Annotated in this window: 444 protein-coding genes, 3 tRNA genes and 1 riboswitch (1 of these 448 running past the window's edge); of the genes, 192 read left to right on the top strand and 255 right to left on the bottom strand. The window is 71.6% G+C overall.

All coding sequences use genetic code 11. The features are described from left to right. The first annotated feature begins 139 nt into the window (after positions 1-139). Both KE274_RS08925 and KE274_RS08920 read left to right on the top strand, forming a co-directional pair. Complete coding sequence (locus KE274_RS08925) at positions 140-628, top strand: YajQ family cyclic di-GMP-binding protein (protein ID WP_211542929.1); 489 nt, start codon at positions 140-142, stop codon at positions 626-628. A gap of 412 nt (positions 629-1040) precedes the next feature. Next, positions 1041-1673: a GntR family transcriptional regulator gene (locus tag KE274_RS08920; RefSeq protein ID WP_211542928.1), complete on the top strand. Its 633-nt coding sequence runs from the start codon at positions 1041-1043 to the stop codon at positions 1671-1673. On the opposite strand, the gene KE274_RS08915 is transcribed toward KE274_RS08920, so the two are convergent. The 6 genes from KE274_RS08915 to KE274_RS08890 form a co-directional block, all read right to left on the bottom strand. Then, entirely contained in the window at positions 1664-2674 is a 1011-nt protein-coding gene (locus tag KE274_RS08915; RefSeq protein WP_211542926.1) for an alpha/beta hydrolase, read from the bottom strand. The genes KE274_RS08920 and KE274_RS08915 overlap by 10 nt on opposite strands. 37 nt (positions 2675-2711) lie before the next feature. Then, positions 2712-3743, bottom strand: coding sequence for a hypothetical protein (locus KE274_RS08910; protein WP_211542924.1), 1032 nt, complete (start codon positions 3741-3743; stop codon positions 2712-2714). Between the two features lie 63 nt (positions 3744-3806). Next, the gene (locus tag KE274_RS08905) at positions 3807-5180 is read right to left on the bottom strand and encodes an FAD-dependent oxidoreductase (RefSeq protein WP_211542921.1); all 1374 of its coding nucleotides are present in this window, start codon (positions 5178-5180) and stop codon (positions 3807-3809) included. A gap of 55 nt (positions 5181-5235) precedes the next feature. Then, positions 5236-6297 carry a polyprenyl synthetase family protein gene (locus tag KE274_RS08900; RefSeq protein WP_211542920.1) on the bottom strand — a complete coding sequence of 354 codons (1062 nt, stop codon included), beginning with the start codon at positions 6295-6297 and terminating at the stop codon, positions 5236-5238. Positions 6298-6340: 43 nt separating this feature from the next. Beyond that, the gene (locus tag KE274_RS08895) at positions 6341-7000 is read right to left on the bottom strand and encodes a class I SAM-dependent methyltransferase (protein WP_249186255.1); all 660 of its coding nucleotides are present in this window, start codon (positions 6998-7000) and stop codon (positions 6341-6343) included. A gap of 56 nt (positions 7001-7056) precedes the next feature. Continuing rightward, a complete protein-coding gene (locus tag KE274_RS08890; RefSeq protein WP_211542916.1) occupies positions 7057-7620 on the bottom strand; it encodes a DUF402 domain-containing protein in 564 nt (187 codons plus the stop codon). A 54-nt stretch (positions 7621-7674) separates the two neighbouring features. Here KE274_RS08890 and KE274_RS08885 point away from each other — a divergent pair, with 54 nt between their 5' ends. Continuing rightward, entirely contained in the window at positions 7675-8928 is a 1254-nt protein-coding gene (locus tag KE274_RS08885) for an isochorismate synthase (RefSeq protein ID WP_211542914.1), read from the top strand. 12 nt (positions 8929-8940) lie between these two features. Here the strand turns inward: KE274_RS08885 and KE274_RS08880 are convergent, their stop codons facing one another. The 3 genes from KE274_RS08880 to KE274_RS08870 are packed head-to-tail and all read right to left on the bottom strand — an operon-like array spanning position 8941 to position 11811. Further along, complete coding sequence (locus KE274_RS08880; RefSeq protein WP_211542912.1) at positions 8941-9783, bottom strand: polyphosphate kinase 2 family protein; 843 nt, start codon at positions 9781-9783, stop codon at positions 8941-8943. Between the two features lie 16 nt (positions 9784-9799). Then, on the bottom strand, positions 9800-11464 hold the full coding sequence (menD, locus tag KE274_RS08875) for a 2-succinyl-5-enolpyruvyl-6-hydroxy-3-cyclohexene-1-carboxylic-acid synthase (RefSeq protein WP_211542910.1): 1665 nt from the start codon (positions 11462-11464) through the stop codon (positions 9800-9802). Further along, a complete protein-coding gene (locus tag KE274_RS08870) occupies positions 11461-11811 on the bottom strand; it encodes a PLD nuclease N-terminal domain-containing protein (protein ID WP_211542908.1) in 351 nt (116 codons plus the stop codon). Before KE274_RS08870 ends, menD begins: the two co-directional genes overlap by 4 nt. A gap of 74 nt (positions 11812-11885) precedes the next feature. Here KE274_RS08870 and KE274_RS08865 point away from each other — a divergent pair, with 74 nt between their 5' ends. The 3 genes from KE274_RS08865 (at position 11886) to KE274_RS08855 (ending at position 15191) form a co-directional block, all read left to right on the top strand. Next, positions 11886-12329 carry a hypothetical protein gene (locus KE274_RS08865; RefSeq protein WP_211542906.1) on the top strand — a complete coding sequence of 148 codons (444 nt, stop codon included), beginning with the start codon at positions 11886-11888 and terminating at the stop codon, positions 12327-12329. Between the two features lie 66 nt (positions 12330-12395). Continuing rightward, positions 12396-13049 carry a DsbA family protein gene (locus tag KE274_RS08860; protein ID WP_211542904.1) on the top strand — a complete coding sequence of 218 codons (654 nt, stop codon included), beginning with the start codon at positions 12396-12398 and terminating at the stop codon, positions 13047-13049. Between the two features lie 63 nt (positions 13050-13112). Beyond that, on the top strand, positions 13113-15191 hold the full coding sequence (locus KE274_RS08855; RefSeq protein WP_211542902.1) for a bifunctional lysylphosphatidylglycerol flippase/synthetase MprF: 2079 nt from the start codon (positions 13113-13115) through the stop codon (positions 15189-15191). A gap of 44 nt (positions 15192-15235) precedes the next feature. On the opposite strand, the gene KE274_RS08850 is transcribed toward KE274_RS08855, so the two are convergent. Further along, entirely contained in the window at positions 15236-16516 is a 1281-nt protein-coding gene (locus tag KE274_RS08850) for an MFS transporter (RefSeq protein ID WP_249186149.1), read from the bottom strand. A gap of 68 nt (positions 16517-16584) precedes the next feature. Here KE274_RS08850 and KE274_RS08845 point away from each other — a divergent pair, with 68 nt between their 5' ends. Further along, the gene (locus KE274_RS08845; protein WP_211542900.1) at positions 16585-17196 is read left to right on the top strand and encodes a TetR/AcrR family transcriptional regulator; all 612 of its coding nucleotides are present in this window, start codon (positions 16585-16587) and stop codon (positions 17194-17196) included. A gap of 18 nt (positions 17197-17214) precedes the next feature. On the opposite strand, the gene arfB is transcribed toward KE274_RS08845, so the two are convergent. The 4 genes from arfB to KE274_RS08825 all read right to left on the bottom strand — a co-directional run bounded on the left by arfB (position 17215) and on the right by KE274_RS08825 (position 19293). After that, positions 17215-17655, bottom strand: coding sequence for an alternative ribosome rescue aminoacyl-tRNA hydrolase ArfB (gene arfB, locus KE274_RS08840; RefSeq protein WP_211542898.1), 441 nt, complete (start codon positions 17653-17655; stop codon positions 17215-17217). Between the two features lie 48 nt (positions 17656-17703). Then, positions 17704-18126 carry a DUF4279 domain-containing protein gene (locus tag KE274_RS08835; RefSeq protein ID WP_211542896.1) on the bottom strand — a complete coding sequence of 141 codons (423 nt, stop codon included), beginning with the start codon at positions 18124-18126 and terminating at the stop codon, positions 17704-17706. Between the two features lie 39 nt (positions 18127-18165). Then, positions 18166-18241 (bottom strand) — tRNA-Met (locus tag KE274_RS08830). 59 nt (positions 18242-18300) lie between these two features. Next, the gene (locus KE274_RS08825) at positions 18301-19293 is read right to left on the bottom strand and encodes a helix-turn-helix transcriptional regulator (RefSeq protein ID WP_211542894.1); all 993 of its coding nucleotides are present in this window, start codon (positions 19291-19293) and stop codon (positions 18301-18303) included. Between the two features lie 61 nt (positions 19294-19354). Here KE274_RS08825 and KE274_RS08820 point away from each other — a divergent pair, with 61 nt between their 5' ends. The 3 genes from KE274_RS08820 to KE274_RS08810 all read left to right on the top strand — a co-directional run bounded on the left by KE274_RS08820 (position 19355) and on the right by KE274_RS08810 (position 22194). Then, the gene (locus tag KE274_RS08820) at positions 19355-20398 is read left to right on the top strand and encodes an ABC transporter ATP-binding protein (RefSeq protein WP_211542892.1); all 1044 of its coding nucleotides are present in this window, start codon (positions 19355-19357) and stop codon (positions 20396-20398) included. Next, a complete protein-coding gene (locus KE274_RS08815; RefSeq protein ID WP_211542890.1) occupies positions 20395-21174 on the top strand; it encodes an ABC transporter permease in 780 nt (259 codons plus the stop codon). Before KE274_RS08820 ends, KE274_RS08815 begins: the two co-directional genes overlap by 4 nt. 153 nt (positions 21175-21327) lie before the next feature. After that, positions 21328-22194, top strand: coding sequence for an SDR family oxidoreductase (locus tag KE274_RS08810; protein WP_211542888.1), 867 nt, complete (start codon positions 21328-21330; stop codon positions 22192-22194). Positions 22195-22239: 45 nt separating this feature from the next. On the opposite strand, the gene KE274_RS08805 is transcribed toward KE274_RS08810, so the two are convergent. The 5 genes from KE274_RS08805 to KE274_RS08785 form a co-directional block, all read right to left on the bottom strand. Continuing rightward, a complete protein-coding gene (locus KE274_RS08805; protein ID WP_211542886.1) occupies positions 22240-23634 on the bottom strand; it encodes a DUF6716 putative glycosyltransferase in 1395 nt (464 codons plus the stop codon). Beyond that, positions 23631-24503 carry an N-acetylneuraminate synthase family protein gene (locus tag KE274_RS08800; RefSeq protein ID WP_211542884.1) on the bottom strand — a complete coding sequence of 291 codons (873 nt, stop codon included), beginning with the start codon at positions 24501-24503 and terminating at the stop codon, positions 23631-23633. Before KE274_RS08800 ends, KE274_RS08805 begins: the two co-directional genes overlap by 4 nt. A gap of 91 nt (positions 24504-24594) precedes the next feature. Then, positions 24595-25764: an acylneuraminate cytidylyltransferase gene (locus KE274_RS08795; protein WP_211542882.1), complete on the bottom strand. Its 1170-nt coding sequence runs from the start codon at positions 25762-25764 to the stop codon at positions 24595-24597. Between the two features lie 5 nt (positions 25765-25769). Next, positions 25770-27131: a polysialyltransferase family glycosyltransferase gene (locus tag KE274_RS08790; RefSeq protein ID WP_211542880.1), complete on the bottom strand. Its 1362-nt coding sequence runs from the start codon at positions 27129-27131 to the stop codon at positions 25770-25772. Beyond that, positions 27128-28108, bottom strand: coding sequence for a glycosyltransferase family 2 protein (locus KE274_RS08785; protein WP_211542878.1), 981 nt, complete (start codon positions 28106-28108; stop codon positions 27128-27130). Before KE274_RS08785 ends, KE274_RS08790 begins: the two co-directional genes overlap by 4 nt. Positions 28109-28483: 375 nt before the next feature. On the opposite strand from KE274_RS08785, the gene KE274_RS08780 reads away from it, so the two are divergent. Both KE274_RS08780 and KE274_RS08775 read left to right on the top strand, forming a co-directional pair. Beyond that, complete coding sequence (locus KE274_RS08780; protein WP_211542876.1) at positions 28484-29425, top strand: hypothetical protein; 942 nt, start codon at positions 28484-28486, stop codon at positions 29423-29425. Between the two features lie 4 nt (positions 29426-29429). After that, entirely contained in the window at positions 29430-29732 is a 303-nt protein-coding gene (locus KE274_RS08775) for a DUF4229 domain-containing protein (protein ID WP_211542874.1), read from the top strand. A 21-nt stretch (positions 29733-29753) separates the two neighbouring features. Here the strand turns inward: KE274_RS08775 and KE274_RS08770 are convergent, their stop codons facing one another. The 3 genes from KE274_RS08770 to KE274_RS08760 form a co-directional block, all read right to left on the bottom strand. Further along, positions 29754-30722: a 1,4-dihydroxy-2-naphthoate polyprenyltransferase gene (locus KE274_RS08770; RefSeq protein ID WP_211542872.1), complete on the bottom strand. Its 969-nt coding sequence runs from the start codon at positions 30720-30722 to the stop codon at positions 29754-29756. An 87-nt stretch (positions 30723-30809) separates the two neighbouring features. Next, positions 30810-31100, bottom strand: a complete 291-nt coding sequence (locus KE274_RS08765; RefSeq protein WP_211542870.1) for a DUF4287 domain-containing protein — start codon at positions 31098-31100, stop codon at positions 30810-30812. Positions 31101-31115: 15 nt separating this feature from the next. Continuing rightward, on the bottom strand, positions 31116-31478 hold the full coding sequence (locus KE274_RS08760) for a cupin domain-containing protein (RefSeq protein WP_211542868.1): 363 nt from the start codon (positions 31476-31478) through the stop codon (positions 31116-31118). A 45-nt stretch (positions 31479-31523) separates the two neighbouring features. On the opposite strand from KE274_RS08760, the gene KE274_RS16775 reads away from it, so the two are divergent. After that, positions 31524-32549 (top strand): ArsR/SmtB family transcription factor, encoded by a 1026-nt coding sequence (locus KE274_RS16775; protein WP_211542867.1) that lies wholly within the window; start codon positions 31524-31526, stop codon positions 32547-32549. 33 nt (positions 32550-32582) lie between these two features. Here KE274_RS16775 and KE274_RS08750 read toward each other — a convergent pair whose 3' ends face one another. Then, a complete protein-coding gene (locus tag KE274_RS08750; RefSeq protein ID WP_211542865.1) occupies positions 32583-33041 on the bottom strand; it encodes an Lrp/AsnC family transcriptional regulator in 459 nt (152 codons plus the stop codon). 72 nt (positions 33042-33113) lie between these two features. Here KE274_RS08750 and KE274_RS08745 point away from each other — a divergent pair, with 72 nt between their 5' ends. Continuing rightward, on the top strand, positions 33114-34553 hold the full coding sequence (locus tag KE274_RS08745; protein WP_211542863.1) for a DUF6421 family protein: 1440 nt from the start codon (positions 33114-33116) through the stop codon (positions 34551-34553). Between the two features lie 105 nt (positions 34554-34658). Then, complete coding sequence (locus KE274_RS08740; RefSeq protein ID WP_211542861.1) at positions 34659-35315, top strand: SDR family oxidoreductase; 657 nt, start codon at positions 34659-34661, stop codon at positions 35313-35315. Between the two features lie 63 nt (positions 35316-35378). Here the strand turns inward: KE274_RS08740 and KE274_RS08735 are convergent, their stop codons facing one another. Next, complete coding sequence (locus KE274_RS08735; RefSeq protein ID WP_211542859.1) at positions 35379-36872, bottom strand: MFS transporter; 1494 nt, start codon at positions 36870-36872, stop codon at positions 35379-35381. A gap of 55 nt (positions 36873-36927) precedes the next feature. Here KE274_RS08735 and KE274_RS08730 point away from each other — a divergent pair, with 55 nt between their 5' ends. Then, complete coding sequence (locus KE274_RS08730; RefSeq protein ID WP_211542857.1) at positions 36928-37995, top strand: threonine aldolase family protein; 1068 nt, start codon at positions 36928-36930, stop codon at positions 37993-37995. A 25-nt stretch (positions 37996-38020) separates the two neighbouring features. On the opposite strand, the gene KE274_RS08725 is transcribed toward KE274_RS08730, so the two are convergent. Further along, positions 38021-38626 carry a DUF4916 domain-containing protein gene (locus KE274_RS08725; protein ID WP_211542855.1) on the bottom strand — a complete coding sequence of 202 codons (606 nt, stop codon included), beginning with the start codon at positions 38624-38626 and terminating at the stop codon, positions 38021-38023. Between the two features lie 72 nt (positions 38627-38698). Between KE274_RS08725 and KE274_RS08720 the strand changes: the two genes are divergently transcribed. Then, the gene (locus tag KE274_RS08720) at positions 38699-39379 is read left to right on the top strand and encodes an alpha/beta hydrolase (RefSeq protein ID WP_211542853.1); all 681 of its coding nucleotides are present in this window, start codon (positions 38699-38701) and stop codon (positions 39377-39379) included. Here KE274_RS08720 and KE274_RS08715 read toward each other — a convergent pair. Further along, positions 39352-39642 (bottom strand): hypothetical protein, encoded by a 291-nt coding sequence (locus KE274_RS08715; RefSeq protein WP_211542851.1) that lies wholly within the window; start codon positions 39640-39642, stop codon positions 39352-39354. The two genes, KE274_RS08720 and KE274_RS08715, sit on opposite strands and share 28 nt — an antisense overlap. Before the next feature lie 285 nt (positions 39643-39927). On the opposite strand from KE274_RS08715, the gene KE274_RS08710 reads away from it, so the two are divergent. After that, positions 39928-41586 carry an ABC-F family ATP-binding cassette domain-containing protein gene (locus tag KE274_RS08710; RefSeq protein WP_211542849.1) on the top strand — a complete coding sequence of 553 codons (1659 nt, stop codon included), beginning with the start codon at positions 39928-39930 and terminating at the stop codon, positions 41584-41586. A gap of 42 nt (positions 41587-41628) precedes the next feature. On the opposite strand, the gene KE274_RS08705 is transcribed toward KE274_RS08710, so the two are convergent. Next, complete coding sequence (locus KE274_RS08705; protein WP_211542847.1) at positions 41629-42327, bottom strand: DUF1361 domain-containing protein; 699 nt, start codon at positions 42325-42327, stop codon at positions 41629-41631. A gap of 178 nt (positions 42328-42505) precedes the next feature. Here KE274_RS08705 and KE274_RS08700 point away from each other — a divergent pair, with 178 nt between their 5' ends. The 4 genes from KE274_RS08700 (at position 42506) to KE274_RS08685 (ending at position 49159) form a co-directional block, all read left to right on the top strand. Beyond that, complete coding sequence (locus KE274_RS08700; protein ID WP_211542845.1) at positions 42506-47083, top strand: ATP-dependent helicase; 4578 nt, start codon at positions 42506-42508, stop codon at positions 47081-47083. A 19-nt stretch (positions 47084-47102) separates the two neighbouring features. Continuing rightward, positions 47103-47897 (top strand): EI24 domain-containing protein, encoded by a 795-nt coding sequence (locus KE274_RS08695; RefSeq protein WP_211542843.1) that lies wholly within the window; start codon positions 47103-47105, stop codon positions 47895-47897. After that, positions 47897-48670, top strand: a complete 774-nt coding sequence (locus KE274_RS08690) for an Fpg/Nei family DNA glycosylase (RefSeq protein ID WP_211542841.1) — start codon at positions 47897-47899, stop codon at positions 48668-48670. Before KE274_RS08695 ends, KE274_RS08690 begins: the two co-directional genes overlap by 1 nt. A gap of 81 nt (positions 48671-48751) precedes the next feature. After that, on the top strand, positions 48752-49159 hold the full coding sequence (locus tag KE274_RS08685; protein ID WP_211542839.1) for a DapH/DapD/GlmU-related protein: 408 nt from the start codon (positions 48752-48754) through the stop codon (positions 49157-49159). 3 nt (positions 49160-49162) lie between these two features. On the opposite strand, the gene KE274_RS08680 is transcribed toward KE274_RS08685, so the two are convergent. The 3 genes from KE274_RS08680 to KE274_RS08670 all read right to left on the bottom strand — a co-directional run bounded on the left by KE274_RS08680 (position 49163) and on the right by KE274_RS08670 (position 52779). Then, positions 49163-50731: a metallophosphoesterase gene (locus KE274_RS08680; RefSeq protein ID WP_211542837.1), complete on the bottom strand. Its 1569-nt coding sequence runs from the start codon at positions 50729-50731 to the stop codon at positions 49163-49165. Between the two features lie 163 nt (positions 50732-50894). After that, a complete protein-coding gene (locus tag KE274_RS08675; protein ID WP_211542835.1) occupies positions 50895-51554 on the bottom strand; it encodes a LuxR C-terminal-related transcriptional regulator in 660 nt (219 codons plus the stop codon). Beyond that, positions 51547-52779 carry an ATP-binding protein gene (locus KE274_RS08670; protein WP_211542833.1) on the bottom strand — a complete coding sequence of 411 codons (1233 nt, stop codon included), beginning with the start codon at positions 52777-52779 and terminating at the stop codon, positions 51547-51549. Before KE274_RS08670 ends, KE274_RS08675 begins: the two co-directional genes overlap by 8 nt. A 114-nt stretch (positions 52780-52893) precedes the next feature. On the opposite strand from KE274_RS08670, the gene KE274_RS08665 reads away from it, so the two are divergent. From KE274_RS08665 to KE274_RS08650, 4 genes are read left to right on the top strand one after another with little or no spacing between them, the layout of a single operon-like run. Further along, the gene (locus tag KE274_RS08665; protein ID WP_211542831.1) at positions 52894-54510 is read left to right on the top strand and encodes a PspC domain-containing protein; all 1617 of its coding nucleotides are present in this window, start codon (positions 52894-52896) and stop codon (positions 54508-54510) included. Next, entirely contained in the window at positions 54507-54818 is a 312-nt protein-coding gene (locus tag KE274_RS08660) for a hypothetical protein (RefSeq protein WP_211542829.1), read from the top strand. Before KE274_RS08665 ends, KE274_RS08660 begins: the two co-directional genes overlap by 4 nt. A gap of 10 nt (positions 54819-54828) precedes the next feature. Further along, entirely contained in the window at positions 54829-55581 is a 753-nt protein-coding gene (locus KE274_RS08655) for a LysR substrate-binding domain-containing protein (RefSeq protein ID WP_211542827.1), read from the top strand. A gap of 41 nt (positions 55582-55622) precedes the next feature. Beyond that, positions 55623-56339, top strand: a complete 717-nt coding sequence (locus tag KE274_RS08650; RefSeq protein ID WP_211542825.1) for a glutamine amidotransferase-related protein — start codon at positions 55623-55625, stop codon at positions 56337-56339. A 15-nt stretch (positions 56340-56354) separates the two neighbouring features. On the opposite strand, the gene KE274_RS08645 is transcribed toward KE274_RS08650, so the two are convergent. Beyond that, the gene (locus KE274_RS08645; protein WP_211542823.1) at positions 56355-56825 is read right to left on the bottom strand and encodes a glutaminase; all 471 of its coding nucleotides are present in this window, start codon (positions 56823-56825) and stop codon (positions 56355-56357) included. Continuing rightward, positions 56822-58036, bottom strand: coding sequence for a cation:proton antiporter (locus KE274_RS08640; protein ID WP_211542821.1), 1215 nt, complete (start codon positions 58034-58036; stop codon positions 56822-56824). Before KE274_RS08640 ends, KE274_RS08645 begins: the two co-directional genes overlap by 4 nt. Before the next feature lie 84 nt (positions 58037-58120). Between KE274_RS08640 and purU the strand changes: the two genes are divergently transcribed. Further along, positions 58121-58972, top strand: coding sequence for a formyltetrahydrofolate deformylase (gene purU, locus KE274_RS08635; protein ID WP_211542819.1), 852 nt, complete (start codon positions 58121-58123; stop codon positions 58970-58972). Positions 58973-59379: 407 nt separating this feature from the next. Here the strand turns inward: purU and KE274_RS08630 are convergent, their stop codons facing one another. From KE274_RS08630 to KE274_RS08620, 3 genes are read right to left on the bottom strand one after another with little or no spacing between them, the layout of a single operon-like run. Then, positions 59380-59796 carry a type II toxin-antitoxin system VapC family toxin gene (locus KE274_RS08630; RefSeq protein ID WP_211542817.1) on the bottom strand — a complete coding sequence of 139 codons (417 nt, stop codon included), beginning with the start codon at positions 59794-59796 and terminating at the stop codon, positions 59380-59382. Beyond that, positions 59793-60050 (bottom strand): type II toxin-antitoxin system Phd/YefM family antitoxin, encoded by a 258-nt coding sequence (locus KE274_RS08625; protein ID WP_211542815.1) that lies wholly within the window; start codon positions 60048-60050, stop codon positions 59793-59795. Before KE274_RS08625 ends, KE274_RS08630 begins: the two co-directional genes overlap by 4 nt. Before the next feature lie 35 nt (positions 60051-60085). Continuing rightward, positions 60086-61132 carry an NAD(P)H-dependent flavin oxidoreductase gene (locus KE274_RS08620; protein WP_211542814.1) on the bottom strand — a complete coding sequence of 349 codons (1047 nt, stop codon included), beginning with the start codon at positions 61130-61132 and terminating at the stop codon, positions 60086-60088. A gap of 83 nt (positions 61133-61215) precedes the next feature. On the opposite strand from KE274_RS08620, the gene KE274_RS08615 reads away from it, so the two are divergent. Beyond that, complete coding sequence (locus tag KE274_RS08615; protein WP_211542811.1) at positions 61216-61488, top strand: DUF6412 domain-containing protein; 273 nt, start codon at positions 61216-61218, stop codon at positions 61486-61488. A gap of 63 nt (positions 61489-61551) precedes the next feature. Further along, the gene (locus KE274_RS08610; protein ID WP_211542809.1) at positions 61552-62316 is read left to right on the top strand and encodes a YidC/Oxa1 family membrane protein insertase; all 765 of its coding nucleotides are present in this window, start codon (positions 61552-61554) and stop codon (positions 62314-62316) included. Between the two features lie 28 nt (positions 62317-62344). Here KE274_RS08610 and KE274_RS08605 read toward each other — a convergent pair whose 3' ends face one another. The 3 genes from KE274_RS08605 to KE274_RS08595 form a co-directional block, all read right to left on the bottom strand. Next, the gene (locus KE274_RS08605; RefSeq protein ID WP_211542807.1) at positions 62345-63262 is read right to left on the bottom strand and encodes an EamA family transporter; all 918 of its coding nucleotides are present in this window, start codon (positions 63260-63262) and stop codon (positions 62345-62347) included. A 59-nt stretch (positions 63263-63321) separates the two neighbouring features. Then, positions 63322-64221: an SDR family oxidoreductase gene (locus KE274_RS08600; RefSeq protein ID WP_211542805.1), complete on the bottom strand. Its 900-nt coding sequence runs from the start codon at positions 64219-64221 to the stop codon at positions 63322-63324. Between the two features lie 89 nt (positions 64222-64310). Then, positions 64311-64655, bottom strand: coding sequence for a DUF7882 family protein (locus KE274_RS08595; protein WP_211542803.1), 345 nt, complete (start codon positions 64653-64655; stop codon positions 64311-64313). A 181-nt stretch (positions 64656-64836) separates the two neighbouring features. On the opposite strand from KE274_RS08595, the gene KE274_RS08590 reads away from it, so the two are divergent. Next, positions 64837-65394, top strand: a complete 558-nt coding sequence (locus tag KE274_RS08590; RefSeq protein ID WP_249186148.1) for an FHA domain-containing protein — start codon at positions 64837-64839, stop codon at positions 65392-65394. On the opposite strand, the gene KE274_RS08585 is transcribed toward KE274_RS08590, so the two are convergent. Further along, positions 65370-66053, bottom strand: a complete 684-nt coding sequence (locus KE274_RS08585; RefSeq protein WP_211542801.1) for a DUF6766 family protein — start codon at positions 66051-66053, stop codon at positions 65370-65372. The two genes, KE274_RS08590 and KE274_RS08585, sit on opposite strands and share 25 nt — an antisense overlap. Before the next feature lie 332 nt (positions 66054-66385). Between KE274_RS08585 and KE274_RS08580 the strand changes: the two genes are divergently transcribed. After that, positions 66386-66895, top strand: coding sequence for a CinA family protein (locus KE274_RS08580; RefSeq protein ID WP_211542799.1), 510 nt, complete (start codon positions 66386-66388; stop codon positions 66893-66895). Positions 66896-66898: 3 nt separating this feature from the next. Here KE274_RS08580 and KE274_RS08575 read toward each other — a convergent pair whose 3' ends face one another. The 6 genes from KE274_RS08575 to KE274_RS08550 form a co-directional block, all read right to left on the bottom strand. Beyond that, positions 66899-67987, bottom strand: coding sequence for an alcohol dehydrogenase catalytic domain-containing protein (locus KE274_RS08575; protein WP_211542797.1), 1089 nt, complete (start codon positions 67985-67987; stop codon positions 66899-66901). Between the two features lie 10 nt (positions 67988-67997). Beyond that, complete coding sequence (locus KE274_RS08570) at positions 67998-68705, bottom strand: HAD family hydrolase (RefSeq protein ID WP_211542794.1); 708 nt, start codon at positions 68703-68705, stop codon at positions 67998-68000. Next, on the bottom strand, positions 68702-69838 hold the full coding sequence (locus KE274_RS08565; RefSeq protein WP_211542792.1) for a TIGR03364 family FAD-dependent oxidoreductase: 1137 nt from the start codon (positions 69836-69838) through the stop codon (positions 68702-68704). Before KE274_RS08565 ends, KE274_RS08570 begins: the two co-directional genes overlap by 4 nt. Further along, the gene (locus KE274_RS08560; RefSeq protein ID WP_211542790.1) at positions 69835-71610 is read right to left on the bottom strand and encodes a PhnE/PtxC family ABC transporter permease; all 1776 of its coding nucleotides are present in this window, start codon (positions 71608-71610) and stop codon (positions 69835-69837) included. The genes KE274_RS08565 and KE274_RS08560 overlap by 4 nt, the downstream gene beginning before the upstream one ends. Continuing rightward, a complete protein-coding gene (gene phnC / locus KE274_RS08555; protein WP_211542788.1) occupies positions 71607-72434 on the bottom strand; it encodes a phosphonate ABC transporter ATP-binding protein in 828 nt (275 codons plus the stop codon). The genes KE274_RS08560 and phnC overlap by 4 nt, the downstream gene beginning before the upstream one ends. A 116-nt stretch (positions 72435-72550) precedes the next feature. Beyond that, positions 72551-73480, bottom strand: coding sequence for a phosphate/phosphite/phosphonate ABC transporter substrate-binding protein (locus KE274_RS08550; RefSeq protein ID WP_211542786.1), 930 nt, complete (start codon positions 73478-73480; stop codon positions 72551-72553). 169 nt (positions 73481-73649) lie between these two features. Here KE274_RS08550 and KE274_RS08545 point away from each other — a divergent pair, with 169 nt between their 5' ends. Next, positions 73650-74393 carry a GntR family transcriptional regulator gene (locus KE274_RS08545; RefSeq protein ID WP_307872175.1) on the top strand — a complete coding sequence of 248 codons (744 nt, stop codon included), beginning with the start codon at positions 73650-73652 and terminating at the stop codon, positions 74391-74393. Positions 74394-74634: 241 nt separating this feature from the next. Here KE274_RS08545 and KE274_RS08540 read toward each other — a convergent pair whose 3' ends face one another. Continuing rightward, positions 74635-75777 (bottom strand): sensor histidine kinase, encoded by a 1143-nt coding sequence (locus tag KE274_RS08540; RefSeq protein ID WP_211542784.1) that lies wholly within the window; start codon positions 75775-75777, stop codon positions 74635-74637. A gap of 226 nt (positions 75778-76003) precedes the next feature. Here KE274_RS08540 and KE274_RS08535 point away from each other — a divergent pair, with 226 nt between their 5' ends. Beyond that, the gene (locus KE274_RS08535; protein ID WP_249186147.1) at positions 76004-76660 is read left to right on the top strand and encodes a response regulator; all 657 of its coding nucleotides are present in this window, start codon (positions 76004-76006) and stop codon (positions 76658-76660) included. Positions 76661-76822: 162 nt separating this feature from the next. Here the strand turns inward: KE274_RS08535 and KE274_RS08530 are convergent, their stop codons facing one another. Further along, complete coding sequence (locus KE274_RS08530; RefSeq protein WP_211542782.1) at positions 76823-77683, bottom strand: EamA family transporter; 861 nt, start codon at positions 77681-77683, stop codon at positions 76823-76825. A 229-nt stretch (positions 77684-77912) separates the two neighbouring features. Here KE274_RS08530 and KE274_RS08525 point away from each other — a divergent pair, with 229 nt between their 5' ends. From KE274_RS08525 to KE274_RS08515, 3 genes are read left to right on the top strand one after another with little or no spacing between them, the layout of a single operon-like run. Continuing rightward, on the top strand, positions 77913-79196 hold the full coding sequence (locus KE274_RS08525; RefSeq protein WP_211543376.1) for a M18 family aminopeptidase: 1284 nt from the start codon (positions 77913-77915) through the stop codon (positions 79194-79196). A gap of 60 nt (positions 79197-79256) precedes the next feature. After that, positions 79257-80699: a purine-cytosine permease family protein gene (locus KE274_RS08520; RefSeq protein ID WP_211542780.1), complete on the top strand. Its 1443-nt coding sequence runs from the start codon at positions 79257-79259 to the stop codon at positions 80697-80699. Further along, complete coding sequence (locus KE274_RS08515; protein WP_211542778.1) at positions 80696-81253, top strand: cysteine hydrolase family protein; 558 nt, start codon at positions 80696-80698, stop codon at positions 81251-81253. The genes KE274_RS08520 and KE274_RS08515 overlap by 4 nt, the downstream gene beginning before the upstream one ends. A 4-nt stretch (positions 81254-81257) precedes the next feature. On the opposite strand, the gene KE274_RS08510 is transcribed toward KE274_RS08515, so the two are convergent. Beyond that, the gene (locus KE274_RS08510) at positions 81258-81968 is read right to left on the bottom strand and encodes an MBL fold metallo-hydrolase (protein WP_211542776.1); all 711 of its coding nucleotides are present in this window, start codon (positions 81966-81968) and stop codon (positions 81258-81260) included. Between the two features lie 80 nt (positions 81969-82048). On the opposite strand from KE274_RS08510, the gene KE274_RS08505 reads away from it, so the two are divergent. The 6 genes from KE274_RS08505 to KE274_RS08480 all read left to right on the top strand — a co-directional run bounded on the left by KE274_RS08505 (position 82049) and on the right by KE274_RS08480 (position 87699). Continuing rightward, positions 82049-82573: a TetR/AcrR family transcriptional regulator gene (locus tag KE274_RS08505; RefSeq protein WP_211542774.1), complete on the top strand. Its 525-nt coding sequence runs from the start codon at positions 82049-82051 to the stop codon at positions 82571-82573. Positions 82574-82645: 72 nt separating this feature from the next. Beyond that, the gene (locus KE274_RS08500; protein WP_211542772.1) at positions 82646-83701 is read left to right on the top strand and encodes an alpha/beta hydrolase; all 1056 of its coding nucleotides are present in this window, start codon (positions 82646-82648) and stop codon (positions 83699-83701) included. 50 nt (positions 83702-83751) lie between these two features. Beyond that, positions 83752-84603 (top strand): tryptophan 2,3-dioxygenase, encoded by an 852-nt coding sequence (locus KE274_RS08495; RefSeq protein WP_211542770.1) that lies wholly within the window; start codon positions 83752-83754, stop codon positions 84601-84603. Position 84604: 1 nt separating this feature from the next. Next, positions 84605-85627, top strand: coding sequence for a hydrolase (locus KE274_RS08490; RefSeq protein WP_211542768.1), 1023 nt, complete (start codon positions 84605-84607; stop codon positions 85625-85627). A gap of 1 nt (position 85628) precedes the next feature. Next, positions 85629-86870 (top strand): kynureninase, encoded by a 1242-nt coding sequence (locus tag KE274_RS08485; protein ID WP_211542766.1) that lies wholly within the window; start codon positions 85629-85631, stop codon positions 86868-86870. Next, positions 86860-87699 carry a PaaX family transcriptional regulator gene (locus KE274_RS08480; protein WP_211542764.1) on the top strand — a complete coding sequence of 280 codons (840 nt, stop codon included), beginning with the start codon at positions 86860-86862 and terminating at the stop codon, positions 87697-87699. Before KE274_RS08485 ends, KE274_RS08480 begins: the two co-directional genes overlap by 11 nt. Positions 87700-87724: 25 nt before the next feature. Here KE274_RS08480 and KE274_RS08475 read toward each other — a convergent pair whose 3' ends face one another. Then, the gene (locus KE274_RS08475; protein WP_211542761.1) at positions 87725-88216 is read right to left on the bottom strand and encodes an FBP domain-containing protein; all 492 of its coding nucleotides are present in this window, start codon (positions 88214-88216) and stop codon (positions 87725-87727) included. A gap of 296 nt (positions 88217-88512) precedes the next feature. On the opposite strand from KE274_RS08475, the gene KE274_RS08470 reads away from it, so the two are divergent. Next, entirely contained in the window at positions 88513-88860 is a 348-nt protein-coding gene (locus KE274_RS08470) for a hypothetical protein (protein WP_211542760.1), read from the top strand. A gap of 18 nt (positions 88861-88878) precedes the next feature. On the opposite strand, the gene KE274_RS08465 is transcribed toward KE274_RS08470, so the two are convergent. Beyond that, on the bottom strand, positions 88879-89256 hold the full coding sequence (locus KE274_RS08465) for a hypothetical protein (protein ID WP_249186146.1): 378 nt from the start codon (positions 89254-89256) through the stop codon (positions 88879-88881). A gap of 216 nt (positions 89257-89472) precedes the next feature. Between KE274_RS08465 and KE274_RS08460 the strand changes: the two genes are divergently transcribed. Continuing rightward, positions 89473-89679: a CsbD family protein gene (locus KE274_RS08460; RefSeq protein ID WP_211542756.1), complete on the top strand. Its 207-nt coding sequence runs from the start codon at positions 89473-89475 to the stop codon at positions 89677-89679. A 70-nt stretch (positions 89680-89749) separates the two neighbouring features. Here KE274_RS08460 and KE274_RS08455 read toward each other — a convergent pair whose 3' ends face one another. Further along, positions 89750-89914, bottom strand: a complete 165-nt coding sequence (locus KE274_RS08455) for a hypothetical protein (protein ID WP_017829325.1) — start codon at positions 89912-89914, stop codon at positions 89750-89752. A 120-nt stretch (positions 89915-90034) separates the two neighbouring features. Here KE274_RS08455 and KE274_RS08450 point away from each other — a divergent pair, with 120 nt between their 5' ends. From KE274_RS08450 to KE274_RS08425, 6 genes are all read left to right on the top strand, one after another. Further along, a complete protein-coding gene (locus KE274_RS08450) occupies positions 90035-90301 on the top strand; it encodes a DUF7218 family protein (RefSeq protein ID WP_211542754.1) in 267 nt (88 codons plus the stop codon). Between the two features lie 6 nt (positions 90302-90307). Then, positions 90308-91384 carry a carboxylate-amine ligase gene (locus KE274_RS08445; protein WP_211542752.1) on the top strand — a complete coding sequence of 359 codons (1077 nt, stop codon included), beginning with the start codon at positions 90308-90310 and terminating at the stop codon, positions 91382-91384. A gap of 37 nt (positions 91385-91421) precedes the next feature. Then, complete coding sequence (locus KE274_RS08440; RefSeq protein WP_211542750.1) at positions 91422-92849, top strand: MFS transporter; 1428 nt, start codon at positions 91422-91424, stop codon at positions 92847-92849. A 17-nt stretch (positions 92850-92866) separates the two neighbouring features. After that, entirely contained in the window at positions 92867-93712 is an 846-nt protein-coding gene (locus tag KE274_RS08435; RefSeq protein WP_307872174.1) for an endo alpha-1,4 polygalactosaminidase, read from the top strand. A gap of 107 nt (positions 93713-93819) precedes the next feature. Further along, entirely contained in the window at positions 93820-94863 is a 1044-nt protein-coding gene (locus KE274_RS08430; protein ID WP_211542746.1) for an iron-containing redox enzyme family protein, read from the top strand. Then, positions 94860-95093: a CDGSH iron-sulfur domain-containing protein gene (locus KE274_RS08425; RefSeq protein ID WP_211542743.1), complete on the top strand. Its 234-nt coding sequence runs from the start codon at positions 94860-94862 to the stop codon at positions 95091-95093. The genes KE274_RS08430 and KE274_RS08425 overlap by 4 nt, the downstream gene beginning before the upstream one ends. On the opposite strand, the gene KE274_RS08420 is transcribed toward KE274_RS08425, so the two are convergent. After that, positions 95075-95857 (bottom strand): YggS family pyridoxal phosphate-dependent enzyme, encoded by a 783-nt coding sequence (locus KE274_RS08420; protein ID WP_211542741.1) that lies wholly within the window; start codon positions 95855-95857, stop codon positions 95075-95077. The genes KE274_RS08425 and KE274_RS08420 overlap by 19 nt on opposite strands. An 81-nt stretch (positions 95858-95938) precedes the next feature. Between KE274_RS08420 and gabT the strand changes: the two genes are divergently transcribed. After that, positions 95939-97282 carry a 4-aminobutyrate--2-oxoglutarate transaminase gene (gabT, locus tag KE274_RS08415; RefSeq protein WP_211542740.1) on the top strand — a complete coding sequence of 448 codons (1344 nt, stop codon included), beginning with the start codon at positions 95939-95941 and terminating at the stop codon, positions 97280-97282. Positions 97283-97310: 28 nt separating this feature from the next. Then, positions 97311-98030: a glutamine amidotransferase gene (locus KE274_RS08410; RefSeq protein WP_211542738.1), complete on the top strand. Its 720-nt coding sequence runs from the start codon at positions 97311-97313 to the stop codon at positions 98028-98030. Positions 98031-98073: 43 nt separating this feature from the next. On the opposite strand, the gene KE274_RS08405 is transcribed toward KE274_RS08410, so the two are convergent. Next, positions 98074-98619, bottom strand: coding sequence for a carboxymuconolactone decarboxylase family protein (locus KE274_RS08405; RefSeq protein ID WP_211542736.1), 546 nt, complete (start codon positions 98617-98619; stop codon positions 98074-98076). A 120-nt stretch (positions 98620-98739) separates the two neighbouring features. On the opposite strand from KE274_RS08405, the gene KE274_RS08400 reads away from it, so the two are divergent. After that, complete coding sequence (locus KE274_RS08400; RefSeq protein ID WP_211542734.1) at positions 98740-99591, top strand: AraC family transcriptional regulator; 852 nt, start codon at positions 98740-98742, stop codon at positions 99589-99591. A 1-nt stretch (position 99592) separates the two neighbouring features. Here KE274_RS08400 and KE274_RS08395 read toward each other — a convergent pair whose 3' ends face one another. The 5 genes from KE274_RS08395 to KE274_RS08375 form a co-directional block, all read right to left on the bottom strand. Beyond that, positions 99593-100705 (bottom strand): DegT/DnrJ/EryC1/StrS family aminotransferase, encoded by a 1113-nt coding sequence (locus KE274_RS08395; RefSeq protein WP_211542732.1) that lies wholly within the window; start codon positions 100703-100705, stop codon positions 99593-99595. Positions 100706-100750: 45 nt separating this feature from the next. After that, positions 100751-100824, bottom strand: a tRNA-Cys gene (locus tag KE274_RS08390). Between the two features lie 13 nt (positions 100825-100837). Then, on the bottom strand, positions 100838-102070 hold the full coding sequence (locus tag KE274_RS08385; protein ID WP_211542730.1) for an aminotransferase class I/II-fold pyridoxal phosphate-dependent enzyme: 1233 nt from the start codon (positions 102068-102070) through the stop codon (positions 100838-100840). Beyond that, the gene (locus tag KE274_RS08380; RefSeq protein WP_211542728.1) at positions 102067-103422 is read right to left on the bottom strand and encodes an aminotransferase class I/II-fold pyridoxal phosphate-dependent enzyme; all 1356 of its coding nucleotides are present in this window, start codon (positions 103420-103422) and stop codon (positions 102067-102069) included. The genes KE274_RS08385 and KE274_RS08380 overlap by 4 nt, the downstream gene beginning before the upstream one ends. 41 nt (positions 103423-103463) lie before the next feature. After that, positions 103464-103613, bottom strand: coding sequence for a hypothetical protein (locus tag KE274_RS08375; protein ID WP_211542726.1), 150 nt, complete (start codon positions 103611-103613; stop codon positions 103464-103466). Between the two features lie 172 nt (positions 103614-103785). Here KE274_RS08375 and KE274_RS08370 point away from each other — a divergent pair, with 172 nt between their 5' ends. Continuing rightward, positions 103786-104475 carry a DedA family protein gene (locus KE274_RS08370; RefSeq protein ID WP_211542724.1) on the top strand — a complete coding sequence of 230 codons (690 nt, stop codon included), beginning with the start codon at positions 103786-103788 and terminating at the stop codon, positions 104473-104475. A gap of 32 nt (positions 104476-104507) precedes the next feature. After that, positions 104508-105293, top strand: coding sequence for a DNA/RNA non-specific endonuclease (locus KE274_RS08365; RefSeq protein ID WP_211542722.1), 786 nt, complete (start codon positions 104508-104510; stop codon positions 105291-105293). A gap of 19 nt (positions 105294-105312) precedes the next feature. Here the strand turns inward: KE274_RS08365 and KE274_RS08360 are convergent, their stop codons facing one another. Beyond that, entirely contained in the window at positions 105313-106401 is a 1089-nt protein-coding gene (locus KE274_RS08360) for an alkene reductase (protein WP_211542720.1), read from the bottom strand. 39 nt (positions 106402-106440) lie between these two features. Then, a complete protein-coding gene (locus KE274_RS08355) occupies positions 106441-106932 on the bottom strand; it encodes a MarR family winged helix-turn-helix transcriptional regulator (protein WP_211542718.1) in 492 nt (163 codons plus the stop codon). Between KE274_RS08355 and KE274_RS08350 the strand changes: the two genes are divergently transcribed. The 7 genes from KE274_RS08350 (at position 106931) to KE274_RS08320 (ending at position 111942) form a co-directional block, all read left to right on the top strand. After that, positions 106931-107986: an SNF2-related protein gene (locus tag KE274_RS08350; protein WP_211542716.1), complete on the top strand. Its 1056-nt coding sequence runs from the start codon at positions 106931-106933 to the stop codon at positions 107984-107986. The genes KE274_RS08355 and KE274_RS08350 overlap by 2 nt on opposite strands. A gap of 84 nt (positions 107987-108070) precedes the next feature. After that, positions 108071-108220 (top strand): hypothetical protein, encoded by a 150-nt coding sequence (locus tag KE274_RS08345; RefSeq protein WP_211542714.1) that lies wholly within the window; start codon positions 108071-108073, stop codon positions 108218-108220. Then, complete coding sequence (locus KE274_RS08340; protein WP_211542712.1) at positions 108217-108549, top strand: hypothetical protein; 333 nt, start codon at positions 108217-108219, stop codon at positions 108547-108549. The genes KE274_RS08345 and KE274_RS08340 overlap by 4 nt, the downstream gene beginning before the upstream one ends. A 216-nt stretch (positions 108550-108765) precedes the next feature. After that, positions 108766-109584, top strand: a complete 819-nt coding sequence (locus KE274_RS08335) for a hypothetical protein (protein WP_211542710.1) — start codon at positions 108766-108768, stop codon at positions 109582-109584. Between the two features lie 45 nt (positions 109585-109629). Beyond that, entirely contained in the window at positions 109630-110133 is a 504-nt protein-coding gene (locus tag KE274_RS08330) for a hypothetical protein (protein WP_211542708.1), read from the top strand. A 388-nt stretch (positions 110134-110521) separates the two neighbouring features. Then, positions 110522-111100 (top strand): hypothetical protein, encoded by a 579-nt coding sequence (locus tag KE274_RS08325; RefSeq protein WP_211542706.1) that lies wholly within the window; start codon positions 110522-110524, stop codon positions 111098-111100. Positions 111101-111198: 98 nt separating this feature from the next. Continuing rightward, the gene (locus KE274_RS08320) at positions 111199-111942 is read left to right on the top strand and encodes a hypothetical protein (RefSeq protein ID WP_211542704.1); all 744 of its coding nucleotides are present in this window, start codon (positions 111199-111201) and stop codon (positions 111940-111942) included. 630 nt (positions 111943-112572) lie between these two features. Here the strand turns inward: KE274_RS08320 and KE274_RS08315 are convergent. From KE274_RS08315 to KE274_RS08295, 5 genes are all read right to left on the bottom strand, one after another. Beyond that, positions 112573-113028 carry a MarR family winged helix-turn-helix transcriptional regulator gene (locus tag KE274_RS08315; protein WP_211542703.1) on the bottom strand — a complete coding sequence of 152 codons (456 nt, stop codon included), beginning with the start codon at positions 113026-113028 and terminating at the stop codon, positions 112573-112575. A gap of 1 nt (position 113029) precedes the next feature. Beyond that, on the bottom strand, positions 113030-114790 hold the full coding sequence (locus tag KE274_RS08310) for an MDR family MFS transporter (RefSeq protein ID WP_211542700.1): 1761 nt from the start codon (positions 114788-114790) through the stop codon (positions 113030-113032). Between the two features lie 47 nt (positions 114791-114837). Then, on the bottom strand, positions 114838-115206 hold the full coding sequence (locus tag KE274_RS08305; RefSeq protein ID WP_211542698.1) for a hypothetical protein: 369 nt from the start codon (positions 115204-115206) through the stop codon (positions 114838-114840). A gap of 58 nt (positions 115207-115264) precedes the next feature. Beyond that, a complete protein-coding gene (locus KE274_RS08300; protein WP_206252752.1) occupies positions 115265-115429 on the bottom strand; it encodes a hypothetical protein in 165 nt (54 codons plus the stop codon). Between the two features lie 118 nt (positions 115430-115547). Beyond that, entirely contained in the window at positions 115548-116867 is a 1320-nt protein-coding gene (locus KE274_RS08295) for a flavin monoamine oxidase family protein (RefSeq protein ID WP_211542696.1), read from the bottom strand. A 150-nt stretch (positions 116868-117017) separates the two neighbouring features. On the opposite strand from KE274_RS08295, the gene KE274_RS08290 reads away from it, so the two are divergent. Beyond that, a complete protein-coding gene (locus KE274_RS08290; protein WP_211542694.1) occupies positions 117018-117224 on the top strand; it encodes a hypothetical protein in 207 nt (68 codons plus the stop codon). A 22-nt stretch (positions 117225-117246) separates the two neighbouring features. On the opposite strand, the gene KE274_RS08285 is transcribed toward KE274_RS08290, so the two are convergent. Continuing rightward, positions 117247-117621, bottom strand: coding sequence for a VOC family protein (locus KE274_RS08285; protein WP_211542692.1), 375 nt, complete (start codon positions 117619-117621; stop codon positions 117247-117249). A 14-nt stretch (positions 117622-117635) separates the two neighbouring features. Continuing rightward, positions 117636-119084: an MFS transporter gene (locus KE274_RS08280; RefSeq protein WP_211542690.1), complete on the bottom strand. Its 1449-nt coding sequence runs from the start codon at positions 119082-119084 to the stop codon at positions 117636-117638. Between the two features lie 147 nt (positions 119085-119231). On the opposite strand from KE274_RS08280, the gene soxR reads away from it, so the two are divergent. From soxR to KE274_RS08265, 3 genes are all read left to right on the top strand, one after another. Then, positions 119232-119666, top strand: a complete 435-nt coding sequence (gene soxR, locus KE274_RS08275) for a redox-sensitive transcriptional activator SoxR (protein ID WP_307872173.1) — start codon at positions 119232-119234, stop codon at positions 119664-119666. Between the two features lie 117 nt (positions 119667-119783). Then, positions 119784-120899, top strand: coding sequence for a fatty acid desaturase family protein (locus KE274_RS08270; protein ID WP_211543374.1), 1116 nt, complete (start codon positions 119784-119786; stop codon positions 120897-120899). A 52-nt stretch (positions 120900-120951) separates the two neighbouring features. Next, positions 120952-122352: a threonine/serine ThrE exporter family protein gene (locus KE274_RS08265; protein WP_211542686.1), complete on the top strand. Its 1401-nt coding sequence runs from the start codon at positions 120952-120954 to the stop codon at positions 122350-122352. Positions 122353-122370: 18 nt separating this feature from the next. Here KE274_RS08265 and KE274_RS08260 read toward each other — a convergent pair whose 3' ends face one another. Continuing rightward, entirely contained in the window at positions 122371-122886 is a 516-nt protein-coding gene (locus KE274_RS08260) for a GNAT family N-acetyltransferase (RefSeq protein ID WP_211542684.1), read from the bottom strand. Between the two features lie 68 nt (positions 122887-122954). On the opposite strand from KE274_RS08260, the gene KE274_RS08255 reads away from it, so the two are divergent. The 9 genes from KE274_RS08255 (at position 122955) to KE274_RS08215 (ending at position 132485) form a co-directional block, all read left to right on the top strand. Continuing rightward, positions 122955-123788 (top strand): zinc-ribbon domain-containing protein, encoded by an 834-nt coding sequence (locus tag KE274_RS08255; RefSeq protein ID WP_211542682.1) that lies wholly within the window; start codon positions 122955-122957, stop codon positions 123786-123788. Next, positions 123785-124630, top strand: coding sequence for an alpha/beta hydrolase (locus tag KE274_RS08250; RefSeq protein WP_211542679.1), 846 nt, complete (start codon positions 123785-123787; stop codon positions 124628-124630). Before KE274_RS08255 ends, KE274_RS08250 begins: the two co-directional genes overlap by 4 nt. Positions 124631-124749: 119 nt before the next feature. Continuing rightward, positions 124750-125811: a helix-turn-helix domain-containing protein gene (locus KE274_RS08245; RefSeq protein ID WP_211542677.1), complete on the top strand. Its 1062-nt coding sequence runs from the start codon at positions 124750-124752 to the stop codon at positions 125809-125811. Between the two features lie 53 nt (positions 125812-125864). Further along, positions 125865-126248, top strand: a complete 384-nt coding sequence (locus KE274_RS08240; RefSeq protein ID WP_211542675.1) for a VOC family protein — start codon at positions 125865-125867, stop codon at positions 126246-126248. A gap of 63 nt (positions 126249-126311) precedes the next feature. Further along, on the top strand, positions 126312-127316 hold the full coding sequence (locus tag KE274_RS08235; RefSeq protein ID WP_211542673.1) for a LacI family DNA-binding transcriptional regulator: 1005 nt from the start codon (positions 126312-126314) through the stop codon (positions 127314-127316). Positions 127317-127461: 145 nt separating this feature from the next. Next, positions 127462-129159, top strand: coding sequence for a glycoside hydrolase family 13 protein (locus KE274_RS08230; protein ID WP_211542671.1), 1698 nt, complete (start codon positions 127462-127464; stop codon positions 129157-129159). Positions 129160-129198: 39 nt separating this feature from the next. Then, positions 129199-130569: an ABC transporter substrate-binding protein gene (locus tag KE274_RS08225; protein WP_211542669.1), complete on the top strand. Its 1371-nt coding sequence runs from the start codon at positions 129199-129201 to the stop codon at positions 130567-130569. A 6-nt stretch (positions 130570-130575) separates the two neighbouring features. Further along, complete coding sequence (locus KE274_RS08220; RefSeq protein ID WP_211542666.1) at positions 130576-131541, top strand: carbohydrate ABC transporter permease; 966 nt, start codon at positions 130576-130578, stop codon at positions 131539-131541. Further along, positions 131538-132485 (top strand): carbohydrate ABC transporter permease, encoded by a 948-nt coding sequence (locus KE274_RS08215; protein WP_211542664.1) that lies wholly within the window; start codon positions 131538-131540, stop codon positions 132483-132485. The genes KE274_RS08220 and KE274_RS08215 overlap by 4 nt, the downstream gene beginning before the upstream one ends. Before the next feature lie 37 nt (positions 132486-132522). Here the strand turns inward: KE274_RS08215 and KE274_RS08210 are convergent, their stop codons facing one another. Genes KE274_RS08210 through KE274_RS08185 form a run of 6 tightly spaced genes read right to left on the bottom strand, consistent with a single transcriptional unit; the run spans position 132523 to position 139790 of the window. Then, entirely contained in the window at positions 132523-133050 is a 528-nt protein-coding gene (locus tag KE274_RS08210) for a hypothetical protein (protein ID WP_211542662.1), read from the bottom strand. Between the two features lie 29 nt (positions 133051-133079). Then, positions 133080-134237, bottom strand: coding sequence for an ROK family protein (locus tag KE274_RS08205; RefSeq protein WP_211542660.1), 1158 nt, complete (start codon positions 134235-134237; stop codon positions 133080-133082). 4 nt (positions 134238-134241) lie between these two features. Next, positions 134242-135129 carry a carbohydrate ABC transporter permease gene (locus KE274_RS08200; RefSeq protein WP_211542658.1) on the bottom strand — a complete coding sequence of 296 codons (888 nt, stop codon included), beginning with the start codon at positions 135127-135129 and terminating at the stop codon, positions 134242-134244. After that, complete coding sequence (locus tag KE274_RS08195) at positions 135122-136060, bottom strand: carbohydrate ABC transporter permease (RefSeq protein WP_211542656.1); 939 nt, start codon at positions 136058-136060, stop codon at positions 135122-135124. The genes KE274_RS08200 and KE274_RS08195 overlap by 8 nt, the downstream gene beginning before the upstream one ends. After that, positions 136057-137310, bottom strand: coding sequence for an ABC transporter substrate-binding protein (locus tag KE274_RS08190; RefSeq protein WP_211542654.1), 1254 nt, complete (start codon positions 137308-137310; stop codon positions 136057-136059). Before KE274_RS08190 ends, KE274_RS08195 begins: the two co-directional genes overlap by 4 nt. A gap of 44 nt (positions 137311-137354) precedes the next feature. After that, the gene (locus KE274_RS08185; protein WP_211542652.1) at positions 137355-139790 is read right to left on the bottom strand and encodes a glycoside hydrolase family 97 catalytic domain-containing protein; all 2436 of its coding nucleotides are present in this window, start codon (positions 139788-139790) and stop codon (positions 137355-137357) included. Between the two features lie 118 nt (positions 139791-139908). Here KE274_RS08185 and KE274_RS08180 point away from each other — a divergent pair, with 118 nt between their 5' ends. Continuing rightward, a complete protein-coding gene (locus tag KE274_RS08180; RefSeq protein ID WP_307872171.1) occupies positions 139909-142047 on the top strand; it encodes an alpha-galactosidase in 2139 nt (712 codons plus the stop codon). Between the two features lie 56 nt (positions 142048-142103). On the opposite strand, the gene KE274_RS08175 is transcribed toward KE274_RS08180, so the two are convergent. From KE274_RS08175 to KE274_RS08160, 4 genes are all read right to left on the bottom strand, one after another. Beyond that, positions 142104-144821 (bottom strand): glycoside hydrolase family 97 catalytic domain-containing protein, encoded by a 2718-nt coding sequence (locus KE274_RS08175; protein ID WP_211542647.1) that lies wholly within the window; start codon positions 144819-144821, stop codon positions 142104-142106. A gap of 54 nt (positions 144822-144875) precedes the next feature. Further along, on the bottom strand, positions 144876-145409 hold the full coding sequence (locus tag KE274_RS08170; protein WP_211542645.1) for a hypothetical protein: 534 nt from the start codon (positions 145407-145409) through the stop codon (positions 144876-144878). 124 nt (positions 145410-145533) lie between these two features. Continuing rightward, positions 145534-146394, bottom strand: a complete 861-nt coding sequence (locus KE274_RS08165; RefSeq protein WP_211542643.1) for an amidohydrolase family protein — start codon at positions 146392-146394, stop codon at positions 145534-145536. A gap of 46 nt (positions 146395-146440) precedes the next feature. Beyond that, entirely contained in the window at positions 146441-147229 is a 789-nt protein-coding gene (locus KE274_RS08160; RefSeq protein ID WP_211542640.1) for an IclR family transcriptional regulator, read from the bottom strand. 161 nt (positions 147230-147390) lie between these two features. Here KE274_RS08160 and KE274_RS08155 point away from each other — a divergent pair, with 161 nt between their 5' ends. After that, positions 147391-148293 carry a dihydrodipicolinate synthase family protein gene (locus KE274_RS08155; RefSeq protein ID WP_211542638.1) on the top strand — a complete coding sequence of 301 codons (903 nt, stop codon included), beginning with the start codon at positions 147391-147393 and terminating at the stop codon, positions 148291-148293. Between the two features lie 55 nt (positions 148294-148348). On the opposite strand, the gene KE274_RS08150 is transcribed toward KE274_RS08155, so the two are convergent. The 28 genes from KE274_RS08150 to KE274_RS08015 form a co-directional block, all read right to left on the bottom strand. Beyond that, positions 148349-148729: a RidA family protein gene (locus KE274_RS08150; RefSeq protein ID WP_211542636.1), complete on the bottom strand. Its 381-nt coding sequence runs from the start codon at positions 148727-148729 to the stop codon at positions 148349-148351. After that, complete coding sequence (locus KE274_RS08145) at positions 148726-149658, bottom strand: DUF4862 family protein (protein WP_211542634.1); 933 nt, start codon at positions 149656-149658, stop codon at positions 148726-148728. Before KE274_RS08145 ends, KE274_RS08150 begins: the two co-directional genes overlap by 4 nt. Then, positions 149655-150740: an alanine racemase gene (locus KE274_RS08140; RefSeq protein ID WP_211542632.1), complete on the bottom strand. Its 1086-nt coding sequence runs from the start codon at positions 150738-150740 to the stop codon at positions 149655-149657. Before KE274_RS08140 ends, KE274_RS08145 begins: the two co-directional genes overlap by 4 nt. Continuing rightward, the gene (locus tag KE274_RS08135; protein WP_211542630.1) at positions 150737-151714 is read right to left on the bottom strand and encodes an ABC transporter ATP-binding protein; all 978 of its coding nucleotides are present in this window, start codon (positions 151712-151714) and stop codon (positions 150737-150739) included. Before KE274_RS08135 ends, KE274_RS08140 begins: the two co-directional genes overlap by 4 nt. Further along, positions 151711-152706, bottom strand: a complete 996-nt coding sequence (locus KE274_RS08130; protein ID WP_211542628.1) for an ABC transporter ATP-binding protein — start codon at positions 152704-152706, stop codon at positions 151711-151713. Before KE274_RS08130 ends, KE274_RS08135 begins: the two co-directional genes overlap by 4 nt. 2 nt (positions 152707-152708) lie before the next feature. After that, positions 152709-153614, bottom strand: coding sequence for an ABC transporter permease (locus KE274_RS08125; protein ID WP_211542626.1), 906 nt, complete (start codon positions 153612-153614; stop codon positions 152709-152711). After that, positions 153611-154558 carry an ABC transporter permease gene (locus tag KE274_RS08120; protein ID WP_211542624.1) on the bottom strand — a complete coding sequence of 316 codons (948 nt, stop codon included), beginning with the start codon at positions 154556-154558 and terminating at the stop codon, positions 153611-153613. Before KE274_RS08120 ends, KE274_RS08125 begins: the two co-directional genes overlap by 4 nt. A gap of 25 nt (positions 154559-154583) precedes the next feature. Further along, positions 154584-156191, bottom strand: coding sequence for an ABC transporter substrate-binding protein (locus tag KE274_RS08115; protein ID WP_211542622.1), 1608 nt, complete (start codon positions 156189-156191; stop codon positions 154584-154586). Between the two features lie 59 nt (positions 156192-156250). Beyond that, the gene (locus KE274_RS08110) at positions 156251-157093 is read right to left on the bottom strand and encodes a fumarylacetoacetate hydrolase family protein (protein ID WP_211542620.1); all 843 of its coding nucleotides are present in this window, start codon (positions 157091-157093) and stop codon (positions 156251-156253) included. A 49-nt stretch (positions 157094-157142) separates the two neighbouring features. Beyond that, positions 157143-158111: a hypothetical protein gene (locus tag KE274_RS08105; protein WP_211542617.1), complete on the bottom strand. Its 969-nt coding sequence runs from the start codon at positions 158109-158111 to the stop codon at positions 157143-157145. Then, positions 158108-159121, bottom strand: coding sequence for a Gfo/Idh/MocA family protein (locus KE274_RS08100; RefSeq protein WP_211542616.1), 1014 nt, complete (start codon positions 159119-159121; stop codon positions 158108-158110). Before KE274_RS08100 ends, KE274_RS08105 begins: the two co-directional genes overlap by 4 nt. Beyond that, a complete protein-coding gene (locus KE274_RS08095) occupies positions 159111-160646 on the bottom strand; it encodes an N-acyl-D-amino-acid deacylase family protein (protein WP_211542613.1) in 1536 nt (511 codons plus the stop codon). The genes KE274_RS08100 and KE274_RS08095 overlap by 11 nt, the downstream gene beginning before the upstream one ends. An 83-nt stretch (positions 160647-160729) precedes the next feature. Next, on the bottom strand, positions 160730-161416 hold the full coding sequence (locus KE274_RS08090; RefSeq protein WP_211542611.1) for an SDR family NAD(P)-dependent oxidoreductase: 687 nt from the start codon (positions 161414-161416) through the stop codon (positions 160730-160732). Then, positions 161413-162270 carry a fumarylacetoacetate hydrolase family protein gene (locus KE274_RS08085; protein ID WP_211542609.1) on the bottom strand — a complete coding sequence of 286 codons (858 nt, stop codon included), beginning with the start codon at positions 162268-162270 and terminating at the stop codon, positions 161413-161415. Before KE274_RS08085 ends, KE274_RS08090 begins: the two co-directional genes overlap by 4 nt. A gap of 148 nt (positions 162271-162418) precedes the next feature. Beyond that, positions 162419-164629, bottom strand: coding sequence for a sialidase family protein (locus KE274_RS08080; protein WP_211542607.1), 2211 nt, complete (start codon positions 164627-164629; stop codon positions 162419-162421). A gap of 160 nt (positions 164630-164789) precedes the next feature. Next, positions 164790-165551, bottom strand: coding sequence for a PIG-L deacetylase family protein (locus tag KE274_RS08075; protein WP_211542604.1), 762 nt, complete (start codon positions 165549-165551; stop codon positions 164790-164792). A gap of 47 nt (positions 165552-165598) precedes the next feature. Then, entirely contained in the window at positions 165599-166435 is an 837-nt protein-coding gene (locus KE274_RS08070) for a carbohydrate ABC transporter permease (RefSeq protein ID WP_211542602.1), read from the bottom strand. Beyond that, positions 166425-167333, bottom strand: a complete 909-nt coding sequence (locus KE274_RS08065) for a carbohydrate ABC transporter permease (protein ID WP_211542600.1) — start codon at positions 167331-167333, stop codon at positions 166425-166427. The genes KE274_RS08070 and KE274_RS08065 overlap by 11 nt, the downstream gene beginning before the upstream one ends. 51 nt (positions 167334-167384) lie before the next feature. After that, complete coding sequence (locus tag KE274_RS08060; RefSeq protein ID WP_211542598.1) at positions 167385-168683, bottom strand: extracellular solute-binding protein; 1299 nt, start codon at positions 168681-168683, stop codon at positions 167385-167387. A 156-nt stretch (positions 168684-168839) separates the two neighbouring features. Then, positions 168840-169625: an SDR family NAD(P)-dependent oxidoreductase gene (locus KE274_RS08055; protein WP_211542596.1), complete on the bottom strand. Its 786-nt coding sequence runs from the start codon at positions 169623-169625 to the stop codon at positions 168840-168842. Continuing rightward, positions 169622-170296 carry a GntR family transcriptional regulator gene (locus KE274_RS08050; protein WP_211542594.1) on the bottom strand — a complete coding sequence of 225 codons (675 nt, stop codon included), beginning with the start codon at positions 170294-170296 and terminating at the stop codon, positions 169622-169624. The genes KE274_RS08055 and KE274_RS08050 overlap by 4 nt, the downstream gene beginning before the upstream one ends. 16 nt (positions 170297-170312) lie before the next feature. Next, entirely contained in the window at positions 170313-171185 is an 873-nt protein-coding gene (locus KE274_RS08045) for a hypothetical protein (RefSeq protein WP_211542592.1), read from the bottom strand. Then, positions 171182-172693, bottom strand: a complete 1512-nt coding sequence (locus tag KE274_RS08040; protein ID WP_211542590.1) for a sugar porter family MFS transporter — start codon at positions 172691-172693, stop codon at positions 171182-171184. Before KE274_RS08040 ends, KE274_RS08045 begins: the two co-directional genes overlap by 4 nt. Next, on the bottom strand, positions 172683-174278 hold the full coding sequence (locus KE274_RS08035; protein ID WP_211542588.1) for an N-acyl-D-amino-acid deacylase family protein: 1596 nt from the start codon (positions 174276-174278) through the stop codon (positions 172683-172685). The genes KE274_RS08040 and KE274_RS08035 overlap by 11 nt, the downstream gene beginning before the upstream one ends. A gap of 4 nt (positions 174279-174282) precedes the next feature. Then, positions 174283-175011: an amino acid ABC transporter ATP-binding protein gene (locus KE274_RS08030; protein WP_211542586.1), complete on the bottom strand. Its 729-nt coding sequence runs from the start codon at positions 175009-175011 to the stop codon at positions 174283-174285. Further along, the gene (locus KE274_RS08025; RefSeq protein WP_211542584.1) at positions 175008-175715 is read right to left on the bottom strand and encodes an amino acid ABC transporter permease; all 708 of its coding nucleotides are present in this window, start codon (positions 175713-175715) and stop codon (positions 175008-175010) included. The genes KE274_RS08030 and KE274_RS08025 overlap by 4 nt, the downstream gene beginning before the upstream one ends. Further along, complete coding sequence (locus KE274_RS08020; protein WP_211542582.1) at positions 175715-176377, bottom strand: amino acid ABC transporter permease; 663 nt, start codon at positions 176375-176377, stop codon at positions 175715-175717. Before KE274_RS08020 ends, KE274_RS08025 begins: the two co-directional genes overlap by 1 nt. 52 nt (positions 176378-176429) lie before the next feature. Further along, positions 176430-177248, bottom strand: coding sequence for a transporter substrate-binding domain-containing protein (locus tag KE274_RS08015; protein ID WP_211542580.1), 819 nt, complete (start codon positions 177246-177248; stop codon positions 176430-176432). 182 nt (positions 177249-177430) lie between these two features. Here KE274_RS08015 and KE274_RS08010 point away from each other — a divergent pair, with 182 nt between their 5' ends. Genes KE274_RS08010 through KE274_RS08000 form a run of 3 tightly spaced genes read left to right on the top strand, consistent with a single transcriptional unit; the run spans position 177431 to position 180193 of the window. Beyond that, positions 177431-178570 carry a mandelate racemase/muconate lactonizing enzyme family protein gene (locus KE274_RS08010; protein WP_211542578.1) on the top strand — a complete coding sequence of 380 codons (1140 nt, stop codon included), beginning with the start codon at positions 177431-177433 and terminating at the stop codon, positions 178568-178570. 34 nt (positions 178571-178604) lie between these two features. Further along, positions 178605-179243 carry a bifunctional 4-hydroxy-2-oxoglutarate aldolase/2-dehydro-3-deoxy-phosphogluconate aldolase gene (locus tag KE274_RS08005; protein ID WP_211542576.1) on the top strand — a complete coding sequence of 213 codons (639 nt, stop codon included), beginning with the start codon at positions 178605-178607 and terminating at the stop codon, positions 179241-179243. Further along, entirely contained in the window at positions 179240-180193 is a 954-nt protein-coding gene (locus KE274_RS08000) for a sugar kinase (protein WP_211543404.1), read from the top strand. The genes KE274_RS08005 and KE274_RS08000 overlap by 4 nt, the downstream gene beginning before the upstream one ends. Positions 180194-180261: 68 nt before the next feature. Here the strand turns inward: KE274_RS08000 and KE274_RS07995 are convergent, their stop codons facing one another. The 5 genes from KE274_RS07995 to KE274_RS07975 all read right to left on the bottom strand — a co-directional run bounded on the left by KE274_RS07995 (position 180262) and on the right by KE274_RS07975 (position 182478). Further along, complete coding sequence (locus KE274_RS07995; RefSeq protein ID WP_211542574.1) at positions 180262-180723, bottom strand: SRPBCC domain-containing protein; 462 nt, start codon at positions 180721-180723, stop codon at positions 180262-180264. Positions 180724-180732: 9 nt separating this feature from the next. Then, positions 180733-181377, bottom strand: coding sequence for a dihydrofolate reductase family protein (locus KE274_RS07990; RefSeq protein WP_211542572.1), 645 nt, complete (start codon positions 181375-181377; stop codon positions 180733-180735). Between the two features lies 1 nt (position 181378). Further along, positions 181379-181717, bottom strand: a complete 339-nt coding sequence (locus KE274_RS07985; RefSeq protein WP_211542570.1) for an ArsR/SmtB family transcription factor — start codon at positions 181715-181717, stop codon at positions 181379-181381. Positions 181718-181795: 78 nt separating this feature from the next. Then, complete coding sequence (locus KE274_RS07980) at positions 181796-182080, bottom strand: DUF1905 domain-containing protein (protein WP_211542568.1); 285 nt, start codon at positions 182078-182080, stop codon at positions 181796-181798. A gap of 17 nt (positions 182081-182097) precedes the next feature. Further along, the gene (locus KE274_RS07975) at positions 182098-182478 is read right to left on the bottom strand and encodes a DUF1761 family protein (protein WP_211542566.1); all 381 of its coding nucleotides are present in this window, start codon (positions 182476-182478) and stop codon (positions 182098-182100) included. A 75-nt stretch (positions 182479-182553) separates the two neighbouring features. On the opposite strand from KE274_RS07975, the gene KE274_RS07970 reads away from it, so the two are divergent. Beyond that, entirely contained in the window at positions 182554-183180 is a 627-nt protein-coding gene (locus tag KE274_RS07970) for a TetR/AcrR family transcriptional regulator (protein ID WP_211542564.1), read from the top strand. Positions 183181-183203: 23 nt separating this feature from the next. On the opposite strand, the gene KE274_RS07965 is transcribed toward KE274_RS07970, so the two are convergent. The 4 genes from KE274_RS07965 to KE274_RS16665 form a co-directional block, all read right to left on the bottom strand. Beyond that, positions 183204-183347, bottom strand: a complete 144-nt coding sequence (locus KE274_RS07965; RefSeq protein WP_211542562.1) for a hypothetical protein — start codon at positions 183345-183347, stop codon at positions 183204-183206. Between the two features lie 301 nt (positions 183348-183648). After that, complete coding sequence (locus KE274_RS07960; RefSeq protein WP_211542558.1) at positions 183649-184386, bottom strand: metallophosphoesterase; 738 nt, start codon at positions 184384-184386, stop codon at positions 183649-183651. Continuing rightward, positions 184383-184952 carry a TetR/AcrR family transcriptional regulator gene (locus tag KE274_RS07955; protein ID WP_211542557.1) on the bottom strand — a complete coding sequence of 190 codons (570 nt, stop codon included), beginning with the start codon at positions 184950-184952 and terminating at the stop codon, positions 184383-184385. The genes KE274_RS07960 and KE274_RS07955 overlap by 4 nt, the downstream gene beginning before the upstream one ends. A gap of 4 nt (positions 184953-184956) precedes the next feature. After that, the gene (locus KE274_RS16665) at positions 184957-185085 is read right to left on the bottom strand and encodes a hypothetical protein (protein ID WP_283091349.1); all 129 of its coding nucleotides are present in this window, start codon (positions 185083-185085) and stop codon (positions 184957-184959) included. 109 nt (positions 185086-185194) lie between these two features. Here KE274_RS16665 and KE274_RS07950 point away from each other — a divergent pair, with 109 nt between their 5' ends. Both KE274_RS07950 and KE274_RS07945 read left to right on the top strand, forming a co-directional pair. After that, a complete protein-coding gene (locus tag KE274_RS07950; protein WP_211542555.1) occupies positions 185195-185467 on the top strand; it encodes a hypothetical protein in 273 nt (90 codons plus the stop codon). A 129-nt stretch (positions 185468-185596) separates the two neighbouring features. Beyond that, entirely contained in the window at positions 185597-185932 is a 336-nt protein-coding gene (locus KE274_RS07945; protein ID WP_211542552.1) for a DUF7882 family protein, read from the top strand. 242 nt (positions 185933-186174) lie between these two features. Here the strand turns inward: KE274_RS07945 and KE274_RS07940 are convergent, their stop codons facing one another. After that, positions 186175-186732, bottom strand: coding sequence for a CGNR zinc finger domain-containing protein (locus KE274_RS07940; RefSeq protein WP_211543372.1), 558 nt, complete (start codon positions 186730-186732; stop codon positions 186175-186177). Positions 186733-186845: 113 nt separating this feature from the next. Between KE274_RS07940 and KE274_RS07935 the strand changes: the two genes are divergently transcribed. Both KE274_RS07935 and KE274_RS07930 read left to right on the top strand, forming a co-directional pair. After that, the gene (locus KE274_RS07935; protein ID WP_211542550.1) at positions 186846-187289 is read left to right on the top strand and encodes a VOC family protein; all 444 of its coding nucleotides are present in this window, start codon (positions 186846-186848) and stop codon (positions 187287-187289) included. Positions 187290-187292: 3 nt separating this feature from the next. Continuing rightward, complete coding sequence (locus KE274_RS07930; protein ID WP_211542548.1) at positions 187293-187493, top strand: hypothetical protein; 201 nt, start codon at positions 187293-187295, stop codon at positions 187491-187493. An 89-nt stretch (positions 187494-187582) separates the two neighbouring features. Here the strand turns inward: KE274_RS07930 and KE274_RS07925 are convergent, their stop codons facing one another. The 11 genes from KE274_RS07925 to KE274_RS07875 form a co-directional block, all read right to left on the bottom strand. Then, on the bottom strand, positions 187583-189499 hold the full coding sequence (locus KE274_RS07925) for an alkyl/aryl-sulfatase (RefSeq protein WP_211542545.1): 1917 nt from the start codon (positions 189497-189499) through the stop codon (positions 187583-187585). A gap of 164 nt (positions 189500-189663) precedes the next feature. After that, positions 189664-190764 carry a glycerate kinase gene (locus tag KE274_RS07920; protein ID WP_211542543.1) on the bottom strand — a complete coding sequence of 367 codons (1101 nt, stop codon included), beginning with the start codon at positions 190762-190764 and terminating at the stop codon, positions 189664-189666. Beyond that, positions 190761-191819, bottom strand: coding sequence for a LacI family DNA-binding transcriptional regulator (locus KE274_RS07915; protein ID WP_211542541.1), 1059 nt, complete (start codon positions 191817-191819; stop codon positions 190761-190763). The genes KE274_RS07920 and KE274_RS07915 overlap by 4 nt, the downstream gene beginning before the upstream one ends. Before the next feature lie 43 nt (positions 191820-191862). After that, a complete protein-coding gene (locus KE274_RS07910; RefSeq protein WP_211542539.1) occupies positions 191863-192726 on the bottom strand; it encodes a sugar phosphate isomerase/epimerase family protein in 864 nt (287 codons plus the stop codon). Continuing rightward, positions 192723-193922 carry a dihydrodipicolinate synthase family protein gene (locus KE274_RS07905; protein WP_211542537.1) on the bottom strand — a complete coding sequence of 400 codons (1200 nt, stop codon included), beginning with the start codon at positions 193920-193922 and terminating at the stop codon, positions 192723-192725. Before KE274_RS07905 ends, KE274_RS07910 begins: the two co-directional genes overlap by 4 nt. Then, on the bottom strand, positions 193919-195082 hold the full coding sequence (locus KE274_RS07900; protein WP_211542535.1) for a Gfo/Idh/MocA family protein: 1164 nt from the start codon (positions 195080-195082) through the stop codon (positions 193919-193921). The genes KE274_RS07905 and KE274_RS07900 overlap by 4 nt, the downstream gene beginning before the upstream one ends. A 171-nt stretch (positions 195083-195253) precedes the next feature. Continuing rightward, on the bottom strand, positions 195254-195748 hold the full coding sequence (locus tag KE274_RS07895; RefSeq protein WP_211542533.1) for a hypothetical protein: 495 nt from the start codon (positions 195746-195748) through the stop codon (positions 195254-195256). Then, positions 195736-197112: an aldehyde dehydrogenase family protein gene (locus KE274_RS07890; RefSeq protein WP_211542531.1), complete on the bottom strand. Its 1377-nt coding sequence runs from the start codon at positions 197110-197112 to the stop codon at positions 195736-195738. Before KE274_RS07890 ends, KE274_RS07895 begins: the two co-directional genes overlap by 13 nt. A 52-nt stretch (positions 197113-197164) precedes the next feature. After that, positions 197165-198079, bottom strand: coding sequence for a carbohydrate ABC transporter permease (locus tag KE274_RS07885; RefSeq protein WP_211542529.1), 915 nt, complete (start codon positions 198077-198079; stop codon positions 197165-197167). Between the two features lie 9 nt (positions 198080-198088). Then, positions 198089-198973, bottom strand: a complete 885-nt coding sequence (locus KE274_RS07880) for a carbohydrate ABC transporter permease (protein WP_211542527.1) — start codon at positions 198971-198973, stop codon at positions 198089-198091. Positions 198974-199039: 66 nt separating this feature from the next. Then, positions 199040-200314, bottom strand: a complete 1275-nt coding sequence (locus tag KE274_RS07875) for an ABC transporter substrate-binding protein (protein WP_211542525.1) — start codon at positions 200312-200314, stop codon at positions 199040-199042. A 210-nt stretch (positions 200315-200524) separates the two neighbouring features. Here KE274_RS07875 and KE274_RS16770 point away from each other — a divergent pair, with 210 nt between their 5' ends. The 4 genes from KE274_RS16770 to KE274_RS07855 are packed head-to-tail and all read left to right on the top strand — an operon-like array spanning position 200525 to position 205507. Continuing rightward, positions 200525-201562, top strand: coding sequence for a Gfo/Idh/MocA family protein (locus KE274_RS16770; protein WP_211542523.1), 1038 nt, complete (start codon positions 200525-200527; stop codon positions 201560-201562). A 36-nt stretch (positions 201563-201598) separates the two neighbouring features. Further along, positions 201599-203545, top strand: coding sequence for a primary-amine oxidase (locus KE274_RS07865; protein ID WP_211542521.1), 1947 nt, complete (start codon positions 201599-201601; stop codon positions 203543-203545). Between the two features lie 40 nt (positions 203546-203585). Continuing rightward, positions 203586-204602 (top strand): SIS domain-containing protein, encoded by a 1017-nt coding sequence (locus KE274_RS07860; protein ID WP_211542519.1) that lies wholly within the window; start codon positions 203586-203588, stop codon positions 204600-204602. Then, entirely contained in the window at positions 204599-205507 is a 909-nt protein-coding gene (locus tag KE274_RS07855) for a BadF/BadG/BcrA/BcrD ATPase family protein (protein ID WP_307872169.1), read from the top strand. Before KE274_RS07860 ends, KE274_RS07855 begins: the two co-directional genes overlap by 4 nt. A 47-nt stretch (positions 205508-205554) precedes the next feature. Here KE274_RS07855 and KE274_RS07850 read toward each other — a convergent pair whose 3' ends face one another. Beyond that, complete coding sequence (locus tag KE274_RS07850) at positions 205555-206319, bottom strand: GntR family transcriptional regulator (RefSeq protein ID WP_211542517.1); 765 nt, start codon at positions 206317-206319, stop codon at positions 205555-205557. 220 nt (positions 206320-206539) lie between these two features. Between KE274_RS07850 and KE274_RS07845 the strand changes: the two genes are divergently transcribed. The 4 genes from KE274_RS07845 to KE274_RS07830 all read left to right on the top strand — a co-directional run bounded on the left by KE274_RS07845 (position 206540) and on the right by KE274_RS07830 (position 211480). Then, positions 206540-207820 (top strand): ABC transporter substrate-binding protein, encoded by a 1281-nt coding sequence (locus KE274_RS07845; RefSeq protein WP_211542515.1) that lies wholly within the window; start codon positions 206540-206542, stop codon positions 207818-207820. A gap of 63 nt (positions 207821-207883) precedes the next feature. Then, on the top strand, positions 207884-208798 hold the full coding sequence (locus KE274_RS07840) for a carbohydrate ABC transporter permease (RefSeq protein ID WP_211542513.1): 915 nt from the start codon (positions 207884-207886) through the stop codon (positions 208796-208798). After that, the gene (locus KE274_RS07835) at positions 208798-209745 is read left to right on the top strand and encodes a carbohydrate ABC transporter permease (protein WP_211542511.1); all 948 of its coding nucleotides are present in this window, start codon (positions 208798-208800) and stop codon (positions 209743-209745) included. Before KE274_RS07840 ends, KE274_RS07835 begins: the two co-directional genes overlap by 1 nt. Position 209746: 1 nt before the next feature. Then, the gene (locus tag KE274_RS07830) at positions 209747-211480 is read left to right on the top strand and encodes a glycoside hydrolase family 9 protein (RefSeq protein WP_211542509.1); all 1734 of its coding nucleotides are present in this window, start codon (positions 209747-209749) and stop codon (positions 211478-211480) included. A gap of 24 nt (positions 211481-211504) precedes the next feature. Here the strand turns inward: KE274_RS07830 and KE274_RS07825 are convergent, their stop codons facing one another. Both KE274_RS07825 and KE274_RS07820 read right to left on the bottom strand, forming a co-directional pair. Beyond that, the gene (locus KE274_RS07825; protein WP_211542507.1) at positions 211505-212218 is read right to left on the bottom strand and encodes a ThuA domain-containing protein; all 714 of its coding nucleotides are present in this window, start codon (positions 212216-212218) and stop codon (positions 211505-211507) included. Positions 212219-212221: 3 nt separating this feature from the next. Continuing rightward, the gene (locus tag KE274_RS07820; RefSeq protein ID WP_211542505.1) at positions 212222-213667 is read right to left on the bottom strand and encodes an NAD-dependent succinate-semialdehyde dehydrogenase; all 1446 of its coding nucleotides are present in this window, start codon (positions 213665-213667) and stop codon (positions 212222-212224) included. A 122-nt stretch (positions 213668-213789) separates the two neighbouring features. On the opposite strand from KE274_RS07820, the gene KE274_RS07815 reads away from it, so the two are divergent. Further along, positions 213790-214827, top strand: a complete 1038-nt coding sequence (locus KE274_RS07815; RefSeq protein WP_249186138.1) for a LacI family DNA-binding transcriptional regulator — start codon at positions 213790-213792, stop codon at positions 214825-214827. Between the two features lie 29 nt (positions 214828-214856). Here KE274_RS07815 and KE274_RS07810 read toward each other — a convergent pair whose 3' ends face one another. The 4 genes from KE274_RS07810 to KE274_RS07795 form a co-directional block, all read right to left on the bottom strand. Beyond that, positions 214857-215723, bottom strand: coding sequence for a carbohydrate ABC transporter permease (locus KE274_RS07810; RefSeq protein ID WP_211542501.1), 867 nt, complete (start codon positions 215721-215723; stop codon positions 214857-214859). Next, positions 215720-216658: a carbohydrate ABC transporter permease gene (locus tag KE274_RS07805; RefSeq protein ID WP_307872168.1), complete on the bottom strand. Its 939-nt coding sequence runs from the start codon at positions 216656-216658 to the stop codon at positions 215720-215722. Before KE274_RS07805 ends, KE274_RS07810 begins: the two co-directional genes overlap by 4 nt. 57 nt (positions 216659-216715) lie before the next feature. Continuing rightward, the gene (locus KE274_RS07800) at positions 216716-218017 is read right to left on the bottom strand and encodes an ABC transporter substrate-binding protein (RefSeq protein ID WP_211542499.1); all 1302 of its coding nucleotides are present in this window, start codon (positions 218015-218017) and stop codon (positions 216716-216718) included. A gap of 106 nt (positions 218018-218123) precedes the next feature. Further along, positions 218124-219143 carry a hydroxyacid dehydrogenase gene (locus tag KE274_RS07795; protein ID WP_249186137.1) on the bottom strand — a complete coding sequence of 340 codons (1020 nt, stop codon included), beginning with the start codon at positions 219141-219143 and terminating at the stop codon, positions 218124-218126. 113 nt (positions 219144-219256) lie between these two features. Here KE274_RS07795 and KE274_RS07790 point away from each other — a divergent pair, with 113 nt between their 5' ends. Then, positions 219257-220189 (top strand): aldo/keto reductase, encoded by a 933-nt coding sequence (locus tag KE274_RS07790; protein WP_211542497.1) that lies wholly within the window; start codon positions 219257-219259, stop codon positions 220187-220189. A gap of 15 nt (positions 220190-220204) precedes the next feature. Here the strand turns inward: KE274_RS07790 and KE274_RS07785 are convergent, their stop codons facing one another. Further along, positions 220205-221503: an MFS transporter gene (locus tag KE274_RS07785; protein ID WP_211542494.1), complete on the bottom strand. Its 1299-nt coding sequence runs from the start codon at positions 221501-221503 to the stop codon at positions 220205-220207. 224 nt (positions 221504-221727) lie between these two features. Here KE274_RS07785 and KE274_RS07780 point away from each other — a divergent pair, with 224 nt between their 5' ends. Continuing rightward, positions 221728-221964 (top strand): hypothetical protein, encoded by a 237-nt coding sequence (locus tag KE274_RS07780; protein ID WP_211542492.1) that lies wholly within the window; start codon positions 221728-221730, stop codon positions 221962-221964. Positions 221965-222033: 69 nt separating this feature from the next. Next, on the top strand, positions 222034-222969 hold the full coding sequence (locus tag KE274_RS07775; RefSeq protein ID WP_211542491.1) for an aminoglycoside phosphotransferase family protein: 936 nt from the start codon (positions 222034-222036) through the stop codon (positions 222967-222969). 179 nt (positions 222970-223148) lie between these two features. Here KE274_RS07775 and KE274_RS07770 read toward each other — a convergent pair. Then, positions 223149-223239 (bottom strand) — tRNA-Ser (locus KE274_RS07770). Positions 223240-223284: 45 nt separating this feature from the next. Continuing rightward, positions 223285-224331, bottom strand: coding sequence for a hypothetical protein (locus KE274_RS07765; RefSeq protein ID WP_211542489.1), 1047 nt, complete (start codon positions 224329-224331; stop codon positions 223285-223287). A 141-nt stretch (positions 224332-224472) separates the two neighbouring features. On the opposite strand from KE274_RS07765, the gene KE274_RS07760 reads away from it, so the two are divergent. Next, entirely contained in the window at positions 224473-225249 is a 777-nt protein-coding gene (locus tag KE274_RS07760; protein ID WP_211542487.1) for a hypothetical protein, read from the top strand. A 35-nt stretch (positions 225250-225284) separates the two neighbouring features. Here KE274_RS07760 and cydC read toward each other — a convergent pair whose 3' ends face one another. From cydC to KE274_RS07735, 5 genes are read right to left on the bottom strand one after another with little or no spacing between them, the layout of a single operon-like run. Beyond that, positions 225285-226952 carry a thiol reductant ABC exporter subunit CydC gene (gene cydC, locus KE274_RS07755; protein WP_211542485.1) on the bottom strand — a complete coding sequence of 556 codons (1668 nt, stop codon included), beginning with the start codon at positions 226950-226952 and terminating at the stop codon, positions 225285-225287. Next, on the bottom strand, positions 226949-228616 hold the full coding sequence (gene cydD / locus KE274_RS07750) for a thiol reductant ABC exporter subunit CydD (protein ID WP_211542483.1): 1668 nt from the start codon (positions 228614-228616) through the stop codon (positions 226949-226951). The genes cydC and cydD overlap by 4 nt, the downstream gene beginning before the upstream one ends. Before the next feature lie 30 nt (positions 228617-228646). Then, entirely contained in the window at positions 228647-229675 is a 1029-nt protein-coding gene (cydB, locus tag KE274_RS07745; protein WP_211542481.1) for a cytochrome d ubiquinol oxidase subunit II, read from the bottom strand. A 14-nt stretch (positions 229676-229689) separates the two neighbouring features. Continuing rightward, positions 229690-231105 carry a cytochrome ubiquinol oxidase subunit I gene (locus KE274_RS07740; protein ID WP_211542479.1) on the bottom strand — a complete coding sequence of 472 codons (1416 nt, stop codon included), beginning with the start codon at positions 231103-231105 and terminating at the stop codon, positions 229690-229692. After that, positions 231092-231769: a helix-turn-helix domain-containing protein gene (locus KE274_RS07735; protein ID WP_211542477.1), complete on the bottom strand. Its 678-nt coding sequence runs from the start codon at positions 231767-231769 to the stop codon at positions 231092-231094. Before KE274_RS07735 ends, KE274_RS07740 begins: the two co-directional genes overlap by 14 nt. A 100-nt stretch (positions 231770-231869) precedes the next feature. Between KE274_RS07735 and radA the strand changes: the two genes are divergently transcribed. Further along, positions 231870-233237: a DNA repair protein RadA gene (radA, locus tag KE274_RS07730; RefSeq protein WP_211542475.1), complete on the top strand. Its 1368-nt coding sequence runs from the start codon at positions 231870-231872 to the stop codon at positions 233235-233237. 10 nt (positions 233238-233247) lie between these two features. Here the strand turns inward: radA and KE274_RS07725 are convergent, their stop codons facing one another. The 4 genes from KE274_RS07725 to KE274_RS07710 form a co-directional block, all read right to left on the bottom strand. Beyond that, positions 233248-233658, bottom strand: a complete 411-nt coding sequence (locus KE274_RS07725; protein ID WP_211542474.1) for a dehydrogenase — start codon at positions 233656-233658, stop codon at positions 233248-233250. 373 nt (positions 233659-234031) lie between these two features. After that, positions 234032-234676 (bottom strand): hypothetical protein, encoded by a 645-nt coding sequence (locus tag KE274_RS07720; RefSeq protein ID WP_211542472.1) that lies wholly within the window; start codon positions 234674-234676, stop codon positions 234032-234034. A gap of 59 nt (positions 234677-234735) precedes the next feature. Continuing rightward, complete coding sequence (locus KE274_RS07715; protein ID WP_211542470.1) at positions 234736-235236, bottom strand: amino-acid N-acetyltransferase; 501 nt, start codon at positions 235234-235236, stop codon at positions 234736-234738. 119 nt (positions 235237-235355) lie between these two features. After that, positions 235356-237887, bottom strand: a complete 2532-nt coding sequence (locus tag KE274_RS07710; RefSeq protein ID WP_211542468.1) for an ATP-dependent Clp protease ATP-binding subunit — start codon at positions 237885-237887, stop codon at positions 235356-235358. Positions 237888-238063: 176 nt separating this feature from the next. Here KE274_RS07710 and KE274_RS07705 point away from each other — a divergent pair, with 176 nt between their 5' ends. From KE274_RS07705 to KE274_RS07680, 6 genes are all read left to right on the top strand, one after another. Further along, positions 238064-238687, top strand: coding sequence for a hypothetical protein (locus KE274_RS07705; protein ID WP_211542466.1), 624 nt, complete (start codon positions 238064-238066; stop codon positions 238685-238687). Further along, on the top strand, positions 238687-239328 hold the full coding sequence (locus tag KE274_RS07700) for a hypothetical protein (RefSeq protein ID WP_211542464.1): 642 nt from the start codon (positions 238687-238689) through the stop codon (positions 239326-239328). The genes KE274_RS07705 and KE274_RS07700 overlap by 1 nt, the downstream gene beginning before the upstream one ends. Beyond that, positions 239325-239561 (top strand): helix-turn-helix domain-containing protein, encoded by a 237-nt coding sequence (locus KE274_RS07695; protein ID WP_211542462.1) that lies wholly within the window; start codon positions 239325-239327, stop codon positions 239559-239561. Before KE274_RS07700 ends, KE274_RS07695 begins: the two co-directional genes overlap by 4 nt. A gap of 74 nt (positions 239562-239635) precedes the next feature. Next, positions 239636-239977 carry a hypothetical protein gene (locus KE274_RS07690; protein ID WP_211542460.1) on the top strand — a complete coding sequence of 114 codons (342 nt, stop codon included), beginning with the start codon at positions 239636-239638 and terminating at the stop codon, positions 239975-239977. 142 nt (positions 239978-240119) lie between these two features. Continuing rightward, positions 240120-241547, top strand: coding sequence for a dicarboxylate/amino acid:cation symporter (locus KE274_RS07685; RefSeq protein WP_211542458.1), 1428 nt, complete (start codon positions 240120-240122; stop codon positions 241545-241547). A gap of 167 nt (positions 241548-241714) precedes the next feature. After that, positions 241715-242650: a DUF1254 domain-containing protein gene (locus KE274_RS07680; RefSeq protein WP_307872167.1), complete on the top strand. Its 936-nt coding sequence runs from the start codon at positions 241715-241717 to the stop codon at positions 242648-242650. 84 nt (positions 242651-242734) lie between these two features. Here KE274_RS07680 and KE274_RS07675 read toward each other — a convergent pair whose 3' ends face one another. Further along, a complete protein-coding gene (locus KE274_RS07675) occupies positions 242735-244465 on the bottom strand; it encodes a cation:proton antiporter (protein ID WP_211542454.1) in 1731 nt (576 codons plus the stop codon). A 30-nt stretch (positions 244466-244495) separates the two neighbouring features. Then, positions 244496-244810 (bottom strand): MerR family transcriptional regulator, encoded by a 315-nt coding sequence (locus KE274_RS07670; RefSeq protein WP_211542452.1) that lies wholly within the window; start codon positions 244808-244810, stop codon positions 244496-244498. Positions 244811-244934: 124 nt separating this feature from the next. On the opposite strand from KE274_RS07670, the gene KE274_RS07665 reads away from it, so the two are divergent. From KE274_RS07665 to KE274_RS07650, 4 genes are all read left to right on the top strand, one after another. Beyond that, positions 244935-245357, top strand: a complete 423-nt coding sequence (locus KE274_RS07665; RefSeq protein ID WP_025105470.1) for an Hsp20/alpha crystallin family protein — start codon at positions 244935-244937, stop codon at positions 245355-245357. A gap of 68 nt (positions 245358-245425) precedes the next feature. Then, positions 245426-245650, top strand: coding sequence for a DUF2795 domain-containing protein (locus tag KE274_RS07660; protein WP_211542450.1), 225 nt, complete (start codon positions 245426-245428; stop codon positions 245648-245650). Positions 245651-245741: 91 nt separating this feature from the next. Further along, on the top strand, positions 245742-246779 hold the full coding sequence (locus tag KE274_RS07655) for an LLM class flavin-dependent oxidoreductase (protein ID WP_211542448.1): 1038 nt from the start codon (positions 245742-245744) through the stop codon (positions 246777-246779). Positions 246780-246861: 82 nt separating this feature from the next. Then, complete coding sequence (locus tag KE274_RS07650; protein ID WP_211542446.1) at positions 246862-247068, top strand: methyltransferase; 207 nt, start codon at positions 246862-246864, stop codon at positions 247066-247068. Positions 247069-247090: 22 nt separating this feature from the next. Here KE274_RS07650 and pheA read toward each other — a convergent pair whose 3' ends face one another. Then, on the bottom strand, positions 247091-248041 hold the full coding sequence (gene pheA / locus KE274_RS07645) for a prephenate dehydratase (protein ID WP_211543364.1): 951 nt from the start codon (positions 248039-248041) through the stop codon (positions 247091-247093). 77 nt (positions 248042-248118) lie between these two features. On the opposite strand from pheA, the gene pgm reads away from it, so the two are divergent. Then, the gene (pgm, locus tag KE274_RS07640; RefSeq protein WP_211542444.1) at positions 248119-249762 is read left to right on the top strand and encodes a phosphoglucomutase (alpha-D-glucose-1,6-bisphosphate-dependent); all 1644 of its coding nucleotides are present in this window, start codon (positions 248119-248121) and stop codon (positions 249760-249762) included. A gap of 42 nt (positions 249763-249804) precedes the next feature. Here pgm and KE274_RS07635 read toward each other — a convergent pair whose 3' ends face one another. After that, positions 249805-250758, bottom strand: a complete 954-nt coding sequence (locus tag KE274_RS07635) for a LacI family DNA-binding transcriptional regulator (protein ID WP_211543362.1) — start codon at positions 250756-250758, stop codon at positions 249805-249807. A 122-nt stretch (positions 250759-250880) separates the two neighbouring features. Here KE274_RS07635 and galT point away from each other — a divergent pair, with 122 nt between their 5' ends. Genes galT through galE form a run of 3 tightly spaced genes read left to right on the top strand, consistent with a single transcriptional unit; the run spans position 250881 to position 254297 of the window. After that, a complete protein-coding gene (galT, locus tag KE274_RS07630) occupies positions 250881-252092 on the top strand; it encodes a galactose-1-phosphate uridylyltransferase (RefSeq protein ID WP_211542442.1) in 1212 nt (403 codons plus the stop codon). Continuing rightward, positions 252089-253267 (top strand): galactokinase, encoded by a 1179-nt coding sequence (gene galK / locus KE274_RS07625; RefSeq protein ID WP_211542440.1) that lies wholly within the window; start codon positions 252089-252091, stop codon positions 253265-253267. The genes galT and galK overlap by 4 nt, the downstream gene beginning before the upstream one ends. 49 nt (positions 253268-253316) lie before the next feature. After that, positions 253317-254297: a UDP-glucose 4-epimerase GalE gene (gene galE / locus KE274_RS07620; RefSeq protein WP_211542438.1), complete on the top strand. Its 981-nt coding sequence runs from the start codon at positions 253317-253319 to the stop codon at positions 254295-254297. A gap of 3 nt (positions 254298-254300) precedes the next feature. Here the strand turns inward: galE and KE274_RS07615 are convergent, their stop codons facing one another. From KE274_RS07615 to KE274_RS16650, 3 genes are read right to left on the bottom strand one after another with little or no spacing between them, the layout of a single operon-like run. After that, the gene (locus KE274_RS07615) at positions 254301-255626 is read right to left on the bottom strand and encodes an MFS transporter (RefSeq protein ID WP_211542436.1); all 1326 of its coding nucleotides are present in this window, start codon (positions 255624-255626) and stop codon (positions 254301-254303) included. Continuing rightward, the gene (locus KE274_RS07610; RefSeq protein WP_211542435.1) at positions 255623-256552 is read right to left on the bottom strand and encodes a polysaccharide deacetylase family protein; all 930 of its coding nucleotides are present in this window, start codon (positions 256550-256552) and stop codon (positions 255623-255625) included. Before KE274_RS07610 ends, KE274_RS07615 begins: the two co-directional genes overlap by 4 nt. A 20-nt stretch (positions 256553-256572) precedes the next feature. After that, entirely contained in the window at positions 256573-257721 is a 1149-nt protein-coding gene (locus KE274_RS16650) for an ROK family transcriptional regulator (protein WP_211542433.1), read from the bottom strand. A gap of 123 nt (positions 257722-257844) precedes the next feature. Between KE274_RS16650 and KE274_RS07600 the strand changes: the two genes are divergently transcribed. Beyond that, complete coding sequence (locus KE274_RS07600; RefSeq protein WP_211542431.1) at positions 257845-258372, top strand: GNAT family N-acetyltransferase; 528 nt, start codon at positions 257845-257847, stop codon at positions 258370-258372. A gap of 25 nt (positions 258373-258397) precedes the next feature. Here the strand turns inward: KE274_RS07600 and KE274_RS07595 are convergent, their stop codons facing one another. Then, the gene (locus tag KE274_RS07595) at positions 258398-259846 is read right to left on the bottom strand and encodes a gamma-aminobutyraldehyde dehydrogenase (RefSeq protein WP_211542429.1); all 1449 of its coding nucleotides are present in this window, start codon (positions 259844-259846) and stop codon (positions 258398-258400) included. A gap of 99 nt (positions 259847-259945) precedes the next feature. Between KE274_RS07595 and KE274_RS07590 the strand changes: the two genes are divergently transcribed. Genes KE274_RS07590 through KE274_RS07580 form a run of 3 tightly spaced genes read left to right on the top strand, consistent with a single transcriptional unit; the run spans position 259946 to position 262186 of the window. Continuing rightward, positions 259946-260410: an Lrp/AsnC family transcriptional regulator gene (locus tag KE274_RS07590; protein ID WP_211542426.1), complete on the top strand. Its 465-nt coding sequence runs from the start codon at positions 259946-259948 to the stop codon at positions 260408-260410. 25 nt (positions 260411-260435) lie between these two features. Beyond that, the gene (locus tag KE274_RS07585; protein WP_211542424.1) at positions 260436-261839 is read left to right on the top strand and encodes an NAD(P)/FAD-dependent oxidoreductase; all 1404 of its coding nucleotides are present in this window, start codon (positions 260436-260438) and stop codon (positions 261837-261839) included. Then, positions 261836-262186, top strand: coding sequence for a cupin domain-containing protein (locus KE274_RS07580; protein WP_211542422.1), 351 nt, complete (start codon positions 261836-261838; stop codon positions 262184-262186). Before KE274_RS07585 ends, KE274_RS07580 begins: the two co-directional genes overlap by 4 nt. A gap of 72 nt (positions 262187-262258) precedes the next feature. On the opposite strand, the gene KE274_RS07575 is transcribed toward KE274_RS07580, so the two are convergent. From KE274_RS07575 to KE274_RS07555, 5 genes are all read right to left on the bottom strand, one after another. Next, entirely contained in the window at positions 262259-263149 is an 891-nt protein-coding gene (locus KE274_RS07575) for a DNA-methyltransferase (RefSeq protein WP_211542420.1), read from the bottom strand. After that, positions 263128-264177 carry a lipoate--protein ligase family protein gene (locus KE274_RS07570; RefSeq protein WP_211542418.1) on the bottom strand — a complete coding sequence of 350 codons (1050 nt, stop codon included), beginning with the start codon at positions 264175-264177 and terminating at the stop codon, positions 263128-263130. Before KE274_RS07570 ends, KE274_RS07575 begins: the two co-directional genes overlap by 22 nt. A gap of 33 nt (positions 264178-264210) precedes the next feature. After that, positions 264211-264948 carry a DUF1684 domain-containing protein gene (locus tag KE274_RS07565; RefSeq protein ID WP_211542416.1) on the bottom strand — a complete coding sequence of 246 codons (738 nt, stop codon included), beginning with the start codon at positions 264946-264948 and terminating at the stop codon, positions 264211-264213. A 142-nt stretch (positions 264949-265090) separates the two neighbouring features. Next, the gene (locus tag KE274_RS07560; RefSeq protein ID WP_211542414.1) at positions 265091-265951 is read right to left on the bottom strand and encodes an alpha/beta fold hydrolase; all 861 of its coding nucleotides are present in this window, start codon (positions 265949-265951) and stop codon (positions 265091-265093) included. Between the two features lie 9 nt (positions 265952-265960). Further along, positions 265961-266707, bottom strand: coding sequence for a copper homeostasis protein CutC (locus KE274_RS07555; RefSeq protein WP_211542412.1), 747 nt, complete (start codon positions 266705-266707; stop codon positions 265961-265963). 71 nt (positions 266708-266778) lie between these two features. On the opposite strand from KE274_RS07555, the gene KE274_RS07550 reads away from it, so the two are divergent. The 3 genes from KE274_RS07550 to KE274_RS07540 all read left to right on the top strand — a co-directional run bounded on the left by KE274_RS07550 (position 266779) and on the right by KE274_RS07540 (position 268899). Beyond that, entirely contained in the window at positions 266779-267219 is a 441-nt protein-coding gene (locus KE274_RS07550) for a MarR family winged helix-turn-helix transcriptional regulator (protein ID WP_211542410.1), read from the top strand. Positions 267220-267224: 5 nt separating this feature from the next. Continuing rightward, on the top strand, positions 267225-268559 hold the full coding sequence (locus KE274_RS07545; RefSeq protein ID WP_211542407.1) for an MFS transporter: 1335 nt from the start codon (positions 267225-267227) through the stop codon (positions 268557-268559). Between the two features lie 61 nt (positions 268560-268620). Beyond that, the gene (locus tag KE274_RS07540) at positions 268621-268899 is read left to right on the top strand and encodes a hypothetical protein (protein WP_211542405.1); all 279 of its coding nucleotides are present in this window, start codon (positions 268621-268623) and stop codon (positions 268897-268899) included. 81 nt (positions 268900-268980) lie between these two features. On the opposite strand, the gene rocD is transcribed toward KE274_RS07540, so the two are convergent. The 6 genes from rocD to KE274_RS07510 all read right to left on the bottom strand — a co-directional run bounded on the left by rocD (position 268981) and on the right by KE274_RS07510 (position 276670). After that, positions 268981-270204: an ornithine--oxo-acid transaminase gene (gene rocD / locus KE274_RS07535; RefSeq protein ID WP_307872166.1), complete on the bottom strand. Its 1224-nt coding sequence runs from the start codon at positions 270202-270204 to the stop codon at positions 268981-268983. Beyond that, positions 270201-271079: a dimethylargininase gene (gene ddaH / locus KE274_RS07530; RefSeq protein ID WP_211542403.1), complete on the bottom strand. Its 879-nt coding sequence runs from the start codon at positions 271077-271079 to the stop codon at positions 270201-270203. Before ddaH ends, rocD begins: the two co-directional genes overlap by 4 nt. A 169-nt stretch (positions 271080-271248) precedes the next feature. Continuing rightward, the gene (locus KE274_RS07525) at positions 271249-272241 is read right to left on the bottom strand and encodes an NAD(P)-dependent alcohol dehydrogenase (protein ID WP_211542401.1); all 993 of its coding nucleotides are present in this window, start codon (positions 272239-272241) and stop codon (positions 271249-271251) included. Then, positions 272238-272468: a helix-turn-helix transcriptional regulator gene (locus tag KE274_RS07520; protein WP_211542399.1), complete on the bottom strand. Its 231-nt coding sequence runs from the start codon at positions 272466-272468 to the stop codon at positions 272238-272240. The genes KE274_RS07525 and KE274_RS07520 overlap by 4 nt, the downstream gene beginning before the upstream one ends. Beyond that, positions 272468-272902, bottom strand: coding sequence for a hypothetical protein (locus KE274_RS07515; RefSeq protein WP_211542397.1), 435 nt, complete (start codon positions 272900-272902; stop codon positions 272468-272470). Before KE274_RS07515 ends, KE274_RS07520 begins: the two co-directional genes overlap by 1 nt. Positions 272903-273016: 114 nt before the next feature. Then, positions 273017-276670, bottom strand: a complete 3654-nt coding sequence (locus KE274_RS07510; protein ID WP_211542395.1) for a proline dehydrogenase family protein — start codon at positions 276668-276670, stop codon at positions 273017-273019. 73 nt (positions 276671-276743) lie between these two features. Between KE274_RS07510 and KE274_RS07505 the strand changes: the two genes are divergently transcribed. Genes KE274_RS07505 through KE274_RS07495 form a run of 3 tightly spaced genes read left to right on the top strand, consistent with a single transcriptional unit; the run spans position 276744 to position 278571 of the window. After that, positions 276744-277424: a hypothetical protein gene (locus tag KE274_RS07505; RefSeq protein WP_211542393.1), complete on the top strand. Its 681-nt coding sequence runs from the start codon at positions 276744-276746 to the stop codon at positions 277422-277424. Next, the gene (locus tag KE274_RS07500) at positions 277421-277981 is read left to right on the top strand and encodes a hypothetical protein (RefSeq protein WP_211542391.1); all 561 of its coding nucleotides are present in this window, start codon (positions 277421-277423) and stop codon (positions 277979-277981) included. Before KE274_RS07505 ends, KE274_RS07500 begins: the two co-directional genes overlap by 4 nt. Further along, the gene (locus KE274_RS07495; protein ID WP_211542389.1) at positions 277981-278571 is read left to right on the top strand and encodes a hypothetical protein; all 591 of its coding nucleotides are present in this window, start codon (positions 277981-277983) and stop codon (positions 278569-278571) included. Before KE274_RS07500 ends, KE274_RS07495 begins: the two co-directional genes overlap by 1 nt. Here KE274_RS07495 and KE274_RS07490 read toward each other — a convergent pair. Further along, positions 278526-279926: a hypothetical protein gene (locus KE274_RS07490; RefSeq protein WP_211542387.1), complete on the bottom strand. Its 1401-nt coding sequence runs from the start codon at positions 279924-279926 to the stop codon at positions 278526-278528. The two genes, KE274_RS07495 and KE274_RS07490, sit on opposite strands and share 46 nt — an antisense overlap. Before the next feature lie 43 nt (positions 279927-279969). Next, positions 279970-280530 (bottom strand): acyl-CoA thioesterase, encoded by a 561-nt coding sequence (locus KE274_RS07485; RefSeq protein ID WP_211542385.1) that lies wholly within the window; start codon positions 280528-280530, stop codon positions 279970-279972. Between the two features lie 130 nt (positions 280531-280660). Between KE274_RS07485 and KE274_RS07480 the strand changes: the two genes are divergently transcribed. After that, positions 280661-281170, top strand: a complete 510-nt coding sequence (locus KE274_RS07480; RefSeq protein ID WP_211542383.1) for a GNAT family N-acetyltransferase — start codon at positions 280661-280663, stop codon at positions 281168-281170. Between the two features lie 60 nt (positions 281171-281230). Here KE274_RS07480 and KE274_RS07475 read toward each other — a convergent pair whose 3' ends face one another. Genes KE274_RS07475 through KE274_RS07455 form a run of 5 tightly spaced genes read right to left on the bottom strand, consistent with a single transcriptional unit; the run spans position 281231 to position 286472 of the window. Then, the gene (locus tag KE274_RS07475) at positions 281231-282382 is read right to left on the bottom strand and encodes an acetyl-CoA C-acetyltransferase (protein ID WP_211542381.1); all 1152 of its coding nucleotides are present in this window, start codon (positions 282380-282382) and stop codon (positions 281231-281233) included. Between the two features lie 42 nt (positions 282383-282424). Next, positions 282425-282886, bottom strand: coding sequence for an ASCH domain-containing protein (locus tag KE274_RS07470; RefSeq protein WP_211542380.1), 462 nt, complete (start codon positions 282884-282886; stop codon positions 282425-282427). 4 nt (positions 282887-282890) lie between these two features. Beyond that, entirely contained in the window at positions 282891-284720 is a 1830-nt protein-coding gene (locus KE274_RS07465; RefSeq protein WP_211542378.1) for a cytochrome b/b6 domain-containing protein, read from the bottom strand. A gap of 2 nt (positions 284721-284722) precedes the next feature. Next, the gene (locus KE274_RS07460; protein ID WP_211542376.1) at positions 284723-285694 is read right to left on the bottom strand and encodes an electron transfer flavoprotein subunit alpha/FixB family protein; all 972 of its coding nucleotides are present in this window, start codon (positions 285692-285694) and stop codon (positions 284723-284725) included. Position 285695: 1 nt separating this feature from the next. After that, positions 285696-286472, bottom strand: coding sequence for an electron transfer flavoprotein subunit beta/FixA family protein (locus KE274_RS07455; RefSeq protein ID WP_211542374.1), 777 nt, complete (start codon positions 286470-286472; stop codon positions 285696-285698). 174 nt (positions 286473-286646) lie between these two features. Here KE274_RS07455 and KE274_RS07450 point away from each other — a divergent pair, with 174 nt between their 5' ends. The 3 genes from KE274_RS07450 to KE274_RS07440 are packed head-to-tail and all read left to right on the top strand — an operon-like array spanning position 286647 to position 288093. After that, a complete protein-coding gene (locus tag KE274_RS07450; protein WP_211542372.1) occupies positions 286647-287183 on the top strand; it encodes a MarR family winged helix-turn-helix transcriptional regulator in 537 nt (178 codons plus the stop codon). Beyond that, on the top strand, positions 287183-287653 hold the full coding sequence (locus KE274_RS07445) for an SRPBCC family protein (RefSeq protein ID WP_211542370.1): 471 nt from the start codon (positions 287183-287185) through the stop codon (positions 287651-287653). Before KE274_RS07450 ends, KE274_RS07445 begins: the two co-directional genes overlap by 1 nt. Beyond that, entirely contained in the window at positions 287650-288093 is a 444-nt protein-coding gene (locus KE274_RS07440; RefSeq protein WP_211542368.1) for a YdeI/OmpD-associated family protein, read from the top strand. Before KE274_RS07445 ends, KE274_RS07440 begins: the two co-directional genes overlap by 4 nt. A gap of 17 nt (positions 288094-288110) precedes the next feature. Here KE274_RS07440 and KE274_RS07435 read toward each other — a convergent pair whose 3' ends face one another. The 4 genes from KE274_RS07435 to KE274_RS07420 all read right to left on the bottom strand — a co-directional run bounded on the left by KE274_RS07435 (position 288111) and on the right by KE274_RS07420 (position 292607). Next, positions 288111-288887 carry an enoyl-CoA hydratase-related protein gene (locus KE274_RS07435; protein ID WP_211542366.1) on the bottom strand — a complete coding sequence of 259 codons (777 nt, stop codon included), beginning with the start codon at positions 288885-288887 and terminating at the stop codon, positions 288111-288113. Positions 288888-289027: 140 nt separating this feature from the next. After that, positions 289028-289915, bottom strand: coding sequence for a 3-hydroxyisobutyrate dehydrogenase (gene mmsB, locus KE274_RS07430; protein ID WP_211542364.1), 888 nt, complete (start codon positions 289913-289915; stop codon positions 289028-289030). After that, entirely contained in the window at positions 289912-291093 is a 1182-nt protein-coding gene (locus KE274_RS07425; RefSeq protein WP_211542362.1) for an acyl-CoA dehydrogenase family protein, read from the bottom strand. Before KE274_RS07425 ends, mmsB begins: the two co-directional genes overlap by 4 nt. Positions 291094-291107: 14 nt before the next feature. Beyond that, positions 291108-292607, bottom strand: coding sequence for a CoA-acylating methylmalonate-semialdehyde dehydrogenase (locus KE274_RS07420; protein WP_211542360.1), 1500 nt, complete (start codon positions 292605-292607; stop codon positions 291108-291110). A 405-nt stretch (positions 292608-293012) separates the two neighbouring features. On the opposite strand from KE274_RS07420, the gene KE274_RS07415 reads away from it, so the two are divergent. Next, positions 293013-293615 carry an antibiotic biosynthesis monooxygenase gene (locus KE274_RS07415; protein ID WP_249186136.1) on the top strand — a complete coding sequence of 201 codons (603 nt, stop codon included), beginning with the start codon at positions 293013-293015 and terminating at the stop codon, positions 293613-293615. Positions 293616-293630: 15 nt separating this feature from the next. On the opposite strand, the gene KE274_RS07410 is transcribed toward KE274_RS07415, so the two are convergent. From KE274_RS07410 to KE274_RS07385, 6 genes are all read right to left on the bottom strand, one after another. Beyond that, a complete protein-coding gene (locus KE274_RS07410; protein WP_211542358.1) occupies positions 293631-295109 on the bottom strand; it encodes an MFS transporter in 1479 nt (492 codons plus the stop codon). Positions 295110-295276: 167 nt separating this feature from the next. Further along, positions 295277-296410, bottom strand: coding sequence for a bifunctional 2-methylcitrate synthase/citrate synthase (locus KE274_RS07405; protein ID WP_211542356.1), 1134 nt, complete (start codon positions 296408-296410; stop codon positions 295277-295279). Between the two features lie 2 nt (positions 296411-296412). Continuing rightward, positions 296413-297315, bottom strand: a complete 903-nt coding sequence (prpB, locus tag KE274_RS07400) for a methylisocitrate lyase (RefSeq protein ID WP_211542354.1) — start codon at positions 297313-297315, stop codon at positions 296413-296415. Continuing rightward, the gene (locus KE274_RS07395) at positions 297315-298841 is read right to left on the bottom strand and encodes an MmgE/PrpD family protein (protein WP_211542352.1); all 1527 of its coding nucleotides are present in this window, start codon (positions 298839-298841) and stop codon (positions 297315-297317) included. Before KE274_RS07395 ends, prpB begins: the two co-directional genes overlap by 1 nt. Further along, positions 298838-299503 carry a GntR family transcriptional regulator gene (locus KE274_RS07390; protein WP_211542351.1) on the bottom strand — a complete coding sequence of 222 codons (666 nt, stop codon included), beginning with the start codon at positions 299501-299503 and terminating at the stop codon, positions 298838-298840. Before KE274_RS07390 ends, KE274_RS07395 begins: the two co-directional genes overlap by 4 nt. Before the next feature lie 48 nt (positions 299504-299551). Then, entirely contained in the window at positions 299552-300520 is a 969-nt protein-coding gene (locus KE274_RS07385) for an EamA family transporter (protein WP_249186135.1), read from the bottom strand. Between the two features lie 39 nt (positions 300521-300559). On the opposite strand from KE274_RS07385, the gene KE274_RS07380 reads away from it, so the two are divergent. The 8 genes from KE274_RS07380 to KE274_RS07345 all read left to right on the top strand — a co-directional run bounded on the left by KE274_RS07380 (position 300560) and on the right by KE274_RS07345 (position 308930). After that, the gene (locus KE274_RS07380) at positions 300560-301096 is read left to right on the top strand and encodes a CGNR zinc finger domain-containing protein (protein ID WP_211542349.1); all 537 of its coding nucleotides are present in this window, start codon (positions 300560-300562) and stop codon (positions 301094-301096) included. A gap of 205 nt (positions 301097-301301) precedes the next feature. After that, the gene (locus KE274_RS07375; protein WP_211542347.1) at positions 301302-302570 is read left to right on the top strand and encodes an ABC transporter substrate-binding protein; all 1269 of its coding nucleotides are present in this window, start codon (positions 301302-301304) and stop codon (positions 302568-302570) included. 88 nt (positions 302571-302658) lie between these two features. Then, positions 302659-303639 (top strand): carbohydrate ABC transporter permease, encoded by a 981-nt coding sequence (locus KE274_RS07370; RefSeq protein ID WP_249186134.1) that lies wholly within the window; start codon positions 302659-302661, stop codon positions 303637-303639. Next, positions 303639-304493 (top strand): carbohydrate ABC transporter permease, encoded by an 855-nt coding sequence (locus KE274_RS07365; protein WP_211542344.1) that lies wholly within the window; start codon positions 303639-303641, stop codon positions 304491-304493. The genes KE274_RS07370 and KE274_RS07365 overlap by 1 nt, the downstream gene beginning before the upstream one ends. Next, a complete protein-coding gene (locus tag KE274_RS07360) occupies positions 304490-306406 on the top strand; it encodes a hypothetical protein (protein ID WP_211542342.1) in 1917 nt (638 codons plus the stop codon). The genes KE274_RS07365 and KE274_RS07360 overlap by 4 nt, the downstream gene beginning before the upstream one ends. Next, positions 306403-307185 (top strand): ribonuclease activity regulator RraA, encoded by a 783-nt coding sequence (locus tag KE274_RS07355; RefSeq protein ID WP_211542340.1) that lies wholly within the window; start codon positions 306403-306405, stop codon positions 307183-307185. Before KE274_RS07360 ends, KE274_RS07355 begins: the two co-directional genes overlap by 4 nt. Beyond that, on the top strand, positions 307155-308099 hold the full coding sequence (locus tag KE274_RS07350) for an aldo/keto reductase (RefSeq protein WP_211542337.1): 945 nt from the start codon (positions 307155-307157) through the stop codon (positions 308097-308099). The genes KE274_RS07355 and KE274_RS07350 overlap by 31 nt, the downstream gene beginning before the upstream one ends. 21 nt (positions 308100-308120) lie before the next feature. Beyond that, positions 308121-308930: an amidohydrolase family protein gene (locus tag KE274_RS07345; protein WP_211542335.1), complete on the top strand. Its 810-nt coding sequence runs from the start codon at positions 308121-308123 to the stop codon at positions 308928-308930. A gap of 103 nt (positions 308931-309033) precedes the next feature. Here the strand turns inward: KE274_RS07345 and KE274_RS07340 are convergent, their stop codons facing one another. From KE274_RS07340 to KE274_RS07330, 3 genes are read right to left on the bottom strand one after another with little or no spacing between them, the layout of a single operon-like run. Further along, positions 309034-309693, bottom strand: a complete 660-nt coding sequence (locus tag KE274_RS07340; protein WP_211542333.1) for a GntR family transcriptional regulator — start codon at positions 309691-309693, stop codon at positions 309034-309036. Between the two features lie 19 nt (positions 309694-309712). Beyond that, positions 309713-310318: an SGNH/GDSL hydrolase family protein gene (locus KE274_RS07335; protein WP_211542331.1), complete on the bottom strand. Its 606-nt coding sequence runs from the start codon at positions 310316-310318 to the stop codon at positions 309713-309715. Then, positions 310309-314382: an Ig-like domain-containing protein gene (locus KE274_RS07330; protein ID WP_211542329.1), complete on the bottom strand. Its 4074-nt coding sequence runs from the start codon at positions 314380-314382 to the stop codon at positions 310309-310311. The genes KE274_RS07335 and KE274_RS07330 overlap by 10 nt, the downstream gene beginning before the upstream one ends. Before the next feature lie 329 nt (positions 314383-314711). On the opposite strand from KE274_RS07330, the gene KE274_RS07325 reads away from it, so the two are divergent. The 6 genes from KE274_RS07325 (at position 314712) to KE274_RS07300 (ending at position 322914) form a co-directional block, all read left to right on the top strand. Next, complete coding sequence (locus KE274_RS07325) at positions 314712-315566, top strand: carbohydrate ABC transporter permease (RefSeq protein ID WP_211542327.1); 855 nt, start codon at positions 314712-314714, stop codon at positions 315564-315566. Next, the gene (locus tag KE274_RS07320) at positions 315563-316468 is read left to right on the top strand and encodes a carbohydrate ABC transporter permease (protein WP_211542325.1); all 906 of its coding nucleotides are present in this window, start codon (positions 315563-315565) and stop codon (positions 316466-316468) included. Before KE274_RS07325 ends, KE274_RS07320 begins: the two co-directional genes overlap by 4 nt. 49 nt (positions 316469-316517) lie before the next feature. After that, complete coding sequence (locus tag KE274_RS07315; protein ID WP_211542323.1) at positions 316518-317843, top strand: extracellular solute-binding protein; 1326 nt, start codon at positions 316518-316520, stop codon at positions 317841-317843. Positions 317844-317854: 11 nt separating this feature from the next. Further along, positions 317855-319660, top strand: a complete 1806-nt coding sequence (locus KE274_RS07310; protein ID WP_211542321.1) for a BNR-4 repeat-containing protein — start codon at positions 317855-317857, stop codon at positions 319658-319660. 36 nt (positions 319661-319696) lie between these two features. Beyond that, a complete protein-coding gene (locus tag KE274_RS07305) occupies positions 319697-321958 on the top strand; it encodes an FAD-dependent oxidoreductase (protein WP_211542319.1) in 2262 nt (753 codons plus the stop codon). 68 nt (positions 321959-322026) lie between these two features. Next, positions 322027-322914: a LacI family DNA-binding transcriptional regulator gene (locus tag KE274_RS07300; protein WP_307872165.1), complete on the top strand. Its 888-nt coding sequence runs from the start codon at positions 322027-322029 to the stop codon at positions 322912-322914. Positions 322915-322925: 11 nt separating this feature from the next. On the opposite strand, the gene KE274_RS07295 is transcribed toward KE274_RS07300, so the two are convergent. After that, positions 322926-323738, bottom strand: coding sequence for a DeoR/GlpR family DNA-binding transcription regulator (locus KE274_RS07295; RefSeq protein ID WP_211542316.1), 813 nt, complete (start codon positions 323736-323738; stop codon positions 322926-322928). A 107-nt stretch (positions 323739-323845) separates the two neighbouring features. Here KE274_RS07295 and KE274_RS07290 point away from each other — a divergent pair, with 107 nt between their 5' ends. From KE274_RS07290 to KE274_RS07255, 8 genes are all read left to right on the top strand, one after another. Next, positions 323846-324820 (top strand): acetylxylan esterase, encoded by a 975-nt coding sequence (locus KE274_RS07290; RefSeq protein WP_211542314.1) that lies wholly within the window; start codon positions 323846-323848, stop codon positions 324818-324820. 122 nt (positions 324821-324942) lie between these two features. Then, positions 324943-325518, top strand: a complete 576-nt coding sequence (locus tag KE274_RS07285) for a glucose-6-phosphate isomerase family protein (protein ID WP_211542312.1) — start codon at positions 324943-324945, stop codon at positions 325516-325518. Between the two features lie 9 nt (positions 325519-325527). Continuing rightward, a complete protein-coding gene (xylB, locus tag KE274_RS07280; protein ID WP_211542310.1) occupies positions 325528-327018 on the top strand; it encodes a xylulokinase in 1491 nt (496 codons plus the stop codon). Further along, positions 327018-327980 (top strand): phosphoglycerate dehydrogenase, encoded by a 963-nt coding sequence (locus KE274_RS07275; RefSeq protein WP_249186133.1) that lies wholly within the window; start codon positions 327018-327020, stop codon positions 327978-327980. The genes xylB and KE274_RS07275 overlap by 1 nt, the downstream gene beginning before the upstream one ends. Then, positions 327980-328942 (top strand): shikimate dehydrogenase family protein, encoded by a 963-nt coding sequence (locus KE274_RS07270; RefSeq protein WP_211542306.1) that lies wholly within the window; start codon positions 327980-327982, stop codon positions 328940-328942. The genes KE274_RS07275 and KE274_RS07270 overlap by 1 nt, the downstream gene beginning before the upstream one ends. Further along, positions 328942-329910: a phosphotriesterase family protein gene (locus tag KE274_RS07265; RefSeq protein WP_211542304.1), complete on the top strand. Its 969-nt coding sequence runs from the start codon at positions 328942-328944 to the stop codon at positions 329908-329910. The genes KE274_RS07270 and KE274_RS07265 overlap by 1 nt, the downstream gene beginning before the upstream one ends. Positions 329911-329935: 25 nt before the next feature. Then, entirely contained in the window at positions 329936-330232 is a 297-nt protein-coding gene (locus tag KE274_RS07260) for a putative quinol monooxygenase (RefSeq protein WP_211542302.1), read from the top strand. Positions 330233-330444: 212 nt separating this feature from the next. Next, positions 330445-333648, top strand: a complete 3204-nt coding sequence (locus tag KE274_RS07255) for a S8 family serine peptidase (RefSeq protein ID WP_211542300.1) — start codon at positions 330445-330447, stop codon at positions 333646-333648. Positions 333649-333738: 90 nt separating this feature from the next. Here KE274_RS07255 and KE274_RS07250 read toward each other — a convergent pair whose 3' ends face one another. From KE274_RS07250 to KE274_RS07235, 4 genes are all read right to left on the bottom strand, one after another. Then, positions 333739-334740 (bottom strand): ABC transporter substrate-binding protein, encoded by a 1002-nt coding sequence (locus KE274_RS07250; RefSeq protein WP_211542298.1) that lies wholly within the window; start codon positions 334738-334740, stop codon positions 333739-333741. A 157-nt stretch (positions 334741-334897) separates the two neighbouring features. Continuing rightward, complete coding sequence (locus KE274_RS07245) at positions 334898-335932, bottom strand: ABC transporter permease (protein ID WP_211542296.1); 1035 nt, start codon at positions 335930-335932, stop codon at positions 334898-334900. Then, positions 335932-337434 (bottom strand): sugar ABC transporter ATP-binding protein, encoded by a 1503-nt coding sequence (locus tag KE274_RS07240; protein WP_211542294.1) that lies wholly within the window; start codon positions 337432-337434, stop codon positions 335932-335934. The genes KE274_RS07245 and KE274_RS07240 overlap by 1 nt, the downstream gene beginning before the upstream one ends. A 188-nt stretch (positions 337435-337622) precedes the next feature. Further along, on the bottom strand, positions 337623-338492 hold the full coding sequence (locus KE274_RS07235; RefSeq protein WP_211542292.1) for a sugar phosphate isomerase/epimerase family protein: 870 nt from the start codon (positions 338490-338492) through the stop codon (positions 337623-337625). 185 nt (positions 338493-338677) lie between these two features. On the opposite strand from KE274_RS07235, the gene KE274_RS07230 reads away from it, so the two are divergent. After that, positions 338678-339679: a LacI family DNA-binding transcriptional regulator gene (locus tag KE274_RS07230; protein WP_211542290.1), complete on the top strand. Its 1002-nt coding sequence runs from the start codon at positions 338678-338680 to the stop codon at positions 339677-339679. Between the two features lie 4 nt (positions 339680-339683). On the opposite strand, the gene KE274_RS07225 is transcribed toward KE274_RS07230, so the two are convergent. The 3 genes from KE274_RS07225 to KE274_RS07215 are packed head-to-tail and all read right to left on the bottom strand — an operon-like array spanning position 339684 to position 342385. After that, on the bottom strand, positions 339684-340103 hold the full coding sequence (locus KE274_RS07225; RefSeq protein WP_211542288.1) for an RbsD/FucU family protein: 420 nt from the start codon (positions 340101-340103) through the stop codon (positions 339684-339686). 31 nt (positions 340104-340134) lie between these two features. Then, positions 340135-341103 (bottom strand): aldo/keto reductase, encoded by a 969-nt coding sequence (locus KE274_RS07220; protein ID WP_211542286.1) that lies wholly within the window; start codon positions 341101-341103, stop codon positions 340135-340137. Beyond that, positions 341090-342385: an L-fuconate dehydratase gene (locus KE274_RS07215; RefSeq protein ID WP_211542284.1), complete on the bottom strand. Its 1296-nt coding sequence runs from the start codon at positions 342383-342385 to the stop codon at positions 341090-341092. Before KE274_RS07215 ends, KE274_RS07220 begins: the two co-directional genes overlap by 14 nt. A 121-nt stretch (positions 342386-342506) precedes the next feature. On the opposite strand from KE274_RS07215, the gene KE274_RS07210 reads away from it, so the two are divergent. Continuing rightward, a complete protein-coding gene (locus KE274_RS07210; RefSeq protein WP_211542282.1) occupies positions 342507-343364 on the top strand; it encodes a fumarylacetoacetate hydrolase family protein in 858 nt (285 codons plus the stop codon). Then, the gene (locus KE274_RS07205) at positions 343361-344119 is read left to right on the top strand and encodes an SDR family NAD(P)-dependent oxidoreductase (RefSeq protein ID WP_307872164.1); all 759 of its coding nucleotides are present in this window, start codon (positions 343361-343363) and stop codon (positions 344117-344119) included. The genes KE274_RS07210 and KE274_RS07205 overlap by 4 nt, the downstream gene beginning before the upstream one ends. Before the next feature lie 87 nt (positions 344120-344206). Here the strand turns inward: KE274_RS07205 and KE274_RS07200 are convergent, their stop codons facing one another. Then, positions 344207-345085 (bottom strand): amidohydrolase family protein, encoded by an 879-nt coding sequence (locus KE274_RS07200; protein WP_211542278.1) that lies wholly within the window; start codon positions 345083-345085, stop codon positions 344207-344209. Between the two features lie 47 nt (positions 345086-345132). On the opposite strand from KE274_RS07200, the gene KE274_RS07195 reads away from it, so the two are divergent. Then, positions 345133-345810 (top strand): FadR/GntR family transcriptional regulator, encoded by a 678-nt coding sequence (locus KE274_RS07195; protein WP_211542276.1) that lies wholly within the window; start codon positions 345133-345135, stop codon positions 345808-345810. 33 nt (positions 345811-345843) lie between these two features. On the opposite strand, the gene KE274_RS07190 is transcribed toward KE274_RS07195, so the two are convergent. Continuing rightward, positions 345844-346506, bottom strand: a complete 663-nt coding sequence (locus tag KE274_RS07190) for a transaldolase family protein (RefSeq protein WP_211542274.1) — start codon at positions 346504-346506, stop codon at positions 345844-345846. A gap of 120 nt (positions 346507-346626) precedes the next feature. On the opposite strand from KE274_RS07190, the gene KE274_RS07185 reads away from it, so the two are divergent. From KE274_RS07185 to KE274_RS07170, 4 genes are read left to right on the top strand one after another with little or no spacing between them, the layout of a single operon-like run. Then, the gene (locus KE274_RS07185) at positions 346627-347589 is read left to right on the top strand and encodes a ribokinase (protein WP_211542272.1); all 963 of its coding nucleotides are present in this window, start codon (positions 346627-346629) and stop codon (positions 347587-347589) included. Between the two features lie 17 nt (positions 347590-347606). Next, positions 347607-348011 (top strand): D-ribose pyranase, encoded by a 405-nt coding sequence (gene rbsD / locus KE274_RS07180; RefSeq protein WP_211542270.1) that lies wholly within the window; start codon positions 347607-347609, stop codon positions 348009-348011. Then, entirely contained in the window at positions 348011-348823 is an 813-nt protein-coding gene (locus tag KE274_RS07175) for a GntR family transcriptional regulator (protein WP_211542269.1), read from the top strand. Before rbsD ends, KE274_RS07175 begins: the two co-directional genes overlap by 1 nt. A gap of 24 nt (positions 348824-348847) precedes the next feature. Beyond that, positions 348848-349906: a PLP-dependent cysteine synthase family protein gene (locus KE274_RS07170; protein WP_211542267.1), complete on the top strand. Its 1059-nt coding sequence runs from the start codon at positions 348848-348850 to the stop codon at positions 349904-349906. Positions 349907-349922: 16 nt separating this feature from the next. Here the strand turns inward: KE274_RS07170 and KE274_RS07165 are convergent, their stop codons facing one another. Further along, positions 349923-350792, bottom strand: coding sequence for an FHA domain-containing protein (locus tag KE274_RS07165; RefSeq protein WP_211542265.1), 870 nt, complete (start codon positions 350790-350792; stop codon positions 349923-349925). A gap of 12 nt (positions 350793-350804) precedes the next feature. Beyond that, the gene (locus tag KE274_RS07160; protein ID WP_211542263.1) at positions 350805-351071 is read right to left on the bottom strand and encodes a hypothetical protein; all 267 of its coding nucleotides are present in this window, start codon (positions 351069-351071) and stop codon (positions 350805-350807) included. Positions 351072-351283: 212 nt separating this feature from the next. Between KE274_RS07160 and KE274_RS07155 the strand changes: the two genes are divergently transcribed. The 5 genes from KE274_RS07155 (at position 351284) to KE274_RS07135 (ending at position 354693) form a co-directional block, all read left to right on the top strand. Next, entirely contained in the window at positions 351284-352117 is an 834-nt protein-coding gene (locus KE274_RS07155) for a DUF4397 domain-containing protein (protein ID WP_211542261.1), read from the top strand. Beyond that, the gene (locus KE274_RS07150; RefSeq protein WP_249186131.1) at positions 352114-352779 is read left to right on the top strand and encodes a class F sortase; all 666 of its coding nucleotides are present in this window, start codon (positions 352114-352116) and stop codon (positions 352777-352779) included. The genes KE274_RS07155 and KE274_RS07150 overlap by 4 nt, the downstream gene beginning before the upstream one ends. 41 nt (positions 352780-352820) lie before the next feature. Next, on the top strand, positions 352821-353384 hold the full coding sequence (locus KE274_RS07145; RefSeq protein ID WP_211542259.1) for an RNA polymerase sigma factor: 564 nt from the start codon (positions 352821-352823) through the stop codon (positions 353382-353384). After that, positions 353371-354108: an anti-sigma factor gene (locus KE274_RS07140; RefSeq protein ID WP_211542258.1), complete on the top strand. Its 738-nt coding sequence runs from the start codon at positions 353371-353373 to the stop codon at positions 354106-354108. The genes KE274_RS07145 and KE274_RS07140 overlap by 14 nt, the downstream gene beginning before the upstream one ends. 66 nt (positions 354109-354174) lie before the next feature. Next, positions 354175-354693, top strand: a complete 519-nt coding sequence (locus KE274_RS07135; protein ID WP_211542256.1) for a glycine cleavage system protein R — start codon at positions 354175-354177, stop codon at positions 354691-354693. 38 nt (positions 354694-354731) lie between these two features. Here KE274_RS07135 and KE274_RS07130 read toward each other — a convergent pair whose 3' ends face one another. Then, positions 354732-355457 (bottom strand): FadR/GntR family transcriptional regulator, encoded by a 726-nt coding sequence (locus KE274_RS07130; RefSeq protein ID WP_211542254.1) that lies wholly within the window; start codon positions 355455-355457, stop codon positions 354732-354734. Positions 355458-355624: 167 nt separating this feature from the next. Between KE274_RS07130 and KE274_RS07125 the strand changes: the two genes are divergently transcribed. The 4 genes from KE274_RS07125 to KE274_RS07110 all read left to right on the top strand — a co-directional run bounded on the left by KE274_RS07125 (position 355625) and on the right by KE274_RS07110 (position 360103). Further along, positions 355625-356860 (top strand): aminotransferase class V-fold PLP-dependent enzyme, encoded by a 1236-nt coding sequence (locus KE274_RS07125; RefSeq protein WP_211542251.1) that lies wholly within the window; start codon positions 355625-355627, stop codon positions 356858-356860. Positions 356861-356921: 61 nt separating this feature from the next. Continuing rightward, positions 356922-358235, top strand: coding sequence for an ABC transporter substrate-binding protein (locus tag KE274_RS07120; protein ID WP_211542249.1), 1314 nt, complete (start codon positions 356922-356924; stop codon positions 358233-358235). Between the two features lie 3 nt (positions 358236-358238). Further along, positions 358239-359186: a carbohydrate ABC transporter permease gene (locus KE274_RS07115; RefSeq protein WP_211542247.1), complete on the top strand. Its 948-nt coding sequence runs from the start codon at positions 358239-358241 to the stop codon at positions 359184-359186. Further along, positions 359183-360103, top strand: coding sequence for a carbohydrate ABC transporter permease (locus KE274_RS07110; protein ID WP_211542245.1), 921 nt, complete (start codon positions 359183-359185; stop codon positions 360101-360103). The genes KE274_RS07115 and KE274_RS07110 overlap by 4 nt, the downstream gene beginning before the upstream one ends. A gap of 75 nt (positions 360104-360178) precedes the next feature. Here KE274_RS07110 and KE274_RS07105 read toward each other — a convergent pair whose 3' ends face one another. Together KE274_RS07105 and yczR are read right to left on the bottom strand one after the other, a co-directional pair. Continuing rightward, the gene (locus tag KE274_RS07105) at positions 360179-361192 is read right to left on the bottom strand and encodes an aldo/keto reductase family protein (RefSeq protein ID WP_211542243.1); all 1014 of its coding nucleotides are present in this window, start codon (positions 361190-361192) and stop codon (positions 360179-360181) included. A gap of 274 nt (positions 361193-361466) precedes the next feature. Then, entirely contained in the window at positions 361467-363044 is a 1578-nt protein-coding gene (gene yczR / locus KE274_RS07100) for a MocR-like transcription factor YczR (protein WP_249186130.1), read from the bottom strand. 19 nt (positions 363045-363063) lie between these two features. Between yczR and KE274_RS07095 the strand changes: the two genes are divergently transcribed. Beyond that, entirely contained in the window at positions 363064-363405 is a 342-nt protein-coding gene (locus tag KE274_RS07095) for a hypothetical protein (protein ID WP_211542241.1), read from the top strand. 3 nt (positions 363406-363408) lie between these two features. Here the strand turns inward: KE274_RS07095 and KE274_RS07090 are convergent, their stop codons facing one another. After that, positions 363409-364887 carry a DUF4407 domain-containing protein gene (locus tag KE274_RS07090; protein WP_211542239.1) on the bottom strand — a complete coding sequence of 493 codons (1479 nt, stop codon included), beginning with the start codon at positions 364885-364887 and terminating at the stop codon, positions 363409-363411. 82 nt (positions 364888-364969) lie between these two features. Continuing rightward, positions 364970-365542 (bottom strand): TetR/AcrR family transcriptional regulator, encoded by a 573-nt coding sequence (locus tag KE274_RS07085; RefSeq protein ID WP_211542237.1) that lies wholly within the window; start codon positions 365540-365542, stop codon positions 364970-364972. 65 nt (positions 365543-365607) lie between these two features. Between KE274_RS07085 and KE274_RS07080 the strand changes: the two genes are divergently transcribed. Beyond that, positions 365608-366231 (top strand): NAD(P)H-dependent oxidoreductase, encoded by a 624-nt coding sequence (locus KE274_RS07080; protein WP_211542235.1) that lies wholly within the window; start codon positions 365608-365610, stop codon positions 366229-366231. Here the strand turns inward: KE274_RS07080 and rlmN are convergent. The 15 genes from rlmN to KE274_RS07005 all read right to left on the bottom strand — a co-directional run bounded on the left by rlmN (position 366180) and on the right by KE274_RS07005 (position 385020). Further along, positions 366180-367469 (bottom strand): 23S rRNA (adenine(2503)-C(2))-methyltransferase RlmN, encoded by a 1290-nt coding sequence (rlmN, locus tag KE274_RS07075; protein ID WP_211542233.1) that lies wholly within the window; start codon positions 367467-367469, stop codon positions 366180-366182. The two genes, KE274_RS07080 and rlmN, sit on opposite strands and share 52 nt — an antisense overlap. A 52-nt stretch (positions 367470-367521) precedes the next feature. Further along, complete coding sequence (gene iolD, locus KE274_RS07070; RefSeq protein ID WP_249186129.1) at positions 367522-369432, bottom strand: 3D-(3,5/4)-trihydroxycyclohexane-1,2-dione acylhydrolase (decyclizing); 1911 nt, start codon at positions 369430-369432, stop codon at positions 367522-367524. Next, positions 369432-370343: a 5-deoxy-glucuronate isomerase gene (gene iolB, locus KE274_RS07065; protein WP_211542231.1), complete on the bottom strand. Its 912-nt coding sequence runs from the start codon at positions 370341-370343 to the stop codon at positions 369432-369434. Before iolB ends, iolD begins: the two co-directional genes overlap by 1 nt. Positions 370344-370374: 31 nt before the next feature. After that, positions 370375-371892: a CoA-acylating methylmalonate-semialdehyde dehydrogenase gene (locus KE274_RS07060; protein WP_211542228.1), complete on the bottom strand. Its 1518-nt coding sequence runs from the start codon at positions 371890-371892 to the stop codon at positions 370375-370377. A gap of 15 nt (positions 371893-371907) precedes the next feature. Further along, positions 371908-372807 (bottom strand): Cgl0159 family (beta/alpha)8-fold protein, encoded by a 900-nt coding sequence (locus tag KE274_RS07055; RefSeq protein WP_249186128.1) that lies wholly within the window; start codon positions 372805-372807, stop codon positions 371908-371910. Position 372808: 1 nt separating this feature from the next. Then, positions 372809-373765 carry a 5-dehydro-2-deoxygluconokinase gene (gene iolC / locus KE274_RS07050; RefSeq protein WP_211542224.1) on the bottom strand — a complete coding sequence of 319 codons (957 nt, stop codon included), beginning with the start codon at positions 373763-373765 and terminating at the stop codon, positions 372809-372811. Between the two features lie 67 nt (positions 373766-373832). Further along, positions 373833-376520, bottom strand: a complete 2688-nt coding sequence (locus KE274_RS07045; RefSeq protein WP_211542222.1) for a hypothetical protein — start codon at positions 376518-376520, stop codon at positions 373833-373835. 42 nt (positions 376521-376562) lie between these two features. Next, positions 376563-377819, bottom strand: a complete 1257-nt coding sequence (locus KE274_RS07040) for a CehA/McbA family metallohydrolase (RefSeq protein ID WP_211542220.1) — start codon at positions 377817-377819, stop codon at positions 376563-376565. Continuing rightward, positions 377819-378892: an ABC transporter ATP-binding protein gene (locus KE274_RS07035; protein WP_211542218.1), complete on the bottom strand. Its 1074-nt coding sequence runs from the start codon at positions 378890-378892 to the stop codon at positions 377819-377821. The genes KE274_RS07040 and KE274_RS07035 overlap by 1 nt, the downstream gene beginning before the upstream one ends. Beyond that, positions 378892-379746, bottom strand: coding sequence for a carbohydrate ABC transporter permease (locus tag KE274_RS07030; RefSeq protein ID WP_211542217.1), 855 nt, complete (start codon positions 379744-379746; stop codon positions 378892-378894). The genes KE274_RS07035 and KE274_RS07030 overlap by 1 nt, the downstream gene beginning before the upstream one ends. Further along, positions 379743-380696, bottom strand: a complete 954-nt coding sequence (locus tag KE274_RS07025; protein WP_249186127.1) for a carbohydrate ABC transporter permease — start codon at positions 380694-380696, stop codon at positions 379743-379745. The genes KE274_RS07030 and KE274_RS07025 overlap by 4 nt, the downstream gene beginning before the upstream one ends. A 2-nt stretch (positions 380697-380698) precedes the next feature. Next, positions 380699-382108, bottom strand: coding sequence for a sugar ABC transporter substrate-binding protein (locus tag KE274_RS07020; protein WP_211542215.1), 1410 nt, complete (start codon positions 382106-382108; stop codon positions 380699-380701). A 63-nt stretch (positions 382109-382171) separates the two neighbouring features. Next, on the bottom strand, positions 382172-383341 hold the full coding sequence (locus tag KE274_RS07015; protein ID WP_211542213.1) for a Gfo/Idh/MocA family protein: 1170 nt from the start codon (positions 383339-383341) through the stop codon (positions 382172-382174). After that, on the bottom strand, positions 383338-384246 hold the full coding sequence (locus KE274_RS07010; protein WP_211542211.1) for a sugar phosphate isomerase/epimerase family protein: 909 nt from the start codon (positions 384244-384246) through the stop codon (positions 383338-383340). The genes KE274_RS07015 and KE274_RS07010 overlap by 4 nt, the downstream gene beginning before the upstream one ends. A gap of 72 nt (positions 384247-384318) precedes the next feature. Beyond that, entirely contained in the window at positions 384319-385020 is a 702-nt protein-coding gene (locus KE274_RS07005) for an MgtC/SapB family protein (RefSeq protein WP_211542209.1), read from the bottom strand. Positions 385021-385194: 174 nt separating this feature from the next. Between KE274_RS07005 and KE274_RS07000 the strand changes: the two genes are divergently transcribed. The 4 genes from KE274_RS07000 to KE274_RS06985 all read left to right on the top strand — a co-directional run bounded on the left by KE274_RS07000 (position 385195) and on the right by KE274_RS06985 (position 388166). After that, positions 385195-385956 (top strand): GntR family transcriptional regulator, encoded by a 762-nt coding sequence (locus KE274_RS07000; RefSeq protein WP_211542207.1) that lies wholly within the window; start codon positions 385195-385197, stop codon positions 385954-385956. A 64-nt stretch (positions 385957-386020) separates the two neighbouring features. Beyond that, positions 386021-386659 (top strand): bifunctional 4-hydroxy-2-oxoglutarate aldolase/2-dehydro-3-deoxy-phosphogluconate aldolase, encoded by a 639-nt coding sequence (locus KE274_RS06995; protein ID WP_211542205.1) that lies wholly within the window; start codon positions 386021-386023, stop codon positions 386657-386659. Positions 386660-386703: 44 nt separating this feature from the next. After that, positions 386704-387420: an ankyrin repeat domain-containing protein gene (locus tag KE274_RS06990; protein WP_439957711.1), complete on the top strand. Its 717-nt coding sequence runs from the start codon at positions 386704-386706 to the stop codon at positions 387418-387420. Then, complete coding sequence (locus tag KE274_RS06985) at positions 387420-388166, top strand: sulfite exporter TauE/SafE family protein (protein ID WP_211542202.1); 747 nt, start codon at positions 387420-387422, stop codon at positions 388164-388166. Before KE274_RS06990 ends, KE274_RS06985 begins: the two co-directional genes overlap by 1 nt. A gap of 21 nt (positions 388167-388187) precedes the next feature. On the opposite strand, the gene KE274_RS06980 is transcribed toward KE274_RS06985, so the two are convergent. Next, positions 388188-389018, bottom strand: coding sequence for an SDR family oxidoreductase (locus KE274_RS06980; RefSeq protein ID WP_211542200.1), 831 nt, complete (start codon positions 389016-389018; stop codon positions 388188-388190). A 22-nt stretch (positions 389019-389040) separates the two neighbouring features. Beyond that, positions 389041-389799, bottom strand: a complete 759-nt coding sequence (locus KE274_RS06975; RefSeq protein WP_211542198.1) for an SDR family NAD(P)-dependent oxidoreductase — start codon at positions 389797-389799, stop codon at positions 389041-389043. Between the two features lie 162 nt (positions 389800-389961). On the opposite strand from KE274_RS06975, the gene KE274_RS06970 reads away from it, so the two are divergent. Both KE274_RS06970 and KE274_RS06965 read left to right on the top strand, forming a co-directional pair. Beyond that, positions 389962-390696 carry an aminoglycoside 3'-phosphotransferase gene (locus tag KE274_RS06970; protein ID WP_211542196.1) on the top strand — a complete coding sequence of 245 codons (735 nt, stop codon included), beginning with the start codon at positions 389962-389964 and terminating at the stop codon, positions 390694-390696. A 99-nt stretch (positions 390697-390795) separates the two neighbouring features. Further along, positions 390796-391728, top strand: coding sequence for a helix-turn-helix domain-containing protein (locus KE274_RS06965; RefSeq protein WP_211542194.1), 933 nt, complete (start codon positions 390796-390798; stop codon positions 391726-391728). A 22-nt stretch (positions 391729-391750) separates the two neighbouring features. Here the strand turns inward: KE274_RS06965 and KE274_RS06960 are convergent, their stop codons facing one another. The 5 genes from KE274_RS06960 to KE274_RS06940 form a co-directional block, all read right to left on the bottom strand. After that, the gene (locus KE274_RS06960; RefSeq protein WP_249186125.1) at positions 391751-393232 is read right to left on the bottom strand and encodes an amino acid permease; all 1482 of its coding nucleotides are present in this window, start codon (positions 393230-393232) and stop codon (positions 391751-391753) included. 10 nt (positions 393233-393242) lie between these two features. Then, positions 393243-394613, bottom strand: a complete 1371-nt coding sequence (locus KE274_RS06955; RefSeq protein ID WP_211542192.1) for a glutamate decarboxylase — start codon at positions 394611-394613, stop codon at positions 393243-393245. Between the two features lie 97 nt (positions 394614-394710). Continuing rightward, on the bottom strand, positions 394711-395502 hold the full coding sequence (locus KE274_RS06950; protein WP_211542190.1) for an energy-coupling factor transporter transmembrane component T family protein: 792 nt from the start codon (positions 395500-395502) through the stop codon (positions 394711-394713). After that, positions 395499-396956 (bottom strand): ABC transporter ATP-binding protein, encoded by a 1458-nt coding sequence (locus tag KE274_RS06945; RefSeq protein ID WP_211542188.1) that lies wholly within the window; start codon positions 396954-396956, stop codon positions 395499-395501. Before KE274_RS06945 ends, KE274_RS06950 begins: the two co-directional genes overlap by 4 nt. Next, entirely contained in the window at positions 396956-397600 is a 645-nt protein-coding gene (locus KE274_RS06940; protein ID WP_211542186.1) for an ECF transporter S component, read from the bottom strand. The genes KE274_RS06945 and KE274_RS06940 overlap by 1 nt, the downstream gene beginning before the upstream one ends. Beyond that, a riboswitch (TPP riboswitch) is annotated at positions 397591-397702 on the bottom strand. Its footprint overlaps the gene before it by 10 nt. A gap of 80 nt (positions 397703-397782) precedes the next feature. On the opposite strand from KE274_RS06940, the gene KE274_RS16645 reads away from it, so the two are divergent. Beyond that, positions 397783-399666 carry a D-alanyl-D-alanine carboxypeptidase gene (locus KE274_RS16645; protein ID WP_307872163.1) on the top strand — a complete coding sequence of 628 codons (1884 nt, stop codon included), beginning with the start codon at positions 397783-397785 and terminating at the stop codon, positions 399664-399666. A 173-nt stretch (positions 399667-399839) separates the two neighbouring features. Here KE274_RS16645 and KE274_RS06930 read toward each other — a convergent pair whose 3' ends face one another. From KE274_RS06930 to KE274_RS06920, 3 genes are all read right to left on the bottom strand, one after another. Further along, positions 399840-402101 carry an ABC transporter ATP-binding protein gene (locus KE274_RS06930; protein WP_211542184.1) on the bottom strand — a complete coding sequence of 754 codons (2262 nt, stop codon included), beginning with the start codon at positions 402099-402101 and terminating at the stop codon, positions 399840-399842. Further along, complete coding sequence (locus KE274_RS06925) at positions 402098-403825, bottom strand: ABC transporter ATP-binding protein (protein ID WP_211542182.1); 1728 nt, start codon at positions 403823-403825, stop codon at positions 402098-402100. The genes KE274_RS06930 and KE274_RS06925 overlap by 4 nt, the downstream gene beginning before the upstream one ends. 244 nt (positions 403826-404069) lie before the next feature. Then, positions 404070-405131 carry an enoyl-CoA hydratase/isomerase family protein gene (locus KE274_RS06920; protein ID WP_211542180.1) on the bottom strand — a complete coding sequence of 354 codons (1062 nt, stop codon included), beginning with the start codon at positions 405129-405131 and terminating at the stop codon, positions 404070-404072. Positions 405132-405241: 110 nt separating this feature from the next. Here KE274_RS06920 and KE274_RS06915 point away from each other — a divergent pair, with 110 nt between their 5' ends. After that, positions 405242-407713, top strand: a complete 2472-nt coding sequence (locus tag KE274_RS06915) for an ATP-binding cassette domain-containing protein (RefSeq protein WP_211542179.1) — start codon at positions 405242-405244, stop codon at positions 407711-407713. Positions 407714-407773: 60 nt separating this feature from the next. On the opposite strand, the gene KE274_RS06910 is transcribed toward KE274_RS06915, so the two are convergent. The 11 genes from KE274_RS06910 to hemE form a co-directional block, all read right to left on the bottom strand. Next, the gene (locus tag KE274_RS06910) at positions 407774-408223 is read right to left on the bottom strand and encodes a hypothetical protein (protein WP_211542178.1); all 450 of its coding nucleotides are present in this window, start codon (positions 408221-408223) and stop codon (positions 407774-407776) included. 122 nt (positions 408224-408345) lie between these two features. Continuing rightward, on the bottom strand, positions 408346-409668 hold the full coding sequence (locus tag KE274_RS06905) for a glutamate-1-semialdehyde 2,1-aminomutase (RefSeq protein WP_211542177.1): 1323 nt from the start codon (positions 409666-409668) through the stop codon (positions 408346-408348). Between the two features lie 97 nt (positions 409669-409765). After that, positions 409766-410743, bottom strand: coding sequence for a porphobilinogen synthase (gene hemB / locus KE274_RS06900; RefSeq protein ID WP_211542176.1), 978 nt, complete (start codon positions 410741-410743; stop codon positions 409766-409768). Further along, the gene (locus KE274_RS06895) at positions 410740-411537 is read right to left on the bottom strand and encodes a uroporphyrinogen-III synthase (RefSeq protein WP_211542174.1); all 798 of its coding nucleotides are present in this window, start codon (positions 411535-411537) and stop codon (positions 410740-410742) included. Before KE274_RS06895 ends, hemB begins: the two co-directional genes overlap by 4 nt. Further along, the gene (gene hemC / locus KE274_RS06890; RefSeq protein ID WP_211542172.1) at positions 411534-412535 is read right to left on the bottom strand and encodes a hydroxymethylbilane synthase; all 1002 of its coding nucleotides are present in this window, start codon (positions 412533-412535) and stop codon (positions 411534-411536) included. Before hemC ends, KE274_RS06895 begins: the two co-directional genes overlap by 4 nt. Before the next feature lie 7 nt (positions 412536-412542). After that, positions 412543-413220, bottom strand: a complete 678-nt coding sequence (hemQ, locus tag KE274_RS06885) for a hydrogen peroxide-dependent heme synthase (protein WP_211542171.1) — start codon at positions 413218-413220, stop codon at positions 412543-412545. Between the two features lie 67 nt (positions 413221-413287). After that, entirely contained in the window at positions 413288-413560 is a 273-nt protein-coding gene (locus tag KE274_RS06880) for a hypothetical protein (RefSeq protein WP_211542169.1), read from the bottom strand. Next, positions 413547-413954: a phage holin family protein gene (locus KE274_RS06875; protein ID WP_211542167.1), complete on the bottom strand. Its 408-nt coding sequence runs from the start codon at positions 413952-413954 to the stop codon at positions 413547-413549. The genes KE274_RS06880 and KE274_RS06875 overlap by 14 nt, the downstream gene beginning before the upstream one ends. Before the next feature lies 1 nt (position 413955). Continuing rightward, positions 413956-414366, bottom strand: coding sequence for a hypothetical protein (locus tag KE274_RS06870; protein ID WP_211542165.1), 411 nt, complete (start codon positions 414364-414366; stop codon positions 413956-413958). Between the two features lie 186 nt (positions 414367-414552). Beyond that, on the bottom strand, positions 414553-416088 hold the full coding sequence (locus tag KE274_RS06865; protein WP_211542163.1) for a protoporphyrinogen/coproporphyrinogen oxidase: 1536 nt from the start codon (positions 416086-416088) through the stop codon (positions 414553-414555). A gap of 39 nt (positions 416089-416127) precedes the next feature. Next, complete coding sequence (gene hemE, locus KE274_RS06860; RefSeq protein WP_211542161.1) at positions 416128-417150, bottom strand: uroporphyrinogen decarboxylase; 1023 nt, start codon at positions 417148-417150, stop codon at positions 416128-416130. Between the two features lie 73 nt (positions 417151-417223). Between hemE and KE274_RS06855 the strand changes: the two genes are divergently transcribed. The 3 genes from KE274_RS06855 to KE274_RS06845 are packed head-to-tail and all read left to right on the top strand — an operon-like array spanning position 417224 to position 419556. Next, the gene (locus KE274_RS06855) at positions 417224-418528 is read left to right on the top strand and encodes a glutamyl-tRNA reductase (protein ID WP_211542159.1); all 1305 of its coding nucleotides are present in this window, start codon (positions 417224-417226) and stop codon (positions 418526-418528) included. 33 nt (positions 418529-418561) lie between these two features. After that, positions 418562-419134 carry an HhH-GPD-type base excision DNA repair protein gene (locus KE274_RS06850; protein WP_211542157.1) on the top strand — a complete coding sequence of 191 codons (573 nt, stop codon included), beginning with the start codon at positions 418562-418564 and terminating at the stop codon, positions 419132-419134. Then, the gene (locus tag KE274_RS06845; RefSeq protein WP_211542154.1) at positions 419131-419556 is read left to right on the top strand and encodes a DUF1801 domain-containing protein; all 426 of its coding nucleotides are present in this window, start codon (positions 419131-419133) and stop codon (positions 419554-419556) included. Before KE274_RS06850 ends, KE274_RS06845 begins: the two co-directional genes overlap by 4 nt. 40 nt (positions 419557-419596) lie before the next feature. Here KE274_RS06845 and KE274_RS06840 read toward each other — a convergent pair whose 3' ends face one another. Together KE274_RS06840 and KE274_RS06835 are read right to left on the bottom strand one after the other, a co-directional pair. Continuing rightward, complete coding sequence (locus tag KE274_RS06840) at positions 419597-421237, bottom strand: ABC-F family ATP-binding cassette domain-containing protein (protein ID WP_439957713.1); 1641 nt, start codon at positions 421235-421237, stop codon at positions 419597-419599. 316 nt (positions 421238-421553) lie between these two features. Then, the gene (locus KE274_RS06835; protein ID WP_211542149.1) at positions 421554-422696 is read right to left on the bottom strand and encodes an epoxide hydrolase family protein; all 1143 of its coding nucleotides are present in this window, start codon (positions 422694-422696) and stop codon (positions 421554-421556) included. A gap of 70 nt (positions 422697-422766) precedes the next feature. Here KE274_RS06835 and KE274_RS06830 point away from each other — a divergent pair, with 70 nt between their 5' ends. After that, positions 422767-423720: a helix-turn-helix transcriptional regulator gene (locus tag KE274_RS06830; protein ID WP_211542147.1), complete on the top strand. Its 954-nt coding sequence runs from the start codon at positions 422767-422769 to the stop codon at positions 423718-423720. Between the two features lie 3 nt (positions 423721-423723). On the opposite strand, the gene KE274_RS06825 is transcribed toward KE274_RS06830, so the two are convergent. Then, the gene (locus KE274_RS06825; protein WP_211542145.1) at positions 423724-424404 is read right to left on the bottom strand and encodes a hypothetical protein; all 681 of its coding nucleotides are present in this window, start codon (positions 424402-424404) and stop codon (positions 423724-423726) included. Between the two features lie 46 nt (positions 424405-424450). After that, positions 424451-425836, bottom strand: coding sequence for a glycine--tRNA ligase (locus KE274_RS06820; RefSeq protein WP_211542142.1), 1386 nt, complete (start codon positions 425834-425836; stop codon positions 424451-424453). Positions 425837-425951: 115 nt separating this feature from the next. Here KE274_RS06820 and KE274_RS06815 point away from each other — a divergent pair, with 115 nt between their 5' ends. Further along, positions 425952-427421, top strand: coding sequence for a peptide MFS transporter (locus KE274_RS06815; RefSeq protein WP_211542140.1), 1470 nt, complete (start codon positions 425952-425954; stop codon positions 427419-427421). A gap of 12 nt (positions 427422-427433) precedes the next feature. Here KE274_RS06815 and KE274_RS06810 read toward each other — a convergent pair whose 3' ends face one another. Continuing rightward, positions 427434-428123 carry a GNAT family N-acetyltransferase gene (locus KE274_RS06810; protein WP_211542138.1) on the bottom strand — a complete coding sequence of 230 codons (690 nt, stop codon included), beginning with the start codon at positions 428121-428123 and terminating at the stop codon, positions 427434-427436. Positions 428124-428366: 243 nt separating this feature from the next. Here KE274_RS06810 and KE274_RS06805 point away from each other — a divergent pair, with 243 nt between their 5' ends. Together KE274_RS06805 and KE274_RS06800 are read left to right on the top strand one after the other, a co-directional pair. Next, the gene (locus KE274_RS06805) at positions 428367-429662 is read left to right on the top strand and encodes an alpha/beta fold hydrolase (RefSeq protein WP_211542136.1); all 1296 of its coding nucleotides are present in this window, start codon (positions 428367-428369) and stop codon (positions 429660-429662) included. 132 nt (positions 429663-429794) lie between these two features. After that, positions 429795-431237, top strand: a complete 1443-nt coding sequence (locus KE274_RS06800) for an MFS transporter (protein ID WP_211542134.1) — start codon at positions 429795-429797, stop codon at positions 431235-431237. A 30-nt stretch (positions 431238-431267) separates the two neighbouring features. On the opposite strand, the gene KE274_RS06795 is transcribed toward KE274_RS06800, so the two are convergent. The 3 genes from KE274_RS06795 to KE274_RS06785 all read right to left on the bottom strand — a co-directional run bounded on the left by KE274_RS06795 (position 431268) and on the right by KE274_RS06785 (position 434936). After that, positions 431268-432233, bottom strand: a complete 966-nt coding sequence (locus KE274_RS06795; RefSeq protein WP_211542132.1) for a serine hydrolase — start codon at positions 432231-432233, stop codon at positions 431268-431270. Between the two features lie 110 nt (positions 432234-432343). Further along, positions 432344-434308: a M13 family metallopeptidase gene (locus KE274_RS06790; RefSeq protein ID WP_211542129.1), complete on the bottom strand. Its 1965-nt coding sequence runs from the start codon at positions 434306-434308 to the stop codon at positions 432344-432346. 61 nt (positions 434309-434369) lie between these two features. Further along, the gene (locus tag KE274_RS06785) at positions 434370-434936 is read right to left on the bottom strand and encodes a J-domain-containing protein (RefSeq protein ID WP_249186124.1); all 567 of its coding nucleotides are present in this window, start codon (positions 434934-434936) and stop codon (positions 434370-434372) included. A gap of 89 nt (positions 434937-435025) precedes the next feature. Here KE274_RS06785 and KE274_RS06780 point away from each other — a divergent pair, with 89 nt between their 5' ends. Continuing rightward, on the top strand, positions 435026-436348 hold the full coding sequence (locus tag KE274_RS06780) for an MATE family efflux transporter (protein WP_211542126.1): 1323 nt from the start codon (positions 435026-435028) through the stop codon (positions 436346-436348). 16 nt (positions 436349-436364) lie between these two features. Here KE274_RS06780 and KE274_RS06775 read toward each other — a convergent pair whose 3' ends face one another. After that, positions 436365-437057 (bottom strand): TrmH family RNA methyltransferase, encoded by a 693-nt coding sequence (locus tag KE274_RS06775; RefSeq protein WP_249186123.1) that lies wholly within the window; start codon positions 437055-437057, stop codon positions 436365-436367. 99 nt (positions 437058-437156) lie between these two features. Between KE274_RS06775 and KE274_RS06770 the strand changes: the two genes are divergently transcribed. Together KE274_RS06770 and KE274_RS06765 are read left to right on the top strand one after the other, a co-directional pair. Further along, positions 437157-438455, top strand: a complete 1299-nt coding sequence (locus KE274_RS06770; protein WP_431805820.1) for an Nramp family divalent metal transporter — start codon at positions 437157-437159, stop codon at positions 438453-438455. Between the two features lie 20 nt (positions 438456-438475). After that, positions 438476-438778, top strand: a complete 303-nt coding sequence (locus KE274_RS06765) for a hypothetical protein (RefSeq protein ID WP_211542124.1) — start codon at positions 438476-438478, stop codon at positions 438776-438778. A 1-nt stretch (position 438779) separates the two neighbouring features. Here KE274_RS06765 and KE274_RS06760 read toward each other — a convergent pair whose 3' ends face one another. Together KE274_RS06760 and KE274_RS06755 are read right to left on the bottom strand one after the other, a co-directional pair. Then, positions 438780-440225: a Na+/H+ antiporter NhaC family protein gene (locus KE274_RS06760; protein ID WP_211542122.1), complete on the bottom strand. Its 1446-nt coding sequence runs from the start codon at positions 440223-440225 to the stop codon at positions 438780-438782. A gap of 54 nt (positions 440226-440279) precedes the next feature. Continuing rightward, positions 440280-441842: an amidohydrolase gene (locus KE274_RS06755; RefSeq protein ID WP_211543337.1), complete on the bottom strand. Its 1563-nt coding sequence runs from the start codon at positions 441840-441842 to the stop codon at positions 440280-440282. Between the two features lie 122 nt (positions 441843-441964). Between KE274_RS06755 and KE274_RS06750 the strand changes: the two genes are divergently transcribed. The 5 genes from KE274_RS06750 to KE274_RS06730 are packed head-to-tail and all read left to right on the top strand — an operon-like array spanning position 441965 to position 444853. Beyond that, positions 441965-442621, top strand: coding sequence for a TetR/AcrR family transcriptional regulator (locus tag KE274_RS06750; protein WP_211542120.1), 657 nt, complete (start codon positions 441965-441967; stop codon positions 442619-442621). 21 nt (positions 442622-442642) lie between these two features. Then, the gene (locus KE274_RS06745; protein WP_211542118.1) at positions 442643-443275 is read left to right on the top strand and encodes a metal-dependent transcriptional regulator; all 633 of its coding nucleotides are present in this window, start codon (positions 442643-442645) and stop codon (positions 443273-443275) included. Between the two features lie 36 nt (positions 443276-443311). Further along, complete coding sequence (locus tag KE274_RS06740; protein WP_211542116.1) at positions 443312-444121, top strand: HAD-IIA family hydrolase; 810 nt, start codon at positions 443312-443314, stop codon at positions 444119-444121. A gap of 1 nt (position 444122) precedes the next feature. Next, a complete protein-coding gene (locus KE274_RS06735; protein ID WP_211542114.1) occupies positions 444123-444692 on the top strand; it encodes a YdeI/OmpD-associated family protein in 570 nt (189 codons plus the stop codon). Next, complete coding sequence (locus KE274_RS06730) at positions 444689-444853, top strand: hypothetical protein (RefSeq protein WP_211542113.1); 165 nt, start codon at positions 444689-444691, stop codon at positions 444851-444853. Before KE274_RS06735 ends, KE274_RS06730 begins: the two co-directional genes overlap by 4 nt. A gap of 18 nt (positions 444854-444871) precedes the next feature. Here the strand turns inward: KE274_RS06730 and KE274_RS06725 are convergent, their stop codons facing one another. The 6 genes in view from KE274_RS06725 to KE274_RS06700 are tightly spaced (at most 28 nt apart) and all read right to left on the bottom strand, a layout consistent with a single transcriptional unit that may run on beyond the window. Continuing rightward, complete coding sequence (locus KE274_RS06725; RefSeq protein ID WP_211542111.1) at positions 444872-446503, bottom strand: ABC transporter ATP-binding protein; 1632 nt, start codon at positions 446501-446503, stop codon at positions 444872-444874. Then, entirely contained in the window at positions 446500-447579 is a 1080-nt protein-coding gene (locus KE274_RS06720) for a serine hydrolase domain-containing protein (protein ID WP_211542107.1), read from the bottom strand. The genes KE274_RS06725 and KE274_RS06720 overlap by 4 nt, the downstream gene beginning before the upstream one ends. Positions 447580-447607: 28 nt before the next feature. Beyond that, positions 447608-448798, bottom strand: a complete 1191-nt coding sequence (locus KE274_RS06715; RefSeq protein ID WP_211542105.1) for an anhydro-N-acetylmuramic acid kinase — start codon at positions 448796-448798, stop codon at positions 447608-447610. Further along, the gene (gene murQ / locus KE274_RS06710) at positions 448798-449703 is read right to left on the bottom strand and encodes an N-acetylmuramic acid 6-phosphate etherase (protein WP_211542103.1); all 906 of its coding nucleotides are present in this window, start codon (positions 449701-449703) and stop codon (positions 448798-448800) included. The genes KE274_RS06715 and murQ overlap by 1 nt, the downstream gene beginning before the upstream one ends. Further along, positions 449700-450587, bottom strand: a complete 888-nt coding sequence (locus KE274_RS06705; protein WP_211542101.1) for an ABC transporter permease — start codon at positions 450585-450587, stop codon at positions 449700-449702. Before KE274_RS06705 ends, murQ begins: the two co-directional genes overlap by 4 nt. After that, positions 450584-450610, bottom strand: the 3' portion of a protein-coding gene (locus KE274_RS06700; protein ID WP_136030810.1) for an ABC transporter permease. Its footprint extends 945 nt past the window's final position; 27 of the gene's 972 nt are visible here — the last part of the coding sequence; its start codon lies off the right edge, out of view; its stop codon occupies positions 450584-450586. Before KE274_RS06700 ends, KE274_RS06705 begins: the two co-directional genes overlap by 4 nt.

Genomic DNA, 450610 nt, shown 5'->3' with positions numbered 1-450610 from the left:
TACAGTATGCATCGTTCAGAAGCGGGTTCGCAATCGAGAACGACGTCGATACCAACCTGTGATGGGCCCCGCGAAGGAGGCCCGAACTGGAAGCGCTTCCACCGAGGCGGGGAGAGGGGGCGCTCGATACACTGCCTGTATGGCTGACAGCTCGTTTGACATCGTCTCGAAAGTGGATCATCAGGAGGCCGAGAACGCCCTGAACCAGGCGCGGAAAGAGGTCGAGCAGCGCTATGACTTCAAGGGCACCGGGGCGTCGATCGCGTGGAGCGGCGAGCAGATCCTGATCACCGCGAACTCGGAGGAGCGGGCGAAGGCTGTGCTCGACGTCTTCCAGTCCAAGCTCATCAAGCGAGGCATCTCCCTGAAGAGCCTCGACTCGGGTGAGCCGTTCGCGAGCGGCAAGGAGTTCCGCATCGTCTCGAGCCTCAAGGACGGCATCTCCTCGGAGAACGCGAAGAAGATCGGCAAGATCATCCGGGACGAGGGCCCGAAGGGCGTCAAGAGCCAGATCCAGGGTGACGAGCTGCGCGTGCAATCCAAGAGCCGCGACGACCTCCAGGCGGTGATCGCGCTCCTGAAGGGCTCCGACCTGGACATCGACCTGCAGTTCGTCAACTACCGCTAGGTCGCACGACTCAGAGGGGATCCGGCACCGTGTGCCGGATCCCCTCTCTCGTGCGCCGATCGATTTCCCCGGTGAACGCATATCGAAATATCGGTGTGCCTGACGAAGACTGGAAGCGGTCCCGACTCGTCGGGACCACGGACGCCATCGTCGCGCGACACCCGCGTGCGACGATGCGCTCGGGAATCGCAGGCGCTCTCGTGGGGACGAAAGCGCGGCATCTCGAGTCCGCGTCCTCCCGGTCCGATGCCGTCCGCGCCATCGGTGAAGGGAACGAATGTACGGCTCACCGGCCCGCTGCACGCCCCCACGCACATCGGATCACCGGTGAGAAAGATCGGCACGAACCGCCGCTCCCGCACCGCGGTCGAGAGCGAGGCTCGTGCCAACAAGCGAAACTGGGGGCTGGTCCATGGGGCACGTCGATACGAAGACCATCGGGGAGAGCAAGCAGCTGCTTGCCGACGAAGTCTTCCACCACATCGGAAAACTGATCGTCGAGGGTGAACTGAACGAAGGCGAACGCATCCGCGATGTGGACGTCGCGGATGAGCTGCACGTCTCGCGTACTCCGGTTCGCGAAGCGCTGCAGCGACTGGAACGGCTCGGCCTCGTCACCATGTACCCGAGCAGATACACCGAGGTGACCGAAGTCACCTCGGCGGTCGTGACGCAGTCGCTCGAGTTCGCGGGCTACCAGGCCGGCATCGCCGCCCGCATGGCCGTTCCCCGGCTCAGCCCCGCGGAACGCCAGCAGGTGGTGCGCCTCATGGCGGACGTGCGTCATTCGCTGCGAGACGCCGCATCGACCTCCCCCTCGCGGTGGGCGGTGTTCGCATACCTCGCCGACCACAGCGGGAACCACCAGCACCGCATGCTGATCGACGACGTCGACGTCGCGCTCGCCCGCAACCTCCGCGCGTGGGTGGTTCCGCGCGGCGATCGCGAGCGCATGCGACAGGTGTACGACGACTTCGAGGCAGCCGTCGTGCGTGGAGACGGAGACGAGGCCGAGCGCCTCGCCCGCGCCATGTACTACGTGTGAGAGGCGCGCCAGCCCACGACCCACCGGTGAAGACGTCGATACGCGTCTTCTCGCGCTTCGTGGCGTGAGAGGAACACGTCGTGCAGGGCACCGTCGATGCGCTCGACGGTCACGGTCGAGCCCAGACGAAGCGCGGCACGGGCGATGTCATCGACCACGAGCACCGAGTCCGCGGACGTGAGGTCGTCCGACCACCGCGTGGGCGGGGCGAAGCGCGCGGACAGCAGGACGCACACCGGCGCCTCGATGGACAGGCCGGCCGCCACGGTGCGGTGACCAGACAGGATGGCGTTCAGCCACCCGGCGTACACGGCCATGGTCTGTACCGGCCGCCAGGCCAGGTTCACGTCCATCGGGTCGTCCGGATCGGCGACCTCCTGCTGGGCGCGCGTGTAGAAGCCGAGGTCGACCTGGGGTGCCGCGTCGAGCGGCCGAATGCGGGCCTGCAGCTCGACCATCGGGGCGATCGCCGCGCGCACCGGTGCGAACTGGAACTCCAGCCAGGGGCTGTTCAGGATGAGCGCATCGGCCGCGTGCGGATGCCGCGACGCCCACAGGCTCAGGGTGAGCCCACCCGTCGAGTGACCGAGGAGGATCAACCGCCGCGCGGACTCCTCTCCCCCGTCGCCGCGGCCCATCGCGGCCAGCGCGGCCGCGATGTCCTCGTCGTAGGTCGCCAGATCCGTGATGTAGCCCGGCGTCTGCCCCTCCCGCAGGCTCCGGCCGTACTTGCGCAGATCCAGCGCGAAGAAGCGCGCCCCGCGCGCGGTCCAGAAGCGGGCCAGACGCTTCTGGAAGAAGTAGTCCGACCACCCGTGCACGTACAGCACGTCCACGCCGCCCAGCAGCCGACGACGCCCGCGTGCGCGCTCCCACCAGCCGCCGGGCGCCGGAAGCGCACGCACGAGTGTGGCGACCACGGGCCCCTGCTCGTCAACGCCCAGGTCGAGCGTCAGCTGCTCGAACTCCTCGCCCAGCACATCCGGGACCCAGTCGGCCATGCGTCTCCCCCCGTCGCCGCCAGGCTAGCCCACGGCGCTACTGACCCCCGGGACGGCTGACTCCGAAGTTCTCCACGATGGTCGTCGCCAGCGGCGCGAGGTCGCTGATGCCGGACCCCTGGAACGTGGTCAGACGCAGCCAATCCGTCCCGACGAGGACGTCGAGCACCGTCCGACCCTGCTCGTCCACGCCCGTCAGCGCCGCATCCGCACCCGCGACCTCGACCGGCTCCTCGCCCTCGATCCGCTCGAACGCCCATGCGCCGCCCGGCAGAGACGTGAGCATCAGGTAGCCCTGCGCGCTGTACTCGTCTTCACCCGAGGCGTAGTAACAGATACGGGAGCCGTTGATCGTCTGATACACCTCGCTCGGGATCGACCACCCGCCGAACTGGTTGATCAGGTGCACCTCGGCGCCGAGCTCCTCACCGAGCTCGACGTCGGTGAGGAGCCGCGAGCACTCCACCCCCACGATCTCGCTCTCCGTCGTCTCCACGTCGCGCAGCGAGGCCGCGGCGGCTGCACCGAGGCGACGGAGTCCGGCCTCGATCGCCTCCGCATCATCGGGGCCGAGTGCCTCATCGCGGGCCGCGCCGGACACCAGCACGTCGCCCTCCACGACCTGGAAGAAGCAGTACCCGCCAACCTCGCAGCGGGCTTCCTCGCCGGCGTACCCGCCGCGCGACTCCGCCCCGGCCGTCAGAGCCGCGGCCCCCGGAGCCATCGAGACCTCCCAGTTGCGCTCGGTCGTTCCCGCGGAGCACGCGATGCCGCCCGCCCGTTGGAACATGTGCTGCGCCGGGCCCGGATACCAGTTCGGCGCCGACCACACCCCGAGCACTTCGGCCACCGCTCCGGCCTCGGAACCCGTCGCGGTCGCCATCTCCGCCGCGACGTCGTTGCAGGTCACGTCGAAGGCCGGAGTGGGGGCGACGATCGGCTCCGCGGTCGGCGTCGGCGACGCGGACGGCGACGGCGTCGACGTCTCCGTGGGCTCGGGCTCGGGAGCGCATCCGGTCAGCAGCAGCACAGTGATGGCCGCGAGGGCCAGGAGGGGGCGGTGTCGCATGCCGCCAGCCTAGGGTGATCCACGTGGCGCACCGCGGAGCGCGCTACCGCGATTCGCGAGGGTTCACTCGCCGCGCGACACCCGCACCATCTCCTCGCGCGGCACGACCTTCACGCGGGCACGCTCCTGCGGAGCTCCCAGCGCGATCTCGTGCTCGTCGAGACGGTGCCAGCCGTCGAGGTCGGTCCACGCGACGCCGCGCTCCGCCAGCAGCGCCGGGATCGCGTCTTCGGACGGGTCCTCCGGGTGCCACCAGGAACCCTGGTCGTTGATGACGTGGCGGACCGTCTCCATCGCGTCGGACTTCGTGTGCCCGATCAGGCCCACCGGGCCGCGCTTGATCCACCCCGTGGCGTACACGCCGGGCACGCGCTCGTTGGAGTCCTTCGCCAGCACCTGACCCTCGCGGTTCGGGATGACCCCGTGCTTCTTGTCGAACGGAACGCCTGGAAGCGGGGAGCCGAAGTACCCGATCGCGCGGTACAGCGCCTGCACCGGGACCTCACGCAGCTCACCCGTGCCGATCGCGCCGCCCTGCCCGTCGGGCTTCGTGCGCTCGTACACCAGAGCGGCGACGCGGCCCTGCTCGTCCTTGCGGACCTCGACCGGCTTCGCCCAGAAGTGTAGATGCAGTCGGCGGGAGGCCGTGCCACCCGCGTTGTTGACCGAGTCGCGCGTGCGCCACGACTGCAGGATGCGGTCGATCACCATGACCTGCTTGTTGCTGGAGATCGCGTCGCGCGCCGCCTCGTCGTAGTCGAAGTCCTCGTCGTACACGACCATGTCGACGTCGCGCAGCTCGCCGAGCTCGCGCAGCTCCAGCGGCGTGAACTTCACCTGCGCAGGGCCACGGCGACCGAACACGTGCACGTCGGTCACCGCGCTCGCCTTCAGGCCCTCGTACACGTTCTCCGGCACCTCGGTCACCAGCAGATCCTCGGCGTGCTTGGCGAGCATGCGCGAGACGTCGAGCGCCACGTTGCCGTTGCCGAGCACCGCCACCGACTCCGCATCGAGCGGCCACTCGCGCGGCACGTCGGGGTGCCCGTCGAACCAGCTGACGTAGTCGGCCGCGCCGTACGAGCCGATCGCGTCGATCCCGGGGATGTCGAGGGAGGTGTCGCGGATGGCGCCGGTCGCGAAGATCACCGCGTGATAGTGACGCTTGAGGTCCTCCAGCGTGATGTCCTCGCCGAAGCGGACATTGCCGAACAGGCGGATGTCGCCGCGGTCGAGCACATCGCGCAGCGCCGTGATGATGCCCTTGATGCGCGGGTGGTCGGGCGCGACCCCGTATCGCACGAGACCGTACGGCGCCGGAAGCTGCTCGAACAGGTCGATCGAGACGTCGAACTTGCGCTCGGCCTTCAGCAGGATGTCCGCTGCGTAGATGCCGGCGGGGCCGGCGCCGACGATGGCCAGTCGAAGCTTGGTCATGAGGTCCTTTCGTATGCCGTCACCGGCGTCGCACGGCGCGAGGCCGCACGCCGCGTCAGCTCGAGCGCTCGGCGAGGGTCTCGGCGAATCGGGTCAATGCCTCGCGCACGGTGCCGCGCGGGAGGGGACCGAGGGCGTCGATCGCCTCCTGGGTCCATGCGTGCGCGAGCTCGAGGGTCTTCTGCGTGACCGGGTGGTCGCGCAACTCGTCCAGGGGGCCGTCGAGGATCGCGGGATCGGCGCCGTCCGCGATCAACGCCACGCCGTCGTCGATCCGAGCCGCCAGATCCTCCGCCACCGCGTCCTTCTGCGCCTTCAGCAGCAGGTAGGGCATGGTCGGCACGCCGGCGCGCAGATCGGTACCGGGAACCTTGCCGGTCTCCTCCGGCTTCGCCGACAGGTCGATCACATCGTCGAGCAGCTGGAACGCGACGCCGATCTTCTCTCCGTAGACGCGCAGCGGCTCCTCGTACTCGGCCGGCGCGTTCGAGAAGATCACTCCGCCCTGCGTCGCCGCCGCGATCAGCGACCCGGTCTTGTCCGCCAGGACCTGGATGTAGAACGCGATCGGGTCGTCCTCGGGCTGCGGGCCCAGAGTCTCGTGCATCTGCCCGAGCACGAGACGCTCGAACGTGTCGGCCTGCAGACGGATGGCGCGGTCGCCGAGCCGCGACATGAGCTGGCTGGCGCGCGAGAACAGGATGTCGCCGGTGAGGATGGCGATGTTGTTGCCCCAGACCGCATGCGCGGCCGGAACGCCGCGACGGCGGTCGGCACCGTCCATGACGTCGTCGTGGTACAGCGACCCGAGGTGCGTGATCTCGAGCGCCTTCGCGACGTCGATCACCTCACGGGTGTTGCCGTCGCCGAGCTGTGCGGCGAGAAGAGTGAGCACGGGGCGGATGCGCTTGCCGCCCGCCTCGTACAGGTACCGGCTGGCGGCATCGGCCAGCGGATCCGCGACCCGGACGTCGTCCGCGAGACCGGTCTCCACCAGCTCGAGCCCGTCTTCGATCGTGCGGGCCACCCGACGCGCGGCGGGGCCGATGAACACGCGATCGCTGAAGCCGAGACGGCTCGCCAGTCGCGAACCCGGGGGGTGGGGGCTCGAAGTCACGCTCCCAGCCTACCCGCGTCGGATGTCGCGGTTCGCGCCGTGCTCACGCGGGCTTGCGCGCGCGGTGCAGCGCGACGATGCCGAACGTGAGGTTGCGGTACGCGACGTCCTGCCATCCCGCCTCGCGGATCCACGCGGACAGGCGCTTCTGGTCGGGCCACTCGCGGATGGACTCGTTCAGATAGTCGTACGCGTCGCCGTTCGTCCCGGCGACCCTGGCCACGCGCGGCAGCACCTGCGCGTTGTAGAAGCGGTAGGCCCCACGGAACAGCTTGCCCGGCGGGGTCGAGAACTCGTTGATCACCAGCCGGCCGCCGGGCTTGGTCACGCGGTACAGCTCGCGCAGCGCCTTCTTCGGGTCGTTCACGTTGCGCAGGGCATACGACATCGTGACCGCATCGAACTCGTCGTCCGCGAACGGGAGGTCGGTGGCATCGGCCTGCACGAACGACAGGTTGCGCATCGCCCCGTGACGACGACGACCCTCCGCGAGCATGCCGGGCGAGAAGTCGGCCGCCACGACCTGCGCGCCACTGCGGGCCAGCGACGCCGACGACGACGCGGTGCCCGCTCCGAGGTCGAGGATGCGCTCACCCGGACGGGGCGCGACGGCCCGCGTGGTCGCCGCACGCCACAGCGCGTCGTTCCCGAACGTCATGGCCGTGTTCGTGCGGTCGTAGCCCGCCGCGACCTGATCGAACATGCCGCTCACGCGGGCGGGGTCCTTGCCAAGGTCGGCGCGGTTCTTCTCGTTCGGGGTCACGCGTTCAGTCTAGGCGCGAGGTCGAGTGCCTCCAGCCGGTCGAGCCAGACATCCGCAGTGGCATCGTCGAACGGCGCGACCCGCCCCCGCACCCGCTCCTCCAGGTCGAGCGCCAGGGCCTCCAGGTGGGTCATGACGTCGGCGGGGTACCCGTACGCGGCGCTGTGCTCGGCCCACTCGTCGCGGTCGTCGACCCAGGTGCCCCGCTCCCCCTCGACGCGCACGACGTCGAGATCCATGTCGATCCCCGTGACCAGGAGCGGATCGTCGGACCACCGCACCTCCCAGCCCAGGTCGATGTAGATGCGCATACCGCGCGGATGCCGCCGGTTGACGGTCAGCGCGAAGTCGCGGCTCGGCGGGACCAGCGTGACGTTGGGCGTCGCGGCGTGGAACTGCGCACCCGGCCGGATGCTGTGCCAGCCGGTGGGCTGCCCGACCCAGTCACCCCACCCGTCGGACCCGAGGTAGACGCACTCGTGGCGCCAGTGCGGAGACCCGTCCCACTTGCGCCACTGGAAGATCATCTCGGTGCCGGATGCGGGGCGGGCGTCGCTCATCCGCCCACCCTACGACGCGGGATCGCCTCGGGCGCCGCGGCCTAGGCTGGACACGTGCATCACACCCACCTGGTCGTGGAGACCCGACAGATCGACCCGGTCGAAGACCTCCTCGCCTACGCCGACCCCGCACGCCCCCTCGCCTGGCTCCGCCGCGGAGACGGGATCGTCGCGGTCGGCGAGCCGTTCGCCGAGATCCGCCCGACCGCCGAGCCGGGGCAGACGCGCCTCGAAGCCCTCGCGACCCTCTGGCGCGGCATGTCCGCGGAGGCCGAGGTCTCCGACCCCGTGCGCCTCCCCGGCACCGGGCTCGTGGCGTTCGGCGCCTTCACGTTCGACCCGTCGTCCACCGCCGACAGCGTGCTGACGATCCCGTCGCGCGTGCTCGGCCGCCACGGGGATCGCTTCTGGGAGACGCGCATCCGCCTGGCCACGGACACGTCGCACGCTCCCGCGCTCCAGACCCGCCCGTACGGCCCGCACTGGGCGGGCACGGTCGGCCCCGGCGCACAGACCCCGCAGGGCTACCAGGACTCGGTCCGCGCCGCCCTCGAGCGCATCGCGGACGGAGAGCTCAGCAAGGTCGTGCTCGCGCGCGACCTCCGCGGCACGGTCCCCGCCGGCTCCGACCTGCGCCGCCTCGTACGGGCGCTCGCGACCGGCTACCCCGACACGTGGGCATTCGCGGTCGACGGACTCATCGGCGCGAGCCCGGAGACCCTCGTGACCGTGCAGGACGGCACCGTCACGGCCCGCGTGCTCGCCGGAACCATCGGCCGCGGTGCCGACGCCGACGCCGACACGGCCGCGTCGACCCACCTGGCCTCCAGCATCAAGGACCTCGACGAGCACCAGTACGCGGTGCAGAGCGTGCTCACGGAACTGCGGCCGCACACCAGGGCCCTCGCCGCGAGCGAGCAGCCGTTCCTGCTCAAGCTGCCCAACCTGTTCCACCTCGCGACCGACGTGGAGGGCGAGCTCGAGGACGGGAAGACGGCGCTCGACCTCGTGTGTGCACTGCACCCGACCGCGGCCGTCGCCGGCACCCCCACCGCCGCCGCCATCTCCGCCATCCGCGACCTGGAGCCGTTCGACCGCGGACGCTACGCCGGACCGGTCGGGTGGGTCGACGCGGACGGGAACGGCGAGTGGGCGATCGCGCTCCGGTGCGCGCAGTTCACGGCGACCGCGGGCGCCATCGGGGTGACCGCCTACGCCGGGGCCGGGATCGTCGCCGGGTCCGACCCCGAGAGCGAACTGCTGGAGACCCGCGTCAAGTTCCGCCCGCTGGTCGACGCGCTCGCCTGACCGCGGCCCTGCTCAGCTCGCTGCCAGGCGCTTCTTCTCCGCCTCCACGTCGAAGTCGGCCGCCGGCCACTGCGGGTCGATGTCCTCCAGCGCCGCGAGCAGCAGCTCCTGCACCGCGAGCCGCGCGTACCACTTGGCGTTCGCGGGCACCACGTGCCACGGCGCCGCGTCCGTCGACGTGCGGTCGAACACCGTCTGGTACGCCTGCATGTACTGCGGCCACAGCATCCGCTCGTCCACGTCACCCGGGTTGTACTTCCAGTGCTTGTCCGGACGTTCCAATCGCTCCATGAGGCGCTCCTTCTGCTCCTCCGGCGAGATGTGCAGCATCACCTTGACGATGCGCACACCGGAGGCGGCGACCCGCTCCTCGAACGCGTTGATGGCGTCGTAGCGCCGCTCGATCTCGGCCGCATCGGCGAGCTGCCGCACCCGGCCGATCAGCACGTCCTCATAGTGCGAACGGTCGAACACGCCGATGAACCCGGGCTCCGGAAGGCGCTTCTCCACACGCCACAGGAAGTCGTGGCGACGTTCCTCCTCCGTCGGGGCCTTGAACGCGGCGAGCGCGACGCCCTGCGGGTCCACACCGCCCACCACGTGCCGGACGATGCCGCCCTTGCCCGCCGAGTCCATCGCCTGCAGCACCAGCAGCACCGCATCCTGCGCTGTGCCGACGCGACTCTGCGCGAACAGCCGCTCCTGCAGGTCGTTCAGCCGCTCCAGCCCCGCCGCGAGATCGGCCGCCCCACGCGACTTGCCGTGGTCGTACCCCGGCTTGGCGTCCGGATCGACGTCGGCGAGGCGGAAGCCGGGCCGCACCCGCAGGTTCTCCGTCCAGGTGTGCGCGTTCATACGCACATCCTGCCAGTCACCGGGCCAGCGGCACCTCGATGAGCTGACGCCCGCCCCGCGGAGACGTGAGCGCCTGGTCGAGCGCGGTCCTGGTCGTGACGCGCTGATACTCCCAGCCGTACGCCAGCGCGAGGTGTTCCAGGCGCACGCCGTGCGGAGTGTAGAAGACCCGGTCGAGGTGCGCGGCAGGAGCCGACGAGGCCACCTCCAGACCGTCGAAGATCGTGCCCCCGCCGTCGTTGCCGACGATCACCTGCAGCCGCGGCTCCTGCTCGCCCGAAGGCAGCAGCAGCGCGCCCACGTCGTGCAGGAACGCGAGGTCGCCCAGCAGCACCCGCGTGACGCCCGGAGCGCCCGCGGCCTGGCTCGCGACCGCGATCCCCGTCGCCGTGGCGATCGTGCCGTCGATGCCCGCGAGGCCCCGGTTGGCGTGCACCGGCACCTTCTTGCCCCCCAGCACCTCGTCGGCCACGCGCACGAGCCGCGACGACCCGAAGACGAGTCGGTCGTGCGGCCACGTGGCCCGCCAGACCGCGTCGACCAGGCGCTCACGGTCCAGCGGACGCCGCACGGCATCCAGCTCGGCACGCACGGCCTCCCGGCGCGCCGCGAAGTCGGTGGACGCGAGAGCCTCGGCGTCCGGCGCGTGCTCGCTCAGATCGACGGCCTCCGCGGCGGACGCCCGCATCCACTGCCCGAGCCACTCACGATCCGGCTCCCCCGGTGCCACGGCGACCGCAGCCACCGCCCGGGAGCGGCCGTTGAGGTCGAGCTCCTCGCCGCCGCGACGCACCGCCACGACCTCCACGTCCTGGCGAGACAGCAGTCTCGCGGCCTCCCGGCTCAGGGTCGGATGGCCGAACACGACCACCCGTTCGATGCGCCCGCCCAGATCGTCCCGCGAGAGCAGCCGGCGATACCCGTGCACGAGCCGACGCCCGAACCGGGCACCGCTCACGACCTCGGCGATCAGCGGCCAGTCCGCCGCATGCGCGAGCTCCTCCGCTGGCGACCCCGCGTCGGCCCCCGCGAGCACGACCGTCCGCGGACCGCGAGGCAACACGACCGGATCGGGAGCGGAAGCCACCGGGGCGTCACCGGGGTGGACGTCGAGCGCGGACAGCGCACCGGACAGCGGCTCGCGCGACGGCAGGTTCAGGTGCACCGGGCCGGCGACGCCGGGAACCACCGCGGTGTCCGCGACACCCATGGCCGCAGCGACCGCCGCGGCCGCGAGGCCCCGCCAGTCGCCGTCGCCCGGCACCGGAGCGTCGACCGCGGCACGCACCCACGGGTCGAACAACCCGGGCTGGATGGTCGCCTGGTTCGCGCCGACCCCGCGGAGCTCGGGCGGACGGTCGGCCGTGAGCAGCAGCAGCGGCACCCCGGCGTGGAAGGCCTCCATCGTGGCGGGCAGCAGGTTCGCGACGGCCGTCCCGCTCGTGCACACGACCGCGGCAGGCACACCCGTCTCCCGCGCGATGCCCAGGGCCGTGAACCCCGCGACCCGCTCATCGATGCGGACGTGCAGACGCAGCGCCCCGTCATCCGCCAGCCGCGCGGCCGCGAGCGCGAGAGCCTGGGAACGCGACCCCGGCGACAGCACCACGTCGCGCACACCGTTCGCGAGGAGCTCGGCGAGCAGGGACACCGCGGCGTCCGTCGCCGGCGACGTCGTCACGGGCGCGGATCCGCGGTGGGCGGCTCGTCGGTCTCCTCGTCCAGCCGGGCGAGCTCCTCCTCCAGGCGACGGATCCTGGCGTCCTGCTCCGCCTTGCTGATGCTGCGCAGGAACGCGGGATCGTCATCGGGGGCCACCGTGCGCTGCACGCCCTGATCGTTCGCGCGACGGCGGCCGATCACGAACCACAGGATGCCGCCGATGACGGGGATGAGGACGACGATGGCGATCCAGGCGGCCTTGGGCACGCCCCGGTGTCGCGTCGGCGGCTGCACGGCGCAGTCGACGATGCTGAACACCCAGAACACGGCGGCGAGGAAGCCGCCGATGATCAGTAGTCTCGCCACCCTTCCAGTGTAGGCATGTCCGCGCCGGGAGGGCCCCGGAGCGGCAGAGGCCCCGTTGCTAGACTGCGCGGGTCATGCCGCCCCTCGCGACCACCCGAGTCCCGCGAGCGCGCGCCGAGCGGATCCTGCTCACCAGGGTCGTGATCTCCGTCGGCCTCGCGCTCCTGCTCGTCGTCGCTGCGTGGTCCACGGGACACGGAGCGGGCGACCGCCACGCCAGCACGTGCCTCGCCGTCGCAGCGCCCGCCGCGGCCGCCACCACCGCGCTCCCCACGGCCGCTGCGGACCCGGCCGCCTCCGCCGCCACTCCGACCGACGCGAGCGGGATGGACGCGGTCGCCTGCACCGCAGCCGCCCTGTGCTGCCTCGCCCTCGTCCTGCTGCTGCGCCGCCTCGTCCGCAGCGCACCGGGCGCACCCCTCGGCCGGGCACCCCGCACGAGCCCCGCCCCTCGCGCCGCACCCCGCCCGCGCGCGCTGACACCCTCCCTCACGCAACTCTGCCTCTCCCGCACCTGAGCCCGACGGCGACTCCGCGCCGCGCCCGCGGCACCCCCATCCGTCGTACCCCTGTCTGGAGAACCCGTGAGAACCCCCGTCAAGGCGACCATCGTCGCCATCGCCGTCGCCCTCGTCCTGCTGATCGTCGCCATCGTCTGGGCCATCACCCAGCGCGCCGAGGCTCCCGACCCCGACGCGGGCGAACGGCAGCCCACCGTCCGCACCGACTCGCACGTGCTCGACGAGGGCGGCCCCGACGCCGTCACCGTCGTCGAGTTCCTCGACTTCGAGTGCGAAGCGTGCGGCGCCTTCTACCCGATCGTGGAGGAGCTGCGCGCCACCTACGACGGCGACATCCGCTACGTGACGCGCTACTTCCCGCTCCCCGGCCACGTCAACTCCACGCAGGCCGCCCTCGCCGCCGAGGCCGCCGCACAGCAGGGCCGCTTCGAGGACATGTACCACCACCTGTTCGCGACGCAGGCGAACTGGGGAGAGCAGCCCCAGGAGACGCCCGAAGTGTTCCGTGCGTTCGCGCAGGAACTGGGACTCGACCTCGCCGCATACGACGCCGCCGTCGCCGACCCCGCCACGCTCGCCAGGGTGGAGCAGGACAAGCGCGACGGCGAACGCCTCGGCGTCACCAGCACCCCCACGTTCTTCATCGACGGCGAGATGCTCGAGCTGACCGCCTGGGGAGACCTGGAGACGGCGATCGCGGAGGCCGTCGGCCGCTGATCGACGACGGCATACCCCGGCCGGGTGACGCCGGCCGGGGTGCGCCGTCGCTACGCTGAGCGCATGCTCGAGGATGCCCCCGCACCCACGCGCCGCGCGCGTGCCGTGATCCGCCGCATCCCCGCGACCCTCACGATGGTCACCCTGATCCTCGTCGTCGGGGTGATCTCGCAGGGACTGTGGCGACCGTTCGAGGACTCGGAGCTGTTCCGCACCGTGGCCTACGGCCTGCCGAACCTCGCCGACGGCAAATGGTGGACACCCGTCACGGGCACGTTCTTCGTGAACCAGCCGTGGGTGTACGCGTTCACGATCGCCGGGTTCTGGGGCATGGCGTACCTGGAGTTCCGCCGCGGCACCCGCGTGGCGATCGCGTACTACGCCGTGGGGCAGCTGTTCGCGATCTTCGCCACCGCGCTGCTGCTCCTGCTGCTGTCGCAGTTCGAGTGGGCGTGGGCCGCCGAGCAGGCGCAGGCGCTCGACGTCGGCGCCTCCGGCGGCACGATGGCCTGCATCGCCGCGGCCGTCGGACTGTTCCGTCCGCCGTGGCGCGTGCGCGGCTGGCTGATCCTGCTCGGGTTCGTGTTCATCGCCATGATGTTCTGGGGCAAGGTCGCCGATCTCGAGCACCTGCTGGCCGTGCTGCTGATCCTGGCCGTCGACCGCAGCCTCCGCGTGCGGCACACGACCGTGCGCGAGCAGCGCCTGATCGCCGTCATGGCCATGCTGCTCCTGCTCGCCACCGAGGTCATCACGGTGCTCGTCCCCACCGACGGACCCTTCGGTCCCACCGACCCGGTCTCGGGCGGATTCCTCGACACCGCGCTCGACGCCGCCGTCATCCTGCTCATCGCGAACGGGCTGCGTCGCGGGCGACGGTGGGCCTGGGTGCTCGCGATCGTCCTCGCCAGCCTCAACGTGCTCTCCGGCGCGCTCATCCTGTTCCTCATCACCCTGACGAGCGAGGCGCAGCTCGAGCTCCAGATCGACGGCGAGACCGAGCTCGCACTCGCGAGCGGTGTGCTGTGGCTGCTGATCCTCGTGTACCTGATCTGGGTGCGTCGCGCTTTCCGCGCCCGCCGGCGATCGAAGCTCGGCGCGCAACCGGCACCGACCGTCGCCGAGCTGAAGCAGGAGCTCGAGACGCACGGCGGCGGGACCCTGTCGTGGATGACCACGTGGGACGGCAACGCCTATGCCCGGGTGGAGGGCGGCATCGTCGCGTATCAGCGACGCAACAACGTGGCGCTGGTCCTCGGCGATCCGATCGGCCCGCCGGAGCGTCGCGCCGACGCGGTGCAGGACTTCATCCACGCGGCCGAGAACGCGGGTCTCATCCCCTGCTTCTTCAGCGCCGACGAGGCGACCCGGGCCGCGGTGCCGGAGAGCTGGCGGAGCCTCGTCGTCGCGGACGACACCATCGTCGACCTGCCGGGACTGGAGTTCACCGGCAAGCGCTGGAACTCCGTGCGCACCTCGCTGAACAAGGCGGGGCGCGAGGACATGACCTTCCGGATGACGCACCTGAAGGACGAGCCGTGGGGTGTGCAGCAGCAGCTGCGCGCGATCTCCGAAGCGTGGGTGGGCGACAAGGACCTCCCCGAGATGCGCTTCACCCTCGGCACGCTCGAGGAGGCGGAGGCCCCGGAGGTGCGGCTCGCACTGGCGCTCGCGCCGAACGGCGACGTGGACGGCTTCCTCTCCTGGCTTCCCGTGTACGGCGAGGGCGGCGTCGTGCGCGGCTGGACGCTCGATCTGATGCGGCGACGCGAGGGCGGCTTCGGCCCCGTGATGGAGTATCTGATCGGGTCGTCCGCGCGGCAGTTCTCCGAGGAGGGCGCGCAGATCATGTCGCTCTCGGGCGCTCCGCTCGCGCACGACTACCCGCCGGACGCGGGGATGATCGCGGCGCTCAGCGACCGGCTCGCCGAAGCCCTCGAGCCGGTGTACGGCTTCGGCTCGCTGCACCGGTTCAAGCAGAAGTTCCATCCGCGCTACGAGACGATGTACCTGCTGTTCCGCGACGAGAGCGACCTCACCCGGATCGGCGGTGCCCTGACGCGGGCGTTCCTGCCCGATGCGACGCTGCGGCAGTTCGCGGGCGCCGGGCTCGAGCTCGTGCGCGGCAGCGGCAAGGACTGACGCCAGAGGGTGCACCGGGTGACCCGGCGCACCCCCGTGCCGGGTCAGTCTGCGGCCACCAGTGCCGTGGGTGCGTCGCCGTCGACCGCGCGGCGCGGGCGCTTGGCCGTGTCGGCGATGTGGGCGCGAGCCACCACGACGCCCGCGACGACCATGAGCGCGACCCCGAGCCAGTACGGGGCGGCGTGACTCACGGCGGTGTACAGGGCGGCGGCGATCAGCGGCGCGACCGTACCCATTGCGGCGTTCAGCGACTGCGTGGCACCGCCGAGCCACCCCTGCTCGTCGTCCCCGACCGCGTTGGACATCGCCCCGTCCATGGCAGCCTGCGATGCCCCCTGACCTGCGGCGAGCAGCAGCGCGCCGACGATGAACAGCCACGGCTGCGCGATCAGCGACGCGACGAGCGCGAGGCCGGCGAGGCCGACGGCCTGCGCGACGATGCCGCTGAGGATCACGCCGCGCTCCCCCATCCGGGGCAGCAGGATGGCCAGCAGCACCCCCTGGATGAGGATGTCGATGATGCCCACGCCCGCCGTGAGGATTCCGATCTGCGTGGGCCCCCACTGGATGGAGTCGAGCGCGAGGACGCTGAAGTTGTTGACGAAGAAGCCGAACGGCAGCGCCAGCAGCCCGAACCCGATCATGAGGCCGCGCAGCTCGCGGCGGCCGAACGCCTCGCGGAACACCGCGAAGGGCTGCACGTCGCGCACGGCGATGCGCGGGATGCGGTTCTCGGGCTTCAGGCTCTCGGGCAGCAGGGAGATGCTGAGGATCGCGATCACGAGGCCGACCGCGGCGGTGAGGAACACCGGGAGCCGCAGATCGATCGCGGCGAGGAGGCCGCCGATGGCCGGGCCGATCATGGTGCCGATGCCGGTGAGGGCTCCGAGCAGTCCGAAGCGCTGTGCCCGCTTCTCGGGAGGGGTGATGTCGGCGAGGTAGGCGAACAGGGCGGGCAGGTCGCCGGCGGTGAGCCCCTGGATGACCCGGGCGAGCACGAGCACCCAGAGCGCGCCGCCGATGCCGAACAGGGCCATGGACGCCGCGGCGCCGAACGCGGCGACGATGATGACGGGCCGGCGTCCGAACCGGTCGGACAGGCGGCCGAGGAAGGGCGCGACGAGGAAGGCGCACAGCCCGTTGACCGCTTCGAGCACGCCGACCCACAGGGCGAGGTCGTGCTCGTGCGTGACGTATTGCAGCACGACGAACGGCAGCACGGGGAGCACCACCGTCATGCCGATGACGGTGAGCATCGTCAGCACGATGAGCATGATCCAGGCACGGGTGGCGCCGCGGACCGAGGAGATGGGTGAAGTCATACCAAAAGTGTATTGATACCAGTTTTGGTGTCAAGCCAGTTTTGGATCGAGTGCGGTAGCCTGCCGTCATGACCACTCCCGCTCCCCTGGGCCGCCGCGAGCGCAAGAAGGCCGCGACCCGCAAGAACATCTCCGACGTCGCGACGAAGATGTTCCTGGAGCGCGGCTTCGACAACGTCAGCATCCGCGAGGTCGCCGACGCCGCCGACGTCTCCCCCACCACGGTCTTCGCGCACTTCCCGCAGAAGGAAGCGCTCGTGTTCGACGAAGACGACGAGCAGCGCGATCGCCTCGTCTCCGCCGTCCGCGAGCGCAGGACCGGCGTCACGATCAACCGTGCGATCCACGACTTCTACGCCACCGAGCTCGGCGCCAACCTCACCGAGCACGGCGACGACGTCGCCCGCATCTTCCTGCGGTTCCTGAACGAGACGCCCGCCCTGCGCGACTACGCCGCGAAGATGTGGCTGCGACACGAAGACGCGCTCGCCGATGCGATCGCCGAGGAGCTCGACCTCCCACAGCCCACCCCCGAGATCCGCGCCTACGCGCGGTTCGTCTTGCAGCTCCAACTCCTGATCACCGACAGCGACGACCAGCAGTCCATGCTGGAGGGCGGATTCACGGTGCTCGAGAACGGCTGGGGCCCGGTCGAGAAGCGCCTCACGCGGAAGCGCTGACCGCCCGCGAGCGGGTGCTCAGTCGTCCCGCGGGCGACGGCGCATGCTCTTGACGTCGGTGCGGCGGTGCTTCGCCGTCAGCCGTCGCTCGGTCGACCCGCGGCTCGGCTTCGTCGCGCGACGCGGAGGGGCCGGCGGACGCAACGCCTCGGCGATCACCGCGGCCAGACGCTCCCGCGCCGCTTCCCGGTTGCGCAGCTGCGCCCGATGCTCGGACGCCGCGATCGTCAGCACCCCGCCGACGAGCCTGCCCCGCAGCCGCTCCAGGATCCGCTCACGCTGCACGGGCGACAGCACCGCCGAGTGCGCGGCATCCCACACCAGCTCCACGCGCGAGTCCGCCGTGTTCACGGCCTGGCCGCCCGGCCCCGACGACCGGGAGAACCGCCACGACAGCTCCGCCTCGGGGATCGTGAGACCCGCCGAGACGCGGAGACCGGGGCGGGGGACGGCGGGCATTCCTCCATCATGCGACACGACACCTCGATGGGGCGCAGGGAGCCGCGGTCACTCCTCCTCGTCGGCGGCTTCCGGCTCGACGAAGACGGTGCCGTAGAGGTCCACGCCGAGCGCGGCGATCTGCACGGCGAGCTCGACCGGGAGCACGAAGCCGCCCTGCGACGAGTCGGAATCGGCCGACCACCAGATCCGTGCCACGCAGTCGGCAGGGAGGGCGCCGATGCGGCCGGCGGCGGGTGCGCACCGTTCGAGCAGCAGCTGCAGGGCCCGCGTGCCCGTGCGGTCTCCCTCGATCACGTCGAGCGTCTCGACGTCGACCACCCAGGCGTGCTGCTCGGGCACCCGACCGGATCGTCGCGTCTCCCCGGCACGCCGAACCCGGGTGGGCTCGACACGGAGCAGCCGCGTGATGTCGGACGGGTCCGTGTCCGTCGACAGCACCGACAGCGAGGCACGATCGGAGGTGATCATGCGACCGAGCATAGGGCGGCGGGCCTCTGGTGGCCGGAGTGGACGCGACGGCGGGAGTCGAACCCGCAACGCCACCGGATATGAGCCGGGGCCCGGGACCGCCCGGATCGCCGCGATGAGCACGACGTTACCCGGCCGTGATCTTTCCCGCCAGGACCGTTCCCTGGGATAACACTATGAGTCGTCGGATGACGCGGGCGCCGGGGCATCGAGCGCCCGCAGCAGCCGCTCCACCGCCTCGCGCAGTTCCGAGCGGTGCGGTTCCGCGAGCCCGGTCGTGTACTCCACCCCCGCGGGGATCCACAGCAATCCGTACATCGCCTCCCGCCAGTCCGAGCCGCCCACGGGCCAGCGCGTGCGATCGGATCCCTCCGCGGTCGCCCCCTGCGCCCACGGACCGAAGCGCTCCTGCATCTCGGCGAGCGGCAGCTCCATCACCGCCTCGGTCTCGACCTTCTGCGGCGACCACGAGGACGCGATGAGCACCCGTTCCTCGATCTCCTCCTCGGTGAGCGGACGACGGGAGAACAGCACCCGCGTGTGCTCGACCGACGCGATGCGGTCGACGCGGAACGTGCGCCAGTCGTCGCGGTCGAGATCCCAGCACAGCAGGAACCACTTCCGGCCGGCCGGGGCGAGGGCGTGCGGCTCCACACGGCGCACGCTCTCCGCGCCCGCACCGTCCACGTATCGCAGCCGCAGCCGCTCGTGGTCGCGCGTGGCGAGGGCGACCTCGCCGATCACCTCCGGCGACACCACGGGAGCGTCTCCCACGCGCGGCGGCTGCACCGACGCGGCGAGCGCGTTGACCCGCTGCCGCAGCGCGGACGGCAGCACCTGCTCCAGTTTCGCCAGCGCGGTGAGCGTCACCTCGGCTCCCCCGACGAGCTGCTGCGTGGCCGCGACCCGCAGGCCGATCGCCATCGTGACCGCCTCGTCGTCGGTGAGCAGCAGCGGGGGGACGGCGCTGCCCGCCTCGAGCCGGTAGCCGCCCGCCGAGCCGGGGGTCGACTCGACGCGGTACCCGAGTTCGCGGAGGCGGTCGACGTCGCGGCGCACGGTGCGCTCCGTGACGCCGAGCCGGGCCGCGAGTTCGGTGCCCGGCCAGTGGCGGTGCGTCTGGAGCAGGTTGAGCAGGGCGAGGGCCCGGGTGGTGGTGTCGGACATGAGTTCAGATTGGCAGAGGATGCGGACAGGATCTGTCCGCAGTGCTTTCTACGCTCGCCCCATGAACGAATCCCTCATCGAGACCGAAGGCCTCAGCAAGACCTTCACCGTCAAGAAGACGCCCGTGCACGCGGTCACCGACGTCTCCTTCACCGCGGTGCGCGGCGAGCTCGTCGCGTTCCTCGGCCCCAACGGTGCCGGCAAGTCCACCACCCTCCGCATGCTCACCACCCTCATCCCGCCCACCGCGGGCAGCGCCCGCGTGGTCGGGCACGACATCCGCACCGACGCCGCCGGGGTGCGCGCCCGCATCGGCTACGTCGGTCAGCTCACGAGCGGCAGCTTCTCGCAGCGCGTGCGCGACGAACTGCTCAGCCAGGGGGCGTTCTACGGCATGTCGAAGCGCGACAGCCTGCGCCGGGCCGACGAGCTGATCGACTCGCTCGACCTGTCCTCGTTCGCGAGCCGCACGGTGCAGCAGCTCAGCGGCGGGCAGAAGCGCCGGCTCGACATCGCGCTCGGCCTGATGCACGCCCCGCCGCTGCTGTTCCTCGACGAGCCCTCCACCGGGCTCGACCCGCAGAGCCGCGCCAACCTGTGGGAGCACATCCTCGACCTGCGCACGCAGCACGGCACCACGGTGTTCCTCACCACGCACTACCTGGAGGAAGCGGACCGCTACGCCGAGCGGGTCATGGTGATGGACCGCGGCCGCATCATCGCAGACGACGACGCCGCGTCACTCAAGGCCACCCTCGCGGGCGACGTCCTCACGTTCGGGTTCACCGACGCGAACGACGCCGAGCGTGCCCGCGGCGTGATCGCCCGGCTCAGCACGGCCGACACCACGCTCGACGGCGCGTCCGTCTCGCTCGCGGTTCCCGACGGCGACCGGCTGCTGCCGGTGATCGTGCGCGAGCTCGACGCGGCGGGCATCCTCGTGCAGCGCGCCACCGGCGTACCGCCCACGCTCGACGACGTGTTCCTCGCCCTCACCGGTCGCACGCTGCGTGATGCGGGCGAGGGCGCCGACGCCACCGAACCCGCCGCGGACGCGGCACCCGCGGGCACCACCTCCACCCCCACGACAGGAGTCCTCTCATGACCACCACCGACACGCTCGTGCGCCCGAACCTCGCGCGCGACACCCGCCACGTGCTGACCCGCGAGCTCAAGCCCGTGGTGCGCGACCCCTTCACCCTGATCTTCAGCCTGCTGCAGCCGCTCGTGTTCCTCGGGCTGTTCGCCCCGCTGCTGATCGGCCAGTCCGGAGAACCAGCGGGCGAGACGCTCTCCTGGTTCGTGCCCGGCGTGCTCGTGATGATCGTGCTGTTCGGCACCGGGGCCACCGGCTCCAACCTGCAGTACGAGATGATGACCGGCTCGCACGAGCGCACCCTCGTCGCCCCGCTCGCGCGCTCGTCGCTGCTCGTCGGACGCGCGCTCAAGGAGGTCGCGCCCATCGTCGTGCAGGCCCTCGTGATCATCGCCGTCGCGTGGCCGTTCGGCTTCGCGGTCAACCTCCCGGGACTGCTGATCGGCCTCGCCCTGCTCGCCGTGTTCGGCGTGGGCCTCGGGTCGCTGTCGTACTCGCTCGCGCTCGCCACGAAGGACAGGGAGTGGCTGTTCTGGGGCGTGCAGCAGTCGCTCATCTTCCCGCTGCTGATCCTGTCCGGCATGCTGCTGCCCCTCGACGCGGCCCCCGACTGGATGCGCGCGGTCGCCACCGTCAACCCGGTCAACTGGGTCGTGCAGGCCGAGCGGGCCCTGTTCGCGGGCGATCTGGGCGACCTCACGGTGCTGTGGGGCTGGATCGCCGCGCTGGCGGTGGCCGTGGTGGGCCTCGCGGTCGGCGTCCGCGCCATCCGCCGCAGCAACTGAACCGTGCGGATGCCGTCGCGGCCGGACAGGTCGCGGCGGCCTCCGCACGCCGCCCCGGCCGCTAGCGTCGCGATCCGCCGCCGTCAACCGCATCGACCGCATCCGCCGTCGCTCGTATCGTCGCCCGCACGACCACGAGGAGCAGGAGGACGCATGTCCGAATCGCAGCACAACGACAGGACTCCGAACGCGGGCGCCGACGCCGCGGAACCCCAGGCCCGCCTCGAAGCGGAGGCGCGCCGGGCGATCGTGACCGGGGCCGACTCGGGCATCGGCCGCGCGACCGCCGTCGCCCTCGCCGCCGCCGGGATCGACGTGGGGATCACGTGGCACAGCGACGAGGCCGGCGCGCAGGAGACCGCGGACGAGGTGCGCAGCCACGGCGCGAGAGCCGTCGTCGCGCAGCTCGACGTGGCCGACATCCCCGCGTGCGGCGATGTGATCGACGGTCTCATCGCGGAGCTCGGCGGCGTGGACGTGTTCGTCAACAACGCCGGGGCCGGGCTGCAGACCCCGTTCCTGGACGTGACCCTCGACGAGTGGAATCGCGTGCTCGACACCGACCTGACCGGCGCCTTCGTGTGCCTGCAACGGGCGGCGCGCGCCATGGTCGGGGCCGGACGCGGTGGCCGGCTCATCGCGGTCACGAGCGTGCACGAGCATCAGCCGATGGTGGGCGCCAGCGCCTACGACGCCGCGAAGCACGGCCTGGGCGGGCTCATGAAGAACCTGGCGCTCGAGCTGGGAGCGCACGGCATCAGCGCCGTCAGCGTGGCCCCCGGCGAGATCGCGACACCCATGACCGGGCAGACCGACACCGACCCGCACACGGAGGATCGCCCCGGCATCCCGCTCGGGCGGCCGGGAGACGCCCGCGAGGTCGCCGCACTCATCGCCTTCCTCGCCTCGCCGGAGGCGGCCTACATCTCCGGCGCCTCGGTCGTGATCGACGGCGGCATGCTGCAGATGGGGCCGCAGGCCGGCGCCGCGATCGAGAGCCACGACTGGCGTCGACTCTGAGCCACCGGCAGCGGGCTCCGCGCCGCGGGGTCCCGCTGCCCGGGCTCAGCGACGGATCGAGTCGCTGAACGGGTTCGGCTCGAGCGTGTAGTCCGTCGACGCGTCCGCCCAGGTCGACGCCCCCGCGGGCTGGCGGCGCGCGCGGACGCCCGACAGCAGCCGCACGGCGGGAGCCCCCACCGCGAGCGCGAGTCGTCCGGAGATCGTCGTGTCCGCGCGACCGAGCACGCTCGCGCGGTGCCACGCCTCGTGCAGGGAACCGCCGCGCGCCGCAGGAACCCGCCGCGGCGGCAACGCGCCCGCTCGGCGCAGCGCCACCAGCTCCTGCACCCGATCCCACCAGTCCGACTCGGCGGCGGGGTGGAAGTAGTTGTCGCGCAGCCACGCGGGGTGCGGGTGCCGGAATCGTCCCGCGACCACCTCCCCCGCCCCACCCAGGAGCCCGCTGCCGACGAACACCGTGTTCAGCAACGCCTTGTGCACGCCGAAACGGTCGAGCGCGATGACCGGTACGCCCTGCGCCAGGGCCTCCACGGCGGCGGTCGAGCTCACGGTGACCAGGCCCGCCGCAGTCTCCAGGGCCGTGGCCATGGGGGCGTGCGAGAACACGAGGTTGTGCGGCCGCCCGTCCGGCAGCAGCGCGGTGTACGGGTCGCGGTCGAGGTGGGTCTCCGCCTCACCCTGCCGCGTCCGCAGCTTCACCACCACGCGCCGGTCGGGGTCGGCCTCGGCGGCACGCACGAGCAGCGCCGCGATGTCGGCCCTGGCCGCGTGATCCGCGGGCACGAGCGCCTGGGCGGCGAACACGACGTCGGTGGCGCCCGGTCGCCGCGCGTCCGGCGCGAACTCGGTCGGGCGCTCGGTGAGCGCGGGCGACGGCGTGCCACCGGCGAGGATCCGCGCCTCGACGCGCTCGACCCGCCGTTCGTCCGACCGCGGGCGGGCGAACGGGAGCGTCGCGAGCGCCAGCGGCACGCGCGCGCCGATGCGCTCGCCCAGCTGGGTGAAGGCCCTGGCCTCCCGGTGCGAGTGCACGATCAGCAGATCGGTGTGGCGGCGGTACTCCAGGGCGCCGCGCTGCGCCGGGATCGCCATGCCGGGCAGCCCCGAGACCACGACCGGCCGATGAGCGAGCGTGTCGATCACACGGCCGAGCAACCGCACGAACGGTCCGCGTCCGGCGAGCAGCACCGCGTCGGGGCGCTGCCGATCGAGCCACGCCGCCACGTGCGCCAGGTCGAGCCGGGTGACGTCGGTCGCCGCGACCCCCGTGCCCTCCCGTGCCGCCCGCTCCTGCGCCGCACTCACGGTGAGGGGCGTGCGCACCAGCAGCAGTTGCGCCCGCAGCCCCGGCACCGCGCCGAGCAGCGACGCCGACCACTTCACGAACGAGTCGGCGTCGGCGATCGCGATCACCCGCATGCCGTGCACCTGGGTCATGCGGGCACGCGGCGCAGCTTGGCCATCGGGGCGCGCTCGCTGTCGAACACGCGCTTGACCCCGTCGCCCACGGCCCGCTCGATCACCCGGATGTCGCGCACCAGATGCTCCAGGCCGGTCGGCTCGAGCGACGCCGCGTGGTCGGAGCCCCACATCGTGCGGTCGAGGGTGATGTGACGCTCCACCGCGACCGCGCCCATCGCGACGGCGGCGAGCGAGATCTGCAGACCGCGCTCGTGCCCCGAGTAGCCGACGGGGATCCCGGGGTAGCGGTCGCGCAGGGTGGCGATCACCCGCAGGTTCGCCTCCTCCGGCTCCAGCGGATACGTGGAGGTCGCGTGCAGCAGTACCACGCGGTCGGTGCCGAGCGTGTCGAGCGCGCGGTCGATCTGCTCGATGGTCGACATGCCGGTGGAGAGGAGGATCGGCTTGCCGGTGTCGCGCAGCGCCCGCAGCAGCTCGGTGTCGGTGAGGCTCGCCGAGGCGACCTTGTGCGCCACGACGTGGAGGTCTTCCAGGAACGCCACGCTCGGCACGTCCCACGGTGACGCGAACCAGTCCAGGCCGAGCAGGGTGGCGTGGTCGCCGATCTCGACGTACTCGTCGCGGCCGAACTCGACGCGCCGCCGGTAGTCGAGGTAGCTCATGACGCCCCACGGCGTCTCCCGCGGCACGTCGCGCATGTGCTCGGGGGTGGAGATCTCGGGCGTGCGCTTCTGGAACTTCACGGCGTCGGCCCCGGCGCGCGCCGCGACCTCGATCAGTCGCTTGGCGATCTCGACGTCGCCGTTGTGGTTGAGTCCGATCTCCGCGATGACGTAGGCCGGGTGGCCGCCGCCGATCACGCGCGAGCCGATGCTGACAGTCATGGATCCTCCGGTCGTCGAGCGGGTTGTCGCCGTCCTTCCTGACTACGGGCCGCGGGTGAACGGCCCTCGACCGGAGGGTTACCGGAGGCGGTCAGCTCGACAACACGCGTTCGACGAGTTCCCGGACGGCGCCGTCTCCGCCGCGCCGGCTCAGCACGACCCTGGCCTCGGCCCGCACGAGCGGGTGCGCATCGGCGACCGCGATCGGCCACCCCACGATGCGCAGTGCGGGCAGGTCGTTCACGTCGTTGCCCAGGTAGGCGATGTCGGCGAGCGGGATGCCCTGCTCCTGCGCCCACCGGCGCAGGGCCCCCTCCTTGTCGTCGATCCCGTAGAGGACCGGGACCCGCAGCTTGTCGGCCCGTGCCCGCACCACCGGGTTCACCTCGGTGGAGAGGATCAGCATCGGCACGCCGGCGCGCCGCAGCAGCGACACCCCCATGCCGTCCTCGCGGCTCACCCGCACCCGTTCCCCGCCGTCGGCGTCGACGATCGCGGTGTCGTCGGTGTGGACGCCGTCGAAGTCGGTCACGACCGCGCGCACGGGGATGCGCTCCGGGGCGTCCCTCAGCACGGCGAGAGCCCGCGCCGCCTCGAGCTGTGCCGCGTCGTCGATCTCGATCGCGCTCCACTCCGGCACCGGGATGATGCGGGTGCGTCCGAAGAAGCGGTGGCGGCTGCGGCGGAACCCGTCCGTCCGGAACACGTAGAACGCGCCGGTCTCGAGGTGATGCGGCTCCCGGTCCTGTCGCCGCGGCCGGTGGTTCGCGTCGTGGTTGATCGCGTGCGCCTGGCCGTCGTCCCCCGCGCGCCACAGGAAGCCGTAGGTCTCGACGGCCGCGAAGGCGCTGTCGGCCGCCCCCGCCCGCACCGCATCGACCGCGGCCGACAGCTCCGCGCTCGGCACGAAGGGCGACGTGGCCTGCACGAACGCCACGACCGCGAACGATTCCCCGCCGCGTTCCAGTTCGTCGAGCGCGTGCAGGATCGCCGCCTCCGACGCGGCCGTGTCGCCGGACAGCTCCGCGGGGCGCCGGACGATGCGGGCACCGGCGGCCTCCGCGACCGCCGCGATCTCGTCGTCGTCCGTGGAGACCACGACCGCGTCGATGCCGTCGGCGGCGCGCGCGGCGTGCACGGCCCTGGCCACGAGCGGCACCCCGCCCACGCGCTCCAGGTTCTTGCGCGGGATCTGCTTCGACCCGCCGCGCGCCGGGATGATCGCCACGACCCTCGGCGCCGCCTCGTGTGTCTGCTGCATGCTCGTCATCCTCCCCGGATCTCCCGCCACGCGCGACCGACGCGACGCCGTGCCCCGATGGCGGTCAGCCGCCACTCCTCGAGCCGCCCGATGCCGCCCGCGGGGCGCAGCAGCCGCTGCCGCAGCGGTGGCCGCACGGCGCCGGGCAGCCGCAGCTGCGTGAGGCGTTCCGCCGAGAAGTAACGACGACGCTCCACGGGGTCGAGGTCGCGCAGGCACTCCTCCGCGGGCTGCCGCAGGTGCGCGGCCACGTGCGGTTGCATCGCATACCCGACCGCGTCCACGAGGCGTTGCAGCTCGTGCGGCTCTGGTTGCGGCGCGTCGGTACGGGTGAGGGCGTCGACGATCGTGAGCGGCACGCGGTTGCTGTTCTCGTAGGGCGCGAGCGCGGCGAGCAGATGCGCGGTACCCGCCGTGCCGATCTCCCGCCCGAACAGCGTCCGCGTGGTGGGCAGCGCGGTGGAGAACGCCGCCACGACCGCACGGGCGTCGAGGCGTTCCGCCAGCAGCTCGGCCGGGCCGGTGCCGCGCTGCTCCTCGAACGCCAGGCCGAGCGACAGCGCCCTGGCGCGGACGGCGTCGGCGAGCAGCGGCGGCGCCGCCGGGTGGGGCTTGAACACGATGCGTTCGGGCGACCACGCGGCAGCACGGTCGACCAGGCTCTGCTGCAGTGCGATCTCCTGCGCGGGGGTGAGCAGGCCGAGCGCCGACAGGTACTGCCCGAGCACCAGCACGGTCGGGGGCCCCGGCTGCGGGTCGCCGGGCTCGGCCGGGGTTTCGGTCTCGCGCAGCGCCGTCGCGAACGCCGCGGGCGGCACCGGTACGGTCTCCGCCGTCGGCGCCGCGACGAGCGGGCGCACACCGGGCACGACGTCGGCGTACACGACGCGGCCGATCCGCGCGGTGACGGTGTGCGGCAGGCGCACCCGCATCGGCGCGTAGGTCATGAGACCGTCGCCGATGATCGTGAGCCGCGCGTCGGGGAACAGCCCGAACAGCGTGCGGGCGGGCGCGACCTGCGGGCTCTGCACGCACAGCTCCAGGTCGCGCGGGTCGATGTCCCACGCCCGGGCGAGCAGCCGGCCGAGCACCGGCAGCTCGGCGTCGGACGGCTCCCACGCGCTCGGGTGCAGCGGGCCGAGGAGGTCGTGCAGCGGCTCGACGCGGTCGAAGCGGGCGCGCAGCCGAGCCAGGGCCGGGTCCGCGTCGATGCCGACCGCGACTTCGGGCACGCGCGACGACGTGAACGGCACGAGCACGTGCGCGGGACGCGCGGCGGACTCCGCTTCGCCGAAGAGCCCGCTGTCGATCGCGGCCGCGGCGGTCGCGAGGCCGTAGGCGCTGTGCAGGGCGAAGAGGCGCGTCATGCGTCGTGTCCTGCGCGTCGCAGCGGCCGGGCGAGCACGCGGCGCCGCGGTCCGTCGAGCCGCTCCACCACGGCGGCGACCTCCGGCGCGGGGAGTCCGCGGAGCAGGTCGAGGATGCCCGACCGCATCTCCGCGCGCACGGCGGGGGTCATGCGCCGCGACCGCACCAGGTGGTGGGAGCTGAGCGCGAGCGCTGTCCATACGGCCTTCGGCAGCAGCCGCGCACCCTCCCGGTCTCGCTGCACCAGGGCGACGACCTGCGCCATCGCCGCGGCGAAGTCCAGCTGCCGCCGATCGGCCACCTGGGTGAGCGAGCCGGTGACGCCGCGCCGGTAGAGCAGGGCCGGGGCGTCGACGACCGCGAACGACGACGCCTCCAGGTGCAGGCGCCAGATCCACGGCCGGTCCTCCGCCGTGAACAGTCCGGGCGGGAACCCCGCGAGGCCGCGATCGATCAGGCGGCGGTGGAGCAGCCCGGCCCAGGCGTACGGGTAGTCGACCATGGTCGGCTCGTCGGCGGGCAGGATCGCCTCCCGCGGCGGACCCACCGCCTCCCGCCACGGGTGCGGGGCGCGCACGAGGGTGCGGCGGGCGCCCGAGACGGTCACGTGATCGGTGCGCACGAAGTCGCAGCCCAGCTCGCGCAGACGCGCGGTCAGCACGGCCAGTCGCCGCGGCTGCATCCAGTCGTCGCCGTCGAGGAAGCAGAACGTCTCCCCCTCGACCAGTGCGAGCCCCTGGTTGCGGGCGTTCGCGAGGCCGCGCGGCGTGGGGTTGTGCACGACCTCGGCGCGCGGGAAGCGTGCCGCGTAGTGCTCCATGAGCGCGCGGGTGTCGTCGCGGGAGCCGTCGTCGATCGCCACGAGCTGCAGGTCGCGCGGATCGTCGAACTGCCGGGTGAGGGTCTCCAGCGTCGTCCCGAGGTAGGGCCCGGCGTCCTTCGCGGGAAGGATGACGGTGACGAGGGGCGTGGGCACGGAACTCCCGGGGTGGACGGCGTCCGGGAATCGTCGCAGGCACGCGTGTCCGGCGAGCGACGCCGCGGTGAACGGCCGGTGACGCGGGGCCTGTGCCGAACCGCGCTGAGGTGTGGTCCGCACCCGAACGGACCACACCCCCAGTGCGGTGCACTGCCGGGTGCGAACACCCGGGAAGCCGACACCATGCGGTGCCGACCCATCCCGCGGATTACTGGCCCCCACCAGCGGGCCGCGAGATGTGCGTCGAGAGCGACTCCATGAAGATCAACACTCAACACGTAACATGATACATACCCGTGGGGCGGATGCCGAATCGATGCGACGTGCGGTGTGGATTCGCGTCGCCGCCCCGCATCCAGGACGATGGACCCCATGCTCTGGCCGTTCGGGACCGTCTGGCGACCGGTGCGACGGCGGCGCCGGAGCACCGGGATCGATCTGCGCTGGCTCTCCGCGCGCACGTGGACCGAGCGCTGGTATCCGCAGGGCATCGACGTGGGCGAACTGCGCGGACGGCGCACGCTGGCCGTCAGCTGGTTCCGCAAGGACAGGACCGGCCGCCACCTCGCGTCACGCGTCACCATGATCGACCTCGACCGCGCCCGTCACCTCGATGTGGTGCTCGCCGTGCCGACGGCGGATGGCGAGCTGGAACCCGCGCCGATCCACGCCGGCGGCCTCGCGTGGTTCGGGGACCGGCTGTTCGCCGCGGCGACCGGCCAGGGGATCTGGGAGTTCGATCTCGGGCACCTCCGGCGCGTGCGCGGCTCGGATGCGCACCGGCTCACCGGGAGTCGCCGCCGCGGCGGGCGCAGCACCGTCCTGGTCGCGCAGCGCACGGCGCAGCACCCCGTCCCCCTGCGCTGCTCGTTCCTCGGCCGGGTCTTCGCCGACGACGGCACGCCCCTCCCCCGGGTGCTGATCGGCGAGTACCGCGGCAACGACCGCGGCGCACTCGGCGAGTTCGACATCCCGGACACGACGCAGGGCACGTTCGTGGAGCGCGACCGTCGCACCCCAGGCCTCCGGCATCTGCAGGGCGCGGTGCGCTGGGGCGACCGGCGTTTCGTGTCGCAGTCGGATCTGCTGCACCCCGGGGCGCTGTGGACCGAGGACGGCGACCGCGTGTGGGAACGGCACCCTGTCGCGCTGCCGCCCGGGTGCGAAGACCTCGCGCTCGACCCCGACGCCGGGGTGCTGTGGACGCTCGGCGAGCACCCGTGGCGACGGGTCGTGCGCGGCATCCCGTTCTCCGCGCTGGGCCTGCCCTCGGGCGGAAGTCACCGGATGCCGAGGAGCGCGAACGTAGACTGAGGGGGTGAAGAAGCCCGCCCCCCTCCTCGTCTACACCGTGCTGCGCCTGCTGGCGTTCCTCGTTCCGCTGGCGATCCTGTGGTTCTTCTTCCCGATCTTCCGCGAGTTCTGGTGGCTTGCCGCGATCTTCGCCGCCCTCATCGGCGCGAGCATCTCGATGCTGTTCCTCCGCACGCCCCTGACCGACGCCTCGGCACAGCTGCACGAGCGGCGTCAGGGTCGCGTCTCCGGCCGACAGGCCGACGCCGATGCGGAGGACGAGGCGGTCGACGGAACCGCCCCGGCCGAGGGTCGCCGCGACGACTGAGTCCCTGCGGGACCGATCGGTTCAGCCGACGAACGCCCAGAACAGCGCGCCCGCGTACAGCAGTGAGGTGAGCGAGGTCAGCGCGAGCGCGGTGACCAGCTCCCGCGGCTGACGGTACGTCCACACGATCAGCACGGCGGGCAGTCCGGCCAGCAGCGCGAGCAGGGAGATCCACGCGATCGGGAACAGCAGCGCCAGGAACACCGCGATGCCGAACGGCGCGAGCACGAACAGCGTGAACAGCACCTGGGTCGCACGGCGCCCGATCAGCACCGTGAGCGTGCGCTTGCCCACCGCGCGGTCCTGGTCGATGTCGCGGAGGTTGTTGGCCAGCAGCACCGCGCAGGCGAACAGGCCGGCCGCGATCGCCCCGAGCCACGCCTGCTGCGGCAGCGCGAAGATCTGCACCCACGTGGTGCCGAGCGTGGCCACGAGCCCGAAGAACACGAAGACGAACACCTCGCCGAGCCCGTAGTACCCGTAGGGCCGCTTGCCGCCCGTGTAGAACCAGGCCGCGACGATGCAGGCGGCCCCCACCGCGAGCATCCACCACTGCCCCGTGCGCACCACGATCGCGACGCCGACGGCTGCGGCGAGCGCGAAGAACACCAGGCCGATCACGAGCACCGTTCGTGGCTTCACCCGACCCGACGCCGTCAGCCGAGCGGGGCCGACGCGGTGGGCGTCGGTGCCGCGAACGCCGTCGCTGTAGTCGTTGGTGAAGTTCACGCCGATCTGCAGCAGCACCGCGACCGCGAGGCACGCGAGGGCGATGACCCAGTGGAACTCCGGTCCCGTGCTGCGTGCGGCTCCCGTGCCGATGACGACCGGCGCGACGGCCAGCGGAAGAGTGCGCAGTCGCGCGGCGCCGATCCAGTCGGAGACGGTGACCGGCCCGGCCTCTACCACGGGCCGCTTGGCCGGGTTTCCGCTGGTGTGCGGTCGGGTTCGGGTGCCGCTCTTCTTCTTGCGCCGGGAGGATGCTGCCACGCACGAAATCCTAGTCGGCGCGGCGTCTCGGGCCGCTCGCTCAGGAACCGACGACGGCCCCTGAGCGAGCGCCAGCGAGACGAAGGGTCAGCGGTGCGGGTTGCTGTCCTTGCCGTCGAGCCACAGCGTGTCGGACGCATCGCCGTGCGAACCGGCCTTCCCGACGTGCTTGTCGCTGATCTTCGGACCCTTGAGGATGACGTGGGTCATCGCCTGCGCGTGCCCGTGGCCGAGTCCGTACTCCTGCTTGAGCCAGGTGAGCACGACGGTGGCCTTCGTGCTCTCGTCGAAGCCCTGAGCGCGGGCGAGCTCGATGAACTGGCGGGGCGTGAGCCCGGTCTGGGTCTCGACCTTGTCGAGGTAGGCCTGGAAGGACATGGGTTCTCCGTGGGGTCAGTCGTTGTCGAGGAAGGTCTGGACGATGGTGCGGGAGGCGTGGATGCACAGGATGCGCAGCGTGCCGGTCCCGGCGTTCGTGAAGCCGTGCGGCGTGAACGCCGGCGCGGTGGCGGTGTCTCCGGCGACCGCGAGGATGGTCTGCGCGCCGATGCGGATGCGCACGGTCCCCTCCAGCACGACCCAGGTCTCGGAGTAGGGGTGCCAGTGCAGCCCGGGCCCCTCCCCCGGCTGGTTCTCGACGTAGAAGTAGGAGACGTCGGCGCCGTGCTCGGCTCCGACGAACCGGCGGCTGTCACCGGTGCCGATGCGGATGTCGGCGCCGGGGACGACCGGCGCGGGAGCGGGTGTGGTGGTCATGGGTCCAGTCTCGACACCGGCCGCAGCGGCCCCTAGAGTTTCGATGTGAGTCGAAACTCTGCACCGGTCGAGGGACGGGAACACCCCGACCACCGGGTCGAGTTCCACCTCAGCCCCGGCGACGTGGAGGCGGTGCGGTTCGGTGTCTCGCCCGGTCACGAACTCGCCCACGCCGTGCGTGCACTGCTCCGCCCGGCGGCGCACCCCCTCCAGTGGGGATGGCTCAGGGCGGTCCGCGACCGCCTGCCGCGCGAGAGCTTCCGCCTGCTCGCCACCATCGTCGGCGACGACGGCTACCTGCCCGATTTCCTCACCACGACGCCACGGTGGGATCTGACGCCCGAGGCCGAGCTCGCAGCCCTCCGCGCCACCGGGCTCGCCCCGATGCGCGTGGACCTGGGGAAGATGGTGCAGCGTTCGGCGGGCGCGCGGCAGGAGGCGCTGCGCACGATGCGGGAGCACCCGGCCCAGGCGAGGGCACGGATCGCCGACGCGTGGTCGGAGCTGTGGGACGCCGCGCTCGCCCCCGTGTGGCCGCAGCTCGAACGGCTGCTGCGCGCCGACATCGCGGTGCGGGCGCGGTCCATCGCCACCTCGGGCATCGCCGGCATGGCGGGCGACCTGCACCGCCAGGTGTCGTGGGGCGGCGGCGCGGTGCGGGTGTCGCTGCGCCGGCACAGCGAGCAGGTCGACTGTCGCGGCAGCGGGCTGGTGCTCGTGCCCTCGGTCATGTCGTCGTGGGGCTGCATGGTGCTCACGGAGCCCCCGGCACAGCCGACCCTGTTCTATCCGGCCCGCGGAGTCACGGCAGGGTGGGCGCGCGACACCGCCGAGGTCGAGGCCGCGCTGGGCGCTCTGCTCGGGCCTGCGCGCGCGGGCATCCTGCTGCGGTCGGGGGCCGAGCGCACGACGTCGGAGGTCGCCGCCGATGCCGGGCTGGCCGTGTCGACGGCGTCGCACCACCTGACCGTCCTGCGCGCGTCCGGGCTGATCACGAGCGAGCGGCGTGGCAGCCGCATGCTGCACCTGCGCACCCCGCTGGGTGAGGCCGTGGTCGGCGCCGCGCTCTGACCCGCGTGGGCACAGACCGGTGCTGCGGCAGGGCTACTCCGCGGCGCCGACCGGGATGATGGGGCGGTGCTCGTAGTAGGTCTGCAGCACGACGGTCGTACGCGTGCTCACGTTGGCGGCCAGGCGCACGTCGCGCACCAGCTCCTCCAGCGCGCGCGGAGACGGCACGCGCACGAACAGCATGTAGCTGGCGTCTCCGGCGATGGAGTGACACGCCTCGATCGCGTCGAGGTGCTCCAGGAGCTCCGGCGCGTTGTCGGGCTGGGCGGGGTCGAGCGGGGTGATCTCGATGAAGGCCGACAGTGGGGTGCCGACCTGCTCGGGGTCGAGGATCGCACGGTACCCGGCGATCACGCCGCGGGTCTCCAGCCGTCGCAGCCGGGACTGCACGGCGGAGACGGACAGGCCGACGGCCTCGGACAGCTGGGATAGCGTGGCGCGGCCGTCGCGGGAGATCGCGGCGAGGATCGCACGGTCGACAGAGTCATCCATAGCTGTAAGATTATCGTCAGGATTCCGTATTCGCCGGAATCTTTCCGTTAAACACTGCGATCGGAGGTTCCGATGTCCCTCGTTTCCGCCAACAGTTCCGCTGTCCAGGCCATCGTCGGCGAACCCGAGGTCGTCGAGGACGCCGCCACGGCCGAGAACTCCGCCGCCTGGGCGCAGCTCAAGCAGGCCGCGATCGAGCTCCGGGAACTCCAGGTGAAGGACGGCTCGGTCCCCGAGGCCGCACACCACGACCGTGCCCGCGACCTCGTCCGCGCCATCACCTCCGCGATCCGCGCGCTCGCCCCCGCCTTCCCGCACGACGCCGACTACCTCACCGCGTCCGTCGCAGACTTCGAGCGCTGGGCGTCGGAGGACTTCGGGGTTCCCGACTTCCTCGACTCGCTCGTGGCCTTCCAGCCGCAGCAGCACCGCATCGACGGCATCCGCCACCTCGTCGTGTTCCCCATGTACACGCAGAACGGGTCGAGCGACCGGCTGGTCGAGGCACTGATCGTCGAGACCATCTGGCCCGAGTTCATCGCCGCGCTCGAAGCGGGCGACTACGGCAACAAGCTGTTCGTCTCGCTGCGCCTGGTCGACTTCACCCCGGGCTACGACACCAACTCGGCCGTGCTGTTCCCCGAGACCGTCGCGATGCGCGAGATCCCCACCTTCACGTGGGGCGCGATCTTCCAGGACCGCGAGGCCGCCCGCTACCGCCGCGTCGTCCGCGCCGCCGCCGGGATCACCAACCTCGACCTGCCGGAGCGCGCCGCCGCGATGCTCGACGACCAGGAGATGGCCGAGAAGACGTTCGTGATGTGGGACATCATCCACGACCGCACGCACATGCGCGGCGACCTCCCGTTCGACCCGTTCATGATCAAGCAGCGGATGCCGTTCTTCCTCTACTCGCTGGAGGAGATGCGCTGCGACATGACCGCCTTCCGCGAGTCGGTCAAGATCGAGCGGGCGCTGGATGCGCGCGTCGCCGCCGGCGAGGAGCTCACCGAGACCGAGCGGGAGATGCACGAGTACGCGCACCTCGTGCAGTACGCCGTGATCTTCGACCGCATCTTCCGCTTCGCGATCACCGGCACCCGCACGCGCAACTACGACGCGGTCGGCGGGCAGCTGCTGTTCGCGTGGCTGCACCAGCGCGGCGTGCTGCACTGGACCGACACGGCCCTCGCGTTCGACTGGGACAGCGTGCCGGACGCAGTCGTGGCGCTGGGCGACGCGATCGACGACCTGTACTGGCACTCGATCGACCGCCCGAAGGTGGCGCACTGGCTCGCCGCGTACGAGCTCGTGCGCGGCACGCTCACCCCGCACCCCGCCTCGCAGTGGGCGCGCGGCCTGTCGGACGAGATCCTCGCGGGCGCCCCGAAGGGGTACACCGACGCGGTGATGGACGACGAGTTCCCCCTGTCGATGTTCTTCGAGACGCTCGACAAGAAGATGAAGCCCGTCATCGAATCGACGGTCGGCATCCGCGGCACGGACGACTGATCCGCACCGCCACCGTTGTGACGCTGGGGCGCACAGCCTCTGCGGCCGGAGACCCGCGACCGGGTCCGGCCGCAGAGGCCATTTCCGCACGAGGAGAGTGATCGCATGACCGACAGCACGTCGCACGGGCCGCGCGGGCGCATCGTGCTCCTGGCCGGGGCCACCAGCGCCGCGGGACTCGCCGTCACCCGGGCCCTGCACGACGCCGGCGCCCGCGTGATCGCCACCGGCCGCTCGGCCGACCGGCTCGCCGCCCTCGCGGATGCGGGAGCCGAGACCCGTGTGGCCGATGCGACCTCCCTCGCCGACCTGACCGCGCTCGCGGACGACCTCGGGCCCGTCGACGCGGTCGTGCCGCTCGTGGGCGGGTGGCGCGGGGGCGGCGGTCTCGCAGGGCAGAGCGACGACGACTTCAGAGCCCTGCTCCCGGCGCTGGAGGCCGTGCGGGCCGCCAGTCGGGCGTTCGATGCGGCGCTGCGCGGATCGGCGGCCGGCCGGTTCGCGATCGTGTCGTCGACCGCGGTCGCACGACCCCTCGCGGGTGGGGCGAACTACGCGGCGGTCAAGGCCGCGAGTGAAGCGTGGACGCGCGCGGTCGCTCACGGCTACGCGAAGGCCGCGCGAGACGCGGAGGAACCGCTGCGCGCGGCGGCCGTGGTGTTCCGCGCGAAGACTCTCGACCCGGAAGCGCTGGCCGTTCGGATCGCGGCACTGTGGGACGAGGACGCGTCCGCGCTCAACGATCGCGTGATCGACCTCTGACCGCACGGCCGCGGCCCCTGGCGCACCTCGGCGCGCGGACCTCGACTCCCCGGGGTGCGCGGGTCAGCGCGACTCGGGCGGGATGCCCCGCACCACGGGCGGCGCATCGATCGGGCGAGCGTGCGGGGCACTCGCGCCGGCCGCACGCTCGTCACTCCCCTCCGCGTCTCCATCGCGCGAACCCGCAGCCGGATCCGTGGCCGACGCCTCAGCCTCCCCGTCGGTCTCCGCCTCGGGTGCCGGATCGGGCGCCTCCGCGTAGAGCACCGTGAGGTGGCGGTAGGACCGCGTGAAGAAGGCGAGCGCCGCCGCGACGACCATGATGAGCCCCGCGAACAGGCAGATCAGGGCGATGCCGCGCGCCTCGCCCTCGCCGAGCAGCCACTCCCACTGGCGCTGCCCCTCGGCGGTCTCCATGTACGGGATCACCACGTAGTGCGCGATCGGGGCGATGAGGAAGGCCGTGACCGGCGCGGCCGCCGCCTCCATCGCCGCGGCCGTGCCGAACACGCGCCCCTGCCGGGCGAACGGCACCACCTTCTGGATGACGGTCTGCTCCGCGGCCTCGACCGGGGGCACGAGCGCCATGTACACCCACATGCCGAGCACGTAGAGCGGCCACCACTCGCGCAGCATGAAGATCGCGCCCAGCAGCCCCATCGCGATCACGACGAGGAGCATCGTGCGGACGGGCTTCTTGCCCAGGCCGAACTTGGCCACGAGTCCGCCGCCGATCAGGAAGCCCGTCGAGGCGAACGCGAGCGCGAAGCCCCAGGTCTGCGCGTCGAACAGCGTGAGCCCGTACGGGTCCATGAGCGCCAGGTAGACCCCGCCGATGAGGTTGTTGAACGTGGAGAAGATGATCAGCGCGAACAGCCCCGGTGCCTGGCGGATGGCCTGGACGCTTCCGCGGAAGTCGACCGCGCTCTTCGCGTCGGGGTCGACCTCCGGCTCGGCCTCCGGGATGCGGATGAACAGCAGGTGCGCGAACGTCAGCGCCATCGCGGCGATCGCGATCCCCAGCGTCCACCCCATGCCGAGGAATCCGATGGACAGGCCGGAGAACACGCTCGTGACCAGGAAGGCGATGCCCTGCACCGTGCCGACCAGGCCGTTCGCGTTGGCCCGCTTCTCCTCGGGAACCAGCAGCGTGACCGTGGTGGACAGGGCGATGTTGCGCAGCTGCTCGATCACGCCGCCGAACAGGATGACGCCCGAGAACAGCCAGAACCACGGCCCGCCCAGGTCGAGCAGGGCCGCCTCCGGCTGCCAGACGTAGAGCACTCCGGCGACCAGGAACGCCCCAGCCGAGATCACGCTCGACAGCAGCATGACCCGATGCTTGCGGTGGCGGTCGACGATGGTGCCGAAGAACATCGCGAAGAACGCGACGAACAGCATGTAGGCGCCGCCGATGATGCCGGTGGCCAACACCGACTTCGTCTCGATGTACACCCAGAACGTGAGGGCGAACCAGAGGAAGCTCGTCGTGACGTTGGCGATCAACGTGTTGACGAGGACGTTCGCGAAGGCCGTCTTCGCCGCGGTGCGCTCCATGGGTCCGAGCGTAGGACCGGGCTCGGACATTCGGTAGGGCGATTAGGCTTGAGCGGTGAGCATCCCCCACGACCCCGCGGTGCGGGGCTTCGCCAGTGACAACTACTCCGGCATCCACCCCGAGGTCCTCGCGGCGATCGCCTCCGCGAACGGCGGGCACCAGGTGGCGTACGGAGAAGACGCCTACACGGCCCGCCTGCAGGAGGTCTTCCAGCACCACTTCGGCGAGGGCGTCGAGGCCTTCCCCGTGTTCAACGGGACGGGCGCGAACGTCACCGGCCTGCAGTCGATGCTGCCGCGCTGGGGTGCCGTGATCGCGGCGGCCACCGCGCACATCAATGTCGACGAGGGGGGCGCGCCGGAGAAGATCGGCGGGTTCAAGCTCCTCACCGTGCCCACGGACGACGGCAAGCTCACGCCCGAGCTGATCGACCGCGAAGCGTGGGGCTGGGGCGACGAGCACCGTGCGCAGCCGCTGGTCGTGTCGATCACGCAGTCCACCGAGCTGGGCACCCTCTACACGGCCGAGGAGATCCGCACGATCGCCGACCACGTGCACGAGCGGGGCATGAAGCTGCACCTCGACGGCGCGCGTCTCTCGAACGCGGCCGCCGCACTCGACCTCCCCCTGCGCGCCTTCACGCGCGACGCCGGCGTGGACGTGCTGACGTTCGGCGGCACCAAGAACGGCGCCATGCTCGGCGAGGCCATCGTGGTGCTCAACCCCGCCGCCGCGGACGGGCTGCCGTACGCCAGGAAGTTCAACATGCAGCTGTCGTCGAAGATGCGCTTCGTCTCGGCGCAGCTCATCGCGCTGCTGGAGGGCGACCTGTGGCTGCGCAACGCCCGGCACGCGAACGCCATGGCCGCCCGGCTCCGGTCGCGCATCGAGGCGGGGCTGGCCGACGGGACCATCGTCGGCGTCGAGTTCACGCAGCCCACGCAGGCCAACGGCGTCTTCGCCACGCTGCCCGAGGGGGTCGCCGACCGGCTGCGCGACGTGTTCCGCTTCTACGACTGGGACGCCGCGCGTCGCGAGGTGCGGTGGATGTGCGGCTTCGACACCGAGGAGTCCGACGTGGACGCCTTCGTCGACGCACTCGGGCGGCTCACCACCGCCTGACGCGGCGCACCGGGCGCCCGGACGCTCAGCGGAGGAGTCCGACGCTCGCCAGCGCGAGCCGGACGAGCGTGCCGCGCCCGCCCTCCATCTCGGCGGCCACGGCGTCGGACGCTGCGGCCTCCGGCGAGAACCAGGTGACCTCCAGCGCGTCCTGCCGCGGCTCGCACGTGCCGGTGACCGGCACCACGAACGCCAGCGACACCGCGTGCTGCCGGTCGTCGTGATAGGCGCTGACGCCGGGGATGGGGAAGTACTCCGCGACCGTGAACGGCAGCGGCTGCGGCGGAAGCAGCGGGAACGCCATCGGGCCGAGATCGTTCTCGACATGACGGAACAGGGCGTCGCGAATGGTCTCGCCGAAGCGGACTCGTCCCGACACGATGGTCCTGGTCATCTCCCCCATCGGCGTCGAGCGGAGCAGGATGCCGACCTCGGTCACCTGGCCGGAGCCATCGGTGCGGACCGGGATCGCCTCGACGTACAGCATCGGGAGCCGTCGACGGGCCTCTTCCAGTTCGACGTCGCTCAGCCAGCCGGGGTTGGCGTCCGGCGCCGGCGGAGTGCCGTCGCGGAACGCATCGAGGCCCTCGTCGTCGGGCTCCGGATCGGGATCGGGTGTGCGCACCGCCATGCCTCCTTTCTATCAGCACCCTCCGACGAGGGACACCGGCGGCGCGTCCGTCCCGCCTGGCAGGATGACGGGGTGAGCGAGATTCTGACGATCGACGAGACCGCCACCCGATGGTCGACCGCGGAGCGCGACGGGCTGCCCCTGCTGGTCCTGCTGCACGGCTACGGCGCCGACGAGCACGACCTGTTCGGGCTCGTGCCGTATCTTCCCTCCGGGCTCGCGGTGGCCTCGGTCGCCGCACCCCTCGCCCCGCCGTGGCCCATGCCCGGACGCTCGTGGTACCCGATCGAGGGCCTCGAGGGTCGCAGCTCCACGGCTGTCACGCTCGCGGCGGAATCGTTCCTCCGGTGGCTCGACGTCGCCGCGGCCGATGCTCCCTCGGTCGCGCTGCTCGGCTTCTCCCAGGGTGCCGCCGTGTCGCTGCAGGCGCTGCGGCTCGCGCCGGAGCGCTTCGGCGCCGTCGTCGCCCTGAGCGGCTACGTCGCCCCGGAGCCCCTGCCCGACGACGACGTGCTCACAGAACTCCGCCCGCGCGTGTTCTGGGGCCGCGGCACCCACGACGACGTGATCCCCGCGGCGCTGATCGACCACACCGCCCAGTGGCTGCCCGCGCATTCGGAGCTGTCCGGCCGCGTCTACAGCGGCCTCACGCACAGCATCTCCGAAGAGGAGCTCGGCGACGTGCACCGCTTCCTCACGATCTGGCGCGACGGGGCGACCCCCGCTCAGGCCGAGGGCGCGCGACCGTCCTGACCGTCGTCCGCGGGTGCGTCGTGCGCGGGTCGGTCGTCGGCCGGCGGCGCGTCTTCCGACGGCGACTCGCCCGTGGTCGCGCCGCCTCGGCCGCGGAACGCCACTGACAGCGCCACCCCGATCGCGAGGCCGATGCCGATGCCGAGCGCCCAGTTCTGCAACGCCATACCGAGCGAGACGCCGATCGCGATGCCGAGCGCGAGGCCGATGCCGAGTCCGCTCCGCGCGCGCAGCTCTTCCGGGCTGGGGTTCCGATCCGCCATGGTTCCACGCTACGCGCCGCATCCCGCCCAGGCATCCCCCGCGCGACGGACGACGCCCGCGACACGCCCGGGAGTTGCGAACGCCGACACGCCCGGGTATCGTCGTGGCGTCCTGTCCGCCGTGTCTGGAAGTCCTTTGATCTGAATCGTCGCCTCCGCGCTCCTCTATCCGCGCGCTGACCCGACGATCGCCGACTCCACGGCAGACCCCCGCCTCCGGCTGCGACCCGTTCGCGCCCCCGGGCCTCGGCGTCAGTGCACCCCGCACTCGACAGGAGACACCCCGTGTCACAACCCACCACTGTTCACCCCTCGGTCGTGCTCGACCGGGTCACCTACACCTGGCCGGACGGCACGACCGCGCTCGACGGCGTCTCCGGCGCGTTCGGCTCCGGACGCACCGGCCTCGTCGGGCGCAACGGCGCCGGCAAGTCCACGCTGCTGCGGCTGATCGCCGGAGAGCTCGAACCCACGAGCGGCGTCATCTCCGCGTCCGGCGAGGTGGCCTTCCTCCCGCAGCAGCTCACGCTCGACGTGAACCGCCGGGTGGCGGACCTGCTCGGCGTCTCGCGCGCCCTCGATGCGGTCCGTGCGATCGCCGCGGGCGACGTCGACCCCGCCCACTTCGACGCAGTCGGAGACGACTGGGACATCGAGGCACGCGCCGAAGCCTCCCTCGCCGAGGCGGGGCTCGCCCCCGAGCTCCTCGACCGCACGGTCGGCGAACTGTCCGGAGGTGAGGCCGTGCTCGTCGCGATCGCCGGGATCCGGCTGCGGCGCGCCCCGATCACGCTGCTGGACGAGCCGACCAACAACCTCGACCGGGACGCGCGCGCCACACTGGGGGCGATGGTGCGGGCCTGGAAGGGCACGCTCATCGTGGTCAGTCACGACCTCGCCCTGCTCGAACTCATGGACGACACCGCCGAGCTCTACGGGCAGACCCTGAGCGTGTTCGGCGGGCCCTACTCCGCGTGGCGCGCCTGGCTCGACACCGAGCAGGACGCCGCGAAGCAGGCCGAGGTCGCCGCCGCACAGGCCCTGCGCAAGGAGAAACGGCAGCGCATCGAGGCCGAGGTCAAGCTCGCCCACCGGGCGCGCACCGCCCGCAAGGCCGAACTCGAGAAGCGCGTGCCGAAGATCATCGCCCACGGCCGGAAGATGGCCGCCGAGGTCTCCGCGGGCAAGCTGCGCACGGAGGTCGGCGCCAAGGAGGAATCCGCCCGCGCCGCGCACGACGAGGCCGGGCGCCGCGTCCGCTCGGACGACTCGATGAAGATCGAGCTGCCCGATCCGGACGTGTCGCGGTCGCGGCGCCTCGCCGAACTGACCGACGGCGAACGCTCGTGGGTCATGCAGGGCCCGGAACGGGTCGGGCTGATCGGACGCAACGGCGCCGGCAAGACGACGCTGCTGGAACGGCTCGTCGCGAGCGCCGCCTCCGATGCCCCCGCGGCGACGTCGGGCACAGACGCCGCGTCCCCGGCCCCGGACCCCGACCGCCCGGTGCTGCGGGCCACGGCGTTCACCGATCGGATCGGCTACCTGCCGCAGCGCGTCGACGGCCTCGACGAGAGCGCGTCCGTGTTCGCCAACATCGCCCGGCGCGCGCCGCACGTGCCGGAGAAGGAGCTCCGCAACCGCCTGGCCCGGTTCCTCCTCCGCGGGGCCGCCGTCGAGCGGCCGGTGGCATCGCTGTCCGGCGGCGAGCGCTTCCGCGCCGCGCTCGCGGGGCTGCTGCTGGCCGACCCGGCACCTCAGCTCGTGGTGCTCGACGAGCCGACCAACAACCTCGACCTGGACACCGTCGATCAGCTGGTCGACGCGCTGCGGGCCTACCGCGGGGCGGTGCTGATCGTGAGTCACGACGACGCGTTTTTGGAACGCCTCGACCTCGATCTCACGCTCGAGATCGATCGTGAGGGCGCCCTCCGCGAGGTCTAGCCCCGCACCCGGCACCGCGCCCCGCCGGGCGCGGTGCCGGGACTACAGCAGCATGGCCATCGGCCCCACGAGCAGGACGTAGAGGATGGCCAGCAGCACCGCGTGCAGGAGGCAGAAGCCGAGCGCCTCGACGACGCGCCCCGGCGCGGCGAAGTGCGCCACCAGCGTGCGCGCGAACCGCGTCGGCCGCACCAGGTCCCAACTGTTGAAGCGGATGTGACGACCGAGATACACCCCGAACGACACCAGCGCCAGGATCGCCCCGACCACGGGCCACGAGTCCGCGCGCGCGAACGGGTGCACCGCGTTCGGGTTCCGCAGGGCCACGTAGGCGAGCTGCGCGACCAGCACGTTCAGCAGGGCGTTGACCACGCCCGACAGCGCGAGCGCCAGCGTGGCGACGATGTCGAACCACAGCGGCACCGGATCGCCGTCGCGCCGGTGGGAGAAGTTCAGCTCCGTGATCAAGTACGCGGAGTTCGGGAGCAGCAGCAGCCACACCGCACCACCGGCACCGATCGCGACCCAGAGCACCAGCGGCGGGACGCCGACCGCGACGATCACCGCGCACACCATCGCGAGCACGGCGAGCGCGACCGCCGGCGCGAGCGAGAGCCCGATGTTCACGACCATGGGGCGATACAGCCGCACGCGATAGAGGGGCGCCCGCAGGACCACGAGGAGCAGGGCGAAGAGGTTGAGGGCTGTCGCTCCGGCGAGCAGCACGATGATCGCGTTCATGGGTCGGCTCCTGAGTCGGTGGGCGCTCGCCGCCGGCACCGCCTCGCCGAGACGAGGCCGCCCGCAGGGATCGGTGCGCGCGCGGCGCGAGGGAGAATGTAACACGCCAGATGACGGCTCCCGGTCGAGTCGCGCCGCGCGCGGCCCCGATGTCGGACGCCTCCGCGAAGATGGAGGGATGAGCGATGTGCTCGAGCGCTTCACGCCCGCCACCCAGGACTGGTTCCGTGGTGCCTTCACCGCGCCTACCCCGGCACAGGCCGGAGCATGGGACGCCATCTCGGCGGGCAAGCACGCTCTCGTGGTGGCGCCGACCGGGTCGGGCAAGACGCTCTCGGCCTTCCTCTGGGCGATCGACAGCGTGTTCCGCGAGCGCGCGGAGGGGGCGACGGAGCCGGGAGCGGCGCGCACGCGCATCCTGTACATCTCGCCGCTGAAGGCCCTGGGCGTCGACGTCGAGCGCAACCTCCGCTCTCCGCTCATCGGGATCGGTCAGTCGGCGCGCCGCCTTGGCCTCGCGGCCCCGGGCATCACGGTCGGCGTGCGGTCGGGCGACACCACGTCGAGCGACCGGCGGAAGCTCGTCTCCGACCCGCCCGACATCCTCATCACGACGCCCGAGTCGCTGTACCTCATGCTCACGAGTCGCGCGGGCGAGACACTGCGCGACGTGCACACGGTCATCATCGACGAGGTGCACGCGGTCGCGGCCACCAAGCGGGGTGCGCACCTGGCCGTGAGCCTCGAGCGTCTCGACGCACTGCGGGCCTCGCACGGCGCCGAGCGGCCCGCGCAGCGGATCGGCCTGTCGGCCACGGTGCGGCCCATCGACGAGGTCGCGCGCTTCCTCGGCGGTGCCGACCCGGTCGAGATCGTGGCGCCGCCCGCCTCGAAGACGTTCGAGCTGGGCGTGGTCGTGCCGATGGACGACATGACCAACCCGCCCCCGCCCCCCGGAGCGCCGCCCGAGGCCCCGGGCGCGGACGCGGAGTACACGGAGGTCACCGGTTCGGTCTGGCCGCACGTCGAGGAGGCGATCGTCGACCGCATCCTGCAGAACAACTCCACGATCGTGTTCGCGAACTCCCGGCGGCTCGCCGAGCGCCTGACCGGGCGGCTGAACGAGATCTACGCCGAGCGGCTCGGGCTCGCGCTGCCCGAGGCGACCGTCCCCGCCGCGATGATGGCGCAGGCGGGCTCCACCGCGGGAGCCGACCCCGTGCTCGCGAAGGCGCACCACGGCTCCGTCTCGAAGGAGCAGCGCGCACAGGTCGAGGAGGAGCTGAAGTCGGGCCTGCTGCGCTGCGTGGTCGCGACCAGCAGCCTCGAACTCGGCATCGACATGGGTGCGGTCGATCTCGTGATCCAGGTCGAGGCCCCGCCCTCGGCCGCGTCGGGGCTGCAGCGCGTGGGGCGGGCCGGGCACCAGGTGGGCGAGATCAGCCGCGCCGCGCTGTTCCCCAAGCACCGCGGCGACGTGCTGCACACCGCGATCGTCACGGAGCGCATGCTCGCGGGCAAGATCGAGGCCATTCAGGTGCCGCGGAATCCGCTCGACATCCTGGCGCAGCAGACCGTCGCCGCGAGCGCCCTCGGCGCGATCAGCGTGGAGGAGTGGTTCGAGACCGTCCGGCGGTCGGCACCGTTCCAGTCGCTGCCGCGGTCGGCGTACGAGGCCACGCTCGACCTCCTCGCCGGTCGTTTTCCGTCCGACGAGTTCGCCGAGCTGCGGCCGCGACTCGTGTGGGACCGCGACGCCGGGACGCTGACCGGACGGCCGGGGGCGCAGCGCATCGCCGTCACCAGCGGGGGCACCATCCCCGACCGCGGGCTCTTCGGCGTGTTCGTGGCCGGCGAGTCGACGGGCGCCCGCGTCGGCGAGCTCGACGAGGAGATGGTGTACGAGTCGCGCGTGGGCGACGTGTTCACGCTCGGCACCACGAGTTGGCGCATCGCCGAGATCACGCACGACCGGGTGAACGTGATCCCCGCGTACGGTCAGCCCGGCAAGGTGCCCTTCTGGCACGGCGACGGCATCGGGCGGCCGTTCGAGCTCGGCGAGGCGCTGGGCGCGTTCTCGCGGGAGGTGTCGTCCGCGTCGCCCGAGAAGGCACAGCAGCGGCTGATCGACGCCGGGCTGGACGAGCAGGCGCGAGCGAACCTGATGGCGCATCTGACCGAGCAGCGCGAAGCCACCGGAACCCTGCCCACGGACCGCACGCTCACCGTCGAGCGCGGCCACGACGAGGTCGGCGACTGGCGGGTCATCCTGCATTCCCCCTACGGCATGAAGGTGCACGCGCCGTGGGCGCTGGCGATCAACGCGCGAGTGCGGGAGCGACTCGGCGTGGAGGGGTCGGCGGTCGCGAGCGACGACGGCATCATCGTGCGCATCCCCGACGCGGAGGCGGAACCACCGGGTGCCGAACTGTTCGTGTTCGATCCCGACGAGCTGGAGCAGCTGGTCACGCAGGAGGTGGGCGGCTCGGCCCTGTTCGCCTCCCGCTTCCGCGAGTGCGCGGCGCGCGCCCTGCTCATGCCCCGCACGAACCCGAACCGCCGCACGCCCCTGTGGCAGCAGCGGCAGAGGTCCGCGCTGCTGCTCGAGGTCGCGCGACGGCACCCCACGTTCCCGGTGATCCTGGAGACGCTGCGCGAAGTGCTGCAGGACGTCTACGACCTGCCGTCCCTGCGCCGCCTGGCGACCAGCATCGCCGACCGCCGCATCCGCCTGGTGGAGACGCAGCCGGGGCAGCCGTCGCCCTTCGCGCGCGACCTGCTGTTCGGCTACGTCGGCGCGTTCATGTACGAGGGCGACTCCCCGCTGGCCGAGCGCCGGGCGGCCGCCCTCTCGGTCGACCCCGCGCTGCTGGGCGAACTGCTGGGCACGGTCGAGCTGCGCGAACTGCTCGACCCCGACGTGATCGCGCAGTTCGAGCGCGAGGCGCAGCGGCTCGACCCGGAGCGACACGTGCGCGGACTCGAGGGGGTGGCTGATCTGCTGCGCCTGCTCGGCCCGCTCGATGCGGACGAGGTGGCCGCGCGGCTCGACCCCGATTCGACGAACGGTGCCACGTCCGCGGAGCTGCTCGACGACCTCATCACGGCGCGCCGCGCGATCCCGGTCACGGTCGCCGGCGTGGCCAGGGTGGCGGCGATCGAGGATGCGGGCCGGCTGCGCGACGCGCTCGGCGCCGCCTTGCCCACGGGCATCCCGGTCGCCTTCCTCGAACCGGTCGACGATCCGCTGGGCGACCTGGTGGCCAGATACGCCCGCACGCACGGGCCCTTCCCCACCGCCGACGTCGCGGCACGGTTCGGCATCGGCACCGCGGTCGCCCGGCACACCCTGCAGCGCCTGGAGACCGCGGGACGACTCACCAGCGGCTACTTCCTCCCCACCGCCGCCGGGAGTGCCGACGACCTGGAGTGGTGCGACGCCGAAGTGCTGCGACGGTTGCGCATGCGGTCGCTCGCCGCGATCCGCGGCTCCGTGGAACCGGTGTCTCCCGAGGCGTATGCGCGCTTCCTCCCCGACTGGCAGCACGTGGGGCGACCCCTGGAGGGCATCGACGGCGTGCTCACCGTGATCGAGCAGTTCGCCGGGGTGCCGGTGCCCGCGAGCGCGTGGGAGTCGCTCGTGCTGCCCTCCCGCGTGCGCGACTACTCCCCCGCGATGCTCGACGAGCTCACGGCCGCGGGCGAAGTGATCTGGTCGGGCCACGGCACTCTCCCCGGCCGCGACGGGTGGGTGTCGCTGCACCCCGCCGACCTCGCGCCGTTCACGCTCCCCGAGCCCGACGCCGAGATCGCCGCCGACTCGCTGGAGGCGCGACTGCTCTCCGCGCTCTCCGCGGGCGGGGCGTACTTCGCGTCGCAGCTGAAGGACATGACCGCCGCCGAGAACGAGCAGTCCGTGCTGGAGGCGCTGTGGGCCCTCACCTGGTCGGGCCGTGTGACGAACGACACCTTCGCCCCGATCCGCTCCCTGCTGGCGGGCGGCTCCCAGGCCCACAAGGTGAAGCGGCGCGCCCCCCGCGCGCGCACCTACCGCGGCATGTCGCTCACCCGCACGGCGCCGCGACCGACGTCGATCGGCGGTCGATGGTCCCTGCTGCCCGCAATCGAGACCGATCCGGCGCGGCGGGCGACCGTCTCGGCAGGACTGCTGCTCGACCGCTACGGCGTCGTGACCAGGGGCGCCGTGCAGGCCGAGGGCGTGCCGGGCGGGTTCGCGCAAGCGTACCGCGTGCTCGCGGGGTTCGAAGAGGCGGGGCACTGCCGTCGCGGCTACGTGATCGAGAAGCTGGGCGCCGCGCAGTTCGCGGCATCGGCCACGGTCGACCGGTTGCGCACCTACGCGGGACTCGCAGACCCGCCGCCGCGCACGGCCGTGACCCTGGCCGCCACCGACCCCGCGAACCCCTACGGTGCCGCGCTCGCGTGGCCGAAGCTCGACGGGGTGTCGCACCGTCCCGGCCGCAAGGCGGGTGGCCTCGTGGTGCTGGTCGACGGCGCGCTCGTGCTGTCGTTGGAGCGCGGCGGCCGCACGGTGCTGTGCTTCACGGACGACCCCGAGGTGCTGCGCGCGGCGACGGCCGACCTCGCGGCGACAGCGCGCACGCGACGGCTCGACACCCTGACGGTCGAGAAGGTGAACGGCGAGGGGGTGTACGGCACGGAACTCGCCGTCGCGCTGCAGGAGGCCGGGTTCGTGCAGACGCCGCGGGGGTTCACGCTCCGCAAGGTCGTATGAGCGCCTCTACCCTGGAGCCATGATCCGAGAGTTCAGCATCGGCGTCCGCACCCTGCTGCGCGGCTTCGGTCTGTGGCGCACGCGGCCCGGCCTGATGGCGCTCGGGCTGGTCCCCGCGGTGATCGCCGTGCTGATCCTGGCGGCGGCGATCGTGCCGCTCGTGATCGGAACACCGTCGATCTCGTCGTGGCTCACCCCGTTCGCCGACCGGTGGGACGAACCGTGGCGCGGGCTGCTGCGCACCGTGGTGGGTCTGGTGGTCGTGGCGGCGGCACTCGCGCTCGCGAGCTCGGTGTTCAGCGCGCTCACCCTCACGATCGGCGACCCGTTCTACCAGCGCGTGTGGCACGCGGTGGAGGTCGACCTGGGCGACCCGCCGCCGTCCGACGGCGGCAGCTTCTGGACCACCGTGGGCGAGGGACTCCGGCTGGTGGTGCTCGGCATCCTGATCGCCCTGCTCGTGCTGCTGCTGGGCCTGATCCCCGCAGTGGGCGGGTTCGTGGCCCCGGTCACCGGGGTCGTCCTCACCGGGCGGCTGCTGGCCCGCGAGCTCACCGGCCGGGCGTTCGATGCCCGCGACCTGAGCCCCGCCGACCGCGCCGCCCTGTTCGCGGGCAGCCGGGCGCGCGTGCTCGGGTTCGGCGTCGCCACGCAGTTGTGCTTCCTGATCCCGGGCGGAGCCGTCGCGGTCATGCCGGCCGCCGTCGCGGGCAGTACGGTGCTCGCGCGCGACATGCTCGCCCGCCGCCCGTCGGCTCCCGCCCCCGCAGGCGTCCCCGGCATGCCGCAGACCCCCGGACCGCGGGGCTCCTGATGCCCGAGGGCGATACCGTCTTCCGCACCGCGCGACGCCTCGACGAGGCACTGGCGGGTGCCGAGGTGACGCGCTTCGATCTGCGCGTGCCGCGCTTCGCGACGCTCGACCTGACGGGCCAGCGGGTGCACGCGGCCGTGCCTCGGGGCAAGCACCTGCTGCTGCGCATCGGGGACAGCACGCTGCATTCCCATCTGCGCATGGACGGCGCGTGGTTCGTGTACCGCCCGGGCGAGAAGTGGCGGCATCCGGCCTTCAAGGTGCGCGCGATCGTCGGCACGGCGGAGCGCGAGGCGGTGGGGGTCGACATCGCGGAGGTCGAGGTGGTTCCCACGCGCGACGAGGGCGAGCTGGTCGGCTATCTGGGGCCCGACCCGCTCGCTCCGGACTGGGATGCGGCCGAGGCGGTGCGGCGACTCGGAACCGACGCGCGCAGCATCCACGTGGCCCTGCTCGATCAGCGCAACGTCGCGGGCTTCGGTAACGAGTACGCCGCCGAGCTCCTGTTCCTGCGCGGAATCCTCCCGACCACGCCGACCCCGGAGGTCGACGTCGCGGCGCTGATCGACCTGGGCGTGCGCACCATCCGGGCGAACCGCGACCGCCGCAACCGCACCTTCACCGGCATCGACCGGCCGGGGCAGTCCACGTGGGTGTACGGCCGGGCGGGTCGTCCGTGCCGCCGCTGCGGCACCCTCATCCAGCGAGGCGAGCAGGGTGCCGATCCGACGAGGGAGCGGATCACGTTCTGGTGCCCGCGCTGTCAGCGCTGACGCACATCCATCCGAGGGAATGAATCAGGGCACCCCGTGGTTGTTGATATATCCGGAGAACTCCGGAACACGGGAGGAATCGTGGGCAAGAACTACGTCGACATCGAGAACGACCAGGGCGCGACGCTGCGGTACCGCAAGCACGCGAACGGCCGTGGCCTCGTCGCGCACGGCGCGAAGGTGCACCCCAAGGCACACATCGAGGCGGGCGCCTACATCGAACCCGGCGCGCGCGTCGGGGCGGGAGCCATCATCGCGCGCGGAGCGTGGATCGACGAAGACGCCGTGATCGGCGAGGGCGCGTACATCGACGCGCACGCGCACGTCGGACCGGGCGCCGCCGTGGGAGATCACGCGCACGTGGGCGTCCGCACCGACATCGGCCCTGGCGCACGCATCGTGCCGGGCGCACGCATCGGAGACGACGAGACCGTCGCCGCAGGGCTCACGGTCGCCACCGACCAGAAGGGCCTCTGGCTGGCCGCCTGACCGTCAGTCGCGATCGCCTGCGGCGGGGCTGCCCGTCATGACCAGATCGAACGTGCTGCTCTTCGTGCCGAGATAGTTCACATGGGCGGAGGCGGCGATCACGTTTTCGCCGTCGCGCAGCACGCCCTTCGGCACCGTGAACGTGATCGGGTCGTTCGTCGCGTTGTCGGTCGAGCGGCCCACGTCCGCGAACGTCTCGCTGGTCGGCTTCTTCGACGCGAGATGCGAGGTGCCGATCAGCGTGCCGTTGATCCACACGGCGACGCCGTCATCGGCCCGGGTGGTGACGGTCACCGCCGACAGCTCGTCGACGTCCTTCAGGTCGACGGTCTGACGGAACAGCATCGCCCGCGCGCGGTTCGCCGGATCCGTCGCACCGAGGTCGACGGTCGTCTCGACGCCCTTGCCCCACCCCAGCGGGGCCTGCCCGGACGGCCACTCGCCGTCATCGAACCCGGTCTTCGTCCACCCGGACGGCCACGGGCCCTGCGCGTTCCACACCTTCCAGTCGGAGCCCCCGCGCAGCAGCACCCTGTCGTGCGACGGGGAGAGGTCGACGGGGAGCGTGAAGTGCCCGTCGTCGTCCTTCTCCTCCTGCTGCAGCGTCGGCGAGTACGTCCGCGCGTCGACCGTGCCCGCCGCCGGATCGAACGTGTAGTACCGCAGCCACCCGTCTCCGCCGTTGGCGCGGCCCTGGTAGTTCGACAGGATCTGCGGCACGGGCTGCCCGCACGCGTTGACGTCGGCCCGCCGCGCCTCACCCTTGTCGCCCAGAGCCCAGTGGCCGTTGACGACCATCGCGATGGAGCAGTTCTCCGAGATGAAGTCCCGCCACAGGTCGACCTCGGTCACGGGGGTCACGTCGGTGCGCTCGGTGGCGGTGGACCTCGCGCCCCCCGTGGTGATGAGCCCGTGCACGGCGAGGATCACCCTCCGGTCGGGGTGGGCGTCGATCACGCGCTGCGCCCACTCGAGCGCGTATCTCGGCGTCTCGTACTCCAGGCTCAGCAGCAGGAGCTTCGTGTCGCCCACGGTCAAGAGGCTGTAGTTGTCCTTATTCTTCCGGTCGATGCCGTCCTTACCGAACTGGTTCTCGCCGAGGTACCCGCCGTACGACACCGTGGCGCTGTTCCACGACGCCTTCGAGTACCGGGTGGGCGGGAAGTACGTGTCGTAGGTGCTCGACTCCCCCGTGGTGACGTCGAGGTCGTGGTTGCCCGGGAGCACCGAGTTCGGCACGCCCGCGTCGTCGAGGATCTTCATGCCCGCGCTCGCGCGCTCCCACTGGTGCACGTCGGGCCAGGAGTCGACGAGGTCGCCCACCTGGATCACGAACTTCGTGTTGAGCTTCTTGCGCGAGTCGACGATCCACTGCGTCTGCGCCGCGAGACTCTGCGCGAGCTCGTCCGAGACGGTGTACATCTGCGTGTCGGGCAGCACGACGATCGTGAACGGCTTCTCCTGCGTCCCCCCGGCCTGCCGTGTCGCTCCGTCCGCCGCGCTCGGCGCGCACGCCGGTGCGACAACGCCCAGCACGCCCAGCATCACCAGCACCCCGGCGAGCCGTCGCACGGCTCGGTTTCCGTGACTCGAGAAACGCATACTCCGATGACCCCCAGTTCGCTGCCGATCCCACGGATCGGTGGCCCGCCCCTTCTCCGTCCCGCACCGGAGGCGCATCCGGACGCCGATCGGACACGGATGCGCACTGGCAGTATGGCACCGCTTCCTGTGATCAGAGCAGGCGGCGTTCCGAGGCCCACGCGGTCAGCTCGTGGCGCGACGACAGCTGCAGCTTGCGCAGCACCGACGACACATGGGTCTCGACGGTCTTGATCGAGATGAACAGCTCGGCGGCGACCTCCTTGTAGGCGTAGCCGCGCGCGATCAGGCGCATGACCTCCTGCTCGCGCGCCGACAGCCGATCGAGTTCATCGGTCGCGGTGGCCGTCTCCCCGGCGACCGCCCCGAACGCGTCGAGCACGAACCCGGCGAGCCGCGGCGAGAACACCGCATCGCCCTCGGCCACCGCGTGCACGGCCCGGCTGACCTCGCCGCCCGACGAGCCCTTCGTGATGTACCCGCGGGCGCCGGCGCGGATCACGCGCACCACATCCGCCGCGGCGTCCGACACGCTCAGCGCGAGGAACCGGGCGTTCGACGGCTGCGATCCGCGGATGACCGCCTCTCCCCCGCTGGCGTCGTCTCCCTCGCCGCCCGGAAGGTGCACGTCGAGGAGCACGACGTCGGGCCGGGTGTCTGCGATGACCGCGATGGCCGACGGCACGTCCGCGGCCTCGCCGACCACGGTCACGCTGGCGTCGAGGTCGGCGCGCAGTCCCGACCGGAAGATCGAGTGGTCGTCCACGATGACCACACGGATGCTGTCAGCCACGGTTCTCCTGTCCGATCGGGACTCTGTCCTGTGCGGGCGCGGGCGGAAGGTGCAGGTGTACCTCGGTGCCGCCCTCGTCGCTGCGCACCGCGCCCGACCCTCCGGCTCTGCGCATGCGGCCGATGATCGACTCGCGCACGCCCAGGCGATCGCTCGGCACGTCGTCGAGGTCGAAACCGTCGCCGCGGTCGCGCACGTACACGTCGACGCCCCGCGCACTGCCCTCGATGTACACCGACACCTCGCCGCCCGCATGGCGGGCCGCGTTCAGCATCGCCTCGCGCGCGGCCGCCGCCAGCTCCCCGCTCGCGCGCTCCGCGGACAGCCCCGCCGAGACGACCTCGATGCGCACCGCGTGGTCGAGCTCGAGCGCGGCGGCATAGTCGCGCAGATCGGTCGGCAGGTCGCTGTCGGCCGGGGCGTCGCCGTCGTACAGCCACGCCCGCAGCTCCCGCTCCTGGGCGCGCGCGAGCCGGGCGGCCTCGCTCGACGCCCCCGCCCGGTTCTGGATGAGCGCGAGCGTCTGCAGCACCGAGTCGTGCAGGTGCGCCGCCATCACGCTCCGCTGCTCCTCCCTGATGCGGCGGATGCGCTCGCCCGCCAGCTCGCGCCACCGCGGGATCAGGGCCGACGCCACGACCGCGATCAGACCGCCCAGCGGCAGCAGCGCCAGCGCGACGCCGGAGCGGGCGATGGGCCACGACAGCAGCAGCAGCGACACGAGCCCGAGGAGCAGCGCCGCGAGGATCCGCACCGACATCGTGTGCCGAGGGCCGCGGGCCGTATCGGTGCGGTCGATCAGCGTGGCCCACAGGCCCGCCGCGGTCGCCGCCAGCGCCGTCCCGCCCACGACGACGGCGGCGAGCGCGGACGGGATCGACCCGCCGAGCGCGTCGCTCCCCACGCGCCATGCCACGATCACGAGCGCCCCTACGGCCGCCGGGGCGAGCAGCAGCCACGCCACCGGCACCCGGCGGGTGGGCGCGTGCTCCCCCTCCGTCCACGGCATGAAGGCCCAGCACCACGCGTACAGCAGCACGCCCGCACCGCCGCACAGCGTGAGCGCGAGGAACAGCGCCCTGACCAGCCACGCCCGCACGCCGAGGTGGCGGGCGAGCCCCGCGCTCACGCCGGACACGAGGCAGTCGCGGTCACGCGTCAGGGGCGGCCGGGGCGGCGCGGGCACCCGGGCGGGACGCGCGGGGGCGGGCGCCGAAGAGGACATACCGTCATCCAATCATCCGGCGTGCCGCCCGGGGGCTTCCCCGGCCCAGAACCAGGGTCCGCTCAGGGGTTCCCCCGATGGCCGCGCGGCTCCCGGCACCGGCAGGATCGACACATGACGATTCCGACCGCTCCCCCGCCGCCCGCCGACCCCGACGCCGCCGTCGACGGCGCGGCACCGTCCGGCCGCACCGTGCCGCGCGGCGCCGAGCGCTTCCTGCTCTGGGTCGCCGGCCTCGGGGTCGCGCGCTCCGAGGGGTGGCTCGGTGGCGTGGCGGCCGGCATCGCCGCTCGGCTGCGCATCGACCCGCTGATCGTGCGCGGCGTGCTCGTGGTCGCCGCGCTCTTCGGGCTGCCCGTGATCTTCCTCTACGCCGTCGCCTGGGCCCTGCTGCCGGACGCGGACGGACGCGTGCACCTGCGCGACCTGCTGGAGCGCCGGTACGAGCCGGTGCAGCTGGGCATCCTCGCGATGGCGATCATCGGGCTCCTTCCCACCGCGCCGCTCACCGGGCGCCTGTTCGGGCTCGGCTACGAGAGCTGGTCGGCCCTGTCGCTGTTCGGCTGGATCGTCGGGCTGGTGCTCGCGGCCGGACTGCTCTTCCTGATCGTGCGTGCCGCGCGCCGCACCCCGGGCGCTTCCGCGCCGGACCTGCCGATGGCTTCCGCAGCTCCGGCGGCCCCGGGCGCGTCCGCCCCCCTCGCGGGTTCGGGTCCCGCCGAGGGGGCGGACGCCATGTCCGCACCGCCGTCCCCGTCCGAAACCGCCGTCCGCGCCGCGGACACCGCATCGCCCGCCGACACCGCACCGCTCGCCGACACCGCACCGCTCGCAGGGACCGGCGTGCTCCCGCCCGCCCCGCCCGCACCCCTGCCGCCCGGTGCACAGGACCCCGCCGCGCTCGACGCATGGCGCGCCCAGCACGCGGCCTGGAAGGAACAGGACCAGGCGTGGCGGCGGCAGCAGCAGGATGCCGAACGCGCCGCGCGGGAGCAGCTGCGGCGCGAGCGTCAGGCGGAGGCCGCGGTGTTCGCCGCCGAGGCCGCCGAGCGCCGGCGCCTGCGTCGCGCGTCGAACCCCCGGGCCGGATTCGCCTCGGTCATGGCCGCGCTCGGACTGGCGATCGTGGTCGGGGCGGGCGTAGGGCTCGCCGTCGGCGAGGGCCTGGGCGGCGCGCTCGGGCTGCTGTCGGCGGCGCTCGTGCTGGCGGTGTCGATGATCGTCGCCGGGGCACTGCGGCGGCGCAGTGGCTTCCTGGCCTTCGCGACGATCGCGACGCTCGTCGGCGGGCTCGTCGCCGGTGGCTTCGCGGCGGTCCCCGGCACCACGCTCGGCTACGCCTCGATCAGCAACAACCAGCCCGCGCAGGTGCGCCAGCCGTTCGGGGACCTGTACGTGCAGCTGCACGAGCACGCCGGGGGTCCGCGGCCCATCGTGATCGACAAGGGCTCCGGCCGCACCGAGATCTTCGTGGACGAGGGCGTGCGCCTTCAGCTGCGCGGCACGGTCGGCGACGACGTCGAGGTGAGCTGGCTGCGCGTCGACCCGCAGGCCGGACGCATCACCGACAGCGGCACGTGGCCCCTCACCCGCGACGGCGGCGACTGGACCGTGTCGGAGGACATCACCGCGGGCGCCGGGTCCCCGTCGACCGTGCAGCCCGTCACCATCCACCAGACCAGCGGCGTCATCGCCATCACGGTCAACGAGTCCACGGAGGACGAGCGATGAGCACCGACACGATCACCGCCCCGCGCACCCGCTGGGCCGCCATCATCTGGGGGGTCGTGCTGGCCGCGATCGCCGGGGCCGCCCTGTGGGTGCTCGCCGACGACGACCGGCGCGCCGCCCTCGCGGACGGTGTCAGCACCCTGACGCCCGCCACGATCCTCACCGTGGTGCTGCTGAGCGCGGGGGCGCTGCTGCTCGTGGGCGGCGCGGCCGGGCTCGTGCGGCGGGCGCAGCGCCACCGCGCGGAGCGCCTCGCCTCGACCGTCTCCGAGGCGGCACCGGCTCCGGTCGCGCACCCCGCCGAGTAGCCTGGACGGCATGGCGCACCAGGGACGACGACCCGCGAAGGGCTCCGGCAAGGGCACACCCCCGCGCCGGAACAGGACCGTCGCGGGCGGGCGTCCGCGCTCCGGGTCGCCGAAGAAGGCCCCGGCCCCCGCGAACCGCACGGTCGTGTTCGACGCCGTGCCCGCCGCGCCGGAGGAGCCGCGCACCTTCCGGCTGGGCGCGGTGCCGGGGGCCACGCCGGGCACCTGGATCGACCGCTGGAAGCAGCGCCGTCCCGAGGTGCCGCTCGAGCTCGTGCCGATCGAGGTCGCGTCGCAGCGTGCGGCCCTGGACGACCTCGACGCCGCGCTCGTGCGGCTCCCGCTCGACGACGCGTCGCTGCACGTGATCCCCCTGTACGACGAGGTCCCGGTGGTCGTGGCCGCTGCGGACTCCCACCTGATGGCGGCGGACGAACTCGCTCCGGGCGATCTGGAGGGCGAGGTCGTGATCACGCTGAGCGACGACGTGTGGGGCGGCCTCGCGCTTCCCGGCACCGAGGCCGCGCGGTTCGCTCCGCTGCCCACGGGCGACGCGATCGCCACCGCGGCCTCCGGGGTGGGCGTGGTGATCGTGCCGATGTCGCTCGCCCGGCTGCACCACCGGAAGGACGCCGACCACCGCGTGCTCGCGGACGGCCCGGTCTCCACGGTCGCACTGGCGTGGCGCCGCGACCGGACGACGCCCGACGTCGAGACGTTCGTCGGGATCGTGCGCGGCCGCACCGCGAACTCGTCCCGCTGAGTGCGTCGGCCGGGCACCCGGCCCCTCGTTAGAATCTCCTGATGGCCTCGCTCCTCTATGTCTGCGTGCGTCCCGAGGTCGGGGCGGCCGACGCCGAGCACGCCTCCTTCCGCCGGGCTCTCGGCGTCGACGTGGTCGACCGGCTCGACCTGCTGCACGAGCCGCTGAGCCCCGCGCATCTGGAGCACTACCGGGGCATCGTGATCGGCGGCTCGCCGTTCAACGTGAGCGACCGCGCCAAGACGCCGACGCAGCTGCGCGTCGAGGCCGACCTGGAGATGATCGCGCACGCCGCGACCGCGGCCACCGTCGCCGCGTTCTTCACCTGCTTCAGCATCGGCGTGGTCACCCGGCTGCGCGGCGGCGAGGTGGTCACGAGCATGCCGGAGCCCGCCAGCGCGACCGTGATCCGCACGACCCCGGAGGGCGACGCCGACCCGGTGTTCGGACCGAGTGGTCCCGCGCTCACGGTGTTCACGGCGCACAAGGAGAGCGCGGCGGCCGTTCCCCCCGGCGCGACGCTGCTGGCCACGAACGACGCCTGCCCCGTGCAGGCCTACCGCGTGGGGTCGCACCTGTATGCGGCGCAGTTCCACCCGGAACCGACGCCGCGCGACTTCGCCGACCGGATGACCTTCTACCGCACCACCGGCTACTTCGACCCGGAGCAGTTCGACGCCGTGCAGCAGGAGGTGCTCGCGGCCTCCGTCACCGAGGGCGCCGCGCTGCTGCGGCGCTTCGCGGAGACCTTCGCCTGAACCGCGGCCCGGGGGTCACGCGGTGGCGCCGCCGCGCAGCAGCTCGATCCGCTCGCGGAGGTACGACTCCAGCGGCATGAAGCCACCCGCGGTGCTCCACCGCACGGACGGCACCCCGTCGAGGAGAGCGAGCGGGCCGGACGAGCCGCCCGCGTCCACGCCGTCCACGTCGATCACGCTCCACCCCACGTGCACCACGTCGCCTTCGCGGAAGCCGCCGCGCAGCGCCTCGGCCCGGCGCTCGGCGCGTGCCCGCGCGGACTCGGCGGTGTAGCCGCGGCGGCCGGGGTCGGCGGCCCGCAGCACCTCGGCCGTGGCGAGGGCGTGGGTGTCGGTGAGCAGCAGCACGCCCAGGTGCCACGCCTCGCCCACGCGCACGATGCGGCGCCCGCGCCACCGCGACTCCCGTTCCTCGCCGAGCCCCTCGCGCGGCACCCCGGCGAGCTCGGCCACGGCCGCGGTCAGCAGCGCGGAGGCGGAGGTCACAGCTCCCCCTGCGTGGTGCGGTCGGCCAGTGCGGGCCCGACCACCGGGGCGCGGTCGCCACGGAGCGTCATGCCGATCAGCGGATACAGCAGCACGGACAGCATTCCGGCACCGACGAGCGCGGCCGCCGTGCCGGTGTCGAGCATGTCCTGGTCCACGCCGATCGCGGTGACGGCGACGATGATGGGCAGTCCGGTCGCCGCGAGCAGGCCGAGGGCGGCGCGGTCGCGCACGGTGGCGCCCGCGGGCGCGGACAGCTGCGCCGCGGTCCCCCGGATCACCAGCAGCGCGATCAGGAACACGGGCACCAGTGCCAGCGCGGCCGGCGAGGACCGCAGCGCGTCGAGGTCGAACGTGACGCCGGTGTAGAGGAAGAAGATGGGTACGAGGAATCCGAACGCGATCGCCTCGATCTTGCTCTCCACCTCCTCCGCATCCTTCTTCGGCGCGCGGGCCATGATGATCCGCCAGATCGCCCCGGCGACGAAGGCACCCAGCAGCATGTCGAGATCGAGCATGACGCTGAGACCGACGAGCGCCGCGATCAGCAGGATCACGAACCGCACGCCGAACTGATCGGAGGTGTGCAGCGTCGCCCGCACGATGCCGTGCAGGCGGCCGTGCGGCACCCGGTGCGCCACGAGCACGGCGAGCCCGGCCAGCACCACGAAGGTCAGCAGCACCGCGGTCGCGAGCGGCGTGGTCCTGGTGCTGAGGAAGATCGAGATCGCGATCAGGGGCAGGAACTCGCCGACGGCCCCGATCGTGCTGATCGCGCGGCCGAACGCGGTGTCCAGCTCCTTCGCGTCGCGCAGGATCGGCATGAGCGTGCCGAGCGCGGTCGAGCTCAGCGCGATCCCGACCACGACCATGCCCTCCCCTGGAGCGAAGAAGAAGCCGAGACCGATGCCCAGCAGCACGCTGAGCAGCCAGCCGAGCGAGGCACGGGCGAGCGGCTTCCCGGCGACGGAGCGGAAGTCGATCTCGGACCCGGCGACGAAGAACAGCACCGCCAGCCCGAAGTCGCTCAGCTTCTCCAGCAGCGGCCCCGGCTCGACCCAGCCCAGCACCGCGGGACCGGCGAGGATGCCCAGCACGAGCTCGAACACGATGATCGGCACGCGCACGAGCGGCCGCACCCCTCGCGCGAGGAGAGGGGCGGCGACCGCCAGCAGGGGGATCAGCACCAGGCCGACGTCGCTCGCGTCCACGCTCTCAGGGTAGCGACGGCCCGCGCGATTCGCTCCCCGCCCGCGCGACACGGCAGAATCGATGCACACCCTGGAGGAGCCCCCATGAGCCAGCCCGATACCGCCCGCCTGCTGATCGCCTGCGACGACCAGCCCGGCATCGTCGCCGCGGTCGCCGGCGTGCTCGCGCGGCACGGCGCGAACATCATCTCGCTCGACCAGCACTCCACGGACTCCGAGGGCGGACGCTTCTTCCAGCGCACCGTCATCCACCTCCCCGGCCTCGCCGCCGCCCGCCCCGCGCTCGAGGCCGACATCGCCGAGGTCGCCGAGCGCTTCGGCATGGAGTGGTCGCTGCATGACGTGTCGCGGCGCAAGCGGGTCGCGATCTTCGTCTCCAAGTACGACCACTGCCTCATGGAGCTGCTGTGGCGCACGCAGCGCGGGCAGCTCGACATCGACATCACCATGGTCGTGTCGAACCACCCCGACCTCGCCGAGGCCGTGCGCTCGTTCGGCGTGCCGTTCGTGCACATCCCCTCCGGCGACAAGCAGGCCATGGAGGAGCGGCAGCTGGAGCTGCTGCAGGGCAACGTCGACCTGGTCGTGCTCGCCCGGTACATGCAGATCCTCACGGACGACTTCATCACGCGGCTCGGCGCCCCCGTGATCAACATCCACCACTCGTTCCTGCCCGCGTTCATCGGCGCGAACCCGTACGCGCGCGCCAAGGAGCGCGGCGTGAAGCTGATCGGCGCGACCGCGCACTACGCCACGGCCGACCTCGACGAGGGCCCGATCATCGAGCAGGACGTCACGCGCGTCACCCACTCCGAGTCGGCGGCCGAACTGCAGAGCCGCGGTGCCGATGTCGAGCGCCTCGTGCTGGCCCGTGCGGTGCAGTGGCATGCGGAGGACCGGGTCATCGTGCACGGCCGCTCCACCGTCATCCTCTAACGCCACGGCAGTTGCCTCACGCTCGACGTACCGTCTTTCATTCCCACCAGTGTGAAATGTTAGGTTGTCGCGCATGTTCTGGATGATGATGGCGGCGATGTTCTTCCTGGTGGCGTTCTTCGCCATCGCGAGCAGGCACCGCAAGAGACCACCCAGGGATCGTCGTCCACCGCGCGACGATCGCCACACCGAGGCGTAGCTCTCACCCAGACGCCCGCGCTCCTCCGAACGGGAGCGCGGGCGTTTCTGCTGTGTCGGCACGCGCGAACGAGGGCGCGCGAGCTCCGCTCACTCCCTTGGGAGCCCGGCGGCGACCTCGGCGAAGACCTCCGTGGCGGTGGTACCGCGGCCGTGCAGTGGCATGCGGAGGACCGGGTCATCGTGCACGGCCGCTCCACCGTCATCCTCTAGCGACCGCGTCCCTCCCCCGGCAGTCCGGCGGCGACGATGTCGACGGCGAGGCCGTGGGACGCCGCAGCCAGGCGTCGGTCATTGGTCCACAGCTCCGCGCATCCGGACACCTGCGCCGCCGCCAGATGGATGGCGTCCGGAGTCTTGAGTCCGAAATCGGCTCGCAGCTCCGCGGCCCGGACGAACACCGATGCCTCGAGGTCGACCATCGTGATGTGGTCGAACATCGCGAGGTACCGGTCGCGCAGCTCGGCGTTGCGCTCCCGCATCGGACCCACGAGGCATTCCTGCAGTGCCAGAGCGCTCGACGCCACTTCGACTTCGACGCCCGCGAGGGCGCGACGCACCGCCTCGCCGCGCCGGCCCCTGTCCTCCAGTGCGTAGATCAGGATGCAGGAGTCGAGATAGATCACTCCCAGTCGTCCCGGTTCTCTCGGATCTGACGGTCGATCTCCGCCGTCGTGCGAATCAGCCTGTCGGGCAGCGGGTCACGCCCGATCCACTCGACGAGGACGCGCCCGCTGCGCACCATGTCGACGGGCCCGATCGGGACGATGCGGGCCACGGGTGTCCCCCGCTTGGTGATCACGACGTCTTCACCCGCCTGCGACTCGGCGATCAATCGCGAGAGGTTGTTTCGCGCCTCCAGCACGCTTTGAGTGGACATGACGCCATTTTAGCCATCACGCTAGCCAGTTTCCATCATTTCTCCCCCGGCAGCCCGGCGGCGAGCTCGGCGAAGATCTCCGCGGCCGTGGTGCCGCGCGCGAGCGGTGCCGCCTGCCCCATCCAGAGCGACTGCAGCTCCCCGAGGTTCTGCTGCCCGGCCGGGCCACGGAACACGCCCGTGAGCCAGTTCTGCATCGGGAACGGCGCGATCGTGCCGCTGGCCTCGATGGCCCTGACGGCACGGTTGCGCGCACCGCGGGCGAGGCGGCCGCTCATGGCCCGCGTGAGCACGGTCTCGTCGGCCGCGGTCGCGCGGATCGCCTCGCGGTGGGCCGCGGTCGCCGCGGACTCCGCCGTCGCGAGGAACGCCGTGCCCACCTGCACGCCGGACGCCCCCAGCGCGAACGCGGCGGCCACCCCGCGGCGATCCGCGATGCCGCCCGCCGCGATCACCGGCACGTCGACGGCATCCACCACCTGCGGCACGAGCGCGACCGTGCCCACCAGCGACTCCTCGGCCGCCCGCAGGAAGGACACCCGGTGCCCGGCGGCCTCCGCGCCGCTCGCGATGACCGCATCGACTCCGGCCTCGGCGAGCGCGACCGCCTCCGCGACCGTGGTGGCGGTGCCCACCACCCGGATGCCGCGGTCGTGCGCCTCGGACACGACCGCCTCGGACGGCACCCCGAACACCACGCTGAGCACGGCCGGAGCCACATCCCAGATCGCGTCGAGCTGCTCGTCCAGCGGCGGGGCGTAGCGCTCCGGCCGCGCGGGCACCTCCACCCCCACGGCCTCGTAGAACGGTTGCAGGGCCTGGGCGAACACGGTGTGCTGCGGGTTCGGTGCCACCTCGTCGCCCGTCGGGAGCCAGATGTTCAGCGCGAACGGCCGGTCGGTCGCGGCGCGCAGCTCGGCGCCGGTCGCGCGGATGCGGTCGCCGTCGTAGCCGTACAGCCCGAACGAGCCGAGTCCGCCCGCCGCGCTCACCGCCGCCGTCAGTGCCACGGACGACAACCCGCCGAAGGGACCGAGAACGATCGGATGGGAGGTGCCGAACAGGCTGCGCAGGTCGCTCATGCTTCGACGTTACGCCCGCGGCGGACACCCGGGGGGCGGCCGCTCTCTCCTGCTAGCCTCGGGGCAGAGAGCGGGGTGTGCGCATGCGGCAGTGGATCGGGCAGATGCTCGGCTTCGTCGCGGCCGCGCTCGGGCTCGTCGCGCTTCCCGATGCCGCCGCGCTCGGGCTCGCCGTCGCCCTTCTCGCCGTCACCGTGCTGACCCTCGCGGTCGTGCTGAGCGTGCGGCAGCGTCCGGAGGCCGACGCCCCGCATCCGCTGCGCGCCATCGACGTCGGCACCCTGCTGCCGCAGAGCGATCCGGATGCCGCAGGGCATCCGCGCCCCCGGGCGCCGGGAGTCGCGATCGCCGCGTAGTCCGTTCCGACGGGAACTGCGCGGCCTTCGCCGACCCTTCCCGACCTCACGAACGGACTTCCCGTGGATATCTTCGCCTTCCCTCCCCTCGCCGCGCTCCTGGACGCCGCCTACCGCGGCCTGATCGCGCTCTCCTCCCTCGTCGAGCCGCTCGCCGGCCCCTCCGCCGCGGCCGTCGCCGTGGTGCTCGTCACGCTCCTGGTGCGTGCCCTCCTGATCCCCGTCGGCATCTCGCAGGCCAAGGCCGAGCAGACCAGGGCGCGCCTGGCCCCGCGGCTGCGCGACCTGCAGCGCCGTCACAAGAAGAACCCCGAGCGGCTGCAGAAGGAGCTGATGGAGCTGTACCGCTCGGAGAACACCTCGCCGTTCGCCGGCATGCTGCCCGTGCTCGCTCAGGCCCCCGTGGTCGGGCTGCTGTACACGCTGTTCCTGCGGCCCGAGATCGCCGGCCACCCCAACGACCTGCTGGCGCACGACCTGTTCGGGGCGCCACTAGGTACAAGCCTCGTCTCGGCGCTGTTCGGCGGCACCGCGACCCCGGCGACGTTCGCCGTGTTCGGGGTGCTGCTGGCGGTGATGATCGCGGTGGCCGAGGTCACCCGGCGCGTCTTCCGACCCACGCCGGTGGAGGGCGACGACTCGCCGCTGAACGCGCCCGGTGTGCTGCGCGCGATGTCGGCGCTGCACTACCTCACGGCCGTGTTCGCCGCGTTCGTGCCGCTCGCCGCCGCGCTGTACCTCACGGTGACGGTGGTGTGGACGCTCGTGCAGCGCGTGATCCTGCGGCGGCGGTTCCCCCTCCCCCAGGCCGCAGTCGTCCGCGCCTGACGCGGGGCGGACGGCGAGGCGCGACTGCTCAGTCGGGCAGCGGGATCGGCGCGGTGAAGGGTCCGGACGGGCCGTCGCCGCGGCGGTCCCGGCGCACGCCGAGAGTGGTCCCCACGCTCGCGGCGATCACGAGCGCCACCGCCAGCAGCCGCAGAGCCGTGGCGTCCTGCCCGAGGATGAGCCACCCGGCGAGGGTCGCGAACGCGGGCTCGAGGCTCAGCAGCACGCCGAACACGCGCTGCGGCAGCCGACGGAGCGCCGCGAGCTCGAAGCTGTACGGGATCACCGACGACAGCACGGCCGTGACCGCCGCGAGCAGCAGCAGCTGCAGGTCACCCGCGACCGTGGCCGCCGCTGGTACGCCGACCGGGATCAGCAGCACCGCCGCGACCACGAGGCCCATCGCCAGACCGCCGCTGCCCGGGATGAGGGCGCCGACACGGGCGCTCATCCGGATGTACATGACCCAGAACCCCGCCGCGATCAGGATGAACAGCACGCCGAGCGGGTCGAGCGGCTCCGCGCCGATCAGGCCGTCGATGCCCAGCAGCGCCATGCCCAGCAGCGCCACCGCGACCCATACCGCGTCCGCCAGCCGCCGGGTGAGCACCGCCGCGAGCACGAGCGGCCCGAGGAACTCGATCGCCACGGCCGGGCCCAGCGGGATGCGGTCGATCGCGGCGTAGAAGAAGCCGTTCATCGCCGCGAGAGACACCCCGAACAGCACGGCAGCGAGCCACTGCGGCCTGGTCCACCGCCGCGGGCGCGGGCGCACGATCACGACCAGGAGCACCGCGGCGATCGCCACCCGCAGCGACGTCACGCCCCACGGGCCCAGCACCGGGAAGAGCTGTGCCGCGACGGCCGCCCCGAACGGCAGCGACAGGCACGAGCCGATGACGAGCGCGACACCCACGAGGGGGCCGGATGCCGCGGGTCTCTGCACCGTCCAAGCTTAGGCGGCGGGACCCTGCCGTCCCGCCGCCCTCGCCGCCCCTCCGCGGGTCAGAGCGCCTTGCCTCCGGTCACCGCGACGACCGTGCCCGACACGTACGAGGACTCCTCCGACGCCAGGAACACGTAGGCGCCGGCGAGCTCGGCCGGCTGCCCCGCGCGCCCGAGCGGAGTGTCCTGACCGAAGGTCTCCAGCCGCTCGGGACCCCACCCGGTGGCGGGGATCAGCGGCGTCCAGATCGGGCCGGGCGCGACGGCGTTCACGCGGATGCCGCGCGGCCCCGCCTCCTCCGCGAGGGCCTTCACGAACGCGACCTGCGCCGCCTTCGTCATGGCGTAGTCGATCAGGCCGGGCGACGGCTGGGCCGACTGCACCGACGAGGTGACGATGATGCTGGCGCCGGGCTCCAGGTCACCGAACGCGGCGCGGGCGGAGAAGATCAGCCCGGCCAGGTTGGTGTCGAACACGCGGCGCATCTTCTCGGTGTCGAGGTTCTCGAAGCCGTCGATGTCGTGCTGGTAGGCGGCGTTGAGCACCAGCACGTCCAGCCCGCCGAGTTCTGTCCTGGCGCGGTGCACGGCATCGGTCGCGAACGCCTCGTCCCGTACGTCGCCCGGGATGCTCACCCCGGTACGACCCGCCTCGCGGACCAGCGCGAGCGTGTCCTCCGCGTCCGCCTGCTCCTCCGGCATGTGCACGATCGCGACGTCGGCGCCCTCGCGCGCGAAGGCGATCGCCACCGCGCGGCCGATGCCCGAATCCCCGCCGGTGATGAGAGCCCGGCGCCCCTCCAGTCGACCGTGGCCGACGTACGAGGATTCGCCGTGGTCGGGCTCCGGGGTCGTGCGCTCGGTCAGACCGGGTTGATCCTGGCTCTGCGCCGGGAACCCGTCGTCGTGGTGGGCGTGCCGGGGGTCGGTGAGGCCGCCGTCGCGGGTGGTGTCGGTCATGTCCGCTCCTCCTGTGTCGAGTGGCTGTCGTGTCGTGCTCGCGTCGAGCTTCACGGCAACCGCCGACCCAGGGCAGGGGGTTGACAGCCTCAGACCGGCGGGGTGACCGGCGTCTCTCCGCCCGGCTGGTCTCCCGCCTCCGCCGGTTCCGGCACCAGGTACAGGCCGCTGGGCGCGTTGGCGGTGAACGCGAGCGCCTCGATCCACGCGCGGTTGACCGACGGCTGCCGGCTGCCGAAGTACTTGAAGACGAGCGAGCTGCCCGGCTGGATCCACACCGTGGTGCGCCCGCCGCCGACGCTCGCGTCCTCGCGCCAGCTGAACGGGAACGGTTCCCCGCGGCGCAGCTTCGCCGTGATCACGAGCTGGAGGTGGGTGAGGGCGCGGTCCTCGATCTCGGTCTTGACGCTGCCCTCATAGATGAACTTGCCCATCGGGTGATGCTCCTCGGTCGATCCGTTTCCCGCCCGGCCGTCGCCGGAATCGTGCCCTGGGGGTAGCGTATGCCCTCGCCGGGGGCAGGCCGCAACTCCGCCTGTCACGGCGCGCCAGAGGGGGCGACCGCGGGAAGTCAAGCCCCCCGCGCGGGATCCCCGCGCGGGCTAGCCTCGTCCCATGACACCCGAGGAGGGCACCGCCATGAACGCACGACACATCGACGACCGTCCCGACGGGGGCTACACGCCCGGCACCACCCACGCCGAGCGTGGAGCGGGCAACCCGCGCCTTCGCGTGCGCCGCGACGACGAGCGCACCGAGTTCCCGCTCGACGTCGACGAGGTGCGCATCGGCTCCGCGGCCGGCAACGAGCTGCGCCTGGCCGACACCGAGCCCCTGCACGCCACGATCGTGCACGACGACCGCGACGAGTACGTGGTGACGCTGCACGCAGACGGCGAGATGAACTCCAACCCCGACGCCGACGCCACGCACCCCGGCGAGCGCACCGAGACGCTGCGCACCGGATCGCGCTTCACGGTCGGCCCGTGGGAGCTGGTGTTCGCCCGCGAGGAGTTCGCCGACCACGGCCGCCCCTACGGCGGACGGCTCGGCGGGGAGTACTCCGACCAGCCGCTGCAGCCCGCGCGGCCCGGTTACGACCCCGACGACGAGCGCCTGTCCCAGGCGGACGTCAACGACGAGCAGTCTCAGTCGGACTCCAAGGCCGACTGATGGTGCGGGGTGCCGACGGGCTTCGACTCCGCTGAGCCGCGCTGGCGCAGGTAGATCGCGAAGGCCACCATGGTGCCCACCGCGAGGAATTCCGACTGCCAGTTCTGCAGCGTGCGGTCCCAGAAGTCCGCACCCGTCACGTAGTCGAACCACGTGATCGCGGCCGCCCCGTGCATGGCGTTCTCCGCGTTCATCACCACCGTGCCGGCGAGCGACTGCGCGAACCACGACAGCACGAACACGACGCCCATCACGATCAGCAGCGAGTTGCCGAACACGGCCGCACGCCACCCGCCCGCCCTGGCCCATCGCGGAGAGTCGGGGCGGGCGTGTTCGCCCACCAGCTGGTCCTCGTCACTGCCGGGCCCCTCGTCGCCCGGCTTCTTCGACTCCGGCGATCCCTTCTGCACGAACCAGATGGTCGCCGCGATGAAGAGGAAGAACTGCAGGAACTCCGACTGCCAGTTCTCGGCGACGTCGACCGCGAAGTCGCTCGACCACACGAAGTCGCCGAAGCCGATCGGCGGCTGGCCGTGATCGAGCAGCTCGTCGTTGTTGCGCAGATACCCCGCGACCGACTGCCCGATCAGCGCGGCGGCGAACAGCGCGAGGAAGAACAGGCTGAGGGCGTGGTCCTTGATCCGGCTCCGCACGGTCATCGCCCTCCCAGCGGCAGACCGATCATGATCGCCAGCCCCACGCCGATGACTCCCGCCCAGATCCAGAACACCGTCCGCATGCCGGGGGTGTCCCGCGTCTCCTCCGTCATCTTCGCCTCCTCGTTCACGGGGAGGAGACCGCCCTCCCCGACGACACGACTCTGGCGACGGCCAGCAGGGCGGACGAGGGCCTTGACGCCGACGCCCGACCCTGTCAACCCCTGGGCCCGAGGGCTCCCGGTCTCCTAACCTCGACGAAGACCCGCCGACCGATGCGGGCTGCACGCAAGGAGAGGATCGCCCATGACGATCACGCGCGAGGAGGGCCGCCGATGACCGCGCCGACCGAGGTCCCCGAGCTGGAGCGGCTGAGCGAGCTCGCCCGCACGCGCGGACTGCGGGTGAGCGTGGCGGAGTCGCTCACCTCCGGGCGCCTGGCCAACACGATCGGCGCGGGCGAGGGCGCATCCGGCTGGTTCGCCGGCGGCATCGTGGCGTACTTCACCGAGGTGAAGGAGCGCGTGCTGGGTCTCACGCCGGGCACCGATCCGACGTCGGCCGCGTGCGCGGAGCAGCTCGCCACCGGGGCGCGCGAGCTGTTCGATGCGGATATCTGCGTGTCGACCACGGGCGTCGGCGGCCCCGGTCCCGAGGGCGGGCACCCCGCGGGGACCGTGTACCTGGGATGGGCGACCGCGGACGACAGCGGTCACCGGCGTCTCGCCCTCACCGGCGACCCCGACGAGGTGCTGTCGGCGAGCGTCGACGCGGCCGTGCGCCTGCTCGCGTTCCACGCCGAGGCCCTGCACCCCGCCGGACCCCGCCGCACCGGCACCGACTGAGGCTCAGCGGCCGGGAGCCACCGCGACCCGCAGGGGCGCACCGGGCGCTCCGGCCTCGGCGAGCGCCGCGTCCAGGTCGTGCAGCGACCGCACCGCACCGACCGCATCCGCGAACGGGTACGCGCGACCGCGGCCCGCGAGGAACCCGACCGCGGCCGCAAGGTCGTCGGCCGTGTAGTTGTGCACGCCGGTCACCGTCACGAGCCCGCGCACCACCGCCTCCGCGTCGAACGCCACGGGGGTCGCGGGGAACACGCTGCCGACCAGCACCACGGTCCCGCCGACCGCGACGCCCGCGAGCGCTTCGCCGACCGCATGGCCCGACGCCTCGATCACCACGTCCGGGTCGCGCTCGAGCGCGGTGGCGCCGAACCGCGCGGCGACCGCGCGGCGCGCGGCATCCGGGTCGCGCACCTCCACGACCGCGCCCTGTTCCACCGCGATGGCCGCGGCCGTGAGCCCCACGAGGCCGGCGCCGTGCACCCGCACCGCGGCACCCTCCAGGTCGAGGTCGCGCGCCGCCCTGGCCACGGCGGCCCACGCGGTCGCGGTCGCGCATCCGGCCGGTGCGAGCACGGCGGCGGGCAGCGACTCCGGCACCCGGGCGATGGCCGTACCGGCGCGCAGTTGCACGTGGCTCGCGAACGCCCCGGTGAGGTCGCCGTGCACACCCACCCTGTCGTGGCCGTACTTGCCGAGGTCGCGGCACTTTTGGGTGAGCCCGCGCCGGCAGCGATCGCACGTGCCGCACGACACCGTGACCGACCACACCACGCGGTCGCCGATGCGCAGCGGGGTGCCGTCGACCGCGTCCGCCCCGGCGTCGCCCAGCGCGATGACCCGTCCGACGCTCTCGTGCCCGAGCACGAGCGGGGTGGGGGCTGCTCGCCGCCCCTGCACGGTGTGCACGTCGGAGCCGCAGATCGTGGACAGCTCGACCGCGACCAGCACGTCACGGTCGCCGAGCGCCACCCCGGGCACCGCGATGGTCTCGTGCGGGTGCCCTTCGCCGACCCACACCATGGCCGTGGCGGCCGGGCGCAGCGCGACGTCCCTCCGGTGGCCGGGCGGCCGGATCAGCAGGGTTCCCATGGCCGGGGTCTCAGCGGGCGGCCACGGCGGGCAGCAGTTCGCGCTGGGCGAGCGCGCCGCGCAGGGCGGTCACGTCGGCGAGCACGGCGTGGGCTCCCGCGCCGCTCAGCGCCGCCCTGTCGTGCGCACCCGTGAGCACGCCCGCCACGAACCCGGCACCCGCGCGGCGCCCGGACTGCACGTCGCTCACGGTGTCGCCCACCACCGCGACCGCGTCGACCGCGGAGGCCCCGGTGCGCAGGAGCGCGGTGAGCACGAGATCGGGAGCAGGACGGCCGCGACCCGCGTCCACGGGCGACAGCGCCACGTCGACGAGGTCGCCCCACCCGAGCCCGTCGATCAGGGCCTGCCGTGTCACGGGCGCGAAGCCGGTCGTGAGGGCGACCGCGAGCCCCGCGTCCTTGAGCCCGCGGATCGCCTCGGCCGCCCCGGGCACCTCGCTCACGCCGTGCGTGGTGACGAGTTCCGCGTACGCCTCCTCGAACGCCGCGGTCGCGCGCTCCGCGGCAGCCAGGTCGCCGTCCGCGAGGTGCAGGAACACGTCGAGCTTCGACTGCCCCATCGTCGCCCGCACGTAGTCGAGAGCCTCGTCCAGCGGGAGCCGCGCGGCGACGCCGGTGCGCTCGGCGGCCCGCTGGAACGCCTGTTCCACCACGCCGTCGTCGTGCACGGTCGTGCCGGCCATGTCGAGGACGACGAGTTCGATCGGAGTGGTCATGGTGTTCCTTCCAGAGCGGCTGCCCCGTCCAGGGCCGCGGTGAGGGTGAGCTCGGCGAGTCCGAGCCCGCAGGTCATGCCGATACCGGTGGTGGCGGCGAGCACGAGGGCACCGTCGCGGTCGCGGTCGACGAGGAACTCGCGCGGGCCCTTGGCGTACACGCCCTGCCAGCGCTCGATGACCCGCGGTGCCGGCAGGTCGAACAGCGCCTCGGCTTCCGCGAGGAACGCGGCGAACGCGGCTTCGGGCTGGAACGGGTCGGCGTCGGCCGCGGTCGCGTGCGAGTCGCCCAGGATCAGCGTCCCGTCCGGCAGTTGCGTGTACATCTGGTTGAGGTCGAGCGCGGCGAGGTCGGGCCGCTCGGCGTGCAGGCGCGCGCGCACGGCGGCCGCCTCCGGGGTGCCGGCGAAGCGGCCGTACCGCACGAGCGACCACCCGGTCAGCAGCGGCGCGGACAGCGGTCGCGGCAGCGTGGCGGCGATGCGCATCATGTCGAGCGTGCAGCGCTGCACCGCGTGCCGTTCGGCGACCTCGGGCAGCAGGTGGTCGAGGTCGTGGCCCGTGGCCACCACGACCGTGCCGGCGTCGATCGGGCCGCGCGTGGTCTCGACCCGTCCGGCGGTCAGGGCGGTGGCGGCGGTGCGGAACCGGAAGTCGACGCCGCGGTCGGCCAGGTGCCGCACGATCGCGGTGGCGGCCGTGCGCGGATCGGTCTGCAGGTCGGCCTCGATCAGCGCGCCGCCGTGCAGCCCGTCGCGGCGCAGCGGCGCCCGGCGCACGAGCTCGTCCGTGTCCAGCAGCCGGAGCCCGCCGTCGCGCGCCGCGACCTCGAGCACCTGGAGCTCGTCCGGGTGGCGGGCGGCGATGAGCGTGCCGGACTCGCGCAGCCAGAACCCGGCGTCGCGCGCGAGCCGCAGCCACAGGTCGCGCGAGGCGTCGGCGTAGCGGCGGGCGTCTCCGCCCTGGGCCCCGATGCACAGGTGCCCGAAGTTGCGGATGGTCGCCCCGACGGGCGCGGTGCTGCGGTCGATCACCGTCACTCGCAGGCCGCGGCGCACCGCGGCGTACGCGGCACCGAGACCGACGATGCCGGAGCCGATCACGACCACGTCGGCCGTGGTGGTGGTGGTCATCGGAACACCTTCCTCATCCACATCGCGAGACCCTCCACCGCGAGCACGGTCACCAGGATCATCAGCACGATGGCCGTGACGGTCTCGTATCGCGAGCCCTGGCTGGCGTTGAGCAGGTAGTAGCCCACGCCGCCTCCGCCGACGATGCCGAGGATCGTGGCCGCGCGGATGTTCGTGTCGAGCATGTAGAAGCCGTGGCCGATGAGAGCCCGCGTCCCCTGCGGCACGGTGGCGGCCGTGTAGGTCTGCAGCCGTGTGGCGCCCACCGCGTGCAGCGCGCGCTCGGGGCCGCGGTCGACCTCCTCGAACGAGTCGGCGATGAGCTTGCCCAGCAGCCCGATGCCGCCGATCGCGAGCGCGATCACCCCGGCCTGGGCCCCGAGTCCGGTGATCACGACCAGCACGATCGCGAGGATCAGTTCCGGGATGCCGCGGATGCCGACCAGGAGCAGGCGCGCGGTTCCCCGCACGGCTCCGGTCGGGGCGACGTTGCGCGCGGCGAGAGAGCCGAGCAGCAGCGAGGGCAGCAGCGTGAGCACGGTCGCGGCGAGCGCGATCGCCACGGTCTCGCGCATGGCCTCCAGCATCGCGAGGGCGTCGTAGCTGCCGAACGACGGCGGCCAGAAGCGCGCGGCGACCTCGGGCAGCTTGGCCCAGAACGTGAAGAGGTCGAGCCACGCGATCTGGCTGACCGCCACGCTGCCGACCACGACCAGCACGGCCACGAGCCCCGCGATAGTGTGCCGCACGCGCTGCGCGGTCCAGGGGCGTCGCACGGCGGTCTGCGGCGTGGCAGCCCACTCGGCGCGGGGATGCGGGGCGGCGGGGCGGGAGCGCAGGCGCGGGTGCACGAGGCGGTCGATCCAGGAGCGCGTGTGCCGCTGCTCGCCCAGCATGGCGCCGCGCACCAGGCTCGACACGACCTCCATCGCGACGCAGAGCACGAAGATGACCAGGGCGATGCCGAGGCCCTTGCCGTAGTTGAGCGCCTTGAACGCGTACGACATCTCCAGGCCCAGCCCGGCGACGCCCACGTAGCCGAGCACGACGCTGCCGCGCAGGTTGATGTCGTTGCGGTGCAGCACGGTGGCCACCCAGCTCGGCAGCACCTGGGGCAGGATGCCCGCCGTGAACTCCTGCAGCTTCGATCCTCCGGCCGCGCGGATCGCGAGGCGGGGTCCCTCGTCGATCTGCTCGATCGCGTCGGCGAACATCTTCGAGATCATCCCGATCGAGTGGATGCCGATCGCGAGGATGCCCGGCAGCGTGCCGAGCGAGAACATCAGCACGAAGGCCATGGCCAGCACCACGTCGGGCAGGGCGCGCGTGAGCACGCCGACGAAGCGGGCCGCGGCCCGCCAGACCGCGCCCGGCGTGGTGTTCGATGCGGCGAGGTAGGCGATCGGCACCGACAGCACGGCGGCGAGCAGGGTTCCGACGAGCACGAGTCCGACGGTGAGGGCGATGAGCCAGGCGAGGTCGGCGGGCTCGGGGAACGACAGCCCTCCCACCCGGGCGAGGAAGTTCTGCGCGTTGCCCCAGCTCTGCAGCATGGCGGGCAGGGAGATGCCGACGTCGCGCACCGCGAGGATCCCGAGCACGATCAGCGCGACGAGCGTGAGCCCGGCGGCGATGCGCTCGGGCGAGAGCGGCCGCTTCGGCGCGCGGTCCGCACGCGTGCCCCCGCCGCTTCCCGTCGGCGTGCCGCCTTCCCGGCGTGCGGTGTCGCGGGGCGCGGTGGCGGAGCCCGCCGAGGTGTCGAGCGCGGTCATGCCACGCCCGCCGGGGCTGCGGCGTCGGCCAGCTCGACCTGCACCGCCCGGATCTCCGCGGTGCTGGTGGCCACGCGGCCGTAGATCTCCATGACCTCCGCCTTGCTCAGGCCGTCGGTCGGGGTGTCGAGCACGACCTCGCCGTGGCGGAGCCCGACGATGCGGTCGGCCCAGCTGATCGCGAGGTCGACCTGGTGCAGGCTGCACACGACCGTGAGCCCCTCGTCGGCCGCGATGCCCCGGATGAGCGCCATGACCTGTTCGCTCGACTCGGGGTCGAGGGAGGCGACCGGCTCGTCGGCCAGGAGGATCGCGGGCTTCTGCATGAGCGCTCTCGCGATGGCCACGCGCTGCTGCTGTCCGCCCGAGAGGGTGTCGCTGCGCTGGTAGGCGCGGTCGAGCAGGCCGACCCGGTCGAGGTGCTCCAGGGCGGTGAGCTTCGCGGCGCGGGAGTATCCCCAGAGGCCGAGGCGGGGGCCGCGCACGCGGGACAGCGACCCCGTGAGCACGTTCTCCAGCACGGTCAGCGATGGCACGAGCTCGAACTGCTGGAAGATGAAGCCGACGCGACTGCGCAGTTCGCGCAGCGCGCGGCCCTTCAGCGCGGGCACGGCGGCGCCGAGCACCTCGACCCCGCCGGACGTGGGGAGCTCGAGCCCGTCGAGGTGGCGCAGCAGCGTGGACTTCCCGGAGCCGGAGAGGCCGAGCAGCACGACGATCTCGCCCCGCGCGACGGTGAGCGTCACGTCGTTCAGCGCGGTGGTCTGGCCGAAGGTCTTGGTCACGCCGTCGAGACGGATGAGGGTGTCGGGTGCCGCGGTCATGGCGTCGCTCCTGGGTGTTCGTGAGTGGAGGGGTCCTTCGTCTCGCTCCGCTCGCTCAGGAACCGCGATCGGGGTCCTGAGCGAGCGTCAGCGAGACGGAGGGGGTGTCAGGCGGCTCAGCCCTGGCACTGCTCCGCTTCGGTCTCGGTGCAGATGTCGCGGATCAGGTCGTAGTACTCGTCGTCGACCGGCTTGGTGGCGTAGAAGACGCTGCGGAACGCGTCGGAGTCGGCGCTGTCGATGCCGGCGGCGATGATGTCGTCGATTGTGACCTCGCTCAGCGCGTCGACGAGCTGCGTCGCCACGTCGTCGGGAAGCGAGGAGGAGTAGACGAGCGGCGCGCCGGGGACCATGGTCTCGGCCACCACCTTCACCTTGTCGGACTTCTCGACCTCGGAGTCCTCGGCGAAGCCGACCTCGCACTCGACGCCCTCGCCGACCTTCTGCACGCTCACGTCGTGCTTGCCCGCGAACACCGGGGTGATGTCGGCCTGCGGGTCGATGCCGGCCTTGATGAGGTTGTACGACGGGAAGAGGTAGCCGGAGGTCGACGACGGGTCGACGAAGCAGACCTTCTTACCCGCGAAGTCCTTCAGGCTGGAGATGTCGCTGTCGGCGGGGACGATGGCCTGGGAGTAGTAGCCCGGCTCCTGGCCCTCCTCGGTGACGATCGAGGAGATCGGGGTGAGCTCGGCGCCGTTGTTGGTGGCCGTGACGTAGGTGAAGCCGGAGAACGAGGCGACGTCGACCTTGCCGGCGACGGCGGCTTCGATGAGGGCCGCGTAGTCGGTGGACTCGTGGTACTCGACGGTCTTGCCGGTGACCTTCGCGATGTAGTCCATGAGCGGCTGGTAGTTGGTCTCGGTGTCGACGGAGTCGGGGACGACGCCGAAGACCAGCGTGTTCTCGTCGACGGCGTAGCCGCTCGCGCTGGCGGACTGCCCGTCGCCGGGGGCGTCGGTGGCTTCGGCCGTTCCGGCGCAGGCGGCGAGGCCGAGCGCGAGGATCGCGGCGCCGGCGAGGGCGGGGAGAGCACGGAGCTTCATGGCGGACCTTTCAGGGTGGGAGGGGTGATCCACGACGACTCTGACAGGCGCGCGTTCGACATGTATACCTATCTCGGAAGAGTTCAAGGCTCGTTCACCCGCCATTCGCCTGGGTGAACACTCCCCTGCCGTCTGCCACACCCCGGCGCTGGCGAAGTAATGTACCTATGTGGCTGAAGCTGTGTACACCCAGATCGCCGACGACCTGCGCGCCCAGATCTCTGCGGGCACGCTGCGCCCCGGCGACGACGTGCCGACGGAGGCCGAACTCGCAGAACGCTGGCACACCTCGCGCGGCCCGATCCGCAACGCCCTGGCCGCCCTGCGCGCCGAGGGCCTGATCGAGACGGGTCGCGGACGCCCCGCGCGGGTCGTGGCGCGCAAGGCCGACCAGGCGGTGGACGTCTCCGTGCCCTTCACCCGGTGGGCGCGCGAACTCGGCGTCGAGCCCGGCGCCCAGACGCAGGAGCTGAGCCTGCGCCGCGCCGGAGACCTGGGGGCCGCGCTCGGCGTCGATCGCGACGACACGATCGTGAGCGTGGTGCGGTTGCGGCTCCTCGACGGACGGCCGACCATGCTGGAGCGCCTCGCCTACACGGAGGACGTCGGACGGCGGTTGTTCGAGGTCGACCTCGACAGGGTGTCGATCACGGAGTACCTGGGCTCGATCGGCCACCCCATCGTCACGCTGCAGCACGAGATCGACGCGGTCGCAGCGGACGAGCAGGACGCGCACCTGCTGCGGGTTCCGCGCGGTGCGCCCATCCTGCGGCTCACCCGCACCTCACGCGACGCGGAAGGACGCATCTTCGAGGCATCGCAGGACCGCTACCTCAGCGAGGTCGTGCGCTTCACGGTGGCGGCGTCCGGCATCTCGACGGACGGGCATTTCATGCGCGCTGTCGGCGCATGAGAAGGAGTATTCGGCCGCAAGGGAAAGGGCCCGAAAACAGATTCGCGATCGCGGGCACGGGAGTGTTCAGAAGCCAGAAAGATCGCGCCCGCGATCGCAGCGCTGGGGACGCTTTATCTGGGGAGCCTTCAGAATATGCCCGCGGGAATTCGGCGCTGAAGTGCCGAAAGTCGAGATTCGCTTAGACTTTCGTCTAGGTTCTCCGGCGCGCGAGCGCGCACCGCTCTGCCACTGTAGCGCGTCAGGCCACGGGCAGCGCGGCCGACACGAGCCAGTGCCCGTCGACCTCTCCCGCGCTGAACTCGCCGCTCGCGCCCATGACCCGCTCCGCCATGCGGCCGAGACCGGTCCGGCTCGACGAGAGCTCGCGGCGCGGGGTCGTGGGCAGCGGACTGCGCAGCGTGAGGTGCGCCGTGTCGTCGTCCACCGTCAGGCGGATCTCGACCGTGCCCTCGCCGGCGTACTTCAAGATGTTGGTGGCGGATTCGCGCACGATGCGGGCCAGAACGATCTCCACGGCGCGCGGGATGCGCTCATCGCCCGGGTCACCCTCGCACACGACGGTGTGACCGGCGGCACGGAACTCGGCCTGTGCCTCGTCGATGGCCGCGACCAGGTCGCCCGTCGGCATGCCGGCGGCGCGCGGTCCGTCGTCGGCCAGATCGATCACGAACCGGAGGTCGGTCATCGCCTTGCGCGCTGCCACGCGGATGGCCTCGCGCGAATCGTCGCTGGTATCGGGGTCTTCGAGCATCTGCACGTGCAGCGACACCACCGTGAGGTGATGCGCGATGCTGTCGTGCAGCTCGCCGGCGATCCAGCGCCGCTCGGCGAGCACGGCTTCGCGCTCCTGCTCGGCCGCCGCCTCGAGTTCTCGCTCGAGTCGGCTGCCCCGCGCGAACGCGAGCCGCAGGGCGAACCCCACGGCACCGGCGACGGCGGCGAAGACGAGGTAGATGGCGACGTTCACGCCGGCGTCGGCGTCGCGCATGGCGACGACGGCGGCAGCGACGAGGAACGCGCCGGTGTACGACAGGATCAGCGAGGTCCAGCCGAGTCGCATGACCAGCCCAGCCGCGACAGCGGCGGCGGTCAGGACCTGGTACTCGGTTCCTGCCAGGAAAGAGAGCACGAACACGACGCCGAGGGCGCATGTCGCGATGAGGGGCTTCCAGAGATAGAGGGCGAAGACGGCCGTGGACGCGACGCTCACCACGAGAACCGCGGGGTTCACCCCCGGGGTCACGATGAGACCGATCAGATCGACGGCGATAGTGATGGAAATGATCGCCAGGACGACGATGCGCTCGATAGCACTGAGCTTTTCGCCTCGACCCAGCCGGAGCGAATCCGCAGAACCGCGAATCGAATGGTCGAAGGCCATGGTTCACTATCTCCTATTCGCCAGGTACTCTAGCGGACGAGACCAAAGAACTTGCTAACCTGCTGCCAGAAAGTCATTACGTTCACCTCCAATTTGTAGTCGTTTGTCGATGTCTGTATTCATCTTCTCGACGCGGCTGGAGGCGCACATCTGTCTTGAGGCCAGACCTCGATAGCCAAAGGTCTATAGCGTGATTCCGCTGGTCCAGCGCGGTTAGGCTTCCTCCATGCAGGAAATCCGTGTCGTGATCGTCGACGACGATCCACTGGTCCGCTCGGCGCTGTCCCACTTCGTGTCGCGCGCGCCGGAGATCACGGTCGTCGCGCAGGCGGAGGACGGCAGGGAAGCCCTCACCACGATCGAGCGCGAGAAGCCCGACGTCGTGATGATGGACGTGCAGATGCCCGAGATGAACGGCATCGAGGCGACCGCGGCCATCGCGGAGCGCTGGCCCGACGTGCGGATCCTCGCCGTGACCACTCTCGACGGCAGCGACACGGTGCTGCCGATGCTCAGCGCCGGCGCCTCCGGCTACCTGCTCAAGGACTCCAGCGCGGAGGACATCGTCACCGGGGTGCGAGAGGTGTTCGCCGGTGCCAGTTCGCTCTCGCCCCGCATCGCGTCGATGCTGATCCGGCACGTGCGCGACTCCACGCCGGCCGCGGCCGCCGCCGACGCCCTCGAACCGCTCACGGAGCGCGAGGAGGAAGTGCTGCAGTGCCTGGCCAAGGGCATGTCGAATGCCGAGATCGCCAAGGCGCTGATCGTGTCGGAGGGCACCGTCAAGGCGCACCTCGGGCGCATGATGTCGAAGTGGCACCTGCGCGACCGCGTGCAGATCCTCGTCACCGCCGCGCACGCGGGGCTCGTCACCTTCCGCTGAGCGCCCCGATCCGGCCGGCGCGCACCGCGGCGCACAGCCGCCTGCATCGCGCAGCTCCGGGAGAGTTCTCACACCTGCGTCCGTCTCCGGACCGTCGGCGTCGACCGTCCGAGTGCTGTCGTTCCTCCACCCCGCGCCGTCTCCAGCATGCGACCGCGGGGGTCACAGCGCAAGCAGCACGATGCCCGTGAGCACCACCAGCGAGGCCCCGATGCGCCACCCCGGGCGCGACTCCCGGAGCACGAACGCACCGAACAGGCTGACCAGCACGACGCTCACCTCGCGCAGCGGAGCCACCAGAGCCACGGGAGCGAGCTGGATCGCCGACAGCACGAGGATGTACGACAGCGGGGACAGCACGCCGAACGCGAGGATGCGCCGCCACTGGGTGCGCCAGAGTGCCCAGACGGCCCGCCAGCGACGCCGCACCGCGAAGGAGTAGAAGGGCACCTGCAGGAGCGTCGTGCCCACCATGAAGGCCACCGGCGAGAGGTCCCACGTGCGCACGGCATGCGTGTCCCAGATCGTGTACACCGCGATCGCCACCCCCGTCAGCAACCCGAACACCAGCCCGAGGTCGATGCCGCGCGCTCCCCCGCGCCCGCGATCCACCAGGCCGACCGCAACGACACCCACGATCACCGCCGCCACTCCCACCAGCGCGATGCCCGACGGCCGTTCACCGAGGAGCAGCACGGCCACGATCACCGACAGGAACGGTCCGGTGCCGCGCGCCGTGGCGTACACGGTCGACAGGCTGCCCTCCCGGTAGCCGCGCTGCAGCACCGCCATGTACACCACATGCAGGGCGGCCGAGACGCCCACCCCGAGCGCGAACGAGGCGAGGTCGGAGGTGCCGAGGCCGCCGGTGAACGGCACGACCCCGATCCACACGGCCGTGCTGGCCACCGCGCCCCACCACAGGAAGGGCGAACCGGCGCGGCTGATGCCGTGCGCGATCACGTTCCAGGCGGCGTGGGCGACGGCGGCCCCGAGGACCAGGACGAAGGCGAGAGCGGACACGACAGACCCTTCCGCCCGCCGCGGGCGCGACGAACAGGGTCCTCCGGGCTTTTGTCCTGTCAGATGACGGCCCTCCCATGGGAGAGGACCGTGGCGCCGCTCGGACCAGACGGGTGCGGACCCCGGAACCCTAGGCGCTATCGGCACCACCCTAGCCGCCGCGGATGAACGGCGGGGAAACGGCCCGCGACTACGCTCGAAGGGCACCCCGCGCAGGAAGGTCATGCTCATGCCCGTCACCCCGGACGCCCTCGCCCACGCCGAAGACCTCGCCGACTTCGTCGCCGCCTCCCCCTCCAGCTACCACGCCGCCGCCGAGGTCGCACGTCGCCTGGAGGGCGCCGGGTTCACGCGGCTCGACGAGGAGGACGCCTGGCCGGCCCCCGCCGGCGGACGATACGTCGTGGTGCGTGACGGCGCCGCGATCGCGTGGGTCGTGCCCGCCGACGCCACCGCGACCACCCCCGTGCAGATCTTCGGTGCCCACACCGACTCCCCCGGGTTCAAGCTCAAGCCGCAGCCCACGACCGGTGTGCGCGGCTGGCTGCAGGCCGCCGTCGAGGTGTACGGCGGCCCGCTGCTGAACTCCTGGCTCGACCGGGAGCTGCGGCTCGCCGGACGCCTGGCCCTCGCCGACGGCCGGGTCGTGCTCGCCGACACCGGCGCCCTGCTGCGCCTGCCGCAGCTCGCGATCCACCTCGACCGCGGTGTGAACAACGGCCTCGCGCTCGACAAGCAGACCGAGACGCAGCCGGTGTGGGGCCTCGGCGACCCGTCCGAGGCGGACCTGCTCGCCGAGCTCGCGGGTTCGGCCGGGGTCGAGGCCGCGGAGATCCGCGGCTACGACGTGGTGGTCGCCGACGCCGCGCGCGGTGCGGTGTTCGGCAAGGACAGCGCGTTCTTCGCCTCGGGCCGTCTGGACGACCTCGCCTCGGTGCACGCCGGCGTGGTCGCGCTGCTCGCCCACGAACCCGCCGCCGGTGCCCCGATCGCGGTGCTCGCCGCGTTCGACCACGAGGAGCTCGGGTCGGAGTCGCGCTCGGGCGCCGCCGGCCCCTTCCTGGAGGACGTGCTGGAGCGCGTGTACGCCGGGCTCGGGGCGGACGCGTCGGCCCGCCGTCAGGCCTACGCGTCGTCGTGGTGCCTGTCGAGCGACGTCGGCCACTCGGTCCACCCCAACTACGTGGGCCGCCACGATCCGGTCGTGCAGCCGGTGCTCGGCTCCGGACCCATCCTCAAGCTCAACGCCAACCAGCGCTACGCCACCGACGCCGTCGGCAGCGCCGCGTGGCGCGGCTGGTGCGAGCGCTCGGGCGTGGTGACGCAGGAGTTCGTGTCGAACAACGGCGTGCCGTGCGGCTCGACGATCGGGCCGATCACGGCCACACGCCTGGGCATCCGCACGGTCGACGTGGGCATCCCGATCCTCTCGATGCACTCCGCGCGCGAACTCGCCGGGGTGAGCGACCTGCACGACCTGTCGCGCGTGGCCGGAGGGTTCTTCGCGGGCTGACCGGCGCGGGTTCCTCGTCGCATCCGCCTCCACGCGTCCCGGCGGTGCCAGGATGTGAGCATGACCGACATCAGGCCGGCTCTCATCGAGCGTGCAGGCATCGAGATCATCCCCGAGTCCGAGCGGACCGCGAAGCCCCGCGACCTCTTCTGGCCGTGGTTCGCCGCCAACGTGTCGGTGTTCGGCATGTCGTACGGCTCGTTCGTGCTCGGCTTCGGCATCTCGTTCTGGCAGGCGACGCTCGTGTCGGTCATCGGCATCGTGGTGTCGTTCCTGCTGTGCGGGCTGATCGCGATCGCGGGCAAGCGCGGCTCGGCCCCGACCATGGTGCTCTCGCGCGCGGCGTTCGGCGTGCAGGGGCAGAAGGTGCCCGGCATCGTCTCGTGGCTCACCTCGATCGGCTGGGAGACGTTCCTGGCGATCATGGCCGTGCTCGCCACCGCGACCGTCATCACGCAGCTCGGCGGCGACGGCGACAGCCTGTGGCTCAAGATCGTCGCGACCGTGGTGGTCGCCGCGCTCATCGTCGCGGCGTCCGTGCTCGGCTACCACACCATCATGCGGCTGCAGTCGGTGCTCACCTGGGTGACCGGGGTCGTGACCGTGCTCTACATCGTGCTGGCGATCCCGAGCATCGACCTTGCGGCCGTCCTCGCGCGACCGGACGGCGGCATCGGCCAGGTGATCGGCGCGCTCGTCATGGTGATGACCGGGTTCGGGCTCGGCTGGATCAACATCGCGGCGGACTGGTCGCGCTACCAGAAGCGCACGGCCTCCGACGGCGCGATCGTGGCCTGGAACACGATCGGCGGCTCGGTCGCCCCGGTGATCCTCGTGGTGTTCGGTCTGCTGCTCGGCGGCTCGGACGAGGACCTGCTGAACGCGATCGCCGCCGACCCGATCGGTGCCCTGGCGTCGATCCTCCCGGTGTGGGTGCTGGTGCCGTTCCTGCTGACCGCGGTGCTCGCGCTCGTGTCCGGCGCGGTGCTGGGCATCTACTCCTCGGGTCTGACGCTGCTGAGCCTGGGCATCCGCATCCCCCGGCCGTCCGCCGCGGCGATCGACGGGGTGATCCTCACGCTCGGCACGATCTACGTGGTGTTCTTCGCGACCGACTTCCTCGGCCCGTTCCAGAGCTTCCTGATCACGCTCGGCGTGCCGCTCGCGTCGTGGGCGGGCATCCTCATCGCCGACATCCTGCGTCGCCGCGCCGACTACGACGAAGTGGCGCTGTTCGACAGCACCGGGCGCTACGGCGCGTGGGACTGGATCTCGATCGGCACGCTCGTGGTGGCGAGCGTGATCGGCTGGGGCTTCGTGCTGAACGGCTTCGCGGAAGCGGCGCCGTGGAACAACTGGCAGGGGTACCTGCTGTTCCTGGTCGGGGGTGCCGAGGGCGACTGGGCCTATGCCAACCTCGGGGTGTTCTTCGCGCTCGTGCTGTCGTTCGTGGTGACGTGGTTCGCGCGGGCCGGACGGATCCGCCGGCAGGAGGCGGCGTGACCTCGCCCACGGCCGACGGCTGGCTGGTGGTGATCGACCCGCAGCACATCTTCGCGGCGCCCGACTCCGCGTGGGGCTCGCCGTTCTTCGCCGACGCCATGAGCAACATCCGGCTGCTGGCCGAGGCGTTCGGCGAGCGCGTGCTGGTGACCCGGTGGCTGCCGACGGCGGACCGCTCCACCGCGTGGGGCGACTACTTCGCCGCGTGGCCGTTCGCCGACCGTCCGGCCGACGACGCCCTGTTCGACCTGGTGCCGGAGGCCGCCGGGCTCTCGCCGCATCCCACGCTCGACCTGCCCACGTTCGGCAAGTGGGGACCCGCGCTGGAGGGGATCGTGGGACGCGGCACCCGGGTGGTGCTCGCGGGCGTCTCGACCGACTGCTGCGTCGTCTCCACCGCGCTCGCGGCCGCCGACGCGGGAGGCCGGGTGACCATCGCCGCCGACGCCTGCGCGGGCTCGACGGCCGAGAACCACGCCGCCGCCCTGCAGGTGATGGGCCTCTACCCGCCGCAGGTCACCGTGAGCGATACGGCGGCGATCCTGCGCGGCTGACGCGTCAGGCGGCGGCGCGCACGGCCGCGGCGATGTCGGCCGGGGAGCCGCGCCAGGGGGCACCGTGTCCGGGGAGGACCCACGACGCGTCGAGCCCGGCGAGCCGGTCGAGCGAGGCCAGGGCCTCGTCCGGCGCGTCCGTGAACGGGGCGGGCTGCGCCCCCTGCCTGCCCGTGAGCACGTGCCGCGTGGTGAGCGCGTCGCCCACGAACACCGCGCCGACGGCCGGCACGTGCACCGCGATGCTGCCGGGCGAGTGGCCGGGCATGCCCACGACGACCGGTGCACCAGGCAGGTCGAGCACCGTGCCCTCCTCCACCTCGACCACCGAGGTCACGTGCGGCGTGCGCAGCGCGTTCTTGCGCAGGCCGTAGGCGAGGAAGCCCAGGGTGGGGCCGAGCCGCGACGGGCCCATCGGCGTCTTCGGCTTCTCTCCCGTGTGCACGCGGTGGGCGTCGGCGGCGTGGATGAACACGGGGACGCCGGTCTCGCGGCGCAGGCGCTCGGCGAAGCCGATGTGATCGCTGTCGCCGTGGGTGAGCACGAGGCCGCGGATGTCGGTCAGGGGACGGCCGATCGCGGCGAGTTCGCGCTGCAGATCCTTCCAGTGCCCCGGGAGTCCGGCGTCGATGAGCGTGATGCCCTCGGGCAGGTCGATCAGGTAGGAGGCGACGATGTCGTTGCCGAGGCGGTGGAGGTGCGGGGCGAGTTGCATGGCGGGTCCTCTCGAGCGGTTGCGAAGGCTACGATACGTAGCTATCATGGCTACTGTCAATAGCCATCACCGGAGGATGCATGCCGACCCCCGAACGCACCACCACCGCGGCCGTCGTCGCCGCCGGGCGCGAGATCCTCGAAGACGCCGGACCCGCGGGCCTCACGATGCAGGCCGTCGCGAACCGCGTCGGCGTGCGCGCACCCTCCCTCTACAAGCGCTTCGCGGATCGCGATGCCCTGCTCCTCGCGGTGGCGACCGCATCCGTGGACGAGCTGGGCTCCCGGCTCGACGCCGCGGGCCACGACCTCGCCGCCCTGGCCACGGCCTACCGCGCGTTCGCGCACGAGCGCCCCGAGGGATTCCGGCTGATGTTCGCGACCGAGATCCCGCAGGAGTCCCTCGAGCGCGCGGCGGCCCCCGTCGTGCGGGCGTGCGCGGCCGCGGTCGGCGACGAGGACGCGCTCGATGCGGCGCGCCTCTTCACGGCCTGGGCGACCGGCTTCCTGCAGATGGAGCTGGCGGGCGCCTTCCGGATGGGCGGCGATATCGACCGCGCCTACGCCTACGGCCTGCGCCACCTCGTCGCCGGCCTCCCGGGCTGAGGCGACCCGGCCACCCCGTCGCGCTCCCTCGCCGGACCGCCGGTTCCTGCCACACTGGTGCCGGGAGGGTCCATGAGCACCGACGCGCACGCCGGAGAGTCCGTTCACCCGAAGAGAGCGCACAGGCCGTGGCGCCGCACGAAGATCGTGGCCGGCGTGGTCGTCGCGGTCGCCGCCGTGGTCGCGCTGATCAGCAGCCTGACCCCCTGGCCCTCCGCGATGGCGATCCGCGCGGTGTTCACGAAGGGCGGCAACGAGACCGCCGCCGAGATGGACAAGCACGTACCGGACACGCCGCTCGACGTGCGCACGGGCATCGCGTACGGCGACACGGGCAGTGACACCACGATGGACGTGTACCGCCCCGCGTCCGCCGACGGCCCGCTGCCGACCGTGGTCTGGATCCATGGCGGCGCCTGGATCTCCGGCGCCAAGGAGGACGTCGACCCGTACCTGCGCATTCTCGCCGCGGAGGGCTACACGACCATCGGCGTGAACTACACGATCGGCCCGGAGGGTGTGTACCCGCTCGCGGTGCGGCAGCTCGACGAGGCCCTCGCCTACATCGACGCGCACGCCCGCGAGCTGGGCGTCGACGCCGACCAGATCGTGCTGGCGGGCGACTCCGCCGGCGGCCAGCTGGCCAGCCAGCTGGCGGCGCTCATCACCAACCCCGACTACGCCGAGATCGTCGGCATCACGCCGTCGCTGAAGGCCGACCAGCTCGCCGCCACGATCCTCAACTGCGGCGTGTACGACCTGGCGGCGCTCGCCGAGCTCGACGGCATCGCGGGGTGGGGCTTCAAGACCGCGATGTGGGCGTACTCGGGCACCAAGACTTGGGCGGAGGACTCCACCGGATCGACCATGTCGACGATCGACTGGGTCACCGCCGACTTCCCCGCCACGTACATCTCCGGCGGCAACGGCGACGGCCTGACATGGTTGCAGTCGATCCCGATGGCGAAGCGCCTGGAGGGGCTGGGGGTCGAGGTGACCACGCTGTTCTGGCCGATGAACCACGACCCGGCCCTGCCCCACGAGTACCAGTTCCACCTCGATCTGCCCGATGCACGGACGGCTCTCGCCAGGACGATCGCGTTCCTGGAGGCGCACACCACCCGCTGAGCGGCATTTCACGCCTGTGACGGTCGGCGTGAAAGTGATATGTTCTCCGCATGCACCCGGAGAACCAGCGCGCCCTGGAAGACGGCATCGTCACCGACCTGTCCGGCCGGATGACCTACGGCTCCTACCTCGCCCTGGACCAGCTGCTCACCGCGCAGCACCCCGTGAGCGAGCCGGAGCACCACGACGAGATGCTGTTCATCATCCAGCACCAGACCACGGAGCTGTGGCTCAAGCAGGTGCTGCACGAGCTGTCATCCGCGCGCACGCTGCTCGCCGCCGACGACCTGCGCGAAGCCCTCAAGCGCATCGCCAGGGTCAAGCGGATCCAGGACGTGATGACGCAGCAGTGGTCCGTGCTCGCCACGCTCACCCCCACCGAATACGCGCAGTTCCGCGGCGCACTCGGCAGCTCCTCCGGCTTCCAGTCGGTGCAGTACCGCGCCGTGGAGTTCGCGCTCGGCAACAAGAACGAGAAGATGCTCAGCGTGTTCCGCGACCACCCCGCGAACCTCGCCCTGCTCACCGCCGAGTGGGAGAAGCCCACGCTGTACGACGAGTTCCTGCGCTACGCCTCCCGCCGCGGGCTTCCCGTTCCCGCGGAGATCCTCGACCGCGACGTGCGCGAGCCGTACCGCGAGACCCCGGCGCTCGTGCCCGCGATCCGCGCCATCTACCAGGACCCCGGCACCCACTGGGACTTGTACGAGGCGTGCGAAGACCTGGTCGACCTGGAGGACAACTTCCAGTTCTGGCGCTTCCGTCACCTCAAGACGGTGGCGCGCACGATCGGTATGAAGATCGGAACGGGCGGGTCCAGCGGCGTCGGGTTCCTGCAGCGGGCCCTCGATCTGACGTTCTTCCCCGAGCTCTACACCGTGCGCACCGAGATCGGCGGCTGACGTGCACGCGGCGACCTTCTTCGACGGCGAGCGGTGGCGCGAGGGCGTCGTGGCGGTCGGCGACGACGGACGGCCGCGGCTGAGCGATGCCGCAGCCACCTCGGGGTCGCCGCGCCTCGAGGGGCGGATCGTCGGCGGGTTCACCGACCACCACGTGCACCTGCAGCTCGTCGACCACGAGCATCTCGCCACGTCGCGCCTCGGCCGGGTCGTGGACCTCGGCGGGAACCCCGCGGTGCTGCGCGCCATCGCGGTTCCCCCCTCCTCAGAAGCCGCGGAGCCGGCGCCGTCCGAAGCCGGGTCACGACCTTCGGGCGCCACGGATGAGGAGGTGCGGACGGACGTCCGCTACGCCGGAGCGTTCCTGACCCCGCCCGGCGGGTACCCGTCCGACCGGGACTGGGCGCCCGCGGGATCCGTCAGGGAGATCGCCGACACCGAGGCCGCGGCCACGGCGGTGGCGGAGATGGCGGCGGCCGGCGCCTCCTGCCTCAAGGTCGCGAGCAACAGCACGGCCGGACCCGTGTTCTCCGACGAGCTGTTCCGCGCGATCGTCGGACTCGCGGCGGCCCACGGCCTCCCCGTGGTCGCCCACTGCGAAGGGACGGGCGAGGCCGCGCGCGCGACACGTCTCGGCGCCTCCCTTCTCGCCCACGCCCCGTTCACCGAGCGCCTCGACGACACGGAGATCGCGCGCCAGGCAGCCGCCGTGTCGTGGATCTCGACGCTCGCCATCCACGACGACCGAGCCCGCGCGACCGCGGTCGACAACGTGCGACGGTTCCATGCCGCCGGGGGCACGGTGCTCTACGGCACCGACATGGGCAACGGGCCCACCCCGGTCGACCTCCGCCCCGCCGAGATCGCCGCACTGCGCGAGGCCGGGCTCGACGACGCCGCCCTGCTCCGCGCGCTCGCACCGGCCGACCCCCGCGCCCCTCGCACCGCTCTGCTCCTGCTGCCGGACGGGTCGACCGATCCGTGCGCCGCCCGCCCGCTGACCCCCGCCGACCTGAAGGTGTGACATGACCGACCGCTCCTCCGACGCCGCCCTGCTCGACGCCGCCCGCGCCCTCGACGCCGCCGACCCGCTCGCCCCGCACCTCGACGCGTTCGCCGAGGCCCCCGGCGTCACCGCCTACCTCGACGGCAACTCCCTCGGCCGACCGCTGCGGGACATCCCGGAGAAGCTCGCGGCGTTCGTGCGCGAGGACTGGGGCACCCGGCTCATCCGCTCCTGGGACGAGCAGTGGATGGCGCTGCCGACGCGCCTGGGCGACCGCATCGCCGAGGTCGCGCTCGGCGCCGCGGCGGGGCAGACCGTGGTGGCCGACTCGACCAGCGTGCTCATCTACAAGCTGATGCGCGCGGCGGCCGCGCACGATCGCGCCCGCACCGAGCTCGTGATGGAGACGGGCAACTTCCCCACCGACCGGTTCCTCGCCGAGGGCGTCGCCGCCGAGACCGGGCTGACCATCCGCTGGCTGGAGCCCGACCCCGTGCACGGCGTGACCGTGGACGACGTGGCGGCCGCGGTGTCCGACCGCACCGCGCTCGTGTCGCTCAGCCACGTGGACTACCGCTCCGGCGCCCTCGCCGACATGCCCGGCATCACCGCCGCGGCACACGCGGCCGGCGCGCTCATGATGTGGGACCTGTGCCACTCGGCCGGCGTCGTGCCGATGCAGCTCGACGCATGGGGCGTCGACCTCGCGGTCGGCTGCACCTACAAGTACCTCAACGGCGGGCCGGGCTCCCCCGCGTTCGCGTACGTCCGCCACGGGCTGCAGGGGGTGCTGCGGCAGCCCATCCAGGGGTGGTGGAGCGCGGAGGACATCTTCGCGATGGGGCCCGCGTACGTGCCGTCCGGTGACATCCGGCAGCTGCTCAGCGGCACCCCGCCCGTGACCTCGATGCTCGCGATGCAGGGGATGCTCGATCTGATCGAACAGTCCACGATCGCGGACGTGCGGGCCAAGTCGCAGTCGCTGACCGGGCTCGCCGTCCGCGCGTACGACGAGGTGCTCGCCCCGCTCGGCGTCCGCCTGCTGAGCCCCCGCGATCCGGCGCAGCGCGGTGGGCACGTGACGATCGGCCACCCCGACTTCCGCGACATCACGCGGCGGCTGTGGGCCGACGGCATCATCCCCGACTTCCGCTTCCCCGACGGCATCCGTCTCGGGCTCTCGCCGCTGAGCACCTCCCACATCGAGACCGTCACCGGCGTGCTGGCCGTGCGCGACGCCCTGGAGTCCGGTGACCACTGACGCCGCGGCGACCGCCCTGCTGGACGACATCGACGCGCGTCCCGGCAGCACGGCGTCGCTGCTGCGGACCGTGATCGGGCTGTATCTGCGCCCTCTCGGCGGCTGGATCTCCGCCGCCGACCTGGTGCGCCTCGCGGGCGAGCTGGGCATCCCGGTCGCCCAGGCGCGCACGGGCGTGACGCGCCTGAAGGCGAAGGGACTGCTGCTCGCCGAGCGCACCGACGTCGCCGGTTACCGCCTGAACCCGGCCGCGCTGCCCATGCTGGAACGCGGCGACCGGCGCATCTTCGCGGTGCGGCAGATGGACGACGCCGACCCGTGGTGCCTGGTGTCGTTCTCCATCCCGGAGAGCGCCCGCAGCGTACGGCACCAGCTCCGCCGCCGCCTGCAGTGGATCGGCGCGGGCGTGGTGTCGCCCGCCCTGTGGATCTGCCCCGGGCATCTGCGCGACGAAGCGGCGCAGATCCTGGAGGAGCTCGGCGCGCGGCAGTGGGCGACCCTGTTCGACGCCTCGGCCCCTGCTCCCGCGGGCACCCTGATCGAGGCGGCGGCGCAGTGGTGGGACCTGGAGGCGCTGCGGGCCGAGCACCTCGCGTTCCAGGAGTCGATCGCCGCGCTGCCGCCCGAGCCGTTCGCCGCGTACGTGCACCTGCTCGACCGGTGGCGCGTGCTGCCCTACACCGACCCTGGGCTGCCCGCGTCCATGCTGCCCGCGGACTGGCCGGGCTCCCGCAGCGTCGAGCAGTTCACGCGACTGTCGGCCGAACTGGCCGGCCCCGCCCTCGCCCACGTGCGCGCGGTCACGGCGGAGGCGGCGGCCCGGCGCTGAGGCACGGACCGCCGCCCGGGGAGGCTCAGGCCGTGCCGGCCACCTCGTGCACGAACCCGCTCACGTGCTCCTGCAGCCGCAGGATCCGCAGGTCGCGCGCGAGCTCCCGGTCGTAGCCCTGATACGCCAGCGGCGGCAACCGGCGCACCGCGCGGTTGCAGTCGAAGTCGGCGCACGCCAGCACGCCGACCGAGTCGCCCTTGCGCCCGGCCGGACCCGCCTTCCGCGCCACGAACAGCTGCACGTCGTTGCGGAGCGTGACGTCTTCGCACCACGAGCACTGGGCGCGGGCGAGCACCCGCTGCTCGGCACGCTGCAGGAGCACGCCGACGGGGGTGTCGTCCTGCCAGGTCACGACGTACGCGCGACGCGGCAGACGCGGGTCGGTCCAGCCGAGGAAGTCGAGCCGGTCGAAGTCGAGGTCGGCGAAGCCGACGGGGAGGGTGAGGTCGGAGACCTCCTTGCGAGAGGCGTTGAGGAAGGAGGCGCGAATGTCGCGCTCGTCGAGGGGACGCATGAGAGAAGTGCTTTCGGACGGTCGCCGTGCGGCGAGTCGGGTCAGAGGAAGGGCCCCGGACGGAAGCCCGGGTACGGTGCAGCACCGGGGACGGGGGTTCCGCCTCCGGCCGGTCCTCAGCCTCTGCCCGCGGCGCTGAACGCGCCTGCGGCTCCGCTCCGCGCCCCGGGGGCGCTCATCGACGACAGCACCCGGCGAGCCTACACCCGTTTGTTTCGCCCGATGTCGTGCGGCCTCGCGTCGCTCCGGCCCGGCGGCCTACTGTGGCCGGAACGCCCGACCAGAAGGAGACCACCGTGTCCACGCCGCGCCACCGCCTGTCACCCCTCGAGGTGAGCGAGCGTGCCGCGTGCATGTGCCGCACGGGAGGCCGCTGCTCCTCGATCGCCCCGGGGCACGCACTGCACTTGATCCAGGCGCGCCTGGCCGCCGCGACCCCGGGCGACTGGGTGGACGCGCTCGTGGAGTCCGCCGATCCCGCGTCCGGCGACCTGGTGGTGCGCACGCTCGACGGCGTCGCCCACGCCCTCTGGAACGGCTCGGGCGCCGCGCTCGAAGCCGCAGCGGGCTCGCCCGTCGCCCTGCACGTGCCCTACGGCGTGCTGGCCGTGGGAGACGCACGCTTCAACGTCGCCGCCGTCTGACGGCTGCGCGAGGCCCGGTCAGGCGCTCGCCATCATCATGTCGCGCACGGCCATGCACGCGTTCATGCACGCCTGGCACGCCTGCGCGCACAGGCGGCAGACGTCACTGTGATCGGCGTGCCGCATGCACTCGTCCATGCACAGCTGGCACATCGCGATGCACGCGTCGAGCATCGCCATCATCGTCGCGGGCGTCATGCCCTGCATCCGCAGCATCGACCGCATCATCGTGTGGCACATGTCGGCGCAGTTCATGCACGCGGGGGCGCAGTCCATCAGCTGCGTCGAGCACACCGTGCATGCCTGCTCGCACGCGGCGCACGCGTCCATACAGGCCTGCAGCACCGCCATGTCCATCATCGCCATGTCGGGCATCGACTCCATGCTCTTCGACATCGCGCCCATCATCGTCGCGTCCATCGGCACCGCTCCCTTCGTCGAGGACAAGCGGGCAGGACCACCCGCCTGGCGCCAGGCTAGCTGCTGTTCGTGCCTGCGTCGATGGGGGCGGAACGCTGACACGGCACCGCGCGATTGTCAATCCCGTGGACCCGTCGCCGGGGCGGTGCGAGGCTCGGAGAGCAATCGATCCGTCGAGGAGAGGAGCCCCACATGAGTGGCACAGACGACATCAAGAACTCCGCAGAGAAGCTGGGCGGGAAGGTCAAGGAGGGCGTGGGCAAGCTCACCGACAACGAGAAGCTCGAGACCGAGGGTCAGGCGGATCAGGTGAAGGCCGACGCCAAGCAGGCCGGCGAGAACGTGAAGGACGCCGCCGGCAAGGCCGGCGAGAGCGTCCGGGACGCGTTCGACCGCTGATCCCGCCCCGCTGATTCCATGAAGAGGGGGAGGCTCGCCGGACCGGCGAGCCTCCCCCTCCGCACACGGGTCAGACCTTGCGGCTGCCGCTGATCGCTCGGATCAGCCAGGCGATCACGGCGATAGCCAGGAGCACCAGACCGACCCACAGCAGGAACTGGAGCGACTGCACCAGTCCTCCGGTGATCGCGAGGATCACGGCGATGACGATGACGATGATCAGGAGGATGTTCATCGGTCTTTCCCTTCTCTGGGGGCGCGGGCGCCCGACTGCGGTGCCCTCACGCTAGACCGCGCGGCATCCTCATCCGAGGGGGTTGACTTCGACCCTCCGAGTGCGCGAAGGAGCAGAGCAATGCCAGGACGACGCAACACCTCACTCAAGGACCCGGAGCTGTACGAGGAGCTCCGGGACGACGGCGCCTCGAAGGAGAAGGCCGCCCGCATCTCCAACGCGGCCGCCCGCGACGGCCGCAGCACGGTCGGACGCCGGGGCGGGAAGCACGGCGACTACGAGGACTGGACGGTGGCCGAGCTGCGCACGCGCGCGAAGGAGATCGGCCTCACCGGCTACAGCGGCAAGCGCAAGGCCGAACTCATCTCCGCGCTGCGGAACCACTGAGGCGGGATGGCGCGCTTCGGGATCGAGGAGGAGTTCCTCCTCGTCGATGAGGAGTCCCTGGTCCCGGTCGCCCTGGCCGCCGGTGTTCTGGAGCAGATCGCCGGGCGGATGACGTCCGGCCGCGTGACCACCGAGTACCTGGCGTCGCAACTCGAGTGCGTCACGGAGCCCCTGCGCACGGCCGACGAGGCGGTGCGTCAGCTCACGGGCCTGCGCGCGCTGATCGCGGTGCCGATGCGCGAGAAGCGCGCGCTGGCCGCGCCCACGGGAGCCCCCTACGCGACGCTACGCGCCCCGCGGCTCTCCCCCTCCGCCCACTACGACGACGTGGCGCAGCGGCTCGCCCACCTGACCCGCGAGCACGAGGTGAACGGCATACACGTGCACGTGGAGCTCGCCGACGAGGAGGAGCGGGTGCGGGCGCTGAACCGGCTGCGGGCGTGGCTGCCGCTGCTGCTCGCCCTCAGCTCCAACAGCCCGTTCGCCGCCGGGCTCGACACCGGCTTCGCGAGCTGGCGGAGCGTGCTGATCCGCCGGTTGCCGTCGTCGTGGTGCCCGCCGCGGTTCCACGACCTCGACGACTACCGTGCCAGGGTGTCGCACCTGCTCGACCTCGGCACGATCGGCGAGGCCTCGTCGCTGTCGTGGGCCGTGCGGCTCTCCGAGCGCTACCCCACGGTGGAGGCGCGCGTGGCCGACACCCAGCTCACACCCGACGATGCCGTGCTGTCGGCGCTCCTCACCCGGGCCGTCGCGCTCGCGAGCGAGCAGCGCCTCCTGGTCGACGACTCGGCGACGATCGACGCCTCGCTGTGGACCGCCGCGCGGTCGGGAATGGCGGCGCGCCTGGTCGACCCGTTCACCGGCGAGGCCGCCCCCGCGTGGACCGTCGCCGAGCGGCTGCTCGCCGACATCGCTCCCGTGCTCGACGATCTCGGCGACCGCGACCGGGTGACCGCGGAGCTGGAGCGTCTGCGCATGGACGGCACGGGAGCCGCCCGGCAGCGGGCGGCCCACGACCGGGGCGGCGTGCCCGTACTGCGCGACCTGCTGCGCGCCGGGACCGGAGTGGCGACCGCCTGACCGCCCCGGCGTCCCCGGCCGGGAGTAGGGTCGGCTCGTGGCCTCCTTCGCCCCCCTCCAGCGGCTCGTGATCGCGATCGCCGTGCTCGCCTCGTTCGTGACCTTCCTCGACGGCACGGTGGTGAATGTCGCGCTGCCCGCCATCAGCCGGGAGCTCGGCGGCGGCATCACCACGCAGCAGTGGGTGGTGGACGCGTATCTCATCACCCTCAGCGCGCTGATCCTGCTGGCGGGCTCGCTGTCCGACGCGTACGGACGCGTGGTGGTCATGCGCATCGGCCTGATCGCGTTCGGCATCGCGTCGATCGCGGTCGCCGCGGCGGTCGACCCGCTCATGCTGATCATCGCGCGCGCGGCGCAGGGAGCCGCGGGCGCGCTGCTCGTGCCGAGCTCGCTCGCGCTCATCACCGCCACCATGCGCGGCGACGTGCAGGCCAGGGCGATCGGCGTCTGGACGGCGTTCACGACCGCGGCGCAGCTCGTCGGCCCGCTGCTGGGCGGGCTGTTCGTCGACTTCCTGTCGTGGCGGTTCGTGTTCCTCATCAACGTGCTGCCGATCGGTGTGACGCTGCTGCTGCTGGCACGACTGCGCCTCCCCGAGCGACCGCGCGGCGTACGGGTGGACTGGTGGAGCGGCGCGCTGTGCGCCGTGGGGCTCGGCGCGGTCGTGTTCGCGCTGATCGAGCAGCCCAACCTCGGATGGGGCTCCCCGGCGATCTGGATTCCCGGGGTCGCGGGTGCCGGGCTGTTCGCCGCGTTCCTGCTGCGCCAGCGCCGCTCGGCCTCGCCGCTCATGCCGCTGTGGCTCTTCCGCGTGCGCGACTTCGGGTGGGGCAACCTCGCGACGCTATTCGTGTACGCCGCGCTCTCGCTCAACGGCTTCGTGGTCGGCGTGTACCTGCAGCAGGGCGCGGGGCTCAGCGCCACGGCCGCGGGGCTGGCGAGCCTGCCCATGACGATCCTCATGATCCTGGTGAGCTCGCGCGCGGGCGGCTGGGCGGGGCGCTGGGGTCCGCGCATCTTCATGACGGTCGGCCCGCTGATCATGGCCGTCGGTGCGCTGATGCTGCTGACCGTGTCGGCCGCGTTCGACTACTGGTGGCAGGTGCTCCCCGCCATGATCGTGATGGGACTGGGGCTGTCGCTCACGGTCGCTCCGCTGACGGCGGCGATCCTCGGTGCGATCGACGAGAACCACTCGGGCATCGCCTCGGCCGTGAACAACGCGGTCTCGCGCGTGGCCGGGCTGCTGGTGGTGGCCATGCTGTCGACCATCGTCGGCGGGGCGCTCGACCTCGATGGTTTCCACAACGCCGCGTGGGTCACCGCCACGCTGCTCGTGCTGGGCGGAGTCGTGTCGTGGATCGGCATCCGCCGCAACCCGTCGGAAGACCAGGGCACCGCGGCCGATGGCGCTCCCGCTCCCGCTCCGGCCCCGGCCCCGCCGGTGCCGGGCCGCGGCTGATGGGACGACACCGTCGCGTGGCTGCCGCGCTCGCGCTCGCGGCGGGCCTCATGCTCGCGGGCTGCGGCGCTCTCCCGGCCACGGCCCCGGGCTCGGCCGCGGGCGACGACACCGGTGCCGGGGCCGATACCAGTCCCGAGGTCACCCTGCCACCGGGCGACGCCCTGCCCGACTACCAGCTCGGCGGCGCGTACGACCCGCCCGTGGGCGTGGGCGTCGTCGGCCGCGACCGCGCGGCCGAGCCCGCGCAGGGCATGTACTCGATCTGCTACGTGAACGGCTTCCAGACGCAGCCGGGCGAGCTGTCCGACTGGCCGGGCGACCTTCTCCTTCGGCCCGGCGGCGAGGTGGCGTTCGACCCCGACTGGCCGGACGAGGCGCTGCTCGACACGAGCACCGCCGACCGCCGCTCCCGCATCGCCGCGATCGTGGGCCCGTGGATCGAAGGGTGTGCCGCGTCGGGGTTCCAGGCGGTGGAGTTCGACAACCTCGATTCGTACACCCGCTCGCAGGGGACGCTGGACCTCGACGACAACCTCGCCCTGGCCGCCCTGCTGGTCACGGTCGCGCACGACGCCGGACTCGCCGCGGGGCAGAAGAACGCGGCAGAAGACGCCGCCGAACTGCGCGAGCGCGCGGGCTTCGACTTCGCCGTGACCGAGGAGTGCGCGGCCTACGACGAGTGCGGCGCCTACGCCGCGGTGTACGGCGAGCACGTGATCGACATCGAGTACACCGACGAGCTGCCGCGGCCGTTCGCGGAGCTGTGCCGCGCGGACGACGCCCCCCGATCGATGGTGCTGCGCGACCGGGAACTGCGCACACCGCGCGACGCGGGCTACGCCTTCGCCGCCTGCCCCTAGGTCTCCCGGCGGACTCTGCCGTGCCGAGGGCTTCGCGTCAAGTCCCTGGCCGCGCCCGCGTGCCCGCGCGAGGATGCCGGTGATCGAACCGATGGGAGCCCTTCCTCATGACCGCCTCCACCCTCACTGCCGACACCGCCGTCGGCTTCTCCCCGCGCGGCCCGCTGTCGGCCGCCGTCCTGTCGTCCCTCACTCGCGACGACGACACCGCGATCCTCCCGGAGCTCGCGGCGGCCGCCGTCGCCGACAGCACCGACGTCGTCCGTGACGACGACATCCAGCTCTCGCTCTTCCTGCTCTACGCCTCCTCGTACGGTTCCCTTCCCGCGCTGGACGCGTCGCGCGAGTGGGACGCGGGCCTCGTCACCGCCCGGCGCCTGCTCGAGGACGCGTTCGAAGCGGCCCTGCGCGAGACCGTGCCGGTGCCCGAGCTTCCCGAGCCGACCGTCGACGCGGTGGGACGCGCGCTGTTCGCTCTCGCCGCGGCCGACAACGGACCGAGCCTGTCGCGCTACCTGGCGAAGAAGGCCACGCGCGAGCAGGCCGAGGAGTCGCTGATCCTCCGCTCCATCTACACGCTGCGCGAGGCCGACCCGCACTCCTGGGCGATCCCGCGGCTGACCGGACGCCCCAAGGCGGCGCTCGTGGAGATCCAGTCCGACGAGTACGGCGGCGGCCGTCCGCAGCGGGTGCACGCGGAGCTCTACGCCAGGGCGATGCGCGCCGCCGACCTCGACGACACCTACGGTGCGTACGTCGACGACGCCCCCGCGATCACGCTCGCCTCGCACAACCTGATGAGCCTGTTCGGACTCAACCGTCGCCTGGTCGGAGCGATCGTGGGACACCTGGCGGCGTACGAGATGACCTCGTCGATCCCGTGCCGGTTCTCCGCGGACGGACTGCGCCGGCTCGGCTTCGCCGACGACGTGGCCGCGTACTTCGACGAGCACGTGGAGGCCGACGCGGTGCACGAGCAGATCGCCGCGCGCGACCTCGCCGGGAGCCTGGCGGAGGACCGTCCCGAGCTGCTGGGCGACATCGTGTTCGGCGCCGCCGCGTGCCTCGTCGTGGACGGCTGGGCGGGGCAGCACACGCTCGACGCGTGGGGCTCCGGCCGGTCGGCGCTGCGCGAACGGGCGGCGTCGTGAGCGGCCGGGGCGAGCCGGTCACCGTCACGGCCTACCCCGACGGGCCGCTGCTGGTCCGCGGTGACATCGAGGTGCGCGCGGCGGACGGCCAGCTGATCGACCCCGGCCGTCGCACGGTCGCGCTGTGCCGGTGCGGGCTGTCGGCCGTCAAGCCGTTCTGCGACGGCACGCACAAGGCCGCCGGGTTCCGCACCGACGACGAGGCGCCGCGTCAGCCCTCCGGCCAGTAGTAGCTGTCCGGGAGGGCGCGCGCGCCGAAGATCGCCTGTCCGACGCGCACGCACGTGGCGCCCTCCTCGACGGCGATCTCGTAGTCGCCGGACATCCCCATCGACAGCTCGCCGTCGCCGATGAGGTCGGGGGCGTCGGCTCTGGCACGGTCGCGCAGTTCGCGCAGCACCCGGAAGCACCCGCGCACCCTGGCCTCGTCCGGCGTGAGGATCGCGAGGGTCATGAGCCCGCGCACGCGCAGCGACGAGTACACCGGCATCACCTTGAGGAACGCGGACAGTTCTTCGGGCGGCATGCCGAACTTCGAATCCTCCGCGGAGGTGTTCACCTGCACGAACACGTCGAGACTCCGACCGGCCGCCTGCAGCCGACGGTCGAGCGCCTCGGCGACCCGGAGGCGGTCGAGCGCCTGGAACTCGTGCGCGAACGCGGCGACGTCCCGTGCCTTGTTGGTCTGCAGGTGCCCGATGATCGCCCACGACACGTCGAGGTCTCCGGTCTCGCGGTGCTTGCGCACGGCCTCCTGCACCTTGTTCTCGCCGAGCACACGCAGTCCCGCCTCGATCGCCACGCGCACCCGGTCGGTCGGGACGGTCTTGCTGACCGGCAGCAGCCGCACGCTCGCCGCGTCCCTCCCCGCACGCTCCGCCGCGGCGGCGATGCGTGCGCGGACGGCGGCGACATTGGCGTGGAAGTCGCGGACGGTCGTGGCCGTGGGGTAGCGGGCGGAGGCGCTCTCCTCCTCCTCGACAGACTTTGACATAGGCCAAAATCTAACATAGCTTCGGAGCACGCCGCGCACCCGCCGGCGTCGTCGCCCCGTCCCCTCCGAAGGAGCCCGCCCATGACCGCGCCCGGCCTGTTCACCGACACCGCCCTGGTCACCCCGCGCCTGCGCACCGAGGTGCCAGGACCGCGCAGCCGCGCCCTGCACGAGAGGCGGCAGCGCGTCGTGCCCCGCGGCGTCGGCAGCGTGCTCCCGGTGTACATCGAGCACGCGGACGGCCCCTGGGTCACCGACGTCGACGGCAACCGCTTCCTCGACCTCGGCAGCGGCATCGGCGTCACGACCATCGGGCACACGAACCGCGCGGTCGTCACCGCGGCGGCGGAGCAGCTCGATCGCGTCACCCACACCCTCTTCACGGTCACGCCGTACGAGGGCTACGTGCGCCTGGCCGAACTGCTCGCCGCGCGCACCCCCGGCGACCACGAGAAGCGCACGATGCTCGCGAACTCCGGCGCCGAAGCGGTCGAGAACGCCGTGAAGATCGCCCGACGGCACACGGGACGCCGCGCCGTCGCCGCACTCGACCACGCCTTCCACGGCCGCACCACCCTCGCGCTCGCGATGAACCATCGGGCCGTGCCCTACGGCGCCGGCTTCGGCCCCTTCGCGCCGGATGTGCACCGCGTCCCCAACTCCTACCCGTACCGCGACGGCCTGAGCGGTCCCGAGGCCGCCGCCCGCACGATCGACTACCTCGAGCAGCGGATCGGCGCCGACGACCTCGCCGCGGTCATCGCCGAGCCCATTCAGGGAGAGGGCGGATTCGTGGTCCCCGCGGACGGCTACCTCCCGGCTCTGCAGGACTGGTGCACGCGTCACGGCGTGGTGTTCATCGCCGACGAGATCCAGACCGGGCTCGGCCGCACCGGCACCTGGTTCGCCAGCGAGCACTTCGGGCTCGTGCCCGACCTCGTGCTCACCGCGAAGGGCGTCGCGGGCGGACTCCCGCTCGCGGGCGTCACGGGGCGTGCCGAGATCATGGACGCACCGGACCCCGGTGGCCTCGGCGGCACGTTCGGCGGCAACCCCGTGTCGATCGCAGCGGCACTGGCCGTGTTCGAGGAGCTCGCGGACGGCGACTTCTTCGCCGACGCGAACCGCATCGGCGCACATCTGACGGAGCGCTTGAAGGAGCTGGCTTCGCGTCACCGCATGATCGGCGACATCCGCGGCATCGGGGCGATGCAGGCGTTCGAGGTGAGCGAGCCCGGCACCACGCGGCCCCGTGCGGGCGCCGCGGCGGCGATCGCGGAGTATGCCGCCCAGCGGGGCATCCTGCTACTGACGGCGGGCAGCGACGGCAACGTCATCCGCTTCCTTCCCACGCTCACCACGACTGACGCCCAGCTCGACACCGCGCTCGACGTGATCGACGCCGCGCTGGCCGCACTCGCCTGACCGCCCGCCCCCTCTGGAGTCGGAGAACATGACTGCCTCGAGCCCCACGCGCACCGCTCTCGCCCTTCGCCACATCGCCTTCGAAGACCTCGGCACCCTCGCGCCCCTGCTGGCGGACCGCGGCTACCGCATCCGCTATCGCGATGCCGGCGTCGACGAGCTCGACCCGGGCGAGGTCGCCGCAGCCGACCTGCTCGTGGTGCTCGGCGGCTCCATCGGCGTGTACGACGACGAGCACTACCCATTCCTCACCGCCACCAAGGCCGCTGTGTCCGCGCGGCTCGCCGCCGACCGCCCCACGCTCGGCATCTGCCTGGGCGCGCAGCTGATCGCCGAGGCGTTGGGCGCCACGGTGGCGCCGACCGGTGCCGTCGAGATCGGCTACGCGCCCCTGACGCTGACCCCGGACGGCCGCGCATCGCCGCTGTCGGCGCTCGACGGGGAGCCCGTGCTGCACTGGCACGGCGACGCCTTCGAGATCCCGCGCGGCGCCCGGCACCTGGCCCGCACACCCGGCTTCCCGCATCAGGCGTTCTCGATCGGACGCGCGCTCGGGCTTCAGTTCCACCTGGAGGCCGACCATCGCATGATCGAGCGCTGGCTGATCGGTCAGGCACACGAGCTGCATCACGTCGGCATCGACCCGCGCACGATCCGGGAGCAGGCGGCGACGCACGGCCCCCGCCTCGAGAGCCTCGCCCACACGGCGATCGGCTCCTGGCTCGACGAGGTCGAGGCGACGCGCTGAGAAGGGGCCGGATCCCCCGCGGATCCGGCCCCCTCCCGTGTCGTCACGCCGCGCGACGCAGCGGCACCGTCGGGAAGTCGATCGGCACGTCGAGCGCCAGATTCACGTAGTTCGTGAACAGGTTGAGCGCCACCTGGCCGATGGTCTCCACGATCTCCTCGTCGCTCCAGCCCTGGGCGCGCACGGCGTCGACCTGGGCGGACGTCACCTGGCCGCGCTCCTCCACGACGGCGAGCGCGAACGACAGCAGGGCGGCCGTACGCGGGTCGTCCGACGAACCCGCCTGCGCCGCGGCGAGCGCGTCGGCGGAGAGGCCGGCCTTCTTGCCCAGCGCGGTGTGGGCGGCGAGGCAGTAGCCGCACGAGTTGCGGTTGGCGACCGCGACGGCGATCTGCTCGCTGAGGGCGGGACCGAGCGTTCCGCCGCCGTAGGCACCGAACGCGCTCCACATGCTGGTGAGCGCGGCCGGGGAGTTCGCGACGGCGCGGAACATGGCGGGCACGGCGCCGAACGCGGCACCGATCTGGTCGAGCTGGTCCTTGACGGCTCCGGTGGCGGTGTCACGGTCGACGAGAGGGACGTTGGGCACGGGATGCTCCTTTGTTCGCACGGGCCGGGTTTCGGCCTCTTCCCCAGTCTCGTCAGCCCGCCCGGACGATACGCATCATCCTGTCTTGCATTCACCGCAGATCGTCCAGAGAATGAGAGAGTGCCGCCCGTCGACCGACTCACCCCGCTGCTCGACCGGTTCCGCGTGCGCACGCGGCTGTTCCACACCGGGCCCCTGTGCGGCACCACGCACTTCGCGGCGAGCCGAGGACAGGGGTTCCTGCACGTGCTGCGCCACGGCGAGCTCGAACTGACGCACCCGCGCGCCGACGGCGGCACCGCGCGCGAACGCATCACCCGGCCGAGCGTGCTGTTCTTCCCGCGGCCGCTCGACCACACGTTCCTCAACGCCCCGACCGCGGACTCCGACTTCGCCTGCGCCACGATCGACGTCGACGGCGGTGCGACCCATCCGCTCCTGCGCACGTTGCCGCCCGTGATCGTGCTGCCCCTCGACGAGGTCGCCTCCCTCTCCCCCGCCCTCGATCTGCTGTTCGCCGAGGTCGACAACGTGCGCTGCGGCCACCCCCTGCTCGCCGACCGCCTGTTCGAGGTCGTGCTGATCCAGCTGCTGCGGTGGATGCTCGATCACCCCGAGGGCCTCGCGCTGCCGCCCGGCCTGCTGCCGGGGCTCGCCGACCACCGTCTCGCCCCCGCCCTGGTCGCGATGCACGAGGCGCCGGGTGATCCCTGGACGCTGGAGACCCTCGCCCGCCGCGCCGCCCTGTCGCGCAGTGCCTTCGCCGCGCGCTTCAAGGAGGTCGTCGGGCGGGCGCCGGGCGACTATCTCACCGACTGGCGGCTCACGATCGCACAAGAGCAGCTGCGCGCCGGCATGACCGTCAGCGCGGTCGCCGCCGAGCTCGGCTACGCCAGCGCCTCGGCGTTCTCCCGGGTCTTCACGCAGCGCCTCGGGCACTCCCCGCGCGCGTGGCTCGGCCTCGCCGCGTGACTCAGCCGCCCGCCGACATCACCGCGCGAAGCCCGGATACGACGCGGTCGAGGTCGCCGCTCGTGAGCGAGGGGTGCACCGGGATCGACAGCACCTCGGCGGCGGCACGTTCGGTCTCCGGCAGCTCGACACCGTTCGCGTAGCGCTCGAGTGACGGCAGGCGGTGGTTGGGGATGGGGTAGTACACCCCCGTGCCCACGCCGTGCTCCGCGCGCAGCGCCTCCCGCACGCGGTCGCGCTCCCCGTCGGCGATGCGCACCGTGTACTGGTGGTACACGTGCTCCGCGCCCGCCGCGACCCGGGGCACCGTGAGCCCGTCGATGCCGTCGAGCGCCGCGTCCAGCACGGCCGCGTTGCGCTGGCGCTGCGCCGTCCACGCCACGACCTTGCGCAACTGCACGCGCCCCACGGCGGCGTGCACCTCGCTCATGCGGTTGTTGTAGCCGACGATCTCGTTGGCGTACTGCGTCTCCATGCCCTGATTGCGCAGCAGCCGCACGCGCCGCGCGAGACCCTCGTCGGCGCAGGCGACCATGCCGCCCTCGATCGCGGTCATGTTCTTCGTGGGATACAGGCTGAACATCGCGAACGATCCGATCGTGCCGACCGGGCGCCCCCGCCACGACGCACCGTGGGCCTGCGCGGCATCCTCGTAGATCGCGAGTCCGTGCGCGGCCGCGACCTCCTCGATCTCGTCGACCAGGAAGGGGTGGCCGTACAGGTGCACGGGCATGATGCCCTTCGTGCGCGGCGTGACGAGCGCGCGCACCCGCTCCGGGTCGAGCGTGAAATGGACGGGCTCGATGTCGGCGAACACCGGGGTGGCTCCGGCGAGCACGACCGAGTTCGCGACGGCGGCGAACGTGAAGGACGGCACGATCACCTCATCCCCCGGGCCGACGCCGGCCGCGATCAGCCCCAGCAACTGCCCGCTCGTGCCGGAGTTCACGGCCACGGTCGTGCGCCCGCCCAGGAACTGCGCGGCGAACTCCTCCTCGAACGCCGCCACCTCGGCGCCCTGGGCGAGCATGCCGCTGCGCAGCACGCGTTCCGCCGCGGCCACCTCCTCGTCGCCGATCAGCGGCTTGGCGGCGGGAATGAGCTGGTCGTGCATGGCGGTGCCCTTCGTCGTGGTCGGGTCGGCTCCCGGGAGCCGGTCTGGAGGTGGAGGCAGGAATCGAACCTGCGTACACGGTCTTGCGGACCGCGACCTGGCCACTCGGTCACTCCACCGGGTCGTGCGGTGTCAGCTCCCCGGTGGGGAGTACCCCTGGAGGAAGCCGCCGAAGCGTTCCAGCGCGTCCGTCAGCACGGGAGCCTCCGGCAGGAACGCGATCCGCACGTGGTCGGGGCGCGGCCAGTGGAACCCGCGGCCGTGGGCCAGGAGGATCCGCTCCGCGTCGAGCAGGTCGAGCACGAGACGCTCGTCGTCACGCACCGGGTACCGCTCGGGATCCAGGCGCGGGAACAGGTAGAGCCCTCCCCCGGCATCCGCGACCTCGACGCCCGGGATCGCCCGGAGGGCCGCGGTGGCGGCGTCGCGCTGCACGGTGAGCCGGCCATCGGCCGCGACCAGGGCATCGAGCGAGGAGTCGTGCTCCAGCGCCGCGACGATCGCGTGCTGCGCCGGCACCGAGGCGCACATCCGCAGCGAGGCGAGCAGCCGCATCCCGGACAGGAACGGGTCGTCGGGCGCGAAGCCCGAGGCCACCGCCCATGCCGCCCGGTACCCCGCCACGCGGTGCGTCTTGGACAGTCCGGCGAAGGTCACGCACGGCTGCTCCGGCGCGACCTGCGCGGTGGAGAGGTGCGTGTGGCCGGGGTAGACGACGCGGTCGTAGATCTCGTCCGACAACAGCAGCAGCCCGTGACGCCGTGCGAGCTCGGCGATCCCCTCCAGCGTCGCGCGGTCGTACACCGCGCCGGTGGGGTTGTTCGGCGTGATGACCACGACGGCGACCGTGCGCGGGCCGATCAGCGCGGCCATCGCGTCGAGGTCGGGCAGCCACCCCTCCTCCTCGACGCACGGGTAGTGCACCGCACGGCCGCCCGACAGCACCGTGGACGCCGTCCACAGCGGGTAGTCCGGACTCGGCACGAGCACCTCGTCGCCCGGCTCGAGCAGCGACTGCAGCACGATGCCGACCAGCTCGGACACGCCGTTGCCCACCGTGACGTCGTCCACTCCCACCCGCGGGAAGCCCGCCCTCCGGGCGTAGTGCGCCGCGATCGACTCCCTGGTCTCGGTCAGCCCCAGCGACTCGGAGTAGCCGTGCGCGTGCGGAAGCGCCTCCCGCAGAGCTTCCACGATCACGGGCGGCACCTCGAAACCGAACGGCGCCGGGTTGCCGATGTTGAGCCGCAGGACCTCCTCGCCACGCGCCTCGAGCTCCGCAGCCCGGGCGGCGACCGCGCCCCGCAGCTCGTACTGCACGCCGTCGAGCCGCGATGAGCGACCGACCCGGAGCACACCGGTCATTCCGCCTGCTCCCGCGCCGCCCCCGTGACCACCGCCGCGACGTCATCGGCCAGGCGCCGCAGCTCGTCGTCTTCGAGGTCGTGCACGGTGAGCCGGACGTGCCGGGAGCCGGGTCCGCCCCGCTCGAGCGCGAAGTCCGCCCCCGCGCGCACCAGCCAGCCGCACGTCGCGAGTCGTTCGGCCGCCCGCTCCGCATCGTCGTGCACGTCGAGCCAGACGTTGAGCCCGGCACCCCCGTCGACCGCGAGCCCGCGCTCGCGCAGCATCCCCACGAAGGCCCCATGGCGCTCGGCGTAATGCGCGCCGGCGCGGGCGATCTGCTCGCGCACGCCCGCGTCGCGGAGCATCCCGGCGGCGAGGCGCTGCATCACATGACTGACCCACATCGTGCCAGGGCTCAGCCGCAGCGCGAGCCGCTCGGCGGTGACCGGGTCGGAGGCCGTGAGGGCGAGGCGCAGGTCGGGCCCGAGGAACTTCGACACCGAGCGCACCAGCGCCCACCGCTCGTGCGTCGGCGCGATGATGCTGGCGTAGGGGGTGGGGGCGAGCAGCGAGAAGTGATCGTCTTCGATCAGCAGCACGTGCGGATGGGGCGCGAGCACGGCACGCAGCGCGGCGGCACGCTCGGGGGTGATGCTGGCACCGGTCGGGTTGTGCGCGCGGGGCGTGCAGACGATGGCCCGCACCCCGCTGTCGAGGGCGGCCCGCACGCCGTCGACCGTCATGCCCTCGGCGTCGACCGGGATGGCGACGGGGGCGTATCCCGCGAGGCGCGCGGTCTGGATGCTGGAGAGGAAGCAGGGGTCTTCGAGCCCCACGCGGTCGCCCTGCACGAGCGTCTGCGCGAGGAGGCGTTCCACCGCGTCGACCGCGCCCGCCGTGACCGAGAGGCGGAACGGACGTGGATGATCCGCCGCGATCCACGGGGTGGCCCACTCGGCGAGGCCGGGGTCGATGACGGATTCGCCGTACAGCACGTGCTCCGGTCGGACGGTGGCGAACGCCGCCGCGAGGTCGGGCAGCAGGGCCGTCTGCGGGTTGCCGCTGCCGAGGTCGCGCAGCACGGTGCCCGGCGTGAAGCCCTCGTCCGCACCGGCGTCCGGGCCGAGCACGGTGGTGCCGGTGCGTCCGCCCGTCGCGGCGATGCGGGCCGTGACCAGGGCACGGTAAGCCGCGAGCACGGTGTTGCGGTTGACGCCGAGCCTTTCGGCCAGGGTGCGAACGGGCGGCAGCTGATCTCCGGGGGCGAGGGCACCCTGCTCCACGAGGTCGCGGATGCTGTCGGAGATCTCAGCCGCGGTGGCCCCGGAGATCGGGACGTGGTGGGGGTCGCGCGCGTCGTCCGAGGCCATGCCTCGACCGTAGGCCAGATATTGACCTATGTCAAAGTCCGCTAGGGGCGGTCATCGACCTCCACGCCGTCCTCCTGCTCCTCCGCGTCGAGGTCGGTGACGTCGACCTCGGGGGCATCCCCCTCGCCGTTGGTGGCCGTCGGCGGCTCGCCGTGGAATCCGGTCGTCTCCTCAGGGCGGTGATCGGACATGTCTCCTCCTCGTGGTCGGTGAGCCCAGCGTCGATCGGCCCGCGCGAGCGCGCCAGCGCCTTGACACGACCGGAGCGACTGCGGCACACCGCGCGCAGGTGGAGTCCAGGGAGGAGCGATAGCGTGCAGAAGACCCCCGCACGATCACCGCGATCCCCCGACAGAGGACACGATGACCCACGGCACGCTCCCCCTCGCCGCCCCCCAGTCCGGATACGAGGGCTTCATCGGCTGGGTCCTCAGCCTGATCGAATCGCTCGGCGAGGTCGGCGTCGGGCTCGCCGTGCTGATCGAGACGTTCGTCCCGCCGATTCCCTCGGAGGCGATCCTCCCCGTGGCCGGATTCCTCGCCTACGACGGCCGCATGAACGCCTGGGGCGCCTGGGCCGCGGCCACGATCGGCGGGCTCGTCGGCGCCTGGATCTGGTACGGGATCGGCGCCGCGATCGGCCGGAACCGCACCCGCCGCCTGGTCGGACGCGTCCCGCTGCTCGACCACGACGACTTCGACAAGGCGGAGGCGTTCTTCCAGCGCTGGGGCGGACGCGCGGTGCTGTTCGGCCGCTGCGTGCCCCTGGTGCGCTCGTTCATCTCGATCCCGGCCGGCATCGAACGCATGACCCTGTGGCGCTTCACGCTGTACACCACGATCGGATCGGCGGTGTGGAACGGCATCTGGATCGGCCTGGGCTTCGCGTTCGGCCCCGCGATCCGGCCCGTCCTGGAACAGTGGAGCGGCGTGCTCTCCGACGTGGCGGTGGGCGCCATCGTCCTGCTGCTGCTGCTCTTCATCGCGCTGCGCATCCGACGGCGGATGCGCGAGGCGGCCATGCGACGCGAGCAGGAGGAGGGCTCGGCCTGACGGATGTCGGCGGCGCACGGCACGATGGACGCATGACGGACGGCTACGAACCGGGGTTCCTCGGCCTCCCGCTCCCCCTGCCCATGCCCGCCGTGCCGATCCGCGTGCTGCCCTCTCCGCGCTTCACGGTGCTGCTCGACCCCGAGCGCCGGCTGGCCGCGGTGACCGGGGTGAACATCGACGGCGAGCTCCTGCTCGACCTGCCCCGCACGGGCGACTGGCGCTTCGACGAACGCGTGCCCGAAGGCGAGCAGACGGGCCCCGCCGTCTACGCCCGCAACGACCTCGACCGCGGGCACCTGGTGCGGCGGCGCGACCCCGGCTGGGGCGAGGCCGCCGAGGCCCGCGCGGCGACGGAGGCCACGTTCACCTACCCCAACGCCGCGCCGCAAGCGGCCGGGTTCAACCAGTCGAAGCAGCTGTGGCTCGGCCTGGAAGACCACGTGCTCGCCTACGCCGAGGCCACGGCGCAGCGCCTCTCGGTGTTCACCGCACCCGTGCTCGCGCCGGACGACCCCGAGTACCGCGGCATCCGCATCCCGCTGCGGTTCTGGAAGGTCGCGGCCTGGCGGAGCGCCGACGGGCTCGCGGCGGCCGGCTTCGTGCTCGACCAGTCCGCGCTGGTGCGCACGCACGAGGGCACCCTGACGGTCGCGCCGCTCGGCGGGTTCCGCACCTTCCAGGCACCGGTCGCCGAGATCGCGCAGCTCACCGGGGTCGACCTCGGCCCGCTCGTCACCGCCGACGTGCTCCCGCGCCGCGGCGCGCGCGACGCCGGCTGGCTGCTGCTCCGCGGGGCCGACGACATCGTGCTGTGACGCCGCCGACCCTGCGCGCTCAGTTTCCGGAGCGCGCGACCTCGAGCGACGGGTAGTCGACGTACCCCTCGGCCGTGGAGCCGTAGAACAGCTCGGGACGCGGCTCGTTCAGCTCCGCGCGGGTGCGCCACCGCTCGACCAGGTCGGGGTTCGCGATCACCGGGCGACCCGCGGCGACCGCGTCCGCCCAGCCCTCCGCCACCAGCTCCTCCGCGACCTCGCGCGTGGTGGGGACGCCGAAGCCCGTGTTCACGATCAGCGGCGCGCCGGCGGTACGGCGGAGGTGCTGCACGAGGTCGCCGGACGGCTCGGCGTGGAGCACGTCGACGAACGCGAGGCCGAGCGGCGCCAGACCCTCCGCGACCGCGGTGTAGGTGGCGCGCACGTCGTCGGCGTCGTCCTCCAGCACCCCCTGGATGCCATGCTGCGGAGACAGGCGGATGCCGGTGCGGTCCGCTCCGACCGCAGCCGCGACAGCCGCCGTGACCTCGACCGCGAAGCGCGCCCGGTTCTCGGGCGAGCCGCCGTAGCGGTCGTCGCGCACGTTCGACACCGGCGACAGGAACTCGTGCACCAGGTAGCCGTTCGCGCCGTGCACCTCGACCCCATCGAAGCCCGCGGCGATCGCGTTGCGGGCGGCCTGGGCGAACTGCTCCACGACCACCGGGATCTCATCGAGCGTGAGCGCGTGCGCGACGGGGAGGTCGCGTTTGCCCTCGGGCGTGCGGGTCTGTCCCGGCGCGGCGAGAGCGCTCGGGCCCACGACGCGCGACTCCCCGGAGATCGCGGGGTGTCCGACGCGTCCGCCGTGCATGAGCTGCATCACGATCGTGCCGCCGGCCCCGTGTACTGCGTCGGCGATGCGGCGCCAGCCCTCGATCTGGGCGGGTGTGACGATGCCCGGCTGCCCGGAGTACGACTGCCCTTCGCGGGCGGGCCAGACACCCTCCGAGACGATGAGGCCCTGTCCCGCACGCTGCCGGTAGTACTCCTCCATGACCGACGTGGGCACGCCGTCGGCGTCGGCGCGAGTGCGCGTGAGGGGCGCCATGACGACGCGGTTGGACAGCTGCAGGGCGCCGAGAACGGCGGGGTCGTAAAGAGTCACAGTGGGGACCAATGCCCCGGGCGCGCGAGGTATTCCCGCTCAGCCGCCGAGATCGGCCAGCAGGGTGGCGAAGTGGTCGAGGTCGGCCGCCGACCAGTTGCGGAGCCGTTCGCCGATCCGCCCCTCGTAGCGGGAGCGGGCGATGGCCACACGCTCCTGCGCGAGCTCCGTGGCCACGAGCACGCGCGCCCGGCGATCCTCGGGGTCGGGGATGCTCTCCACGAGCCCGAGCTGTTCCAGCTGCTTCACCTGACGGCTCACCGCCGACTTGTCGGTCTGGAGTCGCTCGATGAGGGCACCGGCCGACGTGGCTGTGCCGGACAGGATCGAGACGAGCACCTGATAGCCGAGCGGCTGCAGCTCGGGGTGCACGGTCGCGGCGGCCTCGCGCCACCCGACGCGGATGCGGGCGATGAGTCGTCCCAGCTCGTGCTCGACGCGCACGACCGCGGCGTGCTCGGCGTCGGCCTCGGGCGACGGGGAGGAGTCGACGGCACCCTCGCCGCGGGCAGGATCGGACGCGGCACTCATGCCGCCAGTGTACGGCGAAGCCCCGCCGTCCCTGGGGGCCACCTACGTCATCGGCGCGACCGCGACCCCGGTGTACAACTACGGGTCAGAGATCTGGAACATCGCGGACATCCTGTCCCCGGGCGAGCTCGGCACCCGCGACGAGTTCCTGCGCGAGTGGGGTGGCGCGACGATGACCAACGGTCGCGCCATGGTGAAGAACCCGCACGCCCTCGGCTCCTACATGCGCGAGTCCGGCTTCCTCCTGGCCCGCACCCGCGAGGACGTCGGCCGGGAGCTCCCGAAGACGATCAAGCACACCATCGACGTCGACTTCGACCCCACCGCCCTCGACGACGTGAAGGGCGACCTCGCGAAGCTCGCCAAGCTGATCCTCAACGGCTCGACCGACCGGCAGGAACGATTTCAGGCCTCCGGCGAGATCGACTGGAAGATGCGCCAGGCAACAGGCGTCGGCAAGGCACCGTTCGTCGCCGAGTTCGCGAAGCTGCTCCTCGAGTCCGAGCAGAAGATCGTCCTCTGGGCGTGGCACCGCGAAGTGCACGAGATCCTCATGCGGGAACTCCGCGAGTTCCACCCGATGCTCTACACCGGCTCCGAATCACCCGCCCAAAAGACCCGCGCAGAAGCCGCATTCACGACCCCACCGCTCGACCCGAACGACCCGCACGTCACCGAGGAGCAGCTCCGCGCCCAGTGCCGAGTCCTCATCATGTCGCTGCGCTCCGGCTCCGGCGTCGACGGCCTCCAGAAGGTCGCCTCCGTCGGCATATTCGCCGAGCTCGACTGGTCCCCGCAGGTCCACGAGCAGGGCATCGGCCGACTCCGCCGCGACGGCATGGGCGACGCGCCACCCGTCATCTACTACGCCGTCACGAGTGAAGGCTCCGACCCCGCCCTAATGCAAGTACTCGGCATCAAGCGCCGCCAGTCCGAGCAGCTGATGTCCAAGGACGGCCAGCTCTTCAACAACTCGACCACCGACCCCAACCGCGCCCGACGCCTCGCCCGCCAGGTCCTCGGCCTGCCCGCAGAACAGGAACAAGCATCATGACCAAACCCTCCAAGATCACACCACTCACCGGTGCCCAGCAGACCGCGCTCATCGAGATGCTCGGTGTGGTTTGAGTGGTTCAAGATGCCACAGAACACGACCGAGATCGCCTATGTCCACGAGAACGGCGATGTCTTCGACCCGGTGCGCGGATGGAACCCGCCCGAGTTCACCATCGCCGCAGCTGAGGGCAACGTGCGTCGGCTCGTGCGTGCTGCTGGGTGTGCGCGATGAGCGAGCAGATGCGACCGAGCACCGCTCGCGTGCAGGTGTGCGATCTCTGCGGAGAGCCCGTCGACACCTACGGCCACCGCGACTGGTCGGCGCTGAACATCGGTCACGCACCGATTGGCTCGGGGCAGAAGGATGCCGTGAAGAAGGCATTCGTCTTCTGGCGTAAGAGGCACGGCGATCGAGCGAGCGGGGCGCCAGAGCGTGACTACCGAGAGTGGCGTTGGGACTTCCACGGCGAATGCCTAGTGAAGGCGCTGATGCCGCTTGTCACGGACGAAGCCCGATCGGATGCCGGTGTCATCGGACAGGAAGGGGAGAGCCGCGGATGAGACACCTCCAAGCACGGCGAAACCGTCGACAACGACGACGGCACCCTCTACGCGCTCAGCTCCATGAGCCTCGGCACCACCACCGTTGCACTCCGCGCCGTGACGATGACCTACCGCCACGCCACCGAAACACTCGCTGGCCGCATCCTCCGCGTCCACGCACGCCCCTAACCGCCGACCGCGCTCGCCGTATCGACGATCCGACATACTGTGGAGATGGATCTTCCCGAGCTGCTCGTCGTGGCCTTCGACGTCACCATGGAGCTCGCGAACCTGCTCCTCGAGTACCTCAAGGTGCTCGCATGGCCAATCGCGGTGATCACCCTCGCATTGCTGTACAAGAGGCCGCTCATCAGCGTTCTCGACAGACTGCGCAAAGCCACCGGGTGGGGTGCGACACTCGAACTCGAGAACGAGGCGCGCGAGCTTGCTGACGAGTCCGCCCAGCTTGAGATCAAGGAAGGGCTCGTGCCCTCATCGACGGGTGACGAGACGGCACTCGACATTCGCGGCGCAGATCGCGGCCTCCCCAGCGACCGCACTGACACTGCTGCTCCGGTCATCGCGCGCGACGAGCCGCCCATGGAAGGCGATTCCCTCACGGACGACCTTCGGCAGGTTGCGGACTCGGCGGCAGCTACCCCGAGCTCCCCCGGTACCCGTCAGTTCCGCGTGTTTACGTCGCAGCGCTCGAGCCGCTGGAACATCATCGCTGCCTGGGACACGCTGCAGCACACCGCTAACAGGCTGGGCCACCTACTTGGGCTGTCACCTAACCACTCGCGCAACATTTCAGCGCTTACTGCCCATCTCGCCAACCAAGGCCTCGTCTCTACGGACACCGCGGACCTAGCCGACCGCCTCTACACGCTGCGTAGCCGACTGCGATACGACGACCTCCCCCCGCTCGCGATCGAGAACTTCGTCGACGCCACCCAGAGCATGACCGACATCCTCGAGGGAGTCATCGACAAGCTCCAGCGCGCACACAGCAGACCTGCCCACAACGAACCCACGTCACACGACGTCCAGTAGCGCCAACTCGCTGCGCCCACCAACGCCACCGCAAAGAAGAAACAGATGATCGAGATCAACGCTGACGACGCCGACGACGACCAAGCACCTGACCTCCAAGCGGCCTACAGCGATCTGGTGCAAGGACTCAAGGCAAACGCTCTCCCCGCCGAGACCCTGAAGGAACTCAGCGCCAACTTCGCCAGAGCGTCGGGTCTCGACCGCATCACTCAGGACCTCGCAAGCAAGTTCGTTCCCCCGACGCTGCTCACCACCCCCAGCGCGTCGCCCATAGGCGACGCCCTTTTCGACCTGCCCATCGACACGTCGCACCATGACACCGCCCGCAACACCGAACGGATGGCGGAATCACTCGAGGCCCAACGCCAAGCCGTCGCCCAACTCGTCCAGCTCACCACCGCCAGCCTCGCCCTCACTACCGAACAGCGCGAAGCATCGGAGCGCGCCGAGCGGTTCTCCCGACGTACCACCATCACGTCCGTCATCATCGCCGGCGCCTCCCTCGGAACCTCCATCGCCGCGCTCATCGTCGCCGTCATCCTCCGGTGACTGCACAAAACCACCAAGATCGTCCTGTATGACCCCCACCCCCACGACACGCTCATACGCCCGCGCTCGCCGCGTGACGCGCAGGTTCGTTCGGTACCTTTTCGGCGCGCGATAGAAGTGTTTCTATCGCCAGACACACGCCCCGACGCTTTCTAGCCCGGGGCGTTCGTCGTCCTCGGGCTGCCACTCGTCAGGTGGCTTGTTCGCCGGTTACGGGTTTCCGAGCGAGCCGCGTGCCCTCACGCTGCAACGATGTGAGGGCACGTCTCCGAGCACGAACCGGGAGGTCAGCCGATCGCCACCAAACAGCGGAAGCCCGACGCATAACCGGCCGAGGTTGTCCAGCGACCTGGCAGGATGAAGCCACAACCCGCAAGGAGAGCCAACGATGACCGACCTCGAGACAGCCCGCACCCGAGCCGAAACCGCCCGCACCAACGTCGAGACGGTGAAGAAGGAAGTCGGTGAAGACTTCCGTGAGCACCTCGCCGCCGCCCTCGAGCAGATGCTCGAGCGGACCATCGTCGAGCAGCACGACATCACCACTGCCATGAACCCCGCCGAACTCGTCACCCTTAAGATCAACATCACGCAGGCCGCGACCACCGCGATCGACCAGGTCGACGCGCAGCTCGACCTCCTCGACATCGAAGAGCTCGCCAAGAAGGCTCGGCCCAACATGACTGGCGAGAGCTTCGTCGACTACCGCGAGGTGCTCTCCCCCCTGCTGAGGATCACGGGAGAGTTGCTCCAGAAGGCCGGCTACTCGATGGAGGGTCTCGAATCCGCGCGCTTCGGCCGCGGCTACGACATCGCCAATCTCAACGCCGGGTATGCAGCGCCGACTGCAGCGCGCCGCCTCGACGCCGCCATCGAAGGGTACGGCAAGGCCGCGGCTGCGCTCGCCGAGGCCGACACCGCCGCGAAGCAGGCCAGAGCGCGCGAAGCTTGGGACAACGCCGACTGACGCCCAATGCCCCCGGAGCACGACAGCATGCTCCGGGGCACTCGCCCCCCGCACCAGGCGCTACACCCGCGCTCGCAGCAATCGAATTCAGGAGCACGATGGAACTTGCAGACTGGCTCAGTATCGTCCTCGAGTACCTCAAGGTACTCGCCTGGCCGGCTATGGTCCTGACCCTGGCGCTCATCTTCCGCCGACCCCTCATCGACATTCTCGTCCGGCTTCAGAAAGCGAGCGGCTGGGGAGCACAGCTCGAACTACGCCAAGAGATCCGAGAAGCTGCCGAGGACTCCGCGACCACTCCGGAAGCGATCATCGAGGCCGCCACCGAGCCACCGATTGCTCCCCCGGCAGAGAAGCCATCGGCCACAGAGCAGTCGGCTGAGTCCTCGAAGCACAAGATCACTCCGAGGTCCTCGCTCTCGGATGTCCGTGGCCGCGACGGCTGGCGCACCGACGCCTCGATCGAAGTCGGCCGCGCCGCCGTAGAGGCGTTGGTCAAACGAGACAGGGACCGCGCAGAGCGCCGCGCGGTCATGCTCATCAGGTGGTACGAACTCGAAGACGTAGCCAGACGCCTTGGCGAGAAGTACGGCCTGCCTCCCCACGCACGTCGCGTAGCCGACGTCGCCAGTTTTCTCGCAACCAAGAAGCACTTCAGTCCGGAAATCGAGAGCGTCGTGGAACGCCTCACCGATATCCGCGAGCGGCTCAACGATGCCGGACGAGAAGATCTCACCCCCCAAGCCGCCAACGACTTCATCAACGCGACAAACAACATCCGCGTGGCCTTCGAACGCGATGAAGAGCGCTATTTCCCACCCGCCGACGACAGCAGCCTCTGACCGAGGGAACGATCCCGAAGCGTCGACACGCCCGTAACGCCCGCGATCGCGATGTGACGCGTGATTTCGTGTGGTACCTTTTCAGCGCGCGGTAGAAGTGTTTCTACCGCCAGACACACGCCCCGAGGCTTTCTAGCCCGGGGCGTTCGTCGTCCTCGGGCTGCCACTCGTCAGGTGGCTTGCTCGCCGGTTATGGGTTTCCGGGCGAGCCGCGTGCCCTCGCGCTGCAACGGCGTGAGGGCACGCTTCCGAGCACGAACCGGGAGGTCAGCCGCATGAAGGTCTGCATCGAGCCGGGATGCCCTCAGCTGGTCGTCAATGGCCGATGCCTGGAGCATGCCAGGTTGGTCGAGGCGCGACGTGGGTCGCGGCAGGCACGAGGCTACGACGCCGCCCACGACCAACTCAGAGCCGAGTGGGAGCCGCGCGTGGCTACGGGCCGTGTGCGATGCGGCCGCTGCCGCAAGCTCATCCGTCCGGGTGCCGCATGGGACCTTGGCCACGATGATCATGACCGCAGCCGCTACACAGGACCCGAGCACCAGGCATGCAACCGAGCAGCCGGCGGCCGGTCAGCGCACCAACGGTGACCAAACCCCCGCCTGGCGGCGGGGCTTCCTCCGGACTGCGTCACACCTCCGACAGCAACCGGAACGCCTTCGACGCGGCCTCGATCTCGTGCGGCGTCAGCTGGTCGATCACGGCACGCAGGCGGGTGCCGTACTCCCGGCGGACCTCGGCGAGCGCGGAGCACGCCCCCGGGGTCGCGGTGAGCACGCGCAGCCGCCCGTCGCGCTCGTCCGGGTGGGAGTCGAGCAGGCCCAGCTCCTCCAGCATGCGCACCTGTCGGCTGACGACCGACTTGTCCATCTCGAATCGCTCGGCCAGCTCGTGCGCGTTGGCCGAGCCCGCCCGGTCGATGAACGTGAGCAGCTTGTAGCCGGCCACCTGGAGCTCCGGGTGGACCCGGGCTGCGGATTCCTTCCACAGCGACCGGGTCCGCGCGAAGATCAGGTTGAGGTGCGCCTGCAGGTCGCTGAGCGCCGTGTCGACGTCGGCAGTGCCGACCGCGTCGGGGGCGATCACGTCAGCGCTCCTGCGTCCGATCCTGGCGCTCGCGCTCGAGCACGCCCACGGTTCCCGTGGTGGTGGCGGGCTCCGTCTGCGCCGTGCGGATCGTGCCGGTGGCGAGCGAGGCTCCCACCTCGGCCTCGGAGACCTCGATCACCGACTCCTCGGCGTTCTCGCGCAGCTGCTCCGCGGCGTTCTTGGTCGACAGCGGCTTGTTCTTGATGAACGCGATCGCGATGATCGAGATCACGGCGAGCGGGATCGCGATGATGAACGCATCGGCGATGCCGTGCCCGTAGGCGCTCTCGACGATCGACCGCAGCGAGTCGGGCAGCTGCGCCACCTTCGGCACGTCACCGGAGGCGAGGTGCTTCAGTGCGTCGATCTCCGCCTGGCTCGACGGCGTGAAGCCCTTGAGCCCGTCGGTGACGTAGTTCGCGACGCTCGTGGACAGCAGCGAGCCCATCACGGTCACGCCGATGGTGCCGGCGATCGTGCGGAAGAAGTTGACGTTGGAGGAGGCGGCGCCGAGCTGGCGCGGATCGGTGTCGTTCTGCACGATCAGCGTGAGGTTCTGCATGACCATGCCGAGCCCGGCACCGAGCACGAACATGTACACCGCGACCAGGGCGAACGGGGTGTCGTAGCGCAGCGTGGCCATCAGGCTCACACCGATCGTGGCGAGCACGGAACCCGCGAGCATCCAGCCCTTCCACTTGCCGAAGCGGCTGACCAGCTGGCCGATGATGATCGACGCCCCCATCTGGCCGATGATCATCGGGATGGTCATGAGGCCGGACTCGGTGGGCGTGGCACCGCGAGCGAGCTGGAAGTACTGCGCGAGGAACACGGACGTGGCGAACATCGAGACGCCGATCGCGATCGACGCGATGACCGACAGCGTGAAGGTGCGGTTGCGGAACAGCGACATCGGGACGATCGGTTCCTTGACGAAGAACTCGACCGCCACGAACCCGGCGATCGCGAGGCCCGCGATCACGGCAAGCACGATGCTCGTGGAGGAGTCCCAGTCGAACTGGTTGCCGCCCATGGACACCCAGATGAGCAGGCTCGAGACGCCGACCGCGAGCAGCACGATGCCGAAGTAGTCGATCGACACGCGGGTGTCGCGCTGCGGCTTGGGCAGGTGCAGCGTGAACTGCAGCAGCACGAGGGCGACGATCGCGAAGGGCACGCCGACGAAGAAGTTGGCGCGCCAGCCCCACGCATCGGTGATGACGCCGCCGAGCAGCGGGCCGCCGATCGTGCCGAGCGCCATGATGCCGCCGACGACGCCCATGTACTTGCCGCGCTCGCGCGGGGAGATGATGAGCGCCACCGCGATCATGACGAGCGACATGAGGCCGCCGACGCCGATGCCCTGCACGACGCGGACCGCGATCAGCATGTTCGTGTCGGTGGAGAATCCGGCGATGACGGTGCCGGCGGTGAAGAGGATCAGCGACAGCTGGATGAGGACCTTGCGGTCGACCAGGTCGGCAAGCTTGCCCCAGATCGGGGTCGAGACGGCGGTCGCCAGCAAGCTCGCGGTGATGACCCAGGTGTACTGGGACTGCGTTCCGCCGAGGTCGGCGATGATGACCGGCATCGAGGTCGACACCACGGTGCCCGAGAGCACGGCGACGAACATGCCGACGATGAGGCCGGAGATCGCGGTGAAGACCTCGCGGGCCGAGCGCGTGGCTCCGGCCGTGGAAGAAGAGGTGTGTGTCAAGGGGAAACGCTCCTGCGTAGAAAGTTGATCGAGATCAACCATACGCCGATGGTTGCGAAAACGCAACTATCGGGCGGGCCCCTGTCCCGTCAGCCGCAGAACGCGCCGAGCGACTCGTGCAGCTGCTCCACCGCCTCGATCGTCTCCGGCGCCTGCAGATCGCTCATGCCGCCCAGCTGATCCGCCCCCGACGCGATCACGTCTCCGAGATGCCCGTCGATCCCGGCCGCCAGATCGTCGAGGGTCGCCACCAGCCGATCCCGCGCGGCATCGGCCTGCTCCGCCGTCGCGCCGCCCTGGTCGAGCAGACCCTGATACTGCGCGTAGGCCTCGTCGATCGTGGCGCACGCGCCCTGCACATCCACCCCGAGGGCATCACCGGCCGCCTGTGTGACCTGCGAGCAGCCCGCGAGGAGCCCGGCGGTGAGGAGCAGGGGGACGACGGCGAATCGGCGCATGACCCGAGGGTAACCCGAGGCACCTGGACCGATCCTGACCCGCCGCCGCCCCGCGCGGTCAGCCGCCGGACGGGTTGTCGAGCGGGCGACCCTCGTCGTCCGTCGTCTCGCGCTCGAGCACCTCGTCGGTCGTGTCGCCGCCCTCGTCGGGAGCGCCGCCCGAGGCGGTGTCGGCCTCTTCATCGGCCCCCGGAGTGCCCTGCGTGTTCTGCGGATCGCTCATGTCATGCCTCCTTTGTCGGTGCCCCGACCGTAGGGGCACCGACCGCCGCCAGCGCAGGGCCTTGACCGCCGCCGCCCCAGGCCCCACACTCGCGAAGCCGCCCGCGCCTGCCGCAGGCTCAGCCGGCCCAGAGCCGCTCGATCGGCACCGCCGCGCCGAGGATGCGCTCCGCGGCCCGGTGACCCGACAGCATCGCGGCCGGCACGGTCGCGGGGTCGTCGGTCCACGTGGCCTCCCCGGCGAGGTGCAGCACGCCGCCGATCGGCGTCGCGAGATCGTCGTGGTCGGCGGTCGTGGAGCCCAGGGTCATGTAGGCGTACGAGCCGTGTGAAAACGGGTCGTCCTGCCACGCGGTGCGGTGCACCCCGACCGGCTCCGGGACACCGTCGCCGTACAACCGGCGCAGCTGCGCCATGACCGAGGCCACGACCCGCTCGTCGTCCCAGTCCCTCGTCGCGGTCGCCGCCGGACCCGCCGCGAACGTGAGCAGCGTCGGCTCCCCGTGCGCGGCCGTGAGGTCGTACCAGGAGTGCCACCACCGCGACTCCGGCCCCTGCTGCCGCACGGCGTACACGCCCTCGTCCCAGAACCGCTCCGCGAAGCGCAGGAACACCTTCTCGAACGCGTTCATGCGCAGCCGCCCGAGCGCGGCGGCATTGACCGAGGGCAGCGGAGGCACGATGTCGACCGCTCCGGAGCGGAGCACGCCGACCGGCAGCGTCACGACCGCGGTGTCGCCCGCGAACACGCCGCGCCCGGTGTGCACCAGCACCCCGTCGGTCCAGTCCACGGCCGTCACCACGTGGTCGAGCCGCACGTCGAGCCCCTGCGCCAGCCGCTCGGGCAGCACGCCGTAACCGTCGGGGAACACGACCTCGTCGCCGTCGATCTGGTCGTCGTCGAGCCCGTGCGCCGCGAGGTCCTCGATCCACGCGCCGTACTGCTCCTCCGCACGGTGCTCCAGATATTCCCGCACGCGCTGGGCGCGCTCCGTATCCCACCCCTGCCGCGCCAGGACCTCTTCCGTGACCTCGCGATACGACGCCTCAGGCGCCGACGCGGCGATCACCTCCGGCAGGGCGGCGTCGACCGCGTGCACGTCGGCCGCGAACGCGCGAGCGGCCTCGTCCGACAGTCGCCGCCCGTCGGGTCCGTAGTAGGCGATCGGGCGGCTGTCCACCTGGTACCCGCCGACCGTGAACTCCACCGTGCGCATGCCGAAGGCGGCAGCCGCTGCCGCGACCGGGCTGCCGTCCACACCGTGGATCCACGAGGCGCCGAGATCCGTGGCGCCGTCCGTGCGGTCGGTGTACACGCGCCCGCCCACGCGGTCGCGCGCCTCCAGCACCACCACGGTGCGCCCCGCGTCGCGCAGCAGCCGGGCGGCCGTCAGCCCCGCGACACCCGCACCCACCACGACCGTGTCGACCCGTTCCATGTCGCTCCTTCGCGCTCGCGCCCCGGCCCGCGCGGGGGCTGTCCCGACGATAGCCCAGCGACCCGGCGCCCGACAGAGCAGCGGCCACCACATCGTCCGCGGCTCCGCAACCCCCTGGTCCACGTCGTCGGGCGGACCGACCCTGGGCGCATGAGCCACCACCCCGATGACATCGCCCAGCCGCTCGACCACCTGCCGCCGCGCGAGGAGCGCGACAAGGCCGTGGAGATCGAGGAGCCCCACTATCCGACGTCGGACACCCCGCCCGGCTCGTCGACGGTGTCGCCGGACACCGCCGCGGAGCCGGACAAGCCGAACCGCCACGGCGTCGACAAGCTCCCGCCCACGTCCCGCTGACTCCGCGGGACGGGCGACCGCGTCACTCGGCGAACTGGATGAGACCCAGGTGGTTGCCGTCCGGGTCGAAGAACTTGAGGAATCGCGCGAACCCGCCATCGTCGAAGCTCGCCACCCTCACGCTCTCTCGGTCGAAACGGTCGGCCAGAAGGTCGATCTGGTCGGTCCTCAGGAAGAAGAGGGGACGCTCCTCCCCCGCGACAACGAGCCGCACGGCCTCGTGACCCGGCGCCGCCCACAGCATGAGGTCGGGCCCGCCATCGACCCGCAGCATGGCGCTCGTCCCGTAGTCCGTCAGGACCCGGTAGTCGAGCACGCGCTCGTACCACGCGACGGCCGCCGCGAGATCGGCGACTGGCAGCTGGACGTGGTCGAGTCCGGTGAGCAGGGACGTCATGGGTTCTCCTCGTGTCAGGGGGCGACGGAGCGATTCTGCCCGACATCGGACTCCTCCGTGGCACCGATCCCGATGCCCCAGCTCGCCCCACGCGCCAGCATCACACCGAGCACCGACACCACCGCGAACGTCAGCATCAGCAGACGGGCCGAGCCGACGAGGTCGGGAACCGCGAGGTTCACGAGCACGCCGGCCAGCGCCGCACTGAAGGCGCTGGCGATGAGGAACACGGTGTTCACCGCGGCCGCCGCCTTCGCCCCCTCCTCGTCATCGCGCGTACTGCCGAGCGCGGCGACCGTGAGGTGCGGGAAGCCCAGGCCGATTCCCGCTCCGGCGACGAACAGCGTGACGAACCACAGCGCCACCACGAACACCGACGGCCCTGCCTGCTGGAGCAGCCCGTAGGCGGCGAGCCCGAGCGCGACCGTGAGCGGGCCGAGCGTGATGAGCACCCGACGCGAGCGGATGCCGGTGGCGTTCGCGGTGAACATCTGCGTGACCGACCACCCGAGCGAGAGCGCCGCGCCGAGCAGTCCGGCCACGAACGGCATGAGGCCGCCGATCTGCTGGCCGAACAGCGGGATGAAGGCCTCGGTGCCGATGCCGAACGCCAGGATCGCGACCGTCAGGTACACCCAGCCGAGCGACGAGCCGCGTGCGAAGGTGACGCGCGGGAGGATGCCGACGCGTCCGCGGCGCTCGTGCCGGAGGAACCACAGGCCGAGCGCCGCACCCACCACCAGCGCGACCGCGGTGGCGATCCCGGTCGGAACCACACTCGCGACGCCGACCGCCGCCACACCGCCCGCGAGCAGCACGAGCGAGGCCCACGGCACCGGATCGCCGGAGCGCGTGCGGGTCGTCCGCGGCAGGGCGCGCACCACCACGACGCCGATCAGCGCCGAGACGACCGCGAGCCCGACGAACGTCACTCGCCAGGCGTCGAGCTGTGCGAAGATCCCGCCGACGACCGGGCCGACGAGGTTGCCCACGCCCCACATGGCCGATACCAGCGCGGCCCCGCGTGCCCAGAGCCGCTCCGGAAGGGCCCGCTGGATGAGGGCGTAGCCGAGCCCCGCGAGCAGTCCACCGCCGAGGCCCTGCACCGCCCGGCCCACGAGCAACGCCGCCATCCACGGACTCGCGGCGCACAGCAGTGAACCCAGGGCGAACAGCCCCAGCGCGAGCAGGTACGCCCGCACGGCGCCCTGCCGCGTGAGCACACGGCTCACCAGCATCGAGCTGATCACCGACGCCAGGAGGAACATCGTCATGGTCCACGCGTAGAACTCGGCGCCGCCGATGTCGGCGACGATCGTGGGCAGGAGGCTCGTGGTGAGGTACACGTTGCTCGCCTCCAGGAGCACGCCGCCCGCGAGCACGGCGGCGACCGGCGCGTACCGGCTCCCGAGGAGCTCGCGCCAGCTTCCGGCGGACGGGGTCGAGGTCATTGAAGAGGACATGGGTTCCTTCGCGGCGTCGGCGGGGCGCACACCCCGCGGCCGCGCTTGTCGGCGGCCGTGCGCCACGCTATGACCTCAAGTAATGTTGAGGTCAAGCGCTGCGGCGAGAACGCCCGCAGTCGTCCGGATGACGAGGAGGGACGGCGCGTGGAACCGGAGGATCTGCTCCCGATCGGGGAGGTCACGCGGCGCACGGGTGTCGCCGCCTCCGCCCTGCACTTCTACGAGCAGCTCGGCCTGATCTCCTCCACCCGCACCGCGGGGAACCAGCGCCGCTACCGCCGCCACATGCTGCGCCGCGTGTCGCTCATCGTCGTTGCGAAGCGCATCGGCATCCCCCTCAGCGAAGTGCAGGAACTCTTCCAGACGCTGCCGCTCGACACGCCACCCTCGCACGCCGACTGGCGCCGGGTCGCGAAGCAATGGCGCGCCCAGCTCGAAGAGCGCCGCACCCAGCTCGAGCACCTGCAGCGCGAGCTCACCGGCTGCATCGGCTGCGGCTGCCTGTCGCTCAAGGCGTGCCGTCTGCTCAACCCGGAGGACGCCCTCGGCGAGGACGGCCCCGGCCCCCGCCGCATCTGAGCGCGCCCGCCTCCGACGCATGCCGTGCGGCGTATGCGGACGGGGTTAGCCTGAGGACAGCGATCGGCACCTGCCCTTGGCTTCGACAGCTCAAGGGCTCCCGATCGACAGGAGAGGATCATCTCCCTCACCCGAACTGACACCCCCGTCTCCACCCTCGGCCCCGTCCGCCAGACCTACGCGGGCACCGCCGAATTCCCCCCGCTGACGCGTGCGTATCGCGACGTGCAGCAGGTGGTCAAGGAGACCGGGCTGCTGCAGCGCACCCCCGTGTTCTACTCGCTCGTCGGCGGCGCCCTGCTGCTGGCCCTCGCCGGCTGCGTCACCGGCTTCCTCCTGCTCGGCGACAGCTGGTTCCAGCTGCTCATCGCCGGGGCACTCGGCATCGTCTTCACCCAGATCGCCTTCCTCGCGCACGAGGCCGCCCACCGGCAGATCCTGTCGTCCGGCCCCGCCAACTTCCGTCTCGCGCGCATCCTCGCCGGCATCGTCGGCATGAGCTACCACTGGTGGGACTCCAAGCACACGCGCCACCACGGCAACCCCAACCAGGTCGGCCGCGACCCCGACATCGAGGTCGACACGATCTCCTTCCTGGAGACCGACGCGGCGCAGTCCCGCGGGCTCGTGCGACTCATCACCCGCAAGCAGGGCTGGCTGTTCTTCCCGCTGCTGACGCTCGAGGGCCTGAACCTGCACTACATCGGCCTGCGCCACCTGCTCACCCGCAAGAACGTGAAGGGCCGCTGGATCGAGCTGTCGCTCATCGTCGCACGCTTCGCGATCATCCTGATCCCGGTGTTCCTGATGCTGCCGCTCGGCATGGCGTTCGCGTTCCTCGGCGTGCAGCTCGCCGTGTTCGGCGTGTACATGGGCGCCTCGTTCGCCCCGAACCACAAGGGCATGCCGATCATCGCCCCCGACGCCAAGCTCGACTTCTTCTCCAAGCAGGTGCGCACCTCGCGCAACATCCACGGCGGCCGCTGGGTCACCTGGCTGATGGGGGGCCTCAACCACCAGGTCGAGCACCACCTGTTCCCCAACATGTCGCGCCTGCACCTGGCGAAGGCGCGTGAGATCGTGCGCGACTACTGCGCGGTCAACGGCATCGCCTACACCGAGACGAGCCTGGTGCGCTCCTACGCGATCGTGATCGACTACCTCAACCGGGTGGGGCTCGCCGCGCGCGACCCGTTCGACTGCCCCGCCGCCGCCCAGCTGCGTCGCGCCTGACCCACCGCCCGGACGACGGGGAGGGCGATCGCGCCGCGGGAGAATGGACTCCATGTCTGCGCGTTCTCCCCAGCGACTGCTCTCCTCCGTCCGCCGGCTGCTGCACACCGACCCGTCGAGCGTCGCGCACACGGAGGCCCTGCCCGTCATCGACGAGCGCACCGTGCCGCGCGTGCTCGACCTCGCGACACGCATCGGCGAGTCGATGTTCGCGGTCGGCGCCTCGGCGCATGAGGTGACCCTCGCCATCACCCGCGTGTGCGAGGCCTACGGACTCAAGGGCGTGCAGGTCGACGTCACCTACAACTCCATCACGGTGTCGTTCCACTTGAGCGGCGAGGTCTGGCCGGAGACCCTCGTGCGCGTGGTGCGGGTGGCCGCCCCCGACCACGCCAAGCTCCAGCGCGTGCAGGCCCTCGTCGCCGACATCGACGGCGGGCTCGACCTCGAGTCCGCCCGCACCGCGTTCCGCGTGATCCGGCGGATGCCCTTCCGCTACCAGCAGCCCGTCGTGATCGTCGCCAGGGCGCTGCTCGCGGTGGGCGTGAGCATCATGCTCGGCGCCTCCCCGATCATCGTGGGGCTCACGTTCGTCGCAGCCCTGTGCGCCGCCCTCACCCAGGCCGGGCTCGCCCGGCTGCGCGTTCCGCTGTTCTTCAGCCAGATCGCGGGCGGGTTCGTGACCACGGTGGTCGCGGTCGCCGTCTCGGCGCTCGGCAGCGCCGGCGTGGAACCCTTCGTCGGCATCCGGCCGTCGATCATCGTCGCCTCCGGCATCGTGCTCATGCTCGCGGGACTCACCGTGGTGGGTGCCGCGCAGGACGCGATCGACGGCTTCGCGCTCACCGCGGGCGGCCGCATCCTCGACCTCACGATGCAGACCCTCGGCGTGGTGATCGGCATCCTCGTCGGACTCGAACTGGGCGGGGTGCTCGGCTTCACGATGGGACTGCCGGACGACCCCGCGCCGTTCGGGCCGCTGCTGAACCAGTTCGCGGGCGCCGTCATCATCGCGGTCGCCGTGGCGGTGTTCAACGGCGCCGGACTGCGGATCATCCTGGTGAGCGCCCTGCTGAGCGCCGTGACGCTCGCGGGCTACGCCGGCACCGTGGCGCTGCACCTCCACCCCGCCGCGGCGAGCGCGGTCGGCGCACTGCTCGCGAGCTTCATCGGCATGCTCATCGCGCACAACCTGCACGTGCCGTCGGTCGCGGTGACCACCGCGGCGATCGTGCCTCTCGTGCCCGGTGTCGCGGTGTTCCAGGGGCTGCTGGAGATGGTGCACGCCGCCGGAACCTCCGCCGGGATGCTCGCCACGGGCGGCTCCCTCATCGACGCCGCCGTGATCGGCATCGCCCTCGCGTCGGGCGCCTCCCTCGGGCTCTACCTCGGCACCCCCGTGCGGGCGACCCTTGCGGGCGTCGCGAAGACCAGGGCCCGCGTGCGCCGCTGATCCCGCGGGCGCTCCGGCTCAGGGCGCGCGCGGGGGCGCGGCGAGGTCGAGCGCCCACTCGTTCACCGTGAGCTCGGCCCCGCGGAAGCTCTCGGTCATGGTGCCCACGAGCTCGAACCCGCCGCGACGGCACACCGCGTTCGACGCCGGGTTGTCCACCGAGGGGAACGCGAGCAGCAGCCTCCGCCCCGCCCGGTCGGCGCGCAGCTCCTCGACCAGCAGAGCCAGAGCCCGCGCCGCGACCCTCCGCCCCTGTGCCTCCGGCAGCACGAACCACCCGGTCTCCCATGCGGGCCCCTGTCGCGCGTCGATCTTCCAGCGGCCGATCGAGCCGAGCGCCGCACCCGTCGCGTCGACGATCGCGAACATGCGCGCTTCCCCCTCGCGCTGGAGGCGGAGGTAGCGCTGGTGTCTGGCGAGGATCTCCTCCTCGCTCTCCGGGCCGTTGAGGTGCGCCGTCATCTCCGGGGTGTTGGCGGCGCGGAGCAACGACAGGTCGGCGGGCGACCACGGACGCAGGGCGAGCGTGTCCATGGCGGGAGTCTCGCGGGGGCCACCGACATCCGCTCTCGATGTCGGTGGCCGCGCCTACCGTCTCCCGCATGCCAGACCCCGTGCCGCAGTGGTGGGCGAGACGCCAGTTCTCGCGGGGCGCCGCCGTGCCCTACGCGGTGGGCACCTACCGCACGGCCTGGGCCGCGTACCCCGAGCTCGTGCGCCAGTACCACCCGGAGCTCAATCACGGCATCGCGCTGTCGCAGGTGCCACTGGCCGCCGACGTGCTGCTGTGCTGGGAGTGTCCGCTCGGGCACCGGTTCGCGGCCACCCCGACCGAGCAGCGCGAGCGACCGGGGCGGGTGCGGCGGCGCTCCTCGTGGTGTCCGGAGTGTGCGGCGCTCGCCCGCCCGCAGCCCGTGGTGCTGGGAGAGGCCCGCGCGCTGCCCGCCCGCCCGAAGAAGCCCGCGCCCGCGCTGTGCACCAAGACGCCCGACCTGCCGAAAGGCACCCCGTTCCTCAGCGCCTGCGCACCGCCGCCCGCGTCGGCGGCCGAGGCGACGCTGCGGGCGGCACTGCGCGAACGACTCGAGTTCACCGAGGGCGTCAACGCGATCAAGGTCGTCCGGCCATTCTTCCGGCACACCGAGGTGTGGCCCGACATCCTGCTGCCCGAGCTGCGGGTCGCGATCGAGTACGACTCGGTCGGCCGCCACGGGCTCGAGCACGTGGGCAAGCGCGAGGAGGCCGACCGCCGCAAAGACCGTGCCGTGCGAGGCGCGGGGTGGGAGGTCGTCCGCGTGCGCACGGGGCCGCTCGAACCGCTCGGGCCGTACGACGTGCCGCACGGCGGGACGGGCAGGGCCGCCGTCGACCGCATCGTCGAGCGACTGCGCGAGATCCGCGGTCCGCTCCTGGTCGACCCCTACCTGCGCCCGTGAGCACCGCACTCCCCCGCGACCACCCGGTTGATAGCCTGACGACCACCCCGCCCTCCACCCCGAAAGGCCGCCCGATGCTCGGCGAAACCGTCACCCTCCACGCCGACCGCGGCGTCACCCTCACCGCCTACGTGCAGCCGGTCGACGGCGAGTTCGCCGGGGTCACCGCACGCCCCGCCGTGCTGATCCTCCCCGGCGGCGGGTACCAGTACTGCAGCGACCGCGAGGCCGACCCCGTCGCCTACCCGTTCCTGGCCGCCGGGTATCAGGCGTTCGTACTGCGCTACTCGGTCGGTGACGAGGGCGCGTGGCCGCGTCCGCTCGACGACTACGAGCAGGCCATGGCGCTGCTCGCCGAGAATGCCGACTCCTGGCACCTCGACCCGACGAAGATCGCGGTGATCGGGTTCTCGGCCGGCGGGCACCTCGCGGCAGTCGCGGCGACCATGGCCGAGCACCGGCCCGCCGCCGCGATCCTGGGGTATCCCGTGATCCTGCCCGAGATCGCCGACCGGTGCCGACCGGGCATGCCCTACCCGGCCGAGCACGTCACGGCCGACACCGCACCCACCTTCCTCTTCCACACGCGCGACGACGACGTGACGGTCGTGGAGAACACGCTCGCCTTCGCCTCCGCCCTGGCCGGGGCCGGGGTGCCCTTCGAGGCCCACGTGTACTCCTACGGCGCGCACGGCTTCTCGACCGGCGCGGCGCATCTGAACCCGCGCCCCCTCACTCCGCGCGCGCGGCACTGGGTTCCCGAGAGCATCGCGTGGCTCGACGAGACCCTCGGCGCTCTCACGGCGTCCGGCATCGGCGAGCCGCGCACCCCCTCCGCCTGACCCACCGCACCGGGCACCGGCCCCGCGTTCCGCGTCGTTGCGGGGCTGGCCCAACGGTCGAGTCGCCAGTTTCCGCGGGATGTTGAACCGCACGCTACCCGCGCGCTTGACTCGGCGTCATGACACACAGCGCCAAGCAGGACTTCGGTGACTTCGTCGCCGAGCACCGCCGCGCGACCGGCCTCACCCAGCGGGAGCTCGCGTCGATGCTGCACGTGACCGAGTCCGCGGTGTCGAAGTGGGAACGCGGGCTCTCGTACCCCGACATCACCCTCCTCCCCGCCCTCGCCCGCGAGTTGAACGTGGGCGTGCAGGAGCTGGTCCGTGCGAGCGAAGACGTAGAGGGACGGGCGGACCGCCGCGACGCCGTGACGTACCGCGGCTGGCGCTCGGCGATCCTCTGGACGACGCTCATCGGGTACGTCGTCGCGATCGTGACCTGCTTCGTGGTCGACCTCTCCGTCAGCCACACGCTCACCTGGTTCTGGGTCGCGCTGCCCGCGGTCGCCCTGGCGTTCAGCCTCACGACCCTCCCGCTGCTCCGCGTCCCCCACGCCGGTTGGGCGGCACTCGCCGCGGCGACCGTGAGCCTGTTCGCCCTTCTCTTGGTGGTCTGGCTCGGATCGGGTCAGGGCTCGTGGCTGCTCATCGCGATCTCGGCGGTGCTGCTCGCGCTCGTGCTGGTGTTCACGCCGATCTGGCTGTCCCTGCCCGGGGTGCCCGCGGCCGTGCGGCGGCTGAACCTGCTACTGACCCTGATCGTGGGCAGTGTCGCGATCCTCGCGTTCCTGCTCATCCTGCTCGCGGCGCTCGGCCGGGCCGACCGCTGGGCGACCCTCGCGGCGCCGATCGCGGTGCTCGCGCTCGTCCCCGTGTGGATCGCGGCCCTCGCCATCCGGTACGTGCGACTCAACGGACTGGGGATCGCCGCGATCGTCACGGCGATCGGGGCGGCGGCGACCGCGATCCTGGATCCGGCGATCTCGACGATCCTGGGCGAGCCCGTCTCCCGCCCCGATCTCTCGCACTGGCAGGTCGACACGATCGACGCCAACATCCGACTCGTGGTGATCGCCGGACTGCTCGTGGTCGCCGTGGCGCTGGGCGTCGCCGCGATCGTGCAGGCGCGCCTCACCCGCGCGGAGTCGCCCACGCTCCGCGCGGACCCGCCGCGGGCGTGAGCGGGGTGCCTGGCCGATACGTCGAGATTCCCCCCACCCCCGAAAGGACGTTCATGTCATCTGTCGTCACCGCACTCGATCATGTCCAGCTGCCGGTGCGGAGCCTGGACGAAGCCATCGCGTGGTACTCGGACGTGCTCGGCTTCCGCGTGCTCACCCACTACGGGACGTACGCGATGCTTCGCCTGGATCCGGGGCTCGACCTCATGCTGTGGGAGGCGGCGGAGTACGTGCCGATGCGGGTACGCATGGACGGCGAGACCAAGCCGGCGCTTTTCCTGAAGACGAAGCGCTTCGACGAGCTGGCCGCGGCGCTGCGGGCGGCGCAGACCCGGATCGCGAGCGTCGAGGATGTGGGCTTCGCGCGGTTCCTGAAGTTCTCCGACCCGAGCGGCAACGTCCTGGGGGCCATCGAGTTCGCCGACGGAGCCGAGTAGAGCACGTCGCCGGCTACGCAACCTGCTTGCGCGATCTTGCAAGTACTTGCGTACACTGAGCGCATGTCGAAGCGACTGGCAGAGGTGGCACGCAAGGTCGGCGTGAGCGAGGCGACGGTCAGTCGCGTGCTGAACGACAAGCCCGGAGTGTCGGATGCCACGCGACAGGCGGTGCTCACCGCGCTCGACGTGCTCGGCTACGAGCGCCCGACGAAGCTGCGCGGCGAACGCGCGCGGCTCGTGGGGCTCGTGCTGCCCGAGCTGCAGAACCCGATCTTCCCCGCGTTCGCCGAGATCGTGGGCGGAGCGCTCACCCAGAACGGCTACACCCCCGTGCTCTGCACGCAGAACGCCGGCGGAGTCACCGAGTCCGACTACGTGGACCTGCTGCTCGCCCAGCAGGTGTCCGGTGTGGTGTTCCTCGGCGGCAACTACACCCAGGCCGATGCGGCCCACGAGCACTACGAGCGGCTGCGCGCGGTGAACCTGCCGACCGTGCTCGTGAACGCCCGCGTGCCCGAGCTGCCGTTCCCCACGGTCTCCACCGACGACATCGCCGCCGCGGAGCAGGCCGTGCTGCACGTGCACCAGCTCGGCCACCGCCGTATCGGGCTGCTGCTCGGCCCGGAGGACCACATCCCCTCGCGGCGCAAGCTCGACGCCGCCCGCCACCTGCTGGAGCGGCTCGGCTCCCCTCTCAGCGACGAGCTCGTGGCGCGGGGCATGTACTCGCTCGAGTCGGGGCAGGCCGGGGCGGCGCGACTGTTCGCCGCGGGGGCCACGGCCGTGGTGTGCGCGAGCGATCCGATGGCACTCGGGGCGGTGCGCGCCGCTCGCCGGGCGGGGCTGTCGGTGCCGGGCGACGTGAGCGTGGTCGGCTTCGACGACTCCGCGCTGATGAGCTGCACCGAACCGCCGCTCACCACGGTGCGCCAGCCGATCGAGTCGATGGGCCGGGCCGTGATCGAGCTGCTGCTGGCCCAGATCGCCGGCACCCCGCAGGCCCCGGACGAGCTGCTGTTCGAGCCCGAGCTCGTGCTGCGCGCCTCCACCGGCCCGCAGCACTGACCGCCGCGGCGCTCCGCCGCGACCTCTCCCCCGGCGGGCCTCCGCCGGGCAGTCGTGCGCTCTCGCATTCTCCTTGTTTTCCATTGATCTGTTCAGTTCTTGCGTTGATCGCTCCGAAAAGCTACATTCAATCCCATCACCGTTGATGAGGAGACCCGTGGACACCGACGTTCTGCGCAGCACCGCCCCCGCTTCCCGCCCCGTCCCCCCGACGGACGAGGGGTGGTGGCGCACCGCCGTGATCTACCAGATCTACGTGCGCAGCTTCGCCGACGGCAACGGTGACGGCATCGGCGATCTCGCCGGGGTGCGCTCCCGCCTCGGCTACCTCAAGAGCCTCGGCGTCGACGCGCTCTGGTTCACGCCCTGGTACCGCAGCCCCCTCGCCGACGGCGGCTACGACGTGCAGGACTACCGCGACATCGACCCGCGCTTCGGCACGCTGGAAGAGGTCGAACTCCTCATCGCCGAAGCCCTCGAGCTGGGCATCCGCACCATCGTCGACATCGTGCCCAACCACATCTCCGACCGGCACGAGTGGTTCCAGCAGGCCCTCGCCGCGGGGCCGGGCAGCCCCGAGCGCGAACGGTTCTGGTTCCACCCCGGCCGCGGCGCCGACGGCTCGGGCATCCCCACCAACTGGGTCTCCAGCTTCCAGGGCGAGACGTGGACGCGCACCCGCAACCACGACGGCACGCCCGGCGAGTGGTACCTGCACCTGTTCACGCCGCAGCAGCCCGACCTCAACTGGAACCACCCCGACGTGCGCCGCGAGCACGAGGAGGTGCTGCGCTTCTGGTTCGACCGCGGGGTCGCGGGCGTGCGCATCGACTCCGCCGCCCTCCCCGTCAAGGACCCGGCCCTGCCCGACCTGCCCGCCGGCTCCGCGCCCGCGGAGAACCACCCGCACATCGACCGCGACGAACTGCACGACATCTACCGCGAGTGGCGCGCCGTGGCCGACGACTACGACGGCGAGCGCGTGCTCGTCGGCGAGGTGTGGCTCGACGACGCCGAGCGCTTCGCCCGGTACCTGCGCCCCGGTGAGATGCACACCGCGTTCAACTTCGGGTTCATGACGCAGCCGTGGAACGCCGCCGCCATGCGCGCCTCCATCACCCGCACGCTCGCCGAGCACGCCCCCGTCGGCGCTCCGGCTACCTGGGTGCTGTCGAACCACGACGTCACGCGGCCGGTCACCCGCTACGGCCAGGCCGACTCGTCGTTCGCGTTCGAGCGCAAGCGCTTCGGCACCGCCACCGACGTCGCCCGCGGACTCCGTCGTGCACGCGCCGCCGCGCTCCTGGTGGCCGCGCTCCCCGGCAGCCTCTACGTGTACCAGGGCGACGAGCTCGGACTGCCCGAGGTGGAGCTGCCGCTCGACGCGATCGAAGACCCGATGCACTTCCGCTCGCACGGCGTCGACCCCGGTCGCGACGGATGCCGCGTGCCGCTGCCCTGGGCGGGCGATGCGAGCCCCTACGGCTTCGGCGGCACCCCGTGGCTGCCGCAGCCCGCCGACTGGACCGGGCTCACGGTCGACGCGCAGGAACTCGACCCCGCCTCCACGCTGCACCTGTACCGCGCGGCCATCCGGCTGCGGCGCGAGGTGGACGACCTCGCGGGCGGCGAGCTGTCGTGGCTCGAGCTCGGCGCCGACGTCCTCGCGTTCCGCCGCGGCGACGACACCATCAGCGTCACCAACCTCGGCGCGACGCCCCTCCCCCTCCCGGCGCACCACGCGGTGCTGCTGTCCAGCGCCCCGCTCGACGGCACCCTCCCGCCCGACGCGACCGCGTGGCTCACGCTCCGCCCCGCGCGCGGCGACCACGCGCCCCACTGACCTGCACCACCCGATCCGCATCACATGGAAGGACAGACGATGAAGTCACCGAAGAAGGCCCTGGTCGCCGGGATCGCCGTGCTCGCCACGGCGGGCGCCCTGGCCGGCTGCTCCGCGAACGGCAACGAAGGAGGGTCGGACGGCAAGATCGAGCTGCGCGTCGCGACGTTCCCGCCCGGCGCCGACGCCGCGGCCTACGACGCGTTCGCGGCACAGGAGAAGCAGTTCGAGAAGGAACACCCCGACATCGACATCATCGGGGTCGAATACGAATGGGAGGGCCCCACGTTCGCCGTGCAGCTCGCCGGCGGCAGCCTCCCCGACGTGTTCACCGTGCCGTTCACCGACTCCAAGACCCTGCTCGAGAACGGCCAGCTGATGGACGTGACCGACGCGATCGACGAGCTCGGGTACACCGACAAGTTCAACCCGATCATCCTCGAGGGCGTCACCGGCGACGACGGCAAGATCTACGGCTTCCCCCGCCAGGCCTACGCCGCCGCCCTGCACTACAACCGCGACCTGTTCGAGCAGGCCGGGCTCGACCCCGACAACCCGCCGCAGACGTGGGACGAGATCCGCGAGGCCGCCAAGGCCATCACCGACGCGACCGGCAAGGCCGGCTACGCGCAGATGGCGATCAACAACACCGGCGGCTGGCAGCTCACCTCGCAGACCGTCGCCCGCGGCGGACGCACCCAGACCGACAACGGCGACGGCACCGCGGAGTCCACGATCGACAACGACGCCACCAAGGCCGCGCTGCAGTTCCTCCACGACGTGAAGTGGGAGGACGGCTCGTTCGGTTCCAAGGTCGACCTCGACTGGGGCACCATCAACCAGGAGTTCGCCGCGGGCAACATCGGCATGTACACGTCCGGCTCCGACATCTACACGGCCCTCGTGCGCGACTTCGGCATGGACTCGAAGATCTACGGCATGACGGTCGTTCCGATGGAGGGCGACGACCCCGGCACGCTCGGCGGCGGCGACATCGCGGTGATCAGCCCCACGGTCGACCAGGCCACGAAGGACGCCGCGGTCACCTGGATCGACTGGTACTACATGCAGAAGCTGATGGACAAGGACGCCGCAGTGCTCGACGCGAAGACGCTCGACGAGTCGGGGCAGGCCGTCGGCACGCCGCTGCTGCCCGTGCTCAGCCGCGAGCTGTACGACGAGTCGCAGGAGTGGATCGCGGACTACATCAACGTCCCGGTCGAGCAGATGAAGCCGTTCAGTGACCGCATCTGGGACCAGACGCCCGTCGGGGAGCCGAAGGTGAAGACGCAGGAGGTCTACGCCCTGCTCGACGCCGTGGTGCAGACCGTGCTCACCCAGCAGGACGCCGACATCGACGCCCTGCTCGCCCAGGCGCAGACCGACGCCCAGGCGAAGCTCGACGAGTAACGCTCCATGACGATGACGCTCCCCGAGCAGCGGGCGGCGGCGGACACCCCTCCGCCGCCCGCTGTGCGCCAGACCCGCCGCCGCACGCCGCTCACGTGGCTCCGCGGCGGCGGGCTCGCGAACCTCGTGTTCGTGCTGCCGATGCTGTTCGTGTTCGTGTTCTTCTCGTGGTCGCCCATCGTGCAGTCGGTGATCATGAGCCTGCAGAAGACCAACCTGATCGTCTCCGAGTGGGTCGGGTTCGACAACTACCTCGCGGTGATCGGCGACCCGGAGCTCGGCCGCGCCGTGCTCAACACGCTGTGGTTCGCGGTGCTCGCGCTGCTGTTCGGCTTCCCGCTGCCGCTGCTGATGGCGGTGCTGATGAGCGAGGTGCGCCGCGGCAAGGGCATCTACTCGGCGCTCGCCTACCTGCCGGTCGTGATCCCGCCCGTGGTCGCGGTGCTGCTGTGGAAGTTCTTCTACAGCGCCGACCCTTCCGGCGTGTTCAACACCGTGCTCGGCTGGGTCGGCATCCCGCCGCAGCCGTGGATCCAAGACGCGGTGCAGGCGATGCCGTCGCTCGTGCTGGAGGCCACGTGGGCCGGGGCGGGCGGGTCGATCATCATCTACCTGGCGGCCCTGCTGGGTGTGCCGCCCGAGCTGTACGACGCGGCGGAGGTGGACGGCGCCGGCATCTGGAAGAAGGTGTGGCACGTCACGCTGCCCCAGCTGCGCGGCATCCTCTTCATCATGCTGATCCTGCAGGTGATCGCCACCGCGCAGGTGTTCCTCGAGCCGTTCCTGTTCACGGGCGGCGGACCGGCGGGCGCGACCAAGACCGTGCTCCTCTACATCTACGACAAGGCGTTCCGGAACAGTCTCGGCGGCGACTACGGCGAGGCCACCGCGGTCTCGGTGCTGCTGGCGATCGTGCTGGCCGTGCTGTCCTGGCTGTACTTCAAACTGACCGACCGTTGGAGCACGACGTGAGCCTCACCACCCGCCTCTCCTCCCGCGCCGCGGAACGGGCGGCCGCGCGTGCCGCCGACGCCGTGGGCGACCGCACCGTCATCTCCGACTCCGAGCGGCGGCGGCCGGGCATCCGCATCGGCCTCACCGTGACGCACGTGTTCCTCACGGTGGGTCTCGTGGTGGCGGGTCTCGGGCCGATCCTGTGGCTGGCGAAGTCCGCCGTGACACCCACCCAGGACACGCTGCAGCAGCCGTTCGCGCTGTGGCCGAACGGCATCGACTGGGCGAACCTGGAGACCGCGTGGAACGACATCCACATCGATCAGTACTTCCTGAACACGGTCGTGATCGCGCTCGGCGCCTGGTTCGTGCAGCTGTTCGTCGCGACCACGGCGGGGTACGCTCTGTCGGTGCTGCGACCGAAGTACGCGCCGATCCTGAACGCGCTGGTGCTCGCGACGCTGTTCATCCCCGGGATCGTGCTGCTGGTGCCGCTGTACCTGACGATCGTGAACCCGCCGCTGCCCGGCGACGTGAACCTGCTGAACAACTACCTGGCGGTGTGGCTGCCGATGGGCGCGAACGCGTTCAACATCCTGCTCGTGAAGCGCTTCTTCGACTCGCTGCCCCGTGAGGTGTTCGAGGCGGCGCGCACCGACGGCGCCGGGCCCTTCCGGCTGTTCTGGTCGATCGTGCTGCCGATGTCGAAGCCGATCCTGGGCGTGGTGTCGGTGTTCGCGATCATCGCCGCGTGGAAGGACTACCTGTGGCCGATGCTGGTGCTGCCCGACCCCGCGGTGCAGCCGCTGTCGGTGCGGCTCCCGGCGGTGCAGTCGCAGACCGAGCTCGACGTGTTCCTCGCGGCGCTCGCGATCGCGACGCTCATCCCGATCGCGATGTTCCTGCTGTTCCAGTCGGTGTTCCTGCGCTCGGCGGGCCTGGGCGGCGCGGTCAAGGGCTGATCCGCTCCGGCGGCCCGGATGCCGGGCCGCCGGCGGGTCAGTGTCCGTGGGCGAGCTGCTGGACAACGACGACGAGGGCGCCCAGCCCGACCAGGATGCCCATCGCGACCAGCTGCTTCCCGCCGCTCAGGCCCGTCCGACGCACCGCCACGTAGGCGATGAGCGCGAGGATGGCCAGATACACGATCGAGGCGATCGTCAGGGCCGTCTGCAGTTCGAGCCACCCCAGCACCGCCGCGAGGAGGACGAGCAGGGGAACCGCCGCCGAACCGATCGCCGTGGCGGTCAGTCGAAACAGGCCGGTCAGCTCGGCGCCCCGCGGGAAGGCTCCGTGCGAGGCGAGATGCGCGATCAGGTCGGCCGCGAACCCCGCGAGCGCGATGGCGACGATGCCCACGAGCAGCGTGACCGTGGCCCGCACCGCACTCGTGTGATCCGCGTTGGCGTTCTGCACCAGCACGATGGCGAGACCCGTGAACGTGGCGTAGACGCGTTCCTTGATCGCGGCCCGGTCGTTCTCCGCATCGCGGGGAGGCCGGGAGGGGGCGGAGTCCGGCGAGCTCATGTGCGGGATGCTATCAACACGCCCCTCGCTCAGGCGGCCTGCGTGGCCAGACCGCCCGCGATCACCTCGATCACGCACGCCGCGGCTCCCCGGGCCCAGTCGTCGAAGCGGTGCGGGCGCAGCTGGATGTCGCACTGGCTGGCCGCGCCGAACGCGTGCTCCGAGAACGTGGTGCGGATCGCGGTGGCGTAGAGGTCGTACTCGGTGACGTTCTCTCCGGCGATCAGCACGGTCTCCGGGCCGACCAGGTTCACGAGCGCGGCCAGCGCCGCCCCGATCACCTCCCCCGCCTGCTCGAACGCCTGGCGGGCGACCGGGTCGCCGTCGTGCGCCAGGGCGAACGCGTCCTCGGTTGTGATGGTCGGGTCGTCGTGGCCCGCCCGCACGAGCTCCAGCACTGCGGAGGTCGAGGCGACCGCTTCCACGCAGCCGCGGCGACCGCAGCTGCACAGCGCGTCGCGCGGGCCGAGGGGCAGGTGGCCGATCTCGCCCGCGACGCCGTGCGCGCCCTCCACGACCTTGCCGTGCAGGTAGATGCCGCAGCCGATGCCCGTCCCGATCGTGATGACCGCGAAGGAGCTGGCGTCGCGCGCCGACCCGAACAGCAGCTCGGTGACGGTGAGCGCCCGCACGTCGTTCTCCAGCAGGGCGGGGATGCCCGTCGCCGTCTCGAGCGCCTCGGCGAGCGCGACGCCCTTCCAGCCGAGCAGGGGCGAGTCGCGCACCATGCCGCCCTCGCGGTCGACGTCGCCGGAGACCGCGACGCCCAGTCCGTCGATCGGGGTCGGCGAGGCGTCGCGCAGGCGGTCGACCACGACGGTCGCCGCGGCCACCACGTCGTCCACCGCGGTGCTGGCGTTGGCCTCCTCGGTACGCGAGAGCACGTTGGCGGCGAGGTCGGTGAGCACGCCGTAGGTGCGCTCGGCGGTGATCTTGATGCCGATAATGTGGGCCCGGTCGCGCGCCACCGCGAGCGGGCTGATCGGGCGGCCGACGACCGGGGTGGAACGCAGCTCGTCGTCCTCCACCACGAACCCGGCGGTGATGAGCGGCGTCACGGCCTTCGTCACGGCGGCCTGGGAGAGCCCGGTGGCGCGGGAGATGTCGACGCGGCCGATCGGGCCGTGCGTGAGGATGCGCCGGAACACCGTGACGGAGGCGGGCGAGGAGACCGGTATGCGATTCACGTGTTCAGCCTTTCAATCCGCTCGACGCGATCCCGGCGAAGAACTGCCGTTGCAGTGCGATGAATATCACAACGAGCGGGAGCGACGCGACCAACGACCCCGCCATGAGGGTGGGGTAGTCGGTTCCATACTGCCCCTGAAGGTTCGCCAGACCGACAGGCAAGGTCATCGTGTCCGGGGAGGACGTGACGATCAGCGGCCACAGGAGGTCGTTCCACGAGTACAGGGACGTGAGTACCGCGAGCGCCGCGACCGTCGGCCCGACCATCGGCAGCATGATGCGCCAGAAGATCTGGAACGCGTTGGCGCCGTCGAGCCGCGCGGCCTCCTCGTAGTCGGCGGGCAGTGCGAGGAACGCCTGCCGCAGCAGGAAGGTGCCGAACGCGGAGAACACTCCGGGGATCGCGATCGCGGGCACCGTGTTCAGCAGCCCGAGCGTCTTCATCAGGTCGAACTGGGCGATCAGGAACAGCTGGCTCGGCGCCATCAGCATCACCAGGAACAGCACGAACAGCGCGTCGCGCCCGGGGAAGCGGAAGCGCGCGAAACCGTACGCCGCGAGCGTGCACACCACCAGCTGTCCCGCGACGCGGAGGATCAGCGCGAGGGCGGACACCCCGAGCATGCTGCCGAACGGGACGGTGGCGAAGAACCGCTCGAACGCCCCGAAGTCGAGCTCGGCCGGAAGGAACACGGGCGGGACCGCGCGCGACTCCGACACCGTCTTGAATGCGGTGAGCAGCTGCCACACGAACGGGAACACCATCACGGCGGCGCACACGCTGAGGATCACGTGCAGCGGCCACTGCGACCGGCGGCGACCGCGCACCCGCGGGGCGGGCGAGTGCGGCGCCGCCGGTTCGGCGAGGACGAGAGTGGCCGTGTCAGCCATAGAACACCGCCTTCCGCTGCAGCCGGAACTGCACGGCCGTGACCAGCATGATGAGCAGCAGCAGCACGATCGCGATCGCCGAGCCGTAGCCGCGGTCGAAGCGCACGAACGTCTGCTGGAAGAAGTAGTAGACGATGGTCTGCGAGGCGGTCTCGGCCTGCGACCCGCGGATCAGCATCACGTAGATGAGGTCGAACATCTGCAGCGACGAGATGACCGACAGCACCGAGACGAAGAAGATGCTCGGCGACAGCAGCGGCAGCGTCACGGCGAAGAACTGCCGCACGGGCCCCGCGCCGTCGAGCGACGACGCCTCGAGCAGTTCGGGCGGGACGCCCTGGAGCCCGGCGCCGAGGATGATGATGCTCGTGCCCAGGCTCATCCAGATCCCGACGATGGAGACCGCGAAGATCGCCACGGTCGGGTCGGCGACCCAGCTCGGCCCGTCGATGCCGATCGCGCCGAGGGCCTGGTTGAGCAGCCCGAACTCGCCGTTGAAGATGTACCGCCACACCATGCCCACCGCGACCGGCAGCGTGACGATGGGCAGGAAGAACAGCACGCGGTAGACGTTCTTGCCGCGGCGCACGGCGTGGATGAGCGTGGCGATCACGATGCTGATCGGGATGCCGAGCAGCACGATCACGGTGTAGATCGCGCTGTTGCGCAGCGCGTTCCAGAACTGGGGATCGGCGACGAGCGCCGCGTAGTTGTCGATCCCGGTGAAGGTCTCCCCGCCGAACGGCTTCGTCTCGGTGAAGCTGAGGTACACCGTGGTCAGCAGCGGCAGGATGTACAGCGCGAGCAGCCCGACCAGCGCCGGCGCGATGAACGCCAGTCCGGGCAGGCCGGAGACGCGCGTGCGTCCGCGGCGGGGGGTGGTGCGGGCGGAGCGCCCCGTGGCGCTCCGCCCTGTCGTGTGAGCGGTCATCGTTCCTTCGCGAGCACGTCGTTCATCGCGGCGGCGAGCCGGTCGGCCACGTCCTCCACCGGTTCCGTACCGTTCCAGGCGGCGGGGAGGTACTCGTCCTCCAGTGCGTTCCAGGCCGCGGTGTCGGCGGAGACCGGGTAGACGACGCCGTCGGGCACCTGGTCGATGAACGCCTGCACGTGGAACTCGGGCATCGAGTCGACCCAGGCCTGCTGCGTGCCCTCGTACGCGGGGATGACCGCGCCCGTGGCCGCCTGGATCTCGGCCGCTTCCTTGCCGCCGAGGAACAGCAGGAACTTCTTCAGCTCCTCGGGGTGCTTGGTGCCGGCGAAGCCGACGTTCTGGATGCCGTTGATCACGGTCGCCCGCTCCGCTCCCTGGGGCAGTACCGTCACGTCGACCTTGGCGCGCAGGTCGGCGTTCTCGTAGAACCGCTGCGCGTAGAACGAGCCGCCGTAGTACATCGCCACCGAGCCGTTCTCGAACTGCGCGACGGCCTCGGTGTCGGCGAACTGCTCGAGCGTGGGCGAGACGCCCGCCTTCTGCAGGTCGGTCCAGAAGCGCAGGCCCTCCTGCGTCTTGGGGTCGTCGTAGCCCGACTTCCCGTCCTCGATGATGTGCCCGCCGGCCTGGGCGACCGTGTTGTAGAAGCCCTCCTGCCGGTTGAGCGGGGCGGCGATCCCGTACACGCCCGCGGCCGGGTCGGTGAGCTGTGCCGCGGCGGCGGACACGTCGTCCCACGTCCACTGGTCGGTCGGGTAGGCCACCCCGGCCGCGTCGAAGAGCTCCTTGTTGTACCAGAGGCCCACGGTGTCGAAGTCCTTCGGCAGACCGTAGAGCTCGTCGTCGTACGTGAACAGGTCGACCAGGGCCTCGGGGTAGACGCCGAGGTCGACCCCCGCGTCCTCGATCGCGTCGCCCAGGGGCAGGAGCTGGTCGTTCGCCGCGTACACCTGGAAGCGGTCGCCGAGCATCCAGAACGCGTCGGGTGCGGTGCCGCCCTGGGCGCCGACCTGCAGCTTCGTCCAGTACTCCGTCCACGGGTTCACCTGGAGGTCGACCGTGATCCCCGGGTTCTCCTTCTCGAAGGCGTCGACGAGCTGCTGCATCGTCTCGTCCTGGCTCCACACCCCGTAGGTGAGGGTCACGTCGCCACCGGCGTCGTCACCGCCCGCCCCGGCGCTCGAACATCCGGTGAGCAGGGCGAGGGCGACGACCGCCGCTCCTCCGCCCGCAGTCCATCTGCGCATGTGAGTGGTCCTCCTCTTGGTCGGCCTGGCCACGATGCCAGGAGTCATTCGCTCAGCCGCAGCGTCAGCCAGTCCACGTGCGTCTCCTCCGCCGAGTCCGGCGAGGTGCGCAGCGTGAGCAGCGTCGCTCCGGTGATGTCGATGTCGAACGGCAGCGGTGGGGTCGCGGCGCTCGGGGTGAACCGGGCCACGGACACCCCGTCGACGAGGATCTCGGCCACGGCCGCGGTGCCGGGGGTCTCGTCGTCCACCGCGACCGCGCCCGTGAAGCGGGTGACGGCGCCGGCGACCGCGATCGTGACCTCGGAGTCCTGCGAGACGCCGAGCCCGTCGGGGTGGATCTCGCCGTGTACCTGCAGCGGTCCGCCGTCCCGGGGGTCGCCGCCGCCGTTCGCCTGCCCGCGTTCGACCGGGCCGACCGCGTTGCGCGCGGCCACGAACGGCAGCCGGGACACGTCGTGCACGCCGCCGTCGAACGGGGTGAGCACGCGCACGTGCGACACGACAGGGACGCCGTCGTGGCCGGGGTTCTCCAGGGTGAGCACGGCGACGTGGCCGGGCTCGGGGCGGTGCGGCGGGGCCACGGTCCACGCGCCGTCACGGTCGCGGCGTGCCGTCCACCCCGGGGGCGTCCGCACGGCGGCGGCGTCGGTGTGCACGGTGACCTCGGCCCCGTGCAGCACCAGGAGGCCCTCCGCGACGGACGGCCGGGGCAGCGCGGCCCGCGGGGTCGCTCGGCGCAGGGCCGAGCCGGCGGGGGCGATGACCGCGACGAAGCCGCCGCGCGGGGCGAACCGCACGCGCAGCGGGGCGCCGGGCTCCGGCGCGGGCAGCTCGGCCAGCACGCCGTCCACGTCGCCGATCGCCCACGCCTGCGCCGGTCCGCCGAGGAGCGCCGCGAGGTCGAGCTCCACCACCGCGTCGTCGCTGTGCGCGCCGATGCCGCCGAGGAACCAGCGGTCGCCGTGGCGTCGGGCCACGACCGCGTGCGTGTCGGGGTGGCCGTCGAGCAGCCGCACCTCGTGCCAGACGGCGGGCAGCTCGGCGAGGAACGCCGCCGCGAGCGGACGGGAGCGGTACTGGTCGGGGTCGTCCGCGAAGTGGGTGATGCCGCTCTCGTAGGCCACGCCGAGCGCCAGCTCATGCGCGTCGGAGGTCTCGCGCTCGGGGGCGCTGAAGGTCACGGGGGTGTAGTCCATCGAGCCGACCACATTGCGCGTGAACGGCTGGATCACGTTGTGCGCTGCGGTGAGCGGGTGCCCGTAGAAGACGTAGTACTCGGCGCCGCGGATGCCCTCGTAGCTGACCACGTGCGGGTGGGTCCTGGCCCAGCCGCGCGGGATGACGGATCCGTGGAAGTTCACCGCGAGCCCCACCCTGGCGGTCTCGGCGATGATCGCGTCGTACCAGCGGTAGCGCTCCTGCGCCTCCGACTCCATGAAGTCGACCTTGATGCCCGCGACGCCCCACGACCGCCACAGCGCGAGCGCGCGCAGGGCCTCGTCGCCGTCGAGGTCGCTCCACGCGCTCCACAGGTGCACCTGGATACCGCGGGCACTCGCGTACGACACCAGCTCCGGCACCCACGCGGCGTCCCACCCGCAGTCGACGAGGACGTGCTCCCAGCCCTGCTCCGCGGCGAAGTCGGTGAAGCGCTTCTGCACGTCGAGGTAGGCGCCGGAGTACTGGCTCGACCACCACGACCAGGCCGCGCGACCGGGGCGGGGTCGCCGGGCGTCGGGCCGGGCGGCGGGGGCGAGTGCGTCCACCAGCTCGGTCGCGACGACCTCGGCGAGCGTGCCGGCGACGATCACGCGCCACGGCGTGCGGTGTCCCGGCTCGACGTCGATGCGGGCGTCGGCGGGGGTCACGCGGAACACGGCGCCGTCCCAGTCCAGGTGCGCGCCGGAGCTGCGCCCGTCGATGTCGGACTCGCTCAGGAGCAGGAACCGCTGCGGGTCGAGCTCGACCAGCACCGGGAACCCGTACGGCCCGGGGGCGAGGTCGCGGAGGTCGCTGCCGAACCGCGGGGTCTCGTACCAGGTTTGATACTCGAGCACCCAGGCGCGGCCGCCCTCGCCCACGTCGACGCGGGTGTGCTCGGTGCCGAGCGACCGGGCCGACGAGGGCAGCACGTAGCGGAACGCGAAGCCGTCGTCGCTCACGCGCACGATCACGGCCCAGAACGCGGAGCCGCTGCGCAGCGTGACGGTGGTCTCGCGGTGCACGGCGAGACGCTGTCCGGTGGCCTTGCCCACGGAGGCGATCCACTCCTCGCGGACCTCGCGGTCGTCGCTGCCGACGATCTCGGCGTCCGCCCCGAGGTCGACGCCGTCGACCTCGATCCCGAGCGGGACGCGGGCGAGCGGGGCCTCGTCGAGCAGGAGCTCCAGGGCGGGACGGCCGTCGGCGATCGTCAGGACGGCCCGGCGGCGGCCGGTCGAGGTCTCCACAGCGGTGGCGGGGGTGGCGTGGCTCACGGCACGGACTCCGTTGTCGTTCGGGAAAGTTCGGGTTGCGGGTTGTGTCGAGGATACGCATGATTAATTCATGACGTCAAGTATGAAACTTCACGATGAACAGAAAGTCCGGGACGGGGTGACGGTCACGCCCGAGTACGCCCACCTCTCGCGCTCCGGGACGAGCATCGTCTTCGCGTTCGACGTTTTCGGGCTCCCGTCCGTCGCACACTGGGGCGCCGCTCTCGGCGAGGCCGACCTCGCGGGCCTCCTGGCCACTACGAGCCCCGCGGCCATGAACAGCTCGCTCGACCTCCCCCGCTCGTTCTCGATCGCCGCCTCCCGCGCCTTCGGGTGGTCGGGCACCCCCGCGCTCGACGTGCGCGACGACGACGTCGTGATCGAGCGCTTCCAGCTCCACGGAGTCGACCACGACGACGAGGGCGTGCGCTTCACGCTCCGCGACGAGAGCGGCGCGGTCGACGCGGTCTTCGCCTATCGTCTCGACGCGGCCGGGGTGCTGCACGCCGACGTGCGCATCGACAACCGCACCCCCGACCGCTGGATCGACGTCGCAGCCGCCCGGTTGCTGCTGCCGCTTCCCGCCCGCGCGCAGGAGCTGCTCGACTTCACCGGCCGCTGGACGCACGAGCACGATCCGCAGCGCTCCGAGCTCCGCGACGGCACCTGGCTGCGCTCCTCCCGCCGCGGACGCCCCGGCCACGACTCCGCCTTCCTCACCACGGCCGGCACGCGCGGCTTCCGGTTCCGCAGCGGCGAGGTGTGGGCCGCGCACCTGGCGTGGAGCGGAAACCAGGAGGTGCTCGTCGAGCGACTGCCCGAGGGCGCGGGCGTGCACAGCAGCGTGCTCGGCGCCGGCGAGCTGCTCGACGCGGGCGAGGCCGGGCTCGGTCCCGGCGAGTCCTACCACTCCCCTGCGGCCCTGTTCGCCTGGAGCGACCACGGGCTCGACGGGCTCACCGCGCGCTTCCACGACTCCCTCCGCGCGCGGCCCACCCACCCGCGCACACCGCGCCCGCTGCTGCTCAACACGTGGGAGGCGGTCCACTTCGACCACGACTTCGACACCCTCAGCGAGCTCGCCCGGCTCGCGGCGGAGGTCGGCGTGGAGCGGTTCGTGCTCGACGACGGCTGGTTCCACGGCCGCCGGGGCGACACCGCGGGACTGGGCGACTGGTACGTCGACGAGACCGTGTGGCCGCAGGGGTTGCGGCCCCTCGCCGACCACGTGCACGGCCTGGGCATGCAGTTCGGGCTGTGGGTGGAGCCGGAGATGGTCAACCCCGACTCCGACCTCGCGCGCGCCCACCCCGACTGGATCCTCGGCGAGGACCCGCGGCTCGAGTCGCGGCACCAGTTCGTGCTCGACCTCTCGCAGGACGAGGTCGTGTCATACCTGGTCGAGCGCCTCGACGACATCGTGGTGTCGTCCGCCGCGGACTTCCTCAAGTGGGACCACAACCGCGACCTGCACGCCGCCACCGGCCCCCGCGGCAACCGTCGCGTGCACGCGCACACGCTCGGCGTGTACCGCGTGTTCGAGGAGCTGCGCCGCCGCCACCCGCACCTGGAGGTCGAGTCGTGCGCGAGCGGCGGGGCCAGGGCCGACCTGGGCATCCTGCGCTACACCGACCGCGTGTGGGCCTCCGACTGTAACGACCCGGTCGAGCGGCAGGCCATCCAGCGCTGGACGCAGACGCTTCTGCCGCCCGAGCTGATCGGCGCGCACGTGGGCCCGACCGAGTCGCACACGACCCACCGGCACGCCGACTTCTCGTTCCGCGCGATCACGGCGCTGTTCGGGCACGCCGGGCTGGAGTGGGATCTGACCCGCCTCACCCCGCAGGAGAAGGCGCAGGTCGCGGCGTGGACCGCGCTGTACCGCGAACTGCGCGGCCTGCTGCACGGCGGCACGACCGTCCGCGCGGACGACGTGGACACGGGGGCGCTCCTGCACGGAGTCGTGGACGCCACGCAGACCGAGGCGGTGTTCGCGTGGGCCAGGACCGCGACCAGTGCGACCGCGCACAGCCCCCGCGTGCCGATCCCCGGGCTCGACCCCGCACGGCGGTACCGCGTGCGCCTCCGCGAAGAGGTGGGGGCCGCACACCGGCATCAGGTGGCCGACCCGGAGTGGATCGCGGCCGCGTCCGAGCGGGAGTTCACCGGGGCTGTGCTGGCGCAGGGCCTCCCGCTGCCGGTGCTGAACCCGGGCCAGGCGATGCTGCTGCACCTCACCGCGACCACCGGTCGCTGAGGCACGCACGAGGGGCGGCGCGAGGAGTTCGCGCCGCCCCTCCGGTGTGCCCGGCGCTACTGCCGCACGATGATGCGGTCGATGTCGGGCGCGTAGCCCCCGGCCGCGTCGAACGTGATGGTGTTGGCGCCCGCCGCGAGCGGCAGGTGCACGGTCTGCGTGCTGATGTCGTTCCAGTCGGCGGTGACCGGGAACGCGACCGTGATCGGAGGGCCCCCGTTCACCCGGATCTGCACCGAGCGCGCCGTGGCGGCCGCGTACCGGATGTGCACGGTCGTCGACCCCGCCTGCTGCGCCTGCACCCCGGTGAACGCGAGCGTCGAGGCGCCGTACAGGTCGCCGACCTTCTGGCCGGAGCACTCCGGTCCCGTGCACGCCACGACCGCCGCGGTGCCCGTGCGGGTGTTGCCCGCCGCCTCGGCCTCGTACGAGCGCAGGACGATCACGCGGTCGATGTCGGGGGCGTAGCTGCTCCCGCCGATCGTGATGGTGTTGGCGCCGGCCGCGAGGGTCACGGGCACCTCGACGTCGCGGACGATGTCCCAGCCGCTCGGGTTGCCCGCGTTGCCCTTGCCGGAGCGCGGAGGGCTGACGGTCTGCGCGGCGCCGCCGTTGACCGAGACCGTGAAGGAGCGCGGGTCTTCGGAGAGGTAGCCCACCCGCAGCACGTACGTCCCGGCCGTCGCGGCCTGGACGCCGTTGAAGCGCACGCTGGCGCCGTTGCCGAGGTTGCCGACCTTCGAGCCGCCGGAGCAGCCGGGGCACGCGGCGACGCCCGCTCCGCCGGAGAGCGTGTTTCCGCTCGCCTCCGCCTCCAGCACGCGGTCGCTGGTGCCGGTGAACGGCAGCGGGGTGGCGCTGATCTGCACCGTCAGGCCGCCGTTCGCCCGCACCGGGATCGCGAGGGTCGAGCTCGACGTCACGGTGCGCGTCTCGGTCACGATCTGCCGGTCGGTCGCGCCGTCCTTGAACAGCGTGGCGGTGTAGGTGCCGGCACCGAGGAACGTCAGCGGGATGTTCGTGGTGCGGGCGGCGTCGGACACCGAGCCGATGAACCAGTCCGATCCCGTGCGCCGGGCGATCGTGGCGTAGTCGCCCGGGAACCCCTCGATCAGGCGGCTCTCGTCCCACACGGTCGGCACCGCGCTCAGCACGTGCCGTCCCACCCAGGTCTCGTAAGCGGCGGCCGAGTCGGCGAAGTGCTGCATGGCCGAGCTGAACAGCACGCTCTGCGCGAGCTGGTGGGCGTGGGTCGTGAGGAGGTTGGAGTTGGAGAAGATCACCGGCGTCATGTCCATGCCGCCGATCGGGTTGCGCGTGAACGGATACGTCGCGGTGTCGGTCCCCGTGGGCGGGCGCCCGTACTTGTACTGCTCGCTGCCCAGCACGGCCTCCGAGGTGATCAGGTTCGGGTACGTGCGGTTCTCACCGGCGGGCTTCGTGCTGCCGTGGAAGTTGACGAGCACCTTCGCCTTCATCGCGGCCTTCGCGATCCGGTCGTACAGCGCCATGGTCTCCAGCCGGTCGGACTGCATGAAGTCGATCTTCACGCCCGCGACCCCGCGATTCGCGATGGCCTGCATCGCGGTGTCGATCTGCGCCTGGGTGTAGTAGCTGCCGTCGCTGTTGACGTAGTCGCCCTTGTTCTTCCAGATGAACACGCCGATGTCGCGCTTCTTGCCGTAGGCGACGAGCTGCTCGATCGAACCGTCGCCGTCGTTGTAGCAGCAGTCCACCGTGACGTACTGCATGTTCAGCTGTTCGGCGGTGTCGATGTACTCCTTCTGCGAGCGCAGCATGTCGTCGCCCTCGGAGGCCTTCTCCTCGTTGGACCACCACGACCACAGGGCCTTGCCCGGACGGATCCAGGAGGTGTCGGTGCCGGCCGCGGGGGCCGGATTGAGGTCGGTGATGAGCGAGGTGTTGACGATGGCGTCGAGCGAGGAGCTGACGGCGATCGCGCGCCACGGCGTGGCGAACGCGCCGCTCGTGGCGACCTGGGTGCCGGCGGTGGAGGTGTCGAACACGTTGCCGTCCGGGCCGGGCAGTTGCACCTTCAGCGTGCGGTTGTTGTTGCCCTGCGCGTCGAGGCGCACCGCCGGGTAGGTGGGGTCGACGTACACGGCGGCCTCGGAGATCAGTGCCCACTTGGCGTTGTTCGAGAGGCTGGCGAGCGTCGGCATCGCGAAGTGGCGCGACCCCATCGACATGGCGGAGACGTACGGGTAGGCGTCCTCGTAGTCCTTCGCCTCGCGGTAGTCGCTCGCCCACAGCCCGGTGTTCACGGGAAGCGCGAACGTGGTGGCCTCGCGGGTGATGGTGGTCGAGCCCACGCCCGACACCTGATAGCGGAACGCGACGCCGTCGTTCTGGGCGCGCACCACGACCGCGAGCTGGGCGGATCCGCGGGTGAAGGTGAGCGTCATCTGGTTGGCAGACGACGAGATGGGGCCGTCGAAGTGCTCGACGAGGGAGTAGTTCTGCACCACGGGCGTGGTGGTCTCGGTGCTGAACGTGAGGCCAGTCGACAGGTCGACGGCCGCCGTCACGACGCCCATCTTCGAGCTGTCGATCACGGCCACGCCGCCCTGCACGACCGAGTACGACAGGGAGCCGTCGTTCTCGTGTCGCACGGTGAGCGACGTCTGCCCGTCGGGTGAGGTGACCGTGTGGTCGGTGGCTGCGAGCGCCGGTGGGGCCGACGCGAGCACCCCCAGGGATAGAACGAGCGCGGCCACCGTGGCCAGCGAGGTTCTCCGAAGTTTCGCCATCATGGCTCCTTCCGCCCCGCGTCGTCGCGGTAGCGCGACTATATTGACACCGTAAAATTACGTCGTCAAGTAATTCGCGGTGCTTCGCGAAGGGCGTCGCAGCAGGGTCGCGTACACCGCGACGGCCAGCGTGGTGGTCGCGTAGATCACCAGCGCCTGGAGCACGTAGGCCGGATAGTGCACGATCCACGCCGGCTGTGCCGGGTCGGTCGCGTGGGCCGGGTTGTCGGCGAAGGGCGGCACGACCTCGCCGACGCCGTACGCCAGCACCTGCCCGAGCGCGTACACCGCGACCCCCGCGACGAGAGCGCCGACCGCGGCCCCGCGACGAGAGCGCCAGACCGCCCCGGCCGACCGCCATGCCCTCCCCCGGTCCCAGCGGCCCGCCTCGGGGGTCGCGACCGCGGAGAGCACCGGTGCCGCAAGGAACGCCGCGACCAGCAGGAGCAGCAGCAGCCCCGTGCCGAGCAGCAGCAGTTGCTCATTGCCGGCGCGACTGCGGAACAGCTGGGGCACGAGCAGCAGGGCGAGCAGGGGAAGGCAGCCGACCAGGCTCACGAGCCAGGTGCGGATCAGGATGCGGAGCGTCATGCAGCCAGACTTCCGCCGCCGCCGCGCGCGCGACAGGGGGCCCTCCGGAACAAGCGGGAGGGAAAACCCGAAACCCGTCTCCCGGTCCGGTGAACCCGGGGTCGGCAGCCCCGCGTCCCGCTGGTCAGGAACCGTCGCGCGTCGGGAGGGGCAGTCCGAGCAGACTGAGCGCATCGCGCTGGACGAGCGCGTCGATCTCGATCATCGACAGCGGCTCGAACCCCGGCGCCACGATCCCCCCGATCCGGCGGAGTCCCGCGATCGTGTCGTTCACCGTCGTGAAGGGGAAGTCACTGCCGAACAGCAGCTTGTGCCAGACGCCGTACTCCTGCACGAGCATCAGCGTGTTCCAGAGCTGGAACGGGCGATAGTGAAGCGCGCTGATGTCCGCGTAGACATGCGGATGCTTGCGGATGACGGCGATGCACTCCCCCTCGTAGGGATGACCCATGTGCGCGAGAATCAACCGCAGCTCGGGGTGGCGGCGAGCGATCTCGTCGGCGATCCCGGGTCGGGCGTAGGCCAGCACCGCCTGGCTCATGAAGGTCGTCCCCGTGTGCATCAGCACCGGAAGCCCGTTGCTCTCGGCGTAGGCCCACAGCGGCTCGAACTCCGCGGCGGCCGGATCGAACCCGGCGTACATCGGCATGAGCTTGATGCCCCGCAGGCCCAGATCGCGGTGGGCGTGGACGAGCTCGTCCCACCAGCCGGGCTGCGTGGGATCCAGCGAGAGGAATCCGACGGCCCGGCCGTTCACCGACGCCACGAACGCCGCAACATCCTCATCCTCGACCCAGATCCCCGACAGGCGCGCTTTCCCGCCGATCACGAGGGCGACCGTCTCGTCCGGCGCGGTGTCCCAGTACTGGGACCAGTGGGTGCTCAGGTCCACCTCGTGGCCGGCGGCCTTGCCCGCTTGCGCCACGAAGGTGTCGCCGAGGTGGCGATGCTGATCGAACAGGTGGGCATGGACATCGACGATCATGGGACACTCCCTCTCTCTTTCCGCCATGGTCATCCGGGGCGTGCGCTCAGGCGAAATGGTGTTCGTCGGAACCGAATGCCGGACTGACGTTCCCGAGCGCGAACGAGATGCGCTCGGCGTGGTCGGCCACCGTGCGACCGACGCGCAGGATCTCGGTGCGGGAGAAGCCCGCCTTCAGCCGCGTCACGCTCACCGCGCTCGTCGCCCGACGGCTGCGGTCGAAGATCGGCGCGCCGATGCACACCACGCCGTCGGCATCCTCCTCGTCATCGATCGAGAACCCGCGCTCGCGGGTCCGCGCGAGATCGTCCAGGAGCGCCGGCACGCTCGACACGGTCCGTGCGGTGCGGCGCACCATCGACGTCCGCGACATCGTCGCCGCCACCTCGTCATCGGGCAGCGTCGACAGGATCGCCTTCCCCACCGACGACGAGTGCAGGTACTCCTTCTGCCCCATGTGCAGCTCGAACCGCACACCGCTCGTACTCTCCACCCGCCCGACGACCACCACATAGTTGTCCACGCGCGTCGCGACCCGCGACGTCAGGTCGATCTCGTCGGTGAGCGCCCGCAGGTGCGGCATCGCCAGGTCACGCAGGGAGACCCGCGACAGCGCGACCTCCCCCAGGAATGTCAGTCGGAGGCCGAGCGCATAGCGCCGTTCCATGCCCGACCCCGTCGAGCGCACGAACCCGCGCGCACACAGCGTCTGCAGCGTCGCGAACACCGCACTCTTCGATCCGCCCACCGCGGCCGCGACCTCCGTCACCGTGGCACCGCGCGCCGAGCCGATGAGCGCCTCCAGCACATCGATCGCCCGGTCGACGCTCTGCACTCCGGTCTTCTTCCGCCCCGCACCCTCCATCAGCAGCCCCTCTCGTGATGCCGCGCGCGCCAGGATTCGGCCTGGCCGCACAGTTGTTGGCCGGTCGCGTGCCCGCTGCCTACCGTGGCGAGCGCCGAATAGGCGACTGCCCTACCGAACAGGAGAACCCCGTGACCGACAGCCTCAGCGGCGTCCTGCCCGTCATCGCGACGCCCTTCGACGACCAGTGGGAGATCGACCCCGTCCAGCTCGACGCCGAGATCGACTGGCTCTTCGCCAACGGCGCGGACGGCATCGTCGTCGCGATGGTCTCGGAGATCCTCCGCCTGAGCACCGCGGAGCGGATGGCACTGAACGCCCTCGCCGTGCGGTTCGCCCGCGGACGAGGACCCGTCGTCGTGAGCGTGGGAGCGGAGAGCACGCGCACGGCGCGCGAACTCTGCCTGCACGCACGAGACGCGGGTGCGGATGCCGTGATGGTCACGCCTCCGCTGCTCTCTCCGGTCTCGGAGCCGCAGCTGGTGGCCTACCTCGAGGAGGTCGTCGATGCCGCAGGAATGCCGGTGATCCTGCAGGACGCGAGCGGATACGTCGGCGCCTCGATCCCCGTGGAAGTGCAGGCGGCCCTCGTGCAGCGCTTCGGCCACGAGCGGCTGCTGCTCAAGCCCGAGACCGAGCCGCTCGGGCAGCGCGCGTCCGCCCTGCTCGCGGCAACCTCCGACCGGGCTCGCATCCTGGACGGCTCGGGCGGCATGGCACTGCTCGACACCTTCGCGCGGGGCATCGTCGGCACGATGCCGGGGCCGGACCTGATCTGGGCGGTGAGCGCGCTGTGGGCTGCGCTGCAGGCGGGAGACGACGACCGCGCCCTGGCGATCAGCAACCCCCTCACCGCGATCATCTCGATGGTGCCCGGACTGGACGGCTACGTGGCGTTCGAGAAGCGGTCGCTCGTCGCCCAGGGGGTCTTCACCGATGCGCGGATGCGCGGGCCGGTGACCTATGCGATCGACCCGCCGACCGCGCGGTTCCTCGATACGCAGGTCGAGCTGCTGCGACGTGCGGTGGCATGACGGCGGGCGGGGTCCGGTGCCGCGGGGATGCGCGCGCACCGGACCCCGCGACCGGTCAGCCACGATCCACCAGGAGCACGGCGTCCAGCTCGATCAGGAAGCCCATCAGCTCGACCTTGATCGTCGTGCGCGCGGGGAAGGGCTCGGGCAGGTACTGCGCCGCGATCGCATTGAACTCCTCGAAGTCGCCGAGGTCGTTCAGATACGCTCCGAGTCGCACCGCGGCGCCGAGGTCGGTTCCGGCCGCCGCCGCGACCGCCTGCAGGTTCTGGAAGGTCCGATGCGCCTGCGCGGCGAACGTCTCGCCCACGAGAGCACCCCCCTCGTCGAACGGGCCCTGCCCCGCAAGGAACAGCAGCCCTCCGGCGACGATGCCCTGGGAGTAGGGGCCGACGGGCGCCGGTGCGGAGGGAGTGGAGATGGCGTGCTTGATCATGGTGTCCTTCCAGACGTCGGTGTTCTCAACAGGTCGAGGGCGCGGCGCACGGCGGCGATCCGCGGTTCGAGGCGGTCGCCTGCGGGACGCCACGCGGTCTTCACCCCGACGTAGGCGGGCGGGTGGGCGAGCGAGGCCAGTGCTTCGACGGCGTGCTCCCGCGTGAGCAGCGAGACGGATGGATCGACCGTGTCCACGACCGGGGGATGGGCGTCCGTCCAGGCGGGACCGTAGGGCCCGTCCTCCCCTGAGACGCCCGAGAGCATGAAGCCGAACAACCGCTCACCGGCCTGTTCCGCGTGCACGGCGGCGCCGGACACGTCGCGGAACTCGATCGCCGACCGGCCCCAGTTGACGACGAGGCCGCTCGTGGCCGCACCCTCGTGGTCGCTCCGCTCGACCGCCGCGCGCTCGTCGTGCAGCCGCGCGTACCCCTTGTCGGGCGCGCCCGCTCCGCCCACGGCGTCGCAGTGCTCGATCACGACCGCGGTGCCGCCCCAGTCCCACGAGCGGATCTCCCGCAGACTCTCGGTCAGGCGCGCCGCCACGCCCCCCGAGCCCGGCACGCCGCTCGACAGGGCGACCGCGGTCACGACCCGGCCGTGCTCCCGCCAGCGCATCAGCTGCTCGTGCATGCCGGCGATCACGGCGATCGCGGCGCGGCGACCCCGAGGGTCGGCGGACGCGAGGCCGAAGCCCGTCCTGGCGCGAGTGCGGACCGCGAGCGCGGGCACAGCGGTGACCACGTGGCGCCCTCCCCCGCCCGCCCACTGGAACCACTGCTCGTCTCCCGCGAGGCCGAGCGGGATCTCGAGGCCGTCCACGTCGTCGAGCCCGAGGATCGATTCGACGAAGGCGGCCGCCGCGGTCGGGGCGTCCTCCGGCGACAGGGCCGCGTAGGCACCGACGACGACGTCCCGACGAGTCATCGCCGTGCCTCCACCGGCCAGCGGTCGACGATGACCCCGCGACTGACGACCCACGCCGTGGAGAACATGTTGACGGTGCCGCAGGCGTGGTTCGGCAGCAGCACCACTCGATCGCCGAGCGAGACCGCGCCGGCCCCGCGCAGGAACCCGTGCTCCTCGTGGGCGAGTGCGAGCACCCCCGGACCGTCGACGCGTGTGCCCAGTCGTCCGTCGCCCCGGGCGCTGCCGTCGCCGCTCATGGCCTTGAGCCCGGCGTCGACGATCGCCGGTTCGCCGCGCTGGGTGCTGACGACGGTCGCATGCACGGTCAGCGCGCAGTCCTCCGCGGCAACCGCGCCCGTGGAGCGCTGGTTGTCGTCGCCGAAGACGTAGGTTCCCGGTCGCATCTCCGTGATGCCCGCGACGGTCGGTGCGCTGTCGGCACCCGGCGTCGAGCCGACCGAGACGACATCGATGGCGACACCGCGAGCCCTCGCCGCTTCGGCGACCTCCACCAGGAGACGCCCGACCCCGATGCCAGCGGCACGGCGGGCCTCCCGATCCGCTCCGTGCCGTGCCAACTGCCCCTCGTGCGTGAAGATGCCCTCCAGTCGGAGGCCGTCCAGCGCGGCGATGTCCTCCAGCTCTCCCGGCGCATCGGCGGGGTGAGCCCCGGTGCGGCCGAGACCCGAGTCGATGTCGAGGCGTACCGGGATCGTGAGGCCCTCCGCCACCGCACGCCCGGCCAGCGCCACAGCGGCGGCGACCGAGTCGACGCCGACGGTCAGCCGGCCGCGAGCTGCGAGCCGCACGGCCGACGCGATGCGCGCGGCGCCCACGGGCGGATACGCCCAGAACACGTCGTGGCCGGCCTCGATCAGGACCTCCGCCTCGAGCGCCGTGGCGCAGGTGAAGCCGACCGCACCGGCGGCGGACTGCAACGCCGCCACCGCCAGGCTCTTGCTCGTCTTCCAGTGCGGCCGGAGGGCCACGCCGGCACGATGGGCGATCTCGGCCATGCGCAGCACGTTGGCACCGAGGCGGTCGAGATCGATCACCAGCGCCGGCGTCGGCACGTCGGCGAGACTCTCGGGAAAGGTCATGCGGATGCTCCTCGGTGGTCGACGGCGGCGGTCGCGTCCTCGGGGAAGTGGCAGGCGACGGCACGACCGCCCCCGATCGGCGCGAGCGGCGGCGTCTCCTGTGCGCACCGCTCGACGGCCTTCCAGCAGCGAGTGCGGAATCGGCATCCGCTGGGCGGGCGAAGCGGCGATGGCAGCTCGCCGCCGAGGACGATCCGCTCGCGGCCTGCGCTGTTCGGCGTCGCCGAGACGAGTGCCCGCGTGTACGGGTGCGCCGGGGCGTCCAGGACCGCCGCGGCCGGCCCCTCCTCGACGATCACCCCCAGGTACATCACCACCACCCGGTCGGCCGAGTGGCGCACCACCTCCAGGTCATGCGTGATCATCAGGAAGGCGGTGTCGCCGTCGCGCCGGATGTCGGCCAGCAGATTCAGCACCTGCGCCTGCACGGAGACGTCGAGCCCCGAGACCGGCTCGTCCAGCACGAGCAGGCGGGGCGACAGTGCCATCGCACGCGCCAGCCCGATGCGCTGACGCTGCCCACCAGAGAATTCGTGCGGGTAGCGGTCGAGCGCGTCTGCGGGCAGGGCGACGCGGTCCAGCATCCGCACCAGGTCCTGTTCCGAGGCGGGAATACCGTGCGCGCGGAGCGGTTCCCGCAGGATCTCCCGCGCTGTGAAGCGCGGGTTGAGGGACGAGTGCGGATCCTGGAACATGAACTGGATCTCGCGGCGCAGTCGACGCCGGTCCGCGCGATCGGCCGCGGTGATGTCGTCGCCGCGGTAGACGATGCGGCCGGACGTGACCGGGTTCAAGTGCACGAGCGCGCGGCCCATCGAGGACTTCCCGCAGCCGGACTCGCCGATCACGCCGACGAACTCCGCATCGCGCACGACGAGGTCCAGCCCGTCGACCGCGTGCACGACACCGCCGCGGCGGCCTCCGGCGCGGAAGTGCACGCGCAGCTGTTCGACGGCGAGGAGCGGCGCGGTCATGAGGCCAGCTCCATCCGAGGGTCGTCGCGGAAGTGGCAGGCGCTCAGCCGGCCGGGCTCCGGTGGAAGCAACAGTGGCGTCTCCTCGCGGCATCTCTCCGACCGTCCGACGAAACCGCACCGGGGCGCGAACGCACAGCCCGAAGCGGCGGACCCCGGTCGCGCCGGGATCCCGGGGATGGTCGGCAGTGCGGTTCCCGGCGGGGACGCACCGGGGCGGCTGGCCACCAGGGCTCGGGAGTAGGGGTGCCGCGCGTCACCGAGGATCGAAGCGGCCGCTGCGGACTCCACCACGCGTCCCGCGTACATCACCACGGCGGTGTCCGCGATCTGGCCGATCAGCCCCAGGTCGTGGCTGATGAACAGGACGGAGACGCCGAGGGCCTCCTTCGCGCGAAGCAGCACGTCGATCACCTGGGCCTGGATGGTCGCGTCGAGCGCGGTCGTCGCCTCGTCGGCGATCACCAGCTCTGGCTCGTTCACGAGCGCCATGGCGATCACGGCACGCTGGCGCATGCCCCCCGACCACTGGTGCGGGTACTGCCGTGCGCGCCGCTGCGGCTCCGGCACCCCCACCAGCTCGAGCACCTCGACGGCCTTGTTCCTGGCGGCCGTCCGTCCCGCGGCGGGGTGATGGATGCGGTAGGCCTCCGCGATCTGGTCGCCGACGCGATGCAACGGGTTCAGGGTGGTCATCGGATCCTGGAACACCATGCCAATGCGGCCGCCGCGCAGTGCGCGCATTCGACGTTCCGGCCAGCGGACGATGTCCTCGCCGTCGAACCGGATGGCGCCATCGGTCGACGCCCCGGTCGGCAACAGCCCCAGGATGGCGAGCGCGGTGAGGCTCTTCCCTGAGCCGCTCTCGCCCGCGACCCCGACGATCTCGCCGCGGTGCACCTCGAGGTTCACCCCGCCGAGCAGCTCGCTCGGCCCGTCGGCGGTGGGGATCCGCACGACGAGCTCCTCCACCGTCAGAAGCTTCTCCGTCATCGTCATCGCGCCTTTCTGGGGTCGAGGGCGTCGCGCAGGCCGTCGCCGATGACCATCGCGGCCAGCACGGTGAGGGCGATCGTGAGTCCGGTGGGTATCCACAGCCACGGCATGGAGGACAGCACGGTGATCGACTGTGCCTCGGTGAGCATGTTTCCCCAGCTGGGCGTCGGCGGCTGCACGCCCACCCCGAGGAACGACAGTGCCGCCTCGAGCAGGATGGCCTCCGACACCAGGAGGGTCGCCGCCACCGTGACATGAGGCAGCACGAAGGGGACCAGATGCCGGCGCATGACGAAGAGGGTCCGCGAACCCAGCACCTGGGCCGCCTGCATGAATTCCTCCCCGCGCAGGCCGATGACGACACTGCGCGCGATGCGGGCGGACGAGGGCCAGGAGAGCCCGGCGATCACCCCGATCAGCATCCCGATGTTGGGCCCGAGCACCCCGGCGAGGACGATCGCGACGAGCACCGCGGGAAGCACGAGGAACCCGTCGATGATCCGCGTGATGGCCGTGTCCACCCAGCCGCCCGCCCAGCCGGCGACGACGCCGACGATCGTGCCGACGGTGACGGCGATCACCGCCGCGCACAGTCCGACGGCGAGAGACACGCGTCCGCCGTGCAGCAGGCGCGTGAGCACGTCGCGGCCGACCGAGTCCGTGCCCAGCAGGTGCTCCGGGCTCGGCGGGCGCCGCACGGCGCCCAGGTCGATCTGCTCCGGGGTGTACGGCGTGAGCCAGGGGGCCGCGATCACGGCGATGAGAACCACGGCGATCACCGCGACTCCGCCCACCGCGAGTGCGTTCCTGCGGAACCGGCGGCGAGCGGCCGCACCGGGCGAGGCCTCCTTCCGGTTCCGCAGGGCGACCGCGCTCGTGCGGGGTCGCATGTCGATCTCGGTCATCGCTGCCTCCGCACACGGGGGTCGAGGATCACGTAGGCCACGTCTGCGAGCAGGTTGCACACCAGCACCAGCACGGCGACATAGAGGCCGAACCCGATCACCACCGGGTAGTCACGCGCCTGCACGGCCTGGATGGAGAGCTGTCCCATGCCCGGCCACGCGAACACCTGCTCCACGGCGACCGCGCCCGCGAGGAACACCGGGATGTAGAGCATCAGCACCGTGATGAGCGACAGCAGGGTGTTGCGCAGTGCGTGTGCCACCGCCCGCACGGGCCCACCGCCCTTCGCGAGCACCGTGCGCACATAGTCCTTGCCGAGCTCTTCGAGCATCCCCCCGCGGACGAAGCGCGTGAACGGTGCCGCGACCGTCAGGGACAGCAGCCCGACCGGGAGGAGGAGGTGACGAAGCACGTCGAGCGCGTCGCCGCCTCCCGACGACGTCATCCCCGCGCTCGGCAGGAGCCGCAACTGCACCGCGAACACATAGATGCCCAGCATCGCCAGGAAGAACCCGGGGAAGCAGATGGCCAGCACGCTCCCCGCGCTGATCGCGTAGTCCACCGGGGTGTTGCGTCGTGCCGCGGCGAGGATCCCGGCCGGCACGGCGATGAGCGTGCCGATCACGAGCGCGCTGCCCATCAGCAGCATCGTGGGGCCCAGCCGGTCGGTCAGCACCTGACCGACCGGCTGTCCCGAGGAGAACGAGTAGCCCAGGTCACCGGAGAGCACACCGCCGAACCAGCGGACGAACTGCACGAGCACCGGCTGGTCCAGCCCCAGCTCCCGGCGGCGCGCGGCGATGTACGCCTCGCGATCGGCACCGCTGAGCTCCGGGGGCAGGGTCATCTCGACCGGGTCGCCGGGGGCCGCGTGCACGAGCGCGAACAGTCCGATCGCGATCGCGACGAAGATCACGGCGCTCGACAGGAGACGCCCGCTCAATGACCTGATCACCCTGGTTACTCCCCTACTGCCCCGACACGGTCCACTCGGCGGCGTTCCAGAAGCCGTTCGTGGCGTCGCCGTTCGGTACGAAGCCGGACACGCGGTCGCTCACGGCCCAGATCGTGTCGGGACGGTTCAGCCAGATGTACGGCACCGTGGCGTTGTCGAGGCGCGCGGCGTCGCGGTACACGGAGGCCCGCGCGTCCCGGTCGTTGGTGCCCGCACCCTCCGCCAGCAGCGCGTCAAGCGCCTCGTCGCAGAACAACGACAGGTTCGAGCCCTCAGGGAAGCGCGACGCGCACGACAGCACCGGGGCGGAACTGGCGGGGTCGATCGAGTAGACGCCCCCGCCGAAGAGCAGCAGATCGAACGACTTCGCCTGCAGCAGCGCGGACTGCCCGGCGGAGTCCACCGGGTTCGCGCTGGCCTGGATGCCGACGGCCTTCAGGTTCTCCACGATCACGTCGACCGTCAGGTCGCGGTCGCGCTGCCCGTTGATCCAGCTGAGTTCCACGGGCGTCGAGGGGTCCCAGCCCGCCTCGGCGAGCAGCTCCTTCGCGCGCTCCGGGTCGTACGGGTAGGAGTCCAGGTCGTCCGGCAGGGCCCAGTCGGCCAGGAACGTGCTGTTGAGCCGGCTGGCCGCGCCCCCGAGGATGCCGTCGATGATGCCCTCACGGTCGATCGCGGTCACGATCGCCTGGCGAACGCGCGCGTCGCCGAGGAGTCCCTTCTCGGTGTTGACGGCCATGCGGGTGAACCCCGGCGACGGTGCGGTGCTGACGCTGACGTCGGGGATCGCCTCGACCGCGCCGAGGTCGCTCGGCGAGATCTGCACGATGTCGATCTCCCCCGTGGACAGCTGCGAGGTGGCCACGTCGCTCGTGACGAGCTTCAGGTACAGCGTGTCGATGCCGACCTCGTCCCGGTAGTGCTCGTTCGCCGACAGGACCAGCTCCTGGTCCTGTCGGTACTCGTCGAGGACGTACGGCCCCATTCCCGCGGTCGGCGCGGAGAAGAACTCGTTCTCCATGACCTGTTCGGCGGGCACGTCCCCGAGCACGTGCTCGGGGAGGATGAAGAAGATCGGACCGTAGGCGATGAGCGACAGGAACCCCGCGTCGGGGCTGCGGAGTTGGATGCGGACCGTGGTGTCGTCCGGGGCGGTGACGCCGGCCAGCGTCTCGGCGGCACCGGACTGCACGTCGTCGTAGCCGACGACCCCCGCGAGCCGCGACGACTGCGCACTGGCCACGGCGGGATCGGCGAAGAGGTTGTAGGTGAACACGACGTCGTCGGCGTCGAACGGCTCCCCGTCGCTCCACGTCAGCCCCTCCCGGAGGTGGAACGTGTAAACGGTGGCGTCGTCGTCGACCTCCCAGGACTCCGCGAGCCGCGGAACGTACTCGGCATCGGGGTTCGTCGTGACCAGGTTGTCGTAGAGCAGCGACATCGCCAGCTGCTCGCCGCCCGCGAACGGCTTGAGGGGGTTGAACGCGGTCGGCTCCTGGTACAGGTAGACGCTCGCGGAGGTGGCGGACGGAGAGTCGGCGTCGGACGGCCCTCCCGCGGTGCATCCCGCCAGCAGGACGACGGTGGTCGCCGCCAGGAGCGCCAGTGATCGCTTTCGCATGGGTACCTCTTCTCTCATGTGTCGGGTGGTGCAGGAACGGGCGCGCCTCGCGACCGCGATCAGCCGGAGACGACCGGCGTGCGCAGGGCCCCGAGACGCTCGACCTCGGCGACCATCACGTCGCCCGGCTGGAGGTAGTCGCCGGTGGCGGCACCGACCCCGGCCGGCGTGCCGGTGAGCAGCAGGTCCCCGGGGCGAAGGGTCATGATCCGAGAGGCGAAGGAGATCAGCTCGGCGACCGAGAAGATCATGGCCGCGGTGGTCGAGCGCTGCCGCACGACCCCGTTGACCGACAGGCTCAGGGCGAGGTCCTGCGGGTCCGACACCTCGTCGGCCGACACCAGCCAGGGACCGATGGGGGCGGACGCGTCGAGCCACTTGCCGGCGAGCCAGTCGAAGAAGACGGTCCACTCCTGGCCGTCCCGTTCGGTTCCGACGTCGAGCGATCTGGCCGAGATGTCGTTCGCCGTGACGTACCCGAAGACGTGGTCGAGAGCCTCGTGCACGGCGACGTCGGCGGCCTCGGTGCCGATGACCACACCGAGCTCGGCCTCCCAGTCGAGCGTGCGCGTGAGGCGCGGACGCACGACGGGGTCGTCGGGTCCCGCGAGCGCGGTATCCGGCTTGAGGAACAGGCGCGGGGTGCTCACCGCCTTGACCCGGTCGTCCGCACCGCCTTCGCGCACGTGCTCCTGGTAGTTCGCGGCGACGCCGATGATCTTCCCCGGCCGCGCGAGCGGAGCCCGCAGCACCGCCTCGTCGCGTCGGAGTCGTCCGATCGGTGCGGTGCTCGGCGTTCCGGCCCGCAGGTCGAGGTGACCGCGGCCGAGCACGACGATGTCCTCGCCGTCCAGGTAGCCGTGCCCAGGCACACCCTCGTGGTCGTAGCTGACGTATCTCATCGTGTTCGTCCCTCTCGTCTCGTCGGTGCAGCGGTGCCCCGCATCGCCCTCACCACTGCGTCTCTCGGACGCCGCCATCCGTCGCGGCCTCGGCCACGTCGTCCAGGAACCGGGAGAGCTCGGCGATCTCATCGAGGGGCAGTTCGAGCGCGCGCCGCGCCTCGGGGTCGCGCAGCGCGGCGACGAGCATCGTCACCGAGTCGGGGCCGAGAGGCACACGGCGGCGGGCTCCGGCGTGCTGCACCTCCACCGCGGGCGACGTGAGGTCGACGATGGCCGAACCGTGGGAGCCGTTCACCCGCACCCGCGCCGTGAGCATCTCGGGTTCGCCGACGGTCGTCCTGGTCACGTGGATGCCCACCACCACCTCGCGATCGGTCTGGGCGAGCACGGTCCAGCTCTCCGTGCCGCGGTCGGCGGCGTCGACCCGGTCGGCGCTCACGCGCAGGGAACCGGCACCCGTGACGCGTCGCGCCAGATCGGCGAGGTACACCAGGAGGTTGCGCAGCTCGCCCTCGGGCGCCGGCCCGTCGCCACGCGTGACCACCAGTTCCGTGTGCACGGCGCGAAGCAGGCCGATCTCACCCGAGTGGACCGCGCGGACCAGGCGGGTGACCGACGGGTGCGCGGCGAAATGATGCCCGGGCACCACCGTGCCGTCGGGGAGTTCCGCGGCGAGCGCCGCGAGGGCGGTGGTGCTGTCCAGCGTGGGCTTGTCGAGCAGCACCGGGATCCCTGCCTCGTGCGCCGCGCGGAGCACGAGCGTGCGGCGGGTCCCGCGCTGACAGCAGATGATCGCATCGACGCCGATGGTCGGCGGGACGGGGTCGCGCCGCAGCTCGATACCGTGCTCCTCGGCGACGTCCGTGGCGCGGCGCACCTCCTGGTCGTCCGCGTCCGGGTGGACCCAGAAGGCGGCGATGCGAAGGCCGGCGCGCTGCGCGGCGGGCACCCACATGTCGCGCTGATGGTCCTGGTTGGGCAGTCCGGCAGCCCCCGCCAGCAGGATCGACGTCATCCCCGGCCTCCCGTCGAGATGCTCGCGCCCGTGGCGAGCGATTCCTCCGCGGCCTCCGCCCAGCGGACAACCGCGAGGCTGTCGCGCACCGGGGGGAAGGCGAGGGCGTGGTCGTCGACCGCGTCGATGAACCGTTCGAGCTGCGCCGTGAACGACCGCTCGACCGCGCCGTCCGGTGACCAGCCGCCCTGCCCGCGGTCGGTCCACGCCTGCATGCCGTCCGCGTCCCACCGCCGCTCGACGGTGCCGGTGTCGCCGACCACGCGCAGCTGCGTGAACGAGGCATCCCGCGGAAGCTCGGCTCGACTGACCTCGCACCGGGCGACCGCGCCGCTCGCGAAGCGCAGATCGATCACGAGGTAGTCGTGGATGTCGAGGGCGGCACTCGTGGCTCGCTGTCCGACCGCGCGCACGGCCACCGGATCTTCTCCCACCCACCAGGCGGCGAGGTCCATCAGGTGGACGCCGTTGTGGAGGGCGTGACCGCCGGAGAGCCCGCGATCGAGCACCCAGGACGACCAGCCGCCCCACAGCCACCCTCCGTTCATCACGATGTGCACGAACCGGACCGCGCCGATCTCTCCCCCGTGCACCAGTGCGGCGATCGCCTGCGCCTGGGCGCTGTGCCGGTGCGTGTGACCGACGATCAGGAGGCGATCGGCGGCCTCCGCAGCCCGGACGAGGATCTCCGCGTCGGGCGAGGTCAGCGCGAGGGGCTTCTCGATCAGCAGGTGCCGCCCCGACTCGATGACCGCTCGACCGAGGGGCACGTGGGTGCGATTGGGCGTGCACAGGATCACGGCGTCGACCGTCGGATCGTCCAACACCCGTGTCAGGTCGGACACGGCCCTGGCACCGTGCGGGGCGGCGAGCTGCTCGGCGGCCGTGAGGCGGGTGTCGCACACGCTCACCAGTCGGCCGCGCGTCGAGCGGGACAGTGCGCGCGCGTGCTCGCCGGCGATCCCTCCCGCCCCCACGATCGCGAACCCCACCTGTCTGTCAGTGCCCACCGTGTGCCCTCCTCTGGAATCGGCCGGGACGCGCGGCCGTCGTGCGCGCGTCATCGACGACCGCGGTACCGCCGACGAACACGTGCGCGATTCCCGCGGCGGGCGCCATCGGGGCCGCCTCGGTCGCGGTGTCGGTCAGCGCGACGTCGTCGAAGACCACGAGATCCGCGCGTGCCCCCTCGGTGACGACCGCACGGGCGCCGATCCGCCGCGCCGGGTCGTCGGTGCATCGCCGCAGCGCTTCCGCGGGGGTCAGCCCCAGCTCGCGCATGCGGCGGTATGCCCGCGGAAAGGTCCCCCAGGAGCGCGGGTGCGCGGCGCTCTCCGTGTGCGTGGGGCCCAGCGCTGCTCCGTCCGAGGCGATCGAGATCCACGGGGTGCGCAGTGCCGTGTCGAGATTCTCCGCGGTGGAGCCGATGACCGCGACATCCACCGCGCCGTCGTTGTCCACGAGCAACCGGGCCAGCCAGGCCCAGGGGTCGGCGGGGTCCGGTGCGCACCCCACGGCGTCCGGCGTCGCACGGGCCTTCATCACCGTGATCGCGTCCGGCGCGAAACCGGATGCCGCCAGACCCCGCACGAGCGTGTTCAGCGGCAGGGCTGCACAGGCCCGCTCACCCGCCGCGCGGACATCCGGCGGCAGCAGCTGGACCAGCGTGGTGTGGCCGGACAGGTAGGGATAGGCGTCGGCCGCGACGTCGACGCTCCGACGAGCCCGCTCGACCCTGGCGAGGACGCGGTCATACGTGCCGGCGTCCGACCCGATCATGCGCAGGTGCGACAGCTGGAGCCGCACCCCCGCAGCCTCCGCGAGCGCCACCGCCTCCTCGACCGCGGCCAGCAGACCCTCGTGCGCGTAGGAGCGCAGGTGCACCGACAGCAGGGCGTCGTGGGCGCGGACGGCTTCCGCGACCGCACGGAGTTCCTCGGGGTCGGCGCTCTGGCCCGGCGCGTACATGAGACCGAGGCTCACTCCCGCGCAGCCGGCGCCGAGGGCGTCGCGGATCGCGCGCACCACCTCGTGACGGTCGACCGGAGCCGCGGTGGAGCCGGCGACAGCGGCACGCACGGTGCCGTGGCCGACGAGTGCGCTCCCGTTGGTCGCCGCGGGCGTGTGCTCCAGCGCCGCGAGCCACCCCTCCACGCCCGTCCATGACCAGGGCGCCGACTCGACGATGTCGACCGGACCGATCACCTCCCGCGTGCGGTCGCGGCTGCCGACCACGGGGGCGGGGCTCATGCCGCAGTTGCCGACCACCTCGGTCGTGATCCCCTGGGTGACGCGGCTCTCCTGCCCGGGGTAGACCAGACGGCTGAGATCGGAGTGTGTGTGGATGTCCACGAATCCGGGGGCGATCAGAAGCCCGGTGCAGTCGGCGGTGCGAGGGGCGGAGACCTGCGCACCCCGGGGAAGGATCGCCCCGATGCGCCCGTCGACGATCGCGACGTCAGCGTCGCGGAGACGCCCGTCGACGACGTCGACGAGGGTTCCTCCTCGCAGCAGCAGATCGGCGTGGGTGCTCACGGGTGCTCCATGGGTTTTCGGGTGTGGCGATTCGACCATCGGGATTCGGTCGGGACAACTCCCGTTCGGCGTCGCCGAACGGGTCAGTACGTGGCTCGGCCGCCGCTGATGTCGTAGACCGCTCCGGTCGAGAAACTGAGCAGGTCGGAGGACAGCCAGGCGATCAGCTCCGCGACCTCTTCGGGCCTTCCGGTCCGTCCCATCGGGATGAGGGGGGTGATGTGCGCGAGCACCTCGGGCGTGGTGCGGGCGTTCATCGGCGTGGCGATCACCGCGGGCGCGACCGCGTTCACGAGCACGCCGGTGGTGGCCAGCTCCTTGCCCGCCGCCTTGGTGAGCGCGATCACGGCGGCCTTCGAGGCGGAGTACACGGAGAGGCGCGGATTGCCGTCCTTGCCCGCCATGCTCGCGAGATTCACGATCCGGCCCCAGCCCCGCTCGACCATGCCGGGGACGCAGGCGCGCATCATCAGCACGGTGCCGATGACGTTCACGTCGAACACCCGGCGCCAGTCTGCGGCCGTGGTCTCGACGAGCGGCGCGTTGACGCCGACGATCCCGGCGGAGTTGACGAGCACATCGACGGGTCCGAGGCGCCCGATCGTCGCGGTGACGGCGTCCTCGTCGGTGATGTCGAGGGACACATCGCCGCCGTCGGCGATGTCGACCGTCGTGACACGGACGCCCTCCGCTCGCAGCCGAGCGGCGGCCGCCGCGCCCAGCCCGCTCGCGCCGCCGGTGACCACCGCGTGGCGCTCCGGCGGGTTCATCGCGGGCCCACCACGAGCTGACGCTGCACGCCGAGCCCGTCGATCGCCAGTTCCATCGAATCCCCCGGCTCGAGCCAGATCGGCGGAGTGGAGCCCATGCCCACGCCCGGCGGGGTGCCGGTGTTGATGAGGTCCCCTGGCTCCAGGACGAGGAACTGGCTGATGTACCGCACGAGTTCGTCCGGCGGGAAGATCATGGTCGCCGTGCTCCCGGTCTGCCGTCGCACCCCGTTCACGTCGAGCCGCATGCCCAGCCGCGCCACGTCGAGCTCATCGGGGGTGACCAGCCACGGACCGGCGGGGTTGAACGTCTCCGCGGACTTGCCCTTGAGCCACTGGCCGGAGCGCTCGAGCTGGAACGCCCGCTCACTGACGTCGTTGACCAGGGTGTATCCGGCGATGTGCGCGGCGGCCGCCTCGCGCGACTCCAGGTAGCTGGCGCGACGGCCGATCACGATGCCGAGCTCCACCTCCCAGTCGGTCTTCGTGCCGCCCCGCGGAATGCGCACGTCGTCGAACGGCCCGACCAGGGTGTTGGGCGACTTCGTGAACAGGATCGGCTCCGCGGGGATCGGCATGCCGCTCTCCGCGGCGTGGTCGGCGTAGTTGAGGCCGACGCAGATGATCTGGTGCGGGCGCGCGATCGGCGCGCCGATGCGCTGGGTGCCCACCGACGTCACGCGCCCAGCGGCACGTCTCTCCTCCACGATGTCCGCGAGCGCAGCGATCCCGACGGACTGGAAGAACACCGCATCGATGTCGGCGACCACGTCCGACACGTCGACGTACTCGTCGTCCCCGACGAACACCGCTGGACGCTCCGCGCCCGGTGCTCCGACTCTGGCGATCCTCATGACCTCGTGACCCTTCTTCTCTGTCTCCGCCGCGGGCGCCCGGCGGGGCGGCGGCACGGCTCTCTCGCCACCGATCGTGTGGCGCGACCGCCGCGGACACCGAATACGGTTCGCCCCGTCCGAACGGCCGACCCCGCCGCACCGCCGCTCACGGCGCGATCGTGACCGAGGCGATGCCTGTCGTGTTCCGGGCGGTGTCGTACACGCGGTACTGGACGACCGCGCCGACCGGGACGACCACCGAGACGCTGTGTGTGGCCTGCGGGGTCGGGAGGGTCGTCGTCGTCCACGCGGCGGCCCCGGGCAGCAGGTACCCCACGGTCTTGACGCCGGACAACCCGTCGGAGCCCGTGATGGTGAGCCGTCGCGTGGCGGGGTCGCCCGTCGGCTCGATCGACGTCGCGGCGGTCGGCAGCGTCCGGTCGATGTTCACGCTGACGGTCCGCACGCTGGAGGTGTTCTGCGCCGCATCGCTCGTGCGGTAGACGAACGAGTGCAGGCCCTCGGGGTAGCCGGAGGTGTCGACCGTGGCCGTGGTGGTGCTGGCCTGCCACCCGGATCCGGTGTCCACCTCGATCGTCGGTGACGGGTCATGGCGGTCCTGCGCGGTGAGGACGATCTGCGCGGGCGTGGCGGAGAACCACCCGCTCGACGGCTCCACGGGTGTCAGTTGCACGTACGGGGCCACGGTGTCCTGGCCCGGTGCGGCGCGATGGAAACCGGTCGCGGGAGCGCGCAACGCCACTCCGGCGAGCCCCGCCCAGCCCTCGCTCTCCGTGATCGTCACCCGCACCCCGGTCACCGTGAGGTCGTGACCGGCGCCGAACCAGTCGAGTGCGTCGAGCTGCACGTCGTCGTAGGTGCGCACGGTCGTCCAGGTCTGCGCCGTCCCGGTCCCCGTGGCCACCTCGACCACCGCGGACTCCGCGTAGCCCGGCTTGAGCGCGATGCCGATCTCACCGATGCGGGTGGGCTCGTCGAGGTCGAGTTGCCAGACGTGCGGTGCACCGTGACCGTGCACGCTCGAGTTCGCCACGGCCATGCTGGCGTAGTCCACCGTGCCGTCGATCGGGCCCGTCGGCGCGAAGCCCGACGCCGTGTGGGTCAGGGTGGTGGTCACGGTCGCGTCGCCGTCGGCGACGAGCGCCCCCAGGGGCACCTGCTCCGCGTCCAGTTCCAGGAAGGTCCCGCCGATGGTGCCGGCCATGCGGTCGTAGGAGACCGTGAGCACCCGTCCGTCGACGAGCTGGACGGAGCCCGAATAGGCCTGGTCGCCGAAATCACGCGGCCCGCGATAGATGAGCGTCTGTTCCACGCCACCCCACCCCTGCGCCGGGTCGTACACCAGTCCGGCCGTGGGGCGTCCCTGCCCCCAGGCGCGGGATCGGTCGCCCCACGTGAGGAGCACGTTGCCGTCGCGCAGACGGAGCAGGTGCGGGGCGTCGCCCTTGAGCCCGGGGATGTCGACCGGCGCAGTCCAGGTGTCGCCGTGGTCGGACGAGTAGCTCACGCGCATCACCGCGTCCTGCGGGTTGTAGGAGGTGCGCGCGACCATCATGACCTCGCCGCCGCCGAGGTCGACCAGCGCGGGCTCCACGTACCAGGTGGCCGGGGTCGTGGTTCCGGGGAGGTAGTAGTCGGGCCCCGACCACATCACCACGCGTTCGTCGTCCACGTCCCAGGTCGCCCCGCCGTCGAGGCTCCGAAGGACGTGTGCGGCCGGTGGCCCCGCGTTGCCGCGCCGGTCTCGCATGGCCGTGAAGGGAAGCAGCAGGTCGCCGTTGTCGAGCTCGATGAGCTCGCCGTTCCCGGCCGCATAGCCGTACGGGCTGTCGTACGCGAGCGTGTCCGGCACGACGGGCGCCGACCACGTGGCTCCGTCGTCCGTGCTGCGGATGAGGTTGATCGTGCGGTTGTTGGAGCGGTTCGGGTTGTTGAAGTCGTAGTACCAGAGCAGGACGTCGCCGTTGCGGAGCACCGTGACGTTGGGCTCCTTCTCGTCCGGCACCCCGGGGGTGTCGACGATCGTGGTGGGTGCGGACCACGTGCGGCCCTCGTCCGTCGAGGTGCGCACGGCGATCCGGCTGAAGTTCGAGTGGCTGGGCGAGTCCGAGTACGCCACGAGCAGCCGGCCGTTCGCCAGGCGCGCGATCGAGGGGAACCAGCCGCAGTCGACGACCTCGTTCTCCTCCCGGCTCTTGGTCGTGTCCCAGGGCTCGCAGTCCGAGTTCTCCGGTGACACGATCTCGACGTCGGGTTGGATGGCGAGATCGATCTGGCCGACCGCGACGGCGGGGACCGGCGCGAGGGCGGCGAGCAGAACGGCGGCGAGCGCGGCGGCGAGGACGGACCTTCTCATCTGTGAACCTCTTCTCTGGGATTCCGCGCGACCGGCCGTGCCCGACCGCAGGGTGGACACATGCAAGCACGGGCCCGGTCGCCGCCCCACTCGCGTTCGTCCTCGCCGAACCAGGTCCTGTCGGGACCGCCGCGTCCTCGTCGTCGCGGCCGGCTTCGTCTCAGTCCGCCGGTCGCCAGTTCCCCGGCAGCAGCTCGGGACCGCCCGTGACCGGATACGTCGGAACGCTGCGGAACCCCTCGACGAACGTCCACTCCGTGCCGGTCGCCCGGACCTCCGCCTGCCGCCGCGCGTCGGCGATGTAGTCGTCGCCGTACGCCTGTGCCATCCAGTCCACCTGGCTGGCGTGCAGGCGCAGCAGACCTTCCTTCCGGGTCTGCTGCGCCGTGATGTCGACGAGGTGTTCGGGTTCGAACGCGATGCCGCCGAGCGTGTCCATCACGAACAGGTGGGGGATCCGATCGAGCGCGGCGTATCGCGTGCGCACGTGCGGCACGGCGGCGGGGATGCGGCTGTCGATAGCGATCTGACCCGCGATGCGGTGATCCGGGTGATAGTCGTCGGTCGAGTGCACGAAGACCACGTCGGGCCGCGCCCGCCGGTAGGCGTCGATGAACGCCTCCCTGGTGGGACGGTCGTTGAACAGCATCTCGTCCGGGAACCCCATCCAGATGAGCTCGGCCCCCAGCTGCGACGTGGACGCCTCGGCTTCGGCGAGCCGACGCGCCGCGATCGCCGCCGGGTCGGGATCCCCTCCCCCGACCTCACCGTTGGTGGCGATCGCGAACGTCACGCGCGCTCCAGCCTCGGCGTACAGGGCCATCGTCCCCCCGCAGAGGATCTCGATGTCATCGGGGTGCGCTCCGATCGCGAGGACGGACAGGGTCGACAGGTCGGGCTGGTCAGCGGATCGAGCGGTCATGGGGGTCCTTTCGGGGCGCAGGATCGGTGGGGAGAAGAGCAGGAACGTCACTTCAGCCCGCTGGACGCGAAGCTGGCCACGATGTGACGACGGAGGGCAAGGAAGACCAGCACCACCGGGATCGCGGCGAGCATCGACACCGCGAGCACCTGTCCGTAGTCGGTGGCGTTGGAACCGCGGAACTGCGAGAGTCCGAGCGGCACCGTCGTCATCCCTGTGCTGCCCACCACGATGAGCGGCCACAGGAAGTTGTTCCAGCTCGCGAGGAAGGTGAGCGCCCCGAGTGCGGCGAGGGGTCCCCGTGCGAGGGGTACCACGATGGTCAGGAAGATCCGCAGCTCACCGGCGCCGTCGATCCTGGCCGCCTCGAACAGCGCCTGCGGTAGCCCCGCGAGGAACTGGCGCATCAGGAACACGCCGAACGCGCTGACGGCCCCGGGGATGATCAGCCCCGCATAGCTGTCGAGCCAGCCGAGTGAGCGGACCTGGACGAACAGCGGGATCATGATGGCCTGGAACGGCATCATCATCGCGGCGAGAGTGAGGACGAACAACGCTCGCCTGCCGGGGAACACGAATCGCGCGAAGCCGTAGCCCGCCGTCACGCTCCCGATCAGGGTGAGGGCGGTGACCGCGATCGCGACGACGAAACTGTTGACGAAGTACGTCGCGAACGGCGACGACTGCCATCCGAGGAGGTAGTTGTCGAGCGTGAAGCGGCTGGGCAGTTGGAACAGCCCCGTGCTCATCACCTCACCGGTGGGCGTGAACGACGACTTGAGCGCCCAGAGCAGTGGGGTCGCGACGAGCAGTGCCGCGACCACGAGGAGGACGTGCGGGGCGGAGCGGCGGACGATACGGAGCGGACTGGCCTCAGTCGTCATGGGAACTCCTCAGGGCGCGGAACTGGACGATGGCGAAGAGGATGGCGATGACCAGCAGCACGACCGCCATCGCGGACGCCTTTCCGACGTTCCCGAACGAGAAGCCGACCTGGTAGATGTACAGCGACAGGGTCTGGGTGGCACCGCCCGGCCCGCCCTGGGTCAACAGGTACGGCTGAACGAACAGCGTCAGCGCCTCGGTCGTCGCGATCACCAGCACGAAGAGGAGGACGGGTCGCAACAGCGGAACGATGATGTGCACGAGCCGCTGTATCGGCCCTGCCCCGTCCATGCTGGCCGCCTCCAGGATCTCCGCGGGGATGTCCTGCAGCCCGGCGAAGACGAGGATCGTGTAGTACCCGACGTTCGTCCACACCATGAGCAGCAGGATCGACACGAGCGCCCAGACCGGGTCGGCCAGCCACTTGATCTGCGTTCCCAGCAGGGTGTTGATCACGCCCTGCCCCAGATACATCGCGCCCCAGATGATGGAGGAGACCACGCTCGGGATCACGAGGGGCAGGTAGAAGACCGCCTGGTAGGCGGCGCGCCCGCGGACGACGTTGCTCATCAGGAGCGCGAGCACGAGCGCCAGGACGGAGCCGGGAAGGGCGACTCCGGCCGCGACCTGGAACGTCACGATCAGCGCCTGCCCGAAGGTGGAGTCCTCGAAGAGGGCGAGATAGTTCGCCACACCGACGAACGTCGGATCGCCGACGAGGAACCACTCGGTGAAGCTGAGCACGACCGCTGCGCCGGAGGGCAGCAGCACGAAGACTGCGAGCCACAGGAAGGTCGGCGCGACGAACGCGAGTCCGACGCGCGCTTCGCGGCGGGGAAGGGAGGCGGGGCGGTCGCGGCGGTGCGCCGTCACGATCGCCGAGGTTCGGTCATCCATGGTTCTCCGTCCGTTCGGGGTGCGGCCGGTGGTCGACCGCACCCCGCGGCGTCACTTGTCCAGCAGAGGCTCGATGGCGGCGTGCGCGGTGTCGAGCGCGCTCTGCGCGTCGTCGCCGTTCACGACCACCCGTTGGATGGCGCTCTCGAGGATCTGGCTGATCTCGTTGTACTGGCTCAGCGGCGGCAGGAAGTGGCCGCGGGCGAACCCTTCGACGAACACGTCCCAGCTGGGGACCCCGGCCGTCGCCTCGTCGGAGAGCACGTCGTTGTCGCCGAGCCAGATGCCCGCGTCCGCGAAGTAGGTGGGCGAGGCATCGGCCAGGAAGCGCGCGAACTCCCACGCCTCCTTCTGATGCGCACTGGTGACGGGGACGTAGAGCCCGTAGCCGTAGAGGTCAGCGCCGACCGGATCCTCGCCGAAGGTGGGGTACTGGCCGACGGTCCACGAGATGTCGGGGTAGGTGCCGTCCAGCGTGGGGATGAACCACGAGCCACCGGTGTTGACCATCGCGGCGGTGCCGTCTCCGAAGAGATCCTCGGCGTTCGTGGAGGCGGTCGGTCCGAGCGCCGGATCGTTGACGCGGTGCTCGTTGGCCAGGTCGCCCCACGTCTGCAGAGCCTGGACGGCCTCGGGCGAGTTCACGAACGATTCGGTGCCGTCCGGGCCGAACAGTGCTCCTCCGGCCTGGCGGGTCATGGCGTCGAGCACGAGGACGTCGCGCACCGGGTTGTTCAGCGTCAGGGCGACGCCTTCGGCGGGGCCGTTCGCCGCGTTCTGGATCTGCGCCCCCACAGCCGCGACGTCGGCCCAGGTCTGGGGGAAGTCCTTCTCCGGGTCGAGGCCGGCGTTCGCGAAGTGCTCGTTGTTGACCCAGAACTGGTACGTCGAGATCTCGTGCGGGATACCGATGAAGTCGCCGTCTGCGGAGAACCCGGCCGCGATCGCTTCGGTGTACTGGCCGGCGAGCTCCTCGGCGGTCATACCGTAGGCCTCGTGGTCGACGGGGGCAAGGTAGCCCTTCGCGCTCAGGCCCGCGGCGTAGGACTGGAAGTAGTTGACGATGTCGGGGCCCCCGCCGGCGGCGATGGCGGCGTTGAGTTTCGCGGCCATGGTGCCGAACTCGATGGGCAGGTAGTCGATGCGGACGCCGGGGTGGGCTTCCTCGTACTGCGCGATGAGTTCGCGTTCGACCTCCTGCGCGGGAGCGTTGACGTGCGTCCAGTACGTGATCGTCGTGGTGCCGCCCTCGCTCGGCGCTCCCCCCGCGCCACAGCCTGTGGCGGCCAGCGCCGCGAGCGCGACGACGGTGATGCTTGCTCCGCGCCGACCCCAGAGTCGTCGTTCCATGGTGTTCTCGCCTTCCGCCCGTTCGGTAGCTGTCGCCGGCTTCTCTGCCGACGATCAGAATCTAGTCGATTGTCGACAATCTGCCCCAGACCGTGATGCGTCTGTTACGAACGGAGGCCTGCGGGGCCCGAAAGGCGGGAGATTCGGTCCGCAGCCTCAGAACGTGTTGGCGCTCTTGGCCAGCAGGCCGCCGTCGCAGACCAGATGACTGCCCGTGACGTAGGCGCTCTCCGCGCTGAGGAGCCAGAGCACGGCGTCCGCGATCTCCTCCGGCCGCGCCATCCGGCCGAGCGGGATCTGCTCCCTGGCGGACTCCTCGAGCTCGGCGCGACGATCCCGCAGCGCCTCCCCCTCCAGCCCGAAGTAGAGGATGTCGGTGTCCGTCGCCCCGGGGACGACGGCGTTGACACGCACCCCATCCGGTGCCGCATCCAGGGCCGCCGCCCGGACGAACGCCGAGATCCCGCCCTTCGACGCCCCGTAGGCCGTGTTCGCGCCACCCGCGAAGCCCACGAACGCCGACGGCGATGAGACGCAGACCAACGAGCCCCCCGTCCCCCGCGCGCGCCAGTGGTTCAGCGCCGCCCTGGACGTGAGGAACGTGCCGCGCAGGTTCACGGCCATCACGCGGTCCCACGACTCCACGCTGGCCGAGGCGAGCGGCTCACTGACCTCGATGCCCGCATTGGCCACGACGCCCGAGATCTCCGGCAGGCCGTCGGCGACCGCGGCGAAGGCCGCGTCCACCCCACGCTCGTCGCTCACGTCGCACACGAGCGGAAGCACCGAGGCCGCACCGGCCGCGGCCGCCGCCGATGCCGTGTCCGCCAGCGCGCCGTCGTCGATGTCGAGCAGCGCGAGATCCCGCCCCTGCGCCGCAGCGCGCAGGGCGATCCCGCGCCCGATCCCGGACGCGGCGCCCGTCACGACGATGGTGCTCACCGGTCGCCCTCCGCGGCGGTGGCCGAGGAGAAGTGCGTGCGGATGTGCTCCGTGATGGCGTCGAGACCGTGACCGCTGTCCCCGCTCTGCAGCGCGCGGATCAGCTCGCGGTGCTGCTCGGCGACCGCGTGCGAGTCTCCGTAGTAGTTCGCATCCCGGCGGAAGTACGCGCGCACGCGCGGCTGGATCGTGCGCCAGATCTGCAGGCAGTGCTGCTGACCGGACAGGACGACGATCGCCTCGTGGAAACGGATGTCATCGTCGGCGAGCCGGGCGAGGTCCCCCGCCGAGGCCGCCTCGTCCATGCTGTCGATGATGGCGTTCAGCGCCGCGACATCGTCATCGGTCGCCACCGCCATCGCCTTGTCGAAGGCGAAACGCTCGAGCGCGATGCGGATCGGCACGAGCACGTTCTCGATCTCCTCCTGCGAGACCCCGAGCACCTCGGTTCCGCGATAGGGGTAGGAGACGACGAGCCCTTCCTGCTCGAGCTGTCGGAGCGCTTCGCGCACCGGGGCGCGGCTGGTCCCCAGCTGGGCGGCGAGCTCGAGCTCGGTCAGCTTCTGCCCCGGCTCGAGATCCCCGGTGGTGATGGCCTCGCGGAGGATCTCGGCGACGCGCTCGCGACGCGACGCCGCGGGAACGGAAGGCAGGGAGGAGAGAGCGGTCATCCTGTCATCGTACCGATCAAGAGCCGATTGTCGACAAAGTCCATTCGCACCGGACGACCGCGTGGAACACCTCGCCCGCGCCCAGACGCTCCACCGCCCCCGCGGCGAGCGCATCGCCCACGCCCAGACCCGCCGCGGTCGACGGCTCCCACGCGAGGGTGTCCGCCCGCGGCAGCTCCGCCGAGGCGTGGTTGAACCACAGCAGCCAGTGCGGAAGAGTGCCCGCCGCATCCGTCAGGGTGACCGCGCCGCGCGGGCCGACCACCGCGGCCGACGCACCCCGGGCACTCCGGGCGAGATGCCCGGCGGCACCGTCCGCCCGCGCGGGAACCGCGGCCACCGGCTCCCCCTCGAACACCGCTCGACCCGTGGCGAAACGCTCGCGCGAGAAGCACGGGTGCTCGCCCCACGTGAACGCTCCCGCATCGACGCCCGCGTTCCGCACCGTGGTGGAGACGGTCAGCGCCCGGGCCTCGAGCTCCACGCTCCGCGTCAACTCCGCGACGCCGCCGTCGAGGAACGGTCCAGCGGCGGTGCACGTCACCCGCGTCTCCGTGTGCTCGACCACCGTCCAGGGCACGCGGGGCGCCCACCCGTGCTGCTGCGTGGTGGCGGTGGGCACGCCCGCAGCGGGGAACATCGGGAACCAGCCGCCGAGAAGGATGTCCTCGTCGAACTCCCGCGCGGACTCCTCCCCCACCACCCGCGACGGGTCGAGCACGCGCGGCGGGCGCCCGTCCGTCCACAGCACATCGCCCGCTCCGTCGTCGAGCTCGTGGATCAGACAGCCGTGCGCCGGCGCGATCGCCACCCGGGCCTCACCCGCCCGCAGGACGTACACGGGCGCCGTGCCCGGTCGCCGATCCGCGCCTTCCCGCACCACCCTCATCGCGGCACCTCCCCCGGTTCGGCCCTCCCCGCGCTCGCGCGCATCTCCTCGAGCGCTCGCCCGTTGGTCTCCCGGACGCCGAAGAACACCAGGAGGAACGACAGCGCCGCCATCACCGCGTAGAGCGCGTAGCTGCCGGGCAACGAGATGTCGCGCAGGCTCGGGAACGAGAAGTTCAGCGCGACACCCGCGAGCCAGTTCGCCGAGGCGCAGACCGACAGAGCGACGCCGCGGATGCGGTTGGGGAACATCTCCCCCAGCAGCACCCACACCACGGGCCCCCACGACACGGCGAACGCGACCACGAACAGGTTGGCGCCGACCAGCGTGATCGGACCCCACACACCGTCGAGCTGGGGAGACCCGTCGAGGATGCGGGCGGTGGAGAATCCGATGCTCACGATCACGAGACTCACGAACATCCCCACGGAGCCTGTGAGGAGCAGGCGCCGGCGGCCGACGCGATCGATGAGCAGGATGGCGACGACCGTGGCGGCCACGTTGATGAACGAGCTGAGCACCGACAGTCCGAACGCGGCGGACTCCTCGAAGCCCACCGACTCCCACAGCGACGTGGAGTAGTAGAAGATCACATCGATGCCCACCAGCGCCTGCAGCGCCGCGACCCCGACGCCCACCCACACCACCGGGAGGAGGCCACGGCGTCGGTCGAGCAGATCGCGGAAGCGCCCCGAGTCCTTGTGCTGCAGGGTCTCCTCGATGCGGTCGGTGAGCAGACGCGCCTCGGTCGCATCGACGCGCTGCAGCCGGATGAGCACGCGTCGCGCCGCCTCCGCACGCCCCCGGGCGACCAGATAGCGCGGGGACTCCGGCACGACGAGCGCCAGCACGAGGTAGATCACGGCGGGGACGACCCCGGCGATGAACATCCACCGCCACGCGGGCAGCCCGAGGAACAGCTCAGCGTCCGCACCACCCAGGGCGAGGGCGATCCCGCTGTCGGAGAGCAGCGCGACGAAGATCCCGAGCACGATCGCCATCTGCTGCATCGAGGCCAGGCGCCCGCGCACGTGCGCCGGAGCGATCTCCGAGATGTACAGCGGCCCGAGCACGGTCGCGAACCCGACGGCGACGCCGGTCACCAGCCGCCAGGCCGCGAGATCGAACACCCCCTGCGCCAGACCGCAGCCGATCGCCGCCACGAAGAACACCACGCCGGCGGCGAGCATCGTGCGGGGTCGGCCGATGCGGTCCGCGAGCCAGCCCGCTCCCAGCGCCCCCAGCGCGGCACCCAGCAGGGTGACCGCGACGACGACGCCCAGCCCGACCGCGTCGAGACCGAGGTTCCCCTCGATCGCGGTGACCGCGCCGTTGATCACGGCGGTGTCGAAGCCGAAGAGGAAACCGCCGACGGCCGCCGCGACGGCGAAGCCCGTGACGGCCGGCGTCAACCGCCCCGTCTCTCGCGGGTCCGGCGGGGCGGCTCCCTCCGCCCCACGGCGGCTGCGGCGGGTTCCGGCGACGCCGGTCGACGATTCAGCGGACATCTGTTCTCTCCAGTCGGGTTCCAGGGCGGTGCAGGGTGCGGGTGCCGTGCGAGACCACCGGCGTGCCGTTCACCCAGACATGACGGGCGGCCGTGGCGTAGCGCTCCGGCAGCACGAAGGTCTCGGTGTCGCGGAGCAGCTGCTGATCCCACAGGACCAGGTCGGCGAAGGCGCCCTCGGCCACGCGACCCCGGTCGCGGAGACCGAAGTGCTGCGCGACGGCACCCGTCATCTTGTGCACGGCGTGCTCCAGCGTCAGCGTTCCGGCGCGCAGGGCGTGATGGCTCAGGAAGTGCTGGGAGCCGTGGAAGAACAGCGGATGCGGGGTCCGCGCACCCAGCACCCCGTCACGGCGAGAGGTGAAGCCGTCGACACCGAGCAGGAAGCGGTCGTGGCTCACGGCCTCGGCGACGTGGTCAGGCTCGAACAGCGCGCCCATGAACTGCACGGCCCCCAGGTCGCCGCCCGCCGCCGCCATCACGTCGAAGTACGCGTCCCACTCGTCCGTGCCGTTGGCCGCGGCGATCTCGGGGAAGATCATGCCCTCCCACTCCGGGGTGGCGGGGCTCACGGCCAGCCGCACGCGCTCCCACTGGCCCCGGTGTACGAAGCGCCAGTAGCGATCGGAGTCCGCGCGCACCCTCGCCCGCACCCGGGGGTCGCGCAGCGCCTCCGCCGCGACGGCCTCTCCCTCGGCGAGCAGCCACTCGGGCAACAGGCCGGCGGCGAGCCCGATGCCGTCGGGATAGGGGGTCATGTCCGCGAGTACGTCGACCCCGGAGCGCCGCTCGCGCTCCAGGCGCGTCACCGCCTCCGCCCACGCGCCGTCCGCCGCCCCGGTGCCGTGCCGCACGTTGAGGTGCGACAGCTGCGCGCGCAGGTCGCCGGCGTGCACGACGCGGAAGAACTCGTCGACGGCCTCCCCGAGCGCCGCATCCCTGTTGCGGATGTGACTGGCGTACATCGCACCGTAGCGACCGGCGACGCGCGCGAGCGCCTCCAGTTCCGGGGTCTCGGCCGCGCGTCCCGCCCCATACTCGAGGCCGGAACTGAAGCCGAGCGCTCCCGCCTCCAGCGCCTCGTGCAGGTGCCGCTCCATCGCGCGGACGAGATCTCCCTCCGTGCGCTCGGCGGCGCGGCGCAGCCCGGTGTGCCCGACGAACCAGGCGAGGTTCTGCGCGGTGCCGCCACCGTGGACGACGTCGAGCAGCTCGGCGAACGAGCGCCACCCCACCTCCCCCTCGTAGCCGAAGGCGGCGAGCGCCCGACGAGCGGTCTCCTCGTCCCCCGCCGCGATCGGCGCGTATGTGACACCGCAGTTCCCGACGACCTCCGTGGTCACGCCCTGATGCACCGTGCTCAGGGCGTCGCGGTTGCCGAGGATCGACCAGTCACTGTGACTGTGCGGGTCGATTAGCCCGGGGGTGAGCAGCAGCCCGGTGGCGTCGAACTTCTCGCGCGCCGGGGTCGCGTCGGCACGGCCCACCACGACGATGCGGTCGCCGACGATGCCGACGTCCGCCGAGAACGGTGCAGCACCGGAGCCGTCGACGACGCTCGCCCCGCGAATGAGCAGGTCGATCACGGGGTCAGAGCACCTTCCCGAGGAACGCGCGCGCCCGCTCGGTCTGCGCGTTCGACAGCAGCTCGTGCGGGGAGCCGCTCTCGACGATCCGCCCGTCGTCCATGTAGATCACCCGGTCGGCGACCTCGCGCGCGAATCCGATCTCGTGCGTGACGACGACCATCGTCATCCCTTCCGCGGCGAGCCCCTTCATCACCGACAGCACCTCGCCGACGATCTCGGGGTCGAGTGCGGAGGTCGGCTCGTCGAACAGCATCACCCGGGGCTGCATGGCGAGGGCGCGCGCGATCGCGACGCGCTGGGCCTGACCTCCGGACAGGTTGCCCGGGAAGGAGTCGGCCTTCGCGGCCAGCCCCACCTTCGCCAGCAGCGCGTCCGCACGCTCGCGCGCGTCCGCGGCGTTCAGTCCGAGCACCTTTCGCGGGGCGAGCGTGACGTTGTCGCGGGCGGTGAGATGGGGGAAGAGGTTGAACTGCTGGAACACCATCCCCACGTCCCGGCGCACGGCGGCGAGATCCGCCCGGCGCTCCTTCGCCGTGAGGACGTGACCGTTCACCTCGATGCTGCCGTGGCTGGGCGTCTCGAGGCCGTTCATGCAGCGCAGGAGAGTGCTTTTGCCGGAACCGGAAGCCCCGATGATGCACACCACCTCGCCCTCGGCGACGTCGCAGCTGATTCCGTGGAGCACTTCGGTGGAGCCGAAGCTGAGTCGCAGGTCGGTGACAGTGATCATTTCGAGTCTCCTCGTGAGGGGGCGAGCGCGTCTTCGACCCGGGGGGCCGGCGCGTGGATGGTGAGTCGCCGCTCGTACCGCCGTCCGGCGACGGAAAGGGCGAAGCAGATGACGAAGTAGACCGCGCCCACCACCACGTAGGCGAGGATGGGCTGGCCGGTCTGCGAGGCGACGATGTTTCCGGCACGCGTGAGCTCGATCAGACCGATCACGGCCACCAGGGAGCTGTCCTTGATCAGCACCACGAGGAAGCCGATGCCGGGCGGCACCATGATGCGCGCGGCCTGCGGCATCACCACGAAGCGCAGCTGCTGGGGCCACGACAGGCCGAGAGCCTGCGCGGCCTCGAACTGTCCGCGCGGGATGGCCTGGATGCTGCCGCGAACGATCTCGCTGATGTAGGCCGAGGCGAAGATCGTGAGCGCGATGGTCGCGGCCCAGTAGTCGGGAACGTTGCTGCCCGGCGACAGCAGCGGCAGGGCGAAGTAGACGAAGAAGATGATCAGCAGCACGGGAACGCCGCGGATCGCACCCACCCAGATCGCGCTGACCCACCGCAGCGGGGCGAACGGGCTCGCCGCGAGGACGCCGGACACGATGCCGACAGCCCCACCGAGCAGGACAGCGAGCAGACAGATCTGGAGGGTCACGAACGCGCCCTGCAGGATCAGCAGCAGGTCGGGGAGATCGAACGACGTGAACATCAGGCCACCTTCCAGCGGATGCCGCGCGTCTCGATGAGTCGGGACGCGCCCGCGATCAGGAAGGCGACGATGAAGTAGAGGAGTCCCCCGACGACGAAGGTCTCGATGGTGCGGAAGGTGCTCGTCGTGATGCCCATCATCACGTGCATGAGCTCCGGCACGGCCACGATCGAGGCGATCGACGAGGCCAGGAAGAGCAGGATCACCTGGTTGGTCAGCGACGGGAGCACGTTGCGCAGGGCCGGCACAAGGCGCACGTGGAAGAACGTGGTGCGCCGCGAGAGCCCGAGCGCGTCCGCCGCCTCGATCTGTCCCTTCGGGATCGCTTCGAAGCCGGCGCGATAGATCTCCGCGAGGTAGGCGGAGTTGTTGACGCTGAGCGCGATGACGCCTGCCGTGACGGGATCGAAGTTCACGCCGACGGACGGCAGGGCGAAATAGATGAGGTACAGCTGCAGCAGGAGCGGGGTGTTGCGGATGACCTCGACGTAGGTGGCACCGATCGACCGGAGGACGACGTGACGCGACACCCGCAGCAGATACACCCCGACGCCGAGGGGCGAGCCGATCAGCACCGCCGCGAGCGTGATGAGCACGCTGATGCCGAGTCCGGTGAGGAGCTCGGGGGCATAGGGGATCAGGTCCCCGAAGAACAGTTGCATGAGTTTTCCGTTCCGGCTGCCCCACCCGGCGGGCGGGGCAGCCGAGGGGTCGCTACTTGATCAGTTCGGGGACGTCGGTGCCGAGCCACGTGTTGTACGAGTCGTTCGCGGCGTCGCTGATGTTGTAGTTGAGGATGAAGTTGTTGACGTAGTTCAGCCACAGCTGGTCGCCCTGCTTGAGTCCCATGGACACCACGGAGGGGCTCAGCTGCGGGGCGTCGACGATCACGAACTCCTCCCCGGAGTCGGCGAGGATGCCCTGCGCCACGGAATTGCTCTCCATGAGCGCGTCGACCTTGTTGCTGCGCAGCGCCTGGATCGAGTCGGCGACGGCTTCGAAGAGGCTGGCGTTCGCCTCGGGGAACCGGTTCTCGAGGATGGTCGCCGGCACGCTCCCGCGGGTGGCGGCGACGGTGCGCCCGGCGAGGTCGTCGTAGGAGGTGATGTCGCTGCCCGCCGGCACGAGCACGACCTGCCCCTCGGCGGCATACGGGCGGGACATCGCGACCTTCTGCGCGCGCTCGTCCAGGTTGGTGAGCGCGGCGATGACGATGTCGACCTTGCCGGTCTCCAGCAGGGGGATGCGGTTGGCGTTGGTGGTGGAGACGTACTCGATCTTCGCGCCGAGGGAGTCGGCGAGCGCCTGCGCGGCGTCGATGTCGAAGCCCTCGTACTCGCCCGAGCTCTTCATGACCCCGTAGGGCGGGGCGTCGGCGAACACGCCGACCACGAGCGTCTTCTTCTCGAGGACGGTGGTGAGGGTGCTCCCCTGCGTCCCCGCTGCCGGGCTGCCGCTCGAGGTGCACGCGGAGAGGGCGAGGGCGGCCGTCGCGGCGACGGCCACGCCGGCCAGGATGCGCGTCAACTTCATTGTGATGCCTTTCGGGTTCGGGCCTCCGGCGCTGCCGTCGTGCACAACGCTGTGAGTCGCTGATCGCACCGCTGCTGGGTGCAGGAACAGACATTACCGATGGATTGCCCTGTTGTCGACAATCGACTATCTTCAGTTCTTGGAAGGGGCTCCCTTTCCCTCATCACGGTTGGAAGGTCTTCATGCGCATCACCCGAATCGACACGTGCGGCCTGCGGGGTGCGACACCCGAGGGCGGGTGGTCGCACGAACTGCAGCCGGACGACATCGTCCACACCCTCGTCGCGGTCCACACCGACGACGGCACCGTGGGCATCGGCAGCGCCTTCACCACCGAGAGCCTCGTGCGGGGCGCGATCGACCTGCTGTCCCCGCACCTCATCGGCGAGAACCCGCTCGAGGTGGAGCGCCTCACCGAGACGCTCCACCAGACCGCCTTCTGGATGGGGCGCGGTGGCTCCCTCACCCACGCGACGAGCGCGATCGACATCGCCCTGTGGGACATCGCGGGGAAGGCGTCCGCCCAGCCGGTCGGGCGACTGCTCGGCGGACGTTACCGCGACCGCGTGCGCCCCTACGCCTCGGTGCTGATGGACGAGGCGGGCCCCATGACCGAGAACCTCGAAGACCTGGTCGCGAGCGGGTTCTCCGCGTTCAAGATCGGCTGGTGGAGGTTCGGGCGCGTCGACGCCGCGACCGACGAGGCCACCGTCGCCGCGGCGAGGGCGGCGGTGGGCGATCGCCTGCTGGCGGTCGACGCCGGCGGCTCGGAGGCGTTCTTCCCCGGCGACGTCGCCTGGGCGAAGCGCACCGCCCGGATGCTGGCCGACTACGACGTCGCCTGGTTCGAGGAGGCGCTCGCCCCCGACAACCTCGACGGATTCACGGAGCTGCGCGCGACGTCGCCGGTGCGGATCTCGGGGGGCGAGGTGCTCACCCGGCGCCAGAGCTTCCAGCCGTACCTCGACCGGCACGCGTTCGACATCGTGCAACCCGACACCACGAAGGGAGGCGGCCTCAGCGAGTCGCGTCGGATCGGATGGGCCGCCCAAGACCGCGGCATCCGCCTGATCCCGCACGGCTGGAACACGGGAATCGGCCTCGCGGCGGACCTGCAGCTCGCCTCGGCCCTCTCCTCGACCGACCTCGTGGAGTACAAGACCGGCTCGGCATACGTCGACGACCTGATCCGCGGCGGCTGGACGCTGGACGCCGAGGGGTTCCTCGACATCCCGGCCGACCCCGGGCTCGGTGTGACCCTCGACGAGGATGCGCTCGCCCGCTACGGCACCCGACCGGACTTCGCCGTCCCTGCGGCCTGACAGCCCCGCCCACTCGATCACCGGAGACCCGCCCATGCGCACCACCCCCTCGGCCAACCTCACCCGCACCGGCGTGATGGCCGTGCTCCGCGCGCCAGACGCCCGACTGTACGAGCCGGTGGTGAAGACCCTCGCCGACAGCGGGATCCGGTGCATCGAGCTAACACTGACGACGCCCGGCACCCTCGCGGTGCTGCCGCAGCTCATCGCGGCAGCACCCGAGGCGGAGATCGGGGTCGGCACCGTGCTGGAGGAGCGGGACGCCCGTGACGCGGTCGACGCCGGAGCGCGCTTCCTCGTCTCCCCCGGAGTCGTGACGGAGGTGGCGGAGGTCGCGGTCTCGGCCGGGGTACCCGTCTACCCCGGCGCGATGACTCCGACCGAGGTGAACACCGCGTGGAAGCTCGGCGCGGCCGCGGTGAAGATCTTCCCCGCCGCGACCGTCGGCCCCGGATTCATCGGACAGCTCGCCGGCCCCTACCCCGGTGTGCTCACGATGCCGTCCGGGGGCGTCGCGCTCGACGACATCCCGGCATGGATCGCCGCGGGGTGCGTCGCCGTGAGTCTGGGCGGACCGCTGCTGGGCGATGCGTTCGCCGGGGGGAGCCCGTCCGCGCTCGGCGACCGGGCCGCGCGGGCGCTCGCGGCGGTCGAGCGTGGACGCCGTCCGTGACGTCGTTGCACCCGCACGTCGTCACGGTCGGCGAGACCATGGGCCTCGTCACGAACGACCGACCGGGACCCCTCGACGCTGCGCGCGCACACTCTCTCAGTTTCGGGGGCGCGGAGAGCAACGTCGCGATCGCCCTGGCGCGCCTCGGCGGGCGGGCGACGTGGGTGAGTCGGCTCGGCGACGACCCGCTCGGAGACCTGGTCGTGCGGGAACTGCGGGCGGAGGGCGTCGCGGTGCACGCGGAACGCGACCCCGATCGTCCCACCGGCCTGATGCACAAACATCGCCGGACGACCGCAATGGCGACCGTGACCTTCTGGCGCCGCGACAGCGCCGCATCCCGCCTCTCCCCCGCCGATCTGCCGGACGCATTGCTCGCGACGGCGGATGTCGTTCACCTGACCGGCATCCTGCCCGGCCTCGGCCCGGATTCCGGTGACTGCGCCGTGACGGCGGCGCGGAGGGCGCGCGCCGCGGGAGCCGCCGTCTCCTTCGACGTGAACCACCGCGAGGCGGTGTGGCTCGGGCGGGACGCGCGCGTCGCCTACCTCCGGCTCGCGGCGCTCGCCGATGTGGTGTTCGCCGGGGAGGACGAGGCGGCACTCCTGGTGGGCGAGGGCACTCCGCTCCAGCTGGCTCAGCGGCTCCGCGACCTCGGGCCGCGCGAGGTGGTGATCAAGCGCGGAGCCCGGGGGGCCTTCGCGCTCGATGAGTGCGGCGGTCACGACGTGCCCGCGGTCACCGTGGACGTGGTCGACACCGTGGGGGCCGGCGACGCCTTCGTGGCGGGTTACCTCAGCCTCTGGGGCGACACCGCCTCGACGCTCGACCGACTCCGACGCGCCGCGGCCGTCGGGGCCTTCGCGTGCACGGCCCTGGGCGACTGGGAGGGCTCGCCCACCGCCGCCGAGCTCGCGCGCCTGGGCGCTGAGGAGGGCGTGCTGCGCTGAGGCTCCTCGGCGCGCGGCAGGGGCGATCCGGCGCCGATCCCGACCTCGGCTCAGGCTCAGGCTCAGGCTCAGGCGAGGAAGGAGCTGAGGGCGTCGAGGAGACCGCGCGTCCCCGCTTCCCGGCCGGGCCCGTCGTCCCAGAACCGGTCGAGGAAGACCCCGTGCTCGGTGTGGGTGAAGCGGGTGCCGCCGTCGATCGGCTCGAACTCGAGCGACGCGACCGAGGTCGACATGTGCTCGCCGTCCAGCCACATGTCGTACGTGGTGACGATCCGCACCCGGTCCACGATGTCGGTGTAGGTGGCCTCGTACCGCGACACGGGTCCGTCGTGGAAGCGTCCCTCGTGGACGTCGCGACCGCCGACCCGGAAGTCGAACGCCCACTCGCGCTCCTCGATGGCGTCGGCGTCGCCCCACCACCCACGCTTCTGGCCCTCGTCCGCGAACGCGGCCCACACGCGGTCGAGCGGTGCGGGGTAGTCGCGCGTGAGGGTGAATCCGGAGTGCGCGAGCCGGTGCTCTCTCGTCATCACGGTGTCCTATCGGGTCAGGGTGACGTGGACGACGCCGCTCTCGGCCGCCTCCGTGGTCACGGTGTAGGTGTTCTCGAAGCCGGTCAGGTCGTCCCACAGCCGGTACCCGCGACCGAGGAAGAGCGGCGCGACCAGCAGGTGCAGCTCGTCGACGAGCCCCGCGCGCAGGAACGAGCGCGCGGTGCGGTAGCCGCCGCCGATGCGCACGTCGAGGCCGCCCGCCGCCTCGGTGGCCTCGGCGAGCACGTCCTCGATGGGGGCGTCGCGGAAGTGGAACGTGGTGCCGCCGTCCATCGGGATCGACGGGCGCGGTGCGGTGTGGGTGAGCACGTAGACGGGTGTGCCGAACGGCGGGGTGTCGCCCCACCAGCCCTTCCAGTCGGGGTCGTCGGGGTGGGAGTGGAGGCCGAACATCCCCGCGCCCATGATCTCGGCGCCGACACCCTGGAAGAACGCGGCGGCGTAGCGCTCGTCGACCCCCGTGGTTCCGGCGCCGCTCGTGTCACCGAAGATCTTCTCGCGGAACGTGCGGGTTCCCGCGTAGGCCGCGGTGAGGCGGCCCCAGTCCTCGCCCATGGGGCTGTCGGGGGTGAGGTCGGACGGCGTGTAGCCGTCGAGCGAGGCGAACAGGTCCATGCGGACGCGGGTCATGTCAGTGCTCCTTCGGGGCCGTGCGGGTGAGGTGGATGCCCAGCCGGTCGGCGCTGCGCTCGGCGGGCGTGCGCTGCTGTCCGAGCCAGAGGTGCAGCACGTCGAGCCCGCCGGGGCGCAGCGTGACCGTGCGGACCCTGCCCTGCTTCTCCGACGTGATCACCCCCGCGGCCTCCAGGACGCCGAGGTGCTGCATCAGCGAGGGCAGCGTCATCGCGAACGGCGCCGCGAGATCGGACACGACGGCGGGCGACGACGCGAGCCGCTCGACGATCGCCCGGCGCGTGGGGTCCGCGAGGGCGCGGAGCACGGCGTCGAGCTCGTCGAGATACTTAGGCATGTACCTAAGTATTGGACGTGGTGACCGCGACGTCAAGAGCGAGCCAGCACGTCGCCGCTCTCCCCCGCGCAGACGCGGTCAGTTCAGACGTTCCGTGAGGTGCACCGTGACCTCGTCGCCGTCGGCCTTCCCGAGACGCCGGCGGATGGCGGCGGTCACCGGCAGCTTGTGGGTGCCGTCGCCGAGCGCCATGAACGCGCCGCGGAAGGGCTCGCCGTCGACGGTTCCGGCGACCTTCACGAGACCGCGGGTGCCGAAGATCGTCGCCGAGTCGGGCAGTTGCACGCAGGTCCAGGTGTCGCCGTCGCGGACCTTGCCGAGCGTCGCGGTGAACGTGATGTCGAGCGGGGTGGTGTTCGTCATGAGGAGCTCCGTGGGGTTCAGAGGAAGAGCCCGACGATGGCGCCGGTGAGCACGAGCTTCACGACCCAGTCGAGCAGGTGGACACCGGCCGCGGACACGGCGGTGTTCTCGTGGATCACTCCGCCCGAGAGCAGAGTGAGGGGCAAGACCGAGAGGGCGAGGCCGAGCAGCGTCCCGGCACCGGCACCGTGCCACCCCGCGGCCGCCATGAGCCCCGCGACCAGTCCGGCGGCGAGGAGGCTGCGCAGCACAACCGACAGCATCTGCACCGCGACGGGGATGCCGGGGCGCGGGGTGCTCGTGCGGGCGATGAGCGCCGAGACGGGAGGGAGGGCGTAGAGCACGGCACTGGCGAGGAACGAAGCCACCGTGGCGAGGGCGATGCCGAGGACGATCATGGGAGTGCTCCTTTAGTACCGATTGGTACGAAACTAGACCCGGCATTGAGAACTGTCAAGTACTAAAGTGGGATCATGACCTCGCGCGCCTCCGGCCCCGGCCGCCCGCCCGGACTCACCGGCGACGATCTGCTCGCCACCGCCCGCGACGTGCTCCTTGAGCACGGCTACGCGGGGACCTCCATGGAAGAGGTCGCCCGACGCGCGCGAATCTCCAAGGCGTCCCTCTACCGCGACCACTCCTCCAAGACGGAGCTGTACGCCGCGGTCGTGCGGCAGTGGGCAGCCGCAGGGCGCGACGCCATGCGCCCCGCCCTGCAGCGCCTTGCCTCCGACACCGACGTGCGCCGCGGCCTCACCGAGCTCGCAGAGACCATGCGCGCGGCGATCCTGAGCGAGCCCGTGCTGCGCATGCGGCGCCTCGTCATTGCCGAGGCCGCGGCACACCCGGAGGTCGCGCGGCTCTACCTCGAAGACAGCTGGAACCGGAACATCGGCAACCTCGCCGACACGCTCGCGCAGATGCCCGCCGACCGCGGGCTGGAGATCGACGACGCGCACGCCGCAGCCTCCGAGTTCACCTGGCTCGTGATCGGCCCCGCCCTGAACGCGCAACTCCTGGGCGCCGAAGAGACGGGCGGCCCCGTGCGCCGCGCGGTCGACGCGTTCCTCGCCCGCTACGAGCGGCCCGCCGAAGGGTGACCGCCCGCAGCGCCCGAGTCGGGTCAGCCGAGCTCGAACAGCGCGTCCGGCGTGAGGAGTTGCGTGACGGGACCGACCAGTCCCGGTCCCAGGGCGGACTTCCCGACGGCGTCGGAGTTCACGAACGCGACGATCGTCATCTCCTTCTCGGGCAGGTAGATCGACACGGTCTTGTACCCGGGCAGGCTGCCGTTGTGTCCGATCCAGCCGTTGAGGTTGAACAGCCCCTGCGGCTCGGAGAACTCCTCGGCCTCGGGCAGGAACGTGTGCGGGAGCGGAACACCCGGCGAGGGCGACCGTCGAGACGACGAGGGCCCCGACGAGGGCGAGAGCGGGACGAGGGGAGCGTGAGATCACGACAGACCTTCCGTTGGGGGACGTGTGTTCTCAGGCTCTCGAAGCCGGAAACCCACGACATCCTCCAGCGGTATCGCGCCCGTGGTACCGCGGAACGAACGGCGCGGCGCTCTAGAGCTCCGCGGGGCTGAGGTAGTGGAACACCGTGCGGATGCGGGTGCCGTCGACCACGTGCAGGGCCACCCCCGGCATGGCACGGGAGTCGGCGATCGGGTTCACTCTGCTTCCCAGCCGCATGGTGGAGACGATGCCCGGCGCCCCCAGCACGGGAACCCCGGCGAAGGTCGCCGCGAGCGCGGTGTGCACGTGCCCCGTGAAGACGCCGATGATGCGGGGCTGCTCCGCGATCAGCGCCTCGAGGTCCGGGAGGTTCTGCAGATTCCAGTCGTCCGCGACGTCATGTCCCACCGGCACCGGAGGGTGGTGCATCACGAGCACGACGGGTCCGTCGGCCGCGAGTGCCGCATGCCGGGCGAAGTCCAGCGTCTCCGGGGAGAGGCGTCCCTCCACTCGCGAATCGAGGTGCGAGTCGAGCCCGACGAGCCGCACGCCCGCCACGTCGATCGCCGCCGACAGTGCGGGCTCGCGTCCGGCCCGCGCCTGGGAGCGGAGCATCGCCTCGCTGTCGTCGTGGTTTCCGGGGACGACGAGGGTCGGGATGTCCACGGGGAGCGCGGCGAAGAACTGCGCGTACTCCTCGTCGGCTCCGTGGTCGGCGAGGTCGCCGCTGACGACGACCGCGTCGAGCCCCGGCATCGACGAGGCCGCCGCGAGCGCGGCCTCGAAGCGGCGCAGCCGGAGTGGCGTCGTGTCGAGGTGGGGGTCGCTGAGGTGCGCGATGACGGTCATGCGTGGCCCTCCCCGCTCGCGGTGGCGTTCATCAGGCCGAGGAAACCGCGGACGGCGGACCGCATCGGTTCGTCGTCTCCGGCGGCCCGCGACAGCACGTACCCGCCCTGGATCACGGCGACCGCCGCGGTCGCCCGGTCGCGTGCCGCGTCGGCCTCCTGGCCCTGGTCTTCGATCACGGCGGTGAGCAGGTCGACGAGGTCGCCGAAGTAGCCGGCCACCAGGGCGCTCAGCGCTTCGTCTGCGGCGACGAACGGATCGGCCGTGAGGCGCCCGATCCGGCATCCCGCGGTGGCGTTCCGCGGCCGTTCCAGGTAGGCGGCGAGGCGTGCGCACGATCCCGCGTCGCCCTGCAGCACGGTGGCGGAGGACGCGAGTGCTTCTTCGACGGTCCGCGCCACCGCGGCGACCGCGAGATCGTGCTTCGACGGGAAGTGGTGGTAGAGGCTGCCCTGGCCGATGCCGCTCTGCTGGAGCACCTGGTTGGGCGTGGTCGCCGCCACCCCGTTCTCGGCGTACAGTTCCTGCGCCGCCCGCAGGAGGGCTTCCCTCGAGTTCGTCGTCATGCCCTCACTCTTCCATACCTAGAGGTAGGTATGGAAGAGTGGGCGGCGAGTCACCGCTATCGACCTTGAGGTGCGCGAGCGCACGGTCTTCGATGTGGATCTCGCTGCCGTTGCCGTACTGGATGGTGCCCATGCGCTCACCCTCGTCACGTCCGCCCGCCGCGGGGAGGGCACGATAACCACCGTCCGATCAGGGCACAAGGCCATGAGCCGCGCGCCGGCCGCGCCCTATCGTCTCCCCCATGCGGCCAATCGACGAGGGTATGACGTGGACTCAACTCGAGATCGACGGCCACTTCTTCGCCCTGCGCGATCCGGGCTCCGTCACGGAGGTGATGTCGCAGATCGAGGCGATCGCCCGGACAGAGCCGTCGTTCCTGACGATCGCCACGGCCGAGGGCATCGCGAGCGTGCTGATCACCCCGCACACGCGCGTCTTCGTCCGCACCCAGTCGGCCGGCGAACCCGACAGCGAGTGGGACCCGTCCGCCCTTCCGCCCGACTGGGACCTCTGACGACCCGGCGGACGAAGGTGGGGTACCCATCCGGGCGGAGGCGTGAGACCGTGGAGAGACACCACGTAGCGACCAACGGGGTCGCGCCTCTTGGCACAGGTTTCTGTGGCGGGAACGAGGGAGCCCATCATGGGCAAGTTCATCTACGACGGCGGACCGAAGACGGAGATCGAGGACCGCGCGCTCACTCACCTGCAGCTGGTCATCACGGCGAAGCTGCGCCGCGGGGAACCCTTCCCCTTCACCTGGAAAGAAGACGCCAGCACCGGCGGCGGCCGCACCACCGTCTGGGTGCATCCCGGTTCCTCCCTGGTGTTCAAGTACGCCGGCAGCCGGCAGCCCGCACTCAACCGGGCGTGGGTGGACGCGCTGGCCTACACCGCGAACGCCCCCACCGGCCTCTACCTGATTCACGAGCCGGCGAACACGGGTCCGGGCACGTCACCCCTCGAAGTCGTCGCCTAGCGCTCTGCCGCGCTCGTCACTCACGACCGAAAGGCTGCGCGCCCGCCCTCAGCGCACGGATCGGGCTGCCCTCGCGGACGCCCACGCCGCGGGCTTCTCGCTGGAGGAGCTACGCACCGTCCACCGGTACCTGGGCGGGATGGCCGAAGTGATGGGGACGCACGCCGAGGATCTGGAAGCCCGAGCGGATAGACACCCGGGGCACCTCCCGGGATGCGCCGGTGGACGGCCGCCCGGCGCCGTCAGGCGGATGCGCCCGCGGACGCGCCGCGGTGACGAGCGCGGAACTGGGCGGCCTTGACCCGGTTGCCACACGTGCGCATGGAACACCACTCGCGGCGGCCTCCCCGCGAACGGTCCACGTACACCTGGGTGCATCCGGGCCGACCGCATTCGCGCAGGAGCCCGGCATCGTCGCCACCGATGAGCTCGACGGCGTTCCTGGCCACGGTCGCCAGGCCCTCCGCTGCGCCCCCCTCGCGCCGCACGACGTCGCCGTCGAGCGTCAGCCTCACGGGAGCCGACACGGCCCACCTGTTGAGCAGCGCAACGGGTGCGCTCGGCAGCGGAGATCCCTGCAACCGGGCGAAGACGACGTCGTAGATCGCCTCGCGCAGCTCGACCGCATCCGCCACCTGCGAACGACGGACCCCGGACACCTCGTCGATGACGCCGGCTTCGACGAACCACGCCTCGAGCGCCCCCGCGTCATCGAGCATCTCGCGCGGCTCGGGGTCGCGGCGCGCGCGCAGCGTCCCCACGAAGTCGAGGGCGAGGGTGCCACAGGGGAACGCGTGCATCACGTAACCACTCTAACAGGTGTCCGCATTCGCGCAATAACCTACTTGACAGGTTACGCTTCGACCGCCACAGTAGTAACCACTCCAACCAGTTAGGACAGGAACCCCTCATCATGGAACTCGCACTCGAAGTCGTCGTCATCCCCGTCTCCGATGTCGATCGCGCGAAGGACTTCTACACCCGCATCGGCTTCCGCGAAGACGCCGACTTCGCCACCGACCGCGGTCTCCGCGTCGTGCAGTTCACCCCTCCCGGGTCGAACGCCTCGATCATCTTCGGGGAGCAGCTCACCACCGCCCGGCCAGGCACCGCCCGCGGCCTGCACCTGGTCACCCCCGACCTGGCCGCCGCCCGCCGGGAACTCGCCGACACGGGAATCGACATCACCCCGATCTGGCACGACGCCGACGGAGTGTTCCACTGGGCCGACGGCCAGAACCGCGTCGACGGCCCTCACGAAGAGCACCACAGCTACGCCTCCTACGCCTCCTTCGACGACCCCGACGGCAACGAGTGGGTCATCCAGCAGGTCATCGACCGGCTCCCGGGACGCTGACCCATGACCGAAGCGATCGACACCGCGCGGGCGACGCAGATCCTCGAAGACCTGCTGCGTCAGACTGCGGCGGCGCACGGCTCGTACGAGCAGGAGCACCTCGGCGGCGTCTACGACGAGGAGTGGCCGTCCTGGTACGCCGCATTCCTCGCTCGGACGCTCGAGGAGCACGGCTACGCTCTCACCGGCCCGCCCGCTCCCTGACCGGACGGAGCCACACGCGAAGGGCGCTTCTCCGGCACCGACCCCCGCGCGGCGTCGGTGAGGAGAAGCGCCCTTCGGCCACCCGACCGTTACGGCTGCACGATCCGGAACCAGAGCGGGAACTCGTCGAGAGTCGCGAACAGCTCGCGGACCGGAGCGTCGTCGCCGTCCACCGTGAGCGATCCCGCTCCGATCGCCTCGTCGATCGTCGTGTCGCCGTACACGAGCGCCGCGAGCGTCTCCTTCGACGACCCGACGCGCGCGTCCGGCTCGTCGAGTTCCCGGAGTGCGGAGTAGACGAGGCATCCGTGGCGCAGTTCGAGCGCGTAGGGGTCGCCGCCGTCGACGGCCCAGGCGATCGTCGCCGACCGCGACGCTGCGCGCTGGCCATCGAGCCGGATGCCGAGGAAGTCGAACAGCATCTCCGGCGTCATCGCGCGCAGCACGTCGGCCGTGGCGATGTGGATCTGCCCCAGGTCACGCACGCCGTGCCGCAGCTCGAGGGCCCCCATGAGGTACTCGTTGCGCCACGTCGGGTTCTCGCACTGATACCCGAGCTGCTCGAGCGCATCGGCCTGCAGCAGCGCGGCATCCCGGTGCTGAGGGTCCGAGAAGACGACGTGGGTGAGCACCTCGGCGACCCACCGGTAGTCGCCCGCCTCGAACGCCACCCTGGCCTTCTCGACCACCGCATCGGCACCGCCCATGAACTCCGTGTATCTCGCGCCGGCCTGCTCCGGCGGGAGGGGATGCAGGTGACCCGGGTGCGAGTCGTACCACCCGAGGTAGCGCTGGTAGATCGCCTTCGCGTTGTGGTTCACCGAGCCGTAGTACCCGTGGTTGTACCACTGACGATCGAGGCCCTCCGGCAGTGCGAGCTGCTCCGCGATCTCGGTCGAGGTGAAACCCCGATTCGCCAGGCGCAGCGTCTCGTCGTGCAGGTACTTGTACAGATCCCGCTGGTTCTCGAGGAACTCGCGCACGTCGTCGCTGCCCCAGCGCGGCCAGTGGTGCTGGGCGAACACCACGTCCGTCTCTGCGGAGAACCGGGAGACGGCCTCGTCGAGCGCCTGCCACCAGGCCACCGCGTTGCGCACCTGCGCGCCTCGCAGCGTATAGAGGTTGTGCATGGTGTGCGTCAGGTCCTCCGCGGCGCACAGGGCACGACGCTGAGGGAAGTGGATGAGGAACTCCGCCGGCGCCTCCGTGCCCGGCGCCATCTGGAACACCATCTCCACGCCGTCCACGCGACGCGTCTCCCCGGTCGCCCGCACCAGGTCGGTGGGCGCGAGCAGCGTCGCCGAACCGCCGTTCGAGGTGGTGTTCGACAATCCCGCGTTCACCTGGCCGCGCGGCCCCGGCCGCAGCATCAGACCGTACTGATAGATCGCGCGGCGCGTCATCGCCACACCGGCGTACACGTTCTCGGAGGCCGCCTCCTCGAGGAAGCCCTCGGGAGCGATGACGGCCACGCGGCCCGCCGCGACATCCTCCTCGGACGCGATCGCCTTCGCGCCGCCGTAGTGGTCGCCGTGGCTGTGCGTGAAGATCACGGCGCGGACGGGACGGTCTCCGCGGTGCGCGCGATAGAGCGCGAGACCGGCCGCGGCCGTCTCGGTGAACGTCAGCGGGTCGATCACGATGATCCCGGAGTCGCCCTCGACGATCGACATGTTCGCGAGATCGAATCCCCGGATCTGGTAGACGCCGTCGGTCACCTCGAACAATCCGTGCGGGTGATTCACCTGCGCGTGACGCCACAGGCTCGGGTGCACCGTGTCCGGCGCCTCGTCCTCCTCGACGACGAAGTCGTGCGCCGTGAGATCCACGACCACGGCGCCGTCCGAGCGGCGGATGACCGGGTCCTCGAGCGTCGCGACGAATCCGCGCTGCACGTCGTCGTAGTCGCGTCGGTCGCCGAACGGCAACCGATCTCGTGCCGCGAGGTTCGCCGCACGGGTGTGCTCCGTGGCAGGCTTCGGCGCGAGCTGCTCGTCGTCGTTCATCGTCCGCTCCTCCATCCTGGCGCCGTCGTGGCGCCGCGCTCCGATCGATCAATCGTCACGATAGACACAGACACAACCGAGCACCAGAGGAAGAGATGGCGCCCCTCGGAGCGAGCCAGCGCATCGAGCGCCATCGCTGCGGATCGGCGCCGTCGGGGCTCCGCTCAGCGAGAGCGGGCGAGTGCCGCGCCGGCCTCGCGCAGCCAGCGAGCCGGGTCGGCGAGCGCGGCCTCCGACGATCCGGCGAGCGCGGTCAGGGAGGCGCACGCCGTGAACAGGGTGGTGTCGGCGTCGTCGGCGATGCGCCCCGCGGCGAGCGCGGGGCTCGCTCCGGCGGAGGCAGCGAGTGCGGCGACGAACGACGCGACCTTACCGTCCCCCGACTGCCCGTCGTACGAGCCCTCGCCCGTGACGACCACGTCCGCTCCCCGGATCGCCGACTCGAGACCGATCAGCGTCGCGACCTCGCCGGCTCCGGGGGCGAGCACGGCCCCCCACGCGACGAGCGCGGCGCCGGTCCCGCCGGCTGCGCCACTCCCGGGCAGTGCGGGGTCGAGCCCGAGCAGTTCCGCCAGGCGCGCGAGCGCCGCATCCACCGGCTCGATGTCGGCGCTCGTCAGACCCTTCTGCGGGCCGAACACGGCCGCCGCACCGCGCGGACCCACGAGCGGGTTGTTCACGTCGGTGAGCACGCGCACCTCCGGGGCGGCGCGCAGCCCGTCGAGGTCGACGGTCGCGAGGTCGCGCAGTCCACGGGCTCCACGGGCGACCTCCGCCCCGGCGGCGTGGAGGAACCGCGCGCCGAGGGCCGCGAGCATCCCCGTCCCGCCGTCGGTCGAGGCGCTCGACCCGATTCCGAGGATCACCCGGGAGACACCGTGGTCGAGCGCGGCGGCGATGCCCTGGCCGAACCCTGTGGTGTCGGCGTCCCAGGGCCGCAGCTGGTCGAGCAGCTCGATGCCCGAGGTCGAGGCGAGGTCGACCACCGCCGTGCCGCCGGGGGCCGCGGGGTCGGGAGGCAGCAGCAGCCACGCGGTGTCGATCGGCGCTCCCGCCGGGCCGTCGACGGTGACGGGCACGAGCTGGGCTCCGGGGACCGCCGCCGCGAACGCCGCCACGGTGCCCTCGCCGCCGTCTGCCATGGGCCGGTGCACGAACTCGGCGTCGGGCTCGACGCTCGCCCATCCCTCGGCGAGAGCCGCCGCGGCATCCGCCGCCGTGATCGTGCCTTTGAAACTGTCGGGCGCCAGCACCACCCTGGTCATGCACCGACCCCCGGGGTGCTCGCCCGCACGATGACCTCGAGCGGCAGCGGCGTCTGCTGCCAGTCGGCATCGACCGTCGCCCGGAAGGCCTGATACCCGATGTCGCTGAGGGGCATGCGCACGGTGGTGAGCGCGGGCGTGACGTCGACGCTCGACGGCACGTCGTCGAAGCCGCAGACCGCGATGTCCGCCCCGACCTCCCGCCCCGCCGCTCGGATCGCCGACATCGCCCCGATCGCGATCACGTCGCTCATGCCGAACACGAGCGTGCCCGGCTCGACGCCGTCCGCCAGCGCCGCCGCCATCGCCTCGGCTCCGGACTCGCGCCGGAAGTCTCCGCGCAGCACCCGGTCGATGCGCCCGCCCGCCCCCTGGAACCCGCTCGTGAAGCCGGCGACGCGCTCGTCCGAGGTGAGCACGCCGGGCGCCGCGCCCACGACGATCGCCGAGCGGTACCCCAGGGCACCCATCTGCCGGCCGAGCTCCTCCGCGCCCCCGCGGTTGTCGATCTCGACGTGACGGTTGTCGCCGACGCGGGCACCGAACGTCACGACCCGGCTGTCGGAGCGCCCGAACGCGTCGAGCTCGGCCTCGGTCGCGGAGTAGTCCTCGCCGCTCGTGCGCGATGCCGCGATGATGAGCCCCCGCGGGCGCTGGCCGCGCAGGGCACGCACGATGCGGGCCTCGCGGGCGGGGTCGCGCTCGGTGATGGAGATCGTGACGACGAGGCCGTGCTCGTCCGCGCCCTTCGCGACGCCCGCGGCGATGAGCCCGAAGTAGGGGTCGGCGATGTCGGCGACGAGCAGAGCGATCACGGGCGACGTGCCGCGCGCGGTGGCCTGCGCCAAGACGTTGGGCGTGTAGCCGAGCGCGGCGGCCGCCTGCTCGACGCGGTCGCGGAACGACTCGGCGACCTTGCGCTCGGAGCCGTTCAGCACACGGGACGCCGTGGCCAGCGACACCCCGGCCTCTCGCGCCACGTCGTGCAGCGTCGGATCGGTGCCTCGCGTCGTGCGCGGCTGGCGGCCCCGGGAAGGGCTTTCCGGCAGGGTCATGCCCCGAGCCTAGCGGGGCATGACCCTGCCGCGTCCGGCCGGGTCACGACAGATGCGGCGACACCGCGGCGGCGAACGCCTCGGCCGTGCGCCGCACCACCCGGGCGGGGTCGTCCGCCCACACGTCGGCATGGAAGATCTCGACCTCGACGTCGCCGACGTACCCGGCCTCGACCACCGCGCGGGTGAGCGAGCCGAAGTCGATGACCCCGTCGCCCGGATAGTGCCGGGAGAGGAGCACGTCGGCGGGCAGCGGCGTCTTCCAGTCGCACACCTGATACGTCGCGATGCGCCCCTCGCGCCCGGCGCGCGCGATCTGCTCGAGCACCTGCGGATCCCACCAGATGTGGAACGTGTCGACCGCCACCCCCACGACGTGCGGATCGAAGTCGGCGGCGAGGTCGAGCGCCTGGCCGAGGGTCGAGACGACGGCCCGGTCGGAGGCGAACATCGGATGCAGCGGCTCGATCGCCAGCGTGACGCCCGCCGCCTCTGCGTCCGGGGCCAGCGCCCCGAGCGCGTCGCGCACCCGCTCGCGCGCGCCCACCAGGTCGCGGGAGCCGGCGGGGAGACCGCCGGCCACCAGCACGAGCACGGCGGTCGAGCCATCGCCACCTGCCGCCGCGAGCGTCGCGGTCTCCTCGATCGCGCGACGATTGTCGTCGAGCGCCGCGAGCCGTTCCGGCCCGTCCGGGAGGGTGAAGAAGCCGCCGCGGCAGTGCGTCGTGAAGCGCAGCCCCGAGTCGGCGAGCATGCGCGCGGCGACGTCGAGCCCGACGTCGTTGACGGGCTCGCGCCACAGGCCGATGGCCGGGATGCCGGCCTCCGCCGTGACGCGCAACGCCGTCGCCAGGTCGGCGTACTTGATGGTCGCCTGATTGATGCTGAGACGCGGGTCGGCGCTCATGCCTGCACCGCCCCCAGGTCGACGCCGTTCAGCGCCAGCATCCCGTGCCAGCGCTCGCGCGCGAGCTCCGGGTCCTCCAGCGCGTGCGCGGCGTTGGCGAGCTCGACGATGCGGCTGAGGTGCGGGAGGCTGCGCGCGGAGTGCAGGCCGCCGACCATCTGGAACGCGGGCTGGTGTCCGTTCAGCCAGGCGAGGAACGCGACGCCGGTCTTGTAGTACGGCGTGGGTGCGGCGAACACCTGGCGGCTGAGCTCCTCGGTCGGGCCGAGGACGTCCAGGTACCGCTGCGGGTCCCCGGCGTCCAGCGCCTGGATGGCCGCCGATGCGACCGGCGTGATCGCTGCGAACGCGCCGAGCAGGGCGTCGGAATGCCCGCCGGCCGGCGCGGGGCCGGAGGGGAGGGAGTCGCCGCCGATCAGGCCGACGTAGTTGAAGTCGTCGCCCGTGAACATCCGCACGCCCACCGGCAGCCGCTCGCGCACCGAGACCTCGGACTCCGCGTTCAGCAGGCTCATCTTGACTCCGGCGACCCTGTCGGGGTGCTCGCCGATGATGTCGAGCAGCACCGAGGACGCCGTCTGCCAGTCGCGCGCGCCGAAGTAGCCGTCCAGCTCGGGGTCGAACGCCGGGCCGAGCCAGTGCAGCACGACGGGCACGCTCGCGCTCGCCAGCACCTCGCCGTACACGCGGCGATAGTCGTCGGACGTGGTGGCGGCCCGCGCGAGGTGCCGCGACGCCATGAGCACCGGGCCGGCACCGTGCTCCTCGGTGAAGTGCAGCTGCTCCTTGTACGCGTCGATGACGCGGTCGAGCGGGAGGCGCTCCTCGTCGACGTGGTCGGTGTTCACGCCGACGACGACCGAGGCGTCCTCGTCGCGGGCGACCTCGGCGCTGCGGGCGATGAGCTCGCGCACGGCCGCCGGGTCGAGGCCCATGTTGCGCTGGGCGGTGTCCATGGCATCCGCGACGCCGAGCCCCCAGGAGTACACGTGGCGGCGGAAGGCGAGCGTGGCGTCCCAGTCGATGTCGGCCGGCCGGCCCGGGGTGTTGTCGCCGTGCACCTTCGGCACGACGTGCGCCGCGGCGTAGGCGACGCGGCTGCGCAGCGGTGCCGTGGGACGCGTGTACCCGGCGCCGTCGCGCAGCTCGGCGTCGCTGAGCGAACCGTCGGGCGCGAGCAGTCGGAGCACGCTCATCGCAGCGTCAGCGGCTCGAGCGCGACCTTGCGCCCCTCGGCCGACGAGGTGAGGCCGGCTTCGGCGAACTGCACGCCGCGCGCGCCCGAGAGCAGGTCGAACGGGTAGTCCGTGCCCTCGACGTAGGAGACGAGGTACTCCTGCCACTGCTGGCGGAATCCGTTGAGGAACACGTCGTTGGTCGGTACCTGCTGCCAGTCGGCGTCGTAGTCGTGACCGTCTTCGAGGTCGGGGTTCCACACCGGCTTGGGCGTGGCGTTGCGGGGCTGGATCTTCGCGCCGAACAGGCCGACGACGGCGGAGCCGTGCGTGCCGTCCACCTGGAACTCCACCAGCTCGTCGCGGTTGACCCGCACGGTCCAGCTGGAGTTGATCTCGGCGACGATGCCGCCCTCGATCTCGAAGATCCCGTACGCCGCGTCCTCGGCGGTGGCGGTGTAGTGCTCCCCCTTCTCGTCCCAGCGGTCGGCGATGTGCACGGCCGCCTGCGCGTACACGCTCTTCACCTCGCCGAACAGGTTCTCCAGCACGTAGTTCCAGTGCGGGAACATGTCGACGATGATGCCGCCGCCGTCTTCCGCGCGGTAGTTCCAGCTGGGGCGCTGGGCGGGGTGCCAGTCGCCCTCGAACACCCAGTAGCCGAACTCGCCGCGCACCGAGAGGATGCGCCCGAAGAACCCGGAGTCGATGAGGCGCTTGAGCTTCTGCAGCCCGGGAAGGTAGAGCTTGTCGTGCACGACGCCGGTCTTCACGCCGGCCTGGTCGGCGAGACGCGCCAGCTCGATCGCCTCCTCGAGCGACTCGGCCGTGGGCTTCTCGGTGTAGATCGCCTTGCCGGCCGCGATCGCCTTGCGCAGCGCCGCGGCCCGCGCCTTGGTGACGAGGAAGTCGGCGTAGATCTCCCACTGCGGATCGGCGAGCGCGGCGTCGAGGTCGGTGGTGTAGTCCTCGATGCCGTGCTTCGCGGCGAGCTCGGCCAGCTTCGCCTCGCTGCGTCCGACGAGCAGGGGCTTGACCGTGAGGCGAGAGCCGTCGGGCAGCGCGATGCCGCCCTCGTCCCGGATCGCGAGGATCGACCGCACGAGGTGCTGCCGATAGCCCATGCGTCCCGAGACGCCGTTCATGATGATCCCGATCTCGCGGGTGGTGGCCTGTGCCATGGTGGTCCGTCCTGTCGATGCCTCGCGACCTCGGCCGCGGTGGGTAAACGCTTTCCCAGATCATGGCATGCGCAGGAGATCGGGGGCAAGCTCCGTGGGAAAACGCTCTCCCGACGGCGGAGGTGCACGTCGTCCGGCGCTGCGCAGCCCACCCCGACGCGGCGGGCGTCGTCAGGCCTGCACGCCCATGACGATCAGCGAGCCGATCAGCATCAGCAGGCACGACCACAAGCCCAGGGACGCGGCGAGGACCCCGACCCTGGCCGCGCGCACGCGCAGCGCCACCCAGCCGAGGATGACCAGCACGCTCACGAGCACCATCACCACCGGCGGGTTCGAGGCGACGCCCGCGCCGTGCCCGTGCCCACCCCCCACCGGCCAGAGGTAGGGCGTGGCCATCATCAGGCCCATGGCGAAGGGATCCTCGACCGCGCCGGGAACGATCGGGCTCCCGTCACCACGGACTCGCCGCCACCCCGCAGCCACGGCCGCCCACGCGAGGAGGGCGAACATCGCACCGACGGCCGCCAGCGAGTCGTGGCCCTCCGCCAGCGCCGGCACCATGAGCACCAGCATGCCCGCGAGCACCGCGAGATGGCGGAGGGCATCGATCCGCAGCGTGCGGCGCGGCGCCGCCGGAGACACCGCCGTCGTCAGGCCGTCCACACCGTCTTGGCGTTCACGAACTCCCGGATGCCGAACGAGCCGAGCTCCCGGCCGTAACCCGAGTCCTTGACCCCGCCGAACGGCAGCCCGAAGAACGACGCCGAGTTCCCGTTCGCGAACACGCTGCCGAACTCCAGCTCGGCCTGCAGCCGGGCGATCTCGTCGGGATCGGTCGACCACACCCCGGCAGCCAGCCCGAAGTCGGAGTCGTTCGCCGCCGCGATCGCCTCGTCGAGCGAGGACACCCGATACACGCAGGCGACGGGTCCGAAGCACTCCTCGCGGAAGATGCGCATCTCCGGGGTGACCTCGGTGAGCACGGTCGCCGGGTAGAACCAGCCGGGTCCGTCGGGCAGCTCGCCGCCGACCCGCACCGTCACGCCCTTGGCCACGGCATCCGCCACCAGCTCGTGCGCGTCGGCCCGCACCTGCGCGGTGGCCATGGGCCCGAATCCGGTGTCGTCGGCGAGCGGGTCGCCGTACGTCGTGGCCGCCATGTGCGCGACGAACGCCTCGAGCCACTCGTCGTACACGTCGGCGTGGACGAAGAACCGCTTGGCGCAGATGCACGACTGGCCGCTGTTCTGCGTGCGCGACGCCGCGGCGAACTGTGCCGAACGCGCGACATCGGCCGAGGGCATCACCACGAACGCGTCCGTGCCGCCGAGCTCGAGCACGCTCTTCTTGATGTTGCGTCCGGCCGCGGCGGCGACCGCGGCCCCCGCCCCCACCGAACCGGTCAGGGTCACGGCGCGGATGCGGCGGTCGTCGATCAGCGCCGAGGCGGCAGCCCCCTCGATCAGCAGCGTCTGGAACGCGCCCTCCGGGAAGCCCGCGCGCTGGAACAGCTCACCCAGGTACAGCGCGGTCTGCGGCACGCTCGACGCATGCTTGAGGAGCCCGGTGTTGCCGGCCATGAGGGCGGGAGCAGCGAAGCGGATGACCTGCCAGAACGGGTAGTTCCACGGCATCACCGCCAGCACCGTGCCCAGCGGCTGGAACACGACACTCGCCGCCGAGGCCCCGACACTCGCCGCGGGCACGGGTTCCTCCGGCGCGAGGTATCCCTCGGCGTGCTCGGCGTACCAGCGCATGCCGTTGGCCGACTTGGTCACCTCGTACGTCGCGGTGCCGATCGTCTTGCCCATCTCGAGCACGGCGAGGCCCGCCGCGTGCTCGAGGTCGGCGTCGAGCAGGTCGGCGGCGCGGCGCATCCACTCCGCGCGCTGCGCGAACGTCGTCTTCGCCATCACGGCGTTGGCGGCCTCCGCCTTCGCCAGGATCCCCTCCACCTCGGCGGGCGTGTGGGCGGCGAACTCGCGCACCAGCTCACCCGTCGCCGGATTGATCGTCGCAATGGTCATGAGCACTCCTCGTGGGTCGGGCCTGTGTGGTTCGGATGCGGGATGCGGGCGGTCACTTCCCGTACCCCTTCGTGAGTCCGGCGATGTACTGCCGGGAGAAGACGGCGAACAGGATGACGAGCGGCACCGCACCGAGCGTGAGCGAGGCGAGCAGGGCCGGATAGTCGTTCTGGAACTGGCCGACGAACTGCTGCACGCCCAGCGTCACCGTCTGGTTCTGCTTGCTGGGCGCGAGGATCAGCGGGAACCACAGGTCGTTCCACACCGGGAGCATCGTGATGGAGGCGACCGCGGCGATGCCGACGCGCACGATCGGCAGGGTGATGCCGAGCGTGCGCCACTCCCCGGCCCCGTCGATGCGCGCAGCTTCCTTGAGCTCGTGGGGGACGGCACGGAAGTAGGTCGTCATCAGGGCGATCGCGAGCGGCAGCTGCATCGCGGTGTAGACCAGGATGAGCGCCGTGAGGGTGTCCATGAGGCCCCACGAGGTCATGATCTTGATCAGCGGAACGGTGCCGAGGCGGATCGGCAGCATGATGCCGACGACGAAGAAGCCGGCGAGCACCGGCGTGATCGGCACCTTGTACTCCACAAGCGCCCACGCGGCGAGGGTGCCCAGCACGATCGTGAGCACGATGGTGGCGAGCGTGACGATCAGGCTGTTCTGGTAGTTGAGCAGGAAGTTCCCGCGGGTGAACACGTTCACGTAGCCCTGCAGGTTGAACGTCTCCGCGTCGGGCAGGGCGAAGGGGGCGCCGAAGATACCCTGCGTCGTCTTGAACGAGTTCATGAGGACGATCAGGATCGGGACGACCGAGAACAGTCCCATCGCGATCAGCAGCAGATGCACGCCGCCGCGGGAGAGGACGTCGGCCGCGCGCCGCGAGCGGCGACGGCGCACGACGGCGGGTTCGCGGAGCGAGGGGCTGCGCGGGGCGGCCGGAGCGGGTCGGGTGTCGATGGACATCGGGGACTCCTAGAGCTCGTAGGTCTTCAGGCGGCGCTGCACGAGCCAGAAGTACGCGGCGGTGGTCACCAGGATGAGGAGGAAGATCACCGAGGCGACGGTGGCTCCCAGGTCGAGGTCGGCGACCTGACCGCTGGATCCGAAGAAGGATCGGTAGAAGAAGGTGCCGAGGATGTCGGTGGAGTAGTTCGGTCCGGGCGCCGACCCGTTGAGCGCGTACACGATGTCGAATCCGTTGAACGTCCAGATGTAGGTGAGGATCACGATCAAGCCGAACTGCGGCGCGATGAGCGGGAACTTGATGCGCCAGAACGCGGTCCAGGACCCTGCCCCGTCGATTCGCGAGGCCTCGATCACGTCGTCCGGGATCGCGAGCAGCGCCGTGTAGAGGAAGATCATGGGGATGCCGATGTACTGCCACACGGACATCAGGGAGATGGTCGGCAGCGCGGTCGCCTCCGTGCCCAGGAGCGGGAACGCGACCAGGCCCCACAGCGGGTTGATGATCAGGCGCCAGATGAAGCCGACGATCACGACCGAGAGCGTCGCTGGGATGAAGAGCAGCGTGCGGTAGACGCCGATCGAGCGCCGCAGCCGCCCCGAGGTCAGCAGGGCCGCCATGAGCAGGCCGATGGGCAGCTCCACGAGCAGGTGGATCAGGAAGAACTCGACGTTGTTGCCGAGCGCGTTCCAGAACCGTGCACTCGTGGTCGGGTTGGTGAACAGGTCGACGTAGTTGGCCAGGCCGACGAAGGCACTGGTCTGCCCGCTGGACTCGAAGAAGCTGAGCACGACCGAGCTGATCAGGGGGTAGACCGAGAAGGCCACGTAGACCAGGAGGGCGGGCAGCACGAACATCGCCAGCAGGCGGTATCGGGCGGGTGTGCGGATCATGCGAGGTCTTTCGGTCGGCGGGCGATGGTGCGGCCGGGGGCGGAGTGCACCGCCCCCGGCCGGGCCTCACGGTGCGGGCGTGTACCAGGAGTCGAGGCCGGCCTGCAGCTCGGCGGTCGCCTCTTCGGGGCTGAGCCCGCTGTTGTACATGAGCTGCGCGACGCGCCAGATCTCGTCGTCGAGCGGCGGCTGTCCGGCGCTCAGGCGGTCGAGGGCGAGACGAGAGGTGAGCTCGGCCCCCTCCTTCAGATCGGCGAACTGCTGGGCCAGCTCGTTGTCGTACTTCACCGGCTCGGTGCCCATCGAGAAGAAGCCGGGCAGCTTGTTCACGTACAGCTGCTGGAACTCGCTCGTCCCCAGCCACTCCAGGAACTCGGTCGCGGCCTCCTTGTGCGCGCTGGCGGCGTTCAGGCCGAAGGCCATGTCGGCCATCTCCTGCTGGTAGCGCTGGTCGCCTTCGGCGGCAGGGGGCGCCCCGAAGACGCCCACGTCGAGACCCGTCGAGGTCACCTGCGAGATCTGCCACGATCCGTCCGGCAGGATGGCCGCTTTGCCGAGCGTGAACAGCTGCGTCATGTCCTCGTAGGAGATCGACTCGAAGCCGTCCGGCAGGTAGTCCGTGAAGGAGTCGAAGATGCGGAACCCCTCGACGAAGTCGGGGTCGGTCAGCTTCTTGGTGCCGTCGATGAGCCCGAGGCGGCCTTCTTCTCCCTTCCAGGCATTGGGGCCGACCTGGTAGAGCATGTTGTAGGCCAGCTGCCAGCCGTCGGCGCTGCCGAGGGCGAGCGGTGCGTACTGCCCGTCCGCCTTGATCGCGTCGAGGACCTCGAGGAATTCCTCCTGCGTCTGCGGCACCTCGAGACCGAGTTCGTCGAAGATCGCGGTGTTGTAGTAGAAGCCGGCGAGCACCGAGGCCACGGGCACGCAATAGGGCGTTCCGTCGTCGCCCTCCCAGGCCGCGAGCGCGGATTCGGGGAACGAGCCGATCGCGTCGAGCTCGTCGAGCGGTTCGAAGTAGCCCTTGTCGATCCACGCCCGGTTGACGTCGAAGGGGCGGCACATGATCACGTCGGGGCCGGTGCCGCCGTCGATCTGCGACTGGATCGCGGCGTTGTAGTCGTTCGTGTCGATGGGGGCGTACTCGACCGTGATGCCGGGGTGACTCGCCTCGAACGCGGGGATGATGTCGTTCTCCCACATCGTGGCGTCTTCCGTGCGCCAGGTGCCGAGCGTGAGGGTGACCGCGTCGGAGTCGCCGCTGCTTCCCGCCGCGCAACCGGCGAGTCCGAGGGCGAGTGTGGTGGCGGCGAGGGCGGCGAGTGGAGCTGTGGCAGAGCGCATCATGACCTTCTCTCTGAGCGGACGCGCGGTCTCGGGACGACCTGCCACACCTTTGCGGCGGCGCGCGGTGCTGGTCAGCATATATAGGTCTCAATGCGGTAGCAAGAGGTATCTACCAGATTTAATGATTGTCCTTAGTATCCGCGTTCTGATAGACATCATTAAGACAAGTGGTATCTTGTGGACAACAACTCTTCGAAGGAGGCCCCCGTGATTCGTGTCGGCATCCTCGGCTCCGGGTTCATCGCTGACGCGTACGCCGACTCCCTGCTCGACGTGCGCGACGGCGTGCTCGCTGCGAACTTCTCCCGCGACGCCGAGCGCGCCGCCGACTTCGCCGCCCGCTGGAACAGCCCACGGAGCTACACCGACATCGCGGAGCTCTGCGCGAACCCCGACATCGACGTCGTGGTGATCGCACTCCCGAACGAAGCCCACGTCGACGCCGTCCGCATCGCCGCGGCCGCGGGCAAGGGCATCATCTGCACCAAGCCCCTCGCGCGCACCGGCGCGGAAGCCGCCGAGATCCTGCGCATCGTCGAGCACGCCGGCGTGTGGCACGGCTACGCCGAGAGCTCGGTGTTCTCCCCCAACGTGGCCAAGGCGCACGAGATGGCCAAGGCCGGGGGCATCGGAGACCTGCTCACCTTGCGCGCCCGCGAAGCCCACTCCGGCCCGCACGCCCCGCACTTCTGGGACGCGGAGACCGCCGGCGGCGGCGCCCTGCTCGACATGGGCTGCCACACCGTCGAGTCGGCCAGGCACTTCTTCGGCAAGGACAACCCCGTCACCGAGGTGTTCGCGTGGGGATCGACACTGGTCCACACCGACAAGACCACCGGAGAGGACACCGCCGTCGCCCTGCTCAAGTTCGCCGGCGGACAGCTCGCGATCATCGAGTCGTCCTGGGCGGAGAAGGGCGGCATGCAGCTGCGGCACGAGTTCAGCGGCACGGAAGGCCGCCTCGTCACCGACACCTCCGTCACCCCCGTGTGGGGCTTCCTCGGGCGCCCGACCGGCTACCTGGTCGAGAAGGCCGACGCGGAGACGGGTTGGGTGCACCCGGTCCCCGAGGAGACCCGCGCCTACGGCTTCTCGCAGCAGATGCGTCACTTCATCGACCACTACGCCGCCGGCACGACGCCGATGGAGACGTTCGAAGACGGATGGATCGTCAACTGCATCCTCGACGCCTGCTACCGGGCCATGCGCTCGGGTACCTGGGAGCCCGTGCGCCTCGAGCGCTGAGCATCCCACCCGACGCCAGACAAGGAGACCGGACGAATGACGAACACTCTGCCCGCAGGCGCCAACGCCCTGCTCGCGACCCTCACCGCCGAGGAGATCGCCGCGAACCGCGCTGCCCTCGAAGCCGCCGGGATCGCGACCTCCCGCACGCACTACTCCTATGTGGGACTGACCGCCCCCGACAAGCGCCGCCTGCTCGCCGGGGAGACACTCCCCCGGCTCGTGCGCAGCTTCCTGATCGACATGACCACCGGCGTCTCGCACGACGTCGTGGTCGACCCGGCCACCGGCGACATCGTGTCGTCGCGCCAGCTCGACCCCGCCGTCGACGGCGCCGTACCCGTCGTGCTGCGGGAGTTCGGCTACGTCGAGGAGGTCGTGCACAAGGACGAGCGCTGGATCGCCGCGATGGCCAGGCGCGGCCTGACCGATCTGAGTCAGCTGCGCGTGAACCCGCTCTCCGCCGGGGTCCTCGCGGACCACGAGCGCGGGCGCCGCATTCAGCGGTGCTTCACCTTCGTGCAGCGCACGCCGGAGGACCTCGGCTGGGCGCACCCGGTCGACGGCGTGACCGTGATGGTCGACGTCGTGACGGGAGAAGTGCTCGACGTGATCGACTACGTCGACCTCCCCGTGCCACAGGAGGACGGCAACTACCACCTGGAGTCCTGGCGCGGGCCCGACCGCGAGGGCCTCAAGCCGATCCACATCAGCCAGCCGGAGGGCCCCAGCTTCACGATCGACGACGACGGCGTGCTGGACTGGGCCGGCTGGCGGCTGCAGGTCGGCTTCGACCAGCGCGAGGGCCTGGTGCTGCACGACGTGTCGATCGCCGACGGCGACGTGCAGCGCTCGGTGCTCTACCGTGCCTCGATCGCCGAGATGGTGGTCCCCTACGGCGACCCCAGCCCGCAGCGCTGGTTCCAGAACTTCTTCGACGGCGGCGAGTACCTCTTCGGCGGCTTCGCGAACTCGCTCGAGCTGGGCTGCGACTGCGTCGGCGACATCACCTACCTCGACGCGGTCGTCGCGGGCAACGACGGCGCCCCCCGCGTGGTGCGCCAGGCGATCTGCATCCACGAGGAAGACGCCGGTGTGCTGTGGAAGCACTCCGACAACTGGAACGGCTCATCGGAGACCCGGCGCAACCGCCGGCTCGTCGTGAGCTTCTTCATGACCGTCGGCAACTACGACTACGGCTTCTACTGGTACTTCGGCCTCGACGGCACGATCGAGTTCGAGGTGAAGGCCACCGGCATCGTGTTCACCTCCGCCTACCCGGGCAAGGGGTACCCGTTCGCCACCGAGGTTGCCCCCGGCCTCGGCGCCCCCCACCACCAGCACCTGTTCAGCGCGCGCCTCGATGTCACCGTGGACGGGCTCACGAACGCCGTCGACGAGATCGAGGCGGTGGCCGTGCCCCGCGGACCCGACAACCCGCACGGCACCGGATTCACGCAGAAGATCACGCGGCTGCGCACCGAGTCCGAGGCGCAGCGCGTCGCCGACAACCGCACCGGACGGGTCTGGTTCGTCGGCAACACCGAGGTGCAGAACCGCCTCGGCGAGTCCGTCGGCTGGGTGCTCTACCCCGAGGGCAAGCCGCTCCTGCTCGCCGATGCCGACTCCGACATCCACAAGCGCGCCACCTTCACCACGAAGCACCTGTGGGTCACGGCGTACGAACCGGACGAGCTGTACCCGGCGGGCGACTTCGTGAACCTGCACCCGGGTGGCGCCGGGATCCCGCGATGGGTCGCGGCGGATCGTCCGGTCGACGGCACCGACATCGTGCTGTGGCACACGTTCGGGCTCACGCACTTCCCGCGCATCGAGGACTGGCCGATCATGCCGGTCGACACCGCGGGATTCGTGCTCAAGCCGCACGGCTTCTTCGGGCGCAATCCCTCCCTCGACGTCCCGGGGGCGGCCGATCACTGCGCGCCGTCGGCGGGCGACCACGACCACCACGCCGGGCACTGACCCGACAACCACACGCACACGCACGAGCACAAGGAACGACATGGACGGATACATCAGCTATGCCGAGGCGACCGCTGCCCAGGCCGACGCCCTCGCGACCGCGATCCCGCACATCGAGCGGCAGGTCGACGAGCTGGCCGCCCGCGGCGCGCTGGGTGAGGTGGGGCCGCTGTTCCTCGGCATCGGTGCGAGCCTCGCGGCTGCCGCTCCCGCCGTCTGGCACCTGCGCAAGCGCGGCATCACCGCCTGGCGCCTGGATGCCGGCGACACCCCGCTGCCGCTGGCCGGGGGCGAGCACCCCGTGATCGCGGTCTCGCAGAGCGGACGCAGCAGCGAGACGATCGCGGCGCTGAACACGATCCCGGCCGCGCTGCGCTACGCGGTGGTGAACACGGTGCCGTCGCCGCTGTCCGATCTCGCGACGCGCCTGATCGGTCTCGGCTCGATTCCCGACAGCTACGCGTCGACCATCGGTTACACGGCCACCGTGGTCGCGCTCAGCATGCTGTCCGAGGCCTGGGCGGGCGGGGCCGTCGACCCCGCCTGGCACGACTTCGCCGCCCTCTTCCGCAAGACTGAGACCATGCTCGCCCCGCACATCGATCGCGCCGCGGCGCTGATCGCTTCCGCACCCAGCCTCGACTTCGTCGGCGGAGGCGCCTCGATCGGATCGGCCGAGGCCGGAGCACTGCTCTTCCGGGAGGTCGCGCGCATCCCCGCCAGCGCGATGGGCACCCGCCAGTACCTGCACGGTTCGATGGAGTCGGCGGGCGAGGGCGCCCACATCCTGTTCGGCGACGAGCGCGAGCACGAGGTCGCCCGCACGCTCAGCGGTGCCGGGCACCGCGTCATCCTCGTCACGACCGACGAGGTCGACGGCGCGGAGAACCTCGAGACGATCCGCCTTCCGCACAGCTCCTCGAACGCGCGCGCCGTGCTCGAGGCCCTGTTCCTGCAGGGGCTCGTCGCCGCCGTCGCACAGTCGCGGGGTGTGGAGATCGAGGAGTTCGTGTTCCACAACGACGACACGAAGGTGGATGTCGGGGCCGCGCAGTGACAGCGGCCGACGAGACGACGGCCCTCGTCGTCGGTATGGACGTGGGCGGCACCAAGGCCGCGGTCCGGGCGACGGACGCCGCCGGACGCGTCGTCGCCGACGTGGTGGTGGGTTCCGCGGAATGGGATGCCGAACCCGCGGAGGCGGCCGCCGCCTGGCTGGAAGACGTGCTCGCGCGGGCCCTCCCCTCCGGGGCAGCGGTCGGCGCGCTCGCGGTCGGGGCGCAGGGCCTCGACCGGCCGGAGGTCGCCCACGACCTGGAGCAGGCGCTGTCCGCCCGGGGCTTCACGCGCGTGCGGTGCGTCAACGACGCGGCACTGCTCGTTCCGGCCGCCGGCCTCACCAAGGGCATCGGCCTGATCGCGGGCACCGGCGCCATCGGGGTCGGCGCGGATGCGGCGGGCGAGCCGCTCGTCACGGGCGGCTGGGGCTGGGCCATCGGTGACGAGGCGGGCGCGGCGGGACTGGTCCGTGAGGCCACGAAGACCGCCCTGCTCGCCCACGACGACGGCGAGCCCGACGACGGCCTCCTCGGCGCCCTCCTGGCCGACTTCAACGTCGCCGACGCCGAGCGGCTCGCACGCATCGTCAACGACGAGCCGACCATGGCCAACTGGGGCCCGCATGCCGCCGCGGTCTTCCGCGCCGCCGACGCCGGGTCGGCCCTCGCCGCCGGAGTGATCGACGCCGGCGCCGAGCACCTCGTGCGCCTGGTCGACCAGCTGCGGCGCCGCGGTGCCGCAGGGCGCACCGTGGTGGCTGCCGGTGGCGTGATCACCGCCCAGCCCCGCCTCGCCGAAGCAGTGCGCGCGCTGCTCGCCGCCCGGCATCCCGAGCTCGACTTCGTGCTGCTCGACGAGCAGCCCGTCGCGGGCGCCTGGTTCCTCGCGAACCGCCTCGCCTGACGCGCGCCCCCGCCTCCGTCCGCTCACCGGACGGCGAGCAGCAGGTGTCAGTGGGTCGGACCGGCGCCGCGCGTGAAGACCGTCCGCAGCCGGTAGCGCTCGCCCACGTAGCGGATGGTCGAGAGAGACACCACGCGGCCGTCGGCGCCGTGCGCGACCTGACGCATCACGAGCAGCGGGCTACCCTGCGCCACGTGGAGCGCCTCGGCGGCCTGCGCATCGGCCTCGCGGGCCTCGACGGTGCTGTCGGCGCGCTCGGGTCCGGAGCCGGACCTGTCGAGCAGGTCGTACAGCGACTCGACCGTGAAGTCGGTCGTGGACACATCGGGCAGCAGCGCCGCAGGCACGACGGAGGCGTCGAGGGCGATCGGCACGCCGTCGAGCAGGCGGATGCGGTCGAGGCGGAAGATCGGGGTGCCCGGCGCGACGCCGATGGCCTCCGCCTCGTCGAGGCTCGCGTGGCCGGTCTCGGCGCGCAGCACGACCGAGGTGGCCTCCAGCCCCATCCGGCGTGCGGTCTCGCTGAACGACTCCAGGCTGTTCGGCCACTCCTTGGCGACGGGAGCGGAGGCGACGTACCACCCGCGGCCGTGGGAGGAGCTCAGCACCCCCTCCTCCACGAGCTGCAGCAGCGCCTTGCGCAGCGTCACCCGGCTGATACCGAGCTGCGTGCACAGCTCCCGCTCCGGAGGGAGCCGCGAGCCCTCGGCGAGGCGACCGGAGGAGATCTCGACCTTGATCAGATTGACGGCCTGGATCCACAGCGGCTCCGGGTAGTCCGCGCGAATCGGCGATTCACTGATGCTCGTCATCCCTGCCCCCTCGGACGTGTCTTTCCACCCTGAACCGTACACGGCGCGAAAGTTCCATACCAGTAACGACCATTCTAAGTCCGAAGCGTTACCGCGCCGGGGAGGAGCACCGGATCACCGTTCGATCACGAGACTAAATACCAGTATTGACCACTTTGAGTCCGTGACAGTACCATTCCAGAAACCGCCGGCACCCGACCGGCCCGAGAAGGAGGTCTCCGTGCACAAGCGCGTGTCCATCCCCCTGGCAGGCGCCAGCGCCTTCGTGCTCGCCGCGGCCCTCGGCGGCTGCGCGAGCAGCGAATCGTCGTCGCCCGATCAGATCGTCGTCCAGACCAACTGGACCGCCAGCCAGGCGCAGAACAAGCCGCTGTTCGACGCGTTCGAGGCATTCACCGACGAGACCGGCATCGACGTGAAGGTGCTCGAGTCGGGCGACAACCTCAACCAGGTGTACGAGACCTCCCTCCTCGCCGGCGAAGAGGCCGACGTGCTGCTGGTCGGACTGCTCGAGAAGCAGCTCGACTGGGCCGTCAACGGTGCCGTCGTCCCCGTCAACGACTACATCGAGGAGTGGGGCATCGCCGACACCATCCCCGACGACGCGCTGGTCGACTGGACCGATGCGGAGGGCAACATCCGCGCGTTCCCCTACTCCGGTTTCACGTGGCCGTGGTGGTACAACACCGACCTGCTCGCCGAAGCCGGGGTCGAGGGCGTTCCCACCACGACCGACGAACTCATCGACGCCGCCACGAAGCTGCGCGCCGCGGGCATCGCGCCCGTCGTGCTCGGCGGCATCGACTGGTCGGGCCAGAATATCTTCCTGCAGTTCCTGGAGATGTTCCTCTCCACCGACGAGGCCAAGCAGGTCTACGCCGAGGGCGCCACGTGCGACAACCCCGACGCGATGAAGGGCATCGAACTGCTGGTGGAGTTGCGCGACGCAGGCGTCTTCGTCGACGGCGTCGAGGGCTACACGGCCGACCAGGCGCAGGCCGCCTACCTCGACGGTCAGGCCGCCATCGCCCCCCTCGGCTCCTGGGCGTACCCCTCCGCCTCGGAGGAGCTGGCCGCGGCGACCGTGCTCGGCGGACTGCCCGTCGCCGACGGCGCTCCGTTCGACAAGCCGCTCGCCTACCGCGGCTCGACCTCGGCCGGCTGGTGGATCAGCCCGAACGGCCAGGAGAAGATCGGCGCCGTCGAGAAGCTCATCACGTACATGTACGGCAACGATGTGCTCAAGGGCATCCTCGACGAGGGCGGAGTGATCCCGGTCGCGGACTTCGGCGGCGACACTTCCGGCGTCACCTCCCCGCTGCTCGCGCAGTCGCTGACCGAGCTGCCCGAGGCCGTGGACTTCCCGGTGATGCCCGACATCTACGTGCCGGCCGACGTGTCCAACCCGATGTACCGCGCGACGTCGGTCGCCTTCACCCCCGGCACCGACGCCGAGACGATCTGCAAGACCGTCGACGACATCTACGCCGCCGCGAAGTAACCCGTCAGGGCGGCTCGGCCGGAGCGCCGGGCCGCCCTCCTCACTGCTGGAGCCCTTCCCCCCATGACCGCTTACTCCCCCGACGTCGTCGCCCGCCGGCGCGCGAAGGCCCGACGACGTGGCGAGCTCGTCCAGCTGTCGGCCACCCTCCCGGCGCTGCTGTGGTTCCTCGTCTTCACGATCGGCCCCCTGGTCAGCCTCTTCTACTTCTCGACCGTGAACTGGCGCGGCCTGATCGCCCCGCGCACGCCGGCCGGGCTCGACAACTTCGTGCGGCTCGTGAACGACCCCGTGGTGTGGCTGGCCACGGGCAACACGATCCTCCAGCTCGTGGTGACACTGCCGATCGTCGTCATCGGCGCGTTCATGATCGCCTACTACCTGAACCTCAAGCCGCGCGGGCACCGCTTCGTGCGCGCCCTCATGTTCACCCCCGTGCTGCTGTCCGCCTCCGCTCTGGCGATGGTCTTCGTCGGGGTGTTCGCTCCGCAGGGGATGATCAACGGATTCCTCGACGCGCTCGGTCTTCACCAGCTCGCGCGTCCGTGGCTCGCGAACGGCGACAGCGCGATGTGGGCGATCATCATCGTCACCATCTGGTGCAGCATGTCGGTCTCGGCCATCATGCTCGCCGCACGCCTGAACTCCATCGACGCCTCGGTCTTCGAGGCGGCGGAGATCGACGGCTGCGGGCACTTCCGCCGCATGTGGAGCATCGCCTGGCCGATGTGCCGCGAGTTCGTCGGCGTGGTCACGATGCTGCAGTTCCTGTGGACGCTGTTCTCCTCCGCCGCCGTGGTGCTGCTGCTGACGAAGGGCGGCCCCGGCAACGCGACCGCTACGCTGTCCTTCCTCGTGTACGACTTCGCCTTCAACCAGTCGAAGGTCGGGTACAGCCAGGCCGTCGCGGTCGTGCTGTTCGTCGTCGGCGTGGCCGGCATCCTCCTGATCCGCCGGGCGTTCCGGCAGAAGTACTGATGGGACCCGCGCTCATGACCGTCGTCTCCGCTCCTCCCGCACCGCAGGCGTCCGCACCGCAGCGTCCTGCTCCCCCGTCGCGACCGACCGCGCGCCGTCGTCGTCGCGGCGGCGCCCTCGCCCGCACCGGCCCGCTGAAGTACCTCGCGCACGCGGGCGTCTGGCTGTACGTGGTGCTGCTCGCCGCGCCGCTGTACTACCTCGTGATCTCGGCGTTCAAGCACAACACCGACATCTTCACGCAGCCGTTCTCCCCCTTCACGCCGCTCACGTTCGACAACTTCGGGCTCGCGTTCTCGCAGGCGTCGCTGGGTACGGCCCTGGTGAACTCGGCGTACATCACGATCGGGGCCGAGGTGCTGACCCTGGCGCTCGCGGTGCCCGCCGCGTTCGCTCTGGCCCGCGCAAAGGGCGCCGTGGGCCAGCTGGTGGAGCGCGTGTTCGCCCTCGGGTTCCTGATCCCCGGTTTCGCCGCGCTGGTGCCCACGGTGCTGCTGTCGATCATGATGGGACTGTTCCACACGCGGGAGTTCCTGATCCTGTTCCTGCCGGCGTCGGCCATGCCCCTCACCGTGATCCTGCTCACGCAGGCGATGCGTGCCGTGCCGGCGGAGCTGGAGGAGTCGGCGCGGCTCGACGGTGCCGGCCCCCTGCGCGTGCTGTGGTCGGTGTACGTGCCGCTCGCGATCCCGACGCTCACGGTGGTCGCGATCCTCAACTTCCTGTCGTTCTGGAACGAGTACTTCTTCTCGCTGGTGATCATCGGCCCCGAGGCGTCGCTGCGCACGGCCCAGGTGGCGCTCCCGACGCTGTCGATCGCGAACGCCGCCCAGTACGGCGTCCTCGCCGCGGGCATCCTCATCACCCTGATCCCCGCCTACCTGGTGTACGCGGTGTTCGCGGAGAAGATGGAGAACGCCGTCCTCGCCGGAGCACTCAAGGGCTGACATGCGCATTCTCACCAACCACCTCGGCTACGACGCGGAGGGCCCGAAGTCGGCACTCGTCGAAGTGCCGTCCCCCGGCGCGGAGCCCCGCGTCGAACTGCTGTCGCTCGACGACGACTCCCGGGTTCGTCTCGTCGCCCGTCCCACCACTCGCGTGGACGCCTGGCGCACGGGCGCCTATTCCCGCGTCGACTTCGACGAGGTCGACACTCCCGGTCGCTATGCGCTCCTGGTCTCCCTGGGCGACGAGGTGATCACGTCGTCGCCGTTCACGATCGGTGTGGAGCGTCTCGCGGCCAGCACCCTCTCCGACCTCCTGTTCGCGTTCAAGTCGGGGCGATCGAGCGGCGAGATCGAGCGCAAGGACGCGGCGGCGTTCCGCTACGGCGACGATTCCGGCGTCACGGTGGATGCCCGCGGGGGCTGGCTCGACGCCTCGGGCGACACCAGCAAGTTCCTCAGCCACCTGACCTACACCCCGACCATGAGCCCGCAGCAGATCCCGCTGTGCGCGTGGGCGTTCCTCGAGGCTCGGGACCGGCTGGCCGAGCGTCATCCGCGCTTCCACAAGGCCCTCGGGGCGCGGCTGCGCGACGAGGCCCTGTACGGCGCCGACTTCCTGGTGCGGTTCCGCACGCCGGACGGCGCGTTCTACAGCGGCATCTTCGACGCGCTCACCAAGCGGCTGGAGGAGCGTGTGATCACGGCGCCGCTGCCGGAGTGCGTGCGCACCGACCGCTACCGCGCGTCATATCGCGGCGGGGGCGGGCTGGCGATCGCCGCACTGGCCAGGGCGTCGCGGGAGACGGAGCACGGCGACTTCACGAGCGCCGAGTACCTCGCGGCCGCCATCGGCGCCTTCGACGACCTCGAAGCGCGGAACACCGACTACCTGTTCGGGCTGGATCTTGACACCGGCACCCTCACCGACAGCTCGGAGTCGATCGTCGACGACTACTGCGCCCTGTTGGCGGCCACCGAGCTCGCCGCAGCGGCGGACGGCGCGGATGTCGCCCGGTTCGTCGCGGCGGCGGATCGGCGTGCCGCGGCCCTGATCGACCGCTACCGCACCTCTCCGGAGGAGCCGGGGTGGTTCGAGGCGTGGGAAGACGGACGCCCCTTCTTCTCGGCCGTCGAGGCGGGCCTCCCGGTGATCGCGCTGCTGCGGTACGCCGAGGTCGTGCCGGGTGCGCGCTTCGACGACACCGCGCGCGAGCTGTCGCTGGCGGTCATGCAGGATGTGCTGCGCCGCACGCAGGCGGTCGGCAATCCGTTCGGGTATCCGCGTCAGCGCGTGCAGCCTCGGGGCGGCCACCCGCGCGATGCGTTCTTCTTCCCGCACGACAACGACACCGGCTACTGGTGGCAGGGCGAGAACGCCACGCTCGGTTCGCTGGCGTTCGCCGCCCTCGCCGTCGCCGACCTGCCGGCGTGCGCGCCGGAGCAGGTGACGCGCCTGCGACGTTTCGCCGCGGACCAGGTGCACTGGGTGCTCGGGCGCAACCCGTTCGACGTCTGCATGCTGCAGGGCCGGGGGCGCAACAACGTCGAGTACACGCCCGACTTCCCCAACCTTCCCGGCGGGATCGTGAACGGCATCACGAGCGACCCCGAAGACGAGAGCGGCATCGCCTTCCTGACCCCCGACACGGCGGACGGTCCGGACTCGTGGCGCTGGGCGGAACAGTGGATCCCGCACTCCGCCTGGTTCCTCCTCGCAGTCAGCGCGAGCTGAGGCGGCGTCAGGGATGCTGCGCGCTCAGCGGCGCCTGACCTCTCCCAGCCACTGCAGGGTACGAGCGAGCACCTCGCGATGACCCGGCGACGCGTACGAGCGGGCGTCGTGACCGAGGGCGTCGTAGACGACCCGGGACCGGCCGACCACGCGCGTCCACACGAGCGGATGCTGCTCGCCGTCGTGCTCGTGGAAGGCCAGCCGGTCGATCCCGCCGTGCACGCGGAGGTCGGTGTATCGCTCATCCTCGACGGTGAAGTCGGGCGTCCCGGTGGCGAGCGGGTGCCGCGGATCCAGCCGCACCCGGGCTTCGCCGAAGTCGGGATGCCACGACGTCCCGCGCACCCATCGCCCGCCGAGGGCGTGTTCGTAGCTCGGGTAGTCCCGCAGGCTCGCCGCCGCCGAGTGGACGGCGAGGAGGCCGATGCCGCGATCGAGTGCGGCGGCCAGGGCGAGATCCCCGGCTCCGAGTGAGGCCTCCGGCTGCTCGCGCGCGCTCGTCGGCGCCTGCGCGTCGGTCGGATCCCCGGCGTCGGGGCCGTCCGGGTCGCCCGCGTTGACCACGAGCAGACGCACCCCGGCGTCGAGTCCGCGCAGCGCTGCGTCGATGTCGGTCTCGATCTGCGGGGAGAAGCCGGCGGCACGGACGAGTTCCGCCAGCAGAGGACTGGTCTCCGCATACGGGTGCCACGGATCGGCGTAGCGGCCGGTCCCGGTGAGGATGAGCGCGTCGACCATGGTCTATCCCTGCGAGATCAGCTTCTTGACCAGGTATTCGTGCACGGCTTCGGGGCCGCCTTCCGAGCCGAAGCCGCTCTCCTTGCGGCCGCCGAAGAAGGTGTCCCTGGCGCCGACACCGAACCTGTTGACGCTCACCATCCCCACGTCCAGGCGACGCGGCAGGCGCAGCGCCCGGTCGGCGTCCTTGGTGAACACGTAGGCGGCGAGACCGTAAGGGAGCGCGTTGGCACGCGCCACCACCTCGTCCTCGTCGGTGAAGACGCTCGTGGCCGCGATCGGGCCGAACGGCTCGTCGTGCATCACGAGGGCGTCGTCCGGGACGTCGGCGAGGAGCGTGGCGGGCCAGTAGTATCCGACGCTGTCGTCGCCCGCACCGCCGGCGACGACGGTGGCCCCGCGCTCGACCGCGTCCTGCACGAACGGCGCCATGGCGTCGAAGCGGCGCGAGTTCGCGAGCGGTCCCATCTCCGTCGTCTCGTCGAAGCCGTCGCCCGTGCGTGCGGCGGCGAGCAGCTCGCCGAACCGGGCGACGAACTGGGCGTGGACGGCTTGGTGCACGTAGAAGCGCACAGGCGAACCGCACGACTGCCCCGTGTTGTGGAGCTTGGCGCCGAGGGCCTGTCGCGCGACCTCGTCGACGTCGACGTCGTCGAAGACCAGGACGGGTGCGTGGCCGCCGAGCTCCAGCATCACGGGCTTGGCCGCGTCTCCGGCGAGGCGGGCCAGGTGCTTGCCGACGCCGATGGACCCGGTGAACGAGACCTTGCGGATGACGGGAGAGGCGATCAGCGTCTCGGAGATCTGAGCCGGATCGCCGAAGAGCATGCTCAGCACGCCGTCGGGCAGACCGGCGTCGACGAGGGCATCCGCGAGGGCGACGGCGCTGGCGGGGGTCTCCTCCGCCGGCTTGATGACCACGGTGCAGCCGGCGGCGAGGGCGGCGGCGACCTTGCGGCCGGGCACCGTGAGCGGGTAGTTCCACGGCGTGAAGGCCGCGACCGGCCCCACGGGTTCGGTGACGACCAGGGTGCGGCCCTCGTCTCCGGCGGTGGGGAGGACCACCCCGTAGGCGCGCGGAGCTTCCGTGGCCAGGGAGTCGATGATGTCGGCGGTGTAGTCGACCTCGCCGAGCGAGTCGCCGTAGGGCTTGCCGTTCTCGAGGGTCATGGCACGGGCGATCGGCTCCCGGCGGTCGCGCAGCAGTTGCGCGGCTCGCATGAGGATCGCGGCGCGGTGGTGCGGCGAGGTGTCACGCCAGGCTTCGGCGGCCCGCCCGGCGCCGGCGAGCGCGTCGGCGATGTCGTCCGCGGTCGCGAGCGGCACCCGCCCGATCACCTCTCGGGTGGCGGGGTTCTCCACCGCTGCGGTCTCGCGGGTGGCGGCGCCGATGCGCCTCCCGTCCACCAGGAGTTCGATGTCCGGGTAGCCGGATTCCGTCGACGTCATGGGTGCACCTCGGTTCTCTGATGCGGGAAAGCGCTGTCCCGCTGGTTCAGTCTGGCATAGAAAGTGGTCGGTAGGCCGGAAGAAAGCGCATTCCGTTGCGGTTCGCGGTAGTCTTCATGACGATGACTCTCGATACTCGTGGCGGGCGACCGCCGACGCTCTCGGATGTCGCCCGTCTCGCCGGCGTCTCCCAGTCCACCGCTTCCCGCGTCGTGAACGGTTCGGCGCGGCGCGTGGACGCCGAGTACCGCGAGCGCGTGCTCGATGCGGCGCGCCGCCTCGGTTACGCTCCGAACATCGCCGCGCAGGCCGTGGCGAGGGGTGCGTCCCACCGCATCGCCCTCATCACGGGCGGCATCGCCGACGCCTACTTCTCGGCGATGACGGCGTCGATCATGAGCGCTGCGGAGAAGATCGATCTGCGCGTCTCGCTCGCCGTCAGCTCTCGGCGCACGGAGCGCGAGCTCGAGCTGGTCCGCGAGCTCCGGGGCGAGCATCCGCGCGCGATCATCCTCGCGGGAACCGGCTACACCGATGCACGGTCCGACCCCGCCGTCGAGGCGGAGCTGCTGCGCTACCAGGAGACGGGTGGGCGCGTGGTGCTGATCAGCCGCACCGACATGCCGTTCGAGACCGTGTACTTCGACAACTTCGAGGGCGCGCGCCGCCTCGCCGTCGAGATGGTGGCACGCGGCTACCGCTCGCCGCTGCTCCTCGGAAGCGACCTGCCGCTGCGTTCCATGCAGGAGCGCATCGAAGGCTTCACGGCCGGCTTCGCGGAAGCGGGCATCGCCATCCCGCCGTCGCGCGTGCTGCGTCCCGCGTTCCACTGGGACGGCGCGCGCGAGCTCGTGACGTCGCTCGACGACAGCGTGCTCGCGTCCACGGATCTGGTGTTCGCCGTGACGGACGACCTGGCTCTCGGAGCGCTGAACGGGCTCCGCGGGCGAGGCATCGAGATGCCGGGACGCATCGGCGTCGCCGGGTTCGACGACATCACGACCCTGCGTGACGTCGTGCCATCCCTCACGAGCGTGCACGTGCCGGTCGACGAGGTCGCCGCCGAGGCGATCCATCGCGCCACGGCGGCGCCCGCGGAGCTTCGCCGCCGCGTCATCCCCACCCATCCGGTCGTGCGCGCGAGCACACCGCCCCGCTGAGTCCGAGGGCGACGCGCGGCGCAGACGGTTCATGCCTTCACACCGCCCGACATGAGATCCAGGCGCCAGAACCGCTGGAGCGACAGGAACAGCGCGACCACCGGGATGATCGCGATCGCCGCCCCCGTGATGACGAGGGAGTAGAGCGCCGCCTGGGAGGCGCCGGCACGGAGCATGGCGTAGAGGCCGAGCGTGAGGGGGAACTTCGAGTCGTCCGTGAGCATGATGAAGGGCAACAGGAAGTTGTTCCAGATCGCGATGAACTGCAGCAGGAAGACCGTCACCAGCGCGGGGGACATCAGCCGCAGGCCGGTCGACAGGAAGATGCGCCATTCCGTGGCGCCGTCGATCCGCGCGGCCTCCATGATCTCGTAGGGCACCGAGGCTTCGGCGTAGATCTTGCAGAGGTAGATCGCGTACGGGCTCACCAGCAGCGGCAGGATCACCGAGAAGTAGTTGTTGGTCATCCCGAACTGCGCCAGCAGCAGGTACTGCGGGATCGCGAGCATGATCTGGGGCAGCAGCACTGCCGCGACGATGATGCGGAAGATGGACGTGCTCCCCCGGAACCGGTACTTGGCGAGGGCGTACCCTGCGGCGGCGGCGATGAGCGTCGACGCGATGCCGCCGCCACCCGCGTACAGCGCGGAGTTGAGCATCCAGCGTCCGAAGATGCCGTCGCGGTACGCGAGGAGCTCGGCGATGTTCTCGAACAGACCACCGGTGAACGACGGGAGCGCGGTCGGGGTGGAGAACAGTTCGGTGCTGCTCTTGGTCGCGGCGATCACGATCCACAGCACCGGCAGCACGCAGTAGAGGGCGCCGACGAACAGGATGATCGTGGAGAACAGGTTCGTGCGGCTCAGACGCCGGGGGCTGGACGAGACGGTGGTCATCGCTTCTTTCCGATCAGGATTCCGATGCGGTTCACGAGGACGGATGCCCCGACCGTGAGCGCGACGAGCAGCAGCGAAGTGGCCGCGGCACGGTGGATGTCGTCGTTGACGAACGCGTCGGTGTACACCTTCATCAGCGGCACCCAGGTCGACGAGATCGCGTTCGCGAGCGGGCGCAGGGTGGTCGGCTCGTTGAACAGCTGCAGTGCGCCCAGCACCGAGAAGAGCGAGCACATCACGATCGCGGGCCGGATCAGGGGGAGCTTGATGCGCAGCGCGATCTGCAACTCGCCTGCGCCGTCGAGCTTCGCCGCCTCGTACATCTCCTGGGGCAGCCCGCGCAGGGCCGTGTACATGATCACCATGTTGAAGCCGACAACTCCCCAGACGGCGATGTTCGCCACGGAGAAGAAGATCTCCGTCCCGCCGAAGAAGTCGATGACGTCGCCGCCGATCGGACTGGTGGCCGGGAGGTAGAGGAAGCCCCACAGCAGCGACGCGATCACGCCCGGCACCGCGTAGGGGAGGAAGATCAGGATCCGCCACACGCCGACGAGGCGGGTGCGGTCCGCGTCGAGGCACAGGGCGAAGAGCGCGGCGAGGATGATGGTGCCCGGCACGCCGATGCCCGCCACGATCAGCATGCGTCCGAGGCCGGCCCACAGCTCGGAGTCGAGGAAGGCGGCGAGGTAGTTGGCGAACCCGACGAACTCGAGCGTGGATTGCCCTCCCAGGAGCCCGCCGGAGAGCCGGCGCTGCATCAGGCTGAGCACGAGCGCGTAGATGGCGGGGGCGAGCGTGAAGAGGGCGAGCAGGATCAGGGCCGGGGCCAGCAGGGCGAGGGCGAAGCCGGCGTTCGTCCTCGGTCGACGTCGGCCACGCGACTCTTCAGGGGTGTGCCGGCTCGATCGCCGCGCGGCGGTGGTGGTGGTCACGTCTGTCTTTCTCTCGGGAGGGTGGGCGAGGCGGCGGCGCCCCGCCCACCCGGCATGCTATTTCTCGACCGTGAAGCCGAGCTTCTCCATGTCGGCGACCGTGACCTCCTGCATGTTCTTCAGCACGTCGGAGAAGGGGGAGCCGGATTCGATGGCGGCGGCGAAGCCGTCGTTGTAGGCGCCGAACGTGACGGTCGCGTTCGGACCCCAGAGGTCGAACGTGCGTGCCCCCTCGGAGATCTTCGCGACCGTCGAGTAGTAGTCGGGCTGGTTCGGCATGTACTTCGGGGGCGTCTGCAGGGCATCGAGCTTCTGCCCGTTGATCGCCGCCGGGAAGATGTTGATCTTCTCGACCTGCAGCGCGAGTGCCTCGTCGCTGGTGTTGAACCACTCGATGAAGGCTGCGGCTTCCTTCGGGTGCTTCGAGTCGGTGGTGACGGCCGTCGCCGAACCGCCCCAGATCCCGGTGGTGGCGTCGCCCGCGTCCCAGCTGGGAAGCGCGGTCATCGTCCACTTGCCCTCGGTGTTGGGGGCGATGCCGCCGAACTGGGCGGGGGCCCAGGCTCCGGAGATCCATCCGGCATACGTGCCGTCGTCCATCTCCTTGTTCCACTGCGGGGACCAGAAGGGCTCGCCCTTGATGACCCCTTCGTCGATCAGGCCCTGCCAGTAGTCGGCGACCTTGACGGAGGCGGCGTCGTCGATCGCGACCTTCCAGGTCTCACCCTTCGCGGACCACCAGTTCGCTCCCGCCTGCTGGGCGAGTCCGGTGAACCACCCCGGATCGGCCGAGCTGAACGTGCCGAGGTACTTGCTCGGATCGGCCTGGTGCAGCGCGCGGGCGACGTCGGCGTACTCGTCCCACGTGGTCGGCGGCGTCAGGCCGTACTGCTCGAAGATGTCGTTGCGGTAGAAGAAGACGAGCGGCGCGAAGTCCTGGGGCAGGCCGAAGACCTTGCCGTCGAAGGAGACCTGGTCGAACGCCGCCGGGGTGAAGCTGTCGGTCGCGTCCTTGGTGTACTCGGTGATGTCGGCGGCGACGCCGTTCGACACGAGCGCCGGGAGCGCCTGGTACTCGACTTTCACGATGTCGGCGGCGTCACCGGACTTGTGGGCGGTGAGGATGCGGCTGACGAGCTCGTTGCCGCCGGCGGGATCGGTGACCTCGACCTGGATGTCGGGGTGCGACTCGTTCCAGACCTCGGCGATCTCGGGCATCGACGGGTCCCACGACCACATCTGCAGCGTGACGGGGCCACTGCCCTCGTCCTCGGTCCCGCTTCCGGTTCCGGCGCCGCAGCCGGCGAGCAGGGCGGCTGAGGCGACGATCGCCCCAGCGGCCAGCAGGGTCCTTCTCATGGTGCATCTCCTTTGATGGGTAGCCGTCGGGTCGACGTGGGAAAGTGGGTCGGAATGCGCTTTCCCATGAGACTAAGGATGCGTCGCTCGCCTGTCAAGCGGCGGTTCACGCCATGGCCGCGAGTTCGTCGAGAGACACGGCGTGTCGTGCGCTCTCGCCCCGGGCGGCCCTCCGGACCTCCGCGACGACGGAGTCGCCCAGACGCCTGAGCTCGTTGCCCAGGGCTCCCGCGATGTGCGGGGTCACGATCACCGAGGGCGACTCGAGCAGGACGTGCCCTGCGGGCAGGGGTTCGGGATCCGTGACGTCGAGCACGGCCCTGAGGCGTCCGGCCCTGACCTCGTCGACGAGGGCGTCCTGGTCCACGATCGGGCCCCTCGCCGTGTTGATCAGGGTCGCCCCATCCGGCATCAGCCCGAGCAGCCGGCGGCTCACGAGGCCGACGGTGCCGGGGAGCAGCGGGGCGTGAACGCTCACGATGTCACTGGTCGAGAACAGCTCGTCGAGGCCGACCACCCGCGCGTGCTCGCGAATCGGGTCGTCGTCGCGCAGATACGGATCGCTCACGGCGACGTCGAGGTCGAAGCCGCTGAGCAGCGCGATCACGCGCCTCCCGATCTTCGAGGCGCCGAGGATGCCGATGCGGCGGCGGTGATTGCCGATGCGCTCGAAGAGCGGCGAGAGGTCGCCGCCGGGATCGCGGCGGTGTGCGGCCGCGGCGGCGGGGATGCCTTTGCCCTCGAGGAGGATCATGGCGAGCGTGTACTCCGCGACCGGCACGGCGTTCGCGGCAGCCGCCGTCGTCACGCGTATCCCCCGGTGCCAGACCTCCGGGTCGAGGTGCTCCTTGACGGTTCCGGCAGCGTGGTGGATGGCCCGGAGGGCGGGCATTCGGTCGAGCTCCTCGGGCCCGATCCGGGGGCAGCCCCACCCCGTGATCAGGGTGTGCACCGTGCCGAGCCGCGGATCGTCCAGGGTCTGCAGCACGGGTCGGTCGCCGAAGTCGAGCAGGCCGCCGAGGGCCGCGAACTGCTCTGCGGAGAACAGCTGGGTCACGAGGCCGCGGCGCATCACGAACTGCGCGGGCGGCCGGTCGGTCGACATCGGACTCGGGGGGACGGTCATCGATTCTCCTTGGCGGATGCGGCGGTGGCGGACTACGATCGGTGCGCGGGAAACCGCATTCCGAGAATGTAGCAGCATTCGGGACCAATGACGTACGCGAAGGGGCGGTCACCGTGACGACATCGAGGATCGCGGCAGGGTCAGGCAGCTGGGTGCACTGGAACCCGGCGAGCGTCGGAACGGACGTGCCCGCCGCCGATTCCATCGACCTCGTGCTCGCGCTCTTCGAGGATCCGATCGTGCGCGTGCTGGACACCGCGAACAACTACGGCTTCGGCGCCAGCGAGGAGCGGATCGGCGTGGCGATCCGTGAGTACGGCGGTGTGCCCGACGATTTCCTGATCCAGACCAAGGCGGACCGGGACATGGTGTCCGGGGAGTTCTCCGGGGCTCGCGTGCGCCGGTCGCTCGATGAGAGCCGCAGCCGCCTGGGGCTCGACCGGCTCCCCGCGGTCTACCTCCACGATCCGGAGAACATCAGCTGGGAGCAGGCGTTCGCGGTCGACGGGCCGGTCGCCGCTCTGGTCGCCGCACGCGAGGCCGGCGTGATCGGAACCCTGGGTGTCGCGGGCGGACCCTCGTCCCTGATGCGCCGCTACCTCGACACCGGCCACTTCGAGGCGCTCATCACGCACAACCGCTACACGATCGTCGACCGGAGCGCCGAACGCCTGATCGACCACGCGCACACACTCGGCGTCCACGTCACGAACGCCTCGCCCTACGGGGGCGGATTCCTGACCGCCTGGCCGCCGCCCACCGAGCGCTACGCCTACGGTCTTGCAGCACCGAGTGCCCGTCACACCGCGGAGGAAGCGGCCTCCCTCTGCCGGGCGGCCGGTGTCCCCCTGATCGCCGCCGCCCTCGCCTTCTCGACCGACGACCCGCGGATCGACCGGACCATCATCGGCATGCGCACGGTCGACGACCTCCGAGCGACGCGCGACCTGCTCGCGGCACCCGTCGACGACGCGCTGCTCCAGGCGCTGCGTCGGCTCGAGCCCGACCCGCGCGGGTGGCAGGATCCGCCGCAGAGCCTCGGGTAGGGGCGCGGCGAACGGTCAGTGGTTACGGGCGGGCGGATCGAGAGGGACGCGGGCGTTCAAGACGAGCAGCGCGATGCCCCCGACGGCGGAGATGGCGGCGGGGATCCAGAACAGCATCGGAAGACCGAGCCACAGCGAGCCGACGCTGCCCACGAAACCCCCGACGGCGGCATTGATCGCATAGGAGCTCATGAAGACGCTCGTGGCCATGCCCACGCGTGTGGGGACGAGGCGTTGGGCGACGGTGATGCCCAGCACGCCGAACGTCGCGATCACTCCCGCCATGAGCACCTGCCCCACGACGAGCGGCACGATGTGGGGCGTGACCTGCCCCGCGACGGCATAGGAGACGTGCGCGGCGACCGCCATCATCGCGCCGCCGGTGAGCACGCGCGCGAGGCCGAAGCGGGTCGCGAGCCGTGCGGCGAAGGGCATGAGAAGGAGTTCGACGAGCGGCTGGAAGCCGATGATCGCTCCGCGCACGCCGGCGTCGACGCGCAGCCCCCCGTCCATGTACAGCGGCAGGTAGGCGAGCTTGACCGTCTCGCCACACATGATGAGCACGTAGATCGCGGTGAAGACCAGGAGCGGCAGCATCGAGCGGGGGTGCTGCGGCGCCGGCGGCTCGACGGGCGGGGCGACGACCCGTCCCGGCTCGCGGATCGGCGTGGACCGGGCCCGCCGCGCCGCCGCGTCGGCCTTCACACCGATGAGCGGCACCAGGGAGAGCAGCACGCAGAGCCCGGTCACGAGGAGCAGAGGACGCAGGCCGATGAGCGCGCCAAGGACGGCGCCGATCACGGGACCGACGATCCACCCGAACGCCATGGCCATCCGCATCACCGCGACGACCTCGTTGTCCGCGGGCGTCGGCCGCCGGTTCAGCTCGTCCCGCACCGCCGCCTGCAGCTGCGCGGCCCCGGCGCCGGCCGTGCTCAGCAGCAACAGGTTGATGGCGAACGGCATCCACGCCTGCATGGCGACCGCCATCAGGACCCAGCCGACGAACCCCGCGAGGGCGGAGAGCCGGAAGACCAGCAGTCGCGAGCCGGTGCGGTCCGACAGCGACCCGACGAGGTAGCCGGCGATGGGCGCGCTGAGGTTGGTGAGGAAGTAGAGGCCCGCCTGTGCCGTGGACAGCTGCAGCTCCCCCACGAGGAACAGCGTGATCTGCGGAACCGTCACGGAGATGCCGATGCCGGAGATGACCAGGCTGACGAAGACCCCGCGCAGGAGGCGCGAGCGGAGGATGTAGCGGGACGCGGACGGCGGTCGGCTCGACGGGTCCGCGGTCTCCGAACGCCGAGATGCCACGCAGAACCATCCTCGTGTGCCGTGCGAAAGGGGGGAACCGCCATGCTATCGAGGCGGAGAGCGCGGCGGCGCGGTGGCGACGACGGCTACCTCGTGCACGGCCGGGCGGCGCGCCGCGCCTGTCGTAGACACGGTGAGCCGGCTGCGGGAGGATGGGCGACGAACGAGGAGGGGCTGAGTCGCCGCCAACGCGCGACCGACTCACGCGCGGGCGGGAGGTGGCGTTGGATCTCATCATCTTCTTCGTGGCGATCATCTCCGAAGCATCTACATGGATGAAGGAGACGTTCCTCGCCGCGCTTCCCTACCTGGCCGTCGGCGTGGTGCTGGTCACGATATCTGTCGCAAGCGTTGCCACCGCGGCCTCGAAGCGCCACCGACCCGTCGCCGGTTCGAGACGCCTGGGCGATCCAGCGGCTGCCGACTCCGTCCCCGCGGCCGTCGACATTCGCCACAGGTGACACGAGTGACACCGTCAGCCCCCGCCGCCGTCACGGTCAGCGGTCGCTCGCTGTGGTGAACTTCTCTGTATGGGCAGCGATCAGCAGTTCGTCGTTCCGGCGGGGATTCTCCGTGCGTTCGAGAGCGGTGACGACGCTACCCGCGCATGGGCACGTGTGTTGTCGTCGGTAGCCGGCGACCTTCTTTACGAGTGGCAGCTCCGACCAGAGGGTGTGGTGCGATCGGGGGCTGCGGGGATCGTCGTACCGGTGCGTCGCGCCGACGGGACGCGCGCAGCGCTGAAGTTGCAGGTTCCGCGCGCTGAAACGACGGCTGCAATCCTCGGCCTCGTCCAGTGGAACGGCCGTGGAATAGTCCGCCTCCTGGACAGCGACCCCGGCCGGGGCGCAATGCTGCTCGAGCGCCTCCATGGTGACCGCTCCCTCGAAGCCCTCGAAGACGATGACAGCGCCGTTCGTGTGGTCGGCTCGCTCCTGGCGCGCTTGCACAGCACGCCTGCCCCCGAGGGACTTCCCCATGTCGGAACGGTCCTCGCAGGGATGCTGAGCGACGCGCCCGCAGCGATGGGCTCGCTTGAGGGCGAGGATCGGTCTCGCCTTCATCGATGGATGCGAATAGTCGCCGAACTCGAAGCCGAGCCCGGGAATCGCCTGCTGCATTGGGATCTGCACTACGGCAATGTCCTCGCAGCCGACCGTGAACCCTGGTTGGCAATCGACCCGGAGCCGCTCGTCGGCGATCCGGGATTCGATCTTTGGCCCGCTCTGGACAGCGGGTGGAGCACGGACGACGCCGTCAGTGACGCGCACCGCATCGTGCGACGACGCTTCGACATCCTCACCGAGATGCTCAACCTCGACCGTGCCCGTGCGGCGGGGTGGACGGTTGCTCGCCTGCTGCAGAACACGCTGTGGGATATCGAGGATGGGCAGGCCGCCATCAGCCCGTCCGCGAAAACGGTGGACGACGCTCTGGCCTCCTTCGATGCGTTCGGCGCAGGGTGAGCGACGAGGCAGGAGGCACTGCTCTTATCCCACCTGATGGGTCGCGCCTGAGCCCCTGTCGCGTCACCGCGTCACGACCTTCGCGACCCGGCCGGACGAGCAGTACGAAAGTATGCACCGCGAATTCACCGCGCCCCACTTCAGACACGGAAAAACCCCCGATTTCTCGGGGGTTTCCATGGCGGTGACGGTGGGATTTGAACCCACGGTAGGGGGTTACCCTACACAACTTTTCGAGAGTTGCACCTTCGGCCGCTCGGACACGTCACCGCGGATCAGTTTACGACAGACGGGGCGGCCGCGCGAATCGACGGGTCACCAGGCGGCCGCGACCTCCGCGTGCGTGCGGAGGATGCCCTCGGTGGAGCCGGCCGGGGCGCGACCGATACCGCACTCGGTGGCCACGCCGAACGCCGACACGTAGGGGGCCGCCGCGGCGATCCGTCGCCGCGCACCCTCCTCGCCGTCCTCCCGGTGCACGAGCCCGAGGTACAGCTCCCCCACCGGGGCGAGCTGCGCGAGCGGGGCGAAGTAGGCCTCGTCGTCGTGGGCGATCGGCACCGGAAGGTGCAGCCACGTGAGCGGACGGGAGCTCGCGGCGGCCACGGCGTTCGCGTAGCGCACCAGGTTGCCGGCGTCGTCGGGCTCGAAGAAGTGCTTCTCCCCCGCGTCGCCGTAACAGAGGTGCACCCCGACCTCGACGTCGGCGGGCACCGCATCGACCAGCGCCGCCAGCCGCTCCACCAGGCCGTCGAACGGATCGCCCGGCCACCACGCCTCCATGACGGCGCCGTAGCCGGAGGCGCGTTCGATGATGCCCATCTCGCTGGCCACATCCCACTGCACGGCGAGGTCGCGGCGCGGGATGCCGTCGAGGATCTCGTCGAGCTCGCGCAGGATCGCCGCGGTGTACAGGGGCTCGATCGCGGCGCGGTCGTCGCCGTGGAAGAACGAGGAGATCACGGCGAGCGGGGTGGGCAGAGACACCTGGAACCGGGTGCCGTCGGCCACGACGCCCTCCGTCCGCAGTCGGGTGAACAGCGCGTACGACGCGAGCGCCGCCTCGGCGTAGCCCAGCGGCGGCAGGACGATGCCGGCGGGGTCCACACCCTCGGCGAGGCGGAGTCCGCGCGCGTCGATGCCGGCCGGGAACGGGATGGGCTCGTCGCCGATCCGCTCGATGCCCTCCGCCTGACCGATCACGTCGGGCTGGAACATGATCCAGTGGAACCGTTTCCCCACCTCGCCGTCGGGGATGCGCCGCAGGCGATCGCCCAGCAGCTCGGCCGCCGTCCGGATGGTGGTCTCGGCGTCGTCGTAGTTCACACTGCCCACGAGAAGGGCACCCTGGGGCTGCGTCATCGCCCCAGGATATCGGTGGGGGTACGGCGCGACCGGCCGCCCGTTTTGCCCGGCCGGGCCATCCGACACCACCGCTCGCGCCGGTTAGGATTGCCTAAGAACCCGCCGTCTTGGGGTGGCATCGACGGGAAGGACAGCAGCATGGCATTCATCACCTCCGAGGCTCTCGCCGACACCGGCTACGTCGTCCTCGACGACGACACGAGCCCCATCGATCCCGCCGAGTGGCGTGACCTGGAGTACGTCGGCTGGCGCTCGTCCGGCATCACCCGCTTCGCCCCGCTCACCAGCTACGCGGGCGACATCGACTGCAACGGCTTCTGGAACCGCACCCCTCCGCGCACCGACAAGGACGGCGTCTGGATCGACGCGCAGGTCGCGATCGCCCCCACCCTGCAGCGCCGCGCCCTCGAGCCCGGCGCCGGCGTGGGCCGCTGCCGCGTCATCGAGCTGCAGCCCAACGACTACGCCGACGCGATCTACAACCTGCACCAGGACGACAACAACCGCCTCAACGAACCGGGCACCGGCTGGGTCGTGCGCGGCTACGTCAACCTCACCGACGACACCGACTCGATGCTCATCCTCCGCTCCGACCGCTTCGACCCCGCCACCGAGGTGCGCCTGCCCCTGCGCGCAGGCTCCCGCATCGTGATCGACACGCAGCGGTTCTGGCACGCGGTGTGGCACCGCGGCACGGCCCCGCGGTACGCGCTCATCACCTCGTGGACCAGCGGCCCCGAGCTCGACGCCTACATCGCCGCCCACCACGGCGACCCCCACCCGCCTACGGTCGAGCTCGACCCGCGCCTGGTCGACGCCGCACAGGTGGAGATGCACCGTCGGATCGAGGAGCGCCGCCGAGCGTTCGAGGCGCAGGGCATCGTGATGGAGCCGCCCGTCGACATGAGCGTCTGACCCCACGGCCCCACGCGGCTCCGGTCGCGCGACGGTCAGAGCGTGCGGCCGCCGTCGAGCCGCACGACCCGGTCCACCGTCCCCTCCGGGGGGTCCACGTGCGAGATCAGCAGCACCGTCTGCTCCCCCGCCGCATCGAGCAGGTCGCGCAGCAACGCGTCGGACGCCTCGGGGTCCACTCCCGCGGTCGGCTCGTCGAGCACCAGCACCGGGAAGCCGCGCAGCAGGGCCCTGGCCAGGGCGATGCGCTGCGCCTGGCCACCCGACACGAGCGCCCCGCGGTCGCCCACCCTGGCGTCGAGTCCCCCGCGCTCCCGCGCCCACGCGCCGAGCCCCACGCGGTCGAGCACCTGCAGCAAGTCCGCATCGGTCGCGGTGTCCCTGGCGAACAGGAGGTTCTGCCGCAGATCCTCGTCGAACAGCTGCGGGTGCTGCTCGGTCAGGCCGATCACGCGGCGCAGCGCCGGACCCGACAAGGCTGCCGCGTCGTGCCCGTCGATGCGGTACTCCCCGGTCACGCGGAGGAAGCCGACCAGGGCGGCCGCGAGCGAGCTCTTGCCCGCACCGCTCGGCCCCGTCACCAGCACCCGCTCCCCCGGCCGCAGGTCGAGGTCCACTCCGCGCAGCGCCGGAGCGCCACCCGGCCACGCGGCGGTCACCCCACGGAGGCTGACGCGCGGCGTGCGGTCGAACCCGAGGTCCTCCCCCGCGTCCGTCCGCAACTCCGCAGGCATGCGCTCCGGCAGCACGTCGACGATGCGCTGGGCACTCGCCCGCACGCTGCGCCATGAGGCCGCGGCGATCGGGACGGCACCGAACACCTCGAACACCACCATCGGCACGAGCACCGCGACCGCGAGCCACGGCGCATCGATGGCCCCGGTCGTGAGCCCGGGAGCGGCCGCCGCGAGTGCCCACACCGACGCGGCCCCCGCCAGCAGCGACACCGTGCCCGCGGCCACGGCCTGCGCGAGCGACGCCCTGCCCACCACGCGGCGCAGCGCCAGATCGGCCACCCGGATGCGCTCGCGCGCCTGACCTTCCGCGCCATAGGCGAGCAGCACGTCGAGGCTGCCGAGGTAGTCGACCAGCGCCGCCGACACCTCGGCACGACGGGCCGACACGGCCGCCTCGGCCCGCGAGCCGAACACCCACCCGAGCCCGATCGCGGCGAGCGCCGCGGCCACCAGGCACACCGCGAGGGTGAGCGCGGCAGCGGGCGACACGAACGCCAGGAACCCGACCGCGCCCACGGCCACGACCCCCGACACCGCGAGCGGCTGCACCACGCGCAGCGGCAGGTTCTGCAGGTTCTCCACGTCGTCGACGAGCGCGGCGAGCACCTGCCCCCGATCGGTCGCGCCGAGCGCCGCCGGCGAGAGCGGGATGAGCCGGCGCACCAGGTCGGAGCGGGTCGCGGCGAGCTGCCGCAGCGCCGCATCGTGCCCGCTCAGCCGCTCCAGGTAGCGGGTCACCGCGCGCGTCACGGCGAAGAACCGCACCCCCACCACCGCCACCGACAGCGGCACGAGCGAGTCGACGATCGAGGCGCTCACGATCAGCCAGCCGCTCACCGCCAGCAGGCTCACCGCGGCACCAGCCGACAGCACACCCCAGATCAGCCCCGGCAGGAACCGCGCCACGGGCGGCTGCGCGAGGCGGAGCACCTCCCGCACCCGGTGAGCCCTGGTCGTCTCGCTCATGCGCTCACCCCCAGCGCCACCACGCGGTCGGCGATGTCGCGCGCCGAGCGGCGGTGCGACACCAGCAGCACCGTGGCCCCGGCGTCGGCGCGGGCGCGCAGCGAGGCCCACAGCCGCTCCTCCGTGGCGGAGTCGAGCGCGCTCGACGGCTCGTCCAGCGCGAGCACCGCGTGCTGCGCCGCGGCCTGACGGTACAGCGCCCGCGCCACGGCCACGCGCTGCGCCTGTCCACCCGAGAGCCCGGCCCCCTGCACGCCCAGCTCGCGGGCGGCATCGATCCCCTCGGCGCACGCCGCATCCAGCGCCGACCGCACCCGCGCCGCATCGGGCTCCGCCTCCCCCAGCGCCACGTTGTGCGCCACGGTGCCCCGGATCAGCCCCGGCGCCTGTCCGGCCCACGCCAGCCACTCCGACGGCGCCAGTGCTCGCACGTCCTGCCCGGCCCACGTCGCCTCCCCTGCGAACGGCACCGCCCCCCGCAGCGCCGCCAGCAGACTCGACTTGCCCGAGCCGCTCGGCCCCTCGATCAGCGTGATGCTGCCCGGCGCGGCCGTGAACGACACCGGCGGCAGGTCGCGCACCCGCAGGCCGTCCACCACCAGCACCCCGGCCTGCGCCGGGACCGCCGCGCCCGCCGCTCCCGCTCCCGCGCCCGCCACTCCCGCTCCCGCGCCCGCTCCCGCAACCGCGCCGCCCGCGGCTCCGCCCCGCTCCCCCGCTCGCGCCTCGTCGAGCACCGCGAACACGTCCTCGGTGGCGGCGACCCCCTCGGCCGCCGCGTGGAACTGCACGCCCACCTGCCGGATCGGGAGGAACGCCTCGGGTGCCAGCAGCAGCACGAACAGCCCGACCTCGAGCGTCAGGTCGCCCGACAGCAACCGGAAGCCCACCGCGACCGCGATCAGCGCCACCGCCAGCGACGACAGCAGCTCCATCGAGAACCCCGACAGGAAGGAGAACCGCAGCACCTTCATGGTCTCGCGACGGTAGTCGTCGGCGGTGGCCTCGATGCGGTCGGCCGCGCGGGCGTCCCGGCCGAACAGCCGCAGCGTCGACAGCCCCTGCACGGTGTCGGCGAACCGGGCGGCCAGTCGCTGCAGCGTCTGCCACTGCCGCTTCTGCACCGTGCGGGTGGCGATGCCGATCAGGATGAGGAACAGCGGGATGAGCGGCAGCGTGATGAGCGCCGTGAGACCGCTCGGCCAGTCCTGCCACCACATCACCGCGACGAGCACGGGCGTCGCGATCACCGTGAGCACGAGCTGCGGGATGTACCGCGCGAAGTACGCGTCGAGTGCCTCCAGCCCGTGCCCCGCGGTGACCGCGAGCTCGGTCTGGTTGCGCTGCGCCAGCCACCCGGGCCCCAGGCGCCCCACCGCCGCCACGAGCGCGGACCGCAGCTGCATGCCCGTGCGAGCGGCCGCCCGGGTCCCCGCGGCGTCGGAGGCGGCGATCAGCACCCCGCGCACCAGGGCCGTCGCGAGCAGCGTGAGCAGCACGACCGTGACGTCACGCCCCGCGATGGCCCCCGTGATCGCCTCGGTCAGCAGCCACGCGAACGCGATCGTGACCGCGGTCTGCGCGACGCCGATCAGCGCGGAAGCCGCGAGGTAGCCGCGGGCGGCAGCCGCATAGCGCAGCAGTCTCGGGTCGACGGGTTTCATACGGGGGCGATCATCGGGGGCTGGACGGGGTCACGCGTGCGCCGGCGCCCCCTCGATCGAGCTGCGGGTGACGCGCTTGCGGAACACCCAGTATGTCCAGGTCTGGTAGGCGATGACGAGAGGCAGCGCGATGAGCGCGGTCCAGGTCATGATCTGCAGCGTGTACGGCGTGCTCGACGCGTTCGCGATCGTCAGGCTATACGCCGGGTCGATCGTCGACGGCATCACGAACGGGAACAGCGCGGCGAACAGCATGACCACGGCCGTCAGCACCGTGACGATACCCGCGGTGAACGCCTGTCCGTCCCGCCCCCGCAGCGACAGCACGATCGCGGCGATGAGCGACACCGCGGCCACGGCACCCGCGCCCGCGACCAGCCACAGCAGCGGCGCCTCCCGCCCCGCGGCGAGGAAGTACGTCCACAGCACGGTGGCCGCCGCGGCGATCACGGTGGGGACGGCCGCGCGCGCCGCGAGCTTCCTGGCGTCGGCGTGCACCTGGCCGTCGGTCTTGAGCGCCACGAACAACACCCCGTGCAGGAAGAACAGCAGCAGCGTGGTCACGCCCACCAGCAGCGCGTACGGGTTGAGCAGCGAGAAGAACCCGCCGACGAAGATGTGGTTCTCGTCGATCGCCACGCCCTGCACGATGTTGCCGAAGGCCACACCCCACAGCAGCGCCGGCACCACGGAGCCGATCACGATCATCCGGTCGAAGCCCTGCTTCCACTTCCGGCTCTCCCGCTGATGGCGGTACTCGAACGAGACGCCGCGGAGGATGAGCGCGAGCAGGATGAGCAGCAGCGGCAGGTAGAACCCGCTGAACAGCGTGGCGTACCACTCGGGGAACGACGCGAACAGCGAGGCACCGGCCACGATGACCCACGTCTCGTTGAGGTCCCACACCGGGCCGATCGTGTTGATGACCTGGCGACGGGACACGTCGTCCTTGCCGAGGAACGGCAGGGACATGCCGACGCCGAAGTCGAATCCGTCCAGAACGAAGTACCCCACGAAGAGGAAGGCGACGATCCAGAACCAGAGCGTTGCGAGATCCATGATGCTCCTCCCTCTCAGTACACGACCGACGGCAGCTGGGCCGTCTCCTCATGGGGCTGTTCGTCGGTGTCCGGCCCCTTCTGGGCGGCCTTCACGATCAGCCGCACCTCGACCACCGCGAGGGCGGCGTAGATCGCGGTGAAGGCGATCAGCGAGATCAGCACCTCGAGGCCGCTCACGCCGGGCGAGACGCCGTCGCGCGTGGACATCAGCCCGAACACGATCCACGGCTGCCGGCCCATCTCGGTGAACACCCAGCCCATGATGTTGGCGGCGAGCGCGAGCGGGAACGACCAGATCGCGACCTTCCACATCCACGGGGCGACCGGCTTGGCGGCCTTCTTGCGGGTGACCCACAGGCCGGCGACCGCGACGAGGGCGGCGGCCATGCCCAGGCCGATCATCCAGCGGAACGACCAGTACGTGACCCAGAGGATCGGGGCGAAGTCGGTCAGCCCGGTCGAGGCGTAGGTCTGGGCGTACTCGGCGTTGAGGTCGTTGATGCCGTGCACGCACGCGTCGAGCGTGTGCGTCGACAGCAGCGACAACAGGTACGGGACGCGGATGGAGAACAGCTCGGAGCTGCCGTCCGGGGTGCCGAGCGTGAACAGGCTGAACGAGGCGTCCGGTCCGCACACCGTGTTGAACGTCGCCTCGGCGGCGGCCATCTTCATGGGTTGCGCGGCGTACATCGCCAGACCCAGCTGGTCCCCCGTGAGCACCACGCCCGCGGTCGAGAAGATCATGGCCCACAGCCCGAACTTGAGCGAGATGCGCATGGTGTCGAAGTGCTGACCGCGCGCCAGGTGCCAGGCCGACACCGAGATCACGACACCGGCGGCGAACATGAGCGCGCCGAAGATGGTGTGCGGGAACGCGGCGAGCGCGACCGGGTTGGTCAGCAGCGCCCAGAAGTCGGTCAGCTCGGCGCGGTTCGTCTCCGGGTTGAACGTGTAGCCGACCGGGTTCTGCATGAACGCGTTGGCCGCGATGATGAAGTACGCCGACAGGATGCTGCCGATCGACACGAACCAGATGGTGGCGAGGTGCAGCTTCTGCGGAAGCTTGTCCCACCCGAAGATCCAGAGCCCGATGAACGTGGCTTCGAAGAAGAACGCCAGCAGACCCTCGAACGCGAGCGGGGCGCCGAACACGTCGCCGACGAAGCGCGAGTAGTCCGACCAGTTCATGCCGAACTGGAACTCCTGCACGATGCCGGTGACCACGCCCATGGCGAAGTTGATCAGGAAGATCTTGCCGAAGAACCGGGTGAGGTGGAGGTACTGCACCTTGCCGGTGCGCACCCACGCGGTCTGGAAGATCGCGGCCACCAGGGCCATGCCGATCGTCAGCGGCACGAAGAGGTAGTGATAGACGGTCGTCAGCCCGAACTGCCATCGGGACAGAGCGAGCGGATCAAGCCATTCCATGCGCGACTCCTGTTCTGTCGGACTGCTGCGTCGTGGTGTCGCGCAGCTGCACCGTGCACTCCGACGGGCTCTCGGCGTCGCGCACGCACGCGGCGGCGAGCGGACCCCCCGCCTCGGTCAGCACGCTCTGCATCAGGCCCAGATGCACCTGGCACAGCAGCGGGCGGTCTTCCGGACGGCCGGCGGCGTGCGGGCACGGGCTCAGGTCGACCGTGAGAACCCGGTCGTCGACGACCGGTTCGAAGCCGCTCTCCTCGAGGTGCTCCACGAGGGCGTCGAGCTGATGCACGGCGTCGCGGCCGAGCGTGCTCACTGCCGCGGACGGCACCACGCTGCGCAGCAGGTCGCCACGACGTGCCGCCGCCTTGGCCTTGTCCCTGGCGACCGGGCTGGAGGCGTCGGACGCCCCGGTCGCGGCGCGGTAGAGCGTGCGCGGACGGCCGCGGGTGGTGCGGCGCTCGACCTCGGGGATGACGTAGCCGCCCTCGATGAGCCGCTGCAGGTGCTCGCGGACCGTGTTGGCGTGCAAGCCGGTGGCCGCGCAGAGCTCGGCGACCGTGAGGTGCCGGGACACCCCGCTCGCTCCCGCCTCGAAGAGCAGATGCAGGATGCGCACCCGGGAGTAGCTCGAGATCGGTCCGCAGACGGACCCGCCGTTGGACATGTCTCCATTATTCTGGCGATCGACGGGCCTTTTGGTGGTCCGGGCCGTGAATAATCACCCGGGCGATAGGGATGTCTGATCCCGCCGATAGCCTGGGGACATGGCCACCCGCAAACCCGCTCCCCCCGCCTTCGTGTGCACCGAATGCGGGTGGACGACGGCGAAGTGGGTGGGCCGCTGCGGAGAGTGCCAGCAGTGGGGCACGGTGCAGGAGCAGGCGGCCCAGACCGGGATCCTCCGTCGCGTCTCGGCCCTCGCCCCCACCGCGGAGCGCGCCGCCCGGCCCATCACGCAGATCACCACGCAAGACGCCCCTCGCCGCACCAGCGGGGTCGGTGAGTTCGACCGCGTGCTGGGCGGCGGCATCGTCCCCGGTGCCGCGATCCTGCTCAGCGGCGAGCCGGGCGTGGGCAAGTCGACCCTGCTGCTCGAGGTCGCAGCCCAGGCCGCCCGCTCCGGACGACGCGTGCTGTACGCGAGCGCCGAGGAGTCGCCGGCCCAGGTGCGGCTGCGGGCCGAGCGCACCGGGGCGCTGCACGACGAGCTGTACCTGGCGAGCGAGACCGACCTGGCCACCATCCTCGGGCACATCGACGAGGTGCAGCCGCAGCTCGTGATCGTCGACTCGGTGCAGACCGTGTCCTCGTCGCTCGTCGACGGGGCCGCCGGGCAGCCCAGTCAGGTGCGCGAGGTCGCCGCGACCCTCATCCGCGTGGCCAAGGAGCGCGACCTGCCGATCGTGATCGTCGGCCATGTCACGAAAGACGGCCAGGTCGCAGGGCCCCGCGTGCTGGAGCACCTGGTCGACGTGGTGTGCCACTTCGAGGGCGACCGGCAGACCTCGCTGCGCTTCATCCGGGCGCTCAAGAACCGGTTCGGTCCCACCGACGAGGTGGGCTGCTTCGAGATGACAGGCGACGGCATCGCCGAGGTGCCCGACCCGTCCGGCCTCTTCCTGTCGCAGGGGGCGACGGAGCCCGGCACCTGCGTCGCGATCTCGCTCGAGGGGCGCCGCGCGCTCCCGGTCGAGGTGCAGGCGCTCACAGTGCCCAGCAATGCGCCGAACCCGCGGCGTATCGTGCACGGTCTCGACGCGTCGCGCGTGGCCATGGTGCTCGCCATCCTGGAGCGCCGGGCGGGTGTGCCCACCGGGAGCCTCGACGTGTACGTGTCGACCGTCGGCGGCGTGCGCTTCACCGAGCCGGCGGCCGACCTCGCCATCGCGATCGCGGTGGCCGGGTCGATCCAGATGATCTCGGTGCCGCGCACGGTGGCCGCCGTCGGCGAGCTGAGTCTGGCGGGTGAGGTCCGTCCGGTCACGCAGGCGGCACAGCGCCGCACCGAGGCGGCCCGATTGGGCTACGAGCAGGTGGTCGACGACCGGTCGAAGACGCTGCGCGCGGCCCTGGGCGACATCCGGTCGCGCAACGGGGCGCGGCGCCCCGACCGCGACATCCCGCCGTTCTGAGTCGCGTCGGTCAGGCGTCGAGCGCCTTGAGCAGCTCCACCGGGTCGGCCTGCATGGGGTGGGGACCGGCGATGTCGAGGAACACGGTCGTGATGGGGTGCGCCGACAGGAACCGTCGCAGCCACGCGGCGTCGTAGATGCCCACCCCGGGCGGCAGGTTGGCCGGCTTGTTCTTCGCGTCGCTGAAGAGCAGCAGCGCGAGGTCGCCCGTGTTCTGGTCGCGGTAGGTCCACACCTCGCCGCCGTCGAGCGGGTTGTCGCGCGCGCCCGGCTTGATGAGCGGGACCACGGTCGTGCCGTGCCGCAGGGCCAGGGCGACCGCGGCGACGTCCTGCTTCTCCAGGGCCACCGCGAGCGCCTCGGACCGGAAGTCCTCGGGGGCGGGCTTCTTCTTGCCGGACTTCGCCTTCTTCGCAGCCATGTCTCCAGCTTAGGCATCGGCACGGCGGCGGAGACCTCACCCGGCGGGAGCGGGGCGGCGCGAGCTCGACGCGGCGCCGGGAAAAAATTGGGGCCCTCTCGAGTCCTCCATTGGGGACTGGGGTACTCGAGAGGGCCCTCGGACTCTCGAGCGGCGATGTCGAAGCGCTGGGGACGCTGTAGTTCGACGCCACTGGGGATGGCTTATGCCGCATAGGCGGAGAGTCATGTCTATGGTATCCCAAAGAACCACCCGTGTCAGCACATCGGGCCCTCTGACGCGAAGGTTGTCGCAATTCGGACCGAACGGCGCCCGAGACGGGGCAATCCGAAGCGCCGCGTGCCGACGGCCCGCAAACCCGTAGCGCGTCGGTTCAGTACAGAAGGAACTGCGTCGTGCCCGCGCTGGGGAAGCCGCCGATCGACACGGCCACGTGATAGGAGGCGCCGCCGCCGGGCGCGCGCTGCCGGTTCTCCTGCGCGCAGGTCTCCACGCTCGACCGCGTGCGATCCCACACCACGGGCTCCTTGCTCACCACGGTGGACCCGGCGGTGAGCGTCGCGATCATGCTGCTCGGGTTCTCCTGGCAGTCGGTCGACCGCCACCACACGTCGGCGCCGCTCGACACCATGAACACCTGCGTGCTCGACCCCACGTCGATCGTGCAGTCCGTGGTGCCCTTGTTCGTGAGTGAGATCGACAGCTGAGGGTTGACGCCCGCCGGGTAGGTGTCGGCGTCGGTGACGGCCGTGACCTCGATGTCCTTCGCCTGGCACGCCACGACACCGGGCGTCTCGGAGGCGCTGGGCGTGGGCTCCGGGCTCGCAGAACCCGTCGCCGGCGGCGTGGCCCCGCTCGTCGCGGTGGAGGTCGGCGCGGGAGTCGCGTCGGTCGCGGCGGCCCACGGCCGCGCCACCAGGAGCCACACCGAGACCCCGATCACCGCGAGGACCAGGATCAGTCCGAGCAGCACCACCAGGCGCCGACGACGGTAGACGGCGGCAGAACGACGGGGCATACCTCCAGGTTAAGCGATCCGCGTGCGCGAGCCCGGGAGCGGCCGCGGTCCGTCGGGCGTCAGAGCACCTTGAGCATGCGGGTGTTGCCGAGCGTGTTCGGCTTCACGTGCGCGAGGTCGAGGAACTCCTCGACACCCGCGTCCCCACTGCGCAGCAGCTGCGAGTACACGTCGGGGTCCACGACCTGCTCACCGATGGGCGTGAAGCCGCGCCGGCCGAAGAAGTCGACCTCGAACGTGAGACAGAACAGCCGCGACAACCCGAGTGCCCGCGCGTTCTCCTCCAGGCGGTCCACGATCGCCCGGCCGACGCCGTGGTGCAGCCAGTCATCCCGCACGAGCAGGGTGCGCACCTCGCCGAGGTCCTCCCAGATCACGTGCAGGGCGCCGCAGCCGATCAGCTCTCCGTCGGCCTCGGCCACCACGAACTCCTGCACGGCGCCGTACAGCACCGCGAGGTCTTTGCCGAGCAGGATCCGCTGCTCCACGAGCGGCTGGAGCAGAGCGCGGATGCTGACGATGTCGGCGCTGCGGGCGGGCCGGACGATGTAGTCGCTCACCCGACCAGCCTAGAACCGCTCCCTCCGTGCGCCTCCCAGACACGAGGAAGGGGCGGATGCCGCAGCATCCGCCCCTTCTCTTCGTCTACTCGCCGTGCTCCTCATGCAGGGGAGGAGGGTCACTCCCCGCTGGCGACCGCCAGGTCGGGGGTGCCGGCGATCGCGCCACCACCGGTGTTGACACCGACCGCGACCTTCTCGCCGCGCGGGCCGTGCTCGAACAGGAACTCCCCGTCCTTCGCGTCGACCTTCACGTGGTCGCCCGAGTCGAGCTCGCCGTGCAGGATCTTCTCCGACAGACGGTCCTCGATCTCGTGCTGCATCGCGCGACGCAGCGGCCGGGCACCCAGCGCCGGGTCGAAGCCGATCTCGATCAGGCGCTCCTTGGCGGCCTGCGACAGCTCGATCGTCATGTCGCGGTCGAGCAGACGCTCGCCGAGGCGCTTCGTGAACAGGTCCACGATCTGCACCAGCTCGTCCTTGCTCAGCTGCGGGAAGACGATGATGTCGTCGACACGGTTCAGGAACTCGGGCTTGAAGTGCCGCTTGAGCTCCTCGTTGACCTTGCCCTTCATCCGCTCGTAGCTGGTGGCGTTGTTGCCCTCGATCTGGAAGCCCACCGGGCCGCCGGCGATGTCGCGCGCACCGAGGTTGGTGGTCATGATGATGACCGTGTTCTTGAAGTCCACGATCCGACCCTGACCGTCGGTGAGACGACCCTCCTCGAGGATCTGCAGCAGCGAGTTGAAGATGTCGGGGTGCGCCTTCTCGATCTCGTCGAACAGCACCACGCTGAACGGCTTGCGCCGCACCTTCTCGGTGAGCTGACCGCCCTCTTCGAAGCCGACGAACCCGGGAGGGGCACCGAACAGCCGCGAGACGGTGTGCTTCTCGCCGAACTCGCTCATGTCGAGCGAGATGAGCGCAGCCTCATCGTCGAACAGGAACTCCGCGAGCGCCTTGGCCAGCTCGGTCTTTCCGACGCCCGTGGGGCCGGCGAAGATGAACGAGCCGGAGGGACGCTTCGGGTCCTTCAGCCCGGCACGCTGACGACGGATGGTCTTGGAGAGAGCCGCGATGGCCTCCTCCTGACCGATGACGCGCTGGTGCAGCGCCTTCTCCATGAAGACGAGTCGGCTGGACTCCTCCTCGGTCAGCTTGAACACGGGGATGCCGGTCGCCTGGGCGAGCACCTCGGCGATCAGGCCCTCGTCGACGACCGCCTGGGTCGCGACGTCGCCCGCACGCCACTGCTTCTCGAGGCGCAGACGCTCGGCGAGGAGGCTCTTCTCCTCGTCACGCAGCGCGGCGGCCTTCTCGAAGTCCTGCTCCTCGGACGCCAGCTCCTTCTGCTCGCGCACGGCGGCGATCTTCTCGTCGAACTCGCGCAGCTCGGGCGGGCTCGACAGGATCGACAGACGCAGGCGAGCGCCGGCCTCGTCGATCAGGTCGATGGCCTTGTCCGGCAGGAAGCGGTCCGACACGTAGCGGTCGGCGAGGTTCGCCGCGGCCACGATCGCTCCGTCGGTGATCTGCACCTTGTGGTGCGCCTCGTACCGGTCGCGCAGCCCCTTGAGGATGTTGATCGCGTGCGGCAGCGTCGGCTCGTTCACCTGCACCGGCTGGAAGCGGCGCTCGAGCGCGGCGTCCTTCTCGAAGTGCTTGCGGTACTCGTCGAGCGTGGTGGCCCCGATGGTCTGGAGCTCACCGCGGGCGAGCAGCGGCTTGAGGATGCTCGCGGCGTCGATCGCGCCCTCGGCGGCACCCGCACCCACGAGGGTGTGGATCTCGTCGATGAAGACGATGATGTCGCCGCGCGTGCGGATCTCCTTGGTGACCTTCTTCAGGCGCTCCTCGAAGTCACCGCGGTAGCGGGAACCGGCGATGAGCGAGCCGAGGTCGAGCGAGTAGAGCTGCTTGTCCTTCAGCGTCTCGGGGACATCGCCCTTGACGATCGCCTGGGCCAGCCCCTCGACGACGGCGGTCTTGCCGACGCCGGGCTCACCGATCAGCACGGGGTTGTTCTTGGAACGGCGGGAGAGGATCTGCATGACCCGCTCCGCCTCCTTCTCGCGCCCGATCACCGGGTCGAGCTTGTTGTCGCGCGCGGCCTGGGTGAGGTTGCGGCCGAACTGGTCGAGCACCGCGGAGCCGCCCTGCGCACCGGCGGGCGAGTCGTTGGTCTGCGCGCCGACCGATGCGGGCTCGCGACCGGGAGCGCCCGACAGCAGCTGGATGACCTGCTGGCGCACCTTGTTCAGGTCGGCGCCGAGCTTGACGAGCACCTGAGCGGCCACTCCCTCGCCCTCACGGATGAGGCCGAGGAGGATGTGCTCGGTGCCGATGTAGTTGTGACCGAGCTGCAGGGCCTCGCGGAGGCTGAGCTCGAGCACCTTCTTGGCGCGCGGCGTGAACGGGATGTGGCCGGTCGGCTGCTGCTGACCCTGGCCGATGATGTCCTGCACCTGCTCGCGCACGGCGTCGAGGGAGATGCCGAGCGACTCCAGCGCCTTGGCTGCGACGCCCTCGCCCTCGTGGATGAGGCCGAGCAGGATGTGCTCGGTGCCGATGTAGTTGTGGTTGAGCATCTTCGCCTCTTCTTGGGCGAGGACGACCACTCGACGGGCTCGGTCCGTGAATCTCTCGAACATGTTGACTCCTTATTCGCACGGGGCGAAGACGCATGAAGCGCTTGTACATCGAGAGTAACGACCAGGAATGCCGGGTATGCCCGTGTTCGCCGTGGGCATAGCGGGGCCTTGACGGGTTTATCGACAGTCGTTATCTTAACGAAAGTCGATAACCCCACGATCCCCAGGAGAACCTCATGCTCGCCACGGAAAGACGACCATCGCTCGCCGACGGCATCGCGCTCGGGCTCATCGCCACGGGCGCGGTCAGCGTCGGGATCGGCGCGATCGTCGCCGTCGCCCAGGCCGCCGGCACCCTGTTCTCCCCGGAACCGACCGTCGCGATGCCGGTGCACGACGTCGACCTCACCGCCCTCGACGGCGTGACCGGTATCGCGGGCGCCACCGTCGACTCCGCCCTCGTCACGCTCACCGCGCCGCCCACCGGCGCGCGCTGGCTGCTGCTGCTCGAGACGGCGCTCCCCGCACTCGCCACCGTCGCCCTGTGCGCGGTGGTCTGGTGGCTCGGCGTCTCGCTCATCCGCTCCCGGCCGTTCCGCGCCTCCCTCGCCTGGATGTTCGCCGTCGCCGCCTGCCTGCTGATGGCCGGCACACTCCTCGGCCAGTTCGCCGGCGGCATCGGCCGGGCCGAGATCGTGAAGGACCTGGCAGCGACCGACCCCGGCGTCGAAGACGTGCTGTGGACGCTGCTCGTGCAGTTCGACCTCGCCCCCGTCGGCTGGGCGTTCGCGCTCGCCCTCGTCGCGGGGGTGTTCACGATCGGCCGCCGTCTGCAGCGCGACACGGAGGGACTCGTCTGATGAACGCCACCGCCACCACCGCCACCCGCTCCGAGCGCGCCGACGCGAGCGCCGTCCTCCTCTACGCCGCCGCGGCCCTCGTCAGCGTCGGAGTGGCGACCGCGCTCCGCGTGGCCTGCACCTTCCGCGATCAGGGCATCGCCTGGTCGCTGCCGATCGACGAGCAGCCCATCTCGGCCACCGCCGACTCCGGACAGCTCGCCGTCGAGGGCATCGCGCAGGAGGCACTGATCTTCGCGACCGGCGTCAGCGCCGTCTCCGTCGCGGCCATCGTCGCGGCCATCGCCCTGTGGGCCCTCGCCGCCACCGCCGTCATCGCGGCGGTCACGCTCGTGGCGTGGAACTTCCTCCGCGGCCGGTTCTTCGTGCCGGGCAATGCCCGCGCGTTCGACGTGATCGGGTGGACGCTCGTGCTGGCACCTCTCGCGATCGTGCTGCTGGAGACCATGGGACGCAACGGGGTGCTCGCCGCCCTCGGCCTCGGCGACGGCGAGCCGACGCACCCGATCGAGTTCTGGGCGGTCGCACCCGTGTTCGCCACCGGCATCACGGTCGGACTCATCGCGGTCGCGTTCCGCCGTGGCATCCGACTCCAGCGCGAGAAGGCCGCGCTGGAGAAGGAGACGGAGGGACTGGTGTGAGCCCGGCCGAGAGCGACGACGAGTTCACCGGCATCCACTGCCGTCTGGACGAGCTGCTCGCCGAGCGCGGCATGACCCTCACCGAGCTGAGCGCGCAGGTCGGCGTGAGCATCGTGAACCTGTCCGTGCTCAAGAACGACCGCGCCCGCGCCATCCGCTACTCCACCCTGCGCGCGATCTGCGAGGCGCTGCAGTGCGAGGTGGGCGATCTGCTCGTGCTCGCCCCGCGGTGACGGCACGAGCACGAGTGCGTCTCCGGACGCAAGCCCCTTCTATGGGTCTGCTGTGCGGCGCTAGCGTCACCCTCATGAAGAAGCCAGCACTCGCGGCCCGCCCAGCCGCCCGTCTCGCGGCCCTCGTCCCCGCCGCCGCGCTCGTCCTCTCGCTCGCCGCGTGCGGCGGACCCGGCCGGCCCTCGTCCGACGAGGTCGCCGAGGGGATCCAGAAGGTGTTCGCCGGCACGAGCCAGGAGCAGGCCATGACCGACGAGGCCGCGAGCTGCCTGGCCGACGCCCTGGTCGACTCCGAACTGAGCAACGAGACGCTCACCTACATCGCCAACGGCGAGGACAAGCAGAAGGACGAAGCCGACAAGGCCCTCACGACGCAGATCATCACCGAGAATCTGAACGAGTGCGTCGCCCCCTGACCCCCCGAACCCGGAGCATGACGGTCGCGGAGGGGCGGCCGTCATGCTTCGTCACATGCCACCAGGGAATTCCCAGGCAGCTCTAGCGTTGAGCCTCATGGCGCGCACTCGGCGCGCCGCGATTTCTGGAGTCCCCACCTCAATGAGCACCACCGCACGCGCCCAGAAGGCGCCAGACACCCGCGGGCCGGTCCGGAAGCTGCTGACCTCGTTCGGCTTCCAGATCATCGCGGCCCTCGTCCTCGGCATCGCCGCCGGTCTGATCGGCCGGCAGCTCGGCGCCACGGCCGAGAACCCCACCGGCCTCTCGGCCACGCTCGACACGATCGGCAGCTCCTACGTGACGCTGCTGCGCGCCGCCGTCGTCCCGCTGATCTTCACCGCGATCGTCGCGAGCATCTCGAACCTGCGCCGAGTGCAGAACGCCGCGCGCCTGGCCGGGCAGACGATCCTGTGGTTCGCGATCACCGCCTTCATCGCCGTCATCATCGGCATCGTGCTGGGCCTGGTCATCCAGCCGGGCAACCGCGCCGGCGAGGGCCTCGAGCCCGGGGACCCCTACACGGTCGGCACGTGGTGGAACTTCCTGCTCGGGCTCATCCCGCAGAACTTCCTCGGCCTCACCGTCAGCACCTCCCCCGGTGCGACCGAGGGCGCCTTCAGCTCCACGGTGGGCTTCAACATCCTCCAGGTCATCGTCGTCGCCGCGGTCGTCGGCATCGCCGCCCTCAAGGCGGGCAAGAAGGCCGAGCCGTTCCTGGTCTTCACCGAGTCGCTGCTCAAGGTCATCCAGCGCGTGCTGTGGTGGATCATCCGCATCGCCCCGATCGGCACGTTCGGTCTGATCGGCTCCGCCGTCATCAAGTACGGCTGGGAGAAGCTCGCCTCGCTCGGCTGGTTCGCCGGTGCGATCTACATCGGCCTCGCGCTCGTGCTGTTCGTGGTCTACCCCATCCTCGTCCGCACGCACGGCCTGTCCATCAAGCAGTACTTCTCCGGCGTGTGGCCCGCCGTGCAGCTCGCCTTCGTGAGCCGCTCGTCGATCGGCACCCTGCCCCTCACCGAGCGCGTGACCGAGCGCAACCTCGGTGTGCCCCGCTCGTACGCCTCGTTCGCCGTGCCGCTCGGCGCCACGACCAAGATGGACGGCTGCGCCGCGATCTACCCCGCGATCGCCGCGATCTTCGTCGCGCAGTTCTTCGGCATCGAGCTGAACTTCGTGCAGTACCTGCTGATCGTGATCGTCTCGGTCGTGGGCTCCGCCGCCACCGCCGGCACCACGGGAGCGGTCGTGATGCTCACGCTCACGCTGTCGACCCTCGGTCTGCCGCTCGAGGGCGTCGGACTGCTGCTCGCGATCGACCCGATCCTCGACATGGGCCGCACCGCGGTCAACGTCGCGGGCCAGGCGCTGATCCCGACCATCGTCGCCAAGCGCGAGGGCATCCTCAACGAGGACCTCTACAACGCGCCGCGTGAGGGCCTGCCGTTCGCCGACGACTCCGGCGACGACGACGCCCCCGAGGCCGACGCCTCCGCGACGGCCCCGGAGCCCGCCGGCGCGCGCTGACCCGTGGCACGCTGACGCCGACACATCGAGCGCCTCACCCTTTTCGGGTGAGGCGCTCGGTCGTTCCCGCCCCGGCGAACGCGCCACGGAGCGCACCCCCGAAATCGTCGCTTGTCGACGGAAACCGCCTCCGGCATGATGTCGCCATGTCAGCTACGCTCGTCACAGTGGACACGTTCGTGAGAGCGGAGACCGACAAGTACTTCGCGACAGCCGTGAGCCAATCGGGCGGGCCGGGACGCTTCTTCCACTATCGCCAGCCGATGCCGATCGACCACCAGACGGTGATCCGCGCCAACCGCGACACGCTCTACTCGGCGGCGGTCGTCGACCTGGAGGCGGGCCCCGCGACCGTGACGCTGCCCGACACCGCGGGGCGCTTCCTGTCGCTCATCGTCATCGACCAGGACCACTACGTTCCCGCCGTCTTCTACGACTCCGGCGCGCACGTCATCGACGCGGAGCTCGTGCCGACCCGGTACGCCATGCTCGGCATCCGCCTCCTCGTCGACCCGGCCGATCCGGACGACATCGCGACCGTGCACGCACTGCAGGACGAGATCCGCATCGATCAGGAGCAGTCCGGATCGTTCGACATTCCCGACTGGGACGAGCAGTCGCGCTCCACGATCCGCGATGCGCTGCTGGTGCTGTCGGATTCGCTGTCGGACACCGACGGGATGTTCGGCACGCGCGGCGACGTCGATGCGGTGCGCCACCTGATCGGGTCGGCCAGCGCGTGGGGAGGCAACCCCCGCCGCGATGCGACGTACTTCCCGGTCACCCCGGAACACAACGACGGCACCACGGTGTACCGGCTCACGGTCGGAGAGGTGCCCGTCGACGGATTCTGGTCGATCGCTGTCTACAACGCCAAGGGCTACTTCGAGCCCAACGACCAGGACGCCTACTCGGTGAACAGCGTGACGGCCGTGAAGGAGCCCGACGGCAGCACCGTCATCCAGTTCGGCGGATCGCCCGGCGACGCGCCCAACGTCCTTCCGATCACGCCGGGGTGGAACTACTGGGTGCGCCTCTACCGCCCCCGTCGCGAGGTGCTCAGCGGCGAATGGTCTTTCCCTCGGGCGACACCCGTGCGGTGACCGGCTCCCCCGCAGACACGACGTCGGAGGGCACGCGCACCGGACGCGCACCGAGCAGGGCGTCCGTCCGGTTGATCGACAGGCCTAGGCGCGACCCTGCTGGCGTGCGGCGCCCCGGGTGTCCATCGCCAGCTCCTCCGCATCCATCGCGGTCATCAGCTCCCGCATGACCTCCTCGTCGAGGTTGCCGGCGTCGCGCTCCGCCACCAGGATCCCGCGCCGCACCTGCAGCCAGCCCTTCGACAGCGCGACCAGGTCGTCCACCGACGGGCGGCTCGCGGTGTCCTCCACGCGCTGCGCTTCGTCGGTGTCCTTCTCCACCCTGGTCATCCGCTTCGTGAACGCGTCGAACGCCTCCAGGTCGAGCGGCCCGTGCGAGGCCTCCCATTCCTCGCGCTTCTGCGCCAGATACTCCTTGCCGGCCTCGCGGCTCTTGGCCTTGACCGCCTCGAGCGCCGCCGCATCCTCCGCGTGCTCGGCGTCGCCGCGGATCCCCAGGCGACGGATCAGCAGCGGCAGCGTGAGTCCCTGCAGCAGCAGCGTGCCCACCGTCACGATGAACGCCACGACCACGATCGCGTGGGCGGCCTCGGTGTCGAGCGTCGCGAGGTCGGCTGCGGCGACCGCGATCGCGAGAGTGACGACGCCCCGCATCCCCGCCCAGGAGATCACGGCGTTGTCCTTCCACGTGAGTTGGAGCCCCGCCATCCGCTCCCGCACGATCTGGCTGCGCAACTCGTCCGCGCTGTACTGCCGCCACCGCCGCGACCGCCGGCGCCGTTCGTCGAACTCGCCCGACGCGATGCCGCGGTCCATGCGGGCGAGCCGGCGGCGGTCCTGGAAGTTGGCCCAGGCACTGGTCGGGTAGATGTACAGCGGCCGCACCAGCAGCACCACCACGAGCACGGCGAGCGACAGCAGCAGGATGCGCCCCACCGACTCGCTGCCCAGATCGCGCAGCACCCGGGGGAACTGCAACCCGATGTACGCGAACACGAAGCTCTCCAGCAGCAGGTCGGCGGACAGCCACAGCGGCGCCTCCTGCTGCCTCGTGGTGTAGTCGGTGCGCGGCGCGTTGAACCCCACGTAGAGCCCCATCGCCACGACCGCGAGCACGCCGGAGCCCAGCAGGTGCTCGGCGATGCCGTAGGCCCCGAACGGCGCCAGCAGCCCGAACGTGCCGATCACCACCGGGTCGGTCAGCCGCATGCGCAGCTGGTGGAGCACGATCCCGAACACGAGCCCGACCGCGACGCCCACGCCGACCGCGAGCAGGAACTGCCAGATGCCGTCCCACACGGTCAGGGTCGCTCCGGCGAGGATCGCCGCGAAGACCCGGTACAGCGTCAGCGAGGTGGCGTCGTTGATGAGGCTCTCGCCCGACAGCACGGTCATGATGCGCCGTGGGAGGCCGAGTCGGCGGCCGATCGCCGCCGCGGACACCGCGTCGGGCGGCGCGACGATCGCCCCGAGCAGCAGCGCGCCGGGGAGGGTCAGCGAGGGCAGGATCCACCACGCCACGAGGCCCACCGCGAACGCCGTGAGCAGCACGAGCCAGATGCCCAGTCGACGGATCTGCGGCAGGCTGCGCTTGAACCCGACGAACGACACATCGAGCGCGGCCGAGTACAGCAGCGGCGGCAGCACGAGGCTCAGCAGCAGGTGTCCGTCGATGGGCAGGTCGGGCACGATCGGCAGGAACGAGGCGGCGAGCGCGACCACCGTCACCAGCAGCGGCGCGGGCCACCCCCGCCATCGCGCGATCGCGGCGACGGCGACGGCTCCGACGAGGACGTAGAAGATCCCGGCTTCCATGGGGGAAGCGTAGCGTCGTCCGAGGACGGGTCAGCGGGGAGGGCGGCGGTCTCCGGCCGAGCGGGAGGTGCCCGCGTCGAGCGCATCGCGGAGCCCGGCGTTCTCATCCTGCAGGTCGAGCACGCGGGCGATGCCGGCGATGTTGACCCCGTCGCCGCGCAGCGCGGCCGCGCGCCGGAGCCGCTCGATGTCGTCGTCGCTGTAACGGCGCGTGCCCCCGTCGCTGCGGGCGGGCACGAGCAGTCCCTTGCTCTCGAAGAGGCGGATGGTGGCCTCCGGGAGGTCGGCGAGCTGGGCGGCCACGGCGATGCCGTAGACGGGGGTGCGGGAGTCGCGTGCGGTCATCTGACGTGTCCTCGGATCGGGGTTGCGAGATCTCTCATCTCGTTCTATAACAAATCTATAGCCCAAGTGCAGATAATCTGCACCCTCACCTCAGCCCACACGGGCCGCACGAAAGGAGAACCTCATGGCACTGACCTTCGACCCCTTCAGCCAGCTCGATCGCTTCGCCGCGAGCGTGCTGGACTCCGTTCGCGCACCCCGGTCGATGCCGGTGGACCTGTACCGCGACGGTGACCGCTACATCCTGCACGCCGACCTCCCCGGCGCCGACCCCGGCTCGATCGACGTCGACCTCGACGGCGGCCAGCTCACGATCCGCGCCCAGCGCACCGCCGACACCCGGGAGGGCGTGCGCTGGCTCGCCCGCGAGCGCGGGGCCGGCTCGTTCCTGCGCCAGTTCTCGCTCGGCGACGGCGTCGACCTCGACAACATCAGCGCCTCCTACGAGAGCGGTGTGCTGTCGGTCGTGATCCCCGTGAGCGAGCGCGCCAAGCCGCGCAAGATCGTCGTGGAATCCGGCGAGCAGCGTCAGGCCATCGACGCCTGACCTCTCCGGGGCGGCGCCCGCGCGCCGCCCCTCCCCCTCCCGTTCCCTTCTCGCAGAAAGGACGTCCCATGGCACTCACTCCCGCTCTCGACCGCTTCCTCGCCGGCATGGAGTACCCGGCGACGCGAGACGACCTGCTGCGCGAGGCCGCCCGCGAAGGGCTCGACGCCGACGACCGCGCCGTGCTGCGAGCGCTGCCCGAGCAGAGCTACAGCGCCGCCTGGCACATCCGCTACCGCGTCGCGCGCGCCGCCCTCGCCGACGCCCTCACGCCGGTACCCCGCGCCGCCTGACCGCGGCCGTCCCCTCCCGCCGCCGGCATCCACCGCGGAGTCCTCCTGCCCCGCGGGAATGCCGGCGCCGGGCCCGGGGTTGCACCCGGGGATGAACGACGTCGCCCTCTCCGTCCTCGACCTCGTGCCCGTGCGCACCGGCCAGACCAGCACCGAGGCCATCACCGCCTCCCTCTCCCTCGCCCAGGCCGCCGACCGCCTCGGCTACCGGCGCTACTGGTTCGCCGAGCACCACAACATGCCCGCGGTGGCCTCCACCACGCCGCCCGTGCTGATCGCAGCCGCCGCCACCCGCACTTCCCGCGTGCGCCTCGGCTCCGGCGGCGTCATGCTGCCGAACCACGCACCGCTCATCGTCGCCGAGCAGTTCGCGGCGCTCGAGGCCATCGCGCCGGGTCGCATCGACCTGGGCCTGGGCCGCGCGCCCGGCAGCGACCCCGTCATCACGCAGCTGCTGCGGGGCAGCGGAACCACGAGCGACGTCGAACAGTTCCCGCGCCACGTGCAGGACATCGCCGCGCTGTTCTCGGCCGAGGGAGCCACCGTGCGCTTCACCTCCGGCGGCGAGTACACCGTGCGCGCGACCCCCGCCGCCACGGGCGTGCCCGAGGTGTGGCTGCTCGGCTCGAGCGACTACTCCGCGCAGCTCGCCGCATCGCACGGCCTGCCGTACGTGTTCGCCAACCACTTCTCCGGACAGGGGCTCGAGCGTGCGCTCGACCTGTACCGCACGAACTACCGCCCCAGCGAGGAGCACCCGGAGCCGCGCACGTTCCTCACGGTCAACGCGGTCGCAGCGCCCACCGCCGACGAGGCCGAGCAGCGCGCACTCCCGCAGCTGCGGATGATGGCGCGGCTGCGGCTCAACCAGCCCCTGGTCGCGCTCGAGACCGTGGAGGAAGCGCTCGCCGCGACCCCCGACGCCGCGACCGACCAGGTCGTGCAGGCCGCGCGGTCGCGCTGGTTCGTCGGAACGGGCGAGAGCGTCGCCGCGGAGGTGCGGGCCTTCGCCGCGCAGCACGGCGTGGACGAGGTCATGCTGTCGCCCGTGGCCGGTGCGTTCGAGTCCGAGCCGCGCGACGCCGCCCCCGGCCGGGAGCAGACGCTCGAACTCGTTGCGGCAGCCTGACCACGCGGCGGACCGGCGCGCAAGGGGCTGGCCGGCGCGTGTGCGGAGGCGTAGCCTCGGCGGCAGAGAGAGGGGTTCGACGATGAGCACCAAGACACTCGCACTCTGGGTCGCCTACGGTCCCAACGGTGTGGTCGGAAGCATCCGCCACGATGAGGACGGCTACGTCGTGACGATGGCGGGAGCGGATGCCGCCGCCGGCACGTACCCGAGCCTCGCGTCGGCGAAGGGCGCACTGCATGCGCGGATGCTGCCCGGCAGCGCGTGGCCCCGGTTCCAGGAGCACTGACCCCGGACGGACGACCCGGGAGTCAGGACTCCGGCTCGCCGGAGAGGATGCCGCGCAGCCAGTCGCGCGCCTCCACGAACACGTCGTCGGAGTAGCGGTCCGGGTACTGCACGATCTGCCGGTCGGCCCGCGGGTACGACCCGAGGAACACCACGCGCGGGCTGAAGCGGCGGATGCCGAGCAGCGCATCGGCCATGCGCTCGTGCTCGATGTGGCCGTCAGCGTCGATCACGAACCGGTAGCGGCCGAGCTCGTCGCCGATGGGCCGGGACTCGATGAGCGACAGGTTGATGCCGCGCGTGGAGAACTGCTCCAGCATCTCCAGCAGCGAGCCGGGGTGGTCGTGCGGCAGCTCCACGATGAGCGAGGTCTTGTCGGCCCCGGTCGGCGCCGGGGAGCGCGTGGTGCGGGTCACGAGCACGAAGCGCGTCACCGCGGCCGCGTTGTCGCCGATGCCCTCCGCGAGCACGTCCACGTCGTAGTGCTGCACGATGCCGGGGGCCGCGATCGCCGCCTGGGCGGGGATCGAGCCGTCGAGCACGCCGATCGCCGAGGCGACGTTGCTGGCCGCCGGCACGTGCGAGTGGCGGGGCAGGTGCTCGCCCAGCCAGCCGTGGCACTGGGCATACGCCACGGGGTGCGCCGCGATCACCTCGACCTGGTCGAGCGTGGTGCCGCGGGGGGCGACCAGCACGAAGTTCACGCGCACCAGGTACTCGCCGATGATGCGCAGTCCCGGGAGCGTGGCCAGCGCGTCCTGCGTGGTGGAGACGCCGCCCTCGATCGAGTTCTCGATCGCGATCATCGCCGCGTCGCTGCGCCCCTCGAGCACGTCGTCGAGCGCCTCGCCGACGTTGTGCACGGGACGCCAGATCTGCCCCCTGGCCTCCGCCACCTGATCGAGTGCCGCCTCGGTGAAGGTTCCGGCTGGTCCGAGGTAGCTGTAGGTGCGGCGATCGGTCACGGCGTTCAGCCTAGCCCTCGGTGACCCATCGCATTTCCTCGTGTCAAGGCGGTGCGCGCATCCGGATCACGGGGCAGACTGAGAGGATGAGCAGTCGTGCCGGCCTCCCCGCGGAGGAAAGTGACCTGATCGACGTCGACGAGCTGATCGCCGCCTACTACGACCGCGTGCCGGACCCTGCGGTCCCGTCTGAGCGGGTCGTGTTCGGCACCAGCGGTCACCGCGGCTCGTCGCTGACGAAGAGCTTCAACGAGAACCACATCCTCGCCACCACGCAGGCGATCGTCGACTACCGCGCGGCGCAGGGCATCACCGGCCCGCTGTTCCTCGGCCGCGACACGCACGCGCTGTCGCTGCCGGCGGAGCGCAGCGCGATCGAGGTGCTGCTGGCGAACGGCGTGGACGTGCGCGTCGACGCCCGCGACTCCTGGGTGCCGACGCCCGCGCTCAGCCACGCGATCCTCACCTACAACAAGGGCAGGGCCGCCGACGACCCGGGGCGGGCGGACGGCATCGTGGTCACGCCCTCGCACAACCCGCCCCGTGACGGCGGCTTCAAGTACAACCCGCCGCACGGCGGCCCCGCCGACACCGACGCCACGGGCTGGATCGCCGACCGCGCCAACCAGCTCATGGCGGACGGCCTCGCGGAGGTCACGCGCGAGCGGTTCGCCGACGTGGACTGGGACGCCATCACCGGCTACGACTTCCGCGACGCGTACGTGCGCGACCTGCCGTCCATCATCGACGTCGACGCGATCCGCACCGCAGGCGTGCGCATCGGCGCCGACCCGCTCGGCGGCGCCTCGGTGGAGTACTGGGCACTGATCGCCGAGATGCACGACCTCGACCTCGACGTGGTGAATCCCGAGGTCGACCCGACCTGGCGCTTCATGACGCTCGACTGGGACGAGAAGATCCGGATGGATCCGTCGTCGCCGTCGGCCATGGCCTCGCTCGTGGCGCGGAAGGGCGACTACGACGTGCTGACCGGCAATGACGCCGACGCCGACCGGCACGGCATCGTGACCCCCGACGCGGGGCTGATGAACCCGAACCACTACCTGGCCGTCGCGATCGACTATCTGTTCTCGCACCGGGACCAGTGGCCGCGCGACGCAGCCGTCGGCAAGACGCTCGTGTCGTCGATGATCATCGACCGGGTAGCCGACTCGCTGGGCCGCCGGCTGCTGGAGGTGCCGGTCGGCTTCAAGTGGTTCGTGCCGGGGCTGCTCGACGGCACGGTCGCGTTCGGCGGCGAGGAGTCGGCCGGTGCGTCGTTCCTGCGCCGCGACGGCTCGGTGTGGTCGACCGACAAGGACGGCATCCTGCTGTGTCTGCTCGCTGCGGAGATCATCGCGGTCACGGGCAAGACGCCGTCGGAGCGTTACGCCGAGCTGGAGGAGGCCTTCGGCGCCTCCGCGTACCAGCGGGTGGACGCACCGGCCACGCCGGAGCAGAAGGCCACGCTCGGCAAGCTCGCCCCCGAATCGGTCACGGCGACCACGCTCGCCGGGGAGGAGATCACGGCCAAGCTGTCGCACGCCCCCGGCAACGGCGCCGCGATCGGCGGGCTCAAGGTGCAGACCGAGCACGCGTGGTTCGCCGCTCGCCCGTCCGGCACGGAAGACGTCTACAAGCTGTACGCGGAGAGCCTGCGCGGGCCGGAGCATCTCGCGGAGGTGCAGGAGGAGGCGCGGGCCGTGGTGTCGGCGGCGCTCGGCAGCTGACCGCCGGTCGGAGCGATCCGGGTTCCGCCGGCCGGCACGGCCTCAGCGGGTGGTGCTGGCACGCGGCACGAGGGTGGTCGGCACGACCGTTCCCCCGGACACGCCGCCCGCGCCCTCGATGGCGTCGACGAGCGCGGCGACCGCGTGCTTCCCGAGCGCGGTGAATCCCTGCCGCACGGTGGTGAGCGGCGGCAGGTAGTTCGCGGCGTCCGGCACGTCGTCGAAGCCGATCACCTCGACGTCCTCCGGCACCCGGCGGCCCTCCGCGGCGAGCGCCCGCAGCAGCCCGAGCGCCATCTGGTCGTTCGCGCAGAACACCGCCGACGCCCCGGTGAGCCGGGCTCCCGCGGCGAAGCCCGAGCCGGAGGTCCAGTCGCCCCGGACGACGCGCGGCGGACGGATGCCGCGGCCCGCCAGGGTCTCGCGCCACCCCCGCTCGCGTTCGTCCGCCGCGAAGGAGCCGGCCGGTCCGGCCAGGTGGTGCACCGTGTCGTGACCGAGGTCGAGCAGGTGCGCGGTGGCAGCGGCCGCCCCGCCCGCGTGGTCGCTGTGGACGACCGTGAAGCCCGCGTCGCGCGGGGCGTCGACGACCACGAGCCGGAGCCCCGCGGGAACCTGTGCGGCACTCACCTGCGCGGACGCCTCGTTGAGCACGATCGCGCCGTCGACCTCCTGTTCCGCCAGCTGGGCGAACGCGGCGTCGACGCCCTCCGACGCGGTCACGACGGTGAGCGCGTACCCGCGGTCGGCCGCCGCCTCCGCCGTGGCCTGGAGCATGCGCGAGTTGCCCACGGTCGCGAGCGTCGTGACGACGAGGCCGATCGTGTGCGAGCGCCCGGTGCGCAGGGCGCGCGCGGCGCGGTGCGGCCGGTAGCCGAGTTCCGCCATCGCCGCCTCGACCCGTTCCCTGGTGGCCGGGTCGACGCGCGGGCTGCCGTTCACCACGCGGGACACCGTCTGTCCGGACACTCCGGCTCGGCGGGCGACGACGGCCATGGAGACGCGCGCCGGGACGGGGGTCTCCGGCGCGGGGCGGGGGTCGTTCGCGGTCACCGTGATCCTCCGTGCGCAGGGTGGGCGTGTTGACGTTACCACGGCCATACTCCTACCATGTTGACGTGAACACGCCCGCCCCCACCGCCCCGACCACCGCGCTCCTCGGCGCCGGGGTCGTCCGGCACCGCACGACCCTCGCCGACGGCCGCGATCTCTTCTACTACGACGACCCCGGCACCGCCCTCGGTCCCGACCGCGCCGTCGACGCCCGCACGCTCGCGCCCCGGCCCGACACCGCCACCATGCGCCTCGACGTGCTCACGGGCGACTGGATCACCGTCGCCTCCAACCGGCAGAACCGCGTGATGATGCCCGCGGCCGACGCCGACCCGCTCGCCCCCCAGACCCCGGACAACCCCTCCGAGGTGCCGTCGCGCTACGACGTCGCCGTGTTCGAGAACCGCTCCCCCGCGTTCGGCCCCGCGCTCGCCGACGCGGTCGGCACCGCCCCCGCCGCGACGGATCCGCCGCGCGGGCTCGACGACCTCGACGCACCCGGCCTCGGCCGCACCCGCACCGCCATCGGCCGCTGCGAGGTCGTGTGCTTCAGCCCGGAGCACGCCGGGTCGTTCGGCACGCAGACCGTCACCCGCGCCCGCACCGTGATCGAGGCCTGGGCCGACCGCACGCAAGCCCTGTCGGCGCTGCCCGGCATCCAGCAGGTGTTCCCGTTCGAGAACCGCGGCGCCGAGATCGGGGTCACGCTGCCGCACCCGCATGGCCAGATCTACGCCTACCCCTACGTCACCCCGCGCACCGCCCGCACGCTCGACATGATCGACCGCACCGCGCCCGACCTGTTCGCCCGCATCCTCGACGCCGAGCAGGGATCGGAGCGCGTGGTGCTGCGCGGCGAGCACTGGACCGCATTCGTGCCCTTCGCCGCCCGCTGGCCGCTGGAGGTGCACCTGATGCCCCACCGCCACGTGCCCGACTTCGCCGAGACGTCCGCGGCCGAGCGCGACGAGCTGGCACCGCTCTACCTGCGCCTGCTACGCGGCGTCGACGCCCTCTACGCCGAACCGGGACAGGAGGCGGCGCCCACCCCGTACATCGCCGCGTGGCACCAGGCGCCCGTGCGGGTGGGCCGCGACAGCGTGCGACTGCACCTGCAGCTGACGAGCCCCCGCCGCGCCGCCGACCGGCTCAAGTACCTCGCCGGCTCCGAGGCCGCGATGTGGGCGTGGGCCGCCGAGGTCACCCCCGAGCAGGGCGCCGAGCGCCTTCGCGACGCGATCGCCCGCACGACCCCCGTGGACGGAGCCCCCGCATGACCGCGGTGCAGGAGGCCGAGGCGCTGTTCTCCGCCCTGACCGGACGCGAGCCGGACGGCGTGTGGTCGGCACCGGGCCGCGTGAACCTCATCGGCGAGCACACCGACTACAACGACGGATTCGTGCTGCCGTTCGCGATCCCGCAGCGCACGGCCGCCGCGGTCGCGGTGCGCGACGACGGGCGGCTCCGGGTCGCCTCGACGTTCGCAGACGAACCGGTCGAGGTCGCACTCGACGACCTCGACCGCCTGTTCCCCACTCCCGCCGGTGATCACCCCGCGGTGCCGGAGTGGGCCGCGTACCCGCTGGGCGTCGCGTGGGCGCTGCGCCGGGCCGCGGGAGTGCCGGGGCGCGGGGCCGACATCGCGATCGCGTCCGCCGTGCCGGTGGGCGCAGGGCTGTCGTCGTCCGCTGCGATCGAGGGGGCCATGTCGTCGGCGCTGAACGAGCTGTGGGACACCGGGCTCGACGCGGTCGCGCTGGCCCGCATCGGCCGCACCGCCGAGAACGAAGCGGTCGGGGCGCCCACGGGCATCATGGACCAGATGTCGTCGATGCTCGGCGAGCCCGATGCGGCGATCTTCCTCGACTGCCGGTCGCTGGCGGCCGAGGTCGTGCCGCTGGGTATGGCCGCGGCCGGGCTCGAGGTGCTCGTGATCGACACCAGGGTGAAGCACGCCCACTCCACCGGCGGGTACCGTGCGCGCCGGGAGTCGTGCGAGCGCGGCGCCGCGGCGCTCGGGGTGCCCGCCCTACGCGACGTCGAGGTCACCGACCTGCCCCGCGCGCAGCAGCTCCTCGACGACGAGACCTTCCGCCGCGTGCGGCACATCGTGACCGAGAACCAGCGGGTGCGCGACACGGTCGCCGCGCTGCGCACGCACGGCGCCCGCGGCATCGGTGAGGTGCTCGTGGCCTCGCACGCCTCGATGCGCGACGACTTCGAGATCTCCACGCCCGAGCTCGACACCGCGGTCGACGCCGCCCTCGCCGCGGGTGCCCTCGGCGCGCGCATGACCGGCGGCGGCTTCGGCGGTGCGGCGATCGCGCTCGTGCCGCACGAGGAGGTCGAGGCCGTGTCCGCCGCGGTGCGCTCGCGCTTCGCCGAGGCGGGGCACCCCGAACCGCACCTGTTCACCGTCAGCCCCTCCGCAGGTCCGCGCCGCGACGCCTGACACAATGAGTGGTCGAGCCGCGCCGGGGGGCGTGGCAGGAGAGGAACCCATGTCCTGGATCGTCACCGGCGGCGCCGGTTACATCGGTGCCCACGTCGTCCGCGCGCTCGCTTCGGCCGGCCTCACCCCGGTGGTGCTCGACGACCTCTCCAGCGGTGTCGCATCGTTCGTTCCGGACGGGGTGCCCTTCGTGCGCGGCAGCATCCTCGACCGCGACCTGGTCGAGCAGACCCTCCGCGAGCACGAGGCCGACGGCGTCATCCACGTGGCGGGCTACAAGTACGCGGGCGTCTCGGTGCAGCGTCCGCTCCACACCTACGCGCAGAACGTCGAGGGCACGCGCGTGATCCTCGAGGCGATGGCCGCCGCCGGTGTCGCGAACATCGTCTTCTCCTCCTCGGCCGCCGTGTTCGGCACCCCCGACGTGCCGCTCGTGGTGGAGGACACCGCCAAGAAGCCCGCGAGCCCGTACGGGGAGTCCAAGCTGATCGGCGAGTGGCTGCTGCGCGACCAGGCCGTCGCCACCGCCGACTCCGAGCGGCCGCTGCGGCACACCTCGCTGCGGTACTTCAACGTGGTGGGCTCCGCCGACCCCGCGGTGTACGACGTGAGCCCGCACAACCTCTTCCCGATCGTGTTCGAGGCGCTGCTGGAGGGTCGCACCCCGAAGATCTTCGGCGACGACTACGACACCCCGGACGGCACGAACGTGCGCGACTACGTGCACGTGGGCGACATCGCCGCCGCGCACGTCGCCGCGGCGCAGCGCCTCGCGGCGGGCGAGCCCATCGAGGCCGCCTACAACCTCGGCTCCGGCGACGGCCTCAGCGTGAAGCAGATCATGGACGCGGTCGCCCGCGTGACCGGGATCGACTTCACGCCCGAGATCGGCCCCCGGCGCCCCGGCGACCCCGATCGCATCGTGGCCACCGGCGAGCTCGCGGCGCGCGACCTCGACTGGCGCATGCGCTACACGGTCGACGAGATGGTGCGCACGGGCTGGGAGGCCCGCCGCGCCGCGGACGCCTGAGCCTCACACGTCGCGCGTGCGGATGGGATAGAGCCAGAAGCACAGCCACGCGAGCGCCGTGAACCCCAGCGGGATCACGGCCAGCATGAGCCGGATGCCGCCGTCGACGGTGTCGGGTTGCGCGTCGCCGAGCTGCGCGTCGAAGCCCGAGGCCGTGAGCACGAGCGCCGCGACGATGGCCTGCAGCACCACGGAACCGCGCACCACGAAGCCGTTCACGCCGAAGTAGGCACCCTCCCGCCGGTGGCCCGTACGCGTCGCGTCGTCGTCGATGATCTGCGCCAGCACCACCTCGAGCAGCTGCAGCAGCCCGCCCACGCCCACACCCACCGCGACGCCGACGAGCGCCGCGCCGAGCACCGACGTGGGGATCAGGTACGCGAGCACCGCGACCCCGAACACCGCGACGCTCCACAGCAGCGCCGTGCGGGGCGAGGTGCGGCGCACGACCGCGCTCCACAGCACGATCGACGGGATCGCCGTGACGAAGATCGCACCGAGCAGCAGGCTGCCCTCGCCCTCCGCCGCGCCCAGCGAGTAGCGCACGTAGAACGGCACCGACGCCAGGATCACGGCGATCGAGGTCTGCACGCACAGCGACCCCAGCACGTACGGCACGAAGGCGCGGTTGCGGAACGTGTAGGCGAGCTGGTCGCGCCAGCGCATCGCCTCGGACGCCGCCTCGGGCACGCTCCGCTCGATCATCCCGCCGAAGAACGACCACGCCAGCAGCACCAGGCACACGCCCGAGAGCACGAGCGCCATGCCGGGCCAGCCGATCGTGTCGTACAGCGCCGGAGCCCCCGCGGTGCCCAGCACGATGCCGAGGATGGCGAAGATCTGCCGCGGCACGTTGCCTCTCGCGCGCTCCTCCGTGGTGCGGAAGATCTCCGGGAACAGCGCCGAGATGTTGAGCACCACCACCACGAACGCGATGTCGTACACCGCGACCACCACGAGGAACCAGGCGATGAGGCCGTCCGGGGGCAGGTCGGGCGGCATCCACACCAGGGCGAACGCGACGACGAGCGGCACGATCCCGAGGCCGATCCACGGGATGCGGCGCCCCCACGGCGTGCGGATCCGGTCGGACAGCGCCCCCACCAGCGGGTTGAGCGCCGCGTTGAGGATGCCGTGCGCGACCATCGCCACCGCGACCCAGGCGGCGGGGACCGCGAGGTGCGACACGTAGAAGTAGACGACGAACGCCGAGAACGTCTGCGTCATCAGCTGCGTGGGGAACCCGGATGCGCCGAACGCGATCGACTGTGCGCGCGTGGGTGCCGCGTCGAGACGGCGGTCGCGCAGCCGCTCCGCCAGCGACGTCACTGCGAGACCCCGCGCTGCAGGTCGCGCAGGTCGCGCCAGCCCACGCGCACCAGGCCCTCGTCGTCGATGGTCTGCTCCACCACCGGGTCGTCGAGCAGCCGCAGCTCGAAGCCGCGCTTGGCCGCGCCGTAGTCGACCGCGGCCCGCAGCTCGGCGCCGTCGGTCATGGGGTGCAGGTAGATCTCGGTCACGCCGGGAGGCACGGCCCGCAGCACGTCGAGGAAGCCATCGCGCACCTGCTCGTACGTCTCCTCCTGCGCGGTGCCCTCGCCGCGCAGCTCGAACGGGTGCGTCCACAGCCGGTCGATGATCTCCACGCCCAGCGCGTCCGCAGCCGCCGTCGCCTCCGCGAGCTTGGCCTGCAGCTGCGGATCGGCCTCGGCACCCTCGCGGAACCGCGGGAGACGGAACGGCAGCCCGAGCCGGGCGGCGAGCTCGAACACGGGACGCAGGAAGTCGCGCCCGGTCGACAGTCCGTACACCGACCCCATGTGGTTGTCGAGGTGCGTCACATCCACCCCGGCGTCGAGCGCGGCCTGCACCTGCGCCGCCAGCTCCGCCGCCACGTCGGCCTCCGCCGCGCCCTGCTCGACCACGGCGACCTCGCTCGGGAAGAAGCCGTCCTCGTCCACCAGGGTCGTGCCGGTGCCGGTGAGCGGACGCCAGCGGTACCGCCGCCACTCGCTCGTGAGCACGAGATGCACGCCCACGTCGAGGTCGCGCCGCCCGGCGGAGAACGCGAGCGCCTCGGGCGCCCACGCGCACGGCACCATGACCGTCGCGCTGTCGATCCGGCCCCGCTCCAGGAGGCTACCGATCGCGGTGTTGGCCGCATGGCACATACCGAAGTCGTCGGCGTTGAGGATGATCGCCCTCGCGCCGGACGGGAGACCGAGACGGTCGGCGAGCGGGGGCAGAGCGGTCATGGCGGGTCCTGTCGGGTGGGTCAGCGGCCGGGTCGGGGTGCGGCGGCCGCGGGGGTGAGGAGGCGGGAGAACACGATCGCGCGTAGGGCGGAGGCGGCCTCGCCCACGACACCGACGAGCGGAGCCTCCGGCCCGAACGCCGACACCAGGAACCGGAGCGGGAGCTGCGCGGCGAACTCCTCCGCGACGCGGTCGACGGCCTCCACGAGAGCCGGGTGCGCGGCCTCCCCGCCCAGGATGAACGCCTCCGGGTCGAGCACGAGCGCCACGGTGCCGGCGGCCACCACGAGGCGCCGGCCGATCTCGGCGACCAGCTCGCGTGCCTTCTCGTCGCCCTGCCGCGCGGCCTCCAGGTGGCTCAGCAGCGGCGCCCGCACGTCGAGCCCGAGACCCAGGGCGAGGTCGTGCACCACGTCCTCCCCCACGATCGGGGCGCCGATCGGCAGCGGCGTCTGCGGCAGATACATGATCTCGCCCGCCACCCCGGAGAAACCGCGGTGCAGCATCCCCTCGATCACGATGCCCGCGCCGAGCCCGTCGTCGAGCAGCAGCAGCGCGAAGCTGGCGAGCTCGGTCCCCGCTCCCGAGGTCAGCTCGGCGAGCGCGGCCAGGTTCACGTCGTTCTCCACCTGCACCGGGCAGCCGAGCGCCGTCTGCAGCGCCGATCGGAACGCGCCGCCGTCCGGCCCCTGGTCATCGCGGATGCCGCCGTCGGCCGTCACGATCCCGGGCACCCCGACCACGGCGAGGTGCAGCGGGCCACGGGTCGACTCCCGGCACGACGCCACCAGCCGCGCGATGTGCGCCACCCGATCCACCGCCGACGGGAACGGCGCGTGCTGCTCCGCCCGCACGGCCCCGGTCGCATCCACCAGCACGACGTGCGCGGCGTGGTGGTCCACGTGCACCGCCGCCGCGACGCCCAGCCCCGGGTGCAACGACACGCGCCCGGCGGCGGGGCCGCGCACCCCGCGGTCGACGCCGGCGGCCGCCACGGCGCCCGCCGCCTCCAGCATCCGCAGCACCTGGGTGACGGCGGTGCGCGACAGCCCCGTCGCCGCCATCAGCTCCGCCCGCGTCTGCGGCCCGTTCCCGGCCAGCTGCTCCAGGATGGCGCGGCCGTTGAGCGACCGGAGCAGGCTCTGCGGTCCGGCGAGAGGTCGTGACATGCGGCTGATCCTCGGAGGTGTCGATGCTCGTGGTTCGGCTCGGGTGCCCGGCCAGCATGCCTCATCGTGACGCGTGCGTCCAGCCCCGGATCCGGCCCGCGTCACCGCGCCTAGGGTGGAAGGATGACGTCCCTCGTGATCCGCGATGCCCGCGCCGACGACGCCGATGCCGTAGCCCGAGTGCACGTGCGCTCGTGGCAGATCGCCTACCGTGGCCTGATCGAGCAGGAGGTGCTCGACGGGCTCTCCGTGTCGGAGCGCGCCGAAGGGTGGCGCCGGATCTTCGCCGACCCGCTGCCCACGAGCCTCGGCACGCTGGTGGCCGTGCGCGACGGGAACGTGATCGCGTGGGCGTCGTTCGGTTCCGGCCGCGACCCCGACGGTCTCGACGACGCCGAGCTGTACGGCATCTACGCCGACCCCGACGCGTGGTCGACCGGCGCGGGGCATGCGCTGCTCGACGCCGCCGAGGCGCGCATGATCGAGGCCGGGCACACGCGCGGCTACCTGTGGGTGCTCGACGGCAACGACCGCGCCGACGGGTTCTACGCCCGGCACGGGTGGGAGCTCGACGGCGCGACCAAGATCGATCAGCGGCCGCAGTTCACGCTGCGGGAGCATCGCCGCGTGAAGCTCCTGGGCCCGCGCTGACCCCGAGACGCGTCCGGCGCCGGGCTCAGTCGATCGCGCTCATCACGTGCTTGAGGCGCGTGTAGTCGTCGAACCCGTACTGCGACAGGTCCTTGCCGTAGCCGGAGTGCTTGAAGCCGCCGTGCGGCATGTCCGACACGAACGGCAGGTGGGTGTTGATCCACACGCAGCCGAAGTCGAGGTCGCGGGAGAACCGCATGGCCCTGGCGTGATCCGTGGTCCACACGGAGGCCGCGAGCGCGTAGGGCACGCCGTTCGCGAGGGCCAGCGCCTCCTCCTCCGTCTCGAACGACTGCACCGTGAGCACCGGCCCGAAGATCTCGCCCTGCACAACCTCGTCGTCCTGTCGCACGCCGGTGACGATCGTGGCCTCCCAGAAGTAGCCGCGGTCGCCCTGTCTCCGGCCGCCCGTCGCCACGGCGGCGTGCGCGGGCAGACGGTCGATGAAGCCCTGCACCTGGGCGAGCTGCGCGGCGCTGCTGAGCGGTCCGTACAGGACGCCGTCGTCGTGCGGCCCCCCGGTGCGGGCGTGCGAGCGGGTGCGCGCGACCAGCGCCGCGACCAGCTCGTCGTGCCGCGAGGAGTGCACGAGCACGCGGGTGGCGGCGGTGCAGTCCTGCCCGGCGTTGAAGAACGCTCCGGCGACGATGCCCTCCACGGCGCGGTCGAGCGCGGCGTCGGCGAACACCAGCGCCGGGGCCTTGCCGCCCAGCTCCAGGTGCACGCGCTTGACGTCGTCGGCGGCCGACCGTGCGACCGCCATCCCCGCGCGCACCGAGCCCGTGATGGCGACCATCTGCGGCACCGGGTGGGCGATGAGCGCGGCGCCGGTGTCGCGGTCGCCCAGCACCACGTTGAACACTCCCGGCGGGGTGTGGTGCGCGACGATCTCGGCGAGCAGCAGCGTGGTGAGCGGCGTCGACTCCGCGGGCTTGAGCACCACGGTGTTCCCCGCGGCGAGCGCCGGCGCGATCTTCCACACGGCCATGTTGAGCGGGTAGTTCCACGGGGTGACCTGCGCGATCACGCCGATCGGCTCGCGGCGCACGAACGACGTGTGCCCGGCGACGTACTCCGCGGCCGCCCGGCCCTCGAGGCTGCGAGCGGCGCCCGCGAAGAACCGCAGCTGGTCGATGGACTGCTCGATCTCGTCGGCGACCAGCGTGGCCCGCGGCTTGCCGGTGTCGCGCGACTCCAGATCGGCGAACTCCTCGGCCCGCTCGGCCAGCTCGTCGGCGATGCGGAACAGGGCCAGCTGGCGCTGCGCCGGGGTCGTGTCGCGCCACTGCGGGAACGCGGCGGCCGCGGCGGCGACGGCGGCGTCGACGTCGGTCGCGTCGGAGAGCGGGATCTCGCCGTAGGTCTCCTCGGTCGCGGGATCGATGAGCGGCAGGCGCCCCCGCCCGTGGGCCGGCACGGCGCGACCGCCGAGGAAGTTGGTCAGGGGCACGGTCGTCGTCGACGGGGTGGACATGGCGCCATGGTAGCCACTCGAACGCGGAATCTGAAGAGTGGAGCGGGTCAAACGACGGAATCAGTTGCGAGGAAGCCCTCCGAATGTCACTATCGGTACATGACTCCGACGCCGCAGCCGCCCCTCGACGACATCTCCAAACGCATCGTCGAGCTGCTGCAGGAGGACGGACGCCGCCCATATGCGGAGATCGCCCGCGAGGTCGGGTTGAGCGAGGCCGCCGCCCGGCAGCGCGTGCAGCGCATGACCGAGGCCGGGATCATCCAGATCGTCGCCGTCACCGATCCGCTCCAGCTCGGCTTCCGCCGCATGTCGATGATCGGCATCCGCGTCTCCGGCGACCCCCGCGCCATCGCGGAGGAACTGACCGCGATCACCGAGCTCGCCTACGTGGTCGTCACGCTCGGCACGTTCGACATCCTCGTCGAGGCCGTGTGCGAGGACGACGACCACCTGATCGACCTCATCGCCACCCGCATCCGCACCATCCCCGGCATCGTGCAGACCGAGAGCCTGCTCTACGCCGGACTCTACAAAGACCTCTACAACTGGGGAACGCGCTGACGCGTCCCCGCATCAGGGAGTGAACATGGGCACCACGGTCTTCGAACGCCGGCGTCCCCCGCAGTCCGTCATCGACGAATCCCTGCGCGACACCACCCTCTCCGTCTACTGGCTCGACGACGTCGAGCGGCCCGCGCACCCGCCGCTGCGCGGGACCGTGCACGCCGACCTGGCGATCGTCGGCGGAGGCTACACGGGGCTCTGGACCGCGATCAGGGCGAAGGAGCGCGACCCCGAGCGCACGGTCGTGCTGCTGGAGGCGTCGCGCGTCGCCTGGGCCGCGTCCGGGCGCAACGGCGGGTTCTGCGAGGCCAGCATCACGCACGGCCACGAGAACGGCGTGAACCGGTGGCCGGAGGAGATCGACCACCTCGAGGAGCTGGGGCGGCGCAACCTTGACGGCATCGAAGACACGGTGCGCCGCTACGCCCTCGACGCCGAGTTCGAGCGCACGGGGCAGCTGGCCGTGGCCGTGGAGCCGCACCAGGTGGAGTGGCTGCGCGACGAGGAGGGGTTCCTCGACCGCGACGCCGTGCAGGCCGAGGTGCACTCCCCCACCTTCCTCGCCGGGGCGTGGGACCGGGAGGGCACGGCGCTCGTGCACCCCGCGAAGCTCGGCCTGGAGCTCGCCCGCGTGGCCGCCGAGCTGGGCGTGCAGCTCCACGAGCACACGCTGGTGCGGCGCATCGAGGGCCCCGACACCGGACCCGTGACCCTGGTGACCGACGGCGGACGCGTGACCGCGGCGAACGTCGCCCTCGCCACGAACGTGTTCCCCTCGCTGCTGAAGCGCAACCGGCTGATGACCGTGCCCGTGTACGACTACGTGCTGATGACCGAGCCGCTGTCGGACGAGCAGCTCGCCTCGATCGGCTGGCAGCACCGCCAGGGTCTCGCTGACAGCGCCAACCAGTTCCACTACTACCGGCTCACGGCCGACAACCGCATCCTGTTCGGCGGCTACGACGCGGTCTACCACTTCGGCGGCAAGGTGCGCCCCGCCTACGAAGACCGCATGGAGAGTCATCGCCGCCTCGCCTCGCACTTCTTCACCACGTTCCCGCAGCTCGCGGGTCTCCGCTTCACCCACCGCTGGGCCGGGGCGATCGACTCCTCCAGCCGCTTCTGCGCGTTCTTCGGCACGGCCCGGGGCGGACGCGTCGCCTACGCCACGGGGTTCACCGGGCTCGGGGTGGGTGCCGCCCGGTTCGCGGCCGACGTCATGCTCGACAAGCTCGCGGGCGAGGAGACCGAGCGCACGCAGCTACGCATGGTGCGCGAGAAGCCGATCCCGTTCCCGCCCGAGCCCGCCGCGTCGATCGGCATCAATCTGGTGCGTGCCGCGATGGACCGCGCCGACCACAACCGCGGTCGGCGCGGCCCGTTCCTGAAGACGCTCGACGCGCTCGGCATGGGGTTCGACTCATGACCGTGCTGGCACCGGGCACCCCGGTGGACGCACGGTCCCTCGCCCTGACCCACGAGCCGCTGCCGGCCGACGAGGTGCGCGACGGCGCCCCCACCGCGGCGTACGCGGTGCTCGACGACGAAGGCGGGCCGGAGGTCGGCGTCTGGGAGATGACCCCGGGCACCGCGAGCGACACCGAGGAGGACGAGGTGTTCGTGGTGCTGTCGGGCCGTGCGACCATCGACTTCACCGAACCCGCGCTGCCGTCGATCGCGGTCGGGCCCGGGTCGGTCGTGCGGCTGTCCGCCGGCATGCGCACGGTGTGGACCGTGACCGAGACGCTGCGCAAGGTCTCCCTCGCCGTCTGAGGGTCCCTGAGGCGCCCTTCGTCTCGTCGCTGCGCTCCTCGCTCAGGAACCGCGAAGCGAAACGAAGGGCGGTCAGGCCCGGCGGACCTCGGCGTGCGGCATCCGGGCCGCCATGATCCGCACGGCCTCGGGGTTGTCGTCCACCAGCACGGCCTCGCGGCCGAGGGCCGAGGCCACCGCACCCGTCGTGCCGCTCCCGGCGAACAGGTCGAGCACGCGGTCACCCGGTCGGCTCGACGCCGTCACGATGCGCCGCAGGATCCCCTCCGGCTTCTGCGTCGGATAGCCCGTCTTCTCCCGGCCCGTGGTCGGCACGATGGTGTGCCACCACACGTCGGTGGGGAGCTTGCCGCGCGCGGCCTTCTCCGCCGTCACCAGCCCCGGCGCCATGTACGGCTCGCGGTCGACGTCGTCGGAGTTGAACACGTACGTGCGCGGGTTCTTCACGTACACCAGGATCGTGTCGTGCTTGGTGGGCCAGCGACGGCGCGACTTGGCCCCGTAGTCGTAGGCCCAGATCAGCTCGTTCAGGAAGCAGTCGCGACCGAACACGGCATCGAGCATGACCTTGGCGTAGTGCGCCTCCCGGTAGTCGAGGTGCAGGTACAGCGTGCCGTCGTCGCCGAGCAGCCGCCACGCCTCCTCCAGCCGCGGCATCAGGAAGGCCCCGTAGTCGTCGAAGCTGTCGTCATACGCCCGCAGCATGCCGCGCACCCGCTCGTAGCGGTGCCCGTGGAACCCGTGCCGCACCTCGGGCTCCGCCGCGTCGGGAGTGTCGTCCGGCGCGGGGGCCGCCCGGCGCGCGGTCACCACCTGCCGCTCGCGCACCCGCCCCGTGTTGAACGGCGGGTCGAGGTACACCAGCGTGAACGACCCGGACGGCAGCGTCGCGGCGACGGCGAGGTTGTCGCCCTCGATGACCGAGACCGCGCCGAGGCCGGTCACGGCACCCGGTGCAGCCACGCGTCGGTGGAGAACTTCGACTCGACCAGAGCCTCGGCGTCGGCGTACTCCTCCGGGGTGATCGAGCCGTCTTCGGCCGACGTGAGCGAGCGGAACGTGTCGATGAAGCGCTCGATGATCTGCGCGCGCTCGAGCCCGGTCTGGCTGCGCAGCGGGTCGACGCGCTTCGCCGCCGAGGTGGTGCCCTTGTCGCTGAGCTTCTCGCGCCCGATGCGCAGCACCTCCGTCATCACCTGACCGTCGATGTCGTACGACAGCGTGGCGTGGTGCAGCACCCCGCCGTTCGCGAGACGCTTCTGCGCGGCACCACCGATCTTTCCGGTCGGGCTCGCGATGTCGTTGAGCGGCTGGTACACCGCGTCGATGCCGAGCGACCGCAGCGCCTGCAGCACCCAGTCGTCCAGGAACGCGTAGGAGTCGGCGAAGGTCATGCCGGCCACCAGCGACGCCGGGACGTACAGCGAATAGGTGATGATCTGCCCCGCGGCCATCAGCATCGCCCCGCCGCCGGAGATGCGGCGCACCACGTCGAACCCGTGCCTGGCCGCGCCCTCCGGGTCGACCTCGTTGCGGTACGACTGGAACGAGCCGATCACGACGGCCGACTCGTCCCATTCCCAGATCCGCAGCGTGGGGCGGCGGCGTCCCTCGCCCACGCGCGACGTGAGCACCTCGTCGAGCGCGAGGTTCATGCGCGGCGAGACGGCCTTGTCGTGCACGATCTCCCAGTCGAAGTCGCGCCACCCCGGCGCGGTGACCAGGGCGCGTCGCACGGCCGTGCCCACCGCCTCCGGCGTGAAGCCGAGCAGCTGCGCGCCGTCGGGAAGAGCACCGCGGACGGCGGCCGCGATCGCGGACGCGTCGGACTCCACCGGCAGCCCCTCGACGGCCGCGTTGATGTCGTCGAGCGCCGAGTCCGGCTCCAGGAAGAAGTCGCCCGCGAGACGGAACCGCGTGATCCGGTCGTTCTCCACATCGAGGTCGACGACGACCAGCTTGCCCCCAGGGACCTTGTATTCACCGTGCACGAGTCCAGCTTAAGGCGCGCGGTGCCGCGGGGGTCAGCCGCCCAGCACCACCACGCGCTCGCCCGCACGGATCGGGGTCGAGTAGCGGTTGCCCTCCGGCGGCAGCGGGCACACGAACTGGTCGGAGAACGCGCACGGCGGCAGGTACGCCCGCGTGAAGTCGATCACGGCAGAGCCGTCCGCCGCGGGCTCGTCGACCGGGAGGAAGCGGAACCGGTAGGTCTCCAGCCCGCTCGTGCCGTCGGAGAACACCGCGCTCAGGGTCCCCTGCCCGTTGCGGGTGACCGTGAGCGTGTGCGGGGACCCGGCGAGCGTGAAATGCAGACGTCCTGCCGCGTCCGTCTCCCGCGAGGTGCCGTCGACCGAGGTCACCACGATCCGCTCCCCCGGGGTCGGCTCGAACCGGGCCGGAAGGCGCCACCGCTCGTCCGGGGCGTAGGCGTCGATCGCGGTGAACCACTCCCGCTGCGGCCGGGCGGGGTTCCACACGCGCAGCGCGATGGCGCCGTTGCGGTCGAACACGCGCAGCTCGCGGCGTCCCAGACGCAGGGTCTGGGTGCCGCGGAGCGTGACGCTCGACCCCGCCTGCCCGAGCTCGGTGCCACGGATGCCGTCGTCGCCGGCGAGGGCCCACAGCCCGGGGATGCCGTCGACGGCGGCCGGCTCGCTGATGAGCCAGTTCGTGGACTCGAGCGCGGACGGCCCGTACTCCGCGCCGGCGTAGCGCTCACGCGCGGCATGCCATTCGTGCCAGTCGCTCTGGAAACTCATCGCCGCGTGCCCTCCCCGTCGCTCGTGCGGATGAGCCCGAATCTAGAGCGGCCGGAGAGCGCGCGGACGAACCCCGTCACACGCCTTCACCGCGCGTCATCCCGCGTCACACTCCTGCGGGGTGCGAGGGGCCCGGCGAGGGTCAGTCGCGCGCGGGGATGTGGGCGTCGAGCCACGCCAGCACGTCGGCGCGCACCTCGTCCTGCTGCAGCTCGTTGAAGATCTCGTGCCGTGCGTCGGGGTACACCAGGGTGGTCACGTCGGTGAGGCCCGAGCGGGTGCGGTACTCGTCGGCGAGCTTGTGCACGCTGCGCGGCCCGCCGACGGGGTCGTCGCGGCCCACCAGGAGAAGCAGGGGCAGGTCGCGGGCCAGGTGCTTCGCCGGGCGGCCGTAGAGACGGGCGGCCTCGATCGGGCCGAAGAGCTTGAGCAGCGGCACGTCGGTGGTCAGGGGGTCTTCGCCGAACGACGTCCACACGGCTGGGTCGCGGCTGAGCCACTCGAAACCGGTCGCCCCTTCGCCCTCGGCCCACCGGGCGTTGAGCGGGGCGGCGTTGAGCGACCCCGGCAGGCGCAGCGCCGAACCGGACAGGATCACCGCGTCGTACGCCTCGGCGTGCTCGTTCACCAGCATCTGCGCCAGGAACGACCCCCACGAGTGCCCGAGCAGCACGAGCGGGAGATCGGGGTGGTCGTCGCGGATGATGCCGGTGAGCTGCCACACCGCGTCCTTCGCGGCACGAAGACCCCCGGGGCCGAGGCGACCGAGCCGGGCCGGGTCGCCGTGCTGGCGGAGCCCCGTGCGACCGTGGCCGCGGTGGTCGTCGGCGTACACGGTGAACCCGGCGCCGGTGAGGGCCTCGATCAGCGCGGGGTAGCGGCCCGCGTGCTCGCCGACGCCGTGCAGCAGCTGCACGACGCCGCGCGGCCGGCCGGCCGCCGGGTGGACGTCGTAGACGATGGCGATGCCGTGGGAATCGGTGAACTCGCGGGTATCGGTCACGGTGCGACCCTACCGGTCGCGTCCCGCGAGCGCGTCCCTGATCGCGATGGCGGTCTCGCGGTCGGTGACCTCGTAGCCGCCCACGCCGTCGGAGGCCGAGCCCATGCGCACGCCGCCCTCGGCCACGACCGCGCGCTTGGCGGAGAAGTGCAGCGCGTCGATCCCGGTCCCGGCGAGCACGGGGGCGCTCGTGACGTCGACGCCGCTGCCCGCCATGACCTCGATGTCGCCCTCGGCGGCCGCGACGAGCGCGCGCAGGGTCTCGATGCCGTCGATCGCGGCGGACGCCCCTCCCGAGGTGAGCACGCGGCGCAGGCCGAGCTCGCGGGCGGTGCGGAGCGTGGCGACCGGGTCGGCGGTCACGTCGATCGCGCGGTGCAGCGTGACCGGTGCTCCCCCGGCGGCGTCGCGGAGCCGGGCGACGGCGTCGCGGTCGAGGCGGCCGTCCTCGTCGAGCACGCCGATCACGACGCCCGCCGCACCCGCGGCGATCGCGTGGTGCACGTCGCGTTCGGCGACCGCGAGCTCGTCGGCGTCGTAGTGGAAGTCGCCGGCGCGGGGGCGGATCAGCACGTGCACCTCGGGGCCGCCGTCTCCCGCGGCGGCGAGTGCGAGCTCGACGGTGCCGGGCGACGGCGTGAGCCCCCCGAGCGCGAGGGCGGTGGCCAGTTCGACGCGGGCGGCGCCGATCTCCGCGGCGATGCGCACTCCGGCGGGGTCCTGGACGGCGAGTTCGAGAGCGAGGGTACGGGTCACCCGTCCATTCTGCCCGGTGGTTTCGGGACATCCCGCCCACGTCGTCCGAATATTAGATAGACTAACTAAGTATGTCTGCGTCCGATGAATCCCTTCACCTCACCGCGACAGACCTGCGCCTGGCCACATTCCGGCTCGCCCGCCGCCTCCGCTGCGCCCGCGCCGCCGACACCATGAGCGACACCCAGCTCGCCGTGCTCGCCGACCTGCGGATGAACGGCCGCCGCACCATCTCCACCCTCGCCGAGCGCGAGCGCGTGACCGCCCCCTCCATGACCAGCATCGTGAACGGCCTGGAGGAGCAGGGCTACGTCGCCCGCACGCCCGACGAAGACGACCGCCGGCGCGTCCAGGTCGACATCACGCCCGCCGGAGCCGAGATCGTGGTCGAGACCATCCGCCGCCGCGACGAGCTGCTCGCCGACATGCTGCGCGAGGTCGACTACACCGAGGCGGAGCTGGCCACGCTGCGCGAAGCGAGCGCCCTGATGCGGAGGGTGGTCGAACGATGAGCGTCATGTTCCGCTCCTTCGCCAACATCAACTACCGCATCTGGTTCGCGGGCGCCCTGGTGTCCAACGTCGGCGGGTGGATGCAGGCCACCGCGCAGGACTGGGTCGTGCTGACCGAGCTGACCGACAACGACGCCACCGCCATGGGCATCACGATGGCCCTCCAGTTCGGGCCACCGCTCGTGCTCGTGAGCCTCACCGGCTGGGTGGCCGACCGCTTCGACCGGCGCCGCATCCTCCTCGCCACGCAGGGCTCGCTGCTCGCCCTCGCGATCGCCGTGGGGTCGCTGCTGCTGGCCGGCGTGATGACCCTGCCGATGATGTTCGCGTTCGCGCTCGGCTTCGGCATCGTCAACGCGTTCGACGCCCCCGCCCGCCAGGCGTTCGTGTCCGACATGGTCTCCGCCGCCGACACCTCCAACGCGGTGGCCCTCAACTCCGCCTCGTTCAACCTCGCCCGCATGGTGGGCCCCGCCGTGGGCGGGCTGCTCATCGTGGCGATCGGCTCCGGGTGGGTGTTCATCGCCAACGCGGCCACATTCCTGGCGATGATCCTTGCCCTGCTGCTGATGCGCACGAGCCTGCTCGCCCCGCGGCCGAAGCACCGCAACCGCGGCGGCCTGGCCGAGGGCTTCCGCTACGTCTGGGCCCGCAGCGACCTCAAAGTCGTGTTCGTGACCGTGTTCCTGATCGGCGCGTTCGGCATGAACTTCCCGATCTTCGCCTCCACCATGGCGCTCGAGTTCGGCGCGGGGGCCGACGGCTACGGCGTGCTCAGCTCCGTGCTCGCGATCGGCTCGCTGATCGGTGCGCTGCTCGCCGCCCGCCGGGACACCGCCCGCGTGCGGGTCGTGATCCTCGCCGCCGGAGGCTTCGGCATCGCCGCGTTCGTGTCGTCCGCCATGCCGAGCTACCTCGCCTACGCCGTGACCCTCACCTTCACGGGCTTCATGATCGTGACCCTGCTCACCACCGCCAACGGCTACGTGCAGATCACCACCGACCCGGCGCTGCGCGGGCGCGTGCTCGCGCTGTACATGGCCGTGATCATGGGCTCGACCCCGGTGGGTGCCCCCATCGCCGGATGGGTCGCCGACACCTTCGGCCCCCGCGCTGCGATCATGCTCGGCGGCACCGCGGGCTTCGTGGCGTGCGCGATCGGCGTGCTGTGGGTGCTCACCTCGGGGCGGCTGCACCGGCACGAGAACAGCCGGTTCCTGCTCACGCTCGACGAGACGCGGCCGCTGCGGGTCGTGCAGCCCGTGGAACCGGTCGACTTCACGGAGAAGTCGACCATCACCACGCCGATCCGCACCGTGCGCAACGGCGACGGCGAGTGACGATCCGGCCGGTTTGTCAACGCCCTCCGCGCCACCGGGGACCCCGGCGTACCGTCGGGCCATGGACGACAACATGAGCACCCCGCACCCGCAGGACCCGGCAGAGGGCGCCCCCGACGTGGACGTGCCCCAGGAGGACGGCCAGGGCGACGGCACCGGCGGCGCGATCCAGGGCGACAGCTCCCGCGGCGAGTCGACCGGCGGCGCCATCCAGGGCAGTTCCGGCCCCGGCCACGCCCCGCTCGGCGGATCCGAAGCCACGGAGGACCGTCTCGACGCGGACAACCCCGCCGAGGAGGACACCCTGAGGACGCTCGACCCCGACAACCCGCCCGCCTGAGCAGGCGCACAGACGGATCCGCGGGCGGGACGACCGGAGACCGGTGCCCGCCCGCGGATCAGGGTGTCGTCGGACGGCCCGCTAGGCCGCCAGCACGAGCTTGAGCTGCTCGACCGCCCAGTCGAGCTCGGTCGCGCGGATCACGAGCGGCGGGGCGATGCGGATCGTCTGGCCGTGCGTGTCCTTCACGAGCACGCCGCGCTCGGACAGCTTCTCCGCGACCGCGCGGCCGCTCCCGATCGCGGGGTCGATGTCGACGCCGGCCCAGAGGCCCGCGATGCGCACCGCGGTCACGCCGTGGCCGATGAGCGGCTGCAACGCCGCCTCCAGGTGCGCGCCGAGAGCCCGCGCGCGCTCCTGGAACTCGCCCGTCTGCAGCATCTCCACGACGCGCAGCCCCACGGCCGCCGCGAGCGGATTGCCACCGAACGTGGAACCGTGCTCGCCAGGGCGGATCACACCCAGCACGTCGCGGTCGCCCACGACGGCCGACACCGGGAGGATCCCGCCACCGAGCGCCTTGCCCAGCAGGTACAGGTCGGGAACGACCCCCTCGCGGTCGCAGGCGAACGTCTCGCCGACCCGACCGAGACCGGCCTGGATCTCGTCCGCGATGAACAGCACGTTCTTCGCGTCGCAGATCTCCCGGATGCGGCGCAGATAGCCCTCCGGCGGGATCACGACCCCGGCCTCGCCCTGGATCGGCTCCACCAGCACGGCCGCCGTGTTGTCCGTGATGGCCGCCTCGATGGCGTCGGCGTCGGCGAACGGCACGCGATCGAAGCCCGGCGTATACGGCCCGAAGTCGTCGTGCGCCGTCTCGTCGTCGCTGAAGCTCACGATCGTGGTCGTGCGCCCGTGGAAGTTGCCGTTGGCCACCACGATGCGCGCTTCACCCTCGGGGATGCCCTTGACACGATAGCCCCAGGCGCGCGCCACCTTGATGCCGGTCTCCACGGCCTCCGCGCCGGTGTTCATCGGCAGCACGAGCTCCTTGCCGCACAGCTCGGCGAGCGCCGCGGCGAAGGGCTCGAGCATGTCGCTCTGGAACGCCCGGCTCACCAGGGTCACGCGACCGAGCTGCTCGGTGAGCGCCGCGACCAGGGCCGGGTGACGGTGACCGAAGTTCACGGCCGAGTACGCCGCGAGCAGGTCGAGGTAGCGCTTGCCCTCCACGTCGGTGACCCACGCCCCCTCGCCCCGCGCGATCATGACCGGCAGCGGGTGGTAGTTGTGCGCGACGTGGGGTTCTGCGTGCACGGCGCTCTCCGCGGCCACGGTGGCCCCGGACTCGACGGCGGTCACTTCGCACCGCGCAGTTCGAGCGTGCAGCACTTGATGCCGCCGCCGCCCAGCAGCAGCTCGGACAGGTCGACCGTGATCGGGTTGTAGCCGCGCTCGCGCAGCTGCTGCTCGAAGCCCTTCGCACGCGGGGAGATGATCACGTTGTAGCCGTCGCTGGAGGAGTTGAGGCCGAACACCGCGCCGTCCTCGTCCGACACCAGGATCGCGTCGGGGAAGCGCCGCTCCAGCTCGGCCCGGCTGGCGTCGTCGAAGGCGCCGGGCAGGTAGGCGATGTTGGCGCGCTCCGGGCCGCCGTTCTCCACGCCCTGCACGGGGTCGAGCACGGCGATGGCGGTGTCGAGGTGGTAGAAGCGCGGGTCGACCAGGTTGAGCGACACGACCTCGCGGCCGAACACCTCCCCCACCTCGCGGTGGCTGTCGCCGGTGGAGCGGAAGCCGGTACCGGCGAGGATCACGTCGCCCACGAGCAGGAAGTCGCCCTCGCCCTCGTTGACCTCCTCGGGCATCACGGTGTCGTAGCCGTGCGCGCGGAACCAGTCGGCGAACGCGGGGGCCTCGCCCTGGCGCTCGACGAAGCGGAACTCGGGCACGTAGGCGCGGCCGTCGATCAGGAAGCCGCCGTTGGCCGTGTAGACCATGTCGGGGTACCCGGCGAGCGGCTCGATCAGCTCGACGTCGTGGCCGAGCTCGACGTACAGGTCGTACAGCTTCTGCCACTGCTCGACCGCACGGGCCGTGTCGGTCGGCTTGGCCGGCTCCATCCACGGGTTGATCGAGTAGTTCACCGTGAAGTGCTCGGGACGGCACATCAGGTAGTGGCGGCGGTGCGCGGTGCGCGCGGGGGCGGTGGTGACGGCGGTCTCCGGCGTCGACATGGATGCTCCTCGTGTGAACGGGCGCGGCGGACGCTGTCCAGGGGCCCGGCGGTCCTTCGACCCGTCGCTCGCGCGGGAGCGGGTGCGGGGAAGATGCGACTCGGGCACGCCGGTGACCATTGTGCCACCCGTGCCTGACCGCCCGCCAGATCCCGCGCCGCCCGACCCTTCAGGTGCCGCGCACCACCAGCTTGCCCACCACGTGCCCCCCCTGCAGCCGGGTGAGCGCAGCGCCCGCCTCCGCGAAGTCGTACGTCTGGGCGATCACCGGCGACAGCAGCCCGTCGGCCACGAGCTCCAGCAGCCGGGCGAGCACCTCGGGCCGGGGGGTCGCGGCGAGCGGGCGGACGGGCCGCGAGCCGAGCGACAGCACCATCGCCCTGAGCATGCGCGGGATGGGGCCGAGCACGGGGCCGCCGTCTCCCGTGACCAGCACCACCCGGCCGCCCGGCACGACCAGTCGCTGCAGTTCGCGCAGGGGGATGCCGCCCGCCACGTCGATGATCGCGTCGAAGTGGGCGGCGGGCAGCTCGCGCAGCGGCGTGACGCGGTGGTCGAGCGTGCGCACGGCTCCGAGCCGCTCGATCAGCGGCGCATTGACGTCGCGGCACGACGCCCACACCTCGGCCCCCCGCAGCGCCGCGAGCTGCACCGCGAACGTGCCCACTCCGCCCGAGGCCCCGACCACGAGCACGCGCGGGCTGCTGCGGTGCAGGCCGACCCCGCCCAGGTCGAGCGCCTGCCACGCGGTGCCTCCCGCGACCGGGAGCGTGGCGGCCACCTCGGGCTCCACGCCGGGCGGCAGCGGCACGAGGCGGGCGGCCGGCACCCGCACGTACTCCGCGAGACCCCCGCCACCCACGAGCTCCCCGACCACGTGCTCGTCGAGCTCGGCGCCCACCACGTCGGCGCCGATGCCGACCACCGTGCCGACGACCTCCATGCCGCGGACGGGGTGTTTCGGCCTGGTGAGTCCGAAGGCCGGGCGGACCAGCAGCGGATCGCCGAGCAGCAGTCGCACATCGCCCGCGTTGAGCGCCGTCGCCCGCACGCGCAGCAGCACTTCGCCGTGGTGGGGCTGTGGCAGCGGCAGGTGCTCGAGCGCCACGCCCTCGGCGGGTCCGTAGGTCTCGCGCCGCCAGGCGGCCATCCGCGCGGTCATGCGGCACCTCCGGTGTCGTTCGGGTACGAGAACAGCTCGTCGAGCCCGACCCCGAAGGCCCGGGCGATCTGGAACGCGAGCTCGAGCGTGGGCGAGTACTTCTGCTGCTCGATCGCGATGAGGGTCTGCCGGGTGACGCCGATGGTCCTGGCGAGCTCGGCCTGGGTGAGCCCCGCCCGCTCGCGGTGCGCGCGGATGCTGTTGGAGACGAGGGTGGGCTTGACCATCACACCAGCCCCCGCCGGTAGGCGATGGCTCGGGCGATGCCGCCGACCACCGCGGCCACGAAGAACCCGAGGAACATGGTGTTCGCGATCCAGAAGACGTCGGCGCCGAGTCCGCACAGCACGATCACGCCGAGTCCGGCGATGGTCACGAACGCCTGCTCGACGCGCGAGCCCAGGCGGCCGATGTCGCGGTCGCGGATGTCGGAGCGGCCGACGCCGTCCGGGTCCTTGAGCCCCGCGAGGATGCCCCACGTGACGCTGACGAGGATCGTGCCGACGATGCCGCCGCCGATGCTCCAGAGCATGAGCGGGAACCAGTCGACGTCGGTGAGCGGTCCCCCGGCGGCCTGCTGCAGCACGAGCACCACATAGACGACCAGCACGATCGGGCTGATGATGAGCCCGGACCAGACATTGCGTTCCTCGTAGACCATGACGCCCCCAGATGTAAAGGATTCTTTACACGGAGGCTACGCGCACCCCGAGGTGATGTCAAGAATCTTTGACACATCGGTCCGCGCGGAACAGATCGGACCCGGCGAGACAGGTCAGATGACGTCGGCACTCCACGCGTCGAGGTTGCCGTAGCGATGCGCCGTGATCGAGATCGACTGCTCGTGCACGAACGGCAGCAGCTCGATGCGGGCGGCCGCCGTCACCTCCGCGTCGTACACCGCCAGGTCGGGGTCGCCCGCGGTCGCCGCCGCCAGCGACGCCCGCAACGCCGCGACCGCCTCCCGGCCGCCCACCAGCCGCACCCGGTCGTACCGCGCCGCCGTGGTCGCGCCCTGCGCCGGCGTCTCCTCCGCGGGCCGCAGGCGCTGCATCCACTCGTCGTCCGACTCCAGGAACACCACCGCGTCGAGGTCGCCCAGCGCATGCCGCACCCCGGCCGGAAGCCCCGCCGGGGTGGAGAGCACGAAACCCGCCCCCGCGCGGACCCCCGCGATCACGACGCGCAGCAGATCCTGCAGCCGCGCATCCGCCGTCGCCCGGATCTCCACGCGACCGGGGCGATACCGGAACAGGTTTCGCTCCACCTCCAGGTGCGACACGTCGCGCACCCGCCCGAACTCACGGTCCCATGCCAGCGCGTCGGAGAGGGCCGAGCGCCGCAGCCACTCGAAGGCCTCGTATGCCAGGGACGGCTGCGCCGACTCGATCAGCGCGGTGATGCGCGAGTCGAGGCCACGCAGGTGCAGGGTGCTCGACGCCGCACCGCCCGGCTGCGAACGCCACGTGCCGAGGCCGATCAGGTGGTTGGGGCCGCCGGGCTTCGCGCCGGGGCCCACCGACGACCGCTTCCAGCCCCCGAAGGGCTGCCGCTGCACGATCGCGCCCGTGGTGCCGCGGTTCACGTAGAGGTTGCCCGCCTGCACGCGGTCGAGCCACAGCGACAGGTCGCCGGGATCCTGCGTGTGCAGTCCCGCCGTGAGGCCGTACGCGACCGCGTTCTGCAGCTCGACGGCCCGCGCGAGCGTGGGGGCGTGCATGATGCCCAGCACCGGTCCGAAGAACTCCTCCCGGTGGAAGCGCGACCCCGGTTGCACGCCGACGCGCACGCCGGGCCGCCACAGCCGCCCGGTGTCGTCACCCTCGACCGGCTCGGGCGCGATCAGCCAGCGCTCGTCGCCCTCCAGCTCGGTGAGCGCCCAGGCGAGCTTGCCCTGCGGTCGCTCGATCACCGGCCCCACCTCGGCCGACGGATCCGTCGGCCACCCCACGCGCAGGGAGCGGACGGCGTCGGCGAGCTGGCGGGCGAAGCGCTGCGAGCGCCCGACCGGACCCACGAGGATCGCGAGAGAGGCCGCCGAGCACTTCTGCCCCGCGTGCCCGAACGCGCTCTTCACCAGGTCGGCCACGGCGAGATCGAGGTCGGCGGACGGCGTGATGACCATCGCGTTCTTGCCGCTGGTCTCCGCGAGCAGCGGCAGGTCGGGGCGCCACGAGCGGAACAGCGCCGCCGTCTCCCACGAGCCGGTCAGGATCACGCGGTCCACGGCCTCGTCGGTGATCAGCGCGCGTCCGAGGTCGCCCTCCTCGATGTCGACCAGGGCGAGCGCCTCGCGCGGCACACCGCCCTCCCACAGCGCCTCGGCGAGCACCGCCGCGCAGCGCCGCGCCTGTGGAGCGGGCTTGAGCACGACCCCCGAGCCCGCGGCGAGCGCGGCCAGCACGCCGCCGGCCGGGATCGCGAGCGGGAAGTTCCAGGGCGGCGCGACCACGGTCACGCGCGCCGGCACGAACACCGCCCCGGAGATCGCGTCGAGCTCGCGGCACGTCGCGGCGTAGTAGCGCGCGAAGTCGACGGCCTCGCTCACCTCGACGTCGGCCTCGGCGAACACCTTGCCGGTCTCCGCCGCGGCCACCTCGATCATCTCGGCGCGGCGGGCCTCGAGCGCGGCGGCGGCCCGCAGCAGCACCTCCGCGCGCTCCGTCGCCGGGCGCGAGCCCCACGACGCGGCCGCGCTCTGCACCCCCCGCACGAGGCGAGCGAGCTCGTCGGCGTCGTCCACGCGGGCGGCGGCGAGCACGGCCTCCCCCACGGTCGAGTCGGCCAGCCGGCCGCGGATCCCGGCAGCCCACTCGCGGTTGGCGGGCAGAGCGAGGTCGGTGTCCTGCGCGTTCTCGAAGCCGGGCGCGCCGCCGGTGTCCTCCCCGCGCTCGCGAGCGGCGTACACGGCCGTCTCCAGGAACGCGCCGGTGTCGGCGCCGCCGGTGCCGCGGGCGATCCCGAGCACGGCCTGGGTCAGATCGGCCTCCGGGATCGGGGCCGCGGCGGCCGGGCGCACCGACTCGTGCACGGGCGCGAGCCGGTCCTGCGTGCGGCGGGGCCCGCGGTGCAGCGTGGCGTCGGTCGAGCGGTCGAGGGCGTGCAGGAACCGGTCGCGCTCGCGGGCGAACAGGCCCTCGTCCTCGTGCAGCCGGAAGGCCGCGGAGAGGAAGTTGTCCGGGGAGGCGTTCTCCTCCAGTCGCCGCACCAGGTAGCTGATGGCCACGTCGAACTCGGCCGGAGCGACCACGGGCACGTACAGCAGCACGGGGCCGACCTCGCGCGACACGGCTCGCATCTGCCCCTGCGCCATCCCGAGCAGCATCTCGAACTCGACCGCGTCCCGCACGCCGCGCTCACCGGCCAGCAGCCACGCGTAGGCGATGCCGAAGAGGTTGTGCCCGGCGATGCCGAGCTTCACCGCGGCCGTGTGCTGCGCGGTGAGCGCCCAGTCCAGGCAGCGCAGGTAGTTCGCGTCGGTGTCGAGCTTGGTGTCGTACGGGGCAGGGGTCCAGCCGTGCAGCCGCGCCTCCACGTGCTCCATCGCGAGGTTCGCGCCCTTCACGAGCCGCACCTTGATGCGGGCGCCGCCGTGGACCACGCGGTCCTGCGCCCAGGCGGTCAGCTCCTGCAGTGCGGGCAGCGCGTCGGGGAGGTACGCCTGCAGCACGATGCCCGCCTCGAGCCCGGACAGCCGCGGGTCCTCGAGCAGTCGGGTGAACACGGCGATCGTGAGATCGAGGTCGCGGTACTCCTCCATGTCGAGGTTGATGAAGGTGCCGTCGCCCGCCGCGGTCAGGTACAGCGGCAGCAGGCGCTGCACCACGCGGTCGACCACCTCGTCGAAGCCCCACATCGAGATGTGGCTCATGATCGCCGACACCTTGACCGACACGTAGTCCACGTCGTCGCGGCGGATGAGCTCGTGGATGCCGTCGAGCCGCCGCTGCGCCTCGGCCTCCCCCAGCACGGCCTCGCCGAGCAGGTTGAGGTTGAGCCGCGACCCCGACGCGCGGAGCCGCTCGATCGCCGGGCCCAGCTTGGCGGGGCGCGCGTCGACCACGAGATGCCCGACCATGTCGCGCAGCGCCCGCCGTGCGATCGGCACGACCGGAGTGGGCAGCACGGGCGCGACGCCCCCGCCCAGCCGCACGGCGGAGCGCAGGTACCAGGGCAGGAACTCGGGGACGATCGGCGCGATGCGGTGCAGCTGGGCAGCGGCCGCCGTGAGACTCTCGGGCCGCATGACCCCGTCGACGAAGCCGAGCGTGAAGGGAAGGCCGTTCGCGTCGCGCAGCACCCCGGCCAGGCGCTCGGCCGCGGGGTCGACCTCGGCCGCGGCGGCCTCGATCACCCACCGGCGCGCGAGATCGATCGCTCGGTCGGCGAGGGGGGCGGACGACACGGCATCCGGCGGAAGCTCGGCCATGACCTTCAGCCTATGGCCGCTGCCGGGTTTCGGCGGGAGCCGTGACCGCACGTCCCGCCCCTATGCTGTTGCCGTGACCACGACACCGCCGGAGGGGACGGCGCCGCACGGCCGCAGCGACGCGGCAGCCGCCAGGGCCAGGGTGCTGGGGTGGGCGCGGCGCAGCATCGACCTGATCCCGACGCCGTGGCTGCTCACCGCTGCCGGCGCGCTGCTGCTGGCCGGCACCGCGGTGTTCGGCGGACTGGAGGCGGCGGCGGTCGACCCGACGCCCGAGGTGGCGGTGGGCGAGACGTACACGGGGTCGGACCTGGAGCTGACGGTCGTCGCCGTGGAGCTGCGCGACGACCGCGGGCAGACGTCCGTGTTCCCCGACGAGGAGAAGGGCGAGCGCGTCCTGGTGGTCACGGTCGACGCGGTCAACACCTTCCACGCGCCGCGCGGCTCGACCTCGGGAGCGCCGACGTCGGCGGTGGTCGACGGGATCCGCATCGACGGCGTCGAGGAGAAGGGGCAGGTGTCGCGCGCCGACGACGGCCGCGGGTCGCCCACTCTGCAGCCCGACGTGCCGGCCCGGCTGCTGCTCGCGTGGCTCGTGGGGCCGGACGACTACCGCGAGGGCGACGAGATCACGCTCACCCTGCCCGACTCGACGCACGCGGTCGGCTCGCGGGTCATCCGCGGCGACTACTGGACCGACGTCCGCGTGGGTGCGACGCTCACCACCTCGATCGCGGAGGGGGCGACCCGGTGAAGAAGCATGTCCTGGTGTGGCTGCTCACCGCGGCACTGCTCGCCGGTGCGTGGGGCGTCTCGAAGGCCACTCTTCCGGACGACGCCGCGAACGCCCCGTTCCCCGCGACCGCACGGATCGGCGAGGAGAGCACCGTGCGCAACCTGTCGGTGACGATCACCGACGTCCGCCTGGCGGAGCGGGTCGCCGACGAGAAGGGGTGGGCAGCCGACGGCACCTGGCTCGTGGTCGACCTGGAGGCCGCGTCCGTGGTCACGCAGGACCTCAGCACGCTGTCGCTCGCGCAGCTCACGATCGGCGACCGCACGTTCAGCGCCACCGACCGCGGGACGACGTTCGCGCAGCAGCGGCTGGTCACCGGGGTCCCCCGCTCCGGGAGCCTCGCCTTCGAGCTGCCGGACGACGTGACCGGAGACCGCGCGACGCTGCGACTCGGGGTGCCGGGCGCCGCCCTCGGCGAGGTCCTGCGGGACGGCGTGATCGACCTGCCGCTCGACCTGTCGCAGCTGCCGGTCGAGGACGAGGTGCTCCTGCGCACGAACGGCTGGGCCGGCTGATGACGATCCCTCCCGTTCCCCCGCGCCCCGCGGCACCCCCGGCGCCCGTCGAGCCGCCGCGCCCGCCGTCGTGGTGGCGGCGCAACACCGTGGCACTGGTCGCGCTGGCGGTGCTGCTTCCCGCGACCGCGGCCGCCGTGGGCTGGCAGGAGTGGTACCAGTACTTCGGTTTCGGCGCCCGCGCAGTCACCGCCGTCACGGTCGACGAAGACGACTCGGCCGAGCTCGCCGGAGCCGAGTGGGGCCCCGTGCGCGGCGGCGAGATCGACGACGTCAGCGGGCTCGACGTCCCAGACGGCACACGGCTCATCGCCGTGGCGGTGCCGGTCGACGCGAGCACCGCGGGCATCGGCTGCGAGACACCGAAGCTCGTGGAACAGGCGACCGGCCGCGAGTGGCGCCCCGTGCGACTGGAGATCGGGCTGCTGTCCGACCCGGACGAACCGGAGACGTGCCTGAGCGCGAACGCCGGGGAGTACGAGCTGGTCGTGCCGTTCGTGGTGCCGGACGACGCGGAGGGGCCGTTCTGGGTGGACGTGCACCCCTACGACGCGGGCGGCTCGTTCCTCAGGTTCGCGTTCGAGCTCTGACCACCCACTTCGTCGCGCGGCGGGGCGGTGACGACGGCCGCGGCGACCGCATCGACCGAGGAGGGCAGCAGTCCCGCGGCATCGGCCACGGCGCGCATCTCGGCCTCGGCCACGGTGGCCGTGGTCGCGTCGGGGCGCTCCTGCTGCTTGCGCCGCAGCCGCCCGAGCGTCGCGTCGTAGGCGCCGCTGATCACCGCGATGCGCACGGGCTCGATCAGCAGGAGCGGCACCAGCGACACGAGCGGCGTCGCGACGGCCCAGAACACGTAGTCGTGCGGGCCGATCAGGCGCGTGAGACCGAAGGCCAGGTACGACTCCAGCGCCTTCACGACGACGTAGAGCAGGGCGTACGACGCGACCAGGAGGGGGCCGGCGCGCCACATCAGCAGCAGGGCGCGACCGATCGGGCGGAAGCGGGCGCCGAGCTCGTCGCCGAGGTCCTTGAGGCGGCGCACGAGCGGGTTGGGGATCGCGGTCGCGTGCTGGCGGAACCGCGCCAGGAACGCGCTCTCGACCCGCAGCTTCTCCGCCACGATCGCCTGGCCGAACACGACTCCGGCGATCGTGAGCCAGGCCAGCGGTGCCAGCAGCACGGGTCCGGCCTCCGACAGCACCCAGCCCACGGCGTCCCACACCCAGCGCAGGGGCGCGACCGCGTCGAGCAGCCCCTCGCGCACGTCCTCCAGGAATGCCATCGCGGCGCGGCTGTCGACCCAGCTCTTGATCGCGTCGAACACGTCGCCCAGCACCATGACCGAGAAGAACACCCAGACGACCTCGAAGTACACCGCGACGGGCGACAGCCAGGCGGCGAGCTTCGTCGACCATTTCGACCAGGCCCAGCGGCCGGCGAACGCGACGACGATGATCGCGATCGTCCAGACGTTGATCGGCAGGTTGAGCACCGTGTCCTCGGAGCCGACGGCGGGTTCGCCGTTGACGCTGGCGGTCCAGACGATCCCGGAGCGCACCTCCAGCGCGCGGGCGGAGTATGCGGTCACGTCCTCGCCGAGTAGGCCCTGCGCCCAGTAGACCGCGAAGAACGGGAGGATGCCGGCGAGCAGCGCGGACAGGAACGTGCGGCGGCGGTCGGCCGCGGCCTCGGGCAGCGGCGCGACCTCCTGCAGGTTGCGCAGTCCGTCGCGCAGCACGAGGAACATCGCCACGAGGCTGATCAGCCGGGCGAGGATCCCGATCGGCAGCACCAGGAAGCCGAGCGTGGCCGACGTGGCCCCCACGAAACCGGCGACCTCGGTGATCACGTAGTGCACGAGCACGCCGGCGAGGTACCACGCCATGAGGGCGGGCCAGTGCCGCAGCAGCACGCGCCCGGCGGTCGTCAGGATGGCCAGCACAGCGTCAATATATCGGCAGGGCCGCGCGCCCGCCGCTGCGCCGTCAGCTCCAGATGCTCGGCGCCGGGGTGCGCACGGGAGGCAGGGCCGAGGCCGCCGCCCAATCGTGCACCCACGCGTCGATCTCCGGCACGCCCTCGGGACGGCCGACCGCGGCGAACAGCTCCTCGTTGCTCACGGTGCCCCCGGTGCGCCGCAGCACGCGAGCCCGCACGATCGCCCTGGCGTACACCTCGCCGTCCACCACGGCCCGATGCTCCAGGAACAGCGCCTTGTCGTCGTGGCCGATGAACCGCGACTGCACCTCGAAGCGCTGCCACAGCTGCAGCGACTTGCGGAACGTGATGGTCTCGCTCGACACGACCGCGTACCAGCCGCGCTGCTTCATCACGTCGAACAGTCCGGTGCGGATCAGGTGGTCCCAGCGGCCGAGGTCGAACAGCGACAGGTACCGGCCGTTGTTCATGTGCCGGAGGATGTCGAGATCGGTGGGGAGCGTGGTCACCGAGACGCTGCTCACCGCGGTCGGGTCGAGGGTCTTCCCCTGCCGCACGCGGCGGCGCGCGCCGAGGATCACGAGGAGGGTCCGCCAGATCACATTCACGAGGGTCGATCGTAGCCAGCGGCGCACGAACCGTGAATATCGTTGTGCGATTCCTCCACCCCGTTCACCGGGCCGTCACCCGGCCCCGCCCCGATTTCGAGTTTTCACGGGCCGCGCGTAGAGTCACCGCATGAGCGCCGAAGCCCAGCCCGAAGTCATCGTCCGTCCGGTCCGTGATGTGGATGCGGAAGCCCTCGGCCGCGTGCACGCGCAGTGCTGGCACGAGACCTACGACCACCTGATCAGCAAGGCAGCGCTGGAGAAGGTCTCGCCGCGTCGCATGGCCGAGCTGTGGACGCACTGGGCCGCGCAGGGCCCCGAGTTCAAGATGAACGCGGCGCTCGTCGACGGCGAGATCGTGGGCTTCGTCGGCTCCGGTCCCGCGCGCGACAAGGACGCCCCGGCGTTCCGCGAGCTGTACTTCATCTACCTGCTCGACGCGTACCACTCCACCGGCATCGGCCAGAAGCTGTTCGACGCCGCCGTCGAACAGGACGAGCCGCTGTACCTGTGGGTGGCCGAGGACAACCCCCGCGCCCACCGCTTCTACACGCGCAACGGCTTCCACCTCGACGGCGCCACGCACACCGAGCCGTTCCTCGGCGAGACGCTGACCGAGGTCCGGTTCGTCCGCCCCTGATCCTCCTGCCCACGCGGAAGGGCCGCTCCCCCGGCGGGAGCGGCCCTTCTCCGTGCGGCCTCAGAGCCGTTCGATGATCGTGACGTTGGCGACGCCGCCGCCCTCGCACATGGTCTGCAGTCCGTAGCGCCCGCCGGTGCGCTCCAGCTCGTTCAGCAGCGTGGACAGGATGCGGGTGCCGGTCGCGCCGATCGGGTGCCCCAGCGCGATGCCGCCGCCGTTGACGTTCACCTTCTCGTGCGGCACCCCGGTCTCGCGCATCCACGCCAGCACCACGGAGGCGAAGGCCTCGTTCACCTCGAACAGGTCGATGTCGTCGATGCCCAGTCCGGTGCGCTCCAGCGCGTGCAGGGTCGCGGGGATCGGCGCGGTGAGCATGAGCACGGGGTCGTCGCCGCGGACGGACAGGTGATGGATACGCGCCCGCGGGGTGAGCCCGTGCGTGCGCACGGCCGCCTCGCTCGCGATCAGCACGGCGCTGGAGGCGTCACTGATCTGCGAGGCGACCGCGGCCGTGAGGCGCCCGTCCGGGGAGAGCGGCTGCAGCCCGGCCATGCGTTCGAGCGAGGTGTCGCGCCGCACGCCCTCGTCGTGGTCGAGGCCGCCCAGCGGGGCGATCTCGTCCGCGAAGCGACCCTCGTCCTGCGCACGCGCCGCCCGCGTGTGGCTCTCGAGCGCGAAGCGCTCCATCTCCTCGCGCGAGATGTCCCACCGCTGCGCGATCAGCTCCGCACCGCGGAACTGCGAGATCTCCTGGTCGCCGTAGCGCGCGAGCCATCCGGGCGACTCCGCGGAGGGGGTCGTGAAGCCGTACTCCCGTCCCACGATCGCGGCGGCGGTGAGCGGGACCTGCGACATGTTCTGCAGGCCGCCGGCGATCACCAGGTCGCTCGTACCGCTGAGCACGGCCTGCGCCGCGAAGTGCACGGCCTGCTGGCTCGACCCGCACTGCCGGTCGATCGTGACGCCGGGAACATGCTCGGGGAACCCGGCGACGAGCAGCGCGGTGCGCGCGACGTTGCCCGCCTGGCCGCCGATCGCGTCGATCGTCCCGAGGATCACGTCGTCCACGGCCCCGGGGTCGATGCCGGTGCGGTCGACGAGCGCCCGGAGGCTGTGCGCCCCGAGATCGGCGGGGTGGATGCCCGCGAGGGCGCCGCCGCGGCGACCCACGGGCGAGCGGACTGCATCGACGATGAATGCCTCGGCCATACGTCCAGCATGCCCGACGCGGGGGCCGTCCGGGGCCGTCGCTCAGCGCGCGAACACCAGCCGGAACAGCTCGCACACCACCGGCATGTCGGGGGCGTAGCCTCGCGGGTTCTCCGAGTGCGTGCGCCAGTAGCGCTCGTGCACCTCCCGCCAGTGCGCGAGCGTGCGATCGCCCTCGCCTTCGGCGTAGGCGTGCGCCTCGTCGACCCGGTCGAACGGCACGACCTCGACCGCGGTGGTCTGGATCACCGCGCGGGGACTGCCCGCACCGTCGAGGATGACGCTGAACTCGCCCACGGTGGGCAGCGGGTCGCCCGTCTCCTCGTAGTCCCACAGCGAGGAAGCGGTGCCCACCTTCACGCCGTCGAGCACGAGCCCGAGCAGTTCGTCGGCGTGCTCCGCGGTCGCGCCGAACGGCCACCCCTCGGGCACGGCGGCGGGCAGCGCCGGATCAGCCTCCCTCGCGGCTCGCCAGAACGCCTCGAGCTCCCCGCTGTCGGTCACGCGGTCACCGGCCGGAGACCTTGCCGAACGCCTTCGCGATCGGTGCGATCACGAGCGGTCGGGCAGCCACCCAGCCGAGCGCGATCACCACGAGCGACGCGATGAACACCCAGAACCCGGTCCACGTCGCCGCATCCTGCGCCGCGAACATGTGGTTCAGGTTGCGCTGGAAACCGGTGAGCATCACGAGCGCCACGTGCACGATGATGAACGCCACGAAGTACAGCATCACCGGGAAGTGCAACGCACGCGCCCACTCCACCGGGTACGCCTTCGACAGCCGCTCGGCGCGCTTGGGCCACAGCCCCGACATACGGAACCCGGTGATCGCCGCCAGCGGAGCCGCCAGGAACACGGTCGCGAAGTAGGCGAGCTGCTGCAGGCTGTTGTAGTTGTTCCAGCCGTTCTCGTGCGGCCAGTCGAGCGACACGTACTGCAGGGCGGCCGAGAGCGCGTTCGGGATGACCTCCCAGCTCGTCGGCACGATGCGCACCCAGTGGCCGGTCGCGAACAGGAGCACCACGAACGCGACGCCGTTCACCAGCCACAGGATGTCGAGCGCCTGGTGGAACCACAGGTTCAGGCTGATCTTGCCCTTGGGGTTGTTCCGCGGCGTCCAGAACACGGTGGGGCGCTTCTCGGTGCGCACCTGCAGACCCGACCGGATGATCAGCACCATCAGGAACATGTTGAAGAAGTGCGCCCAGTTGACCCACGGGGCGAACCCGGGCTCGACCGCGATGGCCGGCTCGTACTCGCCGGGGAACGCGGCCAGGAAGTCCTGCATGAACGGGAAGCTCAGCAGCGCGCGCACGAACGCCACGGCGGCAGCGGCCAGCACGCCCAGGGCAGCCGCGCCGAACAGCACCGCGATGGCCTGCGTCCAGGTCGGGCGGCGACGCCCCTCCGGCGCGGCGGGAACGGTGAGGTGGCGCGGCGCGCGACCGTTCCACACGGTCTGCGTCCACCGCAGCGGCGCCGCGAGGTCGGTGGCCGGGACGACCGCGGTGCCCGGGGTGGTGGCAGTGGCAGCGGGGGCCGCAGCGGCGGGCGGTGCAACGGCGGCGGGCGTGACAGAGGGGACGGACGCAGCAGCGGCGGGTTCGGCCCCGGCGGTGGTGCCGGCGGCTGCGGGTGCCGCGGTCGTCGCGGAGGCGGGGGCGGCGGCGCTTTCCGGCGCAGCGGACGAGGCGGCAGCGGACGAGGCGGCGGCGGACGAGGCGGCGGCGAGAACCGGCACCGTGCCCGCGGGCGGCCACGGCTCGCCGCCCGGCACGCGCGGGAGGCCGCGTCGCACGGCACTCGCACCGGCAGCGGCCTCCGGAACGGACGCGGGGGCAGCGGGGGCACCCGGTTGGGCAGGCGCGCCAGCCGCGGAACCAGGAGCGGCAGCGGCGGAACCAGGGGCCGTGGCAGCGGGAGCGGGAGCAGACGCGGCGGACCCGGCGGCCTCCCCGGCGGCGGCGGTCGGCGACGCGCCGGCGGACGACGCGGCGACGGGAGCGGAGATCGCGGTGGCAGGCGGCCACGGCTCCCCGCCCGGAACGCGGGGAAGTCCCCGCCGCACGCGCACGGAGGCGGCGTGCACGGAGCCACCGGCGGACGGTGCGATGGCGGGCGCTGCGTCAGCGCTCGCGGGCGCCGGTGCCGACGGCGTGGAGGCCGCGGGTGCCGGGTCCGCCGCGCTCGCGACCGCTGCGGCCGCCTCCTCCGTCGCCACGGACGACGCACCGTTCGCCGCACCGTCTGCCACCTCGACGGACGCACCGGCGGGAGGCCACGGCTCACCGCCGGGCACGCGGGGCAGACCGCGTCGCAGCATCCGCGTCGCCATGCCTACTTCTTCCGGGCCTCGAGGGCCGCGATCACCTGCGGCACGACCGTGAACAGGTCGCCCACGATGCCGAAGTCCGCCACCTCGAAGATCGGCGCCTCCGGGTCCTTGTTGATCGCGACGATGGTCTTCGACGTCTGCATGCCCGCACGGTGCTGGATCGCGCCGGAGATGCCGAGCGCGACATACAGCTGCGGCGACACCGACACCCCGGTCTGACCCACCTGATGCGACTGCGGGATGTACCCGGCGTCGACGGCCGCGCGGGAGGCCCCGACCGCGGCGCCCAGGGCGTCGGCGAGCTGCTCGACCAGCACGAACTTGTCCTTCGAGGCGAGTCCGCGTCCGCCCGACACCACACGGGTCGCACCACGCAGCTCCGGTCGGTTCGAGGTGACCTCGACGGCCTCGACCGGTCCGGCGGTCGCGGCGACCGCACCCGAGGGCTCGACCGCGAGCTCCTCCACCTGCGGAGACGTCACCGCCTCGGCCCGCGCATCGACGGCACCCTGACGCACCGTGACCACGAGCGTGCCGTAGGTCGCGGCCGCGTCGACGAGGTAGGCCCCGCCGTAGACGGAGTGATGGGCCACGACGCCCTCGTCGTCGCGCGACACCCCGACCGCGTCCACCGCGAGGGCGCTGCGCGTGCGCACGGCGAAGCGTCCCGCGACGTCGCGGCCGGAGATGGAGTTCGAGAGGAGCACGGCGTCGGGCTGCACGCGAGCGGCCGCGGCCTGGAGCGCATCGACGAGCGGCACCGTCAGCGCGGTGTCGTCGCCGTCGGCCGTCAGCACGAGCGCGGCACCCGCGGCGGCCGCCTGATCGACGGCCTCCCGCGCGCCGCCCACCACAAGGGCCACGGGCGTGCCGATGCCGGCCGCCGCGCCGAGGAGCCCGGCGGTGCTGCTGGCGGCGTTCCCGGACGGGTCGAGGTCGACCAGGACGAGGATCGGGTTCTCGAGGGAGGTCATGTCACACCAGCCTGTTCTGCACGAGGAAGTCGACGAGCTGGTCGGCGGCATCGCCCTCGTCGGTGATCTTGACGCCCGCCGCGCGCGGCGGCTTCTGCGCCACCGCCGTCATGATCGTGCGGGGCGCGACGGCGGGATCGGCCGACACGTCGAGGTCGGCGAGGGTCAGCACCTCCAGCGGCTTCTTCTTCGCCGCCATGATGCCCTTGAAGTTCGGGAACCGCGCGTCGGGGAGCGCCTCGGTGATCGAGATGACCGCGGGGAGCGGCGCGGAGATCTGCTGGCTCCCGGCGTCGGCGCCGCGGGTGCCGGAGACCCCGTCCTCGGTGATCTCGACCGCGGTCAGGGCGGTGGCCTGCGCCCAGCCGAGGTGCTCGGCGAGCATCGCCGGGATCACGCCGCCCGAGCCGTCCGTGGAGAGGTTGCCGGTGATGACCAGGTCGGGGGCACCGCGTCGGATCGCCGCCGCCAGCACCTCGGCCGTGAGTCCGAGGTCGGCTCCGGCGAGCTGCTCGTCGGCGATGTGCACCGCCGACCCCGCGCCGATCGCCAGCGCCCGGCGCACCGAGGCGGTCGACCCCTCCGGTGCCATCGTGAGCGCCACGACCTCGGTGCCCGCGTTCTTGTCGGCGTAGCTGAGGGCCACCTCGAGCGCGCGTTCCGTGATCTCGTCGAGCACCACGTCCCCTGCCCCGCGATCCGCGAGCCCGGTCTCGAGATTCAACTGGCGATCGCCATAGGTGTCCGGCACCTCTTTGACCAGGACGAAGATCTTCATCGAATGCTCCTCACGACACGCCGAGTCTATCCGGACCCCTTTCTATGTAGCCAAAAACCGAGGATTCCCCACCTCCGGACCCGGAACCGCCGCTCGAATGTATACATAACCGACAGCGGCGGGCTTCGCGCGGGGCGTCCGAGGCACACCGTCCGCCGCCGGTACCGTAGAGACGTGGTCCGCCCCCGCCCTCTCCCCGTCGATCCGCTCGCCGAAGCCAAGCGGCAGTGGGTCGCGCACGGCTGGACCGACGCGGCCGAGGGCATGACCGTCGTCACCTCCGTCATGCGCGCCCAGCAGCTGCTCCTCGCCCGGGTCGACGCCACCCTCAAGCCGTTCGCGCTCAGCTTCGCCCGCTACGAGGTGCTGCGGCTGCTCGCCTTCAGCCGCACCGGCCGCCTGCCCCTGTCGAGCGTGGTCGCCCGCCTCCAGGTGCACGCGACCACCGTCACCAGCACGGCAGAACGGCTCGTGCGCGACGGCCTCGTGGTGCGCGAGCCCCACCCGCACGACGGACGCGCCGCCATGCTCGCCCTCACCCCCGAGGGACGCGCCCTGGTCGAGCGCGCCACGGCCGCCCTCAACGCCGACGTGTTCGCCGACCCCGGCCTGAGCCACGACGACGCCGCCGAACTCGTGGCCATCGTCGCGCGACTCCGCAAGGACGCGGGCGACTTCATCGATCCGCGACCCCGCCCCGAACCCCTCTGATGCCCCGCTTCGTGCTCGAGACCGTGATCGCGGCACCGCCCCGCGTCGTCTTCGAGGCGGCCCTCGACCCCGCGCTGCACCTGCGGTCGATGGCCCGCTACGACGAGACCATGGTGGAGGAGCCCGCGGGCGGGGCGTTCAGCGAGGGGTCGACGGTCACCTGGCGCGCACGGCACTTCGGCATCCCGTTCCGGTTGCGCTCCGTGGTGTTCGACATCGACACCCCCCGCCGCTTCGTCGACCGCCAGATCGCGGGGCCGTTCCGCGAGCTCCGCCACGAGCACGTGTTCGAGGAGCACCCGCGTGGCACGCTCATGCGCGACACCATCGCCTTCCGCTCGCCGCTGGGGCCCCTGGGCCGGCTCGTCGACGCGCTCGTGCTCGACCGGTACATGCGGCGGCTGATCGTGGAGCGCAACGACGCCCTGGCTGCCGCGATCGAGGGGCCCGGGCGTACCCTTCCTGCATGAGCGAACTGCGCCTGCACACCGTCCTCACCGGTCGCGGTCCCGCCGCGGCGATCCAGCTCACCGATGAGCAGGTCGCCTCGTTCGGGGCCGGCAAGACCTTCCCCGTCGCCGTGACCATCGGCGGCCGCACCGCGCGCCTGCGGCTGGCGCGCATGGGCGGCGAGAACCTGATCGGCTTCAGCAAGGCCGTGCGCGCGGACCTCGGCGTGGAGATCGACCAGGAGGTCGACGCCGTGATCCGCCTCGACACCGCGGAGCGCACCGTGGACGTTCCGGCCGCACTGACCGAAGCGCTCGACGCCGACCCCGCCCTGCGTGCGGCCTTCGACGCCCTCTCCCCCAGCGCCCGCAAGGAGCACGCCCGCGCGGTCGCCGAGGCCAAGCAGCCCGCCACGCGCGAACGCCGCATCGCGAAGATCGTCGAGGGCCTGCGCGCCTGACCGCCCCGGCCCCCGCGTCAGCGGTTCTGGAACGCGGGCTGCCGCTTCTCCCGGAACGCGGCCATGCCCTCCTTCTGGTCGGCCGTGTCGAACAGCGCCGCGAACGCCTCCTTCTCGTGCGCGAGGCCCTCCGTGAGCGTGGTCTCCATGGCCGCATCGAGGGCGGCCTTCGCGGCGTACACCGACGGCAGCGACTTCGCCGCGATGCCCTCCGCCAGCGCCGACGCCTCGGCGAGCAGCTCGGCCGCCGGCACCACGCGCGACACCAGGCCCGCGCGCTCCGCCTCCTCCGCGCCCATGAACCGGCCGGACAGCACGAGCTCCGCGGCCTTGTAGTAGCCGACCGCGCGGATGAGCCGCTGCGTGCCGCCCATGCCGGGGATCACGCCGAGGTTGATCTCCGGCTGCCCGAACTTCGCGGTGTCCGACGCCAGGATGATGTCGCACATCATCGCCAGCTCGCAGCCGCCGCCGAGCGCGAAGCCCGACACGGCCGCGATCACCGGAGTGCGCACGGCCGCGAAGTCCCGCCACGCCCCGAAGTGGTCGGTCGCGCGCATCTGCTCCGCGGACATCCCCTCCATCTCCTTGATGTCCGCGCCCGCCGCGAACGCCTTCTCCGAGCCGGTGACGACGATCGCGCCGACCCCCTCGTCGCGGTCGAACGCGACCGCCGCCGCAGTGACCTCGTCGGCGACCGTGCTGTTCAGGGCGTTGAGCGCCTCCGGTCGGTTCAGGGTGATCCACCCCACCCGGCCGCGCTGCTCCACCAGGATCGTCTCGTACTCGCTCATCGTGTCTCCCTCACCGTCGCGGACTCCTTCAGTATCGTCCTTCGTCTCGCTGACGCTCGCTCAGGAACCGGCCCGGGACGAAGCCCCTCCAGCAACCGGCCCTGGACGAAGAACGCACAGCGGCCCGGCCCAGGGGCGCGTCAGACCCGGTCGTCCCGGATGTCGGTGATGATGCCGGAGAAGTCGCGCGTGGCACCCTCGCCCGCGGCATAGGCGGCATAGAGCTGCTGCGCGAGCCGCCCCAGCTTCGCGTCGGTCGAGGTCTGCTCGATCGCCTGCAGCGCCAGCCCGAGGTCCTTCGCCATGAGCGCCCCCGCGAAACCGGGCTGGTAGTCGCGGTTCGCCGGGCTCGTGGGCACCGGGCCGGGCACGGGGCAGTTGGTGGTGATCGCCCAACACTGCCCGGACGCCTGCGACACCACGTCGAACAGGGCCTGGTGTTCGAGCCCGAGCCGCTCGCCGAGCACGAACGCCTCCGCCACCGCGATCTGCGACACCGCCAGCACCATGTTGTTGCACACCTTCGCCGCCTGGCCGAGCCCCGAGCCACCGCAGTGAACGATCCGCTTGCCCATGACCTCCAGCAGCGGAAGCGCCGCGGCGTAGTCCTCGTCCGAGCCGCCCACCATGAACGCCAGGGTCCCCGCCTCGGCACCCACGACCCCGCCCGACACCGGGGCGTCGATGTTGCGGTGTCCGGCGGCGAGCGCGAGCGCGTGCGCGGCACGGGCCTCGTCTACCGCGATCGTGGACGACTCGATGAACAGCGTGCCGGGGCGCGCGGCCGCCAGCAGCTCCCCGCGGTACGCCTCGATCACGTGCTTCCCGGCGGGGAACATCGTGATCACGACCTCCGCATCGGCCACTGCCTCCGCGCCGCTCGCCGCCACCGGGATCCCCGCCGCCGTGGCCGCCTCGACCGCCGCGGGCACCGGGTCGTAACCGTGCACCTCGTGCCCTGCGGCGACGAGGTTCTTCGCCATCGGCAGCCCCATGTGGCCGAGGCCGAGGAAGGCCACGCGGGTCATGATGCGCTCCGCATCGACGCCGACCCCGCCGGTCGCAGCATCTCCCGGCCGACGATCAGCCGCATGATCTCGTTCGTGCCCTCCAGGATCTGATGCACCCGCAGGTCGCGCACGATCTTCTCGATGCCGTAGTCCTGCAGGTAGCCGTAGCCGCCGTGCAGCTGCAGCGCGCGGTTGGCGACGTCGAAGCCCGCATCGGTCGCGAAGCGCTTGGCCATCGCGCAGCGCATCGTGGCGTCCGGCGCCTTCGCGTCCACCGCCTCGGCGCCGTCGCGCACCATGAGCCGCGCGGCCTGCAGGTCGGTGCGCATGTCGGCGATCGCGAACAGGATCGACTGCTTCTCCGCCAGGGGCTCCCCGAACGCCACGCGCTCGTGGACGTACTGCACGGCCCGGTCGAGCGCGGCCTGGGCACCCCCGATCGAGCACGCCGCGATGTTGAGCCGTCCGCCGTTGAGCGCCGACATCGCGATCGCAAACCCGCGGCCCTCGTCGCCGAGCATCGCCGACGCGGGTACCCGCACGCCGTCGAGGATCACCTGCCGCGTGGGCTGCGCATGCCACCCCATCTTCTTCTCCGGGGCCCCGAAGCTGAGCGCCTCGGCGTCGCCCGGCACCAGGAAGGCGCTGATACCCCGCGCCCCCGGCTCGCCCGTGCGCGCCATCACCACGTACACCGCCGCCTCGCCCGCGCCGGAGATGAACTGCTTGACCCCGGTGAGCACGTAGTCGTCGCCGTCGCGGACGGCGCTCGTGGCGATGTTCGCGGCATCGGAGCCCGCGCCGGGCTCGGTGAGGCAGTAGCCGCCGAACTCCTGCATGGCGGTGAGCGCCGGCAGCCACCGCGACCTCTGGGCGTCGTCGCCGTAGGTGTCGATCATCCACACCACCATGTTGTGGATGGAGATGTAGGCGGCCACGGCAGGGTCGGCCTTCGCGAGCTCCTCGAAGATCGCCACGGTGTCGACGCGCGTGAGCCCGGTTCCGCCGTACTCCTCGCCCACGTAGATGCCGCCCAGCCCCAGCTCGCCGCCGCGGCGCAGCGACTCGCGGGGGAACAGGTGCTTCTCGTCGCGCTCGGCCGCGAACGGGGCGAGCTCGGTCTCGGAGTACTCGCGGACGGCGTCGAGGATCGCCTCGCGCTCCTCGGCGGTGGTGGTGACGGAGGTCATGGTCATGTCGATTCCTCGGTTCAGTGCATGGTGGGGATGACGAAGCTCGCGCCGTCGCGGATGCCGGAGGGCCAGCGGCTCGTCACCGTCTTGGTCTTGGTGTAGAAGCGGAAGGCGTCGGCACCGTGCTGGTTGAGGTCGCCGAAGCCGCTGCGCTTCCAGCCGCCGAACGTGTAGTACGCGATGGGCACCGGGATCGGCACGTTCACCCCGACCATGCCCACCTCGACCCGGGCGGCGAAGTCGCGGGCGGCGTCGCCGTCGCGCGTGAAGATCGCCACGCCGTTGCCGTACTCGTGCTGCGACGCCATGCGCAGCGCCTCCTCGTAGTCCGCGGCCCTGGCGATCACGAGCACCGGCCCGAAGATCTCCTCGCGGTAGACGGCCATGTCGGTCGTGACGTGGTCGAACAGCGTCGGTCCGAGGTAGAAGCCCTCCTCGTGTCCCGGCACCGTGAAGCCGCGCCCGTCGGCCAGCAGCGTCGCGCCCTCGTCCACGCCCTGCTGGATGTACCCGGTCACGCGCTCGACAGCGTCGCGCGTGACGAGGGGGCCGTAGTCGACGTCGGCCGCGAGCGAGGGACCCACCCGCAGCTGCGCGACCCGCTCCACGAGCTTGGCGGCGAGGGCGTCCGCGGTCTCCTCGCCCACCGGCACCGCGACCGAGATCGCCATGCAGCGCTCCCCCGCCGACCCGTAGCCCGCCCCGATCAGCGCGTCGACGGCCTGGTCGAGGTCGGCGTCCGGCATCACGATCATGTGGTTCTTGGCCCCGCCGAAGCACTGCGCGCGCTTGCCGTTCGCGGCCGCGGTGGCGTAGATGTATTCGGCGATGGGCGTCGACCCGACGAACCCGACTGCGCGGATCCGCTCGTCGGTGAGCAGCGTGTCGACCGCCTCCTTGTCGCCGTGCACCACGTTCAGCACCCCCGCGGGGAGCCCCGCCTCGAGGAACAGCTCGGCCAGTCGCACCGGCACCGAGGGGTCGCGCTCGCTCGGCTTGAGCACGACCGCGTTCCCGGCGGCGAGCGCGGGCCCGGCCTTCCACAGCGGGATCATGGCGGGGAAGTTGAACGGGGTGATGGCGGCGACCACGCCCAGCGGCTGCCGCATCGAATACACGTCGATGCCCGCGCCCGCACCCGTGGAGTACTCGCCCTTGAGCAGGTGGGGCGCTCCGGCGGAGAACTCGATCACCTCGAGGCCGCGCTGGATGTCGCCCTTCGCGTCGTCGACGGTCTTGCCGTGCTCGCTCGCGAGCAGTTCGGCGAGGGACTGCATCTCGCGCTGCACCAGGTCGAGGAACCGCAGCAGCACCCTGGCGCGCTTCTGCGGGTTGGTCGCGGCCCACGCGGCCTGCGCCTCCTGGGCGTTGCCGATCACGCGGCGCACCTCGTCGGCGGAGGCGAGCGGCACGCGCGCCTGCACCGCGCCGGTGCTGGGGTCGAAGACGTCGGCGAAGCGTCCGTCGTCGGGAGTGAGAAGCGTTCCGCCCACGAAGTGCGGGATCGTACGGGTCATTGTGTGACATCCCTCCGTGCCGTCGTTGGCACATCGCGAGTTTACTCCGGTGTCCGTGAAAATACGAGGACGTCCTTGTATCTTCGGTGGCATCGCGTCGTCGGCCCGAACGATGTCGTTCGCGGGCCGTTCACCGCCGCGTCACCTCGGCCGGTTACAACTGCAGATGCACGGACAGAGACTCAGACCGGATCGGGTACACGCGTCCTCCGTGCGCACGGTGAGCACTCTCGCTCCCGTCGCGGCCCCCAACGCCGCGTGACCCCCGCCGAATCGGGTCGGCGGGGGTCTTCTCCGTGCAGCCGCCGCGGCGCGCAGGAGAAATAGAATCGTGCTGGCGCCGCGACCCTGGCGCCCCCGCCCGGCGTCCGCACCCCGACGCCCCCACCCCCCGAGGACCGCACCATGTCCGCTTCCGCCCCCGTGTCCGAGCCCGTCACCGTCTCCATCCGCCGCGAGGTCGACCCCGAGCGCATCGCCGAGGCGACCGCGTGGGTGCAGACCGGCGTGAACCTGGCGACGAAGTACCCGGGCTTCCTCGGCTCCGGGTGGGTGCGCGCGGGCGAGGACTCGCAGGTGTGGCACATGCTCTACCGCTTCGCGAGCGAGGAGTCGCTGACCGCGTGGGAGCAGTCGGGTGAACGCGCGTGGTGGCTCTCGATGGGCGAAGGCTTCGTGCGCAGCGAACGCTCCAAGCGCCGCACCGGCATCGAGGGCTGGTTCGACGAGCCGTCGACCGGCTCCATCCCCGTGGTCGAGTCCGACGGCACGACCGGCACGGTCACCGTCGCCCCGGCACCGCCGCGCTGGAAGCAGGCCGTGTCGATCTGGCTCGGCTTCTTCCCCGTGAACCTCGCGTTCACCTACGCCATGAGCCCCGTGCCCGGCTGGGACGGACTGCCCATCTGGCTGCGGGTGCTGGCGACCACGCTCGTGCTCACCCCGATCATGACCTACTGGGTGCTGCCGTGGGTCACGCGCTCCCTGCGCACCTGGCTCGCCCGCTGACGCCCGCGACGGCGCTCAGGCCGAGTCGGGGGTGACGCTCTTCTTCCCCGTCTCCACGAGCGACAGCGGATCGGCGATGTCCTCCAGCGACTTGCCGGCCGCGCTCACGCCGAAGATCCCGCAGATCACGCCGCCGAAGATCATCACCCCGGCGCCGAGCACGTAGCCCCAGAACAGCGGGCCCCGGTCGCCGGACTCGGCGCTGGCACCGATCAGCGCGCCGTACAGCACCGGAGCGACGGCGCCCACGAGCTGTCCGATCGAGAACACGTACGAGATCACCTGGCTGCGCAGCTCCAGCGGGAAGATCTCGCTGACCGTGAGGTAGGCGGCCGATGCGCCCGCCGAGGCGAAGAAGAACGACGCGCACCAGAACGCGGTGTGCGTGGCCGCGTTGAGCACGCCCGCGTTGAACAGGAACGCGCTCACCAGCAGAATGCCGCCCGCGAGCACGTACGTGCCGAACAGCATGCGCCGCCGCCCCCACGTGTCGAAGAAGTGCCCGAGGATGAGCGCACCGGCGAGGTTGCCGATCGCGAACACGATGAAGTACTGCGACGCCGAGGCGGGCGGGGTGTCGTAGAAGTTCTCCAGCACCAGCGCGTACGTGAAGAAGATGGCGTTGTAGAGGAACGACTGCGTCACCATCATCGTGATGCCCACGAGCGTGCGCCGCGGGTACTTGCGGAACAGCACCTTCGCGATCACGAGGAACGGCACGCTGCCGTACTCCTTCACCGTGATGGCGCGGTCCTCGTCGACCGGGTCGATCGTCTTGCCCTCCTTGCGGATGCGCTCCTCGATCGCGTCGACGTTGCGCTCCGCCTCGTCCTCCCGGCCGTGGGTCATCTGCCACCGCGGGCTCTCCGGGATGTGCCGGCGCAGCCAGATGATGAGCAGGCCCAGCACCGGGCCGACGAAGAAGCTCAGCCGCCAGCCGAGGTCGGCCGGCAGCAGATCGGTGTTGAGGAAGAACATGTTCGCCACGGCACCCAGGGCCGCACCGCCCCAGTACGTGCCGTTGATCGCGATGTCGACGCGACCGCGGTACTTCGCGGGGATGATCTCGTCGATCGCGGAGTTGATCGCGGCGTACTCGCCGCCGATGCCCGCCCCCGCCACGAAGCGCCAGATGTAGAAGAACCAGGGGGCGAACGCGAGACCGGCCACCGCCGACCCCACCAGATACACCGCGAGCGAGACGAGGAAGAGGTTCTTGCGGCCGAGCCGGTCGGCCAGTCGCCCGAACACCAGAGCCCCGAACACCTGGCCCAGCAGGTAGCACGTACCCGCCAGTCCGACCTCGGCCGGGCCCATGCCCAGCGTCTGCGCGTAACCGTTCGCCGCGACGATCTGCACCTCGAGGCCGTCGAGGATCCACGAGAACCCGAGCCCGACGACGATCATCCAATGGAAACGCGACCACGGGAGCCGGTCCATGCGGGCCGGGACGAGTGACCGGACCTCCTTGACGGTGACCTCGGATGCGGACATGGACCCTCCTTCGTGCGCGGGCGCGAACGGCCCGCATCCGGTTCTACTCCGCCGGAGAATCCCTCGCATCGCCTTGACCCCGGCACCGCGGCGCGCTACAGCACCGGCGGAGAGACGCCAGAACGCCCCCGCGGAGGATCCCGGCGGGGGCGTTCGAACGATGCGGGTCAGGCCTCGACGTGGCGCTCGTCCACGCCGTCGTAGTGCGACAGCGGACGGATGAGCGCGTTCGCGCCCGCCTGCTCGATCACGTGCGCGGTCCACCCCGTGACCCGGGCCGCCACGAACAGCGGCGTGAACGTGAGCGTGTCGAACCCGATCAGGTTGTACGCCGGACCCGACGGGTAGTCGAGGTTCGGGTAGATGCCCTTGCGCTCGACGAACTGCGACTCCAGCGCGTCGTACAGCGCGGCCACCTCCGGCCGGTCGTAGTGCTCCACGAGTGTGTCGAGCGCGGCCTTCATGGTGGGCACGCGCGAGTCGCCGCGCTTGTACACCCGGTGACCGAAGCCCATGATCTTGCGCTTCTCCGCGAGGGCCTTGTCCAGCCACGCGGTCACGTTGTCGGCGTCGCCGATCTCGTCGAAGATGTGCAGCACGGCCTCGTTGGCACCGCCGTGCAGCGGGCCCTTGAGCGCGCCGATCGCCCCGACCACGGCCGAGTACAGGTCGCTGAGCGTCGAGGTGATCACGCGGGCGGTGAACGTGGACGCGTTGAACGAGTGCTCCGCGTACAGGATCATCGAGCGGTTGAACGCGTCGACCACGACCGGGTCGGCCTCCTCGCCGAACGTCATCCACAGGAAGTTCGCCGAGTAGTCGAGGTCGTCGCGCGGGGGCACGACCTCCTGGCCGCGGCGGCGGCGCTGGCCGTACGCGACGATCGCCGGAAGCGCCGCGAACAGCCGGATGCTGCGGGCGAGGTTCTCCTCCGGGCTGCCGCCGGCATCCAGCACCGATCCGCCCGCGCCGGGGTCGGACGCCCCGATCAGGCTCACCGCCGTGCGCACCTCGTCCATCGGGTGGGCATCGAGCGGTACGAGGTCGATCGCGGCCTTGACGTTGTCGGCCAGCGCGCGGTGCTGTCGTTCCTCCACCCGGAACGCGGCCAGCTCGTCGCCCGTGGGCAGCTCGCCGTTCCACAGCAGGTAGGCGACGGCCTCGAACGGCTGCGTGTCGGCCAGCTCCTGCACCGGGTAGCCGCGGTACAGCAGGCTGTTCGTCTCGGGGTTCACCTTCGAGATCGCGGTCGTGTCGACCACGACCCCCGCGAGGCCCTTCTTGATGTCCGGCTCGGTCATGGTCACTCCTTCGTGATGGTGAAGTTGAAGACGCCGGAGTCGAAACGGTTGTACGACTCGTAGTCGATCAGCTCGTACAGATCGGCGCGGTGCTGCATCTCGCCGAGCGTCGAGGTCAGGTGCCCTTCGTCGTTCAGCGTATCGAGCGCCCGGCCCGCCGCTCCCATCGCGATCCGCAGCAGCGATACGGGCCAGATCACCATCCGCACGCCCGCGTCGCGGAGCTGATCCACCGAGAACAGCTCGCTCTTGCCGAACTCGGTCATGTTGGCGAGGATCGGCACGTCGAGCGCCTCGGCCATCGCCGCGAACTCGTCGAGCGTGCGCATCGCCTCGGGGAAGATCGCGTCGGCCCCCGCGTCGACCAGGGCCTTCGCGCGGTCGATCGCCGCGTCGAGCCCCTCGATCGCGCGGATGTCGGTGCGCGCCATGATCAGGAAGTTCTCGTCGCGGCGGGCGTCGGCGGCGGCACGGATGCGCTTGATCGCGGTGTCCTCGTCCACCACGCTCTTGCCGTCGAGGTGGCCGCAGCGCTTCGGGTTCACCTGATCCTCGATGTGGGTGCCGGCGAGTCCCGCGTCCTCCAGCTCCTGGATCGTGCGGGCCACGTTCATCGGCTCCCCGAAACCCGTGTCGGCATCGACGATCGCGGGCAGATCGGTCATGCGGGCGATCTGCTTGGCGCGCCCGGCGACCTCGGTGAGGGTGGTCAGGCCGATGTCGGGCAGCCCGAGGTCGGCAGACAGCACGGCCCCGGAGATGTAGATGCCGTCGAACCCCTTCTGCTCGATCAGCCGGGCGCTGAGCGGGTTGAACGCGCCGGGGAACCGCAGCAGCTCGCCGGATTCCAGGCGCTCGCGGAACCGGCGCCGCTTCTCCGCCGGGGAGACCGTGGAGTACAGCATCAGAACAGCCCCGCGGGTGCCGGTGCCGCGTCGATCAGCCCCGGCTTCGCGACGATCGACAGCTGCCCGACCTCCTCGGCCGTGAGCTCGGGCAGCCGCTGCACCAGGTCGAGGAACCGCTCGATCTCGGCCGGCTCCAGCACGGGCTCGGCCAGCAGGCGGAACTTGGTGATGTAGTTCTCGCGGGCGAACGGGCGCGCGCCGAGCGGGTGCGCGTCGGCCACGGCGATCTCGTCCACCACGGTGGTGCCGTCGGTCAGGCGGATCTCGACACGACCGCCGAACGCCTTCTCGTCGGGGTCGTCCGAATGGTAGCGGCGGGTCCACTCCGGGTCCTCGGCCGTGGTGATCTTGTGCCACAGCGCGACCGTGTCGGCGCGTCCGGCGCGCTCCGGGGTGTAGGAGTCGACGTGGTGCCAGCCGCCGTCCTGCAGCGCGACCGCGAAGATGTACGGCACGGAGTGGTCGAGCGTCTCGCGCGAGGCGGTGGGGTCGTACTTCTGCGGGTCGTTCGCGCCGGAGCCGATCACGTTGTGCGTGTGGTGGCTGGTGTGGATCACGATCGCGTCGACGTTCGCCGGGTCGCGCAGAGCCGGGTTCGCGATACCGAGGCGACGGGCGAGGTCGATCAGCGCCTGCGCCTGGTACTCCGCGGAGTGCTCCTTGGTGTAGGAGTCGAGGATCGCGCGCTTGGGTTCGCCCGCGGCGGGCAGCGGCACCTCGTAGGCCGCGTCCTTGCCGTCGAGCATCCACGCGATCACGCCGTCCTCGCCCTCGTAGATCGGCGCGGGGCTGGTCTGCCCGCGCATGGCCCGGTCGACCGCCTCGACGGCCATCTTGCCCGCGAAGGCCGGGGCGTGCGCCTTCCACGTGGAGATCTCGCCCTTGCGGCTCTGCCGGGTCGCGGTAGTGGTGTGCAGGGCCTGGCCGACCGCCTGGTAGATGGTCTCCACGTCGAGGCCGAGCAGCGTGCCGATGCCGGCGGCGGCGGACGGGCCGAGGTGGGCGACGTGGTCGATCTTGTGCTTGTGCAGGCAGATCGCGCGCACCAGGTCCATCTGGATCTCGTAGCCGGTGGCGATGCCCCGCACGAGCGCCCTGCCGTCCTTGCCGGTGTGCTGCGCGACCGCGAGGATCGGCGGGATGTTGTCGCCGGGGTGCGAATACTCGGCGGCGAGGAACGTGTCGTGGTAGTCGAGCTCGCGCACCGCCACGCCGTTCGCCCACGCAGCCCACTCCGGGCTGGTGCGGCGGTCGAGGGGCGTGCCGAACAGGTTGGCGCCGGCGCCTCCGGTCGACACCGGGTGGCTGAGCGCCTGCGCCCGCGCGGCGTTGATCGGCGCGCGGGTGAGGGAGGCCGCAGCGACGGACGCGTTGTCGATCAGGCGGTTGATGATCATGTCGACGACGGCCTGCTCGACCTCGACCGGGTCTGCGGCGACCTCCGCGATCTTCCAGGCGAGCTGATCCTGCCTGGCGAGGTTCTCGGAGCTGGCGTGCACGCGGACGTGATGGGAGACGGTCATGAGTGTCCTTCGCTGTCGGGGAGGGAGTCGAGGATGCCGGCGAGCGCGTTGTGCAGGTGCACGTGCGTGGCGTGGGCGGCGAGGTCGCCGTCGCGCGCGGCGAGCGCCTGCGCGATGGTGCGGTGCTCGGCGGCGGACGCGGCGAGCCGCGCGGGCTTGTCCCTGGCCATGCGCCGCACCCGTACGAGGTGGGTGCGCACGGTGCGCAGGGCCGCGGCGATGTAGTCGTTGTCGACCGCGGCGTCGAGGGCGGCGTCGAACCGCGCGATCAGGGCGTAGTAGGCGTCGCGGCCCGCCGCCCTGGACAGGTCGACGTGGGCGAACTCGTCGGCGAGGGACGCGAAGAGGTCGGCGTCGCCCCGGGCGGCGGCAAGCCGGGCCGAGGTCTCCTCCAGCGCGCGGCGGATCTCGAACAGGGACCGGATGTCGTCGGCGTCGAGCGCGGCGACGACCGTGACGCGGGGCGACTGCTGCACCACGAGCCCGTCGGCGGCGAGGCGGCGCAGGGCTTCCCGCATGGGCGTGCGGCTGACGCCGAGCCGTTCGGCCTGCTCGACCTCGCCGAGCACGTGGCCGGCGGGCAGGGCGCCGGACTGGATGTCGTCGAGGAGGGCCGTGTAGGCGCGATCGCTCGCGGACGTGCGCTCGACGGAGAGGACCATGGCCTCAGTGTATACATAACGGCGCTCGACGTGGGCGCTGGAAGAAGATCAGGCCGTATTCGTATACATAGGCTCGGGAGTGGTGACCTGCGGCTCCCCCAGCTTCACCGCCACGACACCCGCGAGCACGAGCACGCCGCCGACCGCCTGGAGCACATCCGGCAGCTGGCCCAGCAGCAGCCACCCGAACAGCAGCGCCGCCACGACCTCGGCCAGCGCGACGAACGAGGCCAGGCGCGACCCGAGCATCCGCGTCGACGCGATGCCGAGCAGATACGCCAGGGCCGTGGCGACCAACCCGATCGCGAGCACCGGCACGAACCACGGCACCGAGCCGAAGCGATACGCGATGTCGGCCGTGGTCCACGCGAACGGCAGCACCCCGACCAGGGCGGCGACACTGAGGCCGATCGCCCCGAGCAGCAGCCCGGCACCGGCGAGCGCGATCGGCGGCAGCCCCGTGTCGGCCCGCGCGGACAGCACGAAGTACGCCGCAGCGCCCACCATCGCGCCGAGCGCCCACAGCACGCCGACCACGTTCACCTGCGCGCCGGTCACGATGTCGAGCATCAGCACCAGGCCCACGAACGCGATCGCGGCGCCGAGCACGCTGCGCCGGGTGGGCCGCTCCCCCCGCCGCGCCCAGAGCCACAGCAGCACCGCGACCGGAGCGGTGTACTCGATCAGCAGCGCGATGCCCACGTCCATCACCGCCACGGCCTGGAAGTAGCACAGCTGCGTGGCGGCCACGGCCAGCAGCCCATAGGCCGCGACCATCCCGGCGTTGCGGCGCAGCACCCGCCAGCGCCCGCGCAGCGCGAGGATCGTGGGCACGAGCAGCACGAGCGCGGCGACCCATACCCGCACCGTGACGGCGGCGCCGGGAGTCCAGCCCGCGTCGATGAGACCGCGCGCCCACGCCCCGGACATGCCGAACGAGAACGCCGCACCGATCGCGAGCACGAGACCGAGGCGCACCGACGCCCGGGGGTGCGTGTCACTCGCCATTGCGCTCATGGGAAGTGACGCTACGCGCGGGGAGAGTAAGCTGTCAACATGGTCTTCACCGATGACACCGAGGACGCCCTCCGCGCGGCCGTGTGGCTGGCGAACTCGGCGGAAGACCCGGACACCCTGGTCGACATCGACGACGAAGAGGCCTTTCTCCGCGTGTTCCCCTACACGGGCCGCATCGACCGCGACGCCGTGGAGCTCGACGACCTCCGCGCCCTGCGCCCGCGACTGCGCGCGATGCTCCTGGCCCCGCGCGACGACATGGCCGCACACGTCAACGCCGCCCTCGCTGACGTGCGCCTGACCCCGCGGCTGGTCCGCCACGACGCGGCCGACTGGCACCTGCACGCCGTCGCCGACGACCGTCCTCTCGCCGAGCGCGTGCTGATCGAGACCGCCATGGCACTGATCGACGTGATCCGCGCGGACGAGGGCTCGCGCCTCACGGTGTGCGACGACGACACCTGCCAGGCGATCGCGCTCGACCTGTCGCGCAACCGCTCCAAGCGCTACTGCTCCTCCACCTGCGCCAACCGCAACGCCGTCGCCGCCTACCGCGCCCGCCGCGCCGCCTCCTGAGCGCCCTTCGTCTCGCTTCGCTCGCTCAGGGACCACCCTTCGCCGGTTCCTGAGAGAGGAGCGCCAGCGACGAGACGAAGGACGCTCCGCTCACTCAGGGTCCCCCGCGGTCGGGCACATCCGACCCTGCGAACTCTTCACAAACGATTATCGATTAGTGTAGTGTCGCGAGCGGCCCTCCTCTTGCATCAGGAAAGGATCAACGATGATCAAGGCCCGAGTCCTCCCCCTCGCCGGCATCGCGGCGGTATCCGCCCTCGCCATCGCCGGCTGCTCGACCCCCGCCGGTGACGACGGTGGCGACGCCGGCGGCGACGTCACCGTGCGCATGCTCGTGAACGTCACCCCCAACCTGACCGAGGAGTTCTGGAACGACCTCGTCGCCCCGTTCGAAGACGCCAACCCGAACATCGACGTCGTCATCCAGAACCCGGGCGCGGAAGGCGTCGAAGCCGCGATCCCGCGCCTGCTCGCCGCCGGAGACGCCCCCGACGTCGTGCAGTCCATCCCGCCCACCACCAAGCTCGTGCCCGAGCTCGTCGACCTGTCGGAGTACGAGTGGGCCTCGTCCGGCCCCCTCGCCGACCAGTACTCCATCGACGGCAAGAACTACATGGCCGGCATCGGCGTGCAGCTGCAGAGCCTGTTCTTCTACAACAAGACCGCGTTCGAGGAGGCCGGGATCAGCGAGGAGCCGACCACGGTGGACGAGCTCACCGACGCGCTCGGCAAGCTCGCGGACGCCGGGTGGACCCCCATCCAGACCGGTGGCGACTGGATGACCAGCCACACGCTGCAGGCGCTCGGACTGCCGACGATCATCGCCGAGGACCAGGACTGGTACCAGCACATGTCCTCCGGCGAGGTCACGTTCAGCGAGACCTACGGCGACGCGGTCGACACCTACGCCGACTGGGTGGCCGAGGGATACATCCCCGCCGACGCGCTCGGCATCAAGTACCCCGACGCCGAGCAGGCGTTCCTCTCCGGCAAGACCGCCGTGTACTCGATGGGCAGCTGGTTCGCCGGCACCCAGGCGAAGGCGGCGGAGTCCGCCGACATCGGCGTGTTCCGCGCCCCCGCCCAGAGCGCCGACGAGCAGCCCGCGATGGGCGCCAACATCGCCAGCCCGTACTCCATCCTCAAGGCGAGCAAGAACCAGGACGCAGCGGCGAAGCTCATCGAGTTCCTCACCACCGACCAGACCGCGGTGGTCGACCAGCTCGCGGTCGACGGCAACTTCCGCGACGGCTACGAGTACGACATGACCCCGCTCGGCGAGGAACTGCTGCAGATCGTCGCCGACACCCCCGCCGACGCCTACACGCCGACCGGTGGCGGCTACGGCGAGCGCACCCTGCCCCCCGGCTACGCGGGCGAGATCAACACCCAGACCCAGGCCCTCCTCGGCGGTGCGCCCGCCGACCAGGTGCTGAAGGCCATGGACGACTGGTTCGCCGCCAACGCCGGCTGACCCGCGCGACGCCGGGGACGGACACGCCTCCGTCCCCGGCGTCCGCGCCCACCCCCACGCACGCGCCACCGAGAACGAGAGTGCCGCCATGACTCCGCCCACCACGACCGCGCCACCCCCGGCCGCCACCCTCCCGACAGGACCCGTCACGCCGATGAGCACCGCCCCCGCCCCGCGCCGCCGCACGGCCGCGCAGCAGTGGCGGAACCGCCTCCCCGGCATCCTCATGGGCGGCCCGGCCGTGGCCGTGTTCCTGGCCATGTTCGTGATCCCGATGATCCTCGCGGCGGTGCTCAGCTTCACCGACTGGAACGGCTACAGCCTGAACTTCACCTTCGTCGGCTGGGAGAACTACATCAAGGCGTTCCGCAGCCCGCGCTCGACCCAGGCCGCGCTGTTCACGGGCCTCATCGCCGTGGTCGGCACCGTCCTCTGCAACGCCATCGGCCTGGCGATCGCCGCGCTCATCGCCGGCCCCGGCCGCTCGAACACGATCCTGCGCACCATCTTCTTCTACCCCTACGTGATCAGCGCCCTCATCATCGGCTTCCTGTGGTCGGCCATGCTCTCCCCCACGGGCGCCGTCAACGGGCTGCTCACCACGCTGGGCCTCCCGGCGATGCCGTTCCTCACCGACCCGACCTTTGCGAAGGCCAGCGTGATCTTCACGATCGTGTGGTCGCACTTCGGGTTCAACATGATCCTGTTCCTCGCGGGCATCAAGTCCGTCCCCGCCGAGTACTACGAGGCCGCGACCGTGGACGGTGCCTCCCGGTGGCAGCAGTTCCGCTCCATCACCCTGCCGCTCATCGCCCCCGTGTTCACGGTGAACCTCGTGCTCACGCTGGTCGGGCTGCTCAAGGCCTACGACGTGGTGCTGTCGCTCACCGACGGCGGACCGGCCGGCTCGACGCAGACCATCGTCTACCAGATCCTCAAGGACTCGTTCGCGAACTCGGCCCTCGGCTTCGGAGCCGCGCAGTCGATGATCCTCCTCCTCGTCACCGCGGTGGTCGGCCTCGCCGTCACGCTGCTGCGACGCCGCGCCGAGCAGAAGGCGACCGACTGATGACGCAGACCCGCAACCGCCCGGCCCTCGTCGTCCGCGCGATCCGGTGGATCGTCCTCGGCATCGTCGCGATCACCATGCTGATCCCGATGTACACGATGCTGATCAACGCGTTCAAACCGCAGGCCGAGATCATCGAGAACCCGCTGCTGATCACGCCGCAGATGTTCACGCTGGACTACCTGTGGGCCGCGATCACGAGCAGCCGGTTCAACGTGATCGCCGCCTACGGCATCACCCTCCTGTTCGTGGTGCTGGTCAACCTGTGCTGCATCGCCCTCGCCGCCCCGGTCGCCTACGTGATCGCCCGCGGCCGCTCCAAGTGGCACCTGGGACTGCTGCTGCTGTTCGTGTCCGGCCTCTTCATCCCCGGCCAGGTCACGCTGATCCCGGTGGTGTTCGTGCTGCGCGTGCTCGGGCTCATCAACACGATCCCCGGGTTCATCCTCTTCGAGACGGCGGCGACCCTGCCGGTGACGATCTTCCTGTTCACCGCCTACCTGCGCAGCGTGCCGCGCGACATCGACGAGGCGGCCTCGCTCGACGGCGCCGGCCCCATCCGGGCGTTCTGGGCGTGCATCTTCCCGATCATGAAGCCCGTCGTCGCGACCGTCGTGGTGCTCAACTCGATCGGCGTGTGGAACGACTTCGTGAGCCCGCAGATCATCCTCGGACCCAGCTCGGGGATCTACACCGTCACGACGGGCGTGTACGCCGCGGTCGGGCAGTTCTCCACCGACTACACGCAGGTGTTCCCCACGCTCCTGCTGGCCGTGCTGCCCGCGATGGTGTTCTTCATCGTGATGCAGCGCCACATCATCGGCGGCCTGGTCGCCGGGGCGACGAAGGGATGACCGTGCCCGAGACCCCGCTCACCCGACCGCTGCGGACGATCCCGGCGTGGGCCGTGCTGCAGCGCCGGCTCTTCGCCGAGATCGAGGAGGCGCGCCGCCTGTTCCGCGACCGGTACACCCTGCCGGACGGACGCCTGCGGGGCGTCGCGGAGTTCGTCGACCGCGACGGCGTGGACGACCTGTACGAGCCGTTCTTCAACTGGCCCACGTTCTACCTGCTCGGCGGGCCGGACGAGGTGCTCGCCGATGCCAAGCGCCACTGGGAGGGCGTGACGGTGCAGCTCGACGAGGCCGGCATGCTCACCGACGAGTACGACAACGGCTACGACTGGTTCCACCAGGGCGAGTCGCTGCTGTTCCTCGCCGGGATCTGCGCCGCCGACCCGGCCGACGCCGCGTTCGCCGCGCGCGCCGCCCGCTTCGCCGCGCTGTTCACCGACCCCGCGAAGGGCAACTACGACGCCGAGCGCAACCTCATCCGCTCCCCGCACAACGGCGCCAGGGGTGCGCTCACGGGGCTCGACGACACGATCGTGCCGTACACGGCCGACCGCGACGAGATGCGCCCGTACGGCCTGCCGGTGCACGGCCTCGACGGCATCACCACCTGGGACGACCTCGCCGACCCCGCCAACGCGCAGCGGATGGCGGAGGAGATGCAGCGTCGCGCGGACGGCGACATCGCCGTGAACCTCGCCGCGACTTCCCTCGCCGCGAACCGCTGGCTGTACGACGGCGATCAGGAGTCCGCCGCGTGGATCCGCCGGTACGTGGACGGGTGGCGCGAGCGCGCGGACGGCGGACTGCTGCCCGACAACATCGGTCCCGACGGCACGGTCGGCGCGCTGCACGACGGGCGCTGGTGGGGCGGCCACTACGGGTGGGCGTGGCCGCACGGGCTGCACTCCGTGGGCATGAGCGCCCTGATCGGCGCGCTCAACCACGCGCTCGTCACGGGCGACGACGCCGCGCTCGACCTCGTGCGCACGATGCTCGACACCGTGCTCGCGGAGGGCCGCACCGGCAGCGTCACGGACTCCACCTACAGCCTGCGCGGCGGGTGGATCGCGCGCCTCGGGGCCGCCGCGACCGAGCCCGCGCTGCTCGTGCCGTACCGCCACGGCGCGGACGGCTGGTTCGACTACGGTCCGCTGCAGCTCGACCTGCCGCTGTGGCTGTGGTGGTGGACGCGCTCGGCCGGCGACCGGGAGCGGCTGGAGCGGGCGATCGCCACGCGGCCCGCCTCCGCCGACCGCGTGGCCCCGTTCCGCGACAAGGAGGAGGCCGGGCACGAGGACGGCTGGTACGCGTACCTCGCCGGCGACCTCCCCGACTACCCGGTGCGGGCGCTGGAGATGGCGCTCGGGCAGGTGGCACGGCGGGCCGCCATGATGCTCGCCGACGACCGCGACCCCGATGCCGCCCACCTGCACTTCTGGCAGCGCGTGAACCCGGTCGTGACCGAGGTGCTGACGCAGCTCGTCGCGGGAGCGCCGCAGGTGCTCTACAACGGCGGCCTCGGTTTCACGGCCCTCCGCTACGAAGACGTCGACCGCGCCCGGCCCGGCCTCCCCGACGACGTCGCGGCGCTCGTGCATCGCCTCGACGAGCACGGTGCGGGCGTGCAGCTGGTGAACACGTCGTCCGTACACACCCGCACGGTGCGACTGCGCGGCGGTCGTTTCGGCCTCGACCGGATCGTGCGCGTGAGCGCGACCGCCGAAGAGCCCGGCTTCTGGCCCGGACCCTCCGGCACCTACCGCGCGCCCGACGCCCCGCTCGTCACGACCGTGCTCGACGTGGACGACGACCTCGTGGTGACCCTGCCCCCGGCGCACACCGCCGACCTCGACCTGACCATCGCGCGTGCGACCGGATCGCCGCGCCACCTGTTCCCCGAAGGAGACGCATGAGCGCCGAACTGATCCGACCCGACTTCGCCCTGCCCGTGCGAGGCGCGGCGTACCGGCGCCCCTCGCCCGAGGTGGTCGAGTCGTTCGACGCGATCTCCTCCGCCACCGCCTGCGCCAAGCTGCACGGCCTCGGGATCCGCCGCAGCTACATCGACGGGCCGGAGCCGCTCAGCCCGGGGCAGCGCGTGGTCGGCTCGGCGCTCACGCTGCAGTTCATGCCGCAGCGGGAGGACATGGCCTCCGGCGACGGGCAAGAGTACGCCGAGCGGCACACCGCGCTGTGGCACGTGCTGGAGGCCGTGCGCCCGGGCGACGTGCTGGTCATCCAGGCGTACGGCAGCCGCTTCTCCGGCTGCATCGGCGACATCCTGGCGCGCTACTTCGCCAGGAAGGGCGGCGCCGGGATCGTGGTGGACGGCCGCATCCGCGACGCGGGGCGCATCCGCGAGCTGGGCATCCCGGTGTGGTCGACCGGCACCACCCCGCACTACGCCTCGCAGTCGGAGCTGGTGCCGTGGGCTTACGACGTGCCGGTCGCGGTGGGCGGGGCGCTGTGCATGCCCGGCGACCTGGTCGTGGCCGACGACGACGGCCCCGTGGTGGTGCCGCAGGCCATGGCGCCGCAGGTGGTGGACGATGCGCGCGACCACGAGGAGTGGGAGGTGTTCAGCCGCCGCCGCCTCGACGAGGGCGCGCGCCTGAGCGACTACTACCCGCTGACGCCGGACAGCCGCGAGGAGTACGAGGCATGGCGTTCCGTGCACAGCTCCGTCCGCTGAACCCCGCGGTCGCGGCGCGCGACGACGCGGGACTCGGGTGCGCGCCGATCGGCAACCTGTTCTCCCCGGTCGCGGACGCCGACGCCGTGGACACCGTGGCGGCCGCTCTCGCGCGCGACGTGCGGTTCTTCGACACCGCGCCGCTGTACGGCTCCGGCGAGAGCGAACGCAAGCTCGGCCTCGCGCTCCGCGGGGTGCCGCGCGACGACTACGTGATCGCGACCAAGGTGGGCCGCGTGCTCGTCGACGCCGCCGGCCGCCCGGTCTCGGGGTCGGCGAGCGGGCACGACTCGGTGGTCGACCTCACGCGCGACGGCGTGCGGCGCAGCCTCGACGGCAGCCTCGCCCGCCTGGGCGTCGACCGCGTCGACGTGCTGCACCTGCACGATCCGCTCGACGTGGAGGCCGCGTTCGCGACCGCCCTGCCCGCGCTCGTGGAGCTGCGCGACGAGGGGGTCGTGCGGGCGATCAGCGTGGGGCTCGGGCGGCTCGACCCGCTGGAGCGGTACGTCGCCGAGGCACCGCTCGACGTGGTGATGGAGGCCGGGCGGCTCACGCTGCTCGACCGCACCGCGCTCGAGCGGCTCCTGCCCACCGCGGCCGCGCGCGGCATCGGCGTGCTCGCGGCGGCCGTGTTCAACTCCGGCATCCTCGTCGACCCCGTCGGCTCGCCGTTCTTCGAATACCGGCCGGCGCCCGCGGAACTGCAGGACCGGGCGCTGCGGCTGCGCGACGTGTGCGCGGCGCACGGGGTGCGCCTGGCGGATGCGGCCGTGCAGTTCCCGCTGCGGCACGGTGCCGACGCGGTGGTCGTGGGGGCCCGCACGCCCGCCGAGGTGCACGCGTTCGTCGACGGCCTCGACGCGGAGCTCCCCGCGGCGCTGTGGGACGCGCTCGACGCCGAGGCCGCGTGACCGGGCGGCAGGGGCGCTGACGTGCGGATCGTCGACGCGCACGTGCACGTGTGGGACGCGGACGCCGTGCCGATCCCGTGGTTCCGCGACGACCTCGGTCTGCCGCGGCACGCCGCCGCCGCAGACCTCGCGCGAGAGTTGTCGGACGCCGGGGTGTCGTCCGCGATCGCGGTGCAGGCGGCGGACTCCGTGGCGGAGGCGCAGTGGCTGACCGCGACCGCCGCGCGCGACCCGTTCCTGCGGCGCGTGGTGCTGCAGTACTCCCCCGAGCCGGGGCGTGCGGCCGGGGCCACCTCCGTCGCCTTCACCCCCGCGGTGGTGGGGGTGCGGGCCGCGGTGCCGCAGTTCGCCGCGGATCTCTCCGACGTGGACGGCCTCGACGCACTCGCCGACCGTCTGGGCGCGACCGCCCGCACGCTCGAGCTGCTGATCCGCCCGGAGCAGCTTCCCGCCGCGGCCGCCCTCTCCCGGCGGCACCCCGGCACCGCGATCGTGGTGTGCCACCTGGGCCTCGGCGCCGGGACGGCCGACGCCGCGTGGCGCGCCGCTCTCGCCGAGGCCGCGTCGGCGCCCGGGGTGTTCGCGAAGGTCTCCGGGCTCGACCTCCCGACCCGCGGCGCGGAGCAGTCGCGCGGCCTGCTGCGGCTGGCGTTCGACCTGTTCGGGGCGGAGCGCCTCGCGTTCGGCAGCGACTGGCCGATGTCGACCCGGCGCACGACCTACGCCGCGGTGCTCGACGCGACCCGCGCCGCGCTGCCCCGCCTCTCCGGGTCCGAGGAGCGCGCGTTCTGGTGCGCCACGGCCGACCGCCTCTCCCCGTTCACCGCCTAGCCCGGGCGGCTCGCGGCCAGGGACCGCGGTCCTTCGTCTCGTCGCTGCGCTCCTCGCTCAGGAACCGCGACGCGAGACGAAGGGCGCGAGAGGAGCCGCGGGGTCAGGCGGGGTCGTCGAGGAGGGTGCCGGCGGCGTGGGCGCGGAACAGCGAGGTCGCGGCCTCCTCGTCGCCCGCGTCCAGCACGTCGAGCAGCCCGGCGTGCCAGTCGGCCACCTCGTGCCAGTCGCCCGTGAACGTGGGGTCGCCCAGCACGTGCATCACGCGCAGGCTCGGCTCCAGCAGGTCCCACATGCGCGGCAGGTACACGTTGCCGCTGGCCTCGATCACGGCGCGGTGGAACGTGAAGTCGAGCTCACGGAACCGCGCGAGGTCCTCCGCCTCGGCGGCCTCGTGCATCTGCGCGATCAGGCCGACGAGCTCGGCGCGGCGGTCGGCGTCGAGCGCCCCGCACGCGAGCCGTCCGGCGAGGCCCTCGAGCTCGACGCGCGCGACCTTGGCCTGCGCCGCCTCCTCCGCGGAGTAGCTGGCGACGAAGTTGCCCTGGTGCCGCACGTGCGACACGAGCCCCTCGTGCGCGAGCCGCTTGAGGGCGTCGCGCACGGGCGCCTGGCTCACCTGCATCTGCCTGGCGAGCTGCGACTCCACCAGCTGCTCGCCGGGCGCGAGAGTCGAGTCCTTGATCATGGCCTTGATGAGGGCGTAGATCTGATCCGACAGCAGTCCGCGCTGCAGTCCGGCCGTGCCGAGAGCATCCGTCATGACCATCAGTCTACGTCCATTATCGACTATCGCTAATGGACGCGGCCGTGCGCCAGGCATCCGCAATGAGGGCGGATCCGCGGGGCGTGGGGTGCACGCCGTCCGGAGCGAGCTCGGCCACCGGATACTCCTCCGCGGCCGCCGTGAACACCGCGTGCAGCGGCACGAACGCGGCACCGTGCTCCGCGGCGAGCGCCCGCACCGCCGCCCGCTTGCCGTCGAGCTCGCCGAGCCACGCCCGCTGCTCCGCGGTCACGGGAAGGAAGAACGGCTCCATCAGGATCAGCCGAGGGCCGTGCGCCGCGGTCACCCGCTGCAGGAGCCCGTCGAGCGTGGCGGCGAACTCCTCGTCCGTGGTGGGGTCGTCGCTGTCGAAGCGGCGCAGCATCTCGTTCACGCCGACGTACACCGTCAGCAGTTCCGGCGCGGTCGGCAGCAGCTCCTCGTCCCACCGGGCCGCGAGGTCGCGCACGCGGTTGCCGGCGATGCCGAGGTTGCGCACGGCCGCCCCCTCGGCGCGCAGCTCGGGCACCAGGAGCGAGACGTACCCGTCGCCGTACGACCCCGGGTCGGAGCGGTCGCGCCCCGCGTCGGTGATCGAGTCTCCGATGAAGGTCACCCGCATCGTGTCACGTCCTGTTCCTCGTCCTTGAGCTTGGGGCGCACCGAGACCGGAAGTTCGACGCTGGCGCCAGCGTACGTCACGGTCAGGGTGAGGTGCGGGCGCACCTTGCTGCTGTCGAAGCCGCTCACCATGTCGGCGGTGACCTGCTGCGTGGTGCGGCTGCCGTCGCTCCAGTCGACGCCCAGCACCATCCCCGTCACGTCGAGCTCCTCGCCGCGCACGTACCGCGTCTTGGGGTCGGCCTCGGGGGCCCAGCAGATCCCGGTCACGGTCGCGGGCGGCGGCGTGGGTCGCACGGCCAGCGTGTTCGTCTTGCCGTAGTGGTACACGTTGAAGAACCCGTCGGCGCCGACGCGGAGGTTCTGCCGCGCGTCGACCAGGTTCCACACGGTCACGCCGTCCACGCGGAGCACCACGCGGGTGCCGCCGTCCTCCGCGACCGCCCCGAACTCGATGCGGTGGGTGGAGTTCGGCGCGATGACCGTGTTGGGGATCGTGTCGAGCATGGTCTGTCCCGGCGTCCAGCTCTGGAACTCGATCACGTCCTCCTTGATCACCGCGAGGTACCCGGTGTTGGAGTTCTGCCAGGCGGGCAGCCCGGTCTGGTCGGAGCGCGCCTGGAAGCCGTACCACCCGCCGTCGAAGGCGCCGAAGTCGGCGTCGAACTGCAGCAGCGTGTCGCCGAAGCGCTCCGCCTCGTAGCCGTGCACGCCCTCGCCGGTGATCACGACTCCGGTGTCGTCCACGGCGATGTGGTCGGACTGGCTCCAGTTCGCGCCGTCCTTCAGCTGCGCATCGAGGCGGGTGGTGGGGTACTCGGCGTCCGCGACCGTCACGGTCACGGTGTCGCTGAGGCTCGGGTCGGCCACCGAGGTCGCGGTGATGGTCGCGGTTCCCGCGGCGACCCCGGCGATGCGCCCCGCCGAGACCGTGGCCACCGCAGGGGTGTCGCTGGTCCAGGTGACGCGGGCGTCGCTCGCGTCCTCCGGGGCGACCGTGGCGGCGACCGTGCGCCGTTCGCCCACGGTCAGGCCCACGGCGTCGGCGTCGAGGCTCACGCCGGTGACGGGCACCCCGGAGAGCGAGAACCCGATGTCGTCGATATCGAGCGACGCGTAGTTCTCCACGTAGAAGCCCACCCGGCCGGCGGCACCGGGAGCGGGATCGGCGCCCTCCAGCGCGACCGCCCCGTTCACGGAGATGCGGATCTGCCCGTCCTGCACGGCGATGCGCACGTGCGAGATCGCTCCGGGCGTGAGGCCCTGGGCCGCCGGCACGACCTTCTGCGCCACGGTCTGCCAGGCATCGTCGAAGATCGTCCAGGTCGGGCCGGCGGCGGCCTGGCGGAACCGGATGTAACCGCCGCCCTTGCCGTTGCGGTCGTACACGATGAGTCCGGCGTTGGCGGGCGTGGTCGCCGGTGCCGTCACGTCGAAGTCGAGCACGAACTCGGTGAAGTCGCGCGGCAGGATGCTGTTCGCGCCCTTGAGGATGCGGTACACCCGGTCGCCCGCGGCGTCGATCTGGATGCTGCGGTTGGGGTCGGTGGGCCAGCCGTTCGCTCCCGACTCGAAGTCGGTGAAGTGCAGCACGCCGTCGCCCTCCTCCACGACCACCTCGATGGTGGCGGTCTTGCCGGCGTCGGCCTTCGCGGTCGCGGTGACGGTCGTGGTGCCGGGGCCCATCCCCAACACGACGCCCTTGTCGTTCACGGTCGCGACGGCGGTGTCGGCCGAGGCGTACGTCACGGCGGCGTCGTCGGCGTTCCACGGCAGCGGCACGGCGCGCACGCGCACCTCGTCGCCCGCGTCGATCGTGATGCTGTCGCTGTCGAAGGCGATGTCCTCCAGCGGCACGGTCTGCGGCTGCTGCGTCTGCCCGATCTCGCCGTCGACGCCGATCTCGCCGAACGCGATCGCCTCGAACCCGGGGATCTGGTCGAACACGGCGGCGTCGTCCTTCAGCGCGTAGTCCCCGCCCGCGGCGTCCACGAAGCCCGGGTCGGCGTCGGCCACCCAGTTGTCCTCGTAGTTCAGCAGGTTCTTGCCGTCTTTGGCGCCGTGCTCGTTCACGCCGGCCATGCGGGCGCGATTCGGGTTCCACACCACGTTCTGCGCGAACGTGCTGTGGTTCGGGAAGTAGTGGTCGTCCTCGAAGAAGTGCGCCAGCTCCGGGTACTTGGTCAGGTACGGCGTGCCGACGAAGTCGTTGTTGTCGGCGAACACCTGCTGCCACGCGGGCATGTAGTCGCGGTCGACCACGTTGCCCTCCTGGTTGCCCATCCACTGCTCGTAGTTGTCGTAGGGGGCGTAGGCGTCGACGAACACGTTGTTGCGCGCCTCGATGTAGTCGGCCGAGCCGCTCTTGATCGCGCCGTTGCCCATGTTCACGAAGACGTTCTTCTCGATCGTGAGGTCCCACGTGAAGTTGTCGGCGTAGATGCCCTCGACGCCCGCCATGCCCACGCCGATGTCGTGGAAGTAGTTCTCCCGGAACACGTGCCCGCGCTGCTGCGGGGTCTTCCCGGAGTTCATGTAGATCGCACCGAGGTCGTGGAACTGCTTGCACACGTCGTACACCTCGTTGCGTTCGAACAGGTGGTCGTTGCCGTGCACGATGATGCCCGGGTGCGGGGCGTCGTGGATCTCGTTGTCCCTGGCGACGTTGCCGACGCCGTCGAACATCACGCCGGGGTTGTAGGCCTTGTGGTAGTACGCGAAGTCGGCGATCTCGGAGTTCTCGACCCGGTTGCGCCCGGGCTCGAGCGTGGTCTTGTCGCCGCCCTGCAGCACCACGCCGACGCCGCCGACGTGGGTGAGGCGGCTGTCGGTCACGGCGTGGTCGCGGCCGCCGCGGTTCACCGGGATGCCGTCGTAGGTGTAGCGGCCGGGCGAATTGATCAGCACGCCGCCGTCGGTGAAGTTGCGGATGTCGCTGTGCGAGACGGTCACGTGCGAGCCGCCCAGGATCACGGCGGCGGTGGCACGGCCGTACTCCATGACGAGGTCGTCGAACGTGATGTACGACGCCCCGTCGGCACGCAGCATGGGCTCGTCGAGCGTGGTGACCGTGACGTCGCCGCGACCCGAGGTGAAGGCGGCGTTGGGGATCAGGTAGAGCTTCCCGGCCTCGCGGTCGATGTAGTACTCGCCGGGGGCGTCGAGCTCTTCCAGCAGGTTCTGCGCGAAGTGGAAGTCGGGGAACCAGCTCTTCATGATCCCGGACATCTCTCCGTAGCGGAGGGTGATGGTCTTCGCGTCGGTGTCGATGCTCTCGATCTTGTTGTACGACCACTCCCAGCTGTAGCCGAAGATGCCGTCGAGCCACACGTCCTCGGCCTGGGTCCAGTACTGCGGCCGGTCGTAGCCGTAGGTGAACGTGCCGCCGCGGTCCTGCAGGTCGGCGTCGTTGCGGTCGGGCCCGGCGTCGATGATGTCGCCCATCTGCACGGTGGGCGTCGCGGCGTCGGCGTTGGGCCAGCGCGCGAGGGTCATGCCCTGCCCGTCGATGAACAGTTCCATGGGCGGCGTGGTGCTGACGTCGTTGGCCTTCCAGTAGCCGTGGCGGCTGAGCTGGCCGTAGTCGGTGATGCCGAGGTCGGCGAGGTCGATGCCCACCACGCGGTCGCGCGCGGCGGCGTCGATGATGCGGTCGGTCACGGCGGTGTCGTCCACGGGGGCGAACTGGTCGCGCGGCAGCTCCCGCCCGCCGGTGAGCGTGGCCGTCTCCCCCGGGTAGGAGCGGTAGGTGATGGGGGCGTCGGCGGTGCCGGAGTCCTGCTCGCCAAGCTCGAACGAGGAGCTGCGGGGGTACTCGCCCTCGCGCAGGTACACCGTGAGGCCGTCGGCGGGGAGGCCGGAGTCGGCCTTCAGGGCACGGATGCGGTCGCGGGCGCCCTCCAGGGTGGCGAGCGGGTCGTCCTTCGTGCCGGCGGCGGAGTCGTCACCCCCCGGCGCCAGGTAGAGGGCGTCGTCGTCCGCGGCCGCTGCCGCCGACGGGACCGTCGCGCCGAGGGCGGATCCGAACACCGCCGCCAGGGCCAGGCTTGCCAGCACACGCTTCATTGCGTCTCCGAACTGTCGCTTTCCGCACGACGATCGCGCGCGGCGCCGCGGGGCGGCTGCTCCGACCGTAGCCAATCGATAATCGACTAGCAAGCATCGATATTGAGCGCCCGGATTCATTGTCACAAACATCACAGCTTCTACCAGTTCTGGACGATTCCTCTCTCCAGTTGACTCCGGCGTAATCTGCCGGAAATACTGAGGAAGCCCGAGACCGCACCGCGAGAGTGCGGACACATCACCCCAGGCCAAGGATGACCTAGATGACAGAACAGACCATTTCCTCACAGATAGGAACAGGTCGCCGGCCCCGTCGCCTCTCGGACGGGATGTTCGCCCTCCTCCTCACGGCACCCGGCCTCGCCCTTCTCGCCGCGGTCGTCGTCTACCCCCTGATCACCGCGCTCATCACCGCGTTCTACAAGCAGAGCCTCGTCGAGCCCGGCCGCGAGTTCGTCGGCTTCCAGAACATCGTCGACGTGCTCACCGGCGAGTTCTTCCCGCTGCTCGTCCAGACGCTCGTGTTCACGCTCGGCACGACGATCGCGCCGTTCGTGATCGGCTTCGGCCTCGCGCTCGCCCTGAACACGCGCATCCGCGGGGCCAAGGTGCTGCGCGGCCTCATGCTCATCCCGTGGCTCATCCCCGGCGTCGTGGTGTCGTTCCTGTGGATGTGGATCTTCAACGCCAACTACGGCGTGCTCAACGCGGCCCTCGAGACCGTCGGGCTGATCGACTCCCCGCAGGCGTGGCTCGCCAACCCGACCACCGCCATGATCGCCGTGATCGTCGCCAAGACGTGGCAGTCGTTCCCCTGGATGATGGTCATGCTCCTCGCAGGCCTCCAGACCGTGCCGATCGAGCTGCACGAGGCCGCCGAGATCGACGGCGCCGGGACCGTCCGCCGCTTCTTCTCCATCACCGTCCCGCAGATGAGCGGCATCATCGGGCTGGTGATCCTGCTGGAGTTCATCTGGAACTTCCAGCACTTCGACATCATCTACGTCCTCACCGGCGGCGGCCCCGCCGGATCCACCCAGACCTTCGCCACCGCCGTGTACGAGACCGCGTTCGACGGCTTCGACCTCGGGCACGCCGGAGCCATCGGCCTGCTCTGGATGATCCTCCTGATGGCGCTCGTCGTCGTCTACGTCCGCCTGTCCGAGAAGGGAGAGAAGCGATGACCGCCGTGCTGACCGAGGAGACGGTGGCCGCCGTCTCCGCCCCGCCCGCCGCACCCCGCCGTCGCCGCCACCGCGCCGACCGCCGCGCCACCACCGTGAGCGCCTGGATCGCCGTCGTCGTGTTCGGCGGGTTCGCCCTGCTGCCCGTGTACTGGCTGCTGGCGACCTCGCTCACCCCGCGCACCGAGGTGTTCAGCTACCCGCCGAAGCTCTTCCCCACCGAGATCACGTTCGACGCCTACGCCGCACTCGCCAACAACCCCGCCCTGTTCGGCTACCTGCGCAACAGCATCGTGGTGTCGGTCATCACGGCGATCCTGTCGGTGCTGGTGTCGGCCTACATGGGCTACGCGTTCTCGAAGTTCCGCTACCGCGGCCGCCGCAGCCTGATGTACTTCGTGCTCGCCTCGCAGATGTTCCCCCAGGCGCTGCTGCTCATCACGCTCTACGCGGTGTTCTCCGCCTACGGCCTGCTCAACACCTACACCGCGCTCGTGCTGTCGTTCACGACCTTCACCCTGCCGCTGTGCGTGTGGATGCTGAAGGGCTTCTTCGACACCATCCCCGACGAGCTGATCGAGGCCGCTCGCGTCGACGGCGCCTCGCGCATGCGCATCATCCACTCGATCGTGCTGCCGCTGGCCGCGCCGGGACTCATCGCCGCCGGGCTCTTCGCGTTCGTGCGCGGCTGGAACGACTTCATCTTCGCCCTCACGCTCGCCGGCCCGGACAAGCAGACCCTGCCGCCCGGCCTCGTCAACACCTTCATCGGCGAGGCGTCCACCGCCTGGCCGGAACTCATGGCGGCTTCGCTCGTGGTCTCGCTCCCCGTGGCCATCGCGTTCATCGCCCTGCAGCGCTTCCTCGTCGGCGGACTCACCGCCGGCGCGGTCAAGGGCTGACCCGCACCACCCCTCACCCGCAATCCCTCGAAGAAGAGAGAGCACACCCATGTCCGAGAACACCACCGTCTCCCGTCGCCAGCTGCTCCAGTTCGCCGGGCTCGGCGCCGCCGGGCTCCTCCTCGCCGGCTGCATGCCGAGCGGCGGAGGAACCGGCAGCCCGTCCTCCTCCCCCGCCTCCGGCCTCGGCGGCGGCGACTTCACCGCCACCGACTTCTCCTTCGCCAGCTGGTCGCTCACGGAGGAGGCGGCCGCCCCCGCCACGCGCGCGCTGCTCGACGGCTACACCACGGCCAACAAGGTCGGCATCACCGAGGTCTCCTTCCCCTACAACGAGTACTTCAAGCAGCTCATGCTGCAGGTGCGCGGCGGACAGTTCACCGGTGCCGCCCACGTCGACGTCGCCTGGCTCGCCTCGCTGGCCGCGCTCGGCAAGCTCGAAGACGTGTCGGCGCTCACGAAGGGCCGCGGCTACACGGCATCGAGCCTGGAGGCCACGCAGCTCGACGGGAAGCAGTACGCGTTCCCGTGGACGATCGGCGCGATCGGTCTCGTCACCAACTCCGAGCTGCTCGCCAAGGCCGGGATCGACGAGTTCCCCACCACCGTCGACGACTACGAATCCGCGCTGAAGAAGCTCAAGGGCCTCGGCGGCGGGCTCATCCCCTACGCCGCCTCCACCAAGGCCGCGCAGCTGAAGGACATCCTGATCTGGATGCAGACCTTCGGCAGCGACCTGGTCGAGAAGGGCGAGGTCACGATCGGCGACGACGCGAGCGTCGAGGCCGTCACCTGGTACAAGTCGCTGTACGACCAGGGCCTGATCGCCGCCGACGTCGACCGCTTCGACGCCCGGTCGCTGTTCGCCCAGGGCCGGGCGGCCATCTACGACGACGCCCCGGTCGGCCGCGCCTCCGTCACGAAGGACTCCCCGGACCCCGACCTCGCGTCGAAGCTCGTGCCCGAGTCGCGCCCGGTGCTGAAGAAGGGCGACACCCCGCGCGCCCTCGTCTGGGGTGGAGCGATCGCCGTGGTGGGCGGCGGTGCCGGAGACAGCACGCGCACCGCCGCGGACTTCGGGCAGTGGGCCACGAGCGACCTCGACGCCGTGCTCGGCGACTACGCGCTGCGCGGCCTGCCGCCCGTGACCGAGGAGGCGCAGGCGTCGAAGGAGGTCGCGTCCGACGCGTTCGGCGCGCGCTTCGCGGAGAAGATCACCGCGACCGCCACCACCAACCCGTTCTGGCAGTACCCGCAGTACGCCCAGATCGAGACCGCGATCGCCGACCGCGTGCAGGCCGTGCTCGTGGGCCAGCAGAGCGCCAAGGACGCCATGGCCCAGGCCGGCGACGAAGCGCAGAAGCTGCTGGGCTGAGGAGCATCGCCATGACCCTCCGCTCGAAGGCCGGCGCCACCGCTGCCGCCGCCCTCGCCGCGCTCGTGCTCGCCGTGCCCGCCCCGGCCGGCGCCGCCACGCCAGACGTGGAGACCGTGCCCGTCACGGTCGACAGCTCGAACCAGTCCGGCTGGTGGAACCCGCTCGTGGTCGACGGCGACGACACCTACTTCGCCTACAACGTGCCAGGCTCGGCGGCGTCGAAGCACCAGGTGAACGTCGCCGTCCGGGCGGCCGACGGCACCTGGACCTCCGGCTGCCTGCGCCTGGCCACCGGGGCGTGCGCCGAATACCTCGACGACAACGGCCACAACCAGCCGTCCATCGCGATCGACGGCGACGGCTACCTGCACGCGTTCGTCTCGATGCACCACGAGCCGTGGAAGTACTTCCGCTCCACCGCGCCGTACGACGCGACCACGCTCGTGGACGTGAGCGCGGAGATGCCGGACGCCGGTGCCGCGATCTCGTATCCGGTCACGGCGCAGGGTGCCGACGGCGACGTGTGGCTCATGGTGCGCGTGGGCGCCGACCCGCAGGCGCGCCGCGACGGGGTGCTGTACCACTACGACCCCGCCGTCGGCACGTGGACCCGCGAGACGACGATCGCCGCGGCCGTGAACCACTCCTTCTACCCCGACGATCTCGAGGTCGACGCGGACGGCAGGGTGCACGTGCTGTGGGAGTGGGGCCCGTGGCCCGCCGACCCCTACCGGCACCTCGGCTCGTACGCGGTGTACGACCCCGCGACGGGCGGTTTCCGCGACGTCGCGGGACAGGCGCTGCCCACGCCGATCCGGCCGGACACCCCCGGCGCGGTCGTGTGGCGCGGCTACCAGCCCGGCGAGACCATCGGCGATGCCGTGCCCGCGGTGCAGACCGCCAAGATGGCCATCGCCGACGGCGACCTCGTCGGTGTGACCTACCGGTACGCCGACCAGACCGAGAACGCGTTCGACGTGCAGTGGGCCTCCTGGAACGGCAGCGCCTGGACCAGCGAGACCCTCATCGACACGGACGCCCTCGGCGGCGGCGTGCAGACCATCGCCGCGCTCGACACCACGACCGCGGGCGGCGACACCCGCGTGTACGCGGTCGTGTCGGTGCAGGACTGCGGCATCACCCGCAGCCAGACGGTGCTGCTCACGGCCGGCGCCTCCGGGTGGACGGCCGACGCCGTGGGCGACCCCGTCGAGGGCCAGCAGCGGCTCCGCGCGGCGACCCGCACCGACGGCACCGACGTGGTGTACCTCAGCGCTCCGGCCGTCCCCGGCGGCGGCACCCTGCGGCACGCCGAGGTCCCGCGCGACGGTCAGCCCGGCGGCACGAGCGTCGCCGCCATCGTCTCCTCCCTGCGCGGCGACTCCGGCGGCGAGAACCTCGCGCTCGGCGGTACCGCGACCGCCTCGTCGCAGCTGCGCGCCGACACGGGCCCGGAGAAAGCGGTCGACGGCGGCTGCACCGACGCGAGCCGGTGGATCTCGGCGACCGCGGACACGCAGCCCACGATCACGGTCGAGTGGGACGAGGCCGCGCCGCTCGACGTGGTCCGGGTGCGCAGCGGCTACACCGTCGGACCCCCGCAGGCGTCGGTGCTGCGCGACTTCACGGTCGAGCTGCGCACCGCGACCGGCTGGGTCACGGTCGGCAGCATCGCCGACAACACCCGGACGACGGTCGTGGTCGACGCCCAGGGTCTCACGGCCGACGCGGTCCGTCTCGTCATCACCGACCCGTCCGACTCCGCCACCGACGTCGCCCGCGTCTACGAGATCGAAGCGATCGCCGCCCTCTGAGCGGCCGCACCACCCCTCCCGAAAGGAACCATCCCCATGCGCACCCAGACCGTCGAAGCCGACATCATCGTCGTCGGCGGCGGCCTCGCCGGAGTGAGCGCCGCCGTCGCGGCCGCCCGCCTCGGCCGACGTACCGTGCTGATCAACAACAGGCCGGTGCTCGGCGGCAACTCCTCCTCGGAGGTGAGGGTCTGGGTGTGCGGGGCGACCGCGCACGGCAACCAGCGGTGGGCGCGGGAGACCGGGATCATCGGCGAGATGTACAGGGAGAACCAGTTCCGCAACCCCGAGGGCAACCCGGTGTACTGGGACGACGTGGTGCTCGACATCGTGCGGCGCGAGCCCAACCTCACCCTGTTCCTCAACACCGAGGTGCTGGAGGCCGAGGCCACCGGACCCGACGACGCCCGTCGGGTCCGGTCGGTGACCGGCTGGACCATGGGCTCCGAGATCCGCACGGTGTTCCGCGGTCCGCTGTTCCTCGACTGCACGGGCGACGGCCTGGTCGGCCGGCTCGTCGGGGCGCGGCACCGGCTGGGCAAGGAGAGCCGCAGCGAGTTCGGCGAGGACTGGGCGCCGGAGCAGCCTGTGCGCGAGTTCCTCGGCTCGACGCTCCTCTTCTATACGAAAGACCTCGGGCATCCGGTGAAGTACGTGGCCCCGGAGAGCGCGAAGGACATCTCCACCACGCCGATCCCCTCGTCGCGCATCATCCGCAGCGGCGACAGCGGCGCACACTACTGGTGGATCGAGTGGGGCGGCACGCTCGACATCGTCGACGACAACGAGGCCATCCGCGACGAGCTGCGCTCCGTGATCCTCGGCATCTGGGACCACATCAAGAACTCCGGCGAGTTCGACGCCGACAACCTCACGCTCGAGTGGATCGGCAACATCCCCGGCAAGCGCGAGTACCGCCGGTTCATCGGCGACTACACGCTGCGCCAGCAGGACATCCTGGAGCAGACGTCGTTCGACGACGGCGTCGCGTTCGGCGGCTGGTCGATCGACCTGCACCCGGCGGAGGGCATGTACGCGACCGGCGCCGGCGCCGTGCAGCGGTTCTCGGACGGCGTCTTCGAGATCCCGTTCCGCTCGCTGTACTCGGTCAACGTCGACAACCTGCTGATGGCGGGCCGCGACGTCTCCGCCACCCACATCGCGTTCGGGGCCGCCCGCGTGATGGCCACCTGCGCGGCGATGGGCGAGGCCGCCGGAACCGCCGCCGCCCTCTGCTACGAGCACGACGCGACCCCGCGGGAGCTGTACGCGCACCACAGGGCGGAGCTGCGGCAGGCACTGCTGCGCGCCGATGCGTCGCTGATCGGCGTCGCGAACGAGGACCCGTCCGACCTCGCCCGCACGGCCACCGTCACCGCGTCCAGCGCGCTGCGCACGATCGGCACCCCGCCCGGCGCCGTGGCCGCCGCGACCCCGCACACGCTGGTCGACGACCTGGGCATCGTGGTGCCGGTGCACCCGCGGCTCGACACCACCGAGCTGCTCCTGAGCGCCGACACCGACACGCAGGTCACGGTCGAGGTGTGGTCGACGGGCCGCCCGCAGAACGTGGTGCCCGCCGTGCTCGAGCACCGCACCGTGGTCGAGGTGCCCGCGGGCGGGCCGAACTGGGTGCGGGCCGAGACGCCGTTCGCGCCGGAGGTGCCGCAGAACGCGATCGTCGTGTTGCGCGCCAACCCGCTGGTGCGGGTGCAGCTCGTGTCGGAGCTGCCGCCCGGGGTGCTGACCCTGGTGCACCGTGTCGACAATGACGACCGCAACGTGCAGGTCGACCGCGAGGGTCTGCTCGTGCAGTGGCCCACCAAGCCGCTGCGGGGGCGGGTGCCCGCGTTCCGCACGAGCCCGGCGTCCGAGGCCGCGGCCCCGGAGCGGGCGACCTCGGGCTACAACCGTCCCTTCGGCGGACCGCACCTGTGGGCCTCCGACCCGGAGTCCGATGGTCCGCAGTGGCTGCGGCTGGATTGGGACACGGCGGTGACGGGCTCGGAGCTGCGCCTGGTGTTCGACGACGATGTGGACCTGGAGCTCAACACGCTGCACCATCACCGCAGTCCCGACGAGGTGCTGCCCCAGCTCGTGCGCGACTACCGCGTGGAGGTACGACCGGAGGGGGCGGACGAGTGGCGCACGGTGGCGGAGGAGCGCGACAACCGCCACCGTCTGCGCGTGCACCCGCTGCCGGACGACCTCGGCGCGTTCACGGCCGCGCGGCTCGTGGTGGAGCGCACGAACGGCGTCGCGGAGGCCCGTGTGATCGCGTTCCGGGTGCAATCGTGACGGAGGGCGCTAACGTGAAGGGCATCCGCCGACCCGGCGGCGACCGTCGTCCCTCCAGGAGGCCGCAGGTGTCCACCTCGCCCGGCGGCCGCGTGCTCCCCGTGGCGCGCGCCACCCGCACCGGGCTCATCGCGCTCGCGGTGCCCCACCTGGAGGAGCCGTACTTCGCCGAGCTGGGGTCGCGCATCGTCCGCGGTGCCGACGACCGCGGACTGGCCGTGCTGATCGTGCAGACGGAGGGCGATCACGGCCGCGAGATCGATGTCGCGAACGGCGTCGGGCTGCCGCCCATCGACGGGCTGATCCACATCCCGCGCTCGCTCACGGTCGCCGATCTCACCCGCCGTACCTCGCCCGGTCCGCTCGTGCTGCTGGGCGAGCACATCCAGGTGAGCCCGTTCACGCACGTCACGATCGACAACCGCGCGGCCGCGTTCACCGCCACGGAGCACCTGCTCGCGGTGGGCTGCCGCCGGATCGGCTTCGTCGGCCGCCGCGACGCCCGCCCGTCGGATGCCGCCGACCGCCGTCACGCCGGCTATCTCGACGCCCTGGCTGCCGCCGGGATCGCGCCCGACCCCGCGCTGACCGCGCAGGTCGACGCGTTCACGGCGGAGGAGGGCCAGCGCGTCGCGGGGGCGATGGCGGCCGCGGTCGCCGATCTCGACGGGATCGTCTGCTCGAACGACTCGGTGGCGCTCGGCGCCCTGGCCGCGCTGCAGGCGCTGGGGCGCAACGTGCCGCGCGACGTGGCCGTGATCGGTATCGACGACATCCGTGCCGCGCGCTTCGCGGTCCCCGCCCTCAGCACGATCGCGCCCGATCACGATCGCCTGGTCGATGCGGCGTTCTCGGAGCTGGAGCGGCAGATCGCCGCGCCCCCCGGCGCCGACCTCCCGGTGCGGCACGTGACGGTCGGTGCCCGGCTGATCCCCCGGGCGAGCACGGCGCGATGACCGCGGCGGACTCAGTCCGCGATCGCCGTCGCGAGGGCTCGCTCGTCGCCGTCGTCGTCGCGCGACGCGATGTGCAGCGTGCCCACGTGGGCCGCGAGGCGCTCACGTGCGGTGTCGTCGAGACCGTCGTCGGTGATGAGGCGGTCGATGTCGCTGAGGTCGGCGACGGTGGTGAGCCCGACCACGCCCCAGCGGCTGTGCTCGGCGACGACGATCACGTCGCGCCCGGCGGCCATGAGCGCCCGGTTGGTCTCGGCCTCCAGCAGGTTCATGGTGGTGATGCCGGCCTGCTCGTCGAGCCCGTGCGCGTCGAGGAACACCAGGTCGCAGTGCAGGTGCTCGAGGGCACGCACCGCGACCGGGCCGACGAGCGCCTGGGAGGGCGTGCGCACGCCGCCGGTGAGCACCACGGTCTGCGTGTAGGGCGCATCGGCGCGGTCGGGCGGCGAGAACAGGTCGGACACCGGCAGCGCGTTCGTGACGATCGTGAGCTCGGGCACCCGCACGAGTTCCCTGGCGAGCGCGAGTGCGGTCGGACCGCCGGAGATGCCGACGGCCATGCCCGGTTCGACCAGGCCGGCCGCCGCGGCCACGATGGCACGCCGCTCCGGCGACACCGCCGCAGCCGGGAGCACACGCGCGCTGCCGCGGGCCCGCACGCCGCCGCGGACGCGCTCGACGGCGCCCTCTTCGGCGAGCTGGTCGAGGTCGCGCCGCACGGTCATCTCGCTCACCTGCAGCGTGGCCGCGAGTTCTCCGATGGAGGCGGTGCCGCGATCGCGGGTCAGGGCGAGGATGCGCTCGCGTCGCTCCGTGACCAGCACGCGGTCTCCTTCCGATCGAGCCTCCAGTCTGCCACGCACCCCCTCGGCCCGCCGCGGTCGACGCACCCCCGCCCGCCCCACTCCCGGAACAGGAGCCCGTACCCCGCATGACCCTCCCCGAGCCCTACGCCACCTGGTTCCCCGACGCCGCGTTCGACGGCAGCTACGGACGCAGCGAGGCCGACCTCCGCGCCGTCCGCCCGGTGCCGGCGCCGCCCGGTTTCGCCGCGCTCTGGCGCCGCTGGCGGAGCGAGGCCGCCGCGGTCGATGCCGCCCCGGTCGTGCTCTCCACGACCGAGGAGCAGGGTCGCCGGGTGTCGGTCGTCGAGCACTCGGGCGTCGACGGCGTGCGGCTGCGGGCGTGGGTGGTGCAGCCGCTGTCGGGGTCCGCGCGCGCGGGCGTCGTGCACGGCCACGGCTACGGCGGGCGCGATGCGGTGGATCTGGCCAGGGTGCCGGACGACGTCGCGGCGATCTACCCCGTGGCGCGCGGGCTCGGCACGCTGAACGCCGGGATCGGGGCGCCGGAGCCCACCCCGGAGCACGTCCTCGCGGGCATCGACGACCCGGAGCGCTACGTGCTGGGGCTGTGCGCGCGGGACCTGTGGCTCGCAGCCGACGCACTGATCGCGCTCGTCGGCGACCTTCCCCTCTATTACGTCGGCGAGAGCTTCGGCGGCGGCATCGGGGCGCTCGCGCTGCCGTGGGACGACCGCTTCGTGGGCGCGACCCTGATCGTGCCGAGCTTCGGGCAGTACGACGAGCGGCTGGCCGTGCCGTGCCTGGGCAGCGGCGAGACGGTGCGGCAGTACGTGCAGCGGCATCCGGAGGCGCGCGAGGTGCTGCGGTGGTTCGACGCGTCGACGAGCATCGGCTTCGCGGAGGTGCCGGTGCGCGTGGAGGCGGCGCTGTGGGACCAGTACGTGCCGCCGCAGGGGCAGTTCGCGGTGGCGGCCGGGGCGCGCGAGGGGGAGCTCGCGGTGCTGCCCGCCGGGCACGCGGAGTACCCGGGCTCGACCGCTGTGACGGCGGCGGCCTTCCGCGACGGCCGGGCACATCTGGAGCGCGTGCTCGCGCGCTGAGCGCCGACGTCCGCGCGACGGTTCCCGCGCAGACGAGCACTGGACGCAACCTGTCATAACAGGTACAGTGAACCTGTCATTACAGGTTGCGCAGCGCCGCAGCATCCGTCCGAGGAGCATCGATGCCCGAGTACCAGACCCCGCCGATCCCGCCGATGGCCATCGCCTTCGACGCCGAGAAGCTGACCCTCTCGCCCGAGGGCCCCACGCTCACGCGGCGCATGTCCGACCTGGAGGGCCTCTTCCGCGATCACGACGCCTGGGCCGCGTCCGCCTCCGGCGACGACCCCGTCGTCTACACCGTCGTCAGCTCGCCCGTGCCCGAGATCGACCGGGAGCTGCCGCAGTCGATCACCACGATCATGCCCGGCGACACGTCCGGCGAGCTGTGGATGACCAAGGGCCACCAGCACCCCGACCACCAGGGCGAGATCTACCTCGCGCTGCGCGGCCGCGGCGGACTGCTCATGTTCGACGGCGAGCGCACCGAGTGGCTCGACATGCTCCCCGGCACGATCGGCTACATCCCCCCGGGCTGGGCGCACCGCTCGGTCAACACCGGCGACGAGCCCTACGCCTTCCTCGCCGTCTACCCGGGCGGCGCCGGCCACGACTACGGCTGGGTGCTCGAGCACGGCATGGGCTCGCGCGCCTACCGCTCGGCCTCCGGCGTCGACCTGCGTCCGTACGCGGAATAGGCTCCGGCCATGCTGATCGCGCACGACCTCGGCACCACGGGCAACAAGGCCTCGCTGCACCACGACGACGGCCGCCTGGTCGCCTCGGTCACGGTGCCGTACCCGGCGCACTTCGCCGCGGGCGGGGTGGCCGAGCAGAACCCGGACGACTGGTGGGATGCGGTCGTCACCGCCACGCGCGACCTGCTGGCGCGCACCGCGACCGCGCCCGCCGACGTCGCCGGACTCGTGGTGAGCGGTCAGATGATGGGGGCCGTGCTGCTCGACGCCGACGGCGAGCCCGCCCGGCCGGCGATCATCTGGGCCGACACGCGCGCCGGAGCCCAGCAGCGCGAGCTCGAGACCGCGATCGGCGCGGAGCGGGCGTACGGCATCCTCGGCCACCGCCTCAACCCCACCTATTCGGTCGAGAAGATCATGTGGGTGCGCGACAACGAGCCGGACGTGTGGGCGCGGGTGCGCCGGGTCTGCGTCGCGAAGGACTTCATCGTGCTGCGGCTCACCGGGCGCCTGGCCACCGACCGCTCCGACGCCTCGGGCACGAACGCCTACGACCAGGCCGCCGGCACGTGGTCGGACGAGGTGCTCACGGCCGCGCGGCTCGACCCGTCGCTGTTCCCCGAGATCCTGGAATCGACGCAGATCGCCGGCCCGCTCACCCCGGCCGCGGCCGAGGCGCTGGGCCTGCACACGGGCGTGCGCGTGGTGATGGGCGGCGGCGACGGCCCGCTCGCCGCGGTGGGCTCCGGCGTGGTCGCCCCCGAAGACGGCGCCTACGTGTGCCTGGGCACCTCGTCGTGGATCTCGTTCGCGGCCGACGCCCCGCTGCACGACCCGGCGATGCGCACCTTCACGTTCGACAACGTGGTGCCCGCGTCGTTCGTGCCCACCGCGACCATGCAGGCCGGTGGCGCGTCGGTGCAGTGGATCGCGGAGGCGCTGTCGCCCGATCCCGCGCACCCCGGCACCGGCCGGCTCGTGGCGGAGGCGTCCGCCGACGTCGACACCGACGACCTCTACTTCCTCCCCTACCTGCTGGGCGAGCGATCGCCGCTGTGGGACCCCGACGCCCGCGGCGCCTTCGTGGGCCTCGCCCGCCATCACGGCCGCGCACACCTCGTACGCGCGGTGCTGGAGGGCACGGCGTTCAACCTGCTCACGTGCATCCAGGCGTTCCGCGAGTCGGGCGCCGTGATCGACCGGATCGACGCGGTGGGCGGCGGTGCGCAGAGCGACGTCTACCTCTCCGTGCTCGCGGACGTGTGGGGTGTGCCGGTGCGGCGGCGCACGATCGTGGAGGAGGCGAACAGCCTCGGCGCCGCGGTCACGGGCGCCGTCGGCCTCGGCCTCACCGACTTCTCCGCCGCCCGCGCGCTGAGCGAGGTCACGGCGGAGTTCACGCCCGACCCCGGGCGCCACGCGGTGTACGCCGAGCGGCACGCGCGCTTCACCGACGCCTACACGGCCCTCGCGCCGTGGTTCGCCGGACGGCCGCGCTGATGGGCGTCATCCTCGTCACCAGCCGGTCGTTCTCCGACGGCGACCTCGACCTCGTCGAGCGCGCCGCCCGGGCGGGCCACCGCATCCTCCGCGGTCCGGCGCACCACGACCTCGACGAGCTGCGGTCGCTGCTGCACGGCGCCGACGCGTGGATCGCGGGCACCGGTCCCGTGACCGACGCGCACCTCGCCGCCGCACCGAAGCTCAAGGTGGTCGCGCGGTACGGCGTGGGCACCGAGGCCGTCGACCTGGCAGCGGCGCGCGGCCGCGGCATCCCCGTGACGAACACGCCGGGCGCCAACGCCGACGCGGTGGCCGACCACGCGGTGGGCCTGATGCTCGCGGCGCTCCGGTTCGTGCCGGACGGCGACCGCCGGGTGCGCGCCGGTGACTGGGGCGTGCGCCGCGGCCGGGAGCTGGGTGCCGCGACGGTCGGGATCGTGGGCTTCGGTCGCATCGGGCAGGGGGTCGCGCGCCGGCTCGGCGGCTTCGGCCCGCGCGTGCTCGCCGCCGACCCGTTCCTTCCCGCCGACGTGGTGCGGGCGCGGGGCGCGGAGCCCGTGTCGCTCGACGAGCTGTTCGCCGCGGCCGACGTGATCACGCTGCACGCCCCCGGCGGCCAGCGCCTGGTAGACGCCGAGCGCCTGTCGGGCATGCGTCGCGGCACCGTGCTGGTGAACACGGCACGCGGCGACCTCGTGGATGAGCAGGCCGTGGCCGAGGCGCTGCGCGACGGCGTGCTCTCCGGTTACGCGGCGGACACGCTCGACGGCGACACCGCGGCACACGACAGCCCGCTGCTGGCGCCCGACCTCGCCGACCGCGTGATCGTCACGCCTCACCTCGGCGCGCAGACCACCCAGGCCGTCGACAACATGGGGTCGCTGTCGCTCGACGACGTGATCGCCGTGCTGCGCGGCGCCGAGCCCGCCCACCCCGTGCCCGTTCCCCAGGAGAAGTGATGACCACCACCGCCGCTACCGCCGACACCGCCGCGGGAACCCCCGCCGCAGCCGACTACATGGGCTTCGTCGGGGTGACCACCGCGTCGTCGTCGATCATGAAGGTGTTCCCGCTGTGGGCCGACATCCTCGACCTGCCGACCAGGACGCTGGTGGGCCACGACCTGCCGATGGATGCCGACGCCGCGCAGTACCGGGCGATGGTGGAGCAGATCCGCGACGACCCGCACCACCGCGGGGCCCTGGTGACCACGCACAAGATGAACGTGTTCACGGCGGCGTCCGACCTGTTCGACGAGCTCGACCCGTTCGCGGTGTCGTGCGCCGAGATCTCGAGCATCTCCAAGCGCGGCCCCCGGCTGTCGGGCCGCGCGAAGGATCCGCTCACGGTCGACCTCGCGCTGAACGACTTCCTCCCCGCCGACCACTTCGCCCGCACGGGGGCCGAGGTCGTGATCCTGGGTGCGGGCGGCTCGGGCACGGCGCTCAGCTGGGCTCTCGCGGAGCGCCACGACGCGCCCGCCCGCATCACCGTGACCGCGCGGTCGCAGGACAAGCTCGACCACCTGCGCGAGGTGCACCGCCAGCACGGCACCCCGGACGACCTGATCCGCTACGTGGTCACGGAGACGCCGGAGGAGGCGGACGCCCTGGTGTCGGCCGCACCCGCCGGCTCCGTGATCGCGAACGCGACCGGGCTCGGCAAGGACCGTCCCGGGTCGCCGTTGACCGATGCGGTCGTGTTCCCGGAGGGCGCGTACGCGTGGGAGTTCAACTACCGCGGCTCGCTGGAGTTCCTGCACCAGGCGGAGGCGCAGCAGCAGGCGCGCGGGCTGCACGTGGTCGACGGCTGGCGCTACTTCATCCACGGCTGGTCGCAGGTGGTGGCCGACGTGTTCGAGCTGGAGCTGACGCCCGAGGTCGTCGAGCGACTGGCCGAGGCGGCGGAGTCGGTGCGCTGATGGCGGTCGTGCGCACGGTGCTCGGCGACGTGGAGGCGTCGGAGCTCGGGCGCGTGAACTACCACGAGCACCTGTTCCAGGTGTCGCCGCTGCTGCCAGGCGACGAGCTCGACGACGAGGCGGCCTCCGGCGAGGAGGCGGCGTCGCTGCGCGCGAGCGGCTTCGACGCGATGGTGGATGCGACCCCGTTCGGCCTGGCCCGCGACCCCGCGGCCCTGGCCCGCATCGGCGACCGCACCGGGCTCGGCATCGTGGCGACCACGGGCCGGCACCGCGAGGCCCACTACGGCGCGGACCACCCGATGCGGGTGTGGGACGAGGAGCGCCTCGCCGAGCTGTTCGTGTCGGACCTCACGCGCGGCATGCCCGTGACGGACGACGCCGTGTTCGCCGCCCCCGAGGTGCCGCTCGCGACCTCGCCGACGGGCACACCGGTGCGGGCGGGGATGCTGAAGGGCGGCATCGACTACTGGCGCATCAGCGCGTTCGAGCGCACGACCCTGGTCGCGGTGGCGGCGGCGCACCGCGCGACCGGAGCCCCGGTCATGGTGCACCTGGAGTTCTGCACGGCGGCGCACGAGGTGCTCGACCTGCTCGCCGCCGAAGGTGTGCGGGCCGAGCGGGTGGTGCTCGCCCACGCCGACCGCGACCCCGACCCCGGGCTGCACCTGTCGCTCGCGGAGCGCGGCGCCCACCTCGGCTACGACGGCGTCGCGCGTCCGCGCACCCGGTCCGACGCGGAGCTGCTGGCGCTGACGGCCGCGGTGGTGGCGGGCGGCGGCGGGGACCGCATCGTGCTCGGTGGCGATGTCGCCCGTCGCACGCGGTACCTCGCCTACGGCGGCATGCCCGGCCTCGCGTACCTCGGCGAACGTTACCTCCCGCGACTCCGCGAGACTGTGGGCGAGGAGGCGGTCGAGCGTATGCTCGTGACCACGCCGGCCCGCCTGCTCACCCTCACCCCCTGAGCCCCATCCGACCCGAGGACTCGCCATGACCGAACCCACCATCCTGCACGCCGTCTTCACCGCGAAGCCGGGTGCGTCCGACCGGGTTGCGGCTCTGCTGCGCGAGTTCGCCGAGATCGTGCGCGCCGAGGAGGGCAACATCGTGTTCGACGCGACGCGCCTGGTCGACGACCCCGACCGCTTCTTCGTGTACGAGGTGTACCGCGACGAGGCGGCCTTCCAGGAGCACCTGGCGGCCTCCGCCGGAGTGCCCTTCAACGCGGCGCTCCAGGAACTGATCGTCGAGCCCGCCTCGATCCTCACCTTCCTCCGCCGCGTCTGACCCCACCGCGCTCGCCCCTCGCCGGGTGCGGGTGTGCGGACGCGCCCGGGCGGAACTCCGACGGTCACGCCGTCCTCTCGTGGCCGCTCCGCACGAGAGCGGTCGAACGTATGCCGATAGACAGGTGTACTGCCGGGTACGGCGGCCGGTTCGCGCCTACGGTTGGGCGGGTGTGGCGTGGGGCCACACGCGAACTCCACAGGGGAACTCTCATGAAACGAACACGCACGAGCGTGCTCGCGGCCGCCGCTCTGGCCGCACTCTTCATCTCCGCGTCGACGACGCCCAGTGTCGCGGATACCGGGAAGTCACCGCACGCACCGGGCCACTACATCGTGGTGCTGACGTCCGACCCGGTCGCCACCTATCAGGGCGGGGTGAAGGGTCTGAAGGCGACCAAGCCCGCCAAGGGCCAGCAGCTCGACGCGAACGCCCCCGACGCCCAGGCGTACGCGAAGTACCTCGCTGCGGTGCAGTCCGACCTGCTGACGCGCGTGGGGGTGACCCCCGATTACACGTACCAGACCGCGCTCAGCGGCTTCAGCGCCACGCTGACCGCCGAGCAGCTGTCGCAGCTCCAGGCGTCGAGTGAGGTGGCGGGCGTCTATCCCGACGAGCTCGCCCACCCGACCGAGACCGACGGCCCGACTCCCGCACCGGACGACGCCGTCACCAAGACCACCAGCGACGCCGAGGACAAGACCAAAACCAAAGACAAGACCACGTCCACGGACAAGCCCAAGACCAAGACCAAGACCAAGACCAAGGAGAAGCACAAGCCCACTCCCACGCCTGCGCCTGCGTCATTGGCGTCTCCCAACTCGACGGAGTTCCTCGGACTCGGCAGCGACGACCACGGCACCGGCGGAGTGTGGGACGAGCTCGGCGGCGTCGACAACGCCGGTGAGGGCGTGGTGATCGGAATCCTCGACTCCGGCATCACCCCCGAGAACCCGTCGTTCGCGGGGGCACCGCTGAAGACCGGGAAGCCGAAGGCCCCCGGCACGAAGTTCACCGGCAAGGAGCCGTACACCGACGGCAAGACGATCTACTACGACAAGTCCGACGGCGGGCAGTTCCACGCCGACATGGTCGACGGCGACGGATGGAGCACGAGCGACTACTCCACCAAGCTCATCGGCGCGCAGTACTTCCTCGATGGCGCGAAAGCCAACGGTGCCGACGTGAAGGCCGAGGGAGACTTCCTCTCCCCGCGTGACAACAAGGGGCACGGCACGCACGTGGCCAGCACCGCCGCCGGCGACTTCCACGTCCCGGTGACGATCGACGGTCACGACTACGGCACCATCTCCGGCGTCGCGCCCGCCGCCAAGATCGCCGTCTACAAGCCCTGCCACTACGACGACACCGGCAAGGGCGACTGCGCGACCAGCGATCACGTCGCCGCGATCGACAAGGCGGTCGCCGACGGCGTGGACGTCATCAACACCTCTCTGGGCGGCGCACCTCCCACCTCCGTGCACAACCCGATCGATGAGGCCTACCGCAACGCCGCCGAGGCGGGTGTCTTCGTCGCCCTCGCCGCCGGAAACGAGGGCCCGGGCGCCTCCACCTCCGACAATGCGGCCCCGTGGTACACCACCACCGCGGCCTCGACGTACACACCGCGCGAAGGCACCGTCACGTTCACGGGCTTCGCGGCAGCCGGGGTCTCCGTGGTCCTCCCCGCGGGCCAGACCGTCTCGGGCCCCTCGATCTACGGCGGCGACGCGGCGTCGACCAGCGCCTCCTCCGCCGACTGCCAGAAGGGCACGCTCGACCCCGCGAAGGTGACCGGCCACATCGTCGTCTGCAACAACGGCGAGGGGCCCCTGCTCGCCGCCTCGTCCGCGGTGAAGGATGCCGGCGGTATCGGCATGGTGCTGGTGAACCTGCCCGATGGCGACCAGCTGACGAAGGCCGACATGTACGCCGTGCCGACGGTGCACCTCTCCTCGACGTACCGTGATTCCGTGGTCGACTACGTGCGCGGCGGCACCGACCGCCCGCTCACGCTCACCGGGGGCAACACCACCGGGCACCCCACTCCCACACCGCAGGTCACCTTCTTCTCGAGCCGCGGCCCGATCCTGGCCGATGGGGGCGACGTGCTCAAGCCGGAGATCACCGCCCCCGGCGCCGATGTGCTCGCCGCCTACCTGAACGATGCGCAGGGCGCGCCCGCGTTCGCGTTCGACTCCGGCACCTCGATGGCATCGCCCCAGATCGCCGGGCTCGGGGCGCTGTACCTCGGCGCGCACCCGCACGCCACGCCCGCGGAGATCAAATCCGCGATCATGACGACCGCGCACGACACGCTCACGTCGGACGGCTCGGCCAACACGGATCCGTTCGAGCAGGGCGCCGGCGAGGTCGACCCGACGCGCTACCTGCACCCGGGACTGCTCTATCTGAACGGGCCCGACGACTGGACCGCGTTCCTCAAAGGCAAGGGTCTCGACGACTCCGACGCCGTGGACGCGATCGACGGCAGCGACCTCAACCTCCCCTCCATCAGCATCGGCGCCCTGGCCGGCACGCAGACCGTGACGCGGAGGGTGACGTCCACCGAAGCCGGCACGTTCACCGCCACCGCTGACGTCGCCGGCGTCGACGTGAAGGTGGAACCGTCCACGCTCACGTTCGACGCCCCGGGCGAGACCAAGTCGTTCACCGTGACGTTCACCACGGACGGCGCCCCGCTGCACGACTGGGCGACGGGCTTCCTCACCTGGGCCGACACGTCCACGACGGTGCGCTCGCCGATCGCCCTGTTCCCGGTCGCGTCGGATGCACCGGCGGTGGTCGCGGCGAAGGGAACCACGGGGAGCACGACGGTCGACGTCGCGTCCGGCATCGACGGTCAGATCCCTCTCGGTGTATCGGGCCTGGCGCCGTACCGCGTGCAGATCGACCCCGATCACCCGGTGGCCGGGCACTCGGGCGACGAGAGCTCCGGCGGCGAGGAGCGGACGGTCACCTTCGCGCTCACCGTGCCGGACGGAGCGACCCTGCTGCAGCTCGACCTCGACTCGTCCGACGACGAGGGCAGCCAGTTCGTCCTCGGAGCGCTCCGACTCGGCGAGGACGGGAAACTGGCCGAGCAGTGGCGCTCCGAGAACGGTGGTGCCGACCAGAAGCTCACGATCGTGTCGCCGAAGGCGGGCACGTACGCGGTCGCCGTGAAGCTGAAGAAGACCTCGCGGCCGATGACGTGGGACCTGTCCACCGCCGTCGTGACGCCCGAGGGCGCCGGGGAGTTCACCGCGACCCCCGACCCGCTCACCGCCGTGAAGGGCGAGTCGGCGAGCTACACGCTCTCGTGGTCGGGCCTGAAACCGGGCGGCCGGTACGCCGGATACGTCACCTACGGAGACGAGAAGGAGGGGACGCAGGTGAACGTCGACACCCAGTAGCCCCGCACGGCGATGGCGCCCGGCTGGTCATGCCAGCCGGGCGCCATTGCGTTGCTCCGTGCCCCGGACGAACGACCGGGAGCGAGGGGCTTACTCGTAGAGGACGGCCGCGATCTTGTCGTCCTCGATGTTGTTCTTGTCGTACCAGTACGAGCCGGTGTCGTAGAACTTCTCGACGTCGTCGCCGTTGGCCGCGTCGTAGGCGGCCTGCACGACCTGGGCGCCGATGCCGATCGGGTCCTGCGTGATGGCGCCGGCCATGGTGCCGTCCTTGATCGCGTTGATCTGTGCGGCGCCGGAGTCGAAGCCGACGATCGTGATCTTGCCCTTCTCCAGGCCCAGCTCGTTGACGGCGTTCACCACACCGATCGCGGAGCCCTCGTTGGTGCCGTAGATGCCCTTGAGGTCGGGGTGGGCGGCGATCAGCGTCTTGGCGATGTCGGCCGACTTCAGGTGGTCGCCGTCACCGTACTGGATGTCGACGATCTCGATGTCGGGGTAGTCCGACTCGATCTTCTCCACGAAGCCGTCGCGACGCTCGACACCGGTCGAGTTGATCTGCGAGTGGCCGACGATCGCGACCTGACCCTCCCCGCCGATCAGCTCGGCCATGTGCTCGGCAGCGAGCGCACCGGCGACCTTGCTGTCGGTGGCGGCGAGGCTGAGGCCCACGTCGCCGTTGCAGGGGGCGTCGAAGTAGACGACCGGGATGTCCTTCGACTTCGCCTGCTCGAGCGGGGCGACGCACGCCTCGGGGTCGAGCGCGGCGTAGGCGATGGCGTCGGGGTTCTTGTCGATCGCGGCGGTCAGCATCTCGAGCTGCTGGGCGATCTCGGTCTCGGCGGCGGGGCCCTCGAAGGTGATCTTCACGCCGAGCTCTTCGGCCTTCTGCTCTGCGCCCTTCTTCACGGCCTGCCAGAACTGGTGCTGGAAGCCCTTGGAGACCAGCGCGATGTACATCTCGCCGTCGCCGCTGCCGGTGTCGCCGCCGGAGCCTTCCTCGATGACGTCGCCGCCGCCGGCACAGCCGGCGAACACGAGCGCGGAAGCGGCCACGAGGGCTGCGAATGCGGTCTTCTTCCCGAATTTCATGAAAACTCCATTGTTTGAGGACGAGCCGGATGGTTCTGTGTGATGCCGGCCAGGGCCGGCGGTGGGACATTCCTGGTGCCAGTGCGGAGGGACTCCGCGGGTCCGGCCGGGGCCGGGAGGGGCGACGACGGGCACGGGTTTCGCCGTCGCCCTGGTCTCAGGTGCGCTGGCGGTTGCGCAGCGAGTCGAGGAAGACGGCCAGCAGCACGACCACGCCGACGACGATGTTCTGCCACTCGGTCTGGATCGACATGATGCGCAGGCCGTTCACGAGCACGCTCATGATGAGCGCGCCGATCACGGTGCCGAGGATCGAGCCGCGCCCGCCGAGCAGCGAGGTGCCGCCGATGATGACGGCCGCGATGGCCTGCAGCTCGTACCCCATGCCGATCTGCGGCTGCGCGGAGTCGAGGCGCGAGGCGATCACGATGCCGGCGATACCGGTGAAGGCACCGGCGAACATGTAGATGAGGATCGTCCAGCGGCGGGTGTTGACGCCGGAGAGCCGGGTGGCCTCCTCGTTCGAGCCGATGGCGAACGTGTAGCGCCCGAGGAGCGTCTTGGACAGCACGAGGTACGCGATGATCGCGAGCGCCGCGGTGATCAGCACGGCGTTCGGGATGCCGGGGATGATCACGCCGAGCGCGATCTTCTTGAAGTCGGGGGCCGAGGTCGAGAAGTAGATGGGCGCGACGTTCGAGATCACGAGGGCGAGGCCACCGGCGATCATCATCATCGCGAGGGTGGCGATGAACGGGGGCAGGCGGAGGAACGTGATGTTCACGCCGTTGATCAGGCCCATCAGCACACCCGTCGCGATACCGCCGATCACGCCCAGCCAGACCGGGAGGCCCAGGTTGGTGACGATCACGCCGGTCATGACGGCGCACAGGGCCATCCCGGTACCGATCGACAGATCGATGCCGCCGGTGATGATGACGAACGTCGTGCCGAGGGCGAGGATGCCGATGACCGCGGTCGACAGCAGCACGGTGGCGATGTTGCTGAAGGTGAAGAAGTTGGGGCTGGCGATCGAGAAGAAGATCACCAGCACGATGAGGGTGCCGAAGGCCAGCGACTGCTGGAACTGGCGCTTGAGGAACGCCCCGACGTCGCGCTTGTCGGTGTTCTCGTTCACCGCGGTCTGGATGATCGTCGTCGTCGACGATCCGGGCTGCTGTGGGGTGCTCATCAGTCTTCCTCCCCGTGGGCTGCGAGTTGCATGATCTTCTCCTGGCTGGCTTCCTCGTTGCGGAGCGTCCCGGTGATGCGTCCGTTCGCGAACACGGCGATGCGGTTCGCGACCCGGAGGATCTCGGGCAGTTCCGACGAGATGACGATGATGGACTTGCCCGCGTCGGCGAGCTGCTGCATGAGGCGGTAGATCTCCTCCTTCGCGCCGACGTCGATGCCTCGCGTCGGCTCGTCGAAGATGAGGATGTCGCAGTCGCGCATCAGCCACCGGGCGATGACGACCTTCTGCTGGTTCCCTCCGGAGAGGAGCTTGACGACCTGGTTCACCGAGGGGGTCTTCACGCGCAGCTGCTGCACGTACTCCTTGGTGCGGTTCTTGGCCTTGCCGTCGCCCATCCACCCGACGGCGTTGGCGTAGCTGCCGAGCGAGGCGAGCACGGTGTTGAACGTCACGTCCTGCTCGAGCATGAGGCCGAGCAGCTTGCGGTCCTCGGAGAGGTAGCCGACGCCGTGCTTGACCGCGTCGGCGGGCTGGGCGATGCGGGCCTGGCGTCCGCCGATGGTGATGGTGCCGCCGTCGCGGTGGTCGGCGCCGATCACGGCGCGGGCGGTCTCGGTGCGTCCGGCCCCCATGAGTCCGGCGAACCCGAGGATCTCGCCCTTGTGCAGCTGGAAGGAGACGTCTTTCAGGAGGTTCCTGGTCGACAGCCCCTGCACGTCGAGCACCACCGGGTCGTTCAGGTGCTCGCGGGCCTGGGGGCGCGTCCCCTCGTCGATCACGCGGCCGACCATCATCTCGATGATCTTGGGGATGGTGATCTCGGACTTGTCGAGTGATCCGATGTATGTGCCGTCGCGGAGCACCGTGACGCGGTCGGCGAGACGGCGCAGCTCGTCCATGCGGTGGGAGATGTAGACGATGCCGGTGCCGCGGGCCTTGAGCTGCTCGATCAGCACGAACAGCGTCTCGACCTCGCTGTCGGTGAGCGCCGAGGTGGGCTCGTCCATGATGAGCACCTTGGCGTTGAACGACAGCGCCTTGGCGATCTCGACCATCTGCTGCTCTGCCACGGTGAGCTCGCCGACGAGCTGCCGCGGGTTGAGGTGGATGTCGAGGCGCTGCAGGAGCTCGGCGGTCTGCGCGTTGAGCTTGCGCTCGGACAGGAACGGCCCGGTGGTGGGCTCGCGGCCCACGTAGATGTTCTGGGCGACGGTGAGGTCGGGCATCAGGTTGAGTTCCTGATGGATGATCGTGATGCCCAGCTCCTGCGCCTGCAGGGGGCTGGTGAGCTCGACCTCGCGGCCCTCGAAGGTGATGGTGCCCTCGTCCTTGGTGTAGATCCCGGAGAGGATCTTCATCAGCGTGGACTTGCCGGCGCCGTTCTCCCCCACGAGCACGAGCACTTCGCCCTCGCGCACCTCGAGGTGCACATCCTTCAGCGCCTGCACGCCGGGGAATCCCTTGCTGATCCCCTCGACCCTGAGGATGGGTCCACTCATGCGCTCACCTGCTTCCTTGGAGGTCGTATCGCGATTGGCGGATCATTCCGCCGTAAACATCGGATCAATTCTGCGTCTTGCACCCGGGTCAGTGCAAGTTGTATCTAAATGTATCTAACGATCCGCGGCGAGGGAAGACCTGTAATAACATCTTGATCTCAACCCGCCGCGGAGCCGTGCGGATCCGCTCAGTGGAGACGGATGGAGTCGACCGCGACGAGCTTGTCGCGGATGTACGCATTGGCGTGCGCGCCGAGCTCGTCGTTGTCGCTCCACAGGTTGCGCCAGATGCCGAGCATGCGACTGAGGTCGGGCGCGACCACGGCCGAGGAGAACGACTCGAACACGATCGGACCGTCGTAGCCGATGCGCCCGAGCGCCTTGAAGAACGTGTCGAAGTCGACCGTGCCCGTGCCGAGGTACCCGCGGTGGCTCTCGCCGATGTGCACGTAGCGCAGGGCGGGGGCAGCGTCGAGCACCGGCGCGAACATGTCCGACTCCTCGATGTTCATGTGGTACGTGTCGAGGTGCACGCCGAGGTTCGGCCGGTCGACCTCGGCCAGGTACGCCAGGGCCTGCCGCGCGGTGTTGAGCACGTTCGTCTCGTAGCGGTTGACCACCTCGAGCGACACCGACACCCCGCGCTGCGCGGCGTGATCCGCGACCCTGGCGATCGTGCGGCGGCTGTTCGCGAGCCCCTCGGGCGTGACCGGGTCCATGTACTTCTTCATGGCGCTGTAGATCACACCGCAGAAGTGCGTGCCGCCCAGCTCCGCGAGCACGTCGACCGCCCGGAGCAGCAGCGCCTCGCCCGCCGCGACCACCTCGGGGTCGGAGCTCGTGACGTCGGTCGCGTCGGACAGCCCGAGCGATGCGCTGACTGCGAGCCCGTGCTGGGCCAGGGCGGCCTTGGCGGCCTCGACGTCGAACGTGAAGGGGTCCATCAGCGGGAACTCGATCAGGTCGAACCCGGCCTGCTTCGTCTTCTCGACCGCGAGACGGATGCCGTCGGCGTCGAAGGTTCCGGTCCAGACGAGTCCGTGACAGCCGATGTTCATGGCACCTCTCCCGGCGGGTGTGCGGCACCGTCGCCGTCCGAATTGGCACGTGCCAAGTCCGGGTTCGACACACGCTACGTCCGCCGGGGACGAGCTGTCAAGAACTTTCTTGGCACGTGCCAATCCCTGCGCTAGCCTGGTCCCGCCACCGGGGCCGCCCGGCCGCGCACCCACGAAGGAGACCGATGCCCGCGAGCGTGAAAGACGTCGCCGCCCTCGCCGGGGTCTCCTCCTCGACCGTCTCGAACTACCTCAACCACCCGCACGTGCTCGGCGCCGCCAGTCGCGAGAAGGTGCGCGCCGCCATCGAGCAGCTCGGGTTCGTGCCCAACGAGTCGGCACGGCAGCTGCGGGCCGGAGCCAGCAAGGCGCTCGCGCTGATCCTGCTCGACGCCTGGCTGCCCTACTTCCACGACCTGTCCCGCGGCGTCGACGACGTGGCCCGCGAGGGCGGCTGGTCGCTGTTCTTCAGCAACAGCGACCGCGACGACGAACGCGAGCGACGCAACATCGACATGTTCGAAGCCCACCGCGTGCAGGGCATCGTGATCTACCCGCTCGGCGACGTGGTGCCCCGGCTCGAGCAGCTCGCCGAACGCGGCATCCGGTCGGTCGTGATCGGCCCCATCCGCGACTCCCCCACCGTCGCCTCGATCACGTTCGACGACCACGGCGGCGGGCGGCTGGCGGGCGAGCACCTGCTGTCGCTCGGGCGGCGCCGGCTGCTGTTCCTCGGCAATCCCGCGGTCGCCGAGTCGAACAACCGTCTGGCCGGGCTGCGCGAGGCCGTCGCCGGCAGCGACGCCACGGTGTCGGTGGTCGACGTGGAGCACCTTGCGACCGAGGACGGGCTCCGCGCGGGCGAGCGCATCGCCGCCCTCCCGCCGCACGAGCGCCCCGACGCCGTATTCGCCGCCAACGACATGGTCGCGCTCGGCGTGCTCACGCAGCTGCTGCGCCACGGCATCCGCGTGCCGGAGGAGGTCGCGCTGGTCGGCTTCGACGACGTGGCCGAGGCGCACCAGGGCGTGGTGCCGCTCACGAGCGTGCGCCAGCCCGGCTACGCGATCGGACGCGCCGCGGGCGCCGCCCTGCTGCAGCAGCTCGCCGACCCCGCCGCCCCGCCGCCCGCCGCGACGCCGTTCCCCGCCGAGCTCGTGGTGCGCGCGTCCACCGTGGGCGACTGAAGCCTCAGGCCGAGGGGTGGCCCACCACGCCCTTGCGGAGCAGCGCGTTGCCGTACTTGCGGGTCTCCCCCGTGCGCACCAGGAGGTAGGCCTCCTTCGCCACCCCGTAATACGCGAACCGCTCGACGAACCGCGTCGAGGCCACCTCGGTGCCCGCGGCCGCCATGAGCTCGCGCTGCACGTCGAGCACCTCGCCGTCGGCCGAGGTCATCAGATCGAGACCGGGCGCATCGTCGAGCGGCAGCACCGTGCGGATCGCGGCGACGACCTCCGGGGTCGTGGTGCCCGGCAGGTCGACCACGCGCGCGCCGATCCCCCACGCCGGGAAGTGCGCATCGGCCACCACCACCGCGTCGGAGTGGCCCATCCGGTCGAGGTGCAGCAGCAGTTCGCCGGTGAGCAGCGGGTGGATTCCTTCGAGCACGACGGCTCCTCTCGGTCGGGTGTCGGCGGCGTCAGGCCGTGGGGATGAGCTCCTCGGCGGCGAGGGACTCCCACAGCGCCGCGGGGATCTCCAGCGCAGCGTACTCGGCGTTCTGCCGCAGCTGCGCCGGACGACTGCCGCCCACCACGACCGAGCGCACCACGTCGGACTGCAGCGGGAACTGGATCGCGGCCGCGGGCAACGGCACCCCGTGGTCGCGGCACACGGCGGCGATGCGCACGAGCCGATCCCACAGCGCATCGGGGAGCTGCCCGTACTCGTAGCGGCCGTCGCGGCGGGGTTCGTCCGACGCGAGGAGCCCGGAGTTGAACACCGAGGCAGCCACGATCCCCGTCGCCGTGTCGCGACAGGCGGGAAGCACCTCGACCGCGGCGGGCTGCTCCAGCAGCGTGTAGCGCCCCGCCACCATCACGAGGTCGAGGTCGGCGGAGCGCACCGACGCCGCGATCGCCTCCGACACCATCGAGCCGATGCCGATCGCGGTCACCTCGCCGTCCGCGCGCAGCTGCTCGAGCGCGGGCAGGGCCTCCGCGAGCGCGAGGTCGAGGTCGTGCCGCTCCGGGTCGTGCAGGTAGAGCAGGTCGATGCGGTCGATGCCGAGCCGTTCGCGCGACTCGTCCAGGCTCGCCCGGATGCCCTCGGCCGAGAAGTCCCACACGCGCCGCAGGTCGTCCGGCACGTGGAAGTCGTTCGCGGTGTCGAGCCCGCCGGCGTGGTCGGGGTTGGGGCGCAGCAGCCGGCCGACCTTGGTCGACAGCACGTATTCGTCGCGGGGCTTGGTGCGCAGGAACGCGCCGAGCCGCCGCTCCGACAGGCCGAGCCCGTAGTGCGGCGCGGTGTCGTAGAAGCGGATGCCGCTCTCCCACGCGGCGTCGAGCACCGCCCAGGCGTCGTCGTCGCTCAGCGCCCGGAACAGGTTGCCGACGTTCGCGGCGCCGTAGCCGAGGGCGGGGACGCGCAGTCGCTCAGGCGTGGACATGCGCACCCGTCCAGGTGTACTCCGCGATGCTGTCGGCCTTCATCTCCATGCCCGTGCCGGGCGCGGTCGGGGCCGTGTAGGAGCCGCCCCGGATGTCGGTAGGCACCACGAAGTGCTCGTGCAGGTGGTCGACGAACTCGATCAGGCGCCCTTCGCGCGTGCCGGAGACGGCCACGAAATCGAACATCGACAGGTGCTGCACGGCCTCGCACAGCCCCACGCCTCCCGCGTGCGGGCACACCGGGACGCCGAACTTGGCCGCGAGCAGCAGGTTGGCGATGTTCTCGTTGACGCCGGCGACGCGCACGGCGTCGATCTGCATGACCGAGATCGCGTCCGCCTGGAGGAGCTGCTTGAAGATCATGCGGTTCTGCGCGTGCTCGCCGGTGGCGACGCGGATGGGGGCGACGCCGCGCGCGATCTCGGCGTGCCCGAGGATGTCGTCGGGGCTCGTGGGCTCCTCGATCCACGCGGGGTGGAACTCGGCGAGCGCGTTCACCCACTCGATCGCCTCCGACACCTCCCAGCGCTGGTTCGCGTCGATCGCGATCGGGAAGTCGGGGCCGCACACCTCGCGCGCCTTGCGGAACCGGCGGATGTCGTCCTGCAAATCGGCGCCGACCTTGAGCTTGATCTGCGTGAACCCGTCGGCCATGGCCTCGCGGGCGAGGCGCTCGAGCTTCTCGTCGGAGTAGCCGAGCCAGCCCGGACTGGTGGTGTAGCCCGGGTAGCCCGTGGCGAGGAGCTGCTGCTCGCGTTCGGCCCGACCGGGCTCGGCGGCCCGCAGGATCTGCAGGGCGTCGTCGCGGGTGAGGGCGTTGGTGAGGTAGCGGAAGTCGACCAGGTCGACGAGCTCCTCCGGGGTCATGCGGGCGAGCAGCTGCCACAGGGGCAGCCCGGCGCGCTTGGCCTTGATATCCCACAGCGCGTTGATCACGGCGCCGATGGCCATGTGCATCACGCCCTTCTCGGGTCCGAGCCACCGCAGCTGGGAGTCGCCGATGAGCTCGCGGAACGTGCCGCCCATGTCGTCGAGCAGCGGCTCGAGCTCGCGGCCCACCAGGTGCCCGGCGAGGGCGTCGATCGCGGCCACCTGCACGTCGTTCCCCCGGCCGATCGTGAACACGAACGCGTGACCCTCGATGCCGTCGGCCGCGTCGGTGCGCACGATCACGTACGCGGCGGAGTAGTCGGGGTCGGGGTTCATGGCGTCCGACCCGTCCAGGCTCAGCGACGTCGGGAAGCGGATGTCGGTGGTGTCGAGGGCGACGATACGGCTCACGGGGTTCCTCTCCATGCACGGGACTTCTCCGTGCGGATCCCTTGGAGTGTAAACATCCGATGTCTATACTGTCAACGAGACCGGCCGCCTCGACGCGGCCTCCCGAACGATCAGGAGAATCATGAAGTTCGCGCGGCTCGGCACCCCCGGGGCAGAGATCCCCGTCCTCGTGGAGGGTGACCGCTACCTCGACCTCCGCCCACTGACATCCGATGTCACGGGCGATTTCCTGGCGGGAGACGGCATTGCCCGCGTCGCCGCCGCACGCGACGCCGGGGAGCTGACCGAACTGCCCGACGCGGCCGCGCTGCGCATCGGCGCCCCGATCGCCCGCCCCAGCGCCGTGATCTGCATCGGCATGAACTACGCCGCGCACGCCGCCGAGTCCGGATCCGAGCCGCCCACCATCCCGATCATCTTCCTGAAGACCCCCAACACGGTCGTCGGCCCCAACGACACCGTCACCATCCCGCGCGGCAGCGAGAAGACCGACTGGGAGGTCGAGCTCGGCATCGTGATCGGCCGTCGCACCGCCTACCTCGACTCCCCCGACGAGGCGATGGCGCACGTGGCCGGCTTCGTCGCCGCCAACGACGTGTCGGAGCGCGACTTCCAGATGGCGGTCTCCGGCGGACAGTGGTCGAAGGGCAAGATCGCCTTCGGCTTCAACCCCACCGGTCCGTGGCTGGTCACGCCCGACGAGGTGGACCACGGCGCGCTCGGGCTGCGCAGCTTCGTGAACGGCGAGCCGCGACAGGACTCCCACACGAGCGACATGATCTTCACGGTCGAGCAGATCGTGCACCACCTGTCGCAGTACGTGACGCTCGAGCCCGGAGACCTCATCCTCACCGGCACTCCGCAGGGCGTGGCGCTGTCGGGCAAGTACCCCTACCTCTCCGCGGGCGACGTGGTGGAGATCGAGATCGACGGCCTCGGCCGACAGCGACAGGAGTTCGTGGCATGGGAGAAGAAGTGAGCACCGCAGCGGGCACGGGTGGCCTGGTCGCCATCGTCACGGGAGGAGCCTCCGGCATCGGCGCCGCGATCGCGCGGCGCCTGCACGAGGACGGCATGACCGTGGCCGTCCTCGACCGCGACACGGCCAACGCCGACGAGCGCTTCGCCGCGTTCACCGCCGACGTGTCCGACCGGGCGAGCGTCGATGCCGCCGTGACCGCGGTGGCCGAACGCTTCGGGCGCATCGACATCGTGGTGAACAACGCCGGTGTGGGCGCACAGGGCGACATCGCGGCGAACGACGACGACGAGTGGGCGCGCGTGCTGTCCATCAACGTCACCGGCATCGCCCGGGTCACCGCGGCCGCCCTGCCGTGGCTGCGGAAGTCGCCCGCGGCGGCGGTCTGCAACACCGCCTCGATCGCCTCCACCACCGGGCTGCCGCAGCGCGCGCTGTACTCCGCGTCGAAGGGGGCCGTGTCGGCTCTCACCCGCGCGATGGCCGCCGACCACCTGCGCGAGGGCATCCGCGTCAACGCCGTGAACCCCGGCACCGCCGACACCCCGTGGGTCGGACGGCTGCTCGACTCCGCGGCCGACCCCGAGGCCGAGCGCGCCGCGCTGGAGGCACGACAGCCGCACGGGCGGCTCGTGAGCCCGGACGAGGTCGCGGCCGCGGTCGCGTACCTCGTGAGCCCGGGCGCCGGCTCGACCACGGGTACGTTCCTCGAAGTGGACGGCGGGATGGCGCAGCTGCGGCTCCGCCCCGAGTGACCCTCGTCACGCTCGACCGGCCCGGTGCCTCCCCGTGAGGCGCCGGGCCGTTCCCGTTCCGCGGTGCGAGGCCGCCGGTGGGGCGGGTCAGAGGCCGTAGAAGGTGGCGGCGGTGCCGTGGAACAGTGCGTCCCGGTCGATCCCGCGGGACTCCGCCCACGCCGCCACGGCCTCGGCCCAGCGGCTGCGGGCGGACGGGTGCACGGTCGCCGACGCGCCCGACGCCTCGGGGCCGACCGCCGACACGGGCCAGTCGCTCCCCCACATCAGGCGCTCCGGCCCGAACACGTCGGCCGCGGCGTCGAGGAACGGCTCGAGCTGCGCGGCACTCCAGTCGCCGCCCGCCTCCGCCGGCAGGCCGGACACCTTGCAGAACGCCCCGGGGTGCCGCGCGAGCTCGGCCAGGTCGCGCTCCCACTCCACGGTCGGCGCGAGAGGGCTGGCCGCGGTGCCGACGGGCGGCTTGCCCAGGTGGTCGAGCACGATGCGCAGCTCGGGGATGGCAGACGAGATGCGGGCCACGTCGGGCAGCTGGTCCGCGCGCACGCACGCGTCGAACGTCCAGCCGTGCGCCGCGACCTCGCGCGCCCCGGTGATGAACGCCGACGACAGCGCGACCCCGTCCGGCTCGCTCTGCAGGTTGTGCCGCACACCCACCACCAGGGGCTCGGCGGTCAGGCTCTCCAGGTGCACGGTGGTGTCGGTGCCGCGGTCGAGCCGGGCACCCGCGACGATGCCGACCACGCCGAGCCGCTCGGCCCGCTCGGCCACCCACCGCACCTCGGCGAGGTAGTCGCCCTCGACCGTCTCGGCCTGGACGAACACCGCCCGTTCCTCGGTCGCCCGGTCGACGCGCGCCGCGGCGAGCTCGTCGTCGGCGAACCTCCGGTCCAGCGGGCCCTCCAGCCACGTGTACTCCAGGGCGCGCGGATCCCACAGGTGCAGATGCGAGTCGAGGAGGCGCATGACCCCATCATGCCGCAGACATCGGATCACTGTGGGAGGATGACGCCATGGCTGTCACTGACGAGGCGATCGAGAAGATCAAGGCGATGATCGTGTCGGGCGAGCTCGCCCCCGGCGACCGCCTTCCCCCGGAGAAGGAGCTGTCGGAGCGCCTCGGACTGTCGCGCAACTCGATGCGCGAGGCGGTCAAGGCGCTCGAGGTGATCCGCGTGCTCGACGTGCGCCGGGGCGACGGCACCTACGTCACGAGCCTGGAGCCGCATCTGCTGCTGGAGGCGATCGCTTTCGTGGTCGACATGCACGACGACGACTCGATGCTGGAGATGTTCGCGGTGCGCCGCATGCTCGAGTCGCAGGCCACCGGGCTGGCGGCCACGCTCGGCAGCGACGAGGCGATCGCGGCCGTGCAGCAGGAGGTGGACGGCATCGACGCCTCGGTCGGCATCGAGGAGCTCGTCGACCACGACATCCGCTTCCATCGGGAGATCGTCGCGATGGCCGGCAACGCCTACCTGGCGAGCCTGATCGAGCACCTGAGCAGCCAGACAGTGCGGGCGCGCGTGTGGCGCGGTCTCACCGAGGGCGGTGCGGTCGAGCGGACGCTGTCGGAGCACCGGGCGATCGCCGATGCGATCGCCCAGCGCGACCCCGCCCTCGCGACCTCGCTGGCCACGGCGCACATCGCCGGGGTGGAGCGCTGGCTGCGGCAGGCCGCCACGGCCTGAGCCGCGCGGCGTGCGGCGGAGCCGCCGTGCGGGTCAGGCGCCGAGGCGCACCATGGCGGCGTCGAACTCGGCCGCCGAGCTGTCGCTCACGGCGTCGAACAGCACCTGGTCGAGCACGTCGGGCGCGGCGGTGAAGTAGGGGACGCCGGAGCGGCGGAGGCCGACCAGGTCGTCGGCGGAGCGCAGCGAGGCGGCGAGCACGTTCGAGTCGCTGCCGGCGCACATCTCCTGCATCCGCGCGATCACGACCTCGGCGTCCATGCCCGCGTCGCGCATCCGGCCGAGGTACGGCGCCAGGTACTGCGCGCCGATCGCGGCGCACGCGAGGGCCTGCGACACGGAGTACACGGCAGTGACCAGTACGGTCGCGCCGTCGCGCACGAGGGCGGCGGCGGCGGCGAAGCCGTCGGCGGTGGCCGGCACCTTCACGGCCACGCGGTCGCCCAGCGCGCGGATGCCTTCCGCATTGCGCAGGAAGGACGCGGTGTCGCCACCCCAGGTCTGGAAGAACACCTCGCGCGCGCCCTCCTCGACCCACCGGGTGTACAGGTCGGGGATCTCGGCGGCGGTGCGGCCGCCGCGTTCGAGGATCGTCGGGTTGGTCGTGACACCGTGCACCACGCCCGCGGCGAGCAGCCGGGAGACGCGGTCGACGTCGGCACTGTCGACGTACAGGCGGGGCGCGATCGGGGTCATCGGGGTCTCCTCGCGGGAACCTGTCGTTACAGGTTCGGTTTCGGCTAATGTAATGACAGCTCCCCGGCCGTGTCAAAAGCCAGCGGAGCGCCCGTGCTGTCGAGGAGGATCAGGAGCGAGATGACACCCGCACACCCCGGCGACCGCCCCGGCGTCGTCATCGTCGGCAGCGTCACCGCCGATGTCACCACCTTCTCCGGTCGCCTCCCCGCCCGCGGCGAGACCATCCTCGGCGACGAGTTCACGCTCATGCTCGGCGGCAAGGGCGCCAACCAGGCCGTCGCGGCCGGACGCTCCGGGGCACGCACCAGCTTCGTCGGCTGCGTGGGAGACGACCTGTTCCACGACCTCGTGGTGGACGGGCTCACGGCCGCGGGCGTCGACCTCACGCACCTGCGCACGGTTCCCGGCCCCACGGGCATCGCGCACATCCGCGTCGACGCGTCCGCACAGAACGACATCGTGATGGTGCCGCTCGCCAACGCCGCGCTCAGCACCGAGCAGATCGACGCGGCCCTCGCGGCTCTCGCCCCCACCACGTCCGTGCTGCTCACCCAGCTGGAGACGCCGTCCGCCCTGACCGCCCACATCACGGCGCGCGGTCGCGAGCACGGGATGACCGTGATCCTCGACCCCGCCCCCGCCGCCGAACTGCCGCCGGCCCTGTGGCGCAGCATCGACATCGTGACGCCCAACGAGACCGAGGCGTCGCTCATCAGCGGCATCGACGTGACCGATCCCGAGTCGGCCGAGCGCGCCGGCCGCTGGTTCCTCGCCCAGGGGGTGGGCGCGGCGGTCGTCACGCTCGCCGGGCAGGGGTCGTGCGTCGTCACGGCCGACGGAGCGATCGTCGTCCCGCCGTTCCCGGTGGAGGCGGTCGACACGACGGCCGCGGGCGACGCCTACGCCGGGTACCTGGGTGCGGCGCTCGCGAGCGGCAGCTCCCTGACCGACGCCGTGCGCCTGGCGACCGCGGCGGGCGCCCTCGCCGTCACCAAGCAGGGCGCGTCTCCCAGCCTTCCGCACCGCGCCGAGGTCGATGCGTTCCTCGCGGAGCGCGAGACCGCCGCCGTCGCGAACTGACCACGCAGGAGCCCACCATGCGCAAGACGTCCACCACGATCAACCCCGCCCTGTCCCGGGTGATCAGCGAGACCGGCCACACCGACACGATCGTCGTGACCGACGCCGGCCTGCCCATCCCGCCCGGCTCGGAACGCATCGACCTGGCCTACCGTCCCGGCGCCCCCGCGTTCCTGGACGTGCTCGACACCGTGCTCGCGGAGCTCGTGGTGGAGGGCGCGACCGTGTCGGCCGAGGTGGCGGAGAAGAGCCCGGAGGTGCTGGACGCCCTGCGCGAGCGCTTCGCCGGAATGGGCTTCGAGATCGAGCTGGTGCCCCACGTCGAGTTCAAGCGGCGCACGCACACGGCGCGCGCTTTCGTGCGCTCCGGCGAGTTCACCCCGTATGCGAACGTGATCCTGCACGCGGGGGTGGCGTACTGATGACCACCGTCGAGGATGCGATCGACCGCCACTCCGCCGCGCCGATGTACGACCAGCTGCGGCAGCTGATCATCGACGGTATTGCCCGAGACGGCCTGCAGCCGGGCGACCCCCTGCCCGGGGAGCACCGGCTCTGCGAGCGGTACGGCATCTCGCGCACGGTGGTACGCCAGGCCCTCGCGCAGCTCGAGCACGAGGGACTCGTCGAACGGGTGAAGGGCAAGGGCACGTTCGTCTCCCGGCCCCGCACGAGCGAGAGCCTGGTGCACACCCTGGTGGGCCTGTACGACGACGTGGAGCGCCGCGGCGGCCACGTGCACAGCGACGTGCTGCGGCACGAGCAGACCGTCGCCGACGAGGAGATCGCGCTCGCGCTCGAGGTGCCGGTGGGGTCGCCCGTGGTGGCGCTCGAACGGCTGCGGCACGTCGACGGCGAACCGTGGTCGCTGTCGACCACGTGGATGCCGGAGGCCGTGGGCGGCGTCACGCTCGGCGCCGACCTGAGCGAGGCGTCGCTGTACCGCCTGCTCGCGACGCACGGCATCGTCGCCACGCACGGCGTGCGCTCGGCCGAGGCGACCGTCGCCACCCACGAGCAGGCGCAGCACCTGGGCATCAGCGCCGGTTCGGCCCTGCTCCGGCTGCGCAGCGTGAGCCGCAGCGAGGACGGCACGCCGATCGAGTACTTCATCGCCTATCACCGCGGCGACCGGTCGCGGTTCGAGTTCCAGCTGCAGCAGGAGCAGTCGCAGGCGTCGCTGCTGCACCTCGACGGCTCGGGCGGCGCCTCGCCCGCCGGCACCGTCGGCTGAGCCCCCCCCGCTACGCTCGAAGGCATGAGCGACTGGACCAGCACCGCGATCGCCCTGCTGGAAGCCGACGCGAACCGCAGCGCCGACACGCACCTGCACCTGTTCCCGCTGCCGACCGAGTGGGGCATCGACCTGTACCTGAAGGACGAGTCGGTGCATCCGACGGGGTCGCTCAAGCATCGTCTGGCGCGGTCCCTGCTGCTGTACGGCCTGGTGAACGGCCGCATCCGCCAGGACACGACCCTGGTCGAGTCGTCGAGCGGGTCGACCGCGGTGTCGGAGGCGTACTTCGCGCGGATGCTCGGGCTGCCGTTCATCACAGTGGTCCCGCGGTCGACCGTGCAGGAGAAGATCGACCTGATCGAGTTCTACGGCGGCACGTGCCACTTCGTCGATCGCGCGGAGGACATGTCGGCGGAGGCGCAGCGGCTCGCCGCGGACTGCCGCGGCCACTACCTCGACCAGTTCACGTTCGCGGAGCGCGCGACCGACTGGCGCGGCAACAACAACATCGCCGAGAGCGTGTTCAGTCAGCTGTCGCACGAACGGCACCCCATCCCGCGGTGGATCGTCACGGGCGCGGGCACCGGTGGCACCAGCGCCACGTTCGGCCGCTACGTGAAGTACCGCCGCCACGACACGCGCATCGCGGTCGTGGATCCGGAGGGCTCCGCGTTCTATGACGGCTGGGCGGGCACGATCGACCCGCCGGCCGGACGCCCGAGCCGCATCGAGGGCATCGGTCGCCCGCGCGTGGAGCCCTCGTTCGTGCCGACCGTGATCGACGAGATGATCCGGGTGCCCGATGCGGGGTCGATCGCCGCGATCCGCCTGCTGCGCGACCGCACGCTGCACTGGGCCGGTGGCTCCACCGGCACCAACCTCTACGGGGCGTTCCAGCTCATCGCCCGGATGCGCGCCGCGGGCGAGACCGGCAGCGTGGTGACCCTCATCTGCGACAGCGGTGTGCGCTACGCCAACACCTACTACTCCGACGAGTGGGTCGCGCAGCAGGGGTGGGACCTCGCCCCGCACCGCGCCCGCCTCGACGCGTTCCTCGACACCGGGGTCTGGGCGGACTGACGCTCGCGGTGCCGCGTCAGCCGAGCTCCCCGGAACCGTAGGGCCGCACCGGCTGCTGCTTCTGGAACTCGTACTCCCCGCCCTGGCGCCCGCCGAACGGACGGCCGTGGTCGGCGAACTCCTCCCGGTAGTAGGCGAGGCGCCACGTGCCCAGCTCGATCCGCGAGCCGGTGCGGAGGATCCGCGCGCCGTCCGAACTGTGCGGCAGGTTCGGCCATCCGCCGCCGGTGGGGGCGTGCGGGTACAGCACGTACTCGTCGTCCTCGTTGTGACGGATCTCCGCGTGCACCGCTTCGAGTCCCTCCAGCCGCAGGTCGGCGTCGGGGCTGGAGCCGATCACGGTGCGGTCGGGCAGCAGGTCGAACTCGCGCGGACGGCTGCGGTCCCAGTCGCCCGAGCCGACCGAGAAGATCAGGCGCGGGCGACCCGAACCGGGCAGGTAGTGCGTGGTCGTCACGCGGCGGCGGACGTGTCGCACCACCGTGGGCACCAGCGGGAACAGGGTGCCGGGCGGGATGGAGAGCAGCGAGCCGCCGCCGCGGTCGCGGTCGCGGTGCTGCAGTTCCGTCAGCAGGGTGGTGAGGTGGCCGAGCCGGATGTGCGGCGACCCCGCGACCGCGCGACCCACGGGCCCCGACCGCACGTCGCCGAACTCCACCAGGGTGCCGCGCGGTCCCTCCACGCGCACCCGGATGCCGCGGCGCGCGAGGCCGTCGGCGACGGGAGCGAGCTGCGCGAGGTCGCGGCGACCCATGCCGCCGAGGGTGGACGTGTCGGCGATCGTGACGACGACCTCGCGTCCCGCCGCGCGCACGGTGAAGCGCGTGGGGGTGTCGTCGTCCGGGCCGCGGTGCTCGACCTCCAGGTCGATGTCGAGGCGGATCATGGCCGTGTCCGCTCAGGCGGCGTGCGGTCCGTCGGTGGCGCGGTCGCTCGTGGTCACCCGCAGGGTGCCGTTGAACTTCCAGGTCGCGCGGGGCGCGTCGGGGCCGATGTCGCGCGGCACCTCGACGGTCATGTCCTCGAAGGTGTAGTTCACCGCCGCTCCTCGGCCGGTCAGATACGCCCACATCTCCCGGCCGAGATCGGTCCAGTCGGTGATCGAGGCGCCGGTCGGGCCGGACGAAGACGTGAACAGTTCGGCGGGGTGGTTCGTGTCGCTCATGGCGTGCTCCTTTGCCGGGTCCATGTGTGTGAATGCGATTATGCGCGCGGTTCCGGACGATGTCCATCGATTTCCGGGCACCGTCCAAAAAGGCGCCTGCCCATCGGGAGGGGTCGGACAAAAGTTCTCCGACGTGCATCCGTCCACCGTGCTCGGCCGGAATAAGGGGGCAACGGGCGGCAACCGCCGCCCCCGGTTCAAGGAGGAGCATCGTGCGAAGAATCACCACAGCCGGCCTCGCCGTCGGACTACTGGCCGCGGCGGCCCTGGCCTCGCCCGCGACCGCGGCGACCACCGACAGCGCCCAGCTCTCGGTGCTGCACGCCATTCCCGACACGCCCGTCGACGTGTACGTCAACGGCGAGCGCACCATCGACGACTTCCAGCCCGGCTCGCTGGCCGGTCCGCTGGAACTCCCCGCCGGCAGCTACGAGGTGGCGCTGACCGCGCCGGACGCCGCTGACGCGAGTGCACCCGTGCTCGGCCCGGCGACGCTGACCCTCACGGCCGGTACCAACTACACCGCCGTCGCACACCTCACCGAGGCGGGTGAGCCGGGGCTGAACCTCTTCACGAACGACACGTCCGCCACCGCACCCGGCCAGGGGCGGCTCACGGTCCGTCACGTCGCGGCCGCGCCCGCCGTCGACATCCTCGCCGGCGGCTCACCGGTGGTCGAGGACCTGACCAACCCGAACGAGGCGACCCTGAACCTGCCGGCCGGGAACGTCTCGGCCGCCGTCGCCCTCGCGGGCACCACCGATCCCGTGCTCGGTCCGCAGGACGTGGCGGTGCAGGACGGCGTGCTCACGATCCTGTACGCGTGGGGCAGTGCGGAGGACGGCAACCTCGCGATCGCCGCGCAGACCGTGTCCGGCCTGCACACCAACCCCGGTGGTGTCCCCTCCGGCACCGCCGGCTACGCGGCACAGCGCGACGCCGACACGGCCCTCGTCCTGACGACGGCGCTGATCGGCCTGGCGATGATCGTGGCGGCGGCGGGAGCGACCGTGGCCGTGCGACGGCAGCGGGTCGCGCGCCGATGAGGCCAGGGGCGCTGCGCAGCCGCATCCGGCGGGGGCTCCTCGCCGGATGCGGTGCCGCCTGCGCGGCGTTCCTGATCGCCTGCACCCCCGTGGGGGCGGGCGTGGTGATGTCGTCGGATCCCCCGTCCGACCCCCCACGCTCACCGTCGCCCGCCCCCACCTCGACCCTCCGCCCGGAGACGCGCTCCGCCGAGCTCCCCGCGCCGCAGCCCGCCACACCCCCGGTGCGGTTGCGCATCCCCGACCTCGGCGTGGACATGAGCGTGGTCGACGTCGGGGCGGAGCCGACCGGGCAGATGGAACTCCCGGAGGATCCCGCGGTGGCCGGGTGGTACCGGTACGGCGCGGACGCCGCGAGCACCGCGGGCCTGATCGTGCTCGCCGCCCACGTGGACGCGGTCGGCTACCCCATCGGGCCGCTCTCCCGGCTGCGCGAGCTCGGCGCCGGAGCGACCGTCGAGGTGACCGACGCGGCGGGCGTCCCGCGGACGTACGCGGTGGAGTCGCTCACGTACTACGAGAAGACGGCGCTCCCCACGGGGGAGCTCTTCGCGCGAGAGGGTCCGCCGGGCCTGGTTCTCATCACGTGCGGTGGCCCGTTCGACAGCACGACCGGGCACTATCGCGATAATGTCGTCGCCATCGCACGCCCCGCCCCCTGATGACCGATCCGCAGCGCCGCACGAACGGAAGGGAGGACCGCATGACCTCCGCGGACGACCCGGACGACGAGACGCAGCTCAACGAGCGCTTCGTCCGAGGCGATGAGGATGCGCTCGCCGAGCTGTACCGGCGCTGGTCGCCGGTCGTGTTCACCCTGGCGCTGCGCTCCCTCGGCGACCGCGCCGATGCGGCGGACGTCACGCAGCGCACGTTCGTGTCGGCGTGGACCTCGCGGGAGGGCTACGACGCCTCGAAGGCGCGGCTCAGCACGTGGCTGGTGACCATCGCGCGGCGACGCATCGCGGACATGCACGAGTCGCGGGCGCGAATCCAGCGGCTGCAGGAGGAGATGCTGCGCGTCACCTCCCCGGCCGACCTCGTCAGCGCACCCGTTGACCTGTCGCAGTCGATCCTCATCGCGAACGAGATGCGGCAGCTGCGGCCGGACGCCCGCGAGGTCATGCGGCTGGCGTTCTTCGACGACCTGACCCACGAGGAGATCGCCCGGCGGCTGGACATGCCCCTGGGTACCGTGAAGAGCCATATCCGCCGGAGCCTCTCCCGCATGCGCGATCGATTGGAGGTCAACCGTGTCGCACCTTGACCCGGAGCAGCTCGCCCTGCTCGCCCTCGGGGAGCCGGTGGCGTCCGACCGCGAGCGGACGCACCTCGACCAGTGCCCGGCGTGCGCGGCCGAGATCGCCGACCTCGCGCACGCGGCCGGGGTCGCCCGCTCGACCGTCTCGGACGCCGAGCTGGAGGCGCCGCCCGCCGACGTGTGGTCCCGCATCCACGACGAGCTCGGCCTGCCGGAGAGCCTGAGCGCCGACCCCCTCCGCGCCGCGGCACCGCCGGTCGCGGACGCACCGCCCGCCCCACCGAACCGCCGTCGCACCGCGGCACGCTGGTGGGTGCTCGCCGCGGCCTCGGCCCTCCTCCTCGCGGTGGGCGCGGGCACCTGGACGGCGATCTCCGCCGCCCTCCGTCCGGTCACGGTCGCCACCGCGACGCTCGACCCGTTCCCCGACCACCCCGACGCGGTCGGCAGCGCTGAGGTGGACGAGGACCGGACGGGAGCGCGCACTCTCACGGTCTCGCTCGACGGCGAGGACGGATCGGACGACTACCGGGAGGTGTGGCTGATCCGCAACGACGGGAAGGCGCTCATCAGCCTGGGTGTGCTCGACGCCGAGAGGGGCGTGTTCGCGATCCCGGAGAATGTGGACCTGGGAGAGTACGACCTCGTCGACATCTCGTTCGAGCCGGTGGACGGCGACCCGACGCACTCCGGCAACTCGATCGTGCGCGGCACCCTCGACTTCACCTGACCCGTCGCCGCGAGGCGCGCGTCAAGGGGCATGACCGAAAAGGCGAACGGCCCGTACGCTGGCGCCATGACAACACTCATCCTCACTGTCGCGGGTGCCGATCGCCCGGGACTCGTCGCCGCGGTCGCCGATGTGGTCGATGCGCACGGCGGCAACTGGGAGAACAGCTCTCTCGCCGAGCTCGCGGGAACGTTCGCCGGCGTGATCGAGGTGTCGGTGCCGACCGAGCGCGCCGGCGACCTGGAGACCGCGCTGCGGGGCCTCCAGGGTCAGGGGCTCCTCACCCTCTCGGTGCTCACGGGCACCCGCGGGGTGGCGGAGGAGGACGAGGACCGGCTGCTCGTGATGCAGGTGCTCGGCAACGACCGTCCCGGCATCGTGCGCGAGGTGTCCGCGGTGCTGAACGCCCACGCGCTGAGCATCGAGGAGCTCACGACCGAGACCCGCGACGCGGCCATGGCGGGCGGTCGGCTGTTCGAGGCATCGGTGATCGCGAAGGTTCCCACGACCGTCGACCTCGACGCGCTGCGCGCCGACCTGGAACGCCTCGCGACCGAGATCCAGGTCGACATCACGCTCGGCTGACGCGGCTGACGCGGCGGCTCCGGGGCGATCCCGTCGCGTCAGGTGGACGGAGCCTGCGCCGACGGGGTCTCCGCGGGAGCGGGCTCGTCGAGCCCGGAGTACTTCCGCACCCAGTACTCCGTGTAGGCGACGTGCGCGGAGGCCGCGGCGCTCGCGGCGACGGGGTCGGCGGCGGCCAGGCCCCGCAGGATCGCGCGGTGACCGGCATCGGAGTGCACCTTGAGCTCGGCGGCGTCGTCCGGCTCCGAGATGCGGTAGGCGCGGGAGCGCGAGCGCAACACGTCGATCAGGCTCGTGAGGGCCTCGTTGCCCGCGACCTCGGAGATGCGCATGTGGAACTCGTGGTCGAGCCGCGACTGCGCCTCGAAGTCGGTGGTCGCCTCGATCTGATCGAGCACCCCGGCGAGCGCGGCCACGGTGTCGGCGTCGATCCGGGCGGCGGCCAGCGCGGCGGCGTGGGGTTCGAGCACGCGGCGCAGCTCGGTGAGCTCCAGCACGCCCGCCATGGGCAGCAGTCCGACCGTGAGCGACAGGCTGCCGATGAGGTCGGCCGCGCGCAGTTCGCTGACGTAGCTGCCGGAGCCGTGCCTGGTCTCCAGCACCCCGAGCGCGGCGAGCGTGCGGATGGCCTCGCGCAGTGATCCGCGGGAGACGCCGAGCCGTTCGCACAGCTCGCCCTCGCTCGGCAGGCGGTCGCCGGGGCGCAGCGCACCGTCGGCGATCAGCGCCCGCAGCCCGTGCAGCGCTGTGTCGAGTGCGCTCATCGTCATCCTCTCTGACACTCCCCCGCCCCTCGTGCAGTCTGTCGGACAGCCACCCGGCGACAAACTCGTATGACAACTATGTTTCATCTTCGCGGTTTCGTAGCCAAAACGGGGGGCGTGTGGCAAAGTTGTGCAACAACTCGCCCCCCGCTCATCGATGAGGTCCGATGCCCGCTCCGCTGTTCCCCGCTCCGCTCACGCTGAACTCCGGCCTGCGAGCGCGCGACGCCTGGCCGCTCGACCCCGCGGTGATCCACCTCAACCACGGCTCGTTCGGTGCGGTGCCCTCCGTCGTCGTCGCCCACCAGGACACCCTCCGCCGCCGCGCCGACCTCAGCCCCGTCGAGTGGTTCCCGCGCATCGCCGAACGCGTGCAGGAGGCCCGCGAGCGCACGGCCCCGTTCGTGGGAGCCCGCGCACAAGACAGCGTCTTCGTGCCGAACGCCTCGGCCGCCGCGACCGTGGTCTACAACGCCCTCCAGCTCGACAGCGGCGACGAGATCCTCGTCACCGACCAGGGCTACGGCGCCATCACGATGGGGGCCGAGCGCCTGGCCCGCCGCTTCGGCGCCGCCGTCCGCACGGTCGCCCTCCCGCTGCTGGCCAGCGACGACGAGATCGTGCAGCTGTTCGCCGACGCGCTCACCCCGCGCACGCGCCTCATCGTGGTCGACCAGATCACCTCGCCCACGGCCCGCCTGCTGCCCACCCGCCGCATCGCCGACCTGGCGGCCGAGCGCGGCGTGCGCACCCTGGTCGACGGCGCGCACGCACCGGGCCTCGTCGCCGACGCCGCCGCGGTCGCCGGGGGCGACTGGTGGTTCGGCAACCTGCACAAGTGGCCGTGCGCGCCCCGCGGCTCCGCCCTGCTCGTCACGAGCGCCCCCGACCGCGACGAGCTGTGGCCGCTGATCGACTCCTGGGCCGCGCGCGAGCCCTACCCCGAGCGGTTCGACACGCAGGGCACCATCGACGCCACGACCTACCTCGCCACCCCCACCGCGATCGAGTTCATCGAGGCCGAGTTCGGATGGGCGGCCGCCCGCACCGCGATGGCCGAGCGGGCCGACGCGGGGGCCGAGCTGATCGCCGAGGCGCTGCGCCCCTACGGCGACGACGATCCCCTCACCCCGCTCCCCTCGCCCGTGCCGTCCATGCGCCTGATCCGGCTGCCGCTCGGCCTCGGGGCCACCCGCGAGGGGGCCGACGCCCTGCGCATGGAACTGCTCGACGAGGTCGGCGTGGAGACCGCGTTCACGAGCTTCCGCGGCGTCGGCTACTTCCGCCTGTCCGCCCACCTCTACACCGAGGCGTCCGACATCGAGGCGTTCGTCGAGCGCTGCATCCCCGCGATCCTGCGCCGCGCCGGCATCCGCCCCGCCGACGCCCTGATCGTGCCCTGACCCGTCCCTCCCCCACCCACCCGAAACCCACCCGAAACCCACCCCCACCGAGAGGCACATCGTGAAGAAGAAGATCTTGACGACCGCAGCGGGAGTCGGCACCGTCGCCGTCCTCGCACTCACCGGCTGCTCCGGAGGCTCCGGCTCGTCCGGCGGCGACGGCAGCGTCACCCTCCAGATGGTCGAGAGCCTGACGAACCCGGCGCGCACCGAGCTCATCCGCGGGCTGCTCGACGAGTTCGAGAAGGACAACCCCGACATCACCGTCAACCTGGTGTCGCCGCCCACCGAGCAGGCCGACGCGAAGATCCAGCAGATGCTCCAGTCCGGCAAGGGCGTGGACGTGCTGGAGGTGCGCGACATCACGGTCGGCCCGTTCGCGAACAACGGCTGGCTGTACGACCTCGGCTCCGACCTGGAGAAGTGGGACGGCTGGGATGCCCTGACCGACAACGCCAAGGCGGCCTCGGTCGCGGAGGACGGCAAGAGCTACTTCGTCCCGTACGGCTTCTACGGCCTGTCGCTGTTCTACCGCACCGACCTGGTCGAGGAGGCCGGTTTCGACGGCCCCCCGCACAGCTGGAAGGATCTGCTGGAGCAGGCGTCCACCATCCAGGACCCGGCCAACAACGTCTACGGCTACGCGTTCCGCGGCGGCCAGAACGCCAACAGCAACGTGGTCGCCGCGATCGAGGCGTACACGATCGACGGGCTCGACGTCGACAACGCGTTCCTGATGGAGGACGGCTCCACGATCTTCGCCGCCCCCGAGGCGCAGGAGGCCGTGGACGACTACTTCGACCTGTTCACCGAGGCCGCGCCGCCGTCGGCCGTGTCGTGGGGCTACCCCGAGATGGTCGCGGGCTTCACCAACGGCACCACGGCCTTCCTGCTGCAGGACCCCGAGGTGATCGCCACCGTGCAGGACTCCTCGCTCACCGAAGACCAGTGGGACACCGCCCCGCTGCTCGTCGGACCGTCGGGCAAGGCCGCGCAGCCGCTGGCCGTCGCGGGCTGGGGCGTCGCGGAGAACAGCGAGCACAAGGAGGCCGCGGTCAAGCTCGTCGAGTTCCTGTCGTCGGCCGAGCCGGCCACCGAGTTCGCGCAGGCCAACAGCCTGGTGCCGATCATCGCAGCCGCCGCGGACGACGAGTTCTACTCGACCGGCCCGTGGACCAGCTACGTGACCATGACCGAGGACCCCGACACCTACGTCAACGTGCGCCAGCCGCGTGGTGTGAGCTGGTGGACCGAGTGGATCCAGAAGTCCGACCAGGACGTGCAGAGCGTGCTCCTCGGCAACATGTCGACGAAGGACCTGCTCGCCTCGTGGGACGCGTTCTGGACCGAGAAGTACGCCGCGGAGAAGGGTTGATCCGTGGCCAGCACCATCCGTGAAGGGGGCTCCGTCGGCACCGCCGGCGGGGCCTCCCCTGCACGCGGCCGGCGCCCGTTCCGCGCCCGCACGGCCCTGACGCTGCTGGCGTTCCTGGCCCCGGCGATCGTGTTCGTGTGCTGGTTCACCTACTGGCCCATGCTGCAGGGCGCCCGCATGGCGTTCCACGACTGGAACCTGTGGGACCTCACCTCGACCCCGTTCGTCGGGTTCGACAACTTCCTCGCCGTGTTCCGCGACCCCGCCTTCCCGACCGTGGCGTGGAACTCGGTGCTGTGGGTCGTCGGCTCGCTCGTGCCGCAGCTCGTGATCGGGTTCCTGATCGCGCTCGCGCTGCGCAAGCGGTTCCGCTTCCGCGGGCTGTATCAGGCGCTGGTGTTCTTCCCGTGGGCCGTGTCGGGCTTCCTGATCGGGATGCTGTTCCGGTGGATGTTCAACGCCGAGTTCGGCGTGGTGAACGACCTGCTCATGAAGGTGGGGCTGATCGACGCCCCGCTGCCGTGGCTGGCCGACCCGAAGCTGGCGATGTTCGCGGTGATCGTGGCGAACGTCTGGTACGGCGTGACGTTCTTCGCGATCATGATCCTCGCCGCTCTCCAGTCGGTGCCGGACGAGATGCTGGAGGCCGCGAGCCTCGACGGTGCCGGCAAGGTGCGGCAGCTGTTCTCGATCATCATCCCGTACATCTCGATGACGCTGCTGCTGACGATCCTGCTGCGCGTGATCTGGATCTTCAACTTCCCCGACATCATCTACGCGATGACCAACGGCGGACCGGCCAACCAGACCCACATCATCACGACGTGGATGATCAACTACACGCAGCAGGGCAACTACGGCATCGCCAGCGCGATCGGACTCATCGTGGTCGCGTTCCTGCTGGTGTTCTGCGCGTTCTACCTGATGGCGATGCGGAGGGTGCAGCGATGACCATCACCTCGTCCGTGCGGACCGGCTCCTCCGTGACCGAGACCCGGCGCATCACGGTCCCCGACCCGAAGGCCGCCCCGCGCCCGCGGCCGCGCGTCACGGCCGGCGGCGTCGTGCGCGTCGTGGGCCTGGCGCTGTGGCTCGTGATCACCCTGTTCCCGCTGTACTGGATCGCGCTCACCGCGTTCAAGTCGCCGGGCACGATCAACCGGTTCCCGCTGGAGTACTGGCCGAGCGAGCCCTCGCTCGACAACTTCACGAGCCTGTTCGAGAAGAGCTCGTTCGGGGTGTTCCTGGCGAACTCGGCGATCGTGGCGGTGACGGCCGGCGCGGTGGCCACCCTGATCGCGCTGCTGAGCGCCTACGTGCTGGCGCGGTTCGAGTTCCGCGGCAAGGGCGCGATCCTGATCGCGTTCCTGCTGACGCAGATGATCCCCGCGTTCATCGCGCTCGGACCGCTGTACTCGATGATGACCGATCTGGGCCTGGTCGACACCAAGCCCGGGCTCATCCTCGTGTACATCGCGATCTGCATCCCGTTCTCCACGGTCATGCTGCGCGGGTTCTTCGAGAACGTGCCGGACGCGCTGGAGGAGGCGGCCATGATCGACGGCTGCTCGCGGCTCGGGGCCCTGTTCCGGGTACTCGTGCCCGTGATGACCCCGGGCATCATCGCGGCGTTCATCTTCAACTTCGTCAACTGCTGGAACGAGCTGTTCCTGTCGGTCGTGCTGATGAACACCGACGCGAACCGCACGGTCCCGTCGGCGCTGAACGGCTTCATCTCCACGTTCAACATCGACTGGGGCTCGATGAGCGCCGCAGCGGTCCTGACGATCCTGCCGACCATGGCCATGTTCGCCCTCGCGAGCCGCTGGATCGTGCAGGGCCTCACCGCCGGGGCCGTGAAGGAGTAGCCGCCCCGCGCCGCCCACAGGAAGACCCCCTCCGCCGGAACCGGCGCGAGGGGGTCTTCCGGTTGTGCGGTCGGCTCAGACCAGACGGCTCTTCGGGGAGACGGAGTACGTGTGCTCGGCGTCGCGGTTGACCGTGTCGCCCAGAGCCTCGTCGATCGCGGCCAGGGTGTCGGCGTCGAGCGTCACTCCCGAGGCCTTGACCGTGTCGGCGAGCTGCTCCGGACGCGAGGCGCCGACCAGGGCGGCCGCCACGTTCGGGTTCTGCAGCACCCACGCGATCGCGAGCTGCGGCATCGTGAGCCCGGCCTGCTCCGCGATCGGCGCGAGGCGCTGCACCGCGGTGAGGATGTCGTCCCGCAGGAAGGTCTTGATGAATCCCGCGCCCGAGTGCTGGTCGGTCGCGCGCGACCCCTCCGGCACCGGCTGCCCCGGCAGGTACTTGCCGCTGAGGACGCCCTGGGCCATGGGAGACCACACGATCTGCGAGATGCCGAGCTCCTCCGACGCCGGCACGACCTTCTCCTCGATCACGCGCCACAGCATCGAGTACTGCGGCTGGTTCGAGATGAGCTGGATGCCGAGCTGCGTGGCGAGCTCGTGTCCCGCGCGCAGCTGCTCCGCGGTCCACTCGGAGACGCCGATGTAGAGCGCCTTGCCCTGCCGGACGATGTCGGCGAACGCCTGAAAGGTCTCCTCCAGCGGGGTCTCGTAGTCGAAGCGGTGGGCCTGGTACAGGTCGACGTAGTCGGTGCCGAGGCGCTTCAGCGAGCCGTTGATCGACTCCATGATGTGCTTCCGGCTCAGGCCGGTGTCGTTCGGGCCCTTCGGTCCGGTCGGGAAGTAGACCTTGGTGAAGATCTCGAGCCCCTCGCGGCGCTGCCCTTCGAGCGCTTTGCCGAGCACGACCTCGGCGGCCGTGTTGGCGTAGGTGTCGGCGGTGTCGAACGTGGTGATGCCGGCATCGAGCGCGGCGTGCACGGTCTTGACGGCGGCGTCGTCCTCAACCTGCGAGGCATGCGTGACCCAGTTGCCGTACGTGATCTCCGAGACCTTGAGACCGCTGTTGCCGAGATAGCGATAGTTGACCATTCCTCCACGCTAGCCGCGCGGGCGAGGGGGTGGGGCGGAACGACCGCATCGCCGGCGGCACCGGACACACCAGGGGCACGCCACCGAACGAGTCGATGGCGTGCCCCGGGTTCCGGCGTCACGCGCCGGTCGCCGTCACGCTCCGGCGCTGAAGAGGTTGGTCAGGGCGGTGAGCAGACCGCCCATGGCACCCGCCGCGGACAGCAGAGCGATGATCTGAGTCATGATTTCTCCTTTCGTCGGCCGCGACCGGACGGCCGCGGTCCCGAGGACGCTAACGCGCAGAGAGGCGCGCGACGCCTGAGGGTGCCGGCATCCCGGAACGGAACTCGTCGAGGTCGTCGCGGTACTCCCGCCACGCGACCCCGAGACGGCGGATCCCCTCCGTGAGCACCTCGTCGGGAGCGGTGAACGGCAACCGCACGTGATCGTCCGCCGCCGCCGCGACCGCGAACGCCGCGCTGCCCGCGATCGACACCCCGTGGGCCGCCGCCACGCGGGCGAGCGCCGACGCGGAGCCCCGGGGCAGTTCGGCCCACAGTGACAGCCCGCCGCGGGGCGCACGATACGTCCAGTCGGGCAGATGCTCGGCCAGCAGCTCCTCGAGCAGCCGCAGCCGCGCGTGGTGGATGCGGCTGTTGGCGCGGCGCAGTTCCGTCGCGTGAGCGATGAGGTCGAGGGCGAGCAGCTGCCCCGGCACGCTCGTGGACTGGTCGGCGAGCTGGCGCGCCCCCCGCAGCCGCCGCACCAGCACGGGGTCGGCGCGCAGCCATCCGATGCGCAGCCCCGCCCATGCCCACTTCGACACCGACTCCACCACCAGCACCGGGGCATCGGGACGTTCCGCGGCGAGAGTGGGCGGCACTACCCCGTCGAACGAGATGCCCGCCACCACGCGATCCTCGATCACGGGCACCCCGTACTGCGCGGCGAGCTCGGCGACCCGATGGCGCGCCGCCGCCGGCAGCCGCGTGCCGGTGGGGTTCTGGTGGTGCGGGTTGAGGGCGATGAGCACGGGGCGCAGTCGTGCGATCGCCCGCTCGAGCGCGTCGACGTCGAGGCCGTCCGCCCCCATCGGCACACCGTGGACCGTGCCGCCGCGCAGGCTCACGCTGTCGGTGACGCCCGGCCACGTGATCTCCTCCGCGAGCACGATGTCGCCGGGGCCGACCAGCGCGTTGACCACCAGGCTGATCGCCTGCTGCGCGCCGTGCGTCACCAGGATCTGCTCCGGCGTGGTGGGGGTGCCCTCGTCGCGGTACATCCGGGCGATGAGCTCGCGCAGGGCGGGCAGTCCGGCGGGGTCGGTCTCGGGCAGCAGCGCGAGGTCGAGGCGCGGCTTGTGGTCGCGGATCAGCTGCACGCCGGGCTCCGGGATCTGCGGCACCGTGCGCAGCAGGTCGATCGTGTTGGGCACGGCGGAGAACAGCGCCTCGCCGCGTCCGGGGCGCGTGCTGGGCGGGCTCGGCACCGCGACTCCCACCACGCGGGTGCCGCTGCCCTGGCGCCGCTCGACCAGCCCCTGCTCGGCGGCGGTGGCGTAGGCCGCGACCACGGTGCCGCGCGACACCGCCACGGCCGCGGCGAGCGAGCGCTCGGCGGGCAGGCGGTCGCCCGGTCGCAGTTCTCCGCCCGCGATCAGGGCCGCGATGGCACCGGCGAGTCGCGTGGCGAGCGTGCCGTCGCCCTGGGTCCAGCGGCCGAGCCGGGCCGCGAGGACTGCGGTCGACACCTCGCCCGAGCGCACGAGCGGCTCGGTGCGAACGGTCGCGCCGCTCTCCTCCTCGTGACGGCCGTCGCGGTCCGATCCCTGGACCACTGACGCCGCATTGGCCCTGTCCTCGCTCTGCATGAGACCCGATTCTGGACCAATGAGGACCACAGCCACCACCCCGACGCCACTCGGAGAGCCAATCCTGGCGAATTGGACCATCACCGACGTGCTCGCTCACCTCAGCGACGACCGCCTGCTCGACGAGCCCGCCCTCCTGCCGCCGCTCGCGGCACTGGAGGCCGCGGTGACCGGAAGCACCTGGTCGCACCCGCCCGCCGCGGTCGCGCTCGTCCGCTCGATCGTCGCCGCGGCCGCCGCCGACCCCGCGCTGCGGGAGCGCACCGTGGCCGAAACGCTCGCTGCGGCCGCCGCTCGCACCGACGCGGCCGCACCCCTCACCCGAGAGATGCGGCCGGAGCCTGCGCGTCAGGTGGCCTGAGCGTCAGGTGGCTTGAGCGCCGGGCGTCGTCACGATGTCGGCGCGGTCGCGGAAGCCCTCCGCCGTCACCCGGTCGAGCGCCACCTGCCTGCGGATCGCGAGCGCCTTCTCGTACAGGCTCGGGTCGCCGTAGCTCGTGAGCACCTTCACCAGCACCGGCAACAGCTCGATCATGAAGAACAGCGCCGCGATGAGGATGTGCGCCCACAGGATCGCGGGCTCCTTCTCGCTGAGCCGGTTGAGCCCGCTGATCTGGCTGAGCAGGCCCACCGCTCCCGCATTGCCCTGCGCCACCGCATCGGCCCGGGCGTTGTAGGCCGCGAGCGCCTGGTCGTACGTCTCGCGTGCGGCGGGGAGCTCGTCCTTCGCCTGCTGACGGTTCTGCGCCTCCGACGACGAGGTGTTCTCCTTCGCCGCGGTGCCCGCCGCCGCGAGCTCCTCATTCGCGGTGCGCAGCTGCGCCGCGAGGGCGTCGTACGTCTGCTGCGCCTCGTTGAGCTGTGCCTGGGCGGCCTGGGAGCTGGCGCCCTCGCCGTTCACGCCCGTGCATCCGGGGACCGTGCCGGCACCCTCGCCCGTCAGCTCGCACTGGTACAGCGCGCGCGCCTGATCGATCACGGCCTGCTGTGCGGTCATCTTCGCGGTGAGGTCGTCGACGGTCGACTGCGCGGCCGACTCAGTCGCCGAGGAGGAGTCGGTGCCGGCGACGATGCCCGTCGCCGCCTGGTTCTCGAGCGCCGAGACCCGCTCGGATGCGGCGTCGAGCGCCTTCCGCTCCGGACCGGACTCGAGGGCCTCCTGGTCGGACTGCGCCTGCACGATGTTGGTCGCGGCGACCTCGCGGGAGATGTCGTTGTGGAAGATCTGCAGCACGAGCGGCTCGGCCACCACGAAGCCGATGATCGCGGCCATGATCACGCGCGGGATGGCCAGCCCGATGAGCTTCCACACGTTCCTGGTCGACGTCATGGTCGAGGTGAGGAAGCGGTCGAGGTTGAAGATGATGAGAGCCCACACGATCGCGAGCGGGACCGCCAGCCAGATCGCTGCCTGCACCCCGGTGGTGAGGGCGAACAGCATGGAGATCGCCGACACCAGCGCGGTGCCCGCAAGCACGAAGAACATCTGCACGAAGCGCGGGGTCTCACCGGGCACGCGGTCGAGGATCTCGCCCTCGGCGCCGCCGAGGATCGCCAGCGCGCGCAGGCGCTCGGCCGTGGTGCGGCGACGGCGGTGGCGGCGGGGGCGACGCGCGCGGGCCGGCGGCTCCTCGTCGACGGGGTCGGCGTCCTGGTTCTCGTCGGTCGCTGTCGCGGTCTCGGGGCGCCGCGACGGGGCGTCGATGAACGGCTCGGGCTCGGCTCCCGTCGGCTCGAACTCGCGCAGGAAGTCGAGGTCGTCCGTCTCGGCGTTCGGGTCGCCGTCGAGGATGATCCGACCCTGCGAGTCGAAGCGACCCGGGCGATGGGCGGAATAGGGCATCCCGATAATCTACGGAATCCCGCCTGTGCGTCCCGTGGACATCACCGGAGAGCGAGCCGGGAGACGGGCCCGGTGCCGCGGCTCAGCGGGCGGGGACGAGGCGATCGAGCGCCGAGGCGTAGGCGGCGAGACCGTCGTCCAGGGTGAAGTGCCCCGCGGCGGCGAGAGTGCCCAGCCCGTGGATGAGACCCCACACCGCCACGACGTCGCCCGGGCGATCGAGCCCGACGGCTGCGGCACCCTCGGCGAGCACGGCTTCGAGCGCGTCGATCAGCGGAGCCATGGTCGCGGTGGGCGAGCCGGGCACGCACACCGTGGGGTCGTACACGGCGTCGAAGGCATGCGGGTGCTCGACCGCGAAACGGATGTACGCGGCGCCTCCCTCGGCGAGCGCGGCCCGGGCGTCCGGCGCGTGCTCGGCCGCGGTGCGCACGCGGGCCAGCAGTTCGGTCATGCTGCGCTCGGCCAGCGCCTTGAGCAGTCCGAGCCGGTCGGAGAAGTGGTGGTAGGGGGCGTTGTGGCTCACGTTCGCGGCGCGCGCGACCTCGCGCAGGCTGATCTCCGCGGCGGGCATGCGTTCGAGCAGCTGCATGGCGGCGTCTTCGAGCGCGCGGGCGAGGTCGCCGTGGTGGTAGCCGTCCTTCGAACTTGACATGAGCAACATCCTCTCCTATCTTGACAGTGTCCAACAGGTTGACACTGTCCAGATAGGAACCAGACATGACCGCTCTCGTGATCGACGGCCACCCCGATCCCCGCTCCCTCACCGCGGCGCTGGCCCGCCGCTACGCCCTCGGTCACGGCGACGCGCGGGTGATCGCCCTGCGCGACCTCGACTACGACCCCCACCTGCGGTTCGGCTACCGCGAGCGCATGCCGCTCGAGCCCGACCTCGCCGACGCCAAGGCCGCGCTCGCCGCCGCCGACACGGTCGTGATCGCGACCCCGCTCTGGTGGGGCTCCGTGCCCGCGCTGCTCAAGGGCTTCTTCGACCGGGCGCTCCTGCCGCAGCAGGAGTACCGCTACACGAAGCGCGGGCTGCCCGAGGGCCTGCTGACCGCCCGCCGCGGACGCCTCCTGCTGCTCGCAGACACCCCCTGGTACGCGGCCCCCTTCACCGGCCTGCCCGCGCAGAGCCACGTCGCTCGCAACACCCTGCGGTTCTGCGGCATCCGCGCGGTGCGCACGACCCGCATGCTCGGCGTCAAGAACGCCGACGCCGCGGTGATCGAGCGGTGGCTCGACCGCGCCGACACGCTCGGCCGCATCGACGCGCGGCGCGAGGGCGGGAGTCAGGCCATCGCGGCCGAGGCGGCCTCGTCCTCCGTCGTCGCGACCAGCTGACCGCACGCGCCGTCGATCTCCTTGCCGCGGGTGTCGCGAAGGGTCGTCGGGATGCCGGCGTCGTTGAGCCGGCGCACGAACTCGTCCTGCACGTCCTTCTCCGACGACGTCCAGATCGAGCCGGGCGTCGGGTTCAGCGGGATCGGGTTCACGTGCACCCAGCCCCGCCCGCGCTGGTTGAGCTTCTCCGCGAGGAGATCGGCCCGCCAGGCGTGGTCGTTCATGTCCTTGATCAGCGCATACTCGATCGACACGCGGCGACCCGTCTTGGCGTAGTAGCCGTAGGCCGCATCGAGGGCCTCGTCGACCTTCCAGCGCGAATTGACCGGGATCAGCTCGTCGCGCAGGTGGTCGTCCGGCGCGTGCAGCGACAGCGCGAACGTGACCGGGATGTTCTCGTCGGCCAGCTTCTTGATCGCCGGCACCAGCCCGACCGTCGACACCGTGATGCCGCGCGCGCTCATGCCGAGGCCGTCGGGCTGCGGGGCCACCATCGTGCGCACCGCGTCCATCACGCGCTTGTAGTTCGCGAGCGGCTCGCCCATCCCCATGAAGACGATGTTCGACACGCGCTCCATGCTGTGATCGTCGCGCTTCTTGCCGCCCAGCTCGCCGTTCGCGATCGCCCGGTTGGCCCGCACGATCTGCTCCACGATCTCGGCGGTCGACATGTTGCGCGTCAGCCCCGCCTGCCCCGTCGCGCAGAACGGGCAGTTCATGCCGCATCCCGCCTGGCTCGACACGCACAGCGTGATCCGGCCCGGGTAGCGCATGAGCACTGACTCGACCAGCGCACCGTCGTGCAGCCGCCACAGGAACTTGATCGTGTCGCCGCGGTCGGTCTCCAGGCGGCGCACCTCCGTCATCAGCGGCGGGAGCATGCCGGCGACCAGCTCCTCGCGGATGCCCGCCGGGAGGTCGGTCATCTCCGCCGGGTCGGACGTGTAGTGACGGAAGTAGTGGGTCGCGAGCTGCTTGGCGCGGAAGCCGGGCAGGCCCAGCTCCTTCACCTTCTCGATCCGCTCGGCCGGGGTGAGGTCGGCCAGGTGCACCGGCGGCTTGCCGCGCTTCGGGCTCGCGAACTGCAGCAGCGGACGCCCCTCGGCATCCTTCTGCTGCGTCCAGCCCTCGGTCTTCGGGCGCACCTGGGGGGCGCGGGTCTCGCGGATCGCCCCCGAGCGGGACGACGCGGGCGCTGCCTGTGGGCGCGTCTCGCGCGTGCGGGGGTTCTCGGTCATCCCTCCAGGATACTGGCGACCGGATGGGAGGCGCCTGGGGCGGAGGCCGCCCTCAGCCCAGCAGCGGGCGCTGCGCCGTGCGCTGGCGCTCGTACTCCGCCCGGGCCCGGCGAGCAGAGTCGGTCGCAGCCACCTCGGCGACCGGCACGTCCCACCAGCCCTCGCCGTCGGGCGCGTACACCGTCGGGTCGCTCTCCACGTGGATCACCGTCGTGCCCGGCGCGGCCTTCGCGGCCCGCACCGCCGCCCGCAGCTCCTCGATCACGGACGGCCCCGGCGCGACCTCGATCACCTCCACGCCGTAGCTGCGCGCGTTCATCGCCAGGTCCACCGGCAGCACCTCGCCGCGTCCGAAGTCCCGCGTCGCCGCGTCGTACCGCCGGTACTTGGTGCCGAAGCGCTCCGAGCCCACCGTCTCGGACAGGTGCCCGATCGACGCGAAGCCCTGGTTCTGGATCAGCACCACGATGAGCTTGATGCCCTCCGCCACCGCGGTCGCCAGCTCCGAGCTGAGCATGAGGTAGGAGCCGTCGCCCACCATCACCACCACGTCGCGGTCGTCGCCCGCCGCCTCCAGGCCACGCTTGACCCCGAGACCGCCCGCGATCTCGTAGCCCATCGTGGAGAACGCATACTCCACGTGGTAGCCGAGCGGGTCGCTGACGCGCCACAGCTTGTGCAGGTCGCCGGGCAGCGATCCGGCCGCCTGCACGATCACGTCCTCATCGGCCACCTCCGCCCGCACCGCTCCGATGATCTCCGGCTGGCCGGGCAGCTCCCGGCCGGACGGTGCCAGGGCGGCATCGACGACCGCGTCCCACTCCCGCTTCTCGGCCGCCGCCTCCGCCGAGAGCTCCGTGCGCACACGCGCCTCCCGCAGCTCCGCCGTCAGGGCCTCCAGCGCCTCGCGCGCATCCGCGACGAGCGGCAGCTGCGTGCCGTGCTTGTAGGCGTCGAACGGGGCCACGTTCACGTTCACGAACACCGCGTCCGGGTGCTGGAACGCCGACCGCGACGCCGTCGTGAAGTCGCTGTACCGCGTGCCCACACCGATGATCACATCGGCCTGCGCCGCGAGCCGATTCGCCGCGGTCGAGCCCGTCGCGCCGATCCCGCCGAGGTACTGCGGGTGATCCCACGGCAGCGAGCCGCCACCCGCCTGCGTCGTGCCCACCGGGATGCCCGTCACCTCCACGAACTCCCGCAGCGCCCGCTCGGCCTCCGAGTACAGCACGCCGCCGCCCGCCACGAGGAACGGACGACGGGCGCCGCGGATCGCCGCGACCGCCCGGGCGAGCGGCCCCCGCTCCGGCAGCGGACGCCGCACGTGCCACTCCCGCTCCTGCAGGAACTCGACCGGCACGTCCAGCGCCTCGGCCTGCACATCCTCCGGCAGCGCGATCGTCACCGCCCCGGTCTCCGCGGGATCGGTCAGCACGCGCAGCGCCGCCAGCGCCACCGAGAACAGCTGCTCCGGTCGCTGCACCCGATCGAAGAACACCGACACCGGGCGGAACGCGTCGTTGACCGTGAGCCCGATGTCGTGCGGCCGCTCCAGCTGCTGCAGCACGGGGTCGGCGACCCGCGTGGCGAACGTGTCGCTCGGCAGCAGCAGCGCGGGCAGGCGGTTCGTCGTGGCCAGGGCGGCACCCGTGAGCATGTTCGTGGCGCCGGGGCCGACGGAGGCCGTGCTCGCGAACGTCGCGCGACGCCGGTGCATGCGCGCGAACCCCACCGCCTGGTGCACCATCGCCTGCTCGTTGCGCGCCTGGTGATACGGCATCAGCTCGGGGCGGTCGAGGTTGTACTGCTGCAGCGCCTGCCCGAGGCCGGCGACGTTGCCGTGCCCGAAGATGCCGAACATGCCGGGGATCGTGCGCTCGCGGTGCTCGCCGTCCACCGTCCACTGCTGCGCCAGGAACTCGACCAGGGCCTGGCCGACCGTCATCCGCCTCGTCCGCATCACTGCGCTCCTTCTGCTCGGTAAGGGAGCCGGGGGTCGATGTCCTGCCCGGTCCAGCTGTCGCGCACCCACGCGTGCGCGGGGTCGTCGGTGATGAGCCAGACGCGCTCCCGGTCGGGCCCGGCCATCACGTTGAGGTAGTAGAGGTCGTAGCCGGGCGCTGCGACAGCGGGACCGTGATAGCCGTACGGCACCAGGGCCACGTCGCCCGTGCGGACCATCGCGGAGACGTCGATGTCGCCCGCGGTCGAGGAGTACGCCGCGAACATCCCGAACGCGTCGTCCGCCGCGTCGGCGCGACCGCCGTCGCGGGTGGGCGCCGCCTCGAAGTAGTAGATCTCCTCCAGCCGCGACTCCCGGCCCGGCACGTGCTCATCGTGCTTGTGCGGGGGATACGACGACCAGTTCTCCGCGGGCGTGAGCACCTCGCACACGATCAGCCGCTCCGCGTCGAGCGCCTGCGGGGTGCCGAAGTTGTGCACCTGACGGCTCGACCGTCCGGCTCCGCGCAGCTCGACCGGGGTCTCCGCGGCGCGGACGTGCCGCGTGGGATGCACGACCGTGGTCGGCGAGGACGCGACCGCGACCCGCCCGATCCCGCGGATCACCGCGGTCGCGGCGCTGGACAGGTAGAGCACGTCGGTGGGGCCGTGGAACACGGACGGCCGCCCGGCCAGCACGGTCTCCATCGCCGTGCCACCCTCGGTGTGCTCGACCGTGAACGAGCCGGCGAGCGGGACGATGAGGCGCTCGACCCCGGTGTCGGCGAGTTCGAGGACCTCCCCCTCGGCGAGCACCCCGACCCGCAGTCCGGTGTGCTCCCACCCGGGGAGGCGCTCGTCGACGATGCTCTCCCAGCCCTCGGCATCGAGCGCGCCGCGACGGTGGAACCAGGCGTCTCGTCCGGTCATGACCACTCCTGTCCGCGCATGCGCGTCGTGCTCAGCTGTTCTGCGGGAAGCCGAGGTCGATGCCGCCGTGGGTCGCCGGGTCGAGCCAGCGACTGGTGATGGCCTTCTCCCGGGTGAAGAAGTCGAACCCGTGCACACCGTACGCCTTGGCGTCGCCGAACAGGGACGCCTTCCACCCGCCGAACGAGTGGTACGCGACCGGGACCGGGATCGGGACGTTGACGCCGATCATGCCCACCTGCACCTCGTGCTGGAACCGCCGCGCGGCCCCGCCGTCGTTCGTGAAGATCGCGGTGCCGTTGCCGAACCGGCCCGAGTTGATCAGCGCGACGCCCTCCTGGAAGGTCTGCACCCGCACGACCGACAGCACCGGTCCGAAGATCTCCTCCGTGTAGGCGCGCGAATCGGTCGGGATCGCGTCGATCAGCGTCGGACCGAAGAAGAACCCGTCCTCGCGGCCGTCCACCGTGAGTCCACGCCCGTCCACCACGATGCGTGCGCCGTCGGCCTCGGCGATGTCGACGTAACCGGACACCTTCGCCCGATGCTCCGCACTGATCAGCGGGCCCATGTCCGGCTCGGCCGCCCCGTCGCCGGCACCGTCGCCCACGCGCAGCCGGCCGATCCGCTCCGTGATCTTCGCGATCAGCTCGTCGGCGACCGGCTCCACGGCCAGCACGACCGACACCGCCATGCACCGCTCGCCCGCCGCACCGAAACCGGCGTTGACCGCCTGGTCGGCGACCAGGTCGAGGTCGGCGTCCGGCAGCACCAGCATGTGGTTCTTCGCCCCGCCCAGGGCCTGCACCCGCTTGCCAGTGCGCGCAGCGGTCTCGTAGATGTACTGCGCGATCGGGGTCGACCCGACGAACGAGATCGACGCCACCTCGTCGCTCAGCAGCAGGCCGTCGACCGCCTGCTTGTCGCCCTGCAGCACCGTGAACACCCCGGGCGGAAGGCCGGCCTCGGCCCACAGCTCGGCGAGCCACAGCGCCGCCGAGGGGTCCTTCTCGCTCGGCTTCAGGATCACGGCGTTGCCCGCGGCGATCGCGACGGGGAAGAACCACATCGGCACCATCGCCGGGAAGTTGAACGGGCTGATGATGCCGACCACGCCCAGCGGCTGCTTCAGCGAGTACACGTCGATGCCGGTCGAGACGTTCTCCGAGTACGCGCCCTTGATCAGATGCGGGAACCCGGTGGCCAGCTCCACCACCTCCTGCCCGCGCAGGATCTCCCCCATCGCGTCGGACAGCACCTTGCCGTGCTCGGCCGTGATGATCGCGGCGAGCTCGGCCTTACGGGCATTCAGCAGCTCACGGAACGCGAACAGCACGCCCTGCCGCTTCGCGATCGACCACCCGCTCCACTCCGCGAACCCGCGCCGCGCCGACGCGATGGCCGCCGCGATCTCAGAGTCGTCGGCCAGGGCCACCCGACCCGTCTGCACCCCCGTCGCCGGGTTGAACACCGGGACCGTGCGTCCGCTCGCCGACGCCGCACGGGCGCCGTCGATCCAGTGGCCGATCACGGGGAGGTCGGTGGTCATGCGTGTCCTTCGGGGTCAGGCCGGGAGGCCGGGGTGGACGAGGGAGGCGGCGACGTCGATCGCGGACGCCACGTCGATGTCGGAGGAGTACAGCAGCGTGCGGCCGACCGTGAGTCCGCGCACACCGGGCAGCGACAGGGCGTCCTCCCACGAGGAGAACGTGTCGTCGGGGTCGGCGCCGGCGTCGCCGCCCAGGAGCAGCACCGGAAGCGTGGTCGCCGCGAGCACGCGCTCCATGTCGTCGACCACGGGCAGCTTGAGCCACGTGCTCGCGCTGCTCGCACCGAGTCCGCTCGCGATCGCGATCGACAGCATCACCGCGTCGGGGCTCAGGTCGTTCACGATGCGGCCGTCCACGCGGCGGCTCAGGAACGGCTCCAGCATGATCGGCAGCTCGGCACGGGCGGCCGCGGTCACCGCGTCGGCGGTGGACGCGAGCGTGGGCGCGGTGCCGTCGTCGTCGAGGTTCACGCGCAGCAGCGCCTTGGCGAAGTCGATGCCCGAGTCGACCATGGCCGGCACGTCATACCCCGTGTAGCGGTCGTCCATCTCGAAGCTCGCGCCGCGCAGCCCGCCGCGGTTCATCGAGCCGACCACGATCTTGTCGTCGAGCAGGCCGAGCACCGCCAGGTCGTCGATGATGTCCGGCGTGCCCAGCACCCCGTCGACCCCGGGGTGGCGCAGCGCGATCGCGAGCCGGTCGAGCAGCTCGTAGCGGTCGGCCATGGCGTAGGGCTCTCCGCCCACGGCCAGGGCTCCGCGTGCGGGGTGGTCGGCGGCGATGATGAACAGGCGCCCGTCGCCGCGGATGATGTCGCGGCGGCGGCGTGCGGCCAGCAGCTCGCGGATCGCCCGCGGGGACTCGGCCCGCACGGTGCGCAGCCGTTCGAAGTCCTCTTGCGTCAGTGCTGTCATGTCACGCATCTCCGTTCACGACCTCCGCGATCTCGCGCTCGGTCGGCATTGCCGTGGAGCACTCGCGGCGACCGGCGACGATGCCGCCCGCCACGTTGGCCCACGTCAGGGTCTTCTCCAGCGGCCACCCGGCGAGCAGTCCGTGGCACAGGGCTCCGCCGAACGCGTCGCCCGCGCCGAGGCCGTTGACCACCGCGATCCGGCGCGCCGGGATCTCGACGCGTTCCGTGGCGGACTTGGCCAGCACGCCGCGCGGCCCCTGCTTCACGATCGCGAGCTGCACGCCGCGGTCGAGCAGCGCGTCGGCCGCCCGCTCCGGGTCGCTCTCGCCGACCGCGACCTCGCATTCCTCGCGGTTGCCGACGGCGACGGTCGCGAACTCGAGCGCGCGCTGCACCCAGGGCCGCGCGGCCTCGGCCGACTCCCAGAACATCGGGCGGTAGTCGAGGTCGAACACGGTGTGGGTCGTGCGGCCCCGCAGCGCCAGCAGGTCGAGGTGGGTCGTGCGGCTCGGTTCCTCGCTGAGCCCGGTCGCCGTGAACCACACCAGCGCCGCGTCGCGCACCGTGTCGGCGTCGACGTCGGCGGATCGGATCTGCAGGTCGGGCGCCGAGGGCTCGCGGTAGAAGTAGAGCGGGAAGTCGTCGGGCGGGAAGATCTCGCAGAACGTGATCGGGGTCTTGTAGTCCGGGTCGGTGGGCACGAAGCGAGGGGACACCCCGAGCCGCTCGAGCTCGGCGCGGAGGTAGCGGCCGAACGGGTCGTCACCCACGCGCGACAGCAGCGCCGTGTCGTGGCCGTACCGGGCGGCGGCGACCGCGACGTTGGCCGCGCTGCCACCGAGGTACTTGCCGAAGCTCGTGACCTCGCCCAGCCCGATGCCGTCCTGCAGGGGGTAGAGGTCGACGCCGAGCCGTCCGATGCTGAGGATCTCGGTGATCCGCGCTCCGTCCGTCATCGTCCCTCCTTCCCTGCTTGTGTTTGTCCTAACATTAGCACTATTGCACTCTCGTCCGTCGGAACCGTCACCGGATTGTGCGCCGCAGGCTGAACACGCCGCCGCCCGCCACCCGTGCGCCCCGCGTGTCGAGCTCCGACTCCTGCACCTCACCGCGCAGGTCCACACCGTTCCACGAGCCATCGGTCGCCAGGGCCAGCTCGCGCTCCCCGTCGAGGTAGTTCACGAAGCGCAGCTCCGCCTCGTCGTCCACACGCCGCGCCGACTCGAGCACCACATCACCCGACAGCTCCACCCGGAACGCGGGCTCGGGCAGCGTGCCGTCCGTGTCGCCCGTTCCGCGCACCACGAGCGGGTCGTGCCGGAACAGGTCGGACGCCCGCACCGCGGCCGCGTCGTCGGCGCCCACCAGGATCGCCAGATCGGTGTGCACGGCGACCCCCAGGTACTGCGCCCCTGGCACCGGGATCTCCGAACCCGCCGGCTCGTCGCGCAGCGGATGCAGGTTCACGCTCATCATGCCCACCGAGCGCGACAGCGTCACCGCGAGCGCATCCGGGGCGCCCGGCGTGGACACGAGCTCGTACTCCGACAGCTTCTGCACCAGCACCGCGGTGTCGCCCGCGGCGGCGAAGCGGTACGCCGGATAGGTCGGCAGCGGGAACTCGCCCCAGCCGCCCTCGGCCTCGCGCCCGCGCACCGTGAGCCCGTACTGTCCCGCGCTGCGCGACGACTCCAGCCCCGCCGCACCCGTCGGCACGAGCACCCGCAGCCGATGATCCGACGCGGTGTTGACGTAGTCGATGCCCACCCGCACGAACCCCTCGCCCTCGCGCAGCTCGACCGTGGTCTCGGTCACGAGCGGCACCGTGGCGGCGCTGCGGCGACGGTCGGCGTCGAGACGCTCCGGCAGGTCGTACACGCGCCGGATGCGCAGCCGCCCGCGCAGCGGACCCTCCTCGGCCACCGTCACCTCGACCTCGCGCGGCGCGGTCACCGCGGACGCGGGGTCCACCGGGCCGTAGTTGTACGAATCGCCGCAGTCACCCTCGTCCACCAGCGCCAGCGCGCCGTCGACGGTCGAGCCGTCCGCGCCCTCGATCCGCACCGTGCCGTCGGGGTTCACCGTGACGGTCAGCGCCGCGTTCGACAGCGAGGTCGCCGTCACGCGCACCGGGTCGAGCGGGGCCGGCGCCGAGGTCTCCGACACCGCGGCGAGCGCGACACCGTCGAGGTCGACCGCCAGCAGCGCCCGGTGCCGCGGGTCCGCGATGGTCTCCACGTGCCACAGGTCGTCGCCCGTGGGATCGGCGGCCACCCGCTCCTCCAGCTCCACCGTGAACGCCGCCAGATCCCACACCCCGCGGGGGCTCTCGGCCACCTCGAAGCGCAGCGACCGCTCGCCCCACGTATAGCCGTTGATCTGCTGGCCGAACAGCTCACGGCCGTGGATGCGGCGCAGGAGCTTGGGGAGGTCGGCCGTGCGCAGGCGCTCGTCGCCCAGCACGGTCGGCAGCGGGTCGAGCACCTGCACGCCCGGCGACAGGGCGGCGGGGTCGACGCCGTGCAGCGTCACCTCGACCTGCGCGCGGCGGGCGAAGCCGGAGGGGTTGAACACCAGGTGCTGCGCCGGGGTCACGGCCGCGGCCACGTCGCGCAGCACGCTGTCGATCACACCGCGGGCGATGTGGCCCGCGGTGTGGATGCGGGTGCCCACCTGCTCCGCGGTGGCGTCGACCCCGCACCCGGTGACCGAATCGTGCGCGGTGCTCTCCACCAGGCGGTACCACGCGGTGTCGAAGAACGACCGGTGGTCGCGCGTGCCGTAGAGCAGGTCGAGACGCTCGGCCGCGGTCAGCGCCTGCTCCGAGCGGGCCATCTCCCGCTTGAGGTTGGTGCGGATCGAGAACACGCCGGGCAGCAGGTTGCCGCGGGCGTGCGAGCGCATCTCCCCCCGCACCTGCGGCAGGGCGGCGAGCGCGTCGGCGTCGGTCGTGTAGCGCGCCAGGTGCTCGTCGAGCGTCGCGATGGACAGGCGCGGCTCACCCCCGGCGGCGTCGTAGTCGCGGATCACCTCGGCCAGGTCCTCGGGCGGCGCGGAGTGGTCCGTGCCCAGCATCGCCAGCACCGGGTCGTCGCCGTACCAGGACGCAGTGCGGGCGGCGTAGTCGGGCGCGAGCGCGGCGAGCTGACCGGGCAGCGCGAACATGTCGAGCCCGTTGCCGTAGCCATCGAACAGGTACTCGCAGCGCACCGTGTCGCCATTCGGGGCGACCCAGGCGAACGCGTGCTCCTGCACATCCCCAGGCACACCACGCCACAGGGCGCTGTGACGGATGCCGAAGCCCGCCAGGATCTGCGGCATCTGCGCCGCATGACCGAACATGTCCGGCAGGTAGCCGACGGGCATGGTGCGGCCCAGTCGGGCGCTCGCCGCGCGGCCGAGCTCCAGGTTGCGCACGATCGTCTCGCCGTCGCAGCCGAACTCGTCGAGCAGGATCAGGAACGGGCCGATGCTCAACTGCCCGCTCTCGACCAGTGCCACCACGCGGTCGCGCATGTCGGGACGCATCTCCAGGTAGTCCTCGATCGCGGCGGCCTGCCCGTCGAGAGTGAACCGGTACGCGGGCTCCGCCTCGAGGATGCCGATCAGACGGTCCAGCATGTGCACCAGGCGCAGGCGGAACACGTCGTGCGGCTCGTACCACTCGCGGTCCCAGTGGGTGTGGGGGACGACGACGATCTCACTGCTCACGGGCGGGGGCTCCTGTCTCTCGGAGGGAACGGTGACGTGCGCTCAGGCGCACAGGGCGGCGATGCTGCGGTCGGGGTGCAGCAGGTAGTAGGGGCCGGCGGCGGGGTCGCCGTCGAACGGGGTGCGGTCGCCGTGCACGGAGCGGCGTGCGCCGGCGCCGTCGACGAGGATCAGGCCGTCGGCGTCGATCGCGAGCAGTTCGCCGTCCACCCGCAGCAGCACGGGCGCCGTGAACAGTTCTGGCACGGTGAGACCGTCGCGCACGGTCACGCCGCCCATGATGGCGGTGCGGCCGGCAGCGACCCCGGCCAGGATCGCCTCGGCCGAGTCGTCCTCCGCCGCGACCCACGTGGTCGGGGTGCCGGGGCCGATGCCCTGGCTCTGCATGTGGAAGTCGGCGCCGCCGAGCAGCACCGCACCCTTGTCCCAGCGCTCGTGGAACGCCAGCGGCGACGTGGCGATCAGCTCGCGGTACCACGTGGAATGCCACAGCTCGATCGCCCGCGGGGTGCGCTCGAGCGGATGCAGCCAGGAGCAGTCGCCCGAGATGGGGTGGTTCACGCTCAGCACGCCGCCACGGCGCTCCACCTCGTCCACCCACTCCTGGGCCGGACGGCGGAAGTCGATCCAGCCGATGTCGCCGAAGGCATTCGCGTGACCGCGGTGCGTGGTGACCTCTTGGCCCGGCAGCAGTGTGATGCCCTGCTGCGCGCCGACGACCGGCAGGTGCGCGTGATGGCTGACGGTGTTGTGGTCGGTCACGGACAGGAAGTCGAGCCCCGCGCGGACGCCCAGCGATGCGAGCCCCGCGATGCTCTCGTGGCCGTCCGAGTGCAGGGTGTGGCCGTGGAAGTCGCCGGCATACCAGCGCAGTCCGGGGGCCGCGGGCAGGTTCCGGCTGCTCCCGCGCGGCACCCCGTCGATGCGCGGGGGCACCGGGCCGTGGTCGATGCCCGACTCCGCGGGGAGCAGCACCTCCACCGTCGCGTCGGTGCCGCCGTCGGGGAGCCGGTGCACGCCGAGGATGACGCTCCACTCCCCCTCCTCCGGACGGCCGGGGAGGTAGCCGGGCGTGGCGTCGTCGCCGCGGATCACGAAGTCCTGCCGCGATCCGCCCGACCATCCGCGCCACCCCGCCGCGCCCTCGCACCCGAGGTCGATCACGGCCGCCTCGGTGTCGTACGACAGGCGCACCTCGAGCGACTCGGTGCCCGCCGGCACCTCGAACGGCACCCGCACGTAGCGGTCCTCGTTCTGCCGCTCGTGCGTCAGGCGCAGGGTGGTGCGGAGGCGGGCCATCAGCCGATCCGCTCGGTGGTCTCGGCGTCGAACAGCAGGGCGCGGCGCTGCTGCGGCACGATCCAGCCGCGGTCGCCCGCCTCCGGCTCGAGCTCCTCCGGCACGACGACCTGCAGCTTGTGCTCGCCCGCGCTCACCAGCACCAGGCTGGTCGCGCCGAGCGTCTCGGTCACCACGACCTCGGCGGGGATACCGTCGGCCACGGGCTCGGTCGTCCAGCGGAGGTACTCCGGGCGGATGCCCCAGCTCACGGCCTGCCCCTCGCGCACGGCCGTCGCGGCCTCGTCGGGCACGGACACCTCGGCGTCACCGATCCGCACGCGGCCGCCCGCGACCGTGGTCTCCAGAAGGTTCATGGGCACCGAGCCGATGAACCCCGCGACGAACGTGTTGTTCGGTCGGTGGAAGATCTCCCGCGGCGAGCCGATCTGCTGCAGCTTGCCCGCCTTCATGACCGCGATCCGGTCGGCCAGCGCGAGCGCCTCGGCCTGGTCGTGCGTCACGAACACCGTGGTCACCCCGAGGTCGCGCTGCAGCTCCTTGAGGAACGTGCGCGCCTCGAGCCGCAGCCGCGCGTCGAGGTTCGACAGCGGCTCGTCCAGCAGCAGCACATCGGGGCGCGTGGCGACCGCGCGCGCCAGGGCCACACGCTGCTGCTGCCCGCCGGAGAGCTGGCCGGGGCGACGCTCGATGAGGCCGTTGAGCGAGAGGCCGTTCGCGACCGACTCGGCCGTGGTGCGCCGCTCGTTCTTCGCGACGCGGCGGATGCGCAGCGGGTAGGCGATGTTGTCGGCGACGTCCATGTGGGGGAACAGGGCGTAGTCCTGGAACACCATGGCCACGCCGCGCTCGCCGGGCTCGGCGTTCGTGACGTCCTTGTCGCCGATCGTGAGGCGGCCGGACGTGATGCTCTCCAGGCCGGCGATCGAGCGGAGCAGCGTCGTCTTGCCGCAGCCGGAGGGGCCGAGGAGGGCGAAGAACTCGCCGTCGGCGATCTCGACGTCGACGCTGTCGACCCCGCGCACCCCGCCGGGGTACTCCTTGACGAGTTGGGTTGCAGTGATGGCGGCCATCAGGACTTGATCCCTCCGTGGAAGCGGAAGCCGTAGCGGCGGTTGACGAAGAAGTAGATGAGGAGGACGGGCACCGAGAAGACGAGCGAGAACGCGGAGATGAGCCGCAGATCGGCCTGGCCGCTCTCGGTGTAGAACGTGTACATGAGCACGGCGGCCGGCTGCATGTCGGGCGTGCGCAGCAGCAGGAACGGGACGAGGAAGTTGCCCCACACCTGCACGATGGTCCAGATCGCGATGAACGCCAGCCCCGGCCGCGCGATCGGCACCACCACGTCCTTCAGGATGCGGAACGGACCAGCGCCGTACAGCCGCGCCGATTCCTCGTACGACTTCGGGATCGAGTCCATGAAGTCCTTGAGGATGAAGATCACGGTGGGCAGGATGCCGCCCGCGAGCACCAGGATCACCCCGACGTGCGTGTTGATCAGCTGCAGCTGGTTGATGAGCTGGAAGGTCGGCACCATGGCGGCGGTGCCGGTCACGATCGACGACAGCAGCAGCAGTCCGTAGAGGATCCCGTCGCGCCCCGGGATGTTGATGCGGCTCATGGCGTACGACGCGAGCGCGCCCAGCACGATCACGAGCGCCATGGTCCCGACGCCGAGGATCAGCGAGTTGAGGATCGACTTCAGCGCGTAGGGGTTCTCCGCCAGGCGGGCGAAGTTGTCGAGGGTCCAGTCGGGCCAGGACACGGTGAGCGAGGGCGTGGCGTCGAACGGGGCGAGGATCAGCCACACCATCGGCAGCGCGAAGAACAGCGACACGAGCACGAGCACGAGCGTGAACAGGATGCGGGAGACGAAGTGGGTGACCGAGCGGTCGCGCGCGACGGTCTTGATGGTCGCCATCATGAGCGCACCTTCTCCTTCTTCTTCTTCGGGCTCGCGCCGCGGGAGACGCGTGTGTACATCAGCGCGATCACGAGGTTGATCAGGAGCATGATGAGCGAGATCGCGGCGCCGAGGCCGAGCTGACCGCCCGGGATCGCGGTCTGGTAGATGTACACCGAGAGGATGTCGGTCTGCCCGTTCGGGCCACCGGCGGTGAGCAGATACGGCGTGAACGTGTTGAACGTCCACAGCGTGATCAGCAGCGTGTTGGTGAGCAGGTGCCCCTTGATGTTGGGCAGGATCACGTCGCGCAACTGCTGCCACGTGTTGGCGCCGACCATGCGGGCGCTCTCCAGCTGCGACGGCGGCACGGCGCTGATGGCGGAGGAGAACAGCTGCATCGAGAACGCGGTCCCGACCCAGATGTTGAAGATGATGATGCACTCCATCGGGTGCTCGATCAGCCACGCGGCACCCTCGGTCCCGAGCAGCGCGTTGAGCGTGCCGGTGCGGCGGTCGAGCAGCGCGAGCCACAGGAACGAGGCGACCGAGGCGGGGATGACCCATGCCGCCAGCACGAGCGTCTCGATGACGGTCTTGATGCCCGGCCGGACGTTGCGCAGCATCCAGGCGAGCGCGAAGCCGAGCACGGTCTGCCCGATGATGCCCGAGACGAGCACGAACACGAGCGTGAGCCAGAGGGAGTTCCAGAACCGGGGGTCGTTCAGCGCGGTGGAGAAGTTCTCCAGGCCGACGAACTGCGGGTTGGCCGCGGCGAAGCCGGTGAGCCGGTAGTTCGTCATCCCCAGGTAGACGGTCCAGATCGCGGGGAAGAGGAGGAACAGTCCGATCAGGAGCAGGCCGGGCGCCGCGAACAGCGTCGCCCTGGCGCGTCCGAGACCGGCCACGTCCTCCGCGCGGCGCCGGCGGGGAGCGCGGACGCTCCCCGCCGGCATCGTTGCATTCGTCATGGTCACTCGGAGATCGCGTCCGGTCCCACGACGCCTTCGAGACCACGGACGTAGGTCTTCAGCGCATCGTCGACCGAGGTTCCGGTGGCGACGTCGAGCGTGGCCTGCTGCAGCAGCACCGACACCTGCGGGTACGCGGCGAGACCGGGCCGGTAGGCCGTGATGGGCAGCACTTCCTCGCTCACGAAGGTCAGCATCGGGTCGGACGACAGCAGCTTCTCGTTCACGTCGTTGCGGGGCGAGATCGACAGCGTGCCGGCTGCACGGGCCTCGTACGCCTCGGGCGAGTTCATGAACGCGAGCAACTCCCACGCCAGCTCGGCGTGCTTCGAGTTGGGGTTGAGCACGCGGCCGGTGCCGCCGGACATCGACACGAAGTCCTGCCCCTTGATGCCCTCGCCCGGTTCGACCGCGGGGATCTTGGCGTAGCCGACGACCTCGTCGCGGTTGGCCATGGGCGCGGTGCCCACGCCCTCCGCCGGGTTGATCACGGAGCGCCAGAAGTAGTCGCCCTCCAGGAGGATGCCGATCTTCCCCTCGGCGAACAGCTGGAACGACGTGTCGCGGCCGGAGGCCTCCTGCTGCAGCACGGGGTCGCCGAGGCCCTCGTCGACGTAGATCGTCTTGTAGAGGTCGAGCACCTCCTGCATGCCGTCGGTGGCGCCGATCCACTTGCCGTCCTCGTACACCTGCTCGCCCGTGCCGACCAGCATCGGCAGCAGACCCTGCATGGTCGTGGCCTCACCCATCGCGGTGCCCGCGTTGAGCTGGATGGGCGTCACGCCGTCGAGCTTCTTGAGGTCCTTCGCCGCGTCGAGGATGTCGTCCCAGCTCTCCGGCGCCCAGTTCTCGTCGAGTCCGGCCTGCGCGAACAGGTCCTTGTTGTAGTAGAGCACCCGGCCGTCCGCGCCCTGGGGCACGCCGTAGCGGTCGCCGTCGAACGACAGCGCGCTCTGCACGGCGTCGGGGATCTGGCCCCAGCCGTCCCAGTCGTCCACGGCGTCGCCGCCCACTTCGGCGAGCGGCTTGATGTAGCCGGCCTCCGCGAACTCGCCGACCCAGATGCCGTCCATGCCGATGATGTCGGCACCCTTGCCGGACTGCAGGTCGAGCGCGATCTTGGTCTTGTAGTCCTCGTCGTCGACGCCCTGGGGCTGGAACTCGACGGTGACGTCCTTGCCCTCCTCTTCCATGGCCTTCTCGAACTCGGGGACGACCCAGTCCGCGATCCAGTCGGCCTCGGCGGCGTTTTTCCCTCCGGTGATGGAGTTGGTGGTGAGGGTCAGGGTGACGGGGCCCGTCGACTCCTCGGCCTCGGGCTCCGATCCTCCGGAGCAGCCGGCCAGCACGACCGCACCGACGGTGGTGAGGGCGAACGCCGCGAGCAGGCGGCGCTTTCCTTGCGTGACCATTTCCGACCTTTCTTGTCGTTGATCGCCGAGCGGTGGCGCTCGGATTCGGGTGTTGCGGGATGGCTACTGCGCGGCTTCGGCGCCCTGGTCGAGCGCGTGGCCCTTCGAGAGCGCGAGCGCGCGGATGATCCGCTGCCCGACGCGCACGTCGGCGACCGACTCCTCGACGCTCGCCCCGTCTGGGCGTTCGCCGCGGACGAGGGCCGCGAGCGCGTACAGCTCGTTCTCGAATGCTTCCTGTTGCATCCACCGCGATTCGCTCACGCGGATGCCGAGCTCCGGGTGACTCTCGGTCACGCGGAGGATGGTGGGGAGGTTGGTCACGTACGGCACGCCGAAGACCAGCTCGATGGATCCGGTCTCGTGGTGGAAGGTGACGGTCTCCTGGTAGTCGGGGTAGCCGTCGATGTAGTGCCAGTCGACGGTCCACGGGGTCTCGTCGCGGGCGAGCGTGCCGCGGACGTGCACGGAGCCCGGCATCTTCGGGCCCCAGTGCTGGGCGAACGCCACCTCGCCGAGTCCGCCGACGAGCGAGCGCAGCAGCCCGACGTCGTGCACGATCGACCCGAGCACGACGTTGGTGTACAGCGTGCGGAGGTCGCCGGGGAGGTCGGCCCCCACGGCGCCGTCGACGATCGCGGAGGTCGCGGCGAGCAGGGGCTCGATGGTCTCGCGGGGCACGTCGCCGGTGGGGGCGGCGAGGCGCGCGTACGCGAGCTGGGAGCCGTCGAGAGGATGCATGACCTGCACGTCGATCGCGCGCAGGGTCACGTCGGCGAGCAGTTCCTTGGCGCGCAGCGACGCGGTGTCGTACTCCTTCATGTAGCCGACGCGCACCCAGTCGCGCAGGTCGATGCCGGCCTCGCGTCCGTGGGCGGTGAGCTCGTCGAGTTCGGCGAGCGAGTAGGCGAGCGGCTTCTCGGCGAGCACGCGGATCCCGGCCCGGACGAGCCGCAGGGTGTCACCCGCGTGCGAGCCCGTGGTGGCGAGGATCGCGGCGTCCACCTCGAGCTCCCCGGCGGCGGTGGCGGCGACGAGCTGATCGACCGAGGTGAACTGCTGCGCGGCGGGCACCCCGTAGCGGGCGCCCATGTCGGCCGTGCGCGCGGCGGACAGGTCGACGAGCGCGGCGATCGCGAAGTCCTCGGCATTGCGGCGCAGCAGCGGGAGGTGCACGCTCTGGCTGATGGCTCCGAGGCCGATCACGGCGACCCTGGTCACGGCGGCGCTCATGCGAACCACCGCCGCAGGGCCTCGCGGTTGGCGGCCTGGTCGGTCACGGCACGCTCGACGTCGGCGGCCGAGCGCGGCACCACGTCCTGCTCCACGATCAGCCAGCCGCTGTAGTCGCTCGCGACGATCTCGTCGAGCAGCGCGTCGACCTCGAGGTCGCCCTGGCCGAGCGGGACGAACACGCGCTTCTCCCACACCGATCGCATGGGGTCGTCGGCCGCAAGCGCATCGCGGAGCAGGGCCGTGCGGGCGTCTTTCAGGTGCAGGTGGTTGATGCGGTCGCGCCACCGCCGGAAGTCGGGCAGCGGATCGCCGCCGCCGATCAGCAGGTGACCGGAGTCGAACGTGAGGTCGACGTCGGTCGAGGCCAGGAGCGCGTCGATCTCCTCCGGCGTCTCGACGTGGGTGCAGGCGTGGTGGTGGAACGTGGGCTCGAGGCCGCGGTCGCGCACGCGGGCAGCGGCGACGTTGACCCGCTCGGCGAAGCGCTCCCACGCGGCGCCGCGCAGCGTGAGCTCGGGGGCTCCGCCGGGGTGCGCCTTGCGCGCGGGGCTGCCGGCGTCGGCGAGCGTGGGCAGCGGCGCGAGGACCTGTCCGCGCTCGGCCGCCGTGACGAACACGTCGAGGGTCCGGTCGAGGGCGGTGATCGCGGCGGCGAACTCGTCGTCGTCGGCAGTGAGCGGCAGGTCGACCCAGCCGCCCGCGAGGTCGAGGCCGTGGCGGGTGAGGCGGTCGTCGAGCTCGGCATCGAGGCCGAGGAGTCCGAGGGGTCCGAGGTCGATGCCCTGGTATCCGGCGTCGCTGATCCAGCGGGCGAGCTGCTCCCCGTCGGGGAGGGCCACGAGGTCCGGTCGAGCGAGTTCGAAGACTCCGTAGCTCACCGGCGCGTTCGCGATGCGGATCACGCGTTTTCCTTTCTCCATTGAACGGTTCGGACCCAGGTCCGTTTCGAATGTTAGCAGGTCATGACATATGCATCAATCGTCCTCGGAGAAGCCCTGCACCACAACGGAGCGGACCCCGTCGAGGCGCGCGATGGCGTCGATCAGCTCGGAGCGCGACGCCGGCTCGGCCTCGGCGAACTCGAGCGTCGCGCGCATGTCCGCCTCGCCGTGGATCCGCGCGGCGCCCAGCAGCGTGGCAGGCAACCCCCGGCGCTCGGCCGCCGCGAGAACCTCGCGCAGCGCGCCCCGTTCGGCTTCGTACTGCAGGGTCACGCGCAGGCGCTCCGGCTCGGGGCGCACGCGGTCGCGCAGTCGCGACAGCGGCCCCACCGTGAGCAGGTGCAGTGCGGTTCCGGCGATCGCGAGCAGCGGCATGTTCGCGCCGCAGGCCATGCCGATCGCCGCCACCACCCAGATGGTCGCGGCCGAGGTGAGACCGGACACGGCGTTGTTGCGCACGAAGATCACTCCTGCGCCGAGGAACCCGATGCCCGACACGACCTGAGCGGCGATGCGGGAGGGATCGACGGCCACCTCCGGACCCAGCACACCCTCGAACCCGTAGGCCGAGATGAGCGTGAAGATCGCCGAGCCGAGACCCACGAGCACGTGCGTCCGGAGCCCTGCGTTCTTCTGTTTCCGGGAGCGCTCGACGCCCACGGCCAGCGACAGCACGAACGCCAGCCCGAGGAGCCCGAGCTCGACGAGCAGGTGGGGATCCCACCCGAAGCTCACGCTGCTCCCGTCATGTCAGCACAATAGCACTTTAAGCATCCGACGGGCCCCGCCGCCGCGACCTCTCACCACGACCCCGCCCCGCCCGCGGAATACTGCGGGTGAGCCCCGTCTGGAGTGGATCGTATGATTGTCGCTACAATGTGACTCCCCTGACACAGAGCGGAGGCATCCATGGCCGATGTCGTCACCCCGTGGCCCCACGAACTCTTCGCGGATATCGACCGCACGGGCCCCGTCCCGCTCTACTTCCAGGTGTCCACGCGGCTCCAGAGCGCGATCCAGTCGGGCGCGATCCCCGCGGGAGCGCGGCTGGAGAACGAGGTCTCGATCGCCGAGCAGCTCGGCCTCTCCCGGCCCACGATCCGCCGCGCCATCCAGGAACTCGTCGACAAGGGCCTGCTCGTCCGCCGCCGCGGCATCGGCACCCAGGTCGTGCAGGGCTCGGTCACCCGGCAGGTCGAGCTGACCAGCCTGTACGAAGACCTCCAGAGCGCGAACCATGAGCCCGGCACACAGGTGCTCACGCATGAGGTGATCCCCGCGACCGACGACGTCGCGGCCGCGCTCGGGCTCGAGCCGGGCACGGAGGTGCTGCATCTACGGCGGCGGCGGAGCACCGACGGCGTCGCCGTGGCCGTCCTGGAGAACTATCTGCCGCGAGACCTGGCCGACATCTCCACCGAGCAGCTCGAGTCGCGGGGGCTCTACCAGGTGCTGCGCGCCAGGGGGGTCGCGATCCGCATTGCCAAACAGAAGATCGGCGCCCGTCGCGCGGAGGACGACGAACCCGAGCTGCTGGAGATCGAGGCCGGCGGCCCCGTGCTCACGATGGAGCGCATCTCGTTCGACCAGTCGGGCGCCGCGATCGAGTTCGGACACCACTGCTACCGGCCGGACCTGTACAGCTTCGAGACCACGCTCGTCGCGAAGTAGCGCAACTTGTAATGACAAGTTGCGGTGCGGAAGAATGGACGCATCCCCTCGATCAAGGAGCGCCATGTCCGACCGTCTCGCCCGCGCCCGCGCCACCGGTGTCCTCGCCGTTCTGCGCGCCCCCTCCCCCGAGCTCGCGCTGGAGGCATCGGAGGCGATCATCCGCGGCGGTGTGACCGGCATCGAGGTCACGTACTCCACGCCGGACGCCCCCGCCGTGATCCGCGAGCTCATCGCGCGCCACGGTGATGCGGCCTACGTCGGCGCCGGCACCGTCACGACCCCGGAGCAGGCGGCGCAGGCGGCCGACGCCGGAGCCGAGTTCCTGGTGAGCCCCGGCACCCTCCCCGACCTCACCCGCGCGATGCTCGACACCGGTCGCGTCGTGATGACCGGCGCCCTCACGCCCACCGAGGTCATGGGTGCGCTCGACCTCGGCGTCGACGTGGTGAAGATCTTCCCGGCCACGCTCGGCGGCCCCGCGTACCTCGGCGCCCTCCGCGGCCCGTTCCCCGACGCACCGCTCATGCCGACCGGCGGCGTCAAGCCCGACAATCTCGCCGACTGGTACGCCGCGGGCGCGGTCGCCGTCGGCGCGGGCGGAGACCTCGCGAACGGCGCGTCGATCGCCGCGTCCGACTGGGCCGACCTCGAGCAGCGCGCCGCCCGTTTCGCCGCGGCGCTCTCCGCCGTCCGGGGCTGATCGACCGCACCCGTCCGCGGCTTTGGTATACCAGAGGTATGCGGATGCGACGGGTCGCACTCTCGGCCGGCCTCGCGGGGGTCGCGCTGCTCACCTCGGCGTGCACGGGCATCACCGCCGCGCACCCGACCGCACCGACCACGGAGGCCCCGATGACCCCTGCCACTCCCGCCCCGCTCGACGCCACCGGCGCCCTGCTCGACGCTGCCGCCCGCGGTGACGCCGCCGCCGTGCGGGCTGCCCTCGACGCCGGTGCCGACATCGAGGCCAGGGGCGACGGCGGCATGACCGCCCTGGTCGCGGCCACCAAGGCGAACCACGTCGAGGCCGCCACGGCCCTGATCGCCGCGGGCGCCGACGTGAACGCCAAGGACGACATCCAGGACTCGGCCTACCTGTACGCCGGGGCCCGCGGTCACGACGAGATCCTGCGGCTGACGCTCGACAACGGCGCCGACCTCACCAGCACGAACCGGTTCGGCGGAACGGCCCTCATCCCGGCGTCCGAGCGCGGGCTGCTCGACACTGTGCGCATCCTGCTCGACGCCGGGGTCGACCCCGACCACGTGAACAACCTGGGGTGGACGGCGCTGCACGAGGCGATCGTGCTCGGCGACGGCTCCGCGCGCTACGTCGCCGTGGTGCGCGCACTGCTCGACGGCGGTGCCGACCCCGGCATCCGCGACGGCGACGGCGTGCTGCCGGTCGACCTCGCGACCGCCCGCGGCTACCGCGCGATCGCGGACGAGCTGCGCCGGTGATGCCGCTCGACCCCTGGGCCTGGGCGGCGCTCGGCCTGGCGGCGGTCGTGATCGGCATCTCCAAGACCGCGCTGCCGGGCGGCAGCATCCTCGCGATCGCCCTGTTCGCCGCCGTGCTCCCCGCTCGCACCTCGACCGCGGCCACGCTGCTGCTGCTCATGGTGGGCGACGTGTTCGCGCTCCTCGCCTACCGCCGCCACGCGCACTGGCCCACCCTGCTGCGCCTCGCGCCGGCCGTGATCGCCGGGCTGCTGCTGGGCTTCGCGTTCCTCGCGCTCACGGGCGACGAGGTGGTGCGGCGGGCGATCGGCGTGATCCTGCTGCTGATGATCGCGGTCACGCTGTGGCGGCGGTGGCGGCAGTCGCGCGCCGAGACGACGGTCACCGCGCGCGGCGGCCTCGTGCTCGCCGGGGCCTACGGCACCCTGGGCGGCTTCACCACCATGGTCGCGAACGCCGGCGGACCGGTCATGTCGATGTACTTCCTGGCGACGCGCACGCCCGTGCAGGTCTTCCTCGGCACCTCGGCCTGGTTCTTCGCCATCATCAACGTGATCAAGGTGCCGTTCCTCGCCGGCATCGGACTGTTCACCGGGCCCGTGCTGCTGACGGACGCGCTGCTCGCGCCGCTGGTCGTGCTGGGTGCCCTGCTGGGGTTGCGAGTGGCGCGCCGGCTGAACCAGCGCCTGTTCGACCGCATCGTGATCGCACTGACGATCCTCGGCGCGCTGTACCTGCTGATCTGAGGCGCACGCCGCGTTCGCGGTTCAGTCGAGGAAGATGTCGGGGAACAGCGCACTGTCCGGGGTGCCGGGCACCGCGGCGTAGCGCGAGAAGTCGGTCACGCCCTCCGCTTCCAGCACGTCCTCCACGATGAGCGACTGCCCGGTGTAGGTGGCGGCCGGCTGGTTGAGCACCGCGTAGGCGGCGTCCGCGTAGATGTCGGCCGTGCGACTCGCCGCCATCACCCTGTCGCCGCCGAGGAGGTTCTGCACCGCCGCGGTCGCGATGGTCGTGCGGGGCCAGAGCGTGTTGGCGGCGATGCCGTCGGACGCGAACTCGGCCGCGAGCCCCAACGTCACCATCGTCATGCCGAACTTGGCGAGCGTGTAGCCGGTGTGCGCCCCGAGCCACTTCGGGGTCGGGTTGAGCGGCGGCGACAGCGACAGGATGTGCGGGTTCTCCGCGTCCTTGAGGATGGGCACGGCCGCCCGCGACAGCAGGAAGGTCCCGCGCACGTTGACGTCCTGCATCAGGTCGTACTTCTTGGCGGGAAGGTCGAGCGAGCGCGACAGGTCGATCACGCTGGCGTTGTTGATGACGACGTCGATGCCGCCGAACTCGCCCTGCGTCTTCATGACCGCTTCGGTGATGTCGTCGTCCTGGCGCACGTCGCCCACGATCGGGAGCGCCTGCCCGCCCGCGGCCCTGATCTGCTCGGCGGCGGTGTGCACGGTGCCCTCGAGCTTGGGGTGCGGGGTGTCGGTCTTGGCGAGCATGGCGATGTTGGCGCCGTCGGCGGCGGCGCGCAGGGCGATCGCGAGGCCGATGCCGCGGCTGCCGCCCGACATCAGGATGGTCTTGCCGGCGAGTGACATGGGTTCTCCTTCGGGGCGGGGGTCAGCGCGGGGCCATGCGGATGGCGCCGTCGAGGCGGATGGTCTCGCCGTTGAGGTAGCCGTTCTCGACGATCTGCTGCACGAGGGCGGCGTACTCGTCGGGGCGACCGAGGCGGGCGGGGAACGGCACCTGCTGGCCGAGCGAGTCCTGCGCCTCCTGCGGCAGCCCCATCAGCATCGGGGTCTCCATGATGCCGGGGGCGATGGTGCAGACCCGGATGCCGTGGCGGGCGAGCTCGCGCGCGATCGGCAGGGTCATCGCGTGCACGCCCCCCTTCGAGGCGGAGTACGCGGGCTGGCCGATCTGCCCGTCGAACGCGGCCACGCTCGCGGTGTTGACGATCACGCCGCGCTCCTCGTCGTGCAGCTCGTTCTTCGCGATCACGGCCGCGGCCTGCGAGATGACGTTGAAGGTTCCGACGAGGTTGATCCGCACGATGCGCTCGAAGTCGGCGAGCACGGCCGGGTTGCCGTCACGGTCGAGCACCTTGGCGGGCGGGGCGATACCCGCGCAGTTGATCACGACGCGCAACGGGGCGGCGGCCTGGGCGGCGGCGACCGCGGCCGCGACCTCGTCGACGCTCGTGACGTCGGCCGGCACGAAGATGCCGCCCAGTTCCTCCGCGATCTCGGCGCCGGCCGAGGTGGGAAGGTCGATGATCGTGACGTGGGCTCCGGCCGCGGCGAGGCGGCGCGCAGTGGCGAGCCCGAGACCGGAGGCCCCTCCGGTGATGAGGGCGCCCTGTCCGCTGATCTGCATCTGAGGTTCTCCTTCGAACGTCGTCGTGCGACATGCCTGGTACGCAGTCTCAGCCTACGTGGTTCCTGGTTCCATCGGGAACCAGGACGCCGTCCGGCAGCCGCGTCGCATGCGAGCCTACGACACGGCGCCCAGGCCCCCGCGCTCCGCCAGGATGGACGTATGACCATCCCCACCGAGTCCGTCGCCGTGCCCGCGCGCGTGACCGCCCTGTCGCGCGGCGCCGACCTCACGTGCGTGTGGCGCAACGACGACGGCGGTCTCACGTTCCGTGCGACCGGGGTCGGCGAGCCGTTCTACATCAAGTGGGGGCCGCGGATCCTCGAGTCCTCGATGCGCGACGAAGCCGAACGCCTGCGGTGGGCCTCGCAGTGGATCCCCGTGCCGACCGTGCTCGACAGCGGAGAGGACGAGACCCACGAGTGGCTGGTCACGGCAGGCATCGATGGACTGAGCGCCGTCGACCCGCGGTGGACGGCCGAGCCGGAGACCGCGGTGCGTGCGGTGGGCGAGGGGCTGCGGGCGATGCACGATGCGCTGCCGGTGGCCGAGTGCCCGTGGGAGTGGAGCGTGCCGGAGCGCATCGCCAACGCCGAGCGTCGCGGCATCGTGGTGCCCGCGTCGCTGCGCACTCCGCCACCGGTCGACCTCCTGGTGGTGAGCCACGGCGACGCCTGCGTGCCGAACACCCTGGTAGGGAAGGACGGTCGCTGGGTCGCCCACGTCGACCTCGCGCAACTCGGCGTCGCCGACCGCTGGGCCGACGTGGCCGTGGCCTCCATGAGCACCGAGTGGAACTTCGGCCCCGGATGGGAGGACGCGCTGATCGAGGCGTACGGCCTCGAGCCCGACCGTGAGCGCCTCGCGTACTACCGCGACCTGTGGAACGCCACCTGAGCCAACCTCCGGGCCTGCGGCCGATCGACAAGGGAGACTCTGGACATCTGATGTCTGCTTTGGTCTGATGAGAGGGACGTCCCCTCCTCCGGAGCCCCCATGCCTCTCGATCCGTCGCCCACCGCCCCCGCCATCGGGTTCGCCGAAGCGCTGCGGGAAGCCATCGCCGCCCGCGGCACATCGCTCGCACAGTTGAGCGAACGGCTCCGCCACCACGGGAACCCCGTCTCGATCGCCACGCTCAGCTGCTGGCAGAGCGGAACCCGGCAGCCGGAAGGTCCGAGCTCTCTCGCCGCCGTGGACGACCTGGAGGCGCTGCTGCTGCTCGAGCCCGGTGCGCTCCAGCGCCGCATCGGTCACAGCCGCCGGGCCGGACGCACGCCGAAGCCCCGCACACCGTGCGAGGACTGGACCCGCGAGGGTCCGATCCTCGACACGTTCCGGGCGCTCGGGGTCGACCCCGCCGCCTCGTTCAACACGCACTCCCTGCACGCGGTGTGCACCACCGACGACCACGGCCGCGTCGACGCCATCCACTACCGCGCGATCATCCGACCGCCCGCCGGGCGCGCCCCGTTGCTCCCCTACATCGACCTCCCGAGCCGCCCGACAGACGTGCGGCCGCAACTCGACGCACGCACCGGGTGCCGCGTGGTGCAGCACCACGAGCACCCCTCGCACGTGGCCTTCGGCATGCTGCTCGCGGTCGACGAACCCCCGGAGCACCGGCACGCCGCGCTCATCGAGTTCACGGTGCGCTACCCGCTGCCTTATCCGCGCGACCGGGTGCTGACCTTCGCCAGCCTGTACCGCACCCCCGAGCTGCTGCTGCACGTCGACTTCACCGGCGCGCGCCGCCCGCCCGCATGGATCGAGGAGGTGACGGTGATCGACGGCGAAGAGCAGACCGTGCCGCTGCCGCCGCGCCAGCGCTCCGCGACGACCGTGCGCGCCCCCTTCCCGCCCGGCCTGATCGCACTGCGCTGGGGGCACAGCGACCGCGACGACGGCGCCGACCCGCTCCCCCTGTGAGGGCGCGGGCCGGCGGCGAGGCTCACGCCTCGGGATGCGCGTCGCTGGGAAGACTGCCGTCGGCCGGGCGACGGTCCCACGAGGGTCGTCGCACCGCGTAGAACACCAGCGGCGGCGCCCCGAGCACCACGATCACCGCGCCGACGATCCACGGATACGCGGCGGGCGGGAACGCGGTGAAGCCGTCCGGCGGGATGAACGCCAGCAGGAACGCGGCCAGGCACGCGAGGAAGCCGACACCGGCGACCAGCGGGAGGGCCTTCACGCGGTATGCCCGCTTCACGTCCGGTGCCTTCCGCCGCAGCACCAGCGCCGACGCGAACATCAGCATGTACATGATCAGGTACAGCGCCGCGGCCATGTCGATCAGCGCGACGAACGCCGCACTCACGTTCGGGACGACGAGGAAGATCGCGGCGAGCACCGTCACGATCGTGCCCTGCAGCATCAGGATGCCCGACTGCACGCCCGCCCTGTTCCGCTTCTGCAGCAGGGGCGGCAGCAGGCCGGTCTCGGCCGCCGCCAGCACGCCCTTCGACGGACCGGCCACCCAGGTCACGACCGACGCGAGGGCGCCCGCGGCGATCAGGGCCGAGACGACCGCAGTGGCCCAGCCCATGCTCCAGTGGTCGAAGTACTCGCCGAACGCGAGCATGATGCCGTTGGTGAGGCCGAGTTCCTTCTGCGGCACGGCCACCGCGATCGCGAGTGTCGGCAGGATGAACACCAGCAGGATCAGCGCCGCCGCGAGGAACACCGAGCGGGGGTAGCCACGTCCGGGGTCCTTCATCTGGTTCACGTGCACCGCGTTCACCTCCATCCCCGCGTAGGCGAGCACGTTCGACACGATCAGCACGATCGACGCCAGCCCGGTGAACGGCGGGATCACGGCAGAGGGCTCGAGCGGAACCTGACTCTTCTCCCCGCTGAACACCCACACCGCGCCGAACACGATCAGCAGCACGGCCGGCAGCAGCGTGCCGAGGATGCCGCCCCACGAGCCGAGCTTGGCGAACAGGTCGCCGCCGCGGAGGGTCACCAGGGTGGCACCCCAGTAGCAGACGATGATCACGACCGCGGTGAAGAAGCCGGAGCTCGACAGGGACGGATCGAGGAACACGAACGCGAGCGCCCCGGCCACGAAGGCCAGCTGGGTGGGGAACCACACCACGTTCTGGATCCACTGCAGCCACACGGCGGTGAACCCCCAGCGGTTGCCCAGGGCCTCGCGCACCCACACGTAGACGCCGCCCTTCCAGCCCGTGGCGAGCTCGGCGGCGACCAGCGCCGTCGGCACCAGGAACAGGATCGCCGGAATGAGGTAGAGCGTGATGCTCCCGAGGCCGTAGATCGCCATGGCCGGGAGGGAGCGCAGGCTCGCCACGACGACCAGGGTCAGCAGGGCGAGCTGCCCCACGCCCAGCACGGCGACGGCGGGCCGGGAGACGCGAGTCACGGGGGTGACCGCGGGGCGCGGGGCCGATTCGGCGTTGTGCGCAGACATCGCCGCCCCCTCAGTGGTGGAACGCCGAGTCGGGGTGGTCGCCGGGCATGGGCGCGGTCAGCGCGTCGAGGTGCGCGACCTCGGCCGTGATCGCGTCCAGCAGTTCCGCGGCCAGGTCCATGCTCAGGCCGTTGCGCACCACGATGCGCTGCACCGTGAGCTGCTCGAGATCGGCGGGCATGGGGTACGCGGGCACGAGCCACCCGCGCATGCGCAGCCGATCCTGAAGGTCGTAGAGGGTCCACTTGTCGGTGTGGCCGTCCTTGAGCCGCCAGGCGAACACGGGGATGTCGCTGCCGTCGTTCCACAGCTCGAAGGCGTCGAGCTTCGCGATGCCCGCCGACAGGTACGTCGCCACGTCCTGCGAGGCCTGCTGCACGGCCCGGTACCCCTCGAACCCGAGCCGGAGGAACAGGTAGTACTGCAGCAGCACCTGCGCGCCCGGGCGAGAGAAGTTGAGCGCGAACGTGGGCATCTCCCCACCGAGGTAGCTGACCTTGAACACCAGATCCTCGGGCAGCCACTGCGCCTCGCGCCACACCACCCAGCCGAGCCCCGGGTACACGAGCCCGTACTTGTGGCCGGACGTGCTGATCGAGTGCACCCGTTCCAGGCGGAAGTCCCACTCGAGGTCGGGCTGCAGGAACGGCGCGATCATCGCCCCGGAGGCGCCGTCGACGTGGATCGGGATGTCCAGGCCGGTCTCCTGCTGGATCCGGTCGAGTGCCGCGGCGATCTGCGCCACCGGCTCGTACATGCCGGTGTAGGTGACGCCCATGATCGCCACGACCCCGATCGTGTTCTCGTCGACGTACTTCTCCAGGTCGTGACCGTCGAGCGTCTTGTGCTCCTCGCTGATGGGCACGAAGCGCGGCTCCACGTCGAAGTAGTTGCAGAACTTCTCCCAGCACACCTGCACCGCGCTCGACATCACCAGGTTCGGCGCCGAGGCGTCCTTCCCGGCGGCGCGACGGGCCTGCTGCCAGCGGCGCTTGAACGCGAGGCCGCCCAGCATGCACGCCTCGGAGGAGCCGATCGTGGATGTGCCGATGCTGCGCGATGCGTCCGGCGCGTTCCACAGGTTGGCGAGCATGTGCCAGCAGTTGTCCTCGATCGCGGCGGTCTGCGGGTACTCGTCCTTGTCGATCATGTTCTTGTCGAACGACGCCTCGTACACCTGTTTGGCCTCGTCGTCCATCCAGGTGCTGACGAACGTGGCGAGGTTGAGGCGGGCGTTGCCGTCGAGGATCGTCTCGTCCTCGACGATCTGCTTCGCGGTCTCCGGAAGCGACTCGGCGTCGGGGATGACGTGCCGCGGGGCGACCGTGGCTTCTCCCGGCCGGGTGAAGATCGGCTGGCCGTCGGCGGATGCGGTGCTCATCGTGGTTCCTTTCGCAGGGGGCGGCTTCACTCCTGCCGCCACGGTAACCACGGGTCGTTGACGTATCTGCGGCCTCTACCGTGAACCGGGTGAGGCGTCAGCCGCCAGGACCGAGGATGAAGTTCCACGTGCCGGCGAGCAGCGCCGCCGTGATCGCGAGGCCCGAGATCGCGGCGCCGACCGCGAGCAGCACCCATTCCCCGACCCCGAATCGCGAGGGGCGCGCCCACGTGCGGCGGCCGGGCGCACCGAATCCGCGCGCCTCCATCGCCGTGGCGAGCTTGGCCCCGCGGCGGATCGACAGCACCAGCAGCGCGAACGCCATCCCGAGGAACCGGCGCAGGCGCCCCCGGTCGGCCACCCCGCGCGCCCGCCGCGCCAGCTCGAGCGCCCGCCAGTCGTCCAGGAACAGCCCGACCATGCGCAGCCCGGCGAGCGCGCCCAGCACGAACCGGGCGGGAAGACGCAGGATCTGCCCGAGGCCGTCGGCGAGGTCGGTGGGGTCGACGGTCACGAACAGCACGACGGACGGCAACGCGATCGCCAGCACGCGCAGCATGGTCGCCAGCGCCAGGGCGAGTGAGCCCTCGCTGATGCGCAGCACGAACCAGTCGACGTACACGGTGCCGGAGGTCTCGCCGTACAGGGCGATCGTGAGGCCGGTGAGCGGCGCCGCAAGCCACACCGGCCACGTGCGCACCCAGAACTCGCGCCACCCGATACCGGCGAACAGGAACAGCACGAACTCGAGCGCCAGGGCCACCGCGGCCGACACCGCGTCGAGCGTGAGGATCAGCGGCACCGCGATGAGGGCGCTCACGCCGAGCTTGGCGACCGGGTTGAGGCGCGCCACCGTGCCCGTGCGGGCCCGGGTGTCGAGCAGGGTCACGGTGCACCGCCCAGATCGAAGCGCGTGGCGTGCAGGGCCCTGGCCACGTCGAGGTCGTGCGTGATCGCGACCACGGCCGATCCTTCGTCGCGCAGCGCCGCGAGCAGCGCGACCAGCTCCGACCACGTGCGGGAGTCCTGTCCGAACGTGGGTTCGTCGAGCACGAGCACCCGGGGGCGCGTGGCGATCGCGGCCGCGACCGTGAGGCGGCGCTTCTCCCCGCCGGAGAGCGTGTACGGGTTCGCGGCCGCGAGACGGTCCAGGCGCAGTCGCGTGAGGAGCTCGTCGGTCCGGGCGGTAATCTCGTCCTCCGACAGCCCGAGCGCACGCGGGCCGACCGCGAGCTCGTCGCGCACGGTCTTCGCGAGCAGCTGATGCTCGGGCTCCTGGAACACCATGCCGATGCGGGTGAGCAGGTCGCGCGAGCTCCAGCGGATGGGCGCGGGGTCGACGCCGCCCGCGAGTTCGGGTGCCGCCGTCACTCCCCCGGCCGCGGGCGGCAGGAGTCCGGCGAGCGTGAGCCCGAGCGTCGACTTGCCCGCGCCGTTGGGCCCGGTGACCGCGACCGCCTCCCCCGCGTGCACGTCGAGGTCGATGCCCGTGGCGACCGGGCGGCCCTTCACGCGCGCGACCGCGAGTCCCCGCGCCGAGAGCAGCACGTCGCCGGGGGCGGTGCGCGGCGGGGGCGGGAACGCGGGCGGACGGCCGGGCACCCACACGCCGTCGGCCGCGAGCCTGGCCCCCTGGGCGCCGAGCACCTGGTCCGGGCGGCCGTCGGCGACCACGCCGCCCTCACCGATCACGATCACGCGGGTCATGAGCGGCAGCCACACGTCGAGCCGGTGCTCCACCACGACAAGGGTGGCCGGTCGCGCGTCGAGCAGGCGCGACACGGCGTCGCGCACCTCCGCCACCCCGTGCGGGTCGAGGTTGGCGGTGGGCTCGTCGAGCAGCAGCAGTCCGGGGCGCATGGCCAGGAGGCCGGCGAGCGCGAGGCGCTGCTTCTGCCCGCCCGACAGCGCCTTGGTGGGGTGGTCGAGCGGCACGTCGAGCCCCACGGCCTCGAGGGCGGCGGTGACGCGCGGCCAGATCTCGGGGCGCGGGATGCCGAGGTTCTCGCACGCGAAGGCCACGTCGTCGCCCACGCGCGCGAGGATCACCTGCGAGTCGGGGTCTTGCAGCACCAGGCCCGCACGACCTCGGGTGGCGGTGGCCGGTGCGCCGTCGACGAGCAGGTCGCCCTCGCTCTCACCCTCCTCCTCGCCGCCGAGCACGCCGGCGAGGCCGTGCAGCAGCGTCGACTTGCCCGCGCCGGACGCGCCGAGCACGAGCACGCGCTCACCGGGCTCGATGCGGAACGTGACGTCGCGCAGGGCCCAGGCCAGGCGACTCGCGTGTCGCCACCCCCAGCCGCGCGCCTCGACGGCGGCGGGGGTGGCCGGTTCGGCCTCCATCAGACGCGGACGCGCGCCTCGCGGCCGGAGCCGAAGCGGTCGAGTGCGCCGGTCGCCGCGATGCCCCTGGCGAGCACCCACGACAGTGCACCCGCGATGACCGCGCCGGACACGATCGTGCTGATCAGGTAGATCGTGGTGAACGCGGGGCCGGAGCCGGCGTACCAGAGCACGAGGTTGTTGATGCCGCCGGCGAGCGCGGCGCCCGCGCCGGCGAGGATCGCGACCGGGAGCGACCAGCGCCGGTAGAAGAACAGCAGGAACACGAGCTCGGCGCCCAGGCCCTGCACGAGCCCGGCCTCGAGGGTGAGGAACCCGCCCCACTGGTTGCCGATGAGGGCCGAGACCACGGCGGCGAGGAGTTCGACGTAGATCGCGGCACCGGCCTTGCGGATGATGAGGCCGCCGAGCACCCCGGCGAACAGCCACGGCCCGTCGAGGAGGCCCTGCAGTCCGGGCAGCAGCGGTTCGAGGAGCGCCTTGGGGCCGAGGTAGCCGACGTTCCAGGCGAGGAAGATCAGCCCGGCGGCGACTCCGAGGACGCTGGCGACGACGATGTCGACGATGCGCCAGCGCAAATAGCTGCGAGGCGCGGCTGCCGTCGAGGTCTTCGCGGATGCGGATGCGGACGTGGACGTACTCATGTGAACTCCTCCCTGCGCTGGCATGACCCAGATCAGGTTCGACGGTCGAAGCGCGATTCGCTCCCTCTCAGCCCGGCTCGCCGGACTCCCGTGGTTGTGCTGACGATCCTACTCGCTTCACCGGATGCGGCGTCGCGGCCCTGGCGCGGCGGATTTCCGCCCGGATTCGATACCGTAAGCGGGTGACCGCATCCGATCCCGCCGGCGAGGCGACGGGCATCGGCGGCAACGGCCCCGCTCCGACTGCTGCCCCCACAGACGACAATCCGACGTTCGCGCTGCGCTCGCGTGTGCGGAGGTCGACCGATCCGACGACCTCTGACGACGACGCGCGCACGTCCGCGACGGTTCCGGCGGCCTCGGCCGTCTCGACGTCCGGGCTCGGTGCGCTGTTCGCCGACCGCGCGCGACCGGGACGCACCGCGGGTTCCGAGACCGACGCCGCCACCGATGCCCCCGCGACCGATGCCGATGCCCCCGCGGTCTACGACTCCGCGACCGGCACCGCGATCGGCTCCGATTCCGCCGGGGACGCCGTCGCCGCCTCCGTCACCATGACCCCGGCAGCGCCCGCCCCGGCCCCGACCGAGCCGACGCCGCCGCTGACGAAGCCGCCGTTCCGCGCGAGCACCTCCGTACCCGAGGCCGCTCCCGACGAGGAGGACGACGCGGCCGTGGCCCTGCTGTCGGGGGGCACGGCGCAGTGGGCGAACGAGGCGGCACCCGCGACCGCGCTCACGTGGGTCGACCCGGCGGAGGTCGCCGCGCACCCCCCGGTCGTCTCGCTGGATGCCGCGCCGGAGACCGAGTCGGCCGAGGGACTGTTCCGTGGCGCGCGACTGCGCCCGGCGATCGCCCGTCCCGGCCTGCTCGTCCCGCTCGGGGTGCTGGCCGGGCTCGTCGCCGCCTATGCGGGTACGACGCTGCTGTGGCCGCTGCACGAGGTGTCGCCGACCGTGCAGGCGGTCGAGTTCGAGACGACCCCGGCGACGGCCGCCGAGCTGACGTGGCCGGCGGAGGGAAGCGCCGCGGTGGGCATCGCGGGGATGACGACGTCAGCGTCGATCCCGGACGCGGTGAGCATCGCGAGCATCACGAAGGTCGTCAGCAGTCTGATGGTGCTGGATCGGATGCCGCTCGCGCTGGGCGAGCAGGGGCCGGAGTTCCGTTTCACCCGCAGCGACAGCGTGCGCTACTGGGACTACCGTCGGCAGGATCAGTCGGCGCTCGACGTGCCGGTGAACGGGGTGCTCACGGAGTATCAGCTGCTGCAGGGCACACTGCTCGGTTCGGCGAACAACTACATCGATCGCCTCGCGTCGGAGATCTGGGGATCGAACGCCGAGTTCGCCCGGGCGGCCGAGGTGTGGTTGCGTGACCGCGGTCTGACGGGGATCACGGTGGTGACGCCGTCGGGGTTCGATGAGCGCAACGTCGCGACGCCGGAGGCCCTGATCGCGCTCGGCGAGCTGGCGATGCGCAACCCGGTGTTCGCGGAGATCGTCGGCACGACGTCGGTCGACCTGCCCGGAGCGGGCACGGTGGTGAACACGAACGGCATGCTGGCCGATCCGGGTGTCGTGGGGATCAAGACCGGGACGCTCGTGGGGTGGAACCTGCTGACGGCGAAGGACGTGGAGGTCGGTGACACCACGGTGCGCCTTTTCGCTGCCGTGCTGGATCAGGCGGACGACGAGTCGCGGTTGGCGGCCACGCGGGCACTGTTCAGTCAGGCGGAGGCGGAACTGCAGACGGAGGACCCGGCGGTGGCCGCAGGCACGGTGGTCGGTCGGGTGACCACGATGTGGGGCGAGGAGGTGGACGTGGTGACTGCGGAGGATGCGGACGTCGTGCTGTGGAACGGTGCCGCCGCGACGGCGACGGCCGCGTTCGACCTCGGCGACCGCCGCACGGCCGACGACCGCGTGGGCACGCTGACGACGACGGGGCCGATCGACAGCGAGGACACGGCGCTGGTGCTGCGTGAGGACGTGGAGGGCCCGAGCCCGTGGTGGCGCCTGACCCACCCGCTCGACCTGCTCGGCATCACCGTCGACCGGGACTGAGCCGCACGCCGTCGGGCACGGCCGATCCCTCCTCGCACCGCAACGGCGCCCCGCGCTCACCGTGGGGCAGGGTCGAGCCCTCCTCGCACCACGACGGCACCCCACGTCCACCGCGTGACACGACGACGCCCCGCTCCGAGGTTCCAGAGCGGGGCGTCGTGTCGTGCAGGACGTCAGGCGCGAGGCTCTGCGCCGTCGGCACCGTCGTCGAGCAGCGCCCGGGCGGCCGCCGTCTCCGCGGCGGGGACGTTCGCTCCGACCGAGGCACCGGCGATCGCGTCGTCGGCCTGCTCCCGCGCGCTCTCGTCGGCAGCTTCGCCGGTGACGACGACGGGCGTGGAACCCGTGAGGGCGTCTTCCGCGTCGAGGTCGGTGGCGGCCTGCTCGAACTGCGACTGGTAGAGCCGCCAGTACGCACCCTGCGCCGCGATGAGCTCGTCGTGCGTGCCCTTCTCGACGATGTCGCCGTGTTCCATCACGAGGATGAGGTCGGCGTCGCGGATGGTGGACAGGCGGTGCGCGATCACGAACGACGTGCGCCCCTCCCGGAGCGCGGCCATCGCGTGCTGCAGCAGCAGCTCGGTGCGGGTGTCGACCGCCGACGTGGCCTCATCCAGGATGAGGATCGACGGCTGTGCGACGAACGCGCGCGCGATGGTGATGAGCTGCCGCTCACCGGCCGAGACGTTGGACGCATCCTCGTCGAGCACGGTGTCGTACCCCTCGGGGAGAGCATGCACGAACCGGTCGACGTAGGTCGCCTTCGCGGCGGCGAGCACCTCGTCGTCGGTCGCCGTCGAGCGGCCGTACCGGATGTTCTCGCGGATGCTTCCCGCGAACAGCCACGGGTCCTGCAGCACCATGCCCGTGCGCGAGCGGAGGTCGTCGCGGGTGATCTGCGAGATGTCCTGCCCGTCGAGCGTGATGCGCCCGCCGCTGAGCTCGTAGAACCGCATGATCAGGTTGACCAGCGTGGTCTTTCCCGCGCCCGTGGGGCCGACGATCGCGACGGTCTGCCCCGGCTCCACCCGGAACGATAGATCGGTGATCAGCGGCCGCTCCGGCGTGTAGGAGAAGGACACGTTCTCGAACTCGATCACGCCCTTGCCCTCGCCGAGCCGCGGAGCATCCGTCTCGTCGGGCTCCTGCTCGTCGGCGTCGAGCAGGTCGAACACCCGCTCGGCCGAAGCCGTACCCGACTGCACGACCGCGGCCATGCCACCGAGCTCCGACAGCGGCTGCGTGAACTGCTGCGAGTACTGGATGAACGCCTGCACGTCACCGAGGCGCAGCTGACCGTTCGCGACCATGAGACCGCCGAGCACCGCGATGCCGACGTAGGTGAGGCTGCCGACGAAGGTCATGGCCGGCATGATGATGCCCGAGAGGAACTGCGCCTTGAAGCTCGCCTGAAACAGCTCCTCGTTCTCGGCCTTGAACTTGTCGAGCGCGTCCTGCTCGCGACCGAACACCTTCACGAGCGCGTGCCCGGAGAATGCTTCCTCGACGCGGGCGTTGAGGCGGCCGACCTTGCGCCACTGCGTGCCGAAGGCCTTCTGCGAGCGCGGACCGATCACCCCGAAGATGACGCCCATGAGCGGCAGCGCCACCAGCGCCACCAGGGCGAGCTGCCACGAGATGGAGAACATCATCACGAGCACGCCGATCACCGTGAGCACGGCGGTCAGCGCTCCGGAGAGCGACTGCTGCATGGTCTGCGTGATGTTGTCGATGTCGTTCGTGACGCGGGAGATCAGCTCGCCGCGCTGCACCTTGTCGAAGTACGACAGCGGCAGCCGGTTGATCTTCGCTTCGACGGCCTCGCGCAGCCGCCACATGGTGCGCACCATGATGACGTTGATCACGTAGCCCTGCAGCCAGCTGAGGAACGCGGCGACCACGTAGATCGCGAGCACCGCGGCGATGACCCAGCGCAGGGCGTCGAAGTCGATGCCGTCGCCGACCCGGAAGTCGCCGAGGGCGCCCACCTGATTGGCGAAGTCGTCCTGGCCCGCGCCGCGCAGGGCGTCGACAACCACGTCCTGCGGCGTCCCGGCCGGGAACCCGGGGAAGTCGCCGTTCGGCTGGCCGAGCTGGATCGAGATGAAGCCGCGGTAGACGATGTTCGTCGCCTCGGCCAGCACCTTGGGAGCCGCGACGGTCAGCACGACGCCGATGGCACCGAGGATCGACACGAACACGAACCACACGGCCGACGGCTTGAGCAGTCCGATCATGCGGGCGAAGCTCGGGCCGAAGTTGTCGGCCTTGCCCGGTGCGACGCTGTCCCAGCCGCCGCCGTTCTGCCGCGCCTGCTCGGCGAGCTCCGCCTCGTACTGCTCCTCGGGCGTGAGCTCCCGTTCCTCCGTCTGCACCGGACCCTTGCCGCGTCCGCGCTTCGGCGTGGCGGTGCGCTTGTCGTTCTGCGCGCTCATGCGTCCACCCCCAGCTGCGACTCGACGATCTCTCGGTAGGTGTCGCTGGTCTCCAGCAGCTCCTCGTGCGTGCCGACGCCCACCATCGTGCCGCCCTCGAGCACCACGATGCGGTCGGCGTCGGTGATGGTGGAGACGCGCTGCGCGACGACGATCTTGGTGACGTGCGGCAGCTCGCGCCACAGCGCCTGTCGCAGTCGCGCGTCCGTGGTGAGGTCGAGCGCCGAGAAGGAGTCGTCGAACACGAGCACCTTCGGCTGATGCACGATGGCCCGTGCGATCGCGAGGCGCTGGCGCTGCCCGCCCGACACGTTCGTGCCGCCCTGAGCGATGCGGGACTCGAGGCCGTCGGGCATCTCCTCCACGAAGTCGCGCCCTTGGGCGATCTCGAGCGCGTGCCACAGCTCTTCGTCGGTCGCGTCTTCCCGGCCGTAGCGCAGGTTCGACGCGACGGTGCCGGTAAAGAGGAACGGCCGCTGCGGGACGAGGCCGATGCTGTCCCACAGCGCTTCCACATCGGCTTCACGCACGTCGGTTCCGCCCACGTGCACCGACCCGGCGGACACGTCGAACAGGCGCGGGATGAGCGAGACCAGCGTGGTCTTGCCCGCCCCGGTCGAGCCGACGATCGCGACCGTCTCGCCCGGCTGCGCGGCGAAGCTGATGCCGGTGAGGACCGGAGCGTCGGCACCCGGGTACGTGAACGCCACGTCGTCGAAGGCGACCGCACCCGGGGTCGGGAACTCGGTGACGCCGTTCGCGGGACGCGTCATGGTCGACTCGGTGTTGAGCACCTCGCCGATGCGCTCGGCGGAGACCGCGGCGCGCGGGATCATCATCGCCATGAAGCTGGCCATGATGACGCCGCCCATGATCTGGCCGATGTACTGCATGAAGGCGAACAGCGTGCCCACCTGCACCGTGCCGTTGTTGACCTCGATGCCGCCGAACCAGATGACGGCCACCACCGTCACGTTGAGGATGAGCATGAACAGCGGGAACAGCAGCACGAACAGTGAGCCGACCTTGCGCCCGACGACCATGATGTCGGTGTTGGCGCCGCGGAAGCGCTCCTCCTCGATGCGCTCTCGCACGAAGGCGCGGACGACGCGCACCCCGGTGAGCTGCTCGCGCATGATGCGGTTGACGTTGTCGAGCTTGCCCTGGTAGCTGCGGAAGAGCGGCACCATGCGGCCGATCACGAGCGCGGCCAGGAGCAGGAGCACCGGAACCGACACGGCGATGAGCCAGCTGAGCCCCGCGTTGGTCTGCACCGCGAAGATGATGCCGCCGATCGCGAGCAGCGGGGCCGTGACGAGCATGGTCGCGCCCATCATCGCCAGCATCTGCACTTGCTGCACGTCGTTGGTGTTGCGGGTGATGAGCGAGCCGGCACCGAACTGCGAGACCTCGCGCTCGGAGAAGCCGCTGACCTTGCCGAAGACGTCGGCGCGGATGTCGCGTCCGGCGCCCATGGCTGCTCGCGCGGCGAAGAAGGTCGCGATCACCGAGGCGACGATCTGACCGAGCGAGACGGCGAGCATGAACAGGCCGGTGCGCCAGATGTAGCCGGTGTCGCCCTGCGCGACGCCCTTGTCGATGATGTCGGCGTTGAGGCGGGGCAGGTAGAGCGTGGCAGCCGCGCTGGCGAACTGGAAGACCAGCACGGCCACGAGGAGCCACTTATATCGAGAGAGATAGCGGAAGAGGATTTTTCCCAGCACAGGCGGACTTTCTAGGAAGGAGGAGGCGGCGGATCTCCCGGCAGACGGACGCCGACCGACGATCGGCCACAAGCCAGAGTGCCACGAAGCGCGGACATTCGTATCCCCCTGAGGGCGGACCTTCGCTCACAGCGAACCACTTGCGGCGCGATCAGCCCTTTTCTGCACCGGGGCGAGAAAGACGACCCACCCCTTCGACACTGTCCGCCCGCCCATGCGGCGCGGACGGACTGAGCCCGAGGCCTCAGAACAGCGGCGGCTGCGGCACGTAGTCGCGGGCCGGGGCCCCCGCGTCCGGCGGCAGTTCTGCGAGGGTGGCGGGCTGCCACTTCGGGTTGCGGTCCTTGTCGACCAGCTGCGCGCGGATGCCCTCGACCAGGTCGGGGTGCTCGTTCACGAACCAGAGCACCCGCCGGTACTCCCCTTCCAGCGCGGCGCGCAGGCCGGGCAGATCGCGGGCTTCGCGCACGGCGTCGAGCGTCACGACCAGTCCGGTGGGTGCGAGGCCGTCCAGCAGGTCGGCGACCGCGGCGGCCTCGGGAGTGCCCTGCGCGTGCAGGCGCTCCAGGATCTCGGGAACGGTCGGCGCGGAGAAGGCCTCGTCGATCCAGGCGCGCGATGCCGGGAGGGTCGAGGGCTCGGGGGTCTCGTCGAACAGGAGCACGATCTCGCTGGGGCTGGTGGGGTCGGCGCGGTGGGCGAGCGCGTCGCGCAGGGCGTCGAGGCGGTCGGACGGCACCACGTGGTCGGCGAACCCGAGATAGACCGCGTCGGCTGCGCTCATGCTCGCCCCGGTCAGCCCGAAGTACTCGCCGAATCGGCCCGGCGCGCGGCCGAGCAGCCAGGTGCCCCCGACGTCGGGGGTGAAGCCGATGCGCGTCTCAGGCATGGCGAGCTTGGAGCGCTCGGTGACGATGCGGATCGCCGCGTGCCCCGCGAGACCGATGCCGCCGCCCATCGTGATGCCGTCGGCCAGGGCGACGACGGGCTTCGGGTACTCGGCGATCATCGCGTTCATGGCGTACTCGGCGCGGAAGAACTCGGCCGAGCGTTCCGGGTGGCCGGAGACGATCTGCTCGTGCAGCCGGCGTACGTCGCCGCCCGCACACATGCCGCGCTCCCCCTCACCGTCGATCAGCACGATCTGCACGTCGGAGTCGTCGCGCCAGGCCACCAGGGCCCTGGTGATCTCGGCGATCATGTCCTCGTCGAGGGCGTTGATCGCTTCCGGCCGATTGAGCGTGAGCCTTCCGAGCGCTCCTTCCGTGCGGACGAGGACACGGGGGGCGGCAGAGGTATCGGTCACGGGTGCCAGGCTACCTTCTCACCAGGGGTGGATTTCCGCACAGAATGCGGGTTCCGAGGCGGTTTTCCGGCAGGATAGGGGGAACTGTTCATCGCGACGAGAGGTGCCGGATGCCTGAAGGACAGGTGCTCGAGTTCACGAATGTGACGAAGCGCTTCAACGAGGTGACCGCCGTCTCCGACTTCTCCGCCCGCGTCGAGCCCGGCGCCGTGACCGCCTTCCTCGGTCCGAACGGCGCAGGGAAGACCACGACCCTCCGCATCCTGCTCGGTCAGGTGCGCGCGTCGTCGGGAACCGCCACGATCGGCGGCGTCGCGTACCCCGAACTCCGTCAGCCGCTGCGCACGATCGGATCGGTGCTGGAGGAGACGGTGTACCGTCCGCGGCGCACCGCGAGCCGCCAGCTGACGATCGCCGCGAAGGCGAACGGCATCCGCCTCTCCCGCGTCGACGAGGTCCTGTCCCTCGTCGGGCTCGATGACGAGGCCGACTCCCGCATCGGCGGATTCTCGCTGGGCATGCGGCAGCGGCTGAGCGTCGCCCATGCGCTCCTCGGCGACCCGGGTGCCCTGGTGTTCGACGAGCCGGCGAACGGCCTCGACCCGGAGGGCATCCGCTGGATGCGCCTGTTGATGCGTCGCCTCGCCGACGAGGGACGCACGGTCCTGGTGTCCTCGCACGTGCTGAGCGAGATCGAGCAGGTCGCCGACCACGTTCTGGTGCTGTCGAAGGGCCGCCTGGTGCTGTCCAGCGGCATCGAGACCCTGGCCGACCCCGCGGCGGGCTCCGTGGTGGTGGACGCGGTGGACCGTGACGGTCTCACGACCGCGCTGTCGGCGGCGGGCTTCGACGTGGAGGTGCTGCGCGGCGGGCTGACCGTGCGCGGCGGCGACGCGACCACGGTGGGCGCTGTTGCGGCCGATGCCGGCATCGCCCTCAGCACGCTGGTGCAGCGCGGCCCGACACTGGAAGACGTCTTCATCGACCTGATGCGCGGCGGCCGCTTCGGCACGACCTCCGATGCGACCACGGCGCTCGACACCGCGGGGACTCGCGCGGAGGGTCCGGGAACGACCCCCGACGCGGATGAGACGGCGGGTGCGGATTCCGGGATCGCGGGTGCCGGGATCGCCGCTTCGGCCCTGGCCGCCGGCGGTGCGGCCGCGCTGGCCGATGACCTCACCCCGGAGACCCGGCCCGAGTCGTCGCACGCCGACGCGGAGGACGACGGGCAGACGCACGACGCGCAGGCATCGGCCGGCGCTGACACCGCCGCAGACGTGGCGCAGGACCCGTCGGCCGACGTGACGGTGGCCCAGGTCTCGGCGACGACCGGACCGGTGGCCGTCGTCGCCGTGGAGGAGGACGTCCGTCCTGTGACGATGGAGGACGCCCCGTCGATCGACGAGGGCAGCTCGCCCTCGGAGGCGGATACCTCCCCTGCACGCTCCTTCGACGAGATCCTCTTCGGGGGCGCGGCAGCGGCTCAGGACGACGAGCCGACCGATCGCCCGACGCGGCGCAGCCTCGCGCAGCTCTTCGCGACCACGCAGGACGCCGAGCACACGGACGACTCCAGCGTCGACCCGTCGCCGGAGGGCGACGCCGACTCCGCAGCGACCGAGCGTGCGGCGGACGAGTTCTCGGACGACCAGGCCACGACGGACGCTTCCGGAGAGGCTGCGGCGACGGACGGGTCCCACGCGGGCGGTGCCGCGGAGGCCGACGGCGCCGCGGACGACGCCCCCCAGAACGAGGATGCCGCGGACGAGTCCTCGAGCGGGTCCGGCTCCGACGACTCCGCTCTCGACGCGGACGCGGACGCGGATTCCCCGGCCGATGCCGCGGCCGAGGACGGCGAGTCGAGCGACGCGGGCGACCGCACCGATGACGAGACCGACGAGGACCACGCGGGTATCGAGTTCTTCGCCGAGCTGGACGGCACCGAGGGCGATAACGCGCTCGATGAGGCTCCGGCCGACGACCAGGGCAGCGATCATGAGACCGACGCCGACGCCGACGAGGCCCAGCCCGACGCGAGCGCCGCGGATGCTCCCGCTGAAGCGCACGCCGACGAGGCCGCGGCCGACGAGACCCGGGCAGACGAGACGGACGACGTGGAGGACGACCCCCGCGCCGCCGCCGTCAGCTCTCTGCTCTCCGCAGCCGCTCGCGCGTACTACGAGGACGAGCCGCGCGACTACCCGCTGAGCACGAGCGCGAGCGCACCGGAGCCCTCCGTCGCCGCGGAACCGCGGACCGAGGGAGCGCACTGGAGCGTCGCGACGACCGGCGTGATCGACACGGTTCCGCTGGCCGCGCACACCGCGACGGACGCGCAGGACGAGACGCACTCCGAGCCCGAGAACGACCAGCCTGGCGATCTGCCCGCTCACGAAAGCGGCAGCGGCGACGACCTCGACAGCGACGGGCCGGAGCAGGGCGAGGAGCAGGCGGATGCTGCCGCCGACCCGCACGAGCACGGCGAGGGCGAGAGCCACGAGCACGTCGAGGGCGAGAGCCACGACCACGGCGAGGGCGACGACCACCGTCACGACGAGGGCCACGAGCACCGCGACTGAGCACGAACACACGACGCCCTCCCGGCTGCAGCCGGGAGGGCGTCTGTGGTTCGTGGGTGCTCAGGCCGGGCGCGGACGGATCACCGGCCGACGGCTGCCCTTGGAGACCGGGCTCGGTGCGGTCGCGACGATCTCCTCGACGCTCGCTGGCTCGTCGGACACCTCGAGTCGCAGCGCCTGCGTGAGCGCGAGGCCGTGGCGTGTGGTGAGAATGAGCCGGTTGTACTGCGGGTCGCCCTCGAGATCGATCACGACGCTCGGGCGGCGCCGCCGGATGAGCACGAAGTCGAGGCTGCCCGCGGCTTTCCAGCTGCCGGCGGCGAGCACACCGGGGATGTGCGTCCCCGGGTTCGGCACGCCGCGCAGCCACGTCCAGGCGTCGTCCGTGAGCTGCACCTTGGTGATCGTCTCGCGCGGGATGCGGACGTTCTCGCGGTGGAAGGTGGCGCCGCGTTCGATGGGCGAGAGCACGACTTCGAGTTGCGTCTGGTCCAGCAGCAACGTCACCATGCCCATTAGTCTGCCAGCGCAGCGCTCCCGGTTGGCTGGAAGTTGCTCACAGGAAAGCAACGATCCGTTGTCGGGTTCGGCTCATCGTCGGTACTGCCCGCCGGCGCGGAGCCGCCGTGCGATCAGGGCCTGGCGTCGGCTGCGGCTGCCGCCGCGAGCGGCAGTGCGGCCTCGATGCGCTGCAGTTCCTCGTCGCCGTGGGCGGCCGTGAGGAACCACGCCTCGAACACACTCGGGGGAAGCGCGACGCCGTTCTCGCGCATCGCGTGGAAGAAGGCCGCGTAGCGGTACGACTCCTGCGCCTGCGCCTCCGCGTAGTCGCGCGGGACGGAGGCGCGGAACGAGGCACTGAACAGGTTGCCGGCCGCCGCGACGGCGTGGGTGACTCCGGCGTCGCTCAGAGCCGCATCGAGGGCGGCCGCGACGCGGGCGGCCGCGGCATCGACCGTGGCGTAGACCTCGGGCGTCGCGAGGCGCAACGTGGCCACGCCCGCCGCGACCGAGAGCGGGTTCCCCGACAGCGTGCCCGCCTGGTACACGGGCCCGAGCGGGGCCAGCAGGTCCATCACCTCGGCCCGTCCGCCCAGCGCGGCGAGCGGCATCCCGCCGCCCACGACCTTGCCGAACGTGATGATGTCGGGAAGGTAGTCTTCGCCCGCGGCGGCCTGCAGTCCCCAGAACCCCGCGGGGTGCACCCGGAAGCCCGTGAGCACCTCGTCCAGGATCATGAGTGCACCGTGGGCGTGCGCGGTGTCGGCGATCAGGCGGTTGAAGCCGGGAAGCGGCGGCACCACGCCCATGTTCGCCGCGGACGCCTCCACGATCACCGCGGCGATGCGCTGGCCGTGCTCGGCGAACACGGCGGCGAGAGCCTCCGGGTCGTTGTAGCGGATCACGAGGGTCTGCGCGGCGATCGGCGCCGGCACCCCGGCCGACCCGGGCAGCGCGAGCGTGGCGACGCCCGATCCCGCCTCGGCCAGCAGCCCGTCGGAGTGGCCGTGGTAGTGCCCCGCGAACTTCACCAGCAGGTCGCGGCCGGTCGCGCCGCGGGCGAGGCGGATCGCGGTCATGGTCGCCTCGGTGCCCGTGGACACGAGACGCACGCGCTCGACCGGCCGGATATCGCCGAAGCGCACCCGGTCGGCGATCAGGGCCGCCAGCTCGACCTCGCCCTCGGTCGGCGCGCCGAACGACAGCCCGCGCGCCGCGGCCTCCTGCACGGCGGCGACGACCTCGGGCTGCGCGTGCCCGAGCAGCGCAGGGCCCCACGATGCCACCAGATCGACATACTGCCGACCGGCCGCATCGGTCACGGTCGCGCCCTTCGCCGAGGCCAGGAACCGCGGGGTTCCACCGACCGAGCCGTAGGCGCGCACGGGCGAGTTCACCCCGCCGGGGATCACGGCGCGGGCAGCGGAGAACAGGTCGTCATTGCGGTCGGTCATCGAAGCTCCTCGGTGATGCGCGGAGCTCTCCCGGGCATCCCTTCCAGGCTAACCCGCCGCACCGACGCCGGAGTCCGCGCCGAGCGCCGCGGTGACGTCAGCCGCGCAGCCAGCGGGCGGCCTCGGTCGCCCAGTACGTCAGCACCGCGTCGGCGCCCGCACGACGGATCGACAGCAGCGACTCCGACACCGCCGCGCGGCGATCGATCCAGCCGTTCGCCGCAGCCGCCTCGATCATCGCGTACTCGCCGGACACCTGATACGCCCACACCGGCACGGTCACCGCATCACGCACCTCGCGCAGCACGTCGAGGAACGCCATCGCCGGCTTCACCATGACGATGTCCGCACCCTCCTGCTCGTCGACCAGGGCCTCGCGCACACCCTCCCGGCGGTTGCCCGGATCGAGCTGGTACGTGCGCCGGTCGCCGGTGAGCTGAGAGTCGACGGCCTCGCGGAACGGACCGTAGAACGCACTCGCGTACTTCGCCGCGTAGGCCAAGATCAGCGTGTCGGTGAAGCCCTCGGCGTCGAGCGCCCGGCGGATCACGGCGACCTGGCCGTCCATCATGCCCGACAGCCCGAGCAGCTGCGACCCGGCGCGCGCCTGGGCCAGCGCCATGGAGGTGTAGCGCTCGAGCGTGGCGTCGTTGTCGACCGAGCCGTCCGCTGCGAGCACACCGCAGTGGCCGTGGTCGGTGAACTCGTCGAGACACAGATCCGTCTGCAGCACGAGCGCGTCGCCCACCTCGGTCGCCAGTGCCTCGGTCGCGACGTTCAGGATGCCGCGCGGGTCGTCCGCACCGGAGCCCACGGCGTCACGCACCGCCGGGACGCCGAACAGCATGACGCCGCCGACGCCGGCCTCCGCCGCCTCGACCGCCGCTGCCCGCAGCGAGTCGAGCGAGTGCTGAGCCACACCGGGCATCGAACCGATCGCCGCGGGCTCGGTCAGGCCCTCGCGCACGAACAGGGGCAGCACGAGCTGTCGCGGCTCGAGCGAGGTCTCCCGCACGAGGTCGCGCACGGCACGCGACTGGCGCAGCCGACGGAGGCGGATGTCGGGGAAGCTCACGGCGCGAACTCGTCTGCCGCGTGCGGAAGCGTGAACTGCGACACCGCGTCGATCAGCGCGTCGATGGTCTGCCGATCGGCCACGACCGACACCGGCAGTCCCGCCCGCTCCGCGTCCTTCGCGGTGCGCGGGCCGATCGCGGCCAGGAGCGTCTCGTCCGGGATGTCGGGGAACTGCTCGCGCACCTGCTCCGCCACCGAACCGCTCGTGATGAGGATGGCGTTGATACGGCCGTTCTCCACATCGCGACGGATGCGCTCCGTGACCGGCACGCCCACCGTGCGGTACGCGACCACACCGTGCACGTCGTGTCCGGCCTCGGACAGCATGATGCTCAGCACCGGCTTGGCGATCTCGCTGCGCAGCGCCAGGATGCGCCGCGGCTCCCGCTCCAGCGCGATCAGCTGCTGCGCCATGCCCTGCGCCGAGTTGTCCTGCTCGGGAACCAGGGCCACCTCGTAGCCCACGGCCTGCAGCGCCGCGGCCGTGGTCTCCCCCACCGCCGCGATCTTCGTGGACTTCGGCACGACCGCCCGGTGGGCGAACAGCACGTCGACCGTGGTCGCGCTCGTCACCGTCAGCCAGTCGAACTCACCGGCCGCCAGCTGCTCCAGCGCACGGTCGAGCGTGGCCTGATCCGTCGTGGGGGCGAAGTTGATGAGCGGCGCGACGACGGGCACGGCGCCCAGGGCGCGCAGGCTCGCAGCGACGCTGTCGCCCCAGGGCCCGCCACGGGGCACGAGGATGCGCCAGCCGTCCAGCGGTCGGTCCTGCTTGGTTTCGGAAGTGGTCATGAGGATTCGGGGTGCTCTCGGGGGACGAGGTCGGCCGCCCCTTGATCGAGCAGCCGACGGGCAACAGCGAGCCCGAGCTCGCGCGCTGCGTGCATCGGGCCTGCACCATCGGCAGTATCCGCTCCATTGCCACTGCCGTTCCGACGAATATACTCCCCGTTCAGGGCTTCCGTGACGTCGAGACCGATCCGTCGACCCCCGTCCGGGGCGTACACGACCGTCCTGACGCGGATCTCGGCCCCTTCGACACGGGCGTGAGCCGCCATGGGGGCTTGACAGCCGGCGTCGAGGCCCTCCAAGATAGCCCGCTCCACCGTGACGGCCAGTCGGGTGTCGTGATCGTCGAGCGTCGAGAGCGCCTCGAGCAGCTCGGCCGGCGCGTCCGCCCTCGTCTCCACCGCGAGAGACCCCTGGCCGGGCGCGGTCGGCCACTCCGCGAGCCCGAGCTCCTCCCGTCGCAACGGCGAATCCGCCCCGAGGCGAGAAAGGCCGGCCGCGGCGAGAATGACCGCATCGAGCTCGCCCGAGGCCACGCGGGCGAGCCGCGAGTCGACGTTGCCGCGGATGTCGACGACCTCCGCGTGCGGCGCCCGACGTCGCACCTGCGCGATGCGACGCGGAGCCCCCGTGCCCACGGTGCTGCCGGAACGCAGCTCGTGGAGAGGCACGCCGTGGCGCGTGAGCACCACGTCTCGCGCGTCCTCGCGCGGCGGCGTCGCCGCGATGACGAGGCCGTCCGGAACCGCGGTCGGGAGGTCCTTGAGGGAGTGCACGAGGAAGTCGCAGCGATCCGCGAGCAGGGCCTCGCGCAACCGAGTGGCGAAGACGCCCAGGCCGCCGATCTCCGACAGGGACGCCCGGTTGGTGTCCCCCTCGCTGGTGATCGGGACGAGTTCGACAGGCCGGCCGGTGACCTTCTCGAGGGCGGCGGCGACATGACCGGACTGCGCCTGCGCGAGCGCGCTGCGTCGGGTGCCGAGACGGATGGGGGTGCTCATGGCGCGGTTACTGCAGCACGTCGGCGATCTCGTCGAACCGCAGGCGGCGCCCCGTGTAGAAGGGCACCTCCTCCTTCACGTACAGCCGCGCGTCGGTGTAACGGAGGTCACGCATCATGTCGACGAGGTCGGTCACGTCATCGGCCTCCATCGGCAGCAGCCACTCGTAGTCGCCCAGCGCGAACGCCGCCACCGTGTTGGCGATGACGCCCGTGAACGCGGCGCCCTTGCGGCCGTGGTCGGCGAGCATCGCCCGACGCTCCGCCTCCGGCGCCAGGTACCACTCCGGCGTGCGGACGAACGGGTACAGGCACAGCCAGTCCTTCGGCTCGACGCCGCGGAGGAAGCCGGGGACGTGCGAGCGGTTGAACTCCGCGTCGCGATGCACACCCATCACGTTCCACACCGGAAGGAGTGAACGCAGCAGTTCGGTGCGACGCAGGCGTCGGAGTGCCTTCTGCAGTTCCTCGGCGGTGTCGCCGTGCAACCACACCATCAGGTCGGCGTCGGCCTTCAGCCCGGAGACGTCGTAGAAGCCACGGACCGTGACCCCGGAGTCTTCGATGTGCGAGACGATCGTCTCCAGTTCGGTGGCGTCGTTCTCCGTCACGGGAACGTCGGGATGACGTCGCCACACAGCCCAGAGGGTGAAGCCGGACGGGTTCTCTTCGCGCACTTCGGACATAGTCCCAGTCTGCCCCTTTCGCCGAGAAGCCCCTAATCAGGGGAATACCACGGCGTCGGGCGCGACGTCAGCGCGCGATGGCCCGAGCGATCGCCCACACGGCGCCGCCCACGGCCGCCGCGATTCCCACGGCAGCGGCCACCGCGGCCACCGGGTTGCGGTCCGCGAACGCCCGTGCCTTGACGGCGGCACGCGCCGACGCCTTCTCCACCCGGCGCGGGATGTTGCCCTTGACCTCGATCGCGGCGAGCGCCGCCTTCAGCTCGGCGCGAGCCGAAGCGACGGGAGCGACGATCCCGGCGGGGACGGCAGTGCGCGGCAGCGACTCAGGCGTGCTCATCGCCGGCCTCCTTCACGATTCGGATGTCCTCGGCCACGGCCTGAGCGGGGTTCTGGCGCTTGAGCACCTTGCGGAACTTGAGGATGCCCAGCAGCGCGAACAGCAGCACGGCCAGGATGAGGATGCCGAAAACGACGATCGCCGACAGCCACACCGGCCACCACGACGACAGACCGGCGATCGCGAACACCAGGATCACCGGCACCGCCCAGAACAGGAAGAACAGGGCGACGAGGAACCAGACCGATCCGATCCCCGCGTCCTTCGCCGTACGGGAGACCCACGCCTTGGCGGCGTCGATCTCCGCCTTGACGAGGTTCGTGACCAGTTCGGGAAGATCCCCGAGCAGGGTCAGCAGACTGTCGTCGGCGCGATCCCGGTAACCGCGGGGCATGTCAGTCGCCGGACTTCTGCGCGGCCGGCTTGGTGGCGGGCTTCTTCGCCGCGGGCTTCTCCGCCGCGGCGGCGCGCTCCTTGACCTCGTCGACGGCGTCCTCCGCCGCCTCCGAGACCTCCTCGGCCGCTTCCTTGCCCGAGGCGATCACGGCGTCGAGCTTCTGACCCGGGGTGCCATCGCCCTTGACCGACTTCACGATCTTGACGGCACCGGTCCACACCGCGCCCGGCACCGCGGCCGCCTTGTCGCCGACGAAACCCTTGACCTTCTCGACCCGCTCCTGGACGGGGTCCGTGTTCCAGACCTTGAGCCACTGCGTCCGGATCTGCTCGTAGCGCTCACGTCCGGCACGGGTACCCAGCACGTAGCCGACGCCGAGTCCGACGACGAGTCCGATCTTCCCCTTCATGGGGTCTCCTCACGTTGTTCCGGCGGTGGTCGTCCGGTTCGGACGCCGATCGCCGACGTTCCCGCCGCGATCAGGTACCCAGCGTAACCCCGTATGCCGATTTCGGCATCAATCCCGGAGAGGGTTGACACGGGGCGGTTCGTCGGTTTTGCTTCCGGCCCTCGTGCGGGCGATGCGCGTGACCGATCAGTCCCAGAGGAGCGCGCGACGGAGCCCGTCGGCCGCCTCCGTGGCATCGGGCACCACCTGCGCGAGCCCGGTTCCCGCGACCCAGGCGCCCACGACCGCAAGCCCCGGCACCGCCTGCACCGCCTCCCGCGCGGCACGGCGCCGCTCCCCGGAGCCGATGATGGACGCGGGCTGAGACTGCACGAACCGACCGCGGTGTCCGGCGAGGACCTGCTCCGGAGCCAGCGGCACCCCGAGCAACGCCGCCGCCTCGCGCCGCGCGAGATCGATCGCGGCGTCGTCGTCCAGGGCAGCGGTGACCGCGGGCTCCCCCTGCGCGCCGAACGACACCCGCACGACCTCCCGGTCGCCCGCCGCCTCCTGCACCCACTCCCACTTCGCGGTCGAGTGCGTCAGTGCCTTGGCCGTGTGGCTCCCAGGAACCGTGAGGACCCCGGTCCCGCGGGGCACGGCACGCAGGGCCGGGGCGTCCAGCAGCAGCGTGACGATCTCGATCTCCGGCGACGCCGCCGCCTCGGCTCGTGCAAGGGCCGGCACCGCGGTCAAGAGCAGCGCGCGCGCCACGGTCTCCGAGGTCGCGACGATCACCGCGTCCGCGCGCAGCAGCTCCTCGCGCGGCTCCTCGACCTCGGGCGCCGACTCCGCGATCGGGACCTCGGCCTCGGGCGGCATCGCGGCCTCGATCCGCCAGCCGTCCGCCTCGCGCGCGACCGAGTGCACCCGCACCCCCGTGCGCACGGTCGCTCCGAGCTGCGCGAGATCCTCGGCGAGCGCGTCCACCAGCACGGTCATACCGCCGCGGAGACCCTCGACCGCCGCACCAGGAGCCTTCGCGCCGCGCGTACCGCCGTCACCCTTCAGCGCCAGCACCGCGCCGGACAGTGAGCCGACGCGGGTGAGGGCGGCGTTCAACCCCGGGGCGGCCACGTCGATGTCCACGTCGTCGGGCGAGGCCGAGTACACCCCCGTCGTGACCGGGGCGACCAGGCGGTCGCGCACCTTCGCACCCATGCGGGAGGCGACGAGCCGTCCGAGGCTGAGTTCGTGGCCGATCGTCAGCGGGGGCCGGACGCGGTCGAGGTACGCCCGCCAGGCGCCGGACCAGCCGATGATGCGCCGTACGTCGTCCTGGAACGGGTTGCCGGGGATGCCGAGGATGCCGCCGACCGGAAGCGGCGCCGCCCCGCCCCCGGGGAGCCCGGCGAGCCAGGCACCGCCCGCGCGCGGGGGCACGACGCGATCCGCGAGCCCGAGCTCGTCGACGAGGGCTCGCACGTGGCCGCCTCTGGTCGCATAGCTCTCGGCCCCCGCATCGAGTGCCACGCCGTCGAGCTCCACGCGGCGGAGGGCGCCACCGAGCACGTCGGTCGCCTCGAGCACGGTGACCCGCATGCCGACCTTAGCGCACTCGCGCGCGGCGACGAGACCGCCCATGCCGCCGCCGATCACCACGACCTGCTTCTCCGCGGCGCGCGCGGCGAGGTCGGCCGGCTCGGCCGCGGACGGGTGGGCACCGGAGGGATCAGGGCTCATGCCGTCCATCCTTCCACCGCGGCCGGGAGCGGCGCGGGCTCAGGCGCCGTGCACCAGCTCGACGATGCGCGTGAGCTGGTCGGGGTCGGTCTCCGGCGGCACGCCGTGACCGAGGTTGACGATGTGCCCGCGAGCCGCGCGGCCCCGCTGGAGCACGTCGCGCACGTGCGCCTCCAGCACGGGCCACGGCGCCCCGAGCAGAGCGGGGTCGATGTTGCCCTGCACGCTCGTGTCCGGACCGAGGATCGCCGCGGCCTCGTCGAGCGGGAGACGCCAGTCCACCCCGACCCCGTCGGCGATGCCGCCCAGTCGCATGTCGGCGAGGAAGGGCCCGGTGCCGACGCCGAAGTGGATGGTCGGGATGCCGATGCCGTCGAGCGCGGCCGTCGAGTGCGGCGCGACGAAGGTGCGGTAGTCCGCGGGGCTCAGCGACCCCGCCCAGCTGTCGAACAGCTGCACGACCGAAGCTCCGGCATCGCGCTGCGTCTCCAGGAACCGCCGCGACACCCGCGCGAGCCACCCGGCCAGACGGTGCCACGCCTCCGGCTCGGCGTGCATCATGCCGCGCGCCCGCAGGTGCTCCTTCGACGGGCCGCCCTCCACGAGGTAGGCCGCGAGGGTGAAGGGGGCACCCGCGAACCCGATCAGCGGGGTGTCGCCGAGCTCCGCCGTGACGATGCCGACCGCCTCCGCGATCGCCGTGCCGTCGAGCGACTCCGGGTCGATCGCCGTGATGCGGTCGACGTCGGCCGTGGTGCGCACGGGATCCGCGAACACCGGACCGCGACCGGGCTCGATCTCCACATCCACCCCCGCCAGGCGCAGCGGGATCACGATGTCGCTGAAGAACACGGCCGCGTCGACGCCGTGGCGTCGCACCGGCTGCAGCGTGATCTCGGCCGCGAGGTCGGGCGTGAGGCACGCGTCGAGCATCCGGGTCCCCACCCGCAGCTCCCGGTACTCGGGCAGCGAGCGACCGGCCTGCCTCATGAACCAGACGGGGGTCGTGTCGGGGCGGTCGCCCGTCAGGGCGCGCAGCAGCGGGGCGTCGGAGAGGGCCATGCTTCCATCCTCCCATTGCCCGCTTATGGGGCCGCCGAGTCCCCCGGTCCGAACGCTCCGGTACAATCGAGGGGTGCTGCTGTGTGTGACGGCGAGTCACAAGACCGCCTCCTTCGAACTGCTCGAACGCCTGAGCCGCACCCCCGACGACGTCGCCCCCACCCTCGTGGGTATGACGCCGTGCGTGCAGGGTGCCGTGGTGCTGGCGACGTGCAACCGGTTCGAGGCGTACGTGGAGATGGACGAGCCGGTGACCGCCGCGGGTGCGATCGGCGTCGAGGCCGTGCTCGAAGCGGTCGAGTCCGCCACGGGTGTCCCGGCAGCCGAGCTCGAGGGCGCGTACACCGTGCACTCCGGTCGTCGCGTGGCCGAGCACCTGTTCTCCGTCGCGTCCGGCCTGGAATCGGTCGTGTCGGGCGAGGGCGAGATCGCCGGGCAGGTGCGCCGGGCGCTCAAGTCCGCCCGGAAGGACGGCACCACCTCCCCCGAGCTCGAGCGCCTGTTCCAGCGCGCGAGCCAGGCGCAGCGCAAGGTCAAGAACGTCACCGCCCTCGGGCGCGCCGGTCGTTCGCTCGTGCGTCTCGCGCTCGAACTGGCCGACAGCCGCATCGCCGACTGGTCCGCCGAGCGCGTGCTCCTGGTCGGCACCGGCGCCTACGCGGCCGTGACCCTCGCGACACTGCGCGAGCGCGGCGCGGTCGACATCTCCGTGTACTCGCCGTCCGGTCGCGCCGAGATCTTCGCCGCCAAGCACGGCATCCGCGCCGTTCCCGCCGCCGAGTACGCCCGCACCGCCGCGCACTCGAGCCTCCTGATCACGTGCACCACCGCGACCGAGCCGGTCCTCGGCCCTGAGCACCTGCAGCTCCCCGTGGGGCTCGCCGCCGCCGGATGCCCGGTGGGCGCGCACAGCCGTCTCGTGGTCGACCTCGGGATGCCGCGCAACGTCGACCCCGCGGTCGCGACCCTCGAGGGCGTGGCGCTGCTCGACCTGGAGACCATCCGTCTGCACGCGCCCCTGGAGGAGCTGCAGGCCACCGACGCCGCCCGCACCGTGGTGCGCGAGGCCGCCGACACCTTCCACGTCGTGGGAGCCCGGCAGAGCGTGACGCCGTCGGTCGTCGCCCTGCGCTCGCACATCTTCTCCCTGCTCGACACCGAGATCGATCGCGCGCGTGCCCGCGGCGACGAGGACGGCAAGGTCGAGCAGGCACTGCGTCACCTCGCCGGCGTACTGCTGCACACTCCGACCGTGCGCGCCCACGAGCTCGCCGCCGAGGGCCGTGCCGACGAGTTCGCCGCCGCGCTGTCCGCGCTGTACGGCCTCACCCCCGACGCCGCCGACACCGCTTCCGCCTCGGACGCCGCCTCCGCCTGACACCGCGGCCACCCGGGATGGGACACTGGAGGCATGGCCCTTCACATCACCGGAGACACCGCCGCCGACGCCCTGCTGACCGAGAACCCGCTCGCCCTGCTGGTGGGCATGCTGCTCGACCAGCAGGTGCCCATGGAGACCGCATTCGCCGGTCCGCTCAAGATCGAGCAGCGCACCGGGGCGACCGACGCCGCCGCGATCGCGGGCATGGCACCCGAGGAGTTCCTCGAGGCGTTCCGGCAGACTCCGGCCGTGCACCGCTTCCCCGGATCGATGGCGGCGCGCGTGCAGACGCTATGCCAGGCGATCGTCGACGAGTGGGGCGGCGATGCATCCGCGCTCTGGACCAGCGGCGACCCGTCCGGCGCCGAGGTGCTCGCCCGGCTCAAGGCGCTGCCGGGCTTCGGCGAGCAGAAGGCGAAGATCTTCCTGGCGCTGCTCGGCAAGCAGTACGGCTTCACGGGTGACGGTTGGCGCGAGGCGTCGGCACCCTACGGAGACGAGGGCTCGTACCGCAGCGTGGCCGACATCGTCTCGCCCGAGTCGCTGGCGAAGGTGCGCGAGCACAAGAAGGCGATGAAGGCCGCGGCCAAGGCGGCGAAGTGAAGCCGACGGGGGACGACGTCGCGGCGCTGATCGCCCGGTCGGCCCCCGCCGTCCGCCGCCGCGACGCCGAGACCCTCACGGCACTGCTGCAACAGCTCACCGGCCGCGAGCCGCAGACCTGGGGCGCCATCATCGGGTTCGGCTCCTGCCACTACCGCTACCCCACCGGCACCGAGGGCGACAGCCCGCTGCTCGGCTTCGCCCCCCGTAAGACGGCGACGACGATCTACCTGCTCGACGGCGTGGACGCGCACGGCGAAGACCTCGCCCGTCTCGGCCCGCACACCACGGGCGTCGGCTGCCTCTACCTTCCCGACCTGGAGCGGGTGGACCTCGACGTGCTCCGGCGGATCCTGGAGCGCTCGCTCGCCTGGGTCGAGGCGGGCGGCAGCGACGGCATGCAGCTCACCGTCACCGCCTGACCGCCCCCACCGCTCCGCCCGCCCGGGCGGGGTGTGCGCGTCACGCCGACACCGCAGCCACCCCCTCCGCCACGCGCACGGTCGAGGCACCGCGACGCTCGGCCCGGCGCAGCCACCGGCGGTCGTGCGTGACCGTGACGACCGCGGCCGGGTGCTCGTCGAGCGCGTGCTCCAGCTGCTCCACGAGCTCCGGGTCGAGGTGGTTGGTGGGCTCGTCGAGCAGCAGCACGTCGAACCGGGACGACAGCGCGACCGCGAGATCGAGCCGCCGCCGCTGCCCCACCGACAGCGCCGGGAACGGACGCTCGACCTCGTCCTCCCGGAACAGACCGTGACCGAGCAGTGCCGCCCGGGCGTCGGTCGGCGGCACCGCGGCACGTCGCGCGAACACCTCCACCGCGGAGCCCGGCGCGACCTCCGTCACGTCCTGCCGCAGCCGGGCGATGCGCAGTCCGTCGCGGCGCTCGATCGACCCCGACGTGGCGGTCAGCACACCGGACAGGAGGTCGAGCAGCGTGGTCTTCCCCGCCCCGTTCGGCCCCGTCACGAGCCAGCGGTCGCCCGGTGCCAGCGACCACGCGGAGAGCGCGAGCCGTCGACCCGGATCGCGGAACTCCAGGTCGCGGACCGCGATCAGCGGCCCCTCACCCTCGCCCGCGGTGCCGTCCGGCAGCACGAACCGGAGCGGCTCGGGCGGGGGCGGCGCGGGATCCTCCCGCAGCCGGGCCAGGCGCTCCTTCGCCATGCGGATGCGGCCGACCGCGCCGTGATCGCGGCTGCGAGCGCGGAACGCCCCGTGCCCGAAGCCGTCGAGCTCCAGCTTGCGCGGGATCGCGTCGAGCCGGAACGCGTTGGTCGCGAGCAGCTCCTCGGTGCGCGCGACCTCGGCCTTCCACGCCTCGTGGCGCTCGGCCGCCCGCCGGCGCTCGGTCTCGCGTGCGCGGAGGAAGCCCGCATAACCGTCGCCGTAGCGACGGATCCGGCCCGCCTCCACCCGCACGACATCCGTGGCGAAACGGTCGAGCACGTCGCGGTCGTGCGTCACCACGATGGCCGCGCCACGGTGGGCGGCGATGCGCGCCTCCACCCAGGCGAGCGCGCGATCGTCGAGGTCGTTCGTCGGCTCGTCCAGCAGCAGCAGTTCCGCCCCGGCAGACAGCGCCACGGCGAGGGCGAGCCGCGCGCGCTCTCCGCCCGACAGCGTGGCGACCGGTCGTCGGCGGTCCACGCCACCGAGGCCGAGCTGGTCCAGGGCGGCGTCGACGCGGCGGTCCACGTCGTAGCCGCCGCGCGCCTCGAACCGGTCCTGCAGTGCGGCCACGGCGGACAGCCGCGCCTCCCGCTCGCCCGGTGTCGCGGTCGCGAGCAGGTCGTACGCGCGGTCGAGCTCGCTCTCCAGGCGGCGCAGGTCGCCCAGGAGCTGATCGATGGCCGCGGCGACCGTCGCATCGGCGGGTAACTCGGGGTGCTGTTCGGCGGAAGCGACACCGCCGGGGATCACGACCGTCACCTCGCCCGCCGTCGGGGCGAGCGTGCCGGCGAACAGGTCGAGCAGCGTGGTCTTGCCGGCGCCGTTGTCGCCGATGATCGCGAGACGGTCGGTCGGGCCGACCGCGAGGTCCACGCGATCCAGCACGACATGATCGGCGAACCGGACGCTGGCCCCACGCACCTCGCACACGCGGTGCGGGCGAACGGGTGCGGGCAGGGAAGGGGAATGGGGGAACATGAGGAGTCCTCTCCGACGGCACGCACGGTGCCGCGGGTCTGCGTCGGACGACGCGGGGGAAAACGGACCTCGATCACGTCGCCGAGCGACGCGTTCGCTCAGGACCCACCGCGGAGAAGACGTCTCGACGCGGTGTCCCGATCTAGCGAATCAGAGTACCCACGGGGAGAGACCCTAGCAGTCGCGCGCCAGGCACCGCCAGCATCGACCCGGGCTGACGCACGCGATCGCCCCCGCGCGGTCGGCACGGGGGCGATCGGGTGACGGATCAGCGGAGCCCGGCGAAGAACGCTCGGATGTCGCCCGCCAGCTCGTCGGGGCGCTCGAGCGCGGCGTAGTGCCCGCCCTCGTCGAAGCGGCTCCAGTGCACGATGTTGTCGTTGTCGCGCTCGGCGAACACCCGGATGGTCTGGAAGTCGTCCGCGAACACGGCGACCCCGGTCGGTGCGTGGTTCACGCGAGGCTCCCCTTCGGCCGCCGCGTCGGCCCTGGCGTTCTCCAGGTAGCTGCGGCTCATGCCCGAGGCCGCGTTGGCGAACCAGTTCACGCTCACCTCCAGCAGGATGCGGTCGAGCGGCACGAGCGAGGTGCCGTTGCCGAACGACGCGAACAGCTCGCTGTACGCGAGGAGGCCGACCGGGGAGTCGCTGAGCCCCACCGCGACCGTCTGCGGCCGGGAGGAGTTCATCGCGTTGTAGCCGCCCACCGACTGGAACCACTGCATGTGCTCCAGGCCGGCATAGTCCTGCGGCTCGAGCTTCTCGAACTCGGCGGGGTCGCCCGAGGGGAAGGAGAACAGCTGGAGCACGTGCAGCCCGAGCAGACCCTCCGGCGCGAGCAGCCCGAGCTCGCGGGCCACCATCGCGCCGTTGTCGGAGCCGTGGACGCCGTAGCGCTCGTAGCCGAGGCCGCGCATGAGCCGGTCATAGGCCGCGGCGACCTTCCCGACCGTCCAGCCGGCGGAGGCGAGCGGCTGCGAGAACCCGTACCCCGGGGCGTCGGGGATCACGAGGTGGAACGCATCCTCCGCGCGACCGCCGTGCGCCTCGGGGTCGGTGAGGCGGTCGATCAGGTCGAGGTAGTCGACGGCCGAGCCCGGGTAGGTGTGCGCGAGCAGCAGCGGGGTGGCGTCCTCGTGCTGCGAACGGATGTGCAGGAAGTGGATCGTCTGCCCGTCGATCTCGGTGGTGAACTGCGGGTGGGCGTTGAGGCGCTCCTGCGCGGCGGACCAGTCGAACTCCTGCCACGCGGCGATCGCCTCGCGCAGGTAGTGGTTCGGGGTGCCCGCGTCCCAGTCGTCGACGGGGGCGGCGAGGGGCAGGCGGGTGCGCGACAGGCGCTCGCGGAGGTCGGCGACCTCGGCGTGAGAGACGGAGACGGAGAAGGGGCGGATGTCGAGTGCGGTGTTCATGTCTCTGACGATAGGAGCGCATTAGGCTGGATTCGTTCCTAATGGTCGGCGCCATTTCCGGAGGTTCCGCATGGCCGATCCCACCGCGCGACTGCTGTCCCTGCTGGCCCTGCTCCAGACCGCCCCCGGGCGCTCCGGTGCCGAGCTGGCCGCGCGGCTCGGCGTCTCCACGCGCACCGTCCGCCACGACATCGAACGACTGCGCGACCTCGGCTACCCCGTCGACGCGAGCCGCGGCTCCACGGGCGGCTACCGCCTCGGCGCAGGCGGCAAGCTCCCCCCGCTGCTGCTCGACGACGAGGAGGCGGTGGCCGTGACGGTCGGGCTCCGCGCGGCCGCGGGCATCGCCGGGGTCGCGGAATCGGGCGCCCGCGCGCTCGCCAAGCTCGAACAGGTGCTCCCCGCGCACCTGCGGCCCACCGTCGATGCGCTGCGCACGATCGACCGCGCCCCGGAGAACAACGACACCGATGCGCCCGACCCCGAGGTCGACGCCGCCGTGCTGCGCGGCATCGCGAGCGCCATCCGCGCCGAGGAGTGGCTGCGCTTCGACTACCGCGGCGAACCGGTGAAGGCGGAACCGTATCGGCTGCTCACCTGGCACCGCCGCTGGTACCTCGTCGCGCGCGACCCCGACACCGGCGAGTGGGCCACGTACCGCGCCGACTGGATGGAGCTGCGCATGCCGACGCGTCGCCGCTTCGACCCGCAACCGCTGCCCGGCGGCGACTACACCGCGTTCGCGATGCGCACGATCGCCGTGAGCGGGTGGCAGGTGCACGCCCGACTGCGGATCGATGCCTCGGCGCAGGCCGTGCTCGACCGCATCCACCCGGCAGTCGGCGTCGTGGAGCCGATCGACGAGCACCACTGCGTGCTGGTCACGGGCGCGGACAGCCTCGACACCGTCGCGGCCTACATCGGCATGCTGATGATGGACTTCACCGTCGAGTCGCCGCCCGAGCTGGTGCCCCGGCTGCAGCTGCTGTCGGAGCGCTACGCCAGGGCGGTCGACGGGTCGTGACGCTCAGGGGGCCGCGCGACGGGCGCGGTCGCGGAGCGCCGGCACCCCGAACGCCAGGACGATCGCGAGCACGATGCCCCGCACGACCCACAGCCCCGGTTCCCACACCACGTCGTACCCGCCGGGCAGACCGAGGAACGCGGCGATGATCGCGCCCCACGACGCACGACCGGAGGCGTCGGTGTCGATCGAGAGCCCGCCCACGACGCTCAGCACTCCGAGGCCCACCAGCACGAGCGGCATGATCAGCGCCCGGGGCGTCGCCTCACCCCGCCGGATCAGGCGGATCACGGTGACGAGCGAGAACAGCGGGAACACGAAGAAGAACCATACGAGCGCCCCGAGCAGCAGCCCGACCACGATGAACACGGGCACCCACAGCAGCATCCACGGGCCCTCGTCGCCGACGAAGTAGTCCGGCTCCCGCAGCACCGCGACACCGAAGGCCGCGAGCGTGCCGAGCGGCAGCACCGCCAGCACCCACCACAGCACTGCCCGCGGCACGCGCTTGCGGTCTCCCAGGCGCGACATCACGAGCTGGATGATGAGGGCCGCCGCGAGCGCGGGGATGCCGAACATCGCGATCAGCGGCGCCGCGCCGTCGTTGTCACGCAGGTCGAGCAGCGTGAGGAGCATCCACTCCACGGCGAGCGCGACCAGCACGATCGCCGCGACGGGGCGCACGGGCGACGCCTCCACCCGCGCTCCGGCTCCCCCCGCCGCCGTCACCTCAGGCGCCGCGCAGCCGCTCCGCGAGGTACGCGTGCAGACCGTCGATCGGCACGCGCTCCTGCGCCATGGTGTCGCGATCGCGCACCGTGACGGCACGGTCGTCGAGCGAGTCGAAGTCGACCGTGACGCAGAACGGCGTGCCGATCTCGTCCTGGCGACGGTAGCGGCGACCGATCGCGCCGGCGTCGTCGAAGTCCACGGCCCACGAGCCGCGGAGCGTGTCGGCGACCTCCCGCGCGAGCGGGGACAGGTTCTCGTTGCGGCTCAGCGGGAGCACCGCGGCCTTGACCGGCGCGAGACGCGGGTCGAGCTTGAGCACCGTGCGGGTGTCGGTGCCGCCCTTGGCGTTGGGCACCTGCTCCTCGACGTACGCGTCGACGAGGAACGCCATCATGGCGCGGGTGAGACCGAACGACGGCTCGATCACGTAGGGCGTGTAGCGCTCGCCCGTGGCCTGGTCGAAGTAGGTCAGGCTCTGGCCGGACGCCTCGCTGTGGCTCGACAGGTCGTAGTCGGTGCGGTTGGCGACGCCCATCAGCTCGCCCCACTCCTTGCCGGCGAAGCCGAACCGGTACTCGACGTCGATCGTGCCGGCCGAGTAGTGCGCCCTGTCTTCCTCCGGCACGTCGAACTGCCGCATGTTCTCCGGGTCGATGCCGAGGTCGACGAACCAGTTCCAGCACGCGTCCACCCAGTGCTGGAACCACTCGGGCGCCTCGGCGGGCGGGATGAAGAACTCGATCTCCATCTGCTCGAACTCGCGCGTGCGGAAGATGAAGTTGCCCGGCGTGATCTCGTTGCGGAACGCCTTGCCGACCTGGCCGATGCCGAACGGCGGCTTCTTGCGGCTCGCGGTGAGCACGTTGGAGAAGTTCACGAAGATGCCCTGCGCCGTCTCGGGCCGCAGATAGTAGAGGCCCGACTCGTCGTCGACCACGCCGAGGTACGTCTTCACCAGGCCGGAGAACGCCTTCGGCTCGGTGTACTGGCCCTTCGTGCCGCAGTTGGGGCACGGGATGTCGGCCAGGCCGTTCTCGGCCTTGCGGCCCTTGCGCGCCTCGAAGTCCTCGATCAGGTTGTCGGCGCGGAAGCGCTTGTGGCACTGCAGGCACTCCACGAGCGGGTCGGTGAAGGTGGCCACGTGGCCGGACGCCTCCCACACGCGCTTCGGGAGGATGATGCTCGAGTCGAGGCCGACCATGTCGCCGCGGCCGCGCACGAACGTCTGCCACCACTGCCGGCGGATGTTCTCCTTGAGCTCGGTGCCGAGGGGTCCGTAGTCCCACGCCGACCGGGAACCGCCGTAGATCTCACCCGCCTGGAAGACGAACCCGCGGTGGCGGGCGAGGGCGATGACCTTGTCAAGACGGGACTGTTCGGCCACGGTGGCTCCAATGGTCGGATGCGGAGAACGCCCGTGAGCACGGGCACCGCCATTCTATCGGTGGTCGCAGCGCGCCCCCTGGCCGCGGTGGCCGCCGGAGAGTACCGTCCCACGCATGAGCACCACTGAGCGACAGCCCGCTTCCCGCAACGAAGACACCCGCTTCTTCGGGCAGCCGTGGTCGCTCGTGCACATCTTCGGCGTGGAGATGTGGGAGCGCTTCAGCTTCTACGGGATGCAGGGCATCCTGCTCATCTACCTCTACTTCTCGGTCACGGACGGCGGCCTCGGCCTCCCGGAGTCGGTGGCGGGCGGCATCCTCGGCGCCTACGGCGGATCGGTGTACCTGTCGACCATCCTCGGCGCCTGGCTCGCCGACCGGCTGTTCGGCTCGGAGCGGGTGCTCTTCGTCAGCGCCATCGTGATCGTCTCGGGCCACCTGGCGCTCGCTCTGCTGCCCGGGTTCGTGGGCGTGGGCGTCGGGCTCGTGCTCGTGGCTCTCGGCTCGGGCGGCCTGAAGGCGAACGCGACGTCGGTCGTCGGAACGCTCTACCGTCCGGGCGACGTGCGCCGCGACGCCGGCTTCTCGCTGTTCTACCTCGGCATCAACCTGGGCGCGTTCCTCGGCCCCATCCTCACCGGTCTGCTGCAGTCGGAGCTCGGCTTCCACTGGGGGTTCGGCCTCGCGGCGCTCGGCATGACCCTGGGCCTCGTGCAGTACTCGTTCGGACGGCGCGGACTGCCTGCCTCCGCCCGCGAGGTGCCGAACCCGCTGCCGCGCTCGCGCTACCCGCTGGTGGCCGGCATCGCCGTCGGCGCGGTCGCCCTCATCGCCGTCCTGGTGCTCACCGGCGTCATCCAGGTGGACAACCTCGCCCTCATCGTGATCGTCATCACCGTGGTGGCCGCCGTCGCCTACTTCGCCGTGGTCCTCATGAGCCGCCGCATCGACGCCGACGAGCGCTCCCGCGTGTGGGGGTTCCTGCCGCTGTTCCTCACGAGCGTCGCGTTCTGGTCGCTGTACCAGCAGCAGTTCACGGTGCTGACCATCTACTCGGACAAGCGCCTCGACCGGAACCTCTTCGGCTGGGAGATGCCCGTGTCATGGGTGCAGTCCATCAACCCGGTCTTCATCATCATCCTGTCCGGGGTGTTCGCCGCGATCTGGACGAAGCTCGGCACCCGGCAGCCGTCGACGCCGGTGAAGTTCGGCCTCGCCGCCATCATCATGGGCTCGGCGTTCCTGCTGTTCCTGCCGTTCGCGGGTGGCGGCCCGAACTCCACCCCGCTGCTGGCGATCGTCGGCATCCTCTTCGTGTTCACGGTCGCCGAACTGCTGCTCTCGCCGGTCGGGCTCTCGGCCACCACGAAGCTCGCGCCCGCCGTGTTCCAGACGCAGATGGTCGCGCTGTTCTTCCTGTCGATCGCCCTGGGCACCGCCATCTCGGGCGAGCTCGTACGGTTCTACGACCCGGAGAACGAGGTGCCGTTCTTCTCGATCCTCGGCGGCATCGCGATCCTGGTCGGCATCGGGCTGCTGCTGAGCGTCAAGCCCGTGCTGCGGCTCATGCGCGGCGTGCGCTGAGCCGCCCCGCGGTCATGCCGTGAACAGGTAGCCGCGGCCCGCCTCGAAACCGGCGATCCGCAGACCGCTGCCGAGAAGGCCCTCCATCTGCGCGCGCAGCCGCAGCCGCCACTCGTGTGCGGCCGCCGGGTCGGAGACACGCATCGCCTCGATGTCGGCCGGGATCTCGAGCGTCTCCACCACGGTGTCGTCCGCCGGCGGCTTGGCGATGTCGGCCAGCGCCCATTCGACGTCGAGGCGGTCGCTCTCGTCGCCCGCATCCCCGCCGCCGAAGATGCCGTAACGGTTGACCGAGTAACCGGTGGCGCGGGCGCCGAGCACCGTAAGGAAGAAGTGCGCGTTGCGGGCGACCAGCGGGTCGAAGGTCCAGGTGATGCGTCCCACGTCGCGCGAGAACGCCCACTGCCGCTGGTGCTCCTTGAGCTCGCGCCCCCACCCGCGACCACGATACTCGGGCAGCAGCGCCGTGATGTGCGAGTGCATGGCGCGGCGGGCCGGTTCCCCGAAGAACGCGATCGACGCGCCGACCATGCGCTCCTCGTCGCCCTCACCGTCGAAGAACCCCACGACGTAGTTGCCCGACTGCTGCAGGGCGCGGAGGGTGCCGGCATCCACCACGCGCTGCGGACCCCGGATGGAGTCGAGCAGGCCCTGCGCGTCGAGGATGAGTTCAACGGTGTCGAGATCACGGATGGTACGCACGGCTCCAGTCTGCCCCTCGACGCGGTGTTCGCGGAAACCCGGGCCTGCCGCCGGTATCCCGGATCCGGTTCGGCGGACGCCGCTTTTCCCCTGCGTTGCCGCGCGACGCCCACCGTGACGCGCGGTTACAGTCCCTGCACCCACCACGGGCCGGATCGACGGCCGAACGCTCCGCCGCGCCCGCAGACCACCGAGATCAGGGAGAACACCATGTCACCACGTCGACGCCGAAGCACGCGGCGCATGCAGAGAGCCACCGCGCGGAGCACGCCGATCCTCGCCGCGCTCGCCGCCGGCGCGAGCCTGATGCTGCTCGGATGCCAGCAGACCCCGCCCTCGCCGGCAGCGACGCCCTCCTCGCCGCAGACCCTGGAGTGGGGAAGCTGTGCACCCCTGATCACGGACCTGCGCGCGGCCATCGCCGACGCGAACGCCGAGGCGCTCACGCCCCTGACGGCCGCCGACCGCCTCGAGTGCGCGACGGTCTCGCTGCCCCTCGACTACGCGAAGCCGCACGGACGGCAGATCGAGATCGCCCTCAGCCGTCTTCCCGCTGCAGACCCGTCCGCCCCGCAGCGGTTCCTCTTCACCAACCCGGGCGGACCGGGACTGCAAGGGATCAGCGACCCGCTCTACCTGGCGGATTCGCCGATGGCCGCCCTGACCGACACCTTCACGGTCATCGGCATGGACGTGCGAGGCGTGGGGGCCAGCGACTCCCACGAGTGCACCGCCGACAACGCTCCCGAGGTGCCCGATGACGTGCCGAACGCGACCGAGAGCCACGCACTGGCCTACGCCGCCGCGGTCGCGCAGTTCAACGCCGCGTGCGGGAAGACCGATCCCGAGTTCTCCCGCAACATCACCGTGCAGAACGCCGCACGCGACATCGACGAGGTGCGCAAGATCCTCGGCTCCTCGACGATCGACTACTACGGCTCCTCCTGGGGGACGGCGCTCGGTCTCGAGTACCAGTCGGACTTCCCCGGGCACGTGGAGAACATGCTGCTCGACAGCGTCGTCGACACCGACCCGACGCTGGACCACACCCTCGACGCGCTGGCCGCGGCGTACCAGGCGAACGGCATCCCCGGCTCGCAGTCGGGCAACCAGGCCGAGGCAGGACCGATCTTCAAGATGCTGTCGGCCACGGGGCGGTCGCTTCTCAGCTGCAACGCGACCGAGGTGCCGAGCGCCGAGAAGCAGTGGAAGAACTACCAGCAACGTCTCGCGCAGTACCCGTTCCTCGCGACGACACCGACCGACACCCCCGGCTCCTCGCCGGTGAACGGCATCTCCGACTGCACCGGCTGGCCGACGAAGCCCGTCCCCCTCACGGCGACATCGAACGGGGTGTCGCTGCAGCTGATCGGACACCGCACCGAGACGGTGACCCCGCTCGCGTTCGCGGAGGCCGCGCAGAAGCAGACCGGCGCCCACCTCGCGGTTCTCGACGACGGCGTGCACGCCGGACTGAAGTCCTCGGCGCGCGCCCCCGAGGCGGTGGCATTCCTGCGCGACGGGACCTACCTCCCCTGACCGACAGGTCGCCCTCCCGTGCAGATCGCGCGGGAGGGGACGGGTGCGTGGGACCGGCCTCTCGGAGCGCCGGGGAACACGCGCGGCGCCCGCCCCGCCCGCGATGTCGGCGAACGCCGATAGCCTGGGCCCGTGGGTGCAAGCGACGACAGAGCCAGGAAGCGCCTCTCCCGCACCCCGCCGCGATGGGCCGTGATCGCGGTGCTGGCGTTCGCCGGCCTGTGCTCCTCGTTCATGTTCACGCTCGTGGTGCCGCTGCAGGCCGAACTGCCGCAGCTCCTCAACGCCTCGCGCGAAGACACCACCTGGGTCGTCACCATCACGCTGCTCGTCGCCGCGGTCGCCACGCCCATCTCCGGCCGCCTCGGCGACATGTACGGCAAGCGCCGCGTGGTCATCGCACTGCTCGCGATCCTCATCGCCGGGTCGGTGATCGCCGCGGTCTCCGGCTCGATCGTCGGGGTCATCATCGGCCGCGCGCTGCAGGGCGCGGTGACCGGAGTCGTGCCACTCGGCATCGCGATCATGCGCGACGTGCTGCCCCCCGAGCGCCTCGGCACCGCGGTCGCCCTGATGAGCGCGACCATGGGCGTCGGCGGTGCGATCGGCATGCCCGTTGCCGCGCTCCTGGCCGAGAACGCCGACTGGCACATGCTGTTCTGGCTCGCCGCCGCGCTGGGCGTCGCCGGCCTCCTGCTCGTGCTCGCCGTCGTCCCGGAGGACGTGCTGCGCTCCCCCGGACGCCTCGACGTGCTGGGTGCCATCGGTCTCGCGATCGGTCTCACCGGTCTGCTGCTGTTCGTCTCGCGGGGGGCCGAGTGGGGCTGGACGGCACCGCTCACCCTCACGTGCGTGCTCGGCGGCGTGCTCGTGCTGCTGCTGTGGGGCTGGTATCAGCTGCGCACCGACGACCCCCTGCTCGACCTCCGGGTGGCCGCACGCCCCGCGGTGCTCTTCACCAACATCGCCGCGATCGGCATGGGCTTCGCGCTCTTCGCGTCGAACGTGACCTTCCCGCAACTGCTCGAGATGCCGGCCGCGGGCGGCGCGGGCTTCGGTCTCGACATGGTCGCGGCGTCGCTCGTGATCATGCCGGCCGGACTCGTGATGATGGTGATCTCTCCGCTCTCGGGCTGGCTGGAGCGCACCGTCGGCCCCCGCCCGCTGTTCACGGTCGGGGCGATCGCGATCGTGCTGGCGTACGTGTTCGTGCTGCTGTGGTCGAGCGAGGTGTGGCACATCTTCGCCGCGAACGTCTTCATCGGTGTGGGCATCGGGTTCACGTTCGCCGCCATGCCGATGATCATCATGCGCTCCGTGCCCGCGAACGAGACCGGCGCCTCGAACGGGCTCAATGCCCTGTTCCGCTCGGTGGGCACCTCGACCGCATCCGCCGTGATGGGCGGCGTGCTCGCGGCCATGAGCATCGACGTCGACGGGGTGGCCGTGCCCACGCGCTCCGCCTTCGAGGTGTGCTTCTGGCTCGCGATCGCGGCCGGTGTCGTCGCCGTGGTGCTGTCGCTGCTCATCCCGAGGCAGCGCGCCGCCGAGCAGCACCCCTCCCTGCCGGAGTGACGTCGGCGCGGGGACGGCCCGCGCCCGGGCTCAGTGCGTGTACTCCATGAGTTCCACGCCGAGCACCCGGAACGCGTCGTGCGCGCGGAGGCGATGCGTGATGGACAGGTCGTCGAAGCACACGATCAGCGCGTAGCCGACGCCCGCGCGAGGACCGGCGAGCACGCCCGCCTCGGCACGCACACCCCGGTCGCGCCCGGTCTTGTTGATGAACAGGAGGCCGTGCGCGTCGTGGTCATGCGCGAACGGGTCGAGCCCCGTGGACGCCGCCACCAGGCTCAGATCCTGATTCAGGCTCAGCCACTCCGCGACCTGCGCGCTCACCGCGGCATCGACCACCTGCGAGTTCACGAGCGCCGAGAACAGTCCGGCCAACTCCCGGGCGGAGCCCACCGCCACCTGGGGGGCGTCGTCGGGGCCACGGCGGTCGCGGAACCGATCGAGCAGTGCCGTGCGCCGCAGCCCGAGCCCCTCGATGCGCTCCCGCACCCGGTCGTGCCCGACCTTCTCCAACAGGATGTTCACCGCGATGGGATCGCCCGCGGTCGCGGCGAGCACCGCCAGATCTTGCAGCGGCAGCGCGGGAGCACGCAGATGTCGCCACAGGCCGGACGACTCGACCGCATCGACGCTCGTGCGCTCCACGATCTCGAGAGGGTCGAGCGCACCCGACTCGAACGCGGCGGCGACCTCGACCAGCAGCGGCACCACGCCCAGCCCCGCGACGGGCATCGTGACGTGATCGTCGCCCGCCAGCACATGCACGTGCGAGTCGAGGTCGACCACGTGCACCGACACCTGCGCGCCCGCATCCGCCAGGCCCTCGAGGGCCTTGAGCGTGGCCGTGAACGACCGGCGTCCGAGAGCCGCGCGACGGGGAAGCCGACGGCTCGTCCGCTGCTGCGAGCGGCGCCCGTTCGACGACGCGGACGCGCCTCCCATCGACTCGGGGACCGGAGAGTTCCGGAACCCGTCGCCAGGCTCGAGTGCGGCCACGCGTGATCCTTCGGGAGGAGGCTGATCGGCATGCCAAGGGGGTCGCTCCCCAGCGGCAGGGCTATCGTAACCCCACCGCCGGGGGACGCTTCACAGCCTGAGGAGAATGGTCACCAGATGGTCACCCGCGACGACGCGGGCAGCCACAGGGCGTCGCTCTCGGTCACGTCGAAGGCCTCGTAGAACGCGTCGATGTTGCGCACGATCTGGTTGCAGCGGAACTCGTTGGGCGAGTGCGGGTCGATCGTGAGCAGACGGAGCGTCTCGGCCTCGCGGCTCTTCTGCTGCCACACCTGCGCCCACGACAGCAGCAGTCGCTGCACGCCCGTGTAGCCGTCGATCACGGGCGCCTCCTGGCCGCCGAGCGAGAGCTCGTACGCCTTGAGGGCGATGCCCAGACCGCCGAGGTCGCCGATGTTCTCGCCGATCGTCAGCGCACCGTTCACGTGGTGCTCCGCATCCAGCCCCTCCGGGACGAGCACGTCGTACTGCTCGATGAGGGCCTTGGTGCGCTCCTCGAACGCGGCACGGTCGGCATCCGTCCACCAGTCCTGCAGGCGCCCGTCGCCGTCGTACCGGCTGCCCTGGTCGTCGAACCCGTGACCGATCTCGTGACCGATCACCGCTCCGATCCCGCCGTAGTTCGCGGCGGCGTCGCGCTCCGCATCGAAGAAGGGGTACTGCAGGATCGCAGCGGGGAACACGATCTCGTTCATGAGCGGGTTGTAGTAGGCGTTCACGGTCTGCGGCGGCATGTACCACTCGGTGCGATCGATCGGCTTGCCGACCTTGTCGACGTTGCGGTCGTGCTCGAACACCGCGGCCCTGCGCACATTGCCGAACAGGTCGTCGCGGTCGATGACGAGGCTGGAGTAGTCGCGCCACACCTCGGGGTGGCCGATCTTCGGCGTGAAGGCGTCGAGCTTGGCGAGCGCGCGCTGCCGCGTCTCCGCGGTCATCCACTCCAGCTTCTCGATGCTCTGCCGGTAGGCCTCGATCAGGTTGGCCACGAGCTCGTCCATGGCGGCCTTCGCCGTCGGCGGATAGTGCCGCTCCACGTACACCTTGCCGATGGCTTCGCCGAGCGCACCCTCGGTCACGGACACGCCCCGCTTCCACCGCTCGCGGATCGTGGGCACACCGGTGAGCTCGGTGCCGTAGAAGGAGAAGTTCTCCTGCACGACCTCGTCGGTGAGATACGGTGCCGCCGCGTGCGCGACCTGCGACCGCAGCCAGGCCTTCCAGTCGTCCAGCCGCTCGGCCGTGAGCAGCGTGCCGAGGCCCTCCAGGAAGCTCGGCTGATACACGACGGCCTCGCCGAACGCCTCGGGGTTCGAGGGAGCGACGGCATCCCGCCACGGGGCGAGGTCGATGCCCGCGAGCTCCTGGATCTCGTCCCACGTCTTGAGGTTGTAGGTGGCCACGGCGTCGCGGCTCTTCACGTTGTCCCAGTGATGGCCGGCCAGCTCGGTCTCGAGCGCGATCGCCCTGTCGGCCTGCGCCGCCGCGTCGGCCACGCCGACGAGGCCGAGCAACCGCTCCAGGTGTGCGCGATACGCGGCACGCGTGCCCTCGAACGTGTCGAGGCGGAAGTAGCTCTCGTCGGGCAGCGACAGCCCCGACTGCACGAGGAACGGCACGTAACGCTCCGGGTTGCCCGGATCGGGCTCGATGTACAGGCCGATCAGGTGCGCGCGCCCGTCGCGGTCGTAGGCGCCGACCGTGCGGAGGAACGCGGGGATGTCGGCGATCGCGTCGATCTCGGCGAGCGTGTCGGCGAGCGGCGTCACGCCGGCCGCCGCGATCCGCTCGGTGTCCATGAAACTCGCGAACAGGTCGCCGATCTTGCGCGCGAGCGTGCCCTCCTCGGCCTCCTGCGACTCCTCGATGATCGTGCGGACGTCTTTCTCCGCCTGCTCGGCCAGCAGATGGAACGAGCCCCAGCGCGCCTTGTCGCCGGGGATCTCGGTGCGGGCGATCCAGGCGCCGTTCACGTGACGGAACAGGTCGTCCTGCGGGCGGATGTCGGGGCTGAACTCGTCGAGGGCGAGGCCCACGGGAAGCGCGTCGGTCATGCGCTCCAGCCTATGACGGGGGTCCCCCACGCTGTCGAGGCCGGACATCCGGCGACACGGGTCAGCGCGAGCGTCGACGGAACAGGCCGCGGCGCGCACGCGCGGGCGGCGCCTCGGCGGAGGGAGCGGCCGTGCGGGCGGACCGCCGCGCGCGCCACGCGTCCACCTCGGCCTCCACGTCCCGTGGCGCCGTGACCACGGGAGGACCGCCCTGCAGCTGCCGCCTCGCCTCGATCACACGGCGGTTGAAGTCCTCCAGCACCGACCGCACGTCGGACTCCCGTCCGAGGAGGTCGAGCTGCGCGTCCAGCTCACGGTCCTCGGTGCGCAGCAGCAGCGCGGGCGGTCCGAGTCCGGTGAGGTTCTCGGTCTCGATCTTGCGGCGGATCCACCAGTCGGGGTCGTGGTGGGTGCCGAGCCCCTCCAGCGGCTTGCCGGCACCGGGGAGGTCGTCGAACTCTCCCCGGCGGATCGCCACCTGGATCGCGCTCTCGATGAACGCCGCGCGGTCGACGGCCGCGGCGGCTCCCGGCGTCGACTCGACCCGCGCGTCCGCGGAATCCTCCCCCGCGTCCTGCGACCGCCGACGCGCGAGGTACCGCGCCGCCTCGTCCCGGGGATCGGACATGATGCACCTCCGCCGCATCGTGTTCCCTCCAGCCTACGACCGCCCCCGCAGCACGGCGCGGTGTCGGTGCGAGGTCATAGGCTCGGAGGATGGCCGCGCGCACCTCCCTCAACCGAGAGATCCTGCGACTCGCGGTCCCGGCGCTCGGAGCCCTGATCGCTGAGCCCGCGTTCCTCATCGTCGACGCCGCGCTCGTCGGCCACCTCGGCACCACGCCGCTCGCCGGGCTCGGCATCGCCGGCGCCGTGCTGCAGACCATCGTGGGACTGATGGTGTTCCTGGCGTACTCCACCACCCCGGCCGTCGCCCGGCGCTTCGGCGCCGGACAGCCGGGCGAGGCCGTGTCTGTCGGCATCAACGGGATGTGGCTGGCGCTGGGTCTCGGCGCGGTCCTGGCCGTGGTGGGCGCCGTGTCGTCGCCGTGGCTGGTGTCGCTGTTCGGCGCGAGCGAGGCCGTGGCCGCCCAGGCCGACGAGTACCTGGTGATCTCGATGTGGGGGCTGCCGGCGATGCTCATCGTGTTCGCGGCGACCGGGCTGCTGCGCGGCATGCAGGACACGATGACCCCGCTCTGGATCGCCGGACTCGGCTTCGGCGCCAACGCGCTGCTCAACTGGCTCTTCATCTACGGCTTCGGCTGGGGCATCGCGGGGTCGGCCGCCGGCACGGTCGCCGCGCAGTGGGGCATGGTCGCCGCGTACGTGCTGGTGGTGCAGCGCCTCGCCTCCCGCCACAGCGCCTCGCTCAGGGCGCAGCGCGACGGCCTGCGCAGCACCGCCACCTCGGGCGGATGGCTGTTCCTGCGTACGGTCAGCCTGCGCGTGGCGCTCCTCGCGACCGTGGCCGTCGCGACCGGCGTCGGCACGGACGAACTCGCCGGGTGGCAGATCGTGTTCACCATCTTCTCCGCCGCGGCCTTCGCGCTCGACGCCCTCGCCATCGCCGCACAGGCCCTGATCGGCAAGGAGCTGGGGGCCGGAGACGAGCAGCAGGTGCAGCGCGTCCTCGGCCGCACGGTCGCCTGGGGCGCGTGGTTCGGGGTCGCGGTCGGGGCCGTCATCGCGGCGCTCTCCGGCGTGCTTGGGCTCGTGTTCACGGGCGACCAGCGCGTGGCCGAACTCGTGCAGCCCGCCCTCCTCGTGCTCGCGGTCGCTCAGCCGATCGCGGGGGTGGTGTTCGTGCTCGACGGCGTGCTGATGGGCGCGAACGATGCGCGCTACCTGGCGATCGCGGGCGGTCTCAACCTCGTGCCGTTCCTCCCCGCACTGTGGATCATCGCCGCGACCGGCGTGGACGGCACCGCCGGGCTGATCTGGCTCGCGGTGGCGTTCTTCGGCGTCTACCTGCTGGCACGGCTGGGCACGCTCGGCTGGCGGGTGCGGTCGGGGCGCTGGCTCTCCGCCGCCGCCTGACCTCGACGCTGCGGGGTCAGCCGGCGTAGCGGCGGCACCACTCGTACATGATCACGGCGGCCGCGGCGCTCGCGTTGATCGAGCGCGTGGAGCCGTACTGCGTGATCTCGACGTGCGCGGACGCCGCCGCCAGGGCCTCCTCCGACAGCCCCGGTCCCTCCTGACCGAACAGCAGCACGCAGGCCCGCGGCAGGTCGGCGCGGTCCACCGGCACCGCGCCGTCGACGTTGTCCACCGCGATCACGGGCAGGTCGTGGGCGGCGGCCCACGCGGCGAACGTGGCGACGTCGTCGTGGTGCACCACGTGCTGGTAGCGGTCGGTGACCATCGCGCCGCGCTTGTTCCACCGACGCCGCCCGATGATGTGCACGGTGTCGGCGAGGAACGCGTTGGCGCTGCGCACGATGGAGCCGATGTTCATGTCGTGCTGCCAGTTCTCGATGGCCACGTGGAACGGGTGGCGACGCGTGTCGAGGTCGGCGACGATCGCCTCCATCCGCCAGTAGCGGTAGCGGTCGATCACATTGCGGGTGTCGCCGCCGGCCAGGAGCTCGGGGTCGTACTGCTCCCCCGCAGGCCAGGCCTCCCGACCGCCGGGCCACGGACCCACGCCGTAGCCGGGCTGGGCGAGGGATCCGCCGAGCGTCGCGCCCTCGGCCGCGGGGTGGGCGGCGTCGGGGGCGGGGGCTGCGGGGGGCTGCGGATCCATCCCGTCAGGGTATCGCCGCCGCGTCGGCCGGACGCATCGCCGTGCCCTCCCTGCGTCGGTCCGACTCCGGCGAGAACCGATATTTAGGCGTGCCGAAAAATGCGCTACGGTTTCGGTGTGCCGAAAAATCTCGTCGCTCCCGTGACCCCGCCCGCCGCGACCGCCCCGCGCAGCCTGTGGCTCCTCGGGCCCGCACTCGTGGCCGGCGTCGCCTACCTCGACCCCGGCAACGTCGCCAGCAACATGACCGCCGGCGCGCAGTACGGCTACCTGCTGGTGTGGGTGGTCGTGGCGGGCAACGTCATGGCGTGGCTCATCCAGTACCTCTCCGCCAAGCTCGGGGTGGTCACGGGGCAGAGCCTGCCGGAGGTGCTGGGCACGCGCCTGAAGCGGCCGTGGGCGCGGCGGGCGTACTGGCTGCAGGCGGAACTGGTGGCCATGGCGACCGACCTGGCCGAGGTGATCGGCGGCGCCGTCGCGCTCTACCTGCTGTTCGACGTGCCGCTGCTTCTCGGCGGCCTGATCACCGGAGCCGTCTCGATGCTCCTGCTGGCGGTGCAGAGCCGTCGCGGCGCCCGCCCCTTCGAGTTCGTGATCATCGGACTCATGCTGGTCATCACGATCGGCTTCATGGCCGGGCTCTTCCTCGCCCCGCCCGACCCGGCGGGCGTGGTCAGCGGGCTCGTGCCGCGGTTCGAGGGCACCGGATCGGTGCTGCTGGCAGCCTCCATCCTCGGCGCCACGATCATGCCGCACGCGATCTACGCCCACTCCTCGCTCGCCCGCGACCGGTTCGGCGCCGTCGGGCAGCCGCACGAGGAGGCCGCGCGCACCGAGACCTCGCGCATCCGCCGCCTGCTCACGGCCACGCGCTGGGACGTGTCGATCGCCATGGTGATCGCGGGGTCGGTCAACCTCGGCATCCTCCTGCTCGCGGCCGCCAACCTCGCCGGGGTCGAGGGCACGGACTCCCTGGAGGGCGCGCACGCCGCCCTCGCCGCCGGCCTCGGTCCCGTCGTGGCGACGTTCTTCGCGGTGGGGCTGCTCGCCTCGGGCCTGGCCTCCACCTCGGTCGGCGCCTACGCGGGGGCGGAGATCATGCACGGGCTGCTGCACGTGCGCATCCCGCTGCTGGCCCGGCGGCTGGTGACCCTGATCCCCGCGCTCGCGATCCTCGGGCTCGGCGTCGACCCCACCCTCGCGCTCGTGCTGAGCCAGGTCGTGCTGTCGTTCGGCATCCCGTTCGCGCTCATCCCGCTGGTCGCGCTCACGGCGCAGCGGCGCACGCTCGGCGTGTGGGCCAACCGCCGGGTGACCACGGTCGCGGGGATCGCGGCGTCGGCACTGCTGATCGCGCTGAACGGGGCGCTGCTCTGGCTGGTGCTGACGGGGGCCTGAGCCCGGATAGGCTCGACAGCATGCCCGCCGAACCCGCCCGCCGCACCGTCCGCATCCTCACCTGGATCGGCATCGCGACCGGGGTGATCGGCGCCGTGCTGATCGCCGTTCCGAAGGTGGTCGGCCCGCTCGGGCCGTGGCTGCAGCTCGCCCTCGGCATCGCGACCCTCGTGCTCGCGTTCCGCGCGCGCAAGGTCGGGATCGCCGAGGTGGAGGGCTTCGACGGGCGCTTGTCGCTCGCCGCCGCCCTCCTCGGCTTCCTCGTGGTGTTCTTCGCGGGCCAGGTGGCGTTCGGCCTGCTGGTCGCCGTCGCGAACCCGTGACTCAGGCCGCGACGAAGCCCGTCACCAGGTAGAGCACGAGCGACAGCCCGGCCGCGATCCCCGCATAGGGCAGGATCGCGAGCATGAGGTTGATCGGCTTGATGCCGATCGACCGCGACGCCAGGATGATCCCGTCGCCGTACAGGCAGGTCGTGCTGCCGAGCGCCGCCCCGGAGAACACGGCGGCGCCCGCCAGGATCGGGTCGGCGCCGAGCGCGAGGGCCAGCGGCAGCACCACCGGGGTGATGACGGCAGCGAGGTCCCAGAACGACCCGGTCGCGTAGGCGTAGATGCCGCACACCGCGAACACGATCGCCGGCAGCAGCGCCGGGGTGAGCACGGGCTCGGTCACCTGGATCACGAACTCGGCGAGCTGCAGCGCGATGTTCATCTCCTGCACCATGAACGCCAGCACGGTCAGCACCATCACGAACAGCATGCTCTCGATGCCCTCGAGCGCGGCGTCGAGCACCCCGCGGATCGAGAGCCGGCGCTGCACCAGCACGAGCACGAGGGTGACGGCGAGCGCGGCGGCCGTGCCGGCGACCACGTTGGCGTCGGTCGCGATCGTGACACCGACCAGCACCGCCATGGCGATCAGGAACGACCACGGCTGCGGCTTCCGTCCGGTCTCGGTCGAGGTCTCCAGGGCGACCGCGACCCGCTGCGCCGTGGAGCCGTCGGGGTCGTCGGCGCGCAGCTCGGACAGCAGCGCGGCGCCCTCGGCCCGGCGCTCCGCATCGGTCGTGCCCAGCGGGAAGACGTCGCCGTCACGCTCGGCGCGCAGCGCGTCCTTCTTGAGCACGCCGAGCTTCGGCAGCCAGCCGATGCTCATCAGCAGGGCCACCGCGATGGCCGCCCAGCCGAAGAAGATGAACGGGATGGACTGCAGGTAGGCGCCGAAGCCGCTGCCGCCGACCGTCACGCCCTGCGCCTCGAACAGGCCGGAGAAGAACAGCGCCCACGTCGAGACCGGCACCAGCACGGCGATGGGGGCGGCGGTCATCTTCATGATCGCGCCGAGCTGCGTGCGCGGAACCCGGTAGCGATCGGTCACCTGCTTCATCGAGGTGCCCGTGGTCAGCACGTTCAGGTAGTCGTCGACGAACAGCACGACCGAGAGCAGGAACGTCAGGAGCGTGGACTTGCGGCGCGAGGTGACGAACCGCTCCACCCAGCGGGCGAAGTCGGTGACGATGCCCGACTTCTCGAACAGCATCATCAGGATGCCGAACAGGGCGACGATCAGCAGCAGCCACTGCGCCGTCTCGTTGGACAGGGCCTTGCCGGTGTACTCGACCCACACGTCGAAGCCGCCCCAGCCGCCCAGGATCAGCGCTCCGGCGACGGTGCCGCAGAGCAGGGCGAACAGGGTGCGCCGGGTGGCGACGGCGATGACGAGGATCACCGCGATGGGGACGAGCGCGAGGGCGCCGAATTCGGGCATGGGTCACTCCGGTGTGAAGGGGAGAGGAGAGGGAGGGGGTGGGTCGAGCGGGGGTCAGGGCTCGACGCCGCCGACGACCGTCCGCTGTACGGGCAGGTCGGGGAGGTCGTCCGGGGCGACGTGCAGCGGGTTCTCCGCCCACACGGCGTAGTCGGCGCGGTAGCCGGGGGCGATACGGCCGAGGTCGCCGTCGCCCTGCGCTCGCGCGGCGCCCACGGTGTAGCCGTGCAGCGCCTGGTACGGGGTGAGCACCTGGTGGGGCTCGAACACCGGGGCGTCGCGGTCGCCGGGGCGACGGCGGAGCTGGGCCCACGCGAGGCCGATCCTGGCGTCGTTCTGCGCGATGGGCCAGTCCGACCCGAGCGCGACGGGGGCACCCGCGTCCCAGAAGTCGCGCACCCGCCAGGCCCTGGCCGCGCGCTCGGGCCCGAGGCGTCGCGACCAGTCGTCCGATGCGTCGGCCTTGCGCCACTGCAGGTGCAGCGGCTGCATCGAGGCGGTGATGCCGGCGGCCGCCAGGCGCGCGACGTCGCGGTCGGTCGTGGTCTCCAGGTGCTCGATGCGGTGCGGGGCGCCGTTCGCGCTGCGGACCCCGGCGGCGAGGTAGGCGTCGACGACCTCGCCGACCGCGCGGTCGCCGATGGCGTGCGTGGCCACCTGGAACCCGGCCTCGGTGTAGCGGCGCACGGTGCGCGCGTAGGCGACGGCGTCCTTCCAGAACGGCTCGCCCCCGGCGCCCTGGGTGTCGGGCTCGTACAGCCAGGCCGTGCCGGTCTCGACCACCCCGTCGGCGTAGAGCTTCACGACGCCGCCGCGCCACCGGTCGCCGCGGCGGTCGCGCATGCGCAGGTTCTCGGCCGTGCGGTCGGCGTCGAACCCGGGCTCGTGGTCGATCGCGGACACGATGCGGAGGGGGAGCCCCGGTCCGTGCTCCAGGTCGTCGAGGAGGGCGAGCGTGGCGAAGCCGCCGTCCATGATGGCGCCGCCCGTGAGCCCCGAGTCCCGCAGGCCGCGCAGCAGCTCGTGCCCGGCCGCGAGGGTCTGCTCCCGGTCGAGTGCGGGCGCGGCGAGGCGCACGGGCTCGTACGCCGCGAGTTCGCGCAGCTCCCCGGTGGGCCGCCCGTCGGCGTCGACCACGATGCAGGAGGAGTCGTGGGTCTCGCGGGCTCCGGTGATGCCGGCGCGGCGGAGACCCTCGTGGCTGGCGAGCGCGGTGTGCCCGTCGAACACGATGAGCAGGGCGGGGAGCCCGCGCACGGCCTCGTGGATCGCGTCGGCGGTCATGGGCAGGTCGTGGAAGACGTCGTAGTCGAGGTTCCAGCCGCGCACCCAGGGGTCGCGGTCGTCGCGCAGCGCGCGGTCGGCCTCGGCGCGCAGGGCCGCGAGGAGGGCGGGGCCGGTGGTGATGCCGCCGAGGTCGATGCCCGCGGTGAGCTCGAGCCCCTGCAGCGGGTGCAGGTGCGCGTCGATGAGGCCCGGGGTGACGGCGGCGCCGCGGAGGTCGTGCACGACGGTGCGGGGTCCGCGCAGTTCCCGCACGAGGTGGTCGTCGCCGACGGCGAGGAACCGCCCGCCGCGCACGGCGAAGGCGGAGGCCTCCGGGCGGCGGGGGTCCATGGTCACGACGCGCGCGCCGGTGACGATAGTGTCGGCGTCGAAAACCCGTCATGGCGTTCTTCCTCGAGCGAATTGAAAGAGTTTCAATAAAGTAGCAGACACGGAACCAGGATCGAGCCACGATGACGAAGACCCCCCGCAGCGTGGGCCGCCCCTCCGCACGGGTGCTCACCGAGGAGCGGATCCTCGACGCCGCGTTCCGGCTCAGCGCCGAGCGCACCCCGCAGCGCTTCACCATGACCGCGCTGGCCGAATCCCTGGGCGTGCGCACGTCTGCGCTCTACCACCACTTCGCCAACCGCGACGCCGTGATCCGCGCCATGCGCGGCCGCGTCAGCCGCTCGCTCGCCACGCCCGTCCCCCGCGAGCTGCCCGTGGAGGAGGCCCTGCTCGCCTGGGCGCACAGCTACCGCGACGCCGCCATCGCCGCCCCGCAGGCCATGGTCATGCTCGCCACCTCGCCCATCGACGCCGACGAGGGCTCCTTCGCCGACTACGAGCAGATCGCCGTGCTGCTCGCCGACGACGGCTGGCCCACCGACACGATCGTCGACGCGATCGTCGCCCTGGAGTCGTTCATCATCGGCTCCGCGCTCGACGCCCTCGCCCCCGCCGACAACATGTCGCCGAAAGACCTGGCCCCCGCCTACCCGACCTTCACCGCGGCCGAGAGCGCGCGGGCGCGGCTCAGCACCGATCCCGCCCGGCGCACCTTCGAGATCGGCGTGCGGGCGCTCATCCACGGCCTCACCGCCTGGGCGCGCGAGGGGCGCGACTGACCTCCGCCGTAAAGTGGACGGGTGGCCTCCCCCGCAGCTGACGACTACCTGAAGACCGTCTACGCCCACACCGAATGGCAGGACGCGCCGATCACCCCGTCCGTGCTGGCGGCCAAGCTCGGCATTGCCCCGTCGTCCGTCACCGAGATGGTGAAGAAGCTCGCCGCCGCCGGGCTCGTGTCGCACGTGCCCTACGGCGCCGTACGGCTGACCGACGCCGGCACCGTCCGCGCCCTCGCGATGGTGCGGCGCCACCGCCTCATCGAGACGTGGCTTGTGCAGGAGTTCGGCTACGGGTGGGACGAGGTGCACGACGAGGCCGAGGTGCTCGAGCACACCATCAGCGACCGGCTGCTCGAGGGCATCGACGCCCGCCTCGGCCGCCCGCGCTTCGACCCGCACGGCGACGCGATCCCCGACGCGGACGGCCGTGTCGAGCGGGAGCCGTTCGTGCTGCTCGCCGACGCCGCGGAGGGCCACACGGGCCGCGTGCTCCGGGTGGACGACCGCGACCCCGAGCTGCTGCGCGCACTGGAAGCGCTGGGCCTCACCGTCGGCGCGACCGTGGCCGTGACCGCCACGGGTGTCGCGCTGGACGGCGCCGAGGTCGCGCTCCCCGAGGGCGCGGCCGGTGTCGTCTGGCTCACGACCTGAGACCTCCCGGAAACACGCGGCCTCTAGGCTGTGCACATGGCACACCGCGACGACATCGAATGCTGGCTCACCGACATGGACGGCGTGCTCGTCCATGAGAACGACGCCATCCCCGGGGCATCCGAACTCCTCGCCGGATGGGAGCGCAACGACATCCCCTACCTGGTGCTGACGAACAACTCGATCTTCACCGCCCGCGACCTGTCCGCCCGGCTCCGCCAGAGCGGCCTCGTCGTGCCGGAGGAGCGCATCTGGACCTCCGCGCTCGCGACCGCCGACTTCCTCGCGCAGCAGCTCCCCGGCGGCTCGGCGTTCGTGATCGGCGAGGCGGGCATCCTCACCGCGCTGCACGAGGCCGGGTTCATCATGACCGAGACGAACCCCGACTTCGTGGTGGTCGGCGAGACCCGCAACTACTCGTTCGAGGCGATCACGAAGGCGATCCGCCACATCATCAACGGCTCGCGGTTCATCGTCACCAACCCCGACGCGACGGGTCCGAGCGTCGACGGCGTGCTCCCGGCGACGGGTGCGATCGCGGCGCTCATCACGAAGGCCACCGGCAAGGAGCCGTACGTGGTCGGCAAGCCCAACCCGATGATGTTCCGCTCCGCGCTCAACAAGATCGGCGCGCACTCGAAGAAGACGGGCATGATCGGCGACCGCATGGACACCGACATCGTGGCCGGCATCGAGGCGGGTCTGCACACGGTGCTCGTGATGACCGGCATCAGCGACCGGCGCAGCATCGAGCAGTACCCGTTCCGGCCGGACGAGATCGTCGACTCGGTCGCCGACCTGCTGCCCACCATCACCGAGTCGATCCCCACGCTGGACGAGGACTGACATGGGCGCCCTCGACGACGGCGAGCGCATCACGGCGGCCGACGCCGCCGCGTGGCGCGCCTGGCTCGAGGAGAACCACGCGCGCGCGGACGGGGTGTGGCTGCTGAGCGTCCGCGGCCGCTCCACCACGGGCGTCGGCTACGACGACGCGGTGCGGCAGGCCCTGTGCTTCGGGTGGATCGACGGACCCGTGCGCCGGTTCGACGACGAGACGAACGGCCAGTGGTTCTCGCCGCGCCGGCCGGGCAGCGGGTGGGCGGCGACCAACAAGGCGCGGATCGCGGAGCTGGAGGCGGCCGGGCTGATGCATCCGGCCGGCATCCGCGTGCTGGAGGCCGCGAAGGCGAACGGCTCGTGGACCGTGCTCGACGGACCCGAGGCGGGCATCGAGCCGGAGGAGCTGACCGCGGCCCTCGACGCCGACCCCGCCGCGCGCGCGAACTGGGACGCGTTCCCGAAGTCGGTGAAGAAGTTCGGGCTCACGCACATCGCGATGGCCAAGCGACCGGAGACGAGGGCCGCCCGGATCGCGAAGATCGTGGCGGACGCCGCGGAGGGGAAACGCCCATGACTCAGAGCGACCTGCTGTTCCTGGTGCTGGTCCTCATCACGCTCACGTCGCTGACCGTGCTGGTGGTGCAGCTCGTGCGCTCGCGCCGCCGCGGCGGGTCGGACGACGGCCGCGCCGGCTGGTGGGAGGGCCCCTGGGACGACGACGACCGGAAGCGCTGAGCCCCGGCCGCCGTCACGTCAGGAGGCCAGCGACGCCCCGGGGATCGCGGCCAGCAGCTCGCGCGTGTACGGGTGCTGCGGGTCGTCGAAGATGCGCTCCGGCGTGCCGCTCTCGACCACCACGCCGCGCTGCATCACGTGCACCTCGTCGGAGATCATCCTCACCACGGCGAGGTCGTGGCTGATGAACAGGTAGCTGAGGCCGAGCCGCTGCTGCAGGTCGGCGAGCAGGTCGAGGATCTGCGCCTGCACCAGCACGTCGAGCGCCGACACGGCCTCGTCGAGCACCACCAGCTCGGGCTCCAGCGCCAGAGCCCGGGCGATCGCCACGCGCTGCCGCTGTCCGCCGGAGAGCTCGTGCGGCAGCCGCTCGGCCATCGCAGCCGGGAGTGCCACCTGCTCCAGCAGTTCGAGCACGCGGGCGTGACGCGTGGCCGCGGTGCCGATCCGGTGCACGCGCAGCGGTTCCGCGATGGACTGCTCCACGGTGAAGCGCGGGTCGAGCGAGGCGTACGGGTTCTGGAACACCGGCTGCACGCGGCGGCGCAGCGCGAACAGCTCCTTGCGGCGCAGCGTGGTGAGGTCGAGCCCGTCGAACAGGATCGAGCCGGACGTCGCGTCCTCCAGTCCCAGCACCATGTTCGCGGTGGTGGACTTGCCCGACCCCGACTCGCCCACGATCGAGACGGTGGTGCCGCGGCGGATCGTGAAGCTCACGCCGTCGACCGCCGTGAACGTCTGCGGCTCCCCCGCCTTGGCCCCGCGCACGGGGAACTCCTTGCGGAGGTCGCGGATCTCCACGAACGGCACGGCGTCGCTCGCCGCGGTGCGCACGGGCAGCGCGTCGCGGCGGGACGAGAGGCTCGGGGCCGCCGCGAGCAGCTGCCGGGTGTACTCGTGCTGCGGGTCGCCCAGCACCTGCGCCGACGTGCCCTCCTCGACCACGCGGCCGCGGAACATCACCACGATGCGGTCGGCGCGCTCGGCCGCGAGCGCCAGGTCGTGCGTGATCAGGAACACCGCGGTCCCCAGCTCCCCGGTGAGCTCGTCGAGCTGGTCGAGGATGCGGCGCTGCACCGTCACGTCGAGCGCACTCGTCGGCTCGTCGGCGATCAGCAGCCGCGGCTTGCACGCGAGCCCCATCGCGATCAGCACGCGCTGGCGCATGCCGCCGGAGAACTCGTGCGGATACTGCCGCGCGCGGCGGGCGGCGTCGGCGATACCCACCATCTCCAGCAGCTCGACCACGCGGGCCTTGGTGGCCTCGCCGCTCGTGTAGCCGTGCACCTCCAGCGCCTCGCCGATCTGCTCCCCCACGCGCATGAGCGGGTTGAGGTTCGACATCGGGTCCTGCGGCACCAGGCCGATCCCGGCGCCGCGCAGCGAGATCATGGCGCTCTCGGGCAGGTCGGTCAGCTCCCGGCCGTCGAAGCGGATGCTGCCCGCCGTGATCACGCCGTTCTCGGGCAGCAGGCGGTTGACGGCGGCGGCCGTGGTGGACTTCCCGGATCCGGATTCGCCGACCACCGCGACCGTCTCGCCCGCGGCAATGTCGATGCTCACGCCGCTGATCGCGGTGACCAGTTCGGAACCGGTGCGGAAGGCGACGGCGAGGTCGTCGATGCTCAGCACGGGCGGAGTGGTGCTCATGGGGTACTCGTTCCTTCGGGGTGCAGGAGGGCGGGAAGCGCCGCGCGCCACAGCGTGTCGGTCGGGGCGACCTCGGCGGCCAGCAGGCGGGTGCTCAGCAGCACGGCCGCGGTGCCGGTGCCGGGGAACAGGCCGAGCGCGCAGCCGGTGTAGCCGGGGTGCCACAGCATCCGGGTGGGCTGTCCGGCGAGCGCGACCGTGTCGCTGCGCCAGCCGAGGGCCTGCCCGGGGTCGGGGCCGTCGCGGAACACGTCGGCGACCGCGTCGGGGGGCCACAGGTCGGCGTGCTGCTCGGCGTCGGCCAGGGCGGAGCCGAGCGTGAGCAGGTCGTCGACCGTGCCGAACAGCCCCGCGTGACCGGAGACACCGCCCAGCGCGTGGAAGCAGTTGCCGTCGTTCACGGCGCCGGCGATCTCGTGCTCACGCCACGGGAAGTGCCGCCGCGACGTGAGGATCGGGTAGGGCTCGCCGGTCGCGACCATGCGCCGCTCCGCCGCGTCCCCGATGCCGGACGAGGCCACGGGCGCGCCGACCGGACCGTAGCCCGTGTGGTCGAGGCCGAGCGGCGCGGTGACGAGCTCGCGCACCGCCGCATCGAGCGGCAGCCCGGTGACCTGGGCGATGAGGCGGCCGAGCAGGATGAAGCCGAGGTCGGAGTAGTGCCGTCCCTCGTCGAGGCCGTAGCGCAGCGGCAGCGCGTCGACGGTCGCCGCGGCATCCGCGTGGGTCGGGTCGAGGTACAGCGGCTGCCACTCCCACAGCCCGGCGCGGTGCAGCAGCAGGTGGCGCACGGTGGTGCCCGGCGCGCAGGCGGTACCGGGGAGGTAGCGGTCGACGGAGTCGTCGACGCGGAGGTCGCCCGTGCTCACCAGGCGCAGCACGGCCGTGGTGGTCGCGGCGACCTTCGACACCGACGCCAGGTCGAACGCGGTGTCGCGCGTGACCGGGGTGCCGGCGAGGTCCGCGAGTCCGCCCACCGCGACGTCGCGGCCGTCCCGGGTCGCGACACCCGCGGCGACGGCGCGCGGCGCGGTCGTCCCGGAAAGGACCGCGGCGACGGCCTGCGCGGCGCTCACACCCCGGCCCTTCGTGCTCCGTGACCGCTCACGACGCCGACGCCTCCGTGAGTGTCAGCGAGTCGATCGCGGCGACGGGCTCCGGCATGTGCAGCGGGCCGGAGCCGGGCGTGATCGTGCCGAGGATGCGCGGCTCGCGCGCGCCCGTGCCGCCGGGGACGATCGCCGGGACGCCGTGCATGGTCGCCCAGCCGATCAGCGCGAGCAGGATCGCCTCCTTGCTGTCGGCGGGCGCACCCAGCTCATCGGCCAGCACGACCTCGGTCTGCGGCAGCGCGGCGCGCAGCCCGTCGAGGATCAGCGGGTTGCGGCAGCCGCCGCCCGACACCGCCAGGAACCCGATGCCCGCGGCCTCCACGTCGCGCGCGACCGTGCGGACCGTCAGCTCGGTGAGCGTGCGCACCACGTCGGCGACCGGGATCTCGCGGCCCTGCGCCGCCAGGTGCTCCTGCACGTAGGCCAGGTGGAAGTGCTCCTTGCCCGTGCTCTTGGGCGGCGTCAGCGCGTAGTAGGGGTCGGCGAGCAGCGCGTCGAGCAGCGCCTCGTCGACGCTACCCGTGCGGGCGATCGCGGCGTCGTCGTCGTAGCCGAGCGGGTTCAGGCCGTGCTCCACGATGACCGCGTCGACCAGGGCGTTCGCCGGGCCGATGTCGTAGGCGACCAGGCCGTCCGGGCGCACGACCGTCATGTTGGAGATGCCGCCGAGGTTCAGCGCCGCCGAGACCCCCGCGCGCCCGCGCAGCAGCAGCTCGTCGAGGAACGACACGAGCGGGGCGCCGTGGCCGCCGGCGGTGATGTCGCGGATGCGGATGTCGGACACGACCGGGACCCCGAGCTTCTCGGCGATCCACGCGGGCTGCCCGATCTGGAGCGTGCCCAACGCGTGCGCGCCGTCGACCCAGTGGTACACGGTCTGCCCGTGCGAGCACACCGCGTCGACGCCGCCGACCTCGGCCGCGATGACGGCCGCCACGTCCGCGAAGGCCTGGCCGATGAGGGTGTCGAGCTCCGCGACCTCGGCGAGCGTGGTCGGGGCGGGCGGGAGGGCCGCGATCAGCCGCGCCCGCAGCTCCGGGGCGTAGGGCACGCTCGTGGCGGCGAGCACGGTGCCGGTGACGTCGACGCCGTGGTCGGTGAAGCCCCCGCTGGTCGCGAAGTCCACCACGGCGGCGTCGATCCCGTCGTGCGAGGTGCCGGAGATCAGTCCGAGGACGCGCATCAGTTCTCCTCCAGTGCGGTGCGCAGGCGTCCACCTGCGGCGGCGAGTCGGGTGGTGGCCGCGGCGACGTCTTCGCCGCGGACGAGCAGGACGGCGGCGACCTTGACGTCCCACGCGGCGGTCTCCAGCGCCGCGACCGCGGTGTCGCGGTCGACCCCGGCGATCGTGCGGACCATGCGGATCGCGCGCTCGCGGAGCTTGTGGTTCGTGGCCTTCACGTCGACCATCAGGTTGCCGTAGGCCTTGCCGTTGCGCACCATCGCGATGGTGGAGAACATGTTGAGCACGAGCTTCTGCGCCGTGCCGGACTTCAGGCGCGTGGAGCCGGACAGCACCTCGGGGCCGACCTCGACCTCGATGCCGTGCTCGGCGGTGGCGCTCAGCACGGTGCCGGCGTTGCACGACAGCCCGACGCTCAGCGCCCCGAGCTCCCTGGCCCGGCGCACGGCGGCGACCACGTAGGGCGTGCGGCCGCTCGAGGCGATGCCGATCACGGTGTCGAGCGGACCGATGCCCGCGGCGTCGATCGCGGCGGCCCCCGCGTCGGCGTCGTCCTCCGCGCCCTCCACGGGGTTCACGATCGCACCGGGGCCTCCGGCCATGATCGCGAACACCAGCTCGGGCGGCGTGCTGAACGTGGGCGGGCACTCCGAGGCGTCGAGCACGCCGATGCGACCGGGTGTGCCCGCGCCCACGTAGACGAGGCGCCCGCCGCGGGCCATGCGCTGCGCCGTCGCCTCGATCGCCGGGACGATCTGCGGCAGCGCGCGCTGCACGGCCGCGGGCACGGTGGCATCCGCGTCGTTCATGGTCTGCGCGAGCTCCGCCACGCTCATCTGGTCGAGCCGGGCGTACCGCGGGTCGCTGGCCTCGGTGGCGAGGGCGCCGAGATCCTCCAGGGTCATCGCTTCCCCCGGTTCCGCGGGTCGAGGCTGTCGCGCAGACCGTCGCCGAGCAGGTTGAGTCCCACCACGAGCAGCACCACGACCACGCCCGGCGCGATCATGGTCCACGGCGCGATGGTGACGAGCGTGCGCGCCTCGAAGATCATCGAGCCGAGCGAGGGCGCGGGCGGCGGCGTGCCGAGGCCGAGGAAGCTGAGCGACGCCTCGGTCAGCACGGCCCACGACAGCGACAGCGTGACCTGCACGATGATGATCGACGTGATGTTGGGCAGCACGTGCCGGAACATGGTCGCCATGCGGGCCTGACCCGTGCTCTTGGCGGCCTTGACGTACTCCACCTCGCGCAGCGACAGCACGGGGCCGCGCGTGACGCGGATGAAGATCGGCACGTAGACGATCGCGATGGCCACCGCGATCGTGAACCAGTTGCGGTCGAACACCGAGGCGAGCGACAGCGCGAGCAGCAGCGGCGGGAACGCGAACAGCACGTTGGTGACGGCGGTGATCGCGCCGTCGGAGATGCCGCGGTAGAAGCCGGCGATGAGACCGCACACGGTGCCAACGACGGTGGCGAACGCGACGGCGACGACCGAGATCAGCGCGGAGTTCGCGACACCGGCGGCCACGCGCGAGAACACGTCGCGGCCGAACTGATCGGTGCCGAACCAGTGCGTCGCCGACGGCGGCTGGAGCCGGGACGGCGGGTCCTGCGCGAGCGGGTCGAACGGCAGCAGCCCGAACGCCGAGACGATGCTGAGCACCGCGAGCAGGAACACGATGACGAGGCCGGCGAGCCCGCTGCGGCTGCGCAGCAGGAGGCGTACGCGCTCCATGGTGCGCCCGCCGCCGGGGGCGAGGGCCGGGGTCTGAGAGATGTCGGTCATGCGGCACGCACCCGGGGATCGAT

Origin of the sequence: Microbacterium paraoxydans (genome assembly GCF_018224615.1) — a bacterium.
GTDB classification, from domain to species: Bacteria; Actinomycetota; Actinomycetes; order Actinomycetales; family Microbacteriaceae; genus Microbacterium; species Microbacterium paraoxydans_B.
Note: the sequence above shows the minus strand (reverse complement) of the source record. Positions and strands in the feature narration are given on the sequence as shown.

Coding starts and splice junctions, on each gene's coding strand:
- KE274_RS08410 (WP_211542738.1), top strand. CDS start 97,311: ATGACTGCCTCGAGCCCCACGCGCACCGCTCTCGCCCTTCGCCACATC.
- KE274_RS07950 (WP_211542555.1), top strand. CDS start 185,195: ATGCGGCCAATCGACGAGGGTATGACGTGGACTCAACTCGAGATCGAC.
- KE274_RS07465 (WP_211542378.1), bottom strand. CDS start 284,720: ATGGCGACGCGGATGCTGCGACGCGGTCTGCCCCGCGTGCCCGGCGGT.
- KE274_RS07940 (WP_211543372.1), bottom strand. CDS start 186,732: ATGCACGCGTTCCCCTGTGGCACCCTCGCCCTCGACTTCGTGGGGACG.
- KE274_RS07515 (WP_211542397.1), bottom strand. CDS start 272,902: ATGGTCTACGAGGAACGCAATGTCTGGTCCGGGCTCATCATCAGCCCG.
- KE274_RS07085 (WP_211542237.1), bottom strand. CDS start 365,542: ATGTCAAGTTCGAAGGACGGCTACCACCACGGCGACCTCGCCCGCGCG.
- KE274_RS08145 (WP_211542634.1), bottom strand. CDS start 149,658: ATGACTCGTCGGGACGTCGTCGTCGGTGCCTACGCGGCCCTGTCGCCG.
- KE274_RS08430 (WP_211542746.1), top strand. CDS start 93,820: ATGACCGCCTCCACCCTCACTGCCGACACCGCCGTCGGCTTCTCCCCG.
- KE274_RS08475 (WP_211542761.1), bottom strand. CDS start 88,216: ATGCGTCCCCTCGACGAGCGCGACATTCGCGCCTCCTTCCTCAACGCC.
- KE274_RS07250 (WP_211542298.1), bottom strand. CDS start 334,740: ATGAAATTCGGGAAGAAGACCGCATTCGCAGCCCTCGTGGCCGCTTCC.
- KE274_RS07830 (WP_211542509.1), top strand. CDS start 209,747: ATGCGCATTCTCACCAACCACCTCGGCTACGACGCGGAGGGCCCGAAG.
- KE274_RS07270 (WP_211542306.1), top strand. CDS start 327,980: ATGACCACCACCGCCGCTACCGCCGACACCGCCGCGGGAACCCCCGCC.
- KE274_RS06910 (WP_211542178.1), bottom strand. CDS start 408,223: ATGGTGACGTTGCTGCTGGACCAGACGCAACTCGAAGTCGTGCTCTCG.
- KE274_RS06785 (WP_249186124.1), bottom strand. CDS start 434,936: ATGTCCGATCCCCGGGACGAGGCGGCGCGGTACCTCGCGCGTCGGCGG.
- KE274_RS07145 (WP_211542259.1), top strand. CDS start 352,821: ATGACCTCCGCGGACGACCCGGACGACGAGACGCAGCTCAACGAGCGC.
- KE274_RS06805 (WP_211542136.1), top strand. CDS start 428,367: ATGCAGAGAGCCACCGCGCGGAGCACGCCGATCCTCGCCGCGCTCGCC.
- KE274_RS07925 (WP_211542545.1), bottom strand. CDS start 189,499: ATGAACGACGACGAGCAGCTCGCGCCGAAGCCTGCCACGGAGCACACC.
- KE274_RS06865 (WP_211542163.1), bottom strand. CDS start 416,088: ATGAGCCCTGATCCCTCCGGTGCCCACCCGTCCGCGGCCGAGCCGGCC.
- KE274_RS08655 (WP_211542827.1), top strand. CDS start 54,829: ATGGCGCACCAGGGACGACGACCCGCGAAGGGCTCCGGCAAGGGCACA.
- KE274_RS07595 (WP_211542429.1), bottom strand. CDS start 259,846: ATGTCCACCCCGTCGACGACGACCGTGCCCCTGACCAACTTCCTCGGC.
- KE274_RS07290 (WP_211542314.1), top strand. CDS start 323,846: ATGACCCTCCCCGAGCCCTACGCCACCTGGTTCCCCGACGCCGCGTTC.
- KE274_RS06930 (WP_211542184.1), bottom strand. CDS start 402,101: ATGAGCGCGCAGAACGACAAGCGCACCGCCACGCCGAAGCGCGGACGC.
- KE274_RS07900 (WP_211542535.1), bottom strand. CDS start 195,082: ATGGCACAGGCCACCACCCGCGAGATCGGGATCATCATGAACGGCGTC.
- KE274_RS07665 (WP_025105470.1), top strand. CDS start 244,935: ATGGCACTGACCTTCGACCCCTTCAGCCAGCTCGATCGCTTCGCCGCG.
- KE274_RS07405 (WP_211542356.1), bottom strand. CDS start 296,410: ATGACCGAGCCGGACATCAAGAAGGGCCTCGCGGGGGTCGTGGTCGAC.
- KE274_RS08225 (WP_211542669.1), top strand. CDS start 129,199: ATGAAGTCACCGAAGAAGGCCCTGGTCGCCGGGATCGCCGTGCTCGCC.
- KE274_RS07410 (WP_211542358.1), bottom strand. CDS start 295,109: ATGTCCGCATCCGAGGTCACCGTCAAGGAGGTCCGGTCACTCGTCCCG.
- KE274_RS07540 (WP_211542405.1), top strand. CDS start 268,621: ATGGACGACAACATGAGCACCCCGCACCCGCAGGACCCGGCAGAGGGC.
- radA (WP_211542475.1), top strand. CDS start 231,870: ATGGCCACCCGCAAACCCGCTCCCCCCGCCTTCGTGTGCACCGAATGC.
- KE274_RS07495 (WP_211542389.1), top strand. CDS start 277,981: ATGACGATCCCTCCCGTTCCCCCGCGCCCCGCGGCACCCCCGGCGCCC.
- KE274_RS08585 (WP_211542801.1), bottom strand. CDS start 66,053: ATGACCGTGCGGAGCCGGATCAAGGACCACGCCCTCAGCCTGTTCTTC.
- KE274_RS07245 (WP_211542296.1), bottom strand. CDS start 335,932: ATGAGCACCCCACAGCAGCCCGGATCGTCGACGACGACGATCATCCAG.
- KE274_RS08040 (WP_211542590.1), bottom strand. CDS start 172,693: ATGTCCGCTGAATCGTCGACCGGCGTCGCCGGAACCCGCCGCAGCCGC.
- KE274_RS08370 (WP_211542724.1), top strand. CDS start 103,786: ATGACCCACGGCACGCTCCCCCTCGCCGCCCCCCAGTCCGGATACGAG.
- KE274_RS07335 (WP_211542331.1), bottom strand. CDS start 310,318: ATGCGGGTGACCTTCATCGGAGACTCGATCACCGACGCGGGGCGCGAC.
- KE274_RS07655 (WP_211542448.1), top strand. CDS start 245,742: ATGAACGACGTCGCCCTCTCCGTCCTCGACCTCGTGCCCGTGCGCACC.
- KE274_RS07025 (WP_249186127.1), bottom strand. CDS start 380,696: ATGACGAATGCAACGATGCCGGCGGGGAGCGTCCGCGCTCCCCGCCGG.
- KE274_RS08200 (WP_211542658.1), bottom strand. CDS start 135,129: ATGGCTGACACGGCCACTCTCGTCCTCGCCGAACCGGCGGCGCCGCAC.
- KE274_RS06730 (WP_211542113.1), top strand. CDS start 444,689: ATGACTCAGAGCGACCTGCTGTTCCTGGTGCTGGTCCTCATCACGCTC.
- KE274_RS07525 (WP_211542401.1), bottom strand. CDS start 272,241: ATGACCGCGCGGATGGCCGCCTGGCGGCGCGAGACCTACGGACCCGCC.
- KE274_RS07475 (WP_211542381.1), bottom strand. CDS start 282,382: ATGGCCGAGGCATTCATCGTCGATGCAGTCCGCTCGCCCGTGGGTCGC.
- KE274_RS07865 (WP_211542521.1), top strand. CDS start 201,599: ATGACGAACACTCTGCCCGCAGGCGCCAACGCCCTGCTCGCGACCCTC.
- KE274_RS06705 (WP_211542101.1), bottom strand. CDS start 450,587: ATGACCGACATCTCTCAGACCCCGGCCCTCGCCCCCGGCGGCGGGCGC.
- KE274_RS07480 (WP_211542383.1), top strand. CDS start 280,661: ATGAGCGCCGAAGCCCAGCCCGAAGTCATCGTCCGTCCGGTCCGTGAT.
- KE274_RS07820 (WP_211542505.1), bottom strand. CDS start 213,667: ATGACGTCGACGGAATCCGGCTACCCGGACATCGAACTCCTGGTGGAC.
- KE274_RS08565 (WP_211542792.1), bottom strand. CDS start 69,838: ATGACCACCACCACCACGGCCGACGTGGTCGTGATCGGCTCCGGCATC.
- KE274_RS08760 (WP_211542868.1), bottom strand. CDS start 31,478: ATGACCACCACACCCGCTCCCGCGCCGGTCGTCCCCGGCGCCGACATC.
- mmsB (WP_211542364.1), bottom strand. CDS start 289,915: ATGACCCGCGTGGCCTTCCTCGGCCTCGGCCACATGGGGCTGCCGATG.
- KE274_RS08305 (WP_211542698.1), bottom strand. CDS start 115,206: ATGCGCCGATTCGCCGTCGTCCCCCTGCTCCTCACCGCCGGGCTCCTC.
- KE274_RS08280 (WP_211542690.1), bottom strand. CDS start 119,084: ATGTCCTCTTCAATGACCTCGACCCCGTCCGCCGGAAGCTGGCGCGAG.
- KE274_RS08010 (WP_211542578.1), top strand. CDS start 177,431: ATGCGCATCACCCGAATCGACACGTGCGGCCTGCGGGGTGCGACACCC.
- KE274_RS07350 (WP_211542337.1), top strand. CDS start 307,155: ATGGCGTTCCGTGCACAGCTCCGTCCGCTGAACCCCGCGGTCGCGGCG.
- KE274_RS08075 (WP_211542604.1), bottom strand. CDS start 165,551: ATGACCGCTCGATCCGCTGACCAGCCCGACCTGTCGACCCTGTCCGTC.
- KE274_RS07230 (WP_211542290.1), top strand. CDS start 338,678: ATGCCCGCGAGCGTGAAAGACGTCGCCGCCCTCGCCGGGGTCTCCTCC.
- KE274_RS07550 (WP_211542410.1), top strand. CDS start 266,779: ATGTCTGCGTCCGATGAATCCCTTCACCTCACCGCGACAGACCTGCGC.
- KE274_RS08385 (WP_211542730.1), bottom strand. CDS start 102,070: ATGACCGGTGTGCTCCGGGTCGGTCGCTCATCGCGGCTCGACGGCGTG.
- KE274_RS07190 (WP_211542274.1), bottom strand. CDS start 346,506: ATGACCCCGATCGCGCCCCGCCTGTACGTCGACAGTGCCGACGTCGAC.
- KE274_RS07720 (WP_211542472.1), bottom strand. CDS start 234,676: ATGCCCCGTCGTTCTGCCGCCGTCTACCGTCGTCGGCGCCTGGTGGTG.
- iolD (WP_249186129.1), bottom strand. CDS start 369,432: ATGCGGACGAGGCGGATGACGGTCGGCCAGGCCCTGGTCGAGTTCCTG.
- KE274_RS07425 (WP_211542362.1), bottom strand. CDS start 291,093: ATGACCATGACCTCCGTCACCACCACCGCCGAGGAGCGCGAGGCGATC.
- gabT (WP_211542740.1), top strand. CDS start 95,939: ATGACCGCGCCCGGCCTGTTCACCGACACCGCCCTGGTCACCCCGCGC.
- KE274_RS07880 (WP_211542527.1), bottom strand. CDS start 198,973: ATGATCCGCACACCCGCCCGATACCGCCTGCTGGCGATGTTCGTGCTG.
- KE274_RS08905 (WP_211542921.1), bottom strand. CDS start 5,180: ATGACCAAGCTTCGACTGGCCATCGTCGGCGCCGGCCCCGCCGGCATC.
- KE274_RS07975 (WP_211542566.1), bottom strand. CDS start 182,478: ATGATCGTCCTCGGCATCGCCCTCGCCACGGTGGCTTCGTTCCTCGCC.
- KE274_RS07375 (WP_211542347.1), top strand. CDS start 301,302: ATGATCAAGGCCCGAGTCCTCCCCCTCGCCGGCATCGCGGCGGTATCC.
- KE274_RS07585 (WP_211542424.1), top strand. CDS start 260,436: ATGGGCACCACGGTCTTCGAACGCCGGCGTCCCCCGCAGTCCGTCATC.
- KE274_RS06945 (WP_211542188.1), bottom strand. CDS start 396,956: ATGGAGGCCGAACCGGCCACCCCCGCCGCCGTCGAGGCGCGCGGCTGG.
- KE274_RS07040 (WP_211542220.1), bottom strand. CDS start 377,819: ATGGCCCGCCTCCGCACCACCCTGCGCCTGACGCACGAGCGGCAGAAC.
- KE274_RS08135 (WP_211542630.1), bottom strand. CDS start 151,714: ATGACCGCGCCGCTCCTCGCCGTCGAACAGCTGCGCGTGCACTTCCGC.
- KE274_RS07775 (WP_211542491.1), top strand. CDS start 222,034: ATGGGCAGCGATCAGCAGTTCGTCGTTCCGGCGGGGATTCTCCGTGCG.
- KE274_RS07320 (WP_211542325.1), top strand. CDS start 315,563: ATGACCGCCGTGCTGACCGAGGAGACGGTGGCCGCCGTCTCCGCCCCG.
- KE274_RS06715 (WP_211542105.1), bottom strand. CDS start 448,798: ATGCGCGTCCTCGGACTGATCTCCGGCACCTCGCACGACGGGATCGAC.
- KE274_RS08455 (WP_017829325.1), bottom strand. CDS start 89,914: ATGAACATCCTCCTGATCATCGTCATCGTCATCGCCGTGATCCTCGCG.
- KE274_RS08300 (WP_206252752.1), bottom strand. CDS start 115,429: ATGAGCGATCCGCAGAACACGCAGGGCACTCCGGGGGCCGATGAAGAG.
- KE274_RS07315 (WP_211542323.1), top strand. CDS start 316,518: ATGTCCGAGAACACCACCGTCTCCCGTCGCCAGCTGCTCCAGTTCGCC.
- KE274_RS08575 (WP_211542797.1), bottom strand. CDS start 67,987: ATGGGAACCCTGCTGATCCGGCCGCCCGGCCACCGGAGGGACGTCGCG.
- KE274_RS07035 (WP_211542218.1), bottom strand. CDS start 378,892: ATGGCCGCCATCACTGCAACCCAACTCGTCAAGGAGTACCCCGGCGGG.
- KE274_RS08350 (WP_211542716.1), top strand. CDS start 106,931: ATGCCGCCAGTGTACGGCGAAGCCCCGCCGTCCCTGGGGGCCACCTAC.
- KE274_RS08590 (WP_249186148.1), top strand. CDS start 64,837: ATGACACCCGAGGAGGGCACCGCCATGAACGCACGACACATCGACGAC.
- KE274_RS07255 (WP_211542300.1), top strand. CDS start 330,445: ATGAAACGAACACGCACGAGCGTGCTCGCGGCCGCCGCTCTGGCCGCA.
- KE274_RS06985 (WP_211542202.1), top strand. CDS start 387,420: ATGCCGCTCGACCCCTGGGCCTGGGCGGCGCTCGGCCTGGCGGCGGTC.
- KE274_RS08715 (WP_211542851.1), bottom strand. CDS start 39,642: ATGGCGGATCGGAACCCCAGCCCGGAAGAGCTGCGCGCGCGGAGCGGA.
- KE274_RS07305 (WP_211542319.1), top strand. CDS start 319,697: ATGCGCACCCAGACCGTCGAAGCCGACATCATCGTCGTCGGCGGCGGC.
- KE274_RS07705 (WP_211542466.1), top strand. CDS start 238,064: ATGCTCGCCACGGAAAGACGACCATCGCTCGCCGACGGCATCGCGCTC.
- KE274_RS07635 (WP_211543362.1), bottom strand. CDS start 250,758: ATGGCCGTCGTCGCCCGCCGAGCCGGAGTGTCCGGACAGACGGTGTCC.
- KE274_RS07520 (WP_211542399.1), bottom strand. CDS start 272,468: ATGGTCAAGCCCACCCTCGTCTCCAACAGCATCCGCGCGCACCGCGAG.
- KE274_RS07080 (WP_211542235.1), top strand. CDS start 365,608: ATGACCGCTCTCGTGATCGACGGCCACCCCGATCCCCGCTCCCTCACC.
- KE274_RS07815 (WP_249186138.1), top strand. CDS start 213,790: ATGACTCTCGATACTCGTGGCGGGCGACCGCCGACGCTCTCGGATGTC.
- KE274_RS07200 (WP_211542278.1), bottom strand. CDS start 345,085: ATGCGCCTCCTCGACTCGCATCTGCACCTGTGGGATCCGCGCGCCCTG.
- KE274_RS08850 (WP_249186149.1), bottom strand. CDS start 16,516: ATGACTTCACCCATCTCCTCGGTCCGCGGCGCCACCCGTGCCTGGATC.
- KE274_RS07240 (WP_211542294.1), bottom strand. CDS start 337,434: ATGAGTGGACCCATCCTCAGGGTCGAGGGGATCAGCAAGGGATTCCCC.
- KE274_RS06895 (WP_211542174.1), bottom strand. CDS start 411,537: ATGACCACTTCCGAAACCAAGCAGGACCGACCGCTGGACGGCTGGCGC.
- KE274_RS07590 (WP_211542426.1), top strand. CDS start 259,946: ATGACTCCGACGCCGCAGCCGCCCCTCGACGACATCTCCAAACGCATC.
- KE274_RS08150 (WP_211542636.1), bottom strand. CDS start 148,729: ATGATCAAGCACGCCATCTCCACTCCCTCCGCACCGGCGCCCGTCGGC.
- KE274_RS07095 (WP_211542241.1), top strand. CDS start 363,064: ATGAGGACCACAGCCACCACCCCGACGCCACTCGGAGAGCCAATCCTG.
- arfB (WP_211542898.1), bottom strand. CDS start 17,655: ATGCCCGCCGTCCCCCGCCCCGGTCTCCGCGTCTCGGCGGGTCTCACG.
- KE274_RS08060 (WP_211542598.1), bottom strand. CDS start 168,683: ATGGAACGACGACTCTGGGGTCGGCGCGGAGCAAGCATCACCGTCGTC.
- KE274_RS08855 (WP_211542902.1), top strand. CDS start 13,113: ATGCTCGAGGATGCCCCCGCACCCACGCGCCGCGCGCGTGCCGTGATC.
- KE274_RS08725 (WP_211542855.1), bottom strand. CDS start 38,626: ATGGCGGTGCGCACACCCGATCCCGATCCGGAGCCCGACGACGAGGGC.
- KE274_RS07260 (WP_211542302.1), top strand. CDS start 329,936: ATGACCGAACCCACCATCCTGCACGCCGTCTTCACCGCGAAGCCGGGT.
- KE274_RS08690 (WP_211542841.1), top strand. CDS start 47,897: ATGCCCGAGGGCGATACCGTCTTCCGCACCGCGCGACGCCTCGACGAG.
- KE274_RS08175 (WP_211542647.1), bottom strand. CDS start 144,821: ATGATGGCGAAACTTCGGAGAACCTCGCTGGCCACGGTGGCCGCGCTC.
- KE274_RS07885 (WP_211542529.1), bottom strand. CDS start 198,079: ATGTCCATCGACACCCGACCCGCTCCGGCCGCCCCGCGCAGCCCCTCG.
- KE274_RS08510 (WP_211542776.1), bottom strand. CDS start 81,968: ATGCAACTCGCCCCGCACCTCCACCGCCTCGGCAACGACATCGTCGCC.
- KE274_RS08835 (WP_211542896.1), bottom strand. CDS start 18,126: ATGATCACCTCCGATCGTGCCTCGCTGTCGGTGCTGTCGACGGACACG.
- KE274_RS07340 (WP_211542333.1), bottom strand. CDS start 309,693: ATGACGGATGCTCTCGGCACGGCCGGACTGCAGCGCGGACTGCTGTCG.
- KE274_RS07110 (WP_211542245.1), top strand. CDS start 359,183: ATGACCATCACCTCGTCCGTGCGGACCGGCTCCTCCGTGACCGAGACC.
- KE274_RS07445 (WP_211542370.1), top strand. CDS start 287,183: ATGCCCCGCTTCGTGCTCGAGACCGTGATCGCGGCACCGCCCCGCGTC.
- KE274_RS07235 (WP_211542292.1), bottom strand. CDS start 338,492: ATGAACATCGGCTGTCACGGACTCGTCTGGACCGGAACCTTCGACGCC.
- KE274_RS06995 (WP_211542205.1), top strand. CDS start 386,021: ATGTCCGACCGTCTCGCCCGCGCCCGCGCCACCGGTGTCCTCGCCGTT.
- KE274_RS06980 (WP_211542200.1), bottom strand. CDS start 389,018: ATGTCACTCGCCGGCAAGACCATCCTGATGTCGGGCGGCAGCCGCGGC.
- KE274_RS06965 (WP_211542194.1), top strand. CDS start 390,796: ATGCCTCTCGATCCGTCGCCCACCGCCCCCGCCATCGGGTTCGCCGAA.
- KE274_RS08080 (WP_211542607.1), bottom strand. CDS start 164,629: ATGAGAAGGTCCGTCCTCGCCGCCGCGCTCGCCGCCGTTCTGCTCGCC.
- KE274_RS07825 (WP_211542507.1), bottom strand. CDS start 212,218: ATGGTCGACGCGCTCATCCTCACCGGGACCGGCCGCTACGCCGATCCG.
- KE274_RS08910 (WP_211542924.1), bottom strand. CDS start 3,743: ATGCGACACCGCCCCCTCCTGGCCCTCGCGGCCATCACTGTGCTGCTG.
- KE274_RS07990 (WP_211542572.1), bottom strand. CDS start 181,377: ATGACCCGCGTCCGCATGGACCTGTTCGCCTCGCTCGACGGCTACACG.
- KE274_RS06960 (WP_249186125.1), bottom strand. CDS start 393,232: ATGTCTGCGCACAACGCCGAATCGGCCCCGCGCCCCGCGGTCACCCCC.
- KE274_RS07840 (WP_211542513.1), top strand. CDS start 207,884: ATGACCGCTTACTCCCCCGACGTCGTCGCCCGCCGGCGCGCGAAGGCC.
- KE274_RS08615 (WP_211542811.1), top strand. CDS start 61,216: ATGCGGCAGTGGATCGGGCAGATGCTCGGCTTCGTCGCGGCCGCGCTC.
- KE274_RS08190 (WP_211542654.1), bottom strand. CDS start 137,310: ATGCGCAGATGGACTGCGGGCGGAGGAGCGGCGGTCGTCGCCCTCGCC.
- KE274_RS08540 (WP_211542784.1), bottom strand. CDS start 75,777: ATGGCCTTCGACCATTCGATTCGCGGTTCTGCGGATTCGCTCCGGCTG.
- KE274_RS07175 (WP_211542269.1), top strand. CDS start 348,011: ATGACCACCGTCGAGGATGCGATCGACCGCCACTCCGCCGCGCCGATG.
- KE274_RS08045 (WP_211542592.1), bottom strand. CDS start 171,185: ATGAGGGTGGTGCGGGAAGGCGCGGATCGGCGACCGGGCACGGCGCCC.
- KE274_RS07710 (WP_211542468.1), bottom strand. CDS start 237,887: ATGTTCGAGAGATTCACGGACCGAGCCCGTCGAGTGGTCGTCCTCGCC.
- KE274_RS08025 (WP_211542584.1), bottom strand. CDS start 175,715: ATGTTCACGTCGTTCGATCTCCCCGACCTGCTGCTGATCCTGCAGGGC.
- KE274_RS07675 (WP_211542454.1), bottom strand. CDS start 244,465: ATGGAAGCCGGGATCTTCTACGTCCTCGTCGGAGCCGTCGCCGTCGCC.
- KE274_RS08030 (WP_211542586.1), bottom strand. CDS start 175,011: ATGATCACTGTCACCGACCTGCGACTCAGCTTCGGCTCCACCGAAGTG.
- KE274_RS08535 (WP_249186147.1), top strand. CDS start 76,004: ATGCAGGAAATCCGTGTCGTGATCGTCGACGACGATCCACTGGTCCGC.
- KE274_RS08865 (WP_211542906.1), top strand. CDS start 11,886: ATGCCGCCCCTCGCGACCACCCGAGTCCCGCGAGCGCGCGCCGAGCGG.
- KE274_RS07580 (WP_211542422.1), top strand. CDS start 261,836: ATGACCGTGCTGGCACCGGGCACCCCGGTGGACGCACGGTCCCTCGCC.
- KE274_RS08140 (WP_211542632.1), bottom strand. CDS start 150,740: ATGACCTTTCCCGAGAGTCTCGCCGACGTGCCGACGCCGGCGCTGGTG.
- KE274_RS07210 (WP_211542282.1), top strand. CDS start 342,507: ATGAAGTTCGCGCGGCTCGGCACCCCCGGGGCAGAGATCCCCGTCCTC.
- KE274_RS08260 (WP_211542684.1), bottom strand. CDS start 122,886: ATGGACACGCTCGCCCTGCGTCCGTGGTCGCCCGCCGACCTGTCGTTG.
- KE274_RS06940 (WP_211542186.1), bottom strand. CDS start 397,600: ATGAGTACGTCCACGTCCGCATCCGCATCCGCGAAGACCTCGACGGCA.
- KE274_RS08925 (WP_211542929.1), top strand. CDS start 140: ATGGCTGACAGCTCGTTTGACATCGTCTCGAAAGTGGATCATCAGGAG.
- cydD (WP_211542483.1), bottom strand. CDS start 228,616: ATGAAACCCGTCGACCCGAGACTGCTGCGCTATGCGGCTGCCGCCCGC.
- KE274_RS08790 (WP_211542880.1), bottom strand. CDS start 27,131: ATGACGCGCCTCTTCGCCCTGCACAGCGCCTACGGCCTCGCGACCGCC.
- KE274_RS07810 (WP_211542501.1), bottom strand. CDS start 215,723: ATGACCACCGTCTCGTCCAGCCCCCGGCGTCTGAGCCGCACGAACCTG.
- iolB (WP_211542231.1), bottom strand. CDS start 370,343: ATGACCGGACGAGACGCCTGGTTCCACCGTCGCGGCGCGCTCGATGCC.
- KE274_RS08660 (WP_211542829.1), top strand. CDS start 54,507: ATGAGCACCGACACGATCACCGCCCCGCGCACCCGCTGGGCCGCCATC.
- KE274_RS07935 (WP_211542550.1), top strand. CDS start 186,846: ATGGAACTCGCACTCGAAGTCGTCGTCATCCCCGTCTCCGATGTCGAT.
- KE274_RS16650 (WP_211542433.1), bottom strand. CDS start 257,721: ATGTCACGACCTCTCGCCGGACCGCAGAGCCTGCTCCGGTCGCTCAAC.
- KE274_RS07325 (WP_211542327.1), top strand. CDS start 314,712: ATGTTCGCCCTCCTCCTCACGGCACCCGGCCTCGCCCTTCTCGCCGCG.
- KE274_RS07875 (WP_211542525.1), bottom strand. CDS start 200,314: ATGCGCTCTGCCACAGCTCCACTCGCCGCCCTCGCCGCCACCACACTC.
- KE274_RS07455 (WP_211542374.1), bottom strand. CDS start 286,472: ATGAAGATCTTCGTCCTGGTCAAAGAGGTGCCGGACACCTATGGCGAT.
- KE274_RS08335 (WP_211542710.1), top strand. CDS start 108,766: ATGGATCTTCCCGAGCTGCTCGTCGTGGCCTTCGACGTCACCATGGAG.
- KE274_RS08130 (WP_211542628.1), bottom strand. CDS start 152,706: ATGACGGAGAAGCTTCTGACGGTGGAGGAGCTCGTCGTGCGGATCCCC.
- KE274_RS08805 (WP_211542886.1), bottom strand. CDS start 23,634: ATGACCCAGGTGCACGGCATGCGGGTGATCGCGATCGCCGACGCCGAC.
- KE274_RS06755 (WP_211543337.1), bottom strand. CDS start 441,842: ATGGACCCCCGCCGCCCGGAGGCCTCCGCCTTCGCCGTGCGCGGCGGG.
- KE274_RS07415 (WP_249186136.1), top strand. CDS start 293,013: ATGTCCGCTTCCGCCCCCGTGTCCGAGCCCGTCACCGTCTCCATCCGC.
- KE274_RS08525 (WP_211543376.1), top strand. CDS start 77,913: ATGCCCGTCACCCCGGACGCCCTCGCCCACGCCGAAGACCTCGCCGAC.
- xylB (WP_211542310.1), top strand. CDS start 325,528: ATGCTGATCGCGCACGACCTCGGCACCACGGGCAACAAGGCCTCGCTG.
- galE (WP_211542438.1), top strand. CDS start 253,317: ATGTCCTGGATCGTCACCGGCGGCGCCGGTTACATCGGTGCCCACGTC.
- KE274_RS07910 (WP_211542539.1), bottom strand. CDS start 192,726: ATGAGCGCCGACCCGCGTCTCAGCATCAATCAGGCGACCATCAAGTAC.
- KE274_RS07125 (WP_211542251.1), top strand. CDS start 355,625: ATGCCCGCTCCGCTGTTCCCCGCTCCGCTCACGCTGAACTCCGGCCTG.
- KE274_RS07265 (WP_211542304.1), top strand. CDS start 328,942: ATGGCGGTCGTGCGCACGGTGCTCGGCGACGTGGAGGCGTCGGAGCTC.
- KE274_RS08110 (WP_211542620.1), bottom strand. CDS start 157,093: ATGAGATACGTCAGCTACGACCACGAGGGTGTGCCTGGGCACGGCTAC.
- KE274_RS07760 (WP_211542487.1), top strand. CDS start 224,473: ATGGCATTCATCACCTCCGAGGCTCTCGCCGACACCGGCTACGTCGTC.
- KE274_RS07390 (WP_211542351.1), bottom strand. CDS start 299,503: ATGGTCCTCTCCGTCGAGCGCACGTCCGCGAGCGATCGCGCCTACACG.
- KE274_RS08920 (WP_211542928.1), top strand. CDS start 1,041: ATGGGGCACGTCGATACGAAGACCATCGGGGAGAGCAAGCAGCTGCTT.
- KE274_RS07105 (WP_211542243.1), bottom strand. CDS start 361,192: ATGGTCAACTATCGCTATCTCGGCAACAGCGGTCTCAAGGTCTCGGAG.
- KE274_RS08890 (WP_211542916.1), bottom strand. CDS start 7,620: ATGAGCGACGCCCGCCCCGCATCCGGCACCGAGATGATCTTCCAGTGG.
- KE274_RS06780 (WP_211542126.1), top strand. CDS start 435,026: ATGGCCGCGCGCACCTCCCTCAACCGAGAGATCCTGCGACTCGCGGTC.
- KE274_RS08570 (WP_211542794.1), bottom strand. CDS start 68,705: ATGACCACTCCGATCGAACTCGTCGTCCTCGACATGGCCGGCACGACC.
- KE274_RS08325 (WP_211542706.1), top strand. CDS start 110,522: ATGACCGACCTCGAGACAGCCCGCACCCGAGCCGAAACCGCCCGCACC.
- KE274_RS08620 (WP_211542814.1), bottom strand. CDS start 61,132: ATGAGCGACCTGCGCAGCCTGTTCGGCACCTCCCATCCGATCGTTCTC.
- KE274_RS08115 (WP_211542622.1), bottom strand. CDS start 156,191: ATGCGAAAGCGATCACTGGCGCTCCTGGCGGCGACCACCGTCGTCCTG.
- KE274_RS08820 (WP_211542892.1), top strand. CDS start 19,355: ATGAACGAATCCCTCATCGAGACCGAAGGCCTCAGCAAGACCTTCACC.
- KE274_RS06735 (WP_211542114.1), top strand. CDS start 444,123: ATGGGCGCCCTCGACGACGGCGAGCGCATCACGGCGGCCGACGCCGCC.
- KE274_RS07920 (WP_211542543.1), bottom strand. CDS start 190,764: ATGACCAGGGTGGTGCTGGCGCCCGACAGTTTCAAAGGCACGATCACG.
- KE274_RS07160 (WP_211542263.1), bottom strand. CDS start 351,071: ATGAGCGACACGAACCACCCCGCCGAACTGTTCACGTCTTCGTCCGGC.
- KE274_RS07385 (WP_249186135.1), bottom strand. CDS start 300,520: ATGAGCGCAATGGCGAGTGACACGCACCCCCGGGCGTCGGTGCGCCTC.
- hemQ (WP_211542171.1), bottom strand. CDS start 413,220: ATGTCCGAAGTGCGCGAAGAGAACCCGTCCGGCTTCACCCTCTGGGCT.
- KE274_RS08740 (WP_211542861.1), top strand. CDS start 34,659: ATGACCGACAGCACGTCGCACGGGCCGCGCGGGCGCATCGTGCTCCTG.
- KE274_RS07030 (WP_211542217.1), bottom strand. CDS start 379,746: ATGATGGCGACCATCAAGACCGTCGCGCGCGACCGCTCGGTCACCCAC.
- KE274_RS07330 (WP_211542329.1), bottom strand. CDS start 314,382: ATGAAGCGTGTGCTGGCAAGCCTGGCCCTGGCGGCGGTGTTCGGATCC.
- KE274_RS08065 (WP_211542600.1), bottom strand. CDS start 167,333: ATGGATGACCGAACCTCGGCGATCGTGACGGCGCACCGCCGCGACCGC.
- KE274_RS08745 (WP_211542863.1), top strand. CDS start 33,114: ATGTCCCTCGTTTCCGCCAACAGTTCCGCTGTCCAGGCCATCGTCGGC.
- KE274_RS06870 (WP_211542165.1), bottom strand. CDS start 414,366: ATGAAGGGGAAGATCGGACTCGTCGTCGGACTCGGCGTCGGCTACGTG.
- KE274_RS08815 (WP_211542890.1), top strand. CDS start 20,395: ATGACCACCACCGACACGCTCGTGCGCCCGAACCTCGCGCGCGACACC.
- KE274_RS08170 (WP_211542645.1), bottom strand. CDS start 145,409: ATGACGCTCCGCATCCTGATCCGCACCTGGCTCGTGAGCCTGGTCGGC.
- KE274_RS07170 (WP_211542267.1), top strand. CDS start 348,848: ATGAGCGACTGGACCAGCACCGCGATCGCCCTGCTGGAAGCCGACGCG.
- KE274_RS07195 (WP_211542276.1), top strand. CDS start 345,133: ATGGCTGTCACTGACGAGGCGATCGAGAAGATCAAGGCGATGATCGTG.
- KE274_RS08750 (WP_211542865.1), bottom strand. CDS start 33,041: ATGGATGACTCTGTCGACCGTGCGATCCTCGCCGCGATCTCCCGCGAC.
- KE274_RS08240 (WP_211542675.1), top strand. CDS start 125,865: ATGTCATCTGTCGTCACCGCACTCGATCATGTCCAGCTGCCGGTGCGG.
- KE274_RS08265 (WP_211542686.1), top strand. CDS start 120,952: ATGTCTGCGCGTTCTCCCCAGCGACTGCTCTCCTCCGTCCGCCGGCTG.
- KE274_RS07015 (WP_211542213.1), bottom strand. CDS start 383,341: ATGAGCGCCGCCGTGACCAGGGTCGCCGTGATCGGCCTCGGAGCCATC.
- yczR (WP_249186130.1), bottom strand. CDS start 363,044: ATGCAGAGCGAGGACAGGGCCAATGCGGCGTCAGTGGTCCAGGGATCG.
- KE274_RS07670 (WP_211542452.1), bottom strand. CDS start 244,810: ATGACCGCACGCGACTCCCGCACCCCCGTCTACGGCATCGCCGTGGCC.
- KE274_RS08310 (WP_211542700.1), bottom strand. CDS start 114,790: ATGGTTGATCTCGATCAACTTTCTACGCAGGAGCGTTTCCCCTTGACA.
- KE274_RS07020 (WP_211542215.1), bottom strand. CDS start 382,108: ATGGTCACGCAAGGAAAGCGCCGCCTGCTCGCGGCGTTCGCCCTCACC.
- KE274_RS08505 (WP_211542774.1), top strand. CDS start 82,049: ATGCCGACCCCCGAACGCACCACCACCGCGGCCGTCGTCGCCGCCGGG.
- KE274_RS08255 (WP_211542682.1), top strand. CDS start 122,955: ATGCCAGACCCCGTGCCGCAGTGGTGGGCGAGACGCCAGTTCTCGCGG.
- KE274_RS08195 (WP_211542656.1), bottom strand. CDS start 136,060: ATGACCGCTCACACGACAGGGCGGAGCGCCACGGGGCGCTCCGCCCGC.
- KE274_RS07275 (WP_249186133.1), top strand. CDS start 327,018: ATGGGCGTCATCCTCGTCACCAGCCGGTCGTTCTCCGACGGCGACCTC.
- KE274_RS08085 (WP_211542609.1), bottom strand. CDS start 162,270: ATGAGGATCGCCAGAGTCGGAGCACCGGGCGCGGAGCGTCCAGCGGTG.
- KE274_RS08295 (WP_211542696.1), bottom strand. CDS start 116,867: ATGGAACGGGTCGACACGGTCGTGGTGGGTGCGGGTGTCGCGGGGCTG.
- KE274_RS06790 (WP_211542129.1), bottom strand. CDS start 434,308: ATGACCGACGCGCTTCCCGTGGGCCTCGCCCTCGACGAGTTCAGCCCC.
- KE274_RS06905 (WP_211542177.1), bottom strand. CDS start 409,668: ATGACCGACCGCAATGACGACCTGTTCTCCGCTGCCCGCGCCGTGATC.
- prpB (WP_211542354.1), bottom strand. CDS start 297,315: ATGCTGTACTCCACGGTCTCCCCGGCGGAGAAGCGGCGCCGGTTCCGC.
- KE274_RS06990 (WP_439957711.1), top strand. CDS start 386,704: ATGCGACGGGTCGCACTCTCGGCCGGCCTCGCGGGGGTCGCGCTGCTC.
- KE274_RS08465 (WP_249186146.1), bottom strand. CDS start 89,256: ATGTCGAAGAGCATGGAGTCGATGCCCGACATGGCGATGATGGACATG.
- KE274_RS07690 (WP_211542460.1), top strand. CDS start 239,636: ATGAAGAAGCCAGCACTCGCGGCCCGCCCAGCCGCCCGTCTCGCGGCC.
- KE274_RS08595 (WP_211542803.1), bottom strand. CDS start 64,655: ATGGGCAAGTTCATCTATGAGGGCAGCGTCAAGACCGAGATCGAGGAC.
- murQ (WP_211542103.1), bottom strand. CDS start 449,703: ATGACCCTGGAGGATCTCGGCGCCCTCGCCACCGAGGCCAGCGACCCG.
- KE274_RS07905 (WP_211542537.1), bottom strand. CDS start 193,922: ATGAGCGTGCTCCGACTGCTCGCGCCCGACGGTTCGCTCAGCGACGCC.
- KE274_RS07370 (WP_249186134.1), top strand. CDS start 302,659: ATGACTCCGCCCACCACGACCGCGCCACCCCCGGCCGCCACCCTCCCG.
- KE274_RS08245 (WP_211542677.1), top strand. CDS start 124,750: ATGACACACAGCGCCAAGCAGGACTTCGGTGACTTCGTCGCCGAGCAC.
- KE274_RS08705 (WP_211542847.1), bottom strand. CDS start 42,327: ATGAACGCGATCATCGTGCTGCTCGCCGGAGCGACAGCCCTCAACCTC.
- KE274_RS08460 (WP_211542756.1), top strand. CDS start 89,473: ATGAGTGGCACAGACGACATCAAGAACTCCGCAGAGAAGCTGGGCGGG.
- KE274_RS07360 (WP_211542342.1), top strand. CDS start 304,490: ATGACCGTGCCCGAGACCCCGCTCACCCGACCGCTGCGGACGATCCCG.
- KE274_RS07600 (WP_211542431.1), top strand. CDS start 257,845: ATGACGTCCCTCGTGATCCGCGATGCCCGCGCCGACGACGCCGATGCC.
- KE274_RS16665 (WP_283091349.1), bottom strand. CDS start 185,085: ATGGGCACCATCCAGTACGGCAACGGCAGCGAGATCCACATCGAAGAC.
- KE274_RS08825 (WP_211542894.1), bottom strand. CDS start 19,293: ATGTCCGACACCACCACCCGGGCCCTCGCCCTGCTCAACCTGCTCCAG.
- KE274_RS07860 (WP_211542519.1), top strand. CDS start 203,586: ATGGACGGATACATCAGCTATGCCGAGGCGACCGCTGCCCAGGCCGAC.
- KE274_RS07165 (WP_211542265.1), bottom strand. CDS start 350,792: ATGATCCGCCTCGACATCGACCTGGAGGTCGAGCACCGCGGCCCGGAC.
- KE274_RS07995 (WP_211542574.1), bottom strand. CDS start 180,723: ATGACGAGAGAGCACCGGCTCGCGCACTCCGGATTCACCCTCACGCGC.
- KE274_RS08500 (WP_211542772.1), top strand. CDS start 82,646: ATGAGCACCGACGCGCACGCCGGAGAGTCCGTTCACCCGAAGAGAGCG.
- KE274_RS08560 (WP_211542790.1), bottom strand. CDS start 71,610: ATGACCGCGCTCGACACCTCGGCGGGCTCCGCCACCGCGCCCCGCGAC.
- KE274_RS07055 (WP_249186128.1), bottom strand. CDS start 372,807: ATGACAGCACTGACGCAAGAGGACTTCGAACGGCTGCGCACCGTGCGG.
- KE274_RS06775 (WP_249186123.1), bottom strand. CDS start 437,057: ATGGATCCGCAGCCCCCCGCAGCCCCCGCCCCCGACGCCGCCCACCCC.
- KE274_RS08550 (WP_211542786.1), bottom strand. CDS start 73,480: ATGAAGCTCCGTGCTCTCCCCGCCCTCGCCGGCGCCGCGATCCTCGCG.
- KE274_RS08810 (WP_211542888.1), top strand. CDS start 21,328: ATGTCCGAATCGCAGCACAACGACAGGACTCCGAACGCGGGCGCCGAC.
- KE274_RS06760 (WP_211542122.1), bottom strand. CDS start 440,225: ATGCCCGAATTCGGCGCCCTCGCGCTCGTCCCCATCGCGGTGATCCTC.
- KE274_RS08165 (WP_211542643.1), bottom strand. CDS start 146,394: ATGATCGTCGATGTCCATGCCCACCTGTTCGATCAGCATCGCCACCTC.
- KE274_RS06970 (WP_211542196.1), top strand. CDS start 389,962: ATGACCATCCCCACCGAGTCCGTCGCCGTGCCCGCGCGCGTGACCGCC.
- KE274_RS08895 (WP_249186255.1), bottom strand. CDS start 7,000: ATGTTCGATCAGGTCGCGGCGGGCTACGACCGCACGAACACGGCCATG.
- KE274_RS07365 (WP_211542344.1), top strand. CDS start 303,639: ATGACGCAGACCCGCAACCGCCCGGCCCTCGTCGTCCGCGCGATCCGG.
- KE274_RS08345 (WP_211542714.1), top strand. CDS start 108,071: ATGCCACAGAACACGACCGAGATCGCCTATGTCCACGAGAACGGCGAT.
- KE274_RS08220 (WP_211542666.1), top strand. CDS start 130,576: ATGACGATGACGCTCCCCGAGCAGCGGGCGGCGGCGGACACCCCTCCG.
- hemE (WP_211542161.1), bottom strand. CDS start 417,150: ATGGCCCTCTCCGACGCCCCGCTGCTGCGCGCCCTGACGGGCGACCGC.
- KE274_RS08125 (WP_211542626.1), bottom strand. CDS start 153,614: ATGACCGAGATCGACATGCGACCCCGCACGAGCGCGGTCGCCCTGCGG.
- KE274_RS08650 (WP_211542825.1), top strand. CDS start 55,623: ATGGCCTCGCTCCTCTATGTCTGCGTGCGTCCCGAGGTCGGGGCGGCC.
- KE274_RS07220 (WP_211542286.1), bottom strand. CDS start 341,103: ATGTCCACGCCTGAGCGACTGCGCGTCCCCGCCCTCGGCTACGGCGCC.
- purU (WP_211542819.1), top strand. CDS start 58,121: ATGAGCCAGCCCGATACCGCCCGCCTGCTGATCGCCTGCGACGACCAG.
- phnC (WP_211542788.1), bottom strand. CDS start 72,434: ATGACCGCGGCACCCGACACCCTCATCCGTCTCGACGGCGTGACCAAG.
- KE274_RS07740 (WP_211542479.1), bottom strand. CDS start 231,105: ATGGAATGGCTTGATCCGCTCGCTCTGTCCCGATGGCAGTTCGGGCTG.
- KE274_RS08020 (WP_211542582.1), bottom strand. CDS start 176,377: ATGCAACTGTTCTTCGGGGACCTGATCCCCTATGCCCCCGAGCTCCTC.
- KE274_RS08320 (WP_211542704.1), top strand. CDS start 111,199: ATGGAACTTGCAGACTGGCTCAGTATCGTCCTCGAGTACCTCAAGGTA.
- KE274_RS08090 (WP_211542611.1), bottom strand. CDS start 161,416: ATGAACCCGCCGGAGCGCCACGCGGTGGTCACCGGCGGCGCGAGCGGG.
- KE274_RS07955 (WP_211542557.1), bottom strand. CDS start 184,952: ATGACGACGAACTCGAGGGAAGCCCTCCTGCGGGCGGCGCAGGAACTG.
- KE274_RS08765 (WP_211542870.1), bottom strand. CDS start 31,100: ATGTCCTTCCAGGCCTACCTCGACAAGGTCGAGACCCAGACCGGGCTC.
- KE274_RS07285 (WP_211542312.1), top strand. CDS start 324,943: ATGCCCGAGTACCAGACCCCGCCGATCCCGCCGATGGCCATCGCCTTC.
- KE274_RS06740 (WP_211542116.1), top strand. CDS start 443,312: ATGGCACACCGCGACGACATCGAATGCTGGCTCACCGACATGGACGGC.
- KE274_RS08735 (WP_211542859.1), bottom strand. CDS start 36,872: ATGGAGCGCACCGCGGCGAAGACGGCCTTCGCGAACGTCCTCGTCAAC.
- KE274_RS07700 (WP_211542464.1), top strand. CDS start 238,687: ATGAACGCCACCGCCACCACCGCCACCCGCTCCGAGCGCGCCGACGCG.
- KE274_RS07130 (WP_211542254.1), bottom strand. CDS start 355,457: ATGAGCGCACTCGACACAGCGCTGCACGGGCTGCGGGCGCTGATCGCC.
- KE274_RS07510 (WP_211542395.1), bottom strand. CDS start 276,670: ATGGCCGAGCTTCCGCCGGATGCCGTGTCGTCCGCCCCCCTCGCCGAC.
- KE274_RS08625 (WP_211542815.1), bottom strand. CDS start 60,050: ATGTCCACTCAAAGCGTGCTGGAGGCGCGAAACAACCTCTCGCGATTG.
- KE274_RS06765 (WP_211542124.1), top strand. CDS start 438,476: ATGCCCGCCGAACCCGCCCGCCGCACCGTCCGCATCCTCACCTGGATC.
- KE274_RS07380 (WP_211542349.1), top strand. CDS start 300,560: ATGGTCTTCACCGATGACACCGAGGACGCCCTCCGCGCGGCCGTGTGG.
- KE274_RS07440 (WP_211542368.1), top strand. CDS start 287,650: ATGAGCGAACTGCGCCTGCACACCGTCCTCACCGGTCGCGGTCCCGCC.
- KE274_RS07545 (WP_211542407.1), top strand. CDS start 267,225: ATGTTCCGCTCCTTCGCCAACATCAACTACCGCATCTGGTTCGCGGGC.
- KE274_RS08450 (WP_211542754.1), top strand. CDS start 90,035: ATGCCAGGACGACGCAACACCTCACTCAAGGACCCGGAGCTGTACGAG.
- KE274_RS08230 (WP_211542671.1), top strand. CDS start 127,462: ATGAGGAGACCCGTGGACACCGACGTTCTGCGCAGCACCGCCCCCGCT.
- KE274_RS07660 (WP_211542450.1), top strand. CDS start 245,426: ATGGCACTCACTCCCGCTCTCGACCGCTTCCTCGCCGGCATGGAGTAC.
- KE274_RS06750 (WP_211542120.1), top strand. CDS start 441,965: ATGACGAAGACCCCCCGCAGCGTGGGCCGCCCCTCCGCACGGGTGCTC.
- KE274_RS07150 (WP_249186131.1), top strand. CDS start 352,114: ATGAGGCCAGGGGCGCTGCGCAGCCGCATCCGGCGGGGGCTCCTCGCC.
- KE274_RS08105 (WP_211542617.1), bottom strand. CDS start 158,111: ATGACGTCGATCCTGCTGGCGGGGGCTGCCGGACTGCCCAACCAGGAC.
- KE274_RS08005 (WP_211542576.1), top strand. CDS start 178,605: ATGCGCACCACCCCCTCGGCCAACCTCACCCGCACCGGCGTGATGGCC.
- KE274_RS07420 (WP_211542360.1), bottom strand. CDS start 292,607: ATGACCCGTACGATCCCGCACTTCGTGGGCGGAACGCTTCTCACTCCC.
- KE274_RS07980 (WP_211542568.1), bottom strand. CDS start 182,080: ATGACGAACACCACCCCGCTCGACATCACGTTCACCGCGACGCTCGGC.
- KE274_RS07765 (WP_211542489.1), bottom strand. CDS start 224,331: ATGACGCAGCCCCAGGGTGCCCTTCTCGTGGGCAGTGTGAACTACGAC.
- KE274_RS07985 (WP_211542570.1), bottom strand. CDS start 181,717: ATGCCTAAGTATCTCGACGAGCTCGACGCCGTGCTCCGCGCCCTCGCG.
- KE274_RS06880 (WP_211542169.1), bottom strand. CDS start 413,560: ATGAGCACGCCTGAGTCGCTGCCGCGCACTGCCGTCCCCGCCGGGATC.
- KE274_RS06835 (WP_211542149.1), bottom strand. CDS start 422,696: ATGAACACCGCACTCGACATCCGCCCCTTCTCCGTCTCCGTCTCTCAC.
- KE274_RS06915 (WP_211542179.1), top strand. CDS start 405,242: ATGCCTGAAGGACAGGTGCTCGAGTTCACGAATGTGACGAAGCGCTTC.
- KE274_RS08395 (WP_211542732.1), bottom strand. CDS start 100,705: ATGCACGACCAGCTCATTCCCGCCGCCAAGCCGCTGATCGGCGACGAG.
- KE274_RS08880 (WP_211542912.1), bottom strand. CDS start 9,783: ATGAACGCGCACACCTGGACGGAGAACCTGCGGGTGCGGCCCGGCTTC.
- KE274_RS07650 (WP_211542446.1), top strand. CDS start 246,862: ATGAGCACCAAGACACTCGCACTCTGGGTCGCCTACGGTCCCAACGGT.
- cydC (WP_211542485.1), bottom strand. CDS start 226,952: ATGAGCGAGACGACCAGGGCTCACCGGGTGCGGGAGGTGCTCCGCCTC.
- KE274_RS07800 (WP_211542499.1), bottom strand. CDS start 218,017: ATGAGAAGGACCCTGCTGGCCGCTGGGGCGATCGTCGCCTCAGCCGCC.
- KE274_RS07395 (WP_211542352.1), bottom strand. CDS start 298,841: ATGACCGTCTCCCATCACGTCCGCGTGCACGCCAGCTCCGAGAACCTC.
- hemC (WP_211542172.1), bottom strand. CDS start 412,535: ATGAGCACCCCCATCCGTCTCGGCACCCGACGCAGCGCGCTCGCGCAG.
- KE274_RS07835 (WP_211542511.1), top strand. CDS start 208,798: ATGGGACCCGCGCTCATGACCGTCGTCTCCGCTCCTCCCGCACCGCAG.
- KE274_RS06830 (WP_211542147.1), top strand. CDS start 422,767: ATGGCCGATCCCACCGCGCGACTGCTGTCCCTGCTGGCCCTGCTCCAG.
- KE274_RS08285 (WP_211542692.1), bottom strand. CDS start 117,621: ATGACGTCCCTGCTCACCGGACTCGACCACGTCCAGCTGCCAGTCGCC.
- KE274_RS08015 (WP_211542580.1), bottom strand. CDS start 177,248: ATGAAGTTGACGCGCATCCTGGCCGGCGTGGCCGTCGCCGCGACGGCC.
- rbsD (WP_211542270.1), top strand. CDS start 347,607: ATGCGCAAGACGTCCACCACGATCAACCCCGCCCTGTCCCGGGTGATC.
- KE274_RS08445 (WP_211542752.1), top strand. CDS start 90,308: ATGGCGCGCTTCGGGATCGAGGAGGAGTTCCTCCTCGTCGATGAGGAG.
- KE274_RS07135 (WP_211542256.1), top strand. CDS start 354,175: ATGACAACACTCATCCTCACTGTCGCGGGTGCCGATCGCCCGGGACTC.
- KE274_RS07060 (WP_211542228.1), bottom strand. CDS start 371,892: ATGACCACCGACCTCCCCGTGATCGGCCACTGGATCGACGGCGCCCGT.
- KE274_RS07185 (WP_211542272.1), top strand. CDS start 346,627: ATGACACCCGCACACCCCGGCGACCGCCCCGGCGTCGTCATCGTCGGC.
- KE274_RS08050 (WP_211542594.1), bottom strand. CDS start 170,296: ATGACCGCTCTCTCCTCCCTGCCTTCCGTTCCCGCGGCGTCGCGTCGC.
- cydB (WP_211542481.1), bottom strand. CDS start 229,675: ATGGATCTCGCAACGCTCTGGTTCTGGATCGTCGCCTTCCTCTTCGTG.
- KE274_RS08365 (WP_211542722.1), top strand. CDS start 104,508: ATGACGGACGGCTACGAACCGGGGTTCCTCGGCCTCCCGCTCCCCCTG.
- KE274_RS06955 (WP_211542192.1), bottom strand. CDS start 394,613: ATGAGCACCGCATCCGCCGACGGCCAGCCGATCTTCACCCGGCCGGGA.
- KE274_RS07795 (WP_249186137.1), bottom strand. CDS start 219,143: ATGACCGTCCCCCCGAGTCCGATGTCGACCGACCGGCCGCCCGCGCAG.
- KE274_RS07850 (WP_211542517.1), bottom strand. CDS start 206,319: ATGACGAGCATCAGTGAATCGCCGATTCGCGCGGACTACCCGGAGCCG.
- KE274_RS07435 (WP_211542366.1), bottom strand. CDS start 288,887: ATGAGCGAGTACGAGACGATCCTGGTGGAGCAGCGCGGCCGGGTGGGG.
- KE274_RS07930 (WP_211542548.1), top strand. CDS start 187,293: ATGACCGAAGCGATCGACACCGCGCGGGCGACGCAGATCCTCGAAGAC.
- KE274_RS08845 (WP_211542900.1), top strand. CDS start 16,585: ATGACCACTCCCGCTCCCCTGGGCCGCCGCGAGCGCAAGAAGGCCGCG.
- KE274_RS08780 (WP_211542876.1), top strand. CDS start 28,484: ATGCTCTGGCCGTTCGGGACCGTCTGGCGACCGGTGCGACGGCGGCGC.
- KE274_RS08330 (WP_211542708.1), top strand. CDS start 109,630: ATGATCGAGATCAACGCTGACGACGCCGACGACGACCAAGCACCTGAC.
- KE274_RS06975 (WP_211542198.1), bottom strand. CDS start 389,799: ATGCAGATCAGCGGACAGGGCGCCCTCATCACCGGAGGGGCCTCCGGT.
- rlmN (WP_211542233.1), bottom strand. CDS start 367,469: ATGACCGAGAACCCCCGCACGCGCGAGACGCGCCCACAGGCAGCGCCC.
- KE274_RS08665 (WP_211542831.1), top strand. CDS start 52,894: ATGACGATTCCGACCGCTCCCCCGCCGCCCGCCGACCCCGACGCCGCC.
- KE274_RS08580 (WP_211542799.1), top strand. CDS start 66,386: ATGACCGCGCCGACCGAGGTCCCCGAGCTGGAGCGGCTGAGCGAGCTC.
- KE274_RS06815 (WP_211542140.1), top strand. CDS start 425,952: ATGAGCACCACTGAGCGACAGCCCGCTTCCCGCAACGAAGACACCCGC.
- KE274_RS08380 (WP_211542728.1), bottom strand. CDS start 103,422: ATGGCCTCGGACGACGCGCGCGACCCCCACCACGTCCCGATCTCCGGG.
- KE274_RS08520 (WP_211542780.1), top strand. CDS start 79,257: ATGACCGACATCAGGCCGGCTCTCATCGAGCGTGCAGGCATCGAGATC.
- KE274_RS08700 (WP_211542845.1), top strand. CDS start 42,506: ATGAGCGATGTGCTCGAGCGCTTCACGCCCGCCACCCAGGACTGGTTC.
- KE274_RS08495 (WP_211542770.1), top strand. CDS start 83,752: ATGCACCCGGAGAACCAGCGCGCCCTGGAAGACGGCATCGTCACCGAC.
- KE274_RS07460 (WP_211542376.1), bottom strand. CDS start 285,694: ATGACCTCCCTCGAGAACCCGATCCTCGTCCTGGTCGACCTCGACCCG.
- KE274_RS08795 (WP_211542882.1), bottom strand. CDS start 25,764: ATGCAGCAGACACACGAGGCGGCGCCGAGGGTCGTGGCGATCATCCCG.
- KE274_RS06850 (WP_211542157.1), top strand. CDS start 418,562: ATGGCCCTTCACATCACCGGAGACACCGCCGCCGACGCCCTGCTGACC.
- KE274_RS08375 (WP_211542726.1), bottom strand. CDS start 103,613: ATGTCCGATCACCGCCCTGAGGAGACGACCGGATTCCACGGCGAGCCG.
- KE274_RS06725 (WP_211542111.1), bottom strand. CDS start 446,503: ATGAGCACCACTCCGCCCGTGCTGAGCATCGACGACCTCGCCGTCGCC.
- KE274_RS08485 (WP_211542766.1), top strand. CDS start 85,629: ATGACCGACCGCTCCTCCGACGCCGCCCTGCTCGACGCCGCCCGCGCC.
- KE274_RS07685 (WP_211542458.1), top strand. CDS start 240,120: ATGAGCACCACCGCACGCGCCCAGAAGGCGCCAGACACCCGCGGGCCG.
- KE274_RS07960 (WP_211542558.1), bottom strand. CDS start 184,386: ATGACCGTCATCGCGCACCTCAGCGACCCCCACCTCGACACGACGCCA.
- KE274_RS07000 (WP_211542207.1), top strand. CDS start 385,195: ATGGCCGATGTCGTCACCCCGTGGCCCCACGAACTCTTCGCGGATATC.
- KE274_RS07725 (WP_211542474.1), bottom strand. CDS start 233,658: ATGGCTGCGAAGAAGGCGAAGTCCGGCAAGAAGAAGCCCGCCCCCGAG.
- KE274_RS08070 (WP_211542602.1), bottom strand. CDS start 166,435: ATGACGACTGAGGCCAGTCCGCTCCGTATCGTCCGCCGCTCCGCCCCG.
- KE274_RS08800 (WP_211542884.1), bottom strand. CDS start 24,503: ATGACTGTCAGCATCGGCTCGCGCGTGATCGGCGGCGGCCACCCGGCC.
- KE274_RS08290 (WP_211542694.1), top strand. CDS start 117,018: ATGAGCCACCACCCCGATGACATCGCCCAGCCGCTCGACCACCTGCCG.
- KE274_RS08340 (WP_211542712.1), top strand. CDS start 108,217: ATGAGCGAGCAGATGCGACCGAGCACCGCTCGCGTGCAGGTGTGCGAT.
- KE274_RS07890 (WP_211542531.1), bottom strand. CDS start 197,112: ATGACCATTGCGACGATCAATCCGGCGACGGGTGAGCTGGTGCGCGAG.
- KE274_RS07090 (WP_211542239.1), bottom strand. CDS start 364,887: ATGCCCTATTCCGCCCATCGCCCGGGTCGCTTCGACTCGCAGGGTCGG.
- pgm (WP_211542444.1), top strand. CDS start 248,119: ATGAGCAGTCGTGCCGGCCTCCCCGCGGAGGAAAGTGACCTGATCGAC.
- KE274_RS08695 (WP_211542843.1), top strand. CDS start 47,103: ATGATCCGAGAGTTCAGCATCGGCGTCCGCACCCTGCTGCGCGGCTTC.
- KE274_RS08210 (WP_211542662.1), bottom strand. CDS start 133,050: ATGAGCTCGCCGGACTCCGCCCCCTCCCGGCCTCCCCGCGATGCGGAG.
- KE274_RS07310 (WP_211542321.1), top strand. CDS start 317,855: ATGACCCTCCGCTCGAAGGCCGGCGCCACCGCTGCCGCCGCCCTCGCC.
- KE274_RS08355 (WP_211542718.1), bottom strand. CDS start 106,932: ATGAGTGCCGCGTCCGATCCTGCCCGCGGCGAGGGTGCCGTCGACTCC.
- KE274_RS08235 (WP_211542673.1), top strand. CDS start 126,312: ATGTCGAAGCGACTGGCAGAGGTGGCACGCAAGGTCGGCGTGAGCGAG.
- galK (WP_211542440.1), top strand. CDS start 252,089: ATGACCGCGGTGCAGGAGGCCGAGGCGCTGTTCTCCGCCCTGACCGGA.
- ddaH (WP_211542403.1), bottom strand. CDS start 271,079: ATGTCGACGCCGGAGACCGCCGTCACCACCGCCCCCGCGCGCACCGCG.
- iolC (WP_211542224.1), bottom strand. CDS start 373,765: ATGACGGACGGAGCGCGGATCACCGAGATCCTCAGCATCGGACGGCTC.
- KE274_RS07945 (WP_211542552.1), top strand. CDS start 185,597: ATGGGCAAGTTCATCTACGACGGCGGACCGAAGACGGAGATCGAGGAC.
- KE274_RS07355 (WP_211542340.1), top strand. CDS start 306,403: ATGAGCGCCGAACTGATCCGACCCGACTTCGCCCTGCCCGTGCGAGGC.
- KE274_RS08600 (WP_211542805.1), bottom strand. CDS start 64,221: ATGACCGACACCACCCGCGACGGCGGCCTCACCGACCCCCGGCACGCC.
- KE274_RS06770 (WP_431805820.1), top strand. CDS start 437,157: ATGCGCTACGGTTTCGGTGTGCCGAAAAATCTCGTCGCTCCCGTGACC.
- KE274_RS08420 (WP_211542741.1), bottom strand. CDS start 95,857: ATGTCAAAGTCTGTCGAGGAGGAGGAGAGCGCCTCCGCCCGCTACCCC.
- KE274_RS07610 (WP_211542435.1), bottom strand. CDS start 256,552: ATGACCGCTCTGCCCCCGCTCGCCGACCGTCTCGGTCTCCCGTCCGGC.
- KE274_RS07565 (WP_211542416.1), bottom strand. CDS start 264,948: ATGAGTTTCCAGAGCGACTGGCACGAATGGCATGCCGCGCGTGAGCGC.
- KE274_RS06875 (WP_211542167.1), bottom strand. CDS start 413,954: ATGCCCCGCGGTTACCGGGATCGCGCCGACGACAGTCTGCTGACCCTG.
- KE274_RS07915 (WP_211542541.1), bottom strand. CDS start 191,819: ATGACCCTGCCGGAAAGCCCTTCCCGGGGCCGCCAGCCGCGCACGACG.
- KE274_RS08915 (WP_211542926.1), bottom strand. CDS start 2,674: ATGGCCGACTGGGTCCCGGATGTGCTGGGCGAGGAGTTCGAGCAGCTG.
- KE274_RS07970 (WP_211542564.1), top strand. CDS start 182,554: ATGACCTCGCGCGCCTCCGGCCCCGGCCGCCCGCCCGGACTCACCGGC.
- KE274_RS07735 (WP_211542477.1), bottom strand. CDS start 231,769: ATGTCCAACGGCGGGTCCGTCTGCGGACCGATCTCGAGCTACTCCCGG.
- KE274_RS08670 (WP_211542833.1), bottom strand. CDS start 52,779: ATGTCCTCTTCGGCGCCCGCCCCCGCGCGTCCCGCCCGGGTGCCCGCG.